The sequence below is a fragment of the Clavibacter zhangzhiyongii genome, assembly GCF_014775655.1.
Classification (GTDB): Bacteria; Actinomycetota; Actinomycetes; order Actinomycetales; family Microbacteriaceae; genus Clavibacter; species Clavibacter zhangzhiyongii.
In genome coordinates, this window is sequence record NZ_CP061274.1 from 222509 (window position 1) to 665748 (window position 443240).

448 protein-coding genes, 3 tRNA genes and 4 pseudogenes (2 of these 455 running past the window's edge) are annotated in these 443240 nt (G+C 74.5%); 228 read left to right on the top strand and 227 right to left on the bottom strand.

The window, feature by feature from the left end; translation table 11 throughout:
- A protein-coding gene (locus H9X71_RS01095; RefSeq protein WP_342355642.1) for a glycosyl hydrolase family 95 catalytic domain-containing protein crosses the window boundary here: on the bottom strand, positions 1–2344 show its 5' portion. It extends 251 nt beyond the left edge of the window; the window shows 2344 of its 2595 coding nt (coding positions 1–2344); its start codon is at positions 2342–2344; its stop codon lies off the left edge, out of view.
- 22 nt (positions 2345–2366) lie between these two features.
- Here H9X71_RS01095 and H9X71_RS01100 point away from each other — a divergent pair, with 22 nt between their 5' ends.
- Positions 2367–2954 (top strand): P-loop NTPase family protein, encoded by a 588-nt coding sequence (locus H9X71_RS01100; protein WP_191147935.1) that lies wholly within the window; start codon positions 2367–2369, stop codon positions 2952–2954.
- Here H9X71_RS01100 and H9X71_RS01105 read toward each other — a convergent pair.
- Complete coding sequence (locus H9X71_RS01105) at positions 2924–3502, bottom strand: hypothetical protein (RefSeq protein WP_191147936.1); 579 nt, start codon at positions 3500–3502, stop codon at positions 2924–2926. The genes H9X71_RS01100 and H9X71_RS01105 overlap by 31 nt on opposite strands.
- A gap of 17 nt (positions 3503–3519) precedes the next feature.
- Complete coding sequence (locus H9X71_RS01110; protein WP_244961691.1) at positions 3520–4500, bottom strand: DMT family transporter; 981 nt, start codon at positions 4498–4500, stop codon at positions 3520–3522.
- 32 nt (positions 4501–4532) lie between these two features.
- Between H9X71_RS01110 and H9X71_RS01115 the strand changes: the two genes are divergently transcribed.
- Positions 4533–5147, top strand: a complete 615-nt coding sequence (locus H9X71_RS01115; RefSeq protein WP_191147937.1) for a TetR/AcrR family transcriptional regulator — start codon at positions 4533–4535, stop codon at positions 5145–5147.
- Positions 5148–5157: 10 nt separating this feature from the next.
- Here H9X71_RS01115 and H9X71_RS01120 read toward each other — a convergent pair whose 3' ends face one another.
- The 4 genes from H9X71_RS01120 to H9X71_RS14810 all read right to left on the bottom strand — a co-directional run bounded on the left by H9X71_RS01120 (position 5158) and on the right by H9X71_RS14810 (position 16078).
- Positions 5158–5634, bottom strand: a complete 477-nt coding sequence (locus H9X71_RS01120) for a hypothetical protein (RefSeq protein WP_191147938.1) — start codon at positions 5632–5634, stop codon at positions 5158–5160.
- Between the two features lie 148 nt (positions 5635–5782).
- Positions 5783–6691 carry an alpha/beta hydrolase gene (locus H9X71_RS01125; protein ID WP_191147939.1) on the bottom strand — a complete coding sequence of 303 codons (909 nt, stop codon included), beginning with the start codon at positions 6689–6691 and terminating at the stop codon, positions 5783–5785.
- Positions 6692–6963: 272 nt separating this feature from the next.
- Positions 6964–7656, bottom strand: coding sequence for a YceI family protein (locus H9X71_RS01130; protein WP_191147940.1), 693 nt, complete (start codon positions 7654–7656; stop codon positions 6964–6966).
- A 217-nt stretch (positions 7657–7873) separates the two neighbouring features.
- Positions 7874–16078 (bottom strand): pectinesterase family protein, encoded by an 8205-nt coding sequence (locus tag H9X71_RS14810; RefSeq protein ID WP_213003955.1) that lies wholly within the window; start codon positions 16076–16078, stop codon positions 7874–7876.
- Between the two features lie 290 nt (positions 16079–16368).
- On the opposite strand from H9X71_RS14810, the gene H9X71_RS01155 reads away from it, so the two are divergent.
- The 3 genes from H9X71_RS01155 to H9X71_RS01165 all read left to right on the top strand — a co-directional run bounded on the left by H9X71_RS01155 (position 16369) and on the right by H9X71_RS01165 (position 18071).
- Positions 16369–16875 carry a sigma-70 family RNA polymerase sigma factor gene (locus H9X71_RS01155; RefSeq protein ID WP_191147941.1) on the top strand — a complete coding sequence of 169 codons (507 nt, stop codon included), beginning with the start codon at positions 16369–16371 and terminating at the stop codon, positions 16873–16875.
- Positions 16872–17657 (top strand): zf-HC2 domain-containing protein, encoded by a 786-nt coding sequence (locus H9X71_RS01160; RefSeq protein WP_191147942.1) that lies wholly within the window; start codon positions 16872–16874, stop codon positions 17655–17657. The genes H9X71_RS01155 and H9X71_RS01160 overlap by 4 nt, the downstream gene beginning before the upstream one ends.
- 99 nt (positions 17658–17756) lie before the next feature.
- Complete coding sequence (locus tag H9X71_RS01165; protein ID WP_191147943.1) at positions 17757–18071, top strand: hypothetical protein; 315 nt, start codon at positions 17757–17759, stop codon at positions 18069–18071.
- Here H9X71_RS01165 and H9X71_RS01170 read toward each other — a convergent pair.
- Positions 18068–18589 carry a hypothetical protein gene (locus H9X71_RS01170; protein ID WP_191147944.1) on the bottom strand — a complete coding sequence of 174 codons (522 nt, stop codon included), beginning with the start codon at positions 18587–18589 and terminating at the stop codon, positions 18068–18070. The two genes, H9X71_RS01165 and H9X71_RS01170, sit on opposite strands and share 4 nt — an antisense overlap.
- A gap of 152 nt (positions 18590–18741) precedes the next feature.
- Between H9X71_RS01170 and H9X71_RS01175 the strand changes: the two genes are divergently transcribed.
- Complete coding sequence (locus H9X71_RS01175) at positions 18742–20136, top strand: MFS transporter (RefSeq protein ID WP_244961692.1); 1395 nt, start codon at positions 18742–18744, stop codon at positions 20134–20136.
- Here H9X71_RS01175 and H9X71_RS01180 read toward each other — a convergent pair.
- From H9X71_RS01180 to H9X71_RS01190, 3 genes are read right to left on the bottom strand one after another with little or no spacing between them, the layout of a single operon-like run.
- Positions 20133–20645, bottom strand: coding sequence for a tetratricopeptide repeat protein (locus H9X71_RS01180; RefSeq protein ID WP_191147945.1), 513 nt, complete (start codon positions 20643–20645; stop codon positions 20133–20135). The two genes, H9X71_RS01175 and H9X71_RS01180, sit on opposite strands and share 4 nt — an antisense overlap.
- Before the next feature lie 23 nt (positions 20646–20668).
- Positions 20669–20995: a hypothetical protein gene (locus H9X71_RS01185; RefSeq protein ID WP_191147946.1), complete on the bottom strand. Its 327-nt coding sequence runs from the start codon at positions 20993–20995 to the stop codon at positions 20669–20671.
- 32 nt (positions 20996–21027) lie between these two features.
- Complete coding sequence (locus H9X71_RS01190) at positions 21028–22038, bottom strand: LacI family DNA-binding transcriptional regulator (RefSeq protein ID WP_191147947.1); 1011 nt, start codon at positions 22036–22038, stop codon at positions 21028–21030.
- Positions 22039–22264: 226 nt separating this feature from the next.
- Here H9X71_RS01190 and H9X71_RS01195 point away from each other — a divergent pair, with 226 nt between their 5' ends.
- From H9X71_RS01195 to H9X71_RS01210, 4 genes are read left to right on the top strand one after another with little or no spacing between them, the layout of a single operon-like run.
- Positions 22265–23554, top strand: a complete 1290-nt coding sequence (locus tag H9X71_RS01195) for an extracellular solute-binding protein (protein WP_191147948.1) — start codon at positions 22265–22267, stop codon at positions 23552–23554.
- A gap of 10 nt (positions 23555–23564) precedes the next feature.
- On the top strand, positions 23565–24593 hold the full coding sequence (locus H9X71_RS01200) for a carbohydrate ABC transporter permease (protein WP_191147949.1): 1029 nt from the start codon (positions 23565–23567) through the stop codon (positions 24591–24593).
- Entirely contained in the window at positions 24590–25495 is a 906-nt protein-coding gene (locus tag H9X71_RS01205) for a carbohydrate ABC transporter permease (protein ID WP_191147950.1), read from the top strand. The genes H9X71_RS01200 and H9X71_RS01205 overlap by 4 nt, the downstream gene beginning before the upstream one ends.
- Complete coding sequence (locus H9X71_RS01210) at positions 25492–27846, top strand: beta-xylosidase/alpha-l-arabinosidase (RefSeq protein WP_191147951.1); 2355 nt, start codon at positions 25492–25494, stop codon at positions 27844–27846. Before H9X71_RS01205 ends, H9X71_RS01210 begins: the two co-directional genes overlap by 4 nt.
- Positions 27847–27927: 81 nt before the next feature.
- Here H9X71_RS01210 and H9X71_RS01215 read toward each other — a convergent pair whose 3' ends face one another.
- Positions 27928–28776, bottom strand: a complete 849-nt coding sequence (locus H9X71_RS01215; RefSeq protein WP_191147952.1) for an SDR family oxidoreductase — start codon at positions 28774–28776, stop codon at positions 27928–27930.
- Positions 28777–28862: 86 nt separating this feature from the next.
- On the opposite strand from H9X71_RS01215, the gene H9X71_RS01220 reads away from it, so the two are divergent.
- Entirely contained in the window at positions 28863–29600 is a 738-nt protein-coding gene (locus tag H9X71_RS01220) for a TetR/AcrR family transcriptional regulator (RefSeq protein ID WP_191147953.1), read from the top strand.
- A gap of 24 nt (positions 29601–29624) precedes the next feature.
- Here the strand turns inward: H9X71_RS01220 and H9X71_RS01225 are convergent, their stop codons facing one another.
- Positions 29625–30482 carry a helix-turn-helix transcriptional regulator gene (locus tag H9X71_RS01225; RefSeq protein WP_191147954.1) on the bottom strand — a complete coding sequence of 286 codons (858 nt, stop codon included), beginning with the start codon at positions 30480–30482 and terminating at the stop codon, positions 29625–29627.
- Between the two features lie 101 nt (positions 30483–30583).
- Here H9X71_RS01225 and H9X71_RS01230 point away from each other — a divergent pair, with 101 nt between their 5' ends.
- The gene (locus tag H9X71_RS01230) at positions 30584–31264 is read left to right on the top strand and encodes an SDR family NAD(P)-dependent oxidoreductase (protein WP_191147955.1); all 681 of its coding nucleotides are present in this window, start codon (positions 30584–30586) and stop codon (positions 31262–31264) included.
- A 36-nt stretch (positions 31265–31300) separates the two neighbouring features.
- Here the strand turns inward: H9X71_RS01230 and H9X71_RS01235 are convergent, their stop codons facing one another.
- On the bottom strand, positions 31301–31711 hold the full coding sequence (locus H9X71_RS01235; protein ID WP_191147956.1) for a Rid family hydrolase: 411 nt from the start codon (positions 31709–31711) through the stop codon (positions 31301–31303).
- 90 nt (positions 31712–31801) lie between these two features.
- On the opposite strand from H9X71_RS01235, the gene H9X71_RS01240 reads away from it, so the two are divergent.
- The 4 genes from H9X71_RS01240 to H9X71_RS01255 are packed head-to-tail and all read left to right on the top strand — an operon-like array spanning position 31802 to position 34104.
- Positions 31802–32212, top strand: a complete 411-nt coding sequence (locus tag H9X71_RS01240; RefSeq protein ID WP_244961693.1) for a winged helix-turn-helix transcriptional regulator — start codon at positions 31802–31804, stop codon at positions 32210–32212.
- A gap of 1 nt (position 32213) precedes the next feature.
- Positions 32214–32756, top strand: a complete 543-nt coding sequence (locus H9X71_RS01245; RefSeq protein ID WP_191147958.1) for a GNAT family N-acetyltransferase — start codon at positions 32214–32216, stop codon at positions 32754–32756.
- On the top strand, positions 32753–33151 hold the full coding sequence (locus H9X71_RS01250) for an SRPBCC family protein (RefSeq protein WP_191147959.1): 399 nt from the start codon (positions 32753–32755) through the stop codon (positions 33149–33151). The genes H9X71_RS01245 and H9X71_RS01250 overlap by 4 nt, the downstream gene beginning before the upstream one ends.
- A gap of 38 nt (positions 33152–33189) precedes the next feature.
- Positions 33190–34104: a serine hydrolase domain-containing protein gene (locus H9X71_RS01255; protein WP_191147960.1), complete on the top strand. Its 915-nt coding sequence runs from the start codon at positions 33190–33192 to the stop codon at positions 34102–34104.
- Here the strand turns inward: H9X71_RS01255 and H9X71_RS01260 are convergent.
- Complete coding sequence (locus H9X71_RS01260) at positions 34085–34513, bottom strand: rhodanese-like domain-containing protein (protein WP_191147961.1); 429 nt, start codon at positions 34511–34513, stop codon at positions 34085–34087. The genes H9X71_RS01255 and H9X71_RS01260 overlap by 20 nt on opposite strands.
- 86 nt (positions 34514–34599) lie before the next feature.
- Here H9X71_RS01260 and H9X71_RS01265 point away from each other — a divergent pair, with 86 nt between their 5' ends.
- Complete coding sequence (locus H9X71_RS01265) at positions 34600–35058, top strand: Lrp/AsnC family transcriptional regulator (protein WP_191147962.1); 459 nt, start codon at positions 34600–34602, stop codon at positions 35056–35058.
- Between the two features lie 63 nt (positions 35059–35121).
- Here H9X71_RS01265 and H9X71_RS01270 read toward each other — a convergent pair whose 3' ends face one another.
- On the bottom strand, positions 35122–35685 hold the full coding sequence (locus H9X71_RS01270) for a nucleoside/nucleotide kinase family protein (RefSeq protein WP_191147963.1): 564 nt from the start codon (positions 35683–35685) through the stop codon (positions 35122–35124).
- 171 nt (positions 35686–35856) lie between these two features.
- On the opposite strand from H9X71_RS01270, the gene arfA reads away from it, so the two are divergent.
- On the top strand, positions 35857–37398 hold the full coding sequence (gene arfA, locus H9X71_RS01275; RefSeq protein ID WP_191147964.1) for an arabinosylfuranosidase ArfA: 1542 nt from the start codon (positions 35857–35859) through the stop codon (positions 37396–37398).
- Positions 37399–37564: 166 nt separating this feature from the next.
- Here the strand turns inward: arfA and H9X71_RS01280 are convergent, their stop codons facing one another.
- Complete coding sequence (locus H9X71_RS01280) at positions 37565–38158, bottom strand: GNAT family N-acetyltransferase (protein ID WP_191147965.1); 594 nt, start codon at positions 38156–38158, stop codon at positions 37565–37567.
- Positions 38159–38184: 26 nt separating this feature from the next.
- A complete protein-coding gene (locus tag H9X71_RS01285) occupies positions 38185–38544 on the bottom strand; it encodes an Lsr2 dimerization domain-containing protein (RefSeq protein WP_191147966.1) in 360 nt (119 codons plus the stop codon).
- A 97-nt stretch (positions 38545–38641) separates the two neighbouring features.
- On the opposite strand from H9X71_RS01285, the gene H9X71_RS01290 reads away from it, so the two are divergent.
- Positions 38642–39715 carry a CobW family GTP-binding protein gene (locus H9X71_RS01290; RefSeq protein WP_191147967.1) on the top strand — a complete coding sequence of 358 codons (1074 nt, stop codon included), beginning with the start codon at positions 38642–38644 and terminating at the stop codon, positions 39713–39715.
- A gap of 53 nt (positions 39716–39768) precedes the next feature.
- On the opposite strand, the gene aztA is transcribed toward H9X71_RS01290, so the two are convergent.
- A complete protein-coding gene (aztA, locus tag H9X71_RS01295; protein WP_191147968.1) occupies positions 39769–40425 on the bottom strand; it encodes a zinc ABC transporter ATP-binding protein AztA in 657 nt (218 codons plus the stop codon).
- A 56-nt stretch (positions 40426–40481) separates the two neighbouring features.
- On the opposite strand from aztA, the gene aztB reads away from it, so the two are divergent.
- The 4 genes from aztB to aztD are packed head-to-tail and all read left to right on the top strand — an operon-like array spanning position 40482 to position 44866.
- Positions 40482–41393, top strand: coding sequence for a zinc ABC transporter permease AztB (aztB, locus tag H9X71_RS01300; protein ID WP_244961694.1), 912 nt, complete (start codon positions 40482–40484; stop codon positions 41391–41393).
- A gap of 7 nt (positions 41394–41400) precedes the next feature.
- Positions 41401–42696: an ABC transporter gene (locus tag H9X71_RS01305; protein WP_244961695.1), complete on the top strand. Its 1296-nt coding sequence runs from the start codon at positions 41401–41403 to the stop codon at positions 42694–42696.
- Complete coding sequence (gene aztC / locus H9X71_RS01310; protein ID WP_191147969.1) at positions 42693–43619, top strand: zinc ABC transporter substrate-binding protein AztC; 927 nt, start codon at positions 42693–42695, stop codon at positions 43617–43619. Before H9X71_RS01305 ends, aztC begins: the two co-directional genes overlap by 4 nt.
- 35 nt (positions 43620–43654) lie before the next feature.
- On the top strand, positions 43655–44866 hold the full coding sequence (aztD, locus tag H9X71_RS01315) for a zinc metallochaperone AztD (protein ID WP_191147970.1): 1212 nt from the start codon (positions 43655–43657) through the stop codon (positions 44864–44866).
- 95 nt (positions 44867–44961) lie between these two features.
- On the opposite strand, the gene H9X71_RS14815 is transcribed toward aztD, so the two are convergent.
- Positions 44962–46134, bottom strand: a complete 1173-nt coding sequence (locus H9X71_RS14815; RefSeq protein WP_213003956.1) for an LPXTG cell wall anchor domain-containing protein — start codon at positions 46132–46134, stop codon at positions 44962–44964.
- A gap of 233 nt (positions 46135–46367) precedes the next feature.
- On the opposite strand from H9X71_RS14815, the gene H9X71_RS01325 reads away from it, so the two are divergent.
- Positions 46368–47375, top strand: coding sequence for an NAD(P)/FAD-dependent oxidoreductase (locus H9X71_RS01325; protein ID WP_191147971.1), 1008 nt, complete (start codon positions 46368–46370; stop codon positions 47373–47375).
- A gap of 65 nt (positions 47376–47440) precedes the next feature.
- Positions 47441–49633 (top strand): ATP-dependent Clp protease ATP-binding subunit, encoded by a 2193-nt coding sequence (locus H9X71_RS01330; RefSeq protein ID WP_191147972.1) that lies wholly within the window; start codon positions 47441–47443, stop codon positions 49631–49633.
- Positions 49634–49717: 84 nt separating this feature from the next.
- On the opposite strand, the gene H9X71_RS01335 is transcribed toward H9X71_RS01330, so the two are convergent.
- Together H9X71_RS01335 and H9X71_RS01340 are read right to left on the bottom strand one after the other, a co-directional pair.
- On the bottom strand, positions 49718–51901 hold the full coding sequence (locus H9X71_RS01335; protein ID WP_191147973.1) for an alpha-galactosidase: 2184 nt from the start codon (positions 51899–51901) through the stop codon (positions 49718–49720).
- Positions 51902–52039: 138 nt separating this feature from the next.
- Positions 52040–52393 carry a hypothetical protein gene (locus H9X71_RS01340; protein ID WP_244961696.1) on the bottom strand — a complete coding sequence of 118 codons (354 nt, stop codon included), beginning with the start codon at positions 52391–52393 and terminating at the stop codon, positions 52040–52042.
- A 93-nt stretch (positions 52394–52486) separates the two neighbouring features.
- Here H9X71_RS01340 and H9X71_RS01345 point away from each other — a divergent pair, with 93 nt between their 5' ends.
- From H9X71_RS01345 to H9X71_RS01355, 3 genes are read left to right on the top strand one after another with little or no spacing between them, the layout of a single operon-like run.
- Positions 52487–53491 carry an aldo/keto reductase gene (locus H9X71_RS01345; protein ID WP_191147975.1) on the top strand — a complete coding sequence of 335 codons (1005 nt, stop codon included), beginning with the start codon at positions 52487–52489 and terminating at the stop codon, positions 53489–53491.
- A 7-nt stretch (positions 53492–53498) separates the two neighbouring features.
- Positions 53499–54716: a dipeptidase gene (locus tag H9X71_RS01350; protein ID WP_244961698.1), complete on the top strand. Its 1218-nt coding sequence runs from the start codon at positions 53499–53501 to the stop codon at positions 54714–54716.
- Between the two features lie 50 nt (positions 54717–54766).
- Positions 54767–55564, top strand: coding sequence for a GNAT family N-acetyltransferase (locus H9X71_RS01355; protein WP_191147976.1), 798 nt, complete (start codon positions 54767–54769; stop codon positions 55562–55564).
- A 33-nt stretch (positions 55565–55597) separates the two neighbouring features.
- Here H9X71_RS01355 and H9X71_RS01360 read toward each other — a convergent pair whose 3' ends face one another.
- From H9X71_RS01360 to H9X71_RS01420, 13 genes are all read right to left on the bottom strand, one after another.
- Positions 55598–57382, bottom strand: coding sequence for a DUF2207 domain-containing protein (locus tag H9X71_RS01360; protein WP_191147977.1), 1785 nt, complete (start codon positions 57380–57382; stop codon positions 55598–55600).
- On the bottom strand, positions 57375–57770 hold the full coding sequence (locus H9X71_RS01365; protein WP_191147978.1) for a hypothetical protein: 396 nt from the start codon (positions 57768–57770) through the stop codon (positions 57375–57377). The genes H9X71_RS01360 and H9X71_RS01365 overlap by 8 nt, the downstream gene beginning before the upstream one ends.
- 36 nt (positions 57771–57806) lie before the next feature.
- Complete coding sequence (locus tag H9X71_RS01370; RefSeq protein ID WP_191147979.1) at positions 57807–59225, bottom strand: serine hydrolase; 1419 nt, start codon at positions 59223–59225, stop codon at positions 57807–57809.
- Between the two features lie 93 nt (positions 59226–59318).
- A complete protein-coding gene (locus H9X71_RS01375; RefSeq protein WP_244961699.1) occupies positions 59319–60548 on the bottom strand; it encodes a glycoside hydrolase domain-containing protein in 1230 nt (409 codons plus the stop codon).
- 199 nt (positions 60549–60747) lie between these two features.
- Positions 60748–61200: a phage holin family protein gene (locus tag H9X71_RS01380; protein WP_191147981.1), complete on the bottom strand. Its 453-nt coding sequence runs from the start codon at positions 61198–61200 to the stop codon at positions 60748–60750.
- Positions 61201–61288: 88 nt separating this feature from the next.
- On the bottom strand, positions 61289–61894 hold the full coding sequence (locus tag H9X71_RS01385) for an Asp23/Gls24 family envelope stress response protein (RefSeq protein ID WP_191147982.1): 606 nt from the start codon (positions 61892–61894) through the stop codon (positions 61289–61291).
- Positions 61891–62469: a hypothetical protein gene (locus H9X71_RS01390; protein ID WP_191147983.1), complete on the bottom strand. Its 579-nt coding sequence runs from the start codon at positions 62467–62469 to the stop codon at positions 61891–61893. The genes H9X71_RS01385 and H9X71_RS01390 overlap by 4 nt, the downstream gene beginning before the upstream one ends.
- The gene (locus tag H9X71_RS01395; RefSeq protein ID WP_191147984.1) at positions 62466–62840 is read right to left on the bottom strand and encodes a hypothetical protein; all 375 of its coding nucleotides are present in this window, start codon (positions 62838–62840) and stop codon (positions 62466–62468) included. Before H9X71_RS01395 ends, H9X71_RS01390 begins: the two co-directional genes overlap by 4 nt.
- A complete protein-coding gene (locus H9X71_RS01400) occupies positions 62837–63025 on the bottom strand; it encodes a DUF2273 domain-containing protein (protein ID WP_015489105.1) in 189 nt (62 codons plus the stop codon). The genes H9X71_RS01395 and H9X71_RS01400 overlap by 4 nt, the downstream gene beginning before the upstream one ends.
- Positions 63022–63468 (bottom strand): Asp23/Gls24 family envelope stress response protein, encoded by a 447-nt coding sequence (locus H9X71_RS01405; protein WP_191147985.1) that lies wholly within the window; start codon positions 63466–63468, stop codon positions 63022–63024. The genes H9X71_RS01400 and H9X71_RS01405 overlap by 4 nt, the downstream gene beginning before the upstream one ends.
- Before the next feature lie 232 nt (positions 63469–63700).
- Positions 63701–64870: a helix-turn-helix transcriptional regulator gene (locus H9X71_RS01410; RefSeq protein ID WP_191147986.1), complete on the bottom strand. Its 1170-nt coding sequence runs from the start codon at positions 64868–64870 to the stop codon at positions 63701–63703.
- A gap of 158 nt (positions 64871–65028) precedes the next feature.
- Positions 65029–65970 carry a ferritin-like domain-containing protein gene (locus H9X71_RS01415; protein ID WP_191147987.1) on the bottom strand — a complete coding sequence of 314 codons (942 nt, stop codon included), beginning with the start codon at positions 65968–65970 and terminating at the stop codon, positions 65029–65031.
- Positions 65971–66158: 188 nt separating this feature from the next.
- Positions 66159–66806, bottom strand: a complete 648-nt coding sequence (locus tag H9X71_RS01420) for a TetR/AcrR family transcriptional regulator (protein WP_191147988.1) — start codon at positions 66804–66806, stop codon at positions 66159–66161.
- 117 nt (positions 66807–66923) lie between these two features.
- Here H9X71_RS01420 and H9X71_RS01425 point away from each other — a divergent pair, with 117 nt between their 5' ends.
- The 3 genes from H9X71_RS01425 (at position 66924) to H9X71_RS01435 (ending at position 69333) form a co-directional block, all read left to right on the top strand.
- A complete protein-coding gene (locus H9X71_RS01425; RefSeq protein ID WP_236006657.1) occupies positions 66924–67802 on the top strand; it encodes a poly(ethylene terephthalate) hydrolase family protein in 879 nt (292 codons plus the stop codon).
- A gap of 54 nt (positions 67803–67856) precedes the next feature.
- A complete protein-coding gene (locus H9X71_RS01430; RefSeq protein WP_191147990.1) occupies positions 67857–68951 on the top strand; it encodes a spore photoproduct lyase family protein in 1095 nt (364 codons plus the stop codon).
- 76 nt (positions 68952–69027) lie between these two features.
- Positions 69028–69333, top strand: a complete 306-nt coding sequence (locus H9X71_RS01435; protein WP_191147991.1) for a phage holin family protein — start codon at positions 69028–69030, stop codon at positions 69331–69333.
- A gap of 10 nt (positions 69334–69343) precedes the next feature.
- Here the strand turns inward: H9X71_RS01435 and H9X71_RS01440 are convergent, their stop codons facing one another.
- Positions 69344–69886 (bottom strand): hypothetical protein, encoded by a 543-nt coding sequence (locus tag H9X71_RS01440; protein WP_191147992.1) that lies wholly within the window; start codon positions 69884–69886, stop codon positions 69344–69346.
- A gap of 249 nt (positions 69887–70135) precedes the next feature.
- On the opposite strand from H9X71_RS01440, the gene H9X71_RS01445 reads away from it, so the two are divergent.
- Complete coding sequence (locus H9X71_RS01445) at positions 70136–70528, top strand: hypothetical protein (protein WP_191147993.1); 393 nt, start codon at positions 70136–70138, stop codon at positions 70526–70528.
- Between the two features lie 102 nt (positions 70529–70630).
- Positions 70631–71203, top strand: coding sequence for an NADPH-dependent FMN reductase (locus H9X71_RS01450; protein WP_191147994.1), 573 nt, complete (start codon positions 70631–70633; stop codon positions 71201–71203).
- A 66-nt stretch (positions 71204–71269) separates the two neighbouring features.
- Here the strand turns inward: H9X71_RS01450 and H9X71_RS01455 are convergent, their stop codons facing one another.
- Positions 71270–73630, bottom strand: coding sequence for a beta-L-arabinofuranosidase domain-containing protein (locus tag H9X71_RS01455; protein ID WP_191147995.1), 2361 nt, complete (start codon positions 73628–73630; stop codon positions 71270–71272).
- A gap of 207 nt (positions 73631–73837) precedes the next feature.
- On the opposite strand from H9X71_RS01455, the gene H9X71_RS01460 reads away from it, so the two are divergent.
- From H9X71_RS01460 to H9X71_RS01515, 12 genes are all read left to right on the top strand, one after another.
- Positions 73838–75127, top strand: a complete 1290-nt coding sequence (locus tag H9X71_RS01460) for an ABC transporter substrate-binding protein (protein WP_191147996.1) — start codon at positions 73838–73840, stop codon at positions 75125–75127.
- Complete coding sequence (locus tag H9X71_RS01465; RefSeq protein WP_244961700.1) at positions 75124–76074, top strand: carbohydrate ABC transporter permease; 951 nt, start codon at positions 75124–75126, stop codon at positions 76072–76074. The genes H9X71_RS01460 and H9X71_RS01465 overlap by 4 nt, the downstream gene beginning before the upstream one ends.
- Positions 76071–76979, top strand: a complete 909-nt coding sequence (locus tag H9X71_RS01470) for a carbohydrate ABC transporter permease (protein WP_244961701.1) — start codon at positions 76071–76073, stop codon at positions 76977–76979. Before H9X71_RS01465 ends, H9X71_RS01470 begins: the two co-directional genes overlap by 4 nt.
- Positions 76980–77069: 90 nt before the next feature.
- The gene (locus H9X71_RS01475) at positions 77070–78089 is read left to right on the top strand and encodes a LacI family DNA-binding transcriptional regulator (RefSeq protein ID WP_236006574.1); all 1020 of its coding nucleotides are present in this window, start codon (positions 77070–77072) and stop codon (positions 78087–78089) included.
- Between the two features lie 121 nt (positions 78090–78210).
- The gene (locus tag H9X71_RS01480; RefSeq protein ID WP_191147997.1) at positions 78211–79260 is read left to right on the top strand and encodes an ABC transporter substrate-binding protein; all 1050 of its coding nucleotides are present in this window, start codon (positions 78211–78213) and stop codon (positions 79258–79260) included.
- A complete protein-coding gene (locus H9X71_RS01485) occupies positions 79233–80333 on the top strand; it encodes a FecCD family ABC transporter permease (protein ID WP_425321405.1) in 1101 nt (366 codons plus the stop codon). Before H9X71_RS01480 ends, H9X71_RS01485 begins: the two co-directional genes overlap by 28 nt.
- Positions 80330–81100 carry an ABC transporter ATP-binding protein gene (locus H9X71_RS01490; protein WP_191147998.1) on the top strand — a complete coding sequence of 257 codons (771 nt, stop codon included), beginning with the start codon at positions 80330–80332 and terminating at the stop codon, positions 81098–81100. Before H9X71_RS01485 ends, H9X71_RS01490 begins: the two co-directional genes overlap by 4 nt.
- A gap of 74 nt (positions 81101–81174) precedes the next feature.
- The gene (locus H9X71_RS01495) at positions 81175–81975 is read left to right on the top strand and encodes an NAD-dependent epimerase/dehydratase family protein (RefSeq protein WP_191147999.1); all 801 of its coding nucleotides are present in this window, start codon (positions 81175–81177) and stop codon (positions 81973–81975) included.
- 165 nt (positions 81976–82140) lie between these two features.
- Positions 82141–83115: a phosphate/phosphite/phosphonate ABC transporter substrate-binding protein gene (locus H9X71_RS01500; protein ID WP_191148000.1), complete on the top strand. Its 975-nt coding sequence runs from the start codon at positions 82141–82143 to the stop codon at positions 83113–83115.
- A gap of 21 nt (positions 83116–83136) precedes the next feature.
- Entirely contained in the window at positions 83137–84036 is a 900-nt protein-coding gene (phnC, locus tag H9X71_RS01505; RefSeq protein WP_191148001.1) for a phosphonate ABC transporter ATP-binding protein, read from the top strand.
- Positions 84033–85781 carry a PhnE/PtxC family ABC transporter permease gene (locus H9X71_RS01510; RefSeq protein ID WP_191148002.1) on the top strand — a complete coding sequence of 583 codons (1749 nt, stop codon included), beginning with the start codon at positions 84033–84035 and terminating at the stop codon, positions 85779–85781. The genes phnC and H9X71_RS01510 overlap by 4 nt, the downstream gene beginning before the upstream one ends.
- Positions 85778–86674, top strand: coding sequence for an oxidoreductase (locus H9X71_RS01515; RefSeq protein ID WP_191148003.1), 897 nt, complete (start codon positions 85778–85780; stop codon positions 86672–86674). The genes H9X71_RS01510 and H9X71_RS01515 overlap by 4 nt, the downstream gene beginning before the upstream one ends.
- Before the next feature lie 28 nt (positions 86675–86702).
- Here H9X71_RS01515 and H9X71_RS01520 read toward each other — a convergent pair whose 3' ends face one another.
- From H9X71_RS01520 to phnG, 10 genes are read right to left on the bottom strand one after another with little or no spacing between them, the layout of a single operon-like run.
- Positions 86703–87320, bottom strand: a complete 618-nt coding sequence (locus H9X71_RS01520) for a DapH/DapD/GlmU-related protein (protein ID WP_191148004.1) — start codon at positions 87318–87320, stop codon at positions 86703–86705.
- Positions 87317–87952 carry a phosphonate metabolism protein/1,5-bisphosphokinase (PRPP-forming) PhnN gene (gene phnN / locus H9X71_RS01525; protein WP_244961702.1) on the bottom strand — a complete coding sequence of 212 codons (636 nt, stop codon included), beginning with the start codon at positions 87950–87952 and terminating at the stop codon, positions 87317–87319. The genes H9X71_RS01520 and phnN overlap by 4 nt, the downstream gene beginning before the upstream one ends.
- An 8-nt stretch (positions 87953–87960) precedes the next feature.
- The gene (locus H9X71_RS01530) at positions 87961–89142 is read right to left on the bottom strand and encodes an alpha-D-ribose 1-methylphosphonate 5-triphosphate diphosphatase (RefSeq protein ID WP_191148006.1); all 1182 of its coding nucleotides are present in this window, start codon (positions 89140–89142) and stop codon (positions 87961–87963) included.
- Positions 89139–90008 carry a DUF1045 domain-containing protein gene (locus H9X71_RS01535; RefSeq protein ID WP_191148007.1) on the bottom strand — a complete coding sequence of 290 codons (870 nt, stop codon included), beginning with the start codon at positions 90006–90008 and terminating at the stop codon, positions 89139–89141. Before H9X71_RS01535 ends, H9X71_RS01530 begins: the two co-directional genes overlap by 4 nt.
- A complete protein-coding gene (phnL, locus tag H9X71_RS01540; RefSeq protein ID WP_244961703.1) occupies positions 90005–90757 on the bottom strand; it encodes a phosphonate C-P lyase system protein PhnL in 753 nt (250 codons plus the stop codon). Before phnL ends, H9X71_RS01535 begins: the two co-directional genes overlap by 4 nt.
- Before the next feature lie 8 nt (positions 90758–90765).
- Positions 90766–91545 (bottom strand): phosphonate C-P lyase system protein PhnK, encoded by a 780-nt coding sequence (phnK, locus tag H9X71_RS01545; RefSeq protein WP_191148009.1) that lies wholly within the window; start codon positions 91543–91545, stop codon positions 90766–90768.
- Positions 91542–92420: an alpha-D-ribose 1-methylphosphonate 5-phosphate C-P-lyase PhnJ gene (locus tag H9X71_RS01550; RefSeq protein ID WP_191148010.1), complete on the bottom strand. Its 879-nt coding sequence runs from the start codon at positions 92418–92420 to the stop codon at positions 91542–91544. The genes phnK and H9X71_RS01550 overlap by 4 nt, the downstream gene beginning before the upstream one ends.
- Positions 92417–93586, bottom strand: a complete 1170-nt coding sequence (locus tag H9X71_RS01555) for a carbon-phosphorus lyase complex subunit (protein WP_191148011.1) — start codon at positions 93584–93586, stop codon at positions 92417–92419. Before H9X71_RS01555 ends, H9X71_RS01550 begins: the two co-directional genes overlap by 4 nt.
- A 1-nt stretch (position 93587) precedes the next feature.
- A complete protein-coding gene (gene phnH / locus H9X71_RS01560) occupies positions 93588–94220 on the bottom strand; it encodes a phosphonate C-P lyase system protein PhnH (protein WP_191148012.1) in 633 nt (210 codons plus the stop codon).
- Complete coding sequence (gene phnG / locus H9X71_RS01565) at positions 94217–94708, bottom strand: phosphonate C-P lyase system protein PhnG (protein WP_191148013.1); 492 nt, start codon at positions 94706–94708, stop codon at positions 94217–94219. The genes phnH and phnG overlap by 4 nt, the downstream gene beginning before the upstream one ends.
- A gap of 165 nt (positions 94709–94873) precedes the next feature.
- Here phnG and phnF point away from each other — a divergent pair, with 165 nt between their 5' ends.
- Entirely contained in the window at positions 94874–95623 is a 750-nt protein-coding gene (phnF, locus tag H9X71_RS01570) for a phosphonate metabolism transcriptional regulator PhnF (RefSeq protein WP_191148014.1), read from the top strand.
- On the opposite strand, the gene H9X71_RS01575 is transcribed toward phnF, so the two are convergent.
- Positions 95609–95983, bottom strand: a complete 375-nt coding sequence (locus H9X71_RS01575) for an ArsR/SmtB family transcription factor (protein WP_191148015.1) — start codon at positions 95981–95983, stop codon at positions 95609–95611. The two genes, phnF and H9X71_RS01575, sit on opposite strands and share 15 nt — an antisense overlap.
- An 85-nt stretch (positions 95984–96068) precedes the next feature.
- On the opposite strand from H9X71_RS01575, the gene H9X71_RS01580 reads away from it, so the two are divergent.
- The 4 genes from H9X71_RS01580 (at position 96069) to H9X71_RS01595 (ending at position 102873) form a co-directional block, all read left to right on the top strand.
- A complete protein-coding gene (locus H9X71_RS01580) occupies positions 96069–97451 on the top strand; it encodes an NAD(P)-binding domain-containing protein (protein ID WP_191148016.1) in 1383 nt (460 codons plus the stop codon).
- 18 nt (positions 97452–97469) lie between these two features.
- A complete protein-coding gene (locus tag H9X71_RS01585) occupies positions 97470–98720 on the top strand; it encodes an MFS transporter (RefSeq protein WP_191148017.1) in 1251 nt (416 codons plus the stop codon).
- 4 nt (positions 98721–98724) lie between these two features.
- A complete protein-coding gene (locus H9X71_RS01590) occupies positions 98725–100035 on the top strand; it encodes an MFS transporter (protein ID WP_244961704.1) in 1311 nt (436 codons plus the stop codon).
- Between the two features lie 105 nt (positions 100036–100140).
- Entirely contained in the window at positions 100141–102873 is a 2733-nt protein-coding gene (locus H9X71_RS01595) for a phosphoenolpyruvate carboxylase (RefSeq protein ID WP_191148018.1), read from the top strand.
- Between the two features lie 159 nt (positions 102874–103032).
- Here the strand turns inward: H9X71_RS01595 and H9X71_RS01600 are convergent, their stop codons facing one another.
- Complete coding sequence (locus H9X71_RS01600) at positions 103033–103590, bottom strand: TetR/AcrR family transcriptional regulator (protein ID WP_191148019.1); 558 nt, start codon at positions 103588–103590, stop codon at positions 103033–103035.
- Positions 103591–103642: 52 nt separating this feature from the next.
- Here H9X71_RS01600 and H9X71_RS01605 point away from each other — a divergent pair, with 52 nt between their 5' ends.
- Positions 103643–104368: a DUF998 domain-containing protein gene (locus tag H9X71_RS01605; RefSeq protein WP_191148020.1), complete on the top strand. Its 726-nt coding sequence runs from the start codon at positions 103643–103645 to the stop codon at positions 104366–104368.
- 30 nt (positions 104369–104398) lie between these two features.
- Here the strand turns inward: H9X71_RS01605 and H9X71_RS01610 are convergent, their stop codons facing one another.
- The gene (locus H9X71_RS01610) at positions 104399–105499 is read right to left on the bottom strand and encodes a threonine aldolase family protein (RefSeq protein ID WP_191148021.1); all 1101 of its coding nucleotides are present in this window, start codon (positions 105497–105499) and stop codon (positions 104399–104401) included.
- A gap of 57 nt (positions 105500–105556) precedes the next feature.
- Between H9X71_RS01610 and H9X71_RS01615 the strand changes: the two genes are divergently transcribed.
- A complete protein-coding gene (locus H9X71_RS01615; protein ID WP_191148022.1) occupies positions 105557–106879 on the top strand; it encodes a DUF2254 domain-containing protein in 1323 nt (440 codons plus the stop codon).
- Between the two features lie 46 nt (positions 106880–106925).
- Here the strand turns inward: H9X71_RS01615 and H9X71_RS01620 are convergent, their stop codons facing one another.
- The 7 genes from H9X71_RS01620 to H9X71_RS01650 form a co-directional block, all read right to left on the bottom strand.
- Positions 106926–107582 carry an NUDIX domain-containing protein gene (locus tag H9X71_RS01620; RefSeq protein ID WP_191148023.1) on the bottom strand — a complete coding sequence of 219 codons (657 nt, stop codon included), beginning with the start codon at positions 107580–107582 and terminating at the stop codon, positions 106926–106928.
- Between the two features lie 108 nt (positions 107583–107690).
- Positions 107691–108962: an NAD(P)/FAD-dependent oxidoreductase gene (locus H9X71_RS01625; RefSeq protein WP_191148024.1), complete on the bottom strand. Its 1272-nt coding sequence runs from the start codon at positions 108960–108962 to the stop codon at positions 107691–107693.
- Between the two features lie 82 nt (positions 108963–109044).
- On the bottom strand, positions 109045–109641 hold the full coding sequence (locus H9X71_RS01630; RefSeq protein ID WP_191148025.1) for a septum formation family protein: 597 nt from the start codon (positions 109639–109641) through the stop codon (positions 109045–109047).
- Between the two features lie 82 nt (positions 109642–109723).
- A complete protein-coding gene (locus H9X71_RS01635) occupies positions 109724–110167 on the bottom strand; it encodes a DUF805 domain-containing protein (RefSeq protein ID WP_191148026.1) in 444 nt (147 codons plus the stop codon).
- A gap of 73 nt (positions 110168–110240) precedes the next feature.
- Positions 110241–110708 (bottom strand): hypothetical protein, encoded by a 468-nt coding sequence (locus tag H9X71_RS01640; protein WP_191148027.1) that lies wholly within the window; start codon positions 110706–110708, stop codon positions 110241–110243.
- Positions 110705–111841 (bottom strand): ABC transporter permease, encoded by a 1137-nt coding sequence (locus H9X71_RS01645; RefSeq protein WP_191148028.1) that lies wholly within the window; start codon positions 111839–111841, stop codon positions 110705–110707. The genes H9X71_RS01640 and H9X71_RS01645 overlap by 4 nt, the downstream gene beginning before the upstream one ends.
- Complete coding sequence (locus tag H9X71_RS01650; RefSeq protein WP_191148029.1) at positions 111838–112719, bottom strand: ABC transporter ATP-binding protein; 882 nt, start codon at positions 112717–112719, stop codon at positions 111838–111840. The genes H9X71_RS01645 and H9X71_RS01650 overlap by 4 nt, the downstream gene beginning before the upstream one ends.
- Before the next feature lie 181 nt (positions 112720–112900).
- Between H9X71_RS01650 and H9X71_RS01655 the strand changes: the two genes are divergently transcribed.
- Positions 112901–113323 (top strand): hypothetical protein, encoded by a 423-nt coding sequence (locus H9X71_RS01655; protein WP_191148030.1) that lies wholly within the window; start codon positions 112901–112903, stop codon positions 113321–113323.
- Positions 113324–113368: 45 nt separating this feature from the next.
- Here H9X71_RS01655 and H9X71_RS01660 read toward each other — a convergent pair whose 3' ends face one another.
- Positions 113369–114259 carry an SMP-30/gluconolactonase/LRE family protein gene (locus H9X71_RS01660; protein ID WP_191148031.1) on the bottom strand — a complete coding sequence of 297 codons (891 nt, stop codon included), beginning with the start codon at positions 114257–114259 and terminating at the stop codon, positions 113369–113371.
- Positions 114256–115065, bottom strand: coding sequence for an SDR family NAD(P)-dependent oxidoreductase (locus H9X71_RS01665; RefSeq protein ID WP_191148032.1), 810 nt, complete (start codon positions 115063–115065; stop codon positions 114256–114258). Before H9X71_RS01665 ends, H9X71_RS01660 begins: the two co-directional genes overlap by 4 nt.
- Before the next feature lie 62 nt (positions 115066–115127).
- On the opposite strand from H9X71_RS01665, the gene H9X71_RS01670 reads away from it, so the two are divergent.
- A complete protein-coding gene (locus H9X71_RS01670) occupies positions 115128–115892 on the top strand; it encodes an SDR family oxidoreductase (protein WP_191148033.1) in 765 nt (254 codons plus the stop codon).
- Between the two features lie 81 nt (positions 115893–115973).
- Positions 115974–117395: an MFS transporter gene (gene pgtP, locus H9X71_RS01675; protein WP_191148034.1), complete on the top strand. Its 1422-nt coding sequence runs from the start codon at positions 115974–115976 to the stop codon at positions 117393–117395.
- A gap of 21 nt (positions 117396–117416) precedes the next feature.
- On the opposite strand, the gene H9X71_RS01680 is transcribed toward pgtP, so the two are convergent.
- Both H9X71_RS01680 and H9X71_RS01685 read right to left on the bottom strand, forming a co-directional pair.
- Positions 117417–118154, bottom strand: coding sequence for a response regulator (locus tag H9X71_RS01680; protein ID WP_191148035.1), 738 nt, complete (start codon positions 118152–118154; stop codon positions 117417–117419).
- The gene (locus H9X71_RS01685; protein ID WP_244961706.1) at positions 118151–119623 is read right to left on the bottom strand and encodes a sensor histidine kinase; all 1473 of its coding nucleotides are present in this window, start codon (positions 119621–119623) and stop codon (positions 118151–118153) included. The genes H9X71_RS01680 and H9X71_RS01685 overlap by 4 nt, the downstream gene beginning before the upstream one ends.
- Positions 119624–119939: 316 nt before the next feature.
- On the opposite strand from H9X71_RS01685, the gene H9X71_RS01690 reads away from it, so the two are divergent.
- The gene (locus tag H9X71_RS01690) at positions 119940–121523 is read left to right on the top strand and encodes an MFS transporter (RefSeq protein WP_191148036.1); all 1584 of its coding nucleotides are present in this window, start codon (positions 119940–119942) and stop codon (positions 121521–121523) included.
- A gap of 87 nt (positions 121524–121610) precedes the next feature.
- On the opposite strand, the gene H9X71_RS01695 is transcribed toward H9X71_RS01690, so the two are convergent.
- The 3 genes from H9X71_RS01695 to H9X71_RS01705 all read right to left on the bottom strand — a co-directional run bounded on the left by H9X71_RS01695 (position 121611) and on the right by H9X71_RS01705 (position 125727).
- On the bottom strand, positions 121611–122462 hold the full coding sequence (locus tag H9X71_RS01695; protein WP_191148037.1) for an alpha/beta fold hydrolase: 852 nt from the start codon (positions 122460–122462) through the stop codon (positions 121611–121613).
- 938 nt (positions 122463–123400) lie between these two features.
- On the bottom strand, positions 123401–124834 hold the full coding sequence (locus tag H9X71_RS01700; protein WP_191148038.1) for a phytoene desaturase family protein: 1434 nt from the start codon (positions 124832–124834) through the stop codon (positions 123401–123403).
- Positions 124831–125727 (bottom strand): UbiA family prenyltransferase, encoded by an 897-nt coding sequence (locus H9X71_RS01705; protein WP_244961708.1) that lies wholly within the window; start codon positions 125725–125727, stop codon positions 124831–124833. The genes H9X71_RS01700 and H9X71_RS01705 overlap by 4 nt, the downstream gene beginning before the upstream one ends.
- Positions 125728–125790: 63 nt before the next feature.
- On the opposite strand from H9X71_RS01705, the gene H9X71_RS01710 reads away from it, so the two are divergent.
- Positions 125791–126987 carry a glycosyltransferase gene (locus H9X71_RS01710; RefSeq protein ID WP_191148039.1) on the top strand — a complete coding sequence of 399 codons (1197 nt, stop codon included), beginning with the start codon at positions 125791–125793 and terminating at the stop codon, positions 126985–126987.
- Between the two features lie 32 nt (positions 126988–127019).
- Here H9X71_RS01710 and H9X71_RS01715 read toward each other — a convergent pair whose 3' ends face one another.
- A complete protein-coding gene (locus H9X71_RS01715; RefSeq protein ID WP_191148040.1) occupies positions 127020–127733 on the bottom strand; it encodes an SDR family oxidoreductase in 714 nt (237 codons plus the stop codon).
- 72 nt (positions 127734–127805) lie between these two features.
- Between H9X71_RS01715 and H9X71_RS01720 the strand changes: the two genes are divergently transcribed.
- On the top strand, positions 127806–128285 hold the full coding sequence (locus H9X71_RS01720) for a MerR family transcriptional regulator (RefSeq protein ID WP_244961711.1): 480 nt from the start codon (positions 127806–127808) through the stop codon (positions 128283–128285).
- Between the two features lie 36 nt (positions 128286–128321).
- Here the strand turns inward: H9X71_RS01720 and H9X71_RS01725 are convergent, their stop codons facing one another.
- On the bottom strand, positions 128322–129266 hold the full coding sequence (locus tag H9X71_RS01725) for an alpha/beta hydrolase family protein (RefSeq protein WP_191148041.1): 945 nt from the start codon (positions 129264–129266) through the stop codon (positions 128322–128324).
- Positions 129267–129380: 114 nt separating this feature from the next.
- On the opposite strand from H9X71_RS01725, the gene H9X71_RS01730 reads away from it, so the two are divergent.
- On the top strand, positions 129381–129995 hold the full coding sequence (locus H9X71_RS01730) for a TetR/AcrR family transcriptional regulator (RefSeq protein WP_191148042.1): 615 nt from the start codon (positions 129381–129383) through the stop codon (positions 129993–129995).
- Between the two features lie 36 nt (positions 129996–130031).
- On the opposite strand, the gene H9X71_RS01735 is transcribed toward H9X71_RS01730, so the two are convergent.
- A complete protein-coding gene (locus H9X71_RS01735; protein WP_063070407.1) occupies positions 130032–130394 on the bottom strand; it encodes a hypothetical protein in 363 nt (120 codons plus the stop codon).
- Positions 130395–130482: 88 nt separating this feature from the next.
- Between H9X71_RS01735 and H9X71_RS01740 the strand changes: the two genes are divergently transcribed.
- From H9X71_RS01740 to H9X71_RS01760, 5 genes are all read left to right on the top strand, one after another.
- Positions 130483–131013, top strand: coding sequence for a MarR family winged helix-turn-helix transcriptional regulator (locus H9X71_RS01740; protein WP_191148043.1), 531 nt, complete (start codon positions 130483–130485; stop codon positions 131011–131013).
- A gap of 67 nt (positions 131014–131080) precedes the next feature.
- Positions 131081–131503 (top strand): organic hydroperoxide resistance protein, encoded by a 423-nt coding sequence (locus tag H9X71_RS01745; RefSeq protein ID WP_011931635.1) that lies wholly within the window; start codon positions 131081–131083, stop codon positions 131501–131503.
- Positions 131503–131919: a DoxX family protein gene (locus tag H9X71_RS01750; RefSeq protein WP_191148044.1), complete on the top strand. Its 417-nt coding sequence runs from the start codon at positions 131503–131505 to the stop codon at positions 131917–131919. Before H9X71_RS01745 ends, H9X71_RS01750 begins: the two co-directional genes overlap by 1 nt.
- Positions 131920–132055: 136 nt before the next feature.
- Entirely contained in the window at positions 132056–132484 is a 429-nt protein-coding gene (locus H9X71_RS01755) for a VOC family protein (protein WP_191148045.1), read from the top strand.
- A gap of 9 nt (positions 132485–132493) precedes the next feature.
- A complete protein-coding gene (locus H9X71_RS01760) occupies positions 132494–133003 on the top strand; it encodes a hypothetical protein (RefSeq protein ID WP_191148046.1) in 510 nt (169 codons plus the stop codon).
- Between the two features lie 41 nt (positions 133004–133044).
- Here H9X71_RS01760 and H9X71_RS01765 read toward each other — a convergent pair whose 3' ends face one another.
- The 8 genes from H9X71_RS01765 to H9X71_RS01800 all read right to left on the bottom strand — a co-directional run bounded on the left by H9X71_RS01765 (position 133045) and on the right by H9X71_RS01800 (position 143140).
- Positions 133045–134169: an epoxide hydrolase family protein gene (locus tag H9X71_RS01765; RefSeq protein WP_191148047.1), complete on the bottom strand. Its 1125-nt coding sequence runs from the start codon at positions 134167–134169 to the stop codon at positions 133045–133047.
- A gap of 90 nt (positions 134170–134259) precedes the next feature.
- Positions 134260–135192 carry a MerR family transcriptional regulator gene (locus tag H9X71_RS01770; RefSeq protein WP_191148048.1) on the bottom strand — a complete coding sequence of 311 codons (933 nt, stop codon included), beginning with the start codon at positions 135190–135192 and terminating at the stop codon, positions 134260–134262.
- A 94-nt stretch (positions 135193–135286) separates the two neighbouring features.
- Positions 135287–136345, bottom strand: coding sequence for an ABC transporter permease (locus H9X71_RS01775; protein ID WP_191148049.1), 1059 nt, complete (start codon positions 136343–136345; stop codon positions 135287–135289).
- Positions 136342–137418 carry an ABC transporter permease gene (locus tag H9X71_RS01780; RefSeq protein WP_191148050.1) on the bottom strand — a complete coding sequence of 359 codons (1077 nt, stop codon included), beginning with the start codon at positions 137416–137418 and terminating at the stop codon, positions 136342–136344. Before H9X71_RS01780 ends, H9X71_RS01775 begins: the two co-directional genes overlap by 4 nt.
- Positions 137415–139028 carry a sugar ABC transporter ATP-binding protein gene (locus H9X71_RS01785; RefSeq protein WP_244961713.1) on the bottom strand — a complete coding sequence of 538 codons (1614 nt, stop codon included), beginning with the start codon at positions 139026–139028 and terminating at the stop codon, positions 137415–137417. Before H9X71_RS01785 ends, H9X71_RS01780 begins: the two co-directional genes overlap by 4 nt.
- Before the next feature lie 94 nt (positions 139029–139122).
- Positions 139123–140127 carry an ABC transporter substrate-binding protein gene (locus tag H9X71_RS01790; RefSeq protein ID WP_191148051.1) on the bottom strand — a complete coding sequence of 335 codons (1005 nt, stop codon included), beginning with the start codon at positions 140125–140127 and terminating at the stop codon, positions 139123–139125.
- 168 nt (positions 140128–140295) lie between these two features.
- On the bottom strand, positions 140296–141876 hold the full coding sequence (locus tag H9X71_RS01795) for a sugar ABC transporter ATP-binding protein (RefSeq protein WP_425321417.1): 1581 nt from the start codon (positions 141874–141876) through the stop codon (positions 140296–140298).
- A 241-nt stretch (positions 141877–142117) separates the two neighbouring features.
- Entirely contained in the window at positions 142118–143140 is a 1023-nt protein-coding gene (locus H9X71_RS01800) for a LacI family DNA-binding transcriptional regulator (protein WP_191148053.1), read from the bottom strand.
- Between the two features lie 226 nt (positions 143141–143366).
- On the opposite strand from H9X71_RS01800, the gene H9X71_RS01805 reads away from it, so the two are divergent.
- A complete protein-coding gene (locus tag H9X71_RS01805; protein ID WP_191148054.1) occupies positions 143367–144323 on the top strand; it encodes a manganese catalase family protein in 957 nt (318 codons plus the stop codon).
- A gap of 58 nt (positions 144324–144381) precedes the next feature.
- Here H9X71_RS01805 and H9X71_RS01810 read toward each other — a convergent pair whose 3' ends face one another.
- Both H9X71_RS01810 and H9X71_RS01815 read right to left on the bottom strand, forming a co-directional pair.
- Positions 144382–145629: a cytochrome P450 gene (locus H9X71_RS01810; RefSeq protein WP_191148055.1), complete on the bottom strand. Its 1248-nt coding sequence runs from the start codon at positions 145627–145629 to the stop codon at positions 144382–144384.
- A gap of 19 nt (positions 145630–145648) precedes the next feature.
- Positions 145649–146053 carry a four-helix bundle copper-binding protein gene (locus H9X71_RS01815; RefSeq protein ID WP_191148056.1) on the bottom strand — a complete coding sequence of 135 codons (405 nt, stop codon included), beginning with the start codon at positions 146051–146053 and terminating at the stop codon, positions 145649–145651.
- Positions 146054–146297: 244 nt separating this feature from the next.
- Between H9X71_RS01815 and H9X71_RS01820 the strand changes: the two genes are divergently transcribed.
- On the top strand, positions 146298–148736 hold the full coding sequence (locus H9X71_RS01820) for a phosphoketolase family protein (RefSeq protein ID WP_191148057.1): 2439 nt from the start codon (positions 146298–146300) through the stop codon (positions 148734–148736).
- Positions 148737–148763: 27 nt separating this feature from the next.
- On the opposite strand, the gene H9X71_RS01825 is transcribed toward H9X71_RS01820, so the two are convergent.
- Together H9X71_RS01825 and H9X71_RS01830 are read right to left on the bottom strand one after the other, a co-directional pair.
- Positions 148764–149150: a VOC family protein gene (locus H9X71_RS01825; RefSeq protein WP_191148058.1), complete on the bottom strand. Its 387-nt coding sequence runs from the start codon at positions 149148–149150 to the stop codon at positions 148764–148766.
- A 31-nt stretch (positions 149151–149181) separates the two neighbouring features.
- Complete coding sequence (locus H9X71_RS01830; protein WP_191148059.1) at positions 149182–149934, bottom strand: carboxypeptidase regulatory-like domain-containing protein; 753 nt, start codon at positions 149932–149934, stop codon at positions 149182–149184.
- 203 nt (positions 149935–150137) lie between these two features.
- On the opposite strand from H9X71_RS01830, the gene H9X71_RS01835 reads away from it, so the two are divergent.
- Both H9X71_RS01835 and H9X71_RS01840 read left to right on the top strand, forming a co-directional pair.
- A complete protein-coding gene (locus H9X71_RS01835; protein ID WP_191148060.1) occupies positions 150138–150512 on the top strand; it encodes a VOC family protein in 375 nt (124 codons plus the stop codon).
- Between the two features lie 158 nt (positions 150513–150670).
- A complete protein-coding gene (locus H9X71_RS01840) occupies positions 150671–151333 on the top strand; it encodes a pentapeptide repeat-containing protein (protein ID WP_191148061.1) in 663 nt (220 codons plus the stop codon).
- Positions 151334–151338: 5 nt separating this feature from the next.
- Here H9X71_RS01840 and H9X71_RS01845 read toward each other — a convergent pair whose 3' ends face one another.
- Genes H9X71_RS01845 through H9X71_RS01855 form a run of 3 tightly spaced genes read right to left on the bottom strand, consistent with a single transcriptional unit; the run spans position 151339 to position 153217 of the window.
- Positions 151339–151860: a GNAT family N-acetyltransferase gene (locus H9X71_RS01845; protein WP_191148062.1), complete on the bottom strand. Its 522-nt coding sequence runs from the start codon at positions 151858–151860 to the stop codon at positions 151339–151341.
- A 32-nt stretch (positions 151861–151892) separates the two neighbouring features.
- Entirely contained in the window at positions 151893–152687 is a 795-nt protein-coding gene (locus H9X71_RS01850) for an alpha/beta hydrolase (protein WP_191148063.1), read from the bottom strand.
- Positions 152687–153217, bottom strand: coding sequence for a phenolic acid decarboxylase (locus tag H9X71_RS01855; RefSeq protein ID WP_191148064.1), 531 nt, complete (start codon positions 153215–153217; stop codon positions 152687–152689). Before H9X71_RS01855 ends, H9X71_RS01850 begins: the two co-directional genes overlap by 1 nt.
- Before the next feature lie 63 nt (positions 153218–153280).
- Here H9X71_RS01855 and H9X71_RS01860 point away from each other — a divergent pair, with 63 nt between their 5' ends.
- Positions 153281–153841, top strand: coding sequence for a MarR family winged helix-turn-helix transcriptional regulator (locus tag H9X71_RS01860; RefSeq protein WP_191148065.1), 561 nt, complete (start codon positions 153281–153283; stop codon positions 153839–153841).
- Positions 153842–153859: 18 nt separating this feature from the next.
- Here the strand turns inward: H9X71_RS01860 and H9X71_RS01865 are convergent, their stop codons facing one another.
- Positions 153860–154414 (bottom strand): MarR family winged helix-turn-helix transcriptional regulator, encoded by a 555-nt coding sequence (locus tag H9X71_RS01865; protein WP_191148066.1) that lies wholly within the window; start codon positions 154412–154414, stop codon positions 153860–153862.
- Positions 154414–156162 (bottom strand): MDR family MFS transporter, encoded by a 1749-nt coding sequence (locus tag H9X71_RS01870; RefSeq protein ID WP_244961715.1) that lies wholly within the window; start codon positions 156160–156162, stop codon positions 154414–154416. Before H9X71_RS01870 ends, H9X71_RS01865 begins: the two co-directional genes overlap by 1 nt.
- 194 nt (positions 156163–156356) lie before the next feature.
- On the opposite strand from H9X71_RS01870, the gene H9X71_RS01875 reads away from it, so the two are divergent.
- Positions 156357–156716, top strand: coding sequence for a VOC family protein (locus H9X71_RS01875; protein ID WP_191148067.1), 360 nt, complete (start codon positions 156357–156359; stop codon positions 156714–156716).
- Positions 156717–156729: 13 nt separating this feature from the next.
- Here H9X71_RS01875 and H9X71_RS01880 read toward each other — a convergent pair whose 3' ends face one another.
- The 8 genes from H9X71_RS01880 to H9X71_RS01915 all read right to left on the bottom strand — a co-directional run bounded on the left by H9X71_RS01880 (position 156730) and on the right by H9X71_RS01915 (position 162398).
- Positions 156730–156960 carry a DUF1905 domain-containing protein gene (locus tag H9X71_RS01880; RefSeq protein ID WP_244961716.1) on the bottom strand — a complete coding sequence of 77 codons (231 nt, stop codon included), beginning with the start codon at positions 156958–156960 and terminating at the stop codon, positions 156730–156732.
- 84 nt (positions 156961–157044) lie between these two features.
- Positions 157045–157605: an AAA family ATPase gene (locus H9X71_RS01885; protein ID WP_244961717.1), complete on the bottom strand. Its 561-nt coding sequence runs from the start codon at positions 157603–157605 to the stop codon at positions 157045–157047.
- On the bottom strand, positions 157602–158006 hold the full coding sequence (locus H9X71_RS01890; protein ID WP_191148068.1) for a hypothetical protein: 405 nt from the start codon (positions 158004–158006) through the stop codon (positions 157602–157604). The genes H9X71_RS01885 and H9X71_RS01890 overlap by 4 nt, the downstream gene beginning before the upstream one ends.
- 104 nt (positions 158007–158110) lie before the next feature.
- On the bottom strand, positions 158111–159013 hold the full coding sequence (locus H9X71_RS01895) for a hypothetical protein (protein WP_191148069.1): 903 nt from the start codon (positions 159011–159013) through the stop codon (positions 158111–158113).
- Between the two features lie 119 nt (positions 159014–159132).
- Positions 159133–159762 carry an SDR family oxidoreductase gene (locus H9X71_RS01900; protein WP_191148070.1) on the bottom strand — a complete coding sequence of 210 codons (630 nt, stop codon included), beginning with the start codon at positions 159760–159762 and terminating at the stop codon, positions 159133–159135.
- The gene (locus tag H9X71_RS01905; protein ID WP_191148071.1) at positions 159759–161180 is read right to left on the bottom strand and encodes a DUF6421 family protein; all 1422 of its coding nucleotides are present in this window, start codon (positions 161178–161180) and stop codon (positions 159759–159761) included. Before H9X71_RS01905 ends, H9X71_RS01900 begins: the two co-directional genes overlap by 4 nt.
- A gap of 139 nt (positions 161181–161319) precedes the next feature.
- Complete coding sequence (locus tag H9X71_RS01910; RefSeq protein WP_191148072.1) at positions 161320–161874, bottom strand: GNAT family N-acetyltransferase; 555 nt, start codon at positions 161872–161874, stop codon at positions 161320–161322.
- Entirely contained in the window at positions 161871–162398 is a 528-nt protein-coding gene (locus H9X71_RS01915) for a GNAT family N-acetyltransferase (protein WP_191148073.1), read from the bottom strand. Before H9X71_RS01915 ends, H9X71_RS01910 begins: the two co-directional genes overlap by 4 nt.
- 128 nt (positions 162399–162526) lie before the next feature.
- On the opposite strand from H9X71_RS01915, the gene H9X71_RS01920 reads away from it, so the two are divergent.
- From H9X71_RS01920 to H9X71_RS01965, 10 genes are all read left to right on the top strand, one after another.
- Positions 162527–163744: an inorganic phosphate transporter gene (locus tag H9X71_RS01920; RefSeq protein ID WP_191148074.1), complete on the top strand. Its 1218-nt coding sequence runs from the start codon at positions 162527–162529 to the stop codon at positions 163742–163744.
- An 11-nt stretch (positions 163745–163755) separates the two neighbouring features.
- A complete protein-coding gene (locus H9X71_RS01925; protein ID WP_191148075.1) occupies positions 163756–164067 on the top strand; it encodes a hypothetical protein in 312 nt (103 codons plus the stop codon).
- A gap of 2 nt (positions 164068–164069) precedes the next feature.
- Entirely contained in the window at positions 164070–164756 is a 687-nt protein-coding gene (locus H9X71_RS01930; RefSeq protein WP_244961718.1) for a DUF3349 domain-containing protein, read from the top strand.
- 89 nt (positions 164757–164845) lie between these two features.
- The gene (locus H9X71_RS01935) at positions 164846–165679 is read left to right on the top strand and encodes an alpha/beta fold hydrolase (protein WP_191148076.1); all 834 of its coding nucleotides are present in this window, start codon (positions 164846–164848) and stop codon (positions 165677–165679) included.
- On the top strand, positions 165672–166244 hold the full coding sequence (locus H9X71_RS01940) for a TetR/AcrR family transcriptional regulator (protein WP_191148077.1): 573 nt from the start codon (positions 165672–165674) through the stop codon (positions 166242–166244). The genes H9X71_RS01935 and H9X71_RS01940 overlap by 8 nt, the downstream gene beginning before the upstream one ends.
- Before the next feature lie 59 nt (positions 166245–166303).
- Positions 166304–166957 (top strand): TetR/AcrR family transcriptional regulator, encoded by a 654-nt coding sequence (locus tag H9X71_RS01945; RefSeq protein WP_244961719.1) that lies wholly within the window; start codon positions 166304–166306, stop codon positions 166955–166957.
- A complete protein-coding gene (locus H9X71_RS01950) occupies positions 166954–168654 on the top strand; it encodes an MDR family MFS transporter (protein ID WP_191148079.1) in 1701 nt (566 codons plus the stop codon). The genes H9X71_RS01945 and H9X71_RS01950 overlap by 4 nt, the downstream gene beginning before the upstream one ends.
- Before the next feature lie 129 nt (positions 168655–168783).
- Entirely contained in the window at positions 168784–169227 is a 444-nt protein-coding gene (locus H9X71_RS01955; RefSeq protein WP_191148080.1) for an SRPBCC family protein, read from the top strand.
- 137 nt (positions 169228–169364) lie between these two features.
- Positions 169365–169832 carry a helix-turn-helix domain-containing protein gene (locus H9X71_RS01960; RefSeq protein ID WP_191148081.1) on the top strand — a complete coding sequence of 156 codons (468 nt, stop codon included), beginning with the start codon at positions 169365–169367 and terminating at the stop codon, positions 169830–169832.
- A gap of 8 nt (positions 169833–169840) precedes the next feature.
- Entirely contained in the window at positions 169841–171145 is a 1305-nt protein-coding gene (locus H9X71_RS01965; protein ID WP_191148082.1) for a HipA domain-containing protein, read from the top strand.
- A 1-nt stretch (position 171146) separates the two neighbouring features.
- Here the strand turns inward: H9X71_RS01965 and H9X71_RS01970 are convergent, their stop codons facing one another.
- Positions 171147–172790 carry a histidine-type phosphatase gene (locus H9X71_RS01970; protein ID WP_191148083.1) on the bottom strand — a complete coding sequence of 548 codons (1644 nt, stop codon included), beginning with the start codon at positions 172788–172790 and terminating at the stop codon, positions 171147–171149.
- Between the two features lie 239 nt (positions 172791–173029).
- Between H9X71_RS01970 and H9X71_RS01975 the strand changes: the two genes are divergently transcribed.
- Complete coding sequence (locus H9X71_RS01975; protein ID WP_191148084.1) at positions 173030–173959, top strand: AEC family transporter; 930 nt, start codon at positions 173030–173032, stop codon at positions 173957–173959.
- Between the two features lie 93 nt (positions 173960–174052).
- Here the strand turns inward: H9X71_RS01975 and H9X71_RS01980 are convergent, their stop codons facing one another.
- Both H9X71_RS01980 and H9X71_RS01985 read right to left on the bottom strand, forming a co-directional pair.
- Positions 174053–174211, bottom strand: coding sequence for a hypothetical protein (locus H9X71_RS01980; protein WP_162835259.1), 159 nt, complete (start codon positions 174209–174211; stop codon positions 174053–174055).
- Between the two features lie 123 nt (positions 174212–174334).
- Positions 174335–175297 carry an NAD-dependent epimerase/dehydratase family protein gene (locus H9X71_RS01985; protein WP_191148085.1) on the bottom strand — a complete coding sequence of 321 codons (963 nt, stop codon included), beginning with the start codon at positions 175295–175297 and terminating at the stop codon, positions 174335–174337.
- A gap of 47 nt (positions 175298–175344) precedes the next feature.
- On the opposite strand from H9X71_RS01985, the gene H9X71_RS01990 reads away from it, so the two are divergent.
- The gene (locus H9X71_RS01990) at positions 175345–175872 is read left to right on the top strand and encodes a GrpB family protein (RefSeq protein WP_191148086.1); all 528 of its coding nucleotides are present in this window, start codon (positions 175345–175347) and stop codon (positions 175870–175872) included.
- Positions 175873–175910: 38 nt separating this feature from the next.
- Entirely contained in the window at positions 175911–176303 is a 393-nt protein-coding gene (locus H9X71_RS01995; protein WP_191148087.1) for a cytidine/deoxycytidylate deaminase family protein, read from the top strand.
- A gap of 186 nt (positions 176304–176489) precedes the next feature.
- Here H9X71_RS01995 and H9X71_RS02000 read toward each other — a convergent pair whose 3' ends face one another.
- From H9X71_RS02000 to H9X71_RS02010, 3 genes are read right to left on the bottom strand one after another with little or no spacing between them, the layout of a single operon-like run.
- Positions 176490–177188 carry a hypothetical protein gene (locus H9X71_RS02000; RefSeq protein WP_191148088.1) on the bottom strand — a complete coding sequence of 233 codons (699 nt, stop codon included), beginning with the start codon at positions 177186–177188 and terminating at the stop codon, positions 176490–176492.
- A gap of 33 nt (positions 177189–177221) precedes the next feature.
- On the bottom strand, positions 177222–178100 hold the full coding sequence (locus H9X71_RS02005; RefSeq protein ID WP_191148089.1) for an endo alpha-1,4 polygalactosaminidase: 879 nt from the start codon (positions 178098–178100) through the stop codon (positions 177222–177224).
- Between the two features lie 50 nt (positions 178101–178150).
- Entirely contained in the window at positions 178151–178564 is a 414-nt protein-coding gene (locus H9X71_RS02010; RefSeq protein WP_191148090.1) for an ASCH domain-containing protein, read from the bottom strand.
- Positions 178565–178676: 112 nt separating this feature from the next.
- Here H9X71_RS02010 and H9X71_RS02015 point away from each other — a divergent pair, with 112 nt between their 5' ends.
- Positions 178677–179585, top strand: a complete 909-nt coding sequence (locus tag H9X71_RS02015; RefSeq protein WP_191148091.1) for an SDR family oxidoreductase — start codon at positions 178677–178679, stop codon at positions 179583–179585.
- Positions 179586–179624: 39 nt separating this feature from the next.
- Here H9X71_RS02015 and H9X71_RS02020 read toward each other — a convergent pair whose 3' ends face one another.
- Positions 179625–180212 carry an MOSC domain-containing protein gene (locus tag H9X71_RS02020; RefSeq protein WP_213003957.1) on the bottom strand — a complete coding sequence of 196 codons (588 nt, stop codon included), beginning with the start codon at positions 180210–180212 and terminating at the stop codon, positions 179625–179627.
- Between the two features lie 182 nt (positions 180213–180394).
- Between H9X71_RS02020 and H9X71_RS02025 the strand changes: the two genes are divergently transcribed.
- Both H9X71_RS02025 and H9X71_RS02030 read left to right on the top strand, forming a co-directional pair.
- Positions 180395–182011 carry a sensor histidine kinase gene (locus H9X71_RS02025; protein ID WP_244961720.1) on the top strand — a complete coding sequence of 539 codons (1617 nt, stop codon included), beginning with the start codon at positions 180395–180397 and terminating at the stop codon, positions 182009–182011.
- A 285-nt stretch (positions 182012–182296) separates the two neighbouring features.
- Positions 182297–182971, top strand: a complete 675-nt coding sequence (locus tag H9X71_RS02030; RefSeq protein WP_244961721.1) for an Hpt domain-containing protein — start codon at positions 182297–182299, stop codon at positions 182969–182971.
- A 204-nt stretch (positions 182972–183175) separates the two neighbouring features.
- Here H9X71_RS02030 and H9X71_RS02035 read toward each other — a convergent pair whose 3' ends face one another.
- The 6 genes from H9X71_RS02035 to H9X71_RS02060 all read right to left on the bottom strand — a co-directional run bounded on the left by H9X71_RS02035 (position 183176) and on the right by H9X71_RS02060 (position 187416).
- Complete coding sequence (locus H9X71_RS02035) at positions 183176–184087, bottom strand: response regulator transcription factor (protein ID WP_191148093.1); 912 nt, start codon at positions 184085–184087, stop codon at positions 183176–183178.
- Between the two features lie 141 nt (positions 184088–184228).
- A complete protein-coding gene (locus tag H9X71_RS02040; RefSeq protein ID WP_191148094.1) occupies positions 184229–184840 on the bottom strand; it encodes a hypothetical protein in 612 nt (203 codons plus the stop codon).
- Positions 184841–184904: 64 nt separating this feature from the next.
- Positions 184905–185741, bottom strand: coding sequence for an exodeoxyribonuclease III (locus tag H9X71_RS02045; protein WP_191148095.1), 837 nt, complete (start codon positions 185739–185741; stop codon positions 184905–184907).
- 76 nt (positions 185742–185817) lie between these two features.
- Positions 185818–186231: a hypothetical protein gene (locus H9X71_RS02050; RefSeq protein WP_191148096.1), complete on the bottom strand. Its 414-nt coding sequence runs from the start codon at positions 186229–186231 to the stop codon at positions 185818–185820.
- On the bottom strand, positions 186215–186865 hold the full coding sequence (locus tag H9X71_RS02055; RefSeq protein WP_191148097.1) for an Asp23/Gls24 family envelope stress response protein: 651 nt from the start codon (positions 186863–186865) through the stop codon (positions 186215–186217). The genes H9X71_RS02050 and H9X71_RS02055 overlap by 17 nt, the downstream gene beginning before the upstream one ends.
- Positions 186862–187416 (bottom strand): RNA polymerase sigma factor, encoded by a 555-nt coding sequence (locus H9X71_RS02060; protein WP_191148098.1) that lies wholly within the window; start codon positions 187414–187416, stop codon positions 186862–186864. Before H9X71_RS02060 ends, H9X71_RS02055 begins: the two co-directional genes overlap by 4 nt.
- 120 nt (positions 187417–187536) lie before the next feature.
- On the opposite strand from H9X71_RS02060, the gene H9X71_RS02065 reads away from it, so the two are divergent.
- From H9X71_RS02065 to H9X71_RS02080, 4 genes are all read left to right on the top strand, one after another.
- A complete protein-coding gene (locus H9X71_RS02065; protein ID WP_191148099.1) occupies positions 187537–188001 on the top strand; it encodes an Asp23/Gls24 family envelope stress response protein in 465 nt (154 codons plus the stop codon).
- Positions 188002–188110: 109 nt separating this feature from the next.
- Positions 188111–189046, top strand: a complete 936-nt coding sequence (locus H9X71_RS02070; protein ID WP_191148100.1) for an NAD(P)-dependent oxidoreductase — start codon at positions 188111–188113, stop codon at positions 189044–189046.
- A 66-nt stretch (positions 189047–189112) separates the two neighbouring features.
- On the top strand, positions 189113–189667 hold the full coding sequence (gene pyrE / locus H9X71_RS02075) for an orotate phosphoribosyltransferase (protein ID WP_191148101.1): 555 nt from the start codon (positions 189113–189115) through the stop codon (positions 189665–189667).
- Positions 189667–191961, top strand: coding sequence for a septum formation family protein (locus H9X71_RS02080; RefSeq protein ID WP_191148102.1), 2295 nt, complete (start codon positions 189667–189669; stop codon positions 191959–191961). The genes pyrE and H9X71_RS02080 overlap by 1 nt, the downstream gene beginning before the upstream one ends.
- Positions 191962–191989: 28 nt before the next feature.
- On the opposite strand, the gene H9X71_RS02085 is transcribed toward H9X71_RS02080, so the two are convergent.
- Positions 191990–192787 carry an HAD-IIA family hydrolase gene (locus H9X71_RS02085; RefSeq protein WP_191148103.1) on the bottom strand — a complete coding sequence of 266 codons (798 nt, stop codon included), beginning with the start codon at positions 192785–192787 and terminating at the stop codon, positions 191990–191992.
- A gap of 129 nt (positions 192788–192916) precedes the next feature.
- On the opposite strand from H9X71_RS02085, the gene H9X71_RS02090 reads away from it, so the two are divergent.
- Both H9X71_RS02090 and H9X71_RS02095 read left to right on the top strand, forming a co-directional pair.
- Complete coding sequence (locus H9X71_RS02090; RefSeq protein ID WP_191148104.1) at positions 192917–193822, top strand: metallophosphoesterase; 906 nt, start codon at positions 192917–192919, stop codon at positions 193820–193822.
- A gap of 79 nt (positions 193823–193901) precedes the next feature.
- Positions 193902–194153: a hypothetical protein gene (locus tag H9X71_RS02095; RefSeq protein WP_191148105.1), complete on the top strand. Its 252-nt coding sequence runs from the start codon at positions 193902–193904 to the stop codon at positions 194151–194153.
- Between the two features lie 100 nt (positions 194154–194253).
- Here the strand turns inward: H9X71_RS02095 and H9X71_RS02100 are convergent, their stop codons facing one another.
- The gene (locus tag H9X71_RS02100) at positions 194254–194424 is read right to left on the bottom strand and encodes a CsbD family protein (RefSeq protein ID WP_191149049.1); all 171 of its coding nucleotides are present in this window, start codon (positions 194422–194424) and stop codon (positions 194254–194256) included.
- A gap of 183 nt (positions 194425–194607) precedes the next feature.
- Between H9X71_RS02100 and H9X71_RS02105 the strand changes: the two genes are divergently transcribed.
- Complete coding sequence (locus H9X71_RS02105) at positions 194608–195027, top strand: PLD nuclease N-terminal domain-containing protein (protein WP_191148106.1); 420 nt, start codon at positions 194608–194610, stop codon at positions 195025–195027.
- 86 nt (positions 195028–195113) lie between these two features.
- Positions 195114–197288 (top strand): RecQ family ATP-dependent DNA helicase, encoded by a 2175-nt coding sequence (locus H9X71_RS02110; protein ID WP_191148107.1) that lies wholly within the window; start codon positions 195114–195116, stop codon positions 197286–197288.
- 298 nt (positions 197289–197586) lie between these two features.
- Here H9X71_RS02110 and H9X71_RS02115 read toward each other — a convergent pair.
- A pseudogene (locus tag H9X71_RS02115) lies at positions 197587–198549 on the bottom strand (DNA-methyltransferase); the annotation flags it as partial.
- Between the two features lie 62 nt (positions 198550–198611).
- On the opposite strand from H9X71_RS02115, the gene H9X71_RS02120 reads away from it, so the two are divergent.
- Both H9X71_RS02120 and H9X71_RS02125 read left to right on the top strand, forming a co-directional pair.
- Positions 198612–199019, top strand: coding sequence for a DUF1801 domain-containing protein (locus tag H9X71_RS02120; RefSeq protein ID WP_191148108.1), 408 nt, complete (start codon positions 198612–198614; stop codon positions 199017–199019).
- 9 nt (positions 199020–199028) lie between these two features.
- Positions 199029–200282: a kynureninase gene (locus tag H9X71_RS02125; protein ID WP_191148109.1), complete on the top strand. Its 1254-nt coding sequence runs from the start codon at positions 199029–199031 to the stop codon at positions 200280–200282.
- Between the two features lie 11 nt (positions 200283–200293).
- Here the strand turns inward: H9X71_RS02125 and H9X71_RS02130 are convergent, their stop codons facing one another.
- Together H9X71_RS02130 and H9X71_RS02135 are read right to left on the bottom strand one after the other, a co-directional pair.
- The gene (locus H9X71_RS02130; RefSeq protein ID WP_191148110.1) at positions 200294–201088 is read right to left on the bottom strand and encodes an SDR family NAD(P)-dependent oxidoreductase; all 795 of its coding nucleotides are present in this window, start codon (positions 201086–201088) and stop codon (positions 200294–200296) included.
- Between the two features lie 38 nt (positions 201089–201126).
- Positions 201127–202221 carry a Gfo/Idh/MocA family oxidoreductase gene (locus H9X71_RS02135; RefSeq protein WP_191148111.1) on the bottom strand — a complete coding sequence of 365 codons (1095 nt, stop codon included), beginning with the start codon at positions 202219–202221 and terminating at the stop codon, positions 201127–201129.
- A gap of 164 nt (positions 202222–202385) precedes the next feature.
- On the opposite strand from H9X71_RS02135, the gene H9X71_RS02140 reads away from it, so the two are divergent.
- The 8 genes from H9X71_RS02140 (at position 202386) to H9X71_RS02175 (ending at position 211240) form a co-directional block, all read left to right on the top strand.
- A complete protein-coding gene (locus H9X71_RS02140) occupies positions 202386–204647 on the top strand; it encodes a glycosyltransferase (protein WP_191148112.1) in 2262 nt (753 codons plus the stop codon).
- On the top strand, positions 204644–205969 hold the full coding sequence (locus tag H9X71_RS02145) for a nucleotide disphospho-sugar-binding domain-containing protein (protein WP_191148113.1): 1326 nt from the start codon (positions 204644–204646) through the stop codon (positions 205967–205969). Before H9X71_RS02140 ends, H9X71_RS02145 begins: the two co-directional genes overlap by 4 nt.
- Positions 205970–206085: 116 nt before the next feature.
- Positions 206086–206259: a hypothetical protein gene (locus tag H9X71_RS02150; protein WP_172403802.1), complete on the top strand. Its 174-nt coding sequence runs from the start codon at positions 206086–206088 to the stop codon at positions 206257–206259.
- Positions 206260–206327: 68 nt separating this feature from the next.
- Positions 206328–208043 (top strand): circularly permuted type 2 ATP-grasp protein, encoded by a 1716-nt coding sequence (locus H9X71_RS02155; protein WP_191148114.1) that lies wholly within the window; start codon positions 206328–206330, stop codon positions 208041–208043.
- 5 nt (positions 208044–208048) lie between these two features.
- Complete coding sequence (locus tag H9X71_RS02160; RefSeq protein ID WP_116054572.1) at positions 208049–208978, top strand: alpha-E domain-containing protein; 930 nt, start codon at positions 208049–208051, stop codon at positions 208976–208978.
- Positions 208975–209820, top strand: coding sequence for a transglutaminase family protein (locus H9X71_RS02165; protein WP_191148115.1), 846 nt, complete (start codon positions 208975–208977; stop codon positions 209818–209820). Before H9X71_RS02160 ends, H9X71_RS02165 begins: the two co-directional genes overlap by 4 nt.
- Before the next feature lie 38 nt (positions 209821–209858).
- Positions 209859–210749: an alpha/beta fold hydrolase gene (locus H9X71_RS02170; protein WP_191148116.1), complete on the top strand. Its 891-nt coding sequence runs from the start codon at positions 209859–209861 to the stop codon at positions 210747–210749.
- The gene (locus H9X71_RS02175) at positions 210746–211240 is read left to right on the top strand and encodes a GNAT family N-acetyltransferase (RefSeq protein ID WP_191148117.1); all 495 of its coding nucleotides are present in this window, start codon (positions 210746–210748) and stop codon (positions 211238–211240) included. Before H9X71_RS02170 ends, H9X71_RS02175 begins: the two co-directional genes overlap by 4 nt.
- Positions 211241–211301: 61 nt before the next feature.
- Here the strand turns inward: H9X71_RS02175 and H9X71_RS02180 are convergent, their stop codons facing one another.
- Positions 211302–214079, bottom strand: coding sequence for an LPXTG cell wall anchor domain-containing protein (locus H9X71_RS02180; RefSeq protein WP_244961723.1), 2778 nt, complete (start codon positions 214077–214079; stop codon positions 211302–211304).
- A gap of 8 nt (positions 214080–214087) precedes the next feature.
- Positions 214088–216064: a S53 family peptidase gene (locus H9X71_RS02185; RefSeq protein ID WP_244961725.1), complete on the bottom strand. Its 1977-nt coding sequence runs from the start codon at positions 216062–216064 to the stop codon at positions 214088–214090.
- A gap of 235 nt (positions 216065–216299) precedes the next feature.
- On the opposite strand from H9X71_RS02185, the gene H9X71_RS02190 reads away from it, so the two are divergent.
- Positions 216300–217028, top strand: a complete 729-nt coding sequence (locus H9X71_RS02190) for a helix-turn-helix domain-containing protein (RefSeq protein ID WP_191148119.1) — start codon at positions 216300–216302, stop codon at positions 217026–217028.
- A gap of 109 nt (positions 217029–217137) precedes the next feature.
- On the opposite strand, the gene H9X71_RS02195 is transcribed toward H9X71_RS02190, so the two are convergent.
- The 4 genes from H9X71_RS02195 to H9X71_RS02210 all read right to left on the bottom strand — a co-directional run bounded on the left by H9X71_RS02195 (position 217138) and on the right by H9X71_RS02210 (position 222409).
- Positions 217138–219312 carry a phosphocholine-specific phospholipase C gene (locus H9X71_RS02195; RefSeq protein WP_191148120.1) on the bottom strand — a complete coding sequence of 725 codons (2175 nt, stop codon included), beginning with the start codon at positions 219310–219312 and terminating at the stop codon, positions 217138–217140.
- A gap of 314 nt (positions 219313–219626) precedes the next feature.
- On the bottom strand, positions 219627–220259 hold the full coding sequence (locus tag H9X71_RS02200; RefSeq protein WP_191148121.1) for an alpha-ketoglutarate-dependent dioxygenase AlkB: 633 nt from the start codon (positions 220257–220259) through the stop codon (positions 219627–219629).
- A 107-nt stretch (positions 220260–220366) separates the two neighbouring features.
- The gene (locus tag H9X71_RS02205) at positions 220367–221578 is read right to left on the bottom strand and encodes an alcohol dehydrogenase catalytic domain-containing protein (RefSeq protein ID WP_191148122.1); all 1212 of its coding nucleotides are present in this window, start codon (positions 221576–221578) and stop codon (positions 220367–220369) included.
- A 126-nt stretch (positions 221579–221704) separates the two neighbouring features.
- On the bottom strand, positions 221705–222409 hold the full coding sequence (locus H9X71_RS02210) for a Pr6Pr family membrane protein (RefSeq protein ID WP_191148123.1): 705 nt from the start codon (positions 222407–222409) through the stop codon (positions 221705–221707).
- Positions 222410–222487: 78 nt separating this feature from the next.
- Here H9X71_RS02210 and lplAB point away from each other — a divergent pair, with 78 nt between their 5' ends.
- A complete protein-coding gene (gene lplAB, locus H9X71_RS02215; protein WP_191148124.1) occupies positions 222488–223537 on the top strand; it encodes a lipoate-protein ligase LplAB in 1050 nt (349 codons plus the stop codon).
- Positions 223538–223837: 300 nt separating this feature from the next.
- Here lplAB and H9X71_RS02220 read toward each other — a convergent pair whose 3' ends face one another.
- On the bottom strand, positions 223838–224122 hold the full coding sequence (locus H9X71_RS02220) for a GNAT family N-acetyltransferase (protein ID WP_191148125.1): 285 nt from the start codon (positions 224120–224122) through the stop codon (positions 223838–223840).
- A 108-nt stretch (positions 224123–224230) separates the two neighbouring features.
- On the opposite strand from H9X71_RS02220, the gene H9X71_RS02225 reads away from it, so the two are divergent.
- A complete protein-coding gene (locus H9X71_RS02225) occupies positions 224231–225121 on the top strand; it encodes an amidase domain-containing protein (RefSeq protein ID WP_191148126.1) in 891 nt (296 codons plus the stop codon).
- Here the strand turns inward: H9X71_RS02225 and H9X71_RS02230 are convergent.
- Together H9X71_RS02230 and pgm are read right to left on the bottom strand one after the other, a co-directional pair.
- Positions 225118–225615 (bottom strand): ribosomal maturation YjgA family protein, encoded by a 498-nt coding sequence (locus H9X71_RS02230; RefSeq protein WP_191148127.1) that lies wholly within the window; start codon positions 225613–225615, stop codon positions 225118–225120. The genes H9X71_RS02225 and H9X71_RS02230 overlap by 4 nt on opposite strands.
- A 97-nt stretch (positions 225616–225712) precedes the next feature.
- Positions 225713–227353, bottom strand: a complete 1641-nt coding sequence (pgm, locus tag H9X71_RS02235; RefSeq protein ID WP_191148128.1) for a phosphoglucomutase (alpha-D-glucose-1,6-bisphosphate-dependent) — start codon at positions 227351–227353, stop codon at positions 225713–225715.
- 49 nt (positions 227354–227402) lie between these two features.
- Between pgm and pheA the strand changes: the two genes are divergently transcribed.
- Complete coding sequence (gene pheA, locus H9X71_RS02240; protein ID WP_191148129.1) at positions 227403–228362, top strand: prephenate dehydratase; 960 nt, start codon at positions 227403–227405, stop codon at positions 228360–228362.
- Here the strand turns inward: pheA and H9X71_RS02245 are convergent.
- A complete protein-coding gene (locus tag H9X71_RS02245; RefSeq protein ID WP_191148130.1) occupies positions 228359–229738 on the bottom strand; it encodes an APC family permease in 1380 nt (459 codons plus the stop codon). The two genes, pheA and H9X71_RS02245, sit on opposite strands and share 4 nt — an antisense overlap.
- A gap of 149 nt (positions 229739–229887) precedes the next feature.
- On the opposite strand from H9X71_RS02245, the gene serS reads away from it, so the two are divergent.
- The 9 genes from serS to H9X71_RS02290 all read left to right on the top strand — a co-directional run bounded on the left by serS (position 229888) and on the right by H9X71_RS02290 (position 237878).
- Positions 229888–231168, top strand: a complete 1281-nt coding sequence (serS, locus tag H9X71_RS02250) for a serine--tRNA ligase (protein ID WP_191148131.1) — start codon at positions 229888–229890, stop codon at positions 231166–231168.
- On the top strand, positions 231165–231986 hold the full coding sequence (locus H9X71_RS02255) for an HAD family hydrolase (protein WP_191148132.1): 822 nt from the start codon (positions 231165–231167) through the stop codon (positions 231984–231986). The genes serS and H9X71_RS02255 overlap by 4 nt, the downstream gene beginning before the upstream one ends.
- A gap of 167 nt (positions 231987–232153) precedes the next feature.
- Positions 232154–232238 (top strand) — tRNA-Ser (locus H9X71_RS02260).
- A gap of 16 nt (positions 232239–232254) precedes the next feature.
- Positions 232255–233517, top strand: a complete 1263-nt coding sequence (locus H9X71_RS02265) for an LCP family protein (RefSeq protein ID WP_191148133.1) — start codon at positions 232255–232257, stop codon at positions 233515–233517.
- Positions 233518–234201: 684 nt separating this feature from the next.
- Positions 234202–234293, top strand: a tRNA-Ser gene (locus H9X71_RS02270).
- 121 nt (positions 234294–234414) lie between these two features.
- The gene (locus H9X71_RS02275; RefSeq protein WP_191148134.1) at positions 234415–235485 is read left to right on the top strand and encodes a LacI family DNA-binding transcriptional regulator; all 1071 of its coding nucleotides are present in this window, start codon (positions 234415–234417) and stop codon (positions 235483–235485) included.
- Positions 235486–235656: 171 nt separating this feature from the next.
- Positions 235657–236355: a ThuA domain-containing protein gene (locus tag H9X71_RS02280; protein WP_191148135.1), complete on the top strand. Its 699-nt coding sequence runs from the start codon at positions 235657–235659 to the stop codon at positions 236353–236355.
- A gap of 17 nt (positions 236356–236372) precedes the next feature.
- Positions 236373–237449 (top strand): Gfo/Idh/MocA family protein, encoded by a 1077-nt coding sequence (locus tag H9X71_RS02285; RefSeq protein WP_191149051.1) that lies wholly within the window; start codon positions 236373–236375, stop codon positions 237447–237449.
- Positions 237450–237539: 90 nt separating this feature from the next.
- On the top strand, positions 237540–237878 hold the full coding sequence (locus H9X71_RS02290) for a hypothetical protein (RefSeq protein WP_191148136.1): 339 nt from the start codon (positions 237540–237542) through the stop codon (positions 237876–237878).
- 38 nt (positions 237879–237916) lie between these two features.
- On the opposite strand, the gene H9X71_RS02295 is transcribed toward H9X71_RS02290, so the two are convergent.
- Complete coding sequence (locus H9X71_RS02295) at positions 237917–239272, bottom strand: alpha-amylase family protein (RefSeq protein WP_191148137.1); 1356 nt, start codon at positions 239270–239272, stop codon at positions 237917–237919.
- A 189-nt stretch (positions 239273–239461) separates the two neighbouring features.
- Between H9X71_RS02295 and H9X71_RS02300 the strand changes: the two genes are divergently transcribed.
- A tRNA-Arg gene (locus tag H9X71_RS02300) sits at positions 239462–239534 on the top strand.
- A 100-nt stretch (positions 239535–239634) separates the two neighbouring features.
- On the opposite strand, the gene H9X71_RS02305 is transcribed toward H9X71_RS02300, so the two are convergent.
- The 3 genes from H9X71_RS02305 to H9X71_RS02315 are packed head-to-tail and all read right to left on the bottom strand — an operon-like array spanning position 239635 to position 241375.
- Positions 239635–239907, bottom strand: coding sequence for a response regulator transcription factor (locus tag H9X71_RS02305; protein WP_191148138.1), 273 nt, complete (start codon positions 239905–239907; stop codon positions 239635–239637).
- Complete coding sequence (locus tag H9X71_RS02310; protein WP_191148139.1) at positions 239904–240965, bottom strand: hypothetical protein; 1062 nt, start codon at positions 240963–240965, stop codon at positions 239904–239906. The genes H9X71_RS02305 and H9X71_RS02310 overlap by 4 nt, the downstream gene beginning before the upstream one ends.
- A complete protein-coding gene (locus H9X71_RS02315; RefSeq protein ID WP_191148140.1) occupies positions 240962–241375 on the bottom strand; it encodes a PadR family transcriptional regulator in 414 nt (137 codons plus the stop codon). Before H9X71_RS02315 ends, H9X71_RS02310 begins: the two co-directional genes overlap by 4 nt.
- Positions 241376–241558: 183 nt before the next feature.
- On the opposite strand from H9X71_RS02315, the gene H9X71_RS02320 reads away from it, so the two are divergent.
- From H9X71_RS02320 to H9X71_RS02345, 6 genes are all read left to right on the top strand, one after another.
- A complete protein-coding gene (locus H9X71_RS02320) occupies positions 241559–241879 on the top strand; it encodes a DUF6412 domain-containing protein (protein WP_244961727.1) in 321 nt (106 codons plus the stop codon).
- A 104-nt stretch (positions 241880–241983) separates the two neighbouring features.
- Complete coding sequence (locus tag H9X71_RS02325; RefSeq protein WP_191148141.1) at positions 241984–242742, top strand: YidC/Oxa1 family membrane protein insertase; 759 nt, start codon at positions 241984–241986, stop codon at positions 242740–242742.
- Between the two features lie 64 nt (positions 242743–242806).
- Positions 242807–243724 (top strand): alanyl-tRNA editing protein, encoded by a 918-nt coding sequence (locus H9X71_RS02330; protein WP_191148142.1) that lies wholly within the window; start codon positions 242807–242809, stop codon positions 243722–243724.
- A 124-nt stretch (positions 243725–243848) separates the two neighbouring features.
- Positions 243849–244379 carry a hydophilic protein gene (locus H9X71_RS02335; RefSeq protein WP_191148143.1) on the top strand — a complete coding sequence of 177 codons (531 nt, stop codon included), beginning with the start codon at positions 243849–243851 and terminating at the stop codon, positions 244377–244379.
- 17 nt (positions 244380–244396) lie between these two features.
- Entirely contained in the window at positions 244397–245431 is a 1035-nt protein-coding gene (locus H9X71_RS02340; RefSeq protein ID WP_191148144.1) for an aldo/keto reductase, read from the top strand.
- A gap of 85 nt (positions 245432–245516) precedes the next feature.
- The gene (locus H9X71_RS02345; protein ID WP_191148145.1) at positions 245517–246290 is read left to right on the top strand and encodes a lysophospholipid acyltransferase family protein; all 774 of its coding nucleotides are present in this window, start codon (positions 245517–245519) and stop codon (positions 246288–246290) included.
- A 288-nt stretch (positions 246291–246578) separates the two neighbouring features.
- Here the strand turns inward: H9X71_RS02345 and panD are convergent, their stop codons facing one another.
- Complete coding sequence (panD, locus tag H9X71_RS02350; RefSeq protein WP_191148146.1) at positions 246579–246995, bottom strand: aspartate 1-decarboxylase; 417 nt, start codon at positions 246993–246995, stop codon at positions 246579–246581.
- Positions 246996–247232: 237 nt separating this feature from the next.
- On the opposite strand from panD, the gene H9X71_RS02355 reads away from it, so the two are divergent.
- Positions 247233–248318: a YihY/virulence factor BrkB family protein gene (locus tag H9X71_RS02355; RefSeq protein ID WP_191148147.1), complete on the top strand. Its 1086-nt coding sequence runs from the start codon at positions 247233–247235 to the stop codon at positions 248316–248318.
- A 57-nt stretch (positions 248319–248375) separates the two neighbouring features.
- On the opposite strand, the gene H9X71_RS02360 is transcribed toward H9X71_RS02355, so the two are convergent.
- A complete protein-coding gene (locus H9X71_RS02360; RefSeq protein ID WP_191148148.1) occupies positions 248376–249902 on the bottom strand; it encodes a cryptochrome/photolyase family protein in 1527 nt (508 codons plus the stop codon).
- A 145-nt stretch (positions 249903–250047) separates the two neighbouring features.
- Here H9X71_RS02360 and H9X71_RS02365 point away from each other — a divergent pair, with 145 nt between their 5' ends.
- Positions 250048–251445 carry a glycosyltransferase family 2 protein gene (locus tag H9X71_RS02365; protein ID WP_191148149.1) on the top strand — a complete coding sequence of 466 codons (1398 nt, stop codon included), beginning with the start codon at positions 250048–250050 and terminating at the stop codon, positions 251443–251445.
- Here the strand turns inward: H9X71_RS02365 and H9X71_RS02370 are convergent.
- The 3 genes from H9X71_RS02370 to upp all read right to left on the bottom strand — a co-directional run bounded on the left by H9X71_RS02370 (position 251442) and on the right by upp (position 254012).
- Positions 251442–251885 carry a MarR family winged helix-turn-helix transcriptional regulator gene (locus tag H9X71_RS02370; protein ID WP_244961728.1) on the bottom strand — a complete coding sequence of 148 codons (444 nt, stop codon included), beginning with the start codon at positions 251883–251885 and terminating at the stop codon, positions 251442–251444. The two genes, H9X71_RS02365 and H9X71_RS02370, sit on opposite strands and share 4 nt — an antisense overlap.
- A gap of 320 nt (positions 251886–252205) precedes the next feature.
- Positions 252206–252985, bottom strand: coding sequence for a winged helix-turn-helix domain-containing protein (locus tag H9X71_RS02375; protein ID WP_191148150.1), 780 nt, complete (start codon positions 252983–252985; stop codon positions 252206–252208).
- A 388-nt stretch (positions 252986–253373) separates the two neighbouring features.
- A complete protein-coding gene (gene upp / locus H9X71_RS02380) occupies positions 253374–254012 on the bottom strand; it encodes a uracil phosphoribosyltransferase (RefSeq protein ID WP_053773585.1) in 639 nt (212 codons plus the stop codon).
- Between the two features lie 32 nt (positions 254013–254044).
- Between upp and tadA the strand changes: the two genes are divergently transcribed.
- A complete protein-coding gene (tadA, locus tag H9X71_RS02385) occupies positions 254045–254527 on the top strand; it encodes a tRNA adenosine(34) deaminase TadA (protein WP_280527979.1) in 483 nt (160 codons plus the stop codon).
- A 25-nt stretch (positions 254528–254552) separates the two neighbouring features.
- Here tadA and H9X71_RS02390 read toward each other — a convergent pair whose 3' ends face one another.
- Positions 254553–255470: a cation diffusion facilitator family transporter gene (locus H9X71_RS02390; protein WP_191148151.1), complete on the bottom strand. Its 918-nt coding sequence runs from the start codon at positions 255468–255470 to the stop codon at positions 254553–254555.
- A 119-nt stretch (positions 255471–255589) separates the two neighbouring features.
- On the opposite strand from H9X71_RS02390, the gene proC reads away from it, so the two are divergent.
- Positions 255590–256483 (top strand): pyrroline-5-carboxylate reductase, encoded by an 894-nt coding sequence (gene proC / locus H9X71_RS02395; protein ID WP_244961730.1) that lies wholly within the window; start codon positions 255590–255592, stop codon positions 256481–256483.
- Positions 256484–256508: 25 nt separating this feature from the next.
- On the opposite strand, the gene H9X71_RS02400 is transcribed toward proC, so the two are convergent.
- Together H9X71_RS02400 and H9X71_RS02405 are read right to left on the bottom strand one after the other, a co-directional pair.
- The gene (locus H9X71_RS02400; RefSeq protein ID WP_043671599.1) at positions 256509–257177 is read right to left on the bottom strand and encodes a potassium channel family protein; all 669 of its coding nucleotides are present in this window, start codon (positions 257175–257177) and stop codon (positions 256509–256511) included.
- Positions 257178–257241: 64 nt separating this feature from the next.
- Positions 257242–258666 (bottom strand): TrkH family potassium uptake protein, encoded by a 1425-nt coding sequence (locus tag H9X71_RS02405; RefSeq protein WP_191148152.1) that lies wholly within the window; start codon positions 258664–258666, stop codon positions 257242–257244.
- 77 nt (positions 258667–258743) lie between these two features.
- Here H9X71_RS02405 and H9X71_RS02410 point away from each other — a divergent pair, with 77 nt between their 5' ends.
- The 3 genes from H9X71_RS02410 to H9X71_RS02420 all read left to right on the top strand — a co-directional run bounded on the left by H9X71_RS02410 (position 258744) and on the right by H9X71_RS02420 (position 259825).
- Positions 258744–259292, top strand: a complete 549-nt coding sequence (locus tag H9X71_RS02410; RefSeq protein ID WP_191148153.1) for an ArsR/SmtB family transcription factor — start codon at positions 258744–258746, stop codon at positions 259290–259292.
- Between the two features lie 122 nt (positions 259293–259414).
- Complete coding sequence (locus H9X71_RS02415; RefSeq protein WP_191148154.1) at positions 259415–259654, top strand: helix-turn-helix domain-containing protein; 240 nt, start codon at positions 259415–259417, stop codon at positions 259652–259654.
- Between the two features lie 72 nt (positions 259655–259726).
- Complete coding sequence (locus tag H9X71_RS02420) at positions 259727–259825, top strand: 30S ribosomal protein bS22 (protein ID WP_003792170.1); 99 nt, start codon at positions 259727–259729, stop codon at positions 259823–259825.
- Between the two features lie 156 nt (positions 259826–259981).
- On the opposite strand, the gene H9X71_RS02425 is transcribed toward H9X71_RS02420, so the two are convergent.
- Entirely contained in the window at positions 259982–260734 is a 753-nt protein-coding gene (locus tag H9X71_RS02425) for an HAD family hydrolase (protein ID WP_191148155.1), read from the bottom strand.
- A gap of 76 nt (positions 260735–260810) precedes the next feature.
- Here H9X71_RS02425 and H9X71_RS02430 point away from each other — a divergent pair, with 76 nt between their 5' ends.
- The 4 genes and pseudogenes from H9X71_RS02430 to H9X71_RS02445 all read left to right on the top strand — a co-directional run bounded on the left by H9X71_RS02430 (position 260811) and on the right by H9X71_RS02445 (position 263685).
- The gene (locus H9X71_RS02430) at positions 260811–261074 is read left to right on the top strand and encodes a glutaredoxin family protein (RefSeq protein WP_191148156.1); all 264 of its coding nucleotides are present in this window, start codon (positions 260811–260813) and stop codon (positions 261072–261074) included.
- 58 nt (positions 261075–261132) lie between these two features.
- A complete protein-coding gene (locus H9X71_RS02435; protein WP_191148157.1) occupies positions 261133–261435 on the top strand; it encodes a Dabb family protein in 303 nt (100 codons plus the stop codon).
- A 142-nt stretch (positions 261436–261577) separates the two neighbouring features.
- Positions 261578–262147 (top strand): annotated as a pseudogene (locus H9X71_RS02440) (ABC transporter ATP-binding protein); the annotation flags it as partial.
- Complete coding sequence (locus H9X71_RS02445; RefSeq protein WP_191148159.1) at positions 262144–263685, top strand: hypothetical protein; 1542 nt, start codon at positions 262144–262146, stop codon at positions 263683–263685. The pseudogene H9X71_RS02440 and the gene H9X71_RS02445, both read left to right, overlap by 4 nt.
- 101 nt (positions 263686–263786) lie before the next feature.
- Here the strand turns inward: H9X71_RS02445 and H9X71_RS02450 are convergent, their stop codons facing one another.
- From H9X71_RS02450 to aspS, 4 genes are all read right to left on the bottom strand, one after another.
- The gene (locus H9X71_RS02450; protein WP_191148160.1) at positions 263787–264002 is read right to left on the bottom strand and encodes a hypothetical protein; all 216 of its coding nucleotides are present in this window, start codon (positions 264000–264002) and stop codon (positions 263787–263789) included.
- Between the two features lie 55 nt (positions 264003–264057).
- Positions 264058–264387 carry a DUF7882 family protein gene (locus tag H9X71_RS02455; protein ID WP_191148161.1) on the bottom strand — a complete coding sequence of 110 codons (330 nt, stop codon included), beginning with the start codon at positions 264385–264387 and terminating at the stop codon, positions 264058–264060.
- 225 nt (positions 264388–264612) lie between these two features.
- Entirely contained in the window at positions 264613–265842 is a 1230-nt protein-coding gene (locus tag H9X71_RS02460; protein WP_191148162.1) for an LCP family protein, read from the bottom strand.
- Positions 265843–266029: 187 nt separating this feature from the next.
- Complete coding sequence (aspS, locus tag H9X71_RS02465) at positions 266030–267340, bottom strand: aspartate--tRNA(Asn) ligase (RefSeq protein ID WP_191148163.1); 1311 nt, start codon at positions 267338–267340, stop codon at positions 266030–266032.
- 109 nt (positions 267341–267449) lie between these two features.
- Between aspS and H9X71_RS02470 the strand changes: the two genes are divergently transcribed.
- From H9X71_RS02470 to H9X71_RS02480, 3 genes are read left to right on the top strand one after another with little or no spacing between them, the layout of a single operon-like run.
- The gene (locus tag H9X71_RS02470; protein ID WP_204569186.1) at positions 267450–268262 is read left to right on the top strand and encodes a LamB/YcsF family protein; all 813 of its coding nucleotides are present in this window, start codon (positions 267450–267452) and stop codon (positions 268260–268262) included.
- Positions 268259–268879 carry a 5-oxoprolinase subunit B family protein gene (locus H9X71_RS02475; RefSeq protein WP_191148164.1) on the top strand — a complete coding sequence of 207 codons (621 nt, stop codon included), beginning with the start codon at positions 268259–268261 and terminating at the stop codon, positions 268877–268879. Before H9X71_RS02470 ends, H9X71_RS02475 begins: the two co-directional genes overlap by 4 nt.
- The gene (locus H9X71_RS02480) at positions 268876–269826 is read left to right on the top strand and encodes a 5-oxoprolinase subunit C family protein (RefSeq protein WP_425321406.1); all 951 of its coding nucleotides are present in this window, start codon (positions 268876–268878) and stop codon (positions 269824–269826) included. The genes H9X71_RS02475 and H9X71_RS02480 overlap by 4 nt, the downstream gene beginning before the upstream one ends.
- 64 nt (positions 269827–269890) lie before the next feature.
- On the opposite strand, the gene H9X71_RS02485 is transcribed toward H9X71_RS02480, so the two are convergent.
- The 4 genes from H9X71_RS02485 to H9X71_RS02500 all read right to left on the bottom strand — a co-directional run bounded on the left by H9X71_RS02485 (position 269891) and on the right by H9X71_RS02500 (position 274900).
- A complete protein-coding gene (locus tag H9X71_RS02485) occupies positions 269891–270697 on the bottom strand; it encodes a DUF2510 domain-containing protein (RefSeq protein WP_191148165.1) in 807 nt (268 codons plus the stop codon).
- A gap of 118 nt (positions 270698–270815) precedes the next feature.
- Complete coding sequence (locus tag H9X71_RS02490; protein WP_191148166.1) at positions 270816–273305, bottom strand: excinuclease ABC subunit UvrA; 2490 nt, start codon at positions 273303–273305, stop codon at positions 270816–270818.
- A gap of 108 nt (positions 273306–273413) precedes the next feature.
- Positions 273414–273626, bottom strand: coding sequence for a hypothetical protein (locus tag H9X71_RS02495; protein ID WP_191148167.1), 213 nt, complete (start codon positions 273624–273626; stop codon positions 273414–273416).
- 227 nt (positions 273627–273853) lie between these two features.
- Positions 273854–274900 carry a sigma-70 family RNA polymerase sigma factor gene (locus tag H9X71_RS02500; RefSeq protein ID WP_191148168.1) on the bottom strand — a complete coding sequence of 349 codons (1047 nt, stop codon included), beginning with the start codon at positions 274898–274900 and terminating at the stop codon, positions 273854–273856.
- Positions 274901–275217: 317 nt separating this feature from the next.
- On the opposite strand from H9X71_RS02500, the gene H9X71_RS02505 reads away from it, so the two are divergent.
- From H9X71_RS02505 to ccsB, 5 genes are read left to right on the top strand one after another with little or no spacing between them, the layout of a single operon-like run.
- A complete protein-coding gene (locus H9X71_RS02505; RefSeq protein ID WP_191148169.1) occupies positions 275218–275862 on the top strand; it encodes a histidine phosphatase family protein in 645 nt (214 codons plus the stop codon).
- Positions 275862–276476, top strand: coding sequence for a TlpA family protein disulfide reductase (locus H9X71_RS02510; RefSeq protein WP_191148170.1), 615 nt, complete (start codon positions 275862–275864; stop codon positions 276474–276476). Before H9X71_RS02505 ends, H9X71_RS02510 begins: the two co-directional genes overlap by 1 nt.
- Positions 276477–277217, top strand: a complete 741-nt coding sequence (locus tag H9X71_RS02515; RefSeq protein ID WP_191148171.1) for a cytochrome c biogenesis CcdA family protein — start codon at positions 276477–276479, stop codon at positions 277215–277217.
- The gene (resB, locus tag H9X71_RS02520) at positions 277201–278859 is read left to right on the top strand and encodes a cytochrome c biogenesis protein ResB (protein WP_191148172.1); all 1659 of its coding nucleotides are present in this window, start codon (positions 277201–277203) and stop codon (positions 278857–278859) included. Before H9X71_RS02515 ends, resB begins: the two co-directional genes overlap by 17 nt.
- Positions 278856–279884 carry a c-type cytochrome biogenesis protein CcsB gene (ccsB, locus tag H9X71_RS02525; RefSeq protein ID WP_244961732.1) on the top strand — a complete coding sequence of 343 codons (1029 nt, stop codon included), beginning with the start codon at positions 278856–278858 and terminating at the stop codon, positions 279882–279884. The genes resB and ccsB overlap by 4 nt, the downstream gene beginning before the upstream one ends.
- A 13-nt stretch (positions 279885–279897) precedes the next feature.
- Here the strand turns inward: ccsB and H9X71_RS02530 are convergent, their stop codons facing one another.
- Positions 279898–280884: an o-succinylbenzoate synthase gene (locus H9X71_RS02530; protein WP_191148173.1), complete on the bottom strand. Its 987-nt coding sequence runs from the start codon at positions 280882–280884 to the stop codon at positions 279898–279900.
- 54 nt (positions 280885–280938) lie between these two features.
- Here H9X71_RS02530 and H9X71_RS02535 point away from each other — a divergent pair, with 54 nt between their 5' ends.
- Together H9X71_RS02535 and H9X71_RS02540 are read left to right on the top strand one after the other, a co-directional pair.
- The gene (locus H9X71_RS02535) at positions 280939–281850 is read left to right on the top strand and encodes a 1,4-dihydroxy-2-naphthoyl-CoA synthase (RefSeq protein WP_191148174.1); all 912 of its coding nucleotides are present in this window, start codon (positions 280939–280941) and stop codon (positions 281848–281850) included.
- Between the two features lie 19 nt (positions 281851–281869).
- Positions 281870–283060, top strand: coding sequence for an AMP-binding protein (locus H9X71_RS02540; RefSeq protein ID WP_191148175.1), 1191 nt, complete (start codon positions 281870–281872; stop codon positions 283058–283060).
- Between the two features lie 122 nt (positions 283061–283182).
- On the opposite strand, the gene H9X71_RS02545 is transcribed toward H9X71_RS02540, so the two are convergent.
- Positions 283183–283356 carry a CsbD family protein gene (locus H9X71_RS02545; protein WP_191148176.1) on the bottom strand — a complete coding sequence of 58 codons (174 nt, stop codon included), beginning with the start codon at positions 283354–283356 and terminating at the stop codon, positions 283183–283185.
- A 131-nt stretch (positions 283357–283487) separates the two neighbouring features.
- On the opposite strand from H9X71_RS02545, the gene H9X71_RS02550 reads away from it, so the two are divergent.
- A complete protein-coding gene (locus tag H9X71_RS02550) occupies positions 283488–283796 on the top strand; it encodes a hypothetical protein (protein WP_191148177.1) in 309 nt (102 codons plus the stop codon).
- Here the strand turns inward: H9X71_RS02550 and H9X71_RS02555 are convergent.
- From H9X71_RS02555 to H9X71_RS02570, 4 genes are read right to left on the bottom strand one after another with little or no spacing between them, the layout of a single operon-like run.
- Positions 283786–284319: an NUDIX hydrolase gene (locus H9X71_RS02555; RefSeq protein WP_191148178.1), complete on the bottom strand. Its 534-nt coding sequence runs from the start codon at positions 284317–284319 to the stop codon at positions 283786–283788. The genes H9X71_RS02550 and H9X71_RS02555 overlap by 11 nt on opposite strands.
- 9 nt (positions 284320–284328) lie before the next feature.
- Positions 284329–284934 carry a GNAT family N-acetyltransferase gene (locus H9X71_RS02560; protein WP_191148179.1) on the bottom strand — a complete coding sequence of 202 codons (606 nt, stop codon included), beginning with the start codon at positions 284932–284934 and terminating at the stop codon, positions 284329–284331.
- 13 nt (positions 284935–284947) lie between these two features.
- The gene (locus H9X71_RS02565; protein WP_191148180.1) at positions 284948–285535 is read right to left on the bottom strand and encodes a GNAT family N-acetyltransferase; all 588 of its coding nucleotides are present in this window, start codon (positions 285533–285535) and stop codon (positions 284948–284950) included.
- A gap of 44 nt (positions 285536–285579) precedes the next feature.
- Entirely contained in the window at positions 285580–286899 is a 1320-nt protein-coding gene (locus H9X71_RS02570; RefSeq protein ID WP_191148181.1) for a glutamyl-tRNA reductase, read from the bottom strand.
- A gap of 151 nt (positions 286900–287050) precedes the next feature.
- Between H9X71_RS02570 and hemE the strand changes: the two genes are divergently transcribed.
- From hemE to hemL, 13 genes are all read left to right on the top strand, one after another.
- Entirely contained in the window at positions 287051–288175 is a 1125-nt protein-coding gene (gene hemE / locus H9X71_RS02575) for a uroporphyrinogen decarboxylase (RefSeq protein ID WP_191148182.1), read from the top strand.
- Entirely contained in the window at positions 288168–289607 is a 1440-nt protein-coding gene (gene hemG, locus H9X71_RS02580) for a protoporphyrinogen oxidase (RefSeq protein WP_191148183.1), read from the top strand. The genes hemE and hemG overlap by 8 nt, the downstream gene beginning before the upstream one ends.
- Positions 289608–289734: 127 nt before the next feature.
- Positions 289735–290076 (top strand): YtxH domain-containing protein, encoded by a 342-nt coding sequence (locus H9X71_RS02585; protein ID WP_191148184.1) that lies wholly within the window; start codon positions 289735–289737, stop codon positions 290074–290076.
- Positions 290077–290108: 32 nt separating this feature from the next.
- Positions 290109–290525 carry a phage holin family protein gene (locus H9X71_RS02590; protein ID WP_191148185.1) on the top strand — a complete coding sequence of 139 codons (417 nt, stop codon included), beginning with the start codon at positions 290109–290111 and terminating at the stop codon, positions 290523–290525.
- Positions 290515–290790, top strand: a complete 276-nt coding sequence (locus H9X71_RS02595) for a DUF3618 domain-containing protein (RefSeq protein WP_191148186.1) — start codon at positions 290515–290517, stop codon at positions 290788–290790. Before H9X71_RS02590 ends, H9X71_RS02595 begins: the two co-directional genes overlap by 11 nt.
- Positions 290791–290815: 25 nt before the next feature.
- Positions 290816–292453, top strand: coding sequence for a polyprenol phosphomannose-dependent alpha 1,6 mannosyltransferase MptB (gene mptB, locus H9X71_RS02600; RefSeq protein WP_191148187.1), 1638 nt, complete (start codon positions 290816–290818; stop codon positions 292451–292453).
- A gap of 110 nt (positions 292454–292563) precedes the next feature.
- A complete protein-coding gene (locus H9X71_RS02605; RefSeq protein ID WP_191148188.1) occupies positions 292564–293127 on the top strand; it encodes a TIGR03086 family metal-binding protein in 564 nt (187 codons plus the stop codon).
- Between the two features lie 69 nt (positions 293128–293196).
- Positions 293197–293967, top strand: a complete 771-nt coding sequence (hemQ, locus tag H9X71_RS02610; RefSeq protein ID WP_236006946.1) for a hydrogen peroxide-dependent heme synthase — start codon at positions 293197–293199, stop codon at positions 293965–293967.
- On the top strand, positions 293967–295217 hold the full coding sequence (locus H9X71_RS02615; protein ID WP_191148189.1) for a ferrochelatase: 1251 nt from the start codon (positions 293967–293969) through the stop codon (positions 295215–295217). Before hemQ ends, H9X71_RS02615 begins: the two co-directional genes overlap by 1 nt.
- Positions 295214–296200 (top strand): hydroxymethylbilane synthase, encoded by a 987-nt coding sequence (gene hemC, locus H9X71_RS02620; protein ID WP_191148190.1) that lies wholly within the window; start codon positions 295214–295216, stop codon positions 296198–296200. Before H9X71_RS02615 ends, hemC begins: the two co-directional genes overlap by 4 nt.
- Entirely contained in the window at positions 296197–297036 is an 840-nt protein-coding gene (locus H9X71_RS02625; protein WP_191148191.1) for a uroporphyrinogen-III synthase, read from the top strand. Before hemC ends, H9X71_RS02625 begins: the two co-directional genes overlap by 4 nt.
- Positions 297033–298013: a porphobilinogen synthase gene (hemB, locus tag H9X71_RS02630; protein ID WP_191148192.1), complete on the top strand. Its 981-nt coding sequence runs from the start codon at positions 297033–297035 to the stop codon at positions 298011–298013. The genes H9X71_RS02625 and hemB overlap by 4 nt, the downstream gene beginning before the upstream one ends.
- Before the next feature lie 92 nt (positions 298014–298105).
- Positions 298106–299473 carry a glutamate-1-semialdehyde 2,1-aminomutase gene (gene hemL / locus H9X71_RS02635; RefSeq protein WP_191148193.1) on the top strand — a complete coding sequence of 456 codons (1368 nt, stop codon included), beginning with the start codon at positions 298106–298108 and terminating at the stop codon, positions 299471–299473.
- Positions 299474–299550: 77 nt separating this feature from the next.
- On the opposite strand, the gene H9X71_RS02640 is transcribed toward hemL, so the two are convergent.
- The 5 genes from H9X71_RS02640 to H9X71_RS02660 all read right to left on the bottom strand — a co-directional run bounded on the left by H9X71_RS02640 (position 299551) and on the right by H9X71_RS02660 (position 303796).
- Positions 299551–300372: a DNA/RNA non-specific endonuclease gene (locus H9X71_RS02640; RefSeq protein ID WP_191148194.1), complete on the bottom strand. Its 822-nt coding sequence runs from the start codon at positions 300370–300372 to the stop codon at positions 299551–299553.
- Between the two features lie 86 nt (positions 300373–300458).
- Positions 300459–301118, bottom strand: coding sequence for a biliverdin-producing heme oxygenase (locus tag H9X71_RS02645; protein WP_191148195.1), 660 nt, complete (start codon positions 301116–301118; stop codon positions 300459–300461).
- A 92-nt stretch (positions 301119–301210) separates the two neighbouring features.
- A complete protein-coding gene (locus H9X71_RS02650; protein ID WP_191148196.1) occupies positions 301211–301603 on the bottom strand; it encodes a DUF1304 domain-containing protein in 393 nt (130 codons plus the stop codon).
- Positions 301604–301687: 84 nt separating this feature from the next.
- Complete coding sequence (locus H9X71_RS02655; RefSeq protein ID WP_191148197.1) at positions 301688–302713, bottom strand: acrylyl-CoA reductase family protein; 1026 nt, start codon at positions 302711–302713, stop codon at positions 301688–301690.
- A 57-nt stretch (positions 302714–302770) separates the two neighbouring features.
- Positions 302771–303796 carry a 6-phosphofructokinase gene (locus H9X71_RS02660; RefSeq protein ID WP_015489331.1) on the bottom strand — a complete coding sequence of 342 codons (1026 nt, stop codon included), beginning with the start codon at positions 303794–303796 and terminating at the stop codon, positions 302771–302773.
- Positions 303797–303834: 38 nt separating this feature from the next.
- On the opposite strand from H9X71_RS02660, the gene H9X71_RS02665 reads away from it, so the two are divergent.
- Positions 303835–304542 (top strand): nucleoside/nucleotide kinase family protein, encoded by a 708-nt coding sequence (locus H9X71_RS02665; RefSeq protein ID WP_191148198.1) that lies wholly within the window; start codon positions 303835–303837, stop codon positions 304540–304542.
- Positions 304543–304578: 36 nt separating this feature from the next.
- Here H9X71_RS02665 and H9X71_RS02670 read toward each other — a convergent pair whose 3' ends face one another.
- Positions 304579–305079 carry a pyridoxamine 5'-phosphate oxidase family protein gene (locus H9X71_RS02670; protein ID WP_191148199.1) on the bottom strand — a complete coding sequence of 167 codons (501 nt, stop codon included), beginning with the start codon at positions 305077–305079 and terminating at the stop codon, positions 304579–304581.
- Positions 305080–305143: 64 nt separating this feature from the next.
- Between H9X71_RS02670 and H9X71_RS02675 the strand changes: the two genes are divergently transcribed.
- Positions 305144–306109 (top strand): DNA-3-methyladenine glycosylase family protein, encoded by a 966-nt coding sequence (locus H9X71_RS02675; protein WP_191148200.1) that lies wholly within the window; start codon positions 305144–305146, stop codon positions 306107–306109.
- Positions 306110–306133: 24 nt separating this feature from the next.
- Here the strand turns inward: H9X71_RS02675 and H9X71_RS02680 are convergent, their stop codons facing one another.
- On the bottom strand, positions 306134–306934 hold the full coding sequence (locus H9X71_RS02680; RefSeq protein WP_191148201.1) for a DsbA family protein: 801 nt from the start codon (positions 306932–306934) through the stop codon (positions 306134–306136).
- 75 nt (positions 306935–307009) lie between these two features.
- On the opposite strand from H9X71_RS02680, the gene H9X71_RS02685 reads away from it, so the two are divergent.
- The 6 genes from H9X71_RS02685 to H9X71_RS02710 all read left to right on the top strand — a co-directional run bounded on the left by H9X71_RS02685 (position 307010) and on the right by H9X71_RS02710 (position 311656).
- On the top strand, positions 307010–307963 hold the full coding sequence (locus H9X71_RS02685; RefSeq protein WP_191148202.1) for an aldose 1-epimerase family protein: 954 nt from the start codon (positions 307010–307012) through the stop codon (positions 307961–307963).
- 98 nt (positions 307964–308061) lie between these two features.
- Positions 308062–308511 (top strand): VOC family protein, encoded by a 450-nt coding sequence (locus H9X71_RS02690; protein ID WP_191148203.1) that lies wholly within the window; start codon positions 308062–308064, stop codon positions 308509–308511.
- 98 nt (positions 308512–308609) lie between these two features.
- Positions 308610–309077: a MarR family winged helix-turn-helix transcriptional regulator gene (locus H9X71_RS02695; protein ID WP_191148204.1), complete on the top strand. Its 468-nt coding sequence runs from the start codon at positions 308610–308612 to the stop codon at positions 309075–309077.
- 75 nt (positions 309078–309152) lie between these two features.
- Positions 309153–309803 carry a hypothetical protein gene (locus H9X71_RS02700; RefSeq protein ID WP_191148205.1) on the top strand — a complete coding sequence of 217 codons (651 nt, stop codon included), beginning with the start codon at positions 309153–309155 and terminating at the stop codon, positions 309801–309803.
- 240 nt (positions 309804–310043) lie between these two features.
- Positions 310044–310808: a YcnI family copper-binding membrane protein gene (locus H9X71_RS02705; RefSeq protein ID WP_191148206.1), complete on the top strand. Its 765-nt coding sequence runs from the start codon at positions 310044–310046 to the stop codon at positions 310806–310808.
- Between the two features lie 65 nt (positions 310809–310873).
- Complete coding sequence (locus H9X71_RS02710) at positions 310874–311656, top strand: copper resistance CopC family protein (protein WP_342355635.1); 783 nt, start codon at positions 310874–310876, stop codon at positions 311654–311656.
- Between the two features lie 74 nt (positions 311657–311730).
- On the opposite strand, the gene H9X71_RS02715 is transcribed toward H9X71_RS02710, so the two are convergent.
- Positions 311731–312633: a LysR family transcriptional regulator gene (locus H9X71_RS02715; RefSeq protein ID WP_191148208.1), complete on the bottom strand. Its 903-nt coding sequence runs from the start codon at positions 312631–312633 to the stop codon at positions 311731–311733.
- Between the two features lie 171 nt (positions 312634–312804).
- Between H9X71_RS02715 and H9X71_RS02720 the strand changes: the two genes are divergently transcribed.
- The 5 genes from H9X71_RS02720 (at position 312805) to H9X71_RS02740 (ending at position 319321) form a co-directional block, all read left to right on the top strand.
- Positions 312805–316440 (top strand): bifunctional proline dehydrogenase/L-glutamate gamma-semialdehyde dehydrogenase, encoded by a 3636-nt coding sequence (locus H9X71_RS02720; RefSeq protein WP_191148209.1) that lies wholly within the window; start codon positions 312805–312807, stop codon positions 316438–316440.
- Positions 316441–316567: 127 nt separating this feature from the next.
- A complete protein-coding gene (locus H9X71_RS02725; protein ID WP_191148210.1) occupies positions 316568–317236 on the top strand; it encodes a hypothetical protein in 669 nt (222 codons plus the stop codon).
- An 85-nt stretch (positions 317237–317321) separates the two neighbouring features.
- Entirely contained in the window at positions 317322–317984 is a 663-nt protein-coding gene (locus H9X71_RS02730; protein WP_244961734.1) for a hypothetical protein, read from the top strand.
- A 75-nt stretch (positions 317985–318059) separates the two neighbouring features.
- Positions 318060–318752, top strand: coding sequence for a DUF6584 family protein (locus H9X71_RS02735; RefSeq protein WP_191148212.1), 693 nt, complete (start codon positions 318060–318062; stop codon positions 318750–318752).
- Positions 318749–319321: a 4'-phosphopantetheinyl transferase family protein gene (locus H9X71_RS02740; RefSeq protein WP_191148213.1), complete on the top strand. Its 573-nt coding sequence runs from the start codon at positions 318749–318751 to the stop codon at positions 319319–319321. The genes H9X71_RS02735 and H9X71_RS02740 overlap by 4 nt, the downstream gene beginning before the upstream one ends.
- A gap of 27 nt (positions 319322–319348) precedes the next feature.
- Here the strand turns inward: H9X71_RS02740 and H9X71_RS02745 are convergent, their stop codons facing one another.
- From H9X71_RS02745 to H9X71_RS02760, 4 genes are all read right to left on the bottom strand, one after another.
- Entirely contained in the window at positions 319349–320569 is a 1221-nt protein-coding gene (locus H9X71_RS02745; RefSeq protein ID WP_191148214.1) for an ATP-binding protein, read from the bottom strand.
- A 54-nt stretch (positions 320570–320623) separates the two neighbouring features.
- Positions 320624–321937 (bottom strand): M1 family metallopeptidase, encoded by a 1314-nt coding sequence (locus H9X71_RS02750; RefSeq protein ID WP_191148215.1) that lies wholly within the window; start codon positions 321935–321937, stop codon positions 320624–320626.
- A complete protein-coding gene (locus H9X71_RS02755; protein WP_191148216.1) occupies positions 321934–326052 on the bottom strand; it encodes a Pls/PosA family non-ribosomal peptide synthetase in 4119 nt (1372 codons plus the stop codon). Before H9X71_RS02755 ends, H9X71_RS02750 begins: the two co-directional genes overlap by 4 nt.
- A gap of 104 nt (positions 326053–326156) precedes the next feature.
- Positions 326157–326525, bottom strand: a complete 369-nt coding sequence (locus H9X71_RS02760) for a GntR family transcriptional regulator (RefSeq protein WP_191148217.1) — start codon at positions 326523–326525, stop codon at positions 326157–326159.
- Positions 326526–326661: 136 nt separating this feature from the next.
- On the opposite strand from H9X71_RS02760, the gene H9X71_RS02765 reads away from it, so the two are divergent.
- The 3 genes from H9X71_RS02765 to H9X71_RS02775 all read left to right on the top strand — a co-directional run bounded on the left by H9X71_RS02765 (position 326662) and on the right by H9X71_RS02775 (position 328904).
- Positions 326662–327597, top strand: coding sequence for a hypothetical protein (locus H9X71_RS02765; protein WP_191148218.1), 936 nt, complete (start codon positions 326662–326664; stop codon positions 327595–327597).
- 166 nt (positions 327598–327763) lie between these two features.
- The gene (locus H9X71_RS02770; RefSeq protein ID WP_191148219.1) at positions 327764–328135 is read left to right on the top strand and encodes a hypothetical protein; all 372 of its coding nucleotides are present in this window, start codon (positions 327764–327766) and stop codon (positions 328133–328135) included.
- Between the two features lie 55 nt (positions 328136–328190).
- Positions 328191–328904 (top strand): hypothetical protein, encoded by a 714-nt coding sequence (locus H9X71_RS02775; RefSeq protein WP_191148220.1) that lies wholly within the window; start codon positions 328191–328193, stop codon positions 328902–328904.
- An 84-nt stretch (positions 328905–328988) separates the two neighbouring features.
- Here H9X71_RS02775 and H9X71_RS02780 read toward each other — a convergent pair whose 3' ends face one another.
- Positions 328989–329426: an Lrp/AsnC family transcriptional regulator gene (locus H9X71_RS02780; protein ID WP_191148221.1), complete on the bottom strand. Its 438-nt coding sequence runs from the start codon at positions 329424–329426 to the stop codon at positions 328989–328991.
- A gap of 181 nt (positions 329427–329607) precedes the next feature.
- Between H9X71_RS02780 and ddaH the strand changes: the two genes are divergently transcribed.
- Together ddaH and rocD are read left to right on the top strand one after the other, a co-directional pair.
- Positions 329608–330450, top strand: coding sequence for a dimethylargininase (gene ddaH / locus H9X71_RS02785; protein ID WP_191148222.1), 843 nt, complete (start codon positions 329608–329610; stop codon positions 330448–330450).
- A gap of 11 nt (positions 330451–330461) precedes the next feature.
- Positions 330462–331706 carry an ornithine--oxo-acid transaminase gene (rocD, locus tag H9X71_RS02790; protein ID WP_244961735.1) on the top strand — a complete coding sequence of 415 codons (1245 nt, stop codon included), beginning with the start codon at positions 330462–330464 and terminating at the stop codon, positions 331704–331706.
- 33 nt (positions 331707–331739) lie between these two features.
- Here the strand turns inward: rocD and H9X71_RS02795 are convergent, their stop codons facing one another.
- The 6 genes from H9X71_RS02795 to H9X71_RS02820 form a co-directional block, all read right to left on the bottom strand.
- The gene (locus tag H9X71_RS02795; protein WP_191148223.1) at positions 331740–332756 is read right to left on the bottom strand and encodes an EamA family transporter; all 1017 of its coding nucleotides are present in this window, start codon (positions 332754–332756) and stop codon (positions 331740–331742) included.
- Between the two features lie 66 nt (positions 332757–332822).
- Positions 332823–333662 (bottom strand): MBL fold metallo-hydrolase, encoded by an 840-nt coding sequence (locus H9X71_RS02800; RefSeq protein ID WP_191148224.1) that lies wholly within the window; start codon positions 333660–333662, stop codon positions 332823–332825.
- On the bottom strand, positions 333659–334879 hold the full coding sequence (locus H9X71_RS02805; protein WP_191148225.1) for an ABC transporter ATP-binding protein: 1221 nt from the start codon (positions 334877–334879) through the stop codon (positions 333659–333661). The genes H9X71_RS02800 and H9X71_RS02805 overlap by 4 nt, the downstream gene beginning before the upstream one ends.
- Positions 334876–335673 carry an ABC transporter permease gene (locus tag H9X71_RS02810; protein WP_191148226.1) on the bottom strand — a complete coding sequence of 266 codons (798 nt, stop codon included), beginning with the start codon at positions 335671–335673 and terminating at the stop codon, positions 334876–334878. Before H9X71_RS02810 ends, H9X71_RS02805 begins: the two co-directional genes overlap by 4 nt.
- On the bottom strand, positions 335670–336632 hold the full coding sequence (locus tag H9X71_RS02815) for an ABC transporter permease (RefSeq protein WP_191148227.1): 963 nt from the start codon (positions 336630–336632) through the stop codon (positions 335670–335672). The genes H9X71_RS02810 and H9X71_RS02815 overlap by 4 nt, the downstream gene beginning before the upstream one ends.
- A gap of 3 nt (positions 336633–336635) precedes the next feature.
- A complete protein-coding gene (locus H9X71_RS02820) occupies positions 336636–337700 on the bottom strand; it encodes an extracellular solute-binding protein (protein ID WP_191148228.1) in 1065 nt (354 codons plus the stop codon).
- Between the two features lie 156 nt (positions 337701–337856).
- On the opposite strand from H9X71_RS02820, the gene H9X71_RS02825 reads away from it, so the two are divergent.
- The gene (locus H9X71_RS02825; protein ID WP_191148229.1) at positions 337857–338897 is read left to right on the top strand and encodes a LacI family DNA-binding transcriptional regulator; all 1041 of its coding nucleotides are present in this window, start codon (positions 337857–337859) and stop codon (positions 338895–338897) included.
- Here the strand turns inward: H9X71_RS02825 and H9X71_RS02830 are convergent.
- From H9X71_RS02830 to H9X71_RS02840, 3 genes are read right to left on the bottom strand one after another with little or no spacing between them, the layout of a single operon-like run.
- Complete coding sequence (locus tag H9X71_RS02830) at positions 338894–339778, bottom strand: NAD-dependent epimerase/dehydratase family protein (protein WP_191148230.1); 885 nt, start codon at positions 339776–339778, stop codon at positions 338894–338896. The genes H9X71_RS02825 and H9X71_RS02830 overlap by 4 nt on opposite strands.
- Positions 339775–340188, bottom strand: a complete 414-nt coding sequence (locus tag H9X71_RS02835; protein ID WP_191148231.1) for a hypothetical protein — start codon at positions 340186–340188, stop codon at positions 339775–339777. Before H9X71_RS02835 ends, H9X71_RS02830 begins: the two co-directional genes overlap by 4 nt.
- Complete coding sequence (locus H9X71_RS02840; RefSeq protein ID WP_191148232.1) at positions 340185–341420, bottom strand: benzoate/H(+) symporter BenE family transporter; 1236 nt, start codon at positions 341418–341420, stop codon at positions 340185–340187. The genes H9X71_RS02835 and H9X71_RS02840 overlap by 4 nt, the downstream gene beginning before the upstream one ends.
- A 103-nt stretch (positions 341421–341523) precedes the next feature.
- Here H9X71_RS02840 and H9X71_RS02845 point away from each other — a divergent pair, with 103 nt between their 5' ends.
- From H9X71_RS02845 to H9X71_RS02870, 6 genes are all read left to right on the top strand, one after another.
- Complete coding sequence (locus H9X71_RS02845) at positions 341524–342939, top strand: M23 family metallopeptidase (RefSeq protein WP_244961736.1); 1416 nt, start codon at positions 341524–341526, stop codon at positions 342937–342939.
- Between the two features lie 43 nt (positions 342940–342982).
- On the top strand, positions 342983–343717 hold the full coding sequence (locus H9X71_RS02850; protein ID WP_191148233.1) for an SGNH/GDSL hydrolase family protein: 735 nt from the start codon (positions 342983–342985) through the stop codon (positions 343715–343717).
- 163 nt (positions 343718–343880) lie between these two features.
- Positions 343881–344336, top strand: a complete 456-nt coding sequence (locus H9X71_RS02855; RefSeq protein ID WP_094126376.1) for an SRPBCC family protein — start codon at positions 343881–343883, stop codon at positions 344334–344336.
- Between the two features lie 2 nt (positions 344337–344338).
- Positions 344339–344575, top strand: coding sequence for a hypothetical protein (locus H9X71_RS02860; RefSeq protein WP_191148234.1), 237 nt, complete (start codon positions 344339–344341; stop codon positions 344573–344575).
- Positions 344576–344708: 133 nt separating this feature from the next.
- The gene (locus tag H9X71_RS02865) at positions 344709–345443 is read left to right on the top strand and encodes an RDD family protein (RefSeq protein ID WP_191148235.1); all 735 of its coding nucleotides are present in this window, start codon (positions 344709–344711) and stop codon (positions 345441–345443) included.
- 202 nt (positions 345444–345645) lie between these two features.
- Positions 345646–346719 carry an alkene reductase gene (locus H9X71_RS02870; RefSeq protein WP_191148236.1) on the top strand — a complete coding sequence of 358 codons (1074 nt, stop codon included), beginning with the start codon at positions 345646–345648 and terminating at the stop codon, positions 346717–346719.
- Between the two features lie 49 nt (positions 346720–346768).
- On the opposite strand, the gene H9X71_RS02875 is transcribed toward H9X71_RS02870, so the two are convergent.
- The 4 genes from H9X71_RS02875 to H9X71_RS02890 all read right to left on the bottom strand — a co-directional run bounded on the left by H9X71_RS02875 (position 346769) and on the right by H9X71_RS02890 (position 349770).
- Positions 346769–347455, bottom strand: coding sequence for a response regulator (locus H9X71_RS02875; RefSeq protein WP_191148237.1), 687 nt, complete (start codon positions 347453–347455; stop codon positions 346769–346771).
- Positions 347443–348645: a sensor histidine kinase gene (locus H9X71_RS02880; protein ID WP_191148238.1), complete on the bottom strand. Its 1203-nt coding sequence runs from the start codon at positions 348643–348645 to the stop codon at positions 347443–347445. The genes H9X71_RS02875 and H9X71_RS02880 overlap by 13 nt, the downstream gene beginning before the upstream one ends.
- Positions 348646–348716: 71 nt before the next feature.
- The gene (locus tag H9X71_RS02885) at positions 348717–349073 is read right to left on the bottom strand and encodes a TIGR02611 family protein (protein WP_191148239.1); all 357 of its coding nucleotides are present in this window, start codon (positions 349071–349073) and stop codon (positions 348717–348719) included.
- Positions 349074–349167: 94 nt separating this feature from the next.
- Positions 349168–349770 carry a TetR/AcrR family transcriptional regulator gene (locus tag H9X71_RS02890; protein ID WP_191148240.1) on the bottom strand — a complete coding sequence of 201 codons (603 nt, stop codon included), beginning with the start codon at positions 349768–349770 and terminating at the stop codon, positions 349168–349170.
- Between the two features lie 60 nt (positions 349771–349830).
- Here H9X71_RS02890 and H9X71_RS02895 point away from each other — a divergent pair, with 60 nt between their 5' ends.
- Complete coding sequence (locus tag H9X71_RS02895; RefSeq protein ID WP_191148241.1) at positions 349831–351420, top strand: MFS transporter; 1590 nt, start codon at positions 349831–349833, stop codon at positions 351418–351420.
- A 70-nt stretch (positions 351421–351490) separates the two neighbouring features.
- Here H9X71_RS02895 and H9X71_RS02900 read toward each other — a convergent pair whose 3' ends face one another.
- The gene (locus H9X71_RS02900) at positions 351491–352525 is read right to left on the bottom strand and encodes an LLM class flavin-dependent oxidoreductase (RefSeq protein ID WP_191148242.1); all 1035 of its coding nucleotides are present in this window, start codon (positions 352523–352525) and stop codon (positions 351491–351493) included.
- A gap of 9 nt (positions 352526–352534) precedes the next feature.
- Positions 352535–354901 (bottom strand): helix-turn-helix domain-containing protein, encoded by a 2367-nt coding sequence (locus H9X71_RS02905; RefSeq protein ID WP_191148243.1) that lies wholly within the window; start codon positions 354899–354901, stop codon positions 352535–352537.
- Between the two features lie 142 nt (positions 354902–355043).
- Between H9X71_RS02905 and H9X71_RS02910 the strand changes: the two genes are divergently transcribed.
- Positions 355044–355865, top strand: coding sequence for an alpha/beta fold hydrolase (locus H9X71_RS02910; RefSeq protein WP_191148244.1), 822 nt, complete (start codon positions 355044–355046; stop codon positions 355863–355865).
- Positions 355866–355876: 11 nt separating this feature from the next.
- Here the strand turns inward: H9X71_RS02910 and H9X71_RS02915 are convergent, their stop codons facing one another.
- The 3 genes from H9X71_RS02915 to H9X71_RS02925 are packed head-to-tail and all read right to left on the bottom strand — an operon-like array spanning position 355877 to position 357666.
- A complete protein-coding gene (locus H9X71_RS02915) occupies positions 355877–356197 on the bottom strand; it encodes a transcriptional regulator (protein WP_191148245.1) in 321 nt (106 codons plus the stop codon).
- On the bottom strand, positions 356190–356648 hold the full coding sequence (locus H9X71_RS02920; RefSeq protein ID WP_191148246.1) for a hypothetical protein: 459 nt from the start codon (positions 356646–356648) through the stop codon (positions 356190–356192). The genes H9X71_RS02915 and H9X71_RS02920 overlap by 8 nt, the downstream gene beginning before the upstream one ends.
- Before the next feature lie 52 nt (positions 356649–356700).
- Positions 356701–357666 (bottom strand): quinone oxidoreductase family protein, encoded by a 966-nt coding sequence (locus H9X71_RS02925; protein WP_191148247.1) that lies wholly within the window; start codon positions 357664–357666, stop codon positions 356701–356703.
- Positions 357667–357785: 119 nt separating this feature from the next.
- Between H9X71_RS02925 and cysK the strand changes: the two genes are divergently transcribed.
- The 3 genes from cysK to H9X71_RS02940 are packed head-to-tail and all read left to right on the top strand — an operon-like array spanning position 357786 to position 359985.
- Entirely contained in the window at positions 357786–358724 is a 939-nt protein-coding gene (gene cysK / locus H9X71_RS02930; protein ID WP_191148248.1) for a cysteine synthase A, read from the top strand.
- Positions 358725–358726: 2 nt separating this feature from the next.
- Positions 358727–359311 (top strand): serine O-acetyltransferase EpsC, encoded by a 585-nt coding sequence (gene epsC / locus H9X71_RS02935; RefSeq protein ID WP_191148249.1) that lies wholly within the window; start codon positions 358727–358729, stop codon positions 359309–359311.
- Positions 359311–359985, top strand: a complete 675-nt coding sequence (locus H9X71_RS02940; RefSeq protein ID WP_191148250.1) for a TrmH family RNA methyltransferase — start codon at positions 359311–359313, stop codon at positions 359983–359985. Before epsC ends, H9X71_RS02940 begins: the two co-directional genes overlap by 1 nt.
- A gap of 16 nt (positions 359986–360001) precedes the next feature.
- Here H9X71_RS02940 and H9X71_RS02945 read toward each other — a convergent pair whose 3' ends face one another.
- Positions 360002–360484 (bottom strand): MarR family winged helix-turn-helix transcriptional regulator, encoded by a 483-nt coding sequence (locus H9X71_RS02945; protein ID WP_191148251.1) that lies wholly within the window; start codon positions 360482–360484, stop codon positions 360002–360004.
- A 42-nt stretch (positions 360485–360526) separates the two neighbouring features.
- On the opposite strand from H9X71_RS02945, the gene H9X71_RS02950 reads away from it, so the two are divergent.
- The 3 genes and pseudogenes from H9X71_RS02950 (at position 360527) to H9X71_RS02960 (ending at position 362472) form a co-directional block, all read left to right on the top strand.
- Positions 360527–361450, top strand: a complete 924-nt coding sequence (locus tag H9X71_RS02950) for an EamA family transporter (RefSeq protein WP_191148252.1) — start codon at positions 360527–360529, stop codon at positions 361448–361450.
- A pseudogene (locus H9X71_RS02955) lies at positions 361450–361977 on the top strand (GrpB family protein); the annotation flags it as partial. The gene H9X71_RS02950 and the pseudogene H9X71_RS02955, both read left to right, overlap by 1 nt.
- Positions 361978–362067: 90 nt before the next feature.
- A complete protein-coding gene (locus tag H9X71_RS02960; RefSeq protein ID WP_191149061.1) occupies positions 362068–362472 on the top strand; it encodes a RidA family protein in 405 nt (134 codons plus the stop codon).
- A gap of 65 nt (positions 362473–362537) precedes the next feature.
- On the opposite strand, the gene H9X71_RS02965 is transcribed toward H9X71_RS02960, so the two are convergent.
- Positions 362538–362837 (bottom strand): YrhK family protein, encoded by a 300-nt coding sequence (locus H9X71_RS02965; protein WP_191148253.1) that lies wholly within the window; start codon positions 362835–362837, stop codon positions 362538–362540.
- A gap of 8 nt (positions 362838–362845) precedes the next feature.
- Complete coding sequence (locus H9X71_RS02970) at positions 362846–363847, bottom strand: adenosine deaminase (RefSeq protein ID WP_191148254.1); 1002 nt, start codon at positions 363845–363847, stop codon at positions 362846–362848.
- Positions 363848–363943: 96 nt separating this feature from the next.
- Here H9X71_RS02970 and H9X71_RS02975 point away from each other — a divergent pair, with 96 nt between their 5' ends.
- Entirely contained in the window at positions 363944–364396 is a 453-nt protein-coding gene (locus H9X71_RS02975; protein WP_191148255.1) for a bleomycin resistance protein, read from the top strand.
- On the opposite strand, the gene H9X71_RS02980 is transcribed toward H9X71_RS02975, so the two are convergent.
- Entirely contained in the window at positions 364393–365043 is a 651-nt protein-coding gene (locus H9X71_RS02980; RefSeq protein ID WP_191148256.1) for a histidine phosphatase family protein, read from the bottom strand. The two genes, H9X71_RS02975 and H9X71_RS02980, sit on opposite strands and share 4 nt — an antisense overlap.
- A 58-nt stretch (positions 365044–365101) precedes the next feature.
- Positions 365102–366799 (bottom strand): glycoside hydrolase family 13 protein, encoded by a 1698-nt coding sequence (locus H9X71_RS02985; RefSeq protein WP_191148257.1) that lies wholly within the window; start codon positions 366797–366799, stop codon positions 365102–365104.
- Positions 366800–366880: 81 nt separating this feature from the next.
- Here H9X71_RS02985 and H9X71_RS02990 point away from each other — a divergent pair, with 81 nt between their 5' ends.
- On the top strand, positions 366881–367717 hold the full coding sequence (locus H9X71_RS02990; RefSeq protein ID WP_191148258.1) for an ATP-grasp domain-containing protein: 837 nt from the start codon (positions 366881–366883) through the stop codon (positions 367715–367717).
- Between the two features lie 78 nt (positions 367718–367795).
- Here the strand turns inward: H9X71_RS02990 and H9X71_RS02995 are convergent, their stop codons facing one another.
- Complete coding sequence (locus tag H9X71_RS02995; protein WP_119402655.1) at positions 367796–368842, bottom strand: NAD(P)-dependent alcohol dehydrogenase; 1047 nt, start codon at positions 368840–368842, stop codon at positions 367796–367798.
- A gap of 152 nt (positions 368843–368994) precedes the next feature.
- On the opposite strand from H9X71_RS02995, the gene H9X71_RS03000 reads away from it, so the two are divergent.
- The 3 genes from H9X71_RS03000 (at position 368995) to H9X71_RS03010 (ending at position 372179) form a co-directional block, all read left to right on the top strand.
- A complete protein-coding gene (locus H9X71_RS03000) occupies positions 368995–370383 on the top strand; it encodes a carboxylesterase family protein (protein ID WP_191148259.1) in 1389 nt (462 codons plus the stop codon).
- Between the two features lie 80 nt (positions 370384–370463).
- A complete protein-coding gene (locus H9X71_RS03005) occupies positions 370464–371612 on the top strand; it encodes a zinc-dependent alcohol dehydrogenase (RefSeq protein ID WP_191148260.1) in 1149 nt (382 codons plus the stop codon).
- Between the two features lie 9 nt (positions 371613–371621).
- Complete coding sequence (locus tag H9X71_RS03010) at positions 371622–372179, top strand: hypothetical protein (protein ID WP_191148261.1); 558 nt, start codon at positions 371622–371624, stop codon at positions 372177–372179.
- Between the two features lie 24 nt (positions 372180–372203).
- Here the strand turns inward: H9X71_RS03010 and soxR are convergent, their stop codons facing one another.
- Positions 372204–372674, bottom strand: a complete 471-nt coding sequence (gene soxR, locus H9X71_RS03015; protein ID WP_191148262.1) for a redox-sensitive transcriptional activator SoxR — start codon at positions 372672–372674, stop codon at positions 372204–372206.
- Between the two features lie 106 nt (positions 372675–372780).
- Between soxR and fdxA the strand changes: the two genes are divergently transcribed.
- Positions 372781–373107 carry a ferredoxin gene (fdxA, locus tag H9X71_RS03020; protein ID WP_086514175.1) on the top strand — a complete coding sequence of 109 codons (327 nt, stop codon included), beginning with the start codon at positions 372781–372783 and terminating at the stop codon, positions 373105–373107.
- Positions 373104–373598, top strand: coding sequence for a flavin reductase family protein (locus H9X71_RS03025; protein ID WP_191148263.1), 495 nt, complete (start codon positions 373104–373106; stop codon positions 373596–373598). Before fdxA ends, H9X71_RS03025 begins: the two co-directional genes overlap by 4 nt.
- A 52-nt stretch (positions 373599–373650) precedes the next feature.
- Here H9X71_RS03025 and H9X71_RS03030 read toward each other — a convergent pair whose 3' ends face one another.
- A complete protein-coding gene (locus H9X71_RS03030; RefSeq protein ID WP_191148264.1) occupies positions 373651–375561 on the bottom strand; it encodes a LamG-like jellyroll fold domain-containing protein in 1911 nt (636 codons plus the stop codon).
- Positions 375562–375664: 103 nt separating this feature from the next.
- Here H9X71_RS03030 and H9X71_RS03035 point away from each other — a divergent pair, with 103 nt between their 5' ends.
- Positions 375665–376285, top strand: coding sequence for an HD domain-containing protein (locus H9X71_RS03035; RefSeq protein WP_191148265.1), 621 nt, complete (start codon positions 375665–375667; stop codon positions 376283–376285).
- On the top strand, positions 376282–376611 hold the full coding sequence (locus tag H9X71_RS03040) for a hypothetical protein (RefSeq protein WP_191148266.1): 330 nt from the start codon (positions 376282–376284) through the stop codon (positions 376609–376611). The genes H9X71_RS03035 and H9X71_RS03040 overlap by 4 nt, the downstream gene beginning before the upstream one ends.
- On the opposite strand, the gene H9X71_RS03045 is transcribed toward H9X71_RS03040, so the two are convergent.
- From H9X71_RS03045 to H9X71_RS03065, 5 genes are all read right to left on the bottom strand, one after another.
- Positions 376608–377279: a hypothetical protein gene (locus H9X71_RS03045; RefSeq protein ID WP_191148267.1), complete on the bottom strand. Its 672-nt coding sequence runs from the start codon at positions 377277–377279 to the stop codon at positions 376608–376610. The two genes, H9X71_RS03040 and H9X71_RS03045, sit on opposite strands and share 4 nt — an antisense overlap.
- Positions 377280–377361: 82 nt before the next feature.
- The gene (locus H9X71_RS03050; protein WP_191148268.1) at positions 377362–379467 is read right to left on the bottom strand and encodes a YhgE/Pip family protein; all 2106 of its coding nucleotides are present in this window, start codon (positions 379465–379467) and stop codon (positions 377362–377364) included.
- On the bottom strand, positions 379464–380129 hold the full coding sequence (locus tag H9X71_RS03055; protein WP_191148269.1) for a hypothetical protein: 666 nt from the start codon (positions 380127–380129) through the stop codon (positions 379464–379466). Before H9X71_RS03055 ends, H9X71_RS03050 begins: the two co-directional genes overlap by 4 nt.
- Positions 380126–380797 carry a TetR/AcrR family transcriptional regulator gene (locus tag H9X71_RS03060; protein WP_191148270.1) on the bottom strand — a complete coding sequence of 224 codons (672 nt, stop codon included), beginning with the start codon at positions 380795–380797 and terminating at the stop codon, positions 380126–380128. Before H9X71_RS03060 ends, H9X71_RS03055 begins: the two co-directional genes overlap by 4 nt.
- An 81-nt stretch (positions 380798–380878) precedes the next feature.
- The gene (locus H9X71_RS03065; RefSeq protein ID WP_191148271.1) at positions 380879–381949 is read right to left on the bottom strand and encodes an AraC family transcriptional regulator; all 1071 of its coding nucleotides are present in this window, start codon (positions 381947–381949) and stop codon (positions 380879–380881) included.
- Between the two features lie 314 nt (positions 381950–382263).
- On the opposite strand from H9X71_RS03065, the gene H9X71_RS03070 reads away from it, so the two are divergent.
- Positions 382264–382467, top strand: coding sequence for a hypothetical protein (locus H9X71_RS03070; RefSeq protein ID WP_191148272.1), 204 nt, complete (start codon positions 382264–382266; stop codon positions 382465–382467).
- 28 nt (positions 382468–382495) lie between these two features.
- On the opposite strand, the gene H9X71_RS03075 is transcribed toward H9X71_RS03070, so the two are convergent.
- From H9X71_RS03075 to H9X71_RS03085, 3 genes are all read right to left on the bottom strand, one after another.
- On the bottom strand, positions 382496–385504 hold the full coding sequence (locus H9X71_RS03075) for an AAA family ATPase (RefSeq protein ID WP_191148273.1): 3009 nt from the start codon (positions 385502–385504) through the stop codon (positions 382496–382498).
- A complete protein-coding gene (locus tag H9X71_RS03080; RefSeq protein ID WP_191148274.1) occupies positions 385504–386682 on the bottom strand; it encodes an exonuclease SbcCD subunit D in 1179 nt (392 codons plus the stop codon). The genes H9X71_RS03075 and H9X71_RS03080 overlap by 1 nt, the downstream gene beginning before the upstream one ends.
- A 105-nt stretch (positions 386683–386787) precedes the next feature.
- Positions 386788–387621, bottom strand: coding sequence for an SDR family oxidoreductase (locus H9X71_RS03085; RefSeq protein ID WP_191148275.1), 834 nt, complete (start codon positions 387619–387621; stop codon positions 386788–386790).
- 159 nt (positions 387622–387780) lie between these two features.
- Here H9X71_RS03085 and H9X71_RS03090 point away from each other — a divergent pair, with 159 nt between their 5' ends.
- The 5 genes from H9X71_RS03090 (at position 387781) to H9X71_RS03105 (ending at position 390877) form a co-directional block, all read left to right on the top strand.
- Entirely contained in the window at positions 387781–388257 is a 477-nt protein-coding gene (locus H9X71_RS03090; RefSeq protein WP_191148276.1) for a DUF3151 domain-containing protein, read from the top strand.
- 85 nt (positions 388258–388342) lie between these two features.
- Positions 388343–389632, top strand: a complete 1290-nt coding sequence (locus H9X71_RS03095; RefSeq protein WP_191148277.1) for an adenylosuccinate synthase — start codon at positions 388343–388345, stop codon at positions 389630–389632.
- Between the two features lie 92 nt (positions 389633–389724).
- Positions 389725–389853: a hypothetical protein gene (locus H9X71_RS15015; RefSeq protein ID WP_011931910.1), complete on the top strand. Its 129-nt coding sequence runs from the start codon at positions 389725–389727 to the stop codon at positions 389851–389853.
- Between the two features lie 74 nt (positions 389854–389927).
- The gene (locus H9X71_RS03100) at positions 389928–390251 is read left to right on the top strand and encodes a PadR family transcriptional regulator (RefSeq protein WP_191148278.1); all 324 of its coding nucleotides are present in this window, start codon (positions 389928–389930) and stop codon (positions 390249–390251) included.
- Entirely contained in the window at positions 390248–390877 is a 630-nt protein-coding gene (locus tag H9X71_RS03105; RefSeq protein WP_191148279.1) for a DUF2812 domain-containing protein, read from the top strand. Before H9X71_RS03100 ends, H9X71_RS03105 begins: the two co-directional genes overlap by 4 nt.
- A gap of 25 nt (positions 390878–390902) precedes the next feature.
- On the opposite strand, the gene H9X71_RS03110 is transcribed toward H9X71_RS03105, so the two are convergent.
- Complete coding sequence (locus H9X71_RS03110; protein WP_191148280.1) at positions 390903–391355, bottom strand: MarR family winged helix-turn-helix transcriptional regulator; 453 nt, start codon at positions 391353–391355, stop codon at positions 390903–390905.
- Between the two features lie 61 nt (positions 391356–391416).
- Here H9X71_RS03110 and H9X71_RS03115 point away from each other — a divergent pair, with 61 nt between their 5' ends.
- Together H9X71_RS03115 and H9X71_RS03120 are read left to right on the top strand one after the other, a co-directional pair.
- Entirely contained in the window at positions 391417–391785 is a 369-nt protein-coding gene (locus H9X71_RS03115; RefSeq protein ID WP_191148281.1) for a VOC family protein, read from the top strand.
- An 82-nt stretch (positions 391786–391867) separates the two neighbouring features.
- Positions 391868–392698 (top strand): hypothetical protein, encoded by an 831-nt coding sequence (locus tag H9X71_RS03120; protein ID WP_191148282.1) that lies wholly within the window; start codon positions 391868–391870, stop codon positions 392696–392698.
- A 52-nt stretch (positions 392699–392750) separates the two neighbouring features.
- Here the strand turns inward: H9X71_RS03120 and H9X71_RS03125 are convergent, their stop codons facing one another.
- Positions 392751–393272 carry an AAA family ATPase gene (locus H9X71_RS03125; protein WP_191148283.1) on the bottom strand — a complete coding sequence of 174 codons (522 nt, stop codon included), beginning with the start codon at positions 393270–393272 and terminating at the stop codon, positions 392751–392753.
- Positions 393273–393428: 156 nt separating this feature from the next.
- Here H9X71_RS03125 and H9X71_RS03130 point away from each other — a divergent pair, with 156 nt between their 5' ends.
- On the top strand, positions 393429–393857 hold the full coding sequence (locus tag H9X71_RS03130; protein ID WP_191148284.1) for a BLUF domain-containing protein: 429 nt from the start codon (positions 393429–393431) through the stop codon (positions 393855–393857).
- A 25-nt stretch (positions 393858–393882) separates the two neighbouring features.
- On the opposite strand, the gene H9X71_RS03135 is transcribed toward H9X71_RS03130, so the two are convergent.
- Genes H9X71_RS03135 through H9X71_RS03145 form a run of 3 tightly spaced genes read right to left on the bottom strand, consistent with a single transcriptional unit; the run spans position 393883 to position 397042 of the window.
- A complete protein-coding gene (locus H9X71_RS03135; protein ID WP_191148285.1) occupies positions 393883–394827 on the bottom strand; it encodes an alpha/beta fold hydrolase in 945 nt (314 codons plus the stop codon).
- Between the two features lie 41 nt (positions 394828–394868).
- Positions 394869–396323, bottom strand: coding sequence for a sensor histidine kinase (locus H9X71_RS03140; protein ID WP_244961737.1), 1455 nt, complete (start codon positions 396321–396323; stop codon positions 394869–394871).
- 50 nt (positions 396324–396373) lie between these two features.
- The gene (locus tag H9X71_RS03145; protein WP_191148286.1) at positions 396374–397042 is read right to left on the bottom strand and encodes a response regulator transcription factor; all 669 of its coding nucleotides are present in this window, start codon (positions 397040–397042) and stop codon (positions 396374–396376) included.
- Positions 397043–397187: 145 nt separating this feature from the next.
- Here H9X71_RS03145 and H9X71_RS14820 point away from each other — a divergent pair, with 145 nt between their 5' ends.
- Together H9X71_RS14820 and H9X71_RS03155 are read left to right on the top strand one after the other, a co-directional pair.
- A complete protein-coding gene (locus H9X71_RS14820) occupies positions 397188–397829 on the top strand; it encodes a hypothetical protein (protein ID WP_213003977.1) in 642 nt (213 codons plus the stop codon).
- A 70-nt stretch (positions 397830–397899) separates the two neighbouring features.
- Entirely contained in the window at positions 397900–398541 is a 642-nt protein-coding gene (locus H9X71_RS03155; RefSeq protein ID WP_191148287.1) for a GNAT family N-acetyltransferase, read from the top strand.
- On the opposite strand, the gene H9X71_RS03160 is transcribed toward H9X71_RS03155, so the two are convergent.
- Positions 398538–398945: a hypothetical protein gene (locus tag H9X71_RS03160; RefSeq protein ID WP_244961738.1), complete on the bottom strand. Its 408-nt coding sequence runs from the start codon at positions 398943–398945 to the stop codon at positions 398538–398540. The two genes, H9X71_RS03155 and H9X71_RS03160, sit on opposite strands and share 4 nt — an antisense overlap.
- A gap of 497 nt (positions 398946–399442) precedes the next feature.
- Between H9X71_RS03160 and H9X71_RS03165 the strand changes: the two genes are divergently transcribed.
- The 6 genes from H9X71_RS03165 to H9X71_RS03190 all read left to right on the top strand — a co-directional run bounded on the left by H9X71_RS03165 (position 399443) and on the right by H9X71_RS03190 (position 405221).
- Positions 399443–399835 carry a VOC family protein gene (locus H9X71_RS03165; protein WP_191148288.1) on the top strand — a complete coding sequence of 131 codons (393 nt, stop codon included), beginning with the start codon at positions 399443–399445 and terminating at the stop codon, positions 399833–399835.
- 148 nt (positions 399836–399983) lie between these two features.
- A complete protein-coding gene (locus H9X71_RS03170) occupies positions 399984–402104 on the top strand; it encodes a serine hydrolase domain-containing protein (RefSeq protein WP_191148289.1) in 2121 nt (706 codons plus the stop codon).
- Between the two features lie 41 nt (positions 402105–402145).
- Positions 402146–403534 (top strand): sensor histidine kinase, encoded by a 1389-nt coding sequence (locus H9X71_RS03175; protein WP_244961740.1) that lies wholly within the window; start codon positions 402146–402148, stop codon positions 403532–403534.
- The gene (locus tag H9X71_RS03180; RefSeq protein ID WP_191148291.1) at positions 403531–404211 is read left to right on the top strand and encodes a response regulator; all 681 of its coding nucleotides are present in this window, start codon (positions 403531–403533) and stop codon (positions 404209–404211) included. Before H9X71_RS03175 ends, H9X71_RS03180 begins: the two co-directional genes overlap by 4 nt.
- 124 nt (positions 404212–404335) lie before the next feature.
- Entirely contained in the window at positions 404336–404755 is a 420-nt protein-coding gene (locus H9X71_RS03185) for an organic hydroperoxide resistance protein (protein WP_191148292.1), read from the top strand.
- Between the two features lie 82 nt (positions 404756–404837).
- Entirely contained in the window at positions 404838–405221 is a 384-nt protein-coding gene (locus tag H9X71_RS03190; RefSeq protein WP_191148293.1) for a chorismate mutase, read from the top strand.
- A 56-nt stretch (positions 405222–405277) separates the two neighbouring features.
- On the opposite strand, the gene H9X71_RS03195 is transcribed toward H9X71_RS03190, so the two are convergent.
- The 12 genes from H9X71_RS03195 to H9X71_RS03250 form a co-directional block, all read right to left on the bottom strand.
- The gene (locus H9X71_RS03195) at positions 405278–406261 is read right to left on the bottom strand and encodes an ATP-grasp domain-containing protein (protein WP_191148294.1); all 984 of its coding nucleotides are present in this window, start codon (positions 406259–406261) and stop codon (positions 405278–405280) included.
- Between the two features lie 52 nt (positions 406262–406313).
- Positions 406314–407135 carry an endonuclease/exonuclease/phosphatase family protein gene (locus tag H9X71_RS03200; RefSeq protein WP_244961742.1) on the bottom strand — a complete coding sequence of 274 codons (822 nt, stop codon included), beginning with the start codon at positions 407133–407135 and terminating at the stop codon, positions 406314–406316.
- A gap of 55 nt (positions 407136–407190) precedes the next feature.
- The gene (locus H9X71_RS03205; RefSeq protein WP_191148296.1) at positions 407191–407778 is read right to left on the bottom strand and encodes a YdcF family protein; all 588 of its coding nucleotides are present in this window, start codon (positions 407776–407778) and stop codon (positions 407191–407193) included.
- A 154-nt stretch (positions 407779–407932) separates the two neighbouring features.
- On the bottom strand, positions 407933–409795 hold the full coding sequence (locus tag H9X71_RS03210; protein ID WP_191148297.1) for a DUF4012 domain-containing protein: 1863 nt from the start codon (positions 409793–409795) through the stop codon (positions 407933–407935).
- A complete protein-coding gene (locus H9X71_RS03215) occupies positions 409792–411432 on the bottom strand; it encodes an O-antigen polymerase (RefSeq protein ID WP_244961744.1) in 1641 nt (546 codons plus the stop codon). Before H9X71_RS03215 ends, H9X71_RS03210 begins: the two co-directional genes overlap by 4 nt.
- 26 nt (positions 411433–411458) lie before the next feature.
- A complete protein-coding gene (locus H9X71_RS03220; protein ID WP_191148299.1) occupies positions 411459–412508 on the bottom strand; it encodes a polysaccharide pyruvyl transferase family protein in 1050 nt (349 codons plus the stop codon).
- Positions 412505–413683: a polysaccharide transporter gene (locus tag H9X71_RS03225; protein WP_191148300.1), complete on the bottom strand. Its 1179-nt coding sequence runs from the start codon at positions 413681–413683 to the stop codon at positions 412505–412507. Before H9X71_RS03225 ends, H9X71_RS03220 begins: the two co-directional genes overlap by 4 nt.
- The gene (locus H9X71_RS03230; protein ID WP_244961746.1) at positions 413680–414726 is read right to left on the bottom strand and encodes a glycosyltransferase family 4 protein; all 1047 of its coding nucleotides are present in this window, start codon (positions 414724–414726) and stop codon (positions 413680–413682) included. The genes H9X71_RS03225 and H9X71_RS03230 overlap by 4 nt, the downstream gene beginning before the upstream one ends.
- Positions 414726–415856, bottom strand: a complete 1131-nt coding sequence (locus tag H9X71_RS03235) for a glycosyltransferase (RefSeq protein WP_191148301.1) — start codon at positions 415854–415856, stop codon at positions 414726–414728. The genes H9X71_RS03230 and H9X71_RS03235 overlap by 1 nt, the downstream gene beginning before the upstream one ends.
- A complete protein-coding gene (locus H9X71_RS03240) occupies positions 415856–417331 on the bottom strand; it encodes a sugar transferase (RefSeq protein ID WP_191148302.1) in 1476 nt (491 codons plus the stop codon). The genes H9X71_RS03235 and H9X71_RS03240 overlap by 1 nt, the downstream gene beginning before the upstream one ends.
- An 89-nt stretch (positions 417332–417420) precedes the next feature.
- Entirely contained in the window at positions 417421–418140 is a 720-nt protein-coding gene (locus H9X71_RS03245) for an arsenate reductase/protein-tyrosine-phosphatase family protein (protein WP_191148303.1), read from the bottom strand.
- A 9-nt stretch (positions 418141–418149) separates the two neighbouring features.
- The gene (locus tag H9X71_RS03250; protein WP_043674145.1) at positions 418150–419562 is read right to left on the bottom strand and encodes a tyrosine-protein kinase domain-containing protein; all 1413 of its coding nucleotides are present in this window, start codon (positions 419560–419562) and stop codon (positions 418150–418152) included.
- 322 nt (positions 419563–419884) lie between these two features.
- Here H9X71_RS03250 and H9X71_RS03255 point away from each other — a divergent pair, with 322 nt between their 5' ends.
- Positions 419885–422041 (top strand): acyltransferase family protein, encoded by a 2157-nt coding sequence (locus H9X71_RS03255; RefSeq protein WP_244961748.1) that lies wholly within the window; start codon positions 419885–419887, stop codon positions 422039–422041.
- Positions 422042–422164: 123 nt separating this feature from the next.
- Positions 422165–422596, top strand: a complete 432-nt coding sequence (locus H9X71_RS03260; RefSeq protein ID WP_191148305.1) for a MepB family protein — start codon at positions 422165–422167, stop codon at positions 422594–422596.
- Positions 422597–422646: 50 nt separating this feature from the next.
- Here the strand turns inward: H9X71_RS03260 and H9X71_RS03265 are convergent, their stop codons facing one another.
- The 8 genes and pseudogenes from H9X71_RS03265 to H9X71_RS03300 all read right to left on the bottom strand — a co-directional run bounded on the left by H9X71_RS03265 (position 422647) and on the right by H9X71_RS03300 (position 430975).
- Entirely contained in the window at positions 422647–423684 is a 1038-nt protein-coding gene (locus H9X71_RS03265) for an acyltransferase family protein (protein ID WP_191148306.1), read from the bottom strand.
- Positions 423685–423775: 91 nt separating this feature from the next.
- Positions 423776–424492 carry an SGNH/GDSL hydrolase family protein gene (locus tag H9X71_RS03270; RefSeq protein ID WP_191148307.1) on the bottom strand — a complete coding sequence of 239 codons (717 nt, stop codon included), beginning with the start codon at positions 424490–424492 and terminating at the stop codon, positions 423776–423778.
- Positions 424493–424692: 200 nt separating this feature from the next.
- Positions 424693–425745 carry an endonuclease/exonuclease/phosphatase family protein gene (locus tag H9X71_RS03275; RefSeq protein ID WP_191148308.1) on the bottom strand — a complete coding sequence of 351 codons (1053 nt, stop codon included), beginning with the start codon at positions 425743–425745 and terminating at the stop codon, positions 424693–424695.
- A gap of 202 nt (positions 425746–425947) precedes the next feature.
- A complete protein-coding gene (locus H9X71_RS03280; protein ID WP_244961749.1) occupies positions 425948–426745 on the bottom strand; it encodes a dienelactone hydrolase family protein in 798 nt (265 codons plus the stop codon).
- A gap of 2 nt (positions 426746–426747) precedes the next feature.
- The gene (gene purL / locus H9X71_RS03285) at positions 426748–429111 is read right to left on the bottom strand and encodes a phosphoribosylformylglycinamidine synthase subunit PurL (RefSeq protein ID WP_191148310.1); all 2364 of its coding nucleotides are present in this window, start codon (positions 429109–429111) and stop codon (positions 426748–426750) included.
- Positions 429108–429803, bottom strand: a complete 696-nt coding sequence (gene purQ / locus H9X71_RS03290; RefSeq protein ID WP_086514052.1) for a phosphoribosylformylglycinamidine synthase subunit PurQ — start codon at positions 429801–429803, stop codon at positions 429108–429110. The genes purL and purQ overlap by 4 nt, the downstream gene beginning before the upstream one ends.
- A gap of 152 nt (positions 429804–429955) precedes the next feature.
- A pseudogene (purS, locus tag H9X71_RS15060) lies at positions 429956–430195 on the bottom strand (phosphoribosylformylglycinamidine synthase subunit PurS); the annotation flags it as partial.
- Between the two features lie 96 nt (positions 430196–430291).
- A complete protein-coding gene (locus H9X71_RS03300; RefSeq protein WP_191148312.1) occupies positions 430292–430975 on the bottom strand; it encodes a DUF2848 domain-containing protein in 684 nt (227 codons plus the stop codon).
- Positions 430976–431139: 164 nt separating this feature from the next.
- On the opposite strand from H9X71_RS03300, the gene H9X71_RS03305 reads away from it, so the two are divergent.
- Complete coding sequence (locus H9X71_RS03305; RefSeq protein ID WP_191148313.1) at positions 431140–432528, top strand: MFS transporter; 1389 nt, start codon at positions 431140–431142, stop codon at positions 432526–432528.
- Positions 432529–432628: 100 nt separating this feature from the next.
- Here H9X71_RS03305 and H9X71_RS03310 read toward each other — a convergent pair whose 3' ends face one another.
- Entirely contained in the window at positions 432629–433303 is a 675-nt protein-coding gene (locus H9X71_RS03310; RefSeq protein ID WP_191148314.1) for a GntR family transcriptional regulator, read from the bottom strand.
- Positions 433304–433331: 28 nt separating this feature from the next.
- Between H9X71_RS03310 and H9X71_RS03315 the strand changes: the two genes are divergently transcribed.
- Positions 433332–434171 (top strand): carbon-nitrogen hydrolase family protein, encoded by an 840-nt coding sequence (locus H9X71_RS03315; RefSeq protein ID WP_191148315.1) that lies wholly within the window; start codon positions 433332–433334, stop codon positions 434169–434171.
- A gap of 7 nt (positions 434172–434178) precedes the next feature.
- Here the strand turns inward: H9X71_RS03315 and H9X71_RS03320 are convergent, their stop codons facing one another.
- The 3 genes from H9X71_RS03320 to H9X71_RS03330 all read right to left on the bottom strand — a co-directional run bounded on the left by H9X71_RS03320 (position 434179) and on the right by H9X71_RS03330 (position 436022).
- Positions 434179–434400 (bottom strand): helix-turn-helix domain-containing protein, encoded by a 222-nt coding sequence (locus H9X71_RS03320; protein WP_191148316.1) that lies wholly within the window; start codon positions 434398–434400, stop codon positions 434179–434181.
- Entirely contained in the window at positions 434400–434876 is a 477-nt protein-coding gene (locus H9X71_RS03325) for a DUF2975 domain-containing protein (RefSeq protein ID WP_191148317.1), read from the bottom strand. Before H9X71_RS03325 ends, H9X71_RS03320 begins: the two co-directional genes overlap by 1 nt.
- A 156-nt stretch (positions 434877–435032) precedes the next feature.
- Positions 435033–436022 carry an aldo/keto reductase gene (locus H9X71_RS03330; protein WP_191148318.1) on the bottom strand — a complete coding sequence of 330 codons (990 nt, stop codon included), beginning with the start codon at positions 436020–436022 and terminating at the stop codon, positions 435033–435035.
- A gap of 125 nt (positions 436023–436147) precedes the next feature.
- Between H9X71_RS03330 and H9X71_RS03335 the strand changes: the two genes are divergently transcribed.
- From H9X71_RS03335 to H9X71_RS03345, 3 genes are all read left to right on the top strand, one after another.
- Positions 436148–436633 (top strand): Fur family transcriptional regulator, encoded by a 486-nt coding sequence (locus H9X71_RS03335; RefSeq protein WP_244961750.1) that lies wholly within the window; start codon positions 436148–436150, stop codon positions 436631–436633.
- Between the two features lie 79 nt (positions 436634–436712).
- Complete coding sequence (locus H9X71_RS03340; RefSeq protein WP_191148319.1) at positions 436713–438242, top strand: catalase; 1530 nt, start codon at positions 436713–436715, stop codon at positions 438240–438242.
- A gap of 167 nt (positions 438243–438409) precedes the next feature.
- On the top strand, positions 438410–439030 hold the full coding sequence (locus H9X71_RS03345) for a hypothetical protein (RefSeq protein WP_191148320.1): 621 nt from the start codon (positions 438410–438412) through the stop codon (positions 439028–439030).
- Positions 439031–439037: 7 nt separating this feature from the next.
- Here the strand turns inward: H9X71_RS03345 and H9X71_RS03350 are convergent, their stop codons facing one another.
- Positions 439038–439553, bottom strand: coding sequence for a GNAT family N-acetyltransferase (locus H9X71_RS03350; protein WP_425321407.1), 516 nt, complete (start codon positions 439551–439553; stop codon positions 439038–439040).
- A gap of 2 nt (positions 439554–439555) precedes the next feature.
- A complete protein-coding gene (locus H9X71_RS03355) occupies positions 439556–440131 on the bottom strand; it encodes a GNAT family N-acetyltransferase (protein ID WP_191148321.1) in 576 nt (191 codons plus the stop codon).
- A gap of 86 nt (positions 440132–440217) precedes the next feature.
- Here H9X71_RS03355 and H9X71_RS03360 point away from each other — a divergent pair, with 86 nt between their 5' ends.
- From H9X71_RS03360 to H9X71_RS03370, 3 genes are read left to right on the top strand one after another with little or no spacing between them, the layout of a single operon-like run.
- Positions 440218–441390, top strand: a complete 1173-nt coding sequence (locus H9X71_RS03360) for an AI-2E family transporter (protein ID WP_191148322.1) — start codon at positions 440218–440220, stop codon at positions 441388–441390.
- Positions 441387–442187, top strand: a complete 801-nt coding sequence (locus tag H9X71_RS03365) for a DUF1206 domain-containing protein (protein WP_191148323.1) — start codon at positions 441387–441389, stop codon at positions 442185–442187. The genes H9X71_RS03360 and H9X71_RS03365 overlap by 4 nt, the downstream gene beginning before the upstream one ends.
- Positions 442184–442924 carry a PhzF family phenazine biosynthesis protein gene (locus H9X71_RS03370; protein WP_244961751.1) on the top strand — a complete coding sequence of 247 codons (741 nt, stop codon included), beginning with the start codon at positions 442184–442186 and terminating at the stop codon, positions 442922–442924. The genes H9X71_RS03365 and H9X71_RS03370 overlap by 4 nt, the downstream gene beginning before the upstream one ends.
- A 23-nt stretch (positions 442925–442947) precedes the next feature.
- Here H9X71_RS03370 and H9X71_RS03375 read toward each other — a convergent pair whose 3' ends face one another.
- On the bottom strand, positions 442948–443240 hold the final stretch of the coding sequence (locus tag H9X71_RS03375; RefSeq protein ID WP_191148324.1) for a hemolysin family protein. It continues 1030 nt past the right edge of the window; only the last 293 of its 1323 coding nucleotides appear in the window; its start codon lies beyond the right edge, outside the window — the gene reads right to left on this strand; its stop codon occupies positions 442948–442950.

The following is a 443240-nucleotide window of genomic DNA, read 5'->3' on the forward strand; positions in this document are numbered from 1 at the left end:
CGGTGACGGATCCGCGCGCCCAGGCCGCCGGCAGCGCCGGGAGCACCGCGAGCGCGTCGCCCTCGGAGCCCAGCAGCATCGCCGCCACGAGCGCGGGCAGGCCGCCGCTCGCGTCGAGGTTGAAGATCCGGCCGGCGTCGTGGCGGGTCGTGAGCGTCGGACCCCAGTGGTCGACCGCGAGCCACTCGACGCAGGTGAGCGCGGCCTCCGCGTCGCCCAGCGCCGCGGCGGCGAGGCCCACCTGCACCAGGCCGAACGCCATCTCCATCCGGCCGGGCGGGGCCGTCGGGTCCTCCGCGCGCCACGCGATCTTCGCCGCCACCGTCCGGGCGGCCGCGGCGCGCAGGCGCACAGCCTCGTCGCCGTCGCCGACGAACGCGGGGTCGACCTCGTCCCACAGCGGCAGGAGCTGCGAGGCGTGCCGGTGCGCGATCTCCTCGGGCCAGCGCGGATCCAGCCACTCGGCGAGCGTGCCGTCGGCGGCCACCCGGTAGGGCGGCAGGTCGCGCACCACGGCGGCCCAGCGCGCGTCGAGCGAGTCGTCGCCGCGGGCCCGGCCGAGCAGGGCGGTGGCGCGGGCGGCGTCGCGGAGGATCGCGACGTCCATGGTCGCGTCGGTCGCGGCGGGCACGCGCTCGCCGCGCGGGGTGTTCTCCGGCGAGTAGGAGGGCACGAGCCGCCGGACCCCGTCGACGAGCACGGTGCCCGTCTCGGCGAGCCGCAGCACGCCCTCGGCGAGCTCCCACAGCCGGTCGTCGACGAGCCCGCGGTCGCCGGTGGTCGCGACGGCGTCGGCGGCGATGCGGAGGATCCAGCCGCCGCAGCCCTGCCAGAACGGGTGCGGGTACTCGGCCGAGAGGTGGTCGGCGCGGCCGTGCGTGGACATGCGCGCCGGCAGCAGCATCCCCTCGGCGCCGAGGACGCGGCGCGCGTTCTCGCGGTAGTCGTCGAGGTGGGGGAGCACCAGCTCGAGGAGGCTGCGGGCGAGCTCGGGCGTGCCCGTGGGGATGAGGCTCGCGACGCCGCCGTTCTGCACGTTGCCGTTGAGCGTGTAGTCGGCCGACCAGGCCGGGCGCCAGGTTCCCTGCCACACGCCCTGGAGCGTGGCCGGCAGCTCGCCCGTCGCGGCGATCACGTTCGCGCGACCCGTGAGGTAGGCCGCCTCCACGACGCGGCGGCGGGCGGCGGGGTCGCCCGCGCGGGCGGCGGACCAGAGGTCCTCGGTGGTGGGGGCGCCGGGACCCTGCGGCGCGAGCGGCTCCCCGCCGAGCGCGGGCGGCTCCCCGCCGAGCGCGAGCGTCGACGCGCCGAGCGCGAGCGTCGACGCGCCGACGAGGCGGCCGTGCCCGGCGCGCTGGGCGGCGCGCAGGTCCTCCCACGCGGGGAGGGGATCCTCCGGGGCGTCGGGCACGGGCGCCGCAGCCGTCGGTCCCGTCGCGACGGCCAGCCGGACCAGCCGCGTCGCGGCCGGGCCCGTGCGGACGGTCGTGCGCGCGGATCCGCCCGCCTCCGTCCACGCGCCGCCCGCGTCCGCCGCCGTCACCGCGCGCACCGCGTGGGCGCCGTCGCCGGCGTCGGCCGTGAGGATCCCGCGCGCGCCGCCCGCGACGGAGGCCCGCACCGCCGCTGCCGCATCCGGCACGCCGGTGTCGAACGAGGTCGCGTCGCCGGCACCGAGGCCGAGCTCGACCTCCACGTCGGCCGCCCGGTCGGACTCGAGCGCGATCCAGCACGCGGCGCCGTCCCGCGGCGCGACGAGCCGCACCGTGTGGCGGCCGCCGTCGCGGTCGGCCCACGTGATCGCGACCTCGCCGCCCGCCGGGTCGATCGTGCGCCGCATGCCGTCCGCGCCGACGCCGCCGGGCGTGCGGATCACGAGGGTCGCGCAGATGCCGAGCGGATCCGTCCACACGAGCTCGTAGCCGTACCCGCTGTCCCGCGCGCCCGCCGTCAGCTCGGCGCTCGCCGCATCCGCGTCGCCCGCGAGGAGGGCACCGCGGATCGCGTCGATCCGGGGCCGCAGGTCGGGTGCGGCCGGCCTCGGGTTCACGGGCGGGAACCAGCGCTCGTGCGCGAGGGAGACGGTGATCGCGTCGGCCGGCCCGTGCGCGACGGCGCCGATGCGGCCGCTGCCGACGATCACGCCCTCCTCCCACGTGGGCGCCGCGGTGTCGGTCGTGAAGACGGGGGCGGGGGCGGGGGCGGTCGCGAGGTGCGCGTCGTCGCGCGAGAGCGATCGGATGATCGGCCCCTTCCGGTCGGCATCGATTCGTTGCGGGCGGCACCAAACTACCGGCGCGGGTGCGCGGCGGGAAGGCCGGGACCGAAGCCGACGGGATGGCAGGCGTCCCCCCTAGGATCGGCGGATGCTCGGAGCCCTCGACCGCCTGGATCCGCCCGCCCGGCGCATCCTCCTCGGCGCGCCCGCGGGCACCGGCAAGTCCACGCTCGCGCGCCGCATCCACGCCCGCACCGGCGTGCCGTACCGCGAGCTCGACTCCCTCTTCCACGGTCCCGGCTGGACCGAGCTGCCCGCCTTCCGCGACGACGTCGAGGCCTTCTCGTCGCAGGACGCCTGGGTCAGCGAGTGGCAGTACACGACGCAGCTCGGCCAGCTCCTGCCGTCGCGCGCCGACACGCTCGTGTGGCTCGACCTGCCGGCGACCGTGCAGATGGGCCGCCTCATCCGCCGCACGCTCCACCGCCGCTGGTGCCGCACGGAGCTCTGGCACGGCAACGTGGAGCCGCCCCTCGCGACCATCCTCACGAACCCGGAGCACATCGTCCGGTGGGGCTGGAAGGGCCGGGCGAAGCTGCGCGCGCGCATCGTGCGCGCCGCCGTCGAGCACCCGCACCTGCGGATCGTGCGGCTGCGGTCCACCCGCGAGGTCGACCTGTGGCTGCGGGGGCTGCCGCGCCAGGATCAGCCGACGCGGCCCGCCAGCTCCGGATAGAAGTCGCTGCAGGAGAGGCCGATCGGGCCCGGGCCGTCCAACGTCAGGGGCGGGAACGACACCAGCGGCGGGGCCGCGGAGACCATCTCGGAGCCGTTGACCGCCGCCCACACGGTGCCCGCGAAGTCGGCGCGCGTGGGATCCCGGTCGGTCGCCCACAACGCGACGAACCGCTCGGGCTGCACGCCGTCCACGACCGGCGGCACCACCATCCCGGCGAGGGTCCAGACCTGCTGGTCGTCGTCCCAGACGGTCTCGAGGCCGTCGAGCTGCAGCCCGGGGTAGGGGCCCGGATCCTCGGCGATGCTGGCGTTCACGGCCGCGAGCGCGGCGGGCGACGCGTCGGCGCACTCCGTGACGAGGCTCTCGGGAGTGGGTGTCGGCGTCGGCGTCGCCGTGGGTGTCGGCAGGATCATCGGCGGCTCCTCCCGCACGAGGCCGCCGCCGGCCCCGCCGCCTGCCGCGCCGGGCGCCGCGCACCCGCTCAGCGTGAGGACGACGGCGGCGCAGGCGCCCGCCCAGGAGGCGGTGGTCCGCGATGCGCTCATGCCGTGACGCTAGGGGATCACGCGGCCGCGTCGGCGGTCGCGCGGCGCGGCGCTCCCGTACTGGGGTGGTCGGGCGCTGCCGCGGGAGCGCCCGCCGCGCTCGCCCGCCGCTCCGTCGCCAGCACGACCGCGACCCCGACGCCGCAGAGCGCGAACCCCGCGAGCGTCACCACCGTGATCCGCTCGCCGAGCAGCAGCGCGCCCGCCGCCGCGGTGGTCGGCGCCACGAGGAACAGCAGGGCGTTGAGCGCGGTGATCCCCACCCGCTCGAGCAGCCACCAGTACAGCCCGTACGCGCCGAGGGTCGGCACGAGGGCGGCGAGGACGGTGGTGATCCAGAACGCCGGATCCGCGGGCGGCGCGAGCGTGCCCGTCGCGGCCGCGGCGACGAGCAGCGCGACGGCGGTCACGACGACGTGCACGGTCAGGGTCACGAGCACCGGCGGCCGCCCCGACGACCGGCGCTCGAGGAAGGTCCCGGCGACGAGGCACGCCATCGCGGCCGCGGGCAGGAGGTAGGCGACGGGATCCGCGTCCGCCGCCCCCGCCTGCGACCGCACCACGAGCACCACCCCGACCGCGCCGAGCGCGAGCCCGCCCCACTGGGCGCCGCGCACGCGGAGCCCGAGCAGCGGGCCGACGAGCGTCGCGACCACGAGCGGCTGCACCGCGTCGATGAGCGCCGTGGTGCCGGTGGCGACGCCCGCGCCGATCGCCGCGTACACGAACGCGCAGTAGCCGAGCTGCGCGAAGCCGCCGATGAGCGCCTGCCGCCCGAGCGTCCGCCGCGGGATCCCGCGCGCCGCGCCGGTGGCGACCACGATCGCCGCGAGCACCACCGCGAGCGGCGCGAACCGCCAGAGCAGCAGCGTCGTGGCGGGCACCTCGACCGTCCCGACGGCCGCGATGAGGAAGCCGGAGCTCCACGCGAGGACGAACCCGGCGGCGGCCGCGACCGTCACCGCCCGCCGAGGTACACCGATCTGTATACGTGTCATGCTCCGACTATACAGATCGGTATAGTTCTCGCATGCGCACCCCCGTCCCCGACCTCGCCCCGCTGACGCCCGGCGCCCGCCGCGTCCTCGACGCGGCCTCCGAGCTCTTCTACGCGCGGGGGATCCACGTGGTCGGCGTCGACGCCGTCGCGGCCGCCGCGGGCGTCACCAAGAAGACGATCTACGACCGCTTCGGCTCCAAGGAGCGGCTCGTGGTCGCGTACCTGCAGCACCGCGACGCGCGGTGGCGGGAGCACCTCGCGACGCGGCTGGCGCGCACGCCGGAGCCGGGGATCGAGCGGGTGCTCGCGGTGTTCGACGCCGCGGCGAGCTGGTCGGACGCGAACACGCCCAAGGGCTGCAGCGCGATCAACGCCCGCGCGGAGCTCGGCGAGGGCGAGCTGGACGACGACGTCGACGGCCACGAGGTGCTCCCCGAGACCACGCGGCAGAAGGCGTGGATGCTCGAGCTGATCCGCGACCTGTGCCGCGAGGCCGGCGCCGCGGATCCCGCCGCCACCGCCCGCGCGCTGATGCTCCTCTACGAGGGCGGCCTCGTCACGCTCGGCATGGGCACGTTCGCGCGCCCGTTCCAGGCGGCGGGCGCGGCGGCCCGCGCGCTGCTGGAGGTCGTGCTCCCCGGCTGACCCGCCGCCGCTACGCGTCGTGCAGCAGCCAGAGCGCCGGCGCGGCGCCCTCGTGCGGGCTCGGCTGGCGGTGGAGGAACACCTCGCGGCCGCCGTGCGGGACCACGTCGACCGCGTCGGCGGGCGCGGCGCCGGGCGGCCAGGCGGGGAAGTCGGCCATGCCGCCGGTGACGAACGGCAGGGTGGATCCGTCGCGCATCCGCACGAGGATCCGCAGGTGCCCCATGCCGGTCTCGCCCGCCGCGTGGATCCGCTCGGCCAGCTCCGCGGGCAGGCGCACGGGGCTGTCCTCGATGCGCGCGACGTCCTCGACCTCGAAGGCGCGCGTCACGCGGAAGCCCGCACGGGCGACGGCGGCGCGCTCGCCCACGAGGACGCGGTCGCGGACGTGCCCCGACCGGAGCGTCACGCGGCACGGCGCCAGCAGTCCGCCGTGGGTCCGCGGCACGCGCGCGAGCTGGGCCGCGAGCTCGGGCGTCAGCTGCATGCCGCCACGGTACCGGCGTCCTGCGCATCCGGCGCACCGACGGCCTCATCGCGTGGGCCGTGCTGCGCGCGCACTGACCGGGACGCCGAGAGCGGCGCGCGACCCGGGGTCGCGCGCCGCTCTCATCGGGCCCGGAGGCCGTTCGGTCCTACTTCGGGCAGGAGCTGGCGGAGTCGCTGATGGCGGCGGACACCGGCTGGGCTGGGCAGACGTACCCGTCGTACGCGCTGTCGCCGTCGAGGTAGGCCTTCAGGAAGTTCGTCACGGCGTCGCGGACGGTGCCGTTGGTCGTGTTCCGTGCCGCGAAGTGATCCGCGCCGCGGAGCTCCAGGTACTGCTTCGGGGTCGAGGCCGGGATGGACTCGTAGGCGGGCTTGCCCATGAACGACGCCGGGGCGGTCGTGTCGTCCTGGCCGGTGATGATCAGCGTCGGGGTGGTGTCGGTGGGGTACGTCGGCGAGGCGGTGGGCTTGTAGGGATCGGTCGTGCCGGCCGGGAAGTCGTACGGCATGAGCGCGACGGCGGCCTTGAGGCCGTGCTGCTCCACGGCCGCGTCCAGGGCGCCGCCGCCCGCGAGCGAGTAGCCGACCACGCCGATGTCGGCGGGGTTCACCATGTCCTTGTCGGGGCTCGCGGTGGCGAGGTACTCGGCCGCGGCGAGCATCTCGTAGGAGCGCTGGTTCGGGAGGTCGTAGCCGTTCAGCGTGTCGATGTCCAGCACGATGAAGCCCTCGCCGGCGAGGTCCTTGGCGAGCCAGCCCAGGTCGGACTGGTCGCCCTTCAGGCCCGGGGCGACGACGATCGCGCCGAGGGTCTTCTTGCCGGTGTCCTGCGGGGTGAAGAGGGTGGCGGCGCCGAAGCCCGAGCCGTCCGTGGCGGGGATCCTCTGCTTGCTGACGCGGTACGTCGCGTGGTGGTGGGCGGACGCGCTGTCCGCGACGGCCGCGTGAGCGGGGGTGGCGGCCTGCGCGGCGGTGGGGACGCCGAGGAGGGCGAGCGTGGCGAGCGCGGCGACGGCCACGGGGCGGGTGCGGAACGGGGAGCGGGTGACGGACATGGTCGTGTCATCTCTCTGTGGTGGACAGTGAACGGCGTCTCGGCGGGAGGACCCGCGCCGGACCGCGATGACCCTAGGCGCGGCGTTCCTGGGGAACGGCCCGCGCGTCCCCAGGCGCTGCCGCCCGTGGACAGACGGAGCGCGGGATCCGCGGAGGTGCATGGAGGCGGGACGACCGCGCGCACCTGCCGGGCACGCCGAAGGGGAGGAGGAGCGACCCGAATGCGCTCCTCCTCCCCTCCGTCCAGGGCGGCCCGAGGGCCGGTCCGCGACTACTTCGCGGGCGTGGCCTTGACCAGGAACTCGACCGTGCCCTTGTCCTGGACGCTGACGAAGCCGAGGCTCGGGGCCTCGACGCCGTAGTCGGAGAAGGTGACGGGGATGGATCCGCTGACCTGCACGCCGTCGCCCGAGAGCGCGGCCTGCAGCGGCACGGTGACGGTCTGCGTCACGCCGTGCATGGTGAGCTCGCCGGTCGCCTCGACCGTCGACACCTTGCCGTCGGAGGGCACGGCCGCGTCGACGGGCTGCGTCAGCGTGAAGGTCGCGTCGGGGTACTTCGCGACCTCCATCGCGGTGCTGCGGAAGTAGTCGTCGCGCGGCGGCTGGTCGGTCGCGATGGTGCTGACGTCGACCTTCACGGTGGCCGCGGAGAGGGCGGTCCCGTCGACCTCCAGCGAACCGGACACGTCCTCGGTCTTGCCGACGACGGTCACGTCGGTGCCGTTGAGCACCTCGGCGACGCGGTAGCCGGCGGTGCTGCCGGCGCCGATCTGCCAGTCGCCCGACAGGTTGCTCGTGTCGAGCGAGGAGTCGGCGGGGGCGGCCGAGACGGACGGGGCGGCGGCGGGGGCGCCGACGATCACGTCGCGGTAGAAGGCGGGGCCGAACGCGGCGGCGCTCACACCGAGCACGACCACCACGGCTGCGCTCGTGCCGACGATGATCTTGGTCTTCTTCTGCATGGGGGTCTCCTGATCCGGATGGTGCGTCTACGTGCGCCGCGAGATGACGCGCCGACATGGAGGACGACGGGCCAGCCCCGGAGAACGTTCACGAGCACAGGGTCCTGCCAGGTTCAGGAGGCGGATCGGGCTGCCGGCGAGGGCCTCCGCAGACGCAGGACCGCCCGCCGACGTGCGTCGGCGGGCGGTCCCGGTGGTGCGTGCGGTACTCCGCGGATCAGCGGGCGGTGGGGTCCCAGCCGTCCGTGCCGGCGAGGTACTTCCGGGCCGTGAAGCCCTCCGCGTCGGCGTCCGAGAGCTGCGGGCGGGTGGCCGGATCCACGATCGCGGCGCCCGGGCCCGTGTTGCGGTGCTCGGCGAACCGGCCCGCGGTCCACAGCGTGACCGCGTCCCAGTCCTTCCACGGGCGGGCCGCGTTGACGCCCTCGCCGAGCTCGGTGCCGCGCACCACGACCTGCGCCTTGCCGGTCGTGGAGTACGGGCGGCCGAGCGCGATGGATCCGGCGGCGCCGTCCGTCACGATGCGGCTGTCCGCGATGAGGAACCCGAACGCCGAGCCCGCCGCGATGGACGAGTCGGTGAGCGAGGCGCCCGGACGGTCGAGCACGTGGATCGTGCTGCGGTCGACCACGGTGACGGCGCGGCCGAGGATCAGGTCGGCGCCGCCCTCGAGGTACGAGCCGGTCACGTAGACCCGGCTGTACGTGGTGACGTTGGCGGTGGAGACGAGCAGGGTCTGCTTGTCGCCGAGCAGGCGCACGTGGTCGAGCACCTGCTTGTCGCCGGACTTCACCTGCACGGCCGTCGCCTGCGCGCCGACCGCGGTCGCGACGCTCTGCACGGTCACGTCGCGGAGGGTCCACTGCGGGGCCGAGATGGTGAGCGTCGCGACGGCGCCGCCGGGGGCGGTGAGCACGACGTCCGCCGGGTCGCCGGTCGCGCCGACGACGTTCACGCCGTAGCGGTTGCCGGAGACGACGCCGCCCGCGTAGGTGCCGGGCTTGACGAGGATCGTCCGGTAGCCCTGCGCCGTGTAGTCGGCGTTGTTCGGCAGCGAGCCGGTGGCGGGGTCGGTGGATCCGAGCACCTGCGCGAGGCTCATGGCGTCGCCCGAGCCGTCGGCCGCCACCACGATGTCGACCTTGATCGGCGTCGCCTTCGCCACCGCGGAGGCGGCGGAGGAGTTGGCCGAGCCGTCGGTCGCGACGACGGAGTAGGCGTACGCCGTGCCGATGGCCGCGGTGGTGTCGGTCCAGCGGGTCTCGCCCGGGCCGACGGTGCCGACGACGCCGGATGCGCCGCCGCCCGTGGAGCGGAGGACGTCGTAGCGCGTGACGTCCTCGTCGGGCGAGGCCGACCAGCGCACGGTGACGGATCCGCGGCCGAGCTCGGTCGTGACCTTCGCGGGCACGGCCGGGGCCACGGCGTCGCCGGCGCGCGGGGTGCCGGTGGCGATCGCGGACGCCGCCGACACGAGGCCGGTGTCGTCGATCGCGGTCACCGTGTAGGCGTACGCGGTGTCGTTGACGAGGCCGGTGTCGGTGAAGGCGGGAGCCGTGAGCGGGGTGCTCGTGAGCTTCTCACCGTCGCGGAACACGTCGTAGCCGGCGATGTCGGCGTCGGCGCTCGCGGTCCAGGAGAGGAGGACCTTGCCGTCGGCGCCGGTCGCGACCACGCCGACGGGTGCCGCGGGCGGCGCCGTGTCGACGGGGCGCGCCTCCGCCGTGGCGGGTGCGGAGGCGTTGCCCGCCGCATCCACCGCGACGACCGCGTACCGGTAGGTCGTGCGGTTGGCGAGCCCGGCGTCGGCGAAGGCCGGCGTGGTGCCGACCGTGCCGACGAGGTTCGCCGCCGTGATCGCGACCTTGTCCGCGGTGGAGCGGTACACCCGGTAGCCGGCGATGTCGTCGGCCGTCGAGGCGGTCCAGGCGAGCGACGCCGAGGCGTCACCGGCCGTGGCCACGAGGTCGGCGGGCACTCCGGGGGCGATCACGTCGGCCGGGGCCGCGGGATCCGCGACCGCCGGGTACCACGTGGGCGCTCCGAGCCACTGCGACACGGTCGCGCCGAGCGACTCCGCGGGGGAGAGCTGCGGGCGGTTCGGGTCCTGCGTCGCGCCCTCGCCGGTCGTGCCGTACTCGGCGAAGCGGCCGAGGGTCCACGGCTCGTTCGACGGGCCGGTGCCCCAGGGCTGGTTCGCCTTGACGCCGGATCCGAGCACCGTGTCGCGCACGACGGCCTGGCCGACGGAGCGCGGCGTGAACGTGTCGGCCCAGGCGCGGTAGGGGCGCCCCAGCTGCACGTTCGTCGCGCCGGTCGTGTCGACCCGGCTGCCGATGAGCAGGAAGCCCTTGGCGTTCTCGGCCGTGCTCGGGGTGAGGACGGTGCCGTTGGTGCGGACGGAGATCGTCGAGTCGTGGACCACGAGGGATCCGCGACCGAGGAGCACGTCGTTGCCGCCGGCGATGGTGGAGCCGGTGATCATCTGCCGCGCGGCGACCGTGTAGGTCGACGTGTCGGCGAAGACCGCGCGGCCGGCGGCGCTGGAGATCGCGGTGCCGGCGAGCAGCACCTTGTCGCCGGTCATCGACACCGCCGGGGCGTTGCCGGTGGCCGTCGTGTTGGCGATCGCGAGGTTCCGCACGGTGACGCTCGATCCGGTGACGGACAGCGTCGCCGTGGCGGTGCCGTTCGTCAGCACGGTGTCGGCGGCGGTGGCACCGGATCCGACGATCGTGACGTTCGAGCGCGCGACCGTCGTGGTGCCCGCGTAGGTGCCGGGATCCACGCTCACGACCCACTCGCCGTTCGCGGGAGCCGCGTCGACCGCCTTCTGCAGCGTCGGGAAGTCGCCGCTGCCGTCCGCGTGCACGGTGGCGTCGACCTTGAGGGCCGGCGTCGCCGAGGCGCTCGCGGAGGCGGGCGACTCCTGGCCCGCCGCGTCCACCGCGCGCACCGTGAAGGCGTACGCGGTGCCGTTGGCGAGGCCCGTGATGGTGGCGGACGAGGTGGCCGTCGTGGCGACGAGCTGCCCGTCGCGGTACACGCGGTAGGCGCGCACGTCGGACTCGGTGCTCTCGGCCCAGTCGAGCGCGACCTGGGCGGCGCCGGCTCCGGCGACGAGGCCGGAGGGCGCGACGGGTGCCGCGTCCGTGGCCTGCGCACCGGTCGGGTCCCAGCCGTCCGTGCCGCCGAGGTAGGCGGCCGGCGTCTGGGCGAGGGCGTCGGATGCGCTCAGCTGCGGGCGCTTGTCGTTGACCGTCGCCGCGGGGCCGGTGTTCCGGTACTCGGCCAGGCGGCCGTCGGTCCACACGTTGGGCGCGAAGTCGGTCCACGGCTGCGCGACGGCGATGCCGCCGTCCAGCCAGCTGTCCCGGATCACGGTCTGGCCGCGCGAGATGTCGGCCTGCGTGCCGTCGCCCCAGCCGCGCCACGGACGCCCGAGCGCCATGGTGGGCGCGTCGTTGTCGGCCGTGATCCGGCTGTCGACCACGAGGTAGCCGCGGCTCTTCGACGCGGTGCTCGGGGCGAAGACGGTGCCGCCGTTGCGGGTGGTGGCGTGGATCGTGACCCGGTCGAAGACCGCGGCGGCCCGTCCGAAGACGAAGTCGACGTTGCCCGCGATGTAGCTGTCCACGTAGTACTGGCGCGGGTAGCCCGTGCCGTCGGCGGTGATGTTGCCCGAGGCGTCCGCGTTCAGCGTGTCCTGCGCGCCGAGGAGGCGCACGTGGCGGTACGTCTGGCGGTCGCCCAGCGCGCGGAGCGCCACGGCCTGCGTGTTGTTCGAGCCGATCTCGGGGTGCGCCTGGCTCGAGAACGAGTTCTCGATCGTGAGGTCGCGCACCACGATGCCGGATCCGGACAGGGTCGCGGTCGCGCTGCCGGCGGTGCCGCACGTGGCGGCGACGACGGCGGGGCAGGTGGTGGCGCCCTTGGCGGTGCCGTTGGCGTTGTCGTACGTGATGACGACGTCGCGCGGGTCGCCGGTGGTGCCCGCGATCACGATGTTCGCCTTGTTCGACGACACCACCTCGCGGTACGTGCCCGGCTCCACCAGGATCACCTTCGGTGCGGCGGACGTGCCGGCCGGGATCGCCTGGAGGGCGGCCTGGACGGTGGTGACGTCGCCGGATCCGTCGGCCGCCACCGTGATGTCGGCGACGAGCGGCTTCACCGCGGGCGTGCCGGTCACGACGTCGGACGGCGCCGAGGCCTGGCCGGCCCGGTCCACCGCGACCACGAGGTAGCGATGGGCGGTGCCGTTCACGAGGCCGCGGTCGAGGTAGACGGGCTTCGCGACCTCGGCCACGAGGTGCGCGGCGTCGGCGACGAGGGCGTCGGATCCGGTCGCCCGGTACACGCGGTACCCCACGACGTCGCTCTCCGCGCCGGTGGCCCAGGAGAGGCCGACCTGCTTCTCGGCGGCGGTGGCCGTGAGGCCGGTGACGGCCGCGGGGGCGGCGTCCTCGGCGAGCGGGGCGACGGGGTTCCAGCCGTCGGATCCCGCGAGGTAGGCGTACGAGGTGCTGTCGGCCGCCTGCGCGTCCGTCAGCTGCGCGCGGTCGGCGCCCGTGCTCGCGCCCGGGCCGCTGTTCGCGTACTCGGCGAAGCGCGCGGACTGCCACTTCGTCGTCACGCCGCTGTTGACCATGTCGGTCCATGCCGTCCTGCTGACGACCGGGCCGAGCCAGGTGTCGCGCACGACGACCTGGGCGTTCGCGTCCGGGTCGGCGATGGAGGTGCCGTCGGCCTGCTTCTTGCCCGGCTGCCAGGGGCGGCCGAGGTTCTGCGAGCCGTCGGGCGCGGTGCCGATGATCCGGCTGCCCGTGATGAGGAACCCGTGCGGGTTGCTCCGGTCGGTGCTCGCCGCGGTGACCGCGCCGTTCGGGCTGGTGCCGTGGTCGAGCGCGCTGAGCGTGCTGCGGTCGATCACGACGGTGCCGCGGCCGAAGACGAAGTCGACGTCGCCCTCGATCCAGCTGTCGTGGAAGTACGAGCGCGCCGGGGTGGTCGCGTTCGGGCTGTTGGCGTAGAGCGTGTCCTGGTTGCCGAGGAGGCGCACGCCGTCGTAGACGAGCCGGTCGCCCGTGGTGCGGAGCGCGACGGCCTGGCCGTTGGCGTAGGTGCCCTCGACGTAGGCGTTCTCGACCGTGAGGTCGCGGAGGGAGACGTCGTTCCCGGTGATCACCAGGGTCGCGCTGCCCGAGGTGCCGTACGTGTCGGCGACCCCGTCCGTGGTCGTGCCGGTGGGCGTGCCCGCGGCGCGGTCGCCCGTGATCACGACGTCCTGCGCGGTGCCGGTGGCGCCGATCAGCTTCGTGTGCGGCTTCGCGATGGTCACGTACTCGGGGTAGCGGCCGGCGGCGAGCTCGATGACCGTCGGGTTCGTCGCGGTGCCCGCGGGGGCGGCGGCGAGGGCGGCGGCGAGCGTCGTGAAGACGGTGGTGCCGTTCGCCGTGGCACGCGGATCCACCGTGATGTCGACCACGATCGGCGCCGCCTGCACGGTCACCTCGACCGCGTCGCTCGGCGCGGAGGAGACGCCCGTGCGGGAGTCGGCCGTGACGGCGTAGCGGTACCGGGCGCCGTTCACGACGGTCGTGTCGCTGTAGGAGGGCGCGTCGGTGGAGGCGACCTCCGCGAAGGCGCCCGAGTCGTCGGCGCGGTAGACGGTCCAGCCGGTCACGCTCGCCGAGGTGTCGTCGCCCCAGGTGAGGTGCACGACGCTCGAGTCGGCGGCGGCGACCAGGCCCGCGGGCACGGCCGGCACGGCGGCGGAGGCGGCGACGACGGGGTTCCAGCCGTCCTTGCCCGCGAGGTACCGCTCGGGCGTCGCGTTCGCGGCGTCCTTCGCGGCCATCTGCGGGCGGTTGGCGTTGACGGTCGCGCCCGGGCCGACGTTCTGGAACTCGGAGAAGCGCGCGTCCTGCCAGGCGAAGGGCACCTTGGTGCCCGAGCTGTTCGTGGAGGACATGTCGTCCCACGGAGCCGCGGTGTCGATGGCGGAGGGGAGCCAGGTGTCCTTGATGACCACCGAGCCGAGCGCCTTCGGGTCCGCGCTCGGGTGCCACGGGCGCCCCAGGTTGACGGTGCCGTCGGCCGCGTCGCTCACGACCTTGCTGCCCGTGATGAGGAAGCCGTACTTGCTGCCCTCGTCGGTGCTGGCCGCCGTGAGGTAGCCGTTGTTGGCCTTGCCCCGGTCGAGCGAGCGGAAGGTCACCCGGTCGAACACCGCGGTGGCGGCGCCGAACAGGTAGTCGACGTCGCCCTCGAGGTAGCTGTCCACGTAGTACTGGCGGATGCGCGTCGTGGGCTTCGGGGTGTCGGCGAGCAGGGTGTCCTGGTTGCCGAGGAGGCGCACGGCGCGGGCGACGAAGCGGTCGCCCTCGACGCGGAGGGCCACGGCCTGCGCGCTCGTGATCTCGGGGTGGGCCTTCTCGTCGAAGGCGTTCTCGACGGTCAGGTTGTCGAGCGTGACATCGGTGCCGGTGACGCGGATGACCGCGCTGCCCGCCGTGCCGAGGGTCGCGTCGGGCTCGTCGGGGTCGGCGGATCCGGAGGCCTGGGCCGCGGAGATCACGACCTTCGACGGGTCGGTGCCGAGCCCGTGCAGCATCACGTTCGAGCGGTCGAGGGAGAACGACTCGCGGTAGGTGCCCGGGTCGATGTCGATGCGGTGGTTCGCGAGCGCGTTCTTCGGGATGGAGGCCACGGCCGCCGCGATGGTCGGGAACTGCTTGCCGGCGCCGACCGTGAGCACGGTGTACTCGACGGGGATCGCGACGGGCGCGGTCGTGGAGGTGCCGGAGACCGTGCTGGAGACCTTGGAGACGTTGCCCACGAGGTCGCGCGCGGTCACGCGGTAGAAGACGGGCACGCCCTGGGGCGCGCTCGTGTCGGTGAAGCGGGGCGCGGATCCGGCGGCCGCGGTCGTGATGGTCGACAGCTGCACGAAGGTGCCGCTGCTCGTGGTGCTGCGCGAGACGGTGTAGCCCGCGACGTCGGTGTCCTTCGGCGCGGTCCAGGCCAGGTCGAGGCCGGCGGTGGTGCTCGGCTTCACGGTGAGGCTCGCCGGCGCGGCGGGCGCGACGTTCGGGTTGTTCGCGGTGACGGCGACGTACGCGGAGATGTTGCCCGCGTTGTCGACCGCGCGGATCCGGTAGTAGTTCGTGCTGCCCTCGCCCGCGGCGGCGTCCGTGAACGTCGTGGTCGTGAGCGCCGCGGTGCCGGCGGCGGGGAGGTGCTGGCGGTAGACGTCGTCCGAGCCGCGCTTGAAGACGATGTAGCCGGCGAGGTCGGGCTCGACGTTCGCCTTCCACGAGATCGTCATGCCGCCGCCGTTCGCGACCACGACGGCCTTGGGGCTCGACGGGGTCCTGGGCGCCGTCTTGTCGACGGGGACGGCGACCGACGCGGTGGCGGCGGCCGAGGATCCGACCGCGTTGACCGCGGTCACCTGGTAGTACGCGGTCGCGCCGGCGGGCGGCACGTCCGTGTAGGTCGTGGCGGTGAGGGCGGATCCGTTCACGCGGGTGAACGGCCCGGCCGCGCTCGTGCCGCGCGCGACCACGTAGCTCGTGGCGCCCGTCGAGGCGCTCCACGTCAGCGCGACGGCGCCCGACGAGGAGAGCTTGGCCGTGAGCGAGCCGGGGGCCGCGGGAGCGGTCGGCGCGCCCGCGGGGCGCTTGGCCGAGGCGGTGGCCGCCGACGAGGTGTTGCCCGTGAGGTCGACCGCGGTGATCCGGTAGTAGGAGGTGACGCCGCCCGGCGCCTGCGCGTCGGTGAACGCGGAGGCCGCGACCGGCGAGGCGGTGAGGGTCGTGTACGTGCCGCTCGACGAGGTGGAGCGCGCGACGACGTAGCCCCTGAGGTCGATCTCGTCGGAGTCGGCCCAGTCGAGCGCGACGCCCGACGCGGAGGCGGTGGCCTTCACGCTCGACGGGGAGTCGGGCGCGTCCGCGTCCTTCGCGGTGATCTGCTTCACGCTCGACGGCTTCGACTCGTTGCCGGTCTTGTCGTAGGCGGTGACGGCGTAGTAGCCGGTGGATCCCGCGGCGATGGCCGCGTCCGTCGCCGTGAGCGACGTGGTGGTCGCGACGCGCGAGGCGGCGTTCGCCGTCACGGTCTTGGTCGCGCTGCGGTAGACGCGGTAGCCCGCGAGGTCGGACGCGGAGACCTTGCCCCACCGGACGACGGTGCCGACGCCGCCCGCGTAGTCCGCGGAGAGGCTGCCGGGCGTCGACGGCGCGCTGGTGTCGGCCGCGAGGGCGGGATCCGCGGGGAGCACGGTCCCGGCGATGACGGCGCCGGCGACGAGCGCGGCGGCCACGCGCAGGCGCGCGCGGGACGGGGTGGGGGCGACGGACGCGTCGGCCCCGGAGGTCGGGAGGGCAGGGGAGGGCTCGGTCGAGGAGCGGTGCATCGGGTGCTGGCCTTCGGGTGAGGCGCGATCCCGCACCGGGAGCAGACACGCGGGAACGTGGGAGCACGGCTCGATCGGGGCGGGCGCGGGGAGATGACCGGCCGTCGGGCAACGGCGGGACGAGGTCAATCATGCACACCGGTGCGCACGAAGCAAGGGGCGGGGGCCGTTATCGAAAACCCCGCCTCGAACGGGGGGTGCGCGGGCGCGCCCAGGATCCGTCTGCGAGGATTCCCGCACCGCGGTGAACCTTCCGGCCGTCCATCTCGTCGTGGGAGGAGGAGGCACGGATGACCACGGAGAGCACGGCCCGCATGCGGGCGCTGCACGATGCGCACGCACCCGCGCTCCAGCGCTACGCGCTGCGGCTGACGGGCGATGCGGCGCTCGCCGAGGACGTCGTGCAGGAGGCGCTGCTGCGGGCCTGGCGCTCGCCCGCGATCCTCGCCGAGGACGACGAGTCCGCCCGCCGCTGGCTCTTCACGGTGGTGCGGAACCTCGTCATCGACGACCGGCGGAGCGCCTGGCGCGGCCGCGAGACGCCGACGGACACGCTGCCGGAGGATCCCGTCGCGGATGCCTCCGACGCCATCATCGACCGCCTGCTCGTCGCCGAGGCGCTCGCGTCGCTCTCGGCCGAGCACCGCCGCGCGGTGGTCAGCTGCTACCACCTCGGCCGGACCGTCGCGGAGACCGCCGAACGCGAGGGCGTCCCGCCCGGCACCATCAAGTCCCGCCTCCACTACGCGCTCAAGGCGCTCCGGCTCGCCCTGCAGGAACGAGGAGTCACCCGATGAACGACCGCGCCGACGACATCCACGAGTGGGACGCCGCGTACGTGCTCGGCAGCCTGAGCGCCACCGACCGCGCGCTCTTCGAGGCCCACCTCACGGGCTGCGACGCGTGCACCCGCTCCCTCGCCGACCTGGCCGGGCTGCCCGGCGTGCTGCGCATGCTGCCCGTCGAGGACGCGCTCGCCCTCCTGGAGGAGCCCGATGCCCCGGCCGTGCCGCAGCCCGCTCCCGAGCCGCAGGGGCGCCCGGCCCCGGCCCCGGCCGCTCACCGCGTGCCGCTCCGGCGCCGCCGCACGCCGTCGGCACCCGGCCGGCCGCCGCTGTCCCGCCGCACGGGCGGGTGGATCCTCGCGGCCGCCGCCGTCGTGCTCCTCGTGGGCGGCGCGGGCCTCGGCTCCGCGCTCCGTGCCGGCGTGAGCGCGCCCGTCGTGGATCCGTCCCCCTCCGCCTCGGCGCCGCTCGCCGAGGGCCTCCCCGCCGACGCCGTGAGCATGCGCTCCGAGCTCGACGACGGCGTCACGGCGCAGCTCGCCGTCACCCCCAAGCCGTACGGGACGCGCTTCGACTGGAGCTGCGCCTACGCGGGCGGCGGCGTCGGCCAGGGCGCCTATGACCTCGTCGCGATCGGCGACGACGGCAGCCGCACGGTCGTCGCGACATGGGGCGCAGGCCAGACGGAGTCGCGGCAGCTCGCCGCCACCTCCAGCATCCCGGTCGACAGCATCCGCACGGTGCAGATCACCCCGTCCGACTCCGACGTGGTGCTGGCGAGCCGGGACCTCTAGGCTCCGGTGCCGATGAGCGCTGCCGCCCGCCGATCCCCCGCTGCCGACGTGGCCGGATGCATCTCGTCGTGTCTGGCGCGGGGGAGGGGCGACCACGCCGTGCGCCACTTCATCCAGCTCGCGGACGACCTCGCGGCGGCGCATGGCGACGACCGCGCGGTCCTCGGCGCCGTCCGGCCGGAGACCACGGGCGAGCGGCACTGGGATGCGGCGATCGCCGTTCTCGTGGAGCACCGTCTCCTTGAGGTCGGCCTGCCGGTCCCGTCGTGGGTCGACGCCGAGGAGTTCCGGGTCGATCCGCCATGGACGTTCGGAGCCGGTCGGTACGACATCCCCGTCGGATGGGAGCGTGCATCGCCGTCGTTCCTCCGCCACGGGGTGATGCTCGACCCCGACACCCTCGCGAGCGTCTAGCCGGGCAGCGGGCGGATGCGGGATGGTCCGCGCATGTTCGCGAACGGCAGGCGACCGCTGTGGTGTGCCATGAAGCCGGCGAGCATCTCGCTCTCCTCATCCGCGGCCCTGCGTGTCGGCGCGATCTCCCGCCAGGCGACGAGCAGCTGCGCGGAGTCGTCGAGGTGCCGGATCGCGCGCCCCCCGCGATGTCCGACGGCCCTGCCCGATCCGAAGGCCGCGTACTCCCGGATCCGTGCTCGGAGGCCCCGGCGGCTCCCCGCTGCTCTCCCGGCCTTGCCGATGCGGACGATCGCGCTGCCCTCCACCCATTCGGCTTCGAGCCTCTCCCGTGGATACGACGGGTCGAGCTTCGTGAACCACCCCGCGGGGCTCGTGGACAGGAAGGCAGGAGGGGTCGCGGGCGAACGCACTATGACGTGGACGCCGCTGGCCTCCGGAGCATCCTCGACCGCGCGGTCGAACGGCACGAAGCCCGTGAATCCCGCTCGGCGCAGTCCGGTGACGTCCCAGTCCATGGTCGAAGGCCAAGCCGTCGGACGGATCGGATGGACGTCTGCCTCCTCGTCGCACCTCTGCACCAGTCCCGGCCCCGCCCCTGGCGCGCCGCCCGCGCCGCCCCGTAACCTGGCGTCCCACACCCGAGGAAACGCGAGCAGGCGAGGATCCGATGAGCGACCCGGCAGCCCCGGCCGACGTGCCCGAGATGCCCGTCATGAGCGAGGCCGACGCGGCCGTCGTCGCCGCGCGCTGGAAGCGCAACGCGACCCTCTTCCTCAGCGGCCAGACCGTCTCGCTGTTCGGCTCGATGCTCGTCCAGTACGCGGTCATGTGGTACGTCACCTTCGAGACCCGCTCGGGCCTCGCGGTCGCGCTCTACGCGGTCTGCGCGTTCCTGCCGCAGGGCATCGTCTCGATCTTCGGCGGCACGCTCGCCGACCGCATGAACCGCCGCGTGCTCGTGATCGTCTCCGACAGCAGCATCGCCGTCGTCACCCTCGCGCTCGCCCTGCTGATGATGAACGGGGTCACCGACCTCTGGATCATCCTGCTCGCGGTCGCCGTGCGCTCCGTCGGCGCCGGGTTCCAGACGCCCGCCGTGCAGGCGATGATCCCGCAGATCGTCCCGCCGGAGCAGCTGCTGCGCGTGAACGGGATCTTCGGCACCATCCAGTCGGCCATGGCCCTGCTCGCACCGGCGGCCGCGGGCGCGATCTTCGCGGCCTACGGCCTCGTTCCCCTGTTCTTCGTCGACGCGATCACCGCCGCCATCGGCATCGCGTTCCTCGCGGCGGTGGCCGTGCCGACGCTCGCCACCATCGCCGACAGGACGTCGACGTACCGCGAGGACCTCGTCGAGGGGATGCGCTACATCGGCGGCGACCCGGTCGTGCGCTGGCTGCTCGTGGTGTTCGCGATCATCTTCCTGCTCACCGTGGCGCCGTCGTTCATCACCCCGCTGCTCGTCGCGCGCACCTACGGCACCGAGGTCTGGATGGTGACGGTGCTCGAGATCGCGTTCAGCGTCGGCATGCTCGGCGGCGGCGCGCTCGTGTCCACGCTGTTCGCGAAGTCCGACCGCATGACGCTGATCATCGTGAGCTGCTTCGGCTTCGCGATCTTCACCGCGGGCCTCGGCCTGAGCCCCAACCTCTGGGTCTTCTACGGCTTCATGTTCGCGATCGGCCTGTTCGTGCCGCTGTTCTCGGCGCCGTTCATGACGCTCGTGCAGGAGACCGTCGCGCCCGAGATGCACGGCCGCGTGTTCAGCTACGTCGGCATCGTCATGGCGCTCGCGACCCCGATCGGCGCGGTCGCGTTCGGCCCCCTCGCCGACGTGTTCAGCGTGCAGACGCTGCTCGTGGCGGCGGGGATCATCACGGTCGTCGTGATCGCGGTGGCCGTCTCGCTGCCCTCGGGGCGCGCGGCGATCCGCATCGCCCGCGAGAAGAAGGCGGAGGCGGACGCGGCGGAGACCGGAGCCGCGGAGGCTGACGGTGCCGCTCCGGAGACGGGATCCGCGCCCGCCGCGGTGGACACCGCCCGCACGACGCCCGGCGCCTAGCGCTCCGCGGGATCCGCCGCGTCGGCCCGGGCGCGCTCGGCCAGCTCCTCCGCGTACGCCGCGACCGCGCGGCCGTACCCGGGCAGCGTCGGCGCGAGCCGCCGGAGCGCCACGGCCAGCGCCTCCGTCGGCCGGCCGGCGTCGTGCAACGCGAGCGCGAGGAAGGCGTCGCGCCCGGCCGCGTCGGCGTCGTCGGGCAGGGCATCGAGCAGGGCGACGGCCTCCGCGGGCTCGCCGACGTTCCGCAGCGAGCTCGCGAGCTGGATCACCGCGGCCGGCCGGTGCGCGGGATCCAGCCCGCCGTCGAGCGCGGCGCGGTACAGCGGCACGGCCTCCGCCTCGCGCCCCACGAAGTCGTGCACGCAGGCCAGCTCGAACAGGCCGCGCGGATCCCCGTCGGGCCGCTCGGCGACCAGCGCCCGCATCTCCGCGATCGTCTCCTCGGCGCGCTCGTCGTCGGCGCTCGCCCAGAAGGCGGCGACCCGGTCGTCCCAGTCGTCGTGGTCCATGGGCTCAGCCTGTCAGGAGCGGGTCACTCCCCGGGATCGTCGAGGGGCTCGCCCCGGCCGTCCGCCGACGCGGCATGCGCCTCGTCGCTCGCCCGGCGCTTCCGCGACGCTCGCATCAAGTGCCGGATGCTCCAGGTGACGTACCCCACGACCACCATCGCCATCCAGATCCCCTGCAGGGGACCGGCCGGGAGGAACGCCGCCACGATCATGAGCGGGATCACCGCGTAGAACTTCACGATGGCGTTCTGCGTGCGGAACTCATCGTCGTCCCGTATCTGCTCCGGCGTGTAGCGACGTGTCCATGCGGGTCTCGCCCGCTCCCGTCGCCCGGCGTCGTCGTGGTCCATCCCGCGAGCCTGGCAGACCGGCGCCGTGCCGCTCAGCGCGTCCGTGCCGGCGGCGGCCCCGTCGTCGCGCGGCGCACGAGCCGCGTCGGCAGCTGCACGCGCATCGCGTCGGGCTCGGTGCCGGCCATGAGCGACATGAGCAGGTCCACGGCGGTGGTGCCGAGGCGCTGCATGGGCTGGCGGATGGTGGTGAGCGCCGGCGTCATCTGCGACGCCTCCGGGATGTCGTCGAAGCCGATCACGGAGAGGTCCTCGGGCACGCGGATCCCGAGCTCGGCGGCCACCTGCAGGATCGCGATGCCGGAGAGGTCGTTCGCCGCGAAGATCGCGGTCGGCCGGTCGCGCATGGAGAGCAGGGCGCGCGCCGGCTCGCGGGCGGGCGCCGTGAGGAAGAGGCCCGCGCGCACGAGAGCCGGGTCGAACGCGATCCCCGCCTCCTGGAGCGCGCGCCGGTAGCCGGCGTCGCGGAGGCTCGCGGAGCGGAGGTCGGGGCGGCCCGCGAGGAACCCGATCCGCCGGTGCCCGAGCTCGATGAGGTGCCGCGTCGCCTGGAGCGCGCCGCCGAGGCTGTCGGACTCCACGCTCGGCAGGTCGGCGGGCCCGGTGTGCGGGTCGATGGAGACGACGGGGATCTCGGTCTGCGCGGTCACGACCGTGGGCGTCACCATGATCGCGCCGTCGATGAGGGTGCCGCTCAGCCGGCTGAGCGACCGGCGCTCCCACCCCGTGTTGTCGACCTGCCGGGATCCGCTGTAGGCCAGGAGGTCGTAGCGGGAGTTCCGCAGGGCCGCGCCCACGCCCTTGAGGATCTCGGCGCTGAACGGCTCGAAGCCCGCCACCAGCACGCCGATGACGCCCGTGCGATGGGAGCGCATGCTGCTCGCGACGAGGCTCGACTCGTAGCCGAGGCGCTCGACGACCTCCATCACGCGCTGCGAGGTCTCGGCCGAGATCCCGTAGCGCCCGTTCACCGCCTTGGACACGGTCGACACCGAGACGCCGGCGGCGGCGGCGACGTCGTGGATGGTGGGGCGGCGGGACATGGACTGGACCCTACGCCCGGGGAAAAGGATTTCGAAAACGTTTGACGAAGATCCGACCGCGACCGAGACTGGCCCGACCGGCCCCCCGTCACGACGGAGCGACGACGCGACGACGCGACAGCGGGCCCGGCGGAGCCGCACCACCACAGCACCAGGCGAGCGGCTCGTGCACGTCCACCCCCGACACCCGCCAGGGTGCGCTCAAAGAAGAGACAGGTAGAACGACATGAAGGCACGGAAGATCCTCACGGGATCCGCGGCCCTGCTCGTGGGGGCCCTCGCCCTCACCGGCTGCAGCGGCGGCTCGGGCAGCAGCGACGACGGCGGCCCCGTCGAGATGACGCTGTGGCACAACTCCACCACCGGTCCGGGCAAGGCGTTCTGGGACAAGACCACGGCGGACTTCAACGCCGCGAACCCCGGCGTCACCATCACGCCCACGTCGGTCCAGAACGAGGACCTCGACGGCAAGCTCCAGACGGCGCTCAACTCGGGCGACGCCCCCGACGTCTTCCTGCAGCGCGGCGGCGGCAAGCTCGCCGCCTCGGTCGCCGCCGGCCAGATCATGGACATCACCGACGGCATCTCCGCCACCGCGAAGGAGGAGATCTCGAAGGGCTCCTTCGACGCGAACACGATCGACGGCAAGGCCTACGCCATGCCCGTCGCCGTGCTCCCCAGCGGCATCTTCTACAGCCAGGACCTCTTCACCGCCGCGGGCATCACCGAGACGCCGAAGACGATGGACGAGCTCGACTCCGCCGTCGACAAGCTGAAGGCCTCGGGCGTCGCGCCCATCGCCCTCGGCGGCAAGGACGCCTGGCCCGCCGCGCACTGGTACTTCAACTTCGCGCTCCGCGAGTGCAGCTCCGACACGCTCGAGAAGGCCGCCAAGGACAAGGACTTCAGCGACGACTGCTGGATCAAGGCGGGCGAGGACCTCACGGACCTCACCGGCACGGATCCCTTCAACGAGGGCTTCCTCACCACCGCCGCCCAGCAGGGCGCGGGCAGCTCGGCCGGCCTCATCGCCAACCACCAGGCGGGCATGGAGCTCATGGGCGCCTGGAACCCCGGCGTGATCGCGGGCCTGACCCCCGACCAGAAGCCGCTGGCCGACCTCTCCTGGTTCCCCTTCCCGGAGATCGAGGGCGGCAAGGGCGAGGCCGGCTCCATCATGGGCGGCATCGACGGCTACTCCTGCTCCGCGCAGGCGCCGAAGGAGTGCGTCGACTTCCTCAACTACATCGCCACGGCTGATGTGCAGAAGGAGTACTACGCGGCGTTCAACGCCCCGCCCGTGAACACGACGTCGCAGGAGGCGGTCACCGAGCCGTACCTCAAGGAGATCCTCGCGGCGTACAACGACGCCCCGTACGTCTCCCAGTGGCTCGACACGGTCTACGGCCTGAACGTCGGCAACGCGATGAACGTCGGCGTGGTCGACCTCATGGCGGGCGACGGCAGCCCGGAGCAGCTCGTCAAGACCGTCGGCGACGCGGCCAAGAAGGCCTAGGCGACCCGACATGTCACTCCGCGAGAGCTCGCTCGACGAGCAGCGTCCCGCGGCTGATCCTGCACACCCCGAGGGCGGCGTCGTGACGACGCCGCCCTCGGCGGTGAAGGGTCGACGCCGCGGCCTGGGTTGGTCCGGGCGCCTCGAGGTCCTGATCCTCGTGGGCCCGGCCCTCCTCTTCTTCGTGGGCTTCGTCATCTACCCCGTGGTGATGGCGGCCTACTACGGCTTCTTCAGCTGGCAGGGCTTCGGCCCGCCCACCGTGTTCGTGGGCTTCCGGAACTACATCACGATCCTCCAGGACCCCACGTTCCACGAGGCCCTGATGCACAACGCCGTGATCGTGATCCTGTCGCTCGTGCTCCAGGGCCCGGTCGCGATCCTCGTGGCGCTCCTGCTCAACCGGAAGCTCCGCGGCCAGTCGATCATCCGCGTGCTGATCTTCGTCCCGTACGTGATCTCCGAGGTCGTCGTCGGCACCGGCTGGAGCCTCATGCTCCAGGGCTCCGGGGCGCTGAACGGCTTCCTCGCGAACATCGGCCTCGCGGACCTCCAGCAGGACTGGCTGGCGAACCCGGACATCGCGATCTGGTCGCTCATGACGATCATCACGTGGAAGTACATCGGCTTCGCGGTGATCCTCTTCCTCGCCGGCCTCCAGGGCATCCCCGAGGAGCTCTCCGAGGCGGCCGCCATCGACGGCGCGTCGTACTGGCAGATCCAGCGGCGCATCACGCTGCCGCTGCTCGCGCCGACGCTGCGCATCTGGGCGTTCCTGTCGATCATCGGCTCGCTGCAGCTGTTCGACCTCGTCTACATCATCTGGGGCCAGTACATCTCGGCCACCGCGGGCACCTCGACCATGGCCACGTACCTCGTGGCGAACGGGCGCGGATCCGGCAACTACGGGTACGGCAACGCCGTCGCCGTGGTGCTGTTCCTCATCTCCCTGGTCGTCGCGCTGATCTACCAGCGGTTCGTGCTCAACCGCGACACCGCCGGCGCCCTCACGGGTGCAGGAAGGAAGGCGAAGAAGTGACCGTCGCCACCGCAGCTCCGCGCAACGCGGACCTGGATCCCACCTACTCGGCCAAGGCGCCGAAGCCCAAGCGGGCGAAGACGCCGGGGCAGGGCAACAACCCCGTCCCGTACCTCGTCGCGGTCGTGCTCATCGCCCTGATGCTGACGCCGGTGGCGTACATCATCCTCGGCGGGTTCCGCACGAACGCGCAGATCACGACCGACCCGGCGGGCTTCCCGTCGCCGTTCCAGATCCAGAACTACCTCGACGTCCTCACGGGCTCGATGTTCTGGCGCCAGGTGGGCAACTCGCTCATCGCCGCGCTCGGCACCACGCTCGGCGCGGTCGTGCTCGGCCTCATGGCGAGCTACGTGCTGGCCCGGTACACGTTCTTCGGCCGGGGGGCGCTCTACGCGGTCTTCGCGTCGGGGCTCATGTTCCCCATCACGGTGGCCATCACGCCGCTGTACATCGTGATCCGCTCGCTGGGGCTCACGAACTCGCTGCCGGGGATCATCCTCCCGCAGATCGCGTTCGCGCTCCCGACGACGATCATCATCCTGGTGCCGTTCCTGCGCGCGATCCCGGACGAGATCCAGGAGGCCGCGTTCATCGACGGGTGCAGCCGCCTCGGGTTCTTCTTCCGCATGGTCGTGCGGCTGTCGATGCCGGGCGTCATCACGGTCGGGATCCTCGCGTTCATCGGCAGCTGGAACAGCTACCTGCTGCCGCTGTTCATCCTCAGCGACGCGTCGGCGTACACGCTGCCGCTCGGCGTGCAGTCGTTCTCGTCGCAGTACTCGGTCGACACGGCCAAGGTGCTCGCGTTCACGTCGCTGTCGATGATCCCCGCGCTCATCTTCTTCTCCATCTTCGAGCGCCGCATCGTCGGCGGCCTCACCGGCGCGGTGAAGGGGTGACCGGGGCGGAGACGGCCCCCGGCGCCGTCGCGCTGCCCGAGGTGTCGGACCGCGTGCGCGAGCTGCATGCGCGCATGACCCTCGAGGAGAAGCTCGCGCAGATCGTCGGCTACTGGGTCGACCAGGGCGGCGAGGTCGTCGCGCCCATGCAGGGCGAGATGGCCACGACCGGCCGCTACGAGGAGGCGACCGAGCACGGCCTCGGGCACCTCACCCGCGTGTACGGCACGCGTCCCGTGGATCCGGTCGAGCGCGCGTCCTGGCTCTGGGCCGAGCAGAGGCGGCTCCAGACGGAGACGCGGCTCGGGATCCCGGCGCTCGTGCACGAGGAGTGCCTCACCGGGCTCGCCGCGTGGCAGGCCGCGACCTTCCCCACGCCGCTCGCGTGGGGCGCGTCCTTCGACCCGGGTCTCGTGGAGGAGATGGCCGGCCTCATCGGCGGGTCGATGCGGGAGCTCGGCGTGCACCAGGGCCTCGCGCCCGTGCTCGACGTGATCCGCGACGCCCGCTGGGGCCGCGTCGACGAGTGCATCGCCGAGGACCCGTACGTGGTCGGCACCATCGGCACGGCGTACGTCCGCGGGCTCCAGTCGGCCGGGATCCACGCCACGCTCAAGCACTTCGTCGGCTACTCGGTCTCGCAGTCCGGACGCAACCACGCGCCCGCGCACGTCGGCCCGCGCTTCGTGGAGGACGTGCTGCTGCCGCCCTTCGAGATGGCGGTGCTCGACGGCGGCGTGCGCTCGGTCATGAACTCGTACGCCGAGATCGACGGCGCGCCCGTCGGCGCGACGCCCGAGTACCTCACCGACGTGCTCCGCGGCCGCTGGGGCTTCGACGGCGTCGTGGTCTCCGACTACTTCTCCGTGGCGTTCCTCCAGGTGATGCACGCCGTCGCGGGCGACCGCGGCGAGGCGGCGGCGCTGGCCCTCGAGGCCGGCATCGACGTGGAGCTGCCCACCGGCGACGCGTACCTCGCGCCGCTGGCGGAGCGGATCCGCGCCGGGCTCGCCGACGAGTCGCTCGTCGACCGCGCGGTGCTCCGCGTGCTCGACGAGAAGGAGGAGCTGGGGCTCCTCGACGCTACCTTCGACGAGCCGCCCGCGCACATCGACCTCGACACCCCGGCCCACCGGGACGTCGCGCGCCGGCTCGCGGAGGAGTCGGTGGTGCTGCTCGCGAACGACGGCACGCTGCCGCTCGCGTCGGGCGACCGCACGGCGCCCGGGCGGATCGCGCTCATCGGCCCCAACGCCGACAGCGCCGAGGCGCTCATGGGCTGCTACTCGTTCGCGAACCACGTGCTCGCGCACCACCCGGGCACGCCGCTCGGGTTCGCGATCCCGACCGTCGCCGAGGCCCTGCGCCTCGAGCTGCCCGACAGCGAGCTCGTGCTCGTGGAGGGCGCCGACGTCGAGGGCGACGACCGCTCCGGCATCGACGCCGCGGTCGAGGCGGCGCGCGGATCCGACCTCGCGGTCGTGGTCGTCGGCGACCGGGCGGGCCTCTTCGGCCGCGGCACCGTCGGCGAGGGCAACGACGTCGAGAGCCTCGACCTCCCGGGCGTCCAGCGCGAGCTGGTCGAGGCCGTGCGCGCCACCGGGACCCCCGTGGTCCTGGTGCTGCTCACCGGCCGGCCGTACGCGGTGGCGTGGGCTCTCGAGGGCGAGACCGCTCCGGCGGCCGTGCTCCAGGCGTTCTTCCCGGGCGAGGAGGGCGGATCCGCGATCGCGGGTGTGCTCTCCGGCCGGGTGTCGCCGTCGGGCCGCCTGCCGGTCTCGCTCCCGCGCTCCGCGGGCGCGCAGCCGTTCTCGTACCTGCACCCGATCCTCGGCGGCCCCTCGGAGGTGACGAGCGCGGACCCCACGCCCGTCCTCCCGTTCGGGCACGGCCTGTCGTACACGACCTTCGCGCGCACCGGCCTCGCGGTCGAGGCGCCCGAGGTCACGGCGGGGGAGTCGTTCACGGCGACCGTCGTGGTGCGCAACACCGGCGACCGAGACGGCACCGACGTCGTGCAGCTCTACGCCCGCGACGTGCAGGGCAGCGTGACGCGGCCCGTCGCGCAGCTGCTCGGCTACCTGCGTCTCGACCTCGCGGCCGGCGAGGCGGCGGAGGTCACCTTCACGGTGCCCACCTCGCGCCTCGCCTTCACCGACCTGCGGTACCGCCGCATCGTCGAGCCGGGCGCGGTCGAGCTGTGGGTCGGCCCGTCGAGCGCGGTGAAGGAGACGGAGGCCGCGATCGCGATCACCGGATCCGTGCACCACGTCACGACCGCGGACGAGCGGTACGTCGGCACGTCCGTCGCGCCGGTCACGGCATCGGAGCGGGTGCTCGAGCCGAGCTGATCCCGCACCGCACGACGGAGCCCCGGCGCCGCGTCCTCGAGACGCGGCGGCCGGGGCTCCGTCGTGCGCGGCAGCCGCGGGTCAGGCGCGCGCGAGGTGGTCGCGCACGCTCTCCGGCTCGCGGCCGAGGAGCCGGGCGAGCAGCGGGTCCGTGCCCGCGAAGAACCCGCCGGCGGCGGCCAGCGGCAGCCCGAGGAGGAATCGCGCGACGGGCTCGGGCGTGCCGACGGCGACGAGGCCGGCGATCCAGTCCTCGGCGTCGACGAGCTCGAGGCGCACGTCGCGTCCGGCGACCTCGGAGGCCTGCTCCGCGACCTCGGCCATGGTCGGCGCCGCGCTGGCGGTGAGGGTGACCGGGCCGTCGAGCGGCGCGTCGGCGAGCAGGATCCGCGCGGCGCCCTCCGCGGCGTCGGCACGCGACGTCCACGAGACGCGGCCGTCGGCGGGCACGCGGATCACGCCCGTCTCCCGCCACGGCCCGAGCAGCAGGTCGATGCTGTGCAGGTAGAAGCCGTTGCGGAGCGCGGTCCACGGGATGCCGCAGCCCGCGAGGATCCGCTCGGTCGCGATGTGGTCGCGCGCGGGGGCGAAGGGGGAGTCCGCGGCCGCGCCCTGGTGGCTCGTGTAGAGGATCCGGCCGACGCCCGCCTCGGCCGCGGCCTCGATCGCCGTGCGGTGCAGCGCCACGGCGTCGGCGCGCGGGTCGCTGGAGGAGACGAGCAGGAGCTGGTCGGCGCCCGCGAAGGCCGTGGGCAGGGAAGCCGCGTCGGCGTAGTCGCCGCGGCGGACCTCGACGCCGCGGTCGAGGAAGGACCGCGCCCCGTCGGGATCGCGGGCGACTACGACGAGCTCGGTCGCGGGGATCCGCTCGAGCAGGTGCTCGGCGGTGGCGCCGTTGAGCGCGCCGGTGGCTCCGGTGATGACGATCATGGATCTGCCTCTCGTGTTAGCGGTGGAAACGTCTCAACGGTAGCACGGGAAGCAGTGCGCTAACAGAGGTGCGTTATCGTCGTTCCGTGACCGCTGAGACCCCCGCCCCGGCCGACCCGCGCGCCGGGACCCGCGACCGCATCGTCGACGTGGCCGCCGACCTGCTGCGCGCCGAGGGTCGCGCTGCGGTCACGACGCGTGCCGTGGCCGAGGCCGCCGGCGTCCAGGCGCCCACCATCTACCGGCTCTTCGGCGACAAGGAGGGCCTCCTCGATGCCGTCGCCGAGACCGAGATGACGCGGTTCTCCGCACGCAAGGCCGTCGCGCTCCGCGCCGCCGCCGAGGACGCGGTGGACGCGGTCGACGACCTCCGCGCGGGCTGGGACGCGACGATCGCGTTCGCGCTCGACAACCCCGAGCTGTACGCGCTGATGAGCGACCCCGCCCGCGGACCGGGATCTCCCGCGGTGCGCGCCGGCGTCGCGCTGCTCGAGGAGCGCGTGCACCGCGTCGCGCTCGCCGGGCGCCTGCGTGTCGCCGAGCCGCTCGCGGTGGAGCTGATCCACGCGGCCGCCACGGGCGCGCTCCTCTCGACCATCCGCCGCCCGGCCGCGGAGCGCGACCACGCGCTCGTCGACGCCATGTGGGAGGCGGTGCAGGAGCGGATCCTCACGCCGCCGGCGCGCGGCCGCACCCGGCACGAGCCCGGCCTCGTCGAGCGCGCCGTCGCCCTCCGCGCCCACGTGGCCGACGCGGACCGCCTCAGCGCGGGCGAGCGGTCGCTCCTCGCGGAGTGGCTGGACAGGATCGCCGCGGCACGCTGACCCGGATCCTCCCGGCCGGCGCCGTCAGGCCCCCGCCACCTCCACGGGCGCCGTCGTCAGCGCCTGCAGGCCCGTGACCCGCAGCAGGTCGAGCCGCGCCTCGTCGGTGCTGCCGGGCTCGGCCGTGTAGACGACGATGCGGAGGTCGCTGCCGGGCACCGAGAGGGTGTCGCAGTCGATCGTGATGGGGCCGACCGGCGTGCTCGTGACGGTCTTCCGGCTCGACCGGTGCTCGGCGACGCGCGCCTCGCTCCAGCGCCGTTCGAACTCCGGCGCCTCGGCGCGCAGCCGCGCGACGAGGCGGGCGAGCGCGCGATCCGCGGGGTAGCGGCCGACGGCGGTCCGCAGGTCGGCGGCGAGGTCGCGCGCGAACTCCTCCTCGTGCACGGCGTCGAAGTCGGTGCCCCCGTGCCCTTGCGTGAAGTAGGTCCAGACGAGGTTGCGGTCCCAGCCGGTGCGCTCCGACGGGTCCCCGTTGAGCGCCGCCCACAGCGGGTTCCAGAGCAGCATGTCGTGCGTCGCCGTGAACACCGCGATCGGCACGTCGCCCAGCCGGTCGACGATGCGGTGCACGCCCGGCGTGATGTGGCGCGGCACCTCGCCGCGGCCGGGCGGGGCGACGCCCGCCACCCGGTGGAGGTGGTCGCGCTCGTCCTCCGTGAGGCGGAGCGCGCGGGCGAGCGCCCCGAGCATCTGCGGCGACGGATTCACGGACCGGCCCTGCTCGAGCCGCACGACGTAGTCGACGCTCACGCCCGCGAGCGCGGCCAGCTCCTCACGGCGGAGGCCCGCGGTGCGGCGGTGGGATCCCGCGGGCAGGCCCACGTCCGCCGGCTGCACGCGCTCGCGCCAGGAGCGGAGGACGCTCGCGAATTCGGTCATGTGCCCATCCTCCGCGCCCGCGGGCGGATCAGCCTGGTACCGCCGGTCCTCCCGTCGACCGGTGCCTGGGCGACGCGGCGGGCAGGGCGCAGGCTCGACCCATGACCACCACACTGATCACCGGAGCCAACCGCGGCCTCGGACTCGAGACCGTCCGCCGCCTCGTCGAGGCCGGCCACACCGTCCACGCCGGCATGCGCGACACCGCCGACGGCGACGCCGCCCGCGCCGTCGGCGCCCACCCCGTCCAGCTCGACGTCGACGACCAGGCGAGCGTCGACCGCGCCCTGGCGTCGCTGCCGGAGCTGGACGTGCTCGTCAACAACGCCGGGATCCTCGGCACCGCGCTGGGCGTGGACGACCTCACGCCCGAGGCCATGCTCGCGGTGCTGCAGACCAACGTGGTCGCCGTGGTGCGCATGACGCAGGCCGCGCTGCCGCTGCTGCGCGCCTCCGCGGCCCCCGTGATCGTGAACGTCGCCTCCGGTGTCGGCTGGCCGCGCGCGCTCCGCGGCGAGGGCACCGACGAGAGCCACGTGCTCGCCATCCCCTACACGGCGTCGAAGGCCGCCCTCATCACCGCGACCGTGCAGTACGCGAAGAACCTGCCGGCGTTCCGGATCAACGCCACCGACCCCGGCTACACGGCCACCGAGTTCAACGGCAACGCGGGCCACCAGACCGTGACCGAGGGCACCGACGCGACCGTCGCGATGGCGCTCGTCGGACCGGACGGGCCGACGGGCGAGTTCCACAGCCGGCACGGGCGCATCGAGTACTGAGGCGCGGCGCGGTCGGCCGGCGGCCGCGGCTCGGCCTCAGTCGAGCACCGCGGTCGCCTCCACCTCCACGAGCACGTCCGGCTCGAACAGGATCTCCACGCCGATGAGCGACGCGGGCGGCATCGGGCTCGGCATCCCGAGCTCGGCGGCCACCGACTCGACGCCCGCCAGGAAGGGGCCCATGCGGTCGGGCGTCCAGCCGGTCACGTAGAAGGTGAACCGGACGACGTCGCCGAAGCCCGCGCCGACGCTCGCGAGCCCGGCGTGCGCGTTGCGGAGGGCGTGCGCGACCTGGCCCGCGAGGTCGCCGGGTGCCACCGGGGACCCGTCGGCCGTGCGGGCGATCTGGCCGGACACGTGCACCTGGCGGGACCCCGTCGCGACGGCGACGTGATGGTACGGGACCGGCTGCATCAGGCCGGCGGGGGAGGAGAGATGGACGGGCATGGGGCTCCTTGGGTCGGTTCCGGCCGCGGATCGGACGGGTATCTCCTGGATACCCGGTACCGGGCGGTCGCTTCCACGAGACTGGGTGTCGTGACGGATACCGCGGAGCCCACGCACGACCACGCCCTGCACGACCCCGACGACCGGTTCGCCATCGCGGCGCCGCACCGCGAGCTGCTCGACCAGGTGCTCGACAAGTGGTCGCTCGAGGTCCTCGACCTGCTCTGCGAGCGGCCGCGCCGCTTCTCCCAGCTGCGTCGCGCGATCCCCGCGGTCACGCAGAAGTCGCTCACCGCGACCCTGCGCCGGCTCGAGCGGAACGGCATCGTCGAGCGGGTCGTCCTGAGCACCCGGCCCGTGGCGGTCGAGTACCGCATCACGCCGCTCGGCAAGTCGATGCGCGCGCCCGTCGAGGCGATCCTCGCCTGGGCCGCCGTGCACATGCCGCGCATCGAGGCGGCCCGCGAGCGGTACGACGACGGCCTCGACGGGGTCCGCTGAAGTGGGCGGCCCGCATCTCCGCGCGTGGACCGCGGCGGACGCTCCCGCCCTCCGCGACGCCTTCCTCACCACGCCGGACCTCCTGACCCAGCTCGGCGGTGCTGACCTCGCGACGGTCGCGGCGGCGGATGCGCACATCGCGGGTCCGCTCGCGTCCGATGACGCCCACCGCATCTGGGCGATCGTCGACGACGGGGTCGCGGTCGGCAGCGTCGGCGTGTCCGCGATCGACCGTCGGCACGGCACGGCCTGGCTCCACTACTGGCTGGCAGCGGCCGGTCGCGGTCGCGGACTCGCGACCCGCGCACTCGCGGCCGCAGCGGACTGGGCCTTCGCCGACGGCCTCTACCGTCTCGAGCTAGGGCATCGGGTGAACAACCCCGCGTCGTGCCGTGTCGCGACGCGCGCCGGGTTCGTCCCGGAAGGGATCGAGCGGGCGAAGCTCCGGTACGGGAATGCGCGGTTCGACGTGGAGACACACGCGCGGCTCGCGACGGATCCGTCTCCCTCCCTTGCGCCGCTGCCCGGTACCGTCGGAGCGTGACCTGGCCCGCGCTGCACATCACCCGTTCCGTCGACGCCGACGTGGCGTCCGTCGTCGCCGTGGCGGGGGATCCCGCGCGGCTGCCCGAGTGGGCGGCGGGCGTCAGCTCGGGCATCCGGCTCGAGGGCGGGCGCTGGCTGTCGGACTCGCCGATGGGCGCCGTCGAGATCGCGTTCACCGGGCCGCGCGAGCTCGGGATCCTCGACCACGACGTGACGCTCCCCGACGGCACCGTGGTCCGCAACCCGTTGCGCGTCCTCCCGAACGACGAGGGCAGCGAGGTCGTCTTCACCCTCTTCCGCCGGCCGGGCATGACCGACGTCACGTTCGCGGAGGACGCGGCGCTCGTCGCGGCCGACCTGGAGCGGCTCGCGGCGCTGGTGGCCGGCGGCTGATCCGGGCCGGGTCGCCGCGGCGCCGCCACACTGGACCCATGAGCACCGCCGCCACCGCCCTCGCCCGCCTCGTCGAGGGGATCGACCGCGAGCGGCTCGGCGCGTACGGCGTCGTCGTGCGGATCGGCGACGACGAGGTCGCGCACCGCTGGCGCAGCGACGATCGCGAGAACCTCTACTCGGTGTCGAAGGGCGTGTGCGCGCTCGCCGCGGGCATCGCCGTCGACGAGGGGATCCTCCGCCTCGACACGCGCGTCCCCGAGCTGCTGCCGGATCTCGACCTCGGCCCGGGCGTCGACGGCGTCACCGTCGAGCATCTCCTCACCATGACCGGCGGCATCGACTTCGCCTGGTTCGGCGACGAGCCCGTGCCCGGTCCCGACCTCGCGCAGGCGATGCTCGGGCTCCCGACCCACGGCCCCGGGGCGGTGTTCCGCTACAGCGACGCCAGCCCCTACGTCGCCATGCGGATGCTCGCCGCCGCGGTCGGCGACGTGCGCGACTGGCTCCTCCCGCGCCTGTTCGCACCGCTCGGCATCGAGAACCCGCAGTGGCACCGCTGCCCGCTCGGCTTCATCGTCGGCGGCAGCGGCCTGGAGCTGCGCACCGGCGAGCTCGCGCGCATCGGCCGGCTGCTCCGCGACCGAGGCGCCTGGGAGGGTCGACAGCTCGTGAGCGCGGAGTGGATCGACCGGATGCACGGCAGCTGGGTTCCGACCGGCGCCGACGACCCCGCCGCCCCCTTCGCCCGCTACGGCCTCGCCACCTGGGACGGCCCCGGCGACGCGTGGCGTCTCGACGGCCGGTACGGGCAGTACGTGCTTGTGGACGGATCCCGCGACGCGGTCGTCACCATCACGGCGCACGAGGAGGAGCGCGACCACCTGCTCGCGGAGCTCGCGGCGGCGGCCGTCGCGGCCAGCGCGCCCGTCGTCAGCCGGCCGGTGCCGTGAGCGGATCCGGCGCCCGCCGCGTGCGCCCCGTGTCCGTGACCACCGCGTAGCCCTCGCGCGCCCAGTACTCGAACCCGCCGATCAGCTCCTGCACGCGCGTGTAGCCGAGCGTCGCGAGCGTGAGGGCGGCGCGCGTGCTCCCGTTGCACCCGGGACCCCAGCAGTAGACGACGACGCGCGCGTCCCGGTCGGGCACCTCGGCGGCGGCGCGCGCGGCGAGCTCGGCGCCGGGGATGTGGAGGGCTCCCGGGATCCGCCCCTGGCGCCACGACGCGTCGGATCGCACGTCCACCACGAGGGGCGCGGCGCCGCTCGCGCGGTCGGCGGCGAGGTCGGCGGGATCCGTCTCGTAGGTCAGCTTGGCGGCGAAGAAGTCGGTCGCGGTGAGGCTCGTCTGCATGCCCTCCATCGAAGCGGCCGGGCATGGGGACGGGGAAGGGCCGTCGCGCGGCATCGGGGCCGTCGCGCCGCGGATCGCCCGGTAGGTTCGGCCGCATGCCGACGAATCCGCCGCTGAGCCTCGACGCCACCGACCACGCGATCATCGCCGAGCTCCAGGGCGACGGCCGGATGAGCGTCGCGCAGCTCGGCCGCGCGGTCTCGCTCTCGGCGAGCGCGACCGCCGAGCGGGTCCGCCGGCTCACCGAGGCCGGGATCATCACGGGGTACTCCATCACGGTGGATCCCGAGGCGCTCGGCTGGGCCGTCACCGCCTTCGTGCGGCTGGCCTACCCGTCGGGCGACTACCGGCCGTTCCACGCGCTGGTCGCGGAGCTGCCGGAGATCGTCGAGGCGCACCACGTGACGGGCGCCGACTGCTTCATCGTCAAGGCTTACGCCCGCTCGATGCGCGACCTCGAGCGCATCACCGGTCGCCTCGCCGTCCTCGGCGGGATCACGACCCACGTCGTGTACTCGAGCCCGGTCCCGGGGCGGCACGTGGGGCCGGCGTGAGCGAGGACTCGAGCCGCCGCAGCGCGTTGATGACATCATCAGCCGCTGATCGGCTTGATGATGTCATCGAGCGGGCCCAGGAGCAGCGAAGTCGCCCGTCGCGCACCACCCGCTGAGCGCCACCACCTCCGCCGCGATCTCCGCGACGGTGCGGCCGTCGGTCGCCACGCGGTGCACCGCGTCCGGCGCGCCCGCCTCGAGCCGTGGTGCCGCGGCCGCGCTGCGCTCCACCGCCTCGGCGAGCCCCGACCCGATCTCGCGCCCGGCGAGGCGCGCGGCCGCGGTCACGTCGTCGGCCGTGAGCAGCACGGCGACCGCGTCGACCTCGCCGCCGAGCGCCGCGGTGAGGGCCGGCAGCTCGAGCACGCTGACGGTGTTCGCGTAGACCACCCGCGTCCAGCCCGCCTCGCGGTAGTTCCGCCACATGGCCGCCAGGTTCCGCTCGGCCAGCGGGATGCCGTGCCGCCACGGCTCCGGGTGAGCCTGGTCGAGCGCGTCGCCCTCGATGAGCGCGTGCGCGACGTCGGCCGCCGTGAGGATCCGCGCCACCTCCGCCGCCACCGTCGACTTGCCGACGCCCGAGCGCCCGCCGAGGAACAGGGCCTGCGTGCGGGCGGGAGTGGGCATCGGGCCAGCGTGGCACGCGATCGCCCGCCGCGCCCGCATCCGCGTTGACACCGCGCGCACACCCCCGGGAGAATGGGGTGACGTTGCTCTTACAACGTTGTAACGGCTCGGATCCACCCGGCACCCCCGGCGTCGATCGGCCCCATTCCCGATGAAGTGAAGGACCACTCCATGACCGACGCCCCCTCGACGACCGACGCCTTCCCGTCGGCCGACGCACGGATCGCCATCGACCGCACCGCGGTCGTCGCGCCCGTCAACCGCCGCACGTTCGGCTCGTTCGTCGAGCACCTCGGCCGCTGCGTCTACGACGGCATCTACGAGCCCGGCCACCCCACCGCGAACGCCGACGGCTTCCGCGGCGACGTCGTCGACCTCGTCAAGGAGCTCGGCACGAGCACCATCCGCTACCCCGGCGGCAACTTCGTCTCCGGCTACCGCTGGGAGGACGGGGTCGGCCCGCGCGCCCAGCGCCCGAAGCGCCTCGACCTGGCCTGGCACTCGCTCGAGACCAACGAGGTCGGCCTCGACGAGTTCGCGCGCTGGTGCGAGCTCACCGGCAGCGAGCTGATGATGGCCGTCAACCTCGGCACGCGCGGCGTGCTCGAGGCGCTCGACATCCTCGAGTACTCCAACCACCCCTCCGGCACCGCGCTCTCCGACCTGCGCATCGCCAACGGATCCCCCGAGCCGCACAACGTGAAGATGTGGTGCCTCGGCAACGAGATGGACGGCGACTGGCAGGTCGGCAACATGACCGCCGAGGACTACGGCACGCTCGCCGGCCGCACCGCCCGCGCCATGAAGATGGTCGACCCGACCCTCGAGCTCGTCGCGTGCGGCAGCAGCGGATCCGGCATGCCGACGTTCGGCGAGTGGGAGCGGATCGTCCTGGAGAAGACCTACGACTCGGTCGACTTCATCTCCGCCCACGCCTACTACCAGGAGCGCAAGGGCGACCTCGGCAGCTTCCTCGCCTCCTCGCTCGACATGGAGTACTTCATCGCGACGGTCGTCTCCACGGCCGACCACGTGAAGCACCGCCTGAAGAGCGACAAGACGGTCAACATCTCCTTCGACGAGTGGAACGTCTGGTACCTCGACGAGCACCAGGAGTCGGGCGTCATCACCGAGGGCTGGCCCTACGCGCCGCACCTGCTCGAGGACGTCTACTCGGTCGCCGACGCGGTCGTGCTCGGCAACCTCATGATCACGCTGCTCAAGCACAGCGACCGCGTCACGTCGGCCAGCCTCGCGCAGCTCGTGAACGTGATCGCGCCGATCATGACGGAGACCGGCGGCGGCGCCTGGCGCCAGACGACGTTCTTCCCGTTCTCGGTCACGAGCCGGCTCGCGCAGGGCGAGGTGCTGCGGCCGCGCGTCGACGTCGGCACGTACGAGACCGCGGTGCACGGCACGGCGCCGCTCGTCGACTCCGTCGCGACCTTCGACGAGGCCACCGGCCGCGCCGCCGTCTTCCTCGTGAACCGCAGCATCACGGACGCGCTCACGATCGAGGTCGACGTCGCCGGCCTCGCGGTCTCCGAGGTGCTCGAGGCCGCGGGCATCCACGACGAGGACGTCTACGCGAAGAACACGTTCGAGGACCGCGAGCGCGTGGGCCTCACGCCGAACTCCTCGGCGTCGCTGACGGACGGCACGCTCACGATCACGCTGCCGCCCGTGTCGTGGACGGCCGTGTCGCTCGGCTAGTCGCATCCGCTCGACCACGCGCCCGTCGCGCCGCACCCGCGGCCGGCGGGCGTCGTGCGTGGCGGGGTGGGCGCGGTCCACCAGCGGGATCTCGGCGCGCGGGCGCTGCCGTCGTCCCGGTCCGGTCGCGCCCGTCGCGCTCCGCGCGGAGCCGGACGAGGCCGGATCAGCCCCGCGGATCCGTGCGGAGCAGCGCCATGACGATCACGTCGACCGGCTCGCCGTCGAAGCGGAAGCCCGCGCGGAGGCGGCCCTCCTCGACGAAGCCCGCGCGCGCGTAGACGCGGTGAGCGCGGGGGTTGACGTCCAGGACCTCGAGGGAGATGCGCGCGAGGTCGGTCGCGGCGAACGCGTGGTCGACCAGGAGGCGCACGGCCTCCGAGCCCAGCCCGCGATCGCGGCCGGCGGGGCCGATGAGGATGCGGAGGTTCGTGCTGCGGTCCTCGGGGCTCCACTCGTTGAGCACGGCCTCGCCCACGCACGCATCGGTCGCGCGGTCGACGAGCGCGAGGTCGACGCGATCGGGCTGGTCGGCGCGCGTCGCGTACCAGGTGCGGGTGCGGTCGTCGAGCTCCGGGCGGGCGGCCATCTCCTCGACCTCGGCCGTGGTGTGCGCGGATCCGGTGAGGCGGATGACGTCGGGGTCGGCGAGGACCGGCCCCATCGCGTCGACGTCGGCGGGGGTGAAGGGGCGGAGGATCACGCGCTCGCCCTCGAGGCGCGGGAGGGAGGGGAGGAGGCGGGGATCGGCGGTGCTCACGCGTCCATGGTGCCGGAGCCGGCGGGTCAGCGCCCGTCGCGCCCGCGGTAGAGCGTCATGAGCGTCGCCGAGATGCGGCCGCCGGGGCCCAGCCGGTGCCCGTTCGCCTCGAGCCACGCGCGGGCGGCGGCGCGTTCGCCGGTCGGGGCGGAGCCGGGGGCGGAGCCAGCGCCGGCGCCCGGGGTCGCGGCGTCGTCGCGGATGGGCGTGATGGTCACCGCGGTGCGGCGGCCGGCCGCCACGTAGGGGGCGAGCGCGTCGCGCAGCTCCCGGGCCGCCGATGCGTCGAGGTCGATCTCGTGCACGATGCCGTCGAGGCCGAAGCGCACCGTCTCGGTCGTCTCGTCCAGGCGGTCGTCCCCGCGCGGATCCACGTGCTCGGCCATGCCGTCTCCCTGCTCTCGAGTCCCCTCTCGCAGCCTAGGTCGCCCCGCCGACGTGGTCGTGCGCTAGATGAGAACGGTTCTCTTCTAGGATCGGGGCATGGATCCCCACGCCGACTTCCCCGACCCCGCCGTCCGCCGCGGCCTCGCCGTGACCCTCGTCTCCGCGAGCGACCTCACGACCGCCTCGCGCGTCGCCGCCGCGACGACCGGGGCATCCGCGGATGCCGCGCCGTCCGTGGTCGAGGCGCCGGGCGGCGACAGCGGCGACCTCGGCGCGGACCTCGCCGACGGCCTCATCGCCGACGCCGACGACGGGCGCATCGGGCTCGCGGTCGTCGCGCTCGAGCCGGCCGCGGATCCCCTCGAGGTCGCGCTGGTTCTGGAGCACGTCGTCGAGGCCCGGCATCCGGGGGCGACGCCCATCGGGATCCTCGACGTGGTGGCGGTCTCCTCGGTGGCCGAGATCCGCGACCTGCTGCTCGACCCCGACGGCGAGGACCGCGTCCCGTTCGACGCCGCCGAGCGGCTGGCCGGCCGGCTCGAGTGCGCGAGCGTCGTGGTGCTCGGCGACCTGGATCCCGCGCGCCCGACGCCCGACGGCCACCGCGTCCGGGCGCTGCTGGCGCTGCTCGCGCCCGACGCGCGGGTCGTGTCCGTGGGCGACCGGGAGTCGCTCGCGACCGGGCGCCTGCGGATCCGGCTGCAGCGGGCGCGTCGGCTGGCGGCCGGCATGGGCTGGCAGGTCGCGCTCGCGGGGGAGGGGCCCGCGCGGGCCGACGGCGCGATGGGCGTCCACGTCTTCCGCGACCCGCGCCCCTTCCACCCGGGCCGCCTGCACGCGGCCGTCGCGCACGACCTCGTGCCCGGCGAGGTCGGCCGCATCGCGCGCTCCCGCGGCCTCGTGCGCCTCGCGACGCGGCCCGCGACCGTCGGCTCGTGGGCCACCGCGGGCGACGTGCTGAGCCTGGATCCCACCGGCATGCTCAGCTGGGACGCCGACTCGCCCGCGGGCCAGGAGATCGCCTTCGTCGGCGAGGGCCTCGACGGCGCCCGGCTCGACGCGGTCCTCGGCGCGTGCCTGCTCGCGCCGGGCGAGCTCGTGGAGGGGCCGGAGGCGTGGCACGGCTACGCGGATCCGTTCCCCGCCTGGGACGCCGAGCACCGGCACTGAGCGCGGCCGGCCCGGGCGGCGCGGCCGGATCGGATCGGATCGGATCAGCCTCGTCAGTCGGCCGGGTCGGCGACCACGCGCCCGTCGTCGAGCCGCACGACGCGGTCGGCGTCGGCGAGCACCAGGGGGTCGTGCGAGACGGCGACCACGGCGACCCCGCGGTCGGCCTCGGAGCGCAGGATCGCGCGGATCCACCCGGCGCTCGCGGCGTCGAGCCCGGTGGTCGGCTCGTCGAGGAGCAGCAGCCCGGCACCGCGCGCGATGCCCTGCGCGAGCAGGGCGCGCTGGCGCTGGCCGCCCGAGAGCGCGGCGAACCCCTGCCCCGCGAGAGGGATCAGGCCGAGCCGGTCGAGCGCGTCGTCGACGGCCCGCCTCGCCTCCGCGTCGAGCCGGCGCCAGCGGCCCGTCCTGCCCCATGCGCCCACCGTGACGACGTCGCGCACGGTGACCGGCAGGCCGTCGGGGACGGCGGCGCGCTGGGGCACGAAGGCGGCGGGATCCGCGGCGGTCCGGGTCCCGGAGGCGAGCGGGCGGGTGCCCGCGATCACCTCGAGGAGCGTCGACTTGCCCGCGCCGTTCGGGCCGGCGATCACGGTGACGGCCCCGCGGCGCACGTCGAGGTCGACCCCGTCGAGGGCGCGGCGGTCGCCGAAGTCGACCCGGGCGGCGCGGAGGGAGGCGGCGGGAGCGGTCGTCGTCGCGGAGGGCATGGGGTCGATCCTATCCATTTGATAAGCGTTCTCATTCTCGACTACGGTCGGGGATCGTGCCCTTCCTCACCTCCGGGATCCTCGAGCCCTTCGCCCTCGACTTCCTCCAGCGCGCCCTCCTCGGCGGCGCGCTCGTCGCGATCCTCTGCGGCGTCGTGGGCACCTGGGTCGTCATCCGCGGCATGGCGTTCCTCGGCGAGGCGCTCGCCCACGGGATGCTGCCCGGCGTCGCGCTCGCCACGGTGCTCGGGCTGCCCGTGCTCGTCGGCGGCGCGCTGAGCGCGGTCGCGATGAGCCTCGGCATCGCCGCCCTCCAGCGCCGCGGCCGGCTCTCCTACGACACGAGCATCGGCCTGCTCTTCGTCGCGATGCTCGCCCTCGGCGTCGTCGTGATCTCGCACTCGGGCAGCTTCGCCACGGATGCGACCGCCATCCTCTTCGGCGACATCCTCGCCATCACCCCGCTCGACATCGCGCTGCTCGGCGGCGCCGTCGTCGTGGGGCTCGGCACGGCGTGGGCGTTCCACCGGCCGCTCGTGGCGCTCGCGCTGGATCCCCGCATCGCCGCCGTGCTGCGCCTCGGCCCCCGCTCGGCGCAGGCCGCGCTCGTCGGGCTCGTGACCCTCGCGGTCGTCGCGTCGTACCAGGCCGTCGGATCCCTGCTGGTCGTCGGCCTGCTGCTCGCGCCGGCCGTCGCCGCCGGGCACTGGACCGCCCGGATCCCCACGCGGATGGCGCTCGCGGCGGTGCTCGGCATCGCGTCCGTGCTCGTCGGCCTCCTCGTGTCGTGGCACGCGGCGACGGCGGCGGGTGCCTCGGTGGCGGTCACCGCGATCGCCGTGGCCGCGCTCTCGGGGGCGGCCCGGGCGGGCCTCACCGCGTGGCGCTCCCGCGGAGCCGCCGCCGACCGCGGCCGCGCCGCCGCCGAGCCGCCCGCCCGCTCCCCGGCGGGCGTGCCCGCCTCGTGACCACCGCATGACCGCCGCGACGGCCGACCGCCGCGATCCCGCCCCGACCCCACCCCGACGGAAGGACCCCGTGCGCTCCCGCATCCCCGCCATCCCCCTCCTGGCCGGCCTCGCGCTCGCCCTGACCGCGTGCGCCGCCGGCCCCGCGGCCGAGCCCGCCGCCGAGCCCACCACCGACGAGCAGGGGGAGGGTCACGGCGAGGTCGCGGGTGCCGCCGAGCTCTCCGAGCCGCGCCTCGGCCTCACCTCCGTCGACCCGAACGGCGCCGTCTCGCACCTCGACCTCCTCGACGGGTCGGTCGCCGACCTCGGCGGCATCGGCGCCCCGACGGCGATGGACACCGACGGGCGGTACCTCTTCGCGCAGACGGACGCGGGCGTCGAGATCGTCGACAGCGGCGTCTGGACCTGGGACCACGTCGACCACTTCCACTACTACCGGGCGGATCCGCGCCTCCTCGGCACGGTCGAGGGCGGCGGCACCGCGACGGTCGCGACCACCAACCTCTCCACCACCGGCGGCACGGGGCTCTTCTTCCCCGGGTCCGGCGAGGCCGTGCTGCTCGACACCGAGGCCCTCTCGAAGGGCGAGGTCGAGGAGCGGTTCCGCCTCGACGGCGAGCCCGGGCCCGGCATGGTCGTGCCCGTAGGATCCCTCGCGCTCGTCACCGAGGGGCAGGGCGCCGACGCCACGGTGGCCGGGTACACGGCCGACGGCGAGCGCACCGGCCTCGTCGAGCCGTGCCCGGACGCCGCCGGCACCATCACGACGCGCGTGGGCGCGGTCATCGGCTGCTCCGACGGCGCCCTCCTCGCGAGCGTGGACGGCGACGAGCTGAGCGTGGAGCGGATCCCCTACCCCGACGGCACGACGGCCCCCGCCGCCACGTCCTTCGACAACCGCGAGGGCCGCCCGACGGTCGCCGCCCTCGCCGGCGACCAGGGCATCTGGCTGCTCGACACCCGCGAGCGCTCCTGGCAGCTGCTCCCGGCACCCGCGCCGCTCGTGCACGCGACCGCGGTCGACGACGCGGACGAGCACCTGCTCGCGCTCGCCCGCGACGGCCGCGTGCTCGTGCTCTCCGGCGAGGACGGCGCCGTGCTCTCCGACAGCGGACCGCTCGTCGCCGACTCGATCGCGGCCGGTCGGATCCCGACCCTCGTCGCCGACCAGCAGCGCGCCTACCTCGCGGGTCCGGTCGAGCGCCGGCTGCACGAGATCGACTACGCCGACGGCGCCCGCGTCGCGCGCACCTTCGACACCGCGGCGGAGCCCGCCTTCACCGCGGAGACCGGCCGATGAGCGCCCGCCGGATCGGCACGGCGCTCGCGGGCGCCGCCGCGGCCGCCGCGACCGTGCTCGCCCTCACGGGCTGCGCGACCGCGGGGGACGGCCGGCCGACCGTCTACGTGTCCACCAACATCCTCGGCGACGTCGTCGAGGAGCTCGTGGGCGACGAGGCCGAGGTCGTCACCCTGATGAAGCCGGACGCGGATCCGCACTCCTTCGAGATCTCCGCGCAGGAGGCCGCGCGCCTCCGCTCGGCGGACCTCGTCGTCTCCAACGGCCTCGGCCTGGAGGAGGGCCTGCAGCAGCACCTCGACGCGGCGACCGCCGCCGACGTGCCGAGCTTCGTGGCGGGCGACGCCATCGAGGTCCTCGACTACGCCGAGGGCGACGCGGAGGGCATGCCCGACTCGCACTTCTGGACGGATCCGGCGCGCATGGTCGACGTGGTCGACGCGCTCGAGCCGGTGCTCGCCGGGATCGACGGCGTGGATCCCGCCGCCGTCGCCGCGCACACGGCCGGGTACCGCGCCGAGCTCGAGTCGCTGGATGCGGAGATGACCGCCGCGTTCGGCGCGATCCCCGCCGAGCGCCGCGCCCTCGTCACCAACCACCACGTCTTCGGGTACCTCGCCGACCGCTTCGACTTCGAGGTCGTCGGCGCCGTGATCCCCGGCGGCACCACCCTCGCCGCGCCCTCCGCCAGCGACCTCGCCGACCTCGTGTCGGCGGTCGAGGAGACCGGCGTCCCCACGATCTTCGCGGAATCCTCGTCGCCCGACCGCCTCGTGCAGGCGCTGGCGAGCGAGGCCGACATCCGCGTGGAGGTGGTCGAGCTGTTCACGGAGTCCCTCACGGGTCCCGAGGGCGGCGCCCCCGACTACCTCGCCATGATGCGCGTCAACACGCAGCGCATCGCCACCGGGCTCTCCCCCTGAGCGCCTGCGATCCACCCACACAGAGAAGGAACACCATGCGCACCCCCCGCCTCCGACGGACCGGCCACGCCGCCGTCGCCCTGGGCCTCGCCGCGACGCTCGCGGCCTGCTCCACCCCCGCCCCCGAGGGATCCGCGTCCTCCGACGGCGCGGCCGCATCCGGCGAGGCAGCCGGATCCCGCGTCGCCGTCTCGTACGAGGGCGGCATCCTCGTGCTCGACGGGACGAGCCTCGAGACCGTCTCGGACTTCGACTCCGAGGAGTTCACCCGCCTCAACCCCGCGGGTGACGACCGGCACGTCATGGTCACGATGAGCGACGGCTTCCAGGTGCTCGACACCGCCGCCGGCAGCTCCGACGAGGCCGAGCTGACCGACACGGTGTTCCCCGCCGACACCCCCGGCCACGTCGTCCGGCACGCGGGCAAGACGATCCTCTACGCCGACGGCACGAGCGACACCACGGTCTTCGACACCGCGGCCCTCGCCTCCACCGACGGCATGCCCGAGACGGAGACCATCGAGGGCGTCGAAGCGCACCACGGCGTCTCGATCGTGCTCGAGGACGGCACGTTCCTCACGACCGTCGGGAACGCGGACGGCCGCAACGGCATCGAGGTCAAGGACGCGTCCGGCGCGGTCATCGCGCAGAGCGACCAGTGCCCCGGCGTGCACGGCGAGGGCACCGCGGCCGGCGAGGTCGTCGTCTTCGGCTGCGAGGACGGCGCGCTCGTCTACGACGACGGCGCGATCACCAAGCTCAGCGCGCCCGACCAGCCCTACGGCCGCATGGGCAACGCCTACGTGAGCGAGACCAGCCCGATCATCGTCGGCGACTACAAGTCCGACCCGGACGCCGAGGGCTACCTACTGAACGCCGTCACCCTGATCGACACGGAGGCCGAGACCCTCCGCGTCGTCGACCTGCCCGAGGGCGTCGGCTACACGTTCCGCGACGTCGCGCGCGGCCCGGATGACAAGGCGTACATCATGGGCTCGGACGGCGCGATCCACGTGCTCGACCCCGCCACCGGCGAGCTGACCGACTCCTTCCCCGTCATGGACGCGTGGGAGAGCCCGGTCGAGTGGCAGGACCCGCACCCCGCGATCGTCGTCGCCGACGGCGTCGGCTACGTCACCGAGCCGGCCGCGAAGCAGGTCCACGCGGTCGACCTCACGACGGGCGACGTGCTCTCCAGCACGACCCTCGAGGTCACGCCGAACGAGCTGGCGGTCGCCGCGGGCTGATCCCCGCCCGCGGCACGCATGAGGAAGGCCCGCCACCCGAGAGGGCGGCGGGCCTTCCGCGCATCCGGCGCCGGAGCGGCGGCCTGCGTGGACCGCTACGCGGAGCGGTGGCGACGGCGGGCGACGAGCGCCCCGCCGGCCAGCAGCATCAGCGCGCCGAGGCCGCCGAGCGCGAGGGCGGAGTCGCCGCCGCCCGTGACGGGGAGGGAGTCCCGGCCCGAGGTGCGGAGCCGCGCGGCGGCGGCGACGCCGGCGTGGTGGTCGCCGTCGCTGCTCGTGTCCGAGACGCCCGCGACGGTGAAGGCCTGCGTGAGGACGAGGCCGGAGCGCTCGCCCGTGAGCGTGAGGACGTAGTCGCCGTTCGGGGCGTAGTACACGCCCTCCAGGACCGCGGCGTACGCCCAGCGGCCCCGCTCGTCGGCGGTCTGCGTGCGGCCGATGCTGGTGGGATCGCCCGCGCGTCGGAGCGCGAAGCCGTCGCCGATGCCCGACGGCCCGCGGAGCGACGCCGTGACCCCCTCGCCCCGCAGGAAGCCCGTCGCCGTGACCGGGACGCCGGGACGCACGAGGTCGTCGGGGGTGATGGTGGTGCGGGGGATGCTGATGGCCGCGTCCTCGGGGAGGGGCAGGTCGGAGTCCGGGCTGGTGTTCGACACCCCGGAGATGGAGAGGTCCTTCGAGAGGACGAGGCCGGACTCCTCGCCGGTCAGATGCAGCGTGTAGGCGCCGTTCGTCGCGAAGTACACGCCGGCGAAGGCGACGCGGTGCGAGACGCGCCCGCGGTCGTCCGCGGGATGGGTGAGGCCGTACTTCGTCGGCTCCCCGACCCGCGTGGCCAGGTCCAGGTCGACCTGCACGCCGGCCGGCGCCGTGATCGAGACGGTGACGGGCTCGCCGGGCAGGAAGCCCGTTGCCTCGAGCGCGATGCCCGGGGAGACGGGCTGGTCGGGGTCGAGGGTGTCGTCGTCCACGGTGATGCTCGCGCGCTCGCGGACCGGGGCCTCGGCGGCGGGCGTCGCCGCGGCGGCCTCCGGCGCGACGGGCTCCGACGGGATCACCGCGGGGGACGCGTCCGCCGACGCCGCGTCCACCTGCGGGGCGGTCACGTCCGCGGGCTCCGTCTGCGTCGTGCCGGTCGCGGGATCCACGGCCGCGTGCGCGGCGGGCGCCCAGGCGAGGGGGGCGGCGACGAGCGCGGCCGTGAGGCACAGCGCGGTGACGGGGCGTCGCAGTCGCGTGGTGCGGGCTGCGGCGGGCGTGAGGTCCATGGGGCTCCTGATCGAGGTGAGCCGGTCCCGGAGGACGCGGCGGTAGGGCGGACCCGAGCGGATCCGCGGGGATTCCTCCCGTGTGGGAAACGTATCGGAGTCCCTGATCAGGGCGGATAACGAATGACTACGCGCGTGCCCGGCCGCACCCCCACTCCGGGTGGGGGTCCGTGCGTCTTGCTGATTTCGCAAGGACTCGTGCGCGTGACGACGCGACCGGCGAGAGTCGAGGCATGGACATCGCACAGGGCATCGCAGGTCGGATCGAGTGGGACGCGGTCGTCGTCGGCGGAGGCGTGGCGGGATCGAGCGCGGCGCTCATGCTGGCACGCGCCCGCCGGAGCGTGCTCGTGGTCGACGCCGGCCAGCCGCGCAACGCGGTCGCCGCGCACATGCACGGCGTGCTCGGCCACGACGGGAAGCCGCCGCGGCAGCTCGTCGCCGAGGGGCGTCGCGAGATCGAGGGCTACGGCGGCGTCGTGGTCGACGGGCGGGTCGAGGGGATCACCGCGGTCGACGACCCGGCCGGCCCGCGCTTCCGGGTGACGCTCGACGGCGGCGCCGAGGTCCGCGCCCGCCGCGTGATCCTCGCCACCGGCCTCGCCGACGTCCTCCCCGAGGTCCCCGGCCTCGCCGCGCACTGGGGCGCCGGCGTCGTCGTCTGCCCGTACTGCGACGGCTACGAGGTGCGCGACCGCCGCATCGGCGTGCTCGCCACCGGGCCCGGCAGCCTCCATCACGTGCAGATGCTGCGCCAGTGGTCGCCCGACATCACGTTCCTCGTCGCGGGCGGCACGGCGGACGGCCGGCCGCTGGAGATCGACGCCGCGACCCGCGCCGGGATCGACGCCCGCGGCATCCGCGTGGAGGAGGCGGCCGTCGTCCGCGTGCTCGGCGAGCGCGGCGCGCTCGAGGGCGTCGAGCTCGCCGACGGCCGGATCCTCCCGCTCGACTCGCTCTTCGCGATGCCGGGCGTCGCACCGCGCGACGGGTTCGCCCGCGCGCTCGGGGCCGACGTCGAGGAGACGCCGTGGGGTCCGTTCGTCGCGGCGGACCCGATGGGCCGGACGAGCGTCCCCGGCCTCCTCATCGCGGGCAACGCGTCGAGCGGATCCGCGAACGTCCCGGTCGCGATGGCCGCCGGCACCATGGCGGGCGCGATGGCGAACGCGGACATGGTGACGGAGGACGTCGCGCGGGCGGTGACCGCCGCGGCCGGGCCCGTCACCGCCGGCCGGTAGCGGTCCGCGCCCGCCTCGCGTAAACTTGAGTCACAGAGACTCAAGTACCTGAAGGAAGGAACGCATTGGCCAACATGCAGGGCGCACCCGCCACCGACGAGAACGCGAAGACCGCGCTCGAGCAGTACGGGGTGAACCTGACCGAGATCGCGAAGAGCGGCAAGCTCGACCCGGTCATCGGACGCGACGCGGAGATCCGGCGCATCAGCCAGGTGCTCACGCGGCGCACCAAGAACAACCCGGTGCTCATCGGCGAGCCCGGCGTCGGCAAGACCGCCGTGGTCGAGGGCCTCGCGCAGCGCATCGTCGCGGGCGACGTGGCCGACTCGCTCAAGGGCAAGCAGCTCGTGTCGCTGGACCTCGCGGCGCTCGTCGCGGGCGCGAAGTACCGCGGCGAGTTCGAGGAGCGCCTGAAGGCGGTGCTGAAGGAGATCGACGACGCCGACGGCGAGATCATCACCTTCGTCGACGAGCTGCACACGCTCATGGGCGCGGGCGGCGGCGAGGGGTCCGTCGCCGCGTCGAACATGCTCAAGCCCATGCTCGCCCGCGGCGAGCTGCGCCTCATCGGCGCCACCACGCTCGACGAGTACCGCCAGTACATCGAGAAGGACGCCGCGCTCGAGCGCCGGTTCCAGCAGGTCTACGTGGGCGAGCCGAGCGTCGAGGACACCGTCGCGATCCTCCGCGGGCTCAAGGGCCGGTACGAGGCGCACCACCAGGTGCCCATCACGGACGCGGCGCTCGTCGCGGCGGCCTCCCTCTCGAACCGCTACATCCCCGCCCGCCAGCTTCCCGACAAGGCCATCGACCTCATCGACGAGGCCGCGTCGCGCCTGCGGATGGAGATCGACTCGTCGCCCGTCGAGATCGACGAGCTGCGCCGCGCGGTCGACCGCATGCGCCTCGAGGAGCTCGCGCTCAAGCGCGAGAAGGACGAGGCGTCGAAGGCGCGGCTGGAGAAGCTGCGCGAGGACATCGGCGTGCGCGAGGCGGCCCTCGGCGACCTGCAGCGGCGGTGGGAGGCGGAGCGCGCGAGCGTCAACCGCGTCGGCAAGCTGAAGGACGAGCTCAACGAGCTGCGGATCCGCGCGGAGCGGGCCCAGCGCGAGGGGAACCTGGAGAAGGCGTCGCGCCTGCTCTACGGCGAGATCCCCGTGATCGAGCGCGAGGTCGCGCAGGCGGAGGCCGCCGAGTCGGTGCCGCAGGCGGAGGAGCGCCTCGTGAACGAGCAGGTGACCGCCGAGGACATCGCGGCGGTCGTGGCGGCCTGGACGGGGATCCCCGTCGGCCGGCTGCTCCAGGGCGAGACCGAGAAGCTGCTGCACCTCGAGCAGGAGCTCGGCAAGCGGCTCATCGGCCAGAAGCCGGCGGTGCGGGCCGTCGCGGACGCGGTGCGCCGCACGCGCGCCGGCATCTCGGATCCCGACCGGCCCACCGGCTCCTTCCTCTTCCTCGGCCCCACGGGCGTCGGCAAGACCGAGCTCGCGAAGGCGCTCGCGGAGTTCCTGTTCGACGACGAGAAGGCGATGATCCGCATCGACATGAGCGAGTACGGGGAGAAGTTCTCCGTCTCGCGCCTGGTCGGCGCCCCTCCCGGGTACGTCGGCTACGAGCAGGGCGGCCAGCTCACGGAGGCCGTGCGGCGGCGCCCGTACTCGGTGGTGCTGCTCGACGAGGTCGAGAAGGCCCACCCCGAGGTGTTCGACGTGCTGCTGCAGGTGCTCGACGACGGCCGGCTCACCGACGGCCAGGGCCGCACGGTCGACTTCCGCAACGTGATCCTCGTGCTGACCAGCAACCTCGGCTCGCAGTTCATCAGCGACGCGTCGCTGCCGCGGGAGAGCCGCGAGGAGGCCGTGCAGCAGCTCGTGCGCCAGACCTTCAAGCCGGAGTTCGTGAACCGGCTCGACGACATCGTCGTGTTCCAGACGCTGTCGATGGACGACCTGGCGCAGATCGTCGAGCTCTACATCGACCGGCTCGGGGTGCGGCTCGCGGATCGCCGGCTCACGCTCGGGGTCACGCCGGATGCGCGCAGCTGGCTCGCCGAGCGCGGCCACGACCCGCTATACGGCGCGCGGCCGCTGCGCCGCCTCATGCAGCGCGAGATCGACGACCGCCTGGCGCGCGAGCTGCTCGCGGGCGACGTGCGCGACGGCGACGCCGTGCGCGTCGACCTCGCGCCCGACGGCGAGGGGCTCACGGTCGCGCGGGCGTGGAGCGACGAGCCGGGGGAGCAGGCGCCCGGCGCCTGATCCCGGCGCCTGATGCCGATGCGGCCCGCCGTGCGCTCCCGTCAGGGGACGCACGGCGGGCCGTCGTCGTGCGTCCGCCGCGGATCAGACCGCCGTCACCCGCAGGATCGCGATCGACTCCGGCATCATCGCGGGCGCGTGCAGGCCCGAGGCGGCGAGCGCGCGGCCGGTCAGCTCGACGCCGTCCCACCAGGCCGGGGCCGTGAAGCCGGGCTCGGGGGTGCCGACGCGCACGGGCTCCACGCGGTAGCGGCGCTCGGGATCCAGGCCCGGCAGCAGGAAGCGGCCGCGCGGCGAGACCTCGGAGCGGCCGATCGACGCGAGGAAGAACAGCGCGGAGGCGGCGTCCGACGCGACGGCGCCGTGCACGAGCAGGGTCGGGTCGCTCTCGTCGGCGCGGACGACCGTGCCCGTGTGCATCAGTGCGCGCTCCTCCTTGTAGAGGGCGATCCACGCGGCGAGGTCGGCGTTCTCCTCGTCGCTGGCCTGCGCGAGGTCCCACTCGATGCCGAGGTGGCCGTAGAGCGCCGAGCCCGCGCGGAACGCGAGGCGGTGCGCGCGGCCCGTGGTGTGGCTGACGCCCGAGGCGATGTGGGAGCCGAGCAGCTCGGGCGGGAGGAGCTGCATGGTCCAGCGCATCATCGTCTGGCGGTCGAGCGGGTCGATGCAGTCGGAGACCCACACGCGGTCGGTGCGCTCGAGCACGCCGAGGTCGACGCGGGCGCCGCCGGACGCGCATGCCTCGATCTCGAGGCCCGGGAAGCGGGCCCGCAGCTCGTCCATGAGCCGGTACGCGGCGAGCGTCTGCAGGTGCACGCCCGCCTCGCCGCGCGGGTGGATGCCGGCGTCGACGAGGTCGCGGTTGTGGTCCCACTTGACGTACGCGATGTCGTGGGCGGAGAGGATCGCGGTCATCCGCTCGAGCACGTACGCGTACGCCTCGGGGATCACCAGATCGAGCACCTGCTGGTCGCGGGCGCGCACCGGGAGGCGGCCGCCCGTGGCGAGGATCCACTCGGGGTGCGCGCGGGCGAGGTCGGAGTCCTCGTTCACCATCTCGGGCTCGAACCAGAGGCCGAACTCCATTCCGAGGCCCGTGACGTGGTCGATGATCGGGTCGAGCCCGTCCGGCCACACCGTCTCGTCGACGTACCAGTCGCCGAGACCCGCGTGATCGTCGCGGCGGTGGCGGAACCAGCCGTCGTCGAGCACGTACCGCTCCACGCCGAGGGCCGCGGCGCGATCCGCGAGGTCGGTGAGGCGCGCGAGGTCGTGGTCGAAGTAGACGGCCTCCCACACGTTGATCGTCATGGGCCGGTCGCGGCGCGGGTGCGACTGGCGGGCGCGCAGGAAGCGGTGGAAGCGGGCGGCCTGGTCGTCGAGGCCGTGGCCGAACGCGGCGTAGACCCACGGGCTCGCGTACGCCTCGCCCTGCGCGAGCCGCACCTCGCCGGGCAGCAGCAGCTCGCCGCCGCCGATGACCTGGCGGCCGGTCGACAGGCGCTCGGCGTAGTGGCGGTGGTTGCCGCTGAACGCGACGTGCACGCCGCGGACGTCGCCGTGGCGGAAGCCGAAGCCGGGCGTGCCGACGGTGAGGAGCGTCGCCGCGTCGGGGCCGGTGCGGCCCTTGCGGCCCTCGCGCTCGTGGATCCCGACCACGAGCTCCCGGCGCTGCGGCGTGCGCTCGAGGCCCCACCGCCCGGCGAAGTCGAGGATCTCGCGGGCCTCGGCCGGGAGGGGCAGCGCGAGCATCAGGCTGCCGACGGCGTAGGTGGCGGCGTGCAGGTTGCGGACCTCGGCGCGCGTGCGGACGAGGCCGGAGGGCAGCAGCTCGACGTCGAGCGCGAGCGCGAGGCCCGCGACGTCGTCGACCGCGTCCACGTGCACGAGGGCGGGGCCGACGGACGCGGATCCGGGGCGGCCGTCGGCGCCCGCGGGCAGCGGGTCGCCGTCGACGGTCGCGGCGGTCACGCGGAACAGCGGCGACCAGTCGGCGCCGTCGCGGTGGCCCTCGAGGCCCGGCTTGCCGAGCCACGCCGTGTGCGCCTCGGGGAGGATCGCGAGCCGGACGGGCTCGTCGGCGACGCTGCCGACGAGCGGCTCGACGGCCGCGAGCACCATCGTCTCGAGGTCGGCCGCGGTGGTGGCGCCGAGGTCCGCGCCCCAGTGCACGACGGCCGGCAGGCGGCCGTCGACGAGGTCGAGCACGAGCGAGACGCCGGACGCCCGCAGGTGGAGGAGGGCGGACGGGACGGCGGTGTCGGGCATGCTGCTCCTGGTCGGGCGGGTCGGGGAGGGGGCGGATCCATCCTCCCGTGCCCGGAGCCGCCCGGAGCGTGCGGCACCGGCGCGGCGGCGAGCGGGCCGCGGCGAGGCGCGCCCTCCGCACCGGCGGCCGGCGCGGAGCTAGCGGTCGAGGTCCTCGAAGCCGGGCACGGAGGCGCCGTCCTGGTGGTGCTCCGACACGCGCGTGCCGCTCTGCTGGTAGCGGGCGCGCACGGTGGCCTGGCGGATCCGCTCGACGAGCTCCGGGTCCAGCAGCTCGTCGTCGGAGGGGGCGCCCGCCTCGACCACGATCTGGCTCGCCGGCCCGATGAGGAGCTCCACGCGCTGGACCGACCCGTCGTCGGCGCGCACCGGGATCACGACCGTCGCGGCGGCCGTGCCCTCGCGGGCGAGCGCCTCCGCGTAGTCGACGACCGCGACCGCGACCTCGTCACCCGTCAGGTACCGTCCGTCGGCGTAGTGGATGATGTGCACCCCTCCAGTGAAGGCCCTCGGCCGTCCGCCGCCTAGGGGGTGGACACGACCGGACATCGCCGTCGCGCCGAGCGCCCTCGGTACGCTCGGCGGATGACCTACGTCGCTCATCCCGATCGCTACTCGTCCATGCCCTACCGCCGCTCCGGCCGCTCGGGCCTCAAGCTCCCCGAGCTCTCGCTCGGCCTCTGGCACAACTTCGGCACCGCGCGCCCCATCGACACGCAGCGCGCCATCGTCCGCCGCGCCTTCGACCTCGGCATCACCCACTTCGACCTCGCCAACAACTACGGCCCGCCCCCCGGCAGCGCCGAGACCGCGTTCGGCCGGATCCTCGCCGAGGACCTCCGCCCGTACCGCGACGAGATCGTCATCTCCTCCAAGGCCGGCTACCTCATGTGGGACGGCCCCTACGGCGAGTGGGGCTCCCGCAAGTCGATGCTCGCGTCGCTCGACCAGAGCCTCGGGCGCATGGGCCTCGAGTACGTCGACGTCTTCTACTCCCACCGGCCCGACCCCGAGACGCCCATCGAGGAGACCATGGGCGCGCTCGCGACCGCGGTGCACCAGGGCAAGGCGCTCTACGCCGGCATCAGCAACTACTCGCCCGAGCAGACGGAGCGGGCGGTCGCCGCGCTCGCCGAGCACAAGGTGCCGCTGACGATCCACCAGCCGAGCTACTCCATGTTCAACCGGCACGTCGAGGGCGGGCTGCTGCCCGTGCTGGAGGAGGCCGGATCCGGCTGCATCGTGTTCTCGCCGCTCGCGCAGGGCCTGCTCACCGACCGGTACCTGTCGGGATCCATCCCGTCCGACTCGCGCGCCGCCACCAGCGGGTTCCTCGACGAGTCCGCCGTCTCCGAGACGTACCTCGAGCGGGCGCGCGGCCTGCAGGCCGTCGCCGAGGCGCGCGGGCAGACGCTCGCGCAGCTCGCGCTGTCGTGGGTGCTGCGGCACCCGGGGATCACGAGCGCGCTCATCGGCGCCTCGAGCGTGGAGCAGCTGGAGCAGAACGTGGCCGCGGCCGGCGCCCCGGCGCTGACCGACGACGAGCTCGCGGCCATCGAGCCGCTCGCGGTCGACGGCACCGGGCGCTGATCCGCCCGTGACCGCCGACGACGCCCTGGCCCCCCTGCACCCGACGACCGCCGCGCGCGTGGTCCGCGTCCTCGAGGGCCAGGGGATCGTCGACGGCCACGACGACCTCGCCTGGGCGCTCCGCGAGCGCGCGGTGCGGGAGGGCGGGCCGAGCGCGTCCGTCGGCGACGACGTGCTCGCGCGCCTCGCCGTCGAGGACGCCGTGCCCGGGCTGCACACCGACCTGCCGCGCCTCGAGCGCGGCCGGGTCGCGGCGCAGTTCTGGTCGGTGTGGGTGCCCGACCTCCCGGGCGTCGACCCGGTGCGCTCCGCCATCGAGCAGGTGGACGTGGTGCGGCGGCTCGTCGCCGCGCACCCGGATCGGCTCGCGCTCGCCGTGACCGCCGACGACGTCGCGCGCGTCGTCGCGTCGGGCCGCATCGCGTCGCTGCTCGGCATGGAGGGCGGCCACTCGATCGGCGGCTCCCTCGGCGCGCTGCGCACGATGCGCGCGCTCGGCGTCCGCTACATGACGCTCACGCACAACGCGAACGTCGCGTGGGCCGACTCCGCGACCGACGCGCCCGTGCTGCACGGGCTGAGCGCCTCGGGGGAGCGCGTGGTGGCCGAGATGGAGCGGATCGGCATGGTCGTCGACCTCTCGCACGTGTCGGCCGACGTGATGCGGCACGCGCTGCGGATCGCCCGCCGACCGGTGCTGTTCTCCCACTCGGGCGCGCGGGCCGAGTGCGACGTGCCGCGCAACGTGCCCGACGACGTGCTCCAGTCGCTGCCCGCGAACGACGGCGTCTGCATGGCGACGTTCGTGCCGCAGTTCGTGTCGCCCGCCGTGGCGGAGTGGCACGACGAGACGCTGATGCTCGCGATCGCGGAGGGCGTGGACCCGCGCGACCACGAGGGCGTGCAGGCCGTCGCCGCCCGGCGCCCGGGGGAGCGGCCGCGCGCGACGCTCGCCGACGTCGTGCGGCACGTGGAGCGGATCCGCGAGGTGGCCGGCCCCCGGCACGTGGGCCTCGGCGGCGACTACGACGGCGTCGACCGCACGCCCGACGGGCTCGAGGACGTCTCGCGCTACCCGGCGCTCATCGCGGCGCTCGCCGAGCGCGGCTGGTCGGACGACGACCTGCGGGCGCTCGCGGGCGGCAACGCGCTGCGGGTGCTGCGGGCCGCGGACGCCGACGACGAGGTGTCGCGCGGTCCGGCGGACGCGGGGCCGCTGGCGTGACGGGGGAGCCGGGCGCATCCGCGGCGCCGGCGGCCGCGTCCGTGCGCGGCATGGACCCGCGCGCCGCGGCCGCGCTGCTCGACGACCTGGCCGACCGCGGCTGGCCCGCGGATGCTCGGGAGCGGCACGGCGGCTGGCTCCTCCGCGCGGCCGGCGGCGTGACCAAGCGTGCCAACTCGGCGCTCCCCGCCGGTCCCGTCGCCGACGCCGAGGGCGCGCTCGACGCGGTCGAGGCCTTCGCGCGCGCCCACGGGATCGCCCCCTGCGTGCAGGTGTCGCCCGCGTCGGAGCCGGCGGACCTCGCGGCGCGGCTGGCGGCGCGCGGCTACGCGGCCGAGGCGCGCACGCTCGTGCAGGTGGCCGACGCGCGCGCGGTGGCCGACCGGCTGGGGGACGCGTCGACGGATCCCGCGCTCGCGGTCACGGTCGCGGACGCGCCCGACGACGCCTGGCTCGACGCGTGGTGGAGCGTCGACGGGCGCGGCGGATCCGCGGAGCTGTGGGTCGCGCGCGGGATCCTCGAGCGCGGCCCCGCCCTGTACGCCGCGGTCCGCGAGCGCGAGGCCGCCGCCGACGGATCCGCGCCCCGCGTCCTCGCGACCGCCCGGCTCGCGCTCGTCGACGGCTGGGGCGGCCTCTTCGCGGTCGCCACCCGGCCCGAGGCGCGGCGCCGCGGCCTGTCGCGCGCGGCCATGGGTGCCGTGGTGCGCGCCGGGCTCGACCGCGGGATCAGCGCGCTCTGGCTCCAGGTCGTCGAGGAGAACGCCGGCGCCCGCGCGCTCTACTCCGGGCTCGGCTTCGCGCCCGTCTCGCGCTACGCGTACTGGACGCGGCCCACCGCCGGCTGACCCGCGCGGCGTCGGGATCGGACCCCGCCGGGATCAGACGCCGCCGCCCCCGCCTCCTCCACCGCCGCCGCCGGACGTGGTCCCTCCCGTGGATCCGCCGCTCGAGCTCGACCCCGAGTACGTGCCGTGCATGCTCGACGACACCGACCCGAGGCCGCTCGCGAAGGAGGCGGGGGCGAAGGGCGCGCTGCCGGAGTACCAGCCCGGCTCGCGCCGCTGGTGCTCGTACCGGCGCCCGAGCTCGTCGGCCCACTCGCGCTCCAGGCCGAACATGGCGGCGTAGGGCAGCAGCTCCTCGGTGAGGCACAGCATGTCGCGGTCGTCGCGCGGGAGGTCGGTGCGCAGGGCGCCCTCGGGCGACTGCAGCATGCGGATCCGGTCGGCCTCGGCCAGCCGGATGAACTCCCGGAGCCCCGCGAGGTGGTCGCGCAGCGCGACGCCCCGCTCCGTGAGGGGGTGCTTCACGAGCGCGAGGATCGTCACGGCCAGCGCCAGCACGGCCGTCACCAGGAACGCGACCGTCACGAGCCCGCCGTACGCGCCCACGAGCGACAGCACCGCGAACGCGATGGCCGCCGCCATGCCGATCGACGCCGCGACGATGAGCAGCACGATCGGCCCCACGGGCACGGGCTTCCGCAGCCCGTCCGCCACCGTGCGCTTCGCGACGCCCGCCATCACCTTCTGGATCCGCGTGGCCGCCTTCGCGTCCGTCCGCTTCAGCTCCACCGCCGTGCCGGGCCCGCCGTCGCGGAAGACCGCGGCGACGAAGCGGCGCTCGTCGGGGTCGACGACGCGCGACGGATCCACCAGCTCCAGCGACGAGACCGGGCCGAGCGTCGCGTCGCGCTGGAGGATCCGCACCGCGCCGCGCACCGCGAGGTCGAGCAGGAGCGCGGTGGTCGCGCGCCCCGCGTTGCCCGAGACCACGGCGGAGACGAGCACGCCCACGCCCTCCGGGGCCTCGTACTCGGCGACGATCGTGCCGCGACCGGGCGCGTCCGACAGTCGGCGGCGGCGCAGCACGACGGCGCCGACGGCGGCGGCCACGGCCAGCAGGGCACCTGCGAGCGAGAGCGCCGGCCACGGCGCCGCGAGGAACGAGGAGTCGCGCGGGGTGAACGTGCCGGGCTCGAAGCCGAGCGAGATGCTCAGGTTCTCGCGCGGGCCGAGGTCGACGACGCTCGCCGTGAAGCCCGCGTCGGTGCGCGTGATCTCCGCGGGCCCGTCCGCGCCGGCCGGACCGGAGGCGGCGTCCGCGCCGCCCGTGAGCCCGTCGAGGAGCGCCGGCGCGATCTCCACGGTCGCGGTCACGCGCTCGAACGGCTGCTGCCAGCCGAGGCCGTTGACGTCCCAGTAGAACTCGTCGGCGTCCGTGTCGCCGTAGGGGCGGATCACGTCGCGCTGCTCGTAGTCGATGACGTAGGTCTGCTCGCCGCGCACGTAGTCGTCGTCAGCGATGGTGAGCACGAGGGCGCCGTCGTCGGACTCGCTCTCGTACGCGCGCGGGTTCCCGGCGCCGTCCGTCACGGAGATCACGCGGAGGCCGGTGGGGTGGCCGTCGTAGTCCTCGACGAGCTCGCGGCGGATCCCGCGGTTCTGGTCCTCGTCGGGGAACTCGGCCACGAGCGTCTCGGTGGTGCGGAGCACGGCGCGGCCGTCGGCGTCGGCGGACAGCCGGTAGAGGGCGTCGAAGGACCGGAAGGAGAAGTCGTCCACGTCGGCGTGCGCGGGCGCGGCGAGGCCGAGCGGGATCGCGAGCGCGGTCAGCAGCGCGGCGACGAGCGCGAGGCGGACGCGGGCGGCGCGCTCACGCATCGGTCGCGTCCGTGCCCGTGCCGGTGCCGGTGCCGGTGCCCGGATCCGCGTCGACCCGCCGCCAGTCGGCGACGAAGTCCGCCACGCTCCGGGTCTCGAGGTCCAGCCGCACGCGCTGGAGCAGGAGGTCGGCCTCGGCGAGGCTGCCGGCGTTCGTCCGCAGGACCTCGCGTCCCGTGTCGATGCGCCGGACGACCAGGTCCGACTCCCGGCCGAGGTCGCCCCCGTCGGCGCCGACGGCCGCGAGGGCGATCGCGCCGATCGCGCGCACCGCCTGCCGCACGGGCCGTCGCGGGCCGATCTCCAGCCGCGCCTCGAGGACCTCGGCGGCGACCGCCGGACCGGCGTCCCGTTCCCCGTCCCCGGCGGATGCGTCAGCGCTCGTCATCGTGCTCCCCTCGCGCGGCCCCCGCCGCATGTGGAGTCAACCACGGGATCCGGCCGCCAGCAGGGCTGCGGCGTCGGCCGCGAGGCCCGCGTACGCCGACTGCCGCTCCAGCCCCGACGCCTCGCGCGCGGCCGCCTGCACCACCACGGTCCACGCATCGTCGCCGCGCTCCACGAGGTGCGCCAGCGCGAGGGTGCCCACCGAGCTGCCGCCCTTGAACGCCACGTGGTCGAACCGCTCGGGCTCCGGCAGGCCGGGGTTCGCCGCGAGGATCCCGCGCACGGGCTCCCCGGCGGGCGTCGCCGCGAGCTCGGCGAGGCGCACGTGCGCGCGGGCGATGTCGTCGGGCGTCGCGAACCAGTCGGCGCCGTCGGTCCACGCGACGTCGGCGACGGCGCTGACGGGCAGGTCGAGGGCGCCGCCCGGCAGCCCGTCGAGGAGCGCGCGGCGCTCGTCGGCGTCGGCGTCCGCCCAGCGGGCGCGCAGCGCGCCGTCGTCCTGCCAGCCGACGCGGAAGAGGTCGCGCGTGGTCATGAGCGGCACGTTCCGCGGCGGATCCGAGTGGCCGAGGTCCGCGAGCGCCGCCTCGACGGCCTCCCGCCCGAGCGCCCGGATGAGCATGTCGGTGGCCGTGTTGTCGCTGAGGGAGATCATCTTGCCTGCCGACTCGCGCACGCTCACGACCGTGCCGGTCGGGGCGTCCTGCAGCTCGCCGGAGGGGAGGCTGCGCACGTCGTCGGTGACGGTGAGCGGGTCGTCCCAGCCGATGCGCCCGTCCTCCACGGCCCGCACGAGCGCGCCGAGCACGTAGAGCTTGACGATGGATCCGACGGGCCGCGCATCGGTCGCGGCCACGCCCTCCGGCAGCACCTGCAGGATCCGCTCGCCGAGCGCCCCGTCGGCGACGCGCGTGACCGTGAGCGAGACGTCGCCGCCGAGCGCCGACGCCTGCTCCTCGAGCTCCGCCCAGCTGGTCGCGGGCTCCCGGTCGGGCTCCGGCTCGCCGAAGAACAGGCCCTCGATGAGGCCGTCGGCGTCGACCGCGACCTGCATGTCGAACGTCCCGGCGTCGGCGCTCACGATGGTGGTGACCGACTGCCCGTCCTGCTCCTCGTGCGCGGTCGGGGTCCACGGGCGGCCCTCGCGCACCTGCTCGAGCACGCCGGCGAGCTCCTCCGCGGGCGCCGCGTCGAGCATCACCTGCGCCAGGCGCTCGCCGGTCTCCTGCACGGGGACGGCGTCCTCCGCGTTCACCGTGTCGAGGAGCCACTGCGCCTGCTGGCCGACCACCGAGCCCGGCAGCACCACGGGCTCGGCGACGGGCGCGTCCGCGGCGGGATCCGCGGGAGGAGCGGAGCAGGCGGACGCGAGCGCCGTGACGGCGGCCACCGCGAGGGCGATCGCCGTGCGGGCCGGGCGGGATGGACGGGTCGGTCGGTGCGGTGACGGGGCCATGCCCCCATCCGACCGGAACGGGGCCGCCCGGGCGTCCCCCAGGAGGGGGAATCGTCCGGACGGCCCCGTGTCGGTCGTCGCGTCGGGTGCGGATCAGCCGCGCGGCTGGACCCGGCTCTGGCCCGGGTCGCGGCCGGACACGACGTTCGTGTCGACGTCGAACGCCTGGTCGCCCTCGCCGACGCTGTGCTCGAGGATCTGGTCGAACGCCCAGTTCTCCGGGATGCGCGCACCGAGGTTCGCGCCCCACCCGGTGGACATGTCGGCCACGTAGCTGAGCTCGGTGAGGTGCGCGGCCGCGAGGTTCGCGCAGATGCGGCGGCCGGCGTAGACGCCCACCCGGTACGCGCTGCCGCGGCGCTTCAGCTCGGCGTGGATGCCGCGGAAGTACGGCTGGAGGTAGGTCTCGACCTCGGTGGGCGTGGCGTCGAAGTCGATGGCGTAGTAGATGACCGTGCCGGGCAGGAAGCCGAGGCGGGTCGCGGCGTCGACGGCCCGGCCGGCCGCGCGCACGCCGAGGTTGTACGAGAAGTACGTGGTGTCGGTGCCGCCCTCCTGGAAGATCGGGAAGACCTTGAGGCCGCCGGCGAAGATGGCCTGCAGCTCGCCGTCCTGGATCCGCTTCGCCAGCGCGTCCGGCCGGTCGGAGTCGGTGAGGTAGCGGCCGACGACCGTGAAGCCGGCGTCGCGGAGGGTCTTCGCCCGGGCGGCGTCGATGACGGCGATGCCGTCGACCGCCGCGCCGGGACGCGTCGGGTCGCCGTTGCTCGCGAGCAGCGCGGCCCAGGTGCGGTAGTCGCCCACGCCCGTCTCTGGCAGGGCGACGGTGCGCTGGAACTGCGAGAGGCGCGTGGCCTGCTCGGCGGAGAACCGACCGTCGACGGGGCCGTCCCATGTGCTCATGACCACGAGCGAGGCCTGCAGGAGGTGGCCGAGGTAGCCGGTGGTGTCGGCGGATCCGACGGTGAGGGCCGGCTGCTTCTGCAGGGTGCTGCGCGTCAGCGGGCCGAAGGCGCCGTTGGCGGTCGTCTCGGCGATGCCGATCTCGAGCTGCAGCGCGTGGATGAGCGCCTTGTGGGCGTCGCCGGTCCAGACGCCGTCGGTCGTGACGACGGGGAAGCCGGCGCGGGTGCCGTAGCGGGCGACCAGCTGCTGCTGGATCTCGCGCACGATCGGGCGCCCGTTGGACGCCAGGGGCGCCGACGCGGGGGTGGCGGGTGCAGCGGGCGCGGCCTCGTCGGCGTGCGCCGGGCCTGCGGCGAGCAGGGTGACGGGGACGGCGGCGAGTGCGCCGCCCAGGACGGAGCGTCGGGACAGGTTCATCGGTGGGCCTCCCATGCCGGTCCGACGGGTCGACCGGTCCGCAGGGCGGCACGGTCGTCCGGGGGACGGCGGTCTGCGGTTGTCCGTGGGCCGGATGGCGACGCGTGGTGCCGCCAGGCCGAGCGGGCGTGAACGGTCACCGTAGGCGAGCGGCGGCGCCGACGGCTCCGGGCGTCCACAGGCAGCGCCGTGCGGCGGGTCAGTCCGACGCGGAGGCGGAGGCGCCGGGTGCGGCGGATCCGTCCCGGTCGTCGCCGCGGTCGCCCGGCCGCATGCGGTCGCGCGCGTGGTGCAGCGTGTCCGTCGGCACGGGCGGCACGCCGCGCGAGAGCCGGGCGATCCCGAGCCGCACGACGACCGCGGTCGCGAGCGCGAAGAGCGCCAGCGCGATGAGCGCGGACGCCCACAGCGGCAGCGCGAGCAGGAGGAGCGCCACGACCAGCGTGGCGAGCAGCCCGAGGGAGACGAGCGCGAGGGCGACGCCCGCGCCGAGCAGGATCGCGCCCGTCCGCGCGGATCGGGCGCGCTCGCCGATCTCGCGCTTGGCGGAGTCGATCTCGGCGCGCACGGCGCGGAGCAGGGGGTCGACGGCCTTCTGGGCGAAGGACCCGCCGAGCCAGCCGCCGCGGGAGGGGCTGTCGTCGTCGGTCATGGTGCGTCTCGTTCCGTCGGTGGTGCAGGGATGGGGACGGCCGCCCCGGTCCGGATCGCGGGGATCCGGACCGGGGCGGCCGCGGGGATCAGGCGAGTCGCGTCTCGCTCGACATGCTCGAGCGCAGCCCGCCGGTGATCTGGATGACGACCGGCACCTCGGCGCCGAGCACCGCGTCGAGCCGTCCCACGGCCTCGTCGACCGTGCGGCGCACCGCGACGGGCGAGACGCCGCGTCGGGCGACCGCGGTGACGCGCAGCGTGCGGGTGCGCTTCACCTCGAACGCCGTCACGTCGACCGAGACGATCGCCGGGTCGTCGTGCAGCGCGTCGACGAGCAGCTGCTCGGCGACCTTGGCGTCGATGACGACGGATCCGCCCGTGGGCGTCGACGCGTCGCGCCCGCCCTCGAGCCGCACGAGCGTCCCGGTGCGGCCGTGCCCCTGACGGAGCGCGAACCACGCCAGGACCACGATGAGCACGAGCGCGGCGAGCGCGACGACCCAGAGGATCCACGGCTGGCCGCCGGAGAGCGCGTCGCCCACCGGCTGCTCCGCGTCGGACGCGGCGCCGGAGACGGTGGACCGGACGTCCGGCAGCAGGCTGCCCGCGCCCAGGGCGACGCCGACCGCGATCAGGACGAGCCCGACCACGATGACGAGGAGGCGGTTGAGCGCCCGGTTCGTGCTGGTCATGCGCCCACCTTCCCGTCCTTCGCGAGCGTCACCTTGGCGGTGAGCGCGGGCGTGCAGTCGTATCCCGCGAGCTCCGCGCGGACGGCCTCCTCGATCGCGGCCCTGTCCGGCGTGTAGCCCGAGGAGGGCGTGAGGCGGACGAGGGCACGGCGCTTGGAGACGGACACGTCGACCTGGTCGGGCGACACGTCGCCCGCGTGGCTGGCCGTGAGGGCGAGCGAGCGGGCGATCACGCGGTCGTCGACGACGGCCGCGGTGCGTCCGATGCTCGCGCCGCGACGGCCGCGGCCGCCGGGCGCGATGCCCACGATGACGAGGATCAGCCCGACGAGCGCCACGACCGCGCCGATCGCGACGAGCGCGCCGGCCGGCGCGGACGCCGCCTGCAGCGCCGACGACGCGAGGTCGGCGGGCGCGAGCAGCAGCGGCGCGACGCCGAGCGCCGCGAGCACCGCCTCGGTGCCGAGCCAGGCGAGCACGAGGATCAGCAGCACGGCGATCGTGATGGCGATGCCCGCGCGCGACGAGTGCGTCTCCCGCCGCACGAGGCGGCGGTACGTGCTCTCGGTGCTCATGACACCCTCCTGCGTCCCTGGATGCGGGCGCCCGTGATGCGGAGGTCGACCCGGCCCACGGTGGATCCCGTGAGGTCGAGCACGCGCTCGCGCACCTCGGTCTGCGCCCGGGTGAGGCGCTCCACCAGCGACCCCTCGGCGACCGGACGGTCCGAGAGCGCGGGGACGCGGATGGGGGTGCGCGCCTCGACGGCGAGCTTCCCGCCGCCGTCCGTCAGCGTGACCGTGACGTCGGATGCGGGCACCTCGAGGGCGTCCGCGGTGACGGCCGAGACCACGCGGCGGACCGCGCGCGACGTGATGGTCGTGCGGCCCCGCGTCGCCCGGGAGGCGGTGCCGGGCGTTCCGGGCTCCGCCAGCGCGGAGCTCACGACGACCGGCGCCCGCGGAGGGCGTCGGCGAGGCCGCGGACGTCCAGCTTGCCCTCGAGCACGCGGCCGACGCCGAAGCCCACGGCCATGAAGATCAGGACGAGGAGGAAGCCGCCGAAGCCGAAGGCGAGCCCGGAGAGGGCGAGGACCGCCCCGACGAGGAGGCCCGTGACGGTGGGGGTCACTGGACGCGCTTCTCGGCCGCGTCGTCCTCGGACGGCTTGTCGGACGGCAGGTTCACGTCGGTGATCGTGACGTTGACCTCGGTGACCTCCATGCCGACGACCTGGTCGATGGCGTCGGTGATGGCCTGGCGGACGTCGTCGGCGACCTGCTGCAGGTCGACGGGGTACTCGGCGATGAGCGTGACGTCGACGGCCACCTGGGTCTCGCCGACCTCGACGGAGATGCCCTGGCCGCGGTCCTGCTGGCCGATGACGTTGCGGATCGCGCCGACGGCACGGGCCGCGCCGTTGCCGAGGTCGTGGACGCCGGCCACCTGGCGCGCGGCGATGCCGGCGACCTTCTCGATCACGCCGTCGGCGATGGTGTTCTTGCCGCCGGGCGTGCCGGTGCTGCCGGTGCCGGTGACGCCGGTGGACGAGGACGTGGGGGTGATGCTCGACATGGTGTCTCTCTCTCGTGGTGGTGGGTCGGGATGGTGCCGCTGCTGACGCGGGATCCGAGGGTGCCTCGCGATCCCGCCTCGTCATTCAGACGCATCGAGCGGCCCGTTCGGCACGTGGCTCAGCCGACTCCCAGGGTGGTCGGACGGCGCTTCGCCTGCGGGACACGGGCCGGGGCGCGAGCGGATAGGCCGCGCATCCGGACCCGTGCCGGGGGCCCGTGCGGGGCGCCGGTCAGCCGCGCAGCGTCGCGCTCGGCAGCTCGCCGAAGCGCTCGGAGTACGACGCCGCGAACCGGCCGAGGTGGCCGAAGCCCCACTGCTCGGCGACGGCTCGCACGGTCGTCGTGGTGGGCGACGCGTCGCGCAGCTCGGCGTGCACGCGGTCGAGGCGGATCCCGCGGAGCAGCGCGCTCGGCGTCGTGTCCTCGTGGCGCCGCACGGCGAGCTGGAGCACGCGCGTGCTGATGCCCGCGGCCCGGGCCGCATCCGCCGGCGTGATGGGCCGGTCGGCGTGGTGGTGGAGGTACTCGATGGCGGCGCGGACGGCGCTCAGCCGCGGCGCGCGCATCCCGGCGCTGAACGGCACGTCGTGCCACGGGAAGAGCTGGAGGGTGGCGCGCGCGACGAGGAGGCCGGCCTGCATCCGCAGCAGCGGGCTCGACGCCGCGTCCTGCAGCACGGGGCTCGCCTCGCCGACGGCCCGCCGCCACGCGGACGCCTGCTCGACGCCGGGCGCGCGCGCGTGGTCGAACACCAGGGGCTGCGAGCGGCCGTCGTGCAGCTCGGCGGCGGTCTCCTCGAGGAAGCGCGCGTCGATGTGCACGAGGTTCTGCACGCCGGGGGCGAAGCGGAAGGGGAAGGCGCGGCCGGAGGGCAGGAGGAAGGGACGGGATCCGCTCGAGCGCACCTCGTGCGAGCCCGCGTCGACCGCGCCGGACCCCTCGCGCCACCACGCGACGACGTAGCCGGGCACCGCGGGCACCCGGCCCCAGTGCTCGGCCGGGAAGCTCGAGGAGCGCAGGGTCACGTTCTCGTCGCCGACGAAGGAGTAGCGGTACGCGAACTCGCCCGGTCCCCGCTGCGCGTGGAACTCGAGGCCCGGGTGGAGGGAGGAGTACCGCTCGACGGCCTCGTCGAGGTCGGTGCCGGACATGTGGCCGCGGCGGAGCGCGGGGGCGGCGGCCGCGTCGCCCGGGTCCGCGGACCGGGGCGCGTGCGGGGGATCGTCGGCGCCGCGGTCGTCGCGGTCGTCGGGGAGGCTCGCGCCGGGCGCGATCGTGTCGACGGTCGCGTCGGCGTCGTCGCCGGCGTCGTCGCCGGGCGGTCGGCCGCCGAGCGCGGGGATCGCGTGCAGTGGGGGCGCCGTGCGGCGTCGGCCGTCGGGCGCGGGAGCGGTGCTCATGGATCCTCCGTCCTGCGCGACCGGGGACCGATCGCGTGTCAGGGAGTGGACGTGCCCGGCGTCGGGTTCGTCACGCTCCGGACGGCGATCGGCGTCGGGAACGTGCACGGGCGGGACGGCCGGGGCGCCTCCGCGGCGCCCCGGCCCGCCCGTCGCCGCTAGTTCGCGGCGCTGGTGTTGACGGATCCGTTGACGCCGTTCGGGTAGAACCCGCCCTTCGTCACGGCCTTGTTGTTCAGGTACACGATGTTCAGCACCTGGCCGGGGGTCCGGCTGAAGGCGATCGCGTTGGCGTCGGTCGGCACGAGGTTCGCGCCGCCCGAGACCGTGACGCCCTGGTCGAGGTCCGTGGGGCCGTCGAGCGAGTCGCGCGCGTTCGAGATCGCGTTGGCCGGCTCGGCCAGGCCGCGGGCGAACAGCTGCGAGCGGATGATGCCCGCGTGGTACGCCTCGACCGCGAGGATGCCGGCGGCCGCCTCGAGGTACGTCTTGTTGGTGATGAGGGGCGCGGCGCCCTTGTACGCCGTGACTCCCACGTCCTCGAAGATGAACGAGGCCAGCAGGAAGTTCTCCTGGTTGGCGAACGCGTCGAACTTCTCGCCCGGCTTGATGAGGCCCGCGGCGGTCGCGGCGGCGGAGAACGCGGCGTCGAGGTCGATCGCGGGACGCGCGACCTTCGCCGAGCCGAGGGCGGCGCGCAGGAACTTGACGTGCGCCTTCTCGTCCTGCGCGATCTCGTACGCGTACTGGCGGATCGCGTAGTCCTTGAACTGCACCGCGCGGCCGCCGGTCACGTTGCCGGGGGTCCCGACGCCCGAGATGTCGTTCGGCACGAGGCCGTTGCCGGTGACGGCGCGGAGGTAGAACTCGGCCTCGAGGTACTCGAGGTTGAGCGCGAAGTTGAGGACGGCGGCGTCGGTGACCGCGCCCGCGTCGGCCTCGGCCTGCGCGTCGGCGGCCTGGGCGCCCGTCGCGGGGATGAGGGCGGCGGCGCCGACCCCGAGACCGGCGACGCCGGCCGCGCTGAAGAAGCGGCGGCGGTCGAGCGGCGACTGCGCGCTCTTGTCGATGGCCTGGGTGATGAACTTCCTGTCGAACATGTGACGCTCCGGAGGTCTCGGCGGTGGGCATGGCTCTTCCATGAGCATCCGCTCGGCTCACGATCCGCTCGCGGCCTCCCGTGCGCAATGGCAGCGCCCCCGCATCACCACGGGGATTCGCTCCGGGGCTACGGGGATCCGGCTCCTGACCCGCGTCCGGGGGGCATCGAGGACGCGCGGTCGTCCGCTCAGCCCGCGGCGCGCGCCTGCGCCGCGGCGAAGGCGGCGAAGGCGGCGTCGACGCGGTGCCGGTCGCCGGTGAGGAGCAGGTCGACCATGAGGCCGCGCATCACGCCGAGGATCACGGTGGCCGCGGCCGTGGCCTCCGCGGGCGGCCGTCCCGCCGCCTCGAGCGCCCCGGCGATGAGGGCGGTGCGCTCCCGCACGGAGCGCGCCACCGCGGCCGCGAAGGGCGGGTCGCCGTGCAGGCTGCGGCCGGTGATCGCGACGAAGAGCCGCACGTGCCGGCGGCCCTCGGGATCCGTCGCCCGCGCCCACAGCGCACGCAGCGGGTCGTCCGCGCCCGCCACGAGATCCGGGGACGCGAACGTCTCGGCGAGCACGCGCTCGACGATCTCGGCGATGAGCGCGTCGCGGGTCGCGAAGTGGTGCACGAGGGTGGCGTGGCTCACCCCGACGCCGTCGGCGATGCCGCGCAGGGTGAGGTCGTCGAGGCCGCGGTCGAGGACGTGCTCGGTGGCCGCGCGGAGCAGCTCGCCGCGGCGGTGGGCGTAGCGCAGCCGGCGTCCGTCGATCGCGTCGTCGTCCATGCGCTCGTCGCCTCCCGCCTCGCCCGACGCGGTCGCGGGGGCGCCGCCGGGAGATTGCTTGACCATCCGGTAGAGCAAATGTAGCGTGCGGGGCATGACGCGCCCGCGGGGCCCGGGATCGTGTTCCCGGAGGATCGGGCGGGCGCACGGACCGTCCCCGGGGAGGGCACGATGACCATGACCATGACCACGAGGAGCGGCCGGCGAGGCCTGCTCATGACCACGGCGACGATGCTGGTGGCGGCGGGGGCCGCCCTCGGCCTCACCGCCCCCGCGCAGGCGGCGGCCGTCAACCCGTACGAGCGCGGACCCGAGCCGAGCACCGCGAGCATCGAGGCCGCGCGCGGCTCGTTCGCGGTCTCGGAGACCTCGGTGTCCCGCCTGGCGGTGCGCGGCTTCGGCGGCGGCACCGTCTACTACCCGACCACCACGAGCGCCGGCACCTTCGGCGCGGTCGCGATCGCGCCCGGCTACACGGCGCGCCAGTCGAGCATCGCGTGGCTCGGCCCGCGCCTCGCGTCGCAGGGCTTCGTCGTGTTCACCATCGACACGACCACCACCTCCGACCAGCCGAGCTCGCGCGGCGACCAGCTCCGGGCGGCGCTGTCGTACCTCGCCACGAGCAGCTCCGTGCGCGACCGGGTCGACGGCTCGCGGCTCGCGGTCATGGGCCACTCCATGGGCGGCGGCGGATCCCTGCAGGCGGCCAAGGACGACCCCGCCATCCGCGCGGTCATCCCCATGACGCCGTACAACCTCGACAAGACCTGGCCGGAGGTCGTGGCGCCCACGCTCATCATCGGCGCGGAGGACGACCGCACGGCGCCGGTCGACCGCCACGCGGAGCCCTTCTACGAGTCGCTGACGCGGGCCTCGGAGAAGGCGTACCTCGAGCTGCGCGGGGCGAGCCACTTCGCGCCGAACGTCTCGAACACGACCATCGCGAGCGCGAGCATCGCCTGGCTGAAGCGCCACGTCGACGGCGACCTCCGGTACGAGCGCTTCATCTGCCCCGCGCCGCCGGTGAGCCTCACCATCAGCGAGCAGCGCAGCACCTGCTGAGCCGGGCGGCCGCGGGCCGGCGGCGATGTCGGGGGTGGTGGGTAGAACGGACCCGTGACCACCCCCGCTCCCGTCGCCGACCCGCGGCCGCGCCGCGCGCTGCTCGACATCACGCGCATCTACGCGGAGCCCGCCGCCCTCGAGCTGCCGCGCGGGCAGGAGATCGTGGCGGCGTGGCCCGACGCCACCATCGTCGAGGTGGCCTCGCACTGGCAGATCCCCGAGGTGCACGGCGACGAGGCCAACGTCGCGCGCTGGGTGCGCATCAAGACGGAGGCGCTCGTCGTGGGCGTCAAGAAGTCGCTCGTCACCCGGCCCAACGGGCGCTCGGCCGACTTCATCGCCCCGTCCACCGCCAACGGCTGCGCCATGGCGTGCGCGTACTGCTACGTGCCGAGGCGCAAGGGCTACAGCAACCCCATCACCGTGTTCGCCAACATCGAGCAGATCCAGCGCCACGTGGCCCGGCACATCGCCAAGCAGGGGCCCAAGGTCGAGCCGAACCAGTGCGATCCGGAGGCCTGGGTCTACGACATCGGCGAGAACAGCGACTGCTCGGCCGACGCGCGCGTGAGCGCGAACGTGCGCGACCTGGTCGACCTGTTCCGCATGTCGCCCACGGCCAAGGCCTCGTTCGCCACCAAGCACGTCAACCGCGAGCTGCTGGAGTGGGATCCGATGGGCCGCACCCGCGTGCGCTTCTCGCTCATGCCGGAGGCCATCGCGCGCGTCACCGACATCCGCACGTCGCCCATGCCGGAGCGCATCGCCGCCATCGACGACTTCGTCGAGGCCGGCTACGAGGTGCACCTCAACTTCTCGCCCGTCATCCTCACGCCGGGCTGGCGCGCCGAGTGGGAGCAGCTGCTCCGCACGCTCGACGACACGCTCGCGCCCGCCACCAAGGCGCAGCTCGCGGCCGAGGTCATCCTGCTCACGCACAACGAGCAGCTCCACGAGGTCAACATGGGCTGGCACCCGAAGGCCGAGGAGCTCATCTGGCAGCCGGGCATGCAGGAGCGGAAGGTCAGCGAGAACGGCGCCGTCAACGTGCGCTACCGCCGCGGCCTCAAGGGCGACGCGGTGGCCGAGTTCACGGCGCTGGTGCGCCGGATCATGCCGTACTGCCGCATCCGCTACGCGTTCTGAGGGCGGTCGCATCGGCCACTCCGACGCCATGATGGACAGGAGGCGGGCGTCGATCGTCCGCGCGGAGGGACGGGGAATGATCACCAGGTTCGCGAAGGAGATCACCTCGCCGGGTGGGGCGATCGGGGGCGGGGTCTTCTTCCTCGTGTTCGGCCTGATCGCGACCCTGCAGACGCTGGCCGACCCCGGTCGGGTCGGCTACCGGGGCACGCCGTTCGCGGTGCTCGCCGGCGGGATGCTGCTCGTCGGCCTCGTCACGCTCCTCGCCGGTCTGAAGGCCCGGCGCATGCGCCGGGCGGCGCAGGAGGAGGCGGACCGCGTGAGCTCCACCGCCCCCGGGCAGCACGACGGCGGGGCGCCCGGAGGCACCCCGCCGTCGTGATCGATCGGGTCTAGCCCTTGAAGCGGTCGATCCAGCCGGCTACCGGGCGCTGCTGCTCGCCCTGCTGGGCGGCGAGGACCACGAGCACCGAGGTCAGCGCGGGGATCGCCCACTGGAGCGCCTTCTGCTGCTTCTGCGCGCCCTCGAGCTCCTTCGACGCACCGGCGCCGGGCTCGGTCGTGCCCTCGGCGCCCTCGTCGGCGTGCTTCGCCATCTTGGATCCGATGATCGCCGAGTAGAGCGTCGTGCCGGCGGCGACGATGGTCAGCACGGCCTTGACGTTCGTGTTCGAGCGGGCCTCGCCCTGCGACGCGAGGCGTCCCTTGTTGGCGTAGATGAGGCCGAGGCCGCCGACGGCGTGCGCGCCGAGGGCGGCGAGCTGCACGGGCGCCCAGCGGGCCCAGCCGATGGAGGACAGGCGCAGGCGCTCCTGCGGCTGCTTCGCCTTGGCGGCGGCGCCGTTCAGGCCGACCGCGCCCATGAGGGATCCGCCGAACCAGGCCGCGAGGCCGAGGTCGTGCATGCTCCTGATGACGGTGTTGCGTTCTGACATGTGCTTCTCCGAGTCGTCGTCCGTGGCCGCCCGCGGGCCGGCCGGTGTCCTGTGAGCTGGACGCTACGCCCGGGATCGAGCAGTGTGTCGGCGGTCGGCGGATGTTCAGGATCCCGCGGCCGGGCGGGGTCCGCGAGGTCCTCAACGGATCCTGGGAGTCGCACCGCGCGACCTTGGCGCAGCCCCCGCAGCCGGGTTCGGTGGACATGGTGCCCGTCGAGCGGCGGGCCGGGAACGAGGGGACGTGTCATGGGCAAGGCGTGGATGGTGATGGTCGCGGCGGTTCTCGGCGGCCACGGGTTCGTGGGCCTCTTCATCGAGGGGTCGCACCTCCTCGGGATCCTCAACGTCGACTTCTTCGTCGACGTCCTCTACCTGCTGAGCGCGATCGTGCTGCTCCTGGCCGGCACCCGGCAGATCGGCCCCGGCGCGATCCGCGGCACGCTCACGGCGTTCGGCGGCCTCTTCACGCTCATGGGCGTCCTCAGCTTCCTCGACAACGAGCTCGGCGGCCTCACGCCCACGGGCTTCACCATCGTCGACGACTTCCTCTTCTTCGGGATCGGCCTCTCGGGCCTTGCGCTCGCGCTCACGCCCAGCTCGGTCGAGCCGCTCACCACGGGCGGCAAGGCGCTCAACTAGCGGGTCTCGCCCGCCGGCTGTCCGCTCCCGGCTCGCGTCCGGCCGCCGCCGCTAGGCTCCATGCGCGCGCATGGAACTGATCCGTGCGGGAAGGAACGCACCATGAGCAGCACGTACCGCGTCGGCTACCTCGTCGGCAGCCTGTCGTCCACCTCCATCAACCGGGCCCTGTCGCTGGCGCTCACGCGCCTCGGCGCCCAGGCCGGCCTCGAGCTCACCGAGATCCCGATCCAGCCGCTGCCCTTCTACAGCGCGGACATGGACGGGGACTACCCCGAGGTCGCGAACGCGTTCAAGGCGGCCATCGCCGACGCCGACGCGATCATGATCGTCACGCCCGAGTACAACCGCTCGGTGCCCGGCGTCCTGAAGAACGCGCTCGACTTCGCGAGCCGCCCCTATGGCGAGAACGCGTTCCAGGGCAAGCCGAGCGCCGTCATCGGCACGTCCATCGGCTCGGTCGGCACGGCCGTCGCGCAGCAGCACCTGCGCAGCATCCTGTCGTTCCTCGCGTCGCCGGAGCTGTCGCAGCCCGAGGCGTACATCCAGACCACCGAGGGCCTCATCTCGCCCGATGGCGCGATCTCGAACGCCGGCACCGAGGAGTTCCTCCTCACCTGGCTGCAGGCGTTCCACGCGCACATCGAGCGGAACCTGCAGGCCGTCTCCGCGTAGCGGACGCGATGCGCGACGAGGGGCCCGGGCGGATCGTCCGGGCCCCTCGTCGTGCGCGGCCGCGGGTCAGGCGCGCAGCTGGATCCCGAGGACGTCCCGCGTGCGCCCGCCCGGCACCGCGTGCACGGACACCGCGACCGCGCCGTCGGGGGATCCCGCGCGCATGGCGTCGGTGATGGGCACGTCGACCGCGTCCTCGCCCACCTCGCCGCCGAGCTCGACGGGATCCGCGGCGGGCGCCTCCACGCCGCCGACCCGGACGACCTGGCCGACGCCTCCGTCCGCGGGAGCTCCCGCGCCCGTCGCGTCGCCCAGCACGGCCTCGCGCCGCAGCCGCACGCGCACCACGGTGGCCGTGCCCACGGGGTCGCGCAGCTCGTAGGAGAACCAGCCCGTCGCGCTCCGCCAGTGCACGCCGTCGGCGCCGCCCGCGCGCGTGCCCTCGCCGCGGAAGCCGTGGTCGACCTCGGGCTGCTGCTCGCCGGAGACGACCTCGTCGACCACGTCGCCGTCGGTGCCCGCGGCGTCCATCGCGCGCAGCTCGGCCGCCCGCGCGACGGGATCCGCGCCGGTCGGCCAGACGAGCGTCGTGCGCTCGTCGTGGATCCCCGCGAACGGCTCCAGCTCCACGGCCACGCGCTCGCCCTCCCGCGACGCGTCGAGCCGGAACGCGAGCGCCGCGCGGTCGACGAGCGTCACGGCGTCGGCGGGGTCGGCCGCGGTGACCACGGGCGTGCGCTCGAGCGGCACCTTCGGCGCGGGCGTCACGTGGCCCATGCGCGAGTCCTCCGCGAGCGATCCGGCGATCCCGTCCCGGCCGTCGCGCGAGGCGAGCGCGAGCGGGCCGTACGCGTACGACGTCCACGCGGATCCGTCGGGCAGGCGCTCGGCCCGCACCTCCATGCCGAGGTAGACGGTGACCGCGGTCGTGCCCGACCAGGTGCGGCGGATGGCCGGGGCGTCCGCGCCGGGGGCGGGACCGGACACCGGGCGCCCGTCGACGAGCACCGCCATCGACGTCGCCCAGCCCGGCCGCCGCAGCCGCAGCTCCAGCTCGACGGGCGCGTCGGCCTCGATCGTCACGGTCACCTCGCCGGTGCGCACCACGTCGCCGTCGATGCGCGCGCGGACGCCCCGCTCGGCCCAGTCGAGCTCGGCCGGCACGTACATGCCCACGAGCAGCGCGTCGTCCGCGTGCGCGAACACCTGCTCGCCGTAGCGCGCGTGGTCCTCCATCCCGGTGCCGACGCAGCACCACATCGACTCCTCGGCCACGGAGTAGACGCGCGGGTGCGCGGGCCGCAGGGACGTGAAGTACACGAGCCCGCCGTGCTCCGGGTGCTGCGTGGAGAGGATGTGGTTGAGGGTGGTGCGCTCGACCTGGTCGAGGATCGACGCGTCGCCCGTGCGCTCGAACCGCAGCCGCGCGAGCTCGAGCATGTTGTAGCTGTTGCAGGTCTCGGGCCCCTGCTCGTCGAGCACCATCGGCGCGAAGTCGCGCGAGGGGTGGAAGTGCTCCCGCACGCTGTTGCCGCCGATCACGACGCTCCGCCGGTGGGCGACCGACTCCCAGAACGCGTCGGACGCGGCGAGCAGGCGCGCGTCGCCCGTCATCCGGCCGAGCCGCTCGAGGCCGATGACCTTGGGGATCTGCGTGTTCGCGTGCAGCCCGTCGAGCTCGTCGCGGCCGGCGGCGAGCGGATCCACCAGGGCGCGCTGCGCGAACCGCCGCGCCTCGGCGAGCAGGTCGGCCCGGCCGGTGATGCCCGCGAGCGTCGCGAACGCGTCGCACATGCCGCCGTGCTCGGTCGCGAGCATGCCCTCGAACGCGTCGTCGTCGAGATGCGCGGAGACGCCGAGCCACCAGTCGGCCATGCCCTCGGCCAGTCGCAGCGCGCGGGCGGATGCCGTGTGCTCGTGCGCGTCGAGCAGCCCGCCGAGCGTCTTGTGCAGGTTGTAGAGCGGCACCCACCGGCCCTCGAGGTCGAAGGTGTCCGCATCGATCCGCCCCTCGGCGATGGTGCGGCCGAACTCGCGGCCGTCCGGCACGCCGCCGAGCCACCCGTCGCCGGCCGCCTCCTGGCAGCGCTCCAGCACGTCGAGCATGTACTCGAGGCGGGGGAGGAGGCGCGGGTCGCCCGTCGCGGCGTGCAGCTGCGCGAGCGCGGACAGGAGGTGGCCGCCGATGTGCCCGTCGAGGCCGATCTCCTCCCAGCTGCCGTAGCTCGGCACGGGGGACTCGAGCCCGGCCTCCCGGAGGAAGGGCGCGAGCAGGCGGTCCGGATCCAGGCGCAGCACGTACTCCACGTCGGTGAGCTGCGCATGCCGGAGCGGGCCGTCGCCCAGGCGGACGGCGGAGAGCGGGAAGGACCGGACGGCGCCGGGGAGGTCGGCGGCGGGGCGCGGGGTGGCGGGGGCGACGGTCATCGGGATCCTCACGTGGCGGCGGCGTCGTCCGCGGCGACGGTGCCGCGGACGGGGCCCGGACGCGATCCGGGCGCATCGATCCGCCCTTGACGAGCAGTACATCGATGCACATAATCTAGTACAACGATGTAGAAGGCACCAGGGCGGTGCGTGCGGCCACGCGGCCGAGCCCCGACGGGCCGACACGTCACGGACACGAGGAGCGCGATGAAGCGGACCACGAGGAGGCTGGTCGCCGCGGCGACCCTCACGATCACCAGGCTCGCGCTCAGCGGCTGCTCCGCCGGATCCGGCGGCGGCGGGGGCGACGGCACCGTCGAGCTCTGGATCCGCGACTACGAGAAGGCGCTCGTCGAGCCGCTCGCCGAGGCCTACAACGCCTCGCACGAGACGCAGGTCGAGATCACGCTCGTGCCGTCGCCCAGCTACGTGCAGAAGCTCGCTACCTCGATCGCCGGCGGCGACCCGCCCGACGCGGCCGCGCTCGACCTCGTCTTCACGCCGTACTTCGCGCAGGCCGGCGCGCTCGTCGACATCACCGACCGGGTCGACGCGCTCGGCTACGCCGACGACTTCAGCCCCGCGCACGCGTCCGTCTCGTCCTTCGACGGTCGCACCTACGCGGTGCCGTTCACCGGCGACGCGTCGGTGCTCTTCTACAACAAGGAGCTCTTCGCCGAGGCCGGGCTCGACCCGGAGGACCCGCCGACGACGCACGCGGAGATCCGCGCGGCAGCGAAGGCCATCACGGCGCTCGGCGACAGCACCTACGGCTACTCCATCCCCGGCGCGTGCGGCGGCTGCCTCATCTTCGGCTTCACCCCGCTCATCTGGGGCGGCGGCGGCGACGTGCTCTCCGCCGACGGCCGCACCGCGACCCTCGACAGCCCGGAGGTCGCCGAGGGGCTCGAGCTGCTGCGCGGCATGTGGACCGACGGCAGCATGCCGTCGCTCGCGCAGACCGACGCCGGCCCGAACACCGCGACCGCGTTCCAGCAGGGCACGGTCGGCATGATCGCCGACGGCACCGCCACCATGGGCGCGCTCGTGGCCGGGGGCACGGTCGACTTCGGCGTCACCCCGCTGCCCGGCAGGGACGGCGGATCCGCGTCCTTCGGCGGCGGCGACACCCTCGCCATCCTCGACGGCGCGGAGGACGCCGACGCGGCGTGGGAGTTCGTCGAGTGGGCGACGGGCGAGGAGGCGCAGACCATCCTCGCCGAGCAGTCGGTCGTGCCCATCCGCACCGACCTGCTCGACGAGGTCTACGTGCCGCAGGACCCGCGCTACAGCGTGTTCGCGGACGCGCTCCGGGTCGGCCACGTGCCGTTCAGCCCGGTGGAGAACGAGCTGTTCAACGACAACAACGGGGTCTGGGTCAACCTGATCTCGCAGTCCGTGTTCGGCGGCGGGATCCCGGAGGCGCAGCGCGAGGCCCAGGCCGAGGCGCAGCGCATCCTCGACTCCGTCGTCTACGTCGAGGAGGACGAGAAGTGACCGCACCCGTGATCACCCGGCTGGAGGGCGCCGTCGCGTCGCCGGCCCGCAGCGCGGTGCGCGACCGCGGCGGCATGGCGAGGAGGCGGCGCCGCACCGGGATGCTGCTGGTGCTGCCGGCCCTCGTGATGCTCGTCACCTTCTTCATCTGGCCGCTGATGCGCACCGTCGCGATGAGCACCTACACCTGGCCGCTGCTCGGCAACCGCGCCTTCACCGGGCTCGCGAACTACGTCGAGGCGTTCCAGGACCAGGCGTTCCTCCGGGCGGTCGGCTTCACGCTCGTGTACACGGCGGTCGTGACCCCGGTGCTCCTCGTGATCGGCCTCGTGCTGGTGCTGCTCATCCAGCGCCGCACGCGCACCGCCCGGGTCTTCCAGTCGATCTTCTTCCTGCCGGTCGTGGTGGGCCTCGCCTCCGCGAGCTACCTCTTCCTCTTCATGTGGCAGCCGGTGATCGGGCCGACCATGAAGGCGCTCGCCGGGATCGGCCTGCTCGACGTGTCGACGAACATGTTCGGCGGCAACGTGACCGCGTTCCTCGTGGTCGTGAGCATGGTCGCGTGGAAGTCCGCGGGCCTGCAGATGCTGCTCCTGCTGTCGGGCTTCCAGTCGATCCCGCAGGAGGTGAACGAGGCGGCCGAGGTGGACGGGTCGACGCGCTGGCAGCGGTTCTTCCACATCACGCTGCCGCTGCTGCGCCCGACGCTCGCGCTCGTGCTGGTGTTCAGCGTGGCCGGGTCGCTGCTGGCGTTCGACCAGTTCTACATCATGACCGCGGGCGGGCCGGACAACGGCACCATCACGGCGGTCTACGAGATCTACCGCTCCTCGTTCATCCGGCTCGACCTCGGCTACGGGGCCGCGCTCTCCATCATCCTCATGGTCGTCCTCGGCCTCGTCAGCGCAGCCCAGATGCTGCTCCTCCGGAACTCGGACCACTCATGAGCACCTCCGCCCCCGCCCGCCCCGCCTCCTCCGTCCCCGCCGCGGGCGCGTCCCCGGAGCGCGCCGTCCGCGGCCGCGACGCCCGCGGCCTCGGCGCGGTCCGCGCCTCGATGCCGCGCCTCGCCTGGTACGTGGCGTGCGGCTGCGTCGCGCTCCTCTTCCTCTACCCGCTCGGGATCATGCTCGGCACCGCGCTCACGGCGCAGGACGGCTCGGTCGGCCTGGGCAACCTGCAGCGGCTCCTCACGCCGACGGGCGGCCTCGACCTCGTGACGAGCCTCCGCAACAGCGTCTTCGTGTCGCTGCTGGTCACGGCGCTCACGGTCGTGGTCTCGACGCTGGCGGGCTACGCGTTCGCGCGCCTGCCGTTCCGGGGGAGCGACGTGGTGTTCTTCGTGGTGCTGATCACGTTCATGATCCCGTTCCAGGCGATCATCACGCCGCTGTTCCTGACGCTCATCGAGCTCGACCTCGACAACACCCTCGTGGGCCTCTCGCTCGTGCTCGCCACCTTCAACCTGCCGTTCGGGATCTTCCTCATGCGGAACTCCTTCGCAGCGGTGCCGGCGAGCCTGGAGGAGGCCGCGCTCATCGACGGCAACACGCCGCTGCAGGCGATGCGGCGCGTGATGCTGCCCATCGCGATCCCCGGCGTCGTCTCGACCGCGCTCCTCACGTTCTTCTCGGCGTGGAACGACTTCTTCGCGACGCTCATCCTCATCACCGACCAGAGCCTCTACACGCTGCCGGTGAGCCTCAACATCCTCTCGGCCGGCCAGAACAACACGGTCGACTGGGGGCTGATGCAGACGGGCGTCGCCGTGACGGTGCTCCCGTGCGTCGTGCTCTACCTGCTGCTGCAGCGGTACTACGTGGCGGGGCTGATCAGCGGCGCCGTGAAGTAGGGCCGCCGCCCGGCCCGCATGCCAGGCTGGGGGCGGCGCGCACGGCCGGACGAGGATCCGCGGCGGGAGCGCCCAGTCGAAGGGGAGCGCATGGCGGCCACGATGAGCGACGTCGCGCGCGCCGCGGGCGTCTCCATCAAGACCGTCAGCAACTACTTCAACGGCTACCCGTACATGCGCGACGGGACGCGGGCGCGGATCGAGGCCGCCGTCGCCGAGCTCGGCTACCGCATGAACGTCTCCGCCCGGAACCTGCGCTCGGGGCGGTCGCGCATGATCGCGCTCGTGATCCCCGAGCTCGACAGCGCGTACCTCGCGCCGCTCGCGCAGGACGTGATCGACGCGGCCGACGAGCTCGGCCTCAGCGTGCTCGTCGAGACGACGGCGGGGCGGCGCGACCGCGAGATCGGCGCGCTCTCGGGCCTGCACCGGCAGGTGCTCGACGGCGTGATCTACGAGCCGCTCGCGCTGCACCAGGAGGACGCCGGCGTCATCGACCTGAACGTGCCGCTCGTGATGATCGGCCAGCGCTTCCTCGAGGGCCTCGCCGACCAGGTGCTCATCGCCGACCGGGACGCCGCGCACGCCGCGGTCGCGCACCTCGTCGAGACGGGCCGGCGCCGCATCGCGCTCATCGGCGTGCGCGACGCGGACGAGCCGTCGGGCTCGGCGCTCCGCCGGCGCGGCGCGGAGGACGCGCTCACCGCGGCCGGCATCCCGCTCGACCCGCGCCTCCAGGTGGATCCCGGCCCCTGGCGCCGCGAGGCCGGCGCCGCCGCGATGGCGCGCCTCCTCGACGACGGGGTCGAGCTCGACGCGGTCTTCGGCTTCAACGACTCGCTCGCGCTCGGGGCCCAGTGGATGCTCCAGGAGCGCGGCCTCCGCGTGCCCGAGGACGTGGCCGTGGCGGGCCTCGACGACACGGCAGACTCCCGCTTCGCGCAGCCGCCGCTCACCACCGTGTCGCCCGGCCGCCGCGCCATCGCGCGCCGCGCGGTCGCGATGCTGGCCGAGCGGATCGACCGCGGCGCCGACGCGGGCGCCTTCCGCACCGAGACGATGGGCTTCGAGCTGCTCGTGCGCGGGTCGACGGTGGCGCGCGGGCGCTGATCCCCGGGGGCGGCCGACGTGCGGGGGACGGAGGTCGAGCCGAGTGGTGAGGTAAGGCTATGCTTACCCGCGGCCCGGCTCCCCACCGGGCCCGACACCGGCCTCGACCTCCTGGAGACCCATGCCCCGCGCCCTCGCCCGCCTCACCGCCGCCTCGGTCACGGGCCTCGTGCTCGTCGCCCTCACCGGATGCGGGGCCTCCGAGGAGGTGCCGGTGGCGTCCGTCGCCGACGCGGGGGAGGGGTCGACGACCTACCCGCTGACGCTGTCGAACTGCGGGCACGACGTCACCGTCGACCAGGCGCCCTCGCGCGTGGTGTCGCTCGACCAGGACTCCACGGAGATCCTGCTGTCGCTCGGCCTCCAGGACCGCATGGTCGGCACGGCGTCGTGGACGGATCCCGTGCTCGACTCCCTCGCCGACGCGAACGCCCAGGTGCCGCGCCTCGCCGACAACGCGCCCACCTACGAGGTGCTCATGGGCGCGGATCCCGACTTCGTCACCGCGTCCTTCGGCCGGCACTACGGCACGGGCGGCGTCGTCACGCGCGACCGGCTCGCCGAGACGGCCATCCCCTCCTACCTGTCGCCCACCGACTGCGACTCCGACGTGAGCATCAACGGCGGCGGTCAGCGCACCACGCCGCTCACGGTCGACGCGCTGTACCAGGAGATCCGCGAGATGGCGGAGGTGTTCGACGTGAAGGACCGCGGCGAGGCGCTCGTCTCCTCGCTCCAGCAGCGGGCGGCCGCGGCCACCGACGGCATGGACCTCGGCGGCGCGAAGGTCATGTACTGGTTCGCGGACACCAAGACGCCGTACATGGGCGGCGGGTTCGGCGCCACGTCGCTGCTCTCGCGCCAGGTCGGCCTCACGGACGCGTTCCCCGAGGTGCGCGACGACTTCATCGCCACCGGGTGGGAGACCGTCGTCGACCGCGACCCGGACATCCTCGTGCTCGGCGACCTGCAGCGGAACCGGTTCCCCGGCGACAAGCTGCAGGACAAGATCGACTTCCTCACGAGCGACCCGCTCACCCGCGACCTCACCGCCGTGAAGGAGGACCGCACGATCGCGCTGCACGGCGCCGAGATGAACCCGTCGATCCGCTTCGTCGACGGGCTCGAGAAGATCCGCGCCTGGTGGGACGCGCGCGGGGGGAAGCTCTGAGCGCCGGGGCCCTGCGGGCGCCGTCCGGCTCGCTCGCGGCCCGGGTGCTCGGCCTGCCGCACGCGCTCCGCGTCGCGGTGCTCCTCGCGCTCGGGGTCGTCGCGCTCGCGCTCTCGGTGGGCGTCGCCGTGACGCTCGGGCCGGCCGACGTGTCGCTCGTGAACGTGCGCGACATCCTGCTCAACCACGCCGGGCTCGCGAGCATCCCGGTGCGCGTCTCCGAGGACGCCATCGTCTGGCAGGAGCGCATGCCCCGCGCGCTCGTGGCGGCGGCCTGCGGCGCGGGCCTCGGCCTCTGCGGCGTCGTGCTCCAGTCGCTCCTGCGGAACCCGCTCGCGGATCCGTTCGTGCTCGGCGTCTCCTCCGGCGCGTCGACCGGCGCGGTGCTCATCGGCGTGCTCGGCCTCGGCGGCGGCGTCATCGGCATGTCGGGCGGCGCCTTCATCGGCGCGCTCGTGGCGTTCGGCTTCGTGCTCCTGCTCGCCCGGTTCTCCTCCGGCGGCACGGCGGGCGTGATCCTCGCGGGCGTCGCCAGCACGCAGCTCTTCTCCGCGCTCACCTCGCTCGTCGTCTTCGCGTTCGCGGACTCCGACGAGACGCGCGGCATCATGTTCTGGCTCCTCGGATCGCTCGAGGGGATGCGCTGGGACGAGGTGGGGCTCAGCGTCTCCGTGGTCGCGGTCGGCGCGGTCGTCTGCCTCGCCTACGCCCGCTCGCTCGACGCCTTCGCGTTCGGGGAGGACGTCGCGTCGTCGCTCGGGATCCACGTGGGCCGCACCCGCACGATCCTCCTGGTGGTCACCGCGCTCCTCACCGCGACCCTCGTGAGCATCGCGGGCGCCATCGGCTTCGTCGGCCTGGTGCTCCCGCACGCCGCGCGCCTGCTGTTCGGCCAGCGGCACTCGCGGGTCGTGCCCGCGACGATCGTGCTCGGCGCCGTCTTCATGGTGTGGGTCGACGCGTTCTCCCGCATCGCCTTCGCGCCCACGCCGCTGCCCGTGGGCGTCGGCACGGCGCTCGTCGGCGTGCCCGTGTTCATGCTGCTGCTCATGCGCAACCGGGGGCGCGCATGACGCTCGAGGCGCGGGGCGTCAGCTGGTCGCGGGGCGGGCGGCTCGTGGTCGACGACGTCACCCTCGAGCCCGCACCCGGATCCACCGTCGGGCTCCTCGGGCCGAACGGCTCGGGCAAGTCGTCGCTCCTCAAGCTGCTGCAGGGCGCCGCGGCGCCGGACTCCGGCCGCGTCACGCTCGACGGCGCCGACCTCGCGGGGCTCCGCCGGCGCGAGGTCGCCCGGCGCGTGGCGACCGTGACCCAGCACGGCGAGACCGAGGTCGACATCGTCGTGCGCGACGTCGTGCGCCTCGGCCGCACGCCGTACCGCACGCTGCTCGGCGGCGACACGGCGGAGGACACGGCGGCCATCGACCGCGCGATCGCGCACGTCGGGCTCGAGGCGAAGGCCGACCGCGCGTGGCGCACGCTCTCCGGCGGCGAGCGGCAGCGGGCGCACATCGCGCGCGCCCTCGCGCAGGAGCCGCGCGAGCTGCTGCTCGACGAGCCGACGAACCACCTCGACATCCGCCACCAGCTGGAGCTGCTCGCCCTCGTGCGGGACCTGCCGGTGACCACGGTCGTCGCGCTGCACGACCTCAACCTCGCGGCGATGTTCTGCGACAGCGTGCTCGTGCTGCGCGAGGGGCGCGTGGTCGCGGGCGGGCATCCGCGCGACGTGCTCACGCCGGAGCTCATCGCCGACGTCTACGGGGTGCGCGCGCTCGTCACGCACGATGCGGCGCGCGGATGCTCGCAGGTGCTGTTCGACGCGGCGCCGCTCTAGGCGGGCGCCCGCTCGCCGCCCAGGATGGGAGGACGGCCACGGCGGCCGGCGCGTCGACGACGAGGGGATCCGACATGGGCACGATCACGATCACGGGAGGATCCGGCCGGATCGCCACGAGCATCCGCCCCCTGCTCCTCGCCGCCGGGCACGAGCTGCGGCTGCTCGACGTGGTGGAGCCGCCCACGCCGCTGGCCGAGGGGGAGACCGCCGCGATCGTCGACACCACCGACGTCGACGCCTGCACGGAGGCGTTCCGTGGATCCGACCTCGTCGTGCACCTCGCGGCGCACGCGTCGGAGCGCTCGTGGGAGGCGATCCAGCGGGTGAACGACGACAGCTCGCACGCGGTCCACGAGGCGGTCGTGCGGGCGGGGGTCCCGCGGATCCTCGCCGCCAGCTCCGTCCACGCCGTCGGCTTCCTGCCCGCGACCGAGGCCGCGCGCGAGGACGTGCCCGTCGCCCGGCCCGACACCTTCTACGGCCTCAGCAAGGTGCTGCTCGAGGGGCTCGGCAGCCTCTACGCCGACCGGCACGGGCACGTCGTCGTGAGCGTGCGGATCATGACGGCCGAGCCCGAGCCGTCCGCCGCCCGCAGCGTCTCCACCTGGCTCTCGGCGGGTGACGCCGCCCGGCTCGTGGAGGCGGTGCTCCGCCTCGACGAGCCCGGCCACCGGATCGTGTGGGGCGTCTCGCGGAACACGCGCCGCTGGGTGTCGCTCGCGGCCGGCGAGGCGATCGGGTTCCACCCCGAGGACGACGCCGAGGTCTTCGCGCACCGCTTCCCGGAGCTCGGCGCGGACACGTCGCCGCCCGCGGGCGTGCTGCTCGGCTCGATCTTCACGGAGGTCGAGCTGGGCTCCGACATGGGGTGACGGCGGCGCCGGGCGGCCGCCCGGAGGCCGAGATGTCTGCTCTTCCATACAAGTTCACAGCCGCGCCATCTGGACGGCACGGCGCTTCCATCGCGCGTTCCTAGCGTCGAGCACGACCCGCGGATCCCCACACCGCTCGCGGGTACCGACTCGAGAGGCACGCCCATGTCCCCGTCCCCCCGCACCCGCATCGGAGCCCTCGCGGCCTCGGTGCTCATCACCGCCCTCGCGCTCACCGGCTGCTCCGCCGGCGCGTCCGACTCCGCCTCCGGATCCGGCTCCACCGGCGAGGGGACCTGGGCCAAGTCCGAGGGCACCCTCGTCTTCGGCGCCGTGCCGGACCAGGCCGGATCCGACTCCAACAACAAGCCGCTCGAGGAGTACATCGCCAAGGAGACCGGCATGAAGGTGGAGTACTACCCGACCGCCGACTACACCGCGCTCATCGCCGCGGCCGTCGCCGGCAAGGTCGACATGATGAGCTCCGGCGCGCTGCAGTACGTCATGGCCACCAACAAGGGCGCGGAGATCGAGCCGGTCGCCGCGACCCTCAGCTCCGAGGACGTGACCGACCCCGGCTACTACTCCGAGGCGATCGTCCCGAAGGGCTCGGACATCACCGAGCTCGCGGGCGCGAAGGGCAAGACGGTCTGCTTCGTCGACCCGAACTCCACCTCCGGATTCCTCTTCGGCCTGTACCAGCTGCAGAAGGCGGGCCTCGACGTCGAGAGCACCGGCGCCGACGCGAACGGCAACCCGCAGTTCGCCGACTTCACGCCGTACTTCGCGGGCGCGCACGACAAGTCCGCCCAGGCGGTCGCGTCCGGCCAGTGCGACGTCGGCTTCGCCGAGGACTCGATCGCCGAGCCCGCGGCGACGGCGGGCGACGTGGCGGTCATCGGCAAGGAGTACGTGCCCGGCGGCCCGCTCTCGATCTCGTCGACGCTGCCGGCGGACGTCAAGGAGAAGCTGACCACGGCCCTCCAGGGCGCGTCGCTCGAGGCCATCCAGGCGTCCGGCGTCGAGATGACGGACGGCTTCACCAAGGGCTACTTCGGCGCCCAGGCCGAGGACGCCTCGTACTACGAGTCGATCGCGGACCTCTGCGACTCCATCGCCGCCGCCAAGTGCGCGAAGTGACCCGGACGGACTGAACCGACCATGACCGGCACGACGACCTCCCCGCTCGTCTCCGTCGCAGGGCTCACCAAGTCCTTCGGCGCCACGCGGGCGCTCCACGACGTCGACCTGACCGTCGAGCGCGGGGAGGTCGTCGTGCTCCTCGGCCTGTCCGGCTCGGGCAAGTCGACCCTCCTCCGCCACCTCGACGGCCTCGAGATGCCGAGCGCGGGCACCGTCCGCGTCTTCGACCAGGACGTCGCGTCCCTCGGCCAGCAGGGGCTCCGCGCCCTCCGCGGCCGGGTCGCGATGATCTTCCAGCAGTTCGAGCTCGTGCCGTCGTTGACGGTGCTCGAGAACGTGCTCACCGGCGCGCTCGGCCGGCTCCGCGGCCCGCGCCTCGGGATCTGGACGTACCCCCGCGCCGCCCGCACCGAGGCGCTCGGCCACCTGAACCGCGTGGGCCTGCTCGAGAAGGCCTACGAGCGGGCCGACCGGCTCTCCGGCGGGCAGCAGCAGCGCGTCGCCATCGCGCGGGCGCTCATGCAGCGGCCCGAGATCCTGCTCGCCGACGAGCCCGTCGCGAGCCTCGACCCGGAGTCGAGCGAGCAGGTGATGCGGCTGATCCGCGAGATCGCCGCGGACGACGGGCTCACCGTGGTCTGCAGCCTGCACCAGGTCGACCTCGCGCTCGGCTGGGGCGACCGCATCGTCGGCCTCCGCCACGGCGAGGTCGTGCTCGACACCCCCACGCGCGGCATCGGCAAGGCCCAGGTGATGGAGATCTACGGGCGGGTGGCGTCGACGACGTCGGCGCTCGCCGCCATCGCGACCGAGCTCGGCGGCGGCATGCCGCTCGAGGAGGCGGCCCCCGTGGGTGCGCTGGGCGCGCTCGGGCGGCTCGGCTCCGCCGGTCCGTCCGCTCCGGACGGCCCCCGGTGACCGCGGTCGCCGAGCGCCCGGGCGGGGCCCCTCCCGGCGTCCGGCCGGACGTCGAGGCGCGCGCGCCCCGCCGGCCCCCGGAGCGGCAGCGGGCGCTCGCGCTGGTGGTCGTCCTCGCGATGGCGGCCTTCGCCGTCCACGCGCTGACGACCCTCGACTTCTCCTGGTCGGACATCGCCCGCAGCACCGAGAACGCCGCGAAGGTGTTCTCGCGCATGGACCCGATCAGCTTCCCGGCGCCCGCCGACCTCGTCTACCTCATCGGCCTGACGCTCGGCATCGTCGTGCTCGGCACGCTCGCCGCGGCCCTCGTCTCCATCCCCGTCGCGTACGCGTCGGCGGCGAACACGACGCCGGCGCCGTGGCTGCGCTGGCTCGGCCGCACGATCGGCGTCGTCACCCGCGCCATCCCCGACGTCGTGCTGGCGCTGGCGTTCGCGCTCGCCTTCACGCTGGGGAGCCCGCTGCCCGGCATCCTCGCCATCGGGATCCACTCGATCGGCATGATCTCGAAGCTCTTCGCCGACGCCATCGAGCAGGTCGACGAGGGCCCCCAGCGGGCCATCCGCACCACGGGCGGCACGCGCGCGCAGGAGTTCTGGTCGGGCGTCTTCCCGCAGGTGCTGCCGTCGTGGATCGCCACGGTGCTGCACCGCTTCGACATCAACCTGCGCGGCTCCGCGATCCTCGGCTACGCCGGCGTGGGCGGGCTCGGCTACGCGATGAAGGTCGCGTTCGGCCAGTTCCCCACCGGGTACGGCCGGGGACTCGGGATCGCGATCGTGATCTTCCTGCTGTGCGTGCTCGTGGAGATCGTCTCGTCGTCGATCCGCCGCAGCGTGCTCGGCGTGCGGCCCGCCGGGCGCGGGCCGGGCGACCGCATCGTGCGGTGGATCACGCGGGGCCGCGCGGCACCCGACCGGTCCGCGGACCCGGCCGTCGCGCGCGCCGTGACGATCGACTCCATGCAGCGTCGGCCGTGGACGCCCGACCGCGTGCGCACCGCGATGTGGTCGGCGCTCGCCGTGGCGGTCGTCGTCGGCGGCTGGCTCGCGGCCGACATCGACCTCGACCAGATCACGTGGGAGTACGTCGCGCCCACGTTCCAGAGCTTCTGGCCGCCGAGCCTCGGGACGCACACGTTCACCGAGTTCGCGGAGGCGCTGCTCGTCACGATCCAGGTGGCCTTCGCGGCCGCGCTCCTCTCGGTCGTGCTGGCGCTCGTCGTCGGATCCCTCGCCGCGCGCAACGTCGCGCCGAGCCCGGGCGTGCGGAACGGCGCGCGCGTGCTGCTCGTCGTGTTCCGCGGCGTGCCCGAGCTGGTGCTCGCGATCCTGCTGATCATGATCACGGGGCTCGGCAACCAGGCCGGCGTGGTCGCGCTCGCGTTCGGCGGCGTCGGGCTCCTCGGCAAGCTCATCGCCGACTCCTTCGAGGAGGTGGACGCGGGGCCCGAGCGTGCGCTGACGGCGATCGGCGCGACCCGCGGGCAGCGGTTCCTCGCGGCCACCTGGCCGCAGGGGCTGCCGTCGCTCGTCGGCAACTCGCTGTACCTCGTCGACACGAACATCCGCGCGGCCACGATCCTCGGCATCGTCGGCGGGAGCGGGATCGGCTTCCACCTGACCAACGCGTCGTCCGTGATGACGCTGCACGGGCAGGTCACGACCCTCGTCGCGATGGTGTTCGTGAGCGTGCTGGCGGTCGAGGGCCTCGCGGCGTGGCTGCGGCGCGTGTTCCGGTGACGCCGGGCGCTCCGCTCCGCGTGGCGGTGGTCGGGCCGGGCGCCATCGGCACGGCCGTCGCGGCCGCGCTGCACGAGGCCGGGGTGCCGGTGCTCCTGTGCGGGCGGACGCCCCGCGACCGGCTCGTGCTGGTCGCGGGCGACGCGACCGTCGTGGTCCCCGGTCCCGTGCACGTCGACCCGGCGGGCGTCGCGGGCCCGGTCGACCTCGTGCTCCTCGCCGTGAAGGCGACGCAGGTCGAGGCGGCGGCGCCGTGGCTCGCGGCGCTCTGCGACGCGGGCACCGTCGTCGGCGTGCTGCAGAACGGCGTCGAGCAGGTGGCGTCCGTCGCGCCGCACGTGCCGGGGTCGGCGGTGGTGCCCGCGGTGGTGTGGTTCCCGGCGGAGGCGCGGGCCGACGGGTCGGTCCTCCTCCGCGGCGCCGCGCGCCTCACGCTGCCGGACGTGCCGGCGGCCCGGGTCGTCGTGCAGGCGCTCCACGGCAGCCGGTGCGCGGTCGAACTGACGGCGGACCTGCCCACGGTCGCCTGGCGGAAGCTCGTGCAGAACGCGGTCGCGGGGATCATGGCGCTCACCGGTCGACGCGCCGGCGTCTTCCGCCGGGACGACGTCGCCGACCTGGCCCGGGCGTACGCGCTCGAGTGCCTGGAGGTGGCGCGAGCCGAGGGCGCGGACCTCGGCGACGAGGTGGCGGACGCGATCGTCGACGCCTTCCGCGCGGCTCCCGCCGACATGGGGACCTCGATCCTCGCCGACCGCGCGGCGGGCCGCCCCCTCGAGTGGGAGGCGCGCAACGGCGTGGTCCTCCGCCGCGGCCGGGCGCACGGCCTGCCGATGCCCGTCAGCGCGGTGATCGTGCCGCTGCTGGCCGCGACGGGCGACGGGCCGGGCTGATCCGGCGCCGCCGGCCGTCGCCGCGCGGTCAGCCCTCGTACCGCTCCAGGAACTCCACGGTGGACAGCGCGCGGAAGTCGTCGAGGCGGGCGCGGAGGGTCGCGTGGTCCCAGTCCCACCAGGCGAGGCGCTGCAGGCGCGCGGCGATCTCCGGGGGCTGGCGGAAGCGGATCACCGTCGCGGGCACGCCCGCCACGATCGCGTAGTCCGGCACGTCGCGCGTGACGACCGCCCCCGAGGCGACGACCGCGCCGTCGCCGACGCGCACGCCCGGCTTGATCATGGCGCCGTGCCCGATCCACGTGTCGTGGCCGATGGTCGTGCGGCGCGAGCGGCGGTGCGCGAAGAACTCCGCGTCGTCCTCCGCGTCGTCCCAGTACAGGGTGCTGCGGTACATGAAGTGGTGCAGCGTCGCCCGGTCGAGGGGGTGGTCGGTGGCCCCGACGCGGACCGCGCTCGCGATGTTGGCGAACCGGCCCACGGTCGTGTGGGCGAGATCGCACAGGCGGTCGCAGTAGCTGTAGTCGCCGATCACGGTGTCGAGCAGGCGCGTGCCGGCGCCGATCTCCGTCCAGCGGCCGACCTCGCTGCCCGTCATCGTGACGTCGGGGCCGATCGCCGGCTGCTCCGAGAGGCGCGTGGTCACGGGGTCTCCGTCCTGCCGCGGGACGCGGGGTCGAGGGGATGGGGGTCGTCGGGGCCGGCCGGGTCGTCGCCGGGGGTGATGCCGCGCACGTCGGCGAGGGCCGCGCGGATCACGCGGAGCAGCGCCGCGCCGCCCTCGGCGACCGTGCCGTCGTTGCGGAGCTCGTGGTCGGCGACGCGGTCGGGCGCCGGGTCCGCGCGGGCCAGCCGCCGGGCGATGTCGGCGGCGGGTTCGCGTCCCCGCTCGCGGAGGCGGGCGGCGCGCACCTCGTCGGACACGGTGATCCGCACCACGACCAGCCGCGCGTAGCGCGCCTGGAGCACGTCGAGCATGCCGCGGGAGACGTTCGCGACCACGGCGATGCCCGCGCGCGACGCGTCGTCGGCGGTCGCGGGGATCCCGTAGCGGAGCCCGTGCGCCTCCCAGGTCACGGCGTAGGCGCCGCGCGCCGCGGCCGAGGCGAACGCCTCCTCGCCGACGGCGTCGAAGTCCTCGCCGGGTCCGGGCGGGCGGGTGATGGCGCGGCGGGGGAAGAACGCGTCCGGGCCTCCGTCCGCGCGGGCGGCGGCGAGGAGGGCGTCCTTGCCGACGCCGCTCGCGCCGACGACGGCGACGAACGGGCCGGGGCCCACGGGCTCCCTCACGAGACGCGCGCCCCGGCGCGGAGCACGGCGCGGACGACGGGCACGGTGCGCCCGCCCGGGTGGCGCTCGCTCGCGGCGATGCCGTGGCGGTGCACGCGCACGAGGTCGGCGCGGGCGCCCACGCGGATCACGCCGCGGTCGACGAGGCCCACGGCCCGGGCCGGGTTGCCGCTGACGAGCTTCACGCCCGCGGTGAGGGGGAGGATCCCGTCGGCGTCGAGCTGCACGATCGCCTGCAGCGGGCTCGCGGGGACGTAGTCGGAGGACAGGATGTCGAGCAGCCCGAGCGCGAGCAGCTCGGTGGCCGCGACGTTGCCGGACTGGCTGCCCCCGCGCACGATGTTCGGCGCGCCCATGACGATGAGCTGGCCGTGCGCGCGGGCCGCGCGGGCGGCGACCACGGTGGTCGGGAACTCGGAGATGCGGACGCCGAGCGCCGCCGACTCCTCGACGTGGGCGACGGTCGCGTCGTCGTGGGCGGCGAGCGCGACCCCGCGGGCGGTCGCGAGCGCGGCGATGGCCGTGCGGTTGGGCTCCGAGTGCTCCGCGGCGACGGTCCTCAGCTCCTCCATGAGGGCGCCGATCCCGCTCGCCTGCACGCGGCCCTTGCCGACCATGTAGCGCGTGAACGCCTCGACGTCCGCGTACTGGCGCTGGCCCGGCGTGTGGTCCATGAGCGACGCGAGGCGGAGCGACGCGATGCCGTCGAACGCCTCGAACTCGGCGACCGTGGCGGGCGCCGCGACCTCGCAGCGGAGGTGGATGAAGTGCTCCGCGCGCACGAGCCCCGCGCGTCCCGCGTGCTCGATGGCGTCGGCGAGCGAGCGGGACAGCGTGGTGGCGTCGTCCCGGCCCTCGAGGGTGCCGATGCGGATCGCGTCGAAGACCGTGGTGACGCCGGCGCCGCTCAGCTGCGCGTCGTGGGCGAGGACGGCGGGCACCGGATCCCAGCGCGTGCCGGGCCGGGGCTGGGCGTGCGACTCGAGGTGGTCGGTGTGCAGCTCGACGAGGCCGGGGATCAGGGTGTCGCCGTCGAGGTCGTCGCCGGTGCCGCCGACCTGGCCGGGAGCGCCGGGGGAGACGTCGGCGACGAGGCCGTCGCGGATCAGGACGGATCCGTGCAGCACCTCGTCGTCCAGGACGATGCGGGCGTTGCGCAGGACGGTCTCGCGGCTCATCGGGTTCCTTCGGGGTCGGGCGCCGGGGCGGCGCCGGGGATGTGCGGGAGGGGGAGGTCGGGCGAGGTGCCGTCGAGCGCGGCGCCGGGGATGTGCGGGAGGGGGAGGGCGGGCGAGGTGCCGTCGAGCGCGGCGCCGGGGGCGTGCGGGGTGGGGAGGTCGCGGAGCGGGTGGACCGCGTGCAGGCGGAACGGGGATCCGGGCGCGTCCTCGATCAGGACCGCGAGCGCGTCGACGGCGAGGGGCCGGTCGGTGCAGCCGGCGAACCAGGCGGCGAGGGCGGCCTCGGCGCGGGGGCGCTCGGCGGCGGGGATCCGGTCGGTGAGGGTCAGGTGGAAGCGGAACCCGTCGAGGACGTGCGGGTAGCCCCACGCCGCGAGCAGCTCGCGCTGCCGCGGGGTGAGGGACGCGGGATCCCGGCGGGCCGTCTCCGCGTCCGTCGGGGGAGCGCGGAACACGTCGAGGCGGGTCACGACGTCCTCCGCGAGCGCGTGCAGCTCGGGCGCGTGCCGGGTCGGGACGAGCGCCAGGAAGTCGCCGAGCGGGGTGACCCGGAGGCCGGGGACCGTGATCCGCTCCCGCTCGGCCGCGAAGCGCGCCACCGCGGCGTCGAGCTCGTCGAGGTCGCGTCCGTCCGCGAGGCGGAAGGGCGGCTTGAGCGTGCCGTGGAAGCCGTAGCGGCGGGCATCGACCGTGAGGGCGTCGACCTCGGCGCGGGTCCAGCCGGCGGGGGCCTCGGGGGCCGGGGCCGCGGATCCGCCGACGACGGACCGGCCGAGCCACGCCTCGGCGCGCTCGCGCAGGAGGATCCCGGCGGCGTCGTCCGAGCCGATCCCGGGGACCGCGTAGACCGCGACCCGGGTCATCGCCCGACCCCGGCGAGCGCCGGCACGAAGGCCTCGACGTCCACCGTGCGGTCCGCGACCGCGGCGCGCACCTCCGCGTCGTGGAAGATCCCGAGCATGCCGACGCCCGCGGTGCGCTTCTCCGCGATCAGCTCGACGACCACGTCGCGGTTGCGCGCGTCGAGGGAGGCGGTCGGCTCGTCGAGGAGGAGCAGCGGCAGCTCCGGCAGGAACCCGCGCGCCACGTTCACGCGCTGCTGCTCGCCGCCGGAGAAGGTGGCGGGCGGCAGCGACCACAGCCGCTCGGGGATGGAGAGGCGCGTGAGCATGCGCGCGGCCCGGTCGCGGGCCTCCTCCGCGTCGACGCCGCGCTCCACGAGCGGCTCGGCCACCACGTCGAGCGTGCCGACGCGCGGGACGCAGCGGAGGAACTGGCTCACGTAGCCGACGGCGTGGAGCCGGGCGGCGAGGACCGCGCGGGGCTGCGCGGTGACGATGTCCACGTCGCCGCCCGGGGCGTGCACGACGATGCGCCCGCGGTCGGCCTGGTAGTTGCCGTACACGAGCTTCAGCACCGTGCTCTTGCCGGCCCCGGAGGCGCCGCCGAGCACGACGCGCTCGCCGCGGCCCACGGTGAAGGAGAGGCCGTCGAGCACGGCCAGTCGCTGGCCGCCCTGCAGGTGCATGATGAAGGTCTTGGCGACCCGGTCGACGGTGAGGACCGGGGCGGATGCGGATGCGGTCGTGGTCCCGAGCGGGGTTCCGGTCATGGGGCGGATCATCCTTGCAGGATCGAGGAGACGAGCAGCTGGGTGTAGGCGGCCTGCGGGTCGTCGAGGACCCGGTCGGTGAGGCCCGACTCGATGACGCGGCCGTCCTTCATCACGAGCGTGCGGTGCGAGATGAGGCGGGCGACGGCGAGGTCGTGGGTGACGATGACGACGGCGAGGCCGAGCTCCGCGACGAGGCCGCGGATCAGGTCGAGCAGGCGCGCCTGCACGGAGACGTCGAGGCCGCTCGTCGGCTCGTCCATGAAGACGAGCCGGGGCGAGACGACGAGGTTCCGGGCGATCTGCAGGCGCTGGCGCATGCCGCCGGAGAACGTGGTCGGGTGGTCGTCGATGCGGTCGACGGGGATCTCGACGTGCCGCAGCCACTCGGCCGCCGTCTCGCGGATCCGCCCGTAGTGCCGCCACCCGTTCGTCATGAGCGGCTCGCCGACGTTGCCGCCCGCGCTCACGTGCATGCGCAGGCCGTCGGCCGGATCCTGGTGCACGAAGCCCCACTCGCTCCGCCACAGCCTGCGCACGGAGCTCTCGGACATGTCCGCGAGCTCCACGGTCTCGCCGTCGGCCAGCCGGTAGCGGATGCTGCCCTCGCTGAGCGCCAGCCGCTGGGACAGGGTGCCGAGCAGGGTCGACTTGCCGGATCCCGACTCGCCCACGACCGCGAGCACCTCGCCCGGGTGCAGGTCGAAGTCGACGTCGCGGCAGCCGTAGCGGTCGCCGTAGCGGTGGGCGGCCCCGCGGACCTCGAGCAGCGGTCGGTCGTCGCTCATGCGCGCGCCTCCTCGTCCTGGGTGGGGGCGGCGTCGGCGGCGGCCGCCGTGCGCTCGCAGTGGTCGGTGTCGGAGCAGACGAACATGGACGCGCCCCGGTCGTCGGTGATGACCTCGTCGAGGTACACGCCCGTGGATCCGCAGATGGCGCACGGGTCCTCGAAGGACTGCGGCTCGAACGGGTGGTCCTCGAAGCCGAGGCTCTCCACGCGCGTGAACGGCGGCACGGCGTAGATGCGCTTCTCGCGGCCGGCGCCGAACAGCTGGAGCGCGGGGCTCATGTGCATCTTCGGGTTGTCGAAGGACGGGATCGGCGACGGCGCCATGAGGTAGCGGTCGGCCACCATCACGGGGTAGTCGTACGTCTTGGCGACGTGCCCGAAGCGCGCGATGTCCTCGTAGAGCTTCACGTACATGAGGCCGTACTCCTCGAGCGCGTGCAGGCGGCGGGTCTCCGTCTCGCGGGGCTCGAGGAAGCGCAGCGGCTCCGGCATGGGCACCTGGTAGACGATGACCTGCCCGTCGGCGAGCGGCGTCTCGGGGATCCGGTGGCGGGTCTGGATCACGGTCGCCTCGTCGGTGCGCGTCGTGGTGGACACCCCGGCGACGGACGCGAAGAACTGGCGGATGGAGACGGCGTTCGTGGTGTCGTCGGCGCCCTGGTCGATGACCTTGAGCACGTCGTCCTCGCCGACGACCGCGGCCGTGACCTGCACGCCGCCCGTGCCCCAGCCGCGCGGCATGGGCACCTCGCGGCTGGCGAACGGCACCTGGAACCCGGGGATCGCGACGGCCTTGAGGAGCGCGCGGCGGATCATGCGCTTGGTCTGCTCGTCGAGGTAGCCGAGGTTGTAGCCGATGAGGGAGGTGCTCATGCGCGGGCCCCCGCTCCGGCCGGGACGGCGGCGGGCGCGGGCGCGCTCGCCGTCACGTCCGCGTCGTCGTCCGGCGTCGCGTCGGATGCGCCCTCCGGCGTCGCGTGCCGCTCCCGGAACTCCCGCGCGAGCCGCCGCACGAGCACGAGCTCGGCCTGGAAGTCGACGTAGTGCGGCAGCTTGAGGTGCTCGACGAAGCCGGTCGCCTGCACGTTGTCGGAGTGGCTGATGACGAACTCCTCGTCCTGCGCGGGGGCGGTCACGCGCTCGTCGAACTCGGCGGCCCGGAGCGCGCGGTCGACGAGCGCCATCGACATGGCCTTCCGCTCGCTCCGCCCGAAGGCGAGGCCGTAGCCGCGCGTGAACTGGGCGGGCCGGTCGGCGCTGCCCGTGAACTGGTTGACCATCTGGCACTCGGTGACCTCGATCCGCCCGAGCGGCACCGCGAAGCCGAGCTCCGGGGCGTCGAGCTCCACCTCGACCTCGCCCACGCGGATCTCGCCCGCGAAGGGGTGGGTCGTGCCGAACCCGCGTTGGGTCGAGTAGCCGAGGCCGAGGAGGAAGCCCTCGTCGCCGCGGGCGAGGGCCTGCAGGCGCTCCGGCCGCGTCATGGGGAAGACGGTGGGCTCGCGCGTGATGTCCGCGGGCTCCTCGTCGTCCTGGCCGGGGTGGGAGTCGGGCTCGATGAGCGCGCTCGCGCCGAGGAGGTCGGCGACGCGCGGCATCGTGGCGCCCGCGTCGGCCTCGCGCGTCGTGACCGGGGCGGCCTCGGCGTCGGAGAACAGGCGGTGCGTGTAGTCGAAGGTCGCGCCGAGCTGCTGGCCGCCGGGCAGGTCCTTGAAGGTCGCGGAGACGCGGCGCTGGGGCGGGAGCTGGGCGGTGTCCACCGGCAGCGTGTACCCGAAGCGCGGCAGCGTGGTGCGGTACGAGCGCAGCAGCGTGACGGCCTCGAGCACGTCGCCCTGCGCCTGGAGGAGGGCGCGCGCGGCGAGCTCGGGGTCGTGCAGCGAGCCCTCGGTCATCACGCGGGAGACGAGGACGCCGAGCTGGCCGGCGACCTGCCCGGCCTCGAGCGGCGTCGATCCGGGGGCGCCCCGGCCCTCCGCGGCGAGCAGGGCGTGCGCGGCGGCGATCGCCCGCTCCCCGCCCTTGACGGCGACGTACATGTCAGGCCTCCGATCGGGGGTCGGCCGCCGTGAGGCGGGTGGTGCGGGGGAGGGCGGCGACGGATCCGGCGTCGACGAGCAGCAGGTCGACGCCGCGCGGGAAGCGCTCGCCGTTGGTCCGCCAGGCGTCGAGGAGGGCGTCGTCGGCCCAGGGGGCGTCGGCGTCGGCGTGGCCGTCGATGCCGGGGCCCTCGGCGCGGATCCGGCGGGGGCCGGCCGCGTCGCGCACGTCGAGGAGGACGGTCGCCGAGCGGTGCGGCTCCTCGTCGGTGCCCGCGGCGAGGGTCGCGAGCGGGGGCAGCGACGACGCGTCGGCGAGCACGAAGTCCGCGTCGGCCGCGTCGCCGACGAGGCGCACGCCGGTGTGGAAGGTGAGCCAGGCGGCGACCTCGGCGTCGGCGGCGCGACGCGGATCCAGCCAGAGCGCGGACTCCTCGTCGAGCACGGTGAGGGCGACGGCCCCGAGCCCCGCGCCGAGCCCGGCGGGCGCCTCGGCCGGGCCGACGAGCGGGTGGACGCGCGTCGGGTGCGCGAGCGCGTCGAGGAGGGCGCGGAACGCGGCCTGGGCGCCGCGGGTCGCGTCGGGGAAGCCGGGGGCGGGAATGCCGGGGGCGCGCCCGGTCGCGGCGGTCACGCGTGCTCCCGGGCGACGGTGAAGAAGTCGACCAGGGTGCTGCGGGCCTCGGCGGCGCGGACGTCGTCCGCCTCCGCCCGGGCGCGCTCGAGCGGCGCGATCACCTCCGCGAGCACGCGGTCGTGCAGGCCGGCGTCGAGGAGCATCCCGTCGAACAGGGCCGCGAGGCGGGCGTGCTCGAGGTCGGATCCGAGGACGTACGAGCTGCCGAGCGCGTCCGCCGACATGGCGGGCCCGTGCAGGCGGAGGGTGGCGCGCGTGACGGTCGCCTCGCCGAGGTTGAAGCGCGCGCCGCCGGCGTCCACGCGGCCGCGGACCATGACGAGTCCGGCCTCGGGTCCGCGGATGTGCTGCACGTCGGGCTTGGGCTCCCACGCCGTCCAGGCGGCGTCGAGCGCGCCCGCGTCGGCGGCCGAGAGGACGCGCATCCAGCGCTGCCGGGCGGCGACGTCCTCCCGTCCGGTCGTGCTCGTCGTGGTCGGTGCCATCGCCGCGATCCCTCCAAGTTGTCTGCTGATCTAGATAACTTGACCCTATCGGGGCAGGCGGCGGCAGGCCATGCCGGCGCGCGACGGGACGGTCGCGGGGAGGTGAACAGGTCGCGAACGCGGGCCCGAGGCGCCGCCGACGCGGCCCGATAGCATCGTGTGGACATGGCGACGCAGAGCAGATCGACGAGCGGGTACTCCGCCTGGCGGCTCATCGCGGAGGAGCTGCGCGCCGAGATCCTGCAGGGCACCGTGCCGGCCGGCGCGAAGCTGCCGTCGGAGAGCGAGCTCGCCGACCGCTTCGAGGTGCACCGCCACACCGTGCGGCAGGCCGTCGCGGCGCTCGCCGGGGACGGCCTCGTCGTCTCCCGGCGCGGCAGCGGCACGTTCGTCACCGCGCACGACGTGATCGTCCACCGCATCGGCCTGCGCACCCGGCTCACCGACAGCCTCGGCGGACGCGGGGCCGCGTCCACGGGGGAGCTGCTGGAGTGGGCCGTCGAGGATCCGCCCGCCGAGGTGGCCGAGCGCCTCGCCCTCGCCGGCCGCCCCGCCCTCCGCCTCGAGACGCTGCGCCTGGTCGACGGCCGCCCGGTCGTCCGCGGCACGTCCTGGCTCGTCGACGAGCTCGTGCCCGGGATCGTCGAGCGCTACGGCCCCGACGGATCCATGACCACGGCCCTCCGCGCGGTCGGCGTCGACGACTACCTGCGCGCCACGACCACCGTCACCGGCCGGCTCGCGACCGCCGCCGAGTCGGCGGAGCTGCAGCTGCCGTCCGGCGCGGTCGTGCTCGTGGTCCGGGCGCTCAACACGCTGCCCGACGGCACGCCGCTTCTCCTCAACGTGACCCGCTTCGCGGCCGACCGCGTCGAGCTCGACGTGGAGCACAGCAGGGCGTCAGCGGAGGGCTGAGCCTCGCGCGGGGCGACCCGTGAGCACGCTCGCCACGGCGTCGAGCGCGCCGGGCACGAGCGCGTACCAGGCCCAGGTGCCGCGCTTCTCGCGGGAGAGGATCCCGGCGTCGACCAGCACGCGGCAGTGGTGCGACACCGTGGGCTGCGACAGCCCGAGCCGCCCCGGCAGGTCGCACGCGCAGAGCTCGCCGGCGTCCGCCGCCGCGACCATCGAGACGATGCGGAGGCGGGCCGGATCCGCGATGGCCTTGAGCGCGCCGGACAGCTGCTCGGCGGCGTCCTGGTCGAGCGCCGCGACGCCGAGGGGCGGGCAGCAATCGGCGACGTCGCGCGCGGGGACGCGGACCGGGGTGCTCATGCCCCCATCCTCGCACGCATCGACATCCATCCATATTGACGTGCGTCGATGTACGGGGCATGCTGGCCCCGACGAAGGAGCAGCCATGACCCCGACCCCCGCCGATCCGCCCCGCGCCGTCGCCGACCGCCTCGTCGGGCTCCCCGTCGCCGTGATCGGCGCCGGGCCCGTGGGCCTCGCCGCCGCCGCGCACCTCCGGGAGCGCGGGCTGCCCGTCGTCGTCCTCGAGGCCGGATCCGACGCGGGCGCCGCCGTGCGCACCTGGGCCCACGTGCGGATGTTCTCGCCCTGGTCGGCCGTCGTCGACGACGCCGCCGCGCGGCTGCTCGCCCCCACCGGCTGGATCCTGCCCGGCGGCGCCGCCCCCACCGGCGCCGAGCTCGTCGAGCGCTACCTGGCCCCGCTCGCCGCGACGCCCGAGCTCGCCGCCGTGATCCGGTACGGCGCCCGCGTCGAGGCCGTGAGCCGCGAGGGCATGGACCGCTCGCGCAGCGCGGGCCGCGCCGACGCCCCCTTCCTCCTCCGCGTGCGCACGCCCGCCGGCGTCGAGCACGTCCGGGCGCGCGCCGTGATCGACGCGTCGGGCACCACCGGCACGCCGAACCCGCTGACCGCGGCGGGGCTGGATCCCACGACCGACCTCGGCGACCGGGTCGCGGGCGCGTTCCCCGACGTGCGCGGCGCGGACCGCGCCCGGTTCGCGGGTCGGCGGGTGCTCGTCGTCGGGGCCGGGCACTCGGCGGCGACCGCGGTCATCGCGCTGGCGCGGCTCGCCGAGGAGGCCGCCGGCACGACCGTCGCCTGGCTGGTCCGCACCCCCCGCGTCGCACGGCTGGCGCCCGACGCCGCCGACGAGCTGGTCGGACGCGGGCAGCTCGGCACGCGGGTCCACCGGCTCGTGGCCGAGGGCCGCGTGGAGCACCTGACGGGCGTCGAGATCGACGACGTGCAGGTCGACGGCGACGGGGTGCGCGTCGCGGGCCGGCGCGGCGGGGAGCCGTTCGCGACGACGGCGGACGTGGTGGTGCAGGCCACCGGATCGCGCCCGGACCTCGCGATGCTCCGCGAGGTGCGCCTCGCGCTCGACGACGTGGTGGAGGCGCCCTGCGCGCTCGCCCCGCTCATCGACCCGCAGCTGCACTCGTGCGGATCCGTCCCGCCGCACGGCGCCGCCGAGCTCGCGCACCCGGAGCCCGGCCTGTTCGTCGCCGGGATGAAGTCGTACGGCCGCGCGCCCACCTTCCTGCTGCTCACCGGGTACGAGCAGGTGCGGTCCATCGTCGCCGAGCTCGCGGGCGACCGGGCCGCGGCCCGCGAGGTGCGGCTGGTCCTGCCGTCGACCGGCGTGTGCTCGACCGACGTCCCCGACGACGACGACGCGGTCCCGTCCTCGCGCGGCCGCGACCTCCTCGCGGTCGGCGCGCCGGCCGCCATCCCCGTCGCGTCCCCCGGCGGGTGCTGCGCGTGACGCGGGAGACGGCCGCGGGTGCGTGAGGCCCGACGCCGCCGGATCCTGCTGGCCGGGCTCTGCGCGTCGCAGGTCGTCTCGTGGGGTGTCCTCTACTACGCGTTCCCCGCGGTCAGCGCGACGGTGGCCGCCGACACCGGGTGGTCGCTCGGCGCCGTGACGACCGCGTTCTCGGTCGGCCTCGTGCTCTCCGCGATCGCGGGCGTGCCCGTCGGCCGCCTCCTCGACCGCGTCGGTGCGCGCTCCGTGATGACCGCCGGCACGCTCGGCGGGGCGCTCGGCCTCGTCGCGGTGGCGCTCGCGCCCACGCTGCCCTGGCTCGTGGCCGCGTGGTGCGTCACGGGGATCGCCCAGTCCGCGACGCTCTACCAGGCCGCGTTCGCCGTGATCATCCGCACCTCGGGGGAGCACCGCACGCGGGGCCTCACGATCCTCACGCTGGCGGCCGGCCTCGCCTCGACGGTCTTCGCGCCCGTCGCCGCCGCCCTCACCGACGCCGCGGGGTGGCGGGCGGCGCTCGTCGTGCTGGCGGGGATCCTCGTGGCGACCGTGACGCCGATCCACCTGCTGGTCGTGCCCGCGCGCTGGCCGGACGAGGCCGCTCCCGCCCCGGGGTCCGACGCGGGCGGGCGGGTGCGCGACATCGTGCGGTCGGCGCCATTCGTGCGCGCGCAGGCCGGCATGACCCTCCTCACGCTCGCGCTCTACGGCGCCACCCTCACCCTCGTGCCGCTGCTCCTCGCCCAGGGCTACGACACGGCCACCGCCGTGGTCGCCTTCGGACTCGTCGGCGTGGGGCAGGTGGCGGGCCGTATCCTGTTCGCGTCCGGGAGCTGGAGCCCGGGGCGGGCAGGGCTCGCGGTGGGCGCCGCGACGGTCGTCGCGCTCGTGGGCCTCGCGCTCCTGCCGCGGCCGTTCCCGGCGCTCGTGGTCGTGGTCCTCCTGGCGGGCGCGGCGCGCGGGGCCCTCACGCTCGTGCAGGCGTCGATCGTGGTCGACCGCTGGGGCACCGCGCGGCTCGGCCAGCTGAGCGGCGCGTTCGCCGTGCCGGTCACGGGCGCGGCCGCCGTGGCGCCGGCGCTCGGAGCATGGCTGCTCACGAGCGTCGGGGGCACGGCGGGCACCCTGCTGCTGGCCGGGCTCGCGGCGCTCGGCCTGGCGGTCACGGCGCTCGTCCCGGGCCGGGCCGACGCTGCGGGCGCCGCGCCGGACGGCCCCGCCACGACCGCGCCCGCGGCCCCGACGCGCCTCCGACCGGACGTACGCTGAACCCATGCGGTCCTTCCGACGTGCGGGATCCGCACGCACCCCCGAGCCCGGCGACGGCGCGACGTCCGACGCCCGCGCACCCCAGCCCGGCGACGGATCCATGCCCGACACCCGCGGCCCCGCCCGCGCCCCGCGCGCGAAGCTCCCGCGCGACGTGCTCGTCCTCGGCATCATCGCCTTCTTCGTGATGGTCGGCTTCGGCGTGGTCGTGCCCGTGCTCCCCGTCTACGCCCGCAGCTTCGGCGTCGGCAGCTTCGAGATCGGCGCGGTCATCTCGGCGTTCGCGCTCATGCGGCTCGTGATGAGCCCGTTCGTCGCCCGGATCATGGACTGGACGGGCGAGCGCACCGTGCTCGCCATCGGCCTCGCGATCGTCGCCCTCTCCTCCGGCCTCGCGGGCCTCGCGCAGGACTACCTGCAGCTCCTGCTCCTCCGCGGCGCGGGCGGCATCGGCTCGGCGATGTTCTCGGTCGCGGCCATGACGCTGCTGCTCGGCTCGACGGATCCCACCCGCCGCGCCCGCGCGATCGGCTTCTACCAGGGCGGATTCCTCATCGGCGGCATGGCCGGGCCGGCGCTCGGCGCCGTGCTCGCGACCGTCTCGCTCACCGCTCCCTTCTTCTTCTACGCGGCGACCCTCGCGGTCGCGAGCGTCATCGGGCTCCTGCTGCTGTCGAAGCGCACGGGCCCGGCGGATGCGACCGGCCCCGTTGAGCCGCCGCGCCCCTTCGCCGAGGTGCTCCGCGACACCCGCTACCGTGGCGCGCTGCTCGCGAACCTCGGCAACGGATGGGCGTCCATGGGCGTCCGCAGCTCGCTGATCCCGCTGCTCGTGGTCGAGGTGATCCGCGCGCCCGCCGCCTCCACCGGCATCGCGTTCGCCTGCGCCGCCGTGGTGCAGGCGCTCGCGCTCGCACCGGCCGCGCGGTTCGTCGACACGGTCGGGCGCCGGCCGGCGATCATCGGGTCGTTCGCCGTCGCGGGCGTGCTGATGGTCGCGATCCCGTTCGCGCCGAACGTCGTCGTCCTCACGATCCTTCTCTGCCTTTTCGGCGCGGCCGCGTCGTTCATGGGCACGGCGCCGGGTGCCGCGGTGGGCGACGCCGCGGGCGGCCGCAGCGGTCGCCCCGTGGCCGTGTTCTCGATGGTGTCGGACCTCGGCGCCATCGTCGGCCCGCTCGTCGCCGGGTACCTCGCCGACGCGGTGTCGTTCCCCGTCGCGTTCGCGACCGGCGCCGTGCTGCTGCTGGCCGCCTCCGCGTACGCGCTGCTGCGCATGCCGCGCGACGAGCGCATCACCGCGCCCGCCGCCTGATCCCGCACCCGCGCCGTCCCTCCACAGCGGGATCGGTCGCGGGAGCGGGCGCCACCGGGCGTCATGCGCAGGATGGGGCCCCGGGCGTTCCGTATCCTCGTCTCCGTGACGACTCCCCCGAAGAAGCCGCTTCCCCTCGAGCACGACTCCACCCGCGACGGCACGCGCGACGCCGTCGAGCCCGCGCTCCGCTCCGACGTGAGCCACCTGGGCGGCCTGCTCGGCCGGGTGCTCCGCGAGTCCGGCGGGGAGGAGCTGCTGCGCGACGTCGAGCGCCTCCGCGAGCTCGTCATCGACGCGTACGAGAGCGCGCGCGACGCCTCCATCGACGACGCCGAGCGGCTCGTCGCCACCTTCACGCCGGAGCGCGCCGAGCAGGTCGCCCGCGCGTTCACCTGCTACTTCCACCTGGCGAACCTCGCCGAGGAGCACCACCGCGTGCGCGTCCTCCGCGAGCGCGAGGCGGCGTCGGGCTTCGTGCCCGACTCCATCCCGGATGCGGTGGGCAAGCTCACCGAGGAGCTCGGCCGCGAGGAGGCCATGCGCCGCCTCGGCGAGATGCGCTTCCACCCGGTGCTCACGGCCCACCCCACCGAGGCGCGGCGCCGCGCCGTGGCCACGGGCATCCGCCGCATCGGCGACCTGCTCACCGAGCGCGACGGCGCGATGGCCGGCACGCTCACGGGCCAGGACGTCGACCGGCGCCTGCTCGAGGAGATCGACGGCCTGTGGCGCACGTCCCCGCTGCGCACCACCCGCCCCACCCCGCTCGACGAGGTGCGCACGGCCATGGGCGTCTTCGACCAGACGCTGTTCGAGGTCGTGCCGCGCGTCTACCGCCTGCTCGACGACTGGCTGCTCGGCGAGGAGGCCGGCGTGCGCGAGGCGGTGGCGCCCGCCTTCTTCCGGCTCGGCAACTGGATCGCGGCGGACCGCGACGGCAACCCGTACGTCACCGCGGCGGTCACCGAGGAGGCCGCGGGCATCGCCAGCGAGCACATCCTGCTGGGCCTCGAGCGCGTCGCGCTCCGGGTCGGCCGATCCCTCACCCTCGGCGACGCCGACACCCCGCCGAGCCCGGAGCTCCGGGAGCTCGCCGCCGCGCAGGACGCGCTCGCGCCGCATCTCACCGCGCGCATCGGCACGCGCGCCCCGGCGGAGCTGCACCGCCGCGTGCTGCTCGTCATCGCCGGCCGCCTCGCCGCCACGCGCGAGCGCCACGACGATCCCATCGCGTACCCGTCGGCCGCCGAGCTGCTGGCCGACCTGCGCGTGCTGCAGGGGTCGCTGCGCGGGGCCGGCGCCCACCGCATCGCGGGCGGCGAGCTCCAGGGCCTCATCTGGCAGGCGGAGACCTTCGGCTTCCACCTCGCGGAGATGGAGGTGCGCCAGCACTCGCAGGTGCACCGCGAGGCGCTGCGCGAGGTGCTGGCCGTGGCCGCGGCGGACGCGTCCGGCGACCGGGCCCCCGAGCTCGCGCCCATGACGGTCGAGGTGCTCGACGTGTTCCGCACGCTCGCCCGCCTCCAGGAGCGGCACGGCGTCGCGCCCTTCTCCCGCTTCATCGTCTCGTTCACGCAGTCGGCCGACGACATCCGCACCGTGCACGAGCTGGCCGCGCTGGCCCTCGGCTCCGCGGAGGCCGCGCCCGTGCTCGACGTCATCCCGCTCTTCGAGACGTTCGCCGACCTCCAGGCGAGCACGGAGATCCTCGACGGCATGATCCGGCTGCCCCAGGTCGAGGCGCGCCTCGCCGCCACGGGTCGCGAGCTCGAGGTCATGCTCGGCTACTCCGACTCCTCGAAGGACGTCGGGCCGGTCTCCGCGACCTTCGCGCTGTTCGACGCGCAGGCCCGCATCGCCGCCTGGGCGCGCGAGAACGACATCGAGCTCACGCTCTTCCACGGCCGCGGCGGTGCCCTCGGCCGCGGCGGCGGGCCGGCCGACCGCGCCGTGCGGGCCCAGCCGCCGGGATCCGTCGACGGCCGCTTCAAGCTCACCGAGCAGGGCGAGGTGATCTTCGCCCACTACGGCGACAAGCGCATCGCCGCCCGGCACATCGAGCAGATGGCCGCGGCCACGCTGCTGGCGTCCGCGCCCTCGAACGAGGAGCGCAACGCCGAGGCGGCCGAGGGATCCGCCGAGATGGTCCGCGTCATGGACGAGGCCTCGCGCGCCCGCTTCTTCGAGCTCGTGAAGGCGCCCGGCTTCGCGCCGTGGTTCGCGCAGGTCACGCCCATGGAGGAGATCGGCCTGCTGGCGCTGGGATCCCGGCCCGCCCGCCGCGGGCTGTCGGTCGAGTCCCTCGAGGACCTGCGGGCGATCCCGTGGGTGTTCGCGTGGACGCAGGCGCGCATCAACCTCACCGGCTGGTTCGGCCTGGGATCCGCGCTGGCCGCGGTCGGCGACGAGGCCGTGCTCCGCAAGGCGTACGACGAGTGGCCGCTGTTCACGTCGATGATCGACAACGTCGAGATGTCGCTCGCCAAGACCGACGGCCGCCTCGCGGAGCGCTACCTCGCGCTCGGCGACCGCCCGGATCTCGCGGCGCTCGTCACGGAGGAGATGGAGCTCACCCGCGAGTGGGTGCGCACGGCCACCGGCCGCGGCGAGATCCTCGAGGGCCGGCCGGTGCTGCGCCGCGCGGTGCGCCTCCGGAGCCCGTACGTCGACGCCCTGTCGCTGCTGCAGCTGCGTGCCCTGCGTGCGCTGCGCACGTCGGCGTCCGATGCGGTAGGCCGGGGCGCTCCCGGCCAGGCCGACCCGACGGATCCGGACCACCGGCTCCTGCTCCTCACGGTCAACGGCATCGCGGCGGGGCTGCAGAACACGGGGTGACTGGCGTGCGGGCGCAGGGGTCGCATCCCAGGGGCCCCTGTCCGCCGGGTAGCTCGAGAAAGACACTGAAGACCACGGAGACGAGGGCGGGGTGTGGCCGTCTATTTGTCCTTTCTCGAGTCCCTTGTGATGCGAGAGGAGTTGGTGGTCGGGGTCGGCTCACGCTTTAAAGCGGTCGAGGAAGGCGCCGATGATGTCACCTGCCCGCGTGGCGGTCATGCGCTCGGTCTCCGTCGCGCGTGCGATGGCGATCCCGTCGAGCAGGGCCATGAGGGCCGCCGCGTCATTCTCGCCGAGGAGGGGGTTGACCTGCTGCAACAGGGTCGTGAGTCCTCGTTCCATCGTCAGCCAGGCGTCTCGATGGGCTCGGGCCACGGCCTCGCTGGTGGCGGCCTTCGAAGCGAACGCCAACCAGACGACGGAAGCTATGCGGGATTCGTCGTCGACCCCGCCCAATATCCGACTGACGGCTGCCAGGTTCGCCAACGGTGTCGCGGCCAGGTCCGTGGCGGCCATCACCCGTTCGATGAACCGCCGGCCCACCTCATCCATGGCCGCCATGAGCAGGTCGTCCTTGGTGTGGTGGTGGTGTTGAACGGCCCCGATGGACACGCCGGCCCGCTTGGCGACGTTGCGGATGCTGACACCCTCGATGCCCTCTGAGGTGAGGATCTCCTCCACCGCAGTGAGGATGCCCTCGGCGGTCGATCCGGTCATCCGTCGAGGCTACCCGCCCGCCAACAATACAGTCGTATTGTATGGTCGCTGCATGACACGCATCAGATGGGGCGCCACGCTCTGGGTCCTCGGCTTGGTCGCCTTTCCCGCGCAGATCGTGGCCGCAGCCATGTGGCCTCGCACCTATTCGTGGCGCACGAACTTCATCAGCGACCTCGGCGTCACGGCCTGCGAGATGTTCGATGTCGGGACCCGGGTGGAGCGCTACATCTGCTCTCCGGCTCATGCCCTCGCGAACGGATCGACGATCGTGAACGGCCTCCTCTTGACTGCTGGTGCCGTGCTGCTGTGGTCGGCGTGGCCGCGAAGGCGTACGGGGAGGCTGGCCATGGCGCTGCTGATGGTCGGGGGCTTGCTGGTCGCGCTCGTGGGGTTCCTGCCCTGGGACGTCTACCCGGAGCATCACGATGCCGTGGCGCTCGCGCAGGCGGCAGCACAGTGGGTAGGAATGATCGTTCTCGTCTTCGCCCTGCGTGGCGCCGGTGCGTTCCGGGGCGCAGCAGTCCTGACAGCCGTGAGCGTTGTCGTGTCCATTTCCGGCTTCGTGCTGTTCATCGACGCGATCGATGGCGGTCCCTCGTTCGTGCTCGGCCTGGGAATCACGGAGCGGATCGCTTTCGACACCCTCGCTGTCTGGGGTGCGGTGATGGGTGTCATCGTGCTCAAGTCACCACCCGCGGCACGAGCGAATTCCCTCTCTGTCTCTGGAAAGCACCTCAGCGCGATAGCGGACGCCCATCGGGCACGACCTCGATAGAGGAACTGACTCGTTGGGTAGCGGTGCGTCCTACCCCGCCCCGACCTCCCGGCGGATGGCCGCCGCGAACCGGTCGATGTCGTCCTCGGTGGTGTCGAACGAGCACATCCAGCGCACCTCGCGGCGGGCCGGGTCCCAGTCGTAGAAGCGGAACTCGGAGCGGAGGCGGTCGGCGACGCCCTCGGGGAGGATCGCGAAGAGGCCGTTCGCCTGCGTCTCCTGCGTGAACTCGACGCCGTCCACGCCGTCGAGCGCGGACCGGAGGCGCGCGGCCATGCCGTTGGCGTGGCGCGCGGAGCGGAGGTAGAGCGGCACGCCGTCGACCTCGGATCCGAGGAGCGCCAGCAGCTGCGCGCTCACGAACCGCATCTTGGAGGCGAGCTGCATGTTGAGCTTGCGGAGGTAGGTCAGCCCCTCGGACGCCTCGGGGTCGAGCACCACGATCGCCTCGCCGTAGAGCAGGCCGTTCTTGGTGCCGCCGAAGCTGACCACGTCGACGCCGGCATCCGACGTGAAGGCGCGGAAGGGCGCATCCAGCGTGGCGGCCGCGTTGGAGAGGCGGGCGCCGTCCATGTGCAGGCGCATGCCGCGCTCGTGCGCGTGGTCGGCGATCGCCCGCACCTCGGCCGGCGTGTAGACCGTGCCGAGCTCGGTGGTCTGCGTGATGCTCACGGCGAGCGGCTGCGCGCGGTGCTCGTCGCCCCAGCCCCACGCCTCGCGGTCGATGAGCTCGGGCGTGAGCTTGCCGTCCTCGGTCGGCACCTGCAGGAGCTTGATGCCGGCGACGCGCTCGGGGGCGCCGCCCTCGTCGGTGTTGATGTGCGCCGTGGTCGCGCAGACGACCGCGCCCCAGCGCGGCAGCATCGAGAGGATGCCGGTGACGTTCGCGCCCGTGCCGTTGAAGACGGGGAACGCCTCGGCGCCGCGGCCGAAGTGCTCGCCGACGACCTCCTGCAGGCGGGCCGTGTAGGCGTCGCCGCCGTACGCGACCTGGTGCCCGCCGTTCGCCGCGGCGATGGCCTCGAGCACCTCGGGGTGGATGCCGGAGTAGTTGTCGGAGGCGAACCCCCGGGCGGCGGTGTCGTGGAGCTGGAGGGGGCTGGCGGGGGAGGCGGCGGTGGCGTCGGTCACCTGTCCATCCTCGCCTACCGGCCGTCCCGCCCGTGCGCGTGCACCTAGCCTTCGAGCATGCGATCCCGGCTGCTCCACGCCCGCGAGTCCTTCTGGCTCCTGCCCGCGCTCCTCGGCCTCGGCGCCGTGCTCCTCGCGCTCGGCCTCGTGGAGGTCGACCGGCTGCTCATCGCGTCCGGCATCGACGACATCCCGCTGGTCGAGGACCTCTCGGCGACCGGCGGCCGGGCGATCCTGTCCGCGATCGGCGGCACCATGCTCGGCGTCGCGGCGACCTCCTTCTCCATCACGATCTCGGTGCTCGCCACCACCTCATCGGCCTACGGCCCTCGCCTGGTGCGGAACTTCATGGCCGACCGCGGCAACCAGGTGGTCCTGGCCGTGCTCACGTCGACGTTCCTGTACGCGCTCATCGTGCTGCGCTCCATCCACACGGAGGAGGACGGCGTGGTCGGCTTCGTGCCGGTGCTCGCCGTGAGCGCAGCCGTGCTGCTGGCGGTCGCGGACGTCGCGGTCCTCGTGTACTTCATCCACCACATCGCGATGTCGGTGCAGGTGACCACGCTGCAGACGCGCGTGCTCGCCGACCTCGAGCGCGTGATCGACGAGACGCGGCCGGAGCGGGAGGCGGACGCGGACGGCGCGCCCTGGCGGGGCGATGCGACGTCCGTCGGTCCGGCGCTCGACGGCCCGGTGCGGGTCGTGCGCGCGACGTCGACCGGGTACGTCGCGGGGATCGACCTGGCTGCCCTCGTCGCGGAGGCCCGTCGCCGGGGCGCGCGGCACCGGGTGGTCGCTCGGCCGGGGACGCACGTGGTGGACGGGGACCCGCTCGTCGAGGTCGTGGGCGGCGACCTGGACGCGGACGAGGCGGTCGCCCGGCTCGCCTTCGACCTGCAGCCCGCTCGCACCCCGCACCAGGACATCGACTACGCGGTGCAGCAGATGGTGGAGATCGGCGTGCGCGGCCTCGCGTCCGGCACGAACGACCCGTACACGGCTGTCGGCGCGCTGGACGCCCTGTCCGGCGCGCTGCGGACGCTCTGCCTCCGGCCGACGCCCGAGGTGGACGTGCACCGGGACGGCGACGGCGTGCCGCGGGTGGAGATCCGCTGGCCACGGCCGGCCGCGCTCGTGTCGGAGGCGTTCCTCGCGATCCGCGCCTACGGGGTGGGGCATGCGCTCGTGATGCGCGCGACGCTCCGCCTCGCCGCGCGCCTCGAAGCGGTCGCGGACGACGAGGTGCGCGCGACGCTGCACCGCGAGGTGCGGGCGCTCGCGGCGTCGTACGAGCGGACGGATCCGGAGCCGGTGGACGCGGATCCGCTGCGGGAGCGGCTCGCCGGGCTCGAGGAGCGGTTGGCGGGCGCGCGCGGCTGACCGTAACCCGATCGGGTGCGCTCGTCCGCGGCGTCGGGTCCGGCGCCTACGCCGGGAACCCGTGCAGCGCGACGTGCTGGAGCAGGATCACCGTCTTGCCGTCGGCGATGCGGCCGTCGACGACCATCGCGAGCGCCTCCTCGAGCGTCACCTCGATCCGCTCGATGTCCTCGCCCTCCTCGGCCACGCCGCCGCCCGCGCCCACGACGTCGGCGGGCGCGTACGCGGCGAGGTAGTGGTGCACGCGCTCGGTCACGGACCCGGGGCTCATGAACAGGTCGAACAGGTGCGTGAGCGCGACGACCTCGACGCCCAGCTCCTCGCGGGCCTCGCGGCGGATCGCGTCTTCGGGGGAGTCCTCGTCGAGGAGGCCGGCCGCCGCCTCGACGAGCATGCCGTCGGGGTGCCCGTTCACGTAGGCGGGGTAGCGGAACTGGCGGGTGAGGAGGATCCGATGGGTGTCGGCCGCGTAGAGGAGCACGGTCGCGCCGTCGCCCCGGTCGTACGTCTCGCGCTGCTGCTCCTGCCAGGACCCGTCGCGGAGGCGCAGGTCGAGCGTGGTCCGTCGGAGCACGTGCCAGCCGTCGGAGGTGACCTCGACGCGCTTCACGACCACGTCCGGGTTGCGGTCGAGGTCCGCCCCGCGGAGGTGGAGGCCGGTGCGGCCCCGCGAGTCGGGCACGGTCTCACCGGGGCGCGTCATGCCGCCATCCTCCCGGGACGGCCGGCCGCGGCGCGTCCGCCGGAGGGCGGAGCCGGATCCGGACCCGGACCCGGACCCGGACCCGGATCCGGGTCCGCACGGCGTCGATCAGGCGCGGCCCTGCAGGATCAGGTTCCAGTAGACCCACGGCAGCAGGTAGCGGTCGGCGACGAACGTCATGCGCCGCTCCTTGGCGAGGCCCTTCCAGCCGGGGATGGAGGGCTTCGGGCGGTAGCGGTCGTCGAACTCGGCGAACACCACGGTCGAGCGGGAGACCACGAACGGGCACACCGAGTACCCGTCGTACGTCTGCGGCAGCGGCTTGCCCGTGAGCGCCGCGACGAGGTTCTTCGCGACCGTGGTGGTCTGCTGGCGGAGGGCGCCGCCGGACTTCGAGTTCGTGGTGGCGGCGGCGTCGCCGAGCGCCCACACGTCGGGGAAGCGCGGGTGGCGGAGGGTGAGCGGATCCACCTCCACGAAGCCGCCCGGGTCGCCCGGGGTGGCGAGGCCGGTGCCCGCGAGCCAGTCGGGCGCGGACTGCGGCGGCACCGCGTGCAGCACGTCGTAGGCGATGGTCTCGCGGCCGGCGTCGCCCTGGTCGTCGGCGCGCGCCGCCCGGTCCGGCCCGACGAGCGCGCGGGCGCGGTCGTCGCCCGCGATGACGACGGTGCGGGCGACCGGATCCACCTCGACGAGCTCGCGGCCGTACCGCACCTCGATGCCGTACTCGGCGACCTTGCGCTCGAGCTCCGCGTCGATGAGCGGCATGCCGAAGCGCGTGGGCGTCGGCACCACGAGCACCACGCGGATGTCGTCGAGCACGCCCGTCGCGCGCCAGTGGTCGCACGCCAGGTACATGGGCTTCTGCGACGCGCCCGAGCAGGTGCCCGGCCCGCCCGGCTGCGTGAAGACGACCGTGCCGGAGCGCACGTCGCGCAGCACCTTCGAGGCCTTCGCGGCGTAGTGGTGCTCGTAGTTGGAGATGCCGACGGGCGAGGCCATGGCGTCGGCGAGGCCGGGCACCTGGTCCCAGTCCTTCTGGATGCCGGGGCACACGATGAGCTGGCCGTAGCCGACGCGCCGTCCGGACGCGAGCTCCACGGTCTTGGCCTGCGGGTCGATGCCGGCGACGCGGTCCTGGATCCACGTGACGCCCTTCGGCGTGACGGAGCCCTGCGGCCGCGTGGCCTGCGACGCCCGCGCCGTGCCGCCCGCGACGTGCGAGAACATCGGCTGGTAGTAGTGCGTGTCGCGCGGCTCGATGACCGCCACGTCGTCGACGCCGTACCGCCGGAGGCGCCCCGCGACCGAGAGCCCCGCGTTCCCCCCGCCGATGACGAGGACGTCGTGGTGCGGGGTGGAGCCGGGGGCATCGGTCATGGGCTCACCCTAGGTCCGGGGTGTTACGCGCGGCCGGGCGGGCGGATGGACGTGCGGGCGTGCGCAGCGCGGCCCGGCGGCGCTACCGCCCGATGCCGGCGAGCGAGCCCACCGTCCTGCCCGCGGGATCCCCGATGAGGCAGTTCGCGGTGCGGTCGCCGGTGCTCCAGCTGGCGCTGGTCGGCTGGTAGTCCCGGTAGTCGTAGATGGAGTCCTCGTAGTCGTCCCCGACGAAGGACGCGTAGGCCGCGCCGCACAGCTCGTCGGCCTGGTCGTCGACGGCGTCGTCGCCGGGGAACGCGCCGTCGCCCGTGATCGTGACGTCGGCGTAGACCTCGAAGTCGTGCGGCTCGGCGCAGGGCACGGTCGGCACGTCGCCGACCGGGTGGGAGTCGGATCCGTCGTCATCGCTGCCCACGGGATGCGCGTCGGCAGAGCTCGAGGTCGCCGGAGCGTCGTCGGAGGGGGCGGCCAGCGCCGGGTCGTCGAGGCAGTCGCCCGGGCGCAGCGTGAAGACGCCGGTCGTGCCGCCCGCCGTGATGGCCCCCTTCGCGTCCCGCGTCTCGGCGTGCGGGATCAGGTCGGCCAGCTGCTGCGGCGAGCACCCGCTGAGCGCCAAGGCGACGAGGGCGGCCGCGAGCGCGGTGGGCAGGGCGGAGCGGCGGGCGGCGACGGCCATGGTGTCCTCGGGTCGGGGAGCGGATCGCGCTCACCGTAGTGGGGGGCGCCGTCGCCGCGCGCGGATCCTCCCGGACCCGGCGTCAGTCGAAGCGGGCGCCGGACGGGCGGGACCGGCTGGCGGTCATGACCACGTAGACGACCTGCCCGAGGATCGGGATGAAGTTGATGAGCGTCCACGTGCCGCTGCGATCGGTGTCGTGCAGGCGCCGCCAGGAGACGGCGAGGGACGGGATGAACACCGCCAGCTCGAGCACCGCGGAGATCCCGCTCCAGACGTCGACGACGGCGAAGCGGCCGCCGACGTCCATCGGGTCGCGTCCGCCCGTGGAGAGGCCGCTCAGGACGTCGAGGGCGTTCGAGGCGAGGAACCCCGTGAGGACCCACCACCAGAACTCGCTCCGGCTCGCCCGCCCGCGGAACGTCGCGTACTTGAGGAAGAAGCGCCGCATCGCCTCGGCCCAGCTGGCGCCGGGGAGCGGCAGCTCGAGCGGCGGGCGGGATCCGGGCGTCATCGCGGCGGTCATGCGTCGACCGTAGCGGTGCCCGGCCGGATCCGCAGGGGGAGCGGATGCGGCCGGGCGGCCCGCCCTCCGCGCCTCACAGCACCGCGACCCCGAGCGCCGCGAGCGCGCCGAACCCGACACCCCAGACGACGATCGCGATCGTCTCCCAGATGAGCACCGTGCGGGCCCGGGCCCCGAAGGAGACCATCGCGGCCGACGTGAAGTGCGTCGGCAGCAGCAGCGGCCCGAGGAGGCTGACGCCCGGCACGCCGTAGCGGTCGAACGTGCGGCGCACCTTCATCCGCTTCGGCGTCTCCTCCTTCGCGCTGTCCCGCGTGAGACGGCTGCGGGTGCGCGAGGCGACCAGCACGATCAGCGCCACGACGGCGGTGTTGCCCACCACCGCCGCGAGCACGGCGACGACCGCGTGCTGCCCGGTGAGCACGCCCAGCACGGCGGCGAGCTCGACCTCGACGAACGGGACCATGGCCGCGACCATGACGCCGAACCAGCGGAGCACCTCGGGGAGGCCGGCCGTGAAGTCCTGCAGCGCGTCGATCATCCCTTCAGCGCCTCGCGCAGCTTCACGCGGCTGCCGGTGCGGAGCAGCGAGTTGCTGTAGATGCGGGAGCCGAGGACGACCACCGCGGCCGTCGTCACGAGGAGCACGAGGAGCGAGACGACGGGCTCCCACCACTCGGCGGATCCGAGGAACAGGCGCATCGGCATGCCCACCGGAGCGGCGAACGGCACGTACGACGTCACCGCGAGCACGACGGGGTTGTCGTTGAAGAAGATGACCGCGAAGTACGGGATCATCACGAGGTACGTCACGGGTGCGGTCACCGCGCCCACGTCCTCCTGGCGGGAGACGAGCGCCGCGGTCGCCGCGAAGAGCGAGGCCAGCAGCACGAAGCCGAACAGGAAGAACACGACGAACCAGAGCACCGCCGGGCCGATGACGGCGAACAGGTCGGTCTGACCGGTCACCAGGAGCCCGAGGCCCGCCATCAGGGCGATGAGCGCGATCTGCGCGAACGCCAGGATGCTGTTGCCGAGCACCTTGCCCGCGAGCAGCGCGCGCACCGGGATCGTGGACATGAGCAGCTCCACCACGCGGGTCTGCTTCTCCTCCACCACGCTCTGCGCGATGATCATGCCGAACGTCAGCGCGGACATGAAGAAGACGAGCCCGAACGCGAGCGCCACGATGTAGGCGATGGCGGGGTTGGTCGCGGACTCCTGCAGGAGCTCCACGCGGGGCGTCTCGGTGAGGGCGCTCACGACGTCGTCCGGTGCGGAGTCGTCGCCGATCACGACGACGCGCCCCTCGGCGGCGGCCTGGTCGTCGGGGACGACCGCCGCGTCCACGTCGCCGTCGCGCACCATCGCGCGGGCGTCGTCGACGCTGTCGGCGGGCACGCCCTCGAGCGACCCGGCGGCGGAGACGGCCTGCTGCGCGGCGCCGACCACGGCGACGCGCGTGCGGTCGCCGCCGTCGTCGTTCGCGGAGAGGAAGCCGGTGACGACGATGGAGGCGAGGATCCCGAGCAGCAGGATCGCCGTGCTGATGAGGAACGACTTGCTGCGCAGGCGCATGCGCACCTCGCGGCCGGTCACGAGCATCGTGGACTGGACGAGGGTCGGGGCCGGGCCCCGGGTCGTGGCGCGCGCGGCGCCGGTGGTGGTGCTCACTGGACTACCTCCTGGAAGATCTCGCTGAGGGTGGGGCGGCGACGGGAGAAGCCCGTGACGGATCCGCGGGAGACGGCCTCCGCGAGCACGCGCTGGCGCGCCTCCTCGTCGGCCTCGAAGAGCACGTAGCCGCCGTCGAACTCGACGACCTCGACGCCGGGCACGTCGCGCACCCAGCCGCCGTCGCCGTCGATCACGAGCTCCGTGAGGGGGCGGCTGTGCTGGTCGCGCAGCTCCTCGCGGTCGCCGGACGCGCGGATCCTGCCCTCGGCGATGACGACCACGTCGTCGCAGAGGCGCTCCACGATGTCGAGCTGGTGCGAGGAGAAGAGGACGGGCACGCCCTGCGCGGCGCGCTCGGTGAGGACGCCGAGCACGGTCTCGACCGCGATCGGGTCGAGGCCCGAGAACGGCTCGTCGAGCACGAGCACCTCGGGGTCGTGCACGAGGCTCGCGGCGATCTGCGCGCGCTGCTGGTTGCCGAGCGAGAGCGACTCGATGGGGTCGTTCCGCCGCTCCGCGAGGCTGAGGCGGTCGAGCAGGCGCTCGGTGCTGGCGGTCGCGTCGGCGGCGGTCATGCCGTGCAGGCGGCCGAGGTAGACGATCTGCTCCTGCAGCTTCATCTTCGGGTAGAGCCCGCGCTCCTCGGGCATGTAGCCGAAGGTGCGGCGGCTGGACGTGCCGAGATCGTTCCCGTCCAGCGTCACGGTGCCGGAGTCGGGCGAGAGCACGCCGAGCATGATCCGCATGGTGGTGGTCTTGCCGGCGCCGTTGCCGCCGACGAAGCCGGTCAGCCTCCCCGGCCGCACGGCGAAGGACACGTCGTCGAGGACGCGGCGGTCCCCGAACGATCGCGTGACGTTGTGGACTTCGAGCACGGAGGGCCTCCTCGGTGGGCGTGGGTGATCCGTGCTGCTCACGCTAGGAGGACGGCGGCGCGGGGGAGTCCGCCATGAGGGGGAACCCCGTGGGGGACGAGAGGCGCCGGGGCACGTCGGCCCCTGATCTGGGGCGCGGTCGCGGGTGGCCCGGCGGGATCGCCGCTCCTAGGGTCGGAGCATGCGCATCGCCACCGTCGTCCAGGCCGTCGCCGACGGGGCCGGTGCCGCGGGGTTCGTGCTGTTCGCGCTGATCCTCACGGACATCGGCACCGCTCCGCTGGCGCTGTCCGGGCTCGCGCTGGCGACGCTGTCCGTGCTCATCCGGGTGGCTGCGATCGTCCAGGTGCGCCGCGGACTCGAGCGCGTGGCCATGCGTCGCGGGGCGTGGCGCTGGTGGATCCACGCGCTCTGGGTCGTGCAGGTCGTCGCCTTCGTCGGGGGCCTGGTGCTCGCGCACTCGTCGGTGGGGCCCGTGGCCGCCGCCGTGCTCGCCGGCGTCGTGGTGGCCGCCGCGTCGGCCGTGCTCGCCGGGGGAGCCGCGCGCCGGTCCGGACGCCCGGCCGGCTTCGTCGACTCCGCCGCCATCACCGCCTACGCGTAGGCGCTTCGCCACCGCCGAGGCGCAGGCGGCCAGCGCCGCCTACGCCTACGCGTACGCGCTCGCCGCCGGCCCCGTGACGCCCGGGCGCACCGCGAACAGCATCCCCGCGCGCGGATGCCGGGCCGAGTCCTCCGCGGAGTAGCCCTCCTGCGAGGTCGTGATCACGAGCACGTCGCGGTCGGGGCCGGCGAAGGCGCAGCTGGACACCTGCGGTGCGTCGACGCGCACGGATCCCACGTGCTCGCCCGTCGGGGAGAAGCGGCGCACCTCGCCGCCGCCCCACAGCGCGACCCAGAGGAAGCCCTCGTCGTCGACGCACATGCCGTCGGGGTGGCCGTCGGCCGGGTCGATCTCGACCACCACCTCGGGATCCGCGAGGCCGCCCTCCTCCGTCACGCCAAACCGCCGCACCTGCTGGGTCGGGGTGTCGATGTAGAGCATCTCGGTGCCGTCGGCGGAGAACGCGGTGCCGTTGGAGATGGTGACGCCCTCGAGCACGGTCGTCGTGCGGCCGCCGTCGAGGAGGTAGAGCGCGCCCGCGCCGGGCGTCTTGTCGAACGCCATGGATCCCGCCCAGAGCCGGCCGCGCGGATCCACCTCGCCGTCGTTCATGCGGCGCCGGACGCCGTCCTGCGGCAGCACGTCCGCCATCGGGATCAGCTCGCCCTCCGCCATGAGGCGGACGAAGCCGTCGCGCGCCGCGAGCACGTGGCCGCCGTCCGCGTGCCGGACCACCGCGCCGACCGGCCCGCCCACGTGCGTCTCGGTGACGGGACCGACCGCGAGCGTGACGGGATCGAACGTCGCCTCGCGCACGATGCCGACGTACTGGTCGGCCCAGAGCAGGGTGCCGCGCGCCTCGTCCCAGAGCGGCGCCTCGGCGTGCTCGGAGCGGACGGTGTCGAGCGGCTGCGCGTGCCAGGTCGTGATGCTCATCGGGGGTCCCCCGCGACCGCTCCGTGCCGCGGCCCGCGCTCCGGCGCGCCCTCGCCCTCGTACGCGCGCTGCGGCATCTGCGTGGCGAGCTTGCCGCCGCTCACGTCGACCAAGGTGCCCGTGATGTAGCCGGCGCGGTCGCTCGCGAGGAAGACGAGGAGGTCGGCCACGTCGTCGGGCCGCTCCCACCGGCGGATGCTGAGGGTGTCGAGCAGCCGGTCCTGCGCGGGCTCCGGCATCTCGGCGAAGCCGTTCATGGCGGTGGGGATCATGCCGGGCGCGTACGCGTTGACGGTGATGCCCCACGGCCCGAGCTCACTCGCGAGCACGCGCGTGAACTGCACGACCGCGGCCTTGGAGGCGCCGTACGCGGCCGCGCCGACGCTCGGGACGACCGCCGCGAACGACGCCGCGTTGATGATCCGGCCGCCTCCCGCCGCCTTCATCGCCGGGATGACCGCCTGCGAGAGCAGGAACACGCCGCCGACGTTCACGTCGAACGCGGCCTGGAAGCGCGCGGGGTCCAGCGTCTCGACGGACCCCTCCACGTTGATCCCCGCGTTGTTCACGAGCACGTCGACGCGGCCGGCCGCGTCGAGCACCTGCACGACCGCGGCCTGCACCGACGCCGGATCCGTGACGTCCGCCACGATCGCGGTGATCCCCTCCGGCAGCTCGTCCCGGAAGCGGAGGTCGAGCCCGAAGACCCGGCACCCCTCCCCGAGGAAGCGCTCGGCGATGGCCCGGCCGATGCCCTGGGCGGCCCCGGAGACGACGACGACCCTGTCGCTGAGATCGATGAGCATGCGTGTCCCCCACAGTCCGAATAGCGTTTCCCTCAACGTAGGGGTGACCGAGGGAGACCGCCATGACCGGAGCACGCACGCGGGACGACGACGGCGGGCGCGCGCCTGAGGAGGGACGGCGGACCCTCTGGGTGAGCGGCGCCGGATCCGGCGTGGGCCGCGCGACCGCCGTGTCCGCAGCCCGCGACGGCTGGCACCTCGTGCTGTCGGGCCGCCGCCGGGAGGCGCTCGAGGAGACGCGCGCGCTCGTGGCGGAGGTCGGATCCACCGCGGTCGTCGCCCCGCTCGACATCACCGACGACGCCGCGCTCGCCGCCGTCGTGGCGGGCCTCGACCGGCTCGACGGGATCGTCGTGGCGGCCGGCCTCAACGCCCCGCGCCGCGGGTGGGCCGACCAGGACCTCGCGGACTTCGACCGCATCGTCGCGACCAACCTCACCGGACCCGCGCACCAGGTCGCCGCCGCGCTCCCGCTGCTGCGGGCATCCGGCGGGACGGTCGTGCTCGTCTCGAGCTACGCCGCGTGGACCCACTCGCCGGGCGCGGGCGTCGCCTACAGCGCCTCGAAGACGGCGCTCGGGACCCTCGTGCGCGACCTCAACGCGCAGGAGGCGGGCGCTGGGATCCGCGCCATCCACCTCTGCCCCGGCACGATCGACAGCGACTTCCTCGCGCTCCGGCCGACCGTGCCCGACGCCGCCGAGCGCGCCGCGATGCTCACGCCCGACGACGTGGCCCGCGCCGCGATGTTCGTGCTCGCGTCGCCCCCGCACGTGCGGATCGACGAGCTCGTGCTCTCCCCGATGTCGCAGCGCGGCGGGTTCTGATCCCGCTTTCCTAGACGATCGTCTTGCGAAGGCGTTGAGTGGTCTCTCGTCGCAATGATGCGACCACGAGGAGGCAGCACCATGACCACCGACCAGCGCACCCGATCCGACGGAGCGGCCGTGAGGCGCGGCCTCCTCTCCTTCATGGCGGCCCCGCCGCCGGCACCCCGGCTCGACGACGCCGCCGTCGCGAAGCGCTACCCGCGCCTCCGCCTTCAGGTCTTCCTCGGCATCTTCATCGGCTACGCGGCCTACTACCTGATCCGCAACAACGTGCCGCTGGTGGCCACGATCCTCCGCGACGAGAACGGCTTCAGCGCCCTCGGCCTCGGGGTCCTCACCAACGGCGTGCTGCTCGCGTACGGGTTCAGCAAGTTCCTCAGCGCCATCGTCAGCGACCGCAGCAGCGCGCGCTGGTTCCTCCCCATCGGCCTGCTGCTGTCCGCTTTCGCGAACCTCGTGGTCGCGTTCGTGCCGGCCGTGGGGGCGTCGGTGGCGCTGTTCGCGGTGGTCATGATCGTCAACGGCTTCTTCCAGGGCATGGGCTGGCCGCCGTCCGGCCGCACCCTCGTGCACTGGTTCTCCACCTCCGAGCGCGGAGGCAAGACCGCCATCTGGAACGTCGCCCACAACGTCGGCGGCGCCGGCGCGGGCGGCCTCGCGGGCCTCGCCATCGCGACCTTCGGCACCTGGCAGAGCGCGTTCTGGTTCCCGGCGATCGTCTGCATCGTGATCGCGCTGGTCGCCTTCGTCCTCCTCCGCGACACCCCCGAGTCGGAGGGCCTGCCTCCCATCGAGGAGCACCGCCACGACCCGGCGCCCGTCGAGACCGACGCGGCCGACGAGGGCGCGTCGACCTGGTCGACCATCCGCCGCTACGTCATCGGCAACCGCACTATGGTGAACCTCGCGCTCGCCAACGTCTTCGTCTACACGCTCCGCTACGGCGTGCTCGTGTGGGCGCCCATCTACCTCGCGGACGTGCGCGGCGCGAGCCTCGGCGAGGGCATCGCGGGCTTCTCGCTGTTCGAGCTCGCGGGCATCCCCGGCACGCTGCTCTGCGGGTACATCAGCGACAGGGTGTTCCGCGGGCGGCGCTCGCCCACCGGGATCCTCTTCATGGCGGCGGTCGGCGTGGCCGTCGCGATCTACTGGCTCTCGCCGGCGGACGGCCCGCTGTGGGTCTCGCTCGCGGCGCTCGTGCTCATCGGCGGCCTGATCTACGGGCCCGTCATGCTCATCGGCCTCCAGGCCCTCGACCTCAGTCCCCGCAAGGTCGCCGGCACCGCCGCAGGGTTCACGGGCCTGTTCGGCTACGTGCTCGGCGCGACCCTCGCCTCCACGGGCATCGGCGCCTCGGTGCACGCGTTCGGCTGGGACGTGACCTTCGTGCTGATCCTCGCGTGCGTCGCGCTGGCCATCGTGCTGCTCGCGATCGTGGGCAAGGACGAGTCGGCGCTGCGCCGCCGTCGCGAGGAGCGCGGGGACGTCGCGGCCCGCTGACCCGGTGGGGCCGGGCGCAGGTCAGCTCGCGCCCGGCACCACGATGCCGCGCTCGTAGGCGAACACGACGGCCTGCACCCGATCGCGCACGCCGAGCTTCAGGAGCAGGCGCGAGACGTGCGTCTTCACGGTGGCCTCGCCGAGGTAGAGCCGCTCCGCGATCTCCGCGTTGGCGAGGCCCTCGGCGAGGAGGCGCAGCACCTCGAGCTCGCGGTCGGTGAGGGTCTGCACGCGCGGGTCGGTGGGGATGGTCGGGGTCGCGGCGGCGGGGGCCGGAGTGTCGTCGGGGGAGCCTGATCCCCGGCCGAACCGCTCGATGACCCGGCGCGTGACGTCGGGCGAGAGCAGCGCGTCGCCGCGCGCGATCACGTGCACGGCCTCCACGAGCGACTCCGGCGAGGCGCTCTTCAGCACGAAGCCGCTCGCGCCCGCGTCGAGCGCGGTGAAGAGGTAGTCCTCGCGGTCGAACGTGGTGAGCATGAGGACACCCGCGCGGATCGCCGGGTCGGCCACGATGCGGCGCGTGGCCTCGAGGCCGTCGACGCGCGGCATCTGCACGTCCATGCAGATCACGTCCGGCGCGAGCGCTGCCGCGAGGCGCACGCCCTCCTCGCCGTCGGCGGCCTCGCCGACCACCTCGATGCCGTCCTCGCTCTCGAGGATCACGCGGAAGCCGGCGCGCACGAGCGCCTGGTCGTCGACGAGCAGGACGCGGACCGCGGCGGGAGCGGCCGTCTCGGGGGCGGTCGGGTCGGTCATGCGCGGGTCTCCTCGGGGACGGATGCGGACGCATCGGCGGGCTCCGCGACGGCGGGCTCCGCGACGGCGGGCTCCGCGACGGAGACGGACAGGGGGACGGGCATCGGCACGGGCGGCACGACGGGAGTCGGACTCGTGGGCAGCGACGCGCGCACGAGGTACCCGCCGCGGGCCTTCGGGCCGATCTCGATGGATCCGCCCACCGCCGCCACGCGCTCGCGCATGCCGCGCTGGCCGAGGCCGCCGGGACCGTTCCGCACGGGCCCCGCGGTGGCGGAGGCGGCGGCGCCCGCGGGCCCGCCGTCGCTCACCTCCACCTCGACCCGGTCGGCGAGGTACCGCATGCGGAGGTCGACGCGCGTGCCGGTGCCCGCGTGCTTCCGGACGTTGGTGAGGGACTCCTGCGCGACCCGGTAGACGATGAGGTCGACGGTGGGCGTGAGCGGGCGGGGTGTGCCGATGACGTCGTACGCGACCCGCAGCCCGGCGCCGCAGGCCTCCGCCACCAGCTCGGGCAGCTGGTCGACGCCGCGGGTGGACGCGGTGCGGGTCGGGTCGCCGTGGGCGGTGGCGTCGCCGGATCCCGGGCCGTCCTCCTCCTGCCGGAGCGCCACGAGCATCCGGTGCAGCTCCTCGATGGCGCTGCGCGCGTTGTCCTCGACGATGCCGAGCGAGGTCGCGGCCTTCTCGGCGTCCCGCGCGAGGACCCGGCGTGCGGCGCCCGCGTGCACGCCCATGACCGACACGTGGTGCGCGACGACGTCGTGCAGCTCGCGGGCGATCCGCACCCGCTCCAGCGTGACGGCCTGCTCCGCCACCCGCTCCCGCTCCGTCGCCAGCTCCGCCGTGCGCGTCTCGAGCGCGCAGCGGTCGCGGGCCGACGCCCACGCCCGGTCGCCGAAGTACCAGGCGCCGCCGAAGTAGAGGAGGTTCGTGATGATGGAGACGAGGCCGGCGGCGACGGGGGCGGGCACCCAGGCGTCGTCGGGCGCGTTCTCGAACGTCGAGCCGGACAGCGAGAAGAACCCCGAGGTCTGCAGCAGCGCGCTGAAGAGCCACGCGAACATCCCGACGACGATGACGCCGCGCACGATGTTGGCCCGCAGCCGGTTCCGCCCCCAGGCGCCGAGCGAGTACATCGCGATGAACATGGCGATGTTGGAGAAGAGCACCTCGGGCACGAACTGGTACGCGCCCACGATGAAGGTGGCGCCGATCACCAGCGTCACGGCCTCCGGCTGCAGCCGACGGAGGGCGAGCGGGCCGGTCATGAGCAGGATCCACGCCGCGATGACCCACATCGGCGGGCGCGTCGGGTACATCCCGATCGCGTAGTAGAGGGTGCAGCTCCCCGTGGTGAGCACGAGCATCACGAGCGCGAGCAGGAGGTCGAACCGCAGCCCGGCGCGGTCGGGCCGCGGGCGCACCCAGAACCGGTCGACGCTGTCGGGGGCGGATGCGGCGCTCATCCGACCACGGTATCGACGCGGTCGCGCGCACCGCATCCGCCGGATGACGGACCGCCCGCCCGTGCCGCCCGCCGATGACGGCCGACTGTGGCCGGACATCGAGATGGGCCGCAACCGTCAACCAGTGCGACACTGGGGGGACGGGCGCATCCGCCCGGCCGTCTCCCCCGCACCGTCGCGGATCCTCGTCCGTGCGCCGCCCGCCCGCACGCGAGGCGCCCGACCTCCGTCCCGCGCCCGCGTCGCCCGCTGCCGTGCGCGCTGGCCGGATCCGCTCGCACCACCGCCGACGCCCCCGTCGGCATGAGAGGACCCCATGTCCGACACCACCGCATCCGCCCGCCCGGCGTCCGGCGGCTCCGGCGCGCCCGGCGCATCCGGATCCTCCGCCGCCCCCGTCGTCTCCCGCCGCGCCTGGCAGGCGCTCATCGTGCTGCTCGCCGGCATGTTCATCGCGCTGCTCGACACGACCATCGTGAACGTGGCGCTGCCGACCATCCGCACGAGCCTCGACGCCTCGGAGTCGACGCTGAGCTGGATCATCTCCGGCTACGCCCTCGCGTTCGGCCTCGCGCTGATCCCCGCGGGCCGCCTCGGCGACCGCTACGGGCACAAGTGGGTGTTCGTGAGCGGCATCGCGCTCTTCACGCTCGCCAGCCTCGCGTGCGGTGTGGCTCAGGACGACCTCCAGCTCGTGATCTCGCGCGTGGTGCAGGGGCTCGCCGGCGGCCTGTTCGTGCCCGCGGTGACCGCCTTCATCCAGCTGCTGTTCCCGCCGCAGGCGCGCGGCAAGGCGTTCGCCATCATGGGCGCCGTCATCGGCGTCTCGTCCGCGCTCGGCCCGATCGTGGGAGGCCTCATCATCCAGGCGGCGGGGGAGGAGTCGGGCTGGCGCCTGGTCTTCTTCGTGAACCTGCCCGTCGGCCTCGCGACCGTCATCGCCGCGATCTTCCTGCTCCCGAGCCGCCGCGTGGCCGAGGAGGTCGCGGGCGACGTGCGCGCGCAGTCCGGCCAGCGCGGAGCCGGTGCCCCGGCCAAGCCCGCGGCCCCCGCGGCCACCGGCGTCGACCTCGTCGGCATCCTCCTCGTGAGCGCCGGCCTCGTGGCCCTGCTCGTGCCGCTCATCGACGGCCAGGACCAGGGCTGGCCGCTCTGGACCTACCTCTCCCTCGCCGGCGGCGTCGTCCTCCTCGCGCTCTTCGGCGCGTGGGAGGTCATGCAGACGAAGCGCGCGAAGAGCGTCCTCGTGCCGCCGCACCTGTTCTCGCACCCGGCCTTCACGGGCGGCGTGATCCTCGCGATGGTCTACTTCGCGGCCTTCACGAGCATCTTCTTCACGATCTCGATCCTCTGGCAGTCGGGCCTGGGCAACACGGCGCTCGCGTCGGGCCTCGTCTCCATCCCGTTCGCCATCGGCAGCATCGTGGGCTCCTCGCAGAGCAACCGGCTCACCAACCGCCTCGGCCGCAGCGTCCTCGTGATCGGCACGGCGCTCGTCAGCGTCGGCCTCATCTGGCTCTGGCTCGTGCTGCTGAACACGGCCGCCGAGGACCTGAACAGCTGGATGCTCCTCGTCCCGCTGCTGCTCGCGGGCATCGGCAACGGCCTCTTCATCGCCCCGAACGCGCAGTTCATCGTCGCGACGGTCGACCCCGCCGAGGCGGGCGCCGCGTCCGGCGTCATCGGCACCGTGCAGCGCGTCGGCTCGGCCGTCGGCATCGCGGTGATCGGCAGCGTGCTGTTCGCGGGCGTGGCCGGCGCCGGGATCCGCGGACCGCAGATGGTGCCGCAGGCGTTCACCGACGCGTCGGCCTCGGCCATGGGCGTCAGCGCGATCTTCGCGGTCGTCGCCTTCGCGCTCGTCTTCACCCTGCCGCGGCGGGTGTCGCGCGGGCACTGACCCGCGCCGCTCGACCCGCTCCACCTCGCTCTCGCCGATCCGGATCCGTCCGGGTCGGCGAGAGCCGTCTCCGGGGTCGTGCCTCTTCTATGCGGCGGCGCGGATCCGCTCCCGCAGCCGCGCGAGCGCGTCCTCCGCGCCGTGCAGAACGGAGATGTGGCCGTCGCCCGGGCGGATCACGAGCTCGGCGCCCGGCACCCGGTCGGCGAGCCAGCGCGCGTGCGCGACGGGCGCGATCCGGTCGGCGTCGCCGTGCAGCAGGATCACCGGCGCGCGGACGGCCGCGAGGTCGACGCCCCAGTCGGCGACGAGCGCGAGGTCGTCGTCGACCATGCCGCCGGGTCCCGCGTCGAGGCCGTGGGATGCGACGCCGTCCAGCCACGCCCAGTCGGCCTCGAGCGCGTGCAGGTCGCCGTCGGTGAACATCGCGGGGTCGAACTCGGATGCGGCGAGCTCCGCCTCGAGGGCCTCCGCGCCGGTGAGCGCCGCCCGCAGCTCCCGCTCGCCGCCCGCGTGCATGCCGGCGAACCAGTCGATGCCCTCCGCGGCGAGCGGCGCGAGGGCGGCCCCGCAGAGCGCGCCGAGCACGCGCTCGCCGAGCGAGGCTGCGGCGGCCAGCGCGAGCACGCCGCCGCTGGAGTGCCCGAACGCGGCGAACCGCTCGACGCCGAGCGCGTCCGCGACGGCGAGGTCGTCCGACACAGTGGTCGCGACGGTGCGGCCCGGGTGCCGGGTGGATCCGCCGTAGCCCGGCCGGTCGTACGAGACCCACCGGATCCCGCGAGCGGCGGGGGAGTCGACGAGCGGCGCGGGCGGCGGCCCGACGTTCGGGGTGCCGTGGTGGTAGACGACCACGAGCTCGGCGTCGTCGCCGGATCCCGTGTCGTAGCAGTGCAGCGCGCGGCCGTCGGGCAGCCGCAGGTCCGTCTCGGTGAGCATGGGGCGAGCGTAGGCGCGCGGTGGGCGGCCGGCCAGGCCCGGACGCGGCACGGCTCGCCCGGACGCCGGTCGCGTGCGGTGACAGGATCGGGAGATGGAGCCCCACGAGCGCGCGGATCCCGACGGCGGGTCCCGGCGGGCCGAGCGCGCGGAGCTGGTCGAGCTGCGGCGGCGGGCCTACGGACCGGCAGGCGAGGTGGATCCCGCGGACCTCGACCGGTTGCGCGTCCTGGAGGCGCGCTGGGCGGCGGCGGGCCCGGCGGTGCGGCCGACGCCGGCGCGCCCGGCCGAGGCCGAGGCGGTCCTCGCGGCCGAGCCGGGGCCCACCGACGCCGAGCGCTCCGCTGCCGAGGGCTACGGCGCCGAGCGCTCCGCTGCCGAGGGCTCCGCTGCCGCGCCGGACGACACCACCTTCCCGTCCCGTCGCCGCCCGCGTCGCCTCCTCGCGATCCTCTGGGCCGCGTCCCTCGTCGTGGCCGTCGCGCTCACCGCGGTCGTCACCTCCGCCGCCAGCGCGCCGGCGGGCCGCGAGGTCGCGGTCGTGCGCTTCGACCCGGACCAGGAGCTGCCCGTCTACATGCGCGACTACTTCGGCGGCGCCGAGACCGGATCCGCCCGCTTCCACGGCCTCACGCTCGTGCGGCTCGAGAACGACCGCTCGGCCTACCCGCAGGTGCTCGGGGAGTGCCTCGCCATCCAGCCCGCCCGCGCGGCCCTGGGCACGGCCGAGGCCGGCGGATGCGCGGCGGGCGCGTTCGGCGCGTCCGCCCAGTTCGTCGTCAACACGGGCGCGCCCGAGGAGCTGCGTGACGAGTTCCCGGTGGGCACGGCGCTCCTCTTCGACCTGCGCGGCGACGCCGTGCACGTGCGCGTCGACGAGTCCGCCCGCGTCCCGACGCCGACGCGCCCGCCGACGAAGGGATCGACGGTGGCACGCGTCAGGCCCGGTGCGACCTCAGCAGTCGCGTCACCGCGATCATCGCGCCGCCCACCACCGCCGGGATGCCGCCGCCGGGGTGCACCGACGCGCCCACCCGCCACAGCCAGGGGCGCCAGGGGTCGTTGTACGAGGGGCGGTGGAACGGCCCGCTCAGCCACGGCGGGCGCGCGGCCCCGTAGAGCGCGCCGTGCGGCTCGCCGCCCTCGCCGTAGTACCGCGGGTCGAGCACGATCCGCTCGTCGAGGAGGTCGGTGAGCGGCCCGTCGAGCCCTATCGCCGCGGAGACCCGGTCGACCTCGCGCCGCACGAAGGGGTGGTCGGCCGTGTAGCGACCGCCGTCCGCGGGCGCGGTGAGCAGGATCCCCAGGGTGCTGCGCGGGTTCGGGTACACCTCGCCCGCACGGTACTGGTTGACGAACACCATCGTGTCGGCCGGCTCGTCGCCCGCCTCCAGGCTGCGGTGCAGCGCGGCGGGCTTCGTCGGCAGCACCACGCTGTGCGTCGCGATCTCCGCGGGCAGCTCCTCGCGCAGCACGCCGTACACCGCGACGGCCGAGCAGGAGAGGGCGCGGGGGCGCAGGCGGGGGAGCGACGGGATCCGCGACGGGCCGGTCAGCGCGGCCAGCCGGTCGGCATCCAGGGCGCTGACGACCAGGTCGGCGGGGTGGCGCCCAGCGGTGGTGGTGACCGACCCGCGCTCGATGCGGGTGACGGCCTCGCCGGTGCGCACGTCGACCCCGGCGGCCTCGGCCAGCCGACCCAGCGCGAGCACGATCTCGTAGACGCCGCCGCGCGGCACCCAGGCTCCGGTCTCCGCCATGATCGCCGGCATGCTCGCGTAGAGCGCCGGCGTACGCGCGGGCGAGACGCCCGCGTTGAGGGTGTGGATCGCGATGATCTCGCGCAGCCCGTCGGGCAGCCACGGCAGGCCGTCGAGGTAGGCGCGCGTGGTGAGGCGCGAGCCGTAGACGTCCAGCAGCCGGCGGAGCGCGGGGAGGGCGGCCCGGTCGAGCGGGTCGGCGAGCAGCAGCTCGGTGACGTCGTCGGCGAGGGGCGCGTGCAGGTCGGAGAAGCGGCGCCAGGCCGGGTACCAGGGGTGATCCGGCGCCACCGGCAGCGAGGTCTCCTCGCCGTCGTAGTAGTAGCGGCCGACCTCGGGCATCCGCACCAGGTCGAGCCGGCCGGCGTCGCGGGTGCGGTCGGGGGCGCTCCCGCCGTCGCCGAGCCGGCGCAGCAGCTCGTCCCACACCGCCGGGAACGTCACGAGCGACGGCCCGGTGTCGATGCGGTCGTCCCCCAGTCGGATGCGACGGCTCTTGCCGCCGAGCTCGGCGGAGGCCTCGAGGAGGGTGACGCGGTGGCCCGCGTGCGCGAGCAGCGCGGCGGCGGTGAGCCCGCCCATCCCGCCGCCGACCACGACGATGCGGCTCACGGGTACCCCACCAGCACGATCGCGACCATGAGCAGCACCCCGGCGAACGTCCCCGCGATGTACGGGAACGCGACCGACAGGCGGTAGAGGCGGTGGCCGGTCGCCGGCGTCGGGTCGCGCAGCAGGGACACCACGAGGATGCCGGCGATCAGCAGGTTGACGGCCGCCACGGGGACGCTCACCACGGCGAACAGCGCGGTCGAGACGATCCACCAGGCCCCGCTCCACAGGGCCGTCCCGCGCGGGCCGAGCCGCACCGCGGTGGTGGTGATGCCCGCCTCGCGGTCCTCCACGATGTCCTGCACCGCGTCGAAGGCGTGCTTGGCCACGCTCCAGGCCATCAGGCCGAGGGCGGCGGGCCAGACCGGCGTGACCTCGAGGGCCGCCGGCACGATCACCAGCGGCAGAGCGTAGGCGGCGTTGCTCAGCGAGTCGAGGAAGGGCCGCGCCTTGAAGCGCAGCGGGGGCGCGGAGTAGAAGACGAACACGCCCGCGTAGAGCAGGATCGCCGCGTTCGCGAGCGGCGGCAGCACCAGGAGGAAGTAGACGAGGAACGGGATGTTGACGGCGGCGACGGCCCCGGCGATGAGCCGCACCTCGGACGGCTTGATCCGGGCGCCCTCGAGCGAGCCCTTGCGGGGGTTGGCCGCGTCCGTGTCCTGGTCGTAGATGTCGTTGACGCCGTAGATGAGCAGGTTGAACGGCAGGGTGAGCCACAGGATGATCGGCAGGGCCCGGAGGTCGAAGAGCGCACCGGTGAGCCACACGGCCACGAGGCCGGAACCGATGGTGTTGATCCACAGCACCGGACGCGAGATCAGCACGAGGCGGCGCACGGCCGCGCCGATCCCCGACGGTGCGATGCGCGACATCCGCTCGCTGCCGTCGGTCACGGACCCGAGCGTACGCCGCTCCCGGTTACGTCGGCCTGACGGCGTCGGGCCCAGACTGGGGGGATGCGCCTGATGCTGATCACCGCCGGCACCCGAGGCGACGTGGAGCCCTTCGCGGCCCTGGCACGGCACGCCGCCTCCCGTGGGCACGAGGTCCGGCTGGCCCTGCCCGACGACGCGGTCGCGCCCGAGGGGGTGGACGCCGTGGGCCTCGGCCTGGACGCGCAGCGCATGCTCGCCCCGGCCGGCCGCACCCCCTGGGCCCTCGCCCGCCACCTGCGCACGGAGGTGCGTCCGGCGATGCGGCGGATGCTCGCCTCCGCGGTGCGGGAGACGGTCGACTTCGCGCCCGACGTGGTGGTCCACCACCCCCTGATCCTCAGCGCGCCGATGGTCGCGGACGCGCTCGGCGTGCCCCGCGTGCTGGTGGAGTTCGCGCCGGTGGCCACCCCCAGCGACCGCTTCCCCGCCGCAGGGGGTCCGACGGCCACCCGCGACCTCGGCCCGCGCAACCGGTCCACCTACGCCGTGCCGCGCGCCGCCGCCCGCCTCTTCGACGCCGACGTGGCGCGCGCGGTGGCCGAGCTGCCGGGTGGTCGTCGTCCCGCCGAGCGCTCGCCGTCGCGCGCGACGCTCATGGCCGTGAGCCCCGCGCTGCTGCCGCGGCCCGACGACTGGCCGGAGCGGGTGCACCAGACGGGCGCCTGGCACGCGGAGGCGGCGACCGCATCCCCCGACCCGCTCGTCGAGGGGTTCCTGGCGGCCGGGCCCTTCCTCGTCGCCTCGTTCGGCTCCATGGCCCGGGGGGATGCGGCGGCCCGGGGGCGGGCGATCGTCCAGGCCGCCCGCTCCCACGGCCTGCGGGTGCTGCTCGTGACCGGCTGGGGCGGGCTCGCGCTGCCGACGGAGTGCCGCGGCCCCGACGTGCTGGCGGTGCGGTCGGCGCCGTTCGACCGGGTGCTGCCGGGCGCGGCGCTCGCCGTGCACCACGGCGGGGCCGGGACCTCCCACGCCGTGGCGCGGGCCGGCGTGCCCGCCGTCGTCGTGCCCGTCACCGCCGACCAGCCGTTCTGGGCCGCCCAGCTGCACCGGCGGGGGGTGGCCGCCGCCCCGATCCCGCTGCGCCGCCTGTCGGTCGACGCCCTCGTGCCGGCGATGGGCGACGCCCTGTCCCGTCGCGAGCGGGCGGCCGAGGTGGGCGCGCTCATGCGACGGGAGCAGGGTGTGCGGCGGGCGGTCGACGTGCTCGAATCCCTCTGAGTCGCGACCACCCGACCGCCCTCCGGCGTCGCTCAGCCGAGGATCGCGCGCATCTTCTCGTAGAACGGGGTGGGGTCGCCGGCCAGCGAGTCCTTCACCATGCGGCTCCAGTCGTCGACGACCACCTCGACGGATCCCGCGGCCACGCCGTCGAGCGCCGCGCGCGCCACGTCCCGCGGGGCGATCATCGGGCCGTCGTAGCCGGCCATGATGTCGGTGTCCGCGGCCCCGAGGTGCACGCCCTGCACGAGGGTGCCCTGTCCCGCGAGCTCCAGCCGCACCGCGTTCGTCATGTTCCACTCCGCCGCCTTCGCGGCCGCGTAGCCGCCAGCGCCCGAGGTCGAGAACCACGACAGCGCCGACAGGATGTTGACGATGCCGCCTCCGCCGTTCGCGGCGAGCACGGGCGCGAAGGCGCGGATCACGCCGAGCGTCCCGTAGAAGTGCGTGTCCATCTCGCGGCGGATCTCCGCCATGTCGCCCGTGACGAGCGTCGCGCCCGTGGAGATGCCCGCGTTGTTGATCACGAGCGTCACGTCCGACGCGGCGTCGGCGGCGGCGGTGACCGACGCGGGGTCGGTGAGGTCGAGGCGCAGCACCTCGACGCCGGGGACGTCGATCGCCTCGGGGCGGCGCGCGGTCGCGTAGACCTTGCGGGCGCCGCGCTCGAGGAGCTCCTCGACGAAGGCGCGGCCGATGCCGCGGTTGGCGCCGGTGACGAGGGCGACCTGATCCTGGATGTCCATGCGTGCTCTTCCTCCTGCCGCCCGCGTCGTTCGCGGGGTGCGGCCCGGCCTACGCTAGGAGTTGACGTCGACGTGAAGGGCAAGTCCGCCCGGCGGATCGACGGGATCACCACCACGAGGGAAGAGGGCGGCATGCTGCGGATCGGCGACGTGGCGGGACGCGCGGGCGTGAGCACCCGGGCGCTCCGGTACTACGAGGAGCAGGGCCTGCTGCCCGCCGAGCGCACCGCGAGCGGCCAGCGCGTGTACCCGGAGGCGGCGGTCGAGCGCGTGCAGCTCATCCAGCAGCTGTTCGCCGCGGGGCTCCCGAGCCGCACGATCCGCCAGCTGCTCCCGAGCGTCGACAGCGGCGTCGCGGCGCCGGAGTCGCTCGCGCTCCTGCGCTCCGAGCGCGACCGGATCACCGCGGCCATCGCCGAGCTCGAGCGCGCCCGCGAGGAGCTGAACCGCGTCATCGACATCTGCCAGCACCCGACGCCGGAGCACTGCCCGGCGCTGCGCGAGGGCGGGGCGGCGTACGCGGGAGTGCACGCGGAGGCCGTCGCGGCCTGATCGGATCGGACGTCCGCACGGCCGCGACCCGATCCGTCACTTCGCGTCGGCTCGGCCGATCGTGTCGGCGCCGTCGCGGAACGCCGTGCGTGCGGCGGGCCAGCTGCCCTCGTCGACGTGGAGGGCGGTGCGGAGGTAGGCGGCGGTCAGGCGCTGGATGACGGCGACGCGCTCGGGATCCTCGTCCGTGGTCTCGGCGACCTCGTAGCCGACGATCCCGCCGAGGGAATGCTCGGCGCCGTGGAAGGTCAGCAGGTCGGTGGCGCCGGGGCTGTGCGCGTAGGCGTCGGTGAACCAGTCGGGTCCGCGGCTCGACATCCTCGACTGGTCGTGGTCGCCGGCGATGACGAGGGTCGGCGTCGTGAGCTCGCGGAAGGAGGGGCGCATGAACGGGAAGCTCGCGCGTGCGAACGGGGCCAGGTGGTCGCCGCCGAGGCCGCTCGCCGCGAGCAGGATGCCCGCGGTGACGCGATCGTCGGACCGGTCCTCGCCGACGCGGCCGTCCGCGTCGATGACCCGCGCGCCGAGGAGCGACTGCGCGGTCTGCCCGCCCCAGGAGTGGCCCGCGACGGCGACGCGGCCGGGGTCGACGCGGCCCTCGAGGCCCGGCACGGCGGCCTCGATGGCGTCGAGCTGGTCGAGGATCCGCGTGAGATCCGCGATCCGCTCCGTCCAGATCGTCGGGAACACGGGGTGTTCGAACCCGAAGCCGTTCCGTCGGGAGTCGAGGTGGGTGGGCTGGATCACGACGAAGCCGCGGGACGCCCAGAACGCCGTGAGGGGGGCGTAGCCGTCGAGGTTCCACCCGTTGCCGTGGGAGAACACGATGACGGGCAGGCGGGATCCCGTGGCCGGTGCCGAGACGCGCACCTCCAGCGGCACCGGTCGGCCGTGCGCGGTCAGGGTGACGGGGGCGACGGACACGACGGGCGCTCCCGCGCCGATGATGCCGTCCAGGGCGTCGATGGTCGACGAGGTCATTGCGGTGCCTTCCACGAGGTCGCTCTGCGATGATGGGTATCGGAGCGCTGATCCGCAACAATACGGAGCAGCGTTCCGTAATGCAACCGCGCCGCGCGCATCCGAGGGGGGCCCATGACCGAGACGCAGGACGGCGCGACGCCTCCCGCCGGGCCCGGACGACCGCGGCGGGACCGGCAGGCCCTGCTGGATGCGGCGGCGGCGGTGTTCGTGCGCTCCGGCGTGGACGCGCCCGTGCGGGAGATCGCGACCGAGGGCGGCGTGGGGGTGGGCACGATCTACCGGCACTTCCCGACCCGGGCGGAGCTGGTGGTGGCGGTGTTCCGCCACCAGGTCGAGGCCTGCGCGGAGGCGGGACCCCGGCTCCTCGAGGAGAGCGCGAGCGCGGAGGAGGCTCTGCGCGAGTGGATCTCCCTGTTCGTGGAGTTCCTGGTGACCAAGCACGGCCTCGCCGCGGTGCTCCACGGCGACAGCGCCGGATCCGACGCGCTCCACACGTCCTTCGTCGACCGGCTCGTCCCCGTGTGCGGCGCCCTCCTCGATGCCGCGCGGGCGGACGTGGGGCCCGTCGGAGGCGGATCGGCCGGAGCCGAGTCGGCGGTGGGCGGGTACGGGCTCCTCAGGGGCGTCGGGAACCTCTGCATCGGAGCCGCCGGTGATGCCCGGTACGACGCCCGGGAGCTCGTGGGGGCCCTGGTGACCGGGGTGCTGGTCGGCGTCCCCCGCTAGCGGCGCCCTCGCTGGCGGCGCCCTGGCTGGCGTGCCCTACGGCCGCTCGTCCACCACGCCCACGAACCGGCTGCCGATCCCGTCGACCTCGCGCCGCGCGAGGCCGAGCGCGGGCTCGGGCAGCTCGTCGGGGGAGTGCCGCTCGCAGGAGAGGTAGGAGAACTCCGGCCACCACTTCTTCGGGCGCACGGCCTCCGTGAAGCCGCAGACCTCGCAGGTCAGCTGCACCCAGACGGGCCGCTTGCCGGTCGCGTTGGCGCGGGACTGCGCGAGCCAGGCCGGCGGATCCTGGTCCATCGCGGCGATCTCGGACTCGGGGACGCGCCCCGGGATGCCGTGGCGCGTGGCCATCTCCAGCGGGATGCCCAGCCGCAGCGCGGCCTCTCGTCTCGTGATCATGTCGGTCCAGGGTACGCGGCGGCGCGCGGCGGCTGGGCATCAGCCGAGATGAATTGCGCACAACTCACTTCCGTGACAGGGTCGGGACATGACCGATCGCGAGCCCTGCGCCCCCGCCGACGAGTCCGCGCCGCCCGCGCGCATCGCCGACGAGCTGGTCTGCTTCTCGCTCTACACGGCGTCGCGATCGACCACCCAGGCCTACCGCGCGCTCCTCGCGCCCTGGGGCCTCACCTACCCGCAGTACCTCGTGCTCGTGCTGCTGTGGTCGGGCGACGACCGCACGGTCACCGAGCTCGGGCAGCAGCTCGACCTCGACTCGGGCACGCTGTCGCCGTTGCTCGCGCGGATGGAGGAGGCCGGCTTCATCGCCCGCCGCCGGATCTCCGCCGACCAGCGCGTCGTCACGGTCTCGCTCGCGGAGCGCGGCCGCACCGTGCGGGCCGAGCTCGCGCACGTGCCCGCGGCGATCATCCGCGGCATGGGCCTCGACCTCGACCGCGCTCGGCAGCTCCTCGCGACCCTGCACCTGCTGACCGCGGGCATGCAGGAGGCCACGGCAGAGGCGCTCGCGAACCCGTCGACCCGGCCCGCCGAGGCGTCGGCCCGCACCCCCTGATCCGCACCACCCGCACCACCCACTGGAACCCGGCCGCCCCGCGCGGCCGCGAACGGAAGGAACCGACATGGACGCCCTGTACACCGCGGAGGCACTCGCCACGGGAGCCGGCCGCGACGGCCGCGTCGCCGTCAGCGACAGCGACCTCGCCCTCGACCTCTCCATCCCCAAGGCCATGGGCGGATCCGGCGAGGGCGCGAACCCCGAGCAGCTCTTCGCCGCCGGCTACGCCGCGTGCTTCCACTCCGCGCTGCAGGGCGTCGCCCGCGCGCGCAAGGTGAAGATCGCCGACTCGAGCGTCGGCAGCCGCGTGAGCATCGGATCCAACGGCCAGGGCGGGTACCAGCTCGCCGTGCACCTCGAGGTCGTCATCCCCGGGGTCGAGCACGACCTCGCGCAGGAGCTCGCCGACCAGGCCCACCAGGTCTGCCCGTACTCGAACGCGACCCGCGGCAACATCGAGGTCGTCGTCACGGTCTCGGACGACTGATGGCCGGGCTCACCCGCACGCACCGCACGTCCTTCCCGCGCACGGCCGGCCGCGTGGTGCTCGGCTCGTTCCTCGCGTTCGCCGGGATCACGCACCTCACGGTCGCGCGCGAGGAGTTCCGCGCGCAGGTCCCGAAGTCGCTGCCGGTGCCCGAGGACGTGACCGTCATCGGATCCGGCGTGGCCGAGATCACGCTCGGCTCCGCCCTGCTGTTCGCGCGCTCGCGCCGCGGCCTCGCGGGCTGGGCGGCCGCCGCGTTCTTCACGGCGATCTTCCCGGGCAACATCGCGCAGTACGTGCACAAGCGCGACGCCTTCGGCCTCGACACCGACGCCAAGCGGTTCCGCCGCCTGTTCTTCCAGCCCGTGCTGATCGGGCTGGCGCTCTGGTCGACGGGGGCGCTCCGGAAGCGCTGACCCGCCACCGCACGTGACGACCACCGGAACCCGCAGGGGGACCGGTGGTCGTCCGTCTTGACGCGGCCCGTCACGCGTCGCCAGCATGGGCGCATCCGCTCCACCTGCGGTCCCTGCGTCTCGAAGGAGAGACCCCATGCCCATGATCTTCGTCAACCTGCCCGTGACCGACCTGCCCCGCGCCATCGCCTTCTACGAAGCCGTCGGCTGCACGGTGAACCCCGACTTCACCGACGAGCAGGCCGCGTGCCTCGTGGTGGAGGCCGACCGCAGCGCCTTCATGCTCCTCACGCGCGACTTCTTCCAGTCGTTCCTCGACCTGCCGGTCGGCGATCCGTCCGCGAGCGCGGCGGCGATCACCGCCGTCATGCTCGACAGCCGCGAGGACGTCGACGCGCGCGCGACCGCGGGCCTCGCCGCCGGCGGATCCGAGGCCCGCCCGGCCGTCGACCTCGGCTTCATATACCAGCGCCAGCTCCGCGACCCCGACGGCAACGTGATCGAGCTGGGGCACATGGATCCGATCCCGGCGGGCGGCGTGCCGGAGGGGGCCGACGCCCGCTAGCGTGCGGTCATGACCTCGAGCCCCGCGCTGCACCGGACGCCCACCGGTGCCCTCGTCGTCTGGGGCGCGACGGTCGGGGCCGGAGCGGCCCTCGTCCTGCCGATCCTCGTGGCCATCGGCATCGCGATCCGCGGGACCGCGCTCGGCACCGAGCCCGAGGGCGGCCTCTGGTTCGTGGTCGTCATCGCGATCGAGGCGCTCGTCGCCGCCGTCGCGTACGCGGTGCTCGGCACCCTCACCGGGTTGCTCGCCGCTGCCGCGCACGCGCTCGGCCTGCGCCGCGGGATCCGGGCGGCCGTCGCTGCCGCGACCGCCGTCTCGGGCGTGGTGATCGCGGCGACGACCGCGGTCCTCGTGACGCTCGTCTTCGGCCTCGGCCCGCTCGAGGCCGCGGGTGCCGGGATCCTGGCCGGCGGCATCGCCGCAGGCGCCACGTGCGCGGTCTGCCTGCGGCGACGGACCCGCGAGCGCCGGACGTCCGCCGCCGCGTGGCCGCTGGCGGAGCGCGCCCCGCTCTGACGCGTCGGAGCCGATCCGCGCCGCCGCCGCGCGCGCCGCCGCTACCGCAGCATCCGCAGGAACGTGCGGATGTCGTCGGCCAGCAGGTCCGGCTCCTCGTGCGGCGCGAAGTGGCCGCCGCGCGGCATGGTCGTGTGGCGGACGACGTCGTAGGTGCGCTCGGCCCAGCTGCGCGGCGGGTGCACGAGGTCGTGCGGGAACACGGCGACCGCCGTCGGGACGGGCACGCGCGCCACCGGCGCGGTGCGGCCGGAGCCGTACGCGAAGTACGGGCGGAGCGACGTGCCGATGGATCCGGTGAACCAGTACAGCGACGCGAGCGTCAGCAGGTGGTCGTCGCTGAAGCGGCGCGACACGTCGCCGTCGCGGTCGCTCCACGCGCGGTGCTTCTCGAGGATCCACGACAGCAGCCCCACGGGCGAGTCCTGCAGCGCGGGCGCGAGGGTGAGCGGACGCGTCTTCTGCTGGTGCTCGTAGCCGCCCTCGTCCGCCTCCCACGTGCGCATCTCCTCCACGTGCGCGCGCTCCTCGTCGGTGAGCGTCGACTCGTCGAGGTCCCGCGGCGCGGCCACCGCCATCAGGTGGATCCCCGCCACCGCCTCCGGGTGCGCCTCCGCCAGCCGCGACGTGATCCCGGCGCCGAGGTCGCCGCCGTGCGCCGCGTACCGCGCGAAGCCGAGCTCCTCCGCCATGAGCCGGTGCCAGAGCTCGTGCGTCTGCTCGTCGATGCGCGGCCGCGGCGGGGAGAACGGGAAGCCGGGGAGCGCGGGGACGATCACGGTCACGGCGTCGTCCGCCTCGCCGCCGAAGCGGGACGGCTGCGAGAGGCGCTCGGCGAGCGGTACCAGCTCGAGCGCGGAGCTCGGCCAGCCGTTCGTGAGGATCACCGGGAGGCCGCCCGGCCGCTCGGCGTCGAAGCGCAGGTAGGAGAGCGGGGTCCCGTCGAGGTCGGCGACCGCCCACGGGAGCGCGCGGATCTCGCGCTCGCGCGCCCGCCAGTCGAAGCCGTCGGCCCACACGCCGGCGAGGCGGCGCAGCAGGGCCTGGTCGGTGCCGGCTTCCCACGGCTCGACGGGCCACGGGGCGGCCCAGCGCGTGCGGCGGATCCGGTCGCGGAGGTCGTCGAGGTCGGCGTAGGTGACATGCAGGGGGAGCGGGTGGGTCATCGTCGGTCCTCCGGTGCGGGGCGGGCGGTGCGTGGGGCCATCCTCCTCCGGGCAGAGGACGAGGATCGGGCGCGTCGTCGCGCCCCGCTCCTAGGCTTCGGCCCAGTCCGGCATGCTCAGCTCCACCACCAGCTCGATGCAGCGGAGGCGCGCGGGCGAGTGGTCGTAGGGCATCCGCGTGAGGGCCTCGGCCGCGGTCAGGGCGCCGTGCCCCCGGCCGGGACCCGCGCCGGGCTCCTCCTCGCTGCCGTCGGAGCCGTCGGGGTGCAGCCGCTCCCACTCGTCGAACAGGGCGTCGTCGTCCTCGTGCTGGCCGGACTCCCGGATGGCCGCGTCCAGCGCGCGCTCGAACGCGTGCCGGGCGGCGGCGGCCTGCGCGACGCGGGGATCATCCACCGCCACCGCGTCGTCGAGCGCCTCCTCGGCGGCGTCGACCCGGTCGGCCTCCGCGCGCAGCTCCGGGCGGGTGGCGAGGGCGACGGCCCGCGAGGCGTGCACGGCGGCGCCGAGCGGGCCGAACATGCGCTCCATCACCAGGAGGGCGTCGAGGTCGGCCGGCCGCACGGATCCGGCGGGCAGGCCGTCGAGCCGCCGCGCGACGAAGTCGGAGAGGAGCCCGAGCCGGGGGCCGCGGGTGCGCATGCGCTGCACGGCGACGCGCTGCCGCCCGATCTCCGCCTCGCGCTCGGCGAGGGAGGCGTCCAGCCGCTCCAGGATCCCGTCGACGTCGGGGCGCGCCTCCGCGTCCACGTCGACGGGTGCCGCGCTGACGGCGTCGGGGCCCGCGCCGACGAACGCCTCGCGGATGTCGCCCAGGGCGATCCCGGCGTCGACGGTCCGGAGGATCCACAGCAGCCGCATCATGTCGTCGTGCCCGTAGCGCCGGCGGTCGTCGGCGCCGCGCTCGGGCTCCGGCAGCAGGCCGATGCGGTGGTAGTGGCGGATGGCCCGCGGGGTCGTGCCGGCGAACGCGGCGGCGTCGCCGATCTTGACCGAGCGGGGCGGGATGAGGGACGGGTGCATGGACGGGCCTTCCTCGCGGTGGATGTGGTCCCACTGGATCACATGACGCCGCGTCACCTGCAAGCCCGGCCGCGTGCGACCCCCGTCCGGCGGGCTACGTGCGCCGCCGCCTGGCCATCACCGCGCGCTGCAGCAGCACGAACACCAGCAGGATCCCGCCCGTGATGATCGTGGTCGCCTCGGGCGGGATGCCGCCGTCGCGCGTGATGAGCACGTTCATGAGCCCCAGCACGAGCGCGCCCACGACCGAGCCGAGCACGAAGCCCACGCCGCCGGTGAGGAGCGTGCCGCCGATCACGGTCGCGGCGATCGCGTCGAGCTCCCAGCCGATGCCGGTGATGTTCTGCGCGCTGCCGAGGCGGGCCGTGTAGATCACGGAGGCGAGGCCGGCGAGCGTGCCGCTGATCACATAGACGGCGAGCTTCGTGCGGCGCACGGGCAGGCCCATGAGCGCGGCCGACTGCTCGGATCCGCCCGTCGCGTACACGGTGCGGCCGAGGCGCGTGCGGTGCAGCACGAAGAACGCCACCGCCACCACCACGAGCGCGATGAGCACGCCGGGCGTCGTCACGACGTCGTTGACCTTCGGCCCGTCGACCACCTTCATGTTCGTGCCGAGCGAGCGCAGCGGCGACTCGTCGTCGAGGCGCTCGGGCACGGTGCTGAGGATGGAGGCGAGGCCGCGGCCGAGGAACATCATCGCGAGCGTCGCGATGAACGGCTGCACGTCGAAGTACTGGATCAGCACGCCCGAGACGACGCCGGAGGCCGTGCCGATGAGGATCATCAGCACCATCACCACCCACGGGTCCCATCCCGCGTTCGCGAGGATCACGCCGGCGACGCTGCTGACCGCGACGATCGCGCCGACGGACAGGTCGATGCCGCCGGTGAGGATCACGAACGTCAGGCCCACGGCGAGCACGATCACGTGCGCGTTGTTGATGAGCAGGTTCGACAGCGTGTTGGCCTGCAGGATGCGGCCGTACGCGATCTCGCCGTAGGCCAGCATCGCGAGCAGGATCACCAGGGCGGCGACGGTCGGCAGCGAGTCGAGGCGGAGGCGCATGCGGCGCCGCGGCGGGCGGGGAGCCGTGCCGGGACCCGGCGCGGGCGTCGGGGCGAGGGGCGGGCGGATCGTCGTGGCGCTCATGCGGGCACGGCCTCCTTCTCGGTCGGCACGGCGGTGGGCGTCGGGGTGCGGCGCCTCGTGAACAGCGCGCGCACGCGCCGGGACTGCAGGAGGCACAGCGCCACGATCACGATCGCCTTGAAGGCGGGCGTGGCCGAGGAGGAGATGCCGAGGAACACGACCGTCTTGTCGAGGGTCGCGATGAGCAGCGCGCCGACGGCGGCCCCGAGCAGGTGGAACTTGCCGCCCGCGAGCGAGGTGCCGCCGATCACGACCGCGAGGATCGCGTCGAGCTCCAGCTGGTAGCCGGTGCGGGAGACGTCGACCGTCATGACGCTCGCGGTCGCGAAGATCCCGGCGACGCCCGCGAGCAGGCCGCTCGCGATGTACGCCGTGAACAGGAGCGCGCGGCGATCGAGGCCCGCGAGGCGGGCGGCCTGCGGGTCCATGCCGATCGCCTCGATCATGAGCCCGAGGGCGCTGCGCCGCACGAGCACGGCGACCGCGACGGTGATGAGCACGGCCAGCAGGAACACCACCGGCAGCCCCACGAGGTAGCCGTTCGCGACCCAGCGGAACGGCTCGTTCGACGCGGCCGTGTTCTGCCCCGCCGTGATCACCTTCGCGAGGCCGCGGCCGGCGAGCATGATCACGAGCGTGCTGATGAACGGCTGCAGCCCCACGACGGAGACGAGCATGCCGTTCACCGCGCCGAGGATCCCGGCGATGAGGAGCGCGAGGCCCATCGCGCCGAGCGCGACGCCGAGCGAGTCAGATCCGGCCGCCTTCAGGAACTCCATGGAGACGGCGCCGGCGACCACCATGATCGAGCCGACGCTGAGGTCGATGCCGCCGGTCGCGATGACGAGGCACATGCCGATCGCGATCATGAGCACGGGCGCGGCGGCCCGCAGGATGTCGACGAGGTTCCCGACGAGGGCGCCCGTGTCGGGGTTCACCGAGAGGGCGAGGTAGCCGGGGTCCTTCGCGACGTTCACCGCCAGCAGCAGGAGGATCGCGACGGATCCCCAGAACCACGGCCGGTGCAGCAGGTCGGCGAGCGGGCGGGCGGGTGCGGTCCTGGTGCCGCTCATCGGCGGGCCTCCTCGGCGGATGCGGAAAGGGGTGCGGGTGCGGGTGCGTGCGCGCCGGCCGGCTCGGGCACGGCGTCGAGGTCGACGTCCGACACGCCCTCCTCGGCGATGGCGGCGACGATCGACTCGGCCGTCACGTCGGGTCCGGCCTCGAGCTCGGCGATTTTGCGGTGGTCCTTGAGCACGACGATGCGGTCGCTGAGCCGCACCACCTCCTCGAGCTCCGAGGAGATGAACACGACGGCGACGCCCGTGTCGGCGAGGGCGGCGACCTGCTCCTGGATCTCGGCCTTGGCGCCCACGTCGATCCCGCGGGTCGGCTCGTCGAGGATCAGCAGCTCCGGCTCGGTCGCCAGCCACCGCCCGAGCAGCACCTTCTGCTGGTTGCCGCCGGACAGGTTGCGGATGGGCCGGTCGGGGTCCGCGGGCCGCACGTTGAGCTCGGTGAGGTACTTCGCGACGATGCGGTCCTTCTCCTTGCGCGGCAGGGGACGTGCCCAGCCGCGCTTCGCCTGCACGGCGAGCACGAGGTTCTCCCGCACGCTGAGGTCGCGGATGATCCCCTCGTCGCGCCGGTTCTCGCTGGAGAACGCGATGCGGTGCTTCAGCGCCTTGGCGGGGGAGGAGATGGCGACGGGCGCGCCGTCCATGGTCACGGATCCGGAGTCCGGCTTGTCGACGCCGTAGAGGAGGCGCGCGAGCTCGGTGCGGCCGGAGCCGAGGAGCCCGGCGAGGCCGACGACCTCGCCGCGGCGGAGCTCCACGTCGGTCGCGTCGAGCGAGCCCTTCCGGCCGATCCCGGTGGCCCGGTACACGGGCTCCCCGTCGGCGACCTCCCGCGAGGCGCGCTCGCGGTCGAGGGAGCGGAGGGTCTGGAGGTCCTTGCCGATCATCTCCGCGATGAGGCCGGCGCGGTCGATGTCGCACGTGAGGTGCTCGCCCACGCGCCTGCCGTTGCGGAGCACCGTGAGCCGGTCGCTGATCGCGAAGACCTGGTCGAGGAAGTGGGAGACGAAGAGGATGGCGACGCCCTCGTCGCGGAGGCGCCGCATCACGCGGAAGAGGCCCTCGACCTCGTCGGCGTCGAGGCTGGAGGTCGGCTCGTCGAGGATCAGCACCTTCGCGTCGATGACGGTGGCGCGGCTGATGGCGACGAGCTGCTGCAGCGCGAGGCTGAGCGAGGAGAGCGGGGTGCGCGGATCCAGGTGGCCGAGCCCCACGCGCGCCAGCACCTCGGAGGCGGCGCGGTGCGTGCCCTTCCAGTCGATGCCGAACCGGCCGCGCCGCTCGTGGCCGAGCATGACGTTCTCGCCGATGGTGAGGTTCCCGCAGAGGTTGACCTCCTGGTAGACCGTGGAGATCCCGGCGGCCTGCGCGTCGGCCGTGCCGGAGATGCGCCGGTCGGCGCCGTCGACCACGACGCGGCCGGAGTCGATCCCGTAGACGCCCGTGAGCGCCTTGATGAGCGTCGACTTCCCGGCGCCGTTCTCGCCCATGAGCGTGTGGACCTCGCCGGGGAACAGGCGGAGGTCGACCCCGTCGAGCGCCTTGACGCCGGGGAAGGAGATGGTGATGCCCTGCATCTCGACGATCGGGCTGGGTGCCTGCATGGCGCGTGCTCCGTTCCTCCGGCGTCGTCGCCGGACGGGTGGGGGCGGCGGGGCGGGTGATCCGCCCCGCCGCCGGGTGTTCCGTGCGGGCGGGCTAGAACTTCCGGTCGGGCAGCGCGGTGGCGGCCTTCTCGGGGGAGTCGAACGTGTCCGACGGGACGACGATCGACGACTCGACGCTCTCGCCGTCGAGGAGCGCCTGCACGGCCTCGAGCGCGGTGTCGCCGAACAGCGGGTTGTACTCGGCGACGAAGCTGAGCTTGCCGTCGGCCAGGGCCTGGAGCGCGCCCTTCGTGCCGTCGATGGTCGCGATCTTCACGTCCTCGCCGGGCGTGAGGCCCGCCTCCTCGACGGCCTGGACGGCGCCGAGGCCCATCTCGTCGTTCTGCGCGAAGACCATCTGCACGTCGTTCGCGTTCGACTTGAGCACGGTCTCGAAGACGCTCTTGGCCTCCTCGGTCGACCAGTTCGCGGTCTGCGCGCCGACCTCGGTGAACGCGGCGTCGGCGCCGATGACCTCGTCCCAGCCCTCGTTGCGCTCGTTGACGACCGAGACGCCCGCGGGGCCCTCGAGCGTGAAGTACTTGCCGCCCTCGGGCAGCGCGGTCTTCGCCCACTCGGCGACGGATCCGCTCACGGCGATGTTGTCGGGCGCGATGCGGGTCGCGTAGAGCGAGTCGTCGTCCGGCTCGATGCCGCGGTCGATGAGGACCACGGGGATCTCGGCCTCCTTGGCGCGCTCGAGCGAGTCCTCCCAGCCGGATCCCTCGGTGGCCGAGAGCAGGATCACGTCGACGCCCTCGTCGACGAACGACGTGAACGCGTCGATCTGCGACTTCTGGTCGTTGTTGGTGGCCGGCGCGTACTTGAGGTCGAACCCGGCCTCCTTCGTGAAGGTGTCCTGGATGTTCTTCTCGTTGGCCTGGCGCCAGGCGCCCTCGGGGCCGACCGCGACGAATCCCACGGTGGCGGTCTCGCCGCCGCTGTCCGCGGCTCCGCCCGCCGTGGATCCGGTGCCGGAGTTGCTGTTGCAGGCCGTGAGGCCGAGGGCGATGACCCCGGCTGCGGCGATGGTGGCGAAGCGCCTCTTCGTGGACATGTATCTCCTCCTTGAGATGGTGGGACGTCGGCGTCCCGGTCGGCCCTCGGGGGCCGGTGGTGCTGCGGTGGCGCGGGGTGCTGCCGCGTGCTCGGATGTTACCGGTAACAGTTCGAGCGGCACAAGGGTGCTGTTACCGGGAACATCCGCATGCGCTCGCGGAGGACCTCATCGCCGACGGGAGGGCCGGCGGGCGAGGGGCGGCGCCGGCGCCTGCGGCATGCCGGGCAGCGGGGGCTCGTCCTCCTCGTCCTCGTCGCGCGGCGCGGCGATCAGCTCGACGATCGTGTCCACCGTCACACCCGGGCCGTTGCTCAGCTCGCCGATCTTCTCCCGGTCCTTCAGCACGACGATCCGGTCGCTCACCCGCACGAGCTCGTCGAAGGCGGAGGAGATGAACACGACCGCGACGCCCTCGAGCGCGAGCTGCGCGATGTGCGCCTGGATGTCGACCTTCGCGCGGATGTCGACGCCGCGGGTCGGCTCGTCGAGGATCAGCACGCGCGGCCGGATCGCGAGCCAGCGCGCGAGCAGCACCTTCTGCTGGTTGCCGCCGGAGAGCCGGCCGGCCGGGGTCGCGGGATCCGCCGGCGTGATGCCGAAGTGCTCGATGTGCCGCTCCACGAGGTCCTGGCGCTCGGCCCGCGACAGCGGGTGCGCCCAGCCGCGCAGCGCCTGCAGCGCGAGCACGATGTTCTCCCGCACGCTCAGCTCGCCGATGAGGCCCTCGGCTCCGCGGTCCTCCGCCGAGAGCGCCACGCGGTAGCGCAGCGCCTCGGCCGGTCGGTCGATCACGACGTCGCGTCCGCCGAGCGTCACGACGCCGCCGTCGGCCCGGTCGGCCCCCGCGAGCAGGCGCGCGAGCTCGGTGCGGCCGGATCCGCGGAGGCCCGCGATGCCCACCACCTCGCCCGGGTGCAGCTCGAGGTCCACCGGCCGCAGCATGCCGCGGCGGCCGACGCCGGCGGCGCGGTAGAGCGGCGGCCCGACCGGATCCACCCGGTGCGCCCGCCGCTCCGACCCGATGCGCTTGAGGTGCGCGACGTCCGTGCCGATCATCCGGGCGATGATCTCCGCCCGGTCGATCTCGTGCGGGAGGTAGTCGCCCTCCTTCACGCCGCCGCGGAGCACGGTCATGCGGTCGCTGAGGGCCAGCACCTGCTCGAGGAAGTGCGAGACGAACAGGATCGCGACGCCCTGGTCGCGGAGGCGCCGGATCACCTGGAAGAGGCGCGCGACGTCGTCGGCGTCGAGGCTGGAGGTGGGCTCGTCGAGCACCAGCACGCGCGGCCGGTCGACCATGGCGCGGGCGATGGAGACGAGCTGGCGGCTCGCGGGGGAGAGGTCGGCCAGGCGGTCGCGGGGATCCAGGTCGCCGAGGCCGAGCTCCGCGAGCATCGCGGCGGCGCGCGCGTGCGTGGCCCGCCAGGAGATGCCGACGCGGCCGCGCACCTCGTGGCCGAGCATCACGTTCTCGCCGACGCTCAGGTTCTCGACCAGGTGCGACTCTTGGAACGCCGCCTGGATCCCGAGGGCGCGCGCGTCCGCCGGCCCGCCGAGCCGCACGGGCTCGCCGTCGACGAGGATCGCGCCCGCCTCGATCCGGTGCACGCCGAGCAGCGCCTTGATGAGCGTCGACTTGCCCGCGCCGTTCTCGCCGAGGAGCGCGTGCACCTCGCCCGGGTGCAGGTCGAGGTCGACGCCGTCGAGCGCGCGCCCGTTCGGGAAGGCGACGGTGATGCCCGTCATGCGGACGGTGGGGCGGGCCGGGACGCGGTCCTCGTGCGGGACAGCGGAGGAGGCGTCGGGGCCGGGCGCGCTCGCGGCGCCGGTCGGCTGGATCGTCGTCGATCCCCGTGCGTGACGCACCTGGTGCTCCTCGGGTCCCGGCCGGGGCGGCCGCGTGCCGGGCGACGCCCGACGTGCACGACTGTAGCGGCCGGGCGTCGGAGCGGCGAGGGCGGGCGGCGGATCCGCCATGTGGGCCGCCTCAGTCGACGGCGCGCGCCGCGGCGCTCGAGTCGCGCACGACGAGCTCGGCGGGCAGCCGGCTGCTCTGCGGGATCTCGCGCCCCTCGATGGCCGCGATGAGCACGTCGACCACCAGCGTGCCGAGCGCCGGGAAGTCCTGCCGCACCGTGGTGAGCGGCGGGAGGAAGTGGCGCGAGACGGGGAGGTCGTCGAAGCCGACGACGCTGAGGTCCTGCGGAACGCGGATCCCGCGGTCGTGCAGCCCGTGGATCACGCCGAGCGCCATCTCGTCGTTGGCGACGAACACGGCCGTGTACTCGGGCACGCCCGTGAGCCCCTTCGCGAAGTCGTAGCCGAAGTCGCTCGACCAGTCGCCGATCACGATCGGCCGCTCGCGCATGCCCCACGCGCGGGTGCGGGAGTGGAAGGCGCGCTCCCGGGCGCGCGCGTCGAGCCAGTCGAGCGGGCCGGAGACGTGCAGCACGTCGCGGTGGCCGAGGCTCGCGAGGTGGTCGACCGCGAGGCGCGTGCCCGCGGACTGGTCGACCGAGACCGTGAGGAACGCCGGGTCCTTGTCGGCCTTGACCACGAGGGTCGGCAGCCCGGTGGTGATGGTGCGGAGCACCGCGACCGACGACGAGCGCGGCGCCACCACGCACAGCGCGTCGATGCCCTGGCCGGTGAGGTGGCGCACCGCCTCCTCGGGCGTCGCGTCGTCGTCGTCGCGCAGCGCGAACGACGCGACCGAGTAGCCGCCGTCGCGCGCCGACCGCTCGATGGCGCGCAGGATGCTCGACGGCCCGAACTCCACCGCGCTCTCGATGAGCACGCCGATCCGGAGCGCCCGTTGCGTGACCAGCTCGCGGGCCGCGCTGTTCGGCCGGAAGTCGAGCTCGGCCACGACCTCGAGCACGCGCTGCCGTGTGGACTCCTTGACCTGCGGATGCCCGTTGAGCACGCGCGAGACGGTCATGTGGGAGACGCCCGCCCGCTCCGCGACCTCGCGGAGACCGAGCCGCTCGCCGCCGCTCCTGACGCTCACCCGCACTCCATCCGGCATCCTCCGAGGCGGCGACGGACGTCGCGCCCGCCGGGTCGGGCCGGTCGGATCTCCTGTAGCTGCGCACACCCTACCGGGGCGGCAGGGGCCGGCACCCGTGGATCCGGCCGCTCCCTGGCAAGCGGCCGACCGTCCGTTCCCACTGCTCCGGCCCCGGAGCAGGGTCGAGGGGACGGCGATTCCGCCTCACGGAGAAATAGGAGCACCTATGTACTTCCACGCACAGACCTGGATCAACGAGATCGCCGACGGCGAGCCCGACCCCGCCGCCGCCAACGCGCTGCAGGAGGGCCTCGGCGGCCAGTTCGGCGAGATGCGCACGATGATGCAGTACCTCTTCCAGGCGATGAACTTCCGTGGCGCCGCCGCCAAGCCGTACCGCGACCTGATCCAGGGCGTCGGCACCGAGGAGATCAGCCACGTCGAGCTCATCGGCACCACCATCTCCCGTCTCCTCGACGGCGCACCCGAGTACAGCGGCAAGCTCACCGACCCGCTCGACACCCCGGGCAAGGGCGGCGCGACGCCGCTGAGCATCGCGCTCGACCACGGCAACATCCACCACCACCTCGTGGGCGCCCAGGGCGCGCTGCCCGTCGACTCGGCCGGCAACCCGTGGAGCGGCAGCTACGTCTACAACTCGGGCAACCTCCCGCTCGACCTCCTCTACAACGTCATGCTCGAGTCGACCGGCCGCCTGCAGAAGTGCCGCATCTACGAGATGACCGACAACCCCGTGGCGCGCGCGACCGTCGCGTACCTCATCGTCCGCGACCAGGCGCACGAGAACGCGTACGCGAAGGCGCTCGAGACGCTCGGCGTCGACTGGGGCAAGCTCCTGCCGATCCCGAAGACCAACGCGGAGCAGTTCCCCGAGGTCAAGAAGCTCATCGATCTGGGGCTCCAGAGCAAGCAGTACAGCTTCGACCTCGACGGCAAGAGCGAGGCCGGCCGGATCTTCCAGGGCGCGTCGCCCTCGAACGACGGCACCGACCTCACCGCGACCGAGCAGGCGCCCCAGGGCTTCCCGTCGACCATCGCGCCCGAGCGGCTCGAGGAGTTCGCCCCGGGCCTCGACAAGGACCTGATGGCGCTGATCCAGGAGACGGCCGAGCGCGAGCTCGCCGACATCGAGGCGTTCTACGGGCCGACCGCGAAGGCCTGATCCGCTCTCCGCAGCACGACGACGGCGCCGTCTCCTCCGGGAGGCGGCGCCGTCGGCGTCAGCCCGTCCGCAGCCCGTGCACCGCGACGCGCACGCGGCTCCGCGGCAGCGCCGGGAACCGCCGCAGCGAGATGCGCAGGTCCTGCGGCGGCAGCGTCATGTCCGTCTCCCGCGTCGCCAGGCGCACGGCCTCCTCGACCAGCGCGATCGTGATGTCCTCGCCCGGGCAGCGATGGCCGCTCGCCGCGTCGCCGCCGCCCTGGGGGATCAGCGTGTTCGGGTCGCCGTCCCAGTCGCGGAAGCGCGTGGGGTCGAAGGACTCCGGGTCGTGCCAGAGGCGGGGGTCGCGGTTGGTGCCGAAGAGGTCGAGCATCACCCAGTCGCCGGGCGCGAAGGATCCGCCGAGGCCGTCGAAGGGTCGCGACACGGTCCCGGCGATCACGGGGAAGAACGGGTAGAAGCGGCGCACCTCCTGCACGAAGCCGCGGAGGTCGGACTCGTCGCCGGCCGCGAACGCGCGGGCCCAGCGCGGGTGCGCGTGCAGGGCGTGCAGCGCGAAGTCGATGAAGCGCGCCACGGCGACGGTCGGCCGCACCAGGTTGAGCAGCTCCACGCCCGCGGCCTCGATGGTGAGCGGCGAGCCGTCGGCGTCGACGTGCGTCACGAGGTCCTGGAGCGGGGATCCGACGGCGACCGGCAGCCGGCCGTCGCGGGCGCGCCGCACCACGTCGCGCGCCCACCGCTCCGCGCGCATCCGCCGGGCCCGCGCCGCCCAGTTCACCGGCCCGATCGACGCGGCGCGCTCGACCATGTCGGCGATGTCGCCGCCGATCCGCGGCACCTCGTCGTCGTCGACGGGGATCCCGACCCACCGGCACGCGGTGCGCATCAGCACCTCGACCAGCTCGTCGTGCAGCCGCACCTCGGGCACCCGCGACCAGCGGGCGACACCCGCCCGCCACTCGTCGTCGAAGGCGCGGCGGACCCGCTCGATCCCCTCCGGCAGCATCATCCCGAGGAACATCGCCTTGCGGACGTGGTGGCCGTGGCCGGTCATCGCCTGGACGCTGCCCTCGTCCTGCAGCAGGTGCATCACCGACACGGGCATGGCGCCGGCCCGGCCGAAGCGGTCGCCCTCGTAGAAGAGGCGGGAGGCCGCGCGACCGCGGATGCAGGTGACCGGCCGACCGGCGAGGCGCGTGCGGAACGCGTCGGCGCCCACCGCGTCGGCGCCGCGGGAGACGAAGCGGTAGCCGTCGCGGAGGAAGCGGAGCGAGCTGTCGGGACCGGGGAGGCGGGGGATCACGCGGGTCCTCGCGCGTCCGTCACAGCGCCGCGAGCAGCGCGGCGCACGCGGCCTCGCACCGGCGGCACTCCTCGGCGCAGATCCGGCAGTGCTCGTGCATGTCGCCGTGCCGGGCGCACTCGTCGGCGCACGCGCCGCAGGCGGCGAGGCACAGCTCGAGGGCGAGGCGCGTCACGTCCGCGCGCTCGGCGGTGTGCCGCGTGAGCGTGTCCGCCGTCGAGGTGCAGATCTCCGAGCAGTCGAGGTCGGTGCTGATGCAGGCGGCGAGCTCCGTGACGCCGTCCTCGGACAGGCACGCGGCGGCGCACGCGGAACACGCGGTGGCGCAGGCCGCGCAGGCGTCGATGCACGCCGCCAGGAGCTCCAGGTCGAGCTCGCCGCGATCGGCGGGCGAGCTGCGGAGCATGTCGAGCGTGGTGGTCATGGGGATCCTCCCGGATCGCGTCGTCGCACCCGCCCGTCCGCCTCGACGGCCACGCGCGGGTGCCGGGCGTCCGTGCGCCCTGCCCTCGCCACGGTAGGACGGTCGAGGTCGGGTGCCCCGGGGGTTGCGCGGGAGGGGCGGGAGGCGATACCGGTCGACGCGGATCCGCCGACGCCCCTGCGAGCCCCCTGACCGGATCGCCCGACCCCGGGACGCCCGCCGGGGCTCCGCCGTAGGCTGATGCATGGCCTCCGACACCGCACCCCGCGACCCCGCAGCGCCCCTCTACCTCGACGTCGTCGACGGCTGGTGGCGCGCCGCCAACTACCTCTCCGTCGGGCAGATCTACCTGCTGGACGATCCGCTGCTCGAGCGCCCGCTCACGCGTGACGACATCAAGCCGCGCCTCCTCGGGCACTGGGGCACGACGCCGCTGCTGAACTTCGTCTACGCGCACCTCAACCGGGTCATCGTCGAGCGCGACCTCGACATGATCTACATCGCCGGCCCCGGCCACGGCGGCCCCGGCATGGTCGCGAACGCCTACCTCGACGGCACCTACTCGGAGCTGTTCTCCGCGGCGACGCCCGACCGCGCGGGCCTGCGGCACCTCTTCCGCCAGTTCTCCTTCCCGGGCGGCGTCCCGTCGCACGCGGCGCCGGAGACGCCCGGATCCATCAACGAGGGCGGCGAGCTCGGCTACTCGCTCGTGCACGCGTACGGCGCGGCGCTCGACAACCCCGACCTCGTCGTCTCGTGCGTGATCGGCGACGGCGAGGCGGAGACCGCGACGCTCGCCTCCAGCTGGCACCTGAACAAGTTCCTCGACCCGGAGTCGGACGGCGCGGTGCTGCCGATCCTCAACCTCAACGGCTGGAAGATCGCGAACCCCACGGTGCTCGCGCGCATCCCGGAGGAGGAGCTGCTCGCGCTTTTCACGGGCTACGGCTACTCCCCGCGGATCGTCTCGGGCGGCTTCGACGGCGAGGACCACTTCGCCGTGCACGAGCGGTTCGCGCTCGCGCTCGCCGACGCGCTCGACGAGATCAGCCGGATCCAGCTCGCGGCCCGCACGGGCGGCAGCGAGGAGCGCCCGGCCTGGCCGATGCTGATCCTCCGCACCCCGAAGGGCTGGACCGGACCGAAGGAGGTCGACGGCAAGCAGGTCGAGGGCACGTGGCGCGCGCACCAGGTGCCGCTCTCCGGGGTCCGCGACGACGACGGCCACCTCCGCCAGCTCCAGGAGTGGCTCGAGAGCTACCGCCCCCAGGAGCTGTTCGACCGCGACGGCCGGCTCACGCCCGCGCTCCAGCCGAACCGGCCCGAGGGCGGCCGGCGGATGAGCGCCAACCCGCACGCCAACGGCGGCCTGCTGCGCCGCGACCTCGCGCTGCCGCCGCTCGAGGTCAACGCGATCGACCTCAGCGACGGCCGCGGCGTCATCGCCGAGCCGACCCGCGTGCTCGGCGGCTGGCTGCGCGACGTGATCGCCCGCAACCCGCTCGACTTCCGGATCTTCGGACCGGACGAGACCGCCAGCAACCGGCTCGACGACGTGTACGAGGTGACGGCCAAGGCCTGGCAGGGCGAGGTGACGCCCGCCGACGAGCACCTCGCGCACGAGGGCCGGGTCATCGAGATCCTCAACGAGAACATCACGCAGGGGCTCCTCGAGGCGTACCTGCTCACCGGGCGGCACGGGCTCTTCACGTCGTACGAGGCGTTCATCCACGTCGTCGACTCGATGTTCAACCAGTACGCGAAGTGGCTCGAGTCGAGCTCGAAGGTGGAGTGGCGGCGCCCGGTCGCGTCGTTCACGTACCTCCTCTCCTCGCACGTGTGGCGGCAGGACCACAACGGCTTCTCGCACCAGGACCCCGGCTTCCTCGACCACGTCGTGAACAAGCGGGCCGAGATCGTGCGCGTGTACCTGCCGTTCGACGCGAACTCGCTGCTCGTGACGATGGACCACTGCCTCCGCGGCACCGACCTGATCAACGTGGTCATCGCGGGCAAGCAGCCGACGGCGAGCCTGCTGTCGCTCGAGGAGGCGCGGGCGCACGGGGCGCGCGGCGTGGGCGTCTGGGAGTGGGCGGGCACCGAGGTGCCGGGGCTCGAGCCCGACGTGGTGGTCGCCTGCGCGGGCGACATCCCGACCGTGGAGGCGATGGCGGCGGTGCAGATCCTCAAGGAGGAGATCCCGCAGCTGCGCGTGCGCTTCATCAACGTGGTCGACCTGATGCGGCTGCAGGACTCCACGCAGCACCCGCACGGCCTCGACGACGGCTCGTTCGACGCGCTGTTCACGCGCGACAAGCCCGTGGTCTTCGCATTCCACGGCTACCCGTCGCTCATCCACCGCCTCACGTACAAGCGCCACAACCACGAGAACATCCACGTGCGCGGGTTCGTCGAGAAGGGCGGCACGACCACCCCGTTCGACATGCTGATGCTCAACGACCTCGACCGGTTCCGGCTGGTGATGGACGTGATCCGCCGCGTGCCGCAGCTCGAGACCACCTACGCGGCGCTGTCGCAGCGGATGGACGACGAGCGCATCGCGCACCGCGTGCACACGCGGCAGTTCGGGGAGGACATGGCCGACGTGTCGGGCGCGCAGGGGCTGCCGTTCGCGGATCCGGACCGGCAGACGGCGATCGACAACGGGGACGACAACGCGTAGCGGGATGGCCCGCGGGCGCGGCCGCCGCTAGACGGCGGTCGTGCCCGCGGCGTCGCCCTCGGCCGCGGCGGCCGGCCCGTGGTCGAACAGGCCGATCGCGTTGCCCTCGCTGTCGCGCACGTAGGCCCAGCGGTCCGTCTCGTTGAGCATCTGGACGCCGCCCATCGCGGATCCGCCGTGCGCCTCGACCTGCGCGACCGTCTCCTCGATGGAGTCGACGGTGACCACGATGGTGGGGTGCGGCACGTCCGCGCGCCGGTGGAGGTCGCCGTTGATCCCGTCGTCGGAGCCCGTGATGATCATGCCCGCGTCCTCCCCCCACGGCTCGTAGCGGAAGCCGAAGACGGCGGAGTAGAACGCGCTCGCGCGCGCCATGTCGTCGGCGGGGATCTCGAAGTGCTCGACAGCGGCCATGCGCCATGATCCTGCTGGCGGGGAAATGCCGTCAAGGGGCGGCCGCGAGCGTCGCGTCGACGCCCGCGACCACCTGGCCCCACCGTGAGACGACGATGCGCTCGGCGAGCGCCCGCCGCGTCGTGTCGCCCGACCACTCCGGGACGTACTGCCGCGGTGCGCTGTTCGGGGTGCCGAACCGCACCACGTAGAAGCCGGGCTCGAGCCCGCCGAGGTCGTACCGGCCGGCGGCGTCCGTGGAACCGGACGCCTCCAGCCGGCCGTCGCCGGTCGCCCGGTGGACGTCGACCGGAGCAAGCACCGCGGGGGCACCGCCCGGCAGGGTGAGCGTGCCCCCGATGCTCGCCGGGGTGCGCAGGACGATGTCCACGCGGGTGGTCCGATCGGCCGGGGCGGTGAAGAAGCGGGCGTCCCGCCACTCGTTGACCTGGCCGAGGTACTGGGAGACGGGGACCCCGCCGAGCGTGACCCAGGCGCGCAGCGTGTACCGCGTGGCGCGCTGCGACTCGAACCGGAAGGCGCCGTCGACGATGTCGACGCTCTCGCCGAACGGGATGTCCGCGAACTCGAGCGAGACCTCGCCCGTGCGGACGAGGTTCCGGGGATCCACGCGGTCGAGGTAGACGCGGCCGACCACGGTGGTGGTGAGCGGCTGGTCGGAGGCGCTGTCGGCCGTGGGCCGGGAGGCGTCCGCGGACGCGGGGGAGGCGGGGCCGCCCTGGACGGCGGTGATCAGGACCAGGGCGATGAGGCCGACGAGACCGCGTCGGCGGACGGATGGCATGGGGTGCTCCGATGCTCGGACCGGCGGGATGCCGGTCGGGACACCGGTCTACTCCTGCCGGACGCGCCCGTCACCACCCCCGTCGGGGGCGGTGGCAGCGCGCTCATCCGCGCCGCGGGTCCGCCCCGGCCCGGCCGCCACCCCCACCCCGCGCGTACGTTCGAGGGGAGCCGCCACCCGGGCGGCGGGAACGCGAGGACACCATGCTCGGAGAGCACCCCGTCGGCGTCGTCCTGCTCACGCAGGACATGGCCGCATCACGCCGCTTCTACGCCGAGGCGCTCGGGCTGGAGGTCGCCGAGGAGTCCGAGTCGGCGATCACCTACCGGTCCGGCGGCACCGACCTCACGGTCACGACGAGCACGATCGGCTCGAAGGACGAGCAGACGAAGGCGTCGTGGAAGGTCCGGGACCTGCGGGCCGAGCTCGATCAGCTCGCCGAGCGCGGCGTCACCCCGGAGGACTACGACACCGACGAGCTGAGGACCGTGGACGGCATCGCCGACCACGCGGGCGTCTGGTCCGCCTGGATTACCGACCCCGACGGCAACTCGCTCGGCATCGAGCAGCCGAAGTAGCGGGCGCGGGCGGGCGGTGCTCTCCGGCGCCGCCGCTCGGACCGGCACCCGCGGGGGTCTCCCGTACCGTGGGGCGCGGCCCGCCGACGGCGGCCGACCTCGCCCGTGCGTCGCACGGCGCGGCACCCGCACACCGCACACCCGCCCGGAGGCACCGCATGGCCGCATCCACCCGCATCCTCCCGCCCCGCATCAGCGACCCGCGGCTCGACGACCTGGCCGACGGCGACCCGTCCGACCTCGACGCGCACGCGTCCTTCGAGCGGCTGCGCTTCGCCGACGCCGACCTGAGCGACGCCGACCTCGTCGACATCGGGTTCGAGGAGTGCGCGCTCGAGCGCATACGCCTGCACGAGGCCGACCTCACCGCCGCGAGCCTCGTCGACGTGCTGGCCTCCCGTCTCGACGCGCCCGTGCTGAAGGCGCCGCGGATCCGGATGCGCGACGTGCGCCTCGAGGGCTCGCGCGTCGGATCCGCCGAGCTCTACGACGCGTCCCTCTCCTCCGTGCACATCGTCGACTGCCGGCTCGGCTTCGTGAACCTGCGCGGCTCGAAGATCACCGACCTGCTCATCACCGACTGCGCCATCGAGGAGCTCGACCTCCGCGGCACCGCCGGCATGCGCGTCGCCTTCGAGCGCACCACCATCGGCACGCTCGACCTCGCGGACTCGTCGCTCACGCACCTCGACCTCCGCGGCGCCGAGATCCACGACCTCGACACCCCCGACGGCCTCCGCGGCGCCGTGCTCGACTCGAACCAGCTCATGGCGCTCGGCCCGGTCTTCGCGCGGCACTTCCGCGTGCGCGTGGAGGACTGAGGCGCTCAGCCCGCCGGCGGGATCCGCAGCTTGAAGCCCACGTGCGACGGCGCGTAGCCGAGGCGCTCGTAGAAGCGGTGGGCGTCGACGCGGGCCGCGTCGGAGGTGAGCTGCACGAGCGCCGCGCCGAGGGCGGGCGCGGCGGCGTCCGCGACCCAGCGCATCATGGCGCCGCCGATGCCCGCGGAGCGCAGGTCGCTGCGGACCCGCACGGCCTCGACCTGGAGGCGGGAGCTGCCGCGGCGGGCCATCCCGGGGATGAGCGTCAGCTGCAGCGTGCCGACGAGGGCCCCGTCGTCCGCGACCGCGACGAGCAGCTCGTTGCCGGCATCGGCGACGATGCGGTCGAGCGCGTCCCGGTAGCGGTCCGCGTCGTCGGGATCCGCGCGGTCGCCCCGCGAGGCGCTCACCGCGTCGTCGGCGAGCAGCGCCATGATGGGCCGGAGGTCGGCGGGCGTCGCGCGGCGGAGGACCACGCCGGGGACGCGCGCCGGGAGCGGGACGGGGAGGACGAGGGACGCGAGCACGCCCCCATCCTCCCCGCCGCGGGGCGGCCGACCTAGGCCGACGCCCTTCCGTACGCCCGCGCCACGTGCGCGAGCAGCCGCTCGGTGAGCATCCGGCGGAGGTCCATCGACGACCAGCCGTGATCCGCGCCCTCCACGGCGGTGAACGTCGCGCCCGGCATGAGCTCGCCGTACCGCGCGCCGTAGGCGACGGGCACGACCTCGTCCGCCGTGCCGTGCAGCACGTCGACCGGGCCGGGATACCCGGAGACCGGCCCGTAGACGTCGACGCCCGCCAGCACCTCGTCCGGGAAGGACAGGCCGAGGCCCATCCCCTGGATGTCGACGACGCCGCGCTCCCGGGCGGCCGCCAGCGGCTCGCCCATCACGCGGCCGTGCACCGCGACGTCGTCGACGACCACGCCGGCCGGCGACCACAGGGTGAGGCTCGCCACGAGCTCCGGCGCACGCGCCGCGGCCAGCGCCGACTCGACGCCGCCGAGGCTGTGGGCGACGACGTGCACGGGGCCGTCCGCGTCCTCGGCGAGGACGCGGATCATCGCGGACACCTGGTCGACCTCGTCGAGGAGGCGCACGTCGGCGAAGTCGCCGTCGCTCACGCCGTGCCCGAGCCGGTCGTAGGCCCGGGCCGCCGTGCCGGACGCGGCCAGCGCCCGGGCGACGGGGACCCAGAGGCCGTGGCCGCCGGTGCCCGTGTCGCCGAAGCCGTGCACGAGGAGCGCCGCGGGGGATCCGCGTCGCACCGTCCCGTGCTCCCAGCCGCGGATCGTGCGCCCGCCGTGGTCGAGGGCGAGCGGGGCGACGCGCGGCGTCGGGGCCGCGCCCATCAGTTCCGGCGGTCGGCGAACCCGGCCGGGAGGTCGGCGGGGGCGGTGTCGACGACCGTCTCGTCATCGGCGCCCACGAACTCGTCGAGCGTGATGTGCGCGAACTCCGGCACCACGTAGATCGGGTAGGTGGGGCCCTCGTCGCGGTGCGCGCGCATCTCGTCGAGGTGATCGTTCTGGAAGAGCACGGTCTTCGAACCGTCCTCCTCCACCCAGCGCGGGAAGAAGATCGTGCCGTGCAGCACGCGGGCGGCGGGCACGATGTTGACGACGACGCTCGTGCCGGTCGGCTCGTTCCACGAGACCTTGAAGACGCCCGCGGCGAGGGCGACGAGGTCGACCGTCTGGTCCTTGACCCAGCGGCCGCCCACCATGCCCGTGTGGATGCGGTAGTCGATGGTCGTGGCGTTCTTCACGTACATCTCGTACTGCCAGCCGTTGGCGTACGTGTAGATGAGGCGGTGGCCGACGAGGGGGCTGAGGTCCTGAGCGGGCACGGGGTGCTCGACGCTCGTGGTGATGGTGTCCATGCCGACGATCCTGTCACCGGAATGCGTTTGTCACAAGCGCATCTGCCTGGGTATCCTCGGTGCATGCCCTCCGACCCGACCGACGCCGACCTGCGGGCCGTCGCCCGTCGCCTCGGCTCGGAGCTCGGGCCCTTCCGGCGCCGGCTGATGAACGCGAGCCGCAGCGCCGCCGACCTCCCCGACATCCCGGACGCGCAGGTCGAGGTGCTCCGCCGGCTGGAGGCGATCGGCTGGGCCACGCCCACCGCGCTCGGCCGGTCGCTCGGACTCGCGCGCTCCACCGTCAGCAACCTCATCCTCGCCATGGAGCGCGACGGGCTCGTCGACCGGCGCCTCACGAAGGGCGACGGGCGCAGCACCGAGGTGGGGCTCACGGATCACGCGCGCGAGCTGCTGCGCACCTTCGACCACTCGGCCGAGGCCGTGCTCGTCGCGGCGCTGCGCAGCCTCAGCGCGGGGGAGCGGCGCGACGTCGCCCGCGCCCTGCCCGCCCTCGAGGCGCTGCACGCGGCGATCGGCGGGTCGGGCGCGCGTCCCGATGCCCCGGCGTCCCCGGAGGGGGCCCCGGACGCGACGACGCGCCGCCGGTCGGGGAGCGCATCCCCGTCCGACGGCGCGTCGTGACGTCCTGAGCCGGTCCGCTCAGCCCGCGTGGGCGGGCGTGCGGTCCCCGGTCCCGTGCTCCGCGTCAGCCGCGTCCGCGACCTGCACGTCCCCGCCCGCGTTGAGCCGCGCGAGGTAGCCGGCGAACGCGTCGAGGTCGGCGCGGCTCCAGTCGCCGAGGCGGCGGATCAGGCGGCTGCCGCCCTGCGCGTCGTCGGCCTCGATGCCCGCGCGGCCCGCCGGGGTGAGCGCGAGCACGCGCACCCGGCCGTCCTGCGCGTCGGCGCCGACCTCCACCAGCCCCAGGTCCTGGAGCTGGCGGAGCTGCCGGCTGACGACGCTGCGGTCGACGCCGAGCTGGTCGGCGACGGCGCTCGCGTGGGCGGCGCCGCAGCGGCGGATCACGCGGAGCATCTTGTAGCCGATGGGCGGCAGGTCCGGGTGGATCGCCGCGGCGGCCTCCCGGGTCGTCGTCCGGATCCGCTGGGCGAGGGCCGTCATCTGCTCCTCGACCTCGGCGATGCCCGCCGCGATCCCGTCGGGGACGTCGCCCGCGGCGACGCTCCCCGTGCCGGACAGGTCCTCGTCGTTCATCAGCGCGCGTCGACCTCGGCGTCCTCGGCCTCGGGCAGGCGGATGGACCCGGTCGGGTTCGCCTCCCCGGCGGGGGTGAGCGCGACGGCTCCGGCGGACGCGCCGATGAGCGCGTCCTCGGCGTCCTCGCGGCGCGCGGTGCGCGGGTCGGCGGCCGTGTCGCTCTTCAGCTGCACGGCGTTCTTGCTGCCGAGCTGCGCGTTGGGCAGGAAGACCACGGCGATGAGCGAGACGATCGCGAGCGGCACGCTGTAGAGGAACACGTCGCCGATACCCACGCCGTAGGCGCTCTCGACCACCGTGCGCACCGCGGGGGTGAGCTGCGAGACCTGGGGGATGACGCCGGAGCCGAGGGACTGCGCGGCGGCGGCCTGGTCGGCGGGGGCGAGCCCGCGGATCCCGGCGCTGATCTCCGACGCGATGATCGTGCCGAGGATGGAGCCGAGCACCGAGACGCCGACGGTGCCGCCGAGGCTGCGGAAGAACGTGACCGCGCTGGTGGCGACGCCGAGGTTCTTGACCTCGATGGCGTTCTGCACGACGAGGACGAGGTTCTGCATCAGCATGCCGAGGCCCGCGCCGAGCACGAACATGTAGATGCCGACGAGCACGAAATCGGTGTCGTAGCGGAGCGTGGAGAGCAGGCCCGTGCCGGCGATGATGAGGACGGCGCCCGTGATCATGATCGCCTTCCACTTGCCGCGGCGGCTGATCAGGCTGCCGAACACGGTCGAGGAGATGAGCAGGCCCGCCATGAGCGGGATCGTCAGCAGGCCCGACTGGGTCGGCGTGGCGCCGCGCGACAGCTGCATGTACTGCGCGAGGAAGACCGACGTGCCGAACAGCGAGATGCCGACCGCGAGGCTCGCGAGGACCGAGAGCGTGAAGGTGCGGTTGCGGAACATGGTGAGCGGGATGATCGGCTCGGCGACCTTGAGCTCGGTGACGACCGCGGCGATCAGCAGCACGACCGCGCCGGCGGCCATGAGGTACGACGTGCCCGACGCCCACTCGAACTGCTTGCCGGCCTGCGAGACCCAGATGAGCAGGAGCGAGACGCCGCTCGCGATGAAGACCGCGCCGAGGTAGTCGACGTGCACCTTGCGCTTCGGGTGCGCGGGCAGGTGGAGGGTGACCTGCAGCAGGATGATGGCGATGATGGCGATCGGCAGCGCGATGAAGAAGTTCCAGCGCCAGCCGAACGCGTCCGTCACGACGCCGCCGAGGAGCGGACCGCCGACGGTGCCGACGGCCATGACGGCGCCGAAGAGGCCGGCGTAGCGGCCGCGGTCACGCGGGCTGATGATGTCGGCCATGATGATCTGGCTGAGCGCCGCGAGCCCGCCGGCGCCGAGGCCCTGGAGCACGCGGAAGGCGATGAGCGTCTCGGTGTTCTGCGAGAAGCCGGCGAGGGCGGATCCCAGCACGAAGATCGCGAGCGCGAGCTGGATGAGCAGCTTGCGGTTGAAGAGGTCGGCGAACTTGCCCCAGAGCGGCGTGCTCACGGTGGTGGCGAGGAGCGTCGCGGTGACGACCCAGGTGTAGCCGGACTGGTCGCCCTTCAGGTCGCTGATGATGATGGGCAGCGAGGTCGAGACGACGGTGCCGGCGAGGATCGAGACGAACATGCCGAGGAGGAGGCCCGACAGGGACTCGAGGACCTGGCGCTTCGACATGGATCCGTCCGACGAGACGGTGCGGCGGGGGGCCTTCGCGGGTGACGCGGTGGCCGGGTGGTGCTGGGACATGATCCTCCGGGTAGTTGACTGCAAGCAACCATATGACTGTGGTGGACAGTTGTCAACCATCTCGGGCGGCAGCGGAGACGGCTCATGCCGCGAGGCCGTGGATCCGCCGACCGCGGGACCCGTCGCGGAGCCCCGGGAGTAGACCGGAGGGGTGCGCCGGTCGACCGACCGGCCTCGATGCGAGGAGGAATCCCATGGTCGATTCGGTGGCGACGGTCTGGCTGCCCGTGCAGGACATGACGCGCGCGGTGGCGTTCTACCGCGACACGCTCGGGCTCACGGTGAAGAGCGAGGACGCGGACTGGAGCGAGATCGACGCGGACGGCCTGATGATCGGCCTCAACGCGCGCGAGGAGACGAGCGGCTCGAAGGGCGGCGGCGCGGTCATCTCGTTCACGCCCGAGGGCTCCATCGAGGACGAGCTCGAGCGGCTCCGCGGTCGCGGCGCCGAGATCACGGGCGAGGTCAGCGACCACGAGTGGGGCCGCATCCTCCCGTTCCAGGACAGCGAGGGCAACGACCTCCAGCTGTACACGCCGCCCGTCGGCGGCTAGTCGCGCGGAGCGCTCACGGCAGGGGCTCGAGGTCGACGTGCACGTCGTCGCCGACCGCGAGCCCCTGCGCGTCGCGCACCGCGCGCTTCACGGGGAGGATCCACGTTCCGTCGCCCTGCGGGAACACGGACGTGCGCCAGGTCGTGGTGCCGACGCGCACGCGCACCGGGACGGATCCGAAGCCGCGGCGACCGGCCTGGCCCAGCTCCCGCAGCATCGGGGTGAGGTCGACGGGCAGGGACACGAAGGTTCAGAGCTCGCGCCGGGCCTCCCACGCCCAGAGCGGCGCGGTGAAGTCGAGGGGGAGGTCGTCGGTCACCTGACGACCCTATGGGCGCTGCGCCCAGCCGGCGCGGTCGGCGACGAGCGCCGCGACCTCCGCCGGCGTGCGCGAGGTGGTGTCGATCGCGAGGCCGCCCAGCTCCGCGCCGTCGAGGATCGCGTCGAGCTCGGGCGCGCGGGCCAGGTGCCAGTCGCGGCCGTCGGGGTCGCCGGCGTGGCGTGCGCGGAGGCGCGAGCGGACCGCGTCCGGATCCGCCGTGAGCCGCATCACCAGGGGGTCGCGCGACCCCAGCACCTCGGCGTACCGCGGCAGGTCGGCGGCGCGCTCGACGACGGTCGCCACGATGACGACCGCGGCCCCGGCCGCCCGGTAGTTGCGCGCGAGGTCGCGGAGGTTGCGCAGCTCGACCTCCTGCTGGAACGGATCGTCGGCGGGCGCGGGGTGGAGGAGGCGCACCGCGTCCGCGTCGACGCGGGCGTGCGGCACGTCGCGCTCGGCGAGGAGCGCGCCGAGCGCGTGCATCGTCGCGGTCTTGCCGGCGCCGACCGTGCCGGTGAGGATCACGCCGTCGACGCCGCCCGCGGCGCCGCCCGCGGTGTCGCTCACGGGCGGGGCTCGTCGCGCACGTCGGTGTCGGCCGCGAGCGGGTCGAAGGCGGGGGCGTCGGGGCCGCGGCGGCGGCGCTCGCGGAGGCCGCGGACGGTCTTCGCCGCCAGGAAGAGGAAGTAGGCGCCGGCCGCCGCGAGCCCGAGCACCTGGATCCACGCGGGCACCCAGCCGAGGCGACGGCCGCCGGTGCCGGCCGTCAGGTCGTCGGTCGTGACGAGCATGCCGACGGCCACCGCGATGAGCACGGCGCCCAGCACCGCGGCGGCGACGGCGCGCCCCGTGGTCGGCACCTGCGGCTCCCGCTCGGCGCGCTCCCGCGCCTTCCGGCGGACGACCTCGCGCAGGACGAAGGCGGCCACGACGACGACGACCGCGATGGCGGCGAGGGGGAGGTCCATGCCCTCCACGCTAGGGATCCCCGGCCCGGGCGGCCGGAGCGCCGTGCCCCCACTCGGAGGCACGGCCGGGCCCGACGCGGCCCTGACCGGCCATTCCGCGCGGATCAGCAGCTGAGCGTGAGCAGGCCGCCCTCGACCGCGGCCGTCGTCTCGGTGACGACCTCGAAGGCCGCCGCGCCCGCGTGGACGGTCACGATCGACATGCCCGCCCACACCCGGTGCGGCTCCGAGGTGGTGGAGGTGATCGCGTGGCGGAGGACCCGCAGCCGGTCGAGCGAGAGCGTCGCCAGGCGTCGCGGGATCACCTGGTCGCGGCGCGTGACGACCAGCACCTCGCGCGGCGTGCACGCGGCGATGGCGCCGGCGAGGCTCATCGGGCGCAGGCTGCGGAGGGCGCCCCCCAGGCCGGCCGCGGTGCGGTGCAGCGGGATGCGCGGATGCGACGACAGGAACCGGAGGTCCGGATCCCGTGCCGCCAGCCGCCAGTACTCGGAGCCGACGCCGGCCTCGTCCGCGCCGACCTCCACGCGCGGCGAGTAGGGCGATCCGCGGGGCGGGACGGGCGGCGCCTGGGCGGCGGTCGCGCTCGCGAGCTCCACGAGGAGCGCGGTGAGGTCGGCCACGACGTCGGCGGACGCGCCGTTGTAGGGCACGGCGACCGCGGTGCCGTCGGCCGCGTGCAGGGTGAGCAGCCCGTCGAGGAGGTCCACCCGGTCGCGCACGCCGACCAGCGCGGCGAACGGGATGCGCTGCGACGTGGATCCGCTCCCCACCCGCGTCAGCACCTCGAGGTCGCGCTCGCCCACCACGAGGAGCCGGTCGTAGAGGTCCATCGTCGGGTCGGTGTCGCGCCGGGCGACGTCCCGCGGCACCTTGAGCGCCAGCCGTGCGGCCGCGGGGTCCACGCCGTGGGAGCGGAAGGCGCGCGGCACCTCGTCGGGCGTGCGGACGGGGAGGATCCACGGGCCGAAGGCGTCGTGCTCGGCGGTCCTGGCGGGCGGGGTCACGGCTCGACCGTATCCCGGCGCCGGCCCGGGGTGGCGCTCGCGGGCGCACCCCGTCCGGGGCGTCGGATCCGTGCTACGGGCGCGGAGCGCGGCGGCCGTCCGCCGCCGCCCGGCACCGGTCAGCCCTCGATGAGGTCGCGCTCGGGCGGCACGGAGGTCCACAGCCCCACGACCCGCCGGGCGAGCGCCCGCTCGAGGCCGCCGAGCGCCTTGACGACGAAGATCGTCGTGCGGGCGGGGGAGCCGGCCTTCGAGAAGCCGCGGTCGACGGCGCGCACCCACGTCTCCGCGGCGATCTTCGCGGTCGAGTAGTTGGCGCCGCCCGGGTAGGGACGCTGCACGGCGGTCGACGAGACGATCGCGAGACGGCCGGCCTCGGACGCCTGCAGGTCGGCGTCGAACGCGCGCGTGGTGTTGCGGAGCGTGGTGACGAGCCGCTCGTGCAGGAAGTCCCAGTCGTCGTCGGTCTGGCCCTCGAGGCCGTTGCCGCCGCGCCATCCGCCGACCAGGTGGATCAGCCCGTCGACGCCGCCGAGGTCCGCGCGGATCCGGCCGGCCAGCTCCACGACGGCCGCGTGGTCGGCGAGGTCGCACACCTCGCGGCGGGAGGCGTCGACGCCCTCGAGCCGTCCGGCGTCCGTGCCGACCGCGACGACGCGCGCGCCGGCCGCCGTCAGCTCGGCGCAGACCGCCCGGCCCGCGGCGCTCGACGCCCCGGCGACCACGACCACGCGGCCGTCGACGCTCACGCGGCCTGCCCCGTGATCCCGGCGGTCGACCCGATGACGTCGCGCATCTTCCTCTCCAGCGCCTCGAAGAACATGCTGAGCGGGAACTCGTCGTCGAGCACGAGGTCCGTGAGGCCCTTCGGCGGCCCGTCGAGCGGCAGCGCGTCCGGCCCCTTCGCCCAGGTGGACGCGGGATGCGGCGTCACCGTCTCGGTGACCATCGCGTACGCGGCCAGCCAGTGCGCGGTCTTCGGCCGGTCGATGGAGCGCCAGTAGAGGTCGTTGACCCGGTCGGCGAGCGCCACGACCACGTCGGCGACGTCGTCCCAGTCGATCGTGAGCCGCGTGTCGGTCCAGTGCAGCACGTGGTGCTGGTGCAGCCACGCGAACAGCAGCTGGCCGCCGAGGCCGTCGTAGTTGCGGACGCGGGATCCGGTGATGGCGAAGCGGAAGATGCGGTCGAAGATCACCGCGTGCTGCACGAGCCCGGCGCGCTCGAGGAGGGCGTCGTCGGCGGCGGTGCGCTCGGCGGGATCCACGGCGGCGAGCCGGCGCTGGATGCCGACGGCCTCGCGGAAGGCCGTGAGGTCGCAGCGCAGCTCCTCGATCGAGTAGAGGAAGAAGGGCATCCGCTGCTTGATCATGAACGGGTCGAACGGCAGGTCGCCGCGCATGTGGGTGCGATCGTGGATGAGGTCCCACATGACGAAGGTCTCCTCCGCGAGCCGCTGGTCGTCCAGCAGGCGGCGCGCGTCCTCCGGCAGCTCCAGCTTCGTGACCTCGGCGGCGTGGCGCACCACGCGGCGGAAGCGGGCCGCCTCGCGGTCGGCGAAGATCGCGCCCCAGGTGAAGGTCGGGATCTCGCGCATGGCCACGGTCTCGGGGAACAGCACCGCGGAGTTGGTGTCGTAGCCGGGCGTGAAGTCGACGAAGCGGATGGGGACGAACAGCGCGTTGCCGTAGTCGCCCGCCTCCAGCTCCGCCACGAACTCGGGCCAGACGACCTCGATCAGCACGGCCTCGACGAGGCGGCTGGCGCTGCCGTTCTGCGTGGTCATGGGGAACACGACGAGGTGCCGGATCCCGTCGACGCGGTCGCGCTGCGGCTGGAAGGCGCTCAGCGAGTCGAGGAAGTCGGGGACGCCGAGGCCGGCGTCGACCCAGCGCGCGAAGTCCACGTCGAGGGCCGCGAGGTAGGCGGCGTCGTGCGGGAAGAGCGGGGCGAGCGCGCGCACCGAGTCGCGGATCACGCCGACGAGGCGCGCGGCCTCGGCGTGGTGCGCGGCTTCCGGGACCGAGCCGTCCTTCACCTGCATCGGCTGGAGCGCGACGGCGGCGTCCTTGAGGGCGAGCCAGGCGGGGGAGGAGGCGACGCGCGCGACGTCCTCGACGACCTCGGGCTCGCCGATGACGGCTGCGGGGGCTGCGGCGCTGGACATGGATCGACCTCCGATCGTGCGGGTGGCGTGCGGTGCCTCCACCGTATCCGCGGGTCCGGCGCGGGATCGTGTCCGAGGAGCGGGATCCGCGCGTGCATCGGAGCGCTCGCGCAGCATCCGTGCGCGGGGGCCGCGCGGATCAGTCGCCGTCGTCCCAGACGACCGGCGTCGTCGCCCCCGCCTCGTGGTCGCGGCGGAGGATCCCGTAGCCGACCGAGGCGCGCGGCTCGCCGCCCGCGACGGGCCAGCCGTCGCGGTAGTGCGCCTCCTTCACGAAGCCCGCGCGCACGAGCGTCCGGCGCATCGCCCGGTTGTCCTCGCGGGTCTGCCCCTCGAAGCGCGTGACGTGCGGGTAGGTGCGGAACACGTGGTCGGTCAGCGCGCGGAGCACGTGCGCGCCGAGGCCCCGGCCGCGCGCCGACTCGGCGAGGCGGAGGTCGAACATGGCCCCCGGATCCTCGAGGTCGTCGAGCACCGCGAGGCCCACGCGCCCGGATCCCGCGACCTCGACCCACAGCGCGGCGTGCTCGGGCGCGTCGAAGTCGCCGTCGGCGATGCGCGCGTCGACGGCCTCGGCGGTCGGCCGGGGCCTCACGTGGAACGGGAACGCGTTCGAGGTGAGGAACGCGCGGAGGTCGTCCGCCTCGGCGCGCGGGTCGACGGGCACCAGCGCGACGCGCGGGTCCGGGCTCACCACGGCGGGCCGCACAGGTCGAGCTCGCCGTCCTCGGGCGCGGGCAGGCGCCCGGGGCGGATCCGGGTGGGCTCGTAGTCGAGGAGCACGCGCTCGCCGGCCTGCCGCATCCACGTCGTGCCGGCGAACGGCACGAAGCCCACCTGCGCGTAGTAGCCGGACATGCGCGGCGCGCAGATGAGCTGCGTGAGGTCGGGGTCGTGCTCGTCGACGGCCTCGAGCGCCCGGTCGAGCGCGGCGCGGCCGTAGCCCCGGCCGCGCACGGACGGGTGGCTCGCGACGCCGCCGATGCCGGCCAGCCGCACGGGGCGCCCGTCGAGCAGGCCGTCGCGGTGCACGACGACGACCATCGCCGCGACGCCGCCGTCGGGATCCCGCGCGATCACGGTCTCGTCGGCGGCGGCCCAGACCATGCGGCTCGCGGGGTCGTCCGGCGGCAGCGCGAAGGCCAGGTCGGCGAGGGCGCCGGTGGCGGCGCGGTCCGCGGGGGAGAGGGCGGAGGCGACGTGCAGCTCGGTGATCACGGGGGTCCTCGGGGTTCGGCGGGCCGCGTCGCCCGTCCGCCCCATTCTCCACAGGCACGGGTGAACAGCCGATGAACCCGACGGTCCCCCGTAGAGGGGACCCGAGGGCAGGGCGCATGCTCATCGCCGTGGATCCCTTCATACTGCTCGTGCTCGTCGTCATCACGGCGCTCGCCTTCGACTTCACCAACGGCTTCCATGACACGGCGAACGCGATGGCCACCTCCATCGCCACCGGCGCGTTGAAGCCCAAGGCCGCCGTCACGCTCTCCGCCGTGCTCAACCTGGTGGGCGCGTTCCTCAGCATCGAGGTCGCGCTCACGGTCACGAACGCCGTGGTGAAGATCCAGGACAAGACGGGCGCGCCCGACCCGGCACTGCTGGAGGGCGGCGGATCCGCGCTGCTGCTCATCGTGCTGGCCGGCCTCATCGGCGGCATCGTCTGGAACCTCCTCACCTGGCTGCTCGGCCTCCCGTCGAGCTCGTCGCACGCGCTGTTCGGCGGCCTCATCGGCTCGACGCTCGCGGGCCTCGGGCTGAACGGGGTGAACTGGGCGGGCGACGGCTCGAAGCTCGACGGCGTCGTCGGCAAGGTGATCCTGCCGGCGCTCATGTCGCCGATCCTCGCGGGGGCGGTGGCCGCCATCGGCACCTGGCTGGTGTTCCGCGTCGTCGGGAACCTCGCCGGGCGCGGCCTCGACCGCACCTTCCGCATCGGCCAGATCGGCAGCGCCTCGCTCGTCTCGCTCGCCCACGGCACGAACGACGCGCAGAAGACGATGGGCGTCATCACGCTCGCGCTCATCGCGGCGGGCGGCTGGACCGACACCGGGTCGGTGCCGTTCTGGGTGAAGATCAGCTGCGCGCTCGCCATCTCGCTCGGCACCTACATCGGCGGGTGGCGGATCATCCGCACGGTCGGCAAGGGCCTCGTCGAGATCGACACGCCCCAGGGCATGGCGGCCGAGAGCTCGTCGGCCGCGGTCATCCTCGCCTCCAGCCACCTCGGCTTCGCGCTCTCCACCACCCACGTCGCCACCGGCTCCATCCTCGGCTCCGGCCTCGGCCGCCCGGGTGCGCAGGTGCGCTGGAAGGTGGCGCTGCGGATGGTCGTGGCGTGGGTCATCACGCTCCCGGCCGCCGCGCTCGTCGGCGCGGTCATGTGGTGGCTCGGCCACCTCATCGGCGGTGCCGGAGGCGGCATCGCCATGACGCTGGTGCTCGTGGCCGTCGCGGTCACCGTCTACGTCCGCTCGCGCAAGGACGACGTCGGCGCGCACAACGTGAACGACGAGTGGTCCGACGAGAAGGCCGCCCGCCCCGCCCCCCAGTCCGCCGACGCCTGAAGGATCCCGCCATGCTCCCCCTCTTCCTCTCCGCGGTCGGCCAGGTCGCCCTCGTCGCCCTCGTCCTCGGCGCGGGCCTGCCCGCCCTCTTCGCGCTGGGAGTGCGGTCCTTCGGGCTCGCCAGCCCCGAGACCAGCGGCCGCGTCGCCGGATCCGACTCCGCGCGCCGGCTGCCGCCGCCCGTGCTGCAGGCGCTCGGCGCCCTCTGCTTCGCGGTGGTCGTGCTCGCGGTCGTGGCCGGGCTCACGCTCATCATCGCGACGGGCCTCGGCCAGACCGTGAGCTTCGAGCACGTCATCCCGACCTTCACGTCGAAGGCCTGACCGTGGCCGACAGCGGATCCGCCGACGCCGTCGAGGCGCACCCCGCCGCCGAGCGCGGCATCGTCCAGCGGGTCGTGGGCTGGCTGCGCGCCGGCTACCCGTCCGGCGTGCCGGACCAGGACTACGTGCCGCTGCTCGGGATCCTCCGCCGCAGCCTCACGCCGGAGGAGCTCGAGCAGGTCGTCGACCAGCTCGTGGAGGACGCGACCGCGGCCGACGCGGCGGGCGAGGAGATCGGCGGGCGCCAGCTGCGCGATCGCGTCGAGGAGCTGCTGCTCGGGCCGGCCCTGCCGGAGGACCTCGTGCGCGTCTCCGCCCGGCTCGCCGCCGCGGGCTGGCCCCTCGGATCCCCCGACGACCTGCACGAGCCCGACCCGGCCGACGCGCGCGCCGCCGAGCGCACGGGCCTCGTCGCGCGCGTCGTCGCGTGGCTGCGCGCCGGCTACCCCGCCGGCCTCCCGGAGCGCGACTTCGTGCCGCTCGTCGCGCTGCTCCGCCGACGGCTGAGCGACGACGAGGTCCGGGAGGTCGCCGCCCGCCTCGCGGCCGAGGGCGGCCTGCCCGCCCGGCGGATCGACGTGGCCGACGCCATCGCGGGCCTCACCTCCGAGATGCCGTCCGACGAGGACGTCGAGCGCGTGCGCGCCTATCTCGCGACGCACGGCTGGCCCGACGGGTTCGGGATCTGACGCCGCCGGGCCCGTGACGCCGTGGCTAATGGTGCTAGCTTGTAGCTAACGCGGTAAGCCACCGCGACCATCCGCACCTGGAGGCGAACATGTCCGAGTCCCTGACCATCGACGGCGGCACCCTCGCCTACGAGCTGAGCGGCAGCACCGGCCCGCTCCTCGTGCTCGCCCACGGCATGGGCGACAGCCGGGAGGCGTACCGCTTCCTCACGCCCCTCCTGGTGGAGGCGGGCTACCGGGTCGCCGCCGTGGACCTGCGCGGCCACGGCGAGTCGAGCGTCGGATGGGCCGGCCACACCCGCACCGACATCGCGGGCGACCTGATCCGGCTCATCGAGCACCTGGGCGGCCCCGCGGTCCTGGTCGGCCACTCCATCGCCGGCGGCGCCGTGACCATCGCCGCGGCGACGGCCCCGCACCTCGTCACCGCCCTGGTCGAGCTGGCGCCGTTCACCCGGAGGCAGTCGCTCTCGCTCTCCGACCTCCGCGACCCCGCCTTCCGCCGGGGCATGCGCCACCTCCTGGGCACGACCCTGCTGCGCAGCTCGCGGGAGTGGCTGCGGTACCTCGACGTCGCCTACCCCGGCATCCGGCCCGCCGACCACGCCGCCCGCCTGGAGCGAATCCGCGCGATGCTGGCCGAGCCCGGCCGGATGGCGGCCCTCCGGGCCATGGGCTCGGGCACCCCGGCGGACGCCGGCGCGCAGCTGGGGAACGTGCGCTGCCCGGTCCTCGTGGTGCAGGGCGGCGCCGACTGCGACTGGGTCGATCCGCGCGCCGAGGGGGAGGCGATCGTCGCCGCCCTGCCCGCCGGACTCGGTCGTCTGGAGGTCATCGAGGGCGCCGGGCACTACCCGCACACCCAGTACCCTGCCGAGGTGGCGACCGCGATGACGACCTTCCTGGCGAGCGCGCGTGCCTAGGGCCGGCCTCGACACGGCCTCCGTCGTCGCCGCCGGCGCGGACCTCGCCGACGAGATCGGCTTCGCCGAGCTGACCATGGGCCGGCTGGCCGAGCGAGTCGGCGTCCGCACCCCCTCCCTCTACAAGCACGTCGCCGGCCAGGACGACCTGACCCGGCGCATCGCCGCCCGCGCCCTCGACGAGGTGGCGGACGCGATCGGCGCCGCCATCCAGGGGCGCGCGGGCCGCGACGCCCTGCGGGCCGCCGCCCACGCGCTCCGCGGCTTCATCCTCGCCCACCCGGGCCGGTATGCCGCCACCGTCGGCATCGAGGTCACGGGCCCCGAGGATCCGATCGCCGTCGCGTCGGCGCGCGGGCTCGAGCCCTTCGTCGCGGTGCTCCGCGGATACGACCTCCCGGAGGCCGACGCCACCCACGCGCTGCGCGCGCTCCGCAGCATCTTCCACGGCTTCGCGACCATCGAGGCCGACGGCGGCTTCCAGTGGGGCACGGCCACCGACGCGAGCTTCGACTGGCTCATCGACCTCGTCGACCTCGGCCTGCGCGCGAAGCCGGGGGAGTAGCGCCGCTCTCGCCTCCCCGTAGCTTGCACTCCGTGGGGGGAAGTGCAAACATGCACTCCATGACTGATGGTGCAACAGGGCTGCGCGAGCGTCGCCGGGCGGAGACCTCGGCCACGCTCACGACCCTCGCGCGCCGCCTCACCGCCGAGCGCGGCCTCGCGGGCTTCACGGTCGAGGAGCTCTGCGAGCAGGCCGGCGTCGCGCGCCGCACCTTCTTCAACTACTTCGCCTCCAAGGAGGACGCCGTGTTCGGACGTCCCGCGCGCCTCGACACCGCCGACCTCGAGGAGGCGTTCGTCGCCGGCGGCGACCCGTCCCGCGACGGCACCTCGCCGGACCTCCTCGCCGACCTCGCCGAGCTGTGCCTCGGGCGGTGGTCGCGCCTCGACACCGACGGCACCTCGATGAAGGACATGCACGCCGCCTTCCGCCGCGAGCCCGGCCTCCTCGTGCGCGCGCTCGACGCGTCCGTCGAGGACGAGGCGAGCGACGTGCGGCTCGTCGAGCGCCGCGAGGGCCTGCCGGAGGGCGACCTCCGCGCGTCCGTCGTGGTGCAGACCATGGCCGCGCTCGGTCGCGCGAGCGCCCGCGACTTCCTCGCCCCCGGCAACGCCGACCCCATCGACCTCCTCCTCCGACGCCGCCTCGACGCCCTGCGCGAGATCGCGCACCCCGCCCCCGCCACCCGCCGCCCCACCGAACGGACCCCATGACCGCCACCGCCCCGGCGCCCCTCCTGCTCACGCAGCGGCGCATCTGGATCATCTTCTCGGCGCTCATCGCCGGCATGCTCCTGTCGAGCCTCGACCAGACCATCGTCTCCACCGCGATGCCGACCATCGTCGGCGAGCTCGGCGGCGTCGACCACCAGGTCTGGATCACCACGGCCTACCTGCTCGCCACCACGATCGTCATGCCCATCTACGGCAAGTTCGGCGACGTGCTCGGGCGGCGGAACCTGTTCCTCGCGGCCATCGCGATCTTCACGCTCGCCTCGGTCGGCTGCGCGTTCGCGGGCGACTTCTGGTCGTTCGTGGTGTTCCGCGCGGCGCAGGGCCTCGGCGGCGGCGGGCTCATGATCCTGTCGCAGTCGATCATCGCCGACATCGTGCCGGCCGACCAGCGCGGCAAGTACCTCGGCCCGCTCGGCGGCGTCTTCGGCCTCTCGGCCGTCGGCGGCCCGCTCCTCGGCGGCTTCTTCGTCGACCACCTCACCTGGCAGTGGGCGTTCTACATCAACATCCCCGTGGGGATCGCGGCGTTCGCCATCGCCTTCGTCACGCTGACCCTGCCGAGCAAGAAGGCGACGAAGCGGATCGACGTGGCGGGCGTGGTGCTCCTCTCCATCGCGACGACGTGCCTCATCTTCTTCACGGACTTCGGCGGCGACAAGGCCTACGGCTGGGGCTCGCTCGCGACCTGGGCCTGGGGCCTCGGGCTCGTGGTGGCGGCGTCGCTGTTCGTGTTCACGGAGGCGCGGGCGGACGATCCCGTGATCCCGCTGAGCCTCTTCCGCAACCCCGTCTTCGTGAACGCCACGGCCATCGGCCTCGCGCTCGGCATCGGCATGTTCGCCGCCATCGGCTTCGTGCCGACGTTCCTGCAGATGTCCACCGGCACCTCGGCGGCGGTCTCGGGGCTGCTGCTCCTGCCGATGATGGTGGGCCTCATCGGCATGTCGATCACGTCGGGCATCCTCATCAGCCGCACCGGCCGGTACCGGATCTACCCCATCGTCGGCACGCTGCTGACGATGCTGGCGCTGGTGTCGATGACCTCGCTCACCGCCCAGACGCCGGTGTGGCTGATCTGCGTGTTCCTCTTCGTCTTCGGGCTGGGGCTCGGCCTCATCATGCAGGTGGTCGTGCTCGTGGTGCAGAACGCGGTTCCCGCCGCGCAGATCGGCACGGCGACCAGCACGAACAACTACTTCCGCGAGGTGGGCGCCGCGCTCGGCACGGCCGTGTTCGGCACGCTGTTCACGACGCGGCTCACCGAGAACCTCACGGGCGTCTTCGCCGGGGCGGGGGCGGCCCCGGGCGACGCGGCGGCCTCGGCCAGCAGCATCGACCCGCAGACGCTGAACGGGCTGCCGGACGCGGTGCGCGACGGGATCGTGGACGCGTACGCCGACGCGCTGGCGCCCGTGTTCTGGTACCTCGTGCCGTTCATCGCCATCGCATTCGTGCTCTCGCTCGTGCTCAAGCAGATCCCGCTGTCGGACGTCGCCGGTCTCGTGGCCCGCGGCGAGGCGATCGGCGGCGCGGAGGCGGAGCGGCTCGAGGCGGAGCAGCGCGCGGGTGCGCGACCCGGCGCGACCCCCGCGCAGGCGACCGGAGCGGACGCGGCCGACGACGCCGCGCGGATCGCGGTGCCGTCGAGCGAGGAGCGCGACGGGTCCCGCAGCTGACGCCGGCGGCCGCCGGGCGCACGGGCCGTTGACACGGCCGCGCGCGGCTGGTGGGATCGCCGGAGGGCCGTCGTCTCCTCGCGGGGGCGGCGGCCCTCCCCCGTCCGCACCGCACCATCGGAGGTCGCCGTGAGCGAGCCCATCGTCATCACCCGCACGTTCGCCGCCCCGCGGGAGCGCGTCTTCGTCGCGTGGACCACGCCGGCCGACTTCTCCGCCTGGTTCGGCACCGCCGCCGTCGAGGTCCCGCTCGACACCCTGCGCATGGACGTGCGCGAGGGCGGCGCGTGGAGCGCGGTGATGCGGCTGCCCGACGGCGGATCCATCGACTGGGCCGGCGAGTACGTCGAGGTCGACCGGCCGGCGCGCCTCGCGATGACGATGACCGACCGGCCCGACGAGCCCGCGGGCGAGCCGCTCACGGTGGATCTCGAGGAGGTCGCCGGCGGCGCGACGCGCATGACGGTGACGCAGACCGCGGGCGAGTTCACGCCCGAGCAGCGCGAGATGACGATCCAGGGGTGGAGCTCGTTCCTCGACGTGATGGAGGGGCTGGTCGCACCGACGGCCTAGCGCCGGGCCAGCTGTCGCGTTGATGCGCGGTGACCGCATGGAATGGCAGCATTCCATATGCATATGACACATACACATCCCATTTGAAGATGTAACATGCACGTACCACATCGCCCAAAGCTGCTGGAGGAGGTCCCGTGCTCGCGAGTTGGCCAGAAGATCTAGGGAACGTCGCGCGTCAGCGCCGCCAGGATCTCGGACTCTCGCAGGAGGAGCTCGCCCATCGCTCGGGCGTGACGAGGCAGTGGCTCACGCGATTCGAGACCGCGAAGGGTGACGCGGCCCTGTCCAAGGTGATGCGTGTCCTGAGGGAACTCGATCTCCGCCTCGAGGTCGAGGCGAAGGCGCCGTGGGTCGCCGGTGCGAATGGACGTCGAGCTCATCGCTCCTCGGCCGATGGCGAGGAGGCCTTGGCGGCGTTGATGGCCAGGGTCGGCCAGGAGCCCGCGTCCCACCTCGTCGCATCAGGCTCACGCGCGGCCGAGGAGTTCCTCCGTCGAAACCACGACGTGAGGTCGATGGTCGAGAAGATCGGCAAGGCGGGCGAGGCCCCCGCCAGCAAGGACATCGCTTCCGCTCCCGGCTCGAAGCAGCCGCGTCCGTGAGCACGCGGGTGCTCGACGTCTACCTCCATGGGGGCTTGGCAGCGAAGCTGGAACGAAGCGCGCCTCTGCGATACCGCTTGGAGTACGACGCTGCCTGGCTGGCTGTCGGGGGACCGTCCATCTCCCTGTCGCTTCCGACGGCGCGCCGTGTCCACACCGGCGCGCCGCTTGTGAACTTCCTGGACAACCTGCTTCCTGAGGACGACGCGGTACGGAGATCCTGGGCTCGGGAGGATGACTCCGGGTCTGTAGAGCCGTTCCATCTGCTCAGCTCTCATGGTGCTGATGTGGCGGGCGCTTTGGAGTTCCATCCCGAGGGGACCCCCGCCCGGACCGACGGCTCCCTGGTCGCGCTCGCGGACGCCCAGATAGCCGACCGGATCCGCGCGATCCGAGAGGACCGGGAGCCGGGAGCCGGGGCCGGTGTTCGACCGGGGCAATTCTCACTCGCTGGAGCACAGGGCAAGTTCGCCTTGGCGCGTTCGGACGGGGCGTGGCACGAGCCGACCGGGGCGCAGCCGTCCACGCACATCTTCAAACCACGGGTTCGAGGAATGGAAGACGCTGAGCTCGTCGAGCACGTCACCATGACCGCTGCTGCGGTGCTGGGGCTGGACGCAGCTGCGACGGAGATCAGGTCATTTGCCGATCAGCACTCACTGGTGGTCACGAGATTCGACAGATACCTCGACGAGCGAGGCGCGACGATACGGATCCACCAGGAGGACCTCGTCCAGGCGCTCGGGCTCCCGGCATTCCGCAAATTCGAGGAGCGTGGGGGGCCGAGCGTGGTCTCGATTCGAAGAATCCTTGATCGGATCGACGACGGCGAGGTTCGTGCGGCTGCCAAGGAGCGGTTTATGCAGCACCTGCTCTTCTCGTGGATGGTGCTCGACACCGATGCCCACGCGAAGAACTACTCCCTGCGCCGCTGGTCGACCGGATTCGATCTGGCGCCCATGTACGACGCATCCTCCTTCCTGCCCTACATCGAGACAGGCGGAGGTGACGCAAGCAACCTGCGCGCCGCCTTCGACGCGACTCTTCTGGCGACACGACTTGTGGATTCCTACCGAGTCGGAGACATGGGCGCGTTCCAGTGGGCTGCTGTCGCTCGCGACATGGGTCTCGACGGCGAGAGCTTCCTGGCATGGGGTCGAGACGTCGCCGCCGCTCTCCCCGCCGTGTTCGGAGCGGTTATCGGTGAGATGGACTCGTCTTTCCAGACGGCGGTGGTCGAGCGGTTGTCGGAACGGATGACGGTGAGGTCGAACCAGGTACTCGAAGTGCTGGGGCGCTCGGTCCCCGTGTGAGTCAGGGACGGCGCGGCCGCCGCACCATGCCGACCGCGGTGATGCCAGCGGCGCCGAGCGCGAACGCCAGCACCGCGAGGAACGGCAGCTCGTCGGCGGACATGCCCGTCGCGGCGAGCGTGTCGCCGCGTGCGGCCGAGGCGTCGGCCGCGGCGAGCTCCGCGGGGGAGCCGGGCACCGTGGATCCGGCCGCGGCACCGGCCGGGGCGGTCGCGCCGGGGTCCGTCGCGGCGCCCGTGAGGCAGCGCCGCACCTCGCCCACGTCGTAGAACAGGGAGCCCGGCGCGATGGGCGCGCAGCCGGCGCGGAACGGGATCGCCCGCTCGTCGGCGAGCATCCGCACGACGGCCCGGCCGTCGGCGGCGCGGTACACGTCCCACTGCACGTTCGCCGCCATGGGCGTGACGGTCTCGCCGCGCCAGGCGTTCGTCGCGTACGCGTACGGCTGCTCGGGCGTCACCTGCTGCGTCGAGCCCGGCAGCCCGAGGAGCACCGCGAACGGGATGATCGTCTCCGCGTGCGCGAAGCGGAAGGTGGCGGCGGTGGCGGATCCGGCGAGCCGCGCGTCCATGGAGTCGAGGAAGTCGTCGAGCAGCGGCGTCGCCATCCGGTAGGTGATGTCGCTGCCCCGGAACGCGGGGCCCTTGGAGTAGAAGTCCTCCGCGTCGAGCAGGTACGCGAACCATTCGGAGTCGGCGCTCGTGATGTAGCGGTCGAAGTCGACGGAGACCTCGTCGGCCATGTCGGGCGCGATGATGTAGAGGTTGTAGAGCATCATCGCGGCGTCGACCTCGTCGTCGACGGTGGTCTTCCCGTCCCCGCCGTCCACGAAGTGGTACGCGCCGGCGGCGAGGCGGTCGACGAAGGCGGGCGCGTAGATCCGCTCGAGCGTCTCGCGGGCCACCTCGTGGCTCCGCGGCTGGTCGGTGATCGCGTCGACCGCGGCCGTCACCGCCGGGCCGTCCTCGTACGCCTGGTAGTCGGCGTTCGCGTCGGACTTGTGGAAGTACAGCGTGTCCGGGTCCTTCGTGATCTCCGTCGGCAGGTGGCCGGCGAGGAGCGGATCCGCCGAGGTCAGGCCCGTGGCGAACGCCTTCCCCGACGCCGTGGCGCGGGCCTCGCCCGAGCTCTCGAGCGCGATGGTGTCGGATCCGGCGTCGACGGCCGCGAACAGCGACGGCAGCCGCTCGACGACTCGGCTGCCGATGCCGCGGTGCTGGTCGGCGCCCTGACCGGTGAGGTTGCCGTAGCCGAGCCTCTCGTTCGCGGCCGTGAGCTTCGCCACCTCCGGCCCGAGCGTCCGCCCGAGCGCCGTGAGCGCGCCCTCGGAACGCGCCTGCTCCCACACCTGCGTGGTGAGCGAGTCGTACTTGAAGCTCGACAGCGCGCGCGACCCGTGGCGCGCGACCGACTCCGTGTACACCGGCGCGAAGCCGGCGGGCGCCGGCGCCAGGTCGGCCGGCGTCCCCTGCGGGAGGTACGGGGTCTTGCTGCTGTAGTGCGGGCGGTCGGCCGCCCCCGGGTCGGTGCCCGTGGCGGCGCCGGTCGCAGCCAGGGCCGGCAGGGCGGATCCGCCGACGGCGAGCCCCAGCGCGAGGACGAGGGCGGAGGCGGAGGCGAGCGGGCGGCGGGTGCGGTGGCGCATGGGTTCCTGGCGGAGCGGGCGCGGCGCGACGGTGCGCGCGGCGGATGCGGAGCGGTCGCGGGCGCGACGCGCCCGACGCTAGGCGGCCGCGATGACGCGTCGGGGGCCCGTCGGTGTCGCGCCGCTGAACGCGCGGGGCGCAGGGCGAGGCGCAGGGCGGGGCGCAGGGCGAGGCGCCGGGCGGGCGGCGGCGCCCCGGGCCGCCCGTAGGGTGGGAGGACGCGCGCGAGGGGAGACGGATGATCGGGGTGCTGACCGGCTTCGCCATCATCGGCTTCATCATCGCCGTGGGCTACGGCGTCGGCCGCTCCGGGATCGCCGGGCCGGGCGCGCAGCACTCGCTCAACCGGGTCGCGTTCTTCGTCGCGACGCCCGCGCTGCTGTTCACCGTCCTCGCGAAGGCCGACCTGCACGTCGTGTTCTCGGCGTTCCTGCTCGCGTCAGCGTCTGCGGTGGCCGTGGCGGCGATCCTGTACCTGATCGTGGCGCGCGTGCTGTTCCGGCGGCCGGTGGCGGAGACGACCATCGGCGCGGCGTCGGCGAGCTACGTGAACGCCAACAACATCGGGCTGCCGGTGGCGATCTACGTGCTCGGCGACGCGCAGCTCGTCGCGCCCGTGCTGCTGCTCCAGCTGCTCGTGCTCGCGCCGACGACGCTGACGATCCTCGACATCTCGAGCCGCGGATCCGCCTCGGTGGTCGGGATCCTCACGCAGCCGCTGCGGAACCCGATGATCATCGCGTCGATGCTCGGCATCCTCATCGCGGTCACGGGCCTGCCGGTGCCGGACGCCGTCTACGAGCCGTTCCGGCTGATCGGCGGCGCGGCGATCCCCATCGTGCTGATGGCGTTCGGCATGTCGCTCGTGGGGCGGAAGCCGCTCGCGCCGGGGTCGGGGCGCGGCGAGATCGTGGTGGCGTCGGCGATCAAGACGCTGGTCATGCCGCTCGCGGCGTTCCTGCTGGCGCGCTTCGCGTTCCACCTCGACGCCGACCAGACCTTCGCGGCGACCGTGATCGCGGGCCTGCCGACGGCGCAGAACATCTTCAACTTCGCGTCGCGCTACGAGCGCGGCGTGGTGCTCGCGCGCGACACCGTGCTGATCACGACGGTCGCGTCGATCCCCGTGCTCCTGGTGGTCGCGGCGCTGCTCGCGCCCGGGACCTAGCGTCGGCCGGACCGCGGCGGCGAGCGCGCGGACGGCGGGCGGATCCGGTCGCGCGACGCGGATCCGCCCGGTGCCCGGCGGGGGCGACCCGGCCTAGCGGCGGCGGGTCGCGGCGGTGCGCTGGGCCGCGCGCTTCTGCGAGCGCTTGGCCATCTGCGCCTTGCCCTTGGCGATCGCGGCCTTGCCCTGGCGGCTGCGCAGGAACTTCCGGATCACGGGGACGGCGACGAACAGGAAGCGGATGAGCGGCATGGTTCTCCTCGGGTGATCGCGCGGGCCGGCGGGCCCGCCTCTCGACCCTGCCAGGTCCGCGCGCGCGTGACCGGGTCGCGGGCGGATCGGGCGCGGGACGGCCAGCCGGTCGCGGGCGGCGCGTCAGGCGCGCGGGCGCCCGCCGTCGCGGATCCACGCGACCTCGGCGCGCAGCAGCTCCGCGCCCGCGCCGACCGGCGCGTAGCCGAGGGCGACGGCCGCGCGCGTGTCGAGCACGATCGGGTGCGCGGCGGCCCACGGGTGCGCGCCGCCCCCGGCGCCCGGCTCCAGCGGCACGATGCGGCCGCGCCAGCCGAGCTCGTCCGCGATGACGGCGACGATCTCCGCGGCCGTCAGCGTGTCCGGGTCGGCCGCGTTGAGGATCCGGGCGCCCGGGGCGTCGGCGACCCGCGCGACGAGGGCTGCCGCGTTCGCGGCCGCGGTGAGGTGGTCGACGGAGGCGCCGCGGTCGGCGAGCTCGATCGTCGGGGCGCCCGCGAGCATCCGCTCGACGAGGTCGAGCGTGCGGGCGTTCCGCGCCCACCGGCCGTGCACCTTGGACGGGCGGATCACCGTCACCGGCAGCCCGTCGTCGAGGGCCGCGCGCTCCACCGCGACCTTGGAGGGCGCGTAGCCCTCGCGCGTGAAGGGATCGGTGCCGGGCGAGGCGGGCGGGAGGGTCGGGGTCGACTCGGGGATCGGCACGGGGAAGCGCGGCGGCTCGTCGCCGTTGACGTGCCGGCCCCGGGCGTCGACGTACACGGCGCGGGAGGACGTGACGACGACGGATCCGCTCGCGCGCATCGCCGGCCGGAGCGCCTCGACCTCGGCCGCGGTGAACGCCACGAGGTCGACGAGCAGGTCGACCCCGTCGCCGACGAGGCGCTCGATCCCGCGGACGTCGGCGCGGTCGACGGCGTGGAAGCGCACGCCGGCGTCCGCGAGCGCGGCGGGCATGGCGCGCGGATCACGGCCGGTCACGTCCACCGACCAGCCGTCGCGCGCCAGGCGCTCCGCGGTCGCGCCGCCGATCGCGCCCGTGCCGCCGAGGAGGAGGGCGCGTCGCGGGGACGGGGAGGAGGGCATGGTCGTCGAGCCTAGGGGGAGGGGCGCGGCTGGGTAGGGTGGGCCCGATGATCCGCCTCGAGGAGCACCGCCCGGAGTGGGCGGAGGCGTTCCGGGTCGAGGCGGAGCGGATCCGGCGGGCGGCGGGCGACGCGCTCACGGCCGTCGAGCACATCGGCAGCACCGCCGTGCCGGGACTCCGCGCGAAGCCGATCATCGACCTCGCCGCCGCGGCCGCTCCCGGCGTGGACCCGTTCGGCCTCGACGCGACGCTCGGGCCGCTGGGCTACGCGCAGCACCGCACGGGCCCGCGGAACCACGGCGTGCACGTGCGCATGGCGGGCGGCGCGCGGATCCGCATCCTCCACGTCTTCGCGGCGGAGGCCTGGGCGACGTGCCCGCAGCGGCTCTTCCGCGACCGGCTGCTGCGGGACCCGGATGCGCGGCGCCGCTACGACGCGCTCAAGGCGGATGTCGCGATGACGGCCGCCGACGGCCGCGCGTACACCGCGGCGAAGCAGGGCCTAGTGCAGGAGCTGGTCGACGCCGAGCGCGCGGACCGCGGACTGCCGCCGGTCCGCGTGGGCGACAAGTGACCGCGCGCGGGCGGGCGGTCGCGCGGCAGGATGTCCGCATGCCCCTCCACGACGCCGAGCGCCGGCTCATCGACGCGGCCGCCGCGCTCGCGCGCACGCTCGGCGCCGACCCCGACCACACCATGGCCGCCGCGGCCCTCGACGCCGAGGGGCGGATCCACGTCGGCGTCAACGTCCTGCACTTCACGGGCGGGCCGTGCGCGGAGCTCGTCGCGCTGGGCGCCGCCGTCGCGGCGCACGCGGGACCGCTCGTGGCGATGGCGGCCGTGGGCGACGGCGGGCGGGGCGTCGTGCCGCCGTGCGGCCGGTGCCGGCAGGTGATGCTGGACCTGCAGCCGGGCATCCACGTGGCCGTCCCGGGGACGGACGGGCCCGAGATGGTCGCGATCCGGGAGCTGCTGCCGGTGTCGTACGCGCGACCCGACGCCTAGGGGCACGGACCGCACGGCGACGCGCGTGCCGCGATGGCGGCGAGTGGTGGAGAGCTCCGGAAATCGAACCAGACGAGGCACCCCGATAGGTGCGCTCCCCGAACGCAGGACAACGTACCGCATCGAGCCGGGCGGATGCGGCGGCGGGGGAGCCCGGTCCCGCCGACGGCCGCAGGCTGCTGTGCCTCAGCCGCCGACGGTGCGGACCCGGACCGTCTCGCCGCCCTCCTCCAGCTCGAACGACAGGGTCGTGCCGAGCGGGAACGCGTCGCGGAGCTCCTGCGGCTGGTCGGCCGTGACGACGAGGGCGGTGCGCGCGGGGAGGGCGCCGGAGCCGCATCCGGACGGGCCGCTCACGGAGCCGTCCTGGCCCGGGGGACCGGCGACCAGGCAGGTCGTCTCCGCACCGGGGCTGCCGGGGCCGGGCACGCGCGCCACCGAGATCCCGTGGAACGCGGCGAACAGGGAGCCGGGCACGATGGATCCGGTGTCGACCGAGAGGTAGGTGGCGTTGTCGGGCACCGGCGGCGGCTCGAGCGCCAGGACCTCGACCGTGCCGCGCTCGTCGCCGAGCCACCAGGCGGTCGCGCCCGCACCCGCGAGGGCGGCGACGACGACCGAGGCGGACCAGACGGCGGCGACGCGGGGGCGGATCCGGGGAGCGCGGCCCGGGCGTCGCCGGGGCACGGCGGCGGAGGCGAGGCCGGCCTCCTCGCCGCGCGCCTCGTCGGGCTCGCCGGGATCGGGATCCGCGGCCGTCGCCGGATCCCGCCCCTCCAGCTCCCGCAGCCGCTCGCGCGCGACCGCGTCGGCCGGGTCGGCGTCCGGCCCGAAGACCCGGCGGCGCAGCTCCGCGACCTCCGCGCGCCGGTCGTCGTCGTCCATCCCCGCATCGTGCCACGCGGCGGGCGATCCGGGTCAGCAGGCGCGGTACGCGTACCCCCGCGTGCCGACGGGCACCAGGTCGCGGTCGCGCACGATCGCGGCCGGCGCGGGATCCAGCGCGCGGATGCGGCGGCACGCGCCGGTCGCGGAGTCGCGCAGGTCGTCGGTGTACTCGACGTCGAGGACGCGCGCGCCGTAGACGTCGGTGTACGCCGCGCACTCCTTCCAGCGGTCGCACTCCTCGGCGATCGCGAAGTCGAAGCGCGCCTCGTCGCGGCCGCGGGAGCCGAGGTCGGTCGCGTTCTTCTGCGCCGCGGCGAGGCCGCGGTCGTGCGCGCGGGCGACGAGGAGTGTCGCGAACGCGAGCGCGTCGTCCTCGTCGAGGGCGCCGGCGGAGCGGGTCCACGAGTCGAGGTTGTCGAACTCGACGGCGCGGTACCCGGCGGCCGCGCACCCGTCGATCACGGGCGCGATCCGGGCGGCGTTCGCGGTGCGGGCCGCGGCCGTGGAGACGTCGAGGATGCGCTCGTCGGGCCAGCCCGGATCCACGATCGGCTTCCCGTCGGCGCCACGCACGAGGAGGTCGGCGGGCCACTCCGCGCCCGGCTGCGTCTGGAACCCGTTGACGTAGCAGACGCCGTAGACGCCGGGAGCGGGGGCGTCGGTGCTGTCGCGCACGACGATCCCGACGCCCGTCGGCACCTTCGAGGCACCGCCGAGCTGGTAGTCGAAGCGCGTGCCGGTGGGCGGGAGGGTGACGGCCGCGGCCACCGCGGTGGAGCCGGTGGCGGTCTCCGCGACCGCGGCGACGGCCGGATCCGCGACGGCCGCCCCCGGCGGATGCGCGGGCGAGCTGCAGCCGGCGACGGCGAGGGTGGCGACGACGAGGGCCGCGGCGAGGAGGGAGCGCATGGTCCGACCCTAGGCGCGCGCCACCGCCCCGTCCGCGGCCGCGCCCCCGCTCAGCGCACGACGCGGAAGCGCTCCATCACGATCTCGGTGTCGTCGGCGAGGCGGAACCCGGCCGGCAGCTCCGCCAGGACCTCGGCCGACGTCCAGAACCCCTCGTGCCCGGCGCGCCACTCGGCGACCGTCGTGAAGCCCTCGCCCTCGTCCACCGCGTGCGCGAGCGGCACGTCGGCCAGCCGGCGGATCTCCACGGCCGTCGTCTCGACCACGAGCACGGGCTGCCCGGCGGAGTCGATGACCGAGCCGCGGGACCCGACGACCGGCAGCTCCTCGCCGTCGGCCGCGTACTGGGCCAGCAGCGAGCTGGTCGAGGTCTTCGCGCCCGACGCGATCGCGGCCACGAGCCGATCGCGCAGCGGACCCGGGAACGCGAACTCGACGGGCGGGAGGTCGGGGGCGGCGGGCATGCGTCGAGCGTACGGGCGCGCCGCCCGTCAACCCCCTGCCGGACCCGGACGCCGCGGAGCGCACGGGCCAGGGTGGAAGGGACCCCACGACCCCCGAAGGAAGGCGCAGCGCATGAGCGAGATCCGCAACGGCGGCAACCAGTACGAGATCCAGGACCCGATCGCGCAGTACCCGTCCCCGCCGTTCCCGCAGCAGGAGCAGACCGGCGCGGGCGACGAGCAGCGCTTCGAGCCGACCCCCGACCACGGCCAGGACAGCTACGTCGGCTTCGGCCGCCTGAAGGGCCGCAAGGTCCTCATCACGGGCGCGGACTCCGGCATCGGCAAGGCCGTCGCCATCGCGTTCGCGCGCGAGGGCGCCGACATCGCGCTCAACTTCCTCGACGAGGAGCTCGAGGACGCACGCGACACCGCGTCCACCATCGAGGCCGACGGCCGGAAGGCTGCGCTCGTGCCCGGCGACATCTCCGACGAGACCACCTGCCAGGACATCGTGCAGGCCTCGGTCGACGCGCTCGGCGGCCTCGACTGCCTCGTGATGGTGGCCGGCTACCAGCGCAACGAGGAGGACATCCTCGACCTCGCCACGGAGCAGCTCGACCGCACGCTGAAGACCAACGTGTACTCGCTGTTCTGGCTGAGCAAGGCCGTGCTCCCGCACCTGCCCAAGGGCGGCAGCATCATCACGACCAGCTCCTCGCAGGCGTACCAGCCGAGCGCGAACAAGCTCGACTACGCGACCTCGAAGGGCGCGATCCGCAACTTCACGCAGGGCCTCGCGCAGCAGCTCGCGCCGAAGGGCATCCGCGTGAACTCCGTCGCGCCCGGCCCGTTCTGGACCGTGCTGCAGCCCGTCGGCCAGTCCGCGGAGGACGTCGAGCAGTTCGGCTCCCAGTCGGTCTACGGCCGCCCCGGCCAGCCGGCGGAGATCGCGGCGACCTACGTGTTCCTCGCGAGCCAGGAGTCGAGCTTCACGAGCGGCGAGACCATCGCGGTCACGGGCGGCACGCCCGTCCACTGACCCGCGGCGGTCACGGCGGCGGATCCGCGGCGGGGCGCGTCAGAACAGGCGCGCCCCGTCGCCGTCCCCGTCGTCGAGCGGGCGCTCGGTGCGGAGCACGGCCGGGCCGACCGTGAGGATCCCGTCGCCGAGCGGCTCGCAGCGCACGCCCCCGCGGCCGCGGAGCGCGCGGAAGGCGCCGGGCGCGAGCATCACGTCCATCCACGCGCACGGGTTCGCCGGGCGGTGACCCTGGAACTCGACGGGCCCGTCGCCCGAGTCGAGGCTGAAGCGCATGCCGCGCAGCCGATCCGCGTCCACGCCGCGGAGCAGCACGTTGCGGCGCGTGTCGACGGGATCCAGTCCCGCGTCCACCCCGAGCTCGCGCGCCACCCGCTCCACCGACTCGACCGCCATCACGGTGACCGCGGCCGTGCGGTGCGCGCGCTGGCCGAAGTAGCGGTCGCCGACGATCCCGAGGTGGGCGCGCACCCGCACCGACGTGCGCGACGGCGGCTCGCCCGGCTCGTCGCGCGGCCCGTCCGCCGGCCGGCCCTCGAGCCGGTGCACGGGCGAGGCGACGAGGTGCGCGATCTCCACGCGGGTCGCGTGCGGCAGGTCGGCCGCCGGGGCAGCGAGGTCGGTCACCTCGGAAGCGTACGCGGCTCCCCATATCACGGGGTACGCGAGGCCGGGGCGGAAGCTCCACGCGCGGTTAGGATCGAGGAGCGGCCCGGGGACGACCGCAACCGGGGGGTCACGTGGGCGAGCAGGCTCCCTCCGCCGTCCGTCGCGGACCGTCCGGCCGCATCCAGGCCGCCCTCCGCAGCATGACCTTCTCGAAGCCGCTGCACGCGCAGCTCCCCTTCATCCTCAGCCTCGCCGTGCTCGGGATCGTGACGGGCGTCGGCGACCTCGCCGCGGTCTCCGAGCCCGGCTTCGTCGCGGGCACGGCCATCGCCGCGCTCGTCACGATCGTGGCGGCGATCGTGCCCTGGCAGCGGATCGACTCCGACTGGGTCGCCGTGCTGCCGATGCTCGACTTCGTGGCGCTCGCGCTCTGCAACTACGCCATCGGCGGCCAGGTGCCGTCCACCGCGTTCCTCCTCGTCTTCCCCGTCATCTGGCTGGCCTACGCCTTCGCGCTGCACGTGCTGTGGCTCGGGGCGCTCGGCACCGCGGCGGTCCTCGGGCTGCCGATCATCCGCTCGGGGGAGCTGTCGGGGGGAGCCGCCGGCTGGTCGCACCTCGTCGTCCTGCCCGTCGTGATGCTGCTCGTCGCGGTGGCCGTCAACCTCCTCGCGCAGCAGCTGATCCGGCAGCACGCCCGGCTGGAGGAGCTGCGGCACGAGCTCACGGGCACGCTCGTCGACCTGCAGGAGCGCGAGTCGATCATCGACGGCGTGCTCGACGCCATCGACGACACGGTCATCGTGCTCGACGCCCGCGGTCGCATCATGGTGCGCAACCGCGCGGCCGTGGACCTCATGGCGCTCGCCGACCCGGCGGATCCCGACGACCCGTTGGTCGGCCGCCTCGTGTACGAGGAGGACCGCACCACCGTCGTCCCGCCCGAGCGGCAGCTCGTCGCGCGCGGCCGCGCGGGCGAGGTCTCCGGCCGCGAGGTGTACTGGGTCGGTGACGGCGGCGCCCAGAAGGCCGTGCTCGAGTCGCTCTCCCCGCTCGTGGACGCGTCCGGGCGCCACTTCGGCGCGGTCCTGGTGGGCACGGACGTCACCGCGCTCGCGCTCGCCGTCACCGAGCGCGAGGAGTTCGTGGCGAGCGTCTCGCACGAGCTGAAGACGCCGCTCACCTCGATCCTCGGCTACGTCGAGCTCATCGCCGACGACCTCGAGGAGGAGGACCTCGAGGACCGGATCACCGCGGCCCGCCTCGCCATCGTCGAGCGCAACGCGCAGCGCCTCCTCGGCCTCATCGGCGACCTGCTCACGGCCGCGCAGCACCGGCTCGAGGTCAACCGCAACCTCGTCGACGTCGGCGAGATCGTCGAGAACGCGCTCGACGTGATCCGCCCGCACGCGCAGGCCAGCGGCGTCGCGCTCGTCGAGCCCGAGTACGAGGAGCTCGTCGCCGAGGTCGACGCCGTGCGCATCGGCCAGGTGCTCGACAACCTGCTCAGCAACGCCGTGAAGTACACGCCGGAGGGCGGCACGGTCACCACCGAGGTCGGCGTCGACGGCGACCACCTCGAGGTGCGGGTCACGGACGACGGCGTCGGGATGTCCGACGAGGACACGAGCCAGCTCTTCACGCGCTTCTTCCGCACCAGCACCGCGCGCGCCAGCACGGTCGCGGGCGTGGGGCTCGGCCTCAGCATCACCCGCTCGATCGTGGACGCGCACGACGGCACCATCGAGGTGCGGAGCGCGCTCGGCGCCGGCACCACGATGCGCGTGCGGCTGCCGCTGCGGGTCGCCGAGGACTAGGCCGTCCGCACCCGGACCTCGCGGCCCGATCCTTGCGGCGACGGACTTGAGCCGATCTTGTCCACAACTTGATCGGATCCCGCATGCGGCGCTGCCAGGCTCGGTGATCGACGGGGACCACCCCGTCCGACACGAGCGATCGAAGGACCGGATGACCCCCCACGACCACCCCGCGAGCGGCACCCGAGCCGCCCGCACCGGGTGCCGTACCGGGTCGACGGCTGCGCTGCCGGTACCCGACGGCGGCCGCCCCGGTCCTTCCGATCGTCTCGTCGGCGGCCGGGCGTGAACGCCCATGCCGCCCGTGCCCCGCAGATCCCCCCGCTCCTCGACGTCCGCGTCCTGGAGCAGCTGCTGGTCGAGCTGTCGGACGAACCCGGCCCCGCCCGCCTGTCCGTCGTTCCCGCGACGGACGCCCCCGCTCCGCCCCTCGGCGCCCCCGCGCCGGGGAGCGAGAGCCCGCCGCGCGGCCTCCCCGAGCCGCGCCGCGGGACCCCGTCGTCCGGATCCCTCCGTCCGGACGACAGCCTCGCGACCCGCGGTGCCCCCGCACCCGGGCGCGACGCGGCGCCGGCCGGATCCCCCCGTCCGGTCGGCGCCCCTTCCCCTCGCGTCCCCGCGTCCCCCGCGCACGCGCTGACCGACGGGCAGCACGCCTGCGTCGACTTCCTGCGCTTCTTCGTCGACCTGTGGCCGAGCCGCTGGGAGCGCGTCGACCGCGCGGTGCGCGCCGACGACTGCGCGGCCGCCCTCGACGCCTGCCTCAGCGTGAAGAGCTCGGCGGCGATGGTCGGCGCGCTCCGCCTCAGCGGCGTCGCGAGCGACCTCGAGCGGGCGATCCGGGCGAACGACCCGACCGCGTCCCGCGCCCTGCTCCCGCAGCTGGGCGAGGTGGGCGAGCGGAGCATGGACGCCATGCGCTCGTGGATCCGCGCCGAGGCGGGACACCCGCCCGACTAGACCCGTGCGCGCAGCCGACCCGACGGCCGACGCGCACGCCCGATCGGCTCCCGCGACAGGCCGGTCGGTTCGACGGACCGGGATCCCACCCGAGGGGACCCCGATCCACGGCGCAGCTGCCGCGGAGCCCATCGGCTCCGCGGCAGCCCCTCCCGCCCGACGTCCGCCCGGCCCCGCGCGGGATCCGCCGCGGCGGGACGCGCCTCAGTCGCGCGGCGGCGCGAGCCGGTAGCCGACGCCGCGAACGGTCTGGATCCACCGCGCCTGGCGCGGGTCGTCGTGCAGCTTCCGGCGCAGGTTGCCGAGGTGCACCTCGACGGCGCGCTCCTCGGGCTCCGTGGAGGAGGAGACGGCGTACGAGCCGCTGCGGATGTCGCGCACGAGGTCGCCCTTGGTGCGCACCCGGCCGCCGCTCGCGAGGATCGACGCGAGCAGGTCGAACTCGGTGCGCGTGAGGTCGACGGGCTCGCCGTCGACCGTGACATGGCGCGTGCCCTCGTCGAGGACGAGGCCGTTGTGGCGGAGGACGTCCTCGGCGTCCTCCGCGGGCGCGGATGCGGGCGCCGCCTCGGCGGGCATCGCGGGGGAGACGACGGTGGTGGTCGCGAAGGCGGCCGGCTGCACGGGCTCGTCGGCCGGCGCGGCCGGCGCGGCGCCCGGGGCTGCCGTGGCGTCCGCGGTGTCGGCGGCCACGGCCGCGACGCCGGCCGCGGGCGTGGACGCGCCCGCCTGCGCCTCGCCGCCGCCGCGCGGTCGCCGCATCATCGCGGAGATGCGGGCGCGCAGCTCGCGCGGGCGGAACGGCTTCACGATGTAGTCGTCGGCGCCGGCCTCGAGGCCGAGCAGGGTGTCGACCTCCTCGCCCTGCGCCGTGAGCATGACGATGTAGGCGTCGCTCACGAGGCGGATCCGGCGCGCGGCCTCGAAGCCGTCGAAGTCGGGCAGTCCCACGTCGAGCGTGATGACGTCGGGCGCGACCTCCTCGGCGAGCCGCACGCCCTCGGCGGCCGTGCCGGCCGAGTGCACGGCGAAGCCGCCCTGGCGCAGGACCACCTCGAGCAGCTGGCGGATGTCGCCGTCGTCCTCGATGACCAGTGCCACACGTCCGCTGTCCACTACCGCCCCCTCGCAGGCCGCGCGCCGGGTGCACGCGGCCGAACCCCCCGGATCCGCGTGAGACGCGCCGGTCCTCCCACGGTAGCGGACCCCCGAGGGGCGGCGATCCGCGGTCGAGGTCCCGCGGGCCGCGGGCGCGGATCAGGTCAGCGGGGAGGAGCCGGGCACCGCGACGAGCACGAGCACCGTGCCGAGGACGTAGGCCGCGAGCGACGCCCCGAACCCGATGAGCAGCACGAGCCAGGGCCGCGTGCGCCCGCGGGCCATGCCGACGAGCGCCACGATCAGCGCGATGCCCGTGAGCACCAGCGGACCCGCGACGGCGATCCCGTAGCCCGCGGTGAAGAGCGTGTCGCGGCACACGTACGCGTCGACGTCGCACCCGTCGGTGACGAAGATGAGGCCGAGGCCGAGGGACGCGACGACGCCGCCGAGGATCGCGGCGACGAGCATGCCCACGAGCGTGGTGACGAGGATCCGGCGGTCGACGCGGCGCACCCAGCGCGGCACCCAGGCCGGGCCGGCGGGCTCGTCCCCGCGGGCGTCCTCCTGGGTATCGCGCGGGCGGTCGGCGCGTCCGCGGCGGACCGGGGCGTCGTCGGACCCGTCGCGCGGTCGGCGCCGGGGGATCGTGGGCAGCGTGATGCGCGGAACCTCCGGGAGGCGCCCTCCCCGGCGGGCCGGGGCGGCGGATCGGCGTCCGCGGGCGGCGCGGCGGCCGGGTCCCGGGGTCGCGTCATCGTCGGAGGTCACGTCACGAGACTACGGGTCGCGCCGGGCAGGGCCGGGATAGGCGGGGACGCGGTCGCACGGCGGATCAGAAGATCATCGGCCGGTCGTCGTCGAGCTCGGTCTCCACGTCGAGGTCGACGGCCACCGGCACGTGGTCGCTCGGCCCGTCGCCCTTGCGCTCGTCGCGGTGGATCCGCGGGGCGCTCACGAGCTCGGCGAAGCGGTCGCTGCCGAGGATGAAGTCGATCCGCATGCCCTCGTCCCGCGGGAACCGCAGCTGCTGGTAGTCCCAGTAGGTGTACCCCTCGGGGATCGACGGGCGGACGACGTCGGCGAGGCCCGCGTCCGCGAACGCGGCGAAGGCGGCGCGCTCGGGCGCGGACGTGTGGGTCTTCCCCTCGAACAGGCGCGGGTCCCACACGTCGGTGTCGAGCGGCGCCACGTTCCAGTCGCCCATGAGCGCGAGGGGGGTGTCGGGATCCGCCGCGAGCCAGGCGCGCGTGTTCGCCGCGAGGGCCGCGAGCCACTCGAGCTTGTACGTGTAGTGCGGGTCGTCGAGGGAGCGGCCGTTGGGCACGTAGAGGCTCCAGAGGCGGACGCCCGCGACCGTCGCGCCGAGCGCGCGGGCCTCGAGCGGCGGCTGGCCGGAGGCGTCGGGCTTGCCGAAGCGCGGCATCCCCTCGAAGGTCGTCACGACGTCGTCGAGCGGCAGCCGGCTGGCGATCGCGACGCCGTTCCACTGGCTGAGGCCGTGGACGGCGACCTCGTAGCCCGCCTCCTCGAACGCCTCCATCGGGAACTGCTCGGGCTTGCACTTGATCTCCTGCATGGCCAGCACGTCGACGTCCTCGCGCACGAGCCAGTCGACGACGCGGCCCACGCGGGTGCGGATGGAGTTGACGTTCCAGGTGGCGACGCGCATGCGTCCACGGTACCGGGAGCGCGACGGGCGTCCGGCCGGCCGGGTCGCGGGCGGGCGCCCTCGGGAGGGCGGCGGGTCAGCCGATGCTGCCGACGCGGACCGTCACGGTCGCGAGCGCGGCGGCCTCGGCGCCGACCGCCTCGGCCAGGCGCGCGCGGATGGCGTCGACCGCGGCGCGCGCGGTGTCGCTCGCGCGGCTCGACGCGTCGACCGCGATGGACGCCTGCACGACCACGGTGCCCTCGCCGGTCTCGACGGCGACGAGCTGGTCGGCCCGGTCGGATCCGCCGGACACGACGCCCTCGACCACCTGCTGCGCGACGAGCAGCACCGACGACCGCGGCGCGTAGACGTCGGCGACGCCCGACACGTCGCGGAGCGCGACGGTGAGGTCGCGCGACAGCTCGGCGGGCGCGGGGAGCGGGACGGGCACGGGAGAGGCAGCGGGCACGGCGGCCGGGGCCGCCGACGCGTCATCGTCGAGGGTCATCGCCGGCCTCCTCCTGCACGGGACGCGGCTGCACGTCCACCACGGTCACGTCGATGCCCTCGACGCGCAGCTCGGTGTGCCGCAGCAGGGCCGCGTGCACGCGCTCGCGCACGCGCTGCGCGAGGCCGGGCAGCGGATCCCCCCAGACGGCGCTCATCGTGAGCGCGACCCGCACGGGCTCGCCGGCGCGGGTGACGTCGCCGTCGAGCGTGCACCGCCCGATGAGGACGCCGGGCACCTCGTCGCCCGCCTGCCGCACGAGCGCGCGCACGGCGCCCTCGGTGAGCGCGAGGCGGACGCCCGGATCCGGGTGGGAGAGCGGGATGTCGCGGCCGGCGCGCGACTCGCGGCTGATGTGGCTGAGCACGCCGCGGAAGAAGTCGTCGCCGGGCGCCTCCGCCTCCTCGGCCTCGACCTGCACGAGCTCGCGGCCGAGGTCGCGCACGTGCTCGAGGGAGCGGAGGGCGGTGCGGATCTCGGGGTCGTCCTCGTAGGCGGCGACGCGCGGCGTGCGGCCGCGGTCGAGGTAGTCGGCGAGGGCGGCCATGTCGAGGGGCTCGCCGTCGGCGTCGAGCGCGGGGACGGGATCCACCGGAGGGCGCTGACCGGGATCGCCGGGTCGGGTGCCGCTCATCGCCACGCCTCCATGCTCGTCATCACCGCGGTGCGCGCCCGGGACAGCCGGCCGCGGATGGTCGAGGGCGTCGCCCCGAGCCGCTCGGCGATCTCCTCGTAGGAGAAGCCTCCCACCTCGCGCAGCATCCACACCTCGCGCTGCTCGCGCGGCAGCGCGTCGAGGACCGCCGACAGCGCGCGCATCTGCGACGACGTCTCGGCGTCGCGCTCGGGCGAGGTGAGGCGGTCGGCGATCTCGTGGTCGTCGATGTCGTCGACGGGCCGCCGGGCGCGGATCCGGTCGATGGACTTGCGGCTCACGATCTGCAGCAGCCAGCTCTTGACGCGCTCGGGCTTCTCGAGCGTCGGCAGGCGATCCCACGCGGTGATGAGCGCCTCCTGCACGGCGTCGTCCGCGTCGGCGCGGGAGCCGGTGAGCCGGATCGCGAAGGCCCGCATGTAGGAGGCGTGCCGGCGGACGAGGACCTCGAACGCCCGGGCGTCGCCGTCGGCCGCGCGCTCCGCGAGGATCCCGTCGCCCGCGTCCTGCAGGGAGGAGGAGAGGGCCATGCCGTACCTCCGTGTGCGCTGTGAGACGACGTGGATCCGTGACGGACCGCGACGTCGGGCCGTCACCTCCATGAGTACCACAGCAGCGCCCGGCCGACGGGCCCCACGAGGAGGAACCCCATGAGCGACACCACGACCCCCACCCCCGCCGACGTCACCCGCATCGCCCCCGCCGGCACCGCGGTCACCGGCAGCGGCCTCGCCGAGGGCGACACCACCGTCACCGACGCCGTCATCGGCAAGGTCGCCGGCCTCGCCGTCCGCGACATCCCGGGCGTCCACGCGCTGGGCGGCGGCGCGGCCCGCGTCATCGGCCAGCTCCGCGACCGCATCGGCCAGACCGACCTCACGCAGGGCATCTCCGTCGACGCGCAGGAGACCGGCGTCTCCTTCCAGGTGACCCTGGTCGCCGAGTACGGCGTGCCGCTCCAGGACGTGGCCGCCGACGTGCGCGCCGCCATCTCCGACGCCGTCACCGAGCTCGTCGGCCGTCCCGTGACGCGCGTCGACGTGACCGTCGCCGACATCGTGCTGCCGGGCGAGGGATCCGACGACGACAACGCCGCCGAGGCGCCCGCCGTCTGACGCACCCCGCATCGCCCGACGGGCCGCCGGTCACCCGACCGGCGGCCCGTCGGCGCGTCCGGACCGCGGCGTCCGCGGTCCTCGCAGATCGCGGGCGTACCGTCGGGGGATGACCGACGCCACCGCTGCCGTGCCCGCCTCCGCCCCCGACGCCGACCGCCCGCCCCGCGTGGCGCTCCTCGGCACCGGCATGATGGGCTCCGGCATGAGCCGCTCGATCCTCCGCGCGGGCCTGCCGCTCACCGTCTGGAACCGCAGCGCCGAGAAGGCCGCGCCCCTCGCGGACGACGGCGCGACGGTCGCCGACAGCGCCGCCGACGCGGTGCGCGACGCGGACGTCGTGGTGGTCATGCTGTTCGACCAGGACGCCGTGCTCGAGGTCCTCGCCGAGGTCGCGCCCGCGCTCCGGCCCGACGCCGTCGTCCTCCAGTCCTCCACCGTCGGCGTCGAGGGCACCCGCCGGATCGCCGCGCTCGCCGCCGAGCACGGCCTCCGCCTCGTGGACGCGCCCGTCCTCGGCACGCGGGGCCCCGCCGAGCAGGGCCTCCTCGTGCACCTCGTCTCCGGATCCGAGGACGACCTCGCCGTCGCCCGCCCCGTGCTCGAGGCCACCGGCTCGCGCACCGTGGTCGCCGGGTCGGAGGCCGGTCCGGGATCCGCGCTCAAGCTCGCCTGCAACGCCTGGATCGCCTCCGTCACCGCCGCGACCGGCCAGTCGCTCGGCCTCGCGCGGCTGCTCGGCGTCGAGCCGCGCCTCTTCCTCGACGCGATCGCGGGCGGCGCCGCCGACACCCCGTACGCGCACCTCAAGGGCGGCGCGATGCTCGCCGGCGAGCTCGCGCCGTCGTTCGCGCTCGACGGCCTGCTCAAGGACGTGACGCTCATGCTCGCCGCGCTCGACGGCGCCGACGCGCACGACTTCGACACGGCGATGCTCGAGGCGCTCCGCGAGACGTACGCGGAGGCGTCGGCGGCGGGTCACGGCGGCGACGACGTGGCCGCCGTCGGGACCGTCTTCGGCCTGCCGACCGCGCCCGACGCCTGATCCGGTCGGCGTCGCGCCCGCCCGTCGCTCCGGTCGGCGCGGGCCCCCGCCCGTAGGATCGGCTGCGTGACGACCACCGACGCGCGCCAGCAGCTCATTGCCCACATCAAGGAGGACGCCGTCTTCCACGGCGACTTCACCCTGACGAGCGGCAAGAAGGCCAGCTACTACGTCGACCTCCGCCGCGTGAGCCTCGACCACCGCGTCGCCCCGCTCATCGGGCAGGTGATGCTCGACCTCATCGCGGACGTGCCCGACGTCGCCGCGGTCGGCGGGCTGACGATGGGCGCGGATCCCATCGCCGCCGCGATCCTGCACCAGGGCGCCGCGGTCGGCCGCGGCTACGACGCGTTCGTCGTCCGCAAGGAGCCCAAGGACCACGGCCGAGGCCGCCAGGTCGAGGGCCCCGACCTCCAGGGCAAGCGCGTCATCGTCGTCGAGGACACCTCCACCACCGGCGGCTCGCCGTTGAAGGCCATCGAGGCGCTGGAGAAGGTGGGCGCGGTGATCGCCGCGGTCGCCGTGGTCGTCGACCGCTCCACCGACGCCCGCGAGGTGATCGAGGCCGCGGGCCACCGGTACCTGTACGCGATCGGCCTCGAGGACCTGGGGCTCGCGTAGTGAGCGGCGAGGCGACCGGCGGCGGATCCGGATCCGGGCGCGACGACGACGACCCGTTCGCGATCCGACCCGCCACCGACGCCGACCGCGAGCGCCCCGTGCGGCCGCTCGCGCCGATCGGCTGGGGCCGCGCCGCGGACCGCGAGGCCGTGCCGGCCGAGCACGAGGACGCGGACGGGGTCGCCGGCGATCCCGATGACGCGACCGCCGCGGCCGTCGCCGCACAGGAGCAGGGCTTCGACCCCGCGCCCGCCGATCCGCCGCGGGCCCCCGAGGGCGACATCCTCGCCGGCATCGTCCCCCTCGACCCGACGGAGGACGTCGACCGCATCGCCCCGCTCGACCAGGCCGACGCGTCCGCCGACGCCGACCCCGCGGACGAGGCGCCCGCCCCGGCGCCCGAGCCCGAGATCGCGGACGCGCCGTTCATCGCCGACGACCTGGAGCTGGGCGAGCCGGACCCCGGATACGCGCCGGCGGAGGCGCCGCACCCCGGCAGCCCGTCGGACGACGCCCCGCTCACGGGCGAGGTGCTCACGGGCGAGGTCGAGGCGGATCCCGAGCCGGTCGACGACGCGACGGCCGAGCTGGTGCTCGAGCCGATCGACGACGGCGCGGACGATCTGCGCCTCCCGGAGCCCGCGGCTCAGCCCGCAGCCGAGTCCGACGTGGTGGACGCCGAGCTCGTCGACGATCCCGCCCCCGAGCAGCCCTCGGAGCCGTCCGCGGACGAGTCCGTGCAGCTGACGCCCCTCCGCGACGAGGGCTTCGACGAGGACGCGGAGGTCGTCGACGATCCCGTCGGCGCGGCCGATGCTCCCGCCGCGGCCGCGGCCGCGCTCGAGGCGCCCGCGGGGGAGGACGAGATCGTCGATCCCGTCGCCGCGGACGGCGCTGCGGACGCTGACGACGACCTCGACGACGACCGCGATGACGTCGCCCCGGCCCCGCTCGCGCCCGCCGCCGCGGCCGCGCGTGCCGCCGCCATGGCGTGGGCGGCCGGGTCCGCGCCCGCCGCCGCGCCTGCGTCCGCGGCGCCTGCTGGCCCTGCCGTGCCCGCCGTGCCCGCCGCGCCCGCCGTGGACGAGCGTCCGGACGATGGCGCCCCCGAGCCCGCCGCCGCGCCCGCGTCCGAGGCCCCGGCGCTCGACGAGCACCCGGCCGCCGCCGTGCTCGCCGCCCCGACCCCCGAGGTCGCTCCCGATGCCGGGCGCCGACCGGTCGAGGAGGACCCCCGGGATCGGGCGGCCGACCGCGACGACGCCGCATCACCCGAGCCCGTCGACGCCGACGCCGACGCCGACGCCGCCGACCGCGACGCTGCCGCGTCCGATGACGAGCCCGTCGACGCCCTGGCCCTCCTCTTCGGCGATGCCGCCGAGGATCCGGCCGTCGACCGCCGCACCGCGGACGACGCCGACGACGACCGCTCCGCGCCGGCCGCCGACGAGGACCGCACGCACGTCCTCCCCGCCGTCGGCGCAGCCGCCGCCGTCGCCGGAGCCGCTGCCCCGGCCGCGCATCCGCGTCCCGACGAGGCAACGGCCGCGTTGCCCGCCGCCCCGCGCCCCGAGGCCGCCTCCCGCCCCGCACCGGTCCCGCCCCCGTACGTCGCGCCGGCCGCGTCCGCTGCACCGCGTCCGCCCGCGCCCGTCCGCGACGACGCCCGCGTCCCCGGCCCGCCCACGCCGCCGCGCAGCGCGTCCGGCCCGCGCGGCCCACGCCGCACCGGCCTCTGGGTCGGCGGCGCGATCCTCCTGGTGCTGCTCCTCGTCGGCCTCTTCTACCTGGGCCAGCGCCTGACCTCCTCCGCCGCGCCCGATGCCGCCCCCGCGGCGACCGCGACCGCCGACGCTTCGCCGACCCCGTCGCCCACCCCCACGGATCCCGTCCAGGGTCCGGCCGCCGCCGGCCCCCAGGCCTGGGACGCGCTGCTCGGCGGCGAGTGCATCGACCCGTACACGACGCCGTGGGAGGAGGAGTTCACGGTCGTCGACTGCGGCTCCGAGCACCACGCGCAGATGGTCGCGCGCGTCGCGCTGCCGCAGACCGATGACGCGTTCCCCGGCGAGGACGTCGTGCGCGACTCCGCCGACGAGCTCTGCATCGCCGACACCGTGATCGACTACGGCGCGGCCCGCGCCTACGAGGACGTGCAGTACCAGTCGGCCTACCCCATCACGCAGGACGAGTGGGCGGCGGGCGACCGCGACGCCTACTGCTTCGTCTCGCGCGCCGGCGGCGGCACCTTCACGGGCAGCATCGGCAAGCCGCAGCCGCCCGTCGTCCCCTAGCGCCGCCTGTCCGTTCGGAGTCCGCGGGTCAGAGCTCGGACTCGACCGGCTCCGGGTCCAGCAGCTCGGTGACGCCCGAGAGCACCTCGTCGGGGCGGAACGGGTAGCGCTCGATCTCGGCGCGGTCGCTGATGCCCGTGAGCACGAGCACGGTGTGGAGGCCCGCCTCGATGCCCGCGATGATGTCGGTGTCCATGCGGTCGCCGATCATGCCGGTGCTCTCGGAGTGCGCGCCGATCTTGTTGAGCGCCGAGCGGAACATCATCGGGTTGGGCTTGCCCACGATGTAGGGCTCCTTGCCCGTCGCCTTCGAGATGAGCGCGAGCACCGCGCCCGTCGCGGGCAGCACGCCCTCGGCGCTCGGCCCGGTCGCGTCGGGGTTCGTCGCGATGTAGCGCGCGCCGCCGTTGATGAGGCGGATGGCGCGGGTGATCGCCTCGAACGAGTAGTTGCGCGTCTCGCCGATGACCACGAAGTCGGGCTTCGTGTCGGTCATGATGAAGCCCGCCTCGTGCAGCGCGGTGGTGAGGCCGGCCTCGCCGATGACGAACGCGGATCCGCCGGGCATCTGCTGCTCGAGGAACGCCGCCGTCGCCAGCGCCGAGGTCCAGATCGCCGACTCGGGCACGTTCAGCCCGGACGCGCGGAGCCGGGCCGCGAGGTCGCGCGGCGTGAAGATGCTGTTGTTCGTGAGCACGAGGAAGGGCTTCCCCTGGTCCTGCCACTGCTGGATGAGGGCCGCCGCGCCGGGCAGGGCCTGGTTCTCGTGCACCAGCACGCCGTCCATGTCGGTGAGCCAGCAGTCCATCTCGTCGCGCGTCGCCATGGGGTTCCCTCTCGTCGTGGGACGAGGCTACCGCCGGGGGATGCGCGGGCGCCGGGCCCGCGGGGCGGCGTCACCGGATGTCCGCCCGGCGTCCTCCGCGCTGTCGGTCCGCGGCCGTAGGGTCGGCGCATGCACGCACTGCCTCCCGGATCCCTGCGCCTCGTCCACCTCAGCGACACCCATCTCCTCCGCGACGGCGGCCTGCACCAGGGCGTCGTCGACACGGGCGCCGCGCTCGACCGCGTCCTCGCCGAGGCCGACCGCGTGCCGGACGTGCGGCTGCTCGTCGGATCCGGTGACCTCTCGGAGGACGGCACGCCGGAGTCGTACGCGCTCCTCCGCGAGCGGCTGGATCCGTGGGCCGCGTCGCGCGGCGCCGCCGTCGTGCTCGCGCCCGGCAACCACGACGTGCGCTCCGGCTTCCGGCTCGTGCTCGGCGACGGCCACGGCGGCCCGGGCACCGACGACGGGCGTGATCCCGCGGCCGTGCCGCCCATCGACGGCGTCACCCTCGTGGACGGCTGGCGCGTCGTCACGCTCGACACCTCCGTGCCGGCCAAGGGCTACGGCGCGCTCCGCGAGCAGCAGCTCGACGCGCTCCGCGAGCTGCTCGCGACCCCGTCCGAGCATGGCACCGTGCTCGTGCTGCACCACCCGCCGGTGCCCGCGCCCACCGTGCTGCACGAGTCGCTCGCGCTGCAGGGGCCGGAGCGGCTCGCGGAGGTCGTGCGCGGGAGCGACGTGCGGGTGATCCTCTCGGGCCACTACCACCACCACATCGTGGGATCCCTCGCGGGCGTGCCCGTGCTCGTCGCGCCCGGCGTCGCGAACGAGACGGACGTCGCGGCGACGCCGGGCACGGAGCGCATCGTGCGCGGATCCGGCTTCCTCGTGGTCGACGTGCAGCCCGGCGGCGACGTCGTCTCGGTCGTGGTGCGCGCGCACGCGGCGGACGACGGCGAGGAGGTCGCGGTGCTCGACGCCGAGGTGGTGGAGCGGATCATCGAGGCGGCCGGAGCGCCCGCGGCACCGTGACCGCGCGCCCGCGGTGAACCGCAGGTGAACGGATCCGCCGCCCGTGGTCGCCGACCAGCGCCGGTGCGAGGGTGGATCCATGTCGATGAGCGAGCCCCTCGTGCCCCGTGACCACTCGGACGACGCGGAGATCACCGCGGCCGACGCCGGCGACGGCGCGCCCGTCGAGACGACGACCGAGCCGACCCGCGAGGACGTCCGGCCGGACGCCCCCGCGGCCGAGGCGACCGACGCCGACGCCGCGGAGGGCGCGGCCGCCCGGGACTCCGTGCTGCGCCGTCCCTCCGGCGAGCGGCTCGCCCCGGAGGAGCTGGCCGCCGAGTCCGAGTGACCGGCGCGGGCGCGCGCCCTCGAGGCGTCGCGCCGTCGCCCCGCACATGAGGAGAGGCGGCGACCCGATGGGTCGCCGCCTCTCCCGGTGTCGCTGAGGTCTACTTGAAGACGTCCTTGACGTCCTCGCCGGCCTTCTTGGCGGACGCGGCGGTCTGGTCCTTCTGGCCCTCGGCCTTGAGGTCCTGGTCGCCCTTGTGCTCGCCGAGCGCCTCCTTGGCCTTGCCCGCGATGTCCTGGGCGGCGTTCTTGATCTTGTCGTCGAGACCCATGATCTCCTCCTCACTGAGGCCGCCGGGTGCGGCCCTCATCCGGACTGTAGGACCGACGGCTCCTGGGGAGCTGACAGGTGCGAGGTGGGTGTCCGCCGAGCGAATCGCGGGCCGCCGCACGGGCGTGGGCGTTCGCGCAAGGACCTTCCGCGCGGCCCCGGGGCGCCCCTATGCTCCGGGATCGTGATCCTCTTCGGGCTGCTCCCCCTCCTCGTCGACATGTGCGCGCTCGTCGACCTCATCACCCGACCCGACGACCAGGTGCGGCACCTGCCGAAGCTCGTCTGGATCCTGCTCATCGTGTTCCTGCCGCTCATCGGCAGCATCGTGTGGTTCTGCGTCGGCCACGATTGGGACGCGCGGCGCGAGCCGGTCGGCCCGCCCGACCGCAGCGCCGCCTACGAGCGCGCGGCCGTCGCGGTCGACCGGCGGGTGCGCAGCACCGAGCAGCAGATCGCCGACCTCGAGGAGGAGGAGCGGCACTACGCGCGCATCGCGCGGATGCGGCAGCTCCAGGCGGAGCAGGCGGTGCAGGCCGCGCGCGCCGCGGGACCCGCGCGCCCGCAGCGGGCCGTCGAGCCCGGATCCGCGCCCGAGCGGTAGCCCTCCCCAGGCTCGCGGCCGCTCCGGAGTCCCCGACGGGACCGCCGCGTCGGGGCGCGGTCGGGGGCGGATGGGAGCATGGCCCCATGCCCGACACCGCCACGCCGCCCTCCTCCGCCGCGCCCGCCGACCTCCGGTCCGCCGCCCGCGAGCACCTCTCCCGGCTGGTCGGCGTCGCGGGCGCCGACTTCCACGACGGCCAGTTCGAGGCCATCGAGGCGCTCGTGCAGGACCGCTCCCGCGCCCTCGTCGTGCAGCGCACCGGATGGGGCAAGTCGGCCGTCTACTTCGTCGCCACCCTGCTCCTCCGCCAGCAGGGCCTCGGCCCCACGCTCCTCGTCTCGCCGCTGCTCGCCCTCATGCGCGACCAGGTCGCCGCCGCCCGCCGCGCCGGGGTCCGCGCCGTCGCCATGAACTCCAGCAACGCCCACGAGTGGGACGACCTGCTGCGCGCGCTCGACGCCGACGAGGTCGACCTGCTGCTCGTCTCGCCGGAGCGCCTCAACAACCCGCGCTTCCGCGACGAGCAGCTGCCCGCCCTCCGCGCACGGCTCGGCCTCCTCGTGGTCGACGAGGCGCACTGCATCTCCGACTGGGGCCACGACTTCCGGCCCGACTACCGCCGCCTGCGCGACCTCATCTCCTCGGTCGACGAGCGCGTGCCCGTGCTCGCCACCACCGCCACCGCCAACTCGCGCGTGGTCGCCGACGTGGAGGAGCAGCTGAGCGTGGGATCCACCGGGAGCGGCGCCGTCGAGACGGAGCGCGTGCCCGTGGTCACCATCCGCGGGCCGCTCGCCCGTCGGTCGCTGCGGCTCGGCGTGCTGCGGCTCGAGAACAGCCGCGATCGGCTCGGCTGGCTCCTCAGCCACCTCGACGAGCTGCCCGGCAGCGGCATCATCTACGCGCTCACGGTCTCGGCCGCGCAGGACACCGCGCGGCTGCTGCGCGACGCCGGCCACGCCGTGAAGGCGTACACGGGCCGCGACGACCCGGCCGACCGCGAGCAGGCCGAGGGCGAGCTGCAGCGCAACGAGGTCAAGGCGCTCGTCGCCACCAGCGCGCTCGGCATGGGCTTCGACAAGCCCGACCTCGGCTTCGTCGTGCACCTCGGCGCCCCGTCGTCGCCCGTCTCCTACTACCAGCAGGTCGGTCGCGCGGGCCGCGGGTCGGCCGACGCCGACGTGCTGCTCCTGCCCGGCCGCGAGGATCCGGACATCTGGCAGTACTTCGCCACCGCGTCCATGCCGGACGAGCAGCAGGCCGCGTCCGTCATCCAGGCGCTCGGGGAGAGCGACCGGCCGCTGTCGGTGCCCGCGCTCGAGTCGCGGGTCAGCCTCTCGCGCAGCCGGCTCGACCTCCTGCTCAAGGTGCTCGACGTCGACGGCGCCGTGCGGCGCGACACGTCCGGGTGGTCGGCCACGGGCGTCCCGTGGGTCTACGACCGCGCCCGGTACGAGCAGGTCGCGGCCGCGCGCGTGCGCGAGCAGCAGGCGATGCTCGACTACGAGACCACCCTCGGCTGCCGGATGGAGTTCCTCCAACGCCAGCTCGACGACGACACCGCGGCGCCGTGCGGCCGCTGCGACCGATGCGCCGGCGCGTGGTACCCGGCGTCGCTGGATCAGCAGGCGTCGGCCAACGCGTCGCAGGCGCTCGACCGCGTCGGCCTGCCGGTCGAGCCGCGGCTGCGCTGGCCCACGGGCGCGTCCAGCGTCGGCGTGCCGCTCAGCGGCGCCATCGCGGCCGGCGAGCAGGTCGACGAGGGCCGCGCGCTCGCGCGCCTCACCGACCTCGGCTGGGGCGGCCGCCTGCGCACGGTGTTCGCGGCCGGTGCCGAGGACGCCCCGGTCGACGACGCGCTCGTCGCCGCCTGCGTCCGGGTGCTCGCCGAGTGGGGCTGGGCCGAGCGGCCGCGCGCCGTCGTCCACGTGCCGTCGGCCAGCCGCCCGCAGCTCGTCGGGAGCCTCGCCCAGCGCATCGCGGAGGTGGGGCGGCTGCCGTTCCTCGGGTCGCTCGACCTGGTCGATCCGGGGGCGCCCGGGGCCGCCCGCGGCAACAGCGTCTACCGGCTCGGGCGGGTGCACCCGCGGTTCCAGGTGCCCGCGCACCTGGCGGAGGACCTCGCGGCGGATCCGCGTCCGGTGCTCCTCGTCGACGACCTCGTCGACACCCGGTGGACCCTCACGGTCGCCGGGCGCCTGCTGCGGAAGGCGGGCGCCACGCGCGTGCTGCCGTTCGCACTCGCGCAGCAGGGGTAGCGGGAGGCGCTGATCAGTCGGCGCGCGTGGAGGCGGGCGGCGGGGCCGGCTTCGGCGCCGCGGGGACGGCGGGTGTGCGCGTCGCGGGGGCCTTCGGCTTCGTGGTCGGCTTCGCGGGGGTCTTCGCCTTCGCGGTCGCCTTCGCCTTCGCCTTCGCGGGGGTCTTCGCCTTCGCGGGTGCGGCGCTCTTCGCCTTCGCCGGCGCCTTCGCCTTCGCCGGCGCCTCGGCCTTCGCGGGCGCCTCGGTCTCCGTGGGCGCCTCCGGCTCCGGGGGGATCGGGTCCCCGTCCGCCGCGAGGAAGACCGTCCCGGCTCCCGCGAGCCGCGCGCGCATCACCTCGAGGGCCTGCGGGTTCTCGTCCACCAGCACGAAGCGACGGCCGAGCTCGCGGGCCGCGGCGCCCGTGGTGCCGGATCCGGCGAAGAAGTCGAGCACCCAGTCGCCCGGCCGGCTCGACGCCTGCACGATGCGGCGCAGCACGCCGAGCGGCTTCTGCGTCGCGTAGCCGGTCTTCTCGCGGCCCGTGGGGGAGACGATCGTGTGCCACCACACGTCCGTCGGGAGCTTGCCGCGCTCGCGCTTCTCGGGCGTCACGAGGCCGGGCGCCATGTAGGGCTCGCGGTCGACGCCCTCGGAGTCGAAGCGGTAGCGGATCGGGTCCTTGACGTAGACGAGGATCGTGTCGTGCTTCGCCGGCCAGCGCCGTCGGGACTTCGCGCCGTAGTCGTACGCCCACACGATCTCGTTGAGGAACGAACGGCGCCCGAAGAGCGCGTCGAGCACGACCTTGGCGTAGTGCACCTCGCGGTAGTCGAGGTGCAGGTAGAGGGTGCCGGTGGGATCCAGCAGCCGCCACGCCTCGATGAGCCGCGGCTCGAGGAAGTCCCAGTAGTCGGCGAACGAGTCGTCGAAGCCGTAGAGGAGGCCCTTGACGGAGTCGTAGCTGCGGCCCTGGAACCCGACGCGCGCGCCGGGCGGCCGGACGGGCTCGGGGGTCGCGGTGCTCGCGGGCGCGAGCGCGGCGGAAGCGGCAGCGGCAGCGGCGGCGCCGGCGGCCGGGGGATCGGCGTCGGGTGCGGGATCCGGATCCGGGCTCCGCGCCACCGTCATGTTCTGCCGCTCCTGCGTGCGGCCGGTGTTGAACGGCGGATCCAGGTAGATCAGCTGGAAGGCGCCGTCGGGGAGCGCGCGGACGGCCTCGAGGTTCTCGCCGTGGATCACGAGGTCGGGGCCGTCGGGGGTCCAGGCGGGCGGGGGCACGACCCCGAGGTTAACGGACCCGGCCCCTGTCCTCCGCGGGCGGCGCCGGTCATGATGGGCCCGTGCCCGCCGCCGATCCCGACGCCTCCCGCCGCGACGTGGACGCCCGCCTCGCCGCGCTCGCGCATCCGCTCGCGCCGGCCGTCGACGTGATCCGCGACGCCGTGCGCTCCGCCTGCCCCGACGCGGTCGAGTCGTGGAAGTGGAACGCCCCGAGCTGGTCCCTCGGCGACCACTTCGCGACCCTCGCCCTGCGGAAGCCCGACGAGGTGCTGCTCGTGCTGCACGCGGGAGCGCGGACGGCGCCGGATCGCCCGGCGATCGAGGTCGCGGATCCGGCCGGCCTCCTCCGCGCGGCCGGACCGCACCGCGCCATCGCGAAGTTCCGCGACGCCGCCGAGGTGCGCGACGCGCGTCCCGCGCTCGACGCCGTCGTCCGCGCATGGGTCGCGCAGCTCGACCCCTCGTAGGCTGCGGACGTGACACCCGACGCGCACGCCGCATCCGACGCCCCCGCCTCCTCCGCCCCCATCCCGGCCGCCGCCGACCTCGACGCCCGCGACCCGCTCGCGCGCTTCCGCGACCTGTTCGTGCAGTCCGACGACGTGGTCGCGTACCTCGACGGCAACTCGCTCGGGCGCCCGACCCGGGCGAGCGTCGACCGCGTCGCCGGCTTCGTGCGCGATCAGTGGGGCGGCCGCCTCATCCGCGGCTGGGACGAGGACTGGCTCGACATGCCGACCCGCATCGGCGACGACCTCGGCCGCGTAGCGTACGGCGCCGCGGCCGGCCAGACCTTCGTCGGCGACTCGACCACCGTGATCCTCTACAAGCTCGTCCGCGCCGCGGTCCGCGCGCGCCCCGGCCGTGACGAGCTCGTCATCGACACCGACAACTTCCCCACCGACCGCTTCGTGCTCGAGGGCGTCGCCGAGGAGTGCGGCATGACGATCCGCTGGATCGACGTGCAGCCCGACGCCGGGGTCACCCCCGAGCTCGTCGCGGAGGCGTTGGGGGAGCGCACCGCGCTCGTCGTGCTCAGCCAGGTCGCGTACCGCTCCGGGTTCCTCGCGGACGTGCCGCGGATCACCCGCATCGTGCACGACGCCGGCGCCCTCGTGCTCTGGGACACCTGCCACTCCGTCGGCGTGATCCCCACCGAGCTCGACGCGTGGGGCGTCGACCTTGCCGTCGGCTGCAGCTACAAGTACCTCGACGGCGGCCCCGGCGCGCCCGCCCACGGCTACGTGCGGAGCGACCTGCAGCGGGAGCTGCGCCAGCCGATCCAGGGCTGGATGGGCGCGCAGGACGTGTTCGCGATGGGCCCGGAGTACGTGCCCGCCGACGGGATCCGCCGCTTCCTCAGCGGCACGCCGCCCATCGTCGGCATGCTCGCGATGCAGGACATGATCGCGCTCATCGAGGAGGCGGGCATGGCCGCGATCCGCGCCAAGTCACTCGCCCTCACCGGCTTCGCGCTCGACCTCGTCGACCGCGACCTCGTGCCGCTCGGCGCGCGCGTCGCGAGCCCCCGCGAGGAGGACCGCCGCGGCAGCCACGTGAGCGTCGACCACCCGCGCTTCCGCGAGATCGTCGGCGCCCTGTGGGAGGAGGGCGTGATCCCCGACTTCCGCGCGCCGTCCGGCCTCCGCCTCGGCCTCAGCCCGCTCACGACGTCGTTCCGCGAGGTGGAGCTCGGCGTCGAGGCGATCCGGCGGCACCTGGCGGGCTGACCCGCCCCGCCCTACGGCAGGATCGCGTCCACGTACCCGCCGTCGACGCGCAGCGCCCCGCCGGTCGTCGCCGACGCCTGCTTCGAGGCGAGGTACACGCACATGTGCGCGATCTCCTCCGGCTCGATCAGCCGCTGGATGAGCGACTGCGGCCGGTGCTGCCGCATGAACTCGCGCTGCGCCTCGTCCCACGGCAGGTCGTCGCCGACGAGCTCGCGCGCGAACGCCTCGACGCCGCCGGTGTGCGTGGGGCCGGCCATGACGCAGTTGACCGTGACGCCGGATCCGGCCGCCGCCTTGGCGAAGCCGCGCGAGACCCCGAGGAGCGCGGTCTTCGAGACGCCGTAGTGGATCATCTCGACGGGCGTCACGACGGCCGAGTCGCTCGCGATGTACTGCACCCGGCCCCAGCCGCGGGACATCATGCCGGGCAGGTAGGCGCGGGTGAGGCGCACGGCCGCGAGCACGTTGACCTCGAAGTAGCGGCGCCACTCGTCGTCGGTGATGCCGAGGGGGTCGGCCGAGCCGAAGATCCCGAGGTTATTGACGAGCACGTCGACCTCGGGGAACGCCTCGACTGCGCGGGCCGCGCCCTCCTCGGTCGCGACGTCGGCCGCGAGCACCTCGACGGGCGCGTCCGGGTGCGCGGCGAGCAGCCGGTCGCGCGCGGCCGCCGTGCCCTCCTCGCCGCGGCCGTTGACGATCACGCGGGCGCCCGCCTCGAGGAGGCCCTCCGCGATGGCGTAGCCGATGCCCTGGGTGGAGCCCGTGACGAGGGCGGTGGATCCGGTGAGGTCGATGCGCATGGGGGTGCCTTCCGTGGGAGGTGGGGAGGAGGGGTCGGTCAGTCGGCCCAGGCCCGTCGGGTGCTGCGGACGGGCTGCCCGGTGGTCGCGGCCTCGTGCATGAGGAGCGCGAGGTGGTGGTCCTGCGACGCCTCCGCGAGCGAGTTCGTGGATGGCCCGCCGGCCGCGTGCGCGTGCATCTCGACGAGGCACTGCGCGATCGCGATCTCGTCGTCCGCGAGCCGGCCGGGCGCGAAGGGGTTCTCGTAGACCCACTCGGAGCCGAGCAGCAGCCCGCGGAGGTGGTGCCCCTCGAGGTTGCCGCCCTGCCCGGTCTCGACGCGCGTGATGTCGGCCCACGTCGGCGTCGTCGCATCCAGCAGCCAGCTCACGTGCTCGTCGACGATCTCGCCGCGCTCGCCGCGGACGAGCAGGCGGTTCCGGCGGATCCAGGAGAAGTACTGCCGGTCGGCGAAGTCGTAGACGCCGAGGCGGTCGCCGAAGTCGAAGCGCGCGGTGGTCTGCACGGCGGTGACGACCTCCTCGCGCACGGGGTCGCCGTCGCGGTCGGGCCCGGCGACGAGCGGCGACGAGAAGCGGGACGCCGTGATGGTCGCGTCCTCGAAGCCGATGCCGAGGGCCCGGCGCATCACGCGGACGCCGTGGTAGTCGTGGCACTGCGCGACCGTCGCCTGGCTGACGCGCCCGAGCCGGCCTCCCGCTGCGATGGCGAGCTGCGCGGCGAGCAGCGGCGAGAGCGGGTACTGCTCGGCCACCTCGATCCGCGCGCCCTGCCGCACGAGCGCGTCGAGCCGTTCGAGGTCCTCGACGGTCGCGCCGGGCGGCGTCTCGGTGAGGACGGCGACTCCGCGGTCGACGAGGTCGGCGATCACGTCCGGCGCGGCGGATCTGGGTACGGAGACGACCGCGAACGACGGCGCCTCCGCGGCGAGCAGCTCGGCCGCGGTGCGGAAGGTGCGGATCCCCCACTCCTCCTCCAGCGCACGGCCGGTGTCCGCGCTGCGGGTCACGAGGCCGGTGACCGCGAAGCGCTCCGGGAGGGCCCGCGCGATGCGCAGGAAGAAGGCGCTGCGCCAGCCGCTGCCGACGATGCCGAAGCGGATCTGCGGGGGCGGCGTCGCGGGGTGGGGCATCCCGCCAGCGTACGCGCGGGGCCCCGCGTGACGGCCCGCTGGAGTTCTCGCAGCCGACTGGGGAATACTCGCGAGGGCCGGGAGGCTGTCCCGGGAGCGAACGCTCCCGGGTGAGGCGCCTCACGGCTCCGTCGCAGGAGTATGACCCGAGAAGGGGCACGAGCATGGGGATCCAGACGAGCCTCGACCAGGTCGCGCAGGCCGCGCGCATCCTCGACGTGATGCAGGAGGCCGACGAGCTCACGGTCGCCGCCAGCCGCGACGGCGGCGGACGCGCGGTGCGGCTCCTCGCCCGCGCCGCCGCGGATCCCGCCGACCAGCTCACCGCCGTCGCCGCCATCCACGCGCTCGCCCAGGTCTTCGACGAGGCCGCCGACCTCGCCCTCGTCGCGCTCCTCGACCACGAGGTCCGGTGGATCCGCGAGCACGCCGCCTGGGCGTTCGGCACCCGCCTGCCGCGCTTCGACGCGGTCTCGGGCCTCGTCGCCATGGTGGTCGAGGGCGGCTTCCCGGGCATGCTCGCGCAGCGGACGCTGCAGCAGTGGGCGGGATCCGCGCCCGACCACCTCTCCCTCGCGCTCGAGAACGCGCTGCTCGGCGTCCGCGGCGACGGCGCCCGGTCGCGTCTCGTCGAGACCGTGGGACTCGTGCGGGGCCGGATCCCGGAGCGCGTGCTCCTCCGCGTCGCGCAGGATCCCCGCGAGGGCCCGCTCACCCGCTCCGCCGCCGTCGCCGCGCTCGGCGACCGGCCCGCGGGCGAGGCGACCCTCGGCATCGTCTCCGACATCGCGCGCGGCGACGACGAGGTGGCCGCGGTCGCGCGCCTCGCCGTCCTCGACATCGCGCGCCAGCACGGCGACCACCCGGCGGCGCCCGAACGTCCGGGCCTCACGGTCGTCCAGCTCTTCCTCCACGCCGACATCGACGCGGGCCTCACCCACGTGGGCGCCGGCGACAACGGCGGCATCGCGACGCTGCTCGTGCGCCTCGGCGACGCGCTCGTGGATCCCGCGGGCCCGGCCGGCGACGCCCCCGGGGCGCACGACGTGACCGCCACGACCGTCGCCGACCGCCCGGTCGACCGCGTCATCACCCTCTCCCGCGGCACCGCCGACCAGGCGCTCGCCTCCCTCGCGCGCGTGACCGCGGGCGGCGACGGGCACGTCTTCGCGCACATCCCGCTCCTCGGCGGCCCGCGCTCGCTGCCCGAGGCGTGGCCGCACCGCGTCGAGGCCGAGCGGGGGATCCGCCGCGTGCTCCGCGCGGCCGGCCGCGTCGACGCCGTGCACCTCCGCATGGCCGACGTGGGCACGCTCGCCGCCTCCACGGTCGCCCGCGAGCTCGGCATCCCCGTCGTCTTCACGGTGGCGCCGGATCCGCACGGCGTCGTCGACGCGCTCGACCGCTCCGGCGCCCTCACCCGCGACGGCTTCGGCGCGGTCGACGCGCGCGAGCACTACTGGTTCCGCGTGCGGCTCGTGCAGCGCCTGGCCGCCGACGCGGCGCACACCGTCCTCTTCCCGCGGCCGGAGCTCAAGCGCGACATGCGCCGGCTCGTCGGCATCGACGTGGATGCGCACCCCGAGCGCCACAGCGTCGTCGCCGAGGGCATCGACGTCGCCGCCATCGAGCGCTCCCGCGACGACGCGCTGCTCGGCGCCGACGCGGAGGGCGCGCCCGCCCGCGCGTTCGTCGAGCTCGACGAGCTGCTCGCCGGCCTCCCCGCCGAGCGCCGCGGCCTCCCGCTCGTCGTCTCCGTGGGCCGCCTCGCGCGGGTCAAGGGCATGGCGTCGCTCGCGCACGTCTGGGCGGCGGATCCCGCGCTCCGGTCCCGCGCGAACCTCCTCGTCGTGGGCGGCGACCTCGACGCGCCCTCCGCGGAGGAGCGCGACCAGCTCGCGCGGATCCTCGAGGCCGTGCCCGGCGCGGATCCCGCCCACGCCGCCGACCCCCGCGCCGCCGCCGCGGACGCCGCGCGCCACGGCCTCCTCCTCGCCGGCCACCGCGGCAACGACACCGTCACGCGCTGGCTCGCCGCCGTCCGCTACGGCCGCCCCGGGCTCACCGCACCGGGCGGCGCGTACGCGTGCGCGAGCATCAAGGAGGAGTTCGGCGTCGCCCTCCTCGAGGCGATGTCGATGGGCCTGCCCGTCGTCGCGCCGGCGTCCGGCGGACCCGCGACCTACGTGGAGGACGGCGTCACGGGCCTCCTCGTCGACACGACGGATCCGGCCGCGCTCGCCGTCGGCATCGGCCGCGCGCTCGACATCGCGGCCGGTCCCGAGGCGGACGCCGCCGCCGACCGCGCCCGCGCGATGGTCGCCCGCACCTTCACCATCCAGGCCATGGCGGGCACCCTGTCCCGCGTCTACCGCGACGTCGCCGCAGCCGACGACCGAACCCTCTGGGAGCTCAGCGCCTCATGACCCTGCTCGTCATCAGCCCGGACTACGCGTCCCACCTCTTCCCCCTCCTCACGCTCGCGTCCGCGTGGCAGAAGGCGGGCGAGCGCGTGGTCGTGGCCACCGGGTCCGCCACCGCCGGCATCGTCGAGGCGTCCGGCTTCGAGCGGGTCGACCTCCGGCTCGGGCGCGGATCCAACCCCGGCACCATCAAGGCCGAGGAGCAGCCGACCGGCGAGGACGACGCCCTCCGCGGCTTCTTCGCCGCCACCCGCCGCGGCATGGTCGAGACCCTGCGCTTCCAGGCCGAGGCCCGCAGCGACGACCTGCTCTGGGAGCCGGTGGAGACCGCGCGCGCCGTGCAGCGGATCCTCGACGAGGTGCGCCCCGACCAGGTCATCGTCGACCACCTCGCCTTCAGCGCCCGCCTCGCCCTGCTCGCCTCCGGCACGCGCCACGCGGACGTCGTGCTCGGCCACCCCAGCGCCCTGCCCGTGGGCGACGAGGTCTACGGCTTCCCGCCCGCCTGGCCCGCCGCCTTCGAGCCCGAGGAGGACGACCTCGACGAGCTGCACGCGCTGTGCGAGCGCGTCCGCGACCGCTTCACCGCGCAGTGGAACGACGCCCTCGCGGTGCTCGCGCCGCAGCTCCCGCCCGTCCGCGACGCCTTCGCCCTGGCCGGCGACGTGCTCCTGCTCAACTACCCCGAGGAGCTGCACGACCCCGACCGCTCCGAGCTGCTGCCGCCGCACGCCTTCATCGGCTCGGCCGTCCGCCGCGAGGCGCCGGACGCGGACGTGCAGGACTGGATCGACGAGGGCGGCGACCCGATCGTCTACGTGTCGCTCGGCAGCTTCCTCTCCGTGCGCGGCGACGTGCTCGCGCGCATCGCGGCGGCCCTCCGCGACCTCGACGTGCGCGTGGCGCTGGCGACCGGATCCACCGCCCTCGACGAGCTCGGCGACCTCCCGTCCGACTGGCTCGTCCGCCCGTTCCTCCCGCAGGTGACGCTCCTCGGCCACGCCGACCTCGCGGTCACGCACGGCGGCAACAACTCCGTCACGGAGGCGGCGACCGCGGGCGTCCCGATGCTCGTGCTGCCCCTCTCGACCGACCAGTTCGCGGGCGCCGCCGCGCTCGAGGACGCCGGGCTCGGGCTCGCGCTCGCCCCGAACGTCGCGACGGTCACCGAGCTGCGGCAGGCGGCCAAGCTCCTGCTCAACCCGTCGGGCGGGCAGCGCGCCATGCTCGACGCGGTCGCGTCGTCGCTCACCCGCTCGCCCGGGCCGCAGCGCGCGTACCAGGCGCTGGCCGGCGGGATCCGCCCGGAGCAGGCCGCGCGCTGATCCCGTCGCCCCGCCGGGCGACGCCCGCGCCTGGATCTCGTAGACTCGACCATGACCGCACGTCGCCTCGCGCGCCTCGGTCGCCCCCAGTCTCGTCAACGGATCCAGGTGCCCTCGTGAACATCGTCGCTTTCATCATCGCGTTCGCCCTCTTCATGGCGGGCATGGCGCTGTTCGCGTTCGCGTTCTACATCGAGGGCTTCGAGCTGCTGAGCTTCTTCGCCGGCATCCTGCTCGTCTCGGCCTCCATCGCCATCCCGGCGCACGTGCTCAAGCGCACCGACGCCTGATCCGCGGCGTCGCGCCGCGCCCCGAGCGCGGAAACACCCCCGACACACGCCCCCGTTAGTCTGCGGCCATGGGTGATCTGTTCGAGGGATACGGCACGCTCGCGGCCGCACGGCGAGCCTCCGGCGGCGCGATGCCGTTCGACGAGATGTTCCGAGATCCGCCGGCCGACGGGGAGCCCGCGGCCACCCGGGCCGCCTACCGCGAGATCCACGCGGCGCTCTCCCGCATGACCAAGGAGGAGCTGAAGGACCGAACGGACGCGCTCGCCACCAGCTACCTCGCGCAGGGCGTCACCTTCGACTTCGCGGGCGAGGAGCGGCCCTTCCCGCTCGACGCCGTGCCGCGCGTCATCGAGCAGGCCGAGTGGAGCCGCCTCGAGAAGGGCGTCGCGCAGCGCGTCCGGGCGCTCGAGGCGTTCCTCGCCGACGTGTACGGGCCGCAGCGCGCGATCCGCGACGGCGTCATCCCCGCGCGCCTCATCAGCTCCTCGAGCCACTTCCACCGCCAGGCCGCCGGCATCGACCCGGCCAACGGCGTCCGCATCCAGGTCTCCGGCATCGACCTGGTGCGCGACGAGGCCGGCGAGATGCGCGTCCTCGAGGACAACGTGCGCGTCCCCTCCGGCGTCAGCTACGTCATCTCCAACCGCCGCGTCATGGCGCAGACGCTGCCCGAGCTGTTCGTCTCGATGCGGGTCCGCCCGGTCGGCGACTACCCGAACAAGCTCCTCCAGGCCCTCCGCGCGAGCGCGCCCGACGGCGTCGACGACCCGAACGTGGTCGTCCTCACGCCCGGCGTCTACAACAGCGCCTACTTCGAGCACACGCTCCTCGCGCGCCTCATGGGCGTCGAGCTCGTCGAGGGCCGCGACCTGTTCTGCTCCGGCGGCCGCGTCTGGATGCGCACCACGGGCGGCCCCATGCGCGTCGACGTCATCTACCGCCGCGTCGACGACGAGTTCCTGGATCCGCTGCAGTTCCGCGCCGACTCCATGCTCGGCTCGCCCGGCCTCATGCTCGCCGCCCGCCTCGGCAACGTCACCATCGCGAACGCGGTGGGCAACGGCGTCGCCGACGACAAGCTCGTCTACACGTACCTGCCCGACCTCATCCGCTACTACCTGGCCGAGGACGCGATCATCCCGAACGTCGACACCTGGCGCCTCGAGGAGCCCGACTCGCTCGAGGAGGTGCTCGACCGGCTGCCGGAGCTCGTCGTGAAGCCCGTCGACGGATCCGGCGGCAAGGGCCTCGTGGTCGGCCCGGCGGCGTCCGCAGGCGAGCTCGCCGAGCTGCGCGCGCGTCTCCTCAAGGACCCGCGCGGCTGGATCGCGCAGCCCGTCGTGCAGCTCTCCACCATCCCCACGCTCGTGGAGGACGGCATGCGCCCGCGGCACGCCGACCTCCGCCCCTTCGCCGTCAACGACGGCCGCGACATCTGGGTGCTGCCCGGCGGGCTCACGCGCGTCGCGCTCCCCGAGGGCCAGCTCGTGGTCAACAGCAGCCAGGGCGGCGGATCCAAGGACACCTGGGTCGTCGGCGACGCCGGCTTCCCGACGGCGACGCGCGAGCGCAGCGTGCAGACGCTCGTGGCCGACCAGGCGGCGGTCACGACGTCGATCCCGGTGATCGCGCCGGGGGAGAAGGCGCCCGACCAGTCGCCGCACGACGCCCCGCGCAACCGCGACCAGCACGAGCAGCAGCAGCAGGCGGGCCCGGCGTCCGCCGCGGTCGCCGCGCCTCCCGCCGACGACACGACCGACACCACCGAGGGGGACCGCTGATGCCCATGCTGTCGCGCATCGCCGAGTCGCTGTTCTGGATCGGCCGCTACATCGAGCGGTCGGACGGAACCGCCCGCATCCTCGACGTGCACCTCCAGCTCCTGCTCGAGGACCCGTGGATCGACGAGGACACCGCCTGCCGCTCCCTCCTCAGCGTGATGGGCAGCGACGTGCCCTCCGAGGACGTGCTCGGCCGCCACGACGTCCTCGCGCTGCTCGCGGTCGACCGCACGCAGCCCGCCTCCATCGCCTACTCGCTCGGCGCCGCGCGCGAGAACGCACGGCGGGCCCGCGAGATCGTCTCCAGCGAGCTGTGGGAGTGCCTCAACACGACGCGCGCCCGCATGCCGCGGAAGATCGCCAACGACCGCGTGCACGAGTTCTTCGGCTGGGTGCGCGAGCGCTCGGCCCTCGCGGTCGGGCTCGTCGAGTCCGGCACCAGCCGCGACGAGGCGTGGCAGTTCTTCACCCTCGGCCGATCCATCGAGCGCGCCGACATGACCGCCCGCCTCCTCGCGACCCGCGCCCTCACCGAGGCCAGCGGCCCGTCGTGGACCACGATCCTCCGCTCCTGCGGCGCGTACGAGGCGTACCTCCGCACGTACCGCGGGGTGCCCAGCGCGCGCAACGCGGCCGAGTTCCTGCTGCTCGACCGGCTGTTCCCGCGGTCGATCACGCACTCCATCCGCCGCGCCGAGCAGTGCCTGCACGACATCGAGCCGCGTACCGACCGCCTCGGGGTGTCCGACCAGGCGCAGCGGCTGCTCGGGCAGATCCGGAGCGAGCTGGAGTACCGGCCGATCCAGGAGATCCTCGACGACCTCCCGCGCTTCATGGACGCCGTGCAGGAGGCCACCTCCGCCACCAGCGAGGCCGTCCGCCAGCGCTACTTCCCCACCAACGCGGCACCGAGCTGGGTAGGAGAGAACTCGTGAACCGCCTGCGCATCACCCACCGGACCGGCTTCCACTACGAGGGCGAGGTCACCGCGTCGTACAACGAGGCGCGGATGCTGCCCGTGTCGAGCGAGAACCAGTTCGTCCTGTACTCGAACCTCGACATCCAGCCGAAGCCGGGGCACCACACCTACGTCGACTACTTCGGCACCCGCGTCTCCTCGTTCGAGATCCTGAGCCCCCACCGCTCGCTCGAGCTCACGGCCACGAGCCTCGTCGAGGTGCGGCCGCGCACGCACGAGCCGCACCAGCGCGGCTGGGACGACCTCGCGGTCGAGGTGCAGCGCGCGACCGAGCACGTGGAGCAGGTCGCGCAGACCGGGCGCACCGAGCCGCACGAGGAGGTCGTCGCGCTCGCGGAGGAGATCGCGGGCGGCGCGGGGACCCCGTGCGAGGCGGCCGCGGAGATCGCGCGGGCCATCGGCGAGAAGGTCGAGTACATGGCCGGCGTCACGAGCGTGCAGTCGACCGCGCGCGAGGCGTGGGAGCAGGGTCGGGGCGTCTGCCAGGACATCACGCACATCGTCATCGGCGCGCTCCGGCACGTCGGGATCCCCGCGCGCTACGTCAGCGGCTACCTGCACCCGAAGCCGAACGCGGCCGTGGGCGAGACCGTCACGGGCGAGTCGCACGCGTGGGTCGAGTGGTTCTGCGGCGAGTGGCGCGGCTGGGATCCGACGAACCTCATCGACATCGGCGACCGCCACGTGCTCGTCGGCCGCGGCCGCGACTACCGCGACGTCGCCCCGCTGCGCGGCATCTACGCGGGGCCGTTCCGGTCGAAGCTGTTCGTGCGGGTGGAGATCACGCGCGAGTCCTGACCCGCGGCGGCCGGGCGGGCCCGCCCTAGTCTGGATCCATGCCCGACGACGAGCGCTCCACCGACGGAGCCGACCACCGCACCCTCGTGGACGCCGAGGGCGTGACCCTCCACTACTACGTGTGGGAGGCGGAGCGTCCGCGGGCCGTCGTGCACATCGCGCACGGCGTCGGCGAGCACGCGCTGCGCTACGCCCGGCTCGCGCGGGAGCTGAACGCGATGGGGTTCACGGTCGCGGCCGACGACCACCGCGGGCACGGCGCCACGGGCCTCGGGCACCTGGGCATCGGCGTGCTGGGGCCGCGGCGGCACCGGGCGGCGCTCGACGGGATCCAGCTGGTCAGCGAGCAGCTCCGCCGCGACCTGCCCGACCTCCCGCTCGTGCTCCTCGGCCACAGCTGGGGCGCGCTCCTCGCGCAGCGCATCGTCGCGCGGGCGTCGCACCTGTACGCGGGGCTGGTGCTGAGCGGGGCGACGCTCGCGATGCCCGGCGTCGTCAACACGGGCGACCTCAACAAGCGCTGGCGGCACCCGGCGGCATCGGGCTTCGAGTGGCTCTCGCGGGATCCGGAGGCGCAGCGCGCGTTCGGCGCCGACGACCGCAACTTCGACGTCAACGCGCTGAAGCCGTACCGGATGCGCGACTCCGTGCAGATCATGGGCCGTCCGCCGCGGAAGCTCGCCACCGACCTGCCCGTGCTGATCCAGGGCGGGGAGGAGGACTCGCTCGGAGGCCGCCGCGGGATGCAGCTCCTCGCGCGCGACTACAGCCGCCGCTCGCGCCTCAGCGACGTGCTGCTGATCATCTACCCGGGCGCGCGCCACGAGATCTACAACGAGACGAACCGCGACGAGGTGGTCGCGGACCTCCGGAGCTGGCTGGAGTCGCGCGTGGTGCCGGCGGCTCCCGCGGAGGGGGAGCCCGCGTGACCGACGCGGGACCGGCGCTCCGCCCCGCGCGCGCCGACGACCTGCCGTTCCTCGAGGACATGCTGCTCGCGTCGATGGACTGGCGCGGTGACGGGTCCATGACGCGGGAGCGGATGCTGGCCACCCCCGAGATCGCGCACTACGTGGCGGGCTGGCCGCGCGCCGGCGACGTGGGCGTGGTCGCGGAGGTCGACGGCGATCCCGTGGGCGCCGGGTGGGCGCGCCTCTTCGCGGACGACGACCGCGGCTACGGGTTCGTCGCGGCGGACGTCCCGGAGCTGGGCATGGCGCTCGTCCCGGCGGCACGCGGCCGGGGAGTCGGGCGGCGGATGCTCGTGGCGCTCGTCGAGGCGGTCCGCGCATCGGGTGCGCCGGGCGTGAGCCTCAGCGTGGAGGACGGGAACGACCGTGCGCGGTCACTGTACGAGTCGCTCGGGTTCGCGGCCGTGGGGCGCGAGGGCGGATCCGACGTGCTGCTGCTCCGCCTCTGACGCGCGCCGCCCTCCGGCCCGCGGGAGGCGGGACGGAGGGCGGCGGCGTCGCGGTGCCGGGTCAGGCTCGCGTCGGGCGGCCCGTGCGCGCGCGGCGTCGGCGTCGGGCGTCGAGCGCGGCCGCGGATCCGGCCGCCAGCAGCAGCGCCGCGAGGGCGAGCGTCGCCGCTGGCGAGGACCCGGTGCGCGGCAGCGACCCGCGGAGTCCGGCGGCCGCGCTCGCGCCCGAGGTGCCGGCCGGGCTGGAGCCGTCCGCCGACAGGGCGCCGGGGGACGCGGAGCCCCCGCCGGCCGACGACGGTCCGCCGGGTGCGGCGCCGCCCGAGCCGGACGGGCCGGGCGTCGTGCCGGGGTCGCCGGATCCGCCCGGGTCGACGGCCACCGCGGCCGTCGTGACCACGGCCGCGGACACGTCCGCGTCGAGGCCCGACGCGTCGACCAGGTGCAGGCCGGTGACCGTGCGGGACGCGCCCGCGGTCACGTCCTCGGCGAGCACCGCGGATCCGCCGTCGGGCAGCGCGAACCGCGTGCCCGGGGCGATGTCGCCGGCCGCGAGCACGGCGCCGGCGATGCTGCCGCCGTCGCTGGAGACGCGCGCGGTGCCGCCGTCGACGTCGACCCGGAGGCCCCGGATGGCGACCGCGAGGCGGCTGCCCGGGTAGAGCGCGACGTCGTCGAGGGCGGCGCTGCCGGATGCGCCGCTCAACGCGAGGCGGATGCCGGTGGCGCGGATCTGGCCCGCGGCGCCGTCGCCGACGGTGGTCCCGGTGTCGGTCCCCGAGTCGGCGGCGGTCGCAGCGGAGGCGCGGAGCGCGTCCGGCGCGACCGCGGATGCGGCCGGCGAGGCGGTCGATGCCGTCCCCGCGTCGTCCGGCCGGGCCACGGGCGCCGCCGTGACGGCGCTCGGCCCCGTCGCGCGGATCCCGTACGCCGACCAGCCGGTGGGCGCCGCGTCCGGCGTGATCGGGGTGGGCGACGGCGCCGGATCCGGCGCGGGCGTCGCGCCGCCGCCCGCCGCCACGGTCACGACGCCCAGCCGCACCTCGGGGTGGCGGCCGGTGAGGTCGCGGTAGTGCAGCGCCGTGAGGGTCACCGTGCCGTCGGCCGCGACCGACCGCTCCCCGAAGCGGACCTCGACGCGCGGGGTGCCGTGCTCGTCGACGCCGGTGTGGAGGTCGGTGGCGGTGTCGATCCACACGCCGTTCACGAACACCGCGTTCCCCGCGTCGGCGAACGACACGGTCATGGCGCCCGCGGCGGAGACGGCCGCGTGGAGGCCGGCGACCCGGAGGGCCGGCCAGCGGTAGTCGGCGAGCGGATCCGTCGCGGCGTCGGGCACCTGCCGGAACGCGCCCACGTCGACCGTCGCGGTGCCCGCGGCGTCGCCCGTGCCGATGTCGACGGCGACGCCCGTCGCGGTGTCGGCATCCGTGCCCGTGCCGGTGACGGCGGCCGCCGCCGCGTGCGGGGCCTGCGCCGACGCGCGCGGCTGCGGCGCGACGAGCACCGAGCCGTCCGCCGCGGTGACGCCGACCCCGTACGCGCCCGTGACCCGCCCGGCCGCAGCCGGCACGACGACCGTGCCGAGGCGCACGTCCGGGTGCGCGCCCGTCAGGTCGCGGTAGTGGATCGCGGTCACCGTGACGGTGCCGTCCGCCGCCGTCTCGTGCTCGCCGAACGCCACGGTGACGCGGGGCGCGCCCTGCTCGTCGACGCCCGTGTAGAGGTCGGTGGTGGTGTCGATCCAGCGGCCGTCCACGAAGACGGCGCTGCCGGGATCCGCGAACTCGGTCGACACGGCGCCCGCGGGCGTGACCGTGGCGGTGAGCCCGTAGACGCGGAACGCCGTCCAGCGGTACTCGGCGAGCGGATCCGCGGGGGCGCCCGGCAGCTGCTCGAACGAGCCGACGCCGATCGTGGTGGTGCCGGCCGCGTCGGTGGCGACGCGCACGGATGCGGCGTGCTCGGCGGATCCGTCCGTCGCGGCGAGCGCGTCGGCCGTGGCCTGCCGGTCGAGGCCGGCGACGCGCGGCTGCCCGTCGATCACGCGCGTGCCGTCGGGGGCCGTGACGGTGACGCCCGTCGCGACGCGGCCGGCGGCGGGCGCGGGATCCGGCGCCGGGGCCGGATCGGGTGCGGGTGCGGGGGTCGGCGCAGGGGTGGGCGAGGCCGACGGCGTCGGGACGGGCACGGGGGATGCCGCGCACGTCACGGATCCCGCGCGCACGCGCCAGATCTCCGACGCCCCGGCCTCCGCCTCCACGTCGATGCCGACGGTGGTGGCGGATCCGTCGTCGCCCGTCGCGCTGGATCCCACGATGACGCGGGTCGCGCCGTAGACCGACTCGGGCAGGTCGCGCGACCAGCCGGGCGTCGCGTCCGCCTCCGCGGTGACGTCCACCCCGCCGACCGTCAGCCGGTCGAGGTGCACGGCGGGCGCGCCGCCGGGCGTGCACGACACGGTGAGGCCGGAGAACACGATCGCGGGCCGGTCGCGGAGCTGGAACCGGCCGCTCGCGATGGTGCTGGACGCGCCCGTGGGGCCCGCCGTGGAGCGCAGCCCGGTCGTCTGCGTCGTGTTCAGCCTCATCACGTCGCCGGTGGACGCGGCCTCCCGCGTCACCGCCGCGCCTGCCGCCCACTCGGCCAGCGGCGTCGGCGGGGTGAGCGTGCCGCCGTCGATGTCGACGACCTCCACGCCGGAGGCGCGCGCCACCACGACGTCGGCCGCGTGCGCCGCCAGGGGCGCGAGCCCGCCGACGGCGAGGAGCGCCACGAGGGCGGCGGCGCCGGTCGCGCCGAGGATCCCCGCGGAGGTGCGCGAGGAGGATCCGCGCATCACCCGGCTCATCGTCCCGCCTCCGCGCCGAGGCCCTCGACGAACGCGCGGCCCGTGGGCACGCCGACCCCCGTCACGTCGTCCCAGCCGGGCGCGGAGCGGAGCCCCTGCCTCCCGGTGTCCCACAGGAACAGCGTCTCGGGCCACAGCGCCCCCGCCTGCGGACCCCGCGGCGACCACGTCGCCGCGGACGCGGGCTGCACGTCGCGCAGCGCGCCCGTGCCCATCAGCGCGTAGAGGGCGGGGCTCGCGAGGCCGAAGCGCCGCCCGGTCACGGCCTTGGAGATCGCGACCATCGAGGCGACCATCGGCGTCGCGAGGCTCGTGCCGCCGTGCGCCGCGTACTCGGTGCGGCCCTGGTGCGGGCCGTAGGTGATGAAGCCCGTGTCCGGATCCCCGAGCGAGGCCACGTCCGGCAGCAGCCGCCCCGTGCCCGCGACGGCGAGCCGGTCGGTCTGCCAGGTGGGGCGCGCGTACTCCGCCGACTGGCCGCCGCCCGCGCCGAACGCGAAGCCCGGCGGGATCAGCGCGCCGTTCCGCGCGAAGCGGGTCTCGGTCTCCCAGCCCGCCTCGACGGCGATGGACCCGTCCTCGGCGAGGCCCGTGCTCGTCGCGCCGACCGCCGTCACGTACGGGCTCGACGCGGGCGACGCCACGGTGGCGTTCCCGCCGTGGTCGCCGACGCCGCTGTAGTCGCCGTCGTTGCCGGTCGACGCGAAGACCGACACGTCGCGGGCCGCCGCCTCCACGAGCACGCGGTTCAGCAGCTCGCGGTCGTCGGCCGTGTCGAGGCCCTCCATCGCGCCGAAGGACAGGCTGATGACGTCGGGCCCCTCCTCGGCCGCGTCGAGGATCCTCGTGTAGAGGCTCGTGCTCGTGCAGTCGTCGGCGCCCCAGTAGGCGACGGCCGCGTCGGGAGCCATCGCGTGCACCGCCTGCACGTCGAGGTGCTGCTCGTCCGTCCACGCGGTCGGGCCGCCGCAGACGCCGGTGCGCGGGGAGGCGGACGGGTGGTCGCGGTACTGCCCGGCCACGAAGGCGGGCTCGCCGACCGCCCGGGAGTAGGTGTCGGTGTCGGCCGCGGTGCGCGGGTCGTCGTAGGCGGCGACGATCGCGACGGTCGCGCCGGCGCCGCGGTCCTCGGCGGGCACGTCGTCCACGCGCCGCAGCTGCGCCGGGCCGTAGCCGCACAGCGAGTCCGAGCGGTGGGCGACCGCGACGGACGCGGGCCACGCGTCGGTGAGGCGCTGGCCCCACCACGCGGCGCACGTGCCGTCGTCGGCGGAGGAGTCGGGGGATCCGCCGGACGCCTGCCCGGGGACGGGCGCGGGGACGGGGCTCGTGGCGTCGCCCTCCGCGTCCGACGGCATCAGCACGTCGCCCTGCACGGTGCCGGCGACGCCGCGCACGGCGTCGAGGGCCGCGGGGACGGCGAGGGTCCGCTCGGGGGCGACGACCTCCCGGCCGCCGACGGCGTAGCGGGCGAACCCGGTGTCGAACGCCCGCGCCGCGAGCGCGAGCGGGCCGGACACGGGGAGCGCGGCGACCTCGCCGCGCGCGTCGCCCACGTCGAGCCCGCGGCCGCGCAGCCAGGCGGCGACGGTCGGCGCGGCGTCGGGCCGGGCCGGATCCAGCAGCACCGTGAAGGCGGCCGTCGCGTCCGCGGGCGCCTCGCCGAGCCGGACGGCGGGCGTCGCGGCGGGCCACGCCGGCGCGGAGCCGTCGAGCGCGCGCAGGCCGGACGCGGCACGCGCGGCGGCCGGGTCGTCGGCCACCGCGGACGCGGATCCGGTGCCCGCCAGCGCGCTCGCGACGAGTGCCGCGACGGCCGCGAGGGCGACGACGCCCGAGCCGAGGGCGACGGTCCGGGCGCGCGCGGGCAGGGGGCGGCGGAGGGCGCGGGCGCGGATCCCGCCCCCGGTGGGCGGTCGCTCGGCGGGCCCGCGGGCCTCGACGGGTGGGAGGGACGAGGGGCGTGAGGGCATGCGGGATCCGTCTTCGATTCAGGGGGTGTGCGCGAGGGCGCGAGCGGAGACTATCCCTCGCTGAGAACGATTCTCACCACCTGTGGAGAGCGGCCGCCGTGCCGGCCGTCCGGCCCGCCGCCGGCGACGCGGCGCTCCGCTCGCGGCGCCTCCCGTTCACCCCCGCGTCCCCCTTCCGTCGATCCGCGCGGCTATCATCCGGCGACTCCCGTCCGGGAGAGGGCGGGAGCACCACATGGACCAGCGGCAGGCCGCCGTGCGCCGGGCCCGACGGGAGATCATCGAGGCGGCGGGCGCCCAGTTCGCCGTCCACGGCTACGAGGGCACGTCCTTCTCCCGCGTGGCCGCGGCGATGGGGAAGCCCAAGTCCGCCATCGGCTACCACCTCTTCGCCTCGAAGGAGAGCCTCGCGGGCGCGGTCGTGGAGGACCAGGAGGAGCGGTGGCTCCGCATCGAGGCCGCGCTCGACGAGCGGAGCGCCCTGCACGGGCTCGTCGTCTTCCTCCTCACCGCCGCGCGGACGGTCGAGGAGTGCCCGGTCGCCGCCGGCGCCGTCCGCCTCCTGTGGGACATGCCGCGCCTCGGCCTCGCCGTCCACCGCCGCTTCGACATCTGGCGCTTCACCCGCGACCACCTGGAGGCCGAGCTCGCCGTGCGGGGCATCCGCGGCGTCGACCTCGACCGGACCGTCGACGTGCTGCTCAGCTCCACGCTCGGGGTGCTCTCCTACCGGTCGCCGCGGGTCGCGGGGTGGGACGCGGCCGACCGGCTCCGCACCCTGTGGATCCCCCTCCTCACCCACCTCGGGTTCGCCGACGCGGACGCCGTCGTGCGCGCGGCCCGGCCCCTCGAGCTCGCGCTCGTCGAGGAGGGCCGCCCGGACGCGGCGGACTCGTGCCTCGGCGCGGGGCGCCCGGCCGGGGGCGGGGCCGCCTCGACGGGCGAGGAGCGCGCCCGCGCCTGACCCGCCGTGGTCCGCTGCGCGAGCGGACGGATCCGGACGACGGACACCGCGCACGACGACGCCGGCCGGACCCCCACGGGACCGACCGGCGTCGTCGCGCCGCGCGCCGCTACTGCACGCGGCCCGCGTACCGGTGGCGGAACCCGTCGCCGGCCGTGACGACCACGTCGTAGTAGCCCCACCTGTCGACGGGCCAGTCGACCGTCGTCGTGCGCCCGGGCTTCACCGTCTCGTGCCGCACGCGCGTGATGAAGTCGTTCGCCGTCAGCGTGCACCTCGCCGACGGGTTCCCGTCGTTCGCGAGCGTGATGCGCAGCAGGGGCCGGCCGTCCACCACCGTCTCGGCCGTCACCCGGAGCACGGGCACGTCCGCGCGCGCGGCCGCGACCACGGATCCGGCGAAGCGGCGCAGGAAGCGGTCGGGCCCGTAGACGCTGAAGTCGTACGCGCCGCCGTGGGCCGCGCTGTCCCAGGAGTACGTCGCCGTCCCGCGCGGGGCCACGGTGAACGGCGTGGAGGCGAACGGCAGCGCGATGTTCGGGAACACCTGGTGCGAGACGCCCTGGTCGCCGCGGTTGCGCATCGTCAGGGTCAGGCGTCCGGTAGCCCGGTCGACCGCGACGTCCGCGTCCTGCCGGTAGGGGAGCGGGCGGTGGCGCATCGTGCCCGCGTCCTGCTCGGGCATCCGCTGCGCGCCCACTGCGGGCTCCCGCACGGGCGGCTTCGCCATGTCGGCGTCGGCGGCTGCGACGAGCGCCTGCGTGGCGCTCATCGGCAGCACCTCCCGCGCCGACGGGAGGGAGAAGTCGGGGTGCGCGAAGTCGAAGCACGAGGTGAGGTCGCCCGAGATCGTGCGCCGCCAGTCGGAGATGTTCGGCTCGCGCACGCCGGTCCAGGTCTCGAGGAACCGGATCACCGAGGTGTGGTCGAACACCTGCGAGTCGACCCAGCCGCCGCGGCTCCACGGCGAGACGACCGTGAGCGGCACGCGCGTGCCGTAGCCGATCGGCAGGCCGTCCACGTACTCGTCGGGCGTGCCGGGCTCGGCGAGCGGCGGCAGCTGGTGGTCGAAGTAGCCGTCGTTCTCGTCGTAGTTGATGAGCAGCACCGTGCTCGCCCAGGTCTCCGGGTTGCTCATGAGGGCCTGGATCACCGCGTTCGTGTAGTGCGCGCCGTAGTCGGGGCTCGCCTTCGGGTGCTCGCTCCAGCCGTAGGGCGCGACGACGTAGGACACGGCCGGCAGGGTGTTCGCGGCGGCGTCGCGCCCGAACTCGCGGAGCAGGTGCGTGACGTCGAGGCCCTTGCCGGAGTCCGGCTGCCACCCGTCGTGCAGCCCGCCGTTGAGCGCGAGCTCGCGCGTGGCCGGATCCGACGACGCGAGCGCCTCGTGGTACCGGTGGAAGAGCCAGAGCGGGTTGTCGCCGTAGTCGCCCACGTAGGGGTGCGTGCCCTCGTCGCCGACCTCGTCGTTCGCGTACGTCCTCCAGCTGATCCCGGCCTCCTGCAGGCGCTCCGGGTACGTGGTCCACGCGAAGACGGGGGCGTAGTCGTCGGGGTTGTCGATGGCGGGCCCGCCGGCCTTCCCGCCCGGGTCGACCGTGCCCGTCCACTGGTACAGGCGGTTCGGGGTCGTGGGGCCGATGAGCGAGCAGTGGTAGTGGTCGGCGATGGTGAACGCGGAGGCGAGGGCGTGGTGGAAGGGGAGGTCGTCCCTCGTGAAGTACCCCATGGTCTGCTCGCTCTTCGCGACGACCCAGTTGTCCCAGGCGCCCCGGTTCCACGCCGCGTGCCCGCCCTTCCAGGAGTGGTCGAGGCCGCCGGCGCCCTGCGCGTTGAAGCGCGACGAGTCGAGCGGGAACGGCAGCATGCGGCCGCCGTCGGGGCGGCTCGCGTCGGGCTGCGCGAAGACCGTGCCGCCGCCCGGCAGCTCGACGGCCTGCTTGTCGCCGAAGCCGCGGACGCCGGGCAGCGTGCCGTAGTAGTGGTCGAAGGAGCGGTTCTCCTGCATGAGGATCACGACGTGCTCCACGTCGCGGATGCTGCGGGTGAGCCCGCGCCGGGTGGCGGCGGCTGCGGCGCCCGCGGTGCCGGGGGCGCCGGCCGCGGCTCCCGCGGCGACGCCGGCCATGATCGCGGCGGCGCCGCTCAGGAGGACGGTGCGGCGGCTGACCCCGGGGCGGATGCCGGCGCGGTAGGGGCGGGAGGGATCGAGCGGGGGAGCGGCGTCGACGCCGCTGCCGAGGTCGACGTCCGGGGCGTGCTCTTCGGGCTTGGAGGTGCTCACGGTGACGGTCCTTCTTCCTGGATTGTGCCGGACCCGCGGGCGGGGGATGCCGGGGCGGCGACGCGGAGGGCGCGCGCCGTCGCGGGGTTCCGCGGGGACGCGCGCTCGGCTCGACGCGGGGGATCCCCGACGGGTCGCGCCCGGGAGCGCCGATGCCAGGCGCGATCATCCCCGTCCGAGGGGAACAGCGGGCCGCGCGGAGCGACATCCGGCGGAATGCCTCCTGAACAGCGGGATCGTTCCCATCCCGCTGCGCGGCGACGCGAGCGCCCGGCGCGCCCCGCACCCCGACCCCCGACCCGCCCGCCGATCCCTCAGGCGGGCCAGACCGGCCGGAACTGGATGCTGATGCGCGGCCCCACGGCCTTGGTGGTCTTGAGGATGGCGTGCTCGTGCGTGCGCTGCGCGCTCCCGCCCATGACCACGAGGTCGCCGTGCCCCAGCGGGAACCGCCGCACCTCGCCGCCGCCCGTGGGGCGCAGCGAGAGCGTGCGCGCGGCGCCGACCGACACGATGGCGACCATGGTGTCGCGGTCGATGGCGCGCCCCACCCGGTCGCCGTGCCAGGCGACGCTGTCGTCGCCCGTGCGGTAGAAGCAGAGCCCCGCCGTCTCGAGCACCTGCCCGGGCGGGCGGCCGTAGTGGTCGTTCAGCGCCGTGCGCGCCTCGACGAGCACGGGCGCCGGCAGCGTCGCGCGCGGCCCGAACCAGGAGAGCAGCCGCGGCACCTCGACGACGCGGCCGTGCATCAGCCGCGTGTCGGCCGTCCACTCCACGTCCTCCACGAGGCGCTCGAACAGCGCGTCGGAGTCGGTGACCCAGCCGGGCCGGATGTCGAGCCACGCACCGCGCCCGAGGTCGAGGCGCTCGACCTCCCCGCCGAGGGCGCCGAGGGCCGGCTCCGCTCCGAGGTCGTCGAAGAGGGAGGCCTGGAATGCGATGCTCATGGGCGCGAGCATAGCCCAGACATTCGAACGCATGTTCGAACGCGCGGCGATCCGTGGAGACGGCCGGAGCAGCCCGGGCGGGTCGCGCACGACCCGCCCGACCCGCGTCAGCCGACCTCGAGCACCGTCTTCAGCCAGCCCTCCTCGCGCACGTCGAAGTGCTCGTACGCGTCGATCGCGGTCGTCATCCCCTCGTCCTGCGTGATGAACCGCGTGGGGTCGAAGACGCCCGACGCGACGAGGTCGATGAGCGGCGGCGTGACGCGACGGTGGTCGCAGTTCCCCATGCGGATGGTGAGGTTCTTGTTCATCGCGGCGCCGATCGGGTACGACGTGAGCTGGGGCGGGTAGACCCCGATGATCCCGATGCGCCCCGACTTCCGCACCATCCGCACGGCCCACTGCGCGGCCTGGCTCGGCGCGTCGCCGGGCACCCAGAGGCCGTCGTGCGGGGAGGCGCCGGGCGCGACCTGCGCGACCTCGGCGGCGAAGGCGTCCGCCTGCTGCTCGGCCTCCTCCGCGGCGGGACCCGCGTGCGGGCGCTGCGCGTCGACGCCGACCGCGTCGATCACCGCGTCGACGCCGATCCCGAGGGTCGCCTCCATCACCGCGGCCACCGGGTCCTCGCGCTCGAAGTGGATCACCTCGGCGTTCTGCTCGAGGGCCATGGCGAGGCGCGTCTCCACGTGGTCGACCGCGAACACGCGGCCAGCGCCCATGCGGAACGCGGACGCGATCGCGAACTGGCCCACGACGCCCGCGCCGAGCACGGCCACGGTGTCGCCCGGCCGGATGCCCGCGAGCTCGGCGCCGAACCACGCCGTGGGGAAGATGTCGCTGAGGAGGATCGCCTGGTCGTCGGTGACCGTGTCGGGGAGCGGGATGAGCGTGTGGGCGGCCCACGGGATCCGCGCGTACTCGGCCTGCAGGCCGTCGACCGGCCCGGTCGTCTCCGGTCCGCCGAAGAAGGACGTGCCCGCCTGCGGGCCGTTCGGGTTCGCGACGTCGCACTGCGCCGTGCTGCCCGCGCGGCACTGCGGGCAGACGCCGCACGACATGGTCGAGCACACCAGCACGCGGTCGCCGGGCGAGAACCCGCGCACCTGGTCGCCGACCTCGGTGACCGTGCCGATGGCCTCGTGGCCGAGGATCGTGCCCTCGCGCATGCCGGCCATCGTCCCGCGCACGAAGTGCAGGTCGGTGCCGCAGATGGCGCTGCGGGTGATGCGGATGACCGCGTCGGTCGGCTCCTGGATCCGCGGATCCGGCATCTCGTCCAGGCGGATGTCGCCCTCGCCGTGCCACACGACTGCCTTCATGCTGCCTCGCCTCTCGTCGTCGGGGCGACGGGCCGGATGCGCCGTCGTCCGCCCGTCCGACGCTAGGCCGGTGCCGGCACGGCGGCCGGAGGGCGGTACCCCCTTGACGCGCGGGGCGCGGGGCCGCTACCGCCGCGGGGCGGCGGACCGGGCGCTCGTGGCGGCCCGGGAGGCCCGGCGCCCGACCGCGATGAGCAGGAGCGTCACCCCGCATATCAGGGACGCGATGACCACCACCCAGACGGCGACCGCGCCGTACCCGCCGCCGTCGGTCGCGGGATCCAGGAACGGGTACGGGTAGTACGTCGCCGCCCCCGTGACCTCGTTGCCCGTGAACGGCCCGCGCGCGAGCGTGACCGCGACCCACGCGAGCGGGTACACCACGACCCGGCCGACCGCGCCGTAGCCGAGCGCCCGCCGGTCGGGCGCGAGCAGCCAGTCGGCGAGCACGAGCAGGGGCACGACGACGTGCAGCACCTCGTTCGACCAGGGCAGGTTGCCGCCGGGGATGGTGGGCAGCCCGCGGAGCAGCAGGTTGTAGACCGCGCCGGTCGTCACCATGTACGTGGTGGCCGCCAGCCGCAGCGTGGTCCAGCCGCGTCCCGGCGCGGGCGAGCGGCGCAGCAGCCGCGCGGCCCCGACGCCCATGACCACGGCCGCGAGCAGGTTCGACTGGATCGTGAAGTACATGAGGAAGTCGAGCGTCTTGCCCCCGATCCCCTCGACGCCGATGCTCCGCCAGTACGAGGAGCTGACGACGTACTGGCTCGTGACGGCGACCAGCACGGCCAGGGCGGTGAGGAGGCGGACGACCGCCCAGGTGATGCGCACGCCCCACCGTCCCACATCCCCTCGTCGACGGCGATCCGCGCACGGGGCTTCGCTCCCGGCGCGGCCTAGGCTGGGCGGATGCATGGTGAGTACAAGGTCCCCGGCGGCAAGCTCGTCGTGGTCGACCTCGACGTGACCGACGGCCGCATCTCGGGCTTCCGCCTCGCGGGCGACTTCTTCCTCGAGCCGGACGACGCCCTCGAGTCCATCGACCAGGCGGTCAACGGTCTCCCGGAGGACAGCGACGCCGCCGCGATCTCCGCGGCCATCCGCCGCGCCCTCCCGCCGCAGGCCGTGCTCCTCGGCTTCTCGCCGGAGGCCGTCGCCGTCGCGATCCGCCGCTCGCTCGCCCGCGCCACGAACTGGGGCGACTACGAGTGGGAGGTCATCCACGACCGCGCCTACCGCCCCGTGGAGCAGATGGCGCTCGACCAGGTGCTCGCCGAGGAGGTCGGCGCGGGCCGCCGGAACCCGACGCTCCGCATCTGGGAGTGGGACCAGCCGGCCGTCGTCATCGGCAGCTTCCAGTCCCTCCGCAACGAGGTCGACGCCGAGCAGGCCGCGGCCCACGGCTTCGACGTCGTGCGCCGGGTCTCGGGCGGCGGCGCGATGTACATGGAGGCGGGCGCCGTCATCACGTACTCGATCTACGCGCCCGTCGACCTCGTGCAGGGCATGACCTTCGCGGACTCCTACGCCTACCTCGACGAGTGGGTCATCACCGCGCTCCGCTCGCTCGGCATCGACGCGTCGTACCAGCCGCTCAACGACATCACGAGCCCGAGCGGCAAGATCGGCGGGGCCGCCCAGAAGCGCCTCGGCGCCGGCGCCGTGCTGCACCACGTCACCATGAGCTACGACATGGACGGCGAGAAGATGGTGCAGGTGCTCCGCATCGGCCGCGAGAAGATCAGCGACAAGGGCATCACGAGCGCCGCCAAGCGCGTGGACCCGCTCCGCAGCCAGACGGGCATGAGCCGCGCCGAGATCATCGACCGGATGAAGGCCACCTTCACCGGCCTCTACGGCGGGAAGCCCGGCGAGGTCACGCCGGAGGAGTGGGCGAAGACCCGCCAGCTCGTGGACGACAAGTTCTCGACCCCGGAGTGGCTCACGCGCGTCCCCTGACGCGCGTCCCCGACCCTGCGTCGGGCGCGCGGAGCCCCGCCCGGGCCGCCGTGTCCGCCTGGCGAAGCGCCGGTGTCCGCTCCGCGTCGCCGAATCGGCCTGCGGCGGGGCGCCGCCTAGAGTCCTGCTGTCGTCCTTCCGGCCCCGCGGGGCCGAGGGTCGGCGAGCGGCACGACCGAACCGCCTGCGGGCGGCTGCGATCGCGACCGCGGGCGGCTCCGTGACGGCACGCGCCTCGCGGAGCGGTCTCGCGGGGCGCATCGCGCGCCCCGCGAGCGACCCGCCGCCGTGGCCCGCCGGTCAGCCGCGCTCGAGCAGCTCCCGGTAGTCGGGATGCTCGTCGATCCACTCCGCCACGAACGGGCACGCGGCGACGACCGTGCGGGATCCCGCGCGCACGTCGTCGAGGGCCGCCCGCACGAGCTGGCCGCCGAGGCCGCCCCGCCGCTTCGCGGGGTCGATCTCGGTGTGGGTGAAGACGATGCGGTCGCCCTGGATCAGGTAGTCCGCGAAGCCCGCGCGCTCGCCGTCGAGCCACAGCGTGTAGCGCGAGCCGCCGGGGTCGTGGGTCACGTCGACGCTCATCCCGCCACCCTAGGCGCCGGCGCGCTGCACGGGCGATCCCGAGGGGCGCCGGGTTACCCTGGACCGCCGGCATCCCGGCGCACCTCCCCCGATCCCTCGGAGCAGCACGTGACCGCCGACATCCGCCGCCGCAGCATCCTCGCCGCCGCCCTCGCGATCCCCGTGACCGCCGCCCTGGCCGCCTGCACCCGCCAGGAGCCGACCCCGCGCGCGACGCTCGGCGCCGACGGCCAGCCCGCCGCCTCGGGATCCTCGCCCGCCGTCGCCTCCGTGGAGCCCGCCGCGCTCTCCGTCTCGGGCGGCCAGACCGTCACGCTGGCCGGCGCCGGCCTCGCGGGGGCCACCGCCGTGATGTTCGCGGGCACCGCGGGCACCGACGTGAAGGTGGCCGGCGACGGATCCCTCACGGTCGTCGCGCCCCGCTCGGCCGACTACGAGGACCGCGCCGCCGACATCCAGGTCATGGCCGGCGACGCCCCGCTCACGACGGCCACCGCCGCGTACTCCGCGCAGACGCCCGTCGACGAGCAGCTCCAGTACGCGCTCGCCCACTGGGACTCCTACAACCTCGAGGAGTACGGGGACTTCAACCCCTCCGGCGGCGACTGCGTCAACTTCGTCAGCCAGACGCTCATCCAGCGCGGCTGGGAGATGACGACGGAGTGGCACAACCGCGGCGGCGGATCCGACTGGACCTACGCGTGGATCCACGTGCCCACCTTCGACAAGTGGCTCGCCGCCAACGCCTCCGCGCTGGGCGTCACGCGCCTCGAGCTCGCGGACCGCGACCGTCTGAAGGTCGGCGACATCGTCATCTTCGACTGGAACCGCAACGCGTCCGCCGACCACACGCAGATCGTCTCGGCCATCGAGCCGAAGGACGGCGGCAACGTCGTCAAGATGGTCGGCCACAACCTCGACAACGACTACCGCGACCTCGACGAGACCATCACCACGGAGCACCCGGGCGCCCAGGTGCACTTCTGGAGCGTGGCCTAGGCCACGTCGCCGACGCCGCGTCCCAGCCGCAGCAGGCGGTCGACCAGCAGCACGAGCAGCACGCCCGCCGCGTACGCCGCGAGGTCGACCGGGTCGTACCCGGTGCCGAGGAGCAGGCGGCAGAGCGGCACGTGCACCGCCCAGATCGCCGGCCATCCCGTGATCTGCAGCAGCTCGACCGCTGTGCACCAGACGAGCACGGCCGCTCCGTGCACGACCGAGTCGACGCGGGGGAGCACCGCGATCAGCGCGAGGTGGATCGCCGCCGCGTAGAAGACGTCGGGCCACAGCCCCCGGCCGTCGCTGTGCGTGACGACCATGCCCGCGATGACCACCGCGAGCAGCGCGCCGAGCGACACGACGCGCCGGCGGGCGTGGCCGTCGGGGAGCCGCACGTGCCGCTCGACGACCGGCGCGGGGTCGGCCGCGCCGTCGGCGCGACGACGCGACGGCTCGTCCCAGACGAACGCGTCCACATCCCCGGAATGGCGCATGCCCCCAGCGTAGGCACCGCGGATGCGAACGCGCCCCGTGCGACGCCGCACCGCGCGGGGCGCGGGGCGCGGGGCGCGAGGCGCGAGGCGCGAGGCGCTAGGCGCCGAGCGCCGCGTCGACGATGCGCTTGGCCTCGGCCTGCACCTCGTGCAGGTGGTCGAGGCCCACGAACGACTCCGCGTAGATCTTGTAGACGTCCTCGGTGCCGCTGGGGCGCGCCGCGAACCAGGCGCGGTCGGTGACGACCTTGACGCCGCCGACCGCCGCGCCGTTGCCGGGCGCGGTGCTGGTCTTCACGGTGATCACATCGCCCGCGACCTCGGTGGCGGTGATCGCGTCGCCGTCGAGCTTGCCGAGGGTCGCCTTCTGCGCCTTCGTGGCGGCCGCGTCGACGCGCTCGTACACGGGGTCGCCGAAGCGCTCCGTGAGCTCGCGGTAGAGCACGCTCGGCGTCTTGCCCGTGACCGCGAGGATCTCCGCGGCCAGCAGCGCGAGGAGGATCCCGTCCTTGTCCGTGGTCCAGACCGTGCCGTCCATGCGGAGGAAGCTGGCGCCGGCCGACTCCTCGCCGCCGAAGCCCACGGATCCGTCGATGAGGCCGGGCACGAACCACTTGAAGCCCACCGGCACCTCCCAGAGGCGGCGGCCGAGCGACTCGGCGACGCGGTCGATCACGCTGGAGGACACGAGGGTCTTCCCGATCGCGGCGTCCTCGCGCCAGTGCGGGCGGTGCGCGTAGAGGTAGTCGATCGCGACCGCGAGGTAGTGGTTCGGGTTCATGAGCCCGGCGTCGGGCGTGACGATGCCGTGCCGGTCGGCGTCGGCGTCGTTGCCCGTGAGGATGTCGAAGTCGTCCTTGCGCGCGAGCACGCTCGCCATGGCCGACGCGGACGACGGGTCCATGCGGATCTTGCCGTCCCAGTCGAGCGTCATGAACGACCACGCGGGGTCGACCTCGGGGTTCACGACCTCGAGGTCGAGGCCGTAGCGCTCGCCGATCGCGGCCCAGTACTCGACCGAGGCGCCGCCGAGCGGGTCCGCGCCGATGCGCACGCCGGCCGCCTTGATGGCCTCCATGTCGATGATGGAGCCGAGGTCGTCCACGTAGTGGCCGAGGAAGTCGTAGCCCTCGACCGCGCCGCGGGCCTCCTCGAGCGGGACCCGCCTCACGTCGACGAGGCCGGCCGCGATGATCTCGTTGGCGCGCGCCGCGATCCAGCCGGTGGCGTCGGAGTCGGCCGGGCCGCCGTGCGGCGGGTTGTACTTGAAGCCGCCGTCGGCCGGCGGGTTGTGGCTGGGGGTCACGACGATGCCGTCGGCCACGTCGTCGTCGCCGTGCTGCTCGTCGCGGTTCCAGCGCAGGATCGCGTGCGACAGCGCGGGGGTCGGGCACCAGGAGTCGCGCGAGTCGGCGAGCACGCGCACGCCGTTGGCGACGAGCACCTCGAGCGCCGTGTCCTCGGCGGGCTTCGAGAGCCCGTGGGTGTCGCGGCCGATGAACAGCGGACCGGTGATGCCCTGCTCGGCCCGGTACTCCACTATCGCCTGCGTGATCGCGAGGATGTGGTCCTCGTTGAAGGCCGTCTTCAGCGAGCTGCCGCGGTGGCCGCTGGTGCCGAACGCCACCTTCTGCTCGGGATCCTCCACGTCGGGATGGAGGTCGTGGTACGCCCGGATCAGCTCGTCGATGTCGATGAGGTCGGACGGGAGGGCGGCGGTGCCTGCGCGGTCATGCATGGATCCATCCTGGCACCGGGCCCCGCCGATTCCCATCTAGGGTGCAGGCATGGCCGAGACCCCGCGACCCGACGAGACCTACAGCTACCTCGGGCCGTCGGGCACCTTCACCGAGGCCGCGCTCAAGCAGGTGGAGGCGGCCCGCGGCCGCACCTGGCGCGCGGTCAACAACGCCTCGGAGGCGCTCGCCGACGTGGTGTCCGGCACCTCGGTCGCGGCCATGATCGCCATCGAGAACTCCGTCGAGGGCGGGGTCACGGCCACGCAGGACGCGCTCGCGAACATCCCGGGCCTCCGCATCCTCAGCGAGCACCTCGTGCCCGTGTCCTTCGACCTCGTGGTGCGGCCGGGCACGGCGCTCGCCGACGTGCGGACGGTCGCCGCGCATCCCGTCGCCTACGGGCAGTGCCGCCGCTTTCTCGAGCGCGAGCTGCCGACGCACGGGCACGTGCCCGCCACGTCGAACGTCGCCGCGGCCCTGTCGCTGCTGGAGGACGGGGTCGCGGACGCCGCCATCGCGCCGCCGCAGATCACGGAGAGCCAGCCGCTCGAGGCGGTCGCCCGCGGCATCGGCGACAACCCGAACGCCGTCACGCGCTTCGTGCTGGTCGGCCGCGCCACCGCGCTGCCGCCGCGCACGGGCGCCGACAAGACGAGCCTCATCGTCGAGCTGCCGGACGACCGGGCCGGATCCCTGCTCGACCTCCTCGAGCAGTTCGCGACCCGCGGGGTGAACCTCGCGCTCATCCAGTCGCGGCCCATCGGCGACGAGCTCGGCCGCTACCGCTTCGTCATCGACGCGGAGGGGCACGTGCACGACGAGCGCGTCGCGGACGCCCTGCTCGGGATCCGCCGCTTCAGCCCGCGCGTCACGTTCCTCGGTTCGTACCCGCGGGCCGACGGCGCGCCGAGCACCTACCGCGAGCGGTACGAGGACGACGTGTTCCTCGAGGCGCGCGACTGGCTGCGCGGCATCGTCTCGGCCGAGCCCGGCGCCGGCGACGCCTAGGCGCGGTCGCGGTCGCGGTCGAGGTCCTTCGAGCGCGCCCCGGTCGCCCGGCTGATGAGGTAGAGCACCACGCCGACGGCCAGCAGGATCGCGCCGAACAGCCACACCTGCCCGCTCTGCTGCGTGAGCAGGAGGATGCAGGACAGCACGCCGAGCACGGGCACGATCGTCCAGACGCGGAAGTGGGCGTGCTCGACGCGGTCCTTCCGGAGCACCAGGACGGCGACGTTCGTGCTGATGAAGACGAACAGCAGCAGGAGCACGACCGTCTCGGCGAGCGTGCCCACGTCGCCGACCGAGGTCAGCGCGACGGCGACGACGGTGGTCGCGACGATGGCGACCCACGGCGTCCGGCGGTTCGGCAGCACCCGGCCGAGGATCCCGGGCAGGAGGCCCTGCTCGGCCATCCCGAAGGTGACGCGGCTCGCCATGATCATGGTCAGCAGGGCGCCGTTCGCGACGGCAACGAGGGCGATGAGGCTGAAGACCCAGGCCGGGATGCCGACGCCGGTGGCCTGCACCACCGCGAGCAGCGGGCCGGTCGACTCCGACAGCTCGTCCGGCGAGAGCGCGACGGAGCTGGCCAGGGCCACGAGGACGTAGACGACGCCGGCGGTGGCGAGCGATCCGAAGAGCGCCTTCGGGTAGACGCGGCTGGGGTCGCGCACCTCCTCGGCGACGTTCGCGCTCGTCTCGAACCCGACGAACGAGTAGTAGGCGACGATCGCGGCCGACAGCGTGGCCAGCGCCGCGTTCGAGCCCTCGGGGAACTGCGTCACGCGCGAGACGTCGCCGCCCCCGCCGCCGAGCATCACGGCCACGACGACGATCACGATGACGAGGCCGCTCAGCTCGACCACGGTCATGATCACGTTGCCGCGCATGCTCTCGGTGATGCCGCGGGCGTTGAGGGCCGCGACGAGCAGGAGGAACACGATGGCCGCGGGGATCTGCGGCACGTCGAACAGGGGCGCGAGCAGCGTCGAGAGGTACTGGCCCGCGAACGCGAGCGACAGCCCGGCGGCGCTGACGACGCCGGCGGCGAGCATCGAGAAGCCGACGAGGAACGAGATCACCGGCTGCTTGAAGGCGCGCTCGGCGAAGATCGCAGCGCCGCCCGCCCGGGGGTACTTGGTGACGAGCTCGGCGTAGGAGCCCGCCGTGAGGAGGGCCAGCAGCAGTGCGACGACGAGCGGCACCCACAGCGCGCCGCCCACGTCCTCCGCGAGCGTGCCCATGAGCGCGTAGATTCCGGCGCCCAGCACGTCGCCGAGGATGAAGAGGTAGAGGAGCGGGCCGGTGATGGCCTGCTTGAGCTTCGAGCCGCCCGCGCCGGCCCCGCTCGCGTCCTGCTCCCTGCCGGTGGTCGTCGTCATGCGCGTGCCTCTCGTCCTCGGATGCCGGGCGGTGCCCGGCGGGCGTGCAGGAGCGCGCCGCCATTCGAGCTTGGCCCGGTCCGGCTCCGGCGTCCCGGACGGGCCCGGCCGCCGGGACGCGCGCCGGGCCGCTTCGTTAGAGTGACGGGGTGATCGATCCGCAGACCCTCCGCGACCATCCCGACCTCGTCATCGCCTCGCAGGAGCTGCGCGGAGCCTCCGTGGAGGTGGTGGACCAGGCGGTCGCCGCCGACTCCGCGCGCCGCCTCGCGATCACCGAGTTCGAGGGCCTGCGCGCCGAGCAGAACGCGCACGGCAAGCTCGTCGCGAAGGCCGACAAGGCCGACAAGCCGCGCCTCATCGCCGAGGTGCAGGAGCTCAAGGCCCGCGTCACCGCCGCGCAGGAGCGGGCGCAGGAGGCCGAGGCCGCGCTCGACGAGGCCATGCGGCGGATCCCGAACATCGTCATCGACGGCGTGCCCGCCGGCGGCGAGGACGACTGGGCGCTCGTGCGCGAGGTCGGCGAGAAGCCCTCCTTCGACTTCGAGGCCCGCGATCACCTGGAGATCGGGGAGATCCTCGACGCCATCGACATGGGCCGCGGCGCCAAGGTCTCCGGCGCGCGCTTCCACTTCCTGAAGGGCATCGGCGCCCGGCTCGAGATCGCGCTCATGAACTTCGGGCTCGCCCGCGCGCTCGAGGCCGGCCTCGTGCCGCTCATCACGCCCACGCTCGTGAAGCCCGAGATCATGGCCGGCACCGGCTACCTCGGCGCCCACGCCGACGAGGTGTACCACCTCGACGACGACGACCTCTACCTCACGGGCACGAGCGAGGTGGCGCTCGCCGGGTACCACGCCGACGAGATCCTCGACCTCGCCGCGGGCCCCGTCCGCTACGCCGGCTGGTCGACCTGCTACCGCAAGGAGGCGGGCTCCTACGGCAAGGACACCCGCGGCATCATCCGCGTGCACCAGTTCCAGAAGCTCGAGATGTTCTCCTACGTCGACCCCGCCGACGCCGAGGCGGAGCACGAGCGCCTCCTCGCGATGCAGGAGCGCATGATGCAGGACCTGGGGCTCGCCTACCGCGTCATCGACACGGCCGCCGGCGACCTCGGGTCGAGCGCCGCCCGCAAGTACGACGTCGAGGCGTGGATCCCCACGCAGGACGCCTACCGCGAGCTCACCTCCACCTCGAACTGCACCACGTTCCAGGCGCGCCGCCTCGGCACGCGCTTCCGCGGCGAGGACGGCCGCACCTCGCCCGTCGCCACGCTCAACGGCACGCTCGCCACCACGCGGTGGATCGTCGCGATCCTCGAGACGCACCAGCAGGCCGACGGATCCGTCCGCGTCCCCGAGGCGCTCCGCCCGTACCTCGGCGGCCTCGAGGTGCTGGAGCCCGCCACGGCGAAGGCGGCGCGATGACCCCGCGCGTGACGGACGCCGACCGCCTCCTCGTCGCCCTCGACATCGACGGCACCCTCCTCGGCGAGGACGGCTCGCTCGACGAGTCCGTCATCCGCGAGGTGCGGCGCGTGGAGGAGATCGGGCACCTGGTCATGCCCTCCACCGGCCGGTCGGTCGCCGACACCCTGCCGATCGTCGACCGCCTCGGGATCACCCCGCGCTACATGGTCTGCTCGAACGGCGCCATCACGCTCGAGCGCGACGCCGACGCCCCCACGGGCTACTCGCGCGTGTTCGTCGAGACCTTCGACCCCTCCGACGTGCTGCAGCGGATCCGCCCCCACCTCGCGAGCGGCCGCTACGCCGTGGAGGACGAGGAGGGCGTGTACCTCTACGCCGGCGGCGACTTCCCAGCCGGGGTGCTCGAGGCCAACGGCCGCCACGTCGAGTTCGAGGAGCTCCTGCACGTGCCCGCGACGCGCGTCGTCGTCATCTCGCCCGGCCACGACATGGAGGACTTCCAGGACGTCGTGGAGCGCATGGGCCTGCACCGCGTGAGCTACTCCATCGGATGGACGGCGTGGCTCGACATCGCGCCCGACGGCGTGAACAAGGCCACCGCCATGGAGCGCGTGCGCGAGCTGCACGGCATCGCGCGCACGCACGTCGTCGCCATGGGGGACGGCCGGAACGACATCGAGATGCTGGAGTGGGCCGGCGAGCACGGCCGCGGGATCGCGATGGGCCAGGCGCCCGCCGAGGTCATCGCGGTCGCCAGCGAGGTCACCGGCCCCATCACCGAGAACGGCGCCGCCGCGATCCTCGCCCGCCTCTGACGAGACCGCCCGATTCCTCACCTGGGGAGAGTTCAGGCGGCTCTGATGCTCCGCGTGCGAGAGTGGCGCCTCCCGCGCGGTCACCCGGCCGCACCACCGCGGGCCGACCGGCCACCGGTAGGATCCTGATCGATCGCATCCACCGCCACGCGGGCGGACGCGCATCGGGAGGGCTGTCCGAGCGGCCGATGGAGCCAGTCTTGAAAACTGGTGGGCAGAGATGTCTCGTGGGTTCGAATCCCACGCCCTCCGCCCGGAGAGGATCCGCATGAGCGACGCGCCCCTGCGCCCCCGGCGAACCGCCACCGCCCCCGTCATCGCCCGCCACGGTCGGCTGCCGCGGCCCCGAGCAGCTCGCACGCTCCTCGTCGGCACGGCGATGGCCCTCGCGGTGCTCCTCGTCAGCGGCTTCTCCGTCATCACCATCGCCGCCTGGGACCTGAACAGGTCGGTCCAGGCCAACACCGTGGACATCAGCGACGGCACCGAGCAGACCACGGTGGGCGTCGGCGCGCTCGACGGCGGCTTCAACGTGCTGCTCGCCGGATCCGACACCCGCCAGGGCCAGGGCGACGGCTACGGCAAGACCGACGGCGCGCTCAACGACGTCAACATGGTGCTGCACGTCTCGGCCGACCACAGCCAGGCCACCGTCGTCAGCCTCCCGCGCGACATGGTCGTGCCCATCCCCGCGTGCGAGCGCTCCGACGGCTCGGGCACGGCACCCGCCATGTCCGCGCAGCCGCTCAACACCGCCCTCTCCGACGGCGGCCTCCCGTGCGTCGCCAAGACGGTCGCGCAGTTCACCGGTCTCGACATCCCCTACGCCGCGCTCATCGAGTTCAACGGCGTCATCGAGATGTCGAACGCGGTCGGCGGCGTCCCCGTCTGCCTCGCCAGCCCGCTCAAGGACAAGCGCACCGACCTCGACCTCCCCGCGGGCGTGACCCCGCTGCAGGGCAAGCAGGCCCTCCAGTTCCTCCGCACGCGCCACGCGGTCGGCGACGGCAGCGACCTCGCCCGCATCAGCAACCAGCAGGTGTTCCTCTCGGCGCTCGTGCGCACGATGAAGCAGTCGAGCACGCTGTCGGATCCCACGCGCGTCTACGGCCTCGCGAAGGCCGCGGTCGACAACATGCAGCGCTCCACCTCGCTCGACTACCAGACCATGGCGTCGATGGCGCTGGCGCTCAAGGACATCCCGCTCGACCAGGTGCGCTTCCTGCAGTACCCGGGCACGACGAACGGCACCGGCGTCTACGCGGGCAAGGTCCAGCCGCTGAAGACGGACGGCGACCAGGTCATGCAGCTGCTCAAGGCCGACGCGCCGTTCGAGGTCAAGGCGGGCAACACGGGGCTCGGCGCCGTGGCGGAGAAGCCGTCGCAGCCCGCGGCCACGCCCGCCCCCAGCGCGTCGTCCGACGCGACGGGCGGATCCGCTCCGGCCGCGTCGTCGCCGACCGTGCTGCCGGAGGCCGTCACCGGCACCGACGCGGGCACGGTCACGTGCTCGAAGGCGTTCAAGGGGTGAGCTGGTCCCCCTGCCGGATCCAGGTCGAACCCCGTTCGAGGGGATCCCGCTGGATCTTCCGCTCCTCATGGCATCCAGACGGGCCGGTCGAGCGCGCGGACGGGTGATCCGGCGGGCGCTCGGGGCGACCCGCGGCCAGGTCCTCCGCCTCGTCATGGCGTCGTCGGTGCTGGTCCGCGGCGGCCTGGGCCCTTGTGGTCTCCGTGCTCACCGCCGTGCTGAGCTCGTCGATCCCCGCATGGCGGGCGGCGAGGGTCGAGCCCGCGACAGCGCTCCGTGGATGAGCGGGCGGAGTCGTCCGCCGCAGGAGGGCGACGGGTCCTCGCCGCACACCCTATGCAGCGGGGACCCGTCTATCTCGTTCAGCTTTCGACCCGAATCCTCCGCCGGACGAGAATCTCGTTCTCGCCCACGGGGGGCTCGCGACGTCGTCGCGTGCGTGAGGGTGAGCGGCACCGGTTCGGGGGATCCGGGACCGCGGCCACGTGGGCGAGCGGGACATCTCTGGGCTGACACAGCGACACGCGCGGGGTAAGCCGGTCGGGTCCGGCACACGCGTCGAGACAGACACTACGTGTCCGTCGTATGGGGGACAACCGCGCCGCACCCCCCGTTCGGGCAGAGCGCCCGGGAGGCGGGGATGTGAGCATGCCGCCGCGTCCGGTACAGTGGACGGGTACGTCTGGAGACGTCGCATAGTTCGGCCTAGTGCACCACCCTGCTAAGGTGGAGTACCCGTATGGGTACCGTGGGTTCAAATCCCACCGTCTCCGCCATCTCGCCTCGCGGAGCCCCTCTCGATCGTCGTCCTCGATGGTCCGTCCCCCTCGTCGCGCGCTGCGCGGCCTCCATCGCGGTGGCCGGTCGCCGCGCCCGCGTCGGCCTAGCATCACCCTCATGAGCGACACGTTTCCCGCTGCGACGCGGCAGCCGGGCCCCGACCACGGCGCCGGCACCACCCTCGGCCTCATCGCGCGCGAGGCCAACGTGTCGATCGGCACGGTCAGCAAGGTCCTCAACGGACGCAAGGGCATCTCGCCCGCCACCCGCGCGCGCGTCGAGGAGCTCATGGAGCGGCACGGCTACAGCCGCCGCGGGGCCGAGCGGCCGCACGGCGCCCTCATCGAGATCGTGCTGGAGGTCGTCGACACGGGCTTCTCGGTCGACCTGCTGCGCGGCGTCTCGGCGGTCGCGCGCGAGCACGCGCTGAGCGTCATCGTCACGGAGCACGGGCGCGACACCGCGCTCGACGGCGACTGGATGGCGGGCGTCATGCAGCGCCGTCCCATGGGCCTCGTCCTCGTCTTCTCCGACCTCGCGCCCGCGCAGAAGCGGCAGCTGCGGAGCCGCGGCATCCCGTTCGTCGTGGTGGATCCGGCGGGGTCGCCGGCCCCGGACGTGCCGGCCGTCGGATCCACCAACTGGGAGGGCGGCCACGCCGCGGGGGAGCACCTGCTGGGGCTCGGGCACACGCGCATCGGCGCGATCAGCGGGCCGCCGCACCGGCTCTACTCGCGGGCGCGCATGTCGGGCTTCCGCAGCGCCCTCGAGGCGGAGGGATCCGGGGTCTCGCTCGTCGAGGTCGAGGGCGACTTCGGACGGACCGCGGGGTACCGCGCCGGCGGCGAGATGCTCGACGATGCCGATCGCCCCACCGCGATCTTCGCCGGCAACGACGAGCAGGCCCTCGGCCTGTACGAGGCGGCGCGCGAGCGCGGGATCCGGATCCCCGACGACCTCTCCGTCCTCGGCTACGACGACCTGCCGTTCGCGCGCATCGTCTCGCCTGCGCTCAGCACCGTGCGGCAGCCCGTGCGCGAGATGGCGGAGGCGGCGGCGCGCATGGTGCTCCGGATCCGCGAGGGCCGGAGCGACGAGCCGACCCGGCTCGACCTCGCGACCGCGCTCGTGGTGCGCGGGAGCACCGCAGCGCCCGCGCCCGCGGACGCGGTATCGCCGCCCGAGTGAAACGTTTCGGATCGGCCGCGCCGTGCTTGCCCCCGCCGACCGCCGGTGCGTAGCGTTCGAGGGGCGCACGGCAGCCGACCGGTCGCGCTCGACGAAGGAGTCGCCAGTGTCACGAGACCCCCGCACGTCCGCCCGCCCGCATCGCGGTCGCCCGACCGGGACGGCCCGCTCGTGAGCGCCGCCCGGAAGGCGCTCGTCGTCCGCGGGGGCTGGGACGGCCACATGCCCGTGGAGACCACGGGCCTGTTCATCCCGTTCCTCGAGGAGAACGGCTTCGAGGTCCGCGTCGAGGAGGGATCGGCCGTCTACGCCGACGCCGACGTCATGGCCGCCACCGACCTGATCGTGCAGGCCAACACCATGACGACGATCGAGCCCGAGGAGATGGCCGGCCTCCGCGCCGCCGTCATCGCCGGCACCGGCATGGCCGGCTGGCACGGCGGCATCGCCGACTCCTACCGGAACACCGCCGACTACCTGCACATGATCGGCGGCCAGTTCGCCCACCACGCGGGCAAGGACCCGGCCGAGCGCACGGGCGAGCAGTCCGACAACTACATCCCGTACACGGTCGAGATGACCGAGCTCGGGCGCACGCACGAGATCACGCAGGGCATCGCCGACTTCGACCTCGTGACCGAGCAGTACTGGGTCCTCAGCGACGAGTACAACGACGTGCTCGCGACCACCACCCAGAGCGTGCGGCCGTGGGATCCGTGGCACCGCCCGGTCACCGCGCCCGCCATCTGGACCCGCCAGTGGGGCGAGGGGCGCATCTTCGTCTCCGCCCCCGGCCACCGCATCGAGGTCGTCGAGGACCCGAACGTCCGCACCATCATCGAGAGGGGCCTCCTGTGGGCGGCACGCTGACGCACGACGACGACGCCATGACCCTCGGGATCATCGGCGTCGGGAAGATCAGCGAGCAGTACTTCGCGGCCTTCGAGGGCCTGCCGGGCGTGCGCCTCGTGGCGGTCGCCGACCTCGACCTCGACCGCGCGCGCACGGTCGCCGAGGCGCAGGGCGTGGACGCGCTGAGCGTCGACGACCTCATCGCCGACCCGCGCATCGACGCGGTGCTGAACCTCACGATCCCCGCCGCGCACGCCGAGGTCGACCTCCGCGTGCTCGAGGCGGGCAAGCACGTCTACGGCGAGAAGCCGCTCGCGTTGAGCCCCGCCGAGGCCGAGCCGATCCTCCGGCTGGCCGAGGAGAAGGGCCTCCGCGTCGGATCCGCGCCGGACACCGTGCTCGGCACCGGGATCCAGACCGCGCGCGCCGTGCTCGACGCCGGCACCATCGGCAAGCCCGTCGCCGCGAACGCCTTCTGGGGCGCGCCCGGCCACGAGCTCTGGCACCCGGCCCCCGCGTTCTACTACCAGCCGGGCGCCGGCCCGCTGTTCGACATGGGGCCGTACTACCTCACGGCGCTCGTGACGCTGCTCGGCCCGGTCGTCCGGGTCCAGGGCGCGTCGGTCCGCTCCGACCGCGTGCGCTCGGCGGCCTCCGACCCCGAGGCGCGCGAGATCCCCGTCACCGTCGACACGCACGTGAGCGCCGTGCTCACCCACGCGTCGGGCGCGGTCTCCACCGTCACGATGAGCTTCGACATCTGGGCGTCGCGGATCCCGAACATCGAGGTGTACGGCACGGCCGGCACGCTCTCGGTGCCGGACCCGAACCACTTCTCCGGAGCCGTGCAGGTCTCGACGGCCGAGCAGCGCGAGTGGACGGACGTGGAGCCGAACGCCGGCTTCGTCGACGCGGGGCGCGGCTGCGGCCTCGCCGAGATGGCCGACGCCATCCGCCGCGGGGTGCCGCACCGGGCGTCCGGCGAGCTCGCGTTCCACGTGCTCGAGGTGATGGACGCGATCCTCGACCCGGCCGCGACGGGCGAGATCCGGAGCACCGTGGAGCGTCCGGAGGCCGTCCCGCTGGGCCAGCCGGGGCGCTCCGGCGACTGATCCGGGCGGTCCCGCAGCAAGTAGTGGGCAGCCTTCCACAACCCCGCTCCCGCCCCGTTCCTGGGAGCCCCGGCCGACTAGCCTGACGCCGTGACCCGCCACTTCTCGCAGTTCCTCTTCGCGCCGTACGGCGACGAGGAGGGGCTGCGTGCGGTGGAGCCGGGCGCGGTCGGCGACGAGCTCCTCGGAGCGCACGACCAGGGCGGGACGGACGTCACGGACCCGGGCGTCTGGCCCGCGCTCACCGCCGTCGAGTGGCCCCTCACGCATCGCCCGTTCGAGGACGACGACGAGCCGGAGACGGCGGACGGGCACTTCGCCCCGGCGGACGAGGATCCCGACGCCGAGGCGCGCGAGGAGGCCGAGGCGCACGCGGCCCGCGCCGCGCTCCTCGCCGAGGTCTACGGCTGGCCGCACCGCGCCGTCTGAGGCGCGACGCCCGACCGGGCTCCGGACTCCGGGCTGGGCTAGGCGCCCGCCAGCACCGCCCAGGCGTGGCCGGGCACGCGCCCGTCGCCCCCGACGGTCCCCGCCTCGACGCGGTCGTGGGGTCCCGTGATCCCCACGGGCTCGTCGCCGAGGTTGAGCACGAGCCGCAGCGCGTCCGGGGATCCGGGCGCGACGCCGCCCGCGGCGCCCGACCCCGAGGGCCGCAGCGTGACGGTGAGGGCGGTGTTCGTGAGGCCCGACGTCTCCGTCCGCGCGTCGACGAGCCACGCGTGCCGGCGGCGGAGGCCGACGAGCTCCTGGTGGAGGCGACGGATCCGGTCGGCGTCCGCGTCGTCGGGGAGGTCGTCGGGCGAGGCCGGGTGCTCGGGGCGCACGGCGTCGTCGCCGCCCGCGCGGTCCTCCTTCACGCCGGTGAGGCCGAGCTCGTCGCCCGCGTAGATCGACGGGATGCCGGGGAGCAGCAGGAGCAGGGCGACGGCGTGCTCGAGGTGGCGCGGATCCACCGCCGAGGCGATGCGCGTCACGTCGTGGTTCCCGACGAAAGTCTGCGGCGTGAAGGACGGCAGCAGCTCGGCGTGCCGGGTGAGGGTCCAGTCGAGCTCGAAGAGGTTGCGCTCGGCGATGGAGTTGCGGATCGACTTCCACAGCTCGTAGGCCGTGATCGAGTCGATGGTCGACTCGGCGGCGTAGCCCGCGTAGTCGCCGTGGATCATCTCGCCGACGAACCACGCGTCGGGGTGGCGCTCGCGCACGCGCGGGAGCACGGCCGCCCAGAACGAGGCGGGCACGGCGTACGCGGCGTCGAGGCGCCAGCCGGCGATGCCGCGGTCGAGCCAGTGGATCATCACGTCGGCGACGTGGGCCCGTACGGCCTCGGAGTCGTGGTCGAGCGTGACGAGGGCTCCGTGGCCCTCGAAGCCGACGGGCTCGCCGGCGCCGTCCCAGCGGAACCAAGACGCGGCCTCGGATCCGGGTCCGTCCGCGACCGCCTGCACGAAGCGCGGGTGGCTGCGGCCGACGTGGTTGAAGACGCCGTCGAGGAGCACGCGCACGCCGCGTGCGGAAGCGTCGGCCACCAGCGCCTCGAGGTCGGCGTCGTCGCCGAGCCGCGGGTCGACGCGGAGGTGGTCGCGTGTGTCGTAGCCGTGGGTCTCCGAGTCGAAGACGGGGCCGAGCAGCAGGCCGTTCGCGCCGAGGTCGACGAGGTAGGGGAGCCATGCGCGGAGGCGTTCGAGGCGGTGGGCGGGCACCTGGTCGGGCTGCGCGGGGGCGCCGCCGTCGGGTCCGGCGAGGTCGTCGCGGGTCTGCGGGGCGCCCGTGAAGCCGAGCGGGTAGACGTGCCACCACACGACGTGGTCGGTCCAGGATGCCAAGGGTCGCTCCTCGCGGTTCGGGTCGATCCAGCCTAATCAGCGGGGCTCGGGGCACCCGACGGGCGGCCGCGGCCGGACACGCAGCGGTCGACCGGCGACCCGCACGACGCCGATTCGCGGGGCGGGCCGCGAGCATGTAGTCTGTCTCCCGGCCTGATCGCCGCTCGCGGAGATCATCGCCGCACGACTGCGCCCGTAGCTCAACGGATAGAGCATCTGACTACGGATCAGAAGGTTGGGGGTTCGAATCCCTCCGGGCGCACAGCACCTCCGGGTGCGCATCTCTGGTTGAGACAGAATGGAACGGCCCGCCACTGGCGGGCCGTTCTCGTCTCCCGGGTGCGTCTGCCCCGTCCCGCCCGTCAGCGCGTCGTCGCGAGCGGCTCCACCACGTGGTTCTCGTAGGCCCAGATCGTGGCGTGCAGGCGGTCGCGTACGCCGAGCTTGTCGAGCGTGCGGCTGACGTGCGTCTTCACCGTCGTGGGCGCGAGGAACAGCCGGCCGGCGATCTCCGCGTTCGAGAGGCCGCGCGCCACGAGCACCAGGATCTCCCCCTCGCGGGCCGTCAGCCGCGCGAGCCCGGCCTCCGTGCCGGTACCGGGGGCGGGGCGGCCGTGGTCGAGGAGCGCGCTCACGGGGTCGGGTCCGGGGTGGGCGTGGGCTCGGGAGCGGGCGTCTCGGCGGGCGAGGGCGCATCCGGATCGGCCGTCGGCGACGGGGAAGGGCTCGCCCCGGCATCCGGGTCGAGCGGCAGGGCCTTCGCGAACGGCGGACGCACCACGGGGTCGCTGCCGTCGATCGTCCCGGACACCAGGGCGGCGTCGGCGCTGCCAAGCGGGAAGACGTTCCATGCGCCCGCGGACGGCGTGACCGGCTCGCCCGTCGCCGGATCGCTGACGACGCCGTCCGTCGCGTAGGAGCCGATGGTCGTGAGCGGCTTCCCGTCCTGGTCGAAGAGCTGCACGCGGTCGACGAGGTCCCCGTCGGCGTCGTAGGCGAAGAGGTTGGTGACCTGCTTGCCGTCGAGCGAGAGGCCCGGCTGCTCGATGTAGGAGGTGCTCGCCCCCGGATCGCCGTACTCCCGCACCGCCAGCGCGTTGAGCAGGGTCGGGATGAGCACGAGGAGCACGAGCGCGGTGAAGGCGCTGACGCCGGTGCGGAGGGCCCGGGCCGGCCGGGAGCGCGCCCATCGCCCACGGCCCCACTGGACGCTGATGACCGTCAGGACGATGAGGATCGTCCAGCCGATGAGGTCCGTCGGCAGCACGCGGAGGGACCCGAGCGTCAGCCCGAGGAACTGGTACCCCGCCCACGCCCGCAGCAGCCACCACACCGGGCGGAAGACGATGAGCAGGTCGAGGGCCGCGGAGAGCTCGCGGTTCGCCCGGATGCGCGCGTGGACCTCGCGTCCCCGCTCGCGGACGGATTCCCGCACCTGCGCGAGGGGCGACAGATGCGGCGTCGCGACCGCCCGCTCGGGCAGCCCCGCCGAGGTGCGCAGCTCGTCGGCGTAGCGCGCGGGATCGCCGAGCGCGAGGGCGCCGTCGTGATCCGCGGCCTCCTCCTGCAGGTCGGCCTCGAGGCCGCCGGTGAGGTCGTCGACGTCCTCGGGGTCGAGGTCGTCGAGGCGCGCGCGCACGGCGGCGGCGAACGCGGCGATGCGGGTGTCGAGGGCGGGATCTGCGGTGTTCACGGCTTGTCTCCGATCGTGCGGACGTTCACGGGTGCGGGTGCGGCGCCCTCGCCGGCGCCGCCGGCCTTCCGGGTGCGGTGGGCGTGCGCGGCCGCCTCGCCGAGGAGGCCGCTCATGGCCGTGGCGAAGGCGGCCCAGGTGGCGCGCTGGCCGGCGAGCAGCTCGCGGCCCTCGGGGTTGATCGCGTAGTACTTGCGGTGCGGCCCGCCCTCCGACGGCACCACGTAGCTCGAGAGCGCGCCGGCCGCGTAGAGGCGGCGGAGGGTCCCGTACACGGAGGCGTCGCCGACGTCGCCGAGGCCGGCGTCGCGCAGGCGCCGCACGATGTCGTAGCCGTACCCGTCGTCGTGCTGCACCACGGCGAGCACCGCCGTGTCGAGCGCTCCCTTGAGGAGCTGCGTGGTGTCCATCAGTCGATCTCTCTCATGCGTCGCACAGTATCACGCAGTGCGCGGTACCTCGGAGCGCGGGGCACGGCGGCGTGTCCGCAAGCGCCCGGCGATGCGGTCGGCTGGCTACGAGGTGGAGCGCACCCCGCGGATCTCCGCCCTCCGACCCTCGTGCCGCCGCCGGACCCGGTGCTACCGTCGGGCATGCCCATCGCGCTGGAGGCCCTCGGCCGCGTGCTCGCCCTCCTCGGCGACGTCGTGCTCGGCGGCGCGGGCGTCTCGCCCGCGATCCTCCTCGCGGCCCTCCTCGGCGCCGCCTCCGTGGCCGCGGCCGTCGCGCTCCTGCGGATCGCCGCCGCGCGCGGGCTCCTCGGATCCGCCGCGCCGCCGCTGCGTCCGGACGAGGAGGCGGACCTCCCGGTGCTCGTCTCGTCGAGCGACCCGGACGCCGACGGCCACGAGCGCTCCCGGGCCCCGGGCCGCCCGGTGCAGGTCGTCGTGCCTGCGCCGCTCGCGGCCGCCTGACCGCGGCCGCCGAGGTCCCCGCCGCCGTCGCGAGGCACGGACCGGGCGCGCGCCCGCATGCGACGACCAGACGGACCCCCTCCGCTCTCGTCGCAAGGAACCCCGTGGACCCCACATCGATCGCCCCCGTCCGAGCCGTGCTCGACGGCCTGTCCCAGCTCGTCGTCGGCCTGGCCGACCTGATCCACCCGCTCGCCGGCGCCTCCGCCACCGGCGCGGCCGTCATCCTCCTGACCCTCGGCGTGCGAGCCCTGCTCCTGCCGGTCGGGATCGCGCAGGTGCGCGCGGAGGTCCAGCGCCGCCGCCTCGCGCCCGCGCTCGCCGAGCTCCGCCGCCGGCACGCGGGGCAGCCCGAGCGGCTGTCCCGTGCGACGCAGGAGCTCTACGCGCGGGAGGGCGCGTCGCCGCTCGCCGGGTGCCTCCCGACGCTCGCGCAGGCGCCCGTGCTCGCGGCCGTCTACGCCCTCTTCGTGCATGCGCGCATCGGCGGCGAGGCGAACGCGCTGCTCGCCGCGCCCTTCGCCGGGGTGCCGCTCGGCACGAGCGCGCTCGCGACGGCGGGGCTCGGGCCCGGGGCGCTCGCCGTCGCCGTCGTCGTGCTCGGGCTGCTGGCGGCGGTCGTGGAGGTGCGCCGACGCGCGGACCTGCGGTTCCACGGTGCGGTGCCGTCCGCGGATCCCGCGCTGCCCGGCATGGCCGCGACGATGCGCGTGCTGCCCTTCGTCACGGTCGTGTTCGCCGCCGTCGCGCCCCTCGCCGCCGCCCTCCACCTGCTGGCGAGCGCGGCGTGGACGCTCCTCGAGCGCGCGGCGCTGCGGCGGATCCTCGGCCGGGAGGGCTCCGGCGGGACGGCGTCCGCGTGACCCGTCGCGCGGACCCGCCGCACCCGGTCTGCGAGGATCGAGGCACACCGAGCCGGGAGCCGCCATGACCTCCACCCCCGCGGGCGCCGTCGCCCTGCCGCCCACGCGCGTGACCTACCCGGCGGGATCCGTCGCCTCCACCGGCACGGTCCTCCGCGTCGACCGCCGAGACGACGGCACGCTCGCCGTCGTCCTCGACGAGACCGCCTGCCACCCCGTCGACGCGGCCTGGCCCGACCAGCCCGCCGACCGGGCCGTGCTCCGGGTCCGGGGCGCCGCGGTCGAGGTGCTCGACTGCGAGGTCGGCGCGGTCGGCGCGGCGGCGGATCCCGCGGGCGGCGAGGCCGAGCTCCACGTCGGCGCCGGGGTCCCGGTCAAGAAGGGCGCGGACGGCTGGTCGTTCGTGGCCGTGCACCTCGTGCCGGGCGACGCCGACGTGCGGACGGGCGACGTCGCCGAGGTCGCGGTGGATCCCGAGCACCGCCGGGCCCTGAGCGCCGGCCACACGGGCTGCCACCTCGCCTCCCTCGCGCTCGACCGAGCGCTGGCCGACGCCTGGAGCAAGGACGTGCCGCGCGACGCGCTGGGCGCGCCCGGCTTCGACGCGCTCGCCATCGACACGTCGCGCATCGGCCCGTGGTCGTCGGTCGACGTCTACCGCCTCGGCAAGTCGCTCCGGAAGAAGGGCTTCGTGCCCGCCGCGCTCCTCGACCACCTCGACGAGGTGCGCGCCCGCGTCGACGCCACGCTCGCCGAGTGGATCGCCTCCGGCGCCGCCGCGCGGATCGAGCGCGAGGGCGACCTCCTCACCTCGCGCCGCTCCTGGGTGTGCGAGCTGCCCGACGGCACCGCGCGCATCCCGTGCGGCGGCACGCACCTCGCTGGCCTCGACGAGCTCGCCTCCGTGCGCGTCGACCTCGAGGTCGAGGAGGCCGACGGCGCGGTCGTCGTGCGCATGCGCACCACCTGCGTCCCCGCCTGACGGGCCCGGTCCGGGTGCTGCGGTATCCCCGCACCTCCCGGGTCGGGTACCGTGGTGAGGCGCCGTCCGGCCGACCGGCATCCTCGGTCCGGCGACGGCGCGGTGATGGAAAGCGGTATCGAACGTGGCAGCAACCCCCGCGACGAAGTGCTCGGTCTGCGGCAAGGCGAACCCCGTCGGCATGGCCACGGGCAACATCCTCGACCACGGTCGGAACCACGAGCGCTGTCCCGGATCCGGCAAGCCGCCGGCCGTCTCGACCAAGCCGGCGTCGGCCGCCGCGAAGTCCGGCACCGCCCCGTCGCGGAAGCCCGCCAGCGAGGCCGCGAAGCGCGAGCCCAGCCGCAAGACCACCCCGGCCAAGGCCGCCGGCCCCACGCGCGGCGTCACCGTGCGCCGCGTCGAGGTCGACACCGAGCGCCTGCGCCTGCGCGAGGAGAAGCTCGAGCGCATCCGCGTGCAGCGCGAGGAGGCGGCCCGCCGTCGCCTCGGCGACTACATCGTGCCGCTCGACGCCGACGGCCAGGAGGCCCCTGAGGCCGACATCACGCTGGAGACCATGGACGACGAGGCGCAGGCCACCGTCGAGCCCGGCGCCTCCACCGAGACGGACGTCGCTCCCGCCGACACCGCGGACGGCCGCCCTTCCGCCTAGCGCGTAGCGTGGCGCTCATGACAGAGCAGTCCACGGACCAGCCCACCGCCCACCTCGGACGCACCGGCGTGGAGGTCTCGCGACTCTGCCTCGGCACCATGATGTTCGGGGCCTGGGGCGAGACCGACCACGAGAAGTCCATCCGCGTGATCCACCGCGCCATCGACGCCGGGATCACCTTCATCGACACCGCCGACATCTACGCCTACGGCGAGTCGGAGGAGATCGTCGGCAAGGCGATCGCCCAGTCCGGCCGCCGCGACGACCTGATCCTCGCCACCAAGTTCTTCAACGGCATGAAGCCCGAGGCGAACTTCCGCGGGGGCTCCCGCCGCTGGATCATGCGCGCGGTCGAGGACTCGCTGCGCCGCCTCGGCACCGACCACATCGACCTCTACCAGATGCACCGGCCGGACGAGCACACGGACATCGAGGAGACCCTCGGCGCCCTCACCGACCTCGTCACGCAGGGCAAGGTGCGCTACATCGGCTCGTCCACCTTCCAGCCGAGCCAGGTGGTCGAGGCGCAGTGGGTCGCCCGCGAGCGCGGCACCGCCCGATTCGTCACCGAGCAGCCGCCGTACTCGCTGCTCACCCGCGGCATCGAGGCGGACCTCCTCCCCACCACGCAGCGCCACGGCATGGGCACCCTCGTCTGGAGCCCGCTCGCCGGCGGCTGGCTCTCCGGGAAGTACCGGAATGGGCAGGACATCCCGAAGACGCACCGCAACGACCGCGACCCGTCGCGCTACGACCCGTCCGACCCGAAGTTCGACGCGGCCGACCAGCTGGGCGCTCTGGCCGACGAGCTGGGCGTGCCGCTCGTGCACCTCGCGCTCGCCTTCGTGCTGCGCCACCCGGGCGTCACCAGCGCGATCATCGGCCCACGCACCATGGAGCAGCTCGAGTCGCAGCTCGACGCGGCGACCCTCGAGCTCGACGACGCGACGCTCGACCGCATCGACGAGATCGTGCCGCCCGGCCAGAACGTGAACCCGGCCGACACGGGCTTCGCGAACTACTGGCTGGATCCCGCCAGGCGCCGTCGCTGACCCGCACGCGAGCCGGGGGCGACGCGGGCATCCGCCCAGCGTCGGCTCCCGGGTCGCGCGCGGCTCCGGCCCGTAGGGTCGGGGGATGAGCCGCCGCGCACCGGAGCCCGTGTACGGGACCGCCGTGATCCTGGGCCGTGCGCTCTTCGGATCCCTCCGCCTCCGCCTCGTCGCCTCGGGGCGCGACCGCATCCCGGAGACCGGCGGCGCGGTCATCGCCATGACCCACTTCGGCTACCTCGAGTTCGCCCTCGTCGAGTGGGCGACGTGGCTGCACAGCCGGCGCCGGATCCGCTTCATGGCCAAGAAGGGCGCCTTCGACCAGCCGGGCGTCGGCTGGGTGCTCCGGCGCATGCACCACATCGAGGTCGACATGGCCGCGGGCGCCGCCGCGTACGCGGACGCCGTCCGGGCGCTGCGCGCGGGCGAGCTCGTCGGCGTGTTCCCCGAAGCGGGCGTCAGCGCGTCGTTCCGGGTCCGGGAGCTGAAGACGGGGGCCGCGCGGCTCGCGGCCGAGGCCGGCGTGCCGATCGTGCCCGTCGCCGTGTGGGGCGGGCACCGGCTCCTCACCAAGAACCGGCGCATCCGGATGCGGGACCGCATCGGCGTGCCCGTGCACATGGCGGTGGGGGAGCGGATCCCCGTGCCCGCCGACGCGGACCCGCGCGCCGTCACCGACGCGCTGCGCACCGAGCTGCAGGATCTCGTCGACGGCCTCCAGGCGACGTACCCGGTCGACGGCCGGGGCGCGTGGTGGCAGCCGCGGCACCTGGGCGGCACGGCGCCGACGCCCGAGGAGGCGGCCGCCGCGGACGCGGAGCGCGACGAGCGCCGTCGGCGTCGCGCCGAGGGCCGCTGACCGGATCGCCGGGGCGCGCGCCGGACGACCGTCCCCACGGGGGAGATGAGTCCGGCCCGGGCCATGATGGCCCGGGCCGGAGTGCGCACGTGAACGTCTGTTACCCGCAGACGAACCGGCTGGTGCGGTACCGCTCACCCGAAGAGCCGTACCGGATGACTCCACGGTAGCCGGGCATCCTGGTGTTCCCCCCACATGCCCGGGAATGTACCCCGGACTGGGGGTCACGCCCTGTGTCCGTCGTTTGGGGGACCCAGTACCCTGATCCGTCCGCGCGGGCGCTCGAAGTCAGACGGGCTCGGCCAGCGGCGACCGCTCGAGGCCGGGCGCGGGCGGGGCCGTGGGGTCCGCGTCGACCAGGCGGATGCGGTTCTCGGCGTCCACGTGCACCACGTGCGGCTCGAGCGCGCGGGCCTCCTCCGTGGTCATCTGCCCGTAGGCGATGAGGATGACGACGTCCCCGACGTCCACCAGGTGCGCTGCCGCGCCGTTGATGCCGAGCACGCCGCTGCCCCGCTCGCCGGCGATCGTGTAGGTGTCGAGCCGCGCGCCGTTGGTCACGTCGACGATGCTCACGCGCTCGCCCACGAGGATGTCCGCGGCGTCGAGCAGGTCGCGGTCGACCGTCACGGAGCCGACGTAGTGCAGGTCGGCGTGCGTCACCGTGGCGCGGTGGATCTTCGCGGTCATCATGGTGCGCAGCATGCGTCCTCCTCCTGCCGGGCGGCGTCCGTGCGCGCTGAGGCGGAGCACGGTGGTCGCTCACGCGACCACGACAGGCCAACGCGCACGGGCCGGCGGATGTTCCGGCGGGTGCCGGATCCGCGGGCGCGCGAGGCCCTCGGCGAGTGTACGAGACGCGGCCGGGCTAGGCGCGCCGCCCGACGCGGGCCACTCTGGGGGAGGGGACCCGACCCGCTGAGCGAAACCACGGAGGCACCAGTGGCACGACGAGACACGGCCGGCAGCATCGACGACCGGCCGCACGAGGACGACGCGCGCAAGCCCGACTCCCCGACGGAGATCGAGAAGCCGTCCTGGAAGTACGTCCTCCGCAAGACCATGCGCGAGTTCACGGGCGACCAGTGCACCGACATCGCGGCGTCGCTGACGTACTACGCGGTGCTCTCGCTGTTCCCCGCGCTGATCGCGGTCATCTCGCTGCTCGGCGTGTTCGGGCAGGGGCGGTCGACGGTCGACGCGGTGCTGGAGGTGGTGCGCGGCTTCGCCCCGCAGGACGCGATCGAGCTCCTCACGCCGGTGCTCGAGGGCTTCGTGGACTCGCCCGCCGCCGGCTTCGCCCTCGTCTCCGGCATCGTGCTCGCCATCTGGTCGGCCTCCGGCTACGTCGGCGCCTTCAGCCGCGCGATGAACCGCATCTACGAGATCCCCGAGGGTCGCTCGTTCCTCAAGCTCAAGCCCACGCAGCTCGCCGTCACGGTCATCGGCATCGTGATCCTGCTGGTCTGCGCGCTCATCATCGCGATCTCCGGCCCCGTCACCGAGGCCATCGGCGAGGCGCTCGGCCTCGGCCAGACGGTGCAGCTCGTGTGGTCCATCGCCAAGTGGCCGGTGCTCGCGATCCTGATCATCCTGCTCATCGCGATCCTCTACTACGCCACCCCGAACGCGAAGCAGCCGAAGTTCCGCTGGATGAGCATGGGCGCGGCCATCGCGCTCCTCGTGCTGGTCGTCGCGAGCGTCGCCTTCGCGTTCTACGTCACGAACTTCTCCAGCTACGCGAAGAACTACGGCGCGCTCGCCGGCGTCGTGATCTTCCTGCTCTGGCTCTGGATCGCGAACCTCGCCCTGCTGTTCGGCGCCGAGTTCGACGCGGAGCTCGAGCGCGGACGCCAGCTCCAGGCCGGCATCGCCGCCGAGGAGACCCTGCAGCTGCCGCCGCGCGACACCAAGGTGAGCGACAAGAAGGCCGCCGTCGAGCGCGAGGACGTCAAGGTCGGCCGCGAGATCCGCGAGCGGCACGAGCGCCGGGAGCGCCTCGGGCACGGCGACGGCGACGACGCCTGATCGGATCCCCCGCACCACCGAGGCCCGCGCGTCGATCCGACGCGCGGGCCTCGTGCGTCACCGGTCCTTGATCTCGTCGTACGCCGCGAGGGCCCGGCGCCGGGACTCCCCGAGGTCGACGATGGGCGACGGGTAGGCGGCGAGCCCGCCCTCGGCCGACACGTCGGCGTCGTCCTCCGCGCTCGCGACGAGGTCGCCCTGCGCCTTCCACGGCTCGTGCACGACGTCCCTCGGCGCGTGCGCGAGCTCGGGCACGTAGGAGCGGATGTACTCGCCCGACGGGTCGAACTTCTGGCCCTGCAGCACCGGGTTGAACACCCGGAAGTACGGCGCGGCGTCGGCGCCGGATCCCGCGACCCACTGCCAGCTCGCCGCGTTGTTCGCCGCGTCCGCGTCGACGAGCGTGTCCCAGAACCACTGCTCGCCGAGGCGCCAGTCGATGAGCAGGTTCTTGATCAGGAACGACGCCACGACCATCCGCACCCGGTTGTGCAGGTGCCCGTCCTTCCACAGCGCGCGCATCCCGGCGTCCACCAGCGGCACGCCCGTCTCGCCGCGCTGCCAGGCGCCGAGCGTCTCGTCGGTCGGCTCCCGCCAGGGGAAGGCGTCGAACCGCGGGACGAAGTTCCGCGTCGCGAGGTCGGGCTGGTGGTACAGCAGGTGGTAGCTGAACTCCCGCCAGCCGAGCTCGGACAGGAACTTGGTCGCGTTGGCCCCGTCGCCGCCGACCTTCTTGCCGCGCGTGCGCTGGACCCGGTGCCACACCTGGAACGGGCTCACCTCGCCCCAGCGCAGGTACGGCGAGAGCCGCGAGGTCGACATCGCGGCGGGTCGGTCGCGGTCCTCCGCGTAGTCCTCCAGCTCGTGGTGCACGAAGTCCTCGAGGCGCTGCAGCCCCGCCGCCTCGCCCGGGTCGCAGGCCTCGCGGAGGCCGGCTGCCCAGTCCGGCGCCGTCGGCAGCAGGCCCCAGTCGTCGAGGTCGTCCGTGCGCGGCGCCCGGCTCGGCGCGTGGAGCTCGTGCGGCGCGGGGTACGGCTTCCGCGGCTCCTCCCGGTCCTGCGCGGCCTTCCAGAACGGCGAGTACACGCGGAACGGCTCGCCCTGCTTGTTCGCGACCGTCCACGGCTCGACGAGGAGCGATCCCTGGAAGCTCCGCACGTCGAGGCCCCGGTCGCCGAGGTCCTTCTTGACGGCCGTGTCGACCGCGATCTCCGCCCCGCCGTACCGCCGGTTCCACAGCACCGCGCCCGCGCCGACCTCCGCGACGAGGTCGTCGAGGATCCCCGCGGCCTTCCCGCGCCGCAGCACGAGCGGGGAGCCGAGCGCGGCGAGCGACTCGCGCAGGCGCGACAGGCTCATGTGCAGCCACCAGCGGGCGGCGCCGCCGAGCGGGCGGATCCCGTCGCTCTCCTCGTCGAGCACGTACAGCACCACGATCGGCTCGCCGCGCTCGACGGCCGCGTGCAGGGCCGGGTTGTCGGCCACGCGGAGGTCGTCGCGCAGCCACACGACGGTCGGCCCGTGCGCCTCGGCGGCACCCTCCCGGTCCGCGGATGCGTGGTCGGGGGCGTCGTCGTCGCTCATGCATCGAGCCTAGGACGGCGCCCCGCGGGCGACCGGAGCGGGGACGCGGCACGCGCAGGCCGCGGTGGCCCGTAATATCGCACATGGCAGTGCGCGTCCGTCCGGGTCCGTCCGCCGACTGAGATCCGCCGTCGTCGAGAGGCCCATGGACAGCTCGAGCACCCCCGCGCTCCGCGAGCACGACCCCGGCGCACCCGTCTCCGCGGTCATCGTCACCGGCGACGCCGGATCCACCATCGCCCGCGCGCTGGCCTCCCTCGTCGGGCAGACCCGGCCGCCTGAGCGCGTGTTCGTGGTGGTCGCGGGCAGCCGGGACGACACGTTCGCGGCCGCCCGCACCTTCAACGGACGGCACGAGCACGCGCCCGGCGGCGCGGGCCCGGCGAGCACGACGGTCACCGTGATCGACCGCGGTCCGGGCGAGGCATCGCTGCGCTCGGCGTACGACTTCGCCTTCCGGCTCGTCGGCGACGCGGGGCGCGTGCTGCTCGTCCGGCCCGACGCGGAGCTCGAGCCGCGGGTCCTCGAGCTGCTCGCCGACGCCCTGGACCGCGATCCCGCCGCCGCGTCCGTCTCCGCCCGCCTCGACCCGCGACCCAGCGGGTCGCGTGGCCCCCTCGCGGCCGGCCTCCGACTCCTGCAGCGGCACTGGGCGATGGGCGCCGTGGAGACCGGGATCGACCTCGGCCTGACCGGTCCCGTGCCGCTGGCTCCCGCGACGCTCGTGCGGCTCGCCGCCCCCGACTCCCGAGCGCCCGGCGGCCAAGCCCCGGCCGACGGGATCCTCACGGCCCTCCTCGCCGGCGAGGACCGCTCCGCGCTCGTGCCCGGTGCCCGCGCCGGCGTCGACACGGCCGTCACCTGGGGCGTGCTCCGCGAGCGGCGCGACCGTTGGGGCTCGTACGTCGGCCGCATGACGCGCGGCAGCGCGCCCGCCGACGCGGCCGATCGCCGCCGCGCCCGCCTGGCCGCCCTGCGCATCGGCGTCGGGCCCGTGCTCCGCTTCGTCTCCTACGCCCTCGCCGCCCTGTACCTCGCGGCCGCCGGCATCCAGGGCGCGTGGGAGCCCGCGTGGTGGTGGGCCGTCCCCGTGCTGGTCCGGCTCCCGCTGCAGATCCGCACCCTGCGCCGGATCCGCGAGCGCACCGCCGCCGACGTCCTGTTCGGCGCGACGCACCTGCCGCTCGAGGCGGGGGAGGCCGCGTACGGGGTCTCCCGCATCCGCGACGGCCTCCACCGCTTGTTCCCGAGCGGGCGGCGCGGCCCCGCCCGGCGCGCGACCGTCCCGCCCCTCTCGGTCGTCGACGCGGGCGCCGCGGCCGTCCTGTCCGCGATCGTGGCGGGCGTGCTCGCCCTCGCCGTCGTCGGGGGTCCCGCGGCGGAGGCGCTCACCAGCGCCATCGGCTGGGCCGCGTGCCTGGTCACGGTGGTCGACCTCGTCACGGCGCTCCTGCGCCTGCTCGTCGCGCGCGGCGGCCCGTTCGCCCGGCCGGCCGCGACGGCTGCCGCATCGGGCGGCGCGAACGGCGGATCCGCAGCCTAGGAGTCGGCGACGCTCCCGCGCAGCTTGTCCGTGAGGGCGCGCAGCGTGTCCAGCTCCTCGGGGGTCAGCGCCGCGCCCACGGTCGAGGCGATGGACTCCATGTGCACGCGCGCCACGGCGCGGAACGCCGCGTCGCCGGCGTCGGTTAGCCGCACGATGGTGGCCCGCCCGTCGCTCTCGTCGCCGCACTTCACGACGAGGCCGCGCGCGACGAGCCGGTCGATGAGGCGGCTGACGCTCGGCTGGGTCAGCAGCACGTGCTGGTTGAGGTCGCGCAGGCGGAGGCGCCCGTCGGGCTGGCGCGAGATGTTGAAGAGCACGTCGTACTCGTTGAAGGAGAGCTCGCGGCTGGGGAACTCGGCGCTGAGGCGGCGCATGACGCTGACCTGGGCCCGGAACAGCGACTCCCAGGCCCGCACGGCGTCCGCGGTCTCGCCCACCAGGCCTCCTCGTCGGTGCGCGTCCGGATGAGGATCGGACGTGCGCTCTCGATCGGAAGTCTACTGACGGGCGCCGGGCGGTCGGCCCGCGGCGACCGGCGCCGGACATGACTGAGGGCCGACCCCAGAGGCATGGGGCCGGCCCTCTCCCTTGCACCAGGAGTGTCCTGCAATCACATTCCGTCTCCACCGCCACAGCAAACGATGGGGACGAGAAGACTGTATAACGATCCCGTAACGCCCCGCTACCCGGAAACGGACCTCTGTGCTGGGAGTCCCCCGACAGCTCCGCAAGCAGGGGCTGAGCCGGTCGCGGCGGGTCAGAAGAGGTCGGGCGACTGCGTGCTCGCGTGGTGCACGGAGACGTCAGCGTGCCGGTCGAACCGGTACCCGGCGCCGCGCACGGTGCGCACGATCTCCTCGTAGCGGCCGAGCTTGGCGCGCAGGCGGCGGACGTGCACGTCGATGGTGCGCTCGTTGGGCACCTCGTCCTCGTCCGCGGCCGACCACAGGGAGGAGATCAGCTCGGATCGCTCGATGGTGCGGCCCTCGCGGAGCACCAGGTACTGCAGCAGCTCGAACTCCTTGTAGGTGAGCGGGGCGGTCTCGCCGTCGAGCACGACGCGCTTGCGCGACAGGTCGACCGTGACGCCGCCCTCGACGCGGTCCTCGTCGTCGGGCTGCTCGCGGTGCTGGGCGACGGCGGCGGGATCCTGCAGGGCGAGGCGCACCACGTCGATGTCGCGGCCGCCGGCGCCCTCCGGCGCGAGGGCGACGGCCGCGTGCGTCTCGATGCCCGGGGCGAGCTCGCTCGCGAGGCGCTTGAGGGCGGCGACGACGGTGCCGAGGTCGGTGCCGGCGGCGGCGGCCTTGAGCTCGTCGAGGCCGACGTAGATGGCGAAGCCGCGCGCCTCGGTGCCCTCGGGCACGGCGCGGAGGCGGGCGGGTCGAGCCGGGGCGGCGACGGGAGCCGGCGTGGCGGCGGATGCGGCGGGTGCGCGGCGGGCGGCCGGGGCGAGCGGCGTCGCCGCGCGGAGCACGGGGGCGGCGGGAGCGGATCGGAGGGGGGTGCGGGCGGTGTCGATGGTCGCGAGCGACATGGCGGTGTCCTTGTGATGATGCGGGTGCGGCGCAGCGGAGGTGCGCGGGACCTCGGGGAGTGCGGGTGCCTCAGGGGGCGGATGCGCCGGTGACGGCGGGGAGGGTCGACGACGGATGCGTCGCGGGACCGCTCAGGCGAAGGGGGCGGGTCAGGCCGACATTCGACAGGACATCGCGACACGGCCGGGCATCATCATGCCGGCGACTCCCGAGGCCTCGGAGGAGGTCAGGACGTGCGCGTTCAGAGTCATGGGGAGAGCTTGCACGGATCCGTGCGCCTGTGTCAACAGGAGCGGCGGGAATCGTGCGGGACGCGCAGCTTTCGTGCGTGGACGGACAGCGGCGCCCGTCCCCGAGGGGAGCGGGCGCCGCGGAGGGCGGTGCGGGTCAGTGCGCGGCGGTGCCGTACAGGCGGTCGCCCGCGTCGCCGAGGCCCGGGATGATGTAGCCGACCTCGTCGAGCTTCTCGTCGAGCGCGCCGAGCACGATGGTGACCTCGCGGCCGGCGGTCGCCTCCTCGACGGCCTTCAGGCCCTCGGGCGCCGCGATGAGGCAGATGCAGGTGACGTCGACCGCGCCGCGGTCGAAGAGGTACTCGATGGCGGCGATGAGGGACCCGCCGGTGGCGAGCATCGGGTCGACCACGAAGCACTGGCGGTTCGAGAGGTCGGTGGGCAGGCGCTCGGCGTAGATGTCGGGCTGGAGCGTCTCCTCGTTGCGCACCATGCCGAGGAAGCCGACCTCGGCGCTGGGCATGAGGCGCATCAGGCCGTCGAGCATGCCGAGGCCCGCGCGGAGGATGGGGACGACGAGCGGCTTCGGGTCGCTGAGCGTGAGGCCCTGCGCCGGCGCCACTGGCGTCTGCACCGTGATCGTCTCGACGCGGACGTCGCGGGTGGCCTCGTAGGCGAGCAGCGTGACGAGCTCGTCGGCGAGGCTCCGGAACACCGGGGAGGGGGTGGTGCGGTCCCGCAGCGCCGTCAGCTTGTGCGTGATGAGCGGGTGGTCGGCTACGTGGACTCGCATAGGCTCCATCTAATCAGCAAGGGGGAACGCGATTGGACCTGCGCGTGCCGGCCGACTACGAGCGCTGGATGGACGTCGCGCTCGACGAGGCCCGGGCCTGCGCGGCCACCGGCGACGTGCCCGTGGGCGCGGTCGTGGTCGATGCGTCGGGCGCGGTCATCGGGCGTGGGCGGAACCTCCGAGAGGCGCGGCAGGACCCCACCGCGCACGCCGAGGTCGAGGCGCTGCGCGAGGCCGCGGCGACCACGGGCGACCGCCATCTCGTCGGCACGACGCTCGTCGTCACGCTCGAGCCGTGCGTCATGTGCGCGGGGGCCATCCTCGCCGCGCGCGTGCCGCGGGTCGTCTTCGGCGCGTGGGACGAGAAGGCGGGCGCGGCCGGATCCCTCTACGACGTGCTGCGGGACCGCCGGCTGCCGCATCGCGCGGAGGTGTTCGCCGGCGTCGCGGCGGACGAGTGCGCTCGGCTGCTGGACGCGTTCTTCGCCGACCGGCGCACGGCCCCCGGATCCTGATCCGGACCGCGCTCCGGCTCCGGCGTCAGCGCGTGGCGACCCGCACGTCGGGCTCGAGGTAGATGACGCGGGCGACCGGCACGGCCTCGCGCACGCGGCGCTCGATCGCGTCGATGCCGGCGGCCACGTCGCCGAGCGAGCTGGTCGCGGGCATAGCGATCTTCGCGGCGACGAGCAGCTCGTCGGGGCCGAGGTAGAGCGTCTTCATGTGGATGATCGACTCCGCCTCGTCGCCGGCGGTGATGGCGGCGCGGATCGCGGCGACGTCGGGCTTCGACGCGCCCTCGCCGACGAGCAGGCTGCTCATCTCGATGCCGAGGACCACGGCGACGAGGACCAGCAGGACGCCGATGAGCAGGGTGCCGATGCCGTCGTAGATGCCGTCGCCGGTCACGATGGACGCGACGACGCCGAGCAGCGCGAGGACCAGGCCTGACAGGGCCGCCGTGTCCTCGAGCAGGAGGACGGGCAGCTCGGGGCTCTTCGCCCGTCGCACGAACTGCACCCAGCTCTGCTTCCCGCGCAGCGGGTTCGACTCCTTGATCGCGGTGCGCAGCGAGTAGGACTCCAGGGCGATCGCGATGAGGAGCACGACGACCGGGAGCCACGGCACGTCGAGCGGCTCCGGGTGCTCGATCTTGTGGATGCCCTCGTACAGCGAGTACACGCCGCCGACCGAGAACAGGATGATCGAGACGATGAACGCGTAGACGTAGCGGACCCGGCCGTAGCCGAACGGGTGCTCCTCGTCCGCGACGCGCTTGGCGCGCTTGCCGCCGATGAGCAGCAGCACCTGGTTGCCGGAGTCGGCGAGCGAGTGCACGCCCTCCGCGAGCATCGAGGAGGATCCGGAGAAGAACGCCGCGACGAACTTCGTGATCGCGATGCCGACGTTGGCGATGAGCGCGGCGAAGATCGCCTTGCTGCCGTGGGATGCGCTCAAGGCGGGACCTCCTCGACCGGCGAGACGGCTCGGGCCGTCCGGGCGCGGATGCCCCGGTCGATTCAGCCTAGCCACGCGGGCGCCCCGGCTGACGCCCGGGCGATCCCTAGGATCGGGGCATGCCAGACACCGCCGCCCGCCCCGCCGCTCCCGCCACCGACGCCGCCCGGGGGACCGGACCCGTGCGCCTCCCGTCGCTCGCGATGCTCGGTACCGGATCCATGAACGGCGCCATCCTCGGCGGCCTGCTCCAGCCGGGCGTCGAGGTCGACGGCGACGTGCGGGTCACCACGCGCTCCGCCGCCAGCGCCGCCGCGCTCGCCGAGCGGGACGGCGTCGCCGCGTCGAGCGTCGAGGAGGACCCCGACGCGAACCGCCGGGCGGTCCGCGGTGCGCGCGTCGTCGTCGTGGGCGTGAAGCCGCACATGGTGCCGGACCTCCTGCGCGAGATCGCGGACGACCTGGAGCCCGGTGCCCTCGTGGTCAGCGTGGCGGCGGGCGTGACCATCGCGACCTTCGAGTCGCTGCTGCCCGAGCACGTGGCCGTGCTCCGCTCGATGCCGAACACGCCGTCGCTCGTCGGCCGCGGCGTCACGGGGCTGGCCGCCGGCACCCGCTCGACGCCGGAGGACCTCGCGCTCGCCCGCGCGGTGTTCGCGACGGTCGGCGACGTGGTGGAGGTGCCCGAGGACCGCATCGACGCGCTCAGCACGATCTCCGGATCCGGCCCCGCCTACGTCTTCCTGCTCATCGAGGAGCTGACGCGCACGGCCGAGGCGAAGGGCTTCAGCCCGGACGAGGCGCGCGTCCTCGTGCAGGGCACCTTCCGCGGCGCCGTGGAGCTGCTCGCCGCGTCGGACGACGAGCCCGCCGAGCTCCGCCGCCGGGTCACGAGCCCCAAGGGGACGACCGAGCGGGCCGTCGAGGTGCTGCAGGCGGCGGACCTGTCGGGCCTGTTCGACCGCGCCACCGACGCCGCGCTCGCCCGCGCCCGGGAGCTCGCGGCCGGCTGACGCGCGCCGCCGGCGGGCCCGCGGATCAGGACAGCGAGGCGAACCGCTCGATGTCGGCCGACGTGCCCGACACGATGATGAGGTCGTGGTTCGAGACCACCGTCTCGGCGGTCGCGTAGGTGAACGGCTTGCCGGGCGTCTTCACGCCGACCACCGTGATCCGGTAGCGGCGGCGCACCGACGACTCCGCCAGCGCCATGCCGCGGATGGGCTTCGGCGGGTACATCTTCGCGAGCACGAAGTCGTCGTCGAACTCGATGAAGTCGAGCATCCGGCCGGAGACCAGGTGCGCCACGCGCTCGCCCGCCTCGGCCTCCGGGTAGATGACGTGGTTCGCGCCGATGCGCTCGAGGATCTTGCCGTGCGACTGGCTGATGGCCTTGGCCCAGATCTGCGGGATCTTGAGGTCGACCAGGTTCGCCGTGATGAGCACGCTCGCCTCGATCGACGAGCCCACGGCCACGACCGCGATGGAGAAGTCCTTGGCGCCGAGCTGCTGCAGCGCCTCGATGTTGCGCGCGTCGGCCTGCACCGCGTGCGTCACGCGGTCGGACCACTTCTGCACGAGGCCCTCGCTGGCGTCGATCGCGAGCACCTCGCGGTCGAGCCGCGCGAGCTGGCCGGCGGTCGCGGCGCCGAAGCGGCCGAGCCCGATCACGAGCACGGGGGCGTTGTGGGGGATGCGTTCGCCCATGAGGGGCCTCTCTGCTGCGGTGGATGCGGTGACGGACGGGGAGGGTGCGCGGGCCGGCGGCGGCTCAGCCGACGATCGGCCGCTCCTCGGAGCGCTGGAACAGCTGCCGGCGGGTGCTCGCGGCGAGGGCCGCCGCGAGGGTCACGGTGCCGACGCGCCCCAGGAACATGGTGGCCGCGAGCACGTACTTCGCGGGATCCGTGGCCTCTGCCGTGAAGCCCGTGCTGAGCCCCGACGTGGCGAAGGCGCTGATGGCGTCGAAGAGCACGTAGTCGAGGCGCTCGCCGGAGATCTGCAGCAGCACGATGCTGCTGAGCGCCACCGTCGTCGCGCCCCAGAGCACGATGCTGACGGCGAGGCGGAGCACGTCGCTCGGGATCCGGCGCTCGAAGACCTCCATCGACTCGCTGCCGCGGGCCTCGGCGAAGGCGGCGAGGAACAGGATCGCGAGGGTCGTGACCTTGATGCCGCCGGCGGTGGACGCGGATCCGCCGCCGATGAACATGAGCATGTCGGTGACCAGCAGGCTCGCGTTGCCGAAGTCGCCCATGTCGAGCGTGGAGAAGCCGCCGGAGCGCGTCATCACCGACAGGAACAGGGCCTGGAAGCCGTGCTGCACGGGATCCATGAGCGCGAAGGTCTTCCTGTTGTCCCACTCGAGCACGACGTAGGCGAGCGTGCCGAGCACGATGAGGATGAGCGAGGTCCACAGCGTGAGCTTCACGTGCACGGAGAACCGCCGGGGCTTCCGCCAGCCGCGGTACACGGCGTAGATGACCGGGAAGCCGATGCTCCCGAGGAACACGCCGATCATGAGCAGGCTGAGGAACCAGTAGTCCTGGTGGTACAGCTCGAAGCCGGCCTCGCTGAAGACGAAGCCCGTGTTCGTGAACGCCATGAGCGAGTAGTAGAAGGAGTCGAGCGCGGCCTGGCCGACGGGGATGCCCTCGAGCAGGATCCGCGGGAACAGCAGCGCCGCGATGGACAGCTCGATGACGAGGGCGCTGATCGCGACCGTGAGCAGCAGCGTGCCGATCTCGCCGAGCTTCACGGCCTGGCCCTCGGCGACGGGGCCGTGGTGGATCCGCAGCGGATTGCTGTCGCTCGCCGCCATGAGCCGGGCCTTGAGGCCGAGGCGGCGGGAGACGATGAGGCCCATGATCGACGCCAGCGTGAGGACGCCGATGCCGCCGATCTGCACGCCGAGCGCGATGAAGGCGTGACCGAGCGGGGTCCAGTACGTGGCCATGTCGACGGTCGCGAGGCCCGTGACGCAGATGGCGGAGACGGCCGTGAAGAGGGCGTCGGCGAAGGGCGCGGTGTCGCCCGAGGAGGTCATGCCCGGGAGCATGAGGATCGTGGTGAGCGTGAGGACGAGCGCCGCGAAGATGAGGATCGCGAAGCGGGCCGGCGTGGAGTGCGCGAAGTAGTCGAGGAAGTCGCGGATGCGGCCCAGCAGGGGACGGCCCTTCTCCGGCTTGACGCGCATGGTCCCCTGTCCGCTCCGGGCCCGTGTGGCCCGGATCGTCATGGTACTGCGAGTGCGCGACGGAATAGCCTTCGGGGATGGCTGACATCTTCGACGTCGTGTCGGATCCCACCCGACGCGACCTCCTCCGCGTGCTGCTCGACCGACGCGCGGTGCGCGAGGCCCCGACGGGGGAGATCAGCGTCTCCGAGCTCGTGCAGACCCTCGGGATCAGCCAGCCCACCGTGTCGAAGCACCTGCGGGTGCTGCGCGACATCGGCCTCGTCTCCGTGCGCGAGGAGGGGCAGCACCGCTACTACCGGCTCGAGGCCGCGCCGCTCCAGGCGCTCGACGCGTGGGTCGCGCCGTTCGTCGACGCCGACCGCGAGGACGCGGCGCGGGACGACGCGAACGCGGATCCGGACACCGGCCTCCTCGGCGGCGGGCTCTCGACGGATCCCGACGGCGACGACGAGCACGACCCGGCGGGCTACCCGTTCGCCGCGTCCCTCGGCCGGATCTGGGCGGACACCCGCTACCAGGCGGCCGCCGCCGTGCACGACGCGACGCGCGTCGCGGGGACGGCGGGCCAGGCGTCGCTCGGTCGCCTGCGCGCGCGGAAGCAGGGGAACACGCGGGACGCGTGATGCAGGATGTGACACCATGGACAGGCGTCCATCCGCACCCCTAGACTCGCGCACCAGCGCCCGCATCGCGGGGGCTACGAGGTCCGTGAGCCGGTCACGCAGAACGAGGAGTCGATCCGCCCATGTCGCGTGACCTGTCCGACGTCCGATTCCTCACGGTGGCCGAGGTCGCCGAGATGATGCGCGTCTCCAAGATGACCGTCTACCGGCTCGTCCACTCGGGCGACCTGCCCGCCATCCGCTTCGGCCGCTCGTTCCGCGTGCCCGAGTCCGCCGTGCTCGCGGCGATCGACCCGCAGAACGCGCTCCCCGGCCAGCCCGGCGACCGGTCGCGTCACTCCGGCATGTCGGATGTCGGCTAGACTCCTCTGAGGCTATTTTCCGCGGGTCACCAGAGTCCGCGTGTTCCGTCCGGCAACAGATGAGGTGCCCCTATGGGTTCAGTGATCAAGAAGCGTCGCAAGCGCATGGCGAAGAAGAAGCACCGCAAGCTGCTTCGCAAGACGCGCCACCAGCGTCGCAACAAGAAGTAGAGCGCACGCGTCCACGAGGGCGCCGAACGCGAGGAGAGGACGCCGACCCGGCAACGGGGCGGCGTCCTCTTCGTGCGTCCGGGGGCGGATGCGGTGGCCGGGGATCCACGCCGGCTCGCCCGAGCGGAACCGCTCAGCTGAGCCGAGCCGAGCCGCTCAGCCGCCGGTCGAGCCGCCGGCCTCCGCGGCCTCGCGCCGCACGCGGCGCCGGGCGTCGCGGATGCTCGCGCGCTGGAGCCGCATCGCGGGCCAGCCAGCCGCGCGCGCGTGCGCCGCGAGACCCTGGTCCGGGTTCACGACCACGGGGTGCCCGACGAGCGTGAGCAGCGGGATGTCGTGCCGGGAGTCGGAGTAGGCCCAGCACTCGGCGGCGTCCGCGCCCGTCCGCGCGAGGAGGCCCCGGGCGGCAGCGGCCTTGTGCGCGCCGTGCAGGAACTCGCCGAGGAGCCGCCCCGTGTAGGCGCCGTCGCGCACCTCGAGCGTGCTGCCGAGGGCGCCCGTGAGACCGAGGCGGCGGGCGATCACGTCGGCGAGGAACGAGGGCGACGCCGTCACGAGCCAGACCTGGTGCCCCTTGGCGAGGTGCTCCTGCGCGAGACCGAGTGTCTCCGGCCAGACCGTCGGCGCGGTGTGCCGCTCGTAGATCTCGTCCGCGAGGCGCGCCATGTCGGCGACCCGGACGCCCGTGACGACCTCCAGGCCGCGGGCGCGGGCGGAGGCGAGGTGCCGGTCGTTCTCGCCGCGGGCCTTGAAGCGCGCGTGCTTCCAGCCGGCGCCGACGATGTCGCGCACCGTGAGGAGGCCGGCCGCGCGGAGCCCGCGCACGAGGTGGAAGACGCTGGCGCCGTGGATGAGGGTGTTGTCGACGTCGAAGAACGCGAGGACCGGGGTGCCCGCCTGCTCGACCATGATCGGCTCAGCGTAGGCGACGCTCCTGGGGCGTCGCGCGGGCGGGACACCGGGGGCGCTCGCCTACGCTGGGCGGATGAGCGCAACCGTCCTCACCCTCGTCGGCAAGCCCGGCTGCCACCTCTGCGACGACGCCCGGCAGGTCGTGACGGAGGTGCTCGGGGGCCTCGGCGCGGATCGCGCCGCGGAGGTCACGCTGGAGGAGCGGAGCATCCTCGACGACCGGGCGCTCGCGGACCGGTACGCGGAGGAGATCCCCGTCCTCCTCATCGACGGGCGGGTCCACAACTACTGGCGCATCGACGCCGACCGGCTGCGCGCGGCGCTCGACGCGCGCTGACCCGACCGGCGGCGGCCCGGGCGCCGACAGCGACGCCGGCCGCGGATAGGGTCGTCGCATGACCCTGCGCCACGTCGTCTCCTGGAAGCTCGCCGACCGCGATCCCGCCGCCCTCGACCGGGACGCCGCCCGCGTCCGGGAGGCGCTCGAGACGCTGCCCGGCCTCGTTCCCGGCATCCGCTCGTTCCAGGTGGGGCGCGACGTCGTCGGATCCGCCCGCAGCCACGACCTCGTGCTCATCGCCGACTTCGACGACCGCGCCGGCCTCGAGGCCTACGACGTGCACCCCGAGCACCAGCGCGTGGCCGCGTTCGTGCGGAGCCTCGTGGGATCCGCGGCGTCCGTCGACTTCGAGGTCTGAGCCGCCGCCGGGCGTCCCCGGCGCCGCCGATCCCCGAGCGCCGTCCTCACCCGTGCGGGAGGATGGCCCGATGGGGGATGCGGTAGAGGTCGAGCGGGTGTCGGTGGTCGTCGACGGGATCCCGCTGCTGCGGCCGACCGACCTGACCGCCGCCGCGGGCGACGCGGTCGCGGTGACCGGCCCGAACGGCGCCGGGAAGACGACCCTGCTGCGCGTGCTCGCCGGGCTCAGCCGGCCGAGCGCCGGATCCGCCCGCGTGCAGGGGCGGCCCGTGGACGAGCGCGACCGGGCCTTCCGCCGGGCGGTCTCCGGATCGATCGGCCACCCGCCCACCGCGCGCGACCTGACGCTGGCCGAGCACCTCGCCGTCATCGCCGCGTCCTGGGGCCTCGACGCGGAGGCGGCCCGCGGGCGCGCGGCGGAGCACCTCGAGCGCTGGCGGCTCGCGCCCCTGGCGCGGCGGTTCCCGCACGAGCTCTCCTCCGGGCAGTCGCAGCTCGCGGCGCTCGCCATGGCCACCGTCCGGCCCCACGACGTGCTCCTCCTCGACGAGCCCGAGCAGCGGCTCGATCCCGACCGGCTGCAGCTCGTGATCGGGATCCTCCGCGAGGAGCTCGACGACGGCCGCACGATCGTGCTCGCGACGCACAGCCCGGTGCTCCGCGACGCGGTCGCGCACCGGTCGGTCGCGCTCGTCGGCGACGCGGCGTGAGGACCGCGCGCGCCCTCCGGGCGGTCCGGTCGATCCGGCTCGAGCGCGGCGGCGCCTCGCCCATGGACCTCGCCTACGCGCTGTACGCGGGTGCGCTCACGGTGCTGATCGTCGGGATCCCCGTGCTGCGCGCCGTCGTGCTGGAGCTCGCGGAGCCGGATGCGGCCGCCGCGCTCCTCGCGCACGGGCCCTCCGCGGCCACCGCGGTCGCCGGCCTCGCGGCGGCGGCGCTCGTCCTGGCCGGCGGTGCGCGCGGCCCGGCGCTGCTGTCCCCCTTCCTCACCGCCGCGCTCGCGGGCGGCGACCTCCCGCGCGCCGCGGTGCTCGCGCGGCCCTTCGCGCGGGCGGTGCTCGGATCCGCTGCCCTCGCCGGGCTCGTGGCGCTGCTCCCGGGGCTGGGGCTGCTCGTCGCGGGGCGCGCGGAGCCGTGGCCGGTCGTCGCATGGACCGCGGGCGGCGCGCTGCTCGGCGTGGTGCTCGCGGGCTGCTGGCTCGCCGGCCAGCGGCTGACCGAGGCCGGTCGCGGCATCGGGGCGGCCGTGCTGCTCGGATCCGCGCTCATCGCCGTCCTGCGGCCGACCCCGGTGGTCCCGTGGTCCGCCGTGGGGACGCTGTTCCCCGGAGCGGCCGCGGGCGCGTCGGCGGGCGCCCCCTCTCCCGGGGACGCCGCCGTCGCGCTCGCGGTGCTCACGGCGTCGGCCGTCGTCGCCCTCGCGGTCGCGCCGGCGCTCCTCGGCGGCCTCCGCGGGCCGGACCTGCGAGCGCAGGCGCAGCGGTGGCAGACGGCGACGACGCTCGCCACGACCGGCGACCTCGCCATGGCGACGGGCGGGTTCCGGCCCGTGCCGCGGATCGGCCGCGGCTGGCGGGCGGTCGGCGGCGGATCCCCGGCGGCCCTCGTCCTGCGGCGCGACCTCGTGGGCGCCCTGCGCACGCCGGTGCGCGCGGCCTCCGCGTGCCTCGGGACCGCGGCCGTCGGCGCCCTCGTCGCGCTGGCGCTCGACGGCGCGGGGTCCGGGCTCGTGATGCCCGCGGTCGCCGCGGCGCTCGTCGGGTTCCTCGCGCTCGGCGTCGGGGCGGACGGGTTCCGGCACGTCGTGGACGTCTCCTCGGCGCCGCCGCTGTACGGGATCCCGACCGGGCGCCTGCTCCTGCTCCACGGCGCGCTGCCCGCGGCGGCGGGGGTCGCGTGCGCGCTCGCGGGGGCGGGCATCGCCGTGGCCGGCGGGGCGGGCGCGACCGCGCTCGTCGTCGCGCCGGCCGTCGTGCTGCTGCTCGTCGTGATCCGCGCGTTCGACGCCGCGAAGGGCCCCCTGCCGCTCGAGGTGATGGCGCCCGTGGTCACGCCGGCGGGCGACGCCTCCGCGCTCGTGATCGCCGCGTGGCAGGCCGATGCGCTGCTGCTCGCGGGCGGATCCGTGCTCGCCGTCGTGTCCGCGGCCTCGACGGTCGGCCCGCTCGGGGCCGCGCTCGTGCTGCCGCTGGGCCTCGCGGCGGCCTTCCGCACGCGAGGGCGCATCGCGGCGACGCGGGCCTAGGACGGGACGACCGCGCCGGGGCGCCCGGCCGTGGTCCCGACCGTGCACCGCGACGGATCGTCGCCCTCCGGACCGCCGCGCGTGCCGCCGGAGGACCGGGATCAGCCGCGGGGCAGCGCGTCCTCGAGGATCCTCACGGCCTCGGGCGCGGGGACGGTCCACGAGACGGTCGCGGTGATCCGCGCCACCCCGGCGTCCGACAGGTTCGTGCCCGTGAAGTCGACCTGCACGTCGCGCACCTCGCGGCCGAGGACCGTCGCGGCCTCGGCGCCCCTGAGGATCGCCTCGTCGTCGTAGGGCAGGTTGGTCAGGGCCATGCGTCCTCCAGGAGGCGTCGTGAGGTGGTCGGTGCGGCGCGGTGCGGCGCCGGGGTCAGTCGGCGGCGGGGGCCGCGACGGTCGTGCCCGCGGGCGGCTCCGGCACGAGGTGCAGGCCGGATCCGGTGTTCGCGCTGTCCATCAGGAGGTCGATCCAGGCCGGGTTGATCGAGGGCGCGCGACTGCCCGAGAAGCGGAAGTGCAGCGGCAGCTCGGGGGCGACCCACACCGTGCTGCGGCCGTCGCCCTCCGAGGCGGGGTACTTCCACGAGAACGCGAAGCTCTCGCGTCGGCGGAGCTTGTTGAGCATGACGATCTGCAGGTGCGCGAGAGCGCGGTCGTCGATGGTGGTGCGCGTGGTGCTGTCGAAGATCAGCTGGCCCATGGCGTGCCCTCCTCCGTGTCCCGTCCTGGTCTCCGCCGACCGCGTGGGATCGTGTGGATCCGGCTGCGGAGACGGCTCGGCGACCCCGCGGGAAGGGCATCGAGCGATGGCTGAATATTACGGCACCAGCCGAATAACGAGCCCATCCGCGGGCGGCCCCGTCGGTCAGCGGATCAGCGGCGGATCGCGTCGTGGAGAGCCGAGGAGGGCGCCCGCGGATCCGCGTCAGCCGTTCGAGCAGGTCTCCTCGGACGCCATCTGGCCGGTGACGCCCTCCGGGAGCACGGCGGGGGCGGAGGGGCCGGCGGTGGGGGAGGCGCCGGCATCCGGCGCGGGCGTCTCCGCGGCCGCGGGCTCGGGCGCCGCGACGCCCTGCCCCGTGCTGCCGGGCGCGAGCGCGAAGTCGGCGTCGGCCGCGACGAGGCGGATCATCTCGTCGCCCTTCGCGACGTCCTGCGCCACCCGCCCGGACTCGAGCCGGATGCTCGGGTACTGGACGAACGTGAAGCGGTCGAGCGGGATGTCCTTCACGGTGAGGGCGAGCGAGGCGATCGCGGAAGGGCTGTCGAGCGACGTCGACAGCACCATGTTGTCGATAGCCGCGCGGGCGATGCCGTAGACCTTCGCCGGATTCGTCAGCGTGTCCGTCGCCGTGACGGTGCGCAGCAGCGCGCTGAGGAACACCTGCTGGTTGCTGATGCGGTCGATGTCGCTCCCATCGCCCACTCCGTAGCGGGTGCGGAGGAACTGGACGGCCTCGCGTCCCTGGAGCACCCGCTCGCCCGCCTGGATGTCGAGGTCCGTCTTGGGGTCGAAGATGCGCTTCGCGATGCAGACCGGCACGCCGCCCACGGCGTTCGACATCTCGATGACGCCGTTGAACTGGATCACGCCGCCGTACGGCACCTCGAGGCCCGTGATCGCCTCCACGGCGCGCACGACGCAGGGGAGGCCGCCGCGCTTGAGCGCCTCGTTGATCTGGACGCCGGAGGACGCGGCGACCTCGACGCCGTCGGGCCCCGCGCAGGCGGGCATGTCGACGAGCATGTCGCGGGGGAACGACACGACGGTCGCGCGCGTGTGGTCCTCGCTGATGTGCAGGAGCATCGTGACGTCGTTGAGGTTCCCGGTCTGGACGTCGCGTCCCGTCCCGTAGCCGTCGCCCTGCCCCTCGCGGGTGTCGCCGCCGACCAGCAGGATGTTCGCGCCTCCGTCGATCCCGCCGATGGACGGCGGCGGCGCCTGCCCGTCGCCGATCTCCACCGAGTTCGCCTGCACCGTGCGCGCGAGGTCCCACGCCGCGAACGCGGCCACGGATCCGGTGCTCACGAGCGCGACGGCGGCGACCGCGGCCACGGCCTTCACGGCGGTGCGCGCGCCGCTCGGCCTCGGCAGCCGGCCGTGCCGGGCGATCCCGCTCGTCAGGCGCCGGTCGTGTCGCGTCTCGTGGGGCATGCGGGCTCCTCGGCGTCGGGCGTGCGGCCGCCCGGTCGGGTCGGCGCTCCCTGCCACGCTACGGACGCGTCGTCGTCCGCGGTTCCCCCGAGCGATGTAGATCCGCGCCCCCGATGCCGTGCCCCGCGGACGCACGACGGCCCGACCCCCGCGCGGGGATCGGGCCGTCCGACGGTGCGAGCGCGACCTACGGGGCGAGCCGGTTCGGCCCGCGGAACAGGTAGGTGACCTCGCGCAGGTTCGACTGGTGCAGCAGGAGCATCAGCACGCGGTTGAGGCCCATGCCGAAGCCGCCGTGCGGCGGGACGCCGTAGCGGAAGAAGTCGAGGTAGGAGCCGAGCTCCTCGGGGTCGAGGCCCTTCTCGCGGGCCTGCGCCTCGAGCACCTCGACGCGGTGCTCGCGCTGCGCTCCCGTGGTGATCTCGACGCCGTTCCAGATGAGGTCGTAGCTGTTCGTGATCGACGGGTCCTCGGCGTTGCGCATGTGGTAGAACGGCCGGATCGACGACGGGTAGTCGGTGAGGAACACGAACTCGTGGCCGAACTCCTCCATCACGTGCGCCGCGATCTGGCGCTCGCCCTCGGGGTCGAGGTCGTCGTCGGCGCGGTCGATCACGTGGCCGCGCTTGGCGACGATGTCCTTGGCCTCGAGCAGCGGGATCCGCGGGAACGGGATGCTCGGCACGGTCACCTCCACGTCGAACAGCTCGCGGATCTCGTCGCCGTGCTTCTCCTTCACCGCGGTGAGCGCGGCGACGATGAGCTCCTCCTGGAGGCGCGCGACGTCCTCGTGGCTCTCGACCCAGCTGATCTCCGCGTCCACCGAGGTGAACTCGGTCGCGTGGCGCGAGGTGAAGGACGGGTCGGCGCGGAACGCCGGGCCGACCTCGAACATCTTGCCGAAGCCCGCGGACTGCGCCATCTGCTTGAAGAACTGCGGGCTCTGCGCGAGGTACGCGACGCCGTCGAAGTAGTCGACCTTGAACAGCTCGGCGTTCGACTCGGAGGGCGTCGCCATGAGCTTGGGGGAGAAGACCTCGATGAAGTCGTGCTCCACCCAGTAGGTGCGCAGCGCGTGCACGAGCGTGGTCTGCACGCGGAAGATCAGCGAGTTGCGGGGCGCGCGCAGGTCGATGAAGCGCCAGTCGAGGCGCTTGTCGATGGAGGAGTCGGCCGCGATGGGGGTCTCCGGGATGGCCGCGCCCGCGACCTCGATGCCGGACAGGCCGATCTCCAGGCCGCCGAGCTTCACGCGCTCGTCGTGCTTGAGCGTGCCGGTGGCGGTGAGGAAGGTGCCCGCGGCGAGGCCGGAGATGGCGTCGGCGGTCGCGTCCTCGTCGCCCTGGCGCTTGTAGGTGAGCTGCACCGCGCCGGACTCGTCGCGGAGGATCACGAACTGGATCTTCTTCTGGTCCCGGACGGTCTCGACCCAGCCGGAGACGGCCACGTCCCCGTCGTCGAGGGCGGCCAGGTTCTTGATGAGGGTTCGGGTGGTCACGGTCGTCGAGTCTATCCGCGGCGCCGTCGGGCCGGTCGCCCCGCTGGCCGCCTAGCCTGGTGGGACGGCACCGCGGCGCGCGGCGGCCGCGACCGGGCAGGGAGCCGCCATGCAGATCGACCTCAACAGCGACCTGGCCGAGTCCTTCGGCCGCTGGACCCTCGGCGACGACGACGCGATGCTCGCCATCGTCTCGAGCGCGAACGTGGCCTGCGGGTTCCATGCGGGGGATCCGCTCGTCATGCTGCACGCGCTGGAGCGCGCGGCACGCGACGGCGTGGCCGTCGGCGCGCACGTCGCCTACCGTGACCTCGCCGGCTTCGGCCGCCGCGACCTCGACGCCTCGCCCGCCGAGCTCACGGGCGACGTGCTCTACCAGCTCGCGGCGATCTCCGGCATGGCCCGGACGGTCGGCGCGCGCGTCTCGTACGTCAAGCCGCACGGGGCCCTGTACAACCGCATCGCGCACGATCCCGTGCAGGCGCAGGCCGTGGTGGACGCCGTGGTCGCGCTGGATCCGACGCTCCCCGTGCTCGGGCTGCCCGGCTCCGAGATCCTCCGCCTCGCCGCCGCGGCCGGCCTGCCGACGCGCGTCGAGGCGTTCACCGACCGGGCGTACACGCCGGAGGGGGCGCTCGTGTCGAGGCGGCAGGAGGGCGCTGTGATCCACGACCCCGCCGAGGTCGCGGCCCGCTCCGTGCGCATGGCGACGGAGGGCACGGTGGTGGCGGTCGACGGATCCGTGGTGCGGCTCGACCCCGACTCCCTCTGCCTGCACAGCGACACCCCCGGCGCCGTGGTGCTGGCCCGCGCCGTGCGCGACGCGCTCGAGGCGGCCGGCGTCGCGATCCGCCCGGTGCCGGACGCGGAGCCCGCCGACCCCGCGCCCCGCACCGCGCCCGCCCACCGGCTCGCGCTGTGACCCTCCGGCTCCTGCCGTGCGGCGACGCGGCCGTGATGCTCGACCTCGACTCGCTCGACGAGGTGCTCCGTCTGCAGCCCGTGCTCGACGCGACGCGGCCCGCGGGCGTCGTCGACGTCGTCCCGGGTGCGCGCAGCATCCTCGTCACGGTGGATCCCGACGTGCTGCCCCTCGCGGCCGCCCGCTCCTGGGTGCTCGCCGCGGAGCCCGCCCCGGAGGCGGGTGCGCGCGGCGGCGAGCCCGTGGAGATCGAGGTCGTCTACGACGGCGAGGACCTCGCCGACGTGGCCGCGCTCCTCGGGATCGGCGTGCGCGAGGTGGTCGCGCGCCACACCTCCGGCACGTGGACCGTCGCGTTCGGCGGCTTCGCGCCCGGGTTCGGCTACCTCGCGGGCGTCCCTGGCCTGGAGGTGCCGCGCCGGTCGTCGCCGCGTCCGCGCGTCCCCGCGGGGGCGGTCGCGCTCGCCGGCGAGTTCAGCGGCATCTACCCGCGGGTCTCGCCGGGCGGCTGGCAGCTCATCGGCACGACGCGGGCCGTGCTGTGGGATCCGGCGCGCGAGCCGGCGGCGCTGCTGCAGCCCGGATCCGCCGTGCGCTTCCGCGAGGTCGCCGCGTGAGCGGGCCCGAGGCAGGCTCCGCGGACCCGGCCCCGGACCCGGCCCCCGCCCGGCGCGGCCGTCGCGCCACGACCGCCGTCGCGCCCGCGCTCGTCGTCGAGCGCACCGGGCCGCTCATGCTCGTGCAGGACGCGGGCCGCCCGGGCCACGGCGGCATCGGCGTCTCGCCGTCGGGTGCGCTGGATCCCCGCGCCCTCGCCGACGCCAACCTCCTCGTCGGCAACGCCCCCGACGCGGCCGGCCTCGAGATCGTGCTCGGCGGCGCGGTGCTGCGCGCGACGGCCGCGGTGTGGGTCGCGGTGACCGGCGCCGTCGGACCGCTCACGCGCACGGCGGGTCGGGGGACCCGGCCCGCGCCCTGGTCCGCGGCGCTGCTGCTGGACGCGGGCGACGCCCTCGAGATCGGCCCGGCCGAGGCCGGCATCCGCTGGTACCTGGCCGTGCGCGGGGGGATCGACGTCGTCCCCGTCCTCGGGTCGCGTGCCGCGGACCTGCTCTCGGGCGTGGGGCCTGCGCCCGTCGCGGTCGGCGACGTCCTGCCCGTCGGATCCGCGGCGACGCTCCCCGTGCCGCCCGTCGACGCGCTGCCCGTCTCCGCGCCCGCCGACGGCGAGGTGCTGCTCCGGGTCTCGCCCGGGCCGCGCCTCGACTGGTTCGTCGACGGATCCTGGTCCGCGCTCCTCGACCGGCCGTGGGAGGTCACGGCGGAGGCCGACCGCGTGGGCGTCCGCCTCGACGGCGAGCCGCTCGAGCGGCGGATCCCGGGCGAGCTCCCCAGCGAGGGCGTCGTCACGGGCGCGCTCCAGGTGCCGCCCTCGGGCCGGCCGATCCTGTTCCTCGCCGACCACCCGATGACGGGCGGCTACCCGGTGATCGCCGTGGTCGCGCGCGACGACGTGCGGCTCGCCGCGCAGCTGCGCCCCGGGCAGCGCATCCGCTTCATCTGACGGGGAGCGCGGACCGGGGCGCAGGTCGTGCGGGGAGCGCCGGGAGTGCCCGGCGTGCGGCGGATCAGTACCCGAGGGTGCCGTACCGCTGCATCACCGAGGCGGCCGCCTCCACGCCCTTGACCACGGCGATGAACAGGACGATCACGTTGAGCCCGATCCAGAGCCAGATGGGCGAGAGCGCGGCGGCCGGCGCGCCCTCGATGCGGCGGCGCACGACGACCGACCGGCCGATCAGGTAGACGCCGCCGGCGACGGGGATGAACGCCCAGGCCCAGTGGAAGGGCTTCGCGATGCCGCGGCGGGTCAGCTCCCGCCAGTCGAAGTAGGCCAGGGCGACGGTCCCGGCCCACACCAGGAACTGGACGAGGCTGCTGAGCGCGGACGCGACGGCGGCCTCGGGGCTCGGGCCGCGCGGGCTCATGTCGAGCGCGTCGCCGTAGTCGACGTTGAGCGCGAAGAGGAGGGAGACCACCGGCAGCGCCGCGAGCACCCAGATCGCCCAGGTGTGCGGCGACGTGGACGCGGGCACGGTCGGCAGCGGGGCGGGGGCCGCGTGGGGCTGCTGCGCGTACCCGGCCTGCGAGTACGGCTGCTGCGAGTAGGGCTGCTGCGAGTACGGCTGCTGCCCGTACGCGGGCTGCGTCCCCGCCGGAGGGACGTACGGAGCGGACGACGCGGACGCGGGCGCCGCTTCGGCGGGCCGCTCCGCGGACCCGGGGGTCGAGCCCGCCGTCGACGCGGCGGCGGTCGGCGCGTCCGTCAGGTGGTCGGTCCAGCGGGTGCCGTCCCACCAGCGCAGGCGGTCGGATCCGGCGGGGTCCGCGTACCAGCCCGCGGGCGTGGAGGGTGTTCCGGTCGAGTCAGTCACGAGGTGCTCCTAGCGAGGTGCGGGATGCCGATGGGGGCGTCGGACGCGCACGGGCGCGGACGCTGGAGGTCAGACTACCCACGTCGGCCGGGGCGGAGCCCGACCCGTGCGACGCGGGTCACGACGCGGCGAGCCGCCGGGCCAGGTACGGCGCCGTGCGGCTGCCCGCGGTCCCCGCGACCTCCCGCGGGGTGCCCTGCGCGACGATCCGGCCGCCCTGGTCGCCGCCCGACGGCCCGAGGTCGATGACCCGGTCGGCGTCCGCCACGACGTCCATCTCGTGCTCCACGACGACCACGGTGTTGCCCGCGTCGACGAGTCCCTGGAGCTGGCGCAGGAGGAGCACGACGTCCGCCGGGTGCAGCCCCGTCGTCGGCTCGTCGAGCAGGTAGAGGGTGTGGCCGCGCGGCGCGCGCTGCAGCTCGGTGGCCAGCTTGATCCGCTGCGCCTCGCCGCCGGACAGCTCCGTCGCGGGCTGGCCGAGCCGCAGGTAGCCGAGCCCCACGTCGCGCAGGGTGGCGAGGGCGCGCGCGGCGAGCGGCACGTCGGCGAGGAAGCCGTGCGCCTCGTCCACCGTCATCGCCAGCACGTCCGCGATCGAGCGCCCGTGGTAGGCGATCTCCAGGGTCGCCGGCTCGTACCGGGCCCCGTGGCAGGTGGGGCACGGCCCGTAGGAGCCGGGGAGGAAGAGGAGCTCGACGGTCACGGATCCCTCGCCCTGGCAGGTCTCGCAGCGCCCGCCCGCGACGTTGAAGGAGAACCGGCCGGCGCCGTAGCCGCGGGCCCGGGCCTCGTCGGTCGCGGCGTAGGTGCGGCGCACCGCGTCGAAGAGCCCGGTGTAGGTGGCGAGCGTCGAGCGGGGCGTCCGCCCGATCGGACGCTGGTCCACCGACACGAGCCGGTCCACCGCCTCCGCGCCCTCCACCCGCGCGATGCGGGCCGGCCCGGACGCGTCGTCGGCCGCGTCCGCGTCGTCCGCCGCCTCGACCACCACGCGGTCGGGCGCGAGCGATGCCTGCAGCAGGTCCGGCAGCACGCGGCTCACGAGCGTCGACTTGCCGGATCCGGAGACGCCCGTCACGGCCACCATCACGCCGAGCGGGATCTCCACGTCGAGGTCGACGAGGTTGTGCAGCGTCACGCCCGTGGCCCGGATGCTCCCGGTGGGGGTCCGCGGCGTCCGCTCCGCGCGCGGCGGCGCGAGGTCGGGGAAGAGGTGCGGGCGCGTCGCCGAGGCGGTCACGTCCCGGAGCCCCGCGACGGGCCCGGAGTACAGCACGGACCCGCCCGCCTGCCCCGCGCCCGGCCCCACGTCCACGATCCAGTCCGCCCGCCGCACGACGTCCATGTCGTGCTCGACCACGAACACCGAGTTGCCGGAGTCGCGCAGCTGCTCGAGCACCTCGAGGAGCGGCTCGGCGTCGGCCGGATGCAGGCCCGCGGACGGCTCGTCGAGCACGTACACGACGCCGAACAGGCCCGAGCGCAGCTGCGTCGCGAGCCGGAGCCGCTGCATCTCCCCGGGCGAGAGCGTCGTCGTGACGCGCCCGAGGCTGAGGTAGCCGAGCCCGAGGTCGACGAGCACGACGAGGCGCGCCACGAGGTCGGTCGTGATGGTCACGGCCACGTCGCCCATGCCGTCCGTCGGCGCGATGGCGTCGGCCAGGTCGGCGAGCGTGAGCGCGTTGAGCTCCTGGATGCTGCGCCCCGCGAAGGTCACGGCCAGCGCCTCGGGCGTGAGCCCGCTCCCGCCGCACCGCTCGCACGTGCCCGAGACCATGTGCGCGAGCGCGGCCTCGCGGAGCCGCGGGCTGGCCGAGTCGGCCAGCGTGTGCAGCACGTAGGAGCGCGCGCTCCAGAAGCGCCCGTTGTACGGCTTCGCCACGCGGTCGCGCTGCGGCGTGATCTGCACCACCGGCTGCTCCTCCGTGAAGAGGATCCAGTCGCGCACCTCCTGCGGCAGCTCGCGCCACGGCACGTCCACGTCGTACCCGAGCGCGATCGCGATGTCGCGCAGGTTCTTGCCCTGCCAGGCGCCGGGCCACGCGGCGATGGCGCCGTCGCGGATCGACAGCGACGGGTCCGGCACGAGCGACGCCTCGGTCACGGTGTGCGCGACGCCGAGCCCGTGGCAGACCGGGCAGGCGCCCGCCGCGGTGTTGGGGGAGAACGCGTCGGAGTCGAGCCGCCCCTGCCCGGCGGGGTAGGCGCCGGCGCGCGACATCAGCATCCGCAGCGAGTTGGAGAGCGTCGTCACGGTGCCGACCGTGGAGCGCGTGCTGGGCGCGCCGCGCCGCTGCTGCAGGGCGACCGCGGGCGGCAGGCCGGTGATGCTCTCGACGTGCGGCGTCTGCTCCTGGCGGATCAGCCGACGCGCGTACGGCGCGACCGACTCGAAGAACCGCCGCTGCGCCTCGGCGTAGACGGTGCCGAAGGCGAGCGACGACTTGCCGGATCCGGAGACGCCCGTGAAGGCGACGATGCGGTCGCGCGGGATGTCGACGTCCACGTCCCGGAGCGTGTTCTCCGAGGCGCCGCGCACCCGCACGAACCCGTCGGCGCGGTCGTCGGGGGCGGGAGGAGTCGGGGTCGTTCCGGAGGCGGGCACCTGATCGACCCTAGGCCCGGGTCGGTCGTCGCCCCGCCGTCCGCGGCCCGCCCGTACGGGCAGGTCCGCCCATCGGGTCGACGTCCGTCGCGGGCCGCGGCGAGAGGATCAGCCCAGGGCGCCGCGCGCCTCCGCGAGCGTCGGGTAGTCGCCGACGTCGCGGCCGAGGCGGTCGGTGACGTGGAAGCCCACGCCCCACCTCTCCTCGGACATCCCGGCGAACTCGTCGCCGCGGCGGGCGACCCAGAGTCCTGCGGCGACGGGGGACCAGCTGATGCCGGGGACGTGGGTCGCACCGGGTGCGGTCTGCGTGAGAGCCATGGCTCCTCCTTCATCGCGGCTCGTCGTCGAGCCGCTTCGTGTCCTGGCGACGTGGATGCGCGCCGCCGATGGGTGGACATCGAATGTATGCGCACTAATGGCTAGTGGGCGTTCCACTCGGCGGATCCGCAGGAACGCAGGTCCCCGCGCACCCGCGTCCGACCCTCCCCGCACGCGCGAGGGCCGCCCGCGGCATGCGCGGACGGCCCTCGTGTGCGGCGTGACGATCAGCCGCGGATGTACGTCTCCAGCTCCGGGATGCGGAGCTTCGCGAGGCACTTCTTCTCGATCTGGCGCACGCGCTCGCGCGTCACGCCGAGCTGCTGGCTGACGAAGGCGAGCGAGCGGGGCTCGAGGCCGGCGAGGCCGAAGCGCATCCGCACGACCTCGGCGTCGCGCTCGGCGAGCCCGTCGATGAGGCGCGTGACGTGCGCGGCCATGAGCTGCTGCGTCACCACGTCGATGGGCTGCGTGACGTCGGCGTCCTCGATGAGGTCCGCCATCTCAGTGTCGCCGTCGCCGCCGCTGCCGCCCACGAGGACCTGCAGGGACATGGGCTCCTGCGCGCGGTCGAGCAGGTAGCGCACCTTGGTGACGGGCGTGTCCGACTCGCGGGCGATCTCCTCCATCGAGGGGTCGCGCCCGAGCTCCACCGCGAGCTCGCGCTGCACGGCGTTGATGCGGTTGATGTGCTCCACCGTGTGCACGGGGATCCGGATGGTGCGGCTCGTGTCGGCCATGCCCCGGGTGATCGACTGCTTGATCCACCACGACGCGTACGTCGAGAACTTGAAGCCGGCCTGGTAGTCGAACTTCTCGACCGCCCGGACGAGGCCCATGTTGCCCTCCTGGATGAGGTCCAGGAACGGCAGGCCGCGGCCCGTGTAGCGCTTGGCGATGCTCACGACGAGGCGGAGGTTCGCGTTGACGAGGTGCTGCTTGGCGCGCATCCCGTCCTGGGCGAGCGTCTGGTGCTCGCGGCGCTCGGCGGCGGTGAGGTCGGTGCGGGTGTCGAGCACCTCCTGGGCGAGGACGCCCACCTCGATGCGGCGCGCGACGGTCACCTCCTGCTCGGCGGTGAGCAGCGGCACGCGGCCGATCTGGCGGAGGTAGTCCTTGACGGCGTCGGTGCTGGCACCGGGGGTGACGAGCGAGGGCTCGGGGAGGTCGGAGTCCGCATAGGGATCGACCGGGCCGACGGCCTCGACCTGGTCGAGGGAGGAGTCGGTGCTGGTGCTGTCGGTGGCCGTGGGCCTGGTCGGTGTCATCGTCATGGTGCCCGTTCCTTCCGCGCCGTCCCGGACGGCATCGTCATGCGGGCCCGCGTCCGTTAGACGGGGGTCTCTGCGAGGTCCCGTGGTCCACGGGGCTCTCGCCCGGAGGCCGGATCACGACCTCGAGCACCTAACTTAGCGTGCGATTCCTTTGGGGCCCAAACGTTCGTATACGCATGTAACATCCGACCGGAGTGCAGTCCCGAGAGGCCGGCCCCCGCCGGTGTGCCCAATCGTATTGGGGGCTAATGATTCGCGCAGGGGCTTGCGCAGGATGCTCGGCGGTTGTACATCTGCCCGCCACCTACACTTGTCGCGTGGTCGCCTCACGAATCCATCTCGTCCGTCACGGCGAGGTGCACAACCCGCACGGAGTCCTCTACGGACGCATCCCGGGATACGGCCTCTCCGACCTCGGCCACCGCATGGCGGACGCCGCCGCACGGGCCCTCGAGGAGTCGGGCGCCCCCGTCAACCGGGTCATCGCGTCCCCGCTCCAGCGCGCGCAGGAGTCGGCCGCCCCCTGGGCCGAGCGGTTCGCCCTCGAGGTCGCCACCGACGAGCGCGTCATCGAGCCCACCAACCGCTTCGAGGGGTCGCGCTTCCCCTCGCCCGCGCGCATCGCCCGCTCGCCGCGGCTCTGGCCGCTGGTCGTCGACCCGGTCCGGCCGAGCTGGGGGGAGTCGTACCGCTCCATCGCCGCCCGCATGGCCGAGGCCGTGAAGGCGGCCCACCGCTCCGTCCCCGACGGGGACGTGGTCATCGTGACCCACCAGCTGCCCATCTGGATGGTGCACCTGTCCCTCGCGGGCGAGCGCCTCTTCCACGATCCGCGCAAGCGGCGGTGCGCGCTCTCCAGCATCACCACCGTCGAGCGCGTCGGCGACCGGTTCGTCGAGACGGGCTACATCGACGCCGCCGCGGGCCTCACGGAGCTCGCGGTCGACGAGGGCGCGGTCTGATGCGCGCGCTCCGACGCCCGCGCCGTGCCGCGCTCACCGCGGTCGCCGCCGTCGCGCTGGCGGCCGTCGCGCTGACCGGCTGCACGCAGGATCCCCTCGCCGCCGAGTTCCGCGCCGGCGACAACAAGAGGTACATCGCCGGCGACGGCACCTTCACCGAGGTCCCGCTGGCGGAGCGGGCGGCTCCCGTCGACTTCTCCGGCACGCTCTCGGACGGCACCGACATCTCCTCCGCCGACTACCGCGGCGCCGTCACGGTCGTCAACTTCTGGTACGCCGAGTGCCCGCCCTGCCGGCTCGAGGCCAAGGACCTGCAGGCCGCGAGCGAGGAGCACGCGCCGGACGGCGTGCGGTTCCTGGGCGTGAACACCCGCGACCAGCGGCCGAACGTGGACTCGTTCGACAAGACCTACGGCATCACGTACCCCTCGGTGCTCGACGTCGAGGACACGAGCATGCAGCTCGCCTTCGCCGGCACCATCGCGCCGAACGCCGTGCCCGCCACCATCGTGCTCGACCGCCAGGGCCGCGTCGCGTCGCGGGTGCTCGGGAAGATCGACCCCGGCGTGCTCCGCACGCTCGTCTCCGACACCGTCGCGGAGCCGGCCGGCTAGGTGGACCAGATCCAGAGCGCCCTCTCCGGCCAACTCCTCGTCGCCGTGCCGCTGGCGCTGCTCGCGGGCCTGGTCTCGTTCGCGTCGCCCTGCGTGCTGCCGCTCGTGCCCGGGTACCTCGGGTACATCGGCGGCATGGCCGAGGCCAAGGGCGGATCCGCGACGCGTCGCCGGCTGCTCCTCGGCACCGCGCTCTTCGTGCTCGGGTTCTCCGCGGTCTTCATCGTCACCACGCTCGTGTCCGCCACCGCGGGGTTCTGGCTGATGCGCTGGCAGGACCTCATCACGCGGATCCTCGGCGTCGTCCTCATCGTCATGGGGCTCGTCTTCACCGGGCGGCTCGGGTTCCTGCAGCGCCAGGTGAAGAGCTCGTGGCGGCCGGCCACGGGGCTCGCGGGCGCTCCGCTGCTCGGCGTCGTGTTCGGCATCGGCTGGGCGCCGTGCATCGGCCCGACCCTCGCGGTCGTCATCTCCATGAGCCTCACCTCGGCCGACGCCGGCCGCGGCGTGCTCCTCGGCGTCGCCTACTGCGTCGGGCTCGGCGTGCCCTTCCTGCTCGTGGCCCTCGGCCTCGGCTGGATGACGCGCACCGTCGGCTTCCTCCGTCGCCACATCCGCACCGTCAACCTCATCGGGGGAGCCCTGCTCATCCTCATCGGCCTGCTCATGGTGTCCGGCCTCTGGTCGGCGTGGATGCTCCAGCTCCAGGGGGTGATCGCCTCGTATGTCCCGGCCATCTGACCACGTCGACGCGCCGCGCCCGGCGCAGCGTCCGTCCTCCGACGACGGCGCGCCCATCACGCAGCCCAAGCTCGGCTTCGTCGGCACGCTCCGCTGGTTCTGGCGGCAGCTCACCAGCATGCGCACCGCGCTGTTCCTGCTGCTCATGCTCGCGTTCGCGGCCATCCCGGGATCGCTCGTGCCGCAGCGGAGCTCCGACCCGAACGGCGTCACCCAGTTCCGGGTCGACAACCCCGACCTCTACCCGGTCCTCGACGGGCTGCAGGTGTTCGACACCTACAGCTCGGTGTGGTTCTCCTCCATCTACCTGCTGCTGTTCATCAGCCTCATCGGCTGCGTCGTGCCGCGCGCCAAGCACCACCTCGACGCGCTGCGCCAGGCCCCGCCGAAGACGCCCGCCCGCCTGTCGCGCCTCGCCGGCTATACGACGCGGACGACCACGGCGGATCCGGTCGACGCCGTCCGCCAGGCCCGCGCGCTCCTGAAGCGCCAGCGCTACCGCACGGTCCTCGTCGACGACGCCTCGGCCGCCGGCGGCGTGCTGTCCGTCTCGGCGGAGCGCGGCTACCTGCGCGAGACCGGCAACCTCGTCTTCCACTCGGCGCTCGTCGGGATCCTCGTCACGGTCGGCATCGGCGGCGGATTCGGCTACTCCGGGCAGAAGGTGCTCGTGGAGGGCCAGTCCTTCGTCAACACGCTCTCCACGTTCGACTCGTTCAACCCGGGCCGGTTCTTCGACGACTCCGCGCTCACCCCCTACCGGGTGAAGCTCGACGCCCTGCACGTCGAGTACGAGCAGGAGAACCCGAACGCCATCGGCCAGCCGCTCGACTTCACGGCCGACGTCACCGCCGACGTGCCCGGCGGCCAGCCGCAGGACCGCGAGGTGAAGGTGAACGCGCCGCTCGCCATCGGCGGCACCGACATGTACCTGCTCGGCAACGGGTACGCGCCGCACGTCACCGTGCGGGATCCCGAGGGCGCGGTCGTCTACAGCGCCGACGTGCCGTTCCTCCCGCAGGACGCCAAGCTCACCTCCCTCGGCGTCGTCAAGGTGCCGGACGGGCTGCGCGAGCAGGTCGGCATGCTGGGCTTCTTCTACCCGACGCAGGGCGCGGAGAAGGCGCCGTTCTTCTCGTCCTACCCCGACCTCGACAACCCGCTGCTGACGCTCAACGTCTACACGGGCGACCTCGGGATCGACGGCGGCGTGCCCACGTCGGTCTACACGCTCGACACGGGGGACCTCACGCAGCTCACGGGCGGCAAGACGGGCGTCGCGTCGATCGAGCTCGCGCCCGGACAGACCGTCGATCTGCCGGACGGGCTCGGCTCCGTGAGCCTCGACTCCGTGCCGCGCTTCGTGTCGTTCGACGTGCACCACGACCCGACGCAGGGCTGGGTCCTGCTGTTCGCGATCCTGATCCTCGGCGGCCTGCTCACGTCCCTGTTCGTGCCGCGTCGGCGCGTGTGGGTCAAGGCGGTGCCGCAGGCCGACGGATCCACCACCCTCGAGTACGCGGGCCTCGCCCGCGGCGAGGACCCCACCCTCGAGGCCGCCGTCGCGGCCCTGGCGGACAAGCACGCGGCCGGCCTCCAGCCGGGCGCGATGTCAGAAGCGGAAGTTAGGCTCCACTCGTGAACACGGCCATGCTCGACGACGTCTCCCTCATCGCGCTCCTCGTCGCGATGGGCCTCTACGCGGCGGCGTTCATCGCGTTCGCCCTCGACCTCGCGCGCCGCTCGGCGCTCGTCGCGGACGCGGCCACCGCCGCGGCCCGCCAGCCCTCCGCGGTCGGCGCCACCGCCGCGCGCCGCGGCGGCGGCACCGCGACCATGGAGCGCGAGCCCGCGTCGGGTGCGAATGGCCGCCGCGCGACCGGGCCGGACGCGCCCGTGGCCGCCGGTCGATCCCTCAGCCTGAACGCGGCCATGGTCCTGCTCGTCGTCGGGTTCGTCGCGCACGCCGTCGCCACCGTGCTCCGCGGCCTCGCCGCCTCGCGCGTGCCGTGGGCCAACATGTACGAGTTCGCCATGACGGGCACGCTGCTCATCCTCAGCGTCTACCTCATCGTGCTCACGCGCCGCGACCTGCGCTTCCTCGGCACATTCGTCACCGGGCTCATCCTCATCCTGCTGGGCGTCGCCGTCGTCCAGTACCGCGTGGAGGTGGCGCCGCTGCCGCCGTCGCTGCAGTCGTACTGGCTCGTGATCCACGTCTTCGTCGCCGCGCTCGGCACGGGGTTCTTCGCCCTCGCGTTCGCGCTCTCGGGCGTGCAGCTGCTGCAGTTCCGCCGCGAGTCGCTCGCCGCCGACGCCCAGGCCGTGCGGATGCGCTTCCTCGCGACGCTGCCCGACTCGGTCACGCTCGAGTCGATGGCCTACCGCCTCAACATCGTGGGCTTCATCTTCTGGACCTTCACGCTCATGGCCGGCGCCATCTGGGCCGAGCGCGCGTGGGGTCGCTACTGGGGATGGGACACCAAGGAGGTCTGGACCTTCATCATCTGGGTGCTCTACGCCGGGTACATCCACGCGCGGGCCACGCGCGGCTGGCGCGGATCGCGCTCGGCGTGGCTGGCCATCATCGGGTTCTCCGCCGTCATGTTCAACTTCGGCGTCGTGAACGTGTTCTTCAAGGGTCTGCACACCTACAGCGGGCTGTAGGCGCGCGGCCGCCTCAGGAGCGCGTCGCGAGCAGGGCGTGCGTGCGGCGGATCCGGGCGAGCCACCAGTCGCGGCGGTCCGCATCGGCGGCGTGGGCGTCGAGGAGCCGGGCGTCCGGCGTCACGCGGCGCACGGGGATCCGGCCGTCGACCGGCACGAGCGGCTCGGCCACGACGTCCTCGACGAAGAGCGAGACGGTGCCGAGGCCGCAGTCGTGCGGCAGCTCCGGGATCGCGGCCGCGAGGTGCGCGGCCATCGCGATGCCGACGCTCGTGTCGAGGGCGCTGGAGACGACGACGGGCAGGCCCGCGTCCTGCGTGATGCGGAGCGCCCGGTGGATCCCGCCGAGCGGCTGCGCCTTGACGACCAGCAGGTCGGCGGCGCCGGCCCGCGCGACCCGCAGCGGGTCCTCCGCCTTGCGCACGCTCTCGTCGGCGGCGATCGGCACGCCGAGGTGGTGGATCCGGCCCCGCAGCTCCGCGAGCTCCTCGACGGAGGCGCACGGCTGCTCCACGTACTCGAGGTCGTGCTCGGCGAGGGCGTGGATCGCGTGCTCGGCCTCGTCGACGTTCCAGGCGGCGTTCGCGTCGATGCGCACGCGGCCCTCGGGGCCGAGCAGGCGGCGGACCTCCGCGACGCGCGCCACGTCGTCCGCGAGCGTCGTGCCGCGCTCGGCGACCTTGACCTTCGCGGTGCGGCAGCCGGGGAACCGCGCCAGCACCTCGGCCACGCGCGACGCGTCCACGGCCGGGATCGTCGCATTCACGAGCACCTGGTCGCGGAGGGGCGCGGGCGGCGCGGTCCAGCCGAAGTCGACCGCGGCCTCGAGCCAGGCGGCGGACTCGGCGTCGTCGTACTCGACGAAGGGCGAGAACTCGGTCCAGCCGAGCGGGCCCTCGAGGAGCACGGCCTCGCGCACGTCGAGGCCGCGGAAGCGCGTGCGGAGGGGGAGGGCGACGACGCGGGCGGTGGCGAGGAGGTCGTCGAGGGCGGGGAGCATGGATCCAGCCTCGCACCCGCGGGCGCCCGGCGGGTCGCCGCCTAGGCTGGACGCATGGTGAAGCAGGTCTCCGACATCCACGATCCCACCCGCTGGCGCGACGTCCCCCTCGCGGAGGGCTTCACCGACATCACGTACCACCACGACCTCACGGGCCGCATCGCGCGCATCGCCTTCGACCGCCCGGAGGTGCGCAACGCCTTCCGGCCGCGCACCGTCGACGAGCTGCACCAGGCGCTCGACGACGCCCGGCAGGATCCGCGCATCGGCGTCGTGCTCCTCACCGGCAACGGGCCGAGCCCGAAGGACGGCGGCTGGGCGTTCTGCAGCGGCGGGGACCAGCGGATCCGCGGGCGCGACGGCTACAAGTACGCCGAGGGCGAGACGGCGGAGGGGGTCGACCCGACGCGAGCCGGACGCCTGCACATCCTCGAGGTGCAGCGGCTGATCCGCTTCATGCCCAAGGTCGTCATCGCGGTCGTTCCCGGCTGGGCGGCCGGCGGCGGGCACTCGCTGCACGTGGTCTGCGACCTCACGATCGCCTCGGCCGAGCACGGCCGCTTCAAGCAGACGGACGCGGACGTCGGGTCGTTCGACGGCGGGTACGGATCCGCGTACTTCGCCCGCCAGGTGGGGCAGAAGTCCGCGCGCGAGGTGTTCTTCCTCGCCGAGGAGCACAGCGCGCAGCGCATGTACGAGATGGGCGCCGTGAACCGCGTCGTGCCGCACGCCGAGCTCGAGGCGACCGCGCTGGACTGGGCCGAGACGATCCTCGGCAAGTCGCCCACCGCCATCCGCATGCTCAAGTACGCCTTCAACGCGGTGGACGACGGCATGGTCGGCCAGCAGGTCTTCGCGGGCGAGGCGACGCGGCTCGCCTACGGCACGGACGAGGCCGTCGAGGGGCGCGACTCCTTCCTCGAGAAGCGCGCGCCCGACTGGTCGCCGTTCCCGTGGCAGTTCTGACCCGCCGGGGCCGGGCGTCGTGAGGCGGCTCGAGCGCCTGACCGCGTCGGGCGCCGACGTGGTGCCGCTCCTGCGTGCAGCGCTGGCGGGCGACGGCCCTGCGCTGCTCGCCCGGCCGGTCGATGCGGCTGCCGGCGACGGCCCGCCGCCGCCGGACGAGGTGGAGCGCCGCGTCGCGCTGGTGGTCGAGACGTCCGGCACCACGCGGCGGCCGAAGCGCGTGGCGCTGTCGGCGGACGCGCTGCTCGCCAGCGCGGCCGCCTCGCAGACGGCGCTCGGGGCGCCCGGGCAGTGGATCCTGGCGCTCCCCACCCACTACATCGCCGGCCTGCAGGTGCTCGTGCGCTCCATCGCCGCGGGCACGGCGCCGGTCGTGCTCGCGCCCGGCAGCTTCGACCCGCGCGCCTTCGCGGAGTCGGCCGCGTCGATGGACGCGCGCGTCGCCCGGTTCACGTCGCTCGTGCCGACGCAGCTGCACCGGCTGGTCGAGGCGGCGGAGGGCGGCTCGGGACGCGCGGACGGTGACGCCCGACGCATCCGGGACGCCGTCGCCCGCCTCGACGCGATCCTCGTCGGCGGCCAGGCCACGCCGCCGCAGCTCGTCGACCGCGCGGCGACGCTCGGCTGGCGCGTGGTGCGGACCTACGGATCCAGCGAGACCGCGGGCGGGTGCGTCTACGACGGCGTGCCGGTCGCGACGGCCGAGGTCGCCGTGGTCGACGGGCAGGTGGAGCTGGCGGGGCCCATGCTCGCGGAGGGATACCTCGGCGATCCGGGCGCGACCGACGCCGCGTTCGGCGAGCACGACGGCCGCCGCTGGTACCGCACGGGGGACGGCGGCGAGCTGGCCGACGGCGTGCTGCGGATCACCGGCCGGCTCGACGACGTCGTGATCTCCGGCGGGGAGAAGCTCCGGCTCGCCGCGGTCGAGGAGGCGGTGCGGTCGCTCGCGGGCTGGGACGCGCGCCTCGGCGAGGCCGTCGCGGTGCCCGGCGAGCACCCGGGCTGGGGTCAGCGGCCGGTGGTGTTCGTGCCCGGCGCGGGGGAGCCGCTGCTCGCCGAGCGCGTGCGCCGTGAGCTGGGGGAGCGCCTCGGCCGCGTCGCCGGGTCGACCGTCGTCCGCAGCGTCGAGGAGATGCCGACGCTGCCGTCCGGCAAGCCCGACCGACGTGCGCTCCGGGCGCTGGCCGACGCGGACCCGGCCGCCTGAGCCCCCGGACCGCCGTGCGCCCTGTCGGACGACACCGCGCGCTCCGCCGGCGGACATGACGAAGGGCCGGATGCTCGGCACCCGGCCCCTCGCCTCTCAGGAGGGACGTCCCTCCGGAAGTCCTACTTCTTGAAGACGTCCTTCACGTTCTCGCCGGCCTGCTTGGCGCTTGCCCCGGCCTGCTTCGCTTCGCCTTCGGCGACCTTGCTGTCGTCGCCGGTCAGCTTCCCGAAGGCCTCCTCGGCCTTCCCCGCGAGCTTGTCGCCGGTGTTCTGGGCCTTGTCGTCTGCACTCATTCGCGCTCCTTCGTTCGGTGGATGGGACGCCTCCGACGCTACGCCCGCTCGCGCTCGCCGTCACCCCCTCCCACCGGATGCACCGGCAGCGGGACCCGGGGGCGCCGCGGTCGCCGTGGGAGGATGGGCGCATGGCCACCCGCACCCCCGACGCCCGCGCGAAGGGCCTCCTGTCCTGGCTCATCCTCGCGGTCGGCGTCGTCATGGCGGCGTTCACCGTCGCGATCCTCGTCGCCGCCGTGCAGGTCGACGGCGTGGGCGAGGTCACCGGCACGCTCGTCGCGGGCGGCATCGCGACCCTCGTGGCGGTCGTCGCGTTCGTCGACCAGCGGCGCAAGGTGCGGGCGACCCGCGCGGCCGAGCTGGCGGCGGGATCCGACGCCGCGGACGCCGCCGCGCGCGACGCCGTCGCCCCCGGGGACGACGCCGTCAGTCGATGAGCCGCAGCGCCACGAGGCGCTCGAGCGCCGCCCGGCCGGCGGGTGGGCAGCGGTCCGCGTCCGCGGATGTCACGAGCTCCACCTCGGCCACCTCGCCCGACGCCACGGGCTCATGCCGCGTGCCCGCGCGCGGCTCGGCGCGGTAGACGGTCATGCTCACCATCCGCCCGGCGTGCGCGCCGTGGGCCTCCTCGAGCACCGTGAAGAGGTCCTCGATGCTCGCCGGGTCGATCTCGAGCCCGACCTCCTCGGCGGCCTCCCGCACGAGCGCCTGCCGCGCTCCCTCGCCGGGCTCGATCTTGCCGCCCGGCAGGTAGAGCACGTCCTGGCCCTCGACGCGCACCATCAGCACGCGGCGGTCGCGGACGAGGGCCAGCGCGGCGACCCGCAGCGGGCGCTCCTCGGCGGTGCGGCGCCGGGCCGCGGTGACGAGGGGATCCAGCTCGTCCAGCTCGTCGAGGTCGTCGTCATCGTCGTCGTCGAGGACGGGGGCCACCGGTCGGGGGTCGGGGGTCGAGGTCACGCGGTCCTCCTACAGTCCGTCGAGGCTCTGGCGAGCCGCCCACTCGACGTCGAGCAGGGCGACGACCACGGTATCGGCCCAGGCCCCCTCGACCCACCGGTCGTGCACGAGGAGCGCCTCCCGGCGCATGCCGAGGCGTGCGGCGAGCCCGAGGGCGGCGGCGTCCCGCGCGTCGACGCGGGAGGCGACGCGGTGCACGCCCGCCTCGGCGAACACGAGCTCGAGGATCCGGTCGGCGGCCTCCCGCGCGAACCCCGCCCCCCGCGCGTCCGGGTGCAGGACGACGCCGACCTCGGCCTGGCGGGCGGCCGGGTCGTGCAGGAGCACGTGGACCTCGCCGACCACGCGCGCGGGCCGCGGGCCCTGGGCGGGCAGCTCGACGGCCAGCGCCAGGCGGTCGCCGACGCCGGCGAGGCGGGTCCAGCGGACGCGGTCGGCCAGCATGCGGGCGGCGTCGGACGCGGATCCCGCGAGGTGCGGCCGGGCGCCGGGAGCGGCGGCGTACTCGTCGACCGCGACCAGGTCGTCCGGCCCGAACGGGCGGAGGACGAGGCGCGGGGTGCGGATCGGACCGCGCACCTCGACCGGGTCGAGCGCCGGGAGGCCGTCGTGCACGCGGGGATCCCGATCAGGCGCCGGGCGGCGTCGCCGCCCACTCGTCGGCCAGCACGGCGTAGTACAGGCTGTCCACCCACTCGCCCTTGACGCGGAGCTCCTCGCGGAAGTGCCCCTCGCGCCGCATGCCGAGCCGCTCGGCCATCCGCGCCGAGGCGGTGTTGCGGGCGTCGAGCTGCGCGACGACGCGGTGGGCGCCCGCGCGCCGGAAGGCGAGGTCGAGCATGGCGCGGCTGGCCTCGGTGGCGTATCCCCTGCCGGCGAAGTCCGGGTTCATGACCCAGCCGACCTCGAGCTGGCGCGCCGGCACGTTGCGGAGCAGGAGGGACACGTCGCCGATGACGCGGCCGGATCCCGGGCGCACGTTGAGGCTCGGCTCGTCCGGCAGCTCGACGGCGAGCCCCAGGAAGTCGTGGCCCTGCTCGAGGCGGGTCTTGCGGCGGCGGTCGGCCAGGTGCCGCTTCGAGGCGGCGCGGTCGCGGATCGGCCAGAACATGTACTCGACCACGTCGGGCCGGCGCTGGATGTCGGCGAAGTCGTCGAGGTCGTCGGCCGTGTAGGGCCGGATCACCAGGCGCTCGGTGCGCACCGGCTCGGTCATCCTGAGCGGCGCGTCGAGGCGCGGGCCGCGGAGGATGCGGGGCCTCACGACGCCGAGCCCGCCTCGGCCGCGCGCGGCAGCGCGACGGCGACGGGGGAGGACACCGCGGCGGGCATCTCCACGTCGAGGCCGAACAGCGCCTGGACGGCGTCGGCCACGCGCGCGCCCTCGCCCTGGCGCGCGAGCTCCCGCGCGCGGACGGACGGCTGGTGCACGAGGACGCTCACGAGGTGGCGGAGCGCCTTCTCGGTGGCCTCGGAGGAGTCGCCGCGCTTGCGCACGCGCTCCAGCTCGCCCTCGAGGACGTCGAAGATGTGGCTGCGGAGGGCGACGACGGCGGGGGCCACCTCGTCCTCGGCGGACGCGGCGCGGAACTCGGCGGCGGCGGTGCTGACGATCTCGCGGGCGTCGTCCGTGGCGGTGAGGTCGCGCAGCGGCGCGTGCAGGCTGATGGTCTCGAGGTCGAGCAGCTCGACGCCCTCGACGGTGACGACGTCGGGATCCACGTTGCGGGGGAGGCCCAGGTCGATGACGAGCCGACGGCGGCCGTCGCCCGACACGGCGGCCGCGGCCTGGAGGTGGTGCGCGGCGAGGACGGACTTCGGGGCGGTGCTGCAGGTGACGACGATGTCGGAGGCGGCGAGCGCGCGGAGCAGGTCGCGGCCCTCCACGGCCGGGATCCCGTGCGGGCCGGCGAACTTCGCGGCGCGGCCGGACGGGGAGTAGACGTGCACGTCGACGACGCCGCGGTCGCGGAGTGCCGCGAGGCTCGCGCCGGCGTACGCGCCCGTGCCGACGAGGAGGACCCGCGTGGCCGACCAGTCGGCGATGCGGCTCTCCGCGAGGTCGAGCGCGAGGCGGACCATGGACCGGCCGGCGCTCTGCAGGCCCGTGCGGGTCTTGACGCCGCGCGAGGTGTTGGACGCGGTCTGGAAGAGGCGCTCGAGCCCGGTGCTCGTGGTGCCGCCGGTGCGGGCGCCCTCGAGCGCGCGGCGGACCTGCCCGGCGATCTCGCCCTCGCCGACCACCACGGACTCGAGGCCCGAGGAGACGGCGAACAGGTGCTCGGCGACCGCGTCGCCGCACTTCACGTCGACGCTGCCGCGGACGTCGTCGCGGGCGATCCCGCTGGCGCCGCTGACCACGTCGACCGTGGCCTCGACGGCCAGCGCGCGGGCGGCGGTGAGGGGCTCCTCGACGTCGAGGTAGGCCTCGAAGCGGTTGCAGGTGGCGAGGACGACGGCCCCCGCGATGAAGTCGTTCCGCTCCATGAGCGTGCCGGCGACGGAGGGTGCGGCCACGGACAGCTTCTCGAGGACCTCGAAGCTGGCGTTGTGATGACTCGCCGTCAGACATATGAGCACACCCCATGGTAAACCTCCCGGTCGTGTGCTCGGGCCCGGGGGTCGGCGGGTGAGGGCACCCTGGCGACGCGTGCCAGCACGCGCGCGGGCGAGCCCGCGGACCCGCGTCCGCTCCCTCCCCAGCGGGGCGGGCGCGCAGGCGCGGGATGCGATGATCGTCCCCGTGACCACGCCCTCCGCTCCCGCCTCCGCGCCCGCATCCGCCGCCGTCCCGCTCCCCGCGGAGCACCCGCTCAACACCCGCACCGCGTCGTCGCTGCTCGTCGAGGCCTACCGCGGCCACCGCGGCGAGCGCGCGCCCGTGTGGTTCATGCGCCAGGCCGGACGGTCGCTGCCCGAGTACCGGGAGCTCCGCGTGGGCACCCGCATGCTCGACGCGTGCCTCGACCCGGAGATGGCCAGCGAGATCACGCTGCAGCCGGTGCGCCGCCACCACGTGGACGCGGGCATCTTCTTCAGCGACATCGTCATCCCCCTGAAGCTCGCGGGCGTGGGCGTCGACATCGTCGCGGGCCGCGGCCCGGTGCTCGAGGAGCCCGTGCGCACCGCCGCCGACGTCGCCGCCCTGCCGTCGCTCGACCCCGCCGCGCTGGAGCCCATCCGCCAGGCCGTCGCGCGCACGGTCGCCGAGCTCGGCGACACCCCGCTCATCGGCTTCGCGGGCGCCCCGTTCACGCTCGCCGCGTACCTCGTCGAGGGCGGCCCGAGCAAGGACCACATCGCGGCCCGCGGCCTCATGCACGCGGATCCCGACGCCTGGGACGCCCTCATGCGCTGGTGCGCCGAGATCACCGGCGTCTTCCTGCACGCGCAGGTCATGGCCGGCGCCTCCGCCGCGCAGCTCTTCGACTCGTGGGCCGGCGGCCTCTCGCTCGCCGACTACACCCAGCGCGTCGCCCCGGCGTCCGCGCTCGCGCTCGACCACGTGCGCACCGTCACCGCCGCCGACGGCCGCACCGTCCCCCTCGTCCACTTCGGCGTCGGCACCGGCGAGCTCCTCGGCGCGATGCGCGACGTGGGCGTCGACACGGTCGGCGTCGACTGGCGCATCCCGCTCGACGAGGCGTCGCGCCGGCTCGGCGGGTCGACGCCCGTGCAGGGCAACGTCGACCCGGCGCTGCTCGCGGCCCCCTGGCCGATCCTCGAGGCGCACGTCCGCGACGTGCTCGAGCGCGGGAAGGCCGCGCCCGCGCACGTCCTCAACCTCGGCCACGGCGTGCCGCCCGAGACCGACCCCACCGTGCTCACCCGCATCGTGGACCTCGTCCGTGAGTAGCGATCCCCGGCAGGCGGCCGGCGAGGTCGACCCGACCGACGTCGTGGTCGTCGGCGGCGGCGTGGGCGGGCTCATCGCGGCCCGCGCGTGCGCGCTGGCCGGCAGGCGCGTGATCCTCGTGGAGGCGTCGCCCGCGCTCGGCGGCACCGTCGGGTCCCACGTGGTCGACGGCCTCCGCCTCGACAGCGGCGCGGAGAGCTTCGCCACGCGCCGCGGCACGGTCGCCGCCTACCTGGCCGAGCTCGGCCTCGCGGACCGCATCGTGCAGCCGAACCCGGACGGCGCGTGGGTGCAGCTCGCCGAGCGGGCCATCCAGCTGCCGCGCACGGGCCTGCTCGGGATCCCCGCGCACCCGTTCGACCCCACCATCGCCACCGCCATCGGCCGCCTCGGCGTCGCCCGCGCCAAGGCCGACCTGCTGCTCCCGGCCGCGGTCGGCGCGAAGGAGCGCACCCTCGGCGGCCTGGTTCGCGCCCGCATGGGCGACCGGGTCGTCGACCGGCTCGTCGCCCCCATCGTCTCCGGCGTGCACAGCGCCCACCCCGACGAGGTCGATGCCGACGCGGTCGCGCCCGGCCTCCGCCAGGGCCTCGCCGAGCAGGGCTCGCTCGGCCGCGCGGTCGCGTCGATGCGCGCCGCCTCGCCCGCCGGATCCGCCGTGAGCGGCATCGTCGGCGGCGTCCACCTGCTGGTGGACGCGCTCGTCGCCGACCTGGAGCGCCTCGGCGTCGACGTCCGCACCCAGCTCGCCGTCGCGTCCGTGCACCGCCACCGCTCCCACGAGGGCGCGGCCGCGTCCGACGACTGGCACGTCGAGCTCGCCGACGGACGCGGCATCGACGCGCAGGGCGTCGTCCTCGCGATCCCCGCCGCCGGCCTCGTCCGCCTCTTCTCCGGCCTCGCGCCGCGGAGCGTCACCGACGGCTGGCCCGAGCCGTCCTCCGTCGAGCTCGTGACGCTGGTCGTCCGCGCGCCGGAGCTCGACGCGGCTCCGCGCGGCACGGGCGTGCTCGTGGCGGCGGACGCCCCAGGGATCCGCGCGAAGGCCCTCACGCACGCCACCGCCAAGTGGCCGTGGCTGAAGGACCTCGCGGGCGACCGCCACGTGCTCCGCCTCTCGTTCGGGCGTGCCGGCGGCGACGACGACACCGCGGGCGTCCCCGACGACGAGCTCACCGCGATCGCCGTCCGCGGCGCGTCCGCGCTCCTCGGCGTCGACCTCGCCGGCCGGGTGACCGGATCCGCGCGCGTGCGCTGGACCAACGCCCTCCCGTTCGCCGCCTCCGGGCACCGCGAGCGCGTGCAGGCGGTGCGCGACGAGGCGGCCGAGCACCCGGGCCTCGAGATCACCGGCTCCGCCGTCGCGGGCACCGGCCTCGCCTCCGTGGTGGCCGACGCGCGGGCCGCGGCCGACCGCGTGCTCGGGCGCTGATGCGCCCGTCCGGCCCGCCCCGGCCGGGCACCGAACGCCGCGTCGCCCCCGACCACGGGGCCGCGCCGGAGGGATACGCTGAACGGGCGTGTGCTGCACGTGCCCCCTCAACGATCGGAGATCTCCCATGAAAGGCAAGCTTCTCTTCGTCGCCGGAGCCGGTGTCGGCTACGTCCTCGGCGCCCGCGCCGGACGCAAGCGCTACGAGCAGATCCGCACGAACGCCAAGAAGGTCTGGGACGACCCGAAGGTCCAGCGCCAGGTCGACAACGCGACCGGCTTCGTGAAGGACCACACCCCCGACGTCGCGCACGCGGTCGTCGGCGGCGCCAAGAAGGTCGTCGGCACCGTCACCGGCGGCAAGAAGGACTCCTCGAACGGATCCACCCCCTCCAGCAGCGGCTCCTCGCAGTACCCGACGATGGACCCCGCCTCGCCCGAGCCCCACGGCTCCGGCACCACCCGCTGACCCGCCCGCCCATCCCCAGGAGGGAAACCCGCATGACGGATCAGGACTTCAATCCGAAGAGCAAGCGCTCGCTCATCCGGCTCGTCGCCGACCTGCCGACGCTCATCGTCCAGCTGATCAAGGACGAGATCGAGTCGGCCAAGAACGAGCTGGTCTCGAAGGCCAAGCACGCGGGGATCGGCGCCGGCTTCCTCGTCGTCGCCCTGTTCTTCGCCTTCATCGCGTTCCTGGTGCTCGTCGCCGCCGCGATCCTCGGCCTGGCCGAGGCGTTCGCGCCGTGGCTCGCCGCGCTCATCGTCGCGGGCGTCTTCCTGCTGATCACGGTGGTGCTGGCGCTGCTCGGCATCCGCTGGTTCAAGAAGGGCGTCCCGCCGACGCCCGAGGAGACCGTCGACAGCCTCAAGGAGGACGTCGACGCGGTGAAGGGGACCGGGAAGTATGAGCACTGACCGCCCCCGTCCCGTCGGCCCGCGCTCGCGCGCGGAGCTGAAGCTCGACATCCAGCACACGCGCGAGGAGATCTCCTCGACGCTCGACGCCCTCGAGGCGAAGCTGAACGTGCGCCGCCGCGCGAGGGACGGCATCGCCGACCTCCGCCGCCGCATCCGCCGCACGGCCGACGAGGACCCGCTGCTCCTCGTCGCCGTCGGCGTGGGCGCGGTCGTCGTGGTCGGCGGCGTGGTCTGGGCCGTGGCCCGCGCCGCGCGTCGCTGACCGGCGCGGGACCGGGGCGCAGGCCATGACCGGGGGGACGCCGGCTCGCGCGCGCCGTCGGGGCGATCGGGATCCGAGCGACCTCGGCGCCCACCCGCTGCTCCTCCCCGGGCTCGTCGGGCTCGTCGGATCCCTGCTGCTGCTGGCGGCCTCGTTCGTCGTGGGCCACGCGCCCGCGGAGTCCGAGCTCTCGCGCCTCCCCGTCATCGGCGCCCTCCGGGTGTCGCCCGTCGCCACCGGGACCGCGTCCGTCGCGGTCGTCGTGGGCGGGATCATGCTCACGGCCGCCTGGCTCCTCCTCGGCGCCCTGCTGCCCCGGCTCGGCGCGTCCGGCCTCCGCGCGACCCTCCGGCTCGCGGCCCTGTGGACCGTGCCGCTCCTGCCGAGCGCCCCGCTGTTCAGCCGGGACGTCTACTCGTACATCGCGCAGGGGCGCGTGCTCGCCGCCGGCCTCTCGCCGTACGAGCAAGGGCCCGCGGTGCTCGCGGACTGGCGGAACACGGGCGTCGACCCGCTCTGGGCGCACAACCCGGCGCCCTACGGCCCGCTGTACCTCGTCGTCGAGCGCCTGCTCGGCGGCGTCGACACGGCCGTCGGGCTCGAGGCGGCGGTCATCCTCGCGCGGCTGATCTCCCTCGCCGGCGTCGCGCTCATGGTCGCGTGCGGGCTGCGGATCGCGCGCCGCCGCCGCATCGACCCGGTCCGCACGGTGTGGTTCCACGCCGCAAGCCCCCTCGTCATCTTCAACTTCGTGGTGGCCGCCCACAACGACGCGCTCATGATGGGCCTCCTGCTGGCCGGCCTGCTCGCCGCGATCGACTCGCGCCCCGTGCTCGGCGTGCTGCTGGTGACCTGCGCCGTCGCCGTGAAGCCCATCGCGCTCGTGGCCCTGCCCATCGTGGCGATCGTGCACGCCGAGATGCGGGCCCGCCGCGTCGACGACCGGGCGCCCGCGGGCGTGGCCGTCGACGGATCCGCGGGCGGCGTCCCGGGCCTGCGCCCGCCCACGCGGGACCCGCGCGTCTGGGCTGCGTGGACCGCCTCCGGAATCGGCGCCATGGGCCTCCTCGCGCTCGGCGGGGAGCTGCTCGGCGTCGGCCTCGGCTGGATCGGCGCGCTCTCCAGCCCCGTCTCCGTCGTCTCCTGGTTCATGCCGTTCGGCCTCGCCGCCGGCGCGTTCGGGCCGTTCGTCGACCTGCTGGGCGGGCCGGGCGGCGCGGTGGAGGGCGGGATCAAGACCGCCGGCATCCTCATCGGGTTCGCCGGCGCCGCCTGGTGCATCCTCACCACCCGGACCCTGTCGGGGGAGGCGCGCCTCGCGCTCGCCTTCGCCTGCATCGTCGCGATGTCGCCCGTCGTCTACCCCTGGTACGGCCTGTGGGTGCTCGTCGTGCTCGCGGTCGTCGGCATCGCGGACGGCGCGGCCATGTCGCTCGCGGTCTCCGCGACGGTCTTCCTCATCGGCGTCAACCTGCTGGAGCCCATGGCGGTCGTGCACACGGTCGCGTCCGGCTGGCCGCGCCTGGTCGTGGTGCTGGTGGCCGTCGTCGGGATCCTCGGGGTGCTGGCGCCGGGGCTGCAGGGCCTCGCGGGCACCGATCCCTTCCGCGCCCTCCGCGCGCCGCGCCACCAGTTCTCCGCCGCGCGGCAGCCCCCGGCCTGACCCGGTCGCGGCCGCAGCCCGCCGCCGGGGCCCGGCCCGCGCACGCGGCACGGGAATGCGCGCGCCCGCCGCCGACGTTCCCCGGGGACACCACCGACGGGAGCGCGACCATGGACACCGACCTCGACTGGCACGACCTGATCCGCCGCGCGCACAGCGGCTTCGCCGACCGCCTGGGCCACGTCACCGACTGGACGGCCCCGACGCCCGACGTCGAGTGGGACGTCCGCGAGCTGGTGTCGCACGTCATCGAGGAGCAGCAGTGGGTGCCGCTCCTGCTCGCCGGCCACACCGCGCAGACCGGGCAGGCGCTCATCCGCCCGCTGGAGGACGACCTCGTCGCCGAGTGGGGCCGCTACTCCCGCGAGGCGCTCGCGGCGTGGCAGGGCGTGGATCCGGAGCGCCCCGTCGTGCTGTCGACCGACCGCGTGCCCGCCCGCGAGTACCTCCGCGAGCAGCTGTCCGACGTCGTGATCCACGGCTGGGACCTCGCGCGCGCCACCGGTGCCGACGAGCGCATCGACGACGAGCTGGTCCGCGCCACCTGGACGGTGTTCGCGCCGCAGAAGGACACGCTCGAGGCGAGCGGCCTGTTCGCGTCGCCCGTCCCGGTCGGCGACGACGCCCCGCTGCAGGTGCGGCTGCTCGCGCTCACGGGCCGCGACGCCCGGTAGGCCGGGAATGATCTGACGGGCGCCCGCCCGATGCGGGACGGGGTGTCCGTGCGACGTACGATGGAGATCATGAGCATCCCGGCTGCCGAGTCGGCGGCATCTCAGGTCCCCCCGATCGAGTCCTCCGGAGAGGTCCGTCCCGGTGACGGGTCGACCCCCGAGGCGTCCCCGAGCGGATACGCCCTCTGGGCGGTCCTCCGCCGCGATCCGCAGCGCCCCGACGACCTCGACGGCCGCGAGGTCCCCGGCGCGGTCGACGAGCTCGACGGCATCGTCTCCATCGTCGAGGCCGAGGGCGTCACCGTCCGCGGCTTCTACGACGTCTCCGGCATGCGCGCCGACGCCGACCTCATGGTCTGGATCCACGGCCCGCAGATGGAGACCCTCCAGTGGGCGTTCCGCGAGATCCGCCGCGCGCGCCTCATCCGCGCGCTCATCCCGTCGTGGAGCGCCGCGGGCGTCCACCGCGACGCCGAGTTCAACCGCAGCCACGTGCCCGGCTTCCTCCGGGGCGAGGAGCCGCGCGAGTGGCTCTGCGTCTACCCCTTCGTCCGCTCCTACGAGTGGTACCTGCTGCCGCCCGAGGAGCGCGGGCGCATGCTCGCCCAGCACGGCCGCCAGGGCGCGGCCTTCCGCAGCGTCATCGCCAACACGGTCTCGTCGTTCGGCCTCGGCGACTACGAGTGGATCCTTCCGCTCGAGTCGGACGAGCTCGTCGACCTGGTCGACATGATGCGCGACCTGCGCAACACCGACGCGCGCCGGCACGTGCGCGAGGAGGTCCCGTTCTACACGGGCCGCCGCATCACCACCGCCGAGCTCGTGGAGGTCCTCCAGTAATGGCCGCAGTGAACCTGGGTCGCAAGCCCGCCCCCGCCACCGACGCGCCCCGCGCGCCCGGCGCCCTCGTCTCCGCCGCGAGCGAGGCCGCCAAGATGGGCCCCCCGCACGTCGAGGAGCCCGTCGCGTACGACGCGATCCTGCTGGCGTCCTTCGGTGGCCCCGAGGGCCAGGACGACGTCATCCCGTTCCTCCGCAACGTCACCGCCGGCCGCGGGATCCCCGAGGAGCGCCTCGAGGAGGTCGCCCACCACTACCGCGCGTTCGGCGGCATCAGCCCCATCAACGAGCAGAACCGCGAGCTGAAGGCCGCCCTCGAGGTGCGCCTCGCCGAGCGCGGCATCGACCTGCCCGTGCTGTGGGGCAACCGCAACTGGGGCCCGTACCTCAACGACGCGCTCCGCGAGGCCGAGGAGAAGGGCTACCGCCAGCTCATCGCGGTCGCCACGAGCGCGTACAGCTCATACTCCTCCTGCCGCCAGTACCGCGAGGACTTCGCGGACGCGCTCGAGGACACGAGCCTGCAGGGCGTCGTGCGCATCGACAAGGTGCGCCAGTTCTTCGACCACCCGGGCTTCGTCACGCCGTTCATCGAGGGCACGCGCGACGGGATCCGCGACGTCATCGCGCACTTCGAGGCCGAGGGCGCGCCCGTCGACCTCGCGACCGACGTCGAGATCCTGTTCTCCACGCACTCCATCCCATCCTCCGACGCGTCCAAGTCCGGCCCCGCCGAGCGCGGCTTCGACGAGGACGGCGCGTACGCCGCGCAGCACCTCGCCGTCGCCGAGGTCGTCATGCACGAGGTCCGCAAGGAGCTCGGCATCGACCAGGACGTGCCGTGGCAGCTCGTCTACCAGTCGCGCTCCGGCCCGCCCTCCATGCCGTGGCTCGAGCCCGACGTGAACGACGCCATCGGCGAGCTGCCCGCGCAGGGCCGCCGCGCCGTCGTGATCGTGCCCCTCGGGTTCGTCAGCGACCACATGGAGGTCAAGTGGGACCTCGACAACGAGGCCACCGAGTCGGCGGCTGAGAACGGCCTCTACTCGGTGCGCGTCCCCACGCCCGGCGTGCACTCCGCGTACGTCGACGGCCTCATCGACCTCGTGCTCGAGCGCCGCGACGGCGTGAAGGCCGCCGACCGCCCGCACATGACCGACCTCGGGCCCTGGTACGACGTCTGCCGTCCCGGCTGCTGCGAGAACGTGCGGCTGGGCTTCAAGCCCGCCGTCTCCGGGCTGGCGCCGTGACCGACGGTCCCACGACGTCGGAGGACCGCGGCACGCTCCGCATCGGGACCCGGGGGAGCGCGCTCGCCCTGGCCCAGACGCGGGCGATCGCCGAGGAGATCTCCGACGCGTCGGGACTCGAGGTCGAGCTCGTACCCGTGACCACGCACGGCGACACGTCGCGCGAGTCCCTGGCGACCCTCGGCGGCACCGGCGTCTTCGCCAGCGCCCTCCGGGAGTCGCTGCTGCGCGGCGAGTGCGACCTCGTGGTCCACTCGCTGAAGGACCTGCCGACCGCTCCGTACGCCGGCCTCACGGTCGCGTCGGTGCCCGCCCGCGAGGATCCGCGCGACGTCGTGTGCGCCCGTGACGGCCTGACGCTCCGGACCCTGCCGCGCGGCGCCCGCGTCGGCACCGGGTCCCCGCGCCGCCGGGCCCAGGTGCTCGCCGAGCGCCCGGACCTCGACGTCGTCGACATCCGCGGCAACATCGACACCCGGCTCTCCCGCGTGGTCGCCGGCGACCTCGACGCCGTGATCCTCGCCGCCGCCGGCCTCGAGCGCATCGGCCGCATCGACGCCGCGACCGAGCACCTCGAGCTCGACCGCTGGCCCACGGCTCCCGGGCAGGGCGCGCTCGCGCTCGAGATCCGCACGGAGGACGCGGAGACGCACTCCGTGGTGGGCCGCGCGGTCGAGGCCGTCGACGATCCCTTCGCGCACGCCGCCGTCCTCGCCGAGCGCGGCGTCCTCGCCGCCCTCGAGGCCGGTTGCGCGGCCCCCATCGGCGCGTACGCCACCGTCACGAGCGCCCGCCTCGCCCTGACCGCCGTGGTCTACCGGCCCGACGGCACGCAGCGCATGACCGCGAGCCACGAGCTCGACACCTCGGGTCTCGACGTCGCCCAGGTGGGCGCGCGGGCCGCCACGCTCTCGGGACCGGTGTCCCAGGAGCTCCTCGACGCCGGAGCGGCCGGCCTCGCGCCGCTGGGAGGGACCCGATGACCTCGACGGACCAGAAGCCCCTGAAGGGCTGGCGCGTGCTCGTGCCGCGCGGCGGGCCGTGGGGCGACGGCGTCGCCTACGACCTCCGCGCGCAGGGCGCCACGCCCGTGGTCGCGCCCATGATCAACTTCGCCGCCACGCAGGACGCGCAGGCGCTCGAGTCGGCCCTCGCCGACCTCGCCGCGGGATCCTTCGACTGGCTCACCGTCACGAGCGCGACCACGGTCGACGTCCTCTCGTCGCACCGCGCGGTCGTGCCCGAGGGCACGCGCATCGCGGCGGTCGGCGAGACCACGGCGGCGGCCCTCGTGGCCGCCGGGTACACGGTCGACTTCGTGCCCTCCATCGACTCCTCGGCCACCGCCCTCCTCGAGGAGTGGACCGAGATGGCCGCGGGATCGCCGCGCCGTCGCGTGCTCACGCTGCGGTCGGAGATCGCGAAGCCCACGCTCACGGACGGCCTCATCGCGCGCGGCCACGACGTCCGCTCGGTCGTCGCGTACCGCACGGTGGGCGTGCCCGTGAGCGACCGGATCCGCGAGGACGTCGCCTCGGGCCGCGTCCGCGCGATCCTCGTCACGTCCGGCAGCGTCGCGGAGCAGGTGCACGAGCAGCTCGGCGACGTGCCCGAGGGCGTGCTCATCGCGTGCATCGGCCCGCGCACCGCGAAGGACGCGCGCCGCTCCGGCGTCCGCGTCGACGTGGTCGCGTCGGAGCGCTCGGCCGCGTCCCTCATCCAGTCCCTCGTCGACATCAGCCGCCACGAGGAGCCGCGCCCCGACACGGCGGGCCTCGCGGGACTCGCCGACCTCCTCGATCGGAACACCACGGAATGACCGCCCCCTACTACCGTCCCCGCCGCCTCCGCACCTCGCCGGCCATGCGCCGGCTCACCGCCGAGACGCGCCTGCACGCGGCCGACCTCGTGCTGCCGATGTTCGTGCGCGAGGGCCTGACGGAGGCGTCGCCCATCACGTCGATGCCGGGCGTCGCGCAGCACTCGCTCGACAGCCTGCGGCGCGCGCTCGTGGAGGCGGCCGAGGCCGGCATCGGCGGCGTGATGCTCTTCGGCGTGCCGTCCGTGCGCGATGCCGTGGGCTCCGGCGCCAGCGACCCCGACGGCATCCTCAACGTCGCGACCCGCGTCGCGGTCGAGGAGGTCGGCGACGCGCTCGTCGTGCAGACCGACCTGTGCCTCGACGAGTTCACCGACCACGGCCACTGCGGCGTGCTCGACGCCGACGGCGTGGTCGACAACGACCGCACGCTCGACCGCTACCGCGCCATGGGCCTCGCCCAGGCGGAGGCGGGATCCCACCTGCTCGGCCTCAGCGGCATGATGGACGGCCAGGTCGCCGCCGTGCGCGAGGCCCTCGACGACGCCGGGCACCACGACGTCGCGATCCTCGCCTACGCGGCCAAGTACGCGAGCGCCTTCTACGGCCCCTTCCGCGAGGCCGTCGACTCGCAGCTCGTGGGCGACCGTCGCACCTACCAGATGGACAACGGCAACCGTCGCGAGGCCCTCCGCGAGGTGGAGCTCGACATCGAGGAGGGCGCCGACGTCGTCATGGTGAAGCCCGCCATGAGCTACCTCGACATCCTCGCCGACGTCGCCGCCACGAGCAGCGTGCCGGTCTGGGCGTACCAGATCTCGGGCGAGTACGCGATGATCGAGGCCGCCGCGCAGAACGGCTGGATCGACCGCGAGCGCGCCATCGAGGAGAGCGTCCTCGGCATCAAGCGGGCCGGCGCCGACGCGATCCTCACCTACTGGGCCGTCGAGCTGGCCGAGCGCCTCGCCCGGCGCTGAGCCGGCCCTCCGCACACCTGCACCGGCCAGGATCCGCCACGGATCCGCCGCCCGAACCGAGCGCGACACCGCCGCGCACCGAAGGACACACCGTGACCCACTCCCAGGACCTCTTCGACCGCGCCCGCGACGTCATCCCCGGCGGCGTCAACTCGCCCGTCCGGGCCTTCGGCTCCGTCGGCGGCACGCCCCGCATGATGGTCAAGGCCGCCGGCCCCTACGTGACCGACGCGGACGGCGTCGAGTACGTCGACCTCGTCAACTCGTGGGGTCCCGCGATCCTCGGCCACGCCCGCCCGGAGGTCGTGAAGGCGGTGCAGGACGCCGCCGCCCTCGGCCTCGGCTTCGGCGCGACCACCCCCGCGGAGACGGAGCTCGCCGAGCTGGTCACCGAGCGCGTGCGCGTCGCGGGCGTCGACGGATCCCCCGACCGCCGCCCCGTCGAGAAGCTGCGCCTCGTCTCCACGGGCACCGAGGCCACCATGACCGCGATCCGCCTCGCCCGCGGCTTCACCGGCCGCGACCTCCTCGTGAAGTTCGCCGGCCACTACCACGGCCACTCCGACAGCCTCCTCGCCGAGGCCGGCTCCGGCGTCGCCACGCTCGCGCTGCCCGGCTCCGCGGGCATCCCCGAGGCCATCGCCGCGCAGACGATCGTCGTGCCCTACAACGACCTCGGCGCCGTGCGCGCCGTGTTCGCCGAGCACGGCCCGCGCATCGCCGCCGTGATCACCGAGGCCGCCGCCGCGAACATGGGCGTCGTGCCGCCGCTGCCCGGCTTCACCGCCGAGCTCGCGCGCATCGCCCACGACAACGGATCCCTCCTCATCTCCGACGAGGTGCTCACGGGCTTCCGCGTGCACCCGGCCGGCTACTGGGGCCTCGACAACGCCGGCCTCGCGGCCGACCACCCCGACGCCTGGACGCCCGACCTCGTCACGTACGGCAAGGTCATCGGCGGCGGCCTCCCCGTCGCCGCGCTCGGCGGCCGGGCCGACGTGATGGACCACCTCGCGCCCCTCGGCCCCGTGTACCAGGCGGGCACGCTCTCCGGGAACCCGGTCGCGGTCGCCGCGGGCCTCACCACCCTCCGCCTCGCCGACGCCGACGTGTACCGCGCGCTCGACATCGCCGCCGACATCCTCATCTACGCCGTCGAGCTGGCCTTCGACCGGGCCGGCCTCGCCTACTCCGTGCAGCGCGCGGGCAGCCTCTTCAGCTTCACGTTCGGCACGCCACCCGAGCACGGGATCACCGACTACGCCACGGTGCAGGCGCAGGAGACGTGGCGCTACCCCGCGTTCTTCCACTCCATGCTCGACGCGGGCGTGAGCCTCCCGCCGTCGGTCTTCGAGGCGTGGTTCGTCTCGGCCGCCATGGACGAGGCCTCGCTCGACCGCGTGATCCGCGCCCTCCCGGCCGCCGCCCGCGCGGCCGCCGCCGCGACCCCGCCCGCGTAGCCCACCCCGCGCACGACGGGAGGCCCGGCCGCTCGGCCGGGCCTCCCGTCGTGCCGGCGCCCGGGCGCCGACGCGCCTCAGAGCGTGATCGCCGCGAACCGCTCCAGCTCCACCCAGCCGTCGCGGCCGTCGGCGGGCGTGCCGGCGCGCGCGGTCGCGGGCACGCCGAGCCGGTCGGCCGCGGCGAGCTGCGTCACGTCGAAGCCCGTGAGCGCGCCGATCTCCGACACGGCCACCTGGTAGGTCCGGTACGGCCCCAGCTCGGGCGCCTCCGGGGAGGCCGTCGTGCGGTCGAGGTCGCCGAGCTGCGGCGCCTGGTCGAGGAGGTAGGCCGTGGCCGCCAGCTCGTCGCCGGAGACCCAGGCGGCGATCTTCCAGAACATCAGCGGGATCCGCACCCCCCGGTACACGGGGTCGTCGGCCGAGAAGACGGGCCCGGTGAACACGGTCATGCGCCGGTCGCCGAGGTCGGCGTTGCCCAGCACGTAGTCCTCGAGCCCGAGCCACAGCTCCTTGGACTGGTTGAACTCCGCCGCCTGCGGCGCCGCGTTCGTGTACGCGAAGGTGTCGGCGCTTGCGCGGGCGGCCTCCGCGATCTCGCCCCACACCGGATCCCGCCGCCGCACGAGGTGCCCGCGGTCGATGTCGTTGCGCGCGTACAGCTCGGGGCCGCACTGCTGGTCGGCCGGGAGGCGCGGATCCAGGTGCCAGTCGTCGCTGCGCTCCACGTCGACGAGGCGCCCGCCGTCGATGTTCACGGCCGTGAGCGCGGCGAGGCGCCGGTCGGTGTCCATGAGCACCGTGAAGTGCAGGTAGTCGAGCCGCACGGGCCGGGCGTCGGCCGGGGCCTCGGGCAGCGGGAGCGGGATGGGCAGGAAGTCGAGGTCGTAGCCGTCCATGCCCGGAGCCTATGCCCGGCCTCGGACGCCCGACCGGGCCGCCGGGTGGACGCGCAGGGGACGGCGTGCGGCCGGCGGGGAGCGGATCAGGCCCGGCGCAGAGGCGCCGTGGCGCGACCGCGCGCGAGCTCGGCGAAGACGTCGGTGGTGAGCCGATAGGCGTTCTCGACCTCCGCGACCACGCGGGCGCGCTCGTCGTCGTCCCACGGCACCTGGTCGAGCGCCTCGCGGTAGGTGCTGCAGAAGCGGCGGGGCTCCGCGATCTCGGCGAAGAGGTAGAGGCCCACGCCGTTGGTGTCGAAGCCGAACTGGCGCTGGAGGAGCGAGCGCAGCAGGCGCCCGCCGGACAGGTCGCCGAGGTAGCGCGTGTAGTGGTGCGCGACGAAGCCGCCGACCCAGACGGAGGCGACCTGCTCGATCCGCTCGACGTACGCCGTCGTGCTCGCGAGCGGCCGGACCACGTCGCGCCAGTCCGGCCCGACCAGGAAGCCGAGGTCGGCCTCGATGGCCGGGAGGCGCGTGAGGCGGGGGCTGATGAAGCGCGCGGCGACGGGATCCGCCGCCATGCGCTCGGTGGCCGCCTCGATGGCGCGGTAGACGAAGTAGTGCTGGGCGACGAGCGCGACGTAGTCGTCGCGGCAGCCGCGGCCGGTGACGAGCGCGGTCATGAACTCGTCCGCGTCCTGTGCCTCGGCGCGGGGTCGTGCGCGGTCGCGGAGGGCCTCGGTGAGGGAGACGACGGTCATGATGTAGGTGAGCCTAACCTCATGTGCCGTCCGGGCGGAAGGGCCGGGATCCGAGGACGGCGGCCGGTGTCACGACCTCAGGACGCGGTGCCTCAGGACGCGGCGGCGAAGAAGACGAGGCCGAGCAGCGGGGGCACGCCCTGGACGAGCGCCGGCACCAGGTACTTCTTGCCGGTGCTCGCGATGATGATCGAGGCGAGCACCATGCACGCGGTCGTGAAGAGCACGAGCGTGAGGCCGGCGGGGACGTTGCCGACGAAGTAGAGGATCAGGCCGAGGCCCGCGCCGAGCGCGAGGAACAGGTTGTAGAAGCCCTGGTTGTAGGCCCACGGCTTGATGATGAGCGCCTTCTCCTGGTCGGCGACGCCGAAGCGCTTCCACGCGAACGGCTTCTCGAACCACACGCTCTCGAGGAGGAAGAAGAAGACGTGCAGCAGGGCCGCGAGTCCGACGAAGATGGTGCCGGTGGCGGCGACTGCGGTCATGATCCCTCACTCCGGCGGCAGGGTGCCGCGTCGCCGCCCAGGCTAGCGCGGCCGGGTCGCGTGCAGCGCCGCTCCGGCAAGGGGCTAGGCGCGGACGTCGACGACCACGCGTCCGCTGGAGGCGCCCGCGAGGATCCGCGCGCCCGCCTCGATCGCCCCGTCGAGCGGCACGGTCGTCGTGATGGAGTCGAGGAGCGCGGGGTCGAGGTCCGTCGCGAGCCGCGCCCACGCCTCCCGGCGGAGCCCAGCAGGCGCCTCGACCGAGTTGATTCCCGCGAGCGTGACCGCCCGGAGGATGAAGGGGAGCACGGTGCCCGGCAGGTCGGATCCCTGCGCGAGGCCCGCCGCCGTGACGACGCCGCCCCAGCGCGTCTGCGCGAGGACGTTCACGAGGGTCGCGCTGCCGACGCCGTCGACGGCGCCCGCCCAGCGCACGCTCTGCAGCGGCTTCCCCGGAGCGCCGAGCTCGGAGCGGTCGATGACCTCGGCGGCGCCGAGCGCGCGCAGCCGGTCGCCGAGCTCGTCGACGCGGCCGGTCGAGGCGACCACGCGGTGGCCGAGGCGCGCGAGGAGCGCGACCGCGACCGAGCCCACGCCGCCGCCCGCGCCCGTGACGAGCACGTCACCGGATCCGGCCTCCACCCCGCCGCGCTCGAGCGCGAGCACCGAGAGCATCGCGGTGAAGCCGGCGGTGCCGATCGCGGCGGCGCGCGCCGCGGTGATCCCGTCGGGCACGCGCACCAGCGCCGCGGCGGGCACGCGCACGCGCTCGGCGAGCCCGCCGTCGCGGCTCTCGCCGAGGCCGGCGCCGTTCAGCACGACCAGCTCGCCGGGGGAGAAGGCGCCGGATCCGCCCGCCGCGACCGTGCCGACCGCGTCGATGCCGGCGACGAGCGGGCTGGTCCGCGCGATCCCCGGGCGGCCGCCGAGCAGCATGCCGTCCTTGTAGTTCACGCTGGAGAAGAGGACGTCGAGCACGACCTCGCCGTCGCCCGGTCCGTCGGCGCCGCCCGTCGCCTGCTCGTCGGGGAGGTCGCGCAGCGCGACGTCGATGCCCGGGGTGCCGTCGTCGGCGACGGTCTGCTCGGCCACGAGCGCGCGATACGTCATGCCATCACGCTACGCCCGGGCGCTCCCGCGAGGCGAGCCGCCCGGTGGCCGCGCGGCTCAGCCGAATAGGATCGCGGCCTCGTCGTAGCGGTGCTGCGGCACGGTCTTGAGGCGGCCGAGCGCCTCCTCGAAGCCCACGTGCACGATGTCGGTGCCGCGGAGCGCCACCATGCGGCCCCAGTGGCCGTCGCGCACGCTGTCGACCGCGGCGAGGCCGAGGCGGGTCGCGAGCACGCGGTCGTACGACGAGGGCGTGCCGCCGCGCTGGATGTGGCCGAGGGTCGTCGCGCGCGTCTCGATGCCCGTGCGCTCCTCGATGATGGGAGCGATCTGCTCGCCGATGCCGCCGAGCCGCGGACGGCCGAAGGCGTCGAGCCCGCGCTCGCCGTGCGCGTCGGAGGCGTGCTCGGGGATGAAGCCCTCCGCGACGACCACGAGCGGTGCGCGCCCGCGGTCGTAGGCCGAGCGGACCCAGCCGATGATCTCGTCCATCGACGTCTTCTGCTCGGGGATGAGGATCGCGTGCGCGCCCGCGGCCATGCCGGAGTGCAGCGCGATCCAGCCGACGTGGCGGCCCATGACCTCCGCCACCATGCAGCGGCTGTGCGAGTCGCCCGTGGTGCGGAGGCGGTCCATGGCGTCGGTCGCGATCTGCACCGCGGTGTCGAAGCCGAACGTGTAGTCGGTGGCGTCGAGGTCGTTGTCGACGGTCTTGGGGACGCCCACGATCTTGAGGCCCGCGTCGGTGAGGCGCTTCGCGGCCGCGAGGGTGCCCTCGCCGCCGATGGCGAGGATCGCGTCGATGCCGAGGCGGTCGAGGTTCTCCTGGATCCGCTCGACGCCGCCGTCGCCCTCGAACGGGTTCGTGCGGCTGGTGCCGAGGATCGTGCCGCCCTGCTTGCCGATGCCCTGGATGTCGCGGCGCGCGAGCGGCATGACGTCGCCGTCGACGACGCCCCGCCAGCCGTCGCGGAAGCCCACGAACTCCTGCTTGTGGATGGTCGTTCCCTTGAGCACCGCCCCGCGGATCACCGCGTTGAGTCCGGGGCAGTCTCCGCCTGAGGTGAGGATTCCGATGCGCACGACTCCATCATGGGGCACGGCCCCGCGAGACTGGGCGGATGGACATCGAGCCGGGCGCGCGCCCGCACCCCTCCTCCCCACCCGTCGCCGACCTGGACGCCCTGGCGCGCCGCGCGCTCGGCCTCGTCCGCGACGGCAGGCGGGCGATCCTCGCCATCGCGGGCAGCCCCGGCGCCGGGAAGACGACGCTCGCGCGGGCGCTCGTGGCGCGCGTCGACGCGCTCGCGGGCGCGGGCACCGCCGCGTACGTGCCCATGGACGGCTTCCACCTCGCGAACGCCACGCTCGACCGACTGGGGCGGCACGACCGCAAGGGCGCGATCGACACCTTCGACGGCTGGGGCGTCGTGGCGCTCGTCCGCCGCCTCCGCGCTGAGACGGAGCACGCGGTCTACGCGCCGTCGTTCGACCGTGCGGTCGACGAGGGGGTGGCCGGCGCCATCGCGGTGGATCCGGCCGCGCGCCTCGTCGTGGTCGAGGGCAACTACCTGCTGGTCGACGACGGGCCGTGGGCGCAGCTGGCCGCGGAGCTCGACGAGGCGTGGTTCTGCGCGACGCCCGCGGACGACCGGTTCGCGCGGCTCGTCGAGCGGCACACCGCGGGCGGGCGCGCGCCGACCGCCGCCGAGGCGTGGGCGCGCGAGGTCGACGGCGCGAACGCGGTGCTCATCGAGGGCACGCGCGGCCGCGCCGACCTCGTGGTGGACGGCACGGCGGCGGGCGTCCCGGAGGCGCTCGGCCCGTAGCCGCGGCCCCTGTCCGGTCGCCGCGCGCCGTGCGGATCAGAGCTCGACGGTGCCGTGCTCCCCGACGTCCTTCGGACGCTGGCCCGTGATCGCGGCCTTCGCGTACTTGATGAGCGCGACGGGCTTCGGGGTGTCCTGGTACCAGTACTCGGCGGCGTCGGCGTGCACGCGGATCAGCGCGACCGTCGGGTCGTCCTTGCCGCCCTCGAACCACGCCTCCGCGCCGGCGGACCACAGCTCGTCGATGCGCGCCCGGTCGCGCGTGATCTCGGCGGTGCCGGCGATGGAGAGGAACCCGTCGCCGGACTGCAGCGACACGTTCACCTGGTCGCTTGCTCGGATCTCGGCGGTCTTGTCGCTCGGGTCCTGCGTGAAGAACCAGAGGTCGCCGTCGAAGTCACGCTCCTGGCTGGCGAGCGGGCGGCTCACGAGCTGGCCGTGCGCGTTGACGGTGGTGAGGAGGGCGATGCGGGCGCTCTTCACGAGCTCCGCGACGCGCTCGAGGTCGTCCTGGTGGTGGTCCGTGGTGTCGGTCATGCCGTCGACGCTACGCGCGCCCGATGCGGGGAGCGGCGTCGGCGGCCGTGCGTACCCTGAGGGGATGGATCAGGGCGGTGCGGAGGCGACGGCGCCCGACGCGCGCACGACCTACCTCCCCGACCGCGAGGTCGACCTCCGGCTCGTGCTGCGGCCGCTGTTCCGGGGCGTCGTCGATCCGACCTGCCGCTGGGATCCGGCCCCGCCCGGCGCCCGCCGCGTCGGCGTCTGGCGCACGGCCCGCACCCCGCTCGGGAGCGCCTCGCTGCGGCTGGACCCGCGCCCCGACGGCGGCGTCGACGCGCGCGCCTGGGGCCCCGGCGCCGAGTGGGTGGTCGCCGGCGTGCCGGAGCTCCTCGGCGAGGGCGACGACTGGTCCGACCTCGACGTCTCCGCGCATCCGCTCCTCCGCGACGCGCGTCGGCGCCTGCCCGCCCTCCGGCTCATGCGCACCAACCACGTGTTCGAGGCGATGGCGTCGGCGGTGCTCGAGCAGAAGGTCACCGGGCTCGAGGCCCGGCGGGCGTGGCGGCAGCTGATCCTCGCGCACGGCGAGCCCGCGCCCGGTCCCGTCCCGCCCGGCATGCGCGTGCTGCCGTCGCCGGAGCGCTGGCGCCTCATCCCGTCGTGGGAGTGGCACCGCGCGGGCGTCGATCCGAAGCGGTCGCGCACCCTCATCGCCGTCGCGACCTCGGCCGCGGGCCTCGAGCGGACGCTCGCGCTCGGCCGGGGGAGCGACGAGATCACCCGGCGGCTGCGCTCGATCCCGGGTGTGGGGATCTGGACCGCGGCCGAGACCACGCAGCGCGCCCACGGCGATCCGGACTCCGTGAGCGTCGGCGACTACCACGTGCACGACACCGTGGGATGGGCGCTCGTCGGCCACGCGGTCGACGACGACGGCATGCTCGAGCTGCTGGAGCCGTGGCGCGGCCACCGTCAGCGCGTGATGCGCCTCATCGAGGCGAGCGGGTTCCGCAAGCCGCGGTTCGGCCCGCGCATGACGGTGCAGGACCACCGCGCGCACTGAGCGCGGCGGCCCGTCCCGTCGGGATCAGCTGTCGGCGGCGATGCCCTCGGGGAGCTGCGCGCCCGCCTTCGCGAGCGCGTCCACGAGGTCCTGGCCGGCGACGGTCGTGATGATGTCGCCCTGGATCCGCAGGGTCGGCGTGCCCGTGACGCCCGCGGCGCTCGCGTCCGAGGTGTTCTCCGTGATCCACGAGGAGTACTTGCCCTCGGCCACGCACGTGCGGGCGGCGTCCGCCGTCACGCCCTGGGTGGTGAGCCAGGTGACGAAGTCGGCGTGGGTCCACGAGTCGGTGACGGTGGAGTGGTTGTCGAAGAGCGCGGAGTGCACGGCGGGCCACTTGTCGGGCTCCTCGGCGAGGACGCAGGCGGCGGCGCTGCCGGCGACCTGGCCGTACTTCGTGACGATCTGGATGGGGTGGTAGACGATGCGCACCTGGCCGGTGGCGGCGATCCGGTCGAGCAGCGGGCCGGACTCGGCCTCGTACTGCGCGCAGTGGGGGCACGAGTAGTCCTCGAACACGTCGAGCGTGACGGGGGCGTCGGCGGCGCCCACGCTGACGCCGTGCGGCTCGGTCGCGACGCGCACCTGGTCGCCCGTGGACAGCGGCGCCGTGGTCTCCTGGACGGGACCCGCCGCGCTCGCCGCCTGCGACTGGCCGAGGAGGTAGACGCCGCCGGCGATGGCCGCGATGACGACCACGAGGCCGCCCGCGACGGAGAACTGGGTGATGAGGCGGCGGCGCTTGCGGCGCCGGTCGTCGAGGGCCCTCTCGATGCGTGCCTTCTCGCGGATCGCGCGTACCTTCTCGTTCTCATGCCGGGCCATGCCGACGATCCTAGGGAGCGGCGTGCCCGCGCCCCTGGGAGGCGCCACAGCGCCCGGTGCGGATAGGCTCGGCGGGTGCCCGAAGACGTGTCGTACATCCCCCGCCTCCCCACCGGCCAGCAGCACGAGCTCGTCGCGGAGGTGGACGGCCGCACCCAGCGCATGGTGATCGCGGAGGTCGGCGCCGCGCTCCGCGTGCTCCAGGTGGACGGCACCGACCTCGTCCAGTCCTACCGGGACCAGGCGCGTCCCCCCTTCTGCAGCGGCATCGTGCTCGCGCCCTGGCCCAACCGGATCCGCGACGGCATCTGGCAGCAGGGCGACGTGACGCACCAGCTCGACATCACCGAGGTCGACCGCGAGAACGCGATCCACGGCCTGCTCGAGAACGCGCCGTACCGCCTCGTCGACCGCGACGACGTCTTCGTCACCCTCGCCGCCGACGTGCACCCGCAGCGCGGCTACCCCTTCGCCCTCGAGACCACCGTGCGCTACGAGCTCACGGGCTCCGGCGTGCGGGTGACCCACGGGATCCGCAACGTCGGCGAGGCGGACGCCCCCGTCGCCGTCGGCACGCACCCCTTCCTCCGCGTCGGCGACGTGCCGACCGAGGACCTCGAGGTCGTCATCGACGCGCCCACCCACATCGAGGTGGATCCCGTCCGCCTCAACCCCACGGGCGCCCAGACCCCGGTCGAGGGCACGCGCTACGACCTCCGCGGCGGCGTCCGCGTGCGCGACGCGCAGCTCGACGACGCGTGGGCCGACGCCCGCGTGGTCGACGGCGTCACCCGCCACGGCGTGCAGGCGCCCGACGGTCGGCGCACCGAGATCTGGGCCGACGGCGAGTTCACCTACTGGCAGGTGTTCGTGACGCCGTGGTATCCGGTCGCCGACGGCCACGTGTGGGCGGTCGCGGTCGAGCCGATGACGGCGCCGGCCGACGCCTTCAACTCGGGCGACGGGCTCATCACGCTCGAGCCCGGATCCGAGTGGTCCGGCACCTGGGGCATCGACCTCCACGACTGATCCGGGTCGGGCGGGCCGCGCCTGACCGCGACCTGGGAGCAGTGGTCGGAGAACGAACCGGCCCGGGCGCGGCCGGCGCACCGTCCTAGCGTCGGACCATGACCGACGACACCGCGACCACCGCTCCCCTCCGCAGCATCACGGGCGTGCACCACGTGCGCCTCTCCGTGTCCGACCTGGCACGCTCGCGCGCCTTCTACGAGGGGGTGCTCGGCCTCTCGCCCGCCATCGAGAGCGAGGCGGACCCGAGCGACCCGGGCGTCCTCGATGACCCGTCCGTCTTCTTCGGCGGCGTGGTCTACGGGGTCGGCGACCAGCTCCTCGGCCTCCGCCCCGTGGCGGGAGACGGCGGCACGTTCGACCCCGCGGTCCGCGGCCTCGACCACGTGAGCCTCGCGGTCCCGTCGCGCGACGACCTCGTGACGGCCGCCGCGCTCTTCGAGGCGGAGGGGATCGAGCACGGCGAGGTCATGGACCTCGAGGGCATGTCGATCCTGTCCGTGCAGGACCCGGACGGCATCAACGTCGAGCTCGTCGCCGCGGGCTGATCCGACGCCCGCCTGCGGCGTCAGCCGTATTTCCCCGCTTGCGTAACATCTATCCGGTGTACTGAGCGGTACGACGAGGGACGGCCGAGGAGGACGGGATGACGACGGATCCGCTGGCGCTCGAGAGCCAGGTCTGCTTCCAGGCGGTGGTGGCCGCGCGCACGGTGGTGGCGGTCTACCGGCCGATCCTCGAGCCGCTCGGCCTCACGCATCCGCAGTACCTGGTGATGCTCGCCCTCTGGGAGCGCGACGACCGCTCCATCTCCGAGCTCGGCGTCGCGCTGCAGCTCGAGCCCGCGACCCTCACCCCGCTGCTCAAGCGCCTGCAGGTGGCCGGCTTCGTCGACCGCACGCGCAGCACGGCGGACGAGCGCGTGGTCGTCGTCTCGCTCACCGAGACGGGGCGGGACCTGCGCGCCCGGGCCCTCGACGTGCCCGCCCGGGCGGCGGCGCGAACCGGCCTGAGCGTCACCGAGCTCGAGGCCGTGAGCGACATGCTCAACGACGTGATCGGGCGGCTGAACGGGTCGCTCGCGGCAGCGGACGCGGAGGGACGCGCCGCCTGACCGGGGCGCGTCTCCGGGGCCGGCCCGGGCGCCCGCCGCCGCGTCCTCCCGGGCCGGTCATCTACACTTCCGTCGATGCCTGCCCCGACCCCGATCGCCCCGCGCGTCCAGCGCGTGATCCGGGGGCTCGCCGCATCCACCACCGCCACGTTCGTGGCCGCCCTCTTCCACGAGGCCGGAGGCGGGGCCGCGCCGTCCTGGGCCGTCGTCGCGTTCGGGCTCGCGCTCGCGTCGCTGGCGGCCATCGCGCTCGCCGGATCCCGCGCCTCGCTCTGGCGCCTCACCGCGGCTGTCGGCGTCAGTCAGCTGCTGTTCCACGGGCTGTTCACGGCGGCGGGCGACGCGTCGGGCGCGGTCGTCGCGGGGGATCCGCACGCGGGCATGGCCGGGCACGGCGCGCTGCCGTCCGCCCTGCCGGGCACGGGCGCCGCGACGGCCGGCGGGGCGTCCGCGCTCGACGCCGGCATGCTCGTCTCGCACGCCGCGGCCCTCGTGCTGACGGTGCTCGCGCTCCGGCACGGCGAGTCCGCCCTCCGTGCGCTCGGCGCCGCCGCGGGCCTCCGGGTGGTGCTCGCGCTCGCGATCCCGTTCCTCCGACCCGAGGGCCGGCGCACCGCCGCGCTCACCCGCGTCGAGCGGGCGCCGATGCCGCTGCGCGACCTCCGCGCCCGCATCGGCCGGCTGCGCCACCGCGGACCGCCGCGCCGCGTCGCCCTCGCCGCCTGACGCGCCGGCCGGTCCCCGCGACCGCCCGCGCCTCGGCGGCATGACCCGCCCCGGCGCGACCCGCCCGGGTGCGGGTCGCGGATCCCGCCGCCGCGGCCGGACCCGCCGCCCTCCCGCGACCCCGTCGCGCCGCGGCCGCGATGCCCCGCGCATCCGCCGCCCCTCACCCTCCGCACCGGACGTCGGCACCGCCGCGTCCGCCCCCGGGGCCGCCCCGCGCGGCCCGGAACAGGACATGCCATGACCACCTCATCCACCCCCGCCCCGCGCCGGATCCTCCGCGCGGCCACCGCGCTCGTCGGCGGCGTCGCGCTCGCCGTGGCCCTGCCGCTCGCGGCCTCGGCGCACGTGCGCGTCTCGCCCGACCAGGCCGCGGCGGGCAGCTACAGCACGCTGACGTTCAAGGTCCCGACCGAGTCCGCGACCGCGACGACCACGAGCGTCACGGTCGACCTGCCGAAGGGCACCCCCTTCTCCAGCCTCTCCACGGAGCCGGTCCCCGGCTGGACCGCGAAGGTCACGACGGAGCGGCTCGACACCCCCGTGGAGACGGACGACGCGACCATCACCGACGCGCCCATCGAGGTCACCTGGACCGCGGACGACGGGGTGGGGCTGAAGGCGGGCGAGTTCCAGCGCTTCACGATCTCGGTCGGCCCCGTGCCCGAGACCGGCAGCATCATGCTGCCCGCCCACCAGGGCTACTCGGACGGCTCGGTCGTCGACTGGGACGAGGCGACGCCGGCGTCCGGCGAGGAGCCGGAGCACCCCGCGCCCACGCTGTACGTGCAGGACGCGCCGCCCGCCGACTCCATGGGCTCGATGACCACCACGGCGCCCGACGCCTCCGCCGCGGCGACGACCCCGGCGCCCTCCACGGATGCCGCGAGCGGTGCGGTCGCGGTCGGCCTCGGCGTCGGGGGCCTCGCCCTCGGCGCGGTCGCGCTCGTGGTCGCGGTGTTCGCGCTCACCCGCGTGCGCCGCGAGGGCGGCGGCCAGGCGTGACGCCCGGGGATCGGATCCGCCGGCCCTCGCGCCGCGCCGCCACCGGACGCCACCCGCTCGCCCGGGTGGCCGCCGCCCTCGCCGGCACCGCGCTCGCGACCGCCGCGGTGGCGCTCGCGGGCGTGGCCGGGGGGAGCGGGCCGGACGGCGCGCTGTCGGCGTCCGCGCACAACTACCTCGTGTCCAGCTCGCCCGCGGCGGGGTCGACGATCGACGCCCCGCCGTCCGAGGTCACGCTGACGTTCAACGACGTGATCCTCGACCTCGGCACCCCCGGCGACCCCGCCTCCGCGGGCGCGACCCCGGCCGTCGGCGGCTCGTCGATCGTGCAGGTCACGGGCCCGGGCGACCAGGGCACGCACTTCGAGACCGGCTGCGCGACGGACGCCGGGCGCACCGTCTCCGTGCCGGTCGCGCTCGGCGGCTCGGGCGAGTACCGGGTGACCTGGCGCGTGGTGTCGGCGGACGGGCACCCCGTCTCGGACTCGATCGCGTTCACGTACCAGGCGCCCGCGGGAGCCGCGGCCTCGGCCGGCACCGCCGACGGGCCGGGCTGCGCGGCGGCGGCGGGCGGGTCGGCCGGGTCCGGCGCGTCGTCGGGATCCGGGACCGGCGGGACCGCGGGATCCGGCGCGGAGGGCTCCGACCCGTCCGCCGCCGACCCGGGCACCGCGGCCGGCCAGGAGGAGGGCGTCGCGCCCTACCTCGGCGTGGTCGTGGGCGTGGGCATCGGCATCGTCGTGCTCGCGGCGGCCGCCGTGGTGCTGATCGTGGTGACCGGGCGGCGGAAGCCGGCCGGGGCGACCGCGCCGGGGCCCGACGCGGGAGACGGGCCGCCCGCGGACTGAGCGCCGCGAGGCGGCCGCGCATGCGGACGGTGGGCCCGGATCCTCGCGGATCCGGGCCCGTCGTCGTCCGGGGCTCAGCCCGCGCCCGGCCCCATCGTCTCGACCGCGCGCGCCAGGGCGTCCCGGCAGGCGCGGATCCCCGGGCGGTCGAGGCTGCCCACGCGCGACGACGTGAACACCGTGCGCCGCGGCGAGCCCGGCAGGCCGATGAGCCGCACGTCGGGCTCGCGCCCCGCCCACACGAGGTCCGGCAGCACGGACGCGGCGTGCCCGCCGCGCACGAGGTCGATGTGGGCCTGCAGGTCGGCCGTCACGTACCGCACGTCCGGCTCGAAGCCCGCGACGCGGCACACCTGCTCCGCGAAGTGGCGCGAGGCTGTGCCCGCGGGTTCCATCACCCACGGCAGGCGGCGGGCGTCGGAGATCGAGCGCACGTCGTCGCGGCCGGGCGGGAGGCCGAGGCGGAGCGGATCCACGCACAGCTCCTCGCGGTCGAGGTCGGCCGGCCGGGGCGCCGCGTGCGCCGGGTACTGCTCGGCGATGACGAGGTCGTGGTCGCGCGCCCACACGTCGTGGAGGCCCGACTCGGGCTCGCGCATCGTGATCTCGACGCGCAGGTCGGGGTAGTCGTCGCGGAGGATCGTCAGCGCCGGCGGCACCAGCGCGAGCAGCGCGGACTGGAACGCGGCCACGCGGATGGTGCCGGAGACGTTCGCGAGCGATGCGTTGACCTCGGTCTCGGCGCGCTCCAGCCGCTCGAGCAGCGCGGTCGTGTGCTCGACGAGGATCTCGGCCTGCGGCGTGAGCACCACCCGCCGCCCGACCCGGCGCAGCAGCGTGACGCCCGCCTCCCGCTCCAGCTGGGCGAGCTGCTGCGACACCGACGACGGGCTGAACGACAGCGCGTCGGCGACCGCGCCGATCGTGCCGCGGAGCTTGAGCTCGCGCAGGAGCCGCAGCCGTCGCATCTCGAGCACGTGCGCCTCCCGCGGATCCGGCCGTCGCGTGGAATCATCGGCAGGGCCGCACGATGATCATCGGAAACGTTCAGCGCATCCGATGAGAGCATGGTCGCACACTGGGAGGACGCGCCCGCAGCGCGGCCGACGACGGGGCTCCTGGCCCGACCCGAGACGAAGAGGCTCCGCATGACCGCCGACACCGCATCCGCATCCGACACCGCCGCCGTGCCGACCGCCGGCCACGACCGCGAGGAGCTCGCCGACCGGGCCGTCGAGCTCGTGCGCACCTGGCTCGCCGAGGCGGCCGAGCACCCCGCCGACCCGTCCGCCGAGCGCCTCGCCGGCGTCCTCAAGGACGAGAACGGCCTCGCCTTCACCATCGGCTTCGTCGACCGGGTCGTCCGCCCCGAGGACCTGCCGGTCGCCGGCAACAGCCTCGCCGCGCTCACGTCGAAGACCCCCGGCTTCCTGCCCTGGTACATGCAGGGCGCGATCCGCGCGGGCGGCATCCTCGGCCCGGTCCTCCCGCAGGTGGTCGTGCCGGTCGCGCGCCGCGTGCTCCGCGAGATGGTCGGGCACCTCATCGTCGACGCGACGAGCGACAAGCTCGGGCCGGCCATCGAGAAGCTGCGTGAGGGCGGGTCCCGCCTCAACCTCAACCTCCTCGGCGAGGCGGTGCTCGGCGAGAAGGAGGCCGCGCGCCGCCTCGCGGGCACGCGCGAGCTGCTCGCCCGCGACGACGTGGACTACGTCTCCATCAAGGTGTCGAGCGTCGTCTCGCAGCTGTCGATGTGGGCGTTCGACGAGGCCGTCGAGAAGGTCGTCGAGCGGCTCACCCCGCTCTACGAGCTGGCGTCGGAGGCCGCGGCGCCGAAGTTCATCAACCTCGACATGGAGGAGTACAAGGACCTCGACCTCACCATCGAGGTGTTCACGCGCGTGCTCGACCAGCCGCAGCTGAAGGACCTCGAGGCCGGCATCGTGCTCCAGGCCTACCTGCCCGACGCGCTCGCGGGCCTGCAGCGGCTCACCGCGTGGGCCGAGGAGCGGCGCGCGGCGGGCGGGGCGCCCATCAAGGTCCGCATCGTCAAGGGCGCGAACCTCGCGATGGAGCAGGTCGACGGGCGGATGCACGACTGGCCCGTCGCCACCTGGGCCACCAAGGAGCAGACCGACACGCACTACAAGCGCATGCTCGAGCACGCGCTGCAGCCGACCGCGGCCGACGCCGTGAAGGTCGGCGTCGCCGGCCACAACCTCTTCGACGTCGCCTACGCGTGGCTGCTCGCCGAGGAGCGCGGCGTCACCGACCGCATCGAGTTCGAGATGCTGCTCGGCATGGCGACCGGCCAGGCCGAGGCCGTGAAGCGCACGGTGGGCGGGCTGCTGCTCTACACGCCCGTCGTGCACCCGACCGAGTTCGACGTGGCGATCTCGTACCTCATCCGCCGCCTGGAGGAGAACGCGAGCCAGGAGAACTTCATGTCGGCCGTGTTCGAGCTGAGCACGTCGAGCGCGCTGTTCGCGCGCGAGGAGTCGCGGTTCCGCTCGTCGCTCGCCGCGGTCGACGACGCGATCCCGGCGCCGAACCGCACGCAGGACCGCCGGTTCCCGCCGGAGCTCGACGACGTGGATCCGCTCGCCGAGCCCGAGACGCCGGAGGAGCCCGAGGAGGAGGTCGACCCGCAGCTCACGAGCGTGGTCATGGGCTTCACGCGCGGCTCCCTGCTGACGCCCGACGCGCTCGTCGACCCCGACGCCTCCACCACGCCGTTCCGCAACGCGGCCGACACGGATCCGGCGCTGCCGACGAACCGCGCCTGGGGCCGCGAGATCCTGTCGCGCGTCGCCGCCTCGCAGCTCGGCGTCGCGACCATCGACGCCGCGCGCATCGACTCCACCGACCAGCTCGACGACATCATCGACGGCGTGCGCACCGCGGCCGCCGCCTGGGGCGCGCGCTCCGGCGACCAGCGGGCCGCGCTCCTGCACCGCGTGGGCGTCGCCATCGAGCGCAACCGCGCGCGCCTCATCGAGGTCATGGCGTCGGAGACCGGCAAGACCATCGCGGAGGCCGACCCCGAGGTCAGCGAGGCCGTGGACTTCGCGCACTACTACGCCGAGCGCGCCCGCGACCTCGACCGCGTGCAGGGCGCCCGGTTCGTGCCGTCGCGCGTCACCGTCGTGGCGCCGCCCTGGAACTTCCCCGTCGCGATCCCCGCGGGCAGCATGCTCGCGGCCCTCGCCGCCGGCAGCGGCGTGGTCGTCAAGCCCGCCGGCCAGGCCCGCCGCTCCGGCGCCGTGCTGGTCGAGGCGCTCCGCGAGGCCGGCGTGCCGCGCGAGCTCCTCGCGCTCGTCGACGCCGGCGAGGCCGAGTTCGGCGAGCACCTCATCTCGCACCCGTCGGTCGACCGCGTGATCCTCACGGGCGGCTACGAGACCGCCGAGGTCTTCCGCTCCTGGCGCTCCGACCTGCCGCTCCTCGCGGAGACCAGCGGCAAGAACGCGATCATCGTCACGCCCAGCGCCGACCTCGACCTGGCCGCGGCCGACGTCGTGAAGAGCGCGTTCGGCCACGCCGGCCAGAAGTGCTCGGCGGCGAGCCTCGTGATCCTCGTGGGCTCGGTCGGGAGGTCCCGCCGGTTCCTCACGCAGCTCACCGACGCGGTGTCGTCGCTGCGCGTGGGATACCCGCAGGACCCGACGACGCAGATGGGCCCGATCATCGAGCCGGCCGCGGGCAAGCTCAAGCACGCGCTCACGCAGCTGGGCGTCGGCGAGAAGTGGCTCGTCGAGCCCGAGCAGATGGACGAGACCGGCCGCCTCTGGTCGCCGGGCGTCCGCGACGGCGTGAAGCCCGGGTCGTACTTCCACCTCACCGAGTTCTTCGGCCCCGTGCTCGGCGTGATGCGCGCGCGGAACCTCGAGGAGGCCATCCGGTTCCAGAACGCGATCCCGTACGGCCTCACCGCGGGCCTGCACAGCCTGGACGCGCGCGAGCTCGACCAGTGGCTCGAGACCGTCGAGGCGGGCAACCTCTACGTGAACCGCGGGATCACCGGCGCGATCGTGCAGCGCCAGCCGTTCGGCGGCTGGAAGCGCTCCTCCGTCGGATCCGGCACCAAGGCCGGCGGCCCGAACTACCTCATGGGCCTCGGCTCCTGGGTCACCGACGAGGGCCGGCACTCCAGCTCGCTGCACCTGCGCGGGCTCGCGCCGCGGGTCACGGAGCTCATCGAGTCGGCGCAGCCCGCGATCCGCTACGAGGACTTCGACCTCGTCCGCCGCTCCGCCCTCAGCGACGCGGTCGCGTGGCACGAGGAGTTCGGCCAGGTGAAGGACCCGAGCGGCCTCGGCGTCGAGCGCAACCTGTTCCGCTACCGGTCGCTGCCCGTCACGGTGCGCCTCGACGAGTCGGGTGCCCTCGCCGACCTGCTGCGCGTGCTCGCGGCCGGGCGCCTCGCGTACGCGGAGATGCACGTGTCGGTGCCGGGGATCCTCCCGGCCGGCCTCGGCCAGGTGCTCGACGACCTGCCGAGCGTGCACGTGACCATCGAGACGGACGACGCGTGGCTCGCCCGCGTCGCGGCCGACGGGATCGCGACGGAGCGCGTGCGGCTCGTCGCCGACCCCGCCACGCGGATCGCCGAGGCGCGCGCCCTCTCGGACGCGCTGCGCGGCACGCCCGACGTCGCCGTCTTCGCCGACGAGGTCACCGCGGCCGGCCGCGTCGAGATGCTCACGTTCCTGCGCGAGCAGGCGATCAGCATCACGGCCCATCGCTTCGGCAACCCGGACGACTGGAGCGAGGCGGTCATCTAGCCGACCGCGATCGAGGTCCGCGCGCTCGCGGCCCCGGAGATCGAGCCGCCCGGCCGCGGCCAGGGCGCGCGGACCTGAGCGCCGGTCGGCGTGCCGGCGTGCCCATCCGAGCTGACAGCATGGGCGCATGCACGAGACGGAGGCCGTCGCCCGCGCCCGAGCGATGTGGGACGCGGGGCGGCGTCGGGAGGCGACCGCGTCGCTCGTGGACCGGGTCCGCAGCCACCCCCGCGAGGAGGTCGCGCGCCTCACGCTCGCGGGCTGGTACCGCGAGCTCGGGGCACCGGATCAGGCGGGCCGCTGGGGCATCGCGACGCCGGGCTGGACCACCGCGCCGGAGCGCGACCGGCTGGCGCGCATGATCGCGACGTCCGGGCACCGCGGGGACGGGATCCTCCGGTTCCTCGACCTGCCCGAGCGGGACGTCCCCGCGGACGTGGCCGAGCTGCTGCCGCTGGTGGAGCGCCATCGGGAGCGGTACGCCCGCGCCGGGGTGCCGATCGCCGAGGTCGCGCCGCCCGCCGATCCCCGACACGAGGTCGCCGTCGGGCTGTGCGTCGGCGCCGGGGCGGTGTTCGCCGTGGGGATGCTCCTCGCGGGGATCCTGTCCCTCTTCGGCGTGGCCGTGGTCGGCGTCGCGCGCTGGACCGGCGTGGTGGCGCTCGTCCTGCTGAAGCTCGCCGTGATCGCCGAGGGCACGCGCCCGCGGCCGGGCCGGCGGTGGATCACGGCGCTCGCCTTCGTCGTGGCCGTGGCGCTGGCCTTCGCCTACTGGGGCCTGGCGCGGATCGCGTAGCGGGGAGCGCCGGGGTGCTCGCGCAGGAGGTCCTGCGCCGGGGATGATCCGCGCGCGGCCCGCTGGGATCCGCGACCCTGGGCGCATGCAGCGATCCGAGGTCGTCGACCGCGCCCGGACGCTGTGGGACGCCGGACGGCGGCGGGACGCGATCGTCGAGCTGCGCACCCGCGTGCGGCGCGAGCCGGGCGACGCGGTCGCGCGCCTGCTCCTCGCGTCCTGGTACCGCGAGGTCCGCGCCCCCGACCAGGCCGCGCGGTGGGGCATCGCCCTCCCCGGCTGGACCACCCCGCGCGAGCGCGAGCTGCTGGCGCGCCTGATCGCGTCGTCCGGCGTGCGCGACGAGGACCTCGGCCGCTTCCTCGCGCTGCCGGCGGGTGAGCGGCCCGGCGAGCTCGACGAGGTCATGGCGGTCGTGGGCGGCCTCCGCGCGCCCGACGGGTGGCGCGGCGCGAAGCCGCTGCGGCGATCCGACCGGCGGAGCGAGATCGCGCGCACCCTGGGCGCGCTGGGCGTCGTGGTGCTCGCGGGCGCCCTGCTCGTGTCGGGGCTCGTGGCGCTGGTCGGCGACGGCGCGACGCCCCCGGCGCGGGGCGGCGTCGCCCTGGCCCTCGCGCTGCTCGCCGCCGCCGCGCTCGTGGAGGGGACCCGTGCGCGCGCGGGCTGGTGGTGGGTCGGGCCGTCGGCGGTCGCGCTCGCGGCGGTGCTCGCGGCGGCCGCCGCGGCGCTCGCGCGGCTCGCCGTCTGACGCGTGCGGTGGCACCCGGGCGTCCGGCGGCGCGCGCCGGATGCGGACGCGCCGCCCGCCTGCCACGATGAGCGGATGGACGAGGCCGGGGCGATCGCGCGCGCCACGGCGATGCGGGAGGCCGGCGAGCGCGCGAAGGGGATCCAGTCCCTGCGGTCGCGCGTCGAGGCGCATCCGACCGAGAGGTCCGCGCGGCGCCTGCTCGCCGAGTGGTACCGCGACGACGGCACGCACGACCAGGCCGGCCGCTGGGGCATCGTGCTCCCCGGCTGGACCACCACCTACGAGCGCGACCGCGCCGCGCGCCTGTTCGCGGCGTCGTACCCCGTGGGCGGCGACGTGCGCGCGTTCCTGCACCTGCCCGCGGGGCCCGTGCCGGAGGACGCGCGGCTGCTGGCGGCGCGGATCCCGGTGCAGCGGGAGCTGCTGTCCCGCCGGGCGCAGCCGCCGATGCCGCCGCCGCTCCCGGCGCCCCCGGGACCGCTGGACGGGTACGCCCCGGTCGTGGGCATCATCGCCTTCGTGCTCTTCCTCGTCGACGTCGCCCTGACCTTCGGCGGGACGCTCCTCGGCTGGCCGATGGCCGCCGTCACGCGCTGGGTCTCGCTCGGGGTGGTGGTGCTCGCGGCCGCCGCGGTCGTGCTGGGGCTGCTCAACGCCTTCCTCACCCCGGCGCGGCCGACCGCGGAGGAGACGGACGAGGGCGTCGTGCCCGCGGATCCGCCCGACGACGGCGCTCCCGACGCGGGCGCCCCGGGCGGCTCGTGACCCCCGGCGACGTCACGGTCGCGCGCGTGACGGTCGACGCGTCGGCCGACCGCCCCGCCCGCACCGCCGCCGGCCGCGCGGCCCTCCGCGAGCTGGCCGCGGAGCTGGTGGGCGCCCGGCCCGACGAGGTGACGATCCGCGCCCGCTGCGCGACCTGCGGCGGCGCGCACGGGCGGCCGGTGCCCGGCGGATCCTGGGCGCTCGACAGCCTGCACGCGAGCGTCGCGCACGCGGGCGACGCGGTGGTGGTCGCGGTGAGCGCCGAGGGGCCGATCGGCATCGACGCGGAGCCGCGCGACCGCGAGGCGCCTCCCGGGACGACGCTCGCCGACTGGGTGCGGATCGAGGCGGTGCTGAAGGCCGACGGGCGCGGCCTCCGCGTCGAGCCGGAGCGCGTCCGGTTCGCGGACGACGCGTGGGGGACCGTCGCGTGGATCGACGGCGAGCCCGCGCGCTACCGCGTCCTGGACGTCGCGCTGGCGCCCGACCTCGTGGTCACCGTCGCCCGCCGTGCGCGGCGCGCCGGTGTGGAGCCGCTCACGGTCGAGATCCGCGTGCTCGACCGCTGAACGGGACGCGGCATCCGAGACGGAGACTCACTCGTTCTCCGCCTGGTCCAGCACGAACTCCGTGAACCCCGGCACGGTGAAGGACAGGTGCCCGTGCTTGTTCGCGTCGAGGAGCCCCTTGTCCAGGAGCTTCTGGCGGGCGACCGAGATGGCCCTCGTGGTCGTCCCCAGGGCTTCGGCGAGATCGGCGCGCTTGACGTCCACTCCGCCCAGCCGCGCGACTGCCACGAGCATGTCCTGCTGACGTGGGCTGGCAGACCTCCAGCGTGCGCTGAAGAGCGTCTCCATCTCCGAATCCACGGACGGCAGCGCGGCCAGGACATCCTGGAGCGCGATGGCGTCATCCGGTCGCAGGCCGTCACGCGCGAGTCGGTGGGAGGCCGCCCGCCATGACGCATCGCCGATCAGCTGCACCTTGTAGGGGTAGCCGCCTGATTCCGCCACAGCCCGGTCGAGGGCGGCCAGGTCCCAGTCGACGGCGACGCTCGCCGCCGTGGCCTGGAGCGCCTCCCGCGCGCCGGCGTCGGACAGGCCGTGCAGGGGCTGGAAGCTGAACCGCTCGCTGAACGTCACCGCCTTGTTGATCTTCGTCGGGGCACCCGGCAGTCCGACGGCGAAGAGCGCGGTCCGCGGCTGCCCGGGTTCGACGGCGCGAAGCGGGGCCATCTCCTGCCATGCGTAGGCGAGCGTGCGCAGGCTCTCGGGGTCCGCCTCCTGGATCTCGTCGATGAGCAGTGCTATCCCCGCGTCCCCGTCGTGGATCACCGCATCCACGGCGGCGCGGATCGCCTTCTGGACCTGCTTCGCCGACGCGGCCGTCCGTGCGCGCTCCGGGGTCAGCGAGACGCCGACCTGCACGATGCCGGGCGCCCCCAGCGTGACCGTCGCCGAGTCGATCGCCTCGAGTGCGGACTTCCGCAGGCGGTTGCCGGTTCCCACGACCTGCCGGAGCTCTCCGAGCAGGGATCGCACCAGGTCCTCGTCGGGATTGGCCGTGATCAGCACGGTCCGGATGCGGTACCCGCCGAAGATGCGCTGCGCCTCCCGGAGCAGCGACGTCTTGCCGATCCCACGGGGTCCGTGGTCGACGTGCACACGGGGGATGAACAGTCCGTCGGATGCCATGCGCTGTGCCGCCTCGCGGAACTGCTGCAGCTTGTCCGCCCGTCCGGGCAGGCTCGTCGGCACGGATCCCGGCGTGTACGGGCTCAGCGACTCGCTCGGATGACGCCCATCGTCGTTATACATCGTCTTGAAGTATAACGACGATGACCCGCATCTGGAGGAGTCGCGATCTGCGGCTCAGCGACGCCCGACCCGCGGCAGCGCGGGCAGCGGCCCTTCCGCGAGCCACGCCCGCAGCAGCGCGCCCGCGTCGCCGGCCGCGCCGACGAGGTCCGCGGTGGTGCGCGGGGCCGTCCAGGCCGGATCCGTCCACCGCAGCAGCAGCTCGCGCCACCCCGCGTCGCCGAGCGTCAGCCGCAGCGCGTGCACCGCGAGGGCGCCGCGCTTGTAGACGACGTCGTCGAACATCGAGTCGGGCCCGGGATCGCCGATGCCGAGGCGCGTGCCCTCGCGGACCAGGCGCGCGTGGTGCTCGCGCGCGAGCTGATCCGCCGACGGCCCGCCCGACTCCTCCGACCACAGCCACTCGGCGTAGCAGGCGAAGCCCTCGTTGAGCCAGATGTGCCGCCACGCCGCGAGGCCCACCCGGTTGCCGAACCACTGGTGCGCGAGCTCGTGCGCGACGAGCCGCTCGGATCCGCCCGTGCCGTCGGCGTGGTTCGACCCCAGCACCGCCATGGCCTGCGCCTCGAGCGGGATCTCCAGCTCGTCGTCGGTGACGACCACGCGGTACTCGTCGAACGGGTACGGCCCGAACAGCGACTCGAAGAACGCCATCATGCGCGGCACGAGCGCGAGGTCGGCGAGCACGCGGGCCTCCCGAGGCCGCGGGTACGCGAAGACGGCCTCGGTGGATCCGGCGGGCACGCGCCTCTCCGCGTACCGGCCGATCTGCACGGTCGCCAGGTACGGCGCGGTGGGCGCGTCCTGCGCGTAGGTCCAGGTGGCGCGGCCGGAGCGCTCGACGCGGGAGAGGAGCCGTCCGCTCGCGACGACGGAGTAGTCGACCTCGCACGCGACGCGCACGACGAAGGCGGCCCGGTCGTCCGGCCGGTCGTTGCAGGGGAACCAGGTGGACGCGCCGCTCGGCTGCGACGCGACGAGCACGCCGTCGCCGAGCTCCTCCCAGCCGAGCTCGCCCCAGACGGTGCGGCGCGGGCCGGGCTCGCCGGAGTACGCGACGTCGACCGTGAAGGTCGCGCCCGCCGGGATCGGCGCGGCCGGCGTGACGACGAGACGCCCGCCGCGCTGCACGTGCCGGGTCTCGCGGCGGCCGTCGACGCGCACGTCGGTGGCGCGGAGGCCCGTGAGGTCGAGCTCGAACCGGGCGAGCGGCTCGCGGGCGACGGCCGTGAGGATCGCACGCGCCTTCAGCCGGTTGCGGGCCACGCGGTAGTCGAGGTCGAGGTCGTAGCGCTCGACCGCGTACGTGGAGGAGCCGACCTCGGGGGTGTAGTCGTCGCCGGACGCCGGTCCCGTCGCGGCCCTCACCGGCGACCGGCGGTCGCGGGCGCCTCGGTCGCGGGATCCGCGACGGTCGCGGACGCGGACGCGCTCGCCCCCGCGGGCAGGTACCGTCCGAGCTTCACCTCGCGCCACGGGCCGATCGGGTTGCCGCTCCAGCGGCTCGCCTCGGGCACGAGCTCCCCGCGCATCACGAGGCTCGCGGGGCCGACGGTGGCCTGCGGGCCGATGCGCGCCGCGGGGAGGATGACGCTGTGCGGCCCGAGGGTCGCACCCGCGTCGAGGGTGACGGTGTCCATGCTCATGATCCGATCATGGAACAGATGCGTCTGCACGACGCACCCGCGGTTGATCGTGGATGCATCGCCGAGGGTCACGAGGTCCGCCTCGGGCAGCCAGTGCGAGTCGCACCACACGCCGGATCCGATGCGCGCGCCGAGGCTCCGCAGCCACCAGACGAGCGCGGGCGTGCCCGCGGCCGACGACGCGAACCAGGGCGCGGCCACCATCTCCGTGAAGACGTCCGACACCTCGCTGCGCCACACGAACGACGACCACAGCGGGTGCTCCTCCGCGCGGATGCGGCCGATGAGGATCCACTTCGCCGCCGTCGAGATGCCCGCCGCGACCGCGCCCGCCGCGAGCAGCACGACGCCGCCCAGCAGGAACGCGACGAATGGGCCCCACGCCTCGGTGAGCGCGGCGAGCGCCACGAGCACCGCGAGGCCGATCGCGCAGGTCACGATCACGGGAACGACGCGCAGCAGCTCCCAGAGGATGCGCGCCACGCGCAGCCGCGTCGGCGGCCTGAACGTGCGGGAGTCGTCGGCCGCGGCGACCGTGCGCCGGAGCCGGACGGGCGGGGAGCCGAGCCACGAGGATCCCGCCTTCGACTTGGTGGGCGCCGCCGAGAGCACGGCGACGAGGCCGTCCTTCGGGACCTTGTGGCCGGGACCCGCCATGCCGGAGTTGCCGAGGAACGCGCGCTGGCCGATCTCCGCGCGGGCGACGCGCATCCACCCGCCGCCGAGCTCGTAGCCGGCCACGAGCGTGTCGTCGGCGAGGAAGGCGCCGTCGCGGATCGTGGTCATCGCGGGGATGAGGAGCACGGTCGACGCCTCGACGTCCTTGCCCACGCGCGCGCCGAGGAGGCGCAGCCACACGGGCGTGAAGAGGCCGGCGTAGAGCGGGAAGAGCACGGTGCGCGCGAGGTCGAGGAGGCGCTCGGTAGACCACAGCTGCCAGCCGACGCGGCTCCGCACCGCGTGGATGCCCTCGGTGACGCCGAGGCCGAGCAGGCGCACGGATCCGACCACGAGCAGCGCGAGCACCAGCCCCGTGACCAGCACGGCGGGCACGAGCGCGCCGAGGCCGCGCCACCAGACGTCGCCCAGGTCGGCGGATCCTCGGATCGCGGCCGCGAGGATCCCGCCGCCCGCGACGAACGCCACCACGGGCACGAGCGCGGTGGCGACCGAGGCGGCGCCGTACGCCGCGACCCAGCGGGTGTTGCGCGGCGGCCGGTGGTCGGGCCACCAGACGCGCGCCTTGCCGACGCGCGCGGCGGGGGATCCGGCCCAGCGCTGGCCCGACGGCACGCGTCCGAAGACGGCCGAGCCCGGCGCGATCTCCGCGCCCTTGCCGATGCGCGTGCCCGGCAGCAGGGTCGAGCGGGTGCCGACCGTGGATCCCGCGCCGATGCGGACCGCGCCGACGCGCACGGTGTCGCCGTCGATCCAGTAGCCGGAGAGGTCGACCTCGGGCTCGACGGATGCGCCCCGGCCGATGCGGAGCATGCCCGTCACCGGCGGCAGCGTGTGCAGGTCGACGTCGTCCGCGATGCGCGCGCCGAGCGCCCGCGCGTAGTACGTAATCCACGGCGCGCCCGCGAGCCCGACCGCGCCGATCTGCTGCGCGATCTGCTCGGCCAGCCAGAGCCGCAGGTGCCAGCGGCCGCCGCGCGGGTGGTCGCCGGGCGTGAGGCCGCGGAGGAGGAGGCGCGCGGCGACCGCGGAGATCGCCATGCGGCCGAACGGCGTCGCGAAGAGGAGGAGGCCCGGCGCGAGCACCCACCAGGAGACGTCGGGCAGCGCGTCGAAGCCGCCGAGCGGGCTCAGCAGCGCGCTGGCGGTGAGCAGGAGCGCGAGCCAGCGGAGGCTCTGCAGGGCGAGGAGGGGCGCGCCGAGGAGGGTCTGGATCCACTGCGTGCGGCGGGGCGTGGGCGTCACGTCCACGCGCGGCCCGCTGCGCTCGGCCCGCGGCGCGCGTCCGGCGATGGCGGCGTGCATGGCGCCGAGGCGCGGGTGCGCGTAGACGTCGGCGACCGTGAACTCGGGGTCGATCGTGCGGATCCGCGCCACGAGCTGCGCGGCCGACAGGGATCCGCCGCCCAGGTCGAAGAAGTTGGCGTCGGCGCTCGCGACGGGCGTGCCGAGCGCGGCGGACCACATCTCGGCGAGCGGGCGGAGCTCCGCGTCGAGGTCGGCGCCGTCGTCGCCCGCGGCGCCCGGCAGCGGCCACGGCAGCGCGGCCCGGTCGACCTTGCCGGAGGTGCGGGTGGGCAGCGAGTCGACGACGCCGATGAGCGGCACGAGCGCGGCGGGCAGCGCGACGCGGAGGCGCTGCACCGCGTCCTCGCGGGAGAAGGCGGCCGGATCCCGCGGCACGAGGTAGCCGACGAGCACCTGGTTGCCGGCGTCCGTGGTCTGCACGGCGACGGCCGCGCCCTGCACGTCGTCGAGGTCCTGCAGCGCCGCCTCGATCTCGCCCAGCTCGATGCGCCGGCCGCCGACCTTCACCTGGTCGTCCGCGCGGCCCTGGAAGACGAGGCCCTCGGCCTCGAAGCGCACGAGGTCGCCGCTGCGGTACGCGCGGTCCCACGCGAGCGCGGGGAACGGGGCGTACTTCTCGGCGTCCTTCGCGGGATCCAGGTAGCGGGCGAGCCCGACGCCGCCGATGATCAGCTCGCCGACGCCGCCCTCGGGCACGCGCGCGCCCTCGGCGTCGACCACGGCGAGGGTCCAGCCGTCCAGGGGCAGGCCGATCCGCACCGGGCCGGGTCCGCCGAGCGGGGCCGCGCACGCGACGACGGTGGCCTCGGTGGGGCCGTACGTGTTCCAGACCTCGCGGCCGTCGGTCGCGAGCCGCTGCCCGAGCTCGGGCGGGCAGGCCTCGCCGCCGAAGATGAGCAGCCGCACGTTCTCGAGCGACTCCGCGGGCCACAGCGCCGCGAGCGTCGGGACGGTGGACACGATCGTCACGCCGTGCGTGGTGAGCCAGGGCCCGAGGTCCATGCCGCTGCGGACGAGGCTGCGGGGCGCGGGCACGAGGCACGCGCCGTGGCGCCACGCCAGCCACATCTCCTCGCAGCTGGCGTCGAACGCGACCGAGAGGCCCGCGAGCACGCGGTCGCCGGGGCCGATCGGCTCCTCCTGCAGGAACAGGCGCGCCTCCGCGTCGACGAAGGCCGCGGCCGAGCGGTGCGAGACGGCGACGCCCTTGGGGGTGCCGGTGGATCCCGAGGTGAAGATGATCCACGCGTCGTCCTCCGGCGCGGGCGGCGCCACGAGCGGCAGCGCGGAGGTGGAGGCGTGCGCGGCGGCGGCGGGGAGCACGCGGAGTGCCGCGGCGGCAGCGGCCTCGGCGTCGGCGGCGTCGGCCGTGCGCGGCGCGTACTCGCCCGTGCCGGTCACGACGCCCGCGACGCGGGCCTCGCCGAACACGAGCCGGGCGCGCTCATCGGGGTCGTCCGCGTCCACCGGCACGTAGGCCGCGCCGGCCGCGAGCACGCCGAGCACGGTGACGTAGAGGTCGCGGGATCCCGACGGCATGCGGATCCCGACCCGGTCGCCCTTCCCCACGCCCGCCTCCCGCAGCGACGCGGCGACCTGCACGACGCGCGCCATGAGCTCGCGGTAGCTGAGCGCGCCGTCGCCGTCCTCGATGGCGGACGCGTCGGGGTGCGCGGCGACCGTGGCCCGGAGCACGTCCACCAGCGTGCGCGGCGGGGTGACGGCGTCCGCGCGGTCGAGCACGCGCTGGGCGCCCTCGCCCGCACCCGCGAGGTCCGCGGCGTCCTCCGCGGGAGGCGCGGCCACGGCGTCGTCGTGCGGCGTCGCCGCCTCCGGGGAGGACTCGGGCATGTGGTCTCCGTTCGGGTCGGGCGGCGTCCGTACTGTCCGGCCTCCGGGTGAACGGGAGGTGGAATCGCGGCGACCCGGCGTCGCCTGGTGCCGCAGGGGCGGGATCAGCCGGCGGCGAGCGCCTCGTCGACCACGCGCCGCGCGTCGTCGTCGGGGGCGCCGAGCCGGCGCGCGAGCTGCGCGTACGCGACGGCCGCGGCGCGGAGCGCGGCGGGCACGTCGTCCTGCGCGGCGACGTACGAACCGGCGCGACCGCGCGTCTCGATCACCCCGTCGGCCTCGAGCTCCCGGTACGCCCGCGCCACCGTGTTGACGGCGACGCCGGCCTGCTCCGCGAGCGCCCGCACGGTCGGCAGTCGCGCACCGACCGGCAGCTCGCCGGCGGCGGCCCGGCGCGCGACCTCCGCGCGGAGCTGCTCGTAGGGCGGGATCGCGGAGCCCGGGTCTATGCGGTAGCCGGGCGCGGGATCCATGCGCCGAGGCTAGCGGTCGAAGGCGTTCGTGCCGTTTTTCAGTCGGAGTTTCACCGTGACTTTCTTGTGTTGAACGGACCTTCGGGTTCCCCACGGACTGATAAGCGCAGTCTGAGCAGAGGTAGTGTCTAGGACTATGCCAGCTCAAGACGCTTATCTCCGTCGGCTCGAGACTCTCCTTCATGCGATAGAGGGTATTGATGGGGTCACCGACGAGGGCAAGAGGCTCGCAACTCAAGCCGTGCAACGTGTTCTAGAAACTTGGACAAATGACCCCTTCTTGCTTGAGTCTTCCGATACGATGCCCTCGTTCTGGGATGAGGCAGATGAGGTTTTGGCCGCGCTGCCAAATGTGCCCTCCGATGAGCCTGCGGCTCTTCACGCCTGGGCGAGAAATTTGACTTTTAAACTTATCAATCAGGTCGATAGCTACATCGAATACGATGAAGGAAGTCCTAGGCAGAGGGCTTCCGCTTTCGATCTGCAGCGAAATCTCGCGTCAGATATTCAGGACATCGCAACTTCTGAGACGGGTGAGCGAATGCAAGCTCGCGCCGACAAAGTGCTAGCTGGTATAGAGAATACCGAGCGGTCGGTACAAGTTGCGGCAGGCAACGTTGGTGGCACAAAGCTCTTTGAGTACTTCGGGGACTACGCAGATTCACAGCTTAAGGCAGCTAATTTCTTTCGCTGGGCAACGATACTCTTAATTTCGGCTGGTGGGATAGTGTCGCTTGCGCTACCGCTGCCGGGACGCGCGGACTGGGCTACAGTCGCAGCTCGGCTGAGCGTGCTTGCGGCCGTAGTGGGGCTTGCCGCGTACTGTGGCCGGCAATCAACGCACCACAGGCGTATCGCAGATTGGGCCCGAGCGCTTGAGGTGCAGCTGAAATCGTTACCGGCATTCATTGAGCCCATTCAGGCAGATGAGCAGCGAGACGGAATCTACGCGGCTTTCGCAAGGCGAATTCTGGGAAATCCACCAGATGGGTCATCGGCGAATAGTGATACGACAGAACTTTCAATGACCCAAGTTATTGATCTGTTGTCCGTCGTGATCAAAAAAGCGTAAATAAAGGAAAGAGTGCTTTGTTGGTCATCGATGATGACTGCCGAATCGCGTGCTTCATGAGGGTCACGCATTCTGGCTCAAGTGCATGGTGGGTGGATGAGATCCACGCGACGGCGGGGCAAGATGGAGGAGCGGCGATCCCACCGCCGCCGACTGGAGGTCCCGCATGTCCGAGCTCGAGCTGATCACCATGTGGTCGCGCGCCCGCAAGCAGATGATTACGAGCCAGCTCGGCCCGATCTTCCTGCTCACCGCCACCGTGTTCCTACTGCGCACCGGCCTCGCCGACGCCGACCTGGGCACGCGACTCGCCGCCGCCCTGATCCTGCTCGCTACCGGCGCCCTCGGTGCCGCCGTGCAGTTCTCCCTCAACTCGCAGGCCATCGCGATCGCCCGCGACCTCCGCGAGTCGGGCGCCACGTCGCACGCGGCCCGCGTGGTCATCGCCGCGGAGGGCCTCACGAACCTCGTCCGCTACGCGATCCCGGCGCTGTTCGTGGTCATCTACGTCGTGATCCTAGTGGCGCTGTTTGCGTAGGCGCGATTTGAGGTGTTCATCATCGTGTAGTCGACTCGGTCACAATCGGAGGTCTATGGTGAAGCAGTATCCGGAGACGCCGGAAGAGAGTCCTGCGCAGAGCGTGGCGGTCGCAGTCGGTATGGGGGCTCTCGGATCTATTCCTCTTGTGGGAGGAATGGTGGCGGGAGGTTTGTCAGCAGTCATCGCAGCGAAGCAACGTGAGCGCGACGAGGAGTTCTGGGCATGGACCGCTGCCCGAGTCCGTGCCTTAGAGGAGCGTCTGGCAGGCGTCTTTGATCCGACGGATGATGAGTTCTTCGTGGCCGCGCAGAAGGTTATTAGAGCGTCACGCGAGACGGCGGATCAAGAGAAGCGGCGACTTCTGGCCGAGGTGCTCGCGGAGTCGGGTTCGTGGTCAGACATTCCTTACGATCGGCGAGAGCGATACCTCGACGTTGTCGTAAGGATGACACCCTGGCATATGAGGGTGCTTTCGTATTTCCAAGATCCGAGCGGGTGGTTTCACCGACGGGGGTTGGAGCATGAGCTTTATCGTTTATCGGGCAGCATGACGTCGATCGTGCAGGTCGCGACTGACTACGTGGTGCCGGCGGATTTACCATTTGAGCTTATCGTTTCGGATCTGGAACGGGAGCGCCTGGTGGATGTGCCATTACATACATTGATGACCGGTAGTGGAACTGTCGATGCGCGAACGACCGGCGACGGCGCTGGTTTGTTAGGATTCTTAAACGGTGCCCCCGCCGCTTCTTGGCCGACTTCGTAGGAGACGCTGTAAGGCGGCCCCGCATAGCTGCTGCAGGCTTTGGGTGATTTTTTCGTTTGATTCAGGCTCTGAAGCACATCAGCGCTACTCCAGCGTCCGGTTCACCAGCCGCGAGAGCACGATCGCGCTGCGGGTGTGGTCGACGTTCGGGGCCACGCGCACCTTCTCGAGGGCGTCCTCGAGGCTCGGGATGTCGCGGGAGCGGATGCGGACGATGGCGTCGGCGTCGCCCGTGACGGTGCCCGCGTCGACGACCTCGGGCACGCCCTGGAGGATGCGGCGCAGCTCGTCGGGCGCGACCGTGCCGCGGCAGAACAGCTCGACGTAGGCCTCGGTGCTGAGGCCGTCGACCGCGGGATCCACCTGGATGGTGAAGCCGCGGATCACGCCGTCGGCCACCAGCCGGTCGACCCGCCGCTTCACCGCGCTCGCCGAGAGCCCGACGGTGCCGCCGATGTCGCCGTACCCGGCGCGGCCGTTCTGGCGGAGGAGGTCGATGATCCGGTGGTCCAGGTTGTCCATGGGGCGAGCCTACGGCGGGATCGTGCGCGCGACCGGCCCCTCACGCGCGGAATCCGCGTGGCGACCGGTCGATCGGGCGCGATCCGCGTGCCAGGCTGGCGGGAAGGCGTCCCCTCGGGGCTCTGGGACATCGTCCGCCTCCACGACCGCGTCCCGGCGCGCCGCACGAAGCAGGAGCACCATGCCCTCCACCCTCCCCCTGTCCGCGGACACCGCATCGGGCCGCACGGCCGTCGCGAAGCGCGTCCTTATGTGCCGGCCCGACCACTTCGACGTGGTCTACAAGATCAACCCGTGGATGGATCCCGCGATCCCGACCGACACGTCGCTCGCGGTCCGCCAGTGGCAGACCCTGTACGACACCTACGTGGGGCTCGGCTTCCAGGTCGACCTGATCGACGGGATCGCGGGCCTTCCCGACATGGTCTACGCGGCCAACGGCGGCTTCACCCTCGACGGCATCGCGTACGGCGCCGCGTTCCAGCACCCCGAGCGCCAGCCCGAGGGCCCCGCGTACATGGACTGGTTCCGCGAGGCCGGCTTCGACGTGCGCGTGCCCGCCGAGGTCAACGAGGGCGAGGGCGACATCCTCCTCGTCGGCGACACGATCCTCGCGGGCACCGGCTTCCGCAGCGACAGCACGAGCCACGCGGAGATCGCCCGGATCTTCGACCGCGAGGTCGTGACCCTGCGCCTCGTGGACCCGTCGTTCTACCACCTGGACACCGCCATCGCCGTGCTCGACGACACGAACATCGCGTACCTGCCGAGCGCCTTCGACGCCGTGAGCCTCGACGAGATCGAGCGCCGCTACCCCGACGCGGTCGAGGTCAGCGAGCAGGACGCGTCGATCCTCGGCCTCAACTCCTACAGCGACGGGCACCACGTCGTCATCGCCGAGAAGGCGGTCGGCTTCGAGGCGTCGCTGCGGGAGCGCGGCTACGAGCCCATCGGCGTCGACCTGTCCGAGCTGCTGCTCGGCGGCGGCGGCGTGAAGTGCTGCACGCTCGAGCTCCGGAAGTAGAGGGCGAGGACATGACCGACACCCTCGACCGTCCCGCCGCCTCCGAGGCGGGCGCCCTCGCGATCCACGCCGAGGAGGCGCACGCCGCGCACAACTACCACCCGCTGCCCGTCGTGGTCGCGTCCGGCCAGGGCGCGTGGGTCACCGACCTCGACGGCCGGCGCCTGCTCGACTGCCTCGCCGCCTACTCGGCGGTGAACTTCGGGCACTCGCACCCGGAGCTCGTGCGGGTCGCGACGGAGCAGCTCGGGCGGATCACGCTCACCAGCCGCGCGTTCCACAACGACAGGCTCGGGCCGTTCGTCACGGCGCTCGCCGCGCTCGCCGGCAAGGACATGGTCCTGCCGATGAACACGGGCGCCGAGGCCGTGGAGTCGGGGATCAAGGTCGCGCGCGCCTGGGGCTACCGCGTGAAGGGCGTGGCCGCGGGCCGGGCGAAGATCATCGTGATGGCCGGCAACTTCCACGGCCGCACCACCACCATCGTCAGCTTCAGCGACGACGAGGAGGCGCGGGCCGACTTCGGGCCGTTCACGCCCGGCTTCGTCACCGTGCCCTACGGCGACGCGGCGGCGCTCGAGGCCGCGATCGACGCGGACACGGTCGCCGTGCTCGTCGAGCCAATCCAGGGCGAGGCCGGCATCGTCGTGCCGCCCGAGGGGTACCTCGCCGACGTGCGGCGGATCTGCACGCGCGAGCGGGTGCTCATGGTCGCCGACGAGATCCAGTCGGGCCTCGGCCGCACGGGCGCGACCTTCGAGTGCGACAACGCGGGCGTCGTGCCCGACCTCTACCTCCTCGGCAAGGCGCTCGGCGGCGGCATCGTGCCCGTCTCCGCGGTCGTCGGCGACGCGGACGTGCTGGGCGTCATCCAGCCGGGGCAGCACGGATCCACGTTCGGCGGCAACCCGCTGGCCGCGGCCGTGGGGCAGGCGGTCGTCGACATGCTCGCGACGGGCGAGCCGCAGGAGCGCGCGCGTCGCCTCGGCGCGGTGCTGCACGCGCGGCTCGGCGAGCTGGTCGGGCACGGCGTGCTCGAGGTGCGCGGCCGCGGCCTGTGGGCCGGCATCGACATCGACCCCGCGCTCGCCACGGGCCGCGCGGTGTGCGAGCGGCTGGCCGAGCGCGGTGTGCTCGCCAAGGACACGCACGGCTCGACGATCCGGCTCGCGCCGCCCATCGTCGTGGAGGAGGAGGACCTGGTCTGGGCCGTGGGCCAGCTCGCCGAGGTGCTGACGGAGCTCGGGGCGAGCTGACCCGCATCCCGACCCGGTCCGCGCCCGGCCGCCCTACGGGGTGGTCGGGCGCCGTCGTGTCGGGGATCCGCCGGGTCCGGCTGGCGCGCGCGTCGCGATGGCGACGCCCGCGGCGACGCACACCACGACGATCGCGCCGAGCTGCACGGGCGAGAGCGACTCGCGCAGCACGATCACGCCGAGGATCGCCGCGACCACCGGGCTGAGGCTCGTCAGCACGGCGAACAGGCGCGGGGTGATGCGGCGGAGGATCACGGTGTCGAGCGAGTACGGCACGGCCGACGAGAGCAGGCCGATCGCCGCGAGCAGGCCGACGACCCGCCCGTCGAGCGCCGCGACGTCGAGCGTGAGGAGGGCCCACGGTACGAGCACGACGAGGCTCACGACGCTCGCGACCGCGATGCCCTGGAAGCCCGGCAGCCGCTCCGCCACCCGGCGCGTGAAGACGATGTAGGCGGCCCACGTGACGGCGGCGGTCGCGCCGCAGACGAGGCCGAACGCGTCGATGCGCCCCTCGAGACCCGTGAGCACGACGACGCCCGCCGCGGCGACGAGCGCGCACGCCGCGTCGAGCAGGCGGCGCGACGCGAGCAGCGCGATGGACAGCGGCCCGAGGAACTCGATGGTCGCCGCGATGCCGAGCCCCAGCCGGTCGACGGCCGCGTAGTAGGAGAGGTTCATCAGCGAGAGGGAGAGGCCGAGCATCACGGCGGGCACGAGCTGTGCGCGCGTCATGCGGTGGATCCGGGGCCTCGCCACGGGCAGCACGAGCGCCGCCATCATCACCTGGCGCGCGGCGACGACGAGCACGGCGCCGACCACGGGGATCACGAGGCCGGCGAGCGAGGACCCGAGGCTGACGCTGACGATCGTGCCCACCTGGAGCGCGGCGCCCGCGGCGGTGGTGCGGGCGCCCGGGGCGGAGGCTGGGCCGGTGCCGGCTGCGGCCGCCGCGTCGGCGACCGCGCCCTCGACGCCGGCCGGGGTGGTGCCGGGCGCGGATCCGGGGTGCGCGCCGGCCGGGTCGGCGGGGTCCCCGGGGTGCGTCACCTCGCGAGCGTACCGACGCGGGGGACGGGCGACCGCGCGGCCTGGCCCGGCTCCCCGTCCCCGCGCTCAGTCGACCGCGGCCCGCTCCGCCGCCCGGGCCCGCCGCTCGAGCGGGAAGCGCGCGCCCGGGCGGGCGAGCAGCGTCGCGACGGCGGGGCCGGCGGCCTCCGCGGCGTCCGCGAGGATCCGCGGGGCGAGCGCCGGGTCCGCGATGTGGCTGACGAGCAGCGTGTCGACCCGGGATCCCGCGGCCACCGCACCCGCGCCCGCACCGGTGAGGTGCCCGTGGCCCTCCAGCTCCTGCGGCGTGGCCGTGAGGTAGGTCGCCTCGCAGACGAACAGGTCGGCCTCGTGCGCGGCGGCGCGGAGTCCGGGGCAGTCGGAGGTGTCGCTCGAGAAGGCGATCGTCGCGCCCGTCTCGAGGTCCTCGAAGCGCAGCGACGCGCTCGGCACCGCGTGGTGGGCGGCGAAGGCGGTGAGGCGGAGGCCCGGAGCGACCTCGAACGGGGTCGGCGTCGCGAGGTCGAGCCCGCGCACGTCGAAGGCCTGCGCGAGCGGGGCCTGCAGCGTCGGCACGGTCGGGATCCCGATCAGCTCGTCGAAGGACTCCACGTAGTCGAGGCTCTCGGCGGGCAGGTACAGGGGCACGCGCCGCTCGCGCGGCCGCGGGAACTGCAGCCGGAACGCGAGCGCCCCGAGGTCGAGCGCGTGGTCGGCGTGCCGGTGCGTGACGACCACCGCGACGAGGTCGTCGAGGGCGCCCCGCTCCGCGAGCTCGCGCACGATGCCGGGGCCGCAGTCGACCAGCACCGAGCCGCGCGGGCCGCGCAGCAGGTAGCCGCTGGCGGCGGATCCGGCGACGGGCGCGGTCGCCGCGACGCCGAGGATGTCGAGGGTCCAGGTCATGCGCGTCGTCCTCCCGTGCGGGTGCGGCCGCGGCGCGGGGCGTCCGGGCCGGGGTCCGGGGCCGCCGGATCGGGACCGGGATCGGGATCCGGGTCGGGGGAGGCGTGCACGGTGGTGCCCGGCGCATCGAGGCGCAGGTGCACGGCGTGGCCCGGCAGGTGCGGGGCGGCGGTCGAGGCGGTGAGCTCGGTGCCGTCGACCGCGCTGGATCCGTCGCCCACGAGCCGCAGCCGGAGCGACCAGCTGGACCCGCGCGGCTCGACGTCCACGACCACGGCGGGACGGGATCCGGCGACCGGCCGCTCGTGCAGGCTCGCGCCGCCGACCGGGCGGACCACCGCGAAGCACGGCCCGTCGACCGGCGCGGCGCCGTCGGCGAGGAAGGGCGCGAGCGGCATGCGCCAGCCCTCCGCGACGACGAGCTCGCCGTCGGCCGCGAGGGCGGGCAGGGCCGCGGCGCCCGCGACGAACTCGGCGACGAACGGATCCGCGGGCCGGCTCCACACGCCCTCGACGGTGTCGCGCTGGATGAGCCGCCCGTCGCGCATCACCGCGACCTCGTCGGCCAGCGCGAGCGCCTCGGCCTGGTCGTGGGTGACGATGATCGTGCAGCAGTCGGCCTCGGCGAGCAGGCGCCGGAGGTCGCGCCGCATGCCGTCGCGCAGCTGCGGGTCGAGTGCGGAGAGCGGCTCGTCGAGGAGCAGCACGCGGGGCCGGATCGCGAGGGCCCGGGCGAGCGCGACGCGCTGGCGCTGGCCGCCGGAGAGCTGGGCGGGGGAGCGGTCGGCGTAGGCGGTCATGCGCGTGAGCTCGAGCGCGTGGTCCACCCGCTCGTCCCGCTCGGCGCGGGGCACCCGCTGCGCGCGGAGGCCGTACGCCACGTTGTCGCGGACGCTCAGGTGCGGGAACAGCGCGTACGACTGCGGCACGTAGCCGATGCGGCGGCGCTCGGCGCGGAGGCGGGTGGCGTCGTCGCCGTCGAGGTGGAGGGATCCGCTCGACGGCGTGAGGAGGCCCGCGATGAGGCGCAGCAGCGTCGACTTGCCGCAGCCGCTCGGGCCGACGAGCGCGAGCACGCGGCCGGGCGCGACCTCGAGGCTCACGTCGGCGACGGCCTGGGTGGATCCGTAGCGGTGGCCGATCCCCTCCAACCGCAGGGCGGGGACGGGTGCGGCCGCGGCGGTCGCGGGGGCGGCCGGGGCGTCGATGACGGTCATGCGTTCTCCTTCCGGGAGAGGGCGTTGCGCGCCAGCAGGGCCGCGGCGACGGCGGCGGGCACGAGGGCCACGCCGAAGAGCAGGGATCCCGCGGCGCCGAGCTCGAGCCGCTGGGTCGTGAAGGCGGAGTAGAGCGCGAACGGCGCGGTCTGGTTCGCGGGCGGCACCACGAAGAAGCTGAGGTTGAACTCGCCGATGGACAGCGCCGCCGCCATGAGGAGCGCGGCCGCGAGCGGGAGGCGGATCGCCGGCAGCGTGATCGTGACCAGCCGCCGCACAGGCCCCGCGCCGAGGGTCGCGGCCACGCGCTCCGCCTCCACGAGCTCCGGCGCCGCGAGCGACGGCACGAGCCCCGCGACGAGGAACGGCAGCGCGATGAGCAGCTGGCCCACCACGAGGAGAGCGCCGCTCGAGCGCAGCCCGGGATCCGACGCCGCGAGCGCGAGGCCGAGCGCGACGCCCGGCACCGCGAGCGGGAGCATCGTGATCTGCCGCACGACCGCCCCGCCCGGCACCAGCCGGCGGGCGAGCGCGTGGCAGAGCGGCAGCACGACGACGAGCGCGAGCACGAGCACGACCGCGGTCACCGCGAGCGTCGGGCCGACGCGCGGGCGCAGCAGCTCCCACGCCATCGCGTACCAGTCGGCGGTGATCCCGCCGACGAGCGGCCCGCGGGACGCGTCGGGCGAGATCGAGACGACGACGGTGCCGAGGATGGGGATGAGCACGAACGCGACGCACAGCGCGAGGGCGGCGGGGCCGACCCGGTCGCGGTGCCCGGGGCGGCGGCTCACCGGATCCCCCGGCCGGCCGCGACGGGCGCGGCGGCGGCGACCGGCGCGACGGAGGCGACCGATGCGACCAGCGCATCCGACGCGCCGCCGGAGCGCCCGACGCGCCCGCTCCGCCCGTCGACGATCCGCGCACCGACCGCGCACAGCACGAGCGACAGCACCGCGAGCAGCGCGAGCACCACGGAGAGCGCGGCCGCGAGGCCCTGGTCGCCCTGGTTGTAGAGGGCGTCCGCCACGTCGAGCGGCAGCACGCGGATCCCCTCGGACAGCGTCGCGGCGGTGCCGTACGCCCCGAGCGAGGTCGCCATGCAGACCCCGGCCGCGGCGAGCAGCGGGCCGCGCAGCAGCGGCATGGTCACCGACCAGGCGACGCGGGCGGGGAACGCGCCGAGCGACGCGGCGACGGCCGTGAGCTCGGGGTCGAGCCCCGACGCGGCGCCGCGCAGCGTGCCGATCACGCGCGGGATGCAGAAGTAGACGTACGCCGCCGCGAGCCCGCCGGCCGTGTAGGCCCAGCGCCCGCCGGGATCGCCCGTGACCGCCTCGATCGCCTGCGACAGCAGCCCGTTGCGGCCGAGCATCACGATGACGAAGAAGCCGATGACGATGCCCGGGAACGCGAGGGGGAAGACGAGCACGGCGTCCACGAGCGCGGACGTGCGCGGCCCGGAGCGGGCGAGCGTGATGGCGGCGGGCGTGCAGATCGCGAGCGTCACGAGCGTGACGCCGGCGGACAGCAGCACCGTGGTGACGAGCGAGGCGCGGAGCCGGTCGTCGGTCACGAGCGCCGCGTAGTTGTCGAGCGTGAGCCCGCCCTCGCGCACCCCGAGGACCGTGCGGTGCAGCGAGTCGATCACGAGACCCGCGAGGGGCCGCAGCAGGAACCAGACGAGGAGCGCGAGGGCGGGGAGGGCGACGACGAGGCCGCCCCAGCCGACCCGGAGGGGTCGCGTGGGCACGGTCTAGCGGACCTCCGCCTGGTACCGCGTGACGAAGCCGGCCTGCGCGTCCGCGAGGGCGGCGTAGTCCACGACCTCGGCGCGCGCGAAGTCCTCCGCGCTCTCCACCTTGTCGGCGATCTCCGCGGGCACCTCGCCCGAGATCGGCCGCACGTAGCCGCCGGCGAGCGTCGACTGGCCCTCCTCCGAGAGCAGGTAGTCGAGCCACTCCTTCGCGAGCTCCGGGTGCGGTGCGCCCTTCACGAGCGCGGCGACGTACGGCACCTGGAGGGAGCCCTCGGCGGGGATCACGACGTCGAGCGGGGCGCCGTCGTTGTACTTCGCCGCGTAGCCGTTGAAGTCGGCGTCGATGAGGATCGGGATCTCGCCCTGCACGACCTTGGCCGTGGCGGTCTGCGCGGGCGTGACCGCGCCGTTCGCCTTGAGCTGCTTGAGGTAGTCGATGCCGGGGCCGAAGTCGTCGACCGACCCGCCCATCGCCAGGTTGACGGCGGCGGCGACCGAGTAGCCGACGGCGGCCTGGGACGGGTCGAGGTACCCGGTCAGCCCCGTGTACTCGGGCTTCAGCAGATCCGCCCAGCTGGTGGGGCAGGGGAGGTCGCCGAGCGCCTCGGTGTTGCAGATGAACGCGATGGCGCCCGTGTGCACGGCGAACCAGCGGCCGTCGGGGTCCTTGAGGCCGTCGGGGATGGCGTCGAAGCCGGCCGGCTCGTAGGGCTCGGTCACGCCGGCCTCGACGGCCTTGGGCCCGAACGCGATGCCGAGGTACACGGCGTCGGCCTGGGGCGCGGCCTGCTCCGCCACGAGCGCGGCGAGCGCCTGGCCGGAGTTCTTGGTGTCGCTGGGCGCGGCGACCGACTGCGCGGAGCCGAACTGCGTCAGCAGCGCGCCGAAGTTGGCGAAGGAGGTGGGGGAGTTGTAGGTGATGAGCGTGCCGGCCGAGGTGTCGCCGGAGCCCGCGGCAGCGGTGGATCCGGTGCCGGTGCTGGCCGACGTGCAGCCGGCCAGGGTGAGCGCGGCGACGGCGGCGAGGGCCGTGGCGGCGACGCGGGTGCGGAGCAGGGACATGCGGGTGGGCCTTTCGTCGGGGATGACTAAAACGTTAAAGTCGGAGAGCGGCCCGCTCCGGTCCGCGACGTGAACGCCGGCTGAACGCCTGCGGTCGAACCGTTCCCGGGCCCGGCCCCGGCCGACGCGGAGGCCCCCGGACGATAGGAATGACGGATGACCCGCGACCCCGCCCCGCGCCGCCGGGTCTCGCTCACCGACGTCGCCCGCGAGGCCGGCGTCTCGGCGACCGCGGCGAGCTTCGCGCTCAACGGTCGCTCGGGCGTCGGCGAGGTCGTCCGGGCGCGCGTGAAGGAGGCGGCCGCGCGGCTCGGCTACGTGCCGTCCACCTCGGCGGTCGCGCTGCGCACCGGCCGCTCCGGGGCGGTCGGCCTCCTCATCCGCAACATGCGGAACCCCTTCTTCCTCGACGTCATCGACGGGTTCGACGCCACGTGCGCGGCGGCCGGGCTCGGCGTCGTCATCGGATCCGCCGACTACTCGCCCGCGCGCGAGGCCGAGCTCGTCGCCACCTTCGCGGCCCGCGGCGTCGACGGGCTGGCGCTCGCGCCCATCGGCGGGGGGAGCGCGGCGGCCGACTGGGACGGTTCCACCGGCAAGCCCGTCGTGCTCATCAACGGCGCCCGCCACGCCCCCGGGATCGACGCGAGCCGCGTGCACGTCGACGGCGAGGCGGCGGTGGCGCAGGCCATGGCGCACCTGGCGGACCTCGGCCACCGGCGCATCGCCATCGTCGCCGCGCCCCGCGACCGCAGCGCGGACGACGAGCGCGTGGCGGCCTTCCACCGGATCTGCGCCGAGCGCGGCATCGCCCCACGCGTGGTCGAGACGGCCATGCAGCACGACGCCGCCGTGCGGGCGCTCACGCGCGCGCTCGCCGAGCCCGCGGCCACGCGCCCCACCGCCATCGTCACGAGCAGCGACTACCTCGCCACCGCCGTCTACCAGGCCGCCGAGGCGGTCGGGCTCCGGATCGGCGTCGACGTGAGCGTCGTCGGCCACGACGACCTCGGCACGAGCCGCTTCCTCGCGCCGGCGCTCACGACGATCGCGGTCGACCGCGCCGCGCTCGGCGCCGCGGCCGCGCGCCGCCTCATCGAGCGGCTCGACGGCGGCGCGTCCGGCACCACGGTCGTGCCGACCTCGCTCGTGTCCCGCGCGTCGACCGGGCCCGCGCCCGCCGGCGGATCCGCCTAGCGGGGCAGCGCGTTCCCGTCGGCGTCGAGGTGGTCGCGCCAGCTGCGCTTCGGCTCCCAGCCGAGCAGGCGCCGGGCCTTCGCGGTGGAGATGCCCGAGGAGTCGACGCGCTCGATCGCCCGCAGCTCGATGGCGTCGCCGTAGTGCCGGTGCAGCTCGGCGGCGAAGTCGTGCCCGCCCGCGTTGTCGGCGGCCGCGATGTAGAAGACCTCGTGGCCGGGCAGGTCGGAGGCGACCGACAGCACGATGGCGTCGGCCAGGTCGTCCGCGTCGATGTAGCTCCAGAGGTTCGCCGTGAGCACGCTCGCGTCGCGCACCTGCTTGCCGAGGTTCGACGCGTAGTTGTCCTCGTTGTGCACGGTGCTCGGGCGGAGCGAGATCACGCGGATGTCGGAGCGGCGCACGGCCGCGTCCATCAGCTGCTCGCCGAAGGCCTTGGAGAGCGCGTACGGATCCTGCGGGTGCAGCGGGTGCTCCTCGTCCACGGGCGCGTAGTCCGGAAGGAACGGCCGCTCGGGGAAGAAGTTGCCGACGATGCTCTCGCTCGAGATGTTGACGAACCGCGGCACCCCGAAGCGCACGGCGGCCTCGATGAGGTGGAACGTCGACATGAGGTTCGTCTGCAGCACCACGTGGGCCGGGTTGCCGGTCGGCTGCGGGATCGCGGCGACGTGGACGACCGCGTCCATGCCGGCGACGACCGCGAACGCGGCGCCCTGGTCGGTGAGGTCGGCCATCACGTAGCGGCCGGGCACCACGACGCCGGCGTCGAAGACGGGGCGCACGAGGTCGACGCCCGTGACGTCGTGCCCGGCGGCGACGAGCGCCTCCACGGCGGCGCGGCCGACCTTGCCGCGGGATCCGGTGACGAGGACCTTCATGCGCCCGCTCCTGCCTGGCCCTCGGGGGCCTTCATGACGACGGGGACGAAGGGGTCGTCCTCCAGCCGCTCCGCGAACCACCCCTCGCCCACGAAGCCCTCCGACCACAGCTTCAGCGGGGTCGCGACGGTGGGCGTGAACAGCTCCCACCGGGTCCAGAGGCGCGCCTCCTCGGTCATCATGCGGCCGACCTCGCGGGTCCAGCGGACGACGACGTGGTCGGCGGGCAGCAGGCGCTCGAACGCGGCCTGCGCCTCGGCCAGGCGGGCGGACCTCGTGCCGTCGCCCGACACCTGCTCGGCGCTCAGCGCGAGCACCAGGGTCCAGGTCGTGCTCTGCAGCTCGGTGTCGCGCGGCGCGGCGACGTCGGCGTCGGCTCCGGGCGATGCGGGGGTGGTGTCGTGGCTCATGCGGCGTCGCGCTCCTCGTGTCGATCGAGTCTGTCACGCGGGGTCGCCCGCGTCCGGAGCGCGAGGTGCACGAGCACGCCCGCCACGAGCGCGCAGAACGCCGCGCCCAGGCCGCCGACGGTGATGCCCGACGCGGCGACCACGAACGTCGCGACCGCGGGCAGGTGGGCGCCCGGATCCCGCACCGCCGACGCGAGGCTCGCCGCGAGCGACGGGACGAGCGCGAGCCCGGCCGCCGCGGCGACGACGCCCGCGGGACCCGCCACGATCACGGCCGCGAGAGCCGCGGACGCGAGGCCCAGCACGAGGTTCGTCCAGCCCGCCGTGCTCGCCGCGCGCCATCGCTCGGCGGGATCCGGGTGCGCGGAGGGCGACGCCGAGAGCGCGGCCGACAGGGCCGCCAGGTTCACGGCGTGGCCGCCGAACGGCGCGCTCACGAGCGTCGCCGCCGCGGTCGTCGCCATCGCGGCCTTCCACGGCGTCTCGTACCCGAAGGACCCGAGCACCGCGACGCCCGGCAGGTTCTGGGACGCCATGGTCACGATGAAGAGGGGGATCCCGAGCGCCACGGCCGCCGCGAGCGTGAAGACGGGCGCCGTCGGCTCGATGCGCGGGAGCAGGTGCGCGAGGTCGAGCGACGACCCCGGCGCGGGCCCCGAGACGGCGAGCGAGACGCCGACGACCACGAGCGCGGCGGCGAGCGCGGTCGGGGCCGCCCAGCGCGGGGCCCAGCGGGCGGCGGCGAGCCAGGCGAGGATCACCGGCAGCACGACGAGCGGAGCGCGCACGGCCGCCGTCGCGGTCGCGACGCAGAGGGGGAGGAGCACACCGGCGAGCATCGCGGCGGCCACGCTCGCGGGGATCAGCCGCACGAGCCGCCCGAGCAGCGGCCAGAGCGCGGTCGCGAGCACGAGGATCCCGCAGACGACGAAGGCGCCGACGGCCGCGGCCCAACCGCCCTCGACGGCGCCCGATCCGATGAGGAGCGCGGCCCCGGGCGTCGACCAGGAGAGCGTGATGGGACGGCGGAAGCGGTGCGCGAGGAGGACCGTGCCGAGCCCCTGCGTGATGCAGAGCGCGAGCAGCCCCGACGCGGCCTGCGACGGAGAGGCCCCGACGGCGGTGAGCCCGGTCAGCACGACCGCCGAGGTGCCGGCGAACCCGACCACCGCGGTGACGATCCCGGCCCCGCGCGCCTGCGCCCGGCCCCCGCGCGCCTCGTTGCCCGTCATGCGCGCTCCCGACCGGACGCCGGTCGTCCTGCCGCCCGATCCTAGGGTCCGGTCGCCACCGGCCCCGGCCGGCGAGCGGATTTCCTCACGCGCGGAAACAAAAGTGGATGATGATGTCGGTGACCATTTCGGTTACCGTCGAGAGGACCGCGCTCCACCGACGTCGACGAGGCCCGCCATCTCCCGCATCGCCCGCACCTCCCGCTGCGCCCCCGGGCGCCCGCGGAACGCCTCCGTCGCGCGCCTCCGGGTCGCCGCCGCGCTCGCCGCGTCCGGCCTCCTGCTCGGCCTCGGCGTCCCCTCCGCGCAGGCCGCGGAGGAGTACCCGACGTGGTCCGAGGTGCAGGCCGCGCGCTCGAGCGAGCGGGCCACCGCCGACCAGGTCACGCGGATCACCTCCCTCATCTCCGGCCTGTCCGCCGAGGTCGAGGCGGCCACCGCCCTCGCCCTGCAGCGCGCCGACGAGCACGCGGCCGCGGTCGACGCGCTCGACGAGGCCACCGGGAAGCTCGAGGCCCTCGAGTCCAAGGCGGCCAAAGCCCAGACCGAGGCGGACGACGCCAAGCGCCAGGTCGGCCAGCTCGTCGCGCAGCTCGCGCGCAGCGGCGGCGGCAGCGACGTCTCCCTGCGCCTGTTCACGAGCGGCGGCGAGGACGCCGACGTCCTCCTCTCCCGCATGGGCACCGCCACCAAGCTCGCCGACCGCCAGGACACCGCCTTCACCGCCGCCGTCACGTCGGCCCGCACCGCCGAGTCGCTCGGCAAGCAGGCGACCGTCGCGAAGGAGGCGCTCGCCGGGCTCGCGGCCGAGGCCGAGGCCAAGCTGCAGGAGGCGTCCGCCGCGCAGGCCCGCGCGGACCAGGCGCTCGCCGAGCAGGAGGCCCGCAGCTCCGAGCTCCAGGCGCAGCTCACCACGCTCCGCGACTCGCGCATCTCCGTCGAGGAGGGCTTCGCGATCGGCGAGCGGAAGCGCCAGGAGGAGGCGGCCGCCGAGGCCCGCCGCCAGGCCGAGGCCCGCGCCGCGGCCGCTGCCGCCGCGGCCGCCGCGAACGCCGCCGCCCGTCCGCCGGCCAACGCGCCGCGCCCGCCGGCCTCCGGCGGCCAGCCCTCGTCCTCCGGCTGGACCATGCCGATCCGGAGCTACGGCTCGTACCAGTCCTACGGCATGCGCCTGCACCCCATCGCGAAGGTCTGGCGCCTGCACGCGGGCGACGACTTCGGCGCGGGCTGCGGCACGCCCATCTACGCGACCGCCTCCGGCACCGTGCAGTTCGCGGGCGGATCCAGCGGGTTCGGCAACGCCATCACGCTCAACCACGGCGGCGGCGTCACGAGCGTCTACGGCCACATGTACTCGTACGGCGTGATGGTCCGCACGGGCCAGACCGTGCAGGCGGGCCAGCAGATCGGCGCCGTCGGCAACGCGGGGTACAGCACCGGCTGCCACCTCCACTTCGAGATCCGGCAGGGCGGCGTCGCCACCTCGCCCATGCCGTTCCTCCGCAACCGCGGCGCCTGACCGGGAGTACGCTGGACGCGTCCGAGACCGGGGGGTGCGGCGCATGACCGGAGCCATCAGGCGCGTCCTGCACGTCGTCGCCCGGCCGGCCATCTTCGTGCAGTACCTGGCCCTCCGCGCCGGTCTGTCCAGCGAGGTGTTCCCCCGCGACGCGGGGTCCGGCGTCGTCCCCGGCGACTCGCCGCACCGCGTGCTCGTCATCGGCGAGGCCACGGCCGTCGGGTTCGGCGTGCTGTCGCACGAGCTCGGGATGGCCGGCCACTTCTCCCGGCAGCTGGCCCGCCGCACGGGCCGCGGCGTCGAGTGGGCCACGCGCCCGTTCGCCGACCTCACGATCCACACCGCCGCGGGCACCGTCCGCGACCGCGCGCTGCTCGAGGGCGTCGACGTCGTGCTGGTCATGGTGGGGGTGGGCGACAGCATCCGCCTCACGCCGCAGCGCACCTGGCGCCGCCTCATGTGCGCGGCCATCGACGACCTGAGCCGCGGGCTGCCGGAGGGCGCCCACGTGCTCGTCGCCGAGGTCCCGCCGCTCCGCGAGAGCACGGGCGTGCCCGTCGCCTGGCGTCCGGTCGCCGCCCGGCATGCGCGCCTGCTCAACCGCGTGACCGCGGAGATCGTCGCCTCCCGGCACGAGGCGCTGTGCGTCCCGTTCCCGCCCGAGAGCGTCATCGACATCGGCGACCCGGACGCGGCGCAGGCGTCGCGCGTCTACGCGGCGTGGTCGCGCGCGTTCGTCGAGCGGATGCTCGGACCCGCGGGAACCGCCGAGGCGTGACCTGCGGTTGAACGTTCCCTGTGCATTCCTCGGGTGCGGGATACGCGCCGCGGGCCGGGCGTAGCGTCGGACACGTGCCCGCTGCGGTGTCCTCACCGCGGCTCGAGCTCTCGGGTCGCACGACGATCCGATCCCACGCACCGAATCCGAACGAGGAGAAGCAATGCCCCAGGTAATCGAGACCGTCGACGTCAACGTCCCCGTCAGCACCGCCTACAACCAGTGGACCCAGTTCGAGTCGTTCCCGAACTTCCTCAGCTACGTCGAGTCGATCACGCAGGTCACCGACACGCTCACCGAGTGGAAGGTCAAGATCGGCGGCGTCGAGCGCACCTTCGAGGCGAACATCACCGAGCAGCACCCCGACGAGCGCGTCGCCTGGAACTCGACCGGCGGCGACGAGGACCACGCGGGCGTCGTCACGTTCCACAAGCTGAGCGACACCGAGACGCGCGTCACCGTGCAGCTCGACTGGGCCGCCAAGGGCCTCGTGGAGAAGGTCGGCGCGGCGATCGGCGTCGACGACCACGTCATCAAGGGCGACCTCAAGAACTTCAAGGAGTTCATCGAGAAGCGCGGCACCGAAGAGGGCGCCTGGCGCGGGGACGTCCAGGCCTGATCATGCAGACCGACGAGATCCGCTGGAACCAGGAGGCGCGCGACAAGATCCTCACGGACAGCGACCGCGTGCTCCAGGAGGCCGTGCAGAACGCGGCCAAGGAGCTGAAGGGGGAGGACTGGGAGACCGTGTACCAGAGCCTCTTCGAGCAGCTCAAGGGCCGGTTCATCGACTTCGAGCCCGGGCCGGACCTCCGCAAGTACGCCGAGGCCGTCTCCCGCGGGGAGATCGAGGGCTGACGCGAGCGTCACCAGCAGCACCGGGAGGGCCCGGCATCCGCGAGGGTGCCGGGCCCTCCCCGCGCCTCCCGTTCCTCACCTGCTGGATAACCTGGATCCGCGCCGCGGGGGCGCAGCGACCAGGGGAGACGCGATGAGCGACGCGCACGACGACCGACGGCCCGATGCGGGGCAGGGGCAGCCGAGCCCCGATGACGCGCACCCGGCCGGATCCTTCCCCGGCGCCGCGTATCCCGGCGGCCCGTACCCGGCCGGCCCCTACGCGCCCCTGCACCCCGGCGCGGTCCCGCCGCCCGGCTACGGCATGGTGCTCGTGCCGCACGCCCTCCGCCCCCTGCCGGAGCACATCGACCCGGGCTGGCGGCTCGCCGGCGTCGGGCGGCGCGCAGCCGGGCGGATCCTCGACCAGATGGTCTTCGGCCTCGTCGGCGGCCTGTCCGCGGGCGCGTTCATCGTCCCGCTCCAGGGGATCGCGCAGCAGCGGATCGCGGACATGCAGCTGTTCGGCCAGGCGGCCGAGGACATGGTCGACTCCTACTTCGGCGCCGCCATGCTCGGCTTCCTCATCAGCATGGTCAGCTACCTGCTCATCGCGACGTGGTGGCTCGGCTGGAAGGGCTCGACCCCCGGCAAGGCCATGGTCGGGATCCGCGTGCAGCGCTTCTCGGAGCCCGGCACGCTCGGCTTCGGCCGCGCGCTCCTCCGCGGTGTGGTCCAGAACGCGTTCGCGCTCGGCTGGCTCTTCACCGTCTGGCTGCCGTACGCGTCCGTCGGCTGGGACTCGCGGCACCTCCTCCGCGGCTGGCACGACCTGGCCGCGGACGACGTCGTGCTGGCCCGCCGCGTCGACGTGCCCGCCTCCTACTGAGCGGGCGCGACGCCCGTCCCCGGCGCGCCCGGGCCGCGGCGAGCCTGACGAGGCCCTGGGAGAAGCGGGGCCGGAGGAATGGGCGCGCCGGGTGCCCGGGTTGTGCGAGGGCGGTCCTCCGGGCCGCTGGCCGTCCCGCCCTCCCCGTCGCGCGCTCGCGTCGCGGTGCGCGCCGGCCACACGCGAGACGAAGGATCCCTACGTGAAGCTGTTCTCCCCCGTCGCCCTCGGCGCCCTCGAGCTCCCCAACCGCATCGCCATGGCGCCCCTCACCCGCATGCGCGCCGACGAGCAGGGCGTCCCCGGCGACCTCATCGTCGAGCACTACCGCCAGCGCGCGTCCACCGGCCTCATCGTCACCGAGGGCGTGTTCACCAGCGAGCGCAGCAAGGCGTACCCGGGACAGCCCGGCATCGTGACGGACGAGCAGATCGCCGGCTGGCGCCGGGTCACCGACGCCGTGCACGCCGCCGGCGGACGCATGGTGATGCAGCTCATGCACGGCGGGCGCGTCTCGCACGAGGAGATCACGGGCGGCCTGCCGCTGCTCGCGCCGAGCGCCATCGCGATCCAGGGCGAGGTGCACGTGCCCTCGGGCAAGGCGCCGTACCCGGTGCCGAGCGAGCCCACGACCGACGAGGTCCCGCTCATCGTCGACGAGCTCACGGTCGCCGCGCGCAACGCGATCGACGCCGGGTTCGACGGGGTCGAGATCCACTCGGCCAACGGCTACCTGCTGCACGAGTTCCTGTCGCCCGTCTCGAACGTCCGCACGGACGCGTACGGCGGATCGCCCGCGGCCCGCGCGAAGCTCGGCATCGACGTGTCGCACGCCGTCGCCCGCGAGATCGGCGCCGACCGCGTCGGCATCCGCATCTCGCCGTCGCACAACATCCAGGACGTCCTCGAGGAGGACCCGGACGAGACGCGCGCCACCTACGAGGCGCTGCTCTCCGGCATCGCGCCGCTCGGCATGGCCTACGTGAGCATCCTGCACGCGGAGCCCGCGGGCGAGCTCGTCCAGGGCCTCCGGAAGACGTTCGGCGGCCCGCTCATGATCAACAGCGGCTTCGGCGTCCAGACCGAGTACGACGAGGCCATCCAGCTCGTCGAGGACGGCACCGCCGACGTCGTCGCCGTGGGCCGCATGGTCATCGCGAACCCCGACCTCGTCGAGCGCTGGGAGTCCGGCGCCCCCACGAACGAGCCGAACCCGGCCACGTTCTACGGGCCGGGCGCGGAGGGCTACACCGACTACCCGGCGCTCGCGAGCTGATCCGCCGCACCGCCTGACCGGCTCCCGCCGGCACCGCCCGAGGCCGGGCTCACTCCGACGGAGCGAGCCCGGCCTCGTGCACGAGCACGGCGACCTGCACGCGGCCGTCCACGCCGAGCTTGTCGAGCACGTGCCCGACGTGCGTCTTGACCGTGGCCACGCCGAGGAACATCTCGCCCGCGATGCGCGCGTTCGACCATCCGCGCGCGACCGCCAGGGCCACCTCCTGCTCGCGCTCCGTCAGCGTCGCGAAGCGCGCCCGTTCCGCGGTGCGGTCGGCACGGTCGCGCCGGGCGGCCACGCCGATCACGGTGTCGAGCACCGAGGGCGACAGGATCGACCGGCCGGCCGCGGCCGTGCGCACCGCGTCCACGAGGTCGGCGGGTGGGGTGTCCTTGAGCAGGAACCCGCGGGCGCCGGCGCGCAGGGCGCCGAGCACGAGCTCGTCGGCGTCGAAGGTCGTGAGCACGATGACCGGCAGGTCGGGGCGCCGCGCGACCTCGCGCGCCGTCGCGGTCACGCCGTCGCAGACCGGCATCCGGATGTCCATGAGCACCACGTCGGGGTCGGCGCGGTCGATCACGGCGCCCGCCGCGAGCCCGTCCGCCGCCTCGCCCACCACCGCGAGGCCGGGATCCCCGCCGAGGAGCATGCGGAGGCCCGCGCGCACGAGCGCGTCGTCGTCGACGATGACGATGCGCACGGGTCCCGCGTCGGTCGGCGTCACGCGGTCCACGGGAGCTCCGCCTCGACCACGTGCGCGTCGTCCCGCACCGCGACCACGAGGGTGCCGTCCACCGAGCGGGCGCGCTCCGCGATGCCGGCCAGCCCGTGCCCGGGCGACGCGGGCCCGGGATCGCCCGCGGTCAGGGCGTTGCGCACGACGACGCGGAGGACGCCGCCCGGACGGCCGGCGATCGACACGTCGACGGGCGCTCCGGGCGCGTGCCGCCGCGCGTTCGTGAGGCACTCCTGGACGATCCGGTAGGCGTGCCGCGAGACGGAGGCGCCTAAGCGCGGGAGAGCGTCGCGGGTGCCGGGATCGAGCTCCAGGCGCACCTCGGTGCCCAGGGAGCCGGCGTCGTCGAGCAGCTCGGGGAGGTCGGCGAGCGTCGGCTGCGGGGGAGCGACGGCCGGGGATCCCGACGGATCCCGGAGCACGCCCAGCACCTCGCGCAGCTCGGTGAGCGCCGTGCGGGCGTTCTCGCGCACGATCGTCGCCGTCTGCCGCACCTCCGCCCCGTCGAGGTCGTCCCGGTACTCGAGGGCGCCCGCGTGCAGGGCGACGAGGGACAGCCGGTGCGCGAGCACGTCGTGCATCTCCCGGGCGATGCGCGTGCGCTCGTGGTCCGCCGCCTGCTCCAGGCGCAGCGCCTGCTCCTCCTCCGCCATGCGGGCCCGCTCCCGCAGCGACGCGAGCAGCTCGCGCCGGCCGCCGACGTACAGGCCGACGACGACGGGCAGGCCGACGCCGACGAGGAGCGCGATCGCGAGGAACGGGAGGTCGCCCTGCTCCAGCGGCAGGTGCGCGAGGCCCGCGAGCTCCCAGACCGGGATCGCGACGACCCACACGGCGACGACCAGGGCGATCTCCCGCGGGCGGCGGCGGGTCGAGACGGAGACCAGCGCGATCACGGCGGCGAGGATCGCGAGGCTCGACATCGCGGCGAGGACGCCGAGCGCGGCGGCGACGGCGACCGGCGCGTGCCGCCGGAGGGGCATCAGCGCGATCGCGAGGATCCCCGCGGCGACGTCGAGGAGCAGGAGCGCCTCGGTCCGCAGGCCGCTCGCGCCCGACCCGGCCAGGGTGTCGAGCGTGGCGCCGAGGGCGACCAGGCCGACGGCGAGGGAGGCGGCGACGAGGGCGGCCTCGCGGCCGATCGACCGGGCGAGGGCGCGCGGCGCGGGGGCGGTGGGGGAGGGCATGCCCCGACCCTACGGACGGGGGTGCCGGCGCCGTATCGACCGAAGGGGGGAGATGCGCACGCCCGAGGGAGTCAGGAGGCGGAGCGCGAGGCCCGGCGCTCCGCGCGGGACGCGCGCCAGCGGCGCCAGGCGTCCCAGAAGCGGTGCAGCTGGCGCTTGAGGAAGACGTTCACGCGGTGCGCGGCCGGGAACTCGGTGCCGAGCACGGCGATGCCGAGGAAGACGATGAGCCAGCCCGGGCCGGGGAGCGGGATGAGCACGATGCCGACGAGGACGATGGCGACGCCGAGGAGCCCCACGAGGATCCGGTACAGCCACCGCGCCTTCGGGTGCAGCTCGATCCAGGCCCGGCAGCGACGCAGGAACCGGCGGAGGGGGTGGGAGTGGCTGGACCCCGCCTCGTACTCGCGGGTCAGGGTGTCGGACATGTCCCCACGCTACGTGCGGGTGCGGGGAGGCGTCTCCCTCATCCGGGGAATCCGCAGGATGCGGCGACGGATGCCCAGGTGGGAGGAGCTGTCGTCAGCGCGCGGGCGGGGCCGTGATCCGGCGGGCCGCCTCCACGACGGCCGCCCGGTCGGCCGCGCGCGCCTTCGGCCCGTCGGCGTGCATCGCGGGGTACGGCGACTGCACCCACGCCTGCGCGAGCGCGAACAGCATCGTGAGGAGGCGCTGCGGATCCCACGCCGGGTCGATGTGGCCCGACTCCTGCCCGCGCCGGATCGCCTGCACCTTGGCCGACGGCGACGTCTCGCTGTGCGGCACGTCGAGCTCCACGCCGTCGAGCCGGGCCCACGCGAGCATGCGGCGGTGCTGCGGATGCTCGTAGGCGTGGTCGAAGAGCTGGCCCACGAAGCCGGGGAGGTCCTCGGGATCCAGCGTCACGGCGGAGAAGAACTCGACGCCGTTGAGCTTCAGCACCGCGTGGAAGAGCGACTCCTTGTCGGTGAAGTGCGCGTAGAGCCGCTCCTTGCTCGCCCGGCCCGAGCGGGCGATGCGGTCGACCCGCGCGCCGGCCAGCCCGTGGGCCGCGAACTCCTCGCGCGCGGCCAGGAGGATGCGGTGCCGGACGTCGTCGGGCTTGTCATCGGTGGTGGATCGGGCGGCCCCCGTCGTCGCTGCCATGTGAACAGCGTATGTCAAACGAACCGGTTCGTTTGACTCCGAGCCTGGGGCGGACCTAGATTGGACCGTCCTCGCCCGCCCGGGCGCCGCACGACCCTCCAGGAGCACCAGATCTCCCACGCACGCACCCCCGAAGACGCACCGCCCTCGACGTCCCCCGCCGCGACCGCGGGCACCTCCGCGACCGCCGCCGGCGCCCCCGCCGGCCCCGCCGCGCCCTCCGCACGCAGCAAGTGGATCCTCCTCGCCGTCGTCGCCCTCGCCCAGCTGATGGTCGTGCTCGACGGCACCATCGTGAACATCGCCCTGCCCGCCGCGCAGCGCGACCTCGGCATGAGCGACGCCGACCGCACCTGGGTCGTCACCGTCTACGCGCTCGCGTTCGGCTCGCTGCTCCTGCTCGGCGGCCGCATCGCCGACTACTGGGGCCGCAAGCGCTCCTTCATCCTCGGCATGATCGGCTTCGCGGCGGCCTCCGCGGTCGGCGGCGTCGCCGTCACCGGCGAGATGCTGCTGCTCGCGCGCGGCCTCCAGGGCGTCTTCGCGGCGCTCCTCGCGCCCGCCGCGCTCGCGCTGCTGTCGGTGACGTTCCCGTCCGGGCCCGACCGCGTCAAGGCGTTCGCGGTCTACGGCACCATCGCCGGATCCGGCGCGGCCGTCGGCCTGCTGCTCGGCGGCGTGCTCACCGAGTACCTCAGCTGGCACTGGTGCCTGCTCGTGAACGTGCCGATCGCGGTCGTCGCGGTCATCGCGGGCATCCCGCTCCTCAAGGAGAGCCGCGCCGACGGCGACCGCAGCTACGACGTGCCGGGCGCGCTGCTCGTCACGCTCGGCCTCGCGTCGATCGTCTACGGCTTCTCCCGCGCGGAGAACGGCTGGGGCGAGCCCGACACCATCGGGTTCCTCGCGCTCGGCGTGGGGATCATGGTCGCGTTCGTCTGGTGGGAGTCGAAGGCGCGCAACCCGCTGCTGCCGCTCCGCGTGGTCGCCGACCGCACCCGCGGCGGCGCGTACCTCACCTCCGTGATGGTGGGCGCGGCGCTCCTCGGCGGGCTCCTCTACCTCACGCTGCACTTCCAGATCGTGCTCGGCATGTCGCCGCTGATCTCGGGCCTCGCGTCGCTGCCGATGGCCGCGACGATCATGCTCACGGCGCCGCAGGTCGCGCGGCTCCTGCCGAAGGTCGGCCCGCGGATCCTCATGACCGTCGGCCCGCTCATCGCGGCCGCCGGCCTCCTCTGGTTCAGCCGCATCACCGTCGACGGCGCGTACGTCGTGCAGGTGCTGCCCGGCCAGATCCTCCTCGGCATCGGGCTCGCGTGCGTGTTCGTGCCCATGCAGAACGTGGCGCTCTCCGGTATCGAGCCGCGCGACGCGGGCGTCGCGGGCGCGGCGCTCACGGGCACGCAGCAGATCGGCGGATCCATCGGCACGGCCGTCTTCACCGCGCTGTTCGCCTCCGCCGTCACCGCGGCGACGACCGACGGCGTCCAGGACCCGCTGCAGCAGCAGGTCGACGGGTACCACGTGGTGTTCCTGGCCGCGGCGATCGGCGTGGCCTGCGCCTCGGTCATCTCCTGGTCGATGGTGCGCGTGCCGCTCGAGCGCTTCCGCGACGGTGCCTCGTCCGAGGCCGTGAGCATGCACTGATCCACCGACCCGCACGACGACGCCCCTCCCGCATCGCGCGGGAGGGGCGTCGTCGTGCGCGCGGCGGCGATCAGGCGGCGGGCGACCAGCCGAGCGCCGGGCCGAGGCGGCGGGCGACGTCGGTGAGGACCTGCGCGGCGTCGTCCCCGCGCAGGCCGCCGGGCAGCACGACGGCGAGCTCGTCCGCGGCCTGCACCGCGGGATCGGCGCGGAGGGCGGCGGCGAGCTCGTCGGACGGGCCCACGAGGTCGGCGGCGCGGACCATGCTCGACGCGTTCCGGGGGCCGTCCGCCCGGGCCGCCCGCTCGGCGCGCGCCGCGGCGTCGGCCCGGTACCGGGCGACCTGCTCGGCCGTGGCGCCGTCGGTGGGCACCACGACGAGCGTCAGGGTGACGTGGGCGGCGGAAGGGTCCGGATGGGCGGCGCGGTAGGCGTCGACGAGGGCGCGCTGGTCCGCGCCGAAGCCGTCGCCCGCGCCGCGCTCCGTGACGGCCGAGGCCAGCAGGCGGAACCCGTGCGCGCCCGCCCAGGTGGCGGTGCGGATCGTCGCGGCCCCGTAGCCGAGCCGGTCGGCGAGCCCGGGGGAGGTCGGCTGCACGGTGGCGGCGAGGGGCTCGTCGTCCTCGGGGTCGTGCTCGCCCACGTCGGGGACCGCGCCGCCGCGCAGCAGGTCCCGGAACCGCAGCAGACGGTCGCGGCCCGGCTCCTCGTGCGCGGCCGTCACGGGATGGATCGCCCGGTCGAGGGCCGCGACGCGCCCCGGGTTGCCGACCGTGAGGCCGGGGCGCAGCCGTCCGCCGGCGAGCAGGTCGACGGTCGCGAGGTCCTCGGCGAGGCGGAGCGGGTTCTCGGCGCGGATCCCGATCGACGCGGTGCCGAGCCCGATGCGGCGGGTGCGCTGCGACGCCGCGGCGAGCACCGCGACGGGCGAGGAGATCTGCGGCCCGAGGTGGTCGGGGCGCAGCCACGCGGTGTCGAGCCCGAGGGCGTCGCCGAGCTCCACGAGCCGCAGCGCCTCCTCGAGGCCCGGGGCGGGATCCGCCGGGTCGACGGGGCCGGTGGTGAGGAAGCCGAGGCGCGTCAGCGGGGATCCGGGTGCGGGCATGGCACGAGGCTAGGCGGTGCCGCCCGGGAGCCCGTCGAGCGCCTCGCGGATCTCCGCCGACCACCCCGCCGGCGGCCGGTCGCTCGCGAGCACGAGGGCGCGCTCCAGGTCGTGACGCGCGCCGGCGCGCTCGCCGAGCCCGCGCCGCGCCAGGCCCCGGTTGCGGAGCGCGCGCGCCCGGTCGCGGTCGGTGCCGTGCTCGCTCGCCGGACCCTCGACCGCGGCGAGCATCGCGTCGGCGAGCTCGACCGCCTCCGCGTGGCGCCCCAGCCGGATGAGCGCCTTGCCCATCTGGGCCATCGCGTCGAGGTGCGCGGCCCAGCGGTCGAGCTCCGGCATGCGCGCCCGGGGCGCAGCCGTCCGCTCGAGGATCCCGCGGTACGCCTCCAGCCCCTCCGCGGGGTCCGCCGCCAGCAGGAGCCCCGCCAGCGTCGCGCGCGGGTTGAGGCCCGGCCCCGGGAGGTCCAGCTCCTCGAAGGCGGCGATCGCGAGGCGTGAGGAGGCGGCCGCGCCGTCGGGGTCGCCGAGCGCGTCGAGGACCACGCCGATGTCCGAGAGGGCCTGCGCCCGGGAGCGCCGGTCGCCGCTCGCCGTCGCGAGGGCGAGCGCTCGCCGGGAGGTCGCCAGCGCGGCCGGCGCATCCCATCGCGCGTAGAACTGCGTGAAGGCGAGCGCGTTGAGGGCCTCGGCCTCCAGGAGGGGGCGGCCCATGCGGTGGGCGACCTCGGCGGTCAGCCCGAAGAGCTCGTGCCAGCGGCCCCACTCGAACCACCGGTCGCCGAAGTGGAGGAGGTGCGGGAACGCGTCCAGCACGAGCCCCTCCCGGCCGTCCCGCGACGCGCCCTCGTACTCGGGGAACCACGCGTCGACCTCGGCCACGAGCCAGGCGCGCGCCTCGGCGCGGGAGGCGAACGCGAGCGCCGGGCCGAGGCGGGGATCCGGCGCGTCGTCCGGCCCGAAGGCCCGCCCGGCGGCGGCGGCGGTCGCGAGGGTCCACCGGCCCAGCCGCTCGGCGCGGCGCCGGACCTCGACGGGCTCCACGTCGTGGTGCAGGCGCTCCGCGGCGTAGAGCCGGAGCAGGTCGTGGAGGCGGTGGCGGGATCCGCCGAGCGCCTCGACCAGGCCGAGGTCGACGAGCTCGTCGAGCAGCGCCTCCACGGCCTCGTCGTCGAGGCCGAGGAGCGCGCCGGCCATGGGCGCCGCGAACGAGGATCCGCGGAGCAGCGACAGGCTCCGGAACAGGTCGCGCGCGGCCGGCGTGAGGTGCGCGCACGACGCGGCGAACGCCGCCTGCACCCCGGTGTCGCCCGCGACGAGGGCGCCGAGCCGCCGGCCCTCCGCGCGGAGGCGCCGCACGTGGTCCTCGACGTGCCATGCCGGCTGCGACGCGATGCGGTGGCCGGCCACGCGCAGCGCGAGCGGCAGGTCGCCGCAGAGCCGGGCGAGCTCGTCGAGGTCGGCGCCCGCGCGCTGGGCCGCGGGGATGATCGCCTCGAGGAGGGCTATGCCGTCCGCGCGGGGGAGGTCGGCGACGCGCAGGTGCCGGGACCCGGCGAGGCCGGCCAGCGCACGGCGCGAGGTGACGAGCACGGTGGTGCCGGGATCCGCGGCCATCACGGGACGCACCTGCGCCTCGTCCGCGGCGTCGTCCAGGACCACGACGGCCGGCCGCACGGCGGTGGCCCGCGCCCACGCGGCGACGGCCGTGGCGAGGTCGCCGCGCCCGGCCTCCGCGCCCGTCAGCTGGCGCAGCAGCGACCGGACGACCTGCAGGGGCTCGGCGGGCGCGTCGTCGAGCCCGCCGAGGTCGGCGAAGAGCCGGGGGCGCGTGCCGTCGGCGATGCGGTGGGCGGCCTCCACGGCCATGCTCGACTTGCCCACGCCCGGCGCCCCGCTCAGCACCACGAGCAGCGGGGCGGTCCGCGGGGCCGCCGCCCCGTCGTCGGCGGCCGCGACGAGGCGGGCGATCTCGTCCTCCCGGCCCTGGAAGTCGGCGAGGCGGTAGGGCTCGGTGACGCCCGCGGCGGAGCTCCGATCGGCGGGCGCGGCACCCGCCCCGTCCGCGTCCGGTCCCGCGGGGTCGGCTCCGACCGCGGCGGCCGGCGGCCGGGCCGCGGCGAGCAGCCGGTCGCGGGATCCGCCGGCGAGCCCCAGCGCGTCGGCCAGCGCGTAGGTCGTCGCCCGCCGCGGCCGCGTGCTCACGCCGCGCTCGATGTCGCTGATGGTGCGCGCGCTCACGCCCGACCGCTCCGCGAGGGCCTCCAGCGTCAGGTCCGCCGCGACGCGCGCCGCCCGGAGCAGGCCGCCCAGGATGCTCGCGCGCGCCGCCGGCGCCGCGGCGCGGGGAACAGCGTGCGAACTGCGTGCTTCCTGCATGGTGTCGCACCTCCGGGCCGCGGTTCCATTGGCGTGATCACCAGGGAGAGATTCGCAGAACGGCGGGTCTCCCCGCAAACGCGGAACGGGCCGCTCCAGCCGTCGATCCGGCCGGTGCCCGGGCCACCACGAGAGGGACACGATGCCGCTTTTCACCACGTCCGACGGGACCGAGATCTTCTACACCGACCAGGGGGCCGGGAAGCCCGTGCTGCTCAGCCACGGCTGGCCGCTCAGCTCCGACGCGTGGCAGGTCGAGATCAAGGTGCTGGTCGACGCCGGCTACCGCGCGATCGCGCACGACCGCCGCGGCCACGGCCGTTCCGCGAAGACGTCCACGGGCAACGACATGGACACCTACGCCCGCGACCTCGCGGAGCTCGTCGAGCACCTCGACCTGCAGGACCTCGTCGTCATCGGCCACTCGACGGGCGGCGGCGAGGTCGTCCGCTACGCGGCGCAGCACGGCGTCGGCCGCGTGCGCAAGGTCGTCACCGCGGGCGCCGTCCCGCCCGTCATGGTGGCGTCGGAGGCGAACCCCGACGGCGTCCCCCGCGAGGTCTTCGACGGGATCCGCGCCGGCGTGCTCGCCGACGCCTCGCAGTTCTACATCGAGCTCTCCGAGGCCTTCTTCGGCGCGAACCGCGAGGGCAGCCACGTCTCCGAGGGCGCGAAGCGCGACTTCTGGCGCCAGGGCATGCTCGTCAACCTCATCGCGGCGTACGACTGCGTGGCGGCCTTCTCGGAGACCGACTTCTCGGAGGACCTGAAGGCGCTCGACGTGCCGATCCTCCTGGCGCACGGCGACGACGACCAGATCGTGCCGATCGCCAACGCGGCGCTCAAGTCCGCCGAGCTCGTGAAGCACGGCACCGTGAAGGTCTACGCGGGCGCGCCGCACGGCATCGCCGGCGAGTACCAGGCGCAGCTCGACCGGGACATCCTCGCGTTCATCGCGGACTGACCCGGAGGGCCTCAGGCGCGGGCGCCGTCCTCGACGGCGCCCGCGATCTCCGTCAGCGCGGCCACGTGGCCGTCGAAGGCCCGGCGCCCGGCCGCGGTGAGGGCGAGCCACGTCAGCTGCCGCCGGTCCGCGCGCCCGGCCGAGGACGCCTTCCGCGACGACACGTAGCCCGCGTCCGCGAGCGCCTTCAGGTGCTTGCTCAGGCTCGCGTCGGCGATCCCGAGCGCGTCCCGCAGCACCGTGAAGTCGACCTGGTCGACGCGGCGGAGGATGCCGCAGACGCGCAGGCGGACCGGGGCGTGGATCAGCTCGTCGAACGCGGCCTCAGCCACGGCGGCGGATCCCGTCGACGGCGGCCTCGAAGGCCCGCGTCGCGAGCCAGGTGACGAGCGCGAAGGCCGCCAGCGCCGTGAGGGCCACGGCCCAGCCGAGCCCCTGCGCGACGAGGCCCAGCGAGATCGAGAAGAGCACGAGGCAGCCGAGGAGCGCGGCCGCGACGAGGAGCACCGCGCGCACGCCGACCCGGCGGAACCGGATGCCCGTGCGGCGGCGGATGAGGACCAGGAGGACCACCGCGGCGACGATCAGGGCCCAGGAGGTCCGCGGCGGCTCGTAGTCGGCGCCGGGGGAGAGGGTCGCGGCCTGCGCCACCCAGGCCAGGGCGATGGCCCCGAAGCCCGCGAGGTGCCCGCGCGGCACGGCGATGCGGGCGGCCAGCGCCTCGCGGTCGGACCGGAGGCCGTCGAGGGCGGCGGCCGCGTCTGCTGCTCGGTCGTTTTCCATGAGGGAAACCTACATCTGGTTTTCCGTCACGGCAAGTGACCGGCGGTCGCGGTCAGGGGAGGAGCACGATGGAGCCGGTCGTGCGCCGGGCCTCCAGATCCTCGTGCGCGCGGGCCGCGTCCGCGAGCGGGTAGGTCGCGCCGACGCGCACGTCGAGGGATCCGTCGAGCACCCCGGCGAACAGCTCGCCCGCGCGCCACCGCCGCTCCTCCGCGTCGAGCAGGAAGTGGGCGAGCGTCGGCCGGGTGACGGAGAGGGATCCGCCGGAGTTGAGCCGCTGCAGGTCGAACGGCGGCACCTGCCCGCTCGCGCCGCCGAAGAGCACGAGCGTGCCGCGGATGCGCAGCGAGTCGAGCGAGCCGTCGAACGTGTCGCGGCCGACGCCGTCGTAGACCACGTCGACGCCGCGTCCGTCGGTGAGCTCGCGGACGCGCACCGGCACGTCGTCGTAGCCGAGCACGTGCGCCGCGCCGGCCGCGCGCGAGAGCGCCGCCTTCTCCTCGGTGGAGACCGTGGTGATCACCTCGACGCCGCGATCCGCGAGCAGCTGCGTGAGGAGGAGCCCCACGCCGCCGGCGCCAGCGTGCACGAGCGCGCGATCGCCGGGACCGGCCGGGTACGAGCTCGTGGCGAGGTAGTGCGCGGTGAGGCCCTGGAGCGGGAGCGCCGCGGCGACCTCCATGTCGACGCCGTCGGGCACGGGCAGCAGCGTCTCGGCGCGCACGAGCGCGTGCTGCGCGTAGGTGCCCGACGCCTCCGCGGTCGCGACGCGGTCGCCCACGTGCACGCCGGCCACGCCGTCGCCGAGCGCCTCGATCACGCCGGCGGCCTCGGATCCGGGGACGTAGGGGTGCGCCATCGGGTAGACGCCGCTCCGGCGGTACGTGTCGATGAAGTTGACGCCGGCGGCGTGCACGCGGATTCGCACCTCGCCGGGCCCCGGATCCGGCACCGGGCCGTCCGTCAGGGTCATGACCTCGGGGCCGCCGGGCCCCTCCACCTCGATGCGCGCGCTCATGGGTCCAGCCTGCCGGAATGCCGCCGCCGTGCGCGCGGTTGGCCTCCCATAGGCTCGACGACGAGCAGGTGCGCGCGGCTCGCCCCGCACCGATCACGATCACGACGAAGGTGGAACCCATGGCAGGTCGCGTCTACGACGACATCACCCAGCTGGTCGGCGGCACGCCGCTCGTGCGCCTCAACCGGCTCACGGAGGGGCTCGACGCGACCGTCCTCGTGAAGCTCGAGTCGCACAACCCCGCATCCAGCGTGAAGGACCGCATCGGCGTCGCCATCATCGACGCGGCCGAGGCGTCGGGGCAGCTGAAGCCCGGCGGCACCATCGTCGAGGGCACGAGCGGAAACACCGGCATCGCGCTCGCCATGGTGGGCGCGGCGCGCGGCTACACGGTCATCCTCACCATGCCCGAGACCATGAGCATCGAGCGCCGGCTGGTGCTGCGCGCGTACGGCGCGCAGATCGTCCTCACGCCCGGGCCCGAGGGCATGCGCGGCGCCGTCGAGCGCGCGCAGCAGATCGTCGCGGAGACGCCGAACGCCATCTGGGCGAAGCAGTTCGCGAACGCGGCGAACCCGCAGAAGCACCGCGAGACCACGGCCGAGGAGGTCTGGGCGGACACCGACGGCGCCGTCGACGTGTTCATCGCGGGCGTCGGCACGGGCGGCACCATCACGGGCGTCGGCCAGGTGCTCAAGGAGCGCAAGCCCGACGTGCGGATCGTCGCGGTCGAGCCGCTCGACTCGCCCATCCTGAACGGCGGCAAGCCCGGCCCGCACAAGATCCAGGGCATCGGCGCGAACTTCGTGCCCGAGATCCTCGACACCGAGGTCTACGACGAGGTCGTCGACGTCTCGCTCGAGGACTCCATCCGCGTCTCCCGCGCGCTCGCGACCGACGAGGGGATCCTGTGCGGCATCTCGTCCGGCTCCATCGTGTGGGCCGCGCTCGAGATCGCGAAGCGGCCCGAGAGCGCGGGCAAGACCATCGTCGCCATCGTGTGCGACTACGGCGAGCGGTACCTCTCCACCGTGCTGTTCGACGACCTGCGCGACTAGGCGTGGGAGTCGTCGCCCGCCTCGTCGAGGACCTCCGCTCCGCCCGCGCCCACGATCCGGCCGCGCGCGGGTACCTGGAGATGGTGCTCGGCTACCCGGGCCTGCACGCCGTGTGGCTGCACCGGGTGTCGCACGCGCTCTGGCGACGGCGGATCCGGCTGGCGGCGCGGCTGCTCGCGCAGGTCGGGCGGGCGCTGACCGGGGTGGAGATCCACCCGGGCGCGCGCATCGGGCGGCGGCTGTTCATCGACCACGGCATGGGCGTCGTGATCGGCGCGACGGCCGAGATCGGCGACGACGTGCTCATGTACCACGGCGTCACGCTGGGCGGGAAGAGCCTCGTGCACGGCAAGCGGCACCCGACCGTGGGCGACGGCGTCACCATCGGCGCCGGGGCGAAGCTGCTCGGGCCCATCACGGTCGGCGCGGGCAGCGTCATCGGGGCGAACGCCGTGGTCGTGAAGGACGCGCCCGCGGGATCCGTGCTCACGGGCATCCCCGCGGTGGAGACCGGGAAGCGGGCCGGGCGCGGGCCCGACGCGCACGTGGATCCGGCGTTCTTCGTCGACCCGGCGATCTACATCTGATGGCCGAGCGCGGGTCACCCGGCGAGCCCGGCGCCGTCGAGCCGACGCCCACGGTCGAGCTCTCGACGCACGGCGTGGGCCCGTGGCCCGGCGGACCGGAGGCGTGGCCCGACGAGCCGCACCTGGATCCCGAGCTGCTGGAGCGCGGCGACACCCGCAACGTCATTGACCGGTACCGCTACTGGTCCATGGACGCGATCGTCGCCGACCTCGACCAGCACCGGCACCCGTTCCACGTGGCCATCGAGAACTGGCAGCACGACATGAACATCGGGTCGATCGTCCGGAGCGCCAACGCGTTCGCGGCCGACACCGTGCACATCGTCGGGCGGCGCCGCTGGAACAAGCGCGGCGCCATGGTCACCGACCGCTACCAGCACGTCGTGCACCACGCGACCATCGCCGACCTCGTGGAGTGGGCGCGCGGCGAGGGCCTGCCGATCATCGCGATCGACAACGTCGACGGATCCGTGCTGCTCGAGACCACGCGCCTCCCCGATCGCTGCGTGCTCGTCTTCGGCCAGGAGGGCCCGGGCCTCAGCGACGAGGCGGTGGCGGCGGCCGACATGACCGTCGCGATCTCGCAGTTCGGGTCCACGCGCTCCATCAACGCGTCGGCGGCGGCCGCGGTGGTCATGCACGCGTGGGTCATGCAGCACGTCGCGTTCGACTGACGCGCCGGGCGGCGGCCTAGGCGCTCGCCGGGTCGAGCCGGCCGAGGAGCTCCGCGAGCGTGAGGCGCTCGCGCGCGTCGAGCGGGGCGAGCAGCGCCTCCTCCGTGGCGAGGTGGTCGGGGAGCACGCGGTCGACGAGCCGCCGGCCCGCCGCGGTGAGCTCGACGAGCTTGCCGCGCCCGTCCTCCGGGCGGGGCAGTCGAGCCACGAGGCCGAGGCCCTCCAGCCGGTTGAGGCGCTGCGCGACGGCGCTCGTGGTGATCATCGACTCCCGCGCGAGCTGCGCGGGCGGCAGCCGGTGGGGCGCGCCCTGGCGGCGGAGCGTGGCGAGCACGTCGAAGGTCGAGGCGTCGATCCCGTGGCGCGCGAAGGTCCGGTCGAGCTCGGCGGCGACGGCCCCGGCCGCCCGTGCGAGCCGGCCGACGACGGCCATCGGCGAGGCGTCGAGGTCGGGGCGCTCGGCTGCCCACTGCGTGAGGATGCGGTCGACGTGGTCCATGCCGCCCACCCTACTAGCTAAGCGCTGAGCTACATTGGGCGCGTGCTCACCGACCGACTCCGCCTCGTCCTGCTCACCGCCGTCGCGCCCGCCGTCTGGGGCACGACCTACGCGACCTCCACCGCCTTCCTGGTGCCCGGGCATCCCCTTCTCACCGCCACCCTCCGCGCGCTGCCGGCCGGGCTCGTGCTGCTCGCGATCGGCCGCCAGCTCCCGCGCGGCGCGGGGTGGTGGCGGTCGGCCGTGCTCGGCGCGCTCAACATCGGCGCGTTCTTCGCGTTCCTGTTCGTCGCGGCCGACCGGCTGCCCGGCGGGGTCGCAGCCGTCATCGGCGGGATCCAGCCGCTCCTGGTGTCCGTGCTCGCCGCGCGGGTGCTGCGGGAGCGGGTGCCGATCCGGGCGGTCCTCGCGGGGATCGCGGGCCTCGCGGGCGTGGCGCTGATCGTGCTGCGGGCTGACGCCCGGCTCGACGCGACCGGCGTCGCCGCCGCCCTCGCCGGGGCGGTCTGCATGGCGGTGGGCGTGGTGCTCGCGAAGCGGTGGGGCTCGGATCACCCGCCCCTCGTGACCACGTCGTGGCAGCTCCTCGCGGGCGGGATCCTCCTGGCGGTCCTCACCGCGGCCTGCGAGCCGCTGCCCGCCGTGCCGCTCACGCCGGTGAACGTCGCCGGGTACGCGTACCTGTCGCTCGTCGGCACCGCGCTCGCGTACCTCCTCTGGTTCCGCGGGGTGCGCGCGCTCCCCGCCCGCGTCCCCGCGTTCCTCGGGCTGCTCAGCCCGGTCGTCGCCGTCGCCGTCGGGCTGGGCTGGTCGGGCGAGACGCTGTCCGCGATGCAGGCCCTCGGGATGGGCCTGGTGCTGGCGTCGGTCGGCGCGGCCGTCGCGGTCCGGGCGCCGCGTCCGTCCGCGCCGGCACCGGAGGGGCCGGGACATGACGCGCGTCCCCCTGCCAGGATGTCCCGGTGATGCACGACCGCGACCGCCGCCGACCCGACGTGACGGCCGTGGAGGTCGTGGGCGGGCAGCCGCCGCTCACCCTCGGGCTGCGGGAGCACGACCCCGGCTGGGCGGAGGCGTTCCTCGCGCACCGGCGGAGGATCGTCGAGGCCCTGGGCGACGCGGCGCTCGCCGTCGAGCACATCGGCTCGACGTCGGTTCCGGGCCTCGCGGCGAAGCCGATCGTCGACGTCGTGCTCGTGGTGGCCGACATCACGGCCGAGGAGGACCACGTCGCGCGGCTCGTCGGCGCGGGCTACGAGCTGCGGGTCCGCGAGCCCGGGCACCGCCTCGTGCGCACGCCCGCGCGGGACGTGCACGTGCACGTCTACGAGGACGGCGATCCCGCGGTGGAGGCGTACCTCCTGCTCCGCGACCGGCTGCGCGCCGACCCGGCTGACCGCGAGCTGTACGAGCGCACGAAGCGGGAGCTGATGACCCGGCGGTGGGAGTCGATGGACGCCTACGCCGAGGCGAAGACCGCGGTGATCCAGGGCATCCTCGCGCGGGCGCGCCAGGCGGGGCCGCAGCGGGCTGGCAGGCTGGGCGGGTCGCGCGGACCCGGCCGCGCCCGAGACGGGAGACCCATGACCGCCGTGACCCTGATCCGCTCGGCCGCCCTCTCCGGCACCGCCGAGTACGCCTACGCCGCGACCGCGCCCGCCGACGCGCGGCTCGTGTTCCTCGCGGGATCCTGCCCGCTCGACGCCGAGGGCCGCACGGTCGGCGTCGGCGACCACGCCGCGCAGGCGGCGCGGTGCGTCGAGAACCTGCGGATCGCGCTCGAGGCCGCGGGTGCGACGCTCGCCGACCTCGTGAGCACGCGCGTGCTCGTCGCGTCCCGCAGGCAGGCCGACCTCGTGACCGCGTGGGAGGTCGTCCGCGACGCGCTCGCGCCGCACGACCCGCCGAGCACGCTGCTCGGCGTCACCGTGCTCGGCTACGACGACCAGCTCGTGGAGGTCGAGGCGGTCGCGGCCGTCCTCGACTGAGCGACCCGCGGGTCGCGCGGAGGACCGGAGCGCCGTCGCGGCCGTCGTCGACTGACCGCGGGACCTCAGAAGTCGCGTCCGGTGTCACCGGGGGCACGCGACCCGATGCGGGTGAGGTGCACCCGGCGACGCAGCCGGATGAGCGGCCGGATCATCAGCTGGATGCTGCCGACGAGGAACAGCCACGTTCCCGCCGTGGTGGTCGACTCGGAGAAGAAGAGGATGCTGCCGACCACGAACCACGTGGCCACCATGATGTCGTTGACGATGCTCGCGACCTCGTACTTGTGGCGGATGACGAGCTCCTCGTCCCCGATGGTGAACGTCAGGGAGCGGCGGTCTTCGGGATCCTCGTGCGGCGTCATGCTCCGCCTCAGAGCGCGGAGGCGCGCCAGGCGTCGACCGCGGCGAGCAGCTCCGCGCGGCGCTCGTCCGGCAGGAACGACGCCTCGAACGAGTTGCGGGCGAGGAGCGCGATGGCGTCGTCGTCGAACGCGTGCGCGGCCCGCAGCTGCCGGATGTTCTCGCCGAGGTAGCCGCCGAAGTACGCGGGGTCGTCGCTGTTCACGGTCGCGAGCACGCCGCGGGCGAGCAGCTCCGGGAGCGCGTGCTCGTCGAGGGACTCGTTCACGCCGAGGCGCACGTTCGAGAGCGGGCAGACGGTGAGCGGGATCCGCTCGGCGACGAGCCGGTCGACGAGCGCGGGATCCTCGAGGCAGCGCACCCCGTGGTCCACCCGCTCCACGTGCAGCAGGTCGAGCGCCTCGTGGACGTAGGACGGCGGCCCCTCCTCGCCCGCGTGCGCGACGGCGTGCAGGCCGAGTTCCCGGGCGCGCGCGAAGACGTCGACGAAGAGGGACGGCGGGTAGCCGACCTCGGCGGAGTCGAGCCCGACGGCGAGGATCTCGGAGGCCCGGCCGGCGACCGACTCCAGGGTCGCCATCGCCTCCTCCACCGGGCGGTCGCGCAGGAAGCTGAGGATCAGCCCGCCCGAGATGCCGTGGCGGACGCGCGCCTCGCGGAGGGCGTCGAGGAGGCCGTCGAGCACGTCGTCGACGGGCACGCCGCGCGTCGTGTGCGCCTGCGGGTCGAAGGACATCTCGACGTGCCGGATCCCGTCGGCGGCGGCCCGCTCCAGGTAGGCGGCGGCCAGGTCGTGGAAGTCGCGGCGCGTGCGGAGGACCGCCGTGCACGCGTAGTAGAGGTCGAGGAACGACTGCAGATCAGTGAACGCGTAGCGCGAGCGGAGGTCCTCGATGCCCGCGTAGGGCAGCTCGACGCCGTTGCGCTCGGCCAGCTCGAAGACCAGCTCGGGTTCGAGGGTGCCCTCCACGTGCAGGTGCAGCTCGGCGGTGGGCGGGAGCGTGGAGATCATCCGTCCACGGTAACGGGCCGGGGCCGGGCCGCCGCCGGGTGCGGGGTGGGTGCGGGTGGACGCGGCAGCCGGCGGTTCGTCTGCGACCATGGCCGCATGGATCCCGACGACGAGCCCGACCTGGTCCCCGAGCTGCTGGTCACCGACCTCGCCGCGAGCCTCGCGTTCTGGCGCGACCTGTGCGGCTTCGCGGTGCGGTACGACCGCCCCGAGGAGGGATTCGCGTACATCGCGCGCGGCGGAGCGCACCTCATGCTCGAGCAGGCCGGCATCATCCGGAACTGGGTGACGGGGCCGCTGGAGCGGCCGTACGGGCGGGGGATCAACTTCCAGATCGCCGTCGAGGACGCGGACGTCGTGGCGACGGCGCTCGCCGCGGCCGGCGTCGCGCTCTTCCTCGAGCCGGAGACGACCTGGTACCGGATCGGCGACGAGGAGACCGGCGTGCGCCAGTTCCTCGTGCAGGATCCCGACGGCTACCTGGTGCGGTTCCAGTCGTCCCTGGGGCGACGGCCCGCCTCCGGGCGAGAGGACCGGGCGCCCGCCTAGTCCGTCGGCTCGCCCGTCGGGCCGGACGGCGCGTCCTCGCCCACGCCGCTCGCGGGCTCGCCCTCCCAGGACTCCAGGATCCAGTCGCGGCCGGACCCCTCGAGCACCACGACGCCCGTGTTCTCCAGTGCGTGGTCGGCGACGAAGGCCGCGTCGAGGCCGCGCACCCGCATGCCGGCCCAGCAGCGGATCGCGGCGCCGTGGCTGACGATCGCCACGGTGCCGTGGCCGGAGCCCTCCGCCTCCGCGACCACGGCGTCGAACCGCGCGGCGAACTCCCGGCCCGTCTCCCCGCCCGCGAGGCGCAGCTCGTCCTCGCCGGCGACCCAGCGGATCATCGTGTCCAGGTACTCCATGACGGCCGCGCGGTCGCCGCGCATCTCGAGCTCGGCCGCGGCGATCTCGCGGAGCCCCGCGCGCTCGACGGGTGCGAGGTCGAGCGCATCCGCGAGCGGCGCGGCCGTCTCATGCGTGCGGCGCATGGTCGAGACGTAGAGCGCGCCGATCCGCTCGCCGCGCAGGGTCCCCGGCAGCCGCGCCGCCTGCTCCCGGCCGAGCTCCGTGAGCCCGGGCCCCGGGATGCGGGTGTCGAGGACCCCGTCGACGTTGGAGGGGGTCTGGCCGTGTCGGATCAGGATCAGGCGCATGCTCCGACGGTACCGCGGGCGAGCGCACGGGAGCCCGCCGGGCCGGTCGGAGCCGCCGTCACGACCCCTCGGGGACCAGCCACACGGCGGTGTCGGGCGGGAGCACCCCGGCGACGTCCCCGGTCGAGCTGATCGCCACCCGGAGCCCCGGCGGCAGCGGCACCGGATGAGTCCCGAAGGCGATCCAGCATTCGAGCGCGCCCCGCCGGAACGCGAGCACGTCGGGCGGCGCGTCCAGCCACACCAGCGGCTCCGTGGGCACGACGAGCGCGCGACGGGCCGCCAGCAGCCGCCGGTAGTGCTGCAGCGTCGACGCGGGATCCGCCTCCTGGCGCTCGACCGTCAGCTCCGCCCACGCGTCCGGCTGCGGCAGCCACGGCTCGCCGCCGCCGGCGTCCGGTGCGGAGCCCGAGAAGCCGTAGGGCGGGGAGTCGCCGGACCAGGGGATCGGGACCCGGGAGCCGTCGCGCCCCGGGTCGGTGCCGCCGGAGCGGAGGTGGATCGGATCCCGCCGCCGCGCATCCGGCAGGTCCTCCACCTCGTGCAGGCCCAGCTCCTCGCCGAAGTAGAGGTACGCGACGCCCGGCAGGGCCATCGTCAGCGTGACGGCGGCGCGGGCGCGGCGGCGGCCGAGCTCCAGGTCGACCGGGTCGACGCCGAAGCGCGCGCGCTGCTGTTCGTTCGACGCGCGGACCTCCGGCTGCTCCCGCCCGTACCGGGTCGCCTGCCGGACGACGTCGTGGTTGGTGAGCGCCCACGCGCTCGGCGCGCCCGACAGCGCGGCCTTCGCGAGGCCGTCGTCGATGACCCGGCGCCAGGGATCCGCCCGGAACGTGACGTGCAGCGGCTCGAACTCGAAGGCGGTGTGCAGCTCGTCGGGCCGGAGGTAGAGCGGCAGCCGCTCGGGTCGGGCCACCCACGCCTCGGCGACGAAGACGCGCGGCGGATCGTAGGAGTCGGCCACCCGGCGCCACTCGCGGTACACGTCGTGCACCTCGTCCTGGTCCCAGCCGGGGTGCGCCTCCGTGCGCCGGTCGGCGCCGAGGCCGTCCGGCAGCCCCTCGGCCTTCGCGAGGCCGTGCGCCACGTCGACGCGGAAGCCGTCCACGCCGCGGTCGAACCAGAAGCGCAGGACGTCGACGAACTCGGCGCGCACCTCCGGGTTCGTCCAGTCGAGGTCGGGCTGCTCCGGCGCGAACATGTGCAGGTACCAGGCGCCGGCGCGGCCGTCCGCGTCGGTCGTGCGGGTCCAGGCCGGTCCGCGGAAGCAGCTCTCCCAGTCGTTCGGCGGCAGCTCGCCGTCGACGCCCTTCCCGTCGCGGAGGAGGTAGCGGGCGCGGGCGGCGGGATCCCCGGCCAGCGCCTCCCGGAACCAGGGGTGGGCGTCGGAGGTGTGGTTCGGCACGATGTCGAGGAGCACCCGCAGGCCGAGGGCGTGCGCCTCCGCGATCAGGGCCTCCGCCTCCGCGAGCGTGCCGAACATGGGATCCACGTCGCGGTAGTCGGCCACGTCGTAGCCGACGTCGACCATCGGCGAGGGGTACCAGGGGTTCACCCAGATGGCGTCGACGCCGAGCGCGGCGAGGTACGGCAGGCGGGCGCGGAGGCCCGCCAGGTCGCCGACGCCGTCGCCGTCCCCGTCCGCGAAGCTGCGCAGGAACACCTGGTAGATGGCGGCGGTGCGCCACCAGGCGGCGTCGTCGCGCGCGGATGCTGCGGCGGGGGCCGCCGGGGCGGAGCGGGGGCTGGTGTCCACGGGGACCCTTCGGTGCGGGGGAGCGGTCCGGCCTCCCCAACCTACGCTCGGGCCCGAGCGCCGGACCGATACGGTGCCTCCATGCCCGCGACCCCCGCCCGTCCCCGGATCCTCTACGTCAGCGACCTCGGCTACCCGGCGAAGGGGCGTCGGTACGGCGACGAGGACGTCGCGCTGTCCGCGCGCCTCGGCGCCGAGTTCGACGTGGCCGTCTGCCACCCGTCGGCGGCCGTCCGCCTCATGGACGGCTTCGACGTCGTGGTGGTCCGCAACAGCGGGCCGGTGATCCACGACCTGGCCGGGTACGAGGCGTTCCGGGCGGCCGCGCTCACCAGCGGGATCCCGGTGTTCACCGACCTGCGCGGCAAGGCCGACCAGATCGGCAAGCAGTACCTGCTCGACCTGACCGCCGCCGGGTACCCGGTCATCCCCACCGTCGACCGTGCGGACGCGGTGGACGCGCTGCCGCCGGCCGACGGGTACGTGGTCAAGCCGCGCTTCGGCGCCGACTCGATGGGCCTCGCGTTCGTGACGCGCGAGGAGCTCGGGGCGCTCGACCTCACGGGGCTCCTCGTGCAGCCCCGCATCGACTTCGTGCACGAGATCTCGTTCTGCTTCGTGGACCGCACGCCGCAGCACGCGCTCTACGCCCCGGATCCGGCCGGGCGCTGGCTGCTCGAGCCCTACGACGCGTCGGCCGAGGACTGGGCGTTCGCGCAGCGCTTCGTCGACTGGAACGACGTGGAGCACGGCATCCAGCGGGTCGACGCGTGCCGCACGCGGGACGGGGAGCTGCTGCTCGTGGAGCTGGAGGACCTCAACCCGTACCTGTCGCTCGACCGCATCGGCGACGACGCCCGCGAGGCGTTCGTCGCCAGCGTCATCCGGTCGCTGCACGCGCTGGTCCGCGGCGACTGATCGCCCGCGCCCGCGCCCGGACGCGGGAAGGCCCCGCGGATCGGATGATCCGCGGGGCCTCCCTCGTGTGCGTGCGGGCTACGCGAACGTCTTCGCGTCGATGACGAAGCGGTACCGCACGTCGGACTTGAGGACGCGCTCGTAGGCCTCGTTGATCTGCTCGGCCGAGATGAGCTCGGTCTCGGGCACGATGCCGTGCTCGGCGCAGAAGTCGAGCATCTCCTGCGTCTCGGCGATGCCGCCGATCATGGAGCCGGCCCAGCTGCGGCGCGCGGGGATCAGCGCGAACGCGGGGATCTCGAGCGGCTCCGACGGGGCGCCGACGTTGACCAGCGTGCCGTCGATCGCGAGCAGGCCGATGTACTTCGACATGTCGAGCTTCGCGGAGACGGTGTTGATGATCAGGTCGAACGAGCTGGCGAGCTCCTCGAAGGTCGACTCGTCGCTGGTCGCGAAGTAGCGGTCGGCGCCGAGGCGGAGTCCGTCCTCCTTCTTGGAGAGCGTCTGCGAGAGCACGGTGACCTCGGCGCCCATCGCGTGCGCGATCTTCACGGCCATGTGGCCGAGGCCGCCCATGCCGACCACCGCGACGCGCGTGCCGGGGCCCGCGTTCCAGTGGCGCAGCGGCGAGTAGGTGGTGATGCCGGCGCAGAGCAGCGGCGCGACCTTCTCGATGTCGAGGGACTCGGGGACGCGGAGCACGAAGTCCTCGTCGACGACGACGGCCTCGGAGTAGCCGCCCTGCGTGATGGTGCCGTCGGCCGGGTCGGTGCCGCCGTAGGTCTGGATGTTGCCCTTCAGGCAGTACTGCTCCTGGCCGGCCTTGCACTGCTCGCACTCCTTGCAGGAGTTGACCATGCAGCCGACGCCGACGAGGTCGCCGACCTGGTGCTTGGTGACGTCGGAGCCGACCTCGGTGACGCGGCCGACGATCTCGTGGCCGACGACCTGCGGGTAGGCGATGGGGCCCCACTCGCCGCGGACGGTGTGGATGTCGGAGTGGCAGACGCCCGAGTAGGCGATGTCGATGGAGACGTCCTTCGGGCCGACGTCGCGGCGCTCGATGGTGGTCTTGGTGATGGGATCGGTGGCGGACGTGGCCGCGTAGGCGTTGACGGTGCGCATGGTTCTCCTAATGCTGTCCGGTGGGGGAGGGGAGGGATCGGGTCGATCCGGCCGCGCCCTCTTCGGATGCGGTACCCCTCGACGCTACGCCCGCCCGGCGACCCTCCCTGACCGTCGCCTGCGATGCGTCCCCCGACGGATAGCGTGGCCGGATGCCCGCGACCCCCCTCCTCGCCCCCGTCCGCACGCGATCGGGGCCCGTCGCCGGACGGCTCGACGGCGACGTGGCGCGCTGGCTGGGGATCCCGTACGCGACGGCCGGTCGCGGCGCGCCGCCGGTGCCCGCGGAGCCCGAGCGCGGATCCGACGGCGAGCCCGTCGTGCGCGACGCTGTGACGCCGGCGCCCGCGTGCCCGCAGCCGTCGTCGCGGATCCTCGACACGCTCATGCAGGGCGCGCTCGACGGGATCGGGCGGTCGGAGGACTGCCAGCGGCTCTCGATCACGCGGCCCGCCGACCTCGCGCCCGAGGAGGCGCTGCCCGTCATCGTCTGGTTCCACGGCGGCGGCTACACGACGGGCGCGGGCGACCTCGCGATCCACGACCCGCGCGCGCTCGTGACCGAGCAGCGGGTGATCGTCGTCGCCGTGACCGCGCGGCTCGGGCTCCTCGGCTTCGGCGGCGGGGGCGGCGGCGGGCGCCGGCCGCACGACGGGCCGCCGGCGAACCTCGGGCTCCTCGACCAGGTCGAGGCGCTCCGCTGGATCCGCGACTCGATCGCCGGGTTCGGCGGCGACCCCGACGCCGTCACCGCGATGGGCCAGTCCGCCGGCGGCGACGCGATCCTGCACCTCATGATCAGCGACGGCGCCCGCGGCCTCTTCCACCGGGCGATCGTGCAGAGCCCGCCGGTGGGGATAACGGGCGGGCGCGAGCGCATGTTCCGGGCGATGGCGCGCGTGACCCGCGGGCTCCGGGCCGATGCGTCGCTCGCCGACGTGATGCGGCGCCAGGCCCGGGCCGAGCGGGCGTCGTGGGCGTCGGGGATCCGCGCCGGCCTCCCCTGGGGACCGCGCTACGGCCACGCACCTCTGCCCGCCGAGGCCGACCGCGACGCCGCCTGGCGCGCCGCGGCGCCCGATGTCGACCTCCTCATCGGCACGACGCGCGACGAGACCGCGATGTACCTGCCCGCGCTCCCCGTGATCGCCCCGCTGCTCGGCGTGCCGGTGGTCGGCCCGGCCCTCCGCCGCGTGCTGATGCGCGCGGTCGTGCGACCCACCACGCGCCGCGTCTACACGCGGCCCGTCGCCGCCTTCGCCGCGCGGCACCGGGCGGCGGGCGGCCGGGCCGTGCGCTACGTCCTCCGCGCGGCGCCGGCGTCGAGCCCCATCGGCGCGGGGCACACGTCCGACGTGCCGCTGGTCCTCGGCACGCACGAGGCCTGGACCCGGATGCGGCTGGTGCCGCCGGAGGCCTGGCCCGAGGTCGCCGAGCGCGGGCGCGCGGTGCGGCGGGTCTGGGCCGACTTCGCGCGCACGGGCGAGGTCGCGGCGGACGCCGACGCGCGCGGCTGCGGGATGCGCTTCGACCGCGGCTGACACCGCCGCATCCGCCTGTCAAGGGGTAGGCGCTGCCGGGACCGAGGAGTCTGCTGGACGCATCAGACGGAGGGAGCGACATGCGAGCGATGGTCTACCGAGGGCCCTACCGGATCCGCGTGGAGGAGAAGGACATCCCCCGCATCGAGCATCCGAACGACGCGATCGTCCGCGTCACCCGGGCGGCGATCTGCGGATCCGACCTGCACCTGTACCACGGCCTCCTCCCGGACACGCGGGTCGGCACGACCTTCGGCCACGAGTTCATCGGCGTCGTGCACGAGGTCGGCTCGTCGGTCGAGAACCTGTCCGTGGGCGACCGCGTGATGGTGCCGTTCAACATCTACTGCGGGTCCTGCTTCTTCTGCGCCCGCGGCCTCTACTCGAACTGCCACAACGTGAACCCGAACGCCACGGCGGTCGGCGGCATCTACGGCTACTCGCACACCACGGGCGGCTACGACGGCGGCCAGGCGGAGTACGTGCGCGTGCCGTTCGCGGACGTCGGGCCCATGGTGATCCCCGAGGACATCCACGACGAGGACGCGCTCGTCATGACCGACGCGCTCTCCACGGGCTACTTCGGCGCGCAGCTCGGCGACATCGTCGAGGGCGACACCGTGGCCGTGCTCGGCGCCGGGCCCGTCGGCCTGTACGCCGCGCGCTCGGCGTGGTTCATGGGCGCGGGCCGCGTGATCGTCGTCGACCAGCTCGACTACCGCCTCCGCATGGCCGAGTCGTTCGCGCACGCGGAGACGCTCGACTTCTCGTCCGTGAAGGACACCGTGCTCGAGCTCAAGCGGCTGACCGACGGGCTCGGCGCCGACGTCGTCATCGACGCGGTGGGCGCGGAGGCCGACGGCCACGCGCTGCACCAGATCACCGGCACCAAGGTGAAGGTGCAGGGCGGATCCCCGGTGGCGCTCAACTGGGCCATCGACGGCGTGCGCAAGGGCGGCACCGTCAGCGTCATGGGCGCCTACGGGCCCGTGCCCGCGGCGATCAAGTTCGGCGACGCCGTGAACAAGGGCATCACGATGCGGATGAACCAGGCGCCCGTGAAGCGGCAGTGGCCGCGGCTCATGGAGCACATCCGCGCCGGGCACTTCTCGCCGCGCGACATCATCACGCACCGCATCCCGCTCGAGCACATCGCGGAGGGGTACCACACGTTCTCCGCGAAGCTCGACGACTGCGTCAAGACCGTCATCACGTTCGACGACAAGTAGGAGCAGGCCATGCCGTACCGCGCGAGCGACCACCACCGCCCCGTCGACGCCGACGCGCTCCGGGCGCGGATCCCGGGCTGGGGCGCCGACCTCGACCACGCCGACCGCCCCGCGTTCCCGCGCGAGCGCACCGACCTCGTCTCCGGCGCCCACTGGGACATGCCGGAGCGCCAGGAGGAGCTGCGGCCACGCGAGCGCTCCATCGAGCACACGGAGCTGCCGCCCGTCTTCGGCACGGTCGCGCCGCTGCACGGCGTCTCGGGCGCGATCAAGCGCTACGCCTACGCGACCTTCAGCGAGGGCCGGTCCGTGCACTGGCTGCTGCTGATGCTCGGTGACCGGGTGGACGCCGCCGGTGCGCACCTCGGATCGCTCGTGAGCGGGCACCCGGACGACCCGTTCACCGAGACGGGCGTGCTCAGCGAGCCGCGCCACCACCCGATCTCGTCGCGGTTCGGGCGCGGGCGGGCCGACATGAAGCACATGTGGATGGACCCGCTGATCGTGGGGGCGTGGCCCATCGCCGCGGTCGCGGTGCTGTTCGTCGTACGGCGCAAGCGCCGCTGAGCCCGGCCGGCGGATCCGCGCGCGTCAGTCGAGCTGCACGCGCCGGGGCCCCGCGCCGCGATCGCCGAGCGCGTCGTCCGGGTTGAGCAGGCCGCACGCGCGCATCGAGAGGCAGCCGCAGCCGATGCAGCCCGTGAGCTCGCGCTCCAGGCGCTCGATGCCCTGCCGCCGCTCCTCGAGCAGGCGCTTCCACCGGCGCGACGCCCGCTGCCAGTCGGCATGGCTCGGCGGGCGGTCGAGCGGCACGTCGTCGAAGGTCGCCTGCACGTCGGCCAGCGGGATCCCGAGGCGCTTGGCCACCGTGATCAGCGACACCCGCCGCAGCATGTGCCGCGCGTACCGGCGCTGGTTGCCCGCGGTGCGCTCGGCGGCGATGAGGCCGAGCTCCTCGTAGAAGCGGAGCGCGGAGGCGGCGACGCCCGTGCGCCTCGTCATCTCGCCGACCGTGAGCAGCTCGCCGGGCGCGTGCCGCGGCCCCGCCTGCGCATCCGCCACGACGTCCCCTCCCGATTGACCTCAAGGGTACGTGAGGTTCTAACCTGGAGACCATGCGCATCACCACCCCCGCCGTCCCGACGGCCCCCACCCGTGAGGACGCCCTGTGACCTACGTGATCGCCCTCCCGTGCGTCGACGTCAAGGACCGCGCCTGCATCGACGAGTGCCCCGTCGACTGCATCTACGAGGGCGAGCGCTCCCTCTACATCCACCCCGACGAGTGCGTCGACTGCGGCGCGTGCGAGCCGGTCTGCCCCGTCGAGGCCATCTACTACGAGGACGACCTGCCCGAGAAGTGGTCGGACTACTACACGGCCAACGTCGAGTTCTTCGCCGAGATGGGTTCGCCCGGAGGGGCCACGAAGGTCGGCGTGACGCACTCCGACCACCCCGTCATCGCCGTGCTGCCGCCCCAGGGCGACCAGGCGTGAGCGCCGACCCCGACCTCTTCAAGGCCGCGTTCCGCGGGCACCCGGCGGGCGTCGCGCTCATCACGGCCCGCACGGCCGAGGGCCCGTCCGGCCTCACCGCGTCGAGCGTCGCGTCGCTGTCGGCGGATCCGCCCGCCCTCTCGTTCTCGGTGACGCGCGCGACGGGATCCGCCGGCGCCATCCTCGGGGCCGACACCTACCTCGTGCACCTGCTCGCCGGGCAGCACGCCGCGCTCGCGCGGGCGTTCGCGGTCTCCGGTTCGCCGCGCTTCACCGCGGAGCAGGGCTTCCAGGAGCTGCCCACCGGCGAGCCGCTGCTCGCGGACGCGCGCGCCGCCCTCCGCTGCCGGACGATCCAGACCGTGCCGGTCGGCGGATCCGTGCTGGTCGTCGCCGAGGTCCTCGACGTGATCCTGGGCGAGCCGGCCCCGCCGCTCGTCTACCGCGACCGCCGCTTCCACCTGCTCGAGGACGACCACCCGGAGCTGTAGGCCCGGGCGGCCGCCCTCCGCATCAGGCGGCCCCGCATCAGGCGGCCCTGCCTCACGCGTTCATGAACTCCGAGGGCTTCAGCGCGCGCTCCACGATGCGCACGTCGCCGATGGAGCCGGGGAACACGTGGTCGAGCTGGCCGCCGTAGTGGTTGGCGCCGACGAGCCACGACTTCCCGGCGGATGCGAGCCCGCGGTTCGCCGTCGTGGGGTTCCGCACGACGGGGTTGCCGTCGACGTACATCGTCGTGTGCTGGCTGTCGTTGACCACCGCGACGTGCCACCACGTGGCCGCGGGCAGCTCATGCGACCAGTTCGTGAGCGACCCGTCCTGACTGGTCGGGTAGACGCACCACTGCATCTCCCGGCTGCCGGAGACGGTGAGGACCACGGCGGGCTCGTCCGGGTCGCCCGAGGAGGTCGCCTTGCCGGCGTCCTTCGCGGAGGCCGACTGGGAGATGATCGAGCTCCACGCGTCGCCGCCGCCGTAGCCCTCGGGGATCCGCAGGTAGGCCTCGAACGTGTAGCCCTGGCGGAAGGTGGCCGTGTCGAGCGGGGCGCCGTCGACGGTGCGGAGGTGGTCGCCCGTGGCCTTGCCGCCCGTGAGGGTGAGGCTGCCGGCGCTCGGCGAGTCGTCGTGGTGCTCGGCCGAGAAGCGGAGCGAGCCGGGGGCGGCGCCCGCGCGGTTCGCGACCACCAGGTCGTTGCCGTGGCCCGAGGCGTCCCGGATCCGGGTGGCGGAGCCGAGCGCGGATCCGTCCGGCTGCCCCTCGAAGCGCCAGTACGCGACCGTGCCGGGCACGAGCATCTGCGCGGCGGACCGGGCGGCGCGCACGGGCACGGGCGCGAAGCCGGCGAACCGCTGCTCGAAGTCGACGGCCACCGTGAAGCGGTCCACGTCGCCGGACAGCTGCGCCTCCTCGTCCGCGAGCTCATTGCCGGTGCCGAGGCCGCCGCCGAGGAGGAAGGGCGACAGGGTCTCGACGTCGATCGCGTTCCGCTCGAGGTCCACGTGGTACAGCCGGATCATCGCGGCGCCGCCGTAGTAGCGGTCCTGGTAGTTGACGAGGTGCATGTCGACGTCGTGGCCCGCGCGGTTCCGCATGGTCGTGCGGCCGGGCTTCCAGTAGTGCCCGTTGAGGGTGAGGAAGATCTGGTCGTGCTGCGAGATGAAGGAGTCCCAGAGGCCCTGGCCGTAGTCGTCGAGGAGGGCGGATCCGTCGGGCCGCGAGTCGACGACGGCGTGCGCCGTGAGGATCACCGGCAGGGTCGGGTGCGCCGCCAGCACGCCGCGCGCCCACTCCACGCCGCGGGCGCTCGTCCGCCAGTCGAGGGCGAGGACGAGCCAGTCGCGCCCGCCCGCCGTGAAGGTGTGGAACGAGTTGTAGCCGTCGGGGCTGGATCCGCGGTAGCTCGGCGACTTCCGGAACCGCTTCGGGCCGAAGGCGTCGAGGTAGGGCGTGCGGCCGCGCTGGTCGTCGGTGGAGGAGTCGACGTCGTGGTTGCCGGCGAGCACGCTCCACGCGGCGCCGGCCTTGTCGAGGAGCGTGAACTGCGCGCTCGCCGCCTGGATCTCGCCCTCCGCCCCGTTCTGCGTCACGTCCCCGAGGTGCGCGAGGAACACGATGTTGTGCCGGTCGCGCTCGGCGAGCACGTACCGGAGGGAGGCCTCGAGCGGCTCCGGGTGGATCGCGGCGCCGTCGAAGAGGTACTGCGTGTCGGGCAGCACGGCGATCGTGAAGCGCGGCGACGCGGTGTCGGGCTTCCAGCGCGCGCCGGATCCCTGCTGCGCGGGCGGCGCCTTCGCGGCGGTGGCGGCGGTCGCGGCGGCGAGGGGCGCGGCGGTCGCGGGCAGCGCCCCGCCGAGGCCGGCCACGCCGAGCGCGCCCGCGGCGCCGCTCGTGATGAGGAAGCCGCGACGGGAGAGCGCGGACGGGGGAGGCGTGTTCGGGTCCTGGGTCACGGACGATCACGGTAGGTCGGGCGGGTGAATGCGACGCGGCGGCAGGGTGGACGTGCGGCGGGCGACGGCCGACGGCGACGGGTCGTCGCCCTGCCCGCCGCGCATGCCAGCATGGGCCATGCGCATCGCCGACTTCCCCGTGCCCGACACGGTCGCCGCCCGGGGCGCCCTCGACCTCGCCGCCTCGTACCAGTCCGCCGCGATCACCGCCCACGGGATCCGCTCGTGGCTGTGGGCGGAGGCCTTCGCGGTCGTCGAGGGGCTCGCGGGCGTCGACCACGAGATCCTCTACGTCGCCGCCGTGCTGCACGACATCGGCACGGTGACCGAGTTCGACAACCACACCGTCTCCTACGAGCACGCGGGCGGGCACGTGGGCGTCGCGCTCACGGCCGGCGCCGGCTGGCCCGCCGCGCGCCGGCAGCGCGTGCTCGACGTGATCGTGCGGCACAACTGGCCCGCGGTGGATCCGGCGCTCGACGTCGAGGGGCACCTCCTGGAGGTCGCGACCGGCCTCGACATCTCCGGGGCCCGGCCGGACGCGCTGCCCGAGGAGTACCTGCGCGAGGTGCTGCGGGCGCATCCGCGCGGGGCGCTCGCCGCGGAGTTCGGCGCGTGCGTGCGCGACCAGGCGGAGCGGAAGCCCGACACGGCCGCGCGCCGCCTCGTCGACGGCGGCCTCGTGGGGAAGCTCGCGGCGAACCCGCTGGAGCTGCTCGCGTGAGCGGCCGTCGCGGGACGACCGCGCTGCTCGCGGTCGCGGCGCTCGTCGTGGTGGGCGGGGCGGTGGGCGTGGTCGTCGCCCTCGCCCAGCCCCTGCAGGTGGGCTCCTTCGCCTTCGTCGGAGGCGGCGGGAGCCTCACCTTCGGTCCGGGCGCCCTCCTCGTCTCCACCGGCGCGCTGGTCGCCGCGGGCGTGCTGGCCCTCGGCCTCGTCGCGCTCGCGTTCGGGGCGGGGATCCGCGTCGGCGGTCGTCGGGATGCCGACGGGGGCGGCGCCGGGGAGCGGGACCCGCGCGGACCGGATCCGGACGCGCAGGACCCGCGCTAGCGCCGCTCCTCCGCGGCCCGCGCCGCCGCCAGCGCCCGCTCGCGCTCCTCGCGCCAGGTCGCGCGGTACGGGAAGGCGGCGTCGACCTCGTCGCTGCGGATCACCGCGAGGGACGCGGGCGCGAGCGCCGCGGCGTCGGCCTCGTCGTGGGAGTGCGCGAGCGGGTAGCCGAAGCGTCCGCGGTGGTGCGACAGCCAGAGCACGACGAGGTCGCGGTCGTCGGCGAGGTGCGCGGTGTCGACGGTGCCGCGCTCGTGGCGCGTCACGGTCCAGCCGCCCTCGCGGGCCGGGACGGCCGTGAAGTCGGGGTCGCCCATCCAGCGCCAGCCGTCGCGCACCCGGGTCGGGCCGCCGTACGGCGCGTCGACGAGCGCGTCCGCGAGGGCGTCGGGCGTCCACGGCGCGGGGAACCAGGAGGTGAGGCTCACGGAGAGCTCGAGCGGCGTGAGGCGGCGGTGGTCGGATCCGGGGGCGGGGAAGCGGGGCCGGTCGAGGGCCACCGCCAGCGCGATGGTCGGCAGCTCCGGACCGCCGGCGTCGACGAGCGCGAGGTGCGTCTGCAGCATCCGCACGTAGCGCGCGTGGGCGGCCTCGTCGGCGAACGGCGGCAGCGGGATGTCGGGCGCGACGGGCGAGCCCCAGGGGGCGCGCGCCTCGAGGAATGACACGTCCGGTCCTCTCCGCGGCAGCCAGCGCCGCCCGCCCGACCTGTCTAGCAGGCGGGGCGGGCGGCGGGACGGCGGAGCCGGGTCAGCCGATGAGCGACGGCCGCAGGTCGCGGAGCGTGCGGTGCGACGTGATGCGGATCGCCCCGGCCAGGGCCACCGCGAGCCCCGCGACGAGCCACAGCGCGAGCACGCCCGCGTCCTGGGCGGCCTGCCCGAGGTCGCCGCCGTACATGAGCTGGCGGAGCGCATCCACCGCGAAGCTCATCGGCAGCACGTGGTGCAGCGCGGCGAGCGGCCCGGGCAGGGTCTGCCAGGGGAACGTGCCGCCCGCGGTCACGAGCTGCACGACCATGAGCACCAGGCCGAGGAACTGGCCGACGCTCCCGAGCAGCACGTTGAGCGCGAGGATGATCGCCGCGAACGTGATGGAGGCGAGCACCATCGTCCCGTACATGGCGAGCGGGTGGGCGACGCGGAAGCCGAGCGCCCCGGCCACGATCGCGTAGAGCCCGGCCATCTGCACGACGCCGAGGAGCGCGGGCGTCAGCCAGCCGGCGAGCGTGATCCGGAGCGGCGCCTTGCGGGCCGTGATCGCACGGCGCGACAGCGGCTTCACGATGAGGAACAGGGCGTAGATCCCGATCCACGCGGCGAGGCTGATGAAGAACGGCGCGAGACCTGCGCCGTACTCGCCGGCCTGCGTCACCGCGTCCTGGCGGAGCGCGACCGGGTCGCCGATCGTGTCGGCCTGCGCGTCGCGCTGCGATGCCGTGGAGGCGGGGATCTGGTCGAGCCCCGAGTCGAGGCCGTCGCGGAGCTCCGTCGTGCCCTCCTGGAGGGTGCCCAGGCCGGATGCGAGCGAGGTGGCGCCGTCGGCGGCGGAGTGCGCGCCGGTCGCGAGGGTCGCGCTGCCGTCCGCGGCCTTCGCGATGCCGTCGGCGAGGGCGGGCGAGGCCTTCGCGAGCGCGTCCGCGCCCGTCGCGACCTGCGAGCTGCCGGACGCGAGCGTGCCGGCGCCGGTGGCGAGGGCGGCGGATCCCGTCTGCAGCTTCGCGGCGCCGTCGGCCACCTGCGCGCTGCCCTGGGCGACCTGCTCGCTGCCGGCGGCCAGCTGCTGCAGCTGGGTGTCGAGGCCGTCGGCCTTCGCGGCGGCGCCCGTGATGTCGGTGCCGAGCACGTCGAGCTTCGCGAGGGCCGCGTCGATGTCGGCCTGCGGGATGCCCGCCTTCGCCATGCGGTCCTGGATGGCGGTCCGGAGCGCCGGGACCCTCCCGGCGAGCTGGTCGACGCTCGTGGTGGCGGTGGATCCGAGGGCCGCGATCTGCGCGTTGCCGTCGGCCACCTTGCGCGCGCCCGCCGCGGTCTGCTGGGCGCCCGGGGTGAGCGCGGCGGCGCCGGTCGACAGCTCGGTCGCGCCGGAGGAGAGCGTGGCCGCGCCGGACGCGACCTGGTCGGCGCCCGTGGCGAGCTGCTGCGTCTGCGCGGGGAGCTGCGCCGTGCCCGTGCGGAGCTGGCCGAGGCCGGAGGAGAGCGTGTCGGCACCGGTCGCGAGCTCCCCGTTCCCGTCCGCCAGCGCGTCGGCGCCGGAGCGCGCGGACGCGGTCCCGTCGACGAGCTGCTGCGCGCCGGAGGCCGCGTCGCCGAGGCTCGAGCGCACGTCCGCGAGGCCGAGCAGGAGCTTGCCCGCGGCCTCGGTGCCGACGCGCGAGGCCACCGACTTCGTGATCCGCGCGCCCGCCTGCTGCGCGATGGTCGTCGCGAGGTAGCTGTTGGCGTCGTCGGTGGCCATGACTACGCGGGCCTGCTGCGGATCCGTGCCCGAGGACGACGTGAGCGCCGCCGAGAACCCCGACGGGATCGTCAGCGTGAAGTCGTAGGTGCCGTCCTCGAGGCCCGTGCGCGCGTCGGCGGAGGAGACCTCGTGCCAGTCGAAGGAGGCGTCGTCGAGCACGTCCTTCGCGACGTCGGTGCCGTAGTCGACCGGCTTCCCGTCGACCGTGGCGCCCTGGTCGGCGACGACGAGCGCGGCGGGGACCTTGTCGAGGCTGCTGTACGGATCCTGGTTCGCCCAGAGGTACAGGCCCCCGTAGAGCACGGGGACCAGCACGAGCGCGACCAGCGCGATCTTGGACATGGTGGTGGCGGTGAGGCGCGTCAGCTCGGCGCGCACCAGGGGGAGGAGTCTCATCGGGTCTGCGTTCCGTCGATCGAGGGGGTGGGGTCGGGGGTGGCGATCGCGTCGTCGGCGGGCAGCGCGGCGATCGCCTCGGCGGCCGCCTCGCTCGTGACGACGAGGACGCCGGTGCCGGCGCGGGCGAGGTCGCGGAGGACGCGCATCCACTCGCCGACGGCGCCGCCGTGCCGCTCGGGCGAGGTGACGACGACGGCCTCGACGCCCGCCCGGCTGGCGGCGAGCGTGGTGAGCAGGCGGATGCGGGCGACCGCGGGGACGGCCGAGAAGGGCGCGCGGGCGAGGTCGGCGAGCTGCTGGTCGTCGAGGATCACGCCGACCTCGTGCCGGCCGGAGCGGTGCCCGGCGAGGGCGAGCTCCTCGGCGACCACGGCGCGCAGCGTCACGTCGTCGGCCGGCTCGTTGATGCGCGGGGTGTCGACGGGCGCGACCCGCTCGGCGATGCGGGCGGCGACGCCGGGGGAGTCGTCGCCGTCGAGGGCGAGGGATCCGCCGTCGACCCACATGCGGCCGGACGCGACGAGCGCGAGCACGGTGGGCCGCAGCTCGGTCTCCGCGACGGCGACGACGGGATCCGGGCCGCCGTAGGAGAGGGAGATGGCGGGCAGGGCGGGCGCGGGGCCGTCGCCGACGCGCGCGTCGGTCAGGGTGACGATCACCGGCCCGCCTCCGTCCCGGCCGCGGCGGCGGCCCGGGGCGCGGCCTCGCGGAGCTCCGGGGTCGCGGCGATGAGGTCGGCGGCCGCGCGCCAGTCGAGGCCGCAGAGGGCGAGCGAGGTGCGGATCACGAGCTGGTGCCCCTCCGCGCGGCCGATGTCGCTGCGGGTCGCCTCGTCGAGCACGGCCAGCGCGCCGCCCTCGACCAGGCGCGCGAGCGTCGGGGCGGGGATGTCGCCGCGCAGCTCGCCCGCGGCGATCCCGCGCGCGACCACGCTCTGCAGCTCGGCGCGCAGCGGCGCGAGCTCGACGCCGACCTCGCGCGCGAGCGGACCGCGCACGGCGACCCGCGCCATCACGCGCACCTGCTCGACCTCGGCCCAGAGGCGCGCGCCGATGAGGGCGACGTGGATCCGGCTGTCCTCGTGCGTGATGCCGGCGAGCGACTCGACGATGCGCCGGGCGCCGCGCTGCAGCACCTCGCGGACGAGGTCGTCGCGCGTGGCGAAGTGGCCGTAGACGGCGCGGCGGCTGAGGCCGGCGGCGGTGGCGATGGTCTCGAGCGAGGCGTCCGGGTCGCGGTCGAGCGCGACGACGGCCGCGTCGACGAGGGCCTGGCGGTTCGTCGCGGCGTCCTTGCGGGGCGCGCGCACGGGGGCGGTGGAGGTCATGCGACGAGGCTAGCGATCCTGCACACATGTGTGCAACTTCACCCAGCGGGTTCTCGGCCGGCGGGTCCCGGCCCGCGCAGATCAGGTGCGCAGGGTCTCGCTGGGGAGCTCGCCGAAGGCCTGCGCGTACGACGCCGCGAACCGGCCGAGGTGCGCGAAGCCCCACTGCTCGGCGACGCTGCGCACGGTCGTGGTGGTGGGCACCGCGTCGCGCAGCTGCGCCCGCACGCGGCGGAGGCGGATCCCGCGCAGGTACTCGGTGGGCGTCTGGCCGTGGTGGCGGCGGAGCGCGAGCTGGAGCACGCGCGTGGAGATGCCGGCGGCGGCCGCGGCCTCGGCCGGCGTGATGGGCAGGTGAGCGTTGTGGTGCAGGTACTCGACGGCCAGGCGGATGTGGGCCATGCGGGGTGCGCGCAGCTCGTCCGGCAGCTCGACGTCGTCCCAGGGGAAGAGGCGGAGGGTCGCGCGGGCGAGGGAGAGGTCGGCCTCGAGGCGCATCATCGGGGAGGCGTCGGGGTCGGTGATGATGGGGGCCGCGGCGGCGACCGCGCGGCGCCACACGGCGGCCGTCTCGGCGCTCGGCAGGCTGCGGTGCTCGAACAGGAGCGGTCGCGCGGGGCCGTGGTGGAACTCGGTCGCGGTCTGCTCGAGGAACGACGCGTCGAGGTGCACGCAGTTCTGCCGCGTCGCGGTGGCCTGGTACTGGAACGGGCGGCCGGTGGGGAGGAGCACGGGGAGCTGGGCGGAGCTGGAGTAGGCGCGGGATCCGCGGTCCACCGTGATCCGGCCCTCGAGGAACCAGGTGACGACGTGCTCCGACAGCGCGGCGCCGTCGGCCCAGTGCGGGCCGCCGACCCGGAAGGTGCGGAGCGTCACGCGCTCGCTGCCGAGGAGCGCGTACCGGTAGGAGAAGGAGTCCGAGCGGCGGTCGCGGGCGAAGCGGATCCCGTCGAGCACGGGCGCGAAGGTCGCGGTGGCCTCGTCGGTGTCGCTGCCGGCCATGACGGCGCGGAGGAAGGGGTCGCCGGTCGTCGCGGGTGCGGTCGCGTCGGGACGATCCGCGTCGAAGGGGCTCGCGTCGGCGTCGGCATGCGGTGCGCGCGGGCGGAGCGAGGGGTCCCCCGTTCCGGTGGGGGTCAGCGTGGTCGTCATGGTTCCTGGATCTCTGGGCGTCGGTCGTCTCCGCCCTCCCGCTCATCATGCATGGTGCCGCGGCGGCAGGGTCCCCCCGGACGTCCGGGGGGCGAGGAGTGCTTCGGCGCCGCCCCGTGGGGGAGCGGGTCGTCGCTGCGCGGATATCCGCTGAGCGAAATCCCGTCCCCCGATCGCTTGCGCGCGGACAGGGGCCGCACCGCTCCGCGCTGCGTGCGCGCCGACCGCGGCCGCACCGGATCCGCACGGCGGGGCCGCCTAGGCTCGGGGTCGCGGATCCCCCGCCCGCATCCCCCGCACCCGAGAGGCGCCGCATGACGAGCGACCGGTCCCTGGCCTTCATCCTGCTGCGCTCGTGCCTCGTGATGGTCGCCCTCGGCGTCGTCACGGTGCAGACGGGCGGCGACCTCGGCGTCGTGGGCGTCGTGGCGTTCGTCCTCGCGGCGGGCCTCGGCGGCGGCGCGACCTTCTACTGGCGCCGGCACCTCGCGGCGAAGCGGCGCGACCCCTTCAGCTGATCCGCCGCGCGGCCCGGCGCGCCCCGCGTCACGCCGGGTCGGTGACCGTCGACGTGAGCGTCGACGACCCGTCCGGTCGCCGCCGCACCTCGATCCGGTCGGCCACGCGCTGCTTCAGCTCCTCGACGTGGCTGACGATGCCCACCGTGCGGCCGTCGGCGGAGAGGCGGCCGAGCTCGGACATGACGGCGTCGAGCGTCTCGGGATCCAGCGTGCCGAACCCCTCGTCGACGAACAGCGTGCCGAGCTGCAGCCCGCCCGCCTCCGCCTGCACGACGTCGGCGAGGCCGAGCGCGAGGCTGAGCGAGGCGTAGAAGGTCTCGCCGCCCGAGAAGCTCGCGGGCTCGCGCACCCGGTCGACGACGTGGTCGCGGATCTGCAGCGCCAGGCCCGTCTTCCGCGACCGGCTCGTCGCCTCCCGCTCCTCGCTCACCTCGAGCTCGTAGCGGCCGCTCGACATGATCCGCAGGCGCGCGTTGGCGGCCTGCACCACGTCCTCGAAGCGGCGCAGCAGCACGTAGGTGCCGAGCGTGACGCCGCGCGTGTTCTCGGGGGTGAGGGCGTTCGCGACCTCGGCCATGCGGATCGCGGCGCGCGCCCGGTCGCCCGCGCGGGCGCTCTCGCGGCGGGCGTCGTCGTGCCGTGCGAGGGCGGAGGCGCTGCGGTCGGCCCGGTCGCGCGCGCGGGCGGCGCGCTCGGCGGAGGCGCGGGCGGCGGCCTGGGCGGCGTCGAGGGCGGCGCGGGCCGCGTCGGGATCCGCGTCCTCGTCGCCCGTGAGCGACGCGACCTCGGGATCCGCCAGGCCCTCCGCGACGACGGCCTGCTCCCGCTCGTGCGCGGCGACCCGCTGCGCGAGGGCCTGCAGCTCGGCGGGCGGCAGGGCGGCGGCGCGCGCCTCCTCCTCGGTCGCGAAGGACTGGTCGGCGAGGGCCCGCGCGAGCTCGGCGGCGCGCGCGGCGGCCTCGGCGGCCGTGCGCTCGCGGGCGGCGGAGAGCGCGAGGAGCCGCTCGACGAGGGCGCGCTCGTCGGCGCGGTCGGCGACGAGGGCGGCGACGCGGGGGGCGCCGTCGGCGCCGTCGGCCGCGTCCGCGTCCTCCCCGCCGAGGACCGCGCGCACGGCCGCCTCGTCCTCGGCGCGCAGCTCGCGCGCGCGGATCACGCGCTCGCGGAGCCCCGAGAGCGCGGCGCGGGCGTCGTCGCGGCGGGCGCGGATCCGCTCCGTCTCGGCGTCGTGCGCGACCACGGCCGCCTCCGCCTCCCGCAGCGCCCCGCCCGCGGCCTCCGCCCGGGCGAGCCGCGCGGTGCGATCCGCCACCTCCGCGTCGGCGTCCTCCCGCGTGATCCCGCCGAGGGCCGCCGCGGCGACCTCGCGCCGCGCCGTCGCGGCCGACAGCGCCGCGACGGCCTCGCCCTGCGTCCGCTCCGCCCGGGCGCGCGCGTCGGACGCCGCCTCGATCTCGTCGTCGTCGGGGTGGCCGGGTGCGCTCGGCGCGGGTCGCGGGTGATCCACCGCGCCGCACACCGGGCACGGCGCACCGTCCTCGAGCTCCCGCGCCAGCTCGCCGGCGAGCCCGCGGATCTTCCGCTGCCGCAGCTCCGCCTCGTGGCGCACCGCGGTCACGGCCTCGGCCGAGCGGGCGTCGAGCGCGTCGCGGGCCGCGGCGACCCGCGCGTCCAGCTCGGCGAGCTCCGTCACGCGCCGTCGGGTCGCCTCGGACTCGGCCAACGCCTGCCGCGCCGCGTCGACGCCGCCCGCCGCGGCCGCCGCCTCGTCCCGGGCCTCGACCAGCGGGATCCGCGCGGCCGGCCGCTCGTCGAGCGCCGCCTCGGCCGCGTCCGCCGTCGCCTCGCGCGTCGCGACCGCGTCCACCGCGGCCCGCTCGTCGGCGCGGCGCCCGGGCAGGCCCCGCTCGCGCGCCTCCGCGTCGGCCAGCGTCGCGAGCTCGGCCACGAGCGCGTCGCGCCGGTCGGCGAGCTCCGCGCCGGACGCCTCCGCGAGCGCCGGACGCGTCGTCCGGCACGCGGCCCGCGCATCGTCGTCCGCGTCCGCCGCGGCGACGCGCGCCGCCTCCGTCCGGTCGCGTGCGCCCAGCGGTCCCGTGACCGCCGCCGCGCGCCGTGCCTCCTCCACGCGTCGCGCGAGCCCCGCGACCTCCTCGGCCGCGGCGCGCACGGCCTCCTCGCGGGCGAGGAGCCCGCGCCGCCGATCCAGGGCCCGGGTCACGCGCTGGGCGTCGGCCAGCGTCGCCGCGGACTCCTGCCCGGCGCGCTCGTCGTCGTCGCGCGTCCCCTCCGCCGCATCCGCCAGCTCGGCCAGCAGCCGCACGGTGTCGGCGGCGTCCGGCACCTCGAGCGCCTCCACGCGCGTCGCCTCCCGCAGCCCGGTGAGCGCCTCGGCGACGCGCGCGTCGGCCGCGTCGGTGCGCGCCTTCGCGTCCTTGCGCATCTCGGCGAGCTGCGCGGCGGTGCGGTCGTACGCGGCCGTGCCGAACAGCGACTGCAGCACGAGGCGCCGCTGCTCTCCCGTCGAGCGCAGGAACTCCGCGAACTCGCCCTGCGGCAGCACGACCGTCTGCACGAACTGGGCGCGGCTCAGCCCGGCGACGCGCGCGATCTCCGTGCCCACCTCCTGCGTGCTCGTGCCGAGCACCTCGCCAGCCTCGGCCTCGGGTGACGACAGCCGGATGAGCGTCGCCGTCGCGTTCTGGTTCGTGGTGCCCGTGCCGCGCGCCTTCGGGCGCTGGTGCTGCGGGCTCCGACGCACGCGGTGGATCCCCGCCGCCGTCTCGAACACGAGCTCCACGTACGGCTCCACGCCGGGCGCCGCGTGGTGACTGTGCAGGCGGTCGCGGCTGGACCCGTCGCTCGCGAGCGACCCGTACAGCGCGAACACGATGGCGTCGATGAGCGTCGACTTGCCGGATCCGGTCGGCCCCTCCAGCAGGAACAGCCCCGACCGCCCGAGCTCGGCGAGGTCGATGACGTGCTCGCCGGCGAACGGCCCGATGGCGCGCAGGGTGAGGCGGTGCAGGTCCATCAGGCGCTCCGGTCCGCGGCGAGGGCCTGCTCGTGCGCCTGGCGGAGCACGAGCAGCTCGGCCTCGGTGGGCGGCGCGCCCGTCGCGTACGCGACGAAGTCGGCGGCGACCTCGAGCGGATCCGTCGTCGCGTCGACCACGCGCGACCGCACGCCCTCGACGCGCCCCTCCGGCTCGTGCAGCACGACGAGCGCGTGCGGCAGCGCCTCCCGCACCCGGGCCACGAGGTGCGCCGGATGCACGGGATCGGTCACGTGCACGCGCACCCACGCGGCGGCGAGGTCGGCGTGGCGTCCGTCGACGATCTCCGCGAGCGTCCCCGTGACCTCCGCCAGCCGCCGCGGCACGGGCGCGTCGACCAGCTCGACCGTCGTGGATCCGTCGGCCGCCAGCTCCACGAGCGCGCTCGACTTCCGCTGCAGCCGCTCCCCGAACGAGAACGCGAGCGGCGAGCCGCTGTACCGGATGCGCGGCGCCCGCACGCCCGTGCGCGTCGACGCCGCCCCCACCTCCTGCGCCCCGTGCAGGTGCCCCAGCGCGACGTAGTCGACCCCGTCGAACGCGGCGGCCGGCACCTGGTCGACCCCGCCGACGCGGATGTCCCGCTCGCTCTCGCTGGGCGCGGCACCCGTGACGAACGCGTGCGCGACGACGACCGCCCGCGTGCCCGGACGCGCGGCGGCGTCGGCGCGCACCCGCTCCATGGCGGCGCCGAGCACGGCCTCGTGCGAGCGCGGCAGGGGAGGGGCGCCGGGCGCGGCGAGCGCACCCCGCGCGGCGTCGGGATCCAGGTACGGCACCCCGTAGAACGCGACGGGCCCGTCCGCGTCGTCGACCAGCACGGGCACGTCGAGCGCCTCGACCGACGCGAGGATGTGCAGCCCGTCCCGCAGCAGCGCCGAGGCGAAGCCGAGCCGGGCGGCCGAGTCGTGGTTGCCGGGCGTCACGATGACCGTCGCGAGCGCGCTCAGCCGCCCCAGCGCCTCCGAGAGCAGCCGCACGGTGGGGACCCCGGGCACCGCGCGGTCGTAGACGTCGCCCGCGACGAGCACCACGTCGACCGCCCGCTCGCGCACGAGCTCGACGAGGTTGTCGAGGAACGCGGCGTGGTGCGCGTGCAGGTCCTCGCCGTGGAGGGTGCGCCCGAGGTGCCAGTCGCTCGTGTGGAGGATGCGCACGCGGGTCCTTCCTCGGGGCGGGCGGCGGTTCCCGTCACGCTACCCGAGGGCGCCGACACGGCCGGGCCCGCCGAGATCGGCGCCCGCGGGCTCCCGCCCTCGCGGCTAGCTGCCGGTCGCGTCCTTCTTCCCGTGCGCCGCGACGGACACGTCCTCCCACGCGCGCCACGTCTCCAGGCGCGACGCGTAGTCCTTCTCGGCGATGGCGAGCGGCCCGTCGCCGAGGAGGATCCGCAGCGGCGGCTCCTCCGCGTCGACGACGGCGAGGATCGCGTCGCGCGTCGCCGTCGGGTCACCGGGCGTGACCCGCGTGTAGCCCTCGGCGCGGCGCTGGCGCATGCCGTCGTATGCCGCGATCGGCTCGGCGCGCTTCGCCGACGGGCCCGACCAGTCGGTGCTGTAGCCGGCGGGCTCCACGAGCGTCACGTGGATGCCGAACTCCGCGACCTCGAGCGCCAGCGACTGGCTGAACCCCTCGAGCGCCCACTTGGAGGCGTGGTAGATCCCGGTGTTGGTGAACGCGCTGATGCCGCCGATGCTCGACACCTGCACGATGTGCCCGGACCCCTGCGCGCGCATGATCTTGACCGCGGCCTGGGTGATCCACAGCGCCCCGAACACGTTCGCCTCGAACTGGCCGCGCACCTCGTCCTCGGTGAGCTCCTCGATGGCGCCGAACTGGCCGAAGCCCGCGTTGTTGACGACGACGTCGAGCGTGCCGAAGCGCTCCGCGGCCTGCTGCACGGCGGCGATGCCGGCCTCCCGGTCGGTGACGTCGAGCCGGAGGGGGAGCACGGCGTCGCCGTGCCGCTCGACCAGCGCGTCGAGCGTGGTGATGTCGCGGGCCGTCGCGGCGACGCGGTCGCCGCGCTCCAGCGCCGCCTCCGCCCACTCGCGGCCGAAGCCCTTGGATGCTCCGGTGATGAACCAGGTCGTCATGGGGATGTCCTCTCGTCGGTACCCCGGGCCAACGTCGCGCGCGCGGTCCGCATGCCCGGACGGCGGATCCCGGATCCCCACCCCGGGGCCGCCCGCAGACGTCGAGCGCGGGATCCGGCCCTCCGGGGGACCCGCGGCACCCTCGCGGTAGGATCGAGTGTGACTGGAGAGAACCTGCTCGGCGTCCCCGAGACGCGCCTGGCCGACGAGCCCGAGGTCGCCGCCCGCATCGCGAACGCCGACGGCGATCACGACACCCTCGGCGCCATCGCGGCCGACCACCCGCATTCGTCGCTCGTCTGGGCGCTGCTCGCCGACTCGGCCTTCGTCCAGGGCGACCGCATCGCCTCGTACGCCTTCGCCCGCGTCGGCTACCACCGCGGCCTCGACTCGCTGCGGAAGTCCGGCTGGAAGGGCCAGGGCCCCGTGCCGTGGAGCCACGAGCCGAACCGCGGCGTCCTCCGCTCCCTCTACGCCCTCCGCCGGGCGGCCGCCGCCATCGGCGAGGAGGACGAGGTCTCGCGACTCACCGCCTTCCTGCGCGACGCGGATCCGACGGCCGCCGGCCACATCGAGGCCGCCACGAAGGGCGCGCTGCCGCCCACCGAGGCCATCGTCATCCGCGGCCAGGACTGACCCACCCCGCACCACCGCTTCGCCCGCACCACCGCACGCCACCCGAGCCCGACCCGACCGACCCGCCCCCGACGAGGAGTGAGCCATGCCCGCAGTAGTGATCATCGGAGCCCAGTGGGGTGACGAGGGCAAGGGACGCGCGACCGACCTCCTCGGCAGCCGCGTCGACTACGTCGTGAAGTTCAACGGCGGCAACAACGCCGGCCACACGGTCGTCGTCGGCGACGAGAAGTACGCGCTGCACCTGCTGCCGTCGGGCATCCTCACGCCGGGCGTCGTGCCGGTCATCGGCAACGGCGTCGTGGTCGACATCGAGGTGCTGTTCCACGAGCTCGACGCGCTCGCCGCCCGCGGCGTCGACGTCTCGCGCCTCCGCGTCAGCGCCAACGCGCACGTCATCACGCACTACCACCGCACCATCGACAAGGTGACGGAGCGCTTCCTCGGCAAGCGCCAGATCGGCACCACCGGCCGCGGCATCGGGCCCACGTACGCCGACAAGATCAACCGCGTCGGCATCCGGATCCAGGACCTCTTCGACGAGAACATTCTGCGCCAGAAGGTGGAGGCGGCCCTCGACGCCAAGAACCACATGCTCGTGAAGATCTACAACCGCCGCGCCATCTCGGCCGAGGAGATCGTCGAGAGCCTCCTCTCCTACGTCGAGCGCCTGCGCCCCATGGTCGGCGACGCGTCGCTCGAGCTGAACACCGCGCTCGACGAGGGCAAGACCGTGCTGTTCGAGGCCGGCCAGGCCACCATGCTCGACATCGACCACGGCACGTACCCGTTCGTCACGTCGTCGTCCGCCACGTCCGGCGGCGCCGCCACGGGCTCGGGCGTCGCGCCCAACCGCCTCGAGCGGATCATCGCGGTCGTCAAGGCGTACACGACGCGCGTCGGCGCGGGCCCGTTCCCCACGGAGCTGCACGACGAGTCGGGCGAGTACCTGCGCGCCAAGGGCTTCGAGTTCGGCACCACCACCGGCCGCCCGCGCCGCTGCGGCTGGTACGACGCGCCCATCGCGCGCTACACGGCGCGCATCAACGGCGTCACCGACTTCGTGCTCACCAAGCTCGACGTGCTCTCCGGCCTCGCCACCATCCCCGTCTGCGTCGCGTACGACGTCGACGGCGTGCGCCACGACGAGGTGCCCGTCTCGCAGTCCGACTTCCACCACGCGACGCCCATCTACGAGGAGCTGCCGGGCTGGCAGGAGGACATCACGGGCTGCCGCACCTTCGCCGACCTGCCGAAGAACGCGCAGGACTACGTGATGGCCATCGAGCGCATGAGCGGTGCGCGCATCTCGGCCGTCGGCGTGGGCCCGGAGCGCGAGCAGGTCGTCGTGCTGCACGACCTCCTCGAGGCCTGACCCTGATCCACGACGGCTGGGCCGACGACGCCCGCCTCGGCACGGACGCGTCGGACCTCGCGCGCTTCCTCAGCCGCGCGGACGCCCGCACGATGAACCGCGAGCGGCTGCAGGCCGACCTCGACATGGGCCAGGAGCAGTACGTGGCGGCGTGGCGCGAGCTGCACCGCTTCGGGTACGTGTCGTCAGCGGAGCTGCGGCGGCTGGTCGTCGAGCGGTAGACGCCCCCGCGTCGACCATGTCGTTGCGCTGTATATCGTCCGACTGTACAGTCGGACGATATGAGGAGGCCGACGTGACCCGCGACCCGCTGCTGCCGCTCACCGAGACGGTGGCCTGCATCCTGCTCGCGCTGCGCGAGCCGGCGCACGGCTACGCGATCATGGCGCGCGTCGAGGAGATGAGCGAGGGCGCCGTGCGACTGGCGCCGGGGACGCTCTACGGCGCGCTCGACACGCTCGTGAAGCAGCGGCTCATCACGCGGGTGGCGAGCGAGGACCCGCGCCGCAAGGTCTACCTCATCACCGACAGGGGATCCGAGGTGCTCGCGCAGGACGCCGAGCGGATGGCCCACCTCGTGCGGCTGCACGAGAGCGGCCGGGGGAGCAGGAAGGCATGACCATGGAGATCAGGTTCTTCGTCGACTTCGACAGGGAGGAGCGCTGGCTCGACCGGAGGGCGGCCGAGGGGCGGCTGATGCGGAAGCGGGGGTTCGTCTACTCCTCCACGGACATCGAACCCGGGTCCGCCGTCGTCCGGATCGACTACCGGCCCCGCATGAGCGCCGCCGACTTCGCCGACTACGTGCAGCTCTTCGCCGACGCGGGCTGGCGGCACATCAGCGGCAGTCGCACGAGCGGCACCCAGCACTTCGCGTCGACGACGGCGGATGCGGACGCCCACATCTTCTCCGACGCCCAGTCGCGGGCGCAGCGGTACAAGCGCGCGCTCGACGTGAACGCGGCGGTGCTCCTGCCGCTGCTCGTGGTCGTGTTCGCCCTGCTGTCGATGGATGACTCGAGCGTCCGGCTGCTGCTCTCGCCGGACGAGTGGTACCTCACCCCCGGCCTCTGGGAGATGCAGGGCGCGCGCTTCGTCGGCGCCTTCCTGTTCGAGACGGTGTTCGTGGCGATGCGCGTCGGACTCCCGCTGCTGCTCGTGGTGGTGACCGGCGCGATGCTCGTGACGGCGGTGCGCCAGGGGCTCCTCTACCGGCGCGCGGTCGAGGCGGCCTCGGCAGCCTGAGCCGGTGGGGTGCCGACGCCGCGGATCACGCGCCGCCGTCGCGCAGCGACCGCACCATGACGCGCAGGATCCGCGTCGCCGCCTCCCGGTCGGCCTCGCTGAGATCGCCGAGCATCCGGAGCTCCACCGCGCGCACGGCCGCGCTGGCCTTCGCCAGCTGCCGACGGCCCGTCGCGGTGAGCCGCGTCGGCTGCACCCGGCCGACGGCCTCCTCGGCGGGGCGGGTGACGATCCCGTCGCGCTCGAGGGTCTGCAGCAGCACGTTCATCGACTGGCGCGTCACGAAGGCGCCGCGGGCGAGGTCGGAGTTCGAGGATCCGGGGCGCTGAGCGAGGAGCTCCAGACACGAGTAGTGCGTGATCGTCATGCCGAGGGGCCGCAGCGCCTCCTCCATCGCCTGCCGCAGGGCGCTGGCCGCCTCCTTGAGGAGGTAGCCGAGCGAGGTCGGGAGGTCGATGCCGTCGTCGCCTCGACTCATGTCAGCATTCTGACATACGCTCCTATATGTCAGGCATCTGACATCGACACGAGAAGACATCATGCCCGTCACCGGCCCCGACTTCATCTCGCTCCAGGTCACCGACCTCGACGCCTCGCGCGTCTTCTACGAGCGGTACCTCGGCCTGGTCCGCTCACCCGCCGGACCCCCGCACGCCGTCGTCTTCACCACGACGCCCATCGCGTTCGCGCTCCGCGACGTGGTGCCCGGCACCGACGTCGCGGGCACCGCGCAGCCCGGCATCGGCGCGGCCCTCTGGCTCCACGCGACCGACGTGCAGGCGATCCACGACGCGCTCGACGCGGACGGCCGCACCATCGTCGCCGCGCCGATCGACGGCCCGTTCGGCCGCACCTTCACCTTCGCGGACCCCGACGGCTACCACGTGACGCTGCACGACCGGGCCTGATCCGCCGCTGACCCCGAGATGCGGGGTGGTGGACGGGCGGCGCGTGCTCCACGCTGAGGGCACCCGACCGCGAGGGATCCGCATGCGCCGCTCACCGCTCGTCCCCACCGCCCTCGTGGCGCTCGCCCTCCTCGCGGGCTGTGCGCCCGCCGCCGACCAGGCGGGGACGCGGGCGTCCTCCGCGCCGCCCGCCAGCGCGTCCGGTGGTGAGCCGGTGGCGGTGCCGATGCCGGCCGATGTCACGGGATACGACTGCAACGTCCGCCCGGTCGACCCCGCCGCGTTCGCGGAGCGCCGCCCGTTCAGCAGCCTCGGCGCCGAGGGCGCCGCCGCGCTCGCCGAGACGACGCGGGGGCTGGAGGGCCATCCCGGCTACCGGGCGGAGGACGGCTGGTTCGTGCTGGCGTCCTCGGCGACCGACATCGAGATCATGCGGGCGGTGACGGAGCCGTACGAGATGGGGAACGGCGAGATCCCGCCGGACCACGAGTACGTCGCCGCCAAGCGCGTCGAGGAGGCGGGCGAGCAGCCCCGGTGGATGGAGTGGTCGGCATCGCCGTGCGCGCTCCGGCTGGACTACGCGGAGCTCGACGTGGCCACGGTCTCCTTCGAGGCGCTGCCGGATCCGTCGTCCGACCGGATCACGTTCCTCATCGACGAGCACGCCTGCAACTCCGGCGAGGACGCGGCGGGTCGCGTCCAGCTCCTCGTGCTCGAGGAGACCGCCGACCGGGTGGAGGTCGCCTTCGCCGTCCGGCCTCGGAACGCGGGAGCGACATGCCAGGGCAACCCCGCCACGCCGTCCACCGTCGCCCTCGCGGCGCCGCTCGGCGACCGCGAGGTGGTCGACGTGGGGCTCGTGATCCCGCGGCCGGTCGGACTGGCCCCGCAGATGGGCATGCCGACCGCTTGACGGGTCGCGGCCGTGCGGGCGGCGGACCCGGATCCGGATCCGGACGCGGGGGTCAGCCGCGGACGGACGCCGCGATGCGGTCCGCCGCCTCGACCGGCGTGATGCGCGACGTGTCGACCACCTCGGCCTCGGCGTGCAGCCAGGTGCGGGCGGCCTCCGCGTAGGGCTCGACGCGGGAGAAGCGGAAGGCGGACGGGCCGAGGTCCGCATCGTGCTGGATCCGATCGCGGAGCGTCGCCGTGTCCGCGTGCAGCACGAAGTGGCGGACCGGGATGCCGTGCGCGGCGAGGCCGCCGCCGATCTCGCGCCAGTACGCCTCGACCAGCACCGTCATGGGCATCACGAGCGTGCCGCCGGCGTACTCGAGCACGCGGCGCGCGGTCTCGACGACGAGCGGCCGCCACGGCGCCCAGTGCTGGAAGTCATCCGTCGCCGGCAGGCCCGGGCGGATGTCCATGAGCACCTCGCCGACCTTCTCGGCGTCGAGGACGCGGCTGTCGGGGATCCGCTCCTGCACCAGGCGGCTCGTCGTCGTCTTGCCCACACCGTGGGTCCCGTTCAGCCAGATGATCATGGCCGGACGCTATCGGCGGCGCGGGGCCGACGGCATCCGCCGGGCGACGGATGCCGGTCCGTCCTGGCCGCCGCCGCGACGGAGGACCAGGCTGGAGGGGCGGCGGGATCCGGTCCCGCCCCACGACGCGCGGCCCCGCGCACGCGGAAGGACCCCATGCTCTCCATCGTCTACTCCAGCACCGCCGAGCGGTCCTTCGACGACGTCGACCTCGCGCAGCTCCTCGCGCAGAGCCGCGCGACCAACGCGGCGCACGGGCTCACGGGCCTCCTCGTGCATCGGCAGGGGCGCTTCCTCCAGCTCATCGAGGGGGAGGAGGCCGACGTGCGGGAGCGCATGGCCGCGATCCTCGCGGACGACCGGCACGGCCGGATCGCCACGCTGATGGAGGAGCGGATCACCGAGCGGCAGTTCCCCGACTGGACGATGGGGATGGCGAAGTACGACGCCCGCGTGGCCGAGCGGATCCCCGGCTACCGTGACACCTTCGACGACCTGGAGGGCGAGCGCCCGGACGACGCCATCCGGCCGGCGCTCCGCGAGCTGATCCGCTGGTTCCAGGAGGACACCGGCCGGCTGTCCTGACGCGCGCGGTCCCGCCGCCGACCGATCAGGCCGCGGGCGCCGCGCTCCGCCAGAAGCCCGCGAGGATGTCCGCGCTCGCCTGCGGCTGGTCGACCTGCGCGGAGTGGCCGGCGTCCGCGACCACCTCGTAGCGCGCGCCGGCCCGCTCGGCCATGTCGCGCTGCCAGTCCTGCGGCCAGGCGTCGTCCGCGTCGCCGTGCGACACGAGCACCGGGATGCCGGTGGCGCGCAGGTCGTCGACGCGGTCGGTCTGCGCCTGCATGATCTCGAGCGCGCCGAGGAGCTGCGCCGACGCCGTGCCGAACAGGCGCGTGCGGAACCACTCCACCTCGGGGTCGTCGCCGTCGAGCTGCTCGGGCAGGAACCACAGCGGCCACAGCCCGGCGCTGCCGGACGCGCGGACGGCGGCGATCTGCTCGGATCGGTCGGCCCGGCTGCGGGGGCCCGAGTTCCAGTGGGTGTAGCTGGCGAAGCGGCCCGGGTCGCTGAGCAGGGCCTGGAGCCCCACGACGCCGCCGAAGCTGTGGCCGAGGAGGTGCACGGGGCCGAGCGGGGCGGCGGGGGCGGCGTCGGTCGCGACGTGACGGCCGCCGGATCCGCCGCGGCCCGCGAGCGCGTCGATCACGTGGTGCACGTCCTGGCCGAGGGTCTCGAGCTCGTAGCCGCTCGCGTCGACGGGCGGCTCCGCCTGGCCGGGGCCGGTGGATCCCCACTGCCCGCGCTGCGAGAACGCCACCGCGGTGAAGCCGCGGTCGGCGAGCGGGCCCATGACGGGGAGGAAGTCCTCCTTCGACCCCGTGAAGCCCGGCACGAGCAGCGCGACGGGCGCGGTCGCCGGATCCCCGGTGCGGGCCGGCACGCGCACGGCCGACAGCCGCGCCGCCGGCACCTCGATGGTCAGGTCCTCCGCGTCCTCCGGCCGGTGGTCGGACAGGGTGCGCGGGGCGTGGGCGTGGGCGTCGGTGCTCATGTCGTCAGCGTAGGCCGGGGTGGCCGGGGCGGGCGGACGCGTCAGCCCGCATCCGCCACCGGCAGCGTCAGACGGAAGCGCGCGCCCGCACCCGGCGCGGAGGGCAGGCACACGAGGTCGCCGCCCTGGGCGCGGGCGAGCGCGCGGGCGATGGGGAGGCCGAGGCCCGCGCCGCCGACGTGGCGGTCGCGGCCGTCGTCGAGGCGGACGAGGCGGTCGAAGATCCGCTCGCGGTCAGCGTCGGGGACGCCCGGGCCGTCGTCGGCGACGGTGATCCGCACGGTGCCGGCGTCGGCCGCCTCCGCCTCGACGCGCACCTCGGAGCGGGCGTAGCGCGCGGCGTTCTGCAGCAGGTTGTCGAGGACCTGCGCGAGGCGGTCGGGATCCGCGCGGACCGCCGGGGGAGCGCCGCGCACGTCCGCCACCACGCGCGTGCCCGGCGTGCGGGACCGCTGCTGCGCGACCGCGGCCTCCACCACGGGCGGCACGGGCACCGGCCGGCCCTCCACCGAGAGGCCCTCGTCGAGCCGCGCCATCGTGAGCATGTCGTCGACCAGGCGGCCCGCGCGGATCGCCTCGCGCACCACGTGCACCGACAGGCGCTCGCGCTCCTCGGCGTCCGGATCCGCGCGCACCAGGGCGTCGGCGGAGGCGCGGATCCCGGCGACGGGCGTACGCAGCTCGTGCGCGGCGTCGGCGACGAAGGCGCGCATCCGGGCCTCGGCCTGGAGGGCCTGCCGCTCGGCGTGCTCGAGGTCGTCGAGCATCTCGTCGAAGGCGACCGCGGTGCGGCCGAGCTCGGTGGTGGGGCGCGTCGGGCGGAGGCGGCGGCCGCGGTCGCCGCGGCCGATGGAGCGGGCGACGCCCGTCATGTCCTCGAGCGGCCGGAGCGTCCGGCGCACGACGAGCACGAGCGCGACCGCCGCGAGCGCGAGGAACGCCAGGGACGCGCCCGCGAGGATCCCGCGGAGGGAGGCGAGCGTGTCGTCCACGGATCCGGTGCCGGCGGAGAGCGCGAGCACGGTGCCGTCGCTGAGGTCGGAGCGGAGCGTGATGCCGTCGGCGGACGAGCTGACGGAGCTGGCGGTGACCGTCACGGCGTCGGCGCGCGCGGCGGGCGCCGGGGCCGGGGTGGTCGCCGAGCCGGGCGCGGTGCCGAGCGGGTCCGGCCCGGGGAGCGTCGCCCCGAGCGGATCCCGCCCGGGTCGCGCCGAGACCGCGCCGCCGTCCGGGCTCGTGATCCGCACCGCCACGCCCTGCGCGCTCAGCCGCTCGGCGAGCGCGTCGTCGTCGACCACGCCCACGAGCGCGGCGGCTGCGGACGCGCGGTCGGCCAGCCGGTCCTGGATCTGCTGCCGCAGCTGCGCGCCGAGGATCGCCTGCACCGTGAGCGACAGCGCCACGAGCAGCACCGCGAGGAGCGCGAGCACGGCGAGGACGGTGCGGGTGCGGAGGGACCCGGTGCGCAGCGGCGCGTCCGGGGCGGTCGCGCCCACGCGAGCGCCGACGCGATCGCGGCCCCGGTCGCGCACACGGGCGAGCGCGCTCACACCTCCACCCGGTAGCCGAGCCCGCGCACGGTGTGCAGGAGCCGCGGGCCGTGCGCCTCCATCTTCTTGCGCAGCGCGCTGATGTGGACCTCGACGAGGTTCGGGTCGGCGTCGTCGTAGCCCCACACCTGCGTGAGCAGCTGCGTCTTCGAGAGCGTGCGGCCGCGGTGGGCGGCGAGGTAGGCGAGGAGCTGGAACTCGATGGAGGTGAGGTCGAGCGGCTCGCCGGCGCGGCGGGCGAGGCCGGCGTCGGGATCCACCAGCAGGTCGCCGATCTCCACCACGCTCGCGATCCGCCCGCGCCGCCGCAGCACAGCGCCGACCCGCGCCACGAGCTCCGCGAGCGCGAACGGCTTCACGATGTAGTCGTCGACGCCCTGGCCGAAGCCGCGCAGGCGGTCCTCCACGGCGTCGCGCGCGGTGAGCATGATGACGCTCGCGTCGCTCCAGCGGCGGATCCCCTCGGCCAGCCGGATGCCGCTCGGCCCGGGCAGCATCCAGTCGAGCACCACGAGGTCGGGGCGGAACCCCGCGACCTCCTCCTCGAGCTCCACGCCGGAGGCGAGGCCGCGGACGACGAAGCGCTCGGCGGTGAGGGTCGCGACGACGGCGGCGCGGATGGCCTCGTCGTCCTCGACCACGAGGACGCGTGCGGGAGGGAGCATGTGCCGACCCTAGGAGGCGCGGATGGGCGATCCCGGCCGCATGTCCGCCCGGGCGCGGAACTTAAGCGGGACTTCAGATCCGGTGCGGAGCCTGGATCCACGACCGCCGGCGCACCCGCGCCGCGGCGGACACGGAAGGACCACCATGGACGACACCATCACCGTCTACGAGAGCCAGCCCGGAGCGCGGCGCCCGGCCCCGCGGAAGCGCCGCACCGGCATGGCCGTCGGCATCGCGGGCGCCTCCCTCGGCCTCGTCGCGCTGTTCTCCTCGGCGGCGTACGCCGACGGGAACGGGGGCGACGCGTCGGGCCAGGGTGGATCCGCGTCCTCGAGCGGATCCACCGCCACCTGCCCGGCGCCGCCCGCGCTGCCGGACGGATCCACGCCGCCGACGCCGCCCGCGCCGCCGACGAACGCGGACGGCTCGACGGCCACCGTGCCCGCGCCGCCCGCGGACGCGGACGGGACCCCGGCCACGCCGCCCGCCCCGCCGACGCCGCCGACGGACGCGGACGGATCCACGGCCACCGTGCCCGCGCCGCCGACCCCGCCCGCGGATGCCGACGGGACCCCGGCCACGCCGCCGGCCCCGCCCGCCGACGGCTGCGCGCCGCCCGCCCCGCCGGTCGGCGCCGACGGGAAGGCGCCCACGCCGCCGACCCCGCCCGTCGCGCCCGGCACGAAGGACGGCGCGACCGCTCCCGCCGCTCCCGCGCCCGCGCCCGCGCCCGCGCCGTCCGGTGATGCCCCCGCGACGACGCCCGCGCCCGCGTCCGGCAGCTGATCGGATCCACCGCCCGGCCGGGGCCCGCGACACCTGCGGGTCCCGGCCGCGCGTCTGCCAGGCTGGCCGGGTGACCGCCACCGTCCCCGCGCCCGCCTCCCTCCTCGGCACCCACGTGCGGCTCGACCCGCTCACGACCGACCACCTCCCGGCCCTCCGCTCGGCGATCGCGCACCCCGCCGTCTTCGCGGGCGGCTTCGGCGGCGGCCCGGCCGGCCTGCCCGCCGACGCCCGCGCCTTCGACGAGTGGGCGCGCGCCTACTTCCGCTGGGACGACCTGCCGACCGCCGTCATCCTCGTCGGCGGCCCCCACGACGGCGAGCTCGTCGGCACCACGAGCCTCACCGAGCTCGACGTGCGCCGCGAGCGCGCGCACCTCGGCTGGACCGCGTACGACCCGCGCGTCTGGGGCACGGTCGTCAACGCGGAGGCGAAGCGGCTCCTCCTCGGGCTCGCCTTCGACTCCGGCTTCGGCCGCGTCAAGCTGCAGGCGGATGCGCGGAACGCCCACTCGCGCGCCGCCATCCTCAAGCTCGGCGCCACGTTCGAGGGCGTCTGCCGCCGCGATCAGCTCCGCGCCGACGGCACCTGGCGCGACGCCGCGATCCACTCGATCCTCGCCGACGAGTGGCCCGCCGTCCGCGCGCGCCTCGACGCCCGCATCGCCGCTCACGAGGGCCGCCCGGTCCTGTTCCGGACGCCGCCGAGCTAGCCCCGCGGGCGGGGTGACCCCAGGAGGGCCGTCTGCAGGGGAGGGCCCGGCCGCGGCGGGGTGCGGCCGGCGTCGGTCGCGGTCTCCTGCGCGGCCGCCTGCTCGGTGACGCGCAGCGAGTGCACGCGCAGGCGGGTGCCCGTCGCGCCCTCGGCGACGCGGATCACGGCAGGGCCGCGGCGCATGTCGACGTCGAGGGACATGGTGCGCCTCGTCGCGCCGGGCGGCAGCGGCGGGTAGCGCACGGTGCGGATCTGGGCGCGGTCGAGCGCGAAGCCGAGGGCGAGGGGGGTCGCCTCGGCGTGGTCGTAGGTGACGGTGACGGAGTGGATCCCCGCCTCCTCCGCGACGACCTGGAAGTCGAGGAAGGTGCGGCCCCCGGGATCGGCGTCGTCGGACGGCACGGGGGACGGCCCGGCGTGGACGCGGGCGGCGTCGACGGCGGGATAGCAGCGGATGTGGACGATGTGATGCCTCCGGTGGTGCGCATCGGCGTGCGTCCGCGGCGGCGGGCGGCGACGTCGCCGACCGGGCTGCGGGGACCCGATGCTGCGGGGAGCAGCGGCGCGGCGCGACCGGCGGGTGGGCGGTGCGGGCATCGGGGCGGGACCGCGCACGGGACTCGGGATCCGGACGGCACGTCGTTCGGCCCCGCGATGCGGGGCGGCGGGCTCACCTTACGTCCTCCCGGGCTCCCGCGGGGACGCTCGGGCGGTGCATCGGGGGCGCATGCCGGGAACCCGTCCGCGGAGGCGCCTCCCCGCGAGCCCGGTACCGTCGGGGGAGGCGACGAGGGGCGGATCATGCGGCGACGATGCACGGCGACGGCGACGGCGACGGCGACCGCGACGGCGACCCGCGAGCCCGCCCATCCGCGCGCGCCCCGCCGGGGCCGCGCCTGATGCCCGCCCGCGGCTCCCTGCACCACGTCGAGCTGCAGGTGCGCGACCTCGACCGCGCGCTGGCGTCCTGGGGCTGGATCCTCGGCGAGCTCGGCTACGCGGAGGACGCGCGCTGGTCCGACGGCATGACCCTCCGCCTCGGGGACGCCTACGTCGTGATCGCCCGGGCGCCACGCGACCTCCCTCACGACCGCCGCGGCGCGGGCCTCAGCCACCTCGCGTTCCACGCGGGATCCGCCGCGGACGTCGACCGCCTCTGGCAGGAGGCGCCGGACCACGGCTGGTCGCGCCTCTACGCCGACCGGCACCCGTTCGCCGGCGGGTCCGAGCACCGGGCCGCCTTCCTCGAGGACGCGGAGCGCTTCAAGGTCGAGCTGGTCGCGGGCGGCTGACGCGCCGATCCCCCTGGGCGCGTCGCATGCACCCGTGCTCCCTCCTCCTGCCCGGCCGGGTCGGACGCGCGCCTGCGACTCAGGTCGCAAGCCGGGTGCCGACTCCCGCCTCCTGCGCCGCCGGCCCGCGACCGGGAGCGTGGGATGCATGGACACGACACCCCTCCCGCCGGCCGCTCCCGGCCCCGCCGCCCCCCGCCGGCCCCGCCGATCCGGCCGCCTCGCCGCCCTCGTCGGCGCCGTCGCGCTCGCGCTGACCCTCCCGCTCGCCGCCGGCGCCGCCGCGCCGGCCGGTGCCGCGGGATCCGCCGCCCCCTCCCAGGATCCGCCCCCGCCCGCCCCGCCGCAGCACCAGCCCGGCGGCCACGACCTCACGAAGGCCGACGTCGACACCTGGCTCGACGGCGTCGTCGGCTCCGCCCTGCCGACCACGGGCATCCCCGGCGCCGCCGTCTCCGTGGTCGCCGACGGGCAGGTGCTCACCACCCGCGGCTACGGCCTCGCCGACACCGGCACGGAGGGCACGCCGGCCCGCCCGGTGGATCCGGACGACACGCTCTTCCGCGTCGGCTCCGTCTCCAAGGTGGTCTCCGCCACCGCCGTCATGCAGCTCGTCGAGGAGGGCCGCCTCGACCTCGACGCCGACGTGCAGCAGCACCTCGACTTCGACCTCGACACCCCGAAGGGCGCCGTCACGCTGCGGCACCTGCTCACCCACACGGCCGGGTTCGAGGAGGTCATCACGGGCCTCATCGGCGTGGCCGGCAGCGAGCGCGACCTCGGCGACGTGATGAGGACGGATCCGCCCGCGCAGGTCTTCGTCCCCGGCACGACCCCCGCCTACTCGAACTACGGCGCGAGCCTCGCCGGCTACGTCGCCGAGCGCGTGGGCGGGAAGCCGTTCGTCGACCTCGTGCAGGAGGAGGTGCTCGACCGCGCCGGGATGACCTCGTCGTCGTTCGCGCAGCCCCTCCCCGCCGACCTCGACGCGCGCCTCGCCCGGGGCTACCCCGACGACGCGCAGCCCTCGTACCCGACGGAGGTCGTGAACGCGGCGCCCGCCGGCGCGCTCTCGGCCACGGCGTCCGACATGGCCCGCTTCATGCTCGGCCACCTCGGCGACCTGCCCGACGGCCAGGCGCTGCTGGATCCCGCCACCCTCGACGAGATGCACCGCCCGGCCCTCGGCGCCGACCAGCTCGGCACGTTCGCCGCCGGCCAGCGCATGGCGCTCGGCTTCTTCGACGACAGCACGCCGGGCGTCCCCGCCTTCGGCCACGACGGCGACACCAACGTCTTCCACTCGGCCATGCGCATGTTCCCCGACAGCGACGCCGGCGTCTTCGTGACCTTCAACGGCAACGGCCGCGACGCCGTCGACACGCTCGAGCTGCGGACGACCGTGCTCCAGGGCTTCGCCGACCGCTACCTCCGCGCGGACGACGGCGCCTCCGCGTCCGCATCCGCCGACGCCGATGCCGCCGCGCCCACCGGCGACCCCGAGGCCGCCGCCGCGCTCGCCGGCACCTGGCTCTCCTCCCGCTCGCCCTTCTCGAACCCGGGCGCGCTGCTGAACCTCACCGGGCAGACCGAGATCGTGCCCCGCGCCGACGGCACCATCGCCGTCACGCCCAAGCCGCTCGGGGTCACCACGGGCGTCTACGAGAAGGCCGGCGACGACCTGTGGCGCGAGGTCGGCGGCGACGCCCTGCTCGCCACCCGCGCCTCCGCCGACGGCGGCCCGGTCGACGCGATCTCGTGGGGCGCGTCCTTCACGCTCCTGCGCGCCGAGCCGTGGCAGGCCGCATCCGTCGCGATCCCGGGGCTCCTCGCCGCCGTGGCCGTGCTCGTCGTCTCGGTCGTGATCTGGCCGACGACCGCCATCGCCGGGATCGGCCGCCGTCGTCGCGGACGGGCCGCCGACGCCGTCGCGGACGCCGCCGTCCCGCGCCCCCGCCGCAGCCGGGCGCACCTGCTCTCGCGCATCGGCCAGGCCGTGACGCTCGTGGCGCTCCTCGGCTGGACCGCGGCCGCCGTGCAGGCGATCTCCTTCGTCGACATCCCGGCGTCGCAGCTCCGCGTCCTCCAGGCCATGCAGCTCCTCGGGGCGCTCGCCGTGATCCCCGCCGCGCTCGCCGCGTGGCAGGCGATCCGCGGTCGCCGCGGGGCGTGGATCATCGTGGGCCGCGTGCTCGTGGTGGTGGCCCTCGTCGCGATCGCCGCGTTCGCCGTCGGCTTCCGGCTGCTGTCGCCGAGCGTGAGCTACTGATGCGGGGCCGGGACGGGCGCTGCGCCTGCCATGCTCGGAGCGTGACCGACCCGACGCCCGCGCCCGCCGCGGTCGACGGCGCGCCCGTCCCGCCCGTGCGTCCCGCGCCCGCCCGCCCCGGCGCCGGCCTCGGGGTCCGGGTGCGGCGCGGCCTCGACCGCCTCGGCATCCGCACCGACGACGGACGCGACGCGGCCGCCGCGGTCGGCTGGACGCTCATGACGGTGCTGCTCCTCGGGGTCCTCGCCACGCTCATCTGGGCGGACGGCACCGTGCGCACCATGTCCCCGGCGCAGGGCGCGGTCATCGCGGTCCTCGCCCTCCTCCAGTGCGCGCCGCTCGCGGCCCGGCGCCGACGCCCGCGGACGACGCTCCTGGCGGTGTCCGCGCTCCAGGCCGCCCTGATCGCGGTGCTCCCGCCGGAGTTCGGCTTCTGGGCCGCCGCCCCGGTCGTGGCGGCCTACACGGTGGGGGCGGTGCTCCCGGCCGCGTCGGCGTCCCGCGTCGTGGCCGCGGCCGTCGGCATCGAGGCGGTCGGCGCCGTGATCGCGGCCACCGGCCATGCCCGCGCCCTGCTCGTCCCCGACTCCGTCGACGTCCGCCTCGGCGTCGACACCGTCGTCTCGGCCAGCTCGATCCTCGTCAGCGGCGTCCTCATCGCCGTCGCGAGCGCGGCCGTCGGCTCCTGGGTCGCCCTCCGCCGCCGCCACGACCGCGACACGCTGGCCCGCGCCGCGGAGTCCCTCGAGCACCAGGCCGCGCTCACCCGGGCCGCGGTCTCGGCCGAGCGCACCCGCATGGCGCGCGAGCTGCACGACGTGGCCGCGCACCACCTCACGGCCCTCGTCGTGCAGGCGGGCGCGGCCGAGCGGCTGGTGGACCTCGACCCCGACCGCGCCAAGGACTCCCTCCGCGGCATCCGGGTGCAGGGGCGCGAGACCCTCGACGCGCTGCGCTCCATCGTCGGGATCCTGCGCCAGACCGACGACGGCCCCGCCGGCGGCGCGGGCGGCGGGACCGACCCGGTCCCCGGCCTCGCGGACGTCGGCGACCTCCTCGAGGCGGCGCGCGCCTCCGGCACCGAGGTGGAGGAGCGCACCACGGGCGACCTCCCCGCCCTCGCGCCCCTCGCGGACGTGACCGCGTACCGCACGGTGCAGGAGTCGCTCGCGAACGCGCGGCGGCACGCGCCCGGAGCCGCCGTCGCCCTCACCATCGACGCCCGGCCGGCGCGCCTCGCCATCGAGGTCGAGAACCCGCTCCCGGCCGTCGCGTCCGGCGCCGCGCCCGGCTACGGCCTGGTCGGCATGCGGGAGCGGGCCGCGCTCGTCGGCGGCCGCCTCGAGGCCGGGCCCACGGCTTCCGGCACCTGGCGCGTGCGCCTCGAGCTGCCGGTGGAGCCCGCCGCCGGCCGGGAGGGCGCCGCGTGATCCGCGTGGTGCTGGTCGACGACCAGTCCATCGTGCGCGCCGGCTTCCGGGTCGTGCTGGAGACGGCGGGCGGCATCGAGGTGGTCGGCGAGGCGTCTGGCGGCCGCGAGGCCGTGGCGACCGTGCGCCGGCTCCGGCCCGACGTGGTGGTGATGGACGTGCGCATGCCGGGCGGCGACGGGATCGAGGCGACCCGCGCCATCACGGGGGCGGACGACGGCGCCCGACCGGATCCCGCGCCCGCCGACGACCGCGCCCCCGCCGTCCTCGTCGCCACCACCTTCGACCTCGACGAGTACGTCTTCGGCGCGCTCGAGGCCGGCGCCCGCGGCTTCGTGCTCAAGGACGCCGAGCCCGACGAGTTCATCGCCGCCGTCCGCGCGCTCGCGGCCGGGCAGGCCGCGCTCGACGGCGTCACCACGCGCCGCGTCATGGCCGAGTTCACGCGCCGCCGCGCCTCCAGCGCCGTGCACCCGGGCGTCGACGTGCTCACGCCGCGCGAGCAGGACATCGTGCGGCTCCTCGGCGACGGCCTCTCCAACGACGAGATCGGCGGCCGGCTCGTGATCGAGACCAGCACCGTGAAGTCGCATCTCACCCGGATCATGACCAAGCTCGGCACGCGCGACCGCCTGCAGACGGTGGTCTGGGCCTACCGCTCGGGACTCCTGCCCTGACGCGCGTGACGCGCCCGGGCGTCCCACGGCGGGCGCGCGCGTTCGCCCGCGGTCCACCGTCCGTGCCGCGAACGTGCACGCGCCACGGCGGCCGCTCCCAGCTCGGTCGTGGTCTGATGGATCCATGGAACCCATCTACACCGCTATCGCGCACGCCTCCGGCGGAGGACGCGACGGACACGTCCGCAGCGAGGACGACCGCATCGACTTCGACACCCGTCCCCCCAAGGAGATGGGCGGCTCGGGCGACGGCACGAACCCCGAGCAGCTCTTCGCCGCCGGGTACAGCGCCTGCTTCCTCGGCGCCACCCACCTCGTCGGCAAGAACGCCGGCGTCGACACGAAGGACGCCGAGGTCTCGGCCAGCGTCTCCATCGGCGACAACGGATCCGGCGGCTTCGGCCTCGCGGTCGAGCTCGACGTGTACCTCCCGAACGTGGCGCCCGAGCGCCGCCAGGAGATCGCGGACGCGGCCCACCAGGTCTGCCCGTACTCCAACGCCACGCGCGGCAACATCGACGTGACGATCTCCATCGTCGACTGATCCACCCGCACGGCCCGAGGCGGGCGTCCCCATCGGGGACGCCCGCCTCCGTCATGCAGGCGCGGATCGGTAGGGTCGTGCCATGCCTGAGAACACCGGCCCCGCAGGGGCGCCCCTCGACGACGACGCCCGAGCCGCCCTCGAGGAGCTGGGCGACATCCGCGGCAGCATCGACAACATCGACGCCGCCCTCGTCCACCTGCTGGCCGAGCGGTTCAAGTTCACGCAGTCGGTCGGCCGGCTCAAGGCCGCGCACGGGCTGCCCGCGGCGGATCCCGAGCGCGAGCGCCGCCAGATCCTCCGCCTCCGCGCCCTCGCCGAGGAGTCGCGGCTCGACCCGGCCTTCGCGGAGAAGTTCCTGAACTTCATCGTCGCGGAGGTCATCCACCACCACACGCGGATCGCCGAGGACCAGGGCGCCGCCACCTCCGCCGTCGCGCTCGAGGACGGCGGCCCGGCGGCCTGATCCCGCCGGGTGCCGCCCGGCGTCCGCCCGCCGTCCGACTCAGCCGGCCGCGCGGATCACGCCTCCGGGTACGTCTCCCGCAGCACGCGCTCCAGCAGCTCGGCGACCGCGCCCGGGCCGGAGCGCTCCGCGACCGCCTCGACGCCCGCGTTGTAGTTGGTGTTCGTGTTCACGTCGTAGGTCACGAGCCGGCCGTCCGCGGTCTCGATGAACTCGATGCCCGCCACCTCGACGCCGAGCCCCGCGAGGAACGCGACGTAGCGCTCGACGAGCGGGTGCTCGGCGGTGACGTCCTCCCGCAGCGAGAAGATCGTGTCGCCCGGCTGCTGCGCGATGGTCGCGCCGGGCGGCATCACGAGCGCGCCGGTCGCCGGGTCGATGGCGCAGGCGTCCGCCGGGCAGAGCTGGTAGCCGCCGCGCGCGGTGTCCGCCTGGATCGCGTAGACGAACTCCCCGCCCACGATCTCCACCCGCGTGACCCGCGGCGTCGCCGCCTCCAGGAACTCCTGCAGCAGCGTGATCCCGTCCTGCGGCTCCTCGAAGTCCGGCCCCTCCACGTACGCGGCCAGCTCCTCGACGCTGTCGAACCGGCGGACGCCGAGGCCCTTGCCGCCCTGGTTGTGCTTGGTGATGAACGGCGTCGGCAGGCCGCGGGCCGCCTCGACGATGCGGTGGCTGCCGATCACGGCGCGCGTCCGGGGCACCTCGATGCCCGCGGCCCGGAGCGCCGTGAGCTGGTCGACCTTGCTCACCTCGAGCTCGATGGTGCGGCGCCCGTTGACCGTGCGGCGGCTGTGCGCCTCCAGCCACGACATGAGCCCGCGCGTGTAGTCCTTGGAGAGCGCGTGGTCGCGCGTGTGGGCCGACGCGCTGATCCTCGACCAGAAGATCCCCTCGGGCGGCGCCTCGTCGATCTCGAGCACGCCGTCGGTGAGGATCCACTCCTCGTACGGCACGCCGCGCGCGTCGAGGGCGGCGGCGAACGGCCCGAACCACTCGGGGTTCTCGTGGATGGCGAATACCTTCGGTGCGGTGGTCATCCCCCCAGGCTACGAGGCGGGGGAGCCGGCGCCGGACGCGTGACGGACGGCGTCAGCTCAGCCGCACGAGCGCCTGCACGGGCAGGTGGTCGCTCATCATGCGGCCGCGCCAGGAGAAGTCGTTGACCGCGGCGGCGCGCACGTCCACGCGGTCGCCCACGAGGATCCAGTCGATGCGCGGGCCGTCGACCACCGGCGGCCGGTAGTCGGGGAACGTGCCGAACGCGGGGCTGGCCTGGCGGGCGGTGTCGAGCCAGGAGTCGCGGAGGCCCGCCCGGCGGGTGAGCACGTCGTAGGGGAACGAGTCGACGGGCGCGTTGAAGTCGCCCATGAGCACGAGCGGCATCCCCGCGAAGCGCGTGCGGACGAGCTCGGCGATGGCCTCCGCGGCGCGGTCGCGGGCCTCCGCGACGTCGTGGTCGAGGTGCGTCACGAGCACGACGAGCGGGTGCCCGGTGGCCTCGTCCTGGAAGCGGGCCCAGGTGAGGATCCGCGGCATGGGGTTGCCCCACGTCATGCTGCCGATCACGTCCGGGGTGTCCGAGAGCCACATCACGTCGTGCTCGAGGAGGGTGAGGCGGGAGGCCTGGTAGAAGATCGCGCCGTGCTCGCCGTGGCTGCCGCCCTCGCGACCCTGCCCGACCATGCGGTACGAGGGCGGGAGCGCCTTCTCGATGGCCTGGACCTGCGGCCACAGCGCCTCCTGCACGCCGAGCACCGTGGGGCGCTCCTGCTGGAGGAAGCGGGTGAGCACCTCCTGGCGCTCCGGCCAGTGGTCGGCCTCGCCGGGGCGGGTGCCGTGCCACGGCATGCGCACGTTGAGGGAGATGAGGTGGAGGTCGTCGCCGGTCGTCGGGCCGATCGCGAGGGTCATGCCGTCCATTCAACCCCGCCCGCCTGATCGCGCGGGCCGCGACGCGAGGATCCGGTCAGCAGCCGGGCGTGACGAGCGCCTTGAGGAAGGCGCCCGACTGGTACGTGTACTGCGAGACCCACTGGCGGAGGTCGAAGTCCACCGGGTCCTCGACCACCATGAGGTCGCCCTCGAAGCAGCGGTCGAAGATCAGCTGCGTGCGGGTCACGTGCGGGGTCCAGGTGATGACGATGGCGCTCGTCCACCCGTTCTCCTCGGACTTCTCCTTGAGGTAGCGCGCCTCGCCCTGCGTCGTGAAGGGCGACGGGGTGTCGCACGTGACGGGGTAGGGGAACTCGCCGTTGCAGGCGGCCAGCTCACCCGCGGACTGCGGGCCCGTGGTCGGCACGGAGAACACGACGGTGTCGGAGTAGCCCTCGTCCACGAGCTTCGCCGCGAGGTCGCGGCGGGTGGGGTTGGGCGGGCCGATCACGTAGATGACGTCGGCCTTGTCCGGCTGGCTCGCCGGCGGGAAGACGAAGAGCGGGAGCCCGGCGAGCAGCCACGCGAGCAGCAGCACGAACAGGGCCAGGAGGGTGCGCAGGATCCATCGACGTGCGCGACCCGACCGGCGGGGTGGTGTGGTGGCGGTGCTGGGTGTCAACGTGTGCTCTCGGCCTGGAGGATCCGCGGGGGCGGCGTGCGGGCATGCGGGGGCGGGTGCGTCCCCCGGCGGCTCGTCGAGCCTATGCGGGGCCGGCGGCGGCTGCTAAGCCCCCATCCGGGGCGGTGCTCCGCCGTGCGGGTGCGGCGGCGGGTCAGCCGCCCGTGGTGCAGGGGACCTGCGTGATCTCGGACTCCAGCGGCCGGACGAGGGGCGTGTGCCGCACCTCGAGCGGGCCGGCGTCGTCGGACGCGGGCATCGTGAAGGTGACCTCGACGGTCTTCGTGTCCTGCGGGGCGAGCTCGGTGCGGATGCGGATCATGCCGCGGCCCATGTCGGTGCCGCGCGCCTCCTCCGTGGTGAGGTCGGCCCCGGTCGACCAGTCCGTGACGGTGGACCCGACGGGCCCGTAGACGAGCAGGTCGTCGAACTGGCGGCCCTTCGCCTGGCCGTCGAGGCCCGTGACGTAGCGCGGCAGGCTCGTGGCGGCGTCGAGCGGGGCGATGCTCGTCATGTCGACGGCGACCCGGTACGTGGTGGTGCCGCCGCAGGTCTCGACCTCGATCCGGGAGCCGGAGCGCAGGTAGTAGCTCATCTTGGATCCCGAGCCGATGTCGTTGAAGAACAGGCCGATGGAGGTCGCGTCGGCGTTGTCGTCCGGCAGCGCGCCGCTCAGCGGCCCGTCCTCGATGAGGTCCTGCTCCGCGGGCACCGTGCTCCACATGAGGAGGCGGCGCTCGTCGATCGCTCGGTCGATGGCGGTGACCAGCGGCACGACCGGCGGGGTGTCGGTGACGAGCTTCGCGAAGATCGTGCTGGCCGCGCTCGCGAAGTAGCGGTCCTGCGCGAGGTAGTCGGGGTACTGGCCGTAGACCGCGCCGAGGAGGGTGGGCACCGCGTTCTCGGCGTTCAGCTCGTCGCCCGTCGCCAGCTCGATCGGCCCGGTCGCCTCCAGCAGGTAGCTGAGCGCGATGGGGTCGAACGAGAGCACGCCGTCGACCCGGTCGCCGATGTAGCGCTCCCAGTACGCCTTCGCGAGGGCGCCGGAGGTGGGGAAGTCGGGGAACATCGTGATGTTCTGCTCGAACCGGTCGGCGCGCGGCTCGACGAGGCGCACGGTCTCGTCGGGGATGTCGCCCTGGCGGACGTTCCGCGGGAAGTCGTTGCTCGATGCCTGCTTGGCGATCCGCACGCTGCCGTCCTCGACGGTCAGCAGCACGAGCGCGGCCGGGTTGCCGCCGGTGGAGCGGACCTCGGCGTTGTTCTGGAACATGAGCAGGTAGTTGCGCGAGCCGCCGGCGCCGAGGAGGTCGGGGAGGATCCCGGTGACCTCGCGGAAGGTGGCCGCGGTCGCGTCCGTGCTCGTGAGCGTCTCGTCCATCAGCTCGACGTCGTCGGCGACCTGCGCCCAGAGGCGGTCGCGGTCGACGGTCTCGAGCTCGGCGCGGGCGCCCGCGAGGCCGTCGGAGGCGGTCTGCACGGTCTGGCCGAGGGAGCGGATCCCGTCGAGGTCGATGCGGCCGAGCACGGGCGTGAAGGCGGAGAGCGAGACCTCGGTGGCGGGCGTGACGACGTCGGTCGCGAGCCGGTCGCTCGTGGCGGCCAGCACGCGCGCGGCGTGGAGGTTCGGGCCCACGAAGGGGACCCACTCGTAGGCGCCGAGCACGCCGTCGTCGGCGGCCTCGGCGGCCCGGGCGGTGTGCTCGCGGAGCTCGGCGGCGCCGGCCTTCGCGGTGTCGACGTCGCCGGCGAGGAGGGCGGTCTGCACCCGGTCGGAGAGCGGGAGCGCGTCGCGCAGCTCGCCCTGCACGGTGTCGACGCGGGGGAGGATCAGCGCGGCCGAGACGGCGACGGCGCCGACGGCGACGACCACCACGACGACGGGGATCCAGACGCGCTTGCGCCGCCAGGCGGAGCGGCGCGGGCGCGCGGCCTCGCGGTCGGTGCGGTCGGTGCGGCGGCCGCGGCCGTCGTCCGCGCCGTCGGACGGGGGGAACATGTCGTCGATGCGGGTCACCGCTCGGGGGTCCAGGTCACGGCCGGTCGTCCGGCCGGGAACGCCCGGCCGTTGCCGATCGCGGGGCGTGCCTCGTCGGCCGTGCCGGCGTCCGGGCCCGCGCCGACGAGCGCCCGCTCGCGCACGGCCGCGGTCGCGGTCTCGTCGGGCAGGGGCTCGGGCGCGCTGAGCGGGCCGGTGACCTGCTTGCGGGTGGAGGCGATCCAGAAGAACACCACGAGGATCACGAGCGACGCGATGCTCGTCGACATGCCCTGGTACGCGTCGCCGCGGATGAGGGAGAAGAGGTACGGGGTCACGACCACCGCGATGGCGGCGCCGAGGAGCCCGCGGCGGCGCATCCGTGCCCGGATGAACAGGCTCGCGACCAGGCCGAGGAGCGCGCCGACGGCGACGACCCCGGGGATGCCGAAGTTCGAGAAGGCCTCGCCGATGGCCGAGAGGCTGGTCTCGACGCGGTTGACGCCGTAGAACCGGGGCACGTACGTGGACGTGAACCACGTGTTGCCGCCGCCGAACGGCTTGTCCTCCCAGAGCCCGCGGGGGACGAACCAGGCGGGCACCGCGGCGTACGTGGCACCCCACTGGTACACGAAGTCGGGCAGCGACGCGACCTCGTTGAGGCGGATGAGCACGTCGAACGGGCGGGTCTCGATGCCGCTGGTGAGGCGGTCGAGGAGCACGCCGATCGGGTCCTGCGTGAGGCGGTCGAGCGAGCGGCCGTTGTCGAAGGTCGACTCGCGGATGACGATCGAGTAGACCATCGCGACCACGGCCGTGACGCCGCCGATGAGGGCGATGCTGCGGAAGCGGAAGGGCTTCGGGCCGACCTGCTTGAGGATGAGGAACGGCAGGAACACGCCGATGATGAGCGGGCCGCGGCCGCCGGCGGAACCGGCGCAGACCACGAGCACGACGACGGCGACCAGGTTGACCCAGTTCCAGGCCTCGAGGCCCTTCTGCCGGCGCGCGAGCACGTTGTAGACGATGGCGATCTGCACGGGGATGTACGAGAGGCCGATGAACGACTTGCCGGAGAGGAAGTCGCTCCGGTTCGCGAGCCCCGTCGTGTACGCCTGGATGCCGCCGGAGCTGAGCACGAGGAACACGAGGAGGCCGAGCGCGACGACGGCCGAGATGACCACGAGCGCCTGCGACACCGAGGTGTTGAAGACGCGCTGCCAGCGCACCTGGGCGTCGGGGTCGACGACCGCGGGGCCGCCGGCGAGGGCGTTCTGCTCGAGGGCCTTCGCGTCCTCGCCGCCGCGCGCGATGCGCCGGGCCTCGCGGGCCACCGAGTAGTAGTAGACGACGAAGAACGCCGAGAAGAAGATCAGCGCCTCGATGAGCGCCGAGCTCGCCGCGAGCTGCAGCGTGGGGGAGAAGAAGCGGGTGTCGGCGATGGCGCCCGGGCTCGTCTCGCCGCTGTTCGCGACGGTGAGCGGGCGGAGCACGAACAGCAGGAGGCCCGTGGCGGCGACGATGCCGCCGGGCGTCAGCGGGTCGCCGTTGGAGACGGTCTCCTTCACGAGCACGCCCACGAGCAGGACCGCGAGCACCGCGATCATGAAGGGGTAGGACAGCTCGTTGCCGAGCAGGGCCACGCCGCCGAGCGCGGCGAGGATGGTGAGGGCCACGGCGGCCGCGAAGACCGCCGGGGTGGCTAGGCGGTACGTCGGACCCATGAAGTCATCTCCTCGAATGCCGCGTCCAGGCGGGCGGTGGCTGCGACGAGAGCCGTCGCCGTGGTGGATGCGGTGCCGGCGTCGGCCGGCCCTGCGATGGCGGTGCGGACGGCCGCGTCGAAGGCGGGCTCCGACGGGATGCCGTACTCGGTCACGAACGCCCCGACCTTGGTGGCCCCGCCGACGGCCACCACGGGCGTCGTCAGCATCGTACCGAGGTACATCGCGTGCATGCGAGAGGCGACGACGACCTCGCGGTCGGCCATGATCTCGGCCGCGCGGCGCCAGCCGTGGTCGCCGGGCTCGGTGACCAGGCGCGCGCGGACCTCGGGGTGCAGCGCGCCCGCGTCGGAGTCGTCGCCCTGGTCCATCGACACGAAGGCGACCTCGCCGAAGCGCTCCTCGAGCGCCCGGACGTCCGCGAGCGCGACCTGCGGGGAGTGCTTCGCGTTGAGCGCGACGACGGCGCCGCGGCGGCGGTCGGCGGGCGCGGCCATGGTCGCGAGCTCGGGGGCGGCGAAGAGGCTGACGTCGGCGGCGACCTCCACGGGGAGCTTCGCGTACCCGGCGGCGCGGCCGGCGGACGCGGGGTCGCGGGTCCAGACGCGGGCGCCGTCGAGGCCCGCGCGGAGGGCGAGGCGCGCGCGGCGGCGGGTGACGGGATCCGCGCCCACGCCGAACACCGCGAGCGGCTTCCGGCTGGTGCGGGCGATGAGGCCCGTGACCGCCATGAGGCGGGGGAGGCCCGCGAACGGCCGGCCGGGCTGGTCGTCGGCGAGGAGCGTGCCGCCGCCGACGACGACCGCGTCGACCCCGCGCACGAGGCCCGCGAGGGCGCGGACGCCGGAGACGCGGGCGCGCTCCTCGGTGGAGTCGCGTCGGGCGGTCTGCCCGAAGTCGGCGACCAGGGTCTCGTGGCCGGCCCGGCGGAGGCGCTCCGAGAGCGCGTCGGTGAGGAAGGCGTCGCCGAGGTTCTGCGGGTGGCCGGACGCGAGCGTGCGGTCGGCGGAGACGATGAGGATCCTCATGCGTCCTCCTTCCTGCGGGTGCGGATGAGGAGCACGGCGATGGCGGCGCTCAGGACGAGCTCGGCGGCGAGGGTGACGCCGGCGAGGAGGGCGGGGCCGGCCGTGAGGCAGGCGACGAGCGTGAGGGCCACGGCGACGACGCCCGTGACGACGGTCGCGGTGAGCCGCACGCGGATGAGGCCGGAGCCCATCGCGTACGCCATGAGCGCGTAGTTGCCGAACTTCGGCGCGACCGAGAGGAGGACCACGAGGAAGATCGCCTGGTCGAAGGCGTCCCCGCCGAAGACCCGCTCGACGGGCTCGCGGATCAGCGCGAGGATGCCGGCGAGCACCAGGCCGCCGAGCGCGAACCGCCACCAGTAGGCGCGGGCGGGCCGGCCGGCGGCGCGGATGCGGGGGATCAGCTGCTGCGAGAGCGTGGCGGGCAGGACCTCGAGCGGCTGCACCACGCGGTAGGCGAGGGCGAGCGGCGTGACGGCGTCGACCCCGAGGATCGCGGTGCCGAGCACGAGGGGCGCCTGCGAGTAGAGCGCGCTGAGGGATCCGGAGAGGCCGAACTCGAGGATCTGCGGGAACACGCGCACGGGCTCGTCGCTCGTCGTCGCGAGGCCGCGGCGGACGGCGATCCACGTGCCCGCGGTGACGACGAGCGAGACGACGGGGAAGGCCAGCAGCACGAGGGCCTCGGGCACGAGCGCGGCGATCGCGAGCGGCACGGCCTTCAGCACGACGAGCGCGAGGTCGGGGAAGGCGTAGGAGGCGTCGCGGCGGCCCACCAGCAGGGGCGCGCGGATCGTGCGGGTGAGCGAGTCGAGCACCTGGCTGACGCCGAGCGCCACGAGCAGCAGCACGGCCTCGCCGGGGATCGACGAGGCGGCCGCGATCGTGAGCACCACCGCGACGGCCGCGCCCAGCGAGCCGAGGCCCGCGTGGAAGGCGACGGCGCGCGCGTGCACGCTCCGGGTGAGGCGCGTGCGCGGCAGCGACAGCAGGAAGTTGGCGGCGCCCGAGTCGGTGATGATCGCGAACGAGCTGAGCAGCGCGAAGCCGGTGACCAGCGCGTTCTGCGCCGAGCCCTCCGCCACGCGCGTGAGGACCACGAGCAGCACCAGCTGGAGCACGCGCGTGAGCCCCGCCGCGCCCGTGGGGAGCAGCAGCCCGAGACGACGGATCATCGCGTCCCGATGCTCTGGTAGGCGTCGTGCACGGTGCGCGCGCTGGTGCGCCAGTCGAAGCGCGAGCTGACGGCGCGGCGGATGCGCGCGGCCTCCTCCTCGCCGAGCGGCTCGGCCGCGGCGAGCCCGGCGAGCGCGGCCGTGATGGCGGCGGTGTCGGCGGGGGAGAAGTACGTCGCGTCGTCGCCGCAGATCCAGTGGAAGACGGGGATGTCGGAGACGGCGAGGCGGGCGCCCGCGACCATCGCCTCGACGAGCGGCAGGCCGAAGCCCTCCGCGAGGCTCGGGAACACCACGCCACGGGAGGCGGCGTACAGCACGGCGAGCTCGTCGTCGGTCACGTAGCCGGCGAGCTTGATGTCGTCCGACTCGGCCAGGTCGACATCGCCGAACACGGCGCTCTTCGCGCCCACGAGCACGAGCGGCGCGGCGGCGCGCGTCTCCGCGGGCAGCGCGAGGTAGGCCTCGGAGAGGCGCTTGAGGTTCTTGCGCGGATCCATGCTGCCGACCGCGAGCAGGTACCCGCCGTCGATGACGCCGAACTTGTCGAGCACCCGGGCCCGCTCCTCGGCGCCGCGCGGCTCGCCGAACACGGGGCTCGGCGCGTTGGGCGCCACGACGACGGGCGCGCTCGAGAGCCCGAGCTCGCGCACCTGCTCGGCGACGGGCTCGCTCACGGTGACGATGACGCGCGCGTCGCGCAGGTTCGCCTTGAGCAGCGGCACGTGGGTCACCACGTACTCGCGGCTGTACCACTCGGGGTTGGTGAGCACGAAGAGGTCGTGGACGACGACGATGTGGCGGCGGTGCACGAGCGGCGCGCGGCTGGTGAGCGACAGGAGCACGTCCTGGCGCGTGATCCACGGCAGGGTCGTCTGCACCCAGAGCCAGCTGCGGGCCCCGGACGACGCGATGCGCTCCGAGGGCGTAGCGCGCGTGACGCCCTGCTTGCCCGCGAGCGCGCGGGCGATCTCCACGGCGTAGCGCTGCTGCCCGGTGATCCGCTGCCCCGCGTAGGCCTCGTTGACGACGAGCCGGCGCATCAGGCGGCCGCCTCGTCGAGACGGGATCCGTCGTGGCGGACCCAGGAGCCGACGCGGCGCTCGAAGACGGACGCGTCGAAGTCGGCGGAGCGGCGGACGCTGTCGGCGGGGTCGAGCGCGGCGGCGCGCGCCACGGCGTCGCCGAGGTCGGCGCCCTCCCAGTCGTGCACGTGCACGCCCGTCACGCCGTCGACGACGCTCTCGGTCGCGCCGCCCACGTCGCTCACGAGCACGCGGGCGCCCGCGGCCATGGCCTCGACGGGCATGATCCCGAAGTCCTCGACCGCGGGGAACACGTAGGCGAGCGAGCGCTGGTAGAGCGTGTAGAGGAGCGCGTCCGACGGGCGGGGGATCACGGTCACGGGCACGCGGGCGGCCCGGGCCTGCGCCTGCAGCTCGTCGGCGAGCGGGCCGGATCCGGCGAGCACGACGGGCACGTCGGCCGCCTCGCCCGCGCGGATCGCGAGGTCGAGGCGCTTGTACGGCACGAAGCGGCTGGCGCCGAGGAGGAACGACTCCGGCAGCGACGCGGCCAGGGCGGCGTCGGATCCGGTGAGGGCGTCCTCCCAGGAGGCGGTCGCGCGGATCGCGGTCGCGTCGACGGGCGGGTGGATCACGCGCGCGTCGACGTCCCACGCGGTGCGGATGCGCGCCTGCACGAACGCGCTGTTGGCCGCGAAGTCGGCGTGCGACGCCTGCGCGCGCCGGCGGTCGAGCGCGCGGAGCGGGGGAGCGGCGGCCTTCACGAGCGGGTTGGCGCCCCGCTGGTCGAGGTCCGGGGTCCAGAGGTAGCGCGCGGGGCTGTGCACGTAGACGTGCTGCCGGGTCGCGTGGTCGCCGTGGCCGAGGTGGTGCGCGAACAGGTGCGAGCTCGAGAGCGTCCACTCGTAGGCGTCGAGGTCGAGCGAGCTCCAGGTGAGGGGCATGAACGGCAGCGCGAGGGGCTTCTTCCGGCGCAGCGGCGTGCGGGCGATCCAGCTCTCGCGCACCGGGCGGTCGCCGTAGCGGCCCGGGTCGTCGTTCCAGAGCGTGAAGAGGTCGGCGTCGGGGAAGGCGTGCGCGAACGCGTCGAAGACCTTCTCGGATCCGCCGGACTTCTCGATCCACTCCTGGACCAGCAGCCCGCCCATCAGACGGCCCCGTCCGCGCCGAAGACGGCCTTGAACGTGCGCGCCAGGATGATGATGTCGCCCGTGAGGGACCAGTTCTCCACGTAGTAGAGGTCGAGGCGGATGGCGTCCTCCCACGAGAGCGACGAGCGGCCGGAGACCTGCCAGAGGCCGGACATGCCGGGCTTGATGAGCAGGCGGCGGCGGGCGGCGCTGTCGTACAGCGCGACCTCGCCCTCGCGCTGCGGGCGCGGGCCGATGAGGCTCATGGACCCGAGCAGCACGTTGAGGAACTGCGGCAGCTCGTCGAGCGAGTACCGGCGGAGGACGCCGCCCACCTTCGTGATGCGCGGGTCGTCCGTGACCTTGAACAGCGGGGTGTCCGCCGTGCCCTGCTGCTCGAGCAGCGCGAAGAGCTCCGCGTCGGCGTTCATGCGCATGGAGCGGAACTTGAGCATGTGGAACGGCTCGCCGTTCAGGCCGATGCGCTCCTGCTTGTAGAAGACGTCGCCCTTGCTCGTGGCCTTGATGAGGATCGCGAGGATCAGGAACACGGGGCTGAGCACGACGAGCGTGATGCCGGAGACGACGATGTCGAACAGGCGCTTGGAGAGCAGCTTCCGGCCCTCGAAGCGCGGCGTCTCCACGTGGATGAGGGGGAGGCCGGCCACCGGGCGGGTGTGGATGCGCGGGCCGCCGATGTCGGTGAGGCCGGGCGCCATGACGAGGTGGTGGCGGCCGGGCTCGAGCGACCAGCTGAGCTCGCGGATCCGCTCGGGCGGCAGCTCGTCGCTCGAGGTGAGCACGAGGGTGTCGGCGCCGAGGCGCTCGAGCTGCGCGAGCACGTCGTCGGCGTCGCCGACCACGGGCACGTCGAGGCCCGGCAGGCGCGACGGCCGCGCGTCGCCCGTGAGGCACGCGCCGACCACGCGGTAGCCGGCCTTGGGGGCGCGGGCGAGGGTGGTGGCCGTGTGCGTGGCGCTCTCGAGGGAGCCGACCAGGAGGATCAGCGACGAGAACTCGCCGCGGCGGCGCTGGGCGGAGAGCCACACGCGCCAGAGCGCGCGCGACAGGAGCAGCAGCACGAGGCCGAGCGGCAAGCCGGTGACGATGTAGCCGCGCGCCAGGTCGATCTTCACGAGGAAGGCGACGATCGCGATGATCCCGAACAGCCGCAGCGTCGCGTCGGCGACCTGCTTGTACTCCTGCGTGCCGGTGCCGACGATGCGGTAGTCGCGCGTGCTGTAGACGCTCAGCACGAACAGCCACGCGAGGATCAGCACGACCGAGACCATCGTGTACGTCACCGCCACGTCCGGCGCGTTGCCGCCGAGGTCGACCGTGCCGGCGGTCGTGCCGAACCACAGGAACTGGACCCCGAAGGTCGTGAGCACGATGACGACGGCGTCGCTCAGCGCGAGCCGCCGGGCGTAGACGACCCGCCAGCGCGAGCCCTCCTGGGCCTCGTCCGTGCGTCGTGTCTGTTGCGTGTCCACTGGTCCCCCGGGGCAGGCGGCTCCGATCGGGAGCCGGCGGTGTCTGGATGGAGCGGGTTGCGCTCGCGTGTGCGGTGGCGGGTGGGCGGTCAGCCCCGGGTGCGGGGCGCGTCCGTGCGGGTCACGGCCCGCACCGACTCGAGCACCGACTCGATCGCACGTCCGGCCTGCTCCCCCGAGGCGTCGTACGTGCTCTGCGAGCGGCGGTACGGGTCGACCACGTCGTAGTCGTCCTCGTGCGCGGGCGGCAGGGTGACCCCCCGCTGCGCCGCGATGAGCGGGATGAGCGCCCGCAGCTGCGCCGGCACGTCGCCGTCGCACGCGATGTGCTTCTCGTCCCCGCTCACCTCGACGAGGTGCTCGAACAGCGCCGCGAACTCGCGGAGCGTGAAGGTGAAGCGGTTGGCGCGCGGCACCGAGCGCACGACGGCGCTGCGGTGCTCGCGGGCCATCGTGAGCACGAGGTCCGTGCCCTGGATGATGCCGGGCGTGAGGAACCGCGCCTGGTGCTCGCTCGGGTCGCCGCCGTAGCGGACGGACAGCTCGGCCGCCTGCTCCGGCATGCGCTGCCCCTCGGCCGCGATCGTGCCGGCGCTCGCGAAGCGCACGACCGAGTCGGCCTCCGCGGCGTGCCCGCCGAAGATCGCGCGGACCCGCGCCCGGAGCACCTGCTCGGCGAGGGGCGAGCGGCAGATGTTGCCCGAGCAGACGAACAGGACGCGGAACGAGCCGTCGTCGACGCTCTCGGCGGGTGCGTCGCCGAGGGCCGCGCGTGCGGCCCTGCGGCTCGTGGGGGGGAGTTCCGACATGGAGGGGAGCTACGCCTTGATCTTCTCGATGGGCGCCTTGGTCTTCTGGCCGTCCTCGTCCTCCGTGTACCCGTACCCGTAGCCGTAGTGGCCGTAGCCGTACGCGTCCGGGCCCTTGGTGGGGAGCATGGTGATGACGAGGCCGAGCACGTCCGCGCCCACGTTGGTGAGGTTGGCGATGGCGCTTTTCAGCTGGGTGCGGTGCGTGCGGCCCGCGGCGACGACGACGATCGCGCCGCCGGCGTTCTTGGACAGGATCGCGGCGTCCGTGACGGGCAGCAGCGGCGGGGCGTCGATGAGCACCACGTCGTAGCGCGCCTCGAGGTCCTGCAGCAGGCGGGCCATGCCCTGCGAGCCGAGGAGCTCCGACGGGTTCGGCGGGATCTGGCCGGCGGGGAGGATCGAGAGCATGCCCGAGCCCCAGGGCTGGATGACGTCCTCGATCTCGGCGCGGCCGATGAGGATGTCGGTCAGGCCCACGGCGCCCTCGAGGCCCATGTAGGACGCGAGGCGCGGGCGGCGGAGGTCGGCGTCGATGAGGACGACCTTGATGCCGGAGTCGGCCAGGGCCAGCGCGAGGTTCGAGCTGGTGGTCGACTTGCCCTCGCCCTGGATGGAGGAGGTGATGACGAAGCTGCGCGAGCGGCCGCCGAACTCCAGGAACTGGAGGTTCGTGCGGAGGCTGCGGAAGGACTCGGCGCGGGGGCTCCGCGGGTCGTCCTGGACGATGAGCGGGCGCTCGGTCGCCTTCGGGTCGTACGCGATGCCGCCGAGGATGGGCTTCGTCGTGACGAGCTCGACGTCGCGCTCCCCGCGGATGCGGTTGTCGAGCGTCTCGCGGAGGAGGCTGACGCCCACGCCGATGAGGAGGCCGATGAGCGCGCCGACGATGATGTTGACGGGCAGGTTGGGCGAGGACGGCGACTCGGGGATCTCCGCCTGCTCGAGCTGCGTGATCTGCACCTGCGGCGTGCCCTCGATGGTCTCGGGGACGAGCGTGCCGACGACCGTGGTGAGGCTGGCGCCGATGGCGTCCGCGAGCGTCGCGGCGTCCTGGCGGCTCTGGTCCTTGACCGTGATGTCGATGATCGTCGTGTCGAGCGGCGCGGAGGCGCGGACCGACTCGGCGAGCTCGCGCGACGTGATGTCGAGGCCGAACTGGTCGATGACGGGCTGGAGCACGGCGCGGGTCGTGACGACGTCCGCGTAGCTCTTCACCGCCTGCTGGGTGAAGTTGTTGCCCTGCTGGAGCTCCTGGACGTTGCCGGAGCTGCTCGGCGCGACGAACATCTTCGTCGAGGCCTCGTACTCGGGAGTCTGGAGGAGGGAGAAGGCCGCTGCTGCGCCGACGCCCACCAGGAGCGTCAGGATGATCAGCACCGCGCCCCTCCGCAGCATCCGAATGAAGTCACGGAGCGCCATGATGTAGAACCCTTCCCCAAAAACTGACAGGCGCGGAGTGTCCGCATACGTGGGATATCCACAGCCTCGGCTGTCTATCATCACACAGCTCATGAGCGCCGCAGGCAGCCTTGAACGCCCCCGTCCGGGGCATGGTAGGCCCTCTCACGCCCTGTTAGGGTCGCTCAGACAGCAGTGCTGCACGGCGGTACACGAGTGAGTAGGGACCTGGGCCATGAGCTCGCAGACATTTCGCCGGGGTACGCCCGCGCTCCCGGACCCTTCGGAGCTGCGCTCCGCTCCAGGTGACAAGAACCCGCCATCCGAGGGGGATTCGCCCACGGTGAACCGCGGGTTCCGGCCCGACGTCGAGGGCCTCCGCGCGCTCGCCGTGGTCGCCGTCATCGTCGACCACCTCTTCGACTGGCCCTCCGGCGGCTTCGTCGGCGTCGACGTCTTCTTCGTCATCAGCGGCTTCCTCATCACGGGGCTGCTGCTGAAGGAGTACGAGCGCACGAAGACGATCTCGTTCCTCGACTTCTACAAGCGCCGCGTCCGCCGCATCATGCCGGCCGCGCTGCTCGTGCTCGTCGTCACGACGGCCGTGTCGTTCCTCGTCTTCAACGTGATCCGCGCCCAGGCCAGCCTCTGGGACGCCGTCTGGTCCGCCCTGTTCGTCTCGAACTGGCACTTCGCCAGCGCCGGCACCGACTACTTCGCGTCCGACGGGCCGATCTCGCCGTTCCGCCACTACTGGTCGCTCTCGGTCGAGGAGCAGTTCTACCTCGTCTGGCCCGTGCTGATGGTCCTCGTGATCGCGCTCGTGCGCCGCCGCACCCCGAAGAACCGCACCGCGCGCGCCCGCCTCCTGCCCGTCTACATGGGCATCGCCGTCGGCGTCCTCATCGTCGCGTCGCTGGCGTGGGGCTTCTACGAGACCTCGGCCCGCCCGACGGTCGCGTACTTCTCCACCTTCTCCCGCGCCTGGGAGCTCGGCATCGGCGCGCTGCTGGCGATCTTCGCCGCGCGCCTCGCCACGCTGCCCGCCGCGCTCCGCCCGGTGCTCGGCTACGTCGGCATCGCGGGCATCGTCGTCTCGTTCTTCGTCATCGCGGGCGACCTCGCGTTCCCCGTGCCGTCGGCGCTGCTGCCGGTCCTCTCGACCGCGCTGGTCATCGCCTCGGGCATCGGCGGCGTCTCGAAGGCCATGGTGCCGATCACGAACCCGGTCACCACCTACATCGGGCGCCTGTCGTTCTCGCTGTACCTCTGGCACTTCCCGGTGATCATCCTGCTCGACTCCGTGATCCGCGACCGCACCGTCTACTACGCGGCCGCCATCGGCGCGACGCTCGTGCTCGCGATCGCCTCCTTCCACCTCGTCGAGGACCCGATCCGCCGCTCCAGCTGGCTCGACCCGAAGAAGGCCGGCCGCCGGTCCTCCGCCGTGCAGCTGAAGATGACCGTCGCGGCGCTGTCCGTGGTCGCGGTCGCCGTGGTGGGCGTCGTCGCCGTGGCCGTCGTCCGCGACGAGCCCGGCACGGACAGCCAGCTCGCGACCTCCCCGACGGCGGGACCCCCCGGCGGCACCGAGTCCACGGGCCAGGCGCTCCAGGTCCGGAGCGAGCAGGTCACGGCGGCCCTGGCTGCCGACGAGTGGCCGGCGCTGGATCCCGCCGTCGAGTCCTTCGGCGACTTCGGCCGCGACGTCATCGCGCCCGAGTGGGCGAAGGACGGCTGCCTCGGCGGCGACCTCGCCGACGAGAAGGACGCGATCCGGAACACCGAGCACTGCACCTACGGGAACCAGGGCGCCGGTGCCGACAAGACCGCGGTCATCTTCGGCGACTCCCTCGCGATCAGCTACGCGCCCATGCTGCGCGCGAGCCTCGGCGAGGAGTGGAAGGTGCGCGTGCTCACCATGGCCCGCTGCCCCGCCTCCACCGTCACGAGCATCGACACCGACGGATCCGAGTACACGGAGTGCACCGACTTCCGCAACTGGGCCCTCGGCGAGATGAACGCCACGAAGCCCGCGCTGGTGCTCATGAGCGAGGCCGTCGACAACTCCTACCTGTCGAGCAAGGCCGTGGGCGGCGCCGCCGACCGCGAGTGGCAGGACGGCGCGCTCACCACCATGAACAGCCTGAAGACGGCCGCGGCGAACGTCATCGTCCTGTCCCGTCCGCCGGCGGCGACCGCGCTCGTGGAGTGCAAGACGCCGACCAGCTCGCCGAACGACTGCCGCGCCGAGGTGTCGCCGTCCTTCATCAGCCACGCGCGCACCATGGCCGCGGCCGCCGAGGAGGTCGGGGCGCCGGTGCAGTTCATCAACACGCAGGGCTGGTTCTGCAGCCAGGGCAACTGCCCGGCGTTCGTGAACGGGATCCCCGTGCGCGGCGACACGTCGCACCTCACGGCCCGCCAGTCGCAGGACCTCGCGCCGATCATGTCCGACGTCCTCGCGCCGCTCGGCATCGTCGCCCCCGCGGCCGGCTGACCCCGCACCACCGCACGCCACGACGGGCGCTCCTCCTTCACGGGAGGGGCGCCCGTCGTCGTGCGGGGTGCGGGCTCCGACCGCCGCGGCCGCGCGACGCATTCGGGGCGGTAGCGTGGCCGGGTGCCGTTCCCCGCCTTCGCGACCTACGCGGCCGCGGTGAGGGTGACGGGCGAGGTGACCCCGGAGACCCAGGACGGGGAGTACGAGTCGGGCATCGCCCGGATCGACGGCGAGGCGTGGCACATCCGCACGGCACGGAACACGCGGACCAAGTCGGACGCGTTCACGGCCTTCTGGCGGCGTGCCGAGGACGGCACGACGATGCCGTTCGGCGACGACGATCCCGCCCGCGGCCTGCTCGTGTTCGTGGCGCACCAGGACGGGCGCGGTGCGTTCCGGTTCACACGCGCGCATCTCGCCGATCTCGGGATCACGTCCAGGAGGAAGCCGGGCAAGCGCGGCTTCCGCGTCTACCCGAGCTGGTGCACCGGGCTGAACGCCCAGGCCACGGTCACGCAGCGCGCCCAGGCGCCCGCCTTCACGGAGCACTGACGCTCCGCCGCCGGCCGCCGGGCGCCGGGCGCCGGGCGCCAGGCGCCGGGCTAGTGCCGCGGGCCCTTGTCCGCCGCCGCGCGGCTGGTGAGGCGCCGGGCGACGCCGATGAACGGCACCTCCACGAAGCGGTGCACGAGCCAGGAGACGACGAGGGTCACGGCGATCGCCGCGATCACGCGCGCGATGCCCTCCGGCACGTCGACGGCGCGCATCACGCGGTAGGCGAGCGGGTGCAGCAGGTACGCGGCGTACGAGATCGCGCCGAGCCAGATGAGCACCCGCGAGTGCGCGGCCCGCCGCGAGGCGTAGAAGGCGAAGAAGAGGCCGAGGCCCAGGAGGAACGACACGGAGTAGTCGAAGGGCGGCCACGTGGCGTCCTGCCCGCCGTTGAGGTACGTGAACAGCGGCACCCCCACGACGCCGGCGACGAGGAGTCCCCGCCAGGCGGTGGATCCGTCGCGGTCGCGCAGGTGGATCGCGTGCCCGAGCGAGGCCGTGTAGAGCAGCAGCGGCAGCGTCCACGGCAGCTCGCGCTCGAGCACCCGGCCGGCGATCGCGGCGGCGACGAAGCCGGCGAGCCAGACGTAGCCCATCACGACGCTGCGGTCGAGCCGGCCGATGAGCTTGGCGACGAGCGACTGGCCGTAGAAGATCAGCTCGATGCCGAGGGTCCAGGCCGTCGGCACGATCGTGTAGATGCCCACGGCGCCCTGCACCATGAGCACGTTGGCCATGATCGTCAGCGGCCCGCCGAGCTCGCCCTCGCCCGTCGTCGCGACCCACAGCATCATGAGGCCGAGCACGAGCCAGTAGAGGGGGAAGAGCCGGTACAGGCGGCGCACGAGGAACGTGCGGGTGTCCTGGCGCTGCAGGCTCAGGGGGATCACGTAGCCGCTGACGAGGAAGAACGCGACGACGCCCACGCGCCCGGCGTCCACCCACTGGCGGCTGAAGTCCTCGAACGCCGGGTACTCCGCCGCGATCAGGTGCTGCAGCACCACGATGAACGACGCGACGCCGCGGACCGCCTCGAGGAACTCGATCTTCCGACCGGTCTCGCTCTTCACTGTCACGGTGCTGGTCACGCGGGGGCTCCTCTGGTGCGGGCGCGACGCTCCGGACGCACCGCTTCGACCCTATCCGCCGGGTACTCGGCGGGAGGGCGGGGGGATGCCCCTACTTCTGGGCGGCCGGGTCGTCGAGGACCTCGGTGCGCACGTACTTGCGCACCTCAGCGCCCATGAGCTTGTAGCCGGTCATGTTCGTGTGGATCCCGTCCCGGAAGAACTCTGAGCGCCACTTCATGTCCTTGTTCGTGAGGTTCACCCACGGGTCGAAGTAGTGGAAGCCCTGCGCGTCGGCGAACTCCTCGAGGTGCGCGTTCACCTGCGGCGGCGTCTCGGGCGAGGCGTTCTGCGGCGGGATCCCGAGGATCACGGTCTCCTTCGGCGCGAGCTTCTCGACCGTCTGGAGGATGTCGGTGTCGAGCTGCGTGTCGGGCACGCCCGCGAGCCGGTTGTTGGTGCCGATCATGATCAGCGCCACGTCGACGTCCTCCACGGTCGGCGTGTTCGCCGCCATGAAGGTGCTGGTCGCGCCGTCGTTGCCCCAGCCGCCCGCGAAGGTCAGCGGGTCGCCGACGACGTAGTCGACGTAGGCCATGCCCTGGTCGATGCCCTGGGGGAGCGTGCCGACGAAGCCGTTCGTGTTCGAGTCGCCCATGACGACGATGCGCACCAGGTCCTCCGGCGCGGTCGAGGCCGACGCGCTGGGCTCGGGTGCGCCCTCGGTCGCGGTGGGCGTGGGCTGCGGGTTCCCGCTGGTGCACCCGGCGAGCAGGAGGACGGCGGCGAGGGCGCTGACGGCGCCCCGGGCCATGCGACGTGCGGGCATAGGTGTGACATCCGATCGTGGTGGGGTCCGCGGCAGCGGCGAGCCGGTGACCCCGTCAGCCGCTGCGATCACGGGGTCGCTCGGAAACCATTGTGGCATGCGGTATCCGTCGGCCCTGAGGCGGCGTGGCGCGCCGCGGATCGACGGCGCGCGAGGGCCCCGTTGCGTGCATCACGCAACGGGGCCCGGGATCGTGCGGATCAGGCGGTGCGCGCGAGGCGGACGAGCGCCTGCACGGCGGCGTGATCCGAGGGGGAGCGACCCTCGAACGTGTAGGGGTTGATGGCCGAGTCGACCACCTCGACGCCGTCGCCCGCGAGGATCCAGTCGATGCGCTCGCCCTCGGGCACCGGAGCGCCGTACGCCGTGAACGTGCCGATGCCGGGGGTCGCGCGGTGCGCGGCCGTGGTCCAGGTGTCGGCGAGGCCCGCGTCGCGCGTGAGGATGTCGTACGCCGCCGACTCCTCGGCCGGCGCGTTGAAGTCGCCCGTCACGACGACGGGGGCACCGGAGGCGACCTCCTGCAGCCGCTCGGAGATGAGGTCGGCGCTCTTGGTGCGCGCCAGCTCGGACTCGTGGTCGAGGTGCGTGTTGAGGTGCACGAACTCGGCGCCGCTGCGGCGGTCGCGGAAGCGCGCCCACGTCGCGATGCGCGTGGTCGAGCAGCCCCACGAGCGGGATCCGATGAGCTCCGGCAGGTCGGACAGCCAGAACTGGTCCCACGCGACCACGTCGAGGCGGCGCTCGTCGTAGAAGATGGCGCTGTACTCCCCGCCGGACCCGCCGTCGCGGCCGTAGCCGAGCATGCGGTGGTGGGGGAGCGCCCGGGCGATGGCGGGCAGCTGGGCCGAGAGGGCCTCCTGCACGCCGAGGACGGTGGGCTGCTCGAGCTGGAGGAAGCGGGTGAGCACGGGCTCGCGGTCGGCCCAGTGGTCGGGGTCGCCCGGCTCGGTGGAGGCGCGGGCCAGGCGAATGTTGCACGTCATCACGTGCACGAGGTCGCCCTCGGCGGAGCCGATGGTCGCCTGCTGGGGCGGGGCGGGAGCGACGCGGGTCGCTGCCGCCGGACGAGACGGAGGGGGGTCGGCCTCCGCGGAGCCGTCCGGCCCGTCGGTCGTGGTGGTCGTCTCGTCCGCACGCGGTCGCTCGAGGAGCGCCGTGCCGGAACCGCGGGTGGGGCGCCCGACGCCCGGATCCGATGATCCGGCACCGTCGAACAGGTCGCGTCGGCTGAATCCGCCGCTCGCCATCATGGAGTTCTCCTCGGGTCGCACGTGTCTCGCATGATCAGCCTGCGCGTGCGCGCCCCGGAGGGCACCCAACGGCGTGTGGCGGATGCGTGAACTGCACGCACAGGTCTACGCGAGGGGTGCGGGGATGGCAACCCGGGGGCGGCGTGTCGGCCGGGCGCGGAGGGATCCGCCAGGCCGATCATGCGGATCGCCCAGCCCGCCGTCAGCTCAGGTGCTCGGCGAGGAAGTCCGTGAGCGCGCGCCACGAGCGGCGCTCGGCGCGGTCCTGGTACTGCGCGCCGTGGTCGGGCGCGTCGACGCCCGGCACGGAGAACGCGTGCATGGCGCCGCTGTACGTGACGACCTGCCAGTCGATCGCGGGACGCGTGCGCATCTCGTCCTGGAACGCGGCGACCTTCGCGTCGGGGACCATCTGGTCGTCCGCGCCGGTGAGCACGAGGATCGCGGCCTGCACCTCGGCGACGTCGGCGGGCTCGTGCACGACGAGGCTGCCGTGCAGCGACACGGCCGCCTTGACGTCGGCGCCCGCGCGGGCGACCTCGAGCGATGCGCTGCCGCCGAAGCAGTAGCCCATCACGGCGATGCGCGAGGGGTCGACGTCCGGCTCGGCCGCCAGGCGGTCGATGCCGGCCTGCACGCGGGCGCGCAGGAGCGGCAGGTCGGCATAGAAGGACCCGGCGACCTGCGCCGCGTCCTCGGGGCCGGGACGCACGTCGCGGCCGTACACGTCCGCCGCGAAGGCGACGTAGCCGAGGCGCGCGAGCATCTGGATCCGCGCGGCCACGTGCCCGCCGACGCCGAACCAGTCGTGGATCACGAGCACGGCCGGGCGTCGGCCGCCCTGCGACGCGTCGCGGGCGAGCAGCCCCTCGAGCTCGGTGCCCTCGTGGTCGTACAGCACCGGGCCCATCTGGATGTCGGCGCCCTCGGGCAGCGGCACGCGCTCGGTGAGCTCGGCGAGGGACGGCGACCAGACGGGGGTCGATGCGGGATCGGTCATGCTCATGCCTCCACGGCGGTGCCGAAGCGGGCGGGGAGCGTGGCGCGGTGGATCCCGCGCAGCTCCTCGACCGACAGGGTGAACAGGCCCTGCAGCTCGAGGCCGGGCGCCTGCGCGTCCGTCACCCCGATGCGGAGCACGGGGTAGCCGCGCCCCTCGCAGAGACCCTGGAACTTGACGTCGTCCTCGCGGGGGACCGTGACGAGCATCCGGCCGGTGGACTCGGAGAAGAGGGCGGTCGCCGCATCCACGCCGTCGCGCTGGACGATGCCGTCGAGCCAGACGCGCGCGCCGACGCCGAAGCGCATCACGGACTCCGCGAGCGCCTGGCCGAGGCCGCCGTCCGAGAGGTCGTGCGCGCTGGCGACGAGCGACTGGGTCGCGCCCGCCGCGATGAGGGAGGCGAGGTCCTTCTCCGCCGCGAGGTCGACCACGGGCGGGACGCCGCCGAGGTGGTCGTGCACCGTGCCGGCCCAGGCGGATCCGTCGAGCTCCTCGCGCGTGACGCCGAGGAGGTAGATGTTGTCGCCCTCGTCCTGCCAGCCGGACGGGATGCGGCGCGCGACGTCGTCGATCACGCCGAGCACGCCCACGACGGGCGTGGGGTGGATGGCCTGCGTGCCCGTCTGGTTGTAGAGGGACACGTTGCCGCCCGTGACGGGGATCTCGAGCTCCAGGCAGCCGTCCGCGAGGCCCTCGACCGTGCGGCTGAACTGCCACATGACCTCGGGGTCCTCGGGGCTGCCGAAGTTGAGGCAGTCGCTCACGGCGACGGGCGTCGCGCCGGACGCGGCGACGTTGCGGTACGCCTCCGCGAGGGCGAGCTGCGCGCCGCGGTACGGGTCGAGCTGGCAGAAGCGGCCGTTCGCGTCGGTGGCGACCGAGAAGCCGAGGCCGCTCTCCTCGTCGACGCGCACCATGCCCGCGTCGTCGGGGAACGACAGGGCCGTGTTGCCCATGACGTAGCGGTCGTACTGGTCGGTGATCCACGACGCGTCGGCGAGGTTCGGGCTGCCGAGGAGCTGGAGGAACTGGTCGCGGATGTCGTCGGGCGCGGTGGGGCGCGCGAGGCGCGAGGCGGAGTCGGCCTGGAGGGCGTCGATCCACGTGGGGTAGGCGACGGGGCGGTCGTAGACCGGGCCGTCGACCGCGACCGTGCGCGGCTCGACGTCGACGATGCGCTCGCCGTGGTGGTCGATGACGAGGCGGCCGGTGTCGGTGACCTCGCCGAGCACGCTGGTCTCGACGTCCCACTTGCGGACGACCGCGAGGAAGCCCTCGAGCTTCTCCGGCGTGACGACCGCCATCATGCGCTCCTGGCTCTCCGACATGAGGATCTCCTCGGCCGTGAGCGACGGGTCGCGCAGCAGCACCTCCTCGAGCCGGATGTGCATGCCGCCGTCGCCGTTCGAGGCGAGCTCGCTCGTGGCGCAGGAGATGCCGGCGGCTCCCAGGTCCTGGATGCCCTCCACGAGGTCCTCCCGGAACAGCTCGAGGCAGCACTCGATGAGCACCTTCTCGGCGAACGGGTCGCCCACCTGCACCGCGGGGCGCTTGGTGGGGCCGCCGTCGGCGAAGGTGTCGCTCGCGAGGATGGAGGCGCCGCCGATGCCGTCGCCGCCCGTGCGGGCGCCGAACAGCACGACCTTGTTGCCCACGCCGCGCGCGTTGGCGAGGTGGAGGTCCTCGTGGCGGAGGACGCCCACCGCGAGCGCGTTGACGAGCGGGTTGCCCTGGTACACGCGGTCGAAGTAGGTCTCGCCGCCGATGTTCGGCAGGCCCAGGCAGTTGCCGTAGAAGCTGATGCCGGAGACCACGCCGTGCACGACGCGCGCGGTGTCGGGGTCGTCGATGTCGCCGAAGCGGAGCGCGTCCATCACGGCGACGGGGCGGGCGCCCATCGAGATGATGTCGCGGACGATGCCGCCGACACCGGTCGCGGCGCCCTGGAACGGCTCGATGTAGGAGGGGTGGTTGTGGCTCTCGATCTTGAAGGTGACGGCCCAGCCCTCGCCCACGTCGACGACGCCGGCGTTCTCGCCCATGCCGACCATGAGGTCCTTCTTCATGGACTCGCTGACCTTCTGCCCGAACTGGCGCAGGTACTTCTTCGAGGACTTGTAGGAGCAGTGCTCGCTCCACATGACCGAGTACATGGCGAGCTCGCCGCTCGTGGGGCGGCGGCCGAGGATCTCGCGGATCTTCAGGTACTCGCCCTCCGTGAGCCCGAGCGCCGCGTACGGCTGCTCCTTCTCGGGGGTGCGCTCGGCCATCGCGACGGTGTCGGCGACGTGGCGACGCGCGCCCTGCCCCTCTCCCGCGGGGGCCTCGGTGGGGACGGATGCGGGATCGGGGTGGACGCTCACTGCGCGAGGACTCCTTCGAGGACGGACGTGAAGAGACGGAGGCCGTCGACACCGGAGCGCATGGCGGCCGGGGTGTCCGGTCCGAAGCCCTCCTCGACGGCGTGCTCGGGGTGGGGCATGAGGCCGACGACGTTGCCGCGGGCGTTGGTGATCCCGGCGATGTCGCGGAGGGATCCGTTCGGGTTGCCGCCGAGGTAGCGGAAGGCCACGCGGCCCTCGCCCTCGAGGCGGTCGAGCGTGTCGGCGTCGGCGATGAAGCCGCCCTCGCCGTTCTTCAGCGGGATGGTGATCTCCTCGCCCTCGGCGAAGGCGCTGGTCCACGCGGTGCCGGTGGCCTCGACGCGGAGGCGCTGGTCGCGGCAGACGAAGTTCCCGGCCTCGTTGCGGATCAGCCCGCCGGGCAGCAGGTGCGCCTCGGTGAGCATCTGGAAGCCGTTGCAGATGCCGAGCACGGGGACGCCGCGCTCGGCCGCGTCCACCACCTCGCGCATGATCGGCGCGAACGCCGCGATGGCGCCGGCGCGCATGTAGTCGCCGTAGCTGAAGCCGCCGGGGAGCACGACCGCGTCGACGCCCTGGAGGTCGTGGTCGCCGTGCCAGAGCGCGACCGGTGTGGCACCCGCGAGGCGGACGGCGCGCTGCGCGTCGCGGTCGTCGAGGGATCCCGGGAAGGTGATGACCCCGACGCGCATCAGCGCTGCTCCGCCGCGGCGGAACCGTGGGGGAGCGGGTGCGCGGCGACGTCGGTGTCGGCCGTGCCGCCGTCGGCGACGGTGTGCTCGTCGGTGACGTTGCCGGTGGCCATGTCGGCCTCGGCGGAGAGGCCGAACCCGTCGAGCCCGGCGACGTGGACGCTGATGACGTCCTCGATGACGGAGTTGGAGAGCATGTCGGCGGCGAGCGACTGGACGTCGGCGAGCAGCGCGTCGTCCACCTCGCCCTCGACGGTGAGCTCGAAGCGCTTGCCGATGCGGACGCCGGTGAAGCGGTCCTTGCCGAGGCGGGACAGGGCGCCGGCCACGGCCTTCCCCTGGGGGTCGAGCAGCTCGGCCTTGGGCATCACTTCGACGACGATCGTGGGCACGATGGATCTCCGGCTTCCTGGAGGCGGGTGGATGCGCTCAGCGTACCCGACGGCCGCGCCCCGCCGGGCGGGTCGGCGGGGCGCACGGCGCGGGGATCAGCCGATCGCCTCGGGCAGCAGCTCCACGCGGTAGGCGGCGTCGATGGTCTCGCCGGTCGCCGGGTCCTCGAGCTGCACGCGCCAGCGCGACGCGAACTGGTCGACGCCCGGGACCATCGCGACCGTGCCCGAGATCAGCACCGTGCCGGGGACGCGGAGGCCGCGCTGCTCGAGCACCTCGAGCCAGTGGTCGGGCGTGAGGAGCGCGCCGAGGGTGGAGTCCTGGATGAGCTCCTCGGCGCCCTCCTCGCCGACCCAGCCGCGGAGGCGGATCGCATCGAGGCGGTCGCGCACGTCGGCCAGGCGCCACGCCTTCCGACCGAGCACGTCCGGCCCCGCGTTCTTGCTCCACGCGACGCCGTGCACCTCGAGCGCGCGGTCGGTGTGGTCGCACGCGACGGTGAGGAGCACGTCGTCCTCGGTGATCACGAGCGCCCACTCGGCCTCGCCCGAGGTGCGGCCGTGCTGCGCGAACACGGTCTCCGCCTGGGACGCGAGGTAGGGCGCGACCGGGTAGAGGGCGGGCGTGACGTCGGGGCCGGGGACGCCGAGCTCGGCGAGCTCGGCGATGTGCGCTTGGACCTCGGCCTGGTCGCGGCCCGCGTAGCCGGCGTTGAGGAGGCTCACGACCTCGACGCTCGTGGTGGATCCGTCGGGCAGCTGGAAGCGCAGGGTGGTCATCGATCCTCCGGTGGTGTTTCGAACGTGTGAAGAAATGCGGTCCGAGCCGCCCGGCCGTGGTGCCGGGGCCTTGGTATGCCTACTGTATACAGCACACCGACCGGACGCCCGGCGGGATCCGACCCCCCGGATCCGCCGCCCGGATGACCCACCCAGGAGCTCCCATGGCCGACGACCCCTCCGCCGTCAGGGCGACGCCCGCGCCCGCATCCGGCGCACCCGCCACGACCGAGAAGCCGTCGAGGCGCGACCTCGTGAAGGCCTTCACCGCGAGCCTCACCGGCACCTCGCTCGAGTGGTACGACTTCGCCGTCTACTCCGCCGCCAGCGCCGTCGTGTTCCCCGTCGTCTTCTTCCCCGCGTCCGACCCGTACACGGCGACGATCCTCGCGTTCTCCACCTACGCGGTCGGCTACGTCTCGCGCCCCATCGGCGGGTTCGTCTTCGGGCGGCTCGGCGACAAGATCGGCCGGAAGCCCGTCCTCGTGCTCACGCTGCTGCTCATCGGCATCGCGACCTTCCTCATCGGCGTCCTGCCGGGCTACGCCACCATCGGGCTCGCGGCGCCGATCATCCTCGTGCTCCTCCGCTTCGCGCAGGGCGTGGGCGTCGGCGGCGAGTGGGGCGGCGCGGTGCTGCTCTCCAGCGAGTTCGGGGATCCACGCAAGCGCGGGTTCTGGTCGTCGGCCGCGCAGGTCGGCCCGCCCGCGGGCAACCTGCTCGCCAACGGCGCGCTCGCGCTGCTGACCGTGCTGCTCACCGAGGACGACTTCCTCGACTGGGGCTGGCGCGTCGCCTTCCTCCTCTCCGCGCTGCTCGTGGCGTTCGGCCTCTGGATCCGCCTCAAGCTCGAGGACACCCCCGTGTTCAAGGCGCTGCAGGAGCGCGGCGACCGCCCGAGCGCGCCCATCTCCGAGGTGTTCCGCACGCAGGGCCGCCCGCTCGTCGCGGCGATCCTCTCCCGCGTCGGACCCGACGTCCTCTACGCGCTCTTCACCGTCTTCACGCTGACGTACGGCGTCAACTCGCTCGGCTTCGAGCGCAGCCAGGTGCTCGTCGCGGTGCTCGTCGGATCCGCCGTGCAGCTGTTCACGATCCCGCTCGCGGGCGCCGTGAGCGACCGGATCAACCGCCGGGCGCTCTATGCAGCCGCCGCAGTGGGCGCGGCCGTCTGGGCGTACGTGTTCTTCGTGATCACCGACGGCTCGTCGACCTTCGTGCTCGGCGTGGGCATCGTGCTCGGCCTCTTCTTCCACTCCTTCATGTACGGGCCGCAGGCGGCGTACATCATCGAGCAGTTCTCGCCGCGGCTCCGCTACACGGGCGCCTCGCTCGCGTACACGATCGCCGGCGTCATCGGCGGGGCCATCGCGCCGCTGATGTTCACGATCATCTACGAGGAGACCGGCAGCTGGGTCGGCATCGCGCTGTACCTCACGGCCGCGGTCGTGCTCACGCTCGTGGGCCTCGCGATGGGCCGCGACTCGAACGTGGAGGAGGACGAGGAGTACGTGCGCCTCGGCGCCGAGGGCGTGGCGGCACCGCGCGTCTGACGCTCCCCGTCACCCGGCGGCGCCCGGATCCCCGACCAGGGGTCCGGGCGCCGTCGCGTGCGGGCGGCGCCGGAGCGCGGGCACGGGCAGGCGCGGCGCGTCAGGCGCGCAGCAGCACGTCGAGCGTGACGGCGAGGTGCCGGTCGATCGCGTCGCGGGCCCCCTCGGCGTCGCCCGCCGCCAGCGCGTCGACGATGCCGGCGTGCTCCTCGCAGACCCGGTCCTGCCGGTCCACCGCGCGGTAGAGCGCCTCGACGCCCACGAGGATCTGCCGGGCGCGGAGCTTCGCGTAGGTGCGGCTCATGAGCTCGCTGCCCGCCGCGTCGACCAGTAGCTGGTGGAAGCGGCGGTCGTGCTCGATGAACTCCCGACCGCTCTCGCGCGGCGGCGTCGCCACCATCGCGCGCTGCTTCTCCAGCACCTCGCGCATCGCGTCGAGCGGCGTGCGGTCGTGCTCCACGGCGCTCGTGGCGGCGTGCCGCTCGAGGACACCGCGCAGCTCCATCAGCTCCGCGATCTCGCGGCCGGTGATGACGGGGATCCGCGCGCCGCGCTTCGGGATCATCTCCACCAGGTCGTCGGCGGCGAGCAGCAGCAGGGCCTCGCGGACGGGGGTGCGGGAGACGCCGATGCGCTCGGCCAGCTCCTGCTCGTTGAGGAACGCGCCCTGCTGGTCCGGGTCGGTGAGGACGTGCGCGTGCAGGAAGTCGTAGGCCCGCGCGCGGCCCGAGAGGGCGCTCGCCGGCGTGCCTGGATCGCCCGCCCGTTCTCGCATACGCTATGTATACATCACGAGGAGGACCATGAAGATCGCGCTCGCACAGATCATCAGCTCGGCGGATCCCGCGGACAACCTGGCACGGATCGAGCGGTTCGCCGAGGACGCGGCGCGGCAGGGCGCCGAGCTCGTGGTCTTCCCGGAGGCGGCCCAGCGCGCGTTCGGGAACCCGCTGCCGGAGATCGCCGAGCCGCTCGACGGGCCGTGGGCCTCCGGCGTGCGGGCGGTCGCCGACCGGCTCGGGGTCGTGATCGTGGCGGGCATGTTCACGCCGGGCGCCGACGGCCGCGTGCGCAACACGCTCCTCGTCGCGCGACCGGCCGCTGCTCCGGCCGAGGGCGCCTCCTCGTACGACAAGATCCACCTGTTCGACGCGTTCGGCTTCCGCGAGTCCGACGCCGTCGACCCCGGCGACCAGGTCGCCGTGATCGAGGTCGGCGGCACCCGCGCCTCCCTCGCCACCTGCTACGACGTGCGCTTCCCCGCCCTCTTCCTCGCGGGCGCCGACCGCGGCGCGGCCCTGAGCGTCGTCTGCGCGAGCTGGGGCGCCGGCCCCGGCAAGGCCGACCAGTGGGACCTCCTGCTCCGGGCCCGCGCGCTCGACTCCACGACCTTCGTGGTCGCGGTGGGCCAGGGCGACCCCGCGACGCTGCCGGCGGGATCCCGCGGCCACGACCCCGCGAGCGGCGCGCCCACCGGCATCGGCCGGAGCGCCGTCGTCTCCCCGCTCGGCGAGGTGCTGCACCGGCTCGGCGGCGAGGAGGAGCTCCTCGTGGTCGACATCGACCCGTCGGCCGTCGAGGCCGCGCGCGGCACCCTGCCCGTGCTCGCCAACCGCCGCCGCGGGCTCGAGCAGGCGGTCTGATCCGCGCCTAGCCCGGCGGCGTCGCGTCGTCCCGGTACGACAGCACGTCGCCCGGCTGGCAGTCGAGCACCCGGCAGATCGCCTCGAGGGTGGAGAAGCGCACGGCCTTCGCGCGGCCGTTCTTCAGCACGAAGACGTTGGCCGGCGTGATGCCGATGGCCGCGGCCAGCTCGGCGACCGTCATGCCGCGCGCGGCGAGGTGCGCGTCGAGGTCGACCTCGATCGGCATCAGACGACCTCCGCCAGCTCGGCGTGCGACGCGGCGGCGCGACGCAGCAGGCCGAGCATCGTCACGAGCACGAGGCAGAACGCCGCGCACAGGGCGGCGATCCCGACCAGGGCGACCATGACGGCCGGCGGCGTGATGCCCGCGACCGCGAGCCCGGCGAAGGCGAGGACGGCGAGGGCCGTCGCGACGGCGCCCAGCGCGACCATGGCCCGGACGAGCGCGAACGCGCGCCGGTCGAAGATGGCGTCGGACGCGGTCATCGAGGTCAGCCGCCAGATGATGACGAGCACGGCCTGCGCGCACAGCGTGACGGCGATCACCCACGCGGCCACGGGCACGACCAGCCCGTCGAGGTCGGCCTGGCTCTCGCGGAGCGGCCCGGTCGCGGCCGCCACTATGAGCGCCTCCACCGCGACGCCGAGCGCCACGAGCAGCGCCACCAGCGCCTTCACGCCGATCCTCGTCACCCTGGCCATGGCCGTCCCTCCTCCGTGCATCGGAAGTCGATGCATCGAAATACGATACTCATGGGACTGCAGGAGCGCGTCATCCGCAGGTCGCATCCGCTCGTCGCCGGACGCGACGCGGGCCCGGCCGCCGAGGCGACCGGGCCCGCGCGGGCGTCGGACGGATCAGCGCCCGAGGGGCGTCATGTCCTCGTAGCGGTCGCCGACCGGGGTGGGCAGCGACGAGAGGCGCGCGAGCTGGTCGGCGCTGAGCGACACGGCGTCCGCGGCCACGTTCTCGTCGAGGCGCGCGACGCGCTTGGTGCCCGGGATCACGGCGATGTCGTCGCCCTGGGCGAGGATCCACGCGAGCGCGACCTGGGCGGGCGTCGCGTCGAGCTCGCCCGCGACGTCCTTCACGGCGTCGACGATGCGCATGTTCTGCGCGAACGCCTCCTCCGCGAAGCGCGGCGACGAGGAGCGGTAGTCGGACTCGGAGAGGTCGGCGGCGCTCGAGATGGCGCCGGTGAGGAAGCCGCGGCCGAGCGGCGAGTACGCCACCAGCCCGATGCCGAGCTCGCGCAGCACCTCGAGCACGCCGGCCTCGGGGTCGCGCGTCCAGATGGAGTACTCGCTCTGCAGCACCGCGATGGGGTGCACGGCGTGCGCGCGGCGGATGGTGTCGGGCCCGGCCTCGGAGAGCCCGAGGTGCAGGACCTTGCCCTCCTCGACGAGCTCCTTCATGGCGCCGACGCTCTCCTCGATGGGCACGGCCGGGTCGACGCGGTGCTGGTACAGCACGTCGATGCGGTCGGTCCCGAGGCGCTGCAGCGAGGCCTCGACGGCGATGCGGATGCTCGTGGGCGAGCTGTCCATGCCGCGCTCGTAGTCCTCGGCGTCCTTGCCCGGCGCGTGCTTCAGCAGCCCGAACTTGGTGGCGATCACGACGTCGTCGCGGCGGCCGGCGAGCGCGGATCCGACCAGGCGCTCGTTGGTGAACGGCCCGTACGCCTCGGCCGTGTCGAAGAGCGTGACGCCCTGGTCGACGGCGCGGTGCAGGGTGCGGATCGACTCCGCCTCGTCCTGGCCGTGGCCGTCGTAGAACGCGCTCATGCCCATGCAGCCGAGGCCGATGCGGCCGACGTCGAGGCCCGTGCCGGTGTGGATGTGCTTCATGCGGTGCTCCGATCTCCCGCGGCCGGATGGGCCGCCCGTCGAGCCTAGGCACGTCCCGCCCTGTCGACGCGCCGCCGGTGCGCTTCTTTTGAATCGCTCAAGGGAAGTGTGCTTGACTCCTCCGCATGTCCCACGACCACGCGCACCACCACGCGCCGCCCCTCGACGCCGACGCCCTGCGCGCCGCGCTCCGCGGGGCCGGCCTCCGGGTGACCCGACCGCGCGTGGCCGTCCTCGAGGCGGTCGACGCCCAGCCGCACTCGGACGCCGACGAGGTGCTCCGCGCGGTGAAGGGCGAGCTGCCCGGCACGAGCATCCAGGCGGTCTACGGCGTGCTCGGCGCGCTCGCGGCCGCGGGGCTCGTGCGGCGCATCGAGCCCGCGGGATCATCCGCGCGCTACGAGCGCCGGACGGGTGACAATCACCATCACCTCGTGTGCACGTCCTGCCGGACGATCGTCGACGTGGACTGCGCGGTGGGGGAGTCCCCCTGCCTCATGCCGTCCGACTCGGCGGGCTTCCTGGTGGCGAGCGCCGAGGTGACGTACTGGGGCCTGTGCCCCGCCTGCCGGACCGCAGCCGCGGATCCCGGTGCCACCGTCGCGACCTGACCGTCGCCACCGGCCGCCTCCCCACGGCCGGACGACCCGAGCCAGCACCTCCCCGTTCCACCGCTGACAGGAGAAACACATGACCGACCAGAAGTACACGACCACCGACTCCGGCGCACCGGTCGCCAGCGACGAGCACTCGCTCTCCGTCGGCCCCGACGGCGCCATCCCCCTCCACGACCACTACCTCGTCGAGAAGCTCGCGCAGTTTAACCGCGAGCGCGTCCCGGAGCGCGTCGTGCACGCCAAGGGCGGCGGCGCGTTCGGCACCTTCCGCGTCACGGGCGACGTCAGCGCGTACACCCGCGCCTCCCTCTTCCAGCCCGGCGCCGAGGTCGAGATGCTCGCGCGCTTCTCCACCGTCGCCGGCGAGCAGGGCAGCCCCGACACGTGGCGCGACCCCCGCGGATTCGCGCTGAAGTTCTACACGGACGAGGGCAACTACGACCTCGTGGGCAACAACACCCCCGTCTTCTTCATCCGCGACGGCATCAAGTTCCCCGACTTCATCCGCTCGCAGAAGCGCCTGCCGGGCTCGCACCTGCGCGACCACGACATGCAGTGGGACTTCTGGACCCTCTCGCCCGAGTCGGCCCATCAGGTCACCTGGCTCATGGGCGACCGCGGCCTCCCGAGCTCGTGGCGCCACATGGACGGCTTCGGCTCGCACACCTACCAGTGGATCAACGCGGCCGGCGAGCGCTTCTGGGTGAAGTACCACTTCAAGACGCAGCAGGGCATCGAGATCCTCAAGCAGGAGCAGGCCGACCAGATCGCGGGCGAGGACGCCGACTTCCACATCCGCGACCTCACCGAGGCCATCGACCGCGGCGACCACCCGGAGTGGAAGCTCGAGGTGCAGATCATGCCCTACGAGGAGGCGAAGTCGTACCGGTTCAACCCGTTCGACCTCACCAAGGTCTGGTCGCAGAAGGACTACCCGCGCATCGAGGTCGGCACCATGACCCTGAACCGGAACCCGGAGAACTACTTCGCGCAGATCGAGCAGGCCGCGTTCGCGCCCTCGAACTTCGTGCCCGGGATCCAGACCAGCCCCGACAAGATGCTCCTCGCGCGCATCTTCAGCTACGCCGACGCGCACCGCTACCGCGTGGGCACCAACCACGCGCAGCTGCCGGTGAACGCGCCGAAGTCGCCCGTGCACAGCTACTCGAAGGACGGCGCGGCGCGCTACCACTTCGAGTCGGCCGGCACGCCCGTCTACGCGCCCAACTCGCACGGCGGCGCGCACGCCGACCCGGCTCGCGCCGCGGAGAGCGCCGGCTGGGAGCAGGACGGCGAGCTCGTCCGCGCCGCCGCCACGCTGCACGCGGAGGACGACGACTTCGTCCAGGCCCGGATGCTCGTCAACGAGTCGATGGACGACGCCCAGCGCGAGCGCCTCGTCGGCAACATCGTCGGCCACGTGAGCAAGGTCACCACGGCCGAGCTGCGCGCCCGCGTCATCCAGTACTGGACGAACGTCGACGCGTGGCTGGGCGCCGCCGTCGCCGCCGGCCTGCCGCCGCTGGCCGGATCCGCGCCCGTCGCGGAGGCCACCCCCGGCCCGACGCGCGACGCCGAGGAGGTCGGTGTCGCGGCCCGCTGAGCCGCGGCGATGATCCGCTGATCGAACGACACGACGCCCGTCCCCTCGGTGAGGGGGCGGGCGTCGTCGCGTGCGGGACGGGATCCAGCCGCCGCGCAAGGGCGTGTCGACCGGGCGGGATCCGTGGGACCGTCGGGGGCCCGCCACGACGACCCGGAGGACTCCGCATGCGCAGCACCCACCCGATCCCCGGCGACCCGTGGCCGCACGACATGGTGCTGCGGATCGAGGACGAGCCCCGCGATCTCACCTCCCTCCTGTTCGTGCGGGAGGCGTGGCGGCTGCCGATCGACGACGTGCCCGCCCTCGATGCGATCCCCGACGTGGGGTCCTCCGCACGGCCCGCGGGTCTCGATGAGGCGGAGGCCGTGGAGCGATGGAGGACCGAGTGGGCGCGGGTCTGGCCGCGCCTCGCGGTGCTCCGCGAGGCGATGCGCGCGCCGGAGGAGGAGGCGATGCGCCTGCTCCGCGACATCGCGGCCGACGGACAGCACGTCGGAGCCCTCTCCGACGAGAGGGGCATCGATCGCGAGGCGTTCGACGCGTGGCACGTCACCCTCCGCGACGACCACCGGCTGCCGCTCGCCGAGCACCCCGAGCGCATCCGCGTGACGGCGCTCGCCGACGCCTGGCGGCACGGGCTCGAGAGCATCGTGCAGCTGCCCTACGCGGGGTTCCACGCCGAGCGCATCGACCCGGCGACGCTCGTCGTGTCCCGGACGGCGCGGCACGATCCGGAGATGTACCGTCGCGCGCTCGCGGCGCCGATCGGCGGCGGGCCGTCCTGACGGACGGTCAGCCGAGCGGCAGCTCCATCTCCAGGTCCTTCTGCGTGCGGTCCAGCGCGTAGGGGACGCTGCGGCCCGTGAGGCGGAAGCCGCGGCGCTCGTAGTAGGCGCGGGCGCGCGGGTTGTCCTCGTGCACCTCGAGCCGCACGGCGCGGACGTTCGGGCGGTCGCGGGCCCATGCGATGATCGCGTCGAGGAGGAGGTCGGTGACGCCCGCGCCGCGACCCCTCGCGGACGGCGTGATGTAGACGCTCACGAGCATCACGCGGGTCGGGTCGGCGGCGACGAAGGCGTTCATCGCGCCGAGCCAGCGGCCGGTCGCGCGCTCGACGGCGACGTAGGCCGTGCTGCCCGGCTGCTCCGCGCGCGCGGTGCGGGCGCGCCAGTCCGACTCCGGCCGGGTGAGCGCCTGCTCGAGCGTCTCGAGGTAGGCGAGCGGGGTGTCCTCGAGCATCTCGAGGCGGAGCGCGCGGTACTCGCGCCAGTCGTCGGCGCGGAGGCGGTGGATCACCGCGTCGGGCACGGTCACACCAGCTGCCCGTTCACGTGGAGGTCGCCCGCGGGGAACGCGTCGGCGGGGGCGGTGACGGGGAGCATCAGCCAGCCGTGGTCCTGGTGCACGACCTCCGCGGCGCCGCGGAGCGTGAAGCCGTTGTAGTGGCCGGTGCGGCCGTCGAGGGGGATCCAGCCGTGCCGCACGTAGTAGCCGGTGGTGTCCGCGCCGGTCTCGAGCAAGCCGAACGGCACGGCGAGGCGGGCGAGCGCGCCGCGGATCCCGTCGGCGAGCAGCGTGCCGAGGCCCTGCCCCTGCCGCTCGGGGTGCACGGCCACCATGCCGGTGGATCCCACGAGCAGGTCGTCCGCCGGGTCGCCCGCGCCGTCGCCCGCCTGGACGAACATGCGCCGGATCCCCGCGTGCGCCACGAGCTCGTCGCCGTCGTGCACGAGGACCCGCAGCTCGGGCTGCGCCCCCGCCCAGCTGCGCGCGCCCGCGTAGCCCTCGCGGAAGTCGGGGAAGGCGAGCGCGAGGAGCGACGCGATGGAGGTGTGGGCGGCGACGTCGAGCGCGCCCTCGCGGACGACGGTGAGGCGGGGTCCCATGGGTCGAGGCTAGCCGTCGACCCCGCGGGTGTCCGGGCCCGGCCGCGGCCCGGTCGCGCGGCCCGCGCGCCCGTAGGGTTGAGCGCATGACCACCCCGCAGTCCGTCTGGCAGGACAAGCTCGGCCGCCTCTCCATCCGCTGCGTGCAGATCCTGGCGGTCCTCGTGGTCGCCATCGCGATCGTGTACGCCGCCATCTCGCTCAAGCTCGTGGTGATCCCGGTGATCATCGCGCTGATCCTCGCGTGCGCCGTCCGCCCGATGGTGCTCTGGATGGAGCGGCGCGGCCTGCCCGACGCGCTCGCCGCCGCCATCGCCCTGCTCACGGGCCTCGTGCTGTTCGGCGGCGCGATCACGCTCGTCGTCTTCGGCGTGCAGAGCCAGTGGCCGACCCTCGTGAAGGCCACCAGCGAGGGCGTCGACCGGCTGCAGTCCTTCGTCGAGGAGGGCGGCCTGCCCATCGACACGGCCCAGATCGACTCGTTCCGCCAGTCCGCCGTCGACTTCCTCACGAGCAGCCAGTTCGGATCCGGCGCCATCGCGGGCGTCTCCGCCGCGGCCGAGGTCGTCACGGGCGCCGTGCTCGGGCTCGTCGTGTTCTTCTACTTCGTCAAGGACGGGCCGCGCATCTGGGCCTTCCTCATCCGCCCGTTCCGCGGCCGCGGCCGCAAGCGCGCCGTGCGCGTCGGCCACGAGGGCGCCAAGGTGCTCGGCGGCTACATCCGCGGCACCGCGACGGTCGCGCTCGTCGACACCGTGTTCATCGGCGCCGGCCTCGTCTTCCTCGGCGTGCCGCTGGCGCTGCCGCTCGCGCTCGTCGTCTTCATCGGCGCGTTCGTGCCGATCGTCGGTGCCACCGTGGCCGGCATCCTCGCGGCGCTGGTCGCGCTGGTGACCAACGACCTCGGCACCGCACTCTGGGTCGTCGGCATCGTGATCCTGGTGAACCAGCTCGAGGGCAACCTGCTGCAGCCGGTCGTGCTCGGCAACGCGCTCAAGCTGCACGGCCTGGTCGTGCTGCTGGCGCTGACCGCCGGCACGATCCTCGGCGGCATCGTCGGCGCGATCCTCTCGGTGCCGCTCACGGCCGTCGCCTGGACCGCCTGGAAGATCGTGATGGAGCCCGACGAGGAGGAGAAGGAGCCGTCACCCCCGACGCACCCGCACGCGCCGCCCGCGAAGCGCGGCGTGCGCGGCCTCACCTCGCTGCTCACGGGCCGCGCCTCGACGCCCGCCACCGCCACCCGGGCCGACCGATGAGCGCCACCGGCGCCGCGTCGAGCCTCCAGCGCAAGCCCGGCTTCGCCGTCGCGGCCCGCCTCGGCCACGCGGTCAACGGCCTGCTGCACCTCCTCATCGGCGTCATCGCGTTCCGCCTCGCCACGGGCGGCGGCGGGGGCGAGGCGGACCAGTCCGGCGCGCTCGGCTCCATCGCGGGATCGCCCGGCGGCCGCGTGCTGCTCTGGGTGATCGTGGTCGGCCTCCTCGGGCTCGGCCTCTGGCAGCTCGTGGAGACCGTGCTCGCGCGCGGCGAGGACGCGAAGCGCACCTGGGCGGCCCGCGCGAAGGAGCTCGGCAAGGCCGTCGCGTACCTCGCGATCGCGTTCACGGCGCTGCGCTTCGCGACCGGCGGATCCAGCGACTCCTCCGAGCAGACGCAGTCGCTCAGCGCCCGGCTCCTCGCGGCGCCCGGCGGCGTCGCCCTGCTCGTGGTGCTCGGCCTCGCCGTGATCGCCGTCGGCGCCTACTTCGGCTTCAAGGGCGCGACGAAGCGCTTCCAGGAGGACATCTCGGTGCCGTCCGGGTCGCTCGGCCGCGGGATCACCGCGCTCGGCGTCGCCGGGTACATCGCGAAGGGCGTCGCGCTCGTCGCGGTCGGCGTGCTGTTCGTCGTCGGCGCCGTGACGGCCGATCCGAGCCGCGCGACGGGCCTCGACGGTGCGCTCCAGGCGCTCGCGGCGCTGCCCGCGGGCGTCGCCGTGCTCGCGATCACGGGCCTCGGCCTCATCGCGTACGGCCTGTACTGCGGCGCCCGAGCGCGCTACGCGAAGCTGTGACGCCGCGTCCGACCGCGGCCGTCGACGGCGTGCGGCCGGACGAGGTCCACGTCGTGCGCGTCTTCGCGGACGCGCGCGGACGGCACGGCAACGAGCTCGGCATCGTGCTCGCGTCGTCGCGCACCGACGGGCGTGAGCCCGAGATCGCGCGGGCGCTCGGCTTCAGCGAGACGGTCTTCGTCGACGCGGTGGACGCGCCGGACGCGGATCCCCGGGGCGCCGCGATCCGCATCCTCACGCCCGCGCGGGAGCTGCCCTTCGCCGGGCACCCGACCGTCGGCGCGGCCTGGTGGCTGGCGTCGCGCGGTGCGCCGGTCGACCACCTGCGGGTGCCCGCGGGGGTCGTGGCCGTGGTGCACGCGGCCGACGTCGTGCGCGTCACGGCGGAGCCGGCGTGGGGCCCCGAGTTCGCGTGGCGCGAGCTGCCGTCCGTCGCGGAGCTCGCCGCGCTCGACCTGCCAGCCGCCGTCGCGGACGCCGGCGCCGACCACCTCTACGCGTGGGCGTGGGTCGACGAGGCCGCGGGGGAGATCCGCTCCCGCATGGCGGCTCCCGCGCTGGGCGTGCCCGAGGACGAGGCGACGGGATCCGCCGCCCTCCGCGTCACCGCGCACCTCGGCCGGGCCCTCCGCATCACGCAGGGCCGCGGCAGCGAGCTGGTGACGCGGCTGCTCGACGACGGCCGCGCCGAGGTCGGCGGGCGGACGGTCGCGGATCGGGTGATCCCGCTGCCCTGACGCGCCGCCCGCCGATCCGCCGGCTACGCGCTCGCGCGCTCCCCGGCGGAGGCGTCCTGCTCGGACGCATCCTCCCGCGGGATGACGAGGATCTCGGAGATCCGGCGTCGGTCGAGCGCCGTCACCTGGAGCGTCACGCCGTCGACCTCGACCGTGTCGCCCACCTGCGCGAGCCGTCCGAGCTCCTCGATGACGAAGCCCGCGACGGTATCCGACGCCGAGTCGGGGAGCTTGACGCCCGTCGCCTCCTCGAAGTCCTGGAAGTTGAGGCGGCCGTCGATCGTGCCGCCGTCCTCCGCGAGGTCGCGCGCGGCCG

Bases quoted from the DNA above. Each gene is read 5' to 3' on its own strand.
- H9X71_RS02645 (WP_191148195.1), bottom strand. From the start codon at position 301,118: ATGACCGTCGTCTCCCTCACCGAGGCCCTCCGCGACCGCGCACGACCC.
- hemB (WP_191148192.1), top strand. From the start codon at position 297,033: ATGACCGCCCCCTACTACCGTCCCCGCCGCCTCCGCACCTCGCCGGCC.
- H9X71_RS03005 (WP_191148260.1), top strand. From the start codon at position 370,464: ATGCGAGCGATGGTCTACCGAGGGCCCTACCGGATCCGCGTGGAGGAG.
- H9X71_RS03070 (WP_191148272.1), top strand. From the start codon at position 382,264: ATGACGAGCGACCGGTCCCTGGCCTTCATCCTGCTGCGCTCGTGCCTC.
- H9X71_RS02500 (WP_191148168.1), bottom strand. From the start codon at position 274,900: ATGACGATGACACCGACCAGGCCCACGGCCACCGACAGCACCAGCACC.
- H9X71_RS01735 (WP_063070407.1), bottom strand. From the start codon at position 130,394: ATGATCACGAGACGAGAGGCCGCGCTGCGGCTGGGCATCCCGCTGGAG.
- H9X71_RS02605 (WP_191148188.1), top strand. From the start codon at position 292,564: ATGGACACCGACCTCGACTGGCACGACCTGATCCGCCGCGCGCACAGC.
- H9X71_RS02205 (WP_191148122.1), bottom strand. From the start codon at position 221,578: ATGAAGGCAGTCGTGTGGCACGGCGAGGGCGACATCCGCCTGGACGAG.
- H9X71_RS01490 (WP_191147998.1), top strand. From the start codon at position 80,330: ATGACGCTCGAGGCGCGGGGCGTCAGCTGGTCGCGGGGCGGGCGGCTC.
- H9X71_RS02190 (WP_191148119.1), top strand. From the start codon at position 216,300: ATGGACCAGCGGCAGGCCGCCGTGCGCCGGGCCCGACGGGAGATCATC.
- phnC (WP_191148001.1), top strand. From the start codon at position 83,137: ATGACCGGCACGACGACCTCCCCGCTCGTCTCCGTCGCAGGGCTCACC.
- H9X71_RS02860 (WP_191148234.1), top strand. From the start codon at position 344,339: ATGCAGACCGACGAGATCCGCTGGAACCAGGAGGCGCGCGACAAGATC.
- H9X71_RS03235 (WP_191148301.1), bottom strand. From the start codon at position 415,856: ATGGGCGGGCTGCTGGTCCAGGAGTGGATCGAGAAGTCCGGCGGATCC.
- H9X71_RS01870 (WP_244961715.1), bottom strand. From the start codon at position 156,162: ATGTCCCAGCACCACCCGGCCACCGCGTCACCCGCGAAGGCCCCCCGC.
- H9X71_RS02160 (WP_116054572.1), top strand. From the start codon at position 208,049: ATGCTGTCGCGCATCGCCGAGTCGCTGTTCTGGATCGGCCGCTACATC.
- H9X71_RS02170 (WP_191148116.1), top strand. From the start codon at position 209,859: ATGCCCGACGACGAGCGCTCCACCGACGGAGCCGACCACCGCACCCTC.
- H9X71_RS01670 (WP_191148033.1), top strand. From the start codon at position 115,128: ATGACCGGAGCACGCACGCGGGACGACGACGGCGGGCGCGCGCCTGAG.
- H9X71_RS03335 (WP_244961750.1), top strand. From the start codon at position 436,148: ATGTCCCACGACCACGCGCACCACCACGCGCCGCCCCTCGACGCCGAC.
- H9X71_RS02670 (WP_191148199.1), bottom strand. From the start codon at position 305,079: ATGACCGACACCACGGACCACCACCAGGACGACCTCGAGCGCGTCGCG.
- H9X71_RS01830 (WP_191148059.1), bottom strand. From the start codon at position 149,934: ATGCCATCCGTCCGCCGACGCGGTCTCGTCGGCCTCATCGCCCTGGTC.
- H9X71_RS01860 (WP_191148065.1), top strand. From the start codon at position 153,281: ATGCCCTCCGACCCGACCGACGCCGACCTGCGGGCCGTCGCCCGTCGC.
- H9X71_RS02835 (WP_191148231.1), bottom strand. From the start codon at position 340,188: ATGAGCCACGACACCACCCCCGCATCGCCCGGAGCCGACGCCGACGTC.
- H9X71_RS02820 (WP_191148228.1), bottom strand. From the start codon at position 337,700: ATGTCCCTGCTCCGCACCCGCGTCGCCGCCACGGCCCTCGCCGCCGTC.
- phnL (WP_244961703.1), bottom strand. From the start codon at position 90,757: ATGACCGGAACCCCGCTCGGGACCACGACCGCATCCGCATCCGCCCCG.
- H9X71_RS01795 (WP_425321417.1), bottom strand. From the start codon at position 141,876: ATGACGGGCATCACCGTCGCCTTCCCGAACGGGCGCGCGCTCGACGGC.
- H9X71_RS03060 (WP_191148270.1), bottom strand. From the start codon at position 380,797: ATGACCTCCACCGCCCCCGTGCGCGCGCCCCGCAAGGACGCCGCGACG.
- H9X71_RS02705 (WP_191148206.1), top strand. From the start codon at position 310,044: ATGACCACCTCATCCACCCCCGCCCCGCGCCGGATCCTCCGCGCGGCC.
- H9X71_RS03130 (WP_191148284.1), top strand. From the start codon at position 393,429: ATGCTCTCCATCGTCTACTCCAGCACCGCCGAGCGGTCCTTCGACGAC.
- H9X71_RS01455 (WP_191147995.1), bottom strand. From the start codon at position 73,630: ATGACCGTCGCCCCCGCCACCCCGCGCCCCGCCGCCGACCTCCCCGGC.
- H9X71_RS01805 (WP_191148054.1), top strand. From the start codon at position 143,367: ATGTACTTCCACGCACAGACCTGGATCAACGAGATCGCCGACGGCGAG.
- H9X71_RS02185 (WP_244961725.1), bottom strand. From the start codon at position 216,064: ATGCCCTCACGCCCCTCGTCCCTCCCACCCGTCGAGGCCCGCGGGCCC.
- H9X71_RS01590 (WP_244961704.1), top strand. From the start codon at position 98,725: ATGCGGTCCTTCCGACGTGCGGGATCCGCACGCACCCCCGAGCCCGGC.
- H9X71_RS01120 (WP_191147938.1), bottom strand. From the start codon at position 5,634: ATGCAGCTGACGCCCGAGCTCGCGGCCCAGCTCGCGCGCGTGCCGCGG.
- H9X71_RS01685 (WP_244961706.1), bottom strand. From the start codon at position 119,623: ATGAGCGCCGCATCCGCCCCCGACAGCGTCGACCGGTTCTGGGTGCGC.
- H9X71_RS01825 (WP_191148058.1), bottom strand. From the start codon at position 149,150: ATGGCCGCTGTCGAGCACTTCGAGATCCCCGCCGACGACATGGCGCGC.
- H9X71_RS02735 (WP_191148212.1), top strand. From the start codon at position 318,060: ATGGACGAGGCCGGGGCGATCGCGCGCGCCACGGCGATGCGGGAGGCC.
- H9X71_RS02330 (WP_191148142.1), top strand. From the start codon at position 242,807: ATGACCTCCACCCCCGCGGGCGCCGTCGCCCTGCCGCCCACGCGCGTG.
- H9X71_RS02530 (WP_191148173.1), bottom strand. From the start codon at position 280,884: ATGCTCCCCGCCCTCGACGACCTCCTCGCCACCGCCCGCGTCGTCGCC.
- H9X71_RS01305 (WP_244961695.1), top strand. From the start codon at position 41,401: ATGACCGCCGCGACGGCCGACCGCCGCGATCCCGCCCCGACCCCACCC.
- H9X71_RS01855 (WP_191148064.1), bottom strand. From the start codon at position 153,217: ATGGACACCATCACCACGAGCGTCGAGCACCCCGTGCCCGCTCAGGAC.
- H9X71_RS01695 (WP_191148037.1), bottom strand. From the start codon at position 122,462: ATGCTCACCGAGACGGACCTGCGGCTGCCCGACGGCCGCGCGCTGCAC.
- purQ (WP_086514052.1), bottom strand. From the start codon at position 429,803: ATGCGCGTCGGGGTCATCACCTTCCCGGGATCCCTCGACGACCGCGAC.
- H9X71_RS15015 (WP_011931910.1), top strand. From the start codon at position 389,725: ATGAACCGCGAGCGGCTGCAGGCCGACCTCGACATGGGCCAGGAGCAG.
- H9X71_RS03365 (WP_191148323.1), top strand. From the start codon at position 441,387: ATGAGCGCCACCGGCGCCGCGTCGAGCCTCCAGCGCAAGCCCGGCTTC.
- rocD (WP_244961735.1), top strand. From the start codon at position 330,462: ATGACCGACACCCTCGACCGTCCCGCCGCCTCCGAGGCGGGCGCCCTC.
- H9X71_RS02695 (WP_191148204.1), top strand. From the start codon at position 308,610: ATGACGACGGATCCGCTGGCGCTCGAGAGCCAGGTCTGCTTCCAGGCG.
- hemQ (WP_236006946.1), top strand. From the start codon at position 293,197: ATGAGCATCCCGGCTGCCGAGTCGGCGGCATCTCAGGTCCCCCCGATC.
- H9X71_RS01840 (WP_191148061.1), top strand. From the start codon at position 150,671: ATGGCCGCATCCACCCGCATCCTCCCGCCCCGCATCAGCGACCCGCGG.
- H9X71_RS03170 (WP_191148289.1), top strand. From the start codon at position 399,984: ATGGACACGACACCCCTCCCGCCGGCCGCTCCCGGCCCCGCCGCCCCC.
- H9X71_RS01235 (WP_191147956.1), bottom strand. From the start codon at position 31,711: ATGCCCGTCCATCTCTCCTCCCCCGCCGGCCTGATGCAGCCGGTCCCG.
- H9X71_RS01715 (WP_191148040.1), bottom strand. From the start codon at position 127,733: ATGGACATCCAGGATCAGGTCGCCCTCGTCACCGGCGCCAACCGCGGC.
- H9X71_RS02180 (WP_244961723.1), bottom strand. From the start codon at position 214,079: ATGCGCGGATCCTCCTCGCGCACCTCCGCGGGGATCCTCGGCGCGACC.
- H9X71_RS01255 (WP_191147960.1), top strand. From the start codon at position 33,190: ATGAGCACCGCCGCCACCGCCCTCGCCCGCCTCGTCGAGGGGATCGAC.
- H9X71_RS03300 (WP_191148312.1), bottom strand. From the start codon at position 430,975: ATGACCACCCTGCGCTTCCAGCTGCCCGACGGATCCACCACGAGCGTC.
- H9X71_RS02025 (WP_244961720.1), top strand. From the start codon at position 180,395: ATGACCTTCTCGAAGCCGCTGCACGCGCAGCTCCCCTTCATCCTCAGC.
- H9X71_RS03275 (WP_191148308.1), bottom strand. From the start codon at position 425,745: ATGATGGCGAGCGGCGGATTCAGCCGACGCGACCTGTTCGACGGTGCC.
- H9X71_RS01440 (WP_191147992.1), bottom strand. From the start codon at position 69,886: ATGTCAGAACGCAACACCGTCATCAGGAGCATGCACGACCTCGGCCTC.
- H9X71_RS01345 (WP_191147975.1), top strand. From the start codon at position 52,487: ATGACCTACGTCGCTCATCCCGATCGCTACTCGTCCATGCCCTACCGC.
- H9X71_RS02900 (WP_191148242.1), bottom strand. From the start codon at position 352,525: ATGCCCGCACCCGGATCCCCGCTGACGCGCCTCGGCTTCCTCACCACC.
- H9X71_RS03225 (WP_191148300.1), bottom strand. From the start codon at position 413,683: ATGATCCGTCGTCTCGGGCTGCTGCTCCCCACGGGCGCGGCGGGGCTC.
- H9X71_RS01985 (WP_191148085.1), bottom strand. From the start codon at position 175,297: ATGCCCTCCTCCCCGTCCCCGCGACGCGCCCTCCTCCTCGGCGGCACG.
- H9X71_RS03355 (WP_191148321.1), bottom strand. From the start codon at position 440,131: ATGGGACCCCGCCTCACCGTCGTCCGCGAGGGCGCGCTCGACGTCGCC.
- H9X71_RS02840 (WP_191148232.1), bottom strand. From the start codon at position 341,420: ATGACGGGCAACGAGGCGCGCGGGGGCCGGGCGCAGGCGCGCGGGGCC.
- H9X71_RS02995 (WP_119402655.1), bottom strand. From the start codon at position 368,842: ATGCGCACCGTCAACGCCTACGCGGCCACGTCCGCCACCGATCCCATC.
- H9X71_RS02765 (WP_191148218.1), top strand. From the start codon at position 326,662: ATGCCAGCTCAAGACGCTTATCTCCGTCGGCTCGAGACTCTCCTTCAT.
- H9X71_RS02455 (WP_191148161.1), bottom strand. From the start codon at position 264,387: ATGGGCCAGCTGATCTTCGACAGCACCACGCGCACCACCATCGACGAC.
- H9X71_RS01450 (WP_191147994.1), top strand. From the start codon at position 70,631: ATGAGCAGCACGTACCGCGTCGGCTACCTCGTCGGCAGCCTGTCGTCC.
- H9X71_RS02045 (WP_191148095.1), bottom strand. From the start codon at position 185,741: ATGCGCGTCGCCACCTGGAACGTCAACTCCATCCGCACCCGCGTGGGC.
- H9X71_RS01680 (WP_191148035.1), bottom strand. From the start codon at position 118,154: ATGACCGACCCGACCGCCCCCGAGACGGCCGCTCCCGCCGCGGTCCGC.
- H9X71_RS03250 (WP_043674145.1), bottom strand. From the start codon at position 419,562: ATGGCGCTCCGTGACTTCATTCGGATGCTGCGGAGGGGCGCGGTGCTG.
- H9X71_RS01950 (WP_191148079.1), top strand. From the start codon at position 166,954: ATGACCGCCACCGCCCCGGCGCCCCTCCTGCTCACGCAGCGGCGCATC.
- H9X71_RS02650 (WP_191148196.1), bottom strand. From the start codon at position 301,603: ATGACCGCAGTCGCCGCCACCGGCACCATCTTCGTCGGACTCGCGGCC.
- H9X71_RS01365 (WP_191147978.1), bottom strand. From the start codon at position 57,770: ATGACGAGCGCTGACGCATCCGCCGGGGACGGGGAACGGGACGCCGGT.
- H9X71_RS03010 (WP_191148261.1), top strand. From the start codon at position 371,622: ATGCCGTACCGCGCGAGCGACCACCACCGCCCCGTCGACGCCGACGCG.
- H9X71_RS03095 (WP_191148277.1), top strand. From the start codon at position 388,343: ATGCCCGCAGTAGTGATCATCGGAGCCCAGTGGGGTGACGAGGGCAAG.
- H9X71_RS02405 (WP_191148152.1), bottom strand. From the start codon at position 258,666: ATGCGCGTCAAGCCGGAGAAGGGCCGTCCCCTGCTGGGCCGCATCCGC.
- H9X71_RS01835 (WP_191148060.1), top strand. From the start codon at position 150,138: ATGCTCGGAGAGCACCCCGTCGGCGTCGTCCTGCTCACGCAGGACATG.
- H9X71_RS02905 (WP_191148243.1), bottom strand. From the start codon at position 354,901: ATGCAGGAAGCACGCAGTTCGCACGCTGTTCCCCGCGCCGCGGCGCCG.
- H9X71_RS03315 (WP_191148315.1), top strand. From the start codon at position 433,332: ATGAAGATCGCGCTCGCACAGATCATCAGCTCGGCGGATCCCGCGGAC.
- H9X71_RS02690 (WP_191148203.1), top strand. From the start codon at position 308,062: ATGACCGACGACACCGCGACCACCGCTCCCCTCCGCAGCATCACGGGC.
- H9X71_RS02725 (WP_191148210.1), top strand. From the start codon at position 316,568: ATGCACGAGACGGAGGCCGTCGCCCGCGCCCGAGCGATGTGGGACGCG.
- H9X71_RS01665 (WP_191148032.1), bottom strand. From the start codon at position 115,065: ATGCTCATCGATCTCAGCGACAGGGTCGTCGTCGTCTCCGGGGCCGCC.
- H9X71_RS02665 (WP_191148198.1), top strand. From the start codon at position 303,835: ATGGACATCGAGCCGGGCGCGCGCCCGCACCCCTCCTCCCCACCCGTC.
- H9X71_RS03105 (WP_191148279.1), top strand. From the start codon at position 390,248: ATGACCATGGAGATCAGGTTCTTCGTCGACTTCGACAGGGAGGAGCGC.
- H9X71_RS02965 (WP_191148253.1), bottom strand. From the start codon at position 362,837: ATGACGCCGCACGAGGATCCCGAAGACCGCCGCTCCCTGACGTTCACC.
- H9X71_RS02055 (WP_191148097.1), bottom strand. From the start codon at position 186,865: ATGAGCGGCACCCGACCCGGCGATCCCGGTCAGCGCCCTCCGGTGGAT.
- H9X71_RS02095 (WP_191148105.1), top strand. From the start codon at position 193,902: ATGTCGATGAGCGAGCCCCTCGTGCCCCGTGACCACTCGGACGACGCG.
- H9X71_RS02430 (WP_191148156.1), top strand. From the start codon at position 260,811: ATGAGCGCAACCGTCCTCACCCTCGTCGGCAAGCCCGGCTGCCACCTC.
- H9X71_RS02140 (WP_191148112.1), top strand. From the start codon at position 202,386: ATGGGGATCCAGACGAGCCTCGACCAGGTCGCGCAGGCCGCGCGCATC.
- H9X71_RS02825 (WP_191148229.1), top strand. From the start codon at position 337,857: ATGACCCGCGACCCCGCCCCGCGCCGCCGGGTCTCGCTCACCGACGTC.
- H9X71_RS01745 (WP_011931635.1), top strand. From the start codon at position 131,081: ATGGACGCCCTGTACACCGCGGAGGCACTCGCCACGGGAGCCGGCCGC.
- H9X71_RS01935 (WP_191148076.1), top strand. From the start codon at position 164,846: ATGTCCGAGTCCCTGACCATCGACGGCGGCACCCTCGCCTACGAGCTG.
- H9X71_RS03085 (WP_191148275.1), bottom strand. From the start codon at position 387,621: ATGACGACCTGGTTCATCACCGGAGCATCCAAGGGCTTCGGCCGCGAG.
- H9X71_RS01415 (WP_191147987.1), bottom strand. From the start codon at position 65,970: ATGTTCGACAGGAAGTTCATCACCCAGGCCATCGACAAGAGCGCGCAG.
- H9X71_RS01780 (WP_191148050.1), bottom strand. From the start codon at position 137,418: ATGAGCGGCACCAGGACCGCACCCGCCCGCCCGCTCGCCGACCTGCTG.
- H9X71_RS02700 (WP_191148205.1), top strand. From the start codon at position 309,153: ATGCCTGCCCCGACCCCGATCGCCCCGCGCGTCCAGCGCGTGATCCGG.
- H9X71_RS02255 (WP_191148132.1), top strand. From the start codon at position 231,165: ATGACCCCGCGCGTGACGGACGCCGACCGCCTCCTCGTCGCCCTCGAC.
- H9X71_RS02565 (WP_191148180.1), bottom strand. From the start codon at position 285,535: ATGACCGAGCCGGTGCGCACCGAGCGCCTGGTGATCCGGCCCTACACG.
- H9X71_RS01290 (WP_191147967.1), top strand. From the start codon at position 38,642: ATGGATCCCCACGCCGACTTCCCCGACCCCGCCGTCCGCCGCGGCCTC.
- H9X71_RS01530 (WP_191148006.1), bottom strand. From the start codon at position 89,142: ATGAGCCGCGAGACCGTCCTGCGCAACGCCCGCATCGTCCTGGACGAC.
- H9X71_RS01550 (WP_191148010.1), bottom strand. From the start codon at position 92,420: ATGAGCACCTCCCTCATCGGCTACAACCTCGGCTACCTCGACGAGCAG.
- H9X71_RS01850 (WP_191148063.1), bottom strand. From the start codon at position 152,687: ATGGGCGCGGCCCCGACGCCGCGCGTCGCCCCGCTCGCCCTCGACCAC.
- H9X71_RS01630 (WP_191148025.1), bottom strand. From the start codon at position 109,641: ATGGCCGTCGCCGCCCGCCGCTCCGCCCTGCCCACCGCGCTCGCGGCC.
- H9X71_RS02550 (WP_191148177.1), top strand. From the start codon at position 283,488: ATGGCCACCCGCACCCCCGACGCCCGCGCGAAGGGCCTCCTGTCCTGG.
- phnG (WP_191148013.1), bottom strand. From the start codon at position 94,708: ATGGCACCGACCACGACGAGCACGACCGGACGGGAGGACGTCGCCGCC.
- H9X71_RS01730 (WP_191148042.1), top strand. From the start codon at position 129,381: ATGACCGAGACGCAGGACGGCGCGACGCCTCCCGCCGGGCCCGGACGA.
- H9X71_RS01230 (WP_191147955.1), top strand. From the start codon at position 30,584: ATGACCACCACACTGATCACCGGAGCCAACCGCGGCCTCGGACTCGAG.
- H9X71_RS01100 (WP_191147935.1), top strand. From the start codon at position 2,367: ATGCTCGGAGCCCTCGACCGCCTGGATCCGCCCGCCCGGCGCATCCTC.
- H9X71_RS01815 (WP_191148056.1), bottom strand. From the start codon at position 146,053: ATGACCACCACGCTCGACATGCTCCGCAGCTCGCCCGCCGATCGCGGC.
- H9X71_RS01225 (WP_191147954.1), bottom strand. From the start codon at position 30,482: ATGACCGAATTCGCGAGCGTCCTCCGCTCCTGGCGCGAGCGCGTGCAG.
- H9X71_RS02015 (WP_191148091.1), top strand. From the start codon at position 178,677: ATGAGCGAGATCCGCAACGGCGGCAACCAGTACGAGATCCAGGACCCG.
- H9X71_RS02415 (WP_191148154.1), top strand. From the start codon at position 259,415: ATGTCGCGTGACCTGTCCGACGTCCGATTCCTCACGGTGGCCGAGGTC.
- H9X71_RS02680 (WP_191148201.1), bottom strand. From the start codon at position 306,934: ATGGCCCGGCATGAGAACGAGAAGGTACGCGCGATCCGCGAGAAGGCA.
- H9X71_RS03125 (WP_191148283.1), bottom strand. From the start codon at position 393,272: ATGATCATCTGGCTGAACGGGACCCACGGTGTGGGCAAGACGACGACG.
- panD (WP_191148146.1), bottom strand. From the start codon at position 246,995: ATGCTGCGCACCATGATGACCGCGAAGATCCACCGCGCCACGGTGACG.
- H9X71_RS02315 (WP_191148140.1), bottom strand. From the start codon at position 241,375: ATGGACACCACGCAGCTCCTCAAGGGAGCGCTCGACACGGCGGTGCTC.
- mptB (WP_191148187.1), top strand. From the start codon at position 290,816: ATGACCGGGGGGACGCCGGCTCGCGCGCGCCGTCGGGGCGATCGGGAT.
- H9X71_RS02590 (WP_191148185.1), top strand. From the start codon at position 290,109: ATGACGGATCAGGACTTCAATCCGAAGAGCAAGCGCTCGCTCATCCGG.
- H9X71_RS02220 (WP_191148125.1), bottom strand. From the start codon at position 224,122: ATGAGCGTCGACGTGACCCACGACCCCGGCGGCTCGCGCTACACGCTG.
- H9X71_RS03065 (WP_191148271.1), bottom strand. From the start codon at position 381,949: ATGACGACCACGCTGACCCCCACCGGAACGGGGGACCCCTCGCTCCGC.
- H9X71_RS01105 (WP_191147936.1), bottom strand. From the start codon at position 3,502: ATGAGCGCATCGCGGACCACCGCCTCCTGGGCGGGCGCCTGCGCCGCC.
- H9X71_RS02640 (WP_191148194.1), bottom strand. From the start codon at position 300,372: ATGGACGGCTACGACCTCGACTTCCTGCCCATCCCGCTCCCGCTGCCC.
- H9X71_RS03330 (WP_191148318.1), bottom strand. From the start codon at position 436,022: ATGAAGCACATCCACACCGGCACGGGCCTCGACGTCGGCCGCATCGGC.
- H9X71_RS01995 (WP_191148087.1), top strand. From the start codon at position 175,911: ATGCCCCTCCACGACGCCGAGCGCCGGCTCATCGACGCGGCCGCCGCG.
- H9X71_RS01785 (WP_244961713.1), bottom strand. From the start codon at position 139,028: ATGCAGGCACCCAGCCCGATCGTCGAGATGCAGGGCATCACCATCTCC.
- H9X71_RS01875 (WP_191148067.1), top strand. From the start codon at position 156,357: ATGGTCGATTCGGTGGCGACGGTCTGGCTGCCCGTGCAGGACATGACG.
- aztA (WP_191147968.1), bottom strand. From the start codon at position 40,425: ATGCCCTCCGCGACGACGACCGCTCCCGCCGCCTCCCTCCGCGCCGCC.
- H9X71_RS03195 (WP_191148294.1), bottom strand. From the start codon at position 406,261: ATGACCACCGCACCGAAGGTATTCGCCATCCACGAGAACCCCGAGTGG.
- H9X71_RS03115 (WP_191148281.1), top strand. From the start codon at position 391,417: ATGCCCGTCACCGGCCCCGACTTCATCTCGCTCCAGGTCACCGACCTC.
- H9X71_RS01175 (WP_244961692.1), top strand. From the start codon at position 18,742: ATGAGCGACCCGGCAGCCCCGGCCGACGTGCCCGAGATGCCCGTCATG.
- H9X71_RS02000 (WP_191148088.1), bottom strand. From the start codon at position 177,188: ATGGACGACGACGACCGGCGCGCGGAGGTCGCGGAGCTGCGCCGCCGG.
- H9X71_RS02770 (WP_191148219.1), top strand. From the start codon at position 327,764: ATGTCCGAGCTCGAGCTGATCACCATGTGGTCGCGCGCCCGCAAGCAG.
- H9X71_RS03345 (WP_191148320.1), top strand. From the start codon at position 438,410: ATGCGCAGCACCCACCCGATCCCCGGCGACCCGTGGCCGCACGACATG.
- aztC (WP_191147969.1), top strand. From the start codon at position 42,693: ATGAGCGCCCGCCGGATCGGCACGGCGCTCGCGGGCGCCGCCGCGGCC.
- H9X71_RS01375 (WP_244961699.1), bottom strand. From the start codon at position 60,548: ATGAACCTGTCCCGACGCTCCGTCCTGGGCGGCGCACTCGCCGCCGTC.
- H9X71_RS02855 (WP_094126376.1), top strand. From the start codon at position 343,881: ATGCCCCAGGTAATCGAGACCGTCGACGTCAACGTCCCCGTCAGCACC.
- lplAB (WP_191148124.1), top strand. From the start codon at position 222,488: ATGCATGGTGAGTACAAGGTCCCCGGCGGCAAGCTCGTCGTGGTCGAC.
- H9X71_RS03270 (WP_191148307.1), bottom strand. From the start codon at position 424,492: ATGCCCGCACGTCGCATGGCCCGGGGCGCCGTCAGCGCCCTCGCCGCC.
- H9X71_RS02535 (WP_191148174.1), top strand. From the start codon at position 280,939: ATGGTGAAGCAGGTCTCCGACATCCACGATCCCACCCGCTGGCGCGAC.
- H9X71_RS02655 (WP_191148197.1), bottom strand. From the start codon at position 302,713: ATGACGTATCGCGCGCTCGTGGCCGAGCAGACCGTCGCCGACGACGGC.
- H9X71_RS02865 (WP_191148235.1), top strand. From the start codon at position 344,709: ATGAGCGACGCGCACGACGACCGACGGCCCGATGCGGGGCAGGGGCAG.
- H9X71_RS01555 (WP_191148011.1), bottom strand. From the start codon at position 93,586: ATGTACGTCGCCGTCAAGGGCGGGGAGCGGGCGATCGCCGCCGCGCAC.
- H9X71_RS01615 (WP_191148022.1), top strand. From the start codon at position 105,557: ATGCGATCCCGGCTGCTCCACGCCCGCGAGTCCTTCTGGCTCCTGCCC.
- H9X71_RS02285 (WP_191149051.1), top strand. From the start codon at position 236,373: ATGACCCTCGGGATCATCGGCGTCGGGAAGATCAGCGAGCAGTACTTC.
- H9X71_RS01155 (WP_191147941.1), top strand. From the start codon at position 16,369: ATGACCACGGAGAGCACGGCCCGCATGCGGGCGCTGCACGATGCGCAC.
- H9X71_RS02775 (WP_191148220.1), top strand. From the start codon at position 328,191: ATGGTGAAGCAGTATCCGGAGACGCCGGAAGAGAGTCCTGCGCAGAGC.
- H9X71_RS01640 (WP_191148027.1), bottom strand. From the start codon at position 110,708: ATGATCGACGCGCTGCAGGACTTCACGGCCGGCCTCCCCGAGGTGCTC.
- H9X71_RS02450 (WP_191148160.1), bottom strand. From the start codon at position 264,002: ATGGCCCTGACCAACCTGCCCTACGACGACGAGGCGATCCTCAGGGGC.
- H9X71_RS02085 (WP_191148103.1), bottom strand. From the start codon at position 192,787: ATGGCGACGCGCGACGAGATGGACTGCTGGCTCACCGACATGGACGGC.
- H9X71_RS01325 (WP_191147971.1), top strand. From the start codon at position 46,368: ATGGACATCGCACAGGGCATCGCAGGTCGGATCGAGTGGGACGCGGTC.
- H9X71_RS02975 (WP_191148255.1), top strand. From the start codon at position 363,944: ATGGATCCCGACGACGAGCCCGACCTGGTCCCCGAGCTGCTGGTCACC.
- H9X71_RS01355 (WP_191147976.1), top strand. From the start codon at position 54,767: ATGGACCCGCGCGCCGCGGCCGCGCTGCTCGACGACCTGGCCGACCGC.
- H9X71_RS01580 (WP_191148016.1), top strand. From the start codon at position 96,069: ATGACCCCGACCCCCGCCGATCCGCCCCGCGCCGTCGCCGACCGCCTC.
- H9X71_RS03050 (WP_191148268.1), bottom strand. From the start codon at position 379,467: ATGAGACTCCTCCCCCTGGTGCGCGCCGAGCTGACGCGCCTCACCGCC.
- H9X71_RS01710 (WP_191148039.1), top strand. From the start codon at position 125,791: ATGCGCCTGATGCTGATCACCGCCGGCACCCGAGGCGACGTGGAGCCC.
- pgtP (WP_191148034.1), top strand. From the start codon at position 115,974: ATGACCACCGACCAGCGCACCCGATCCGACGGAGCGGCCGTGAGGCGC.
- H9X71_RS03245 (WP_191148303.1), bottom strand. From the start codon at position 418,140: ATGTCGGAACTCCCCCCCACGAGCCGCAGGGCCGCACGCGCGGCCCTC.
- H9X71_RS02420 (WP_003792170.1), top strand. From the start codon at position 259,727: ATGGGTTCAGTGATCAAGAAGCGTCGCAAGCGCATGGCGAAGAAGAAG.
- H9X71_RS02545 (WP_191148176.1), bottom strand. From the start codon at position 283,356: ATGAGTGCAGACGACAAGGCCCAGAACACCGGCGACAAGCTCGCGGGG.
- H9X71_RS01925 (WP_191148075.1), top strand. From the start codon at position 163,756: ATGCTCCCCCTCTTCCTCTCCGCGGTCGGCCAGGTCGCCCTCGTCGCC.
- H9X71_RS01405 (WP_191147985.1), bottom strand. From the start codon at position 63,468: ATGTCGAGCATCACCCCCACGTCCTCGTCCACCGGCGTCACCGGCACC.
- H9X71_RS01775 (WP_191148049.1), bottom strand. From the start codon at position 136,345: ATGAGCGCCACGACGATCCGCCCGCCCCTCGCCCCGACGCCCGCGCCG.
- H9X71_RS03035 (WP_191148265.1), top strand. From the start codon at position 375,665: ATGCCAGCATGGGCCATGCGCATCGCCGACTTCCCCGTGCCCGACACG.
- H9X71_RS01655 (WP_191148030.1), top strand. From the start codon at position 112,901: ATGCGCATCGCCACCGTCGTCCAGGCCGTCGCCGACGGGGCCGGTGCC.
- H9X71_RS14820 (WP_213003977.1), top strand. From the start codon at position 397,188: ATGGACGACACCATCACCGTCTACGAGAGCCAGCCCGGAGCGCGGCGC.
- H9X71_RS01790 (WP_191148051.1), bottom strand. From the start codon at position 140,127: ATGTCCACGAAGAGGCGCTTCGCCACCATCGCCGCAGCCGGGGTCATC.
- H9X71_RS02510 (WP_191148170.1), top strand. From the start codon at position 275,862: ATGCGCGCGCTCCGACGCCCGCGCCGTGCCGCGCTCACCGCGGTCGCC.
- H9X71_RS02720 (WP_191148209.1), top strand. From the start codon at position 312,805: ATGACCGCCGACACCGCATCCGCATCCGACACCGCCGCCGTGCCGACC.
- H9X71_RS01270 (WP_191147963.1), bottom strand. From the start codon at position 35,685: ATGCCCACTCCCGCCCGCACGCAGGCCCTGTTCCTCGGCGGGCGCTCG.
- H9X71_RS03145 (WP_191148286.1), bottom strand. From the start codon at position 397,042: ATGCTCCCTCCCGCACGCGTCCTCGTGGTCGAGGACGACGAGGCCATC.
- H9X71_RS01755 (WP_191148045.1), top strand. From the start codon at position 132,056: ATGCCCATGATCTTCGTCAACCTGCCCGTGACCGACCTGCCCCGCGCC.
- H9X71_RS02005 (WP_191148089.1), bottom strand. From the start codon at position 178,100: ATGCGCTCCCTCCTCGCCGCGGCCCTCGTCGTCGCCACCCTCGCCGTC.
- H9X71_RS01740 (WP_191148043.1), top strand. From the start codon at position 130,483: ATGACCGATCGCGAGCCCTGCGCCCCCGCCGACGAGTCCGCGCCGCCC.
- H9X71_RS02585 (WP_191148184.1), top strand. From the start codon at position 289,735: ATGAAAGGCAAGCTTCTCTTCGTCGCCGGAGCCGGTGTCGGCTACGTC.
- H9X71_RS02265 (WP_191148133.1), top strand. From the start codon at position 232,255: ATGAGCGACGCGCCCCTGCGCCCCCGGCGAACCGCCACCGCCCCCGTC.
- H9X71_RS02980 (WP_191148256.1), bottom strand. From the start codon at position 365,043: ATGCGCCTGATCCTGATCCGACACGGCCAGACCCCCTCCAACGTCGAC.
- H9X71_RS01420 (WP_191147988.1), bottom strand. From the start codon at position 66,806: ATGGTCAAGCAATCTCCCGGCGGCGCCCCCGCGACCGCGTCGGGCGAG.
- ddaH (WP_191148222.1), top strand. From the start codon at position 329,608: ATGCCCTCCACCCTCCCCCTGTCCGCGGACACCGCATCGGGCCGCACG.
- resB (WP_191148172.1), top strand. From the start codon at position 277,201: ATGTCCCGGCCATCTGACCACGTCGACGCGCCGCGCCCGGCGCAGCGT.
- H9X71_RS01385 (WP_191147982.1), bottom strand. From the start codon at position 61,894: ATGACCAGCACGAACCGGGCGCTCAACCGCCTCCTCGTCATCGTGGTC.
- H9X71_RS01335 (WP_191147973.1), bottom strand. From the start codon at position 51,901: ATGCCCGACACCGCCGTCCCGTCCGCCCTCCTCCACCTGCGGGCGTCC.
- H9X71_RS01370 (WP_191147979.1), bottom strand. From the start codon at position 59,225: ATGGCCCCGTCACCGCACCGACCGACCCGTCCATCCCGCCCGGCCCGC.
- H9X71_RS02070 (WP_191148100.1), top strand. From the start codon at position 188,111: ATGACCGACGCCACCGCTGCCGTGCCCGCCTCCGCCCCCGACGCCGAC.
- H9X71_RS02910 (WP_191148244.1), top strand. From the start codon at position 355,044: ATGCCGCTTTTCACCACGTCCGACGGGACCGAGATCTTCTACACCGAC.
- H9X71_RS01635 (WP_191148026.1), bottom strand. From the start codon at position 110,167: ATGACCGCCGCGATGACGCCCGGATCCCGCCCGCCGCTCGAGCTGCCG.
- H9X71_RS01990 (WP_191148086.1), top strand. From the start codon at position 175,345: ATGATCCGCCTCGAGGAGCACCGCCCGGAGTGGGCGGAGGCGTTCCGG.
- H9X71_RS01445 (WP_191147993.1), top strand. From the start codon at position 70,136: ATGGGCAAGGCGTGGATGGTGATGGTCGCGGCGGTTCTCGGCGGCCAC.
- H9X71_RS01130 (WP_191147940.1), bottom strand. From the start codon at position 7,656: ATGCAGAAGAAGACCAAGATCATCGTCGGCACGAGCGCAGCCGTGGTG.
- H9X71_RS02615 (WP_191148189.1), top strand. From the start codon at position 293,967: ATGGCCGCAGTGAACCTGGGTCGCAAGCCCGCCCCCGCCACCGACGCG.
- H9X71_RS01575 (WP_191148015.1), bottom strand. From the start codon at position 95,983: ATGAGCACCCCGGTCCGCGTCCCCGCGCGCGACGTCGCCGATTGCTGC.
- H9X71_RS02090 (WP_191148104.1), top strand. From the start codon at position 192,917: ATGCACGCACTGCCTCCCGGATCCCTGCGCCTCGTCCACCTCAGCGAC.
- H9X71_RS01475 (WP_236006574.1), top strand. From the start codon at position 77,070: ATGGCGGCCACGATGAGCGACGTCGCGCGCGCCGCGGGCGTCTCCATC.
- H9X71_RS02960 (WP_191149061.1), top strand. From the start codon at position 362,068: ATGACCGCCGTGACCCTGATCCGCTCGGCCGCCCTCTCCGGCACCGCC.
- H9X71_RS02460 (WP_191148162.1), bottom strand. From the start codon at position 265,842: ATGCCCCACGAGACGCGACACGACCGGCGCCTGACGAGCGGGATCGCC.
- H9X71_RS01265 (WP_191147962.1), top strand. From the start codon at position 34,600: ATGCCGACGAATCCGCCGCTGAGCCTCGACGCCACCGACCACGCGATC.
- H9X71_RS01605 (WP_191148020.1), top strand. From the start codon at position 103,643: ATGACACGCATCAGATGGGGCGCCACGCTCTGGGTCCTCGGCTTGGTC.
- H9X71_RS03305 (WP_191148313.1), top strand. From the start codon at position 431,140: ATGGCCGACGACCCCTCCGCCGTCAGGGCGACGCCCGCGCCCGCATCC.
- H9X71_RS02755 (WP_191148216.1), bottom strand. From the start codon at position 326,052: ATGCCCGAGTCCTCCCCGGAGGCGGCGACGCCGCACGACGACGCCGTG.
- H9X71_RS01260 (WP_191147961.1), bottom strand. From the start codon at position 34,513: ATGGAGGGCATGCAGACGAGCCTCACCGCGACCGACTTCTTCGCCGCC.
- H9X71_RS02800 (WP_191148224.1), bottom strand. From the start codon at position 333,662: ATGACCTGGACCCTCGACATCCTCGGCGTCGCGGCGACCGCGCCCGTC.
- H9X71_RS02890 (WP_191148240.1), bottom strand. From the start codon at position 349,770: ATGGCAGCGACGACGGGGGCCGCCCGATCCACCACCGATGACAAGCCC.
- H9X71_RS02675 (WP_191148200.1), top strand. From the start codon at position 305,144: ATGGATCAGGGCGGTGCGGAGGCGACGGCGCCCGACGCGCGCACGACC.
- pgm (WP_191148128.1), bottom strand. From the start codon at position 227,353: ATGCATGACCGCGCAGGCACCGCCGCCCTCCCGTCCGACCTCATCGAC.
- H9X71_RS02495 (WP_191148167.1), bottom strand. From the start codon at position 273,626: ATGGCTCTCACGCAGACCGCACCCGGTGCGACCCACGTCCCCGGCATC.
- H9X71_RS01620 (WP_191148023.1), bottom strand. From the start codon at position 107,582: ATGACGCGCCCCGGTGAGACCGTGCCCGACTCGCGGGGCCGCACCGGC.
- arfA (WP_191147964.1), top strand. From the start codon at position 35,857: ATGACCGACGCCCCCTCGACGACCGACGCCTTCCCGTCGGCCGACGCA.
- H9X71_RS02320 (WP_244961727.1), top strand. From the start codon at position 241,559: ATGCCCATCGCGCTGGAGGCCCTCGGCCGCGTGCTCGCCCTCCTCGGC.
- H9X71_RS02155 (WP_191148114.1), top strand. From the start codon at position 206,328: ATGGGTGATCTGTTCGAGGGATACGGCACGCTCGCGGCCGCACGGCGA.
- H9X71_RS01905 (WP_191148071.1), bottom strand. From the start codon at position 161,180: ATGTCCAGCGCCGCAGCCCCCGCAGCCGTCATCGGCGAGCCCGAGGTC.
- H9X71_RS02940 (WP_191148250.1), top strand. From the start codon at position 359,311: ATGGCCGAGCGCGGGTCACCCGGCGAGCCCGGCGCCGTCGAGCCGACG.
- H9X71_RS01185 (WP_191147946.1), bottom strand. From the start codon at position 20,995: ATGGACCACGACGACGCCGGGCGACGGGAGCGGGCGAGACCCGCATGG.
- H9X71_RS01380 (WP_191147981.1), bottom strand. From the start codon at position 61,200: ATGACCGACGACGACAGCCCCTCCCGCGGCGGCTGGCTCGGCGGGTCC.
- H9X71_RS02805 (WP_191148225.1), bottom strand. From the start codon at position 334,879: ATGACCGTCATCGACGCCCCGGCCGCCCCCGCGACCGCCGCGGCCGCA.
- H9X71_RS01435 (WP_191147991.1), top strand. From the start codon at position 69,028: ATGATCACCAGGTTCGCGAAGGAGATCACCTCGCCGGGTGGGGCGATC.
- H9X71_RS02925 (WP_191148247.1), bottom strand. From the start codon at position 357,666: ATGAGCGCGCGCATCGAGGTGGAGGGGCCCGGCGGCCCCGAGGTCATG.
- H9X71_RS01600 (WP_191148019.1), bottom strand. From the start codon at position 103,590: ATGACCGGATCGACCGCCGAGGGCATCCTCACTGCGGTGGAGGAGATC.
- proC (WP_244961730.1), top strand. From the start codon at position 255,590: ATGCCAGACACCGCCGCCCGCCCCGCCGCTCCCGCCACCGACGCCGCC.
- H9X71_RS01765 (WP_191148047.1), bottom strand. From the start codon at position 134,169: ATGACCCACCCGCTCCCCCTGCATGTCACCTACGCCGACCTCGACGAC.
- cysK (WP_191148248.1), top strand. From the start codon at position 357,786: ATGGCAGGTCGCGTCTACGACGACATCACCCAGCTGGTCGGCGGCACG.
- H9X71_RS01770 (WP_191148048.1), bottom strand. From the start codon at position 135,192: ATGCACCCGTCCCTCATCCCGCCCCGCTCGGTCAAGATCGGCGACGCC.
- H9X71_RS02470 (WP_204569186.1), top strand. From the start codon at position 267,450: ATGCAGATCGACCTCAACAGCGACCTGGCCGAGTCCTTCGGCCGCTGG.
- H9X71_RS02135 (WP_191148111.1), bottom strand. From the start codon at position 202,221: ATGCCCCACCCCGCGACGCCGCCCCCGCAGATCCGCTTCGGCATCGTC.
- H9X71_RS02230 (WP_191148127.1), bottom strand. From the start codon at position 225,615: ATGCGCCATTCCGGGGATGTGGACGCGTTCGTCTGGGACGAGCCGTCG.
- H9X71_RS02010 (WP_191148090.1), bottom strand. From the start codon at position 178,564: ATGCCCGCCGCCCCCGACCTCCCGCCCGTCGAGTTCGCGTTCCCGGGT.
- H9X71_RS01890 (WP_191148068.1), bottom strand. From the start codon at position 158,006: ATGGACCTCCCCCTCGCCGCCATCGCGGTCGTCGTCGTCGTGGCCGCC.
- H9X71_RS01945 (WP_244961719.1), top strand. From the start codon at position 166,304: ATGACTGATGGTGCAACAGGGCTGCGCGAGCGTCGCCGGGCGGAGACC.
- H9X71_RS02360 (WP_191148148.1), bottom strand. From the start codon at position 249,902: ATGAGCGACGACGACGCCCCCGACCACGCATCCGCGGACCGGGAGGGT.
- phnK (WP_191148009.1), bottom strand. From the start codon at position 91,545: ATGAGCGACGACCGACCGCTGCTCGAGGTCCGCGGGGCCGCCCACCGC.
- H9X71_RS01390 (WP_191147983.1), bottom strand. From the start codon at position 62,469: ATGAGCACCGAGAGCACGTACCGCCGCCTCGTGCGGCGGGAGACGCAC.
- H9X71_RS02970 (WP_191148254.1), bottom strand. From the start codon at position 363,847: ATGATCTCCACGCTCCCGCCCACCGCCGAGCTGCACCTGCACGTGGAG.
- H9X71_RS01190 (WP_191147947.1), bottom strand. From the start codon at position 22,038: ATGTCCCGCCGCCCCACCATCCACGACGTCGCCGCCGCCGCCGGCGTC.
- H9X71_RS01975 (WP_191148084.1), top strand. From the start codon at position 173,030: ATGATCGGGGTGCTGACCGGCTTCGCCATCATCGGCTTCATCATCGCC.
- H9X71_RS01820 (WP_191148057.1), top strand. From the start codon at position 146,298: ATGGCCTCCGACACCGCACCCCGCGACCCCGCAGCGCCCCTCTACCTC.
- H9X71_RS02275 (WP_191148134.1), top strand. From the start codon at position 234,415: ATGAGCGACACGTTTCCCGCTGCGACGCGGCAGCCGGGCCCCGACCAC.
- H9X71_RS14815 (WP_213003956.1), bottom strand. From the start codon at position 46,134: ATGGACCTCACGCCCGCCGCAGCCCGCACCACGCGACTGCGACGCCCC.
- H9X71_RS01865 (WP_191148066.1), bottom strand. From the start codon at position 154,414: ATGAACGACGAGGACCTGTCCGGCACGGGGAGCGTCGCCGCGGGCGAC.
- H9X71_RS01160 (WP_191147942.1), top strand. From the start codon at position 16,872: ATGAACGACCGCGCCGACGACATCCACGAGTGGGACGCCGCGTACGTG.
- H9X71_RS01285 (WP_191147966.1), bottom strand. From the start codon at position 38,544: ATGGCCGAGCACGTGGATCCGCGCGGGGACGACCGCCTGGACGAGACG.
- H9X71_RS01115 (WP_191147937.1), top strand. From the start codon at position 4,533: ATGCGCACCCCCGTCCCCGACCTCGCCCCGCTGACGCCCGGCGCCCGC.
- H9X71_RS01535 (WP_191148007.1), bottom strand. From the start codon at position 90,008: ATGACCCGGGTCGCGGTCTACGCGGTCCCCGGGATCGGCTCGGACGAC.
- H9X71_RS02625 (WP_191148191.1), top strand. From the start codon at position 296,197: ATGACCTCGACGGACCAGAAGCCCCTGAAGGGCTGGCGCGTGCTCGTG.
- H9X71_RS03165 (WP_191148288.1), top strand. From the start codon at position 399,443: ATGCCCGCCCGCGGCTCCCTGCACCACGTCGAGCTGCAGGTGCGCGAC.
- H9X71_RS01970 (WP_191148083.1), bottom strand. From the start codon at position 172,790: ATGCGCCACCGCACCCGCCGCCCGCTCGCCTCCGCCTCCGCCCTCGTC.
- H9X71_RS01170 (WP_191147944.1), bottom strand. From the start codon at position 18,589: ATGGACTGGGACGTCACCGGACTGCGCCGAGCGGGATTCACGGGCTTC.
- upp (WP_053773585.1), bottom strand. From the start codon at position 254,012: ATGCGAGTCCACGTAGCCGACCACCCGCTCATCACGCACAAGCTGACG.
- H9X71_RS03075 (WP_191148273.1), bottom strand. From the start codon at position 385,504: ATGGACCTGCACCGCCTCACCCTGCGCGCCATCGGGCCGTTCGCCGGC.
- H9X71_RS02410 (WP_191148153.1), top strand. From the start codon at position 258,744: ATGGCTGACATCTTCGACGTCGTGTCGGATCCCACCCGACGCGACCTC.
- pheA (WP_191148129.1), top strand. From the start codon at position 227,403: ATGGCCGAGACCCCGCGACCCGACGAGACCTACAGCTACCTCGGGCCG.
- H9X71_RS01195 (WP_191147948.1), top strand. From the start codon at position 22,265: ATGAAGGCACGGAAGATCCTCACGGGATCCGCGGCCCTGCTCGTGGGG.
- H9X71_RS01480 (WP_191147997.1), top strand. From the start codon at position 78,211: ATGCCCCGCGCCCTCGCCCGCCTCACCGCCGCCTCGGTCACGGGCCTC.
- H9X71_RS02110 (WP_191148107.1), top strand. From the start codon at position 195,114: ATGCCCGACACCGCCACGCCGCCCTCCTCCGCCGCGCCCGCCGACCTC.
- H9X71_RS02400 (WP_043671599.1), bottom strand. From the start codon at position 257,177: ATGGGCGAACGCATCCCCCACAACGCCCCCGTGCTCGTGATCGGGCTC.
- H9X71_RS02595 (WP_191148186.1), top strand. From the start codon at position 290,515: ATGAGCACTGACCGCCCCCGTCCCGTCGGCCCGCGCTCGCGCGCGGAG.
- H9X71_RS01360 (WP_191147977.1), bottom strand. From the start codon at position 57,382: ATGCGTGAGCGCGCCGCCCGCGTCCGCCTCGCGCTCGTCGCCGCGCTG.
- H9X71_RS02880 (WP_191148238.1), bottom strand. From the start codon at position 348,645: ATGCCCTCCCCCACCGCCCCCGCGCCGCGCGCCCTCGCCCGGTCGATC.
- H9X71_RS03230 (WP_244961746.1), bottom strand. From the start codon at position 414,726: ATGCGCCGGCTCGTCGTCAACGAGGCCTACGCGGGGCAGCGGATCACC.
- H9X71_RS03310 (WP_191148314.1), bottom strand. From the start codon at position 433,303: ATGCGAGAACGGGCGGGCGATCCAGGCACGCCGGCGAGCGCCCTCTCG.
- H9X71_RS01215 (WP_191147952.1), bottom strand. From the start codon at position 28,776: ATGATCGTCATCACCGGAGCCACCGGCGCGCTCAACGGCGCCACCGCC.
- H9X71_RS01410 (WP_191147986.1), bottom strand. From the start codon at position 64,870: ATGAGCACCGCTCCCGCGCCCGACGGCCGACGCCGCACGGCGCCCCCA.
- H9X71_RS01200 (WP_191147949.1), top strand. From the start codon at position 23,565: ATGTCACTCCGCGAGAGCTCGCTCGACGAGCAGCGTCCCGCGGCTGAT.
- H9X71_RS01980 (WP_162835259.1), bottom strand. From the start codon at position 174,211: ATGCCGCTCATCCGCTTCCTGTTCGTCGCCGTCCCCGTGATCCGGAAG.
- H9X71_RS02065 (WP_191148099.1), top strand. From the start codon at position 187,537: ATGAGCGACACCACGACCCCCACCCCCGCCGACGTCACCCGCATCGCC.
- H9X71_RS02060 (WP_191148098.1), bottom strand. From the start codon at position 187,416: ATGGCCCTCTCCTCCTCCCTGCAGGACGCGGGCGACGGGATCCTCGCG.
- H9X71_RS03135 (WP_191148285.1), bottom strand. From the start codon at position 394,827: ATGAGCACCGACGCCCACGCCCACGCCCCGCGCACCCTGTCCGACCAC.
- H9X71_RS01725 (WP_191148041.1), bottom strand. From the start codon at position 129,266: ATGACCTCGTCGACCATCGACGCCCTGGACGGCATCATCGGCGCGGGA.
- H9X71_RS02730 (WP_244961734.1), top strand. From the start codon at position 317,322: ATGCAGCGATCCGAGGTCGTCGACCGCGCCCGGACGCTGTGGGACGCC.
- H9X71_RS03190 (WP_191148293.1), top strand. From the start codon at position 404,838: ATGCCTGAGAACACCGGCCCCGCAGGGGCGCCCCTCGACGACGACGCC.
- H9X71_RS03200 (WP_244961742.1), bottom strand. From the start codon at position 407,135: ATGACCCTCGCGATCGGCCCGACGACCGGCGACGACCTCCACCTCATC.
- H9X71_RS01460 (WP_191147996.1), top strand. From the start codon at position 73,838: ATGAAGCGGACCACGAGGAGGCTGGTCGCCGCGGCGACCCTCACGATC.
- H9X71_RS02745 (WP_191148214.1), bottom strand. From the start codon at position 320,569: ATGTATAACGACGATGGGCGTCATCCGAGCGAGTCGCTGAGCCCGTAC.
- H9X71_RS02375 (WP_191148150.1), bottom strand. From the start codon at position 252,985: ATGTCGCTCGCGACCATCGACACCGCCCGCACCCCCCTCCGATCCGCT.
- H9X71_RS03320 (WP_191148316.1), bottom strand. From the start codon at position 434,400: ATGCCGATCGAGGTCGACCTCGACGCGCACCTCGCCGCGCGCGGCATG.
- H9X71_RS03280 (WP_244961749.1), bottom strand. From the start codon at position 426,745: ATGACCGATCCCGCATCGACCCCCGTCTGGTCGCCGTCCCTCGCCGAG.
- H9X71_RS01660 (WP_191148031.1), bottom strand. From the start codon at position 114,259: ATGAGCATCACGACCTGGCACGCGCAGCCGCTCGACACCGTCCGCTCC.
- phnF (WP_191148014.1), top strand. From the start codon at position 94,874: ATGGCGACGCAGAGCAGATCGACGAGCGGGTACTCCGCCTGGCGGCTC.
- H9X71_RS02850 (WP_191148233.1), top strand. From the start codon at position 342,983: ATGACCGGAGCCATCAGGCGCGTCCTGCACGTCGTCGCCCGGCCGGCC.
- H9X71_RS02245 (WP_191148130.1), bottom strand. From the start codon at position 229,738: ATGACGACGACCACCGGCAGGGAGCAGGACGCGAGCGGGGCCGGCGCG.
- H9X71_RS02760 (WP_191148217.1), bottom strand. From the start codon at position 326,525: ATGGATCCCGCGCCCGGCTACCGCATAGACCCGGGCTCCGCGATCCCG.
- H9X71_RS14810 (WP_213003955.1), bottom strand. From the start codon at position 16,078: ATGCACCGCTCCTCGACCGAGCCCTCCCCTGCCCTCCCGACCTCCGGG.
- H9X71_RS02345 (WP_191148145.1), top strand. From the start codon at position 245,517: ATGAGCCGCCGCGCACCGGAGCCCGTGTACGGGACCGCCGTGATCCTG.
- H9X71_RS03360 (WP_191148322.1), top strand. From the start codon at position 440,218: ATGACCACCCCGCAGTCCGTCTGGCAGGACAAGCTCGGCCGCCTCTCC.
- H9X71_RS03000 (WP_191148259.1), top strand. From the start codon at position 368,995: ATGCCCGCGACCCCCCTCCTCGCCCCCGTCCGCACGCGATCGGGGCCC.
- H9X71_RS01425 (WP_236006657.1), top strand. From the start codon at position 66,924: ATGACCACGAGGAGCGGCCGGCGAGGCCTGCTCATGACCACGGCGACG.
- H9X71_RS02830 (WP_191148230.1), bottom strand. From the start codon at position 339,778: ATGAAGGTCCTCGTCACCGGATCCCGCGGCAAGGTCGGCCGCGCCGCC.
- H9X71_RS02780 (WP_191148221.1), bottom strand. From the start codon at position 329,426: ATGGACAACCTGGACCACCGGATCATCGACCTCCTCCGCCAGAACGGC.
- H9X71_RS02340 (WP_191148144.1), top strand. From the start codon at position 244,397: ATGACAGAGCAGTCCACGGACCAGCCCACCGCCCACCTCGGACGCACC.
- H9X71_RS01470 (WP_244961701.1), top strand. From the start codon at position 76,071: ATGAGCACCTCCGCCCCCGCCCGCCCCGCCTCCTCCGTCCCCGCCGCG.
- H9X71_RS01750 (WP_191148044.1), top strand. From the start codon at position 131,503: ATGGCCGGGCTCACCCGCACGCACCGCACGTCCTTCCCGCGCACGGCC.
- H9X71_RS01500 (WP_191148000.1), top strand. From the start codon at position 82,141: ATGTCCCCGTCCCCCCGCACCCGCATCGGAGCCCTCGCGGCCTCGGTG.
- H9X71_RS02990 (WP_191148258.1), top strand. From the start codon at position 366,881: ATGCCCGCGACCCCCGCCCGTCCCCGGATCCTCTACGTCAGCGACCTC.
- H9X71_RS01125 (WP_191147939.1), bottom strand. From the start codon at position 6,691: ATGTCCGTCACCCGCTCCCCGTTCCGCACCCGCCCCGTGGCCGTCGCC.
- H9X71_RS02145 (WP_191148113.1), top strand. From the start codon at position 204,644: ATGACCCTGCTCGTCATCAGCCCGGACTACGCGTCCCACCTCTTCCCC.
- H9X71_RS01625 (WP_191148024.1), bottom strand. From the start codon at position 108,962: ATGACCGATGCCCCCGGCTCCACCCCGCACCACGACGTCCTCGTCATC.
- H9X71_RS03110 (WP_191148280.1), bottom strand. From the start codon at position 391,355: ATGAGTCGAGGCGACGACGGCATCGACCTCCCGACCTCGCTCGGCTAC.
- H9X71_RS02945 (WP_191148251.1), bottom strand. From the start codon at position 360,484: ATGGACCACGTCGACCGCATCCTCACGCAGTGGGCAGCCGAGCGCCCC.
- H9X71_RS02130 (WP_191148110.1), bottom strand. From the start codon at position 201,088: ATGCGCATCGACCTCACCGGATCCACCGCCCTCGTCACGGGCTCCACC.
- H9X71_RS02200 (WP_191148121.1), bottom strand. From the start codon at position 220,259: ATGAGCATCGCATTCCAGGCCTCCCTCTTCGACGACCTCGGAGCGGAG.
- H9X71_RS03185 (WP_191148292.1), top strand. From the start codon at position 404,336: ATGGAACCCATCTACACCGCTATCGCGCACGCCTCCGGCGGAGGACGC.
- H9X71_RS02365 (WP_191148149.1), top strand. From the start codon at position 250,048: ATGGACAGCTCGAGCACCCCCGCGCTCCGCGAGCACGACCCCGGCGCA.
- H9X71_RS03325 (WP_191148317.1), bottom strand. From the start codon at position 434,876: ATGGCCAGGGTGACGAGGATCGGCGTGAAGGCGCTGGTGGCGCTGCTC.
- H9X71_RS01110 (WP_244961691.1), bottom strand. From the start codon at position 4,500: ATGACACGTATACAGATCGGTGTACCTCGGCGGGCGGTGACGGTCGCG.
- H9X71_RS01495 (WP_191147999.1), top strand. From the start codon at position 81,175: ATGGGCACGATCACGATCACGGGAGGATCCGGCCGGATCGCCACGAGC.
- H9X71_RS03220 (WP_191148299.1), bottom strand. From the start codon at position 412,508: ATGAGGATCCTCATCGTCTCCGCCGACCGCACGCTCGCGTCCGGCCAC.
- H9X71_RS02920 (WP_191148246.1), bottom strand. From the start codon at position 356,648: ATGGAAAACGACCGAGCAGCAGACGCGGCCGCCGCCCTCGACGGCCTC.
- H9X71_RS03340 (WP_191148319.1), top strand. From the start codon at position 436,713: ATGACCGACCAGAAGTACACGACCACCGACTCCGGCGCACCGGTCGCC.
- H9X71_RS01180 (WP_191147945.1), bottom strand. From the start codon at position 20,645: ATGGACCACGACGACTGGGACGACCGGGTCGCCGCCTTCTGGGCGAGC.
- H9X71_RS02435 (WP_191148157.1), top strand. From the start codon at position 261,133: ATGACCCTGCGCCACGTCGTCTCCTGGAAGCTCGCCGACCGCGATCCC.
- H9X71_RS01760 (WP_191148046.1), top strand. From the start codon at position 132,494: ATGACCTCGAGCCCCGCGCTGCACCGGACGCCCACCGGTGCCCTCGTC.
- H9X71_RS03120 (WP_191148282.1), top strand. From the start codon at position 391,868: ATGCGCCGCTCACCGCTCGTCCCCACCGCCCTCGTGGCGCTCGCCCTC.
- hemE (WP_191148182.1), top strand. From the start codon at position 287,051: ATGATCGTCCCCGTGACCACGCCCTCCGCTCCCGCCTCCGCGCCCGCA.
- H9X71_RS02050 (WP_191148096.1), bottom strand. From the start codon at position 186,231: ATGACCCTCGACGATGACGCGTCGGCGGCCCCGGCCGCCGTGCCCGCT.
- H9X71_RS02885 (WP_191148239.1), bottom strand. From the start codon at position 349,073: ATGTCCGACACCCTGACCCGCGAGTACGAGGCGGGGTCCAGCCACTCC.
- H9X71_RS02100 (WP_191149049.1), bottom strand. From the start codon at position 194,424: ATGGGTCTCGACGACAAGATCAAGAACGCCGCCCAGGACATCGCGGGC.
- aztD (WP_191147970.1), top strand. From the start codon at position 43,655: ATGCGCACCCCCCGCCTCCGACGGACCGGCCACGCCGCCGTCGCCCTG.
- H9X71_RS02425 (WP_191148155.1), bottom strand. From the start codon at position 260,734: ATGGTCGAGCAGGCGGGCACCCCGGTCCTCGCGTTCTTCGACGTCGAC.
- H9X71_RS01690 (WP_191148036.1), top strand. From the start codon at position 119,940: ATGTCCGACACCACCGCATCCGCCCGCCCGGCGTCCGGCGGCTCCGGC.